The organism is Paenibacillus sp. J31TS4 (assembly GCF_018403265.1).
Lineage (GTDB): Bacteria > Bacillota > Bacilli > Paenibacillales > NBRC-103111 > J31TS4.
This window is the reverse complement of sequence record NZ_BOSI01000002.1, coordinates 171,847-633,219: the sequence shown is the minus strand read 5'-3', so window position 1 is coordinate 633,219 and position 461,373 is coordinate 171,847. Positions and strand designations below refer to the sequence as shown.

The following is a 461,373-nucleotide window of genomic DNA, read 5'->3' as shown; positions in this document are numbered from 1 at the left end:
GCTCCATTGGAGCCGATAGGTGAGCATCTCAAGGACAAAGGTCAGTAGGAGAGCTCCCTTGACATAGAGCACGGTCTCCGGCAGCCAGAGGCCGTCCTCTTCGGAGATCCATCCGACAAACTGCCACAGAAACATGCCGGTGAAGAAGAGCGTGAGCTTCTGGGGCCAGTTGTCGAGCACAAGCCCGGCCAGGTATCCGCGTTGTCGGTTCATAGGCCCCTCCCTTCCAGCACAGCCGGGAGCTCCTCGAGCGAACGGACGGCATATCCCGAGATGCCGCGGTGGCGCAGCGTGAGCAGCCATCGCTCGCCGGCCTCCGGATGCTCGCCATTGACCCACACATGGCAGGGATTGAGCTGCCGCTGCTTGAGCCAACCGAGCGCCCGCAGCATCGCTTCGCCGTTATCCGCCGACACGATTGTGATGAACGTGCCCGTGGGAAGCTCGCGCGTCCGTTCGGTCAGCACCTGCAAGAGCGGCTTGGAGCCGTCCGCCTCCACCTCGACGAGATGATTCAGCATCTGCCTCCTGGCCATCCGGCTGCTGCCCGGCTCGTAATAGCCGTCCGCCATCAGGCCAATCGCCAGCTCCTTGCGCCCTCCGTATTCAAGCAGCGAAGCGGCTGCGGATACCGCCACTTCGAACAGCTGCTCGTTCCCGTAAGAGGAAGCGGCCCGGTCGAGCAGGACGATCGTCCGCGGCAGCGACTCGCGCTCGAACTCTTTGGACTTGAGCGTTCCGGTCTTGGCCGTCGCATTCCAATGAATGCGCGACAGCCGGTCGCCGTAATTGTACTCGCGGACGCCGTTCAGCTGCGTCGTCTCGCGCACGGCCCGTGTCGTCACGGCGTGCTGGTGCGTTCCCTTATGCATGCGGTGAAGCTGCTGCCACTCCCGGATCGCAACGGTATGGGGCAGCACCTTGAAGCCGGTCGGCATGGCCAGCACCCCGCGGTGCTCGAAGATGCCAAACATGTCTTGCGTGGAGCATTCGGTCTGTTCGAAGCCGTAGACGCCCCTGCGCAGAGGAGGCGTCCGGTACTCGACTGCACCTTTGCGGCTCCAGTCGGGGACAACCGAGCATTCGAACTGCTGGCTCCCCCCGTTGCGGCGGACGAGCTTGTCTTTGATGATGACGTAGGGGATCGGCCAGAAGCCGGGGATCTGGATGTCAATTCGAACGGTGACGGAGCTTCCGGCCTCGAGAACGGTATCCCGGTCCGGCAGCACGAGCCTGCGCTCGCCCTGCGTATCGCGAATGCCGCTCCACCGGCCCAGCACCAGATAGACGGAGATCAGGGACATGATAATGAACAGCATAAAAGCCAGCTTGCCGCCCTGGAACAGAAGAAAGAACAGCGTGAAGGAGAAGCAGGTGAGAACCGCGCCGAACCGGAACGGGAACCCCTGGGTTCGGCGGGTCATGCCTTGCAAGCTATTGTTCATGGCCGGATCACTTCTCCAATCGCACCGGCACCCGGACCTGCTGGAAGACCGAACGAAGCACGGAATCGACGGTCGCGCCGTCCATTCTCGCCTCCGCATGCAGAATCATCCGGTGGCCAAGCACATGGGGAGCCAGAAATTTAAGATCGTCCGGAATGACATAATCCCTTCCCTGAATGTAAGCGTATGCTTTTGCGGCCTGAACAAGAGCAAGCGAGGCGCGGGGGCTGGCGCCCAGATAGACGGAGCCGTGATCGCGCGTGCTGCGGATCAGCATGACCGCGTAATGGGCAACCGCTTCGTCCAGATGGACGGCTCGCGCATGGGTCTGCATCTGGACGATTTGCTCGACGGTCGCTACCGGCTCCAGCGAGTCCAGCGGATGGGCGCGGGTCTGCGCCAGCACCATGCGCGTCTCGGTCTCCTCGTCGGGGTAGCCGAGGCTGAATTTCATCATGAAGCGGTCGAGCTGGGCTTCGGGCAGCAGATAGGTTCCCTCGAAGTCGATTGGATTCTGAGTCGCAAGCAGCAGGAAGGGGCGGGGCAGCGGGTGGCAATTGCCGTCGACGGTAACATGGCGTTCTTCCATCGCCTCGAGCAGGGCCGACTGGGTCTTCGTCGTGGCGCGGTTAATTTCGTCGGTGAGCAGGATGTTGGTCATGACGGGGCCGGGACGGAACAGAAAGGTTTCTTCCTTGGGGTGAAAGATCGAAACGCCGGTTATATCGGTGGGCAGCAGATCCGGGTTGCACTGGATCCGCCGGAATTGTCCGTTGATGGACTTGGCAAGAGCTTTGATAAGCACGGTCTTGCCCGTGCCCGGAACATCCTCCAGAAGCACATGGCCTTCCGCCAATAGGGCGGTCAAGAGGAGCACAATTTCTTTATCCTTACCGAGAATGCAGGCTTCCAGGTTGGTCTTCAGCTGTCGTATGAGCGGCGTAAGCTCAAGGTCAAGGGCTTCCATGACCGATTCCTCCTCTGCTGGTCCGAATAATCACAGGAGTAACTAGAATTTCGCCTGTTCTCTTTATTTTACAGGAATTCTCATTGTAAGTACATCGGAAAGCCTGAGGGAATCGCCGTTCGTACAAAGTTTCTTGGGACTTCGTTCCCATCCCACCCTCCCCCGTCTGTCGCATCGCAGCTTCCTCGTCCCGTCAACACAAAAAACCGTCCTCCCTCTGGAGGACGGAACGGGAACATGCGCCGCGGAGCAGAGGATCAACCCTTGGGACGGGCCACCACGGCGGCAAGAAACGAAAAGATGATCGCCGCCGCGATGCCGGCGCTCGTCACCTGGAACAAGCCGGTGAATACGCCGATCCAGCCATCCGAATCGATCGTGGTGATCGTTCCGTGGACGAGCGCGTTGCCGAAGCTCGTAATCGGCACCGAAGCGCCCGCGCCCGCGAACCGGATAAACGGATCGTACCAGCCCAAGCCGTCGATGACGGCCCCCGCGACCACGAGCGCGCTCATCGTGTGCGCGGGCGTCAGCTTGCCCACGTCCATCATCAGCTGTCCGATGACGCAGATGGCCCCTCCGATGACGAAGGCCCAGACAAACTGCATCAGCATCGGTTACCCCTCCTTTCCCTGTTCGATGGCGACCGCATGGGCGATGCAGGGAATGCTCTCGCCCTGCTGGTAGGAAAGCGGCGACAGAAGCGCACCCGTGGCGACTACGAGCATGCGGTTGAATTCGCCTGCAGCGAGCCGCTTGAGCAAATGTCCGTAGGTAACGACCGCCGAGCAGCCGCAGCCGCTTCCTCCGGCCTGGACGATATGCTTCTGCTTCTCCCGGTCGTAGATGAGCAGGCCGCAGTCCTGATACGTCGTCTGCTCGATCGGCACCTTGTGCTTCTGCAGGAGCTCGCGTGCAATATCATAGCCGACGGCCGCGAGATCGCCCGTTACGATCAGATCGTAATAGCCGGGCTCGATACCGAAATCGCGAAAATGCGCCTGCAGCGTATCGACGGCGGCCGGCGCCATCGCTGCGCCCATGTTGAACGGGTCGGTGATGCCCATGTCGACGACACGCCCTATCGTCGCCCGTGTAATTACCGGTCCCGTTCCCTGCTTGGCCACGACGGATGCCCCGGCGCCCGTCACGGTGTACTGCGCCGTCGGAGGCTTCTGCGAGCCGTATTCCGTCGGGTAACGGAACTGCTTCTCCACCGTGCAGTTATGGCTGCACGTGCCCGCCATCGCATAGTCGGCACCGCCGCTGTTCACGATCATCGCTGCGATCGCGAGGCTCTCCATCGAAGTCGAGCAGGCGCCGAACACCCCCAGATACGGGATGGCAAGCGACCGGACCGCGAAGCTGCTGCTGATGATTTGGTTCATCAGGTCGCCGCCGATGTAGAAGTTGATCTGCTCCTTGGTCAGCCCCGCCTTCTTGATCGCGAGCCCGGCGGCGTCCTCCATCAGCTTCTTCTCGGCCTTTTCCCATGTCTTCTCCCCGAGGTTCATCTCCTCATGGACGAGATCGAAATCCCGGCTGAGCGGTCCCTGCCCCTCCTCGGGACCGACCGACGTGGCCGCCCCGATCAGAACCGGGCGATGTTCGAATTCCCAGCTTTGGTATCCCCGCTGCATGTTGTTATCCCCCCAGTTTGAACAAGACATGGATGATGCCGATAAGGAAGGCCGCCACTGTGCCGAAGACAATAACGGAGCCCGCCAGCTTGAACATGTTACCCCCTACGCCGAGCACAAGGCCTTCGCTCTTGTGCTCGATCGCGGCGGAGCACATCGAGTTGGCGAAGCCCGTTACGGGAACCGCGGTACCCGCGCCCGCCCATTGGGCGATTTTGTCATACAGCCCGAAGCTTGTCAGAAGGACGGATATGAGAATGAGCGTCACGACTGTCGGACTCGACGCCGCCTTCTCGGAAAACCCTCCGACACGCTGGTAGAACAGCATAAGCCCTTCCCCGATCAGGCAGATTACGCCGCCGACCAGAAAGGCGCGGATGCAGTTGCTCAGCACCGGCCGGGCGGGCTCCTTCTGCTTGGCCAGCTCCTGATATTCCTTCTGGACCGGCATCATCATCTTCGATTTCATCGCCATCTAGGTACCGTCTCCTTTCTTCAGCTCCGTTTAGCGTTGCGTTAGCCCCGTTTCAGCAGGGGAGTCAGCTTGTCGATCGATTGCTCAAGCAGTCTTGCGTTCGCCGCGTACATTTGTTTGGCCTTCTCATTGCGGGTCGACAGAGCGAACAGCTCCAGATCGGCCGCGCATTTTTTGAGTGTGCTCAATAGAAGCGGGCGAACCTGCGGCAGCGGCACCTTCTTCTTGTCGTCATACATATCGACATAGAGCTGCCCATAGCCGTCCACCTGGCACAAAAAGACATTATCTAGCGCCACTCCTACCTTTTCCAGCTCGGTGAGCAGCCAGTCCCGACTGCGGCCCAGCTGGACGAGCGGGCCGTTCAAGATCTTGCCGTCAATAACGACCGCCTGCGGCTCTTGCATCGCCGGCACCTTGATGCCGAGACTCTTCGGGGTGAGCGGCAGGTTCTCTTCCTTGAGGAGCACGCTCAAATCCCCGCTCGATTCCAGAATGGCGAATTCGACGTCGGCGACGTTGAACACATTCTTCGTCCGCAGCTGCTCCAGCAGTTCGTTGGCGGTGTAGCGCTCCTTCTTCAGATTGTTCTCGAGAATTTTGCCATTCTGGATCAGAGCCGTCTTCCGTCCGTCCAGCCAGTTGCGCACGCGCATGCTCTTGAGCGTCAAGGCTCCCAGTCCGAAAGGAATGAGCGTCCAGACGAGCAGAGCGATCACGCCGTGCATGTAATTGCGCTCGATGTCCGTCGAGATGAAGCCGGCCAACTCCCCAAGCGTGATGCCTGTGATGTATTCGAAGAAGGTCAGCTGGGAAATCTGCTTTTTCCCGAGGAGCCTTGTCAGAGCGAAGAGCATGACAAGAGCGCCGACGGACCTGAAGATAATCAAACCCCATTCCGGCATATGCCTTTCTCCCCTTTCCCGGACTGCATGCCCTGCCATCATTATTTGCTTGGTCCAAAACGTTTATGAAGCGGGCCGGTCATCTTTTTTTGGAAACGGGACATGCTACTTGAGGGCAGGAGAAGCCTCCCTTGTCCGCCTGCGGCGCGAGACCGGATCGTCCGCGCGCAATCATGCCTACACACCGAAAGGAGAATCAACCATGACCGTAGCAAGCCAAGTGAAAACGTGCGTAGCCTCTTTGAAGAGCGCGCAAGCCAGCCTGGAAACGTTCGCGCTCAGCACCCAAAACCAGCAGGCGAAGCAGCTGTTCGAGCAGGCCGCCCAGCAGACGCAGCAGATCGTCGATCAAGTGAGTGCGCGCGTTCAGGATCTCGAGAACGAGGAGCCGCAGTACAAAGGCATGTAATTTTTTTTCGTTTTCGCGTCCAGCGCAAAAAAGACCGGCAGCCCAGGGCTGTCGGTCTTTTTGTAGTTGCTAACGGTAATGCGGCGCGCGGCCAGGCGATTGATACGTGCCAAGAAGGCCGGCAAACGCACACGCCGAATCGGATTAAAGCAGAATTGCCAGCAGCAGCACCAGCAGCAGGAACAAAAGAAGGATAAGCAGCAGCTCTTTCCCGGTCCATCCCTTCATAGCAGGCTCCCGTCGATCGGAAGGAGGCCTTCCGGTAATGCTTCAGTGTATGCGGCTCCTCCAGCTCCCGATGCGGACAGACGCCCAGACGGGCGGCGGATCAGGAGGAAACGGCTTTCCGCTCGGCGGCAGGCGCCGGCTCCGGAGACAGGAAGCTTCTCTGCTTGCCGAATTTGAACATAAGCGCAACTACGACGAGCGCAAGTCCGTTCAGGATAAAGACCCCGCGGATCGGCATCCAGCCGCCCAATAGTCCGCCGGCGATCGGGCCGAGCATCGTGGCGAGCTGGGTCGCGGACTGGTTCAGGCTGAAGGCGCGTCCCCGGAACTCCGGTTCGGTAACCCGGACGATCAAGGCGTTAACCGACGGATAGAAGCCGGCGAAGAACAGGCCGTAAAAGAAGCGGAGAATGCCGAAGCCGACCAGGTTCGGGACGAAAACCTGCAGCAAATTGCCGATGCCTCCGCCCAGAAGGCCGATGACGAGAATATGCTGGTAGCCGATCCGCCCTCCCAGCTTGCCCCATCGGGGAGCCGCCAGGACGGTGGCGACGCCGACCGCAGAGAAGATGAGGCCCGATGCGAACGAGGCGTCCTTGGGATCTGCACCAAGCTCCATCGTATAGACGGTGAGCAGCGGCTCGAGAATCATGACCGAAACGGTGGCCAGCATGACCAGGCCGAGCAGCGCGATAAACGGCTTGTTCGCCGCCGCTTCCTTGAGGTCGCTGCGGACGTTGGAGCGGACGCCCGTCCGGTTCACCTTCAGCTCCCGGACGAGGAACGTCGCTATGAGTGCAGCCACCAGCACGACGATGCCGGAGAACAGGAATGCCTCCCGGTTTCCGAACAGGCGACTCACCGTCCCTCCTACCAATGGTCCGATGATGCCGCCGGTGGCTCCGGCCGTCGACATAATGCCGAGAGCGTAGCCCACATGCTTGTCCGGTGTATTCGTGGCGACCAAGGCGATCGAGGCCGGCACATAGCCGGCCAGCAGGCCCTGGAAGACGCGGAGGACGAGAAGCTGGTAAGGATCCTGAACAAAATAGTTCAGAAAATAAAGCGCGGCAAGACTGTATCCCGAGCGAATCAGCATCGGCTTGCGCCCGTATTTGTCGGCCAGAGAGCCCCAGAAAGGCGACACAAGCGCGCTTGCCAGGAAGGTGATGCCGAAAGCGACGCCGGACCACGCTTCAAGATGCGAGGTCACGCCCAGCTCGTGGCTGAGGAAGATGGGAAGGAAGGGAATGGAGATCGAATACGCAGTGCTGCAGAAAAAGACGCCGATCCAAAGAACGGCCAAATTGTGTTTCCAGGAGAATGCCATCGGGTCACGACCTTGTCTGCTCAGAATGAAAGAAAAACGGGAATAACCGGCCCTTGCTTGTTTGCTTCATTCTAGCATTGGCTCCCGCAGGTTGACGAACCCCGTATCGCCACGTTTTGGCTCGCTTGCGGCGCTTACCAACGGCCTTTCTTGTGATTTCATTGCTGTGCTTACAATCCCTCTGGAGGAAACTTCCACTGGGTGCTTCTCCGTTTCCGGGTACAGCAAAAAAGCCGTCCCCGGGAGGACGGCTTGAGAGCTTGGGCAATCGCAAAGCAGGGACTTGTATCGTGGATCGTCCTCTTGCCTACTGCGGACGGAAGGGAAGCTAAAGGCCGAAAACGGGAACGCCTAGCGCTTGAGCTGCGGCCCAGCGCCGCGAATGTCTTCTCCGATGCCTCGGAAGGCCTCGAAGTTCCGGGCAAACCGCTCCGCCAGCTCAGCAGCTTTGGTATCGTACGCAGCCGGATCGCTCCACGTCTCCCGCGGCTGGAGCACCTCAGCTGGCACGCCGGGCACGGCATCCGGGCAGGCGAGACCGAACACCGGGTCGGGCCGGAAGGATGCCTGCTCGATCGTTCCGTCGATCGCCGCCGTTACCATCGCTCTCGTATGCTTGAGGTCCATTCGTCTGCCTACGCCGTACGGTCCTCCGGACCAGCCGGTGTTCACGAGGTAGACTCTTGTGCCGTGCCGCTCGAGCTTCTCTCCCAGCATACGGGCATATACTTGAGGGGAATGCGGCAGGAACGGAGCGCCGAAGCAGGTCGAGAATACAGCCTCCGGCTGGGTTACCCCTCTCTCGGTTCCCGCCAGCTTGGACGTATAGCCGGACAGAAAATGATAGATCGCCTGCTCCTTGGACAGCCGGGAGATGGGAGGCAGCACGCCGGAAGCGTCCGCCGTCAGGAAGAGAATCACCTCCGGATGGCCGCCCTGGCCTGTCAGGACCGCCTGCGGAATGAAGTCGATCGGGTAGGCGGCACGCGTATTCTCCGTCACCGATCCGTCTGCGTAATCGGCGTTGCCCTCCGCATCCAGTGTGACATTCTCGAGGACGGCTCCCTCGCGGATCGCCTGCCAGATTTGCGGCTCCTTCTCTTCGGTCAACCCGATGCATTTGGCATAGCACCCGCCCTCGAAGTTGAAGATGCCCCGCTCGGACCAGCCGTGCTCATCATCGCCGATAAGCCGGCGGTCCGGGTCGGCGGACAGCGTCGTTTTGCCTGTTCCCGACAGGCCGAAGAATAAGGCGGCGTCCCCCTCTTTGCCGATATTCGCGGAGCAGTGCATCGGCAGCACGCCGCGGAACGGCAGCAGATAGTTCAGGACCGAGAAGATCGACTTCTTCATCTCTCCCGCATACTCGGTCCCTCCGATGAGCACGATCCGTTTCTCGAACGAGACGACGATGAACGTCTCCGAGCGGGTTCCGTCCTCGGCCGGATCCGCCTGGAGTCCGGGAAGCGCGATCACGGTAAACGCCGGCTCGTGAACGGCGAGCTCCTCCTCGGTGGGCCGGACGAACAGCTGCCGGACGAACAGATTGTGCCAGGCGTACTCGTTCACGACGCGGATCGGCAGCCGGTAGTCCGGATCCGTTCCCGCGAAGCCGTCGAAGACGAACAGCTCCCTGCTGTTCATGTAGGCCTTCGCCTTACGGTACAGCCGCTCGAAGCGCTGCGAGGAGATCGGCTGGTTAACGCCGCCCCACTCGATATGATCCTTTACGGACGGTTCCATAACAATATATTTATCCTTGGGGGAACGCCCCGTATATTTGCCCGTCGAGACCCGCAGCGCCCCGTTTGCGGCCAGCACGCCTTCCTTCCGGCCGAGAGCGGCCTGCACCAGTTCTTCGGCGGACAGATTTGCTGCGGCCCTAGCGAGGCCCGTCTTCTCATCCAGCACTTTCATTGCGACTCCAACCCCTTTTTCTTCGTATATCCCCGCCCTCTTCGGCGGAGTTCTCAGCTGTATCTCCAGACGCTGCCCTGAGACGGTCAGCGCCCTTCGGCCGCCTGCTCTTTCTTCCTGCAGTCTTCCTTCTCGCAAGCGGCATAATAGAAAGCGACCTTCTCCGTATCCTGCGTGCCGATGACCGCTTGGCAATGCCGGCACACAATCGTTCCGAGCTCTACACGGTTAACGGTGTTTTGCATGCTTGCTCCACCCTTTCCTTCACGAGTTGTCCGAGCTCTACGACGCGAGACGCATAGGCCCATTCGTTGTCGTACCAAGCCAGCACCTTTACCTGGTCGCCGCTGGCCATGATGGACAAACCGTCCACGACAGCCGATTGGGGACAACCGATGTAGTCTGCCGATACTAGAGGCTCTTCCGAATAGCCAAGGTAGGGGGCGAGCTTGCCCTGGGACGCTGCGCGGAAGACGCCGCGCACCTCGTCGGCCGTGGCAGGACGCGCCAGACGGACCGTCAGATCGATCAGCGATACATCCTGGGTCGGCACCCGAAGCGAAGTGCCCTGCATCCGGGAAGCCAGGTGCGGCAGGACATCCTTCAGCGCCTTGCCGACCCCCGTCGTAGTTGGCACGATGGATCCGGTGCAAGCCCGAGCCCGGCGCAGATCCTTGTGGGGGTTGTCCAAATGATTCTGGTCGGAGGTAAACGAATGGACCGTTGTCATCCAGCCCGCCTCGACGCCGAACTCTTCATCGAGCACCGCAAGCACGGGCGAGACGCAGTTCGTCGTGCAGGAGGCGGCGGACATCAGCTTGTGCCGCTCCGGGTCCAGCCGATCCTCGTTCACTCCCATGACCACCGTCAGGTCCATGTCTCGGCCCGGCGCGGTCAGCAGGACGCGCTCCGCCCCGGCCGCCACATGCCGGAGGGCTCCTTCGCGCGAGTTGAACTTGCCGGTGGCGTCGATGACGAGATCCACGCCGAGGCTGGACCAGCCGAGCTTCTCCGGCTCTCTCTCCGAGACGATCCGGATCGGATGCCCGTTAATCGTCAGCAGTCCTTCTCCATAAGACAGCTCGGCGCCCCATTTGCCGTGCACCGAATCGTATTTGAGCAGATGAGCGAGCGTTTCCACCGGATGGGTGCAGTTAATCGCCTTCAGCGGCAGCTTCGGTGCTTCCGAGGCGAAGATATGTCGAATCAGCAGCCGGCCAATGCGTCCCATTCCGCTGATGCCTACTCCTTGGACCATTCTGCTTCCTCCTTTTTATCTGTCGATGCATATAATATACACTATATCTTTATTATGACGCAACATTAATCTTAAACTTCACATTATTCCCCATTTATCGTTTGTTTTGTGGGTAAAACAGCATTTATTAAGGTATATAGTATGTCATATATAACGTAAGCATAAACGACTCCCTATTGCCTTGCCGAATGGACACACCGGCCGCTGAGTCAAAAAAGGGCTTGCAACCTTCGCCGCAAAGAGGTACAATGCTTCAAAATCAGAACATTCCCATCCATCAACGGCTTGGACGGAGAGAGTAAGCGGATTAGGCTCCTAACAGGGACGGCGTGCCGAAGACTGAGAGCACCCGAGTGAGACGCCCCGCCGAAGTTCACTCCCGAGCCGGTTTCCCGAACGCAGTCCGAACGATCGGCTCTGTCTCAAGGAAGCCCGGATTCCCCACGTTACCGGGAGCTAAGTGAGAGCAGCTTGTCCTTCGTTTGCGAAAGACGGCGGTTCTAATAAGGGTGGTACCACGGCTCCTCGTCCCTTGCGGCGGGGGGCTTTTTGTCGTTCTGAAGACAAGAAACTAGCGAAGGAGTGGAGAGCGATGAGTCGGGAAGGATTGGAGACGCTGCGCGGAAGGCTGGATGAGCTGAATCTGGAGCTGCTGCGCCTGCTGAGCGAGCGGGCGCAGGTTGTGAAGGAGATTGGGGAGGAGAAGGAGAAACAGGGCGTGCCCAAGTACGATCCCGTCCGCGAGAAGAAGATGCTCGACGAGCTGGTCAGCCGCAACCCCGGGCCATTCGGGGACGACACGATCCGCCACCTGTTCAAGCAAATCTTCCAGGCCTCTCTCCATCTGCAGGAGGCGGGCCACAATAAACAGCTGCTCGTCAGCCGCAAACGGAAAAGCGAGGATACCGTCATTCGGCTCGGCGCCCAGACGATCGGCGGCCGGCAGCCGGTCATGATTGCAGGCCCGTGCTCGGTCGAGAGCTACGAACAGGTGCGGGAGGTAGCCGCCGCGCTCAAGGAAGCCGGCGTTACCGTTATGCGCGGGGGCGCATTCAAGCCAAGGACGTCCCCTTACGATTTTCAGGGGCTGGGAATCGAGGGACTGCGGATTCTGAAGGAGGTCGCGGACGAATTCGGCCTGCTGACGATCAGCGAGATTGTAGATCCGGCGCACATCGCCATCGCATGCGAATACATCGACGTCATTCAGATCGGAGCGCGGAACATGCAGAATTTCGAGCTCCTCAAGGCGGCCGGCGACGTGCGCAAGCCGATCCTGCTGAAGCGCGGGCTGGCGGCTACTATCGAGGAATTCCTGCACGCCGCCGAATACATCCTCTCCCGCGGCAATGAAGACGTCATGCTGATCGAGCGCGGCATCCGGACGTACGAGAAGGCGACGCGCAATACGCTTGATATCTCTGCCGTGCCGATTCTGAAGCAGGAGAGCCACCTGCCTGTCCTGGTCGACGTTACGCATTCGACCGGACGCAAGGACATTCTGGCCCCGTGCGCCAAAGCGGCACTGGCGGCCGGAGCCGACGGCGTCATGGTCGAGGTTCATCCGAACCCTGCCACCGCCTTGTCTGACGCGGCGCAGCAGCTCAATATACCGGAATTCCGGCAGTTCCTGTCCGATGTGCGGCAGTCCGGCCTGCTGAACGCCCGCTAACCGGGCAGCGGTTCGTCAGAATGGTGACGAAACAAGGGGCTGCTTGGGTGCGAGCCGCACGGCCGGCAGCTTAAGCGATCAGACACCTCTAATAGCAGCAGCCTTCCGTCTATGCGGGAAGGCTGCTGCATGTGCGTTCCGCAGAACGTGCAACCACGCCGTCTAGCCTTACGACGGCCTGCCGTACCGATGCTTCTCTGTCGCTGAACGGTTGGTCCGGCCGAGGTGATTTAAGCGTCCGCCAGCTTCCTGGACACGACCTTGGCCTGCGTCAGCAGGAGAAGGTAGTCGTAACCGCCCGCCTTGGAATCGGTGCCCGACATCTGAAAGCCGCCGAACGGATGCCCCCCGACGAGGGCGCCCGTGCACTTGCGGTTGATGTACAGATTGCCGCAGTGCATCGTCGCTTCCGCCTCGGCAATCCGTTCGTCTAATGTGGAAAAGAAGGAGCCGGTCAAGCCGTATTCGGTGTCGTTGTATATCGCGATAGCTTCCCGCCAGTCCTTGGCCCGGCAGAGCGCAAGCACCGGCCCGAAGATCTCCTCCTGCATGAGCCGGGCATGCGGCGCCACCTCGGAGAAAACGGTCGGCTCCAGGTAATACCCCCTTCCTCCGTCCACCAGCCGGCCGCCCCCTTCCGCCTCCTCTCCCGCCGGTTTGCCACCGGCGAGCAGCTTGCCCTCCTGGCTTCCGATCTCCAAATACTGGAGCGTTTTCTCATACGCCGCGCGGTCGATGACGGGCCCTGCGGGGCAATTCCGCTCCGGCAGGCCGACGGCCAGCTGCCGCGCAAGGGACGCTACCTTGGCTGCCACCTCGTCATAGACGGCATCCACGATGATTGCGCGGGAGCCGGCCGAGCACTTTTGTCCCTGGTAGCCGAAGGCGGAGGCGACGATCGCGCGTGCCGCCGCATCCTGATCGGCCGTTTCGTCCACGACAATGCCGTCCTTGCCTCCCATCTCCGCGATCACCCGCTTGATCCACCGCTGGCCCGGCGCCGTCTCGGCCGCGAGACGGTTGATTCGGAGCCCCACCTCCTTGGAGCCGGTGAACGACACGAACCGGGTAAGAGGATGCGAGGTGAGGTAGTCTCCGATCTCCGCTCCGCTTCCGGGCAAAAACTGGACGACCCCCGGCGGCAGCCCGGCTTCTTCCAGCAGCGAGACGAAACGGGTGGCGATGACGGGGGTCGCCGAGGCCGGCTTCAGCACGACCGTATTGCCTGCCACTAGAGCGGAGGCGGTCATCCCGGCGCAGATGGCGAGCGGGAAGTTCCAAGGCGGGAGAATAACGCCGACGCCCAGCGGGATGTACGCGAGCCGATTCGCTTCTCCCGCTACGGGAATTAGCGGGCGGATGGCGTTACAATCATCCAGCCGGAGCATCTCCCGCGCGTAGAACGCCAAAAAATCGATCGCCTCCGCCGTATCGGCATCCGCTTCCGCGTAATTTTTGCCTGCTTCAAGGATCATCAGCGCCGAAAACTCATGCTTGCGCGCTTTCAGCAGCTCCGCCGCCTTCAGCAGACAGGCCGCCCGTTCCGGGGCCGGTACCTGCTTCCATTCGTCGAAAGCACGCCACGCTTCCTGCATCGCCCGTTCTGCCAAAGCCCGGTCGGCCTTGCTGACATAGCCGATCACTTCGTCCAGCTGGCCGGGATTCACCGAGACGAGTTTGTCTCGGGTCATCACCCGTTCGACTCCGATCCGAAGAGCATACTCCCGACCTAGACCTGCGCGGACCCGAGAGATTGCCTCCTCCATCGCCTGCCGGTTCGTCCGAACGGAAAAATCCGTAAGCGGCTCATTTGCGAACGGTCCCGCGTTAGCGGCTGTTCCCATAAGTCCCCTCTCCCTTCGCCCCCTGCGGCCGCCGTCCATCCAACAAAAAAAGCCATGCTCGCTGCGATCGCAGTCCGACAATGGCTTCTCTGAAGCAAAGAAACGCTAGCGGCGCTTCTCCTTATTCTATTCGCGGCAGCTTCCGTTAAGCCTTCCTTCTTCGCGGCAGGGAGAGCATCGATGGTTCGGGATGCCACTTCCAGCTCCCCCTTTCCGGCAAGTCAATCCTGTTTCTTCTATTATATATAGGCCATCGTCCAAGTCCTTATTATTTCATCGCCTTGTACCGATTGTACGACTCCTGATAGACCTGAACCAATTTGTCCAAATTCATATCCTTCAGCTTCTTCACGTAATCATCCCATTCCTGGTCAATCCCGCCCTGCATGAGCCATTTGGCATGCATCTTACTCACATAGGCGTCAATGTCGGTTAGATAGCGCGTCCGCTTCTCGTTCTCTTCCTCGCTGAAGTACAGGTTAGGAAAGATGGTTTTGTCCAGAAACGGTTCGTACAATTTGTCTACAATCGACTTGTCACCGGGCGGTCCGACAATGACCGGCGTTTCCTTCGTCTTGGCAAAGACGGATGTGGAGCCTGGAGACGTAGAATGCCGGAATTCATTCGCGTTCATTCCGCTCGGCGGCGGGTTCAAGGTGAGGGTCCCGTCCGGATTTTCTTTATAGACGGTACCAATCATTCCGTTGACCGCCTGGAGGCTCACTCGCGGTTCGTACATGTAATCGATCCACCGCATCGTAATCTCGGGATGCTTGTTCGCCGACGTAATGGCAAATGAGCCTTTGCTCAGGACGCCCGCCGGATAGCGGTTCCACACCTGCGAACCGTCCGGCGCCTTGAATGGCGGCACGGCAATGAAATCCGCCGCCTGGTCCAAATCCATATAGGTGGCAGCCGTCCAAGCGACGTAAGCGCCGACGTTTCGATCCTTGCTTCTCAGCTTGGAGCCGTATACCTTCTCGTCATGGGTTAACGATTCGACATCCACCAGTCCTTCCGCAAACAGCTTATGGAAGAACTTAGTCGCTTCCTTGTATTCCGGCTGTATCGCGCTGTAGACAACCTGATCGCCCTTCATAATGATGTGATCCTGCTTGTCTAGCAGACCGAACGCGCCGTAGAGCGAATACAAGCCGGTAATGGCATGGGTACGGAAGGAGAAAGGGACTTCGTCTTTCTTGCCGTTCCCGTTCATGTCGTTGTCCTTGAACGCCTTCAGCACCTTGTAGAACTCCTCTGCCGTCGTTGGCACAGGCAGCTTCAACTGGTCCAGCCATTTTTTATTAATGAAGAGCGCATCCTTCGATTTGGCATATGCTTCGTCCACCGTCGGAAGCGCATAGATGTGGCCGTCCGGTGCGATCAGTTCCTTCTTGTAGTCCGGATTTGCTTCCAGAATCTTCTTGAAGTTAGGCGCGTATTGGTCGATCAAGCCTTCCAGCGGGATGAAAAGCCCCTGGTAGCCGTACTTAACGACTTCGTTCGTCTCCAAAATGTAATGCCCGTAGAACGCATCCGGCAGATCGCCGCTTGCGAACAAGAGATTCTTTTTCTCCTTCCAGCCGTTGCCGTCATTCATCATCCAGTTGATCTTCACATTCGTCTTGGACTCCGATTCTTTGAAGAAAGGGAGTTCCCCGAACGCCTTCTGTCCGGCCAGCCCGTAAAAAGCCGCCATATTCAGCGTAACCGGCTCCTTCACGATCGGAAGCCCGCTCGCGTTCATATTGGACGGAGCCTCTTTCTTTGCGCCATTCTCCGGAGCGGCCCCGTCCGTGCCCGGCTCCTTGCTGCAAGCGCTTAAGCCTACGGTGCACAGCAGCAACGCCGCCAGGCCGCTCTGTACCAACGGTCCCCTTTTCATTCCCATTCCTCCCCGAATTGGTTTGGTCCTTCCTCTACCCTTTGAGGGAGCCGATCAGGACCCCTTTCATGAAATACTTTTGCAAAAACGGATAGAGCACGAGTACCGGCAGACTCGAAACGATAATCATGCCATACTTCATGGTCTCCGCCATTTTCACGAGCTCCGCCTGATTGACGATATCGTCCATCATCGCCTCCGACGCCTCGTTATGGATCAGGATTTTGCGAAGAACGATCTGCAGCGGCTGGAGCCCCTCATCCTTCAAATAAATCAATGCCTGAAAATAAGCGTTCCAGTGCCCGACCGCGCTGAACAGAATCATGACGGCGACGATCGGCATCGCGAGCGGCAGCACGATCCCGAGAAAGAATCGCGTGTTGGAGCAGCCGTCCATTTTGGCAGCCTCCAGCAATTCCCCGGGAATGCTGGTCTGAAAGAATGTTCGCGTAATGATGACGTTGTAGGCGGATACCGCATTCGGCAGAATCATCGCCCACACCGTATTGACGAGCCCTAATCCTTTGACAAGCAGATAAGTGGGAATGAGGCCGCCGCTGAAAAACATCGTGAAGACGATTAGCAGCATGAAGCCGTTCCGCCCTACCAGGTCACTGCGAGACAGGGCATAGCCGGCGGTCAATGTCAGAATAACGTTCAATATCGTGCCAAGCACCGTATAAAGCAGCGAATTGCGATACCCCAGCCAAACCTGGGCATCGGCGAATATTCTCCGGTACCCCTCGAACGTAACGCCGCGCGGGTACAAGGTCACATTCCCCTGATTCACAAAGTCCGGGTTGCTGATAGAGGAGATCACAACGAAATAGAGCGGGTACAGAACGGCGAGCAGTAAAGCGGACAAGAAGCCATAGGTGAAGAGATCGAAGAGGACGTCTCCCCGGCTTCGGCTGGTTACCATATCGAGATCCTCCTCTACCAAAGACTCGCCTGCTTCGACTTCCTGGCCAGTTGATTGAAGGCGAGAAGCAATGTGAAATTGATGACGGAGTTGAACAGACCGATGGCCGCCGAATAGCTGAGCTGTCCTTCCAGCAAGCCGGCTTTGTAAACATAAGTCTGGATAACCTCCGATGCGTCGATGTTAAGCTGATTCTGCATCAGATAGACTTTCTCGAAGCCTACGCTCATTAGATGGCCGATGTTGAGAATGAGCAGAATCATAATCGTGGGGAGAATGGAAGGAAAATCGATATGCTGGATGCGCTGCCTCTTGGTCGCCCCGTCCATGACCGCCGCTTCGTGCAGGTCGGGATTGACGCCGGCCAGCGCGGCCAAATAGATAATGGTGGACCAGCCGATATTCTGCCAGATGCCCGAGAAGACGAAGATCGTGGAGAACCACGCCGAACTGGCCATGAAGTAGACCGGTTCGAATCCAAGACTGACCAGCAGCCGGTTCACGAGCCCAATCTTGGGCGACAAAAACAGATACAGCATGCCGACCACGACGACGACCGAGATAAAGTGCGGCGCGTACGTGACCGTCTGCGCCAGCTTCTTGAACCGTTCGCTGGTCAGCTGATTCAGCAGCAGCGCCAGCACGATCGGCGCCGGAAACGCGACGAGGAGCTCATACAGACTGATGGCCAGCGTATTCTTCAAGACGATAAGAAACTGAAACGATTCGAAAAACCTTTCGAAATGCTCGAACCCCACCCAGGGGCTCCCGTTGATCCCTTTCACCGCGATAAACCGTTTGAAGGCGATCTGGACCCCATACATGGGCATGTAATGAAAGACGAGGAAATAGACAAGGGTCGGCAGCAAAAACAAGTAAAGCTCGTAATTTTGCCAAATGGCCAGCCTGGCTTTTCTCCTCTTTCTCCTGATTCCCTCCATCCGTTTGGTCCGTAGCGGGTTCGCAGCGGCCATTTCTATCTCCCTCCTTTCCCTTGACGGGTTATGGGAACAGATTACCGGGTTTCCCGGTCTCTCGTATATAAGCGCTTTCATTTTGCATATGCCAAATCGGAACCTCGCGCCCTGCAAGGACGGACGAACCCAAATAGGCCGATTCTCTCCTCAGTAATCGGCCATACGTGAACTGGGAATGGAACAGCCCCCCTTCGATGGGGGGCCTTTAGCAGAGGATCCGCCTGGTTCACCGGCTGCCTGCTTCCATCCGGGCGGTTTTTCTATATTCTCCGGGTGTCACCCCGACCGCGAATTTGAATTTGCGGATGAAGCTGGAGGTGTCATAATAGCCGACCGACGCCACAATCTCCTTGACCGGCGCATCCGTCTCGGCCAGCAGCCGCTTGGCCTCCGCGATCCGGATCGCATGCATATATTCCAGAATCGTCTGGCCGGTATGCTCCTTGAACATGCGGCTGATGTAGGAGGTGGAGAGGGAGAGATGCTCGGCGAGCCGCTGAACGGAAAAGGAGCTGTCGGCATAATGGGTCTGCAGGTAGGCAAGCATCTCGGCAAGCTGCCGTTCCGCGGGTCTGCGTTGGTGCTGCTCGATCGCCTTGCACAGCTCAATGCAGGAGTCCGAGATCCGCTGCACCAGCTCCTCGACCGTGTGGAATTCCATCAAGGTCATGACATCCGGGAAGCGCTCAGTCAGCTCGGGAAACTCCTGTTTCAGACTCTCCACAGCTTTGGCCACAGCATGGATGATATCGTAGCAAAGAAATCGCGCAGCGAATAAAGGCGTACCTCCCCGGTTGATCCGTTCGGCGATTTGCTGCAGCACTTGGATGAGCTGCTCCGTCTTTCCTTCCCGGAACAAGTAGCCGACCTGCTCCATCTGCTGCGTATTGTCCGAGTAGCGGTACGCCTGCCCGGTCGCGATGTCGCGAAACGGAATGACTTCTCCCGCTCCCCGGATCAGCTTGTAATCGATAGCGGTCGAAGCTTCGATGAACGACCGGCCGATCTGGTCGAGCTGTTCATAGAAGCGGCCGACGCCTACCGTTATTGTCTTCCTGCCTGCTTCCACGTGCAGCCGCTCGTGTGTCTGCTTCAGCCACCGGGCAAACGTTTCCTCCGGCAAAGAAGTGCAAGCGACGAATCCGATGCGGCCGCTATCCATGCTTTCCTTGCCGTAAACGACGAGACCCTCTTCTCCCGAAGCGGTCATTTGGGCGGTCACCAGCGTCCTCCAGGCCGGGTCGTCCTCCGGTATCTCCGCGAGCAAGACAACGAACGAGGAATAGGGAAACCGCAGTCCCGCTTCGCCCTCCCGTTCCTCAAGCTCCTCCCGCGAACCGATCTCTCCCCTCAATAGACCCATCAGCAGATGCTCGCGGAGAGCGGAGCGGCTGCGCTCCACCTTCAAGCCGAGCTCCCGGTGGGAGGCGAGAAGCGCGCGGATCGGCTCATAGTTCACCTTCATGAGGATGAGAATGACCGCGCCGCCCAGCAGCAGGATGGCAACCAGAATCCGCAGCCATTGAACCAATGCCTGCCGGATCGGCTGCATGACGGCCTCAATCGGCGAGACCGTCACGTACGACCAGCCGGTCAGCTCGGATTTCAGCCGGTTCACGTAATAGCGGGACCCTCCCAGGCTTGCGATCGAGAAAATCTCCCCATCGGGTGCCAATTGCTGCTGCAGCATCTCTTTGTCCAGCCCTTGCTCCCCTTTGGAATAGGTAACAATCCTTCCCCGCTCGTCGAAGATGATTGTGTTGCCGGATCTCCCCAGCTCCTCGTTCTTCAAATATCCGAGCAGCGAAGCTTCCTTGATGAGGAAGAGCACCGTTCCGTACGGGTGCTGGCTTCCGAGGGGAAGCGGCAGCAGATAGCTGACAAGGCTTTCCTTCGCGGCCGACATGAAGGTAACCTCCTCGGCCGTTCTTAGTATTGGTTTCACCATGGTGTCCAGATCCCGCCGAAAAGCGGACTCCGTCCAGTTCTTGTATTGATAAATATCGTTGATGAAGCTGGAGAGCCGGTAAGTGCTGACGGAGGAATACAACAAGGGTTCTCCCCGTACGTAGTAGAGCAGCTCATGGATAAAGTCGTTGGAGATCTTGTAATCCAAAAGCGGCTTGGTGAGATAAGCGCTGTACGCATCCTTGGTTACGGCATACGGCGTCAAATTCGGGTTGCCGGCTATTCTGGCAGCAATTTGATTCATCTCGAGAAGGCGGGCGTCTACGCTTTCTTTGAGCTGGTTCAGCATATCCTGGTTGCTCTTGTCTACGTAATGCTGGATGAGCCCGGACACCTGGAGCTTCCCGTAGTAGCCTAAGAGCCCGATCGGCAGCAGCAGGACGAGCACGAACGAGAGCAGATACTTGTAGAACATCCGGCGGCCGGCCGCAGCGGCGGTTGGCTTTGGTGCGGCGTTGGCTTGCGGGGCGTCTGCCCGCTGGACAGGCAAGTACAACCGTTTCTCCTCCTTAGCTGAGGGGAATGAATGGTACAAGTCTAGCAATCTTTTACAAATTTGTATATTGCTTATAGGAGCTTGCCCTGCTGCTTGTCTCTAAAAAAATTTTCTCCCAAAGGAAGGAATTTGCTATAGTTATATACAGGTACTATACCTTTCCTGCCAAATGAGCTTAAGGAGGGACTTGCCATACCTATGCGCGCAACGAATTGGACGGAACGCCTGGAGGCCGTCATGCCGTGGGGATCGAGCACCTGCTCCAAAGCTCCGCTCTATCCGCCCGAGGAGCCGCCTGTCATCGTTAAGGGACAGGGCTGCCGGGTCTGGGATGCGGAGGGCAAAGAATACATCGACTTTCGCAATGGGCTGGGTCCGGTGACACTCGGCTACCGGTATCCCGCCGTGGACGAAGCCATTCGCCGGCAGCTGGACTGCGGCATCGTCTTCGGGCACCCCCACCCGCTGGAGGGGGAAACGGCCGAGCTGCTCTGCGAGCTGATCCCGTGCGCGGAGCAGGCCCGTTTTCTCAAGACGGGCGGAGAAGCGGTCGCCGCCGTCATCCGCATCGCGCGCGCCTACACAGGCCGTGATCACATCGTCCAGATCGGCTACAACGGCTGGCTGAACGCAATGGCGGCAGGAGGTCGCGTTCTCCCCGGCCGGGAACCGGAGAAGACGGTGCCCGGGGTCCCCGCCGCCTTCTCGGCGTACCACCATGCGTGCGGCTGGAACGAGCTGGAGGAGCTTGAACGGTTGTTCTCACTCTACGACGGCGGGATCGCCGCCGTTGTCGTGTCCGCAGATTATGCCGGCATGGCGGAAGGCGCGGCCTTCTACCCTGCCCTCCGCGCCCTTAGCCGCAAGCATGGCAGCCTGCTCGTGTTCGACGAGATCGTGACAGGGTTCCGTCTGGCGGTCGGCGGCGTTCAGGAATATTTTGGGGTCGAGCCGGATCTCGCCGTATTCAGCAAAGGGCTTGCGAACGGCATGCCTCTATCGGCTTACGTCGGCCGGCGGGATGTCATGGCCGCCTGCGACCGGGGCGGAGCCGTCATTACGTCGACGTTCGGGGGAGAGACGTTGTCGCTGGCGGCCTGCCGGGCTGTCCTCAACGTGTACCGCCAGGAGGATGTCATCGGCCATCTTTGGCGGCAGGGAGAGGCGGTCTGGGGCGGGCTCGGCCGGCTGTTCCGGGAATACGGCGTGCCGCTCGAGATCCGGGGATTATGGCCATGCCCCGCCATCGCCGCGGGCGCCTATGCGGATGCCGCACTGTCCGGCCGGTTTTTCCGGGCGGCCTACAAGCACGGCGTGTCGCTCTACAACATCTCTTATGTGAATTACAGCCATAACGAGGAAGACATTCGGGAAGCGCTCGAGCGCCTGGAGGCCGCCGTCAGCGAGCTGGCGTCCCCGGTGACCGAAGGATGACGAGGAGGAAGCCCATGCTTATTGACGCCCATACCCACATCTGGGGAGGCCGGTACGAGGAAAGCACCGCCGAGCTGCTCGCCGCCTGCGAGCGGTACGGCATCGACCGCATCCATGTCTCGGGCCTGAACGCCCATCAACCGGACGAAGCCGAGATTCGGGAGATGAACGCGAATGTCGCCCGCTTCATGAAGGAGCAGCCCGGGCTCGTCCAAGGCTACTGCTATGTCAATCCGGTGCATCCGGGCAGCCTTGAGGTGCTGCGGGAGAACATCGAGGACCGCGGGATGACCGGCATGAAGCTGTGGGTCGCCACCTACTGCAGCGACCCGCGGGTATTTCCGCTCATCGAGCAGTGCATCGCCTACAACGTGCCGGTGCTGATCCATTCGTTCCACAAAGCGGTCGGCCAGCTGCCCGCGGAATCGACCGGCGTCCATGTCGCGGAGCTGGCGTCCCGCTACCCGGAAGCCAAGCTGCTCATGGCCCATTTCGGAGGCAACTGCTACCACGGCATCAAGGCCATCCGCGACTGTCCCAACGTATGGGTGGACTTCTCGGGAAGCTTGTTCCGCCGCGACGAGCTGGATTATACCGTCCGCCAAATCGGCCACGAGCGGATCGTCTTCGGCTCGGATATGCCCATTACGTACCTGGTCAACGTCGGGCAGGTAGAGGAAGCCGACCTGACGGCCGAGCAGAAGGAGTGCATCTACAGCCGCAATGCGCTCACCCTGTTCGACCGCACGCGGCGCCTTCCCGCGCAAAGGAGGGCCTACGCATGAACGGAGATGTGAACTGCCTGCTCGGCCATTGGCCGTTTCGCAAGCTGTACAAAAACACGCTGCAGGACCTGCTGGACATCCATCGGACGAACGGCATCGAAACCGGATATGTGTCCTCGCTTAACGCCATCTTCTACAACGACCCGTTCGAAGGAGACGAGGAGCTGCATGCCGCTCTTCAGGGAACGGATTACCGCCACATTCTGACGGTCCATCCCGGCCTGCCGGGCTGGGAGAGGGACTTGGACGATGGCATCGAGCGGTTCGGCATCGCCGGCGTCCGGGTGTATCCCACCTATCACGGATATTCTCTGAACGGGCCGGAGATGGAACGGCTTTGCCGCGTGCTGGAGAGCCGCGGTCTCCCCCTGTTCCTGACCGTTCGGCTCGAGGACGAGCGGCTCGACTATCTGATCAAGCCAGCTCCGCTATCCGTGCAGAACGACCTCATTCCGTTCCTCGGCAGCCATCCGGATCTGACGGTTCTGCTGCTTCAGCTGCGGTATGGCGAGGCGACGGCCATGAAAGAGGCGATCCTCAGCCACCCGCGAGCTTTTTTCGATACATCGGGGCTCAAGGACGGACTCTTCGTCATCGAGAAGCTGCTTCGCCAATTCCCTCCGGACCGACTTATGTACGGCTCGCAATATCCTCTCTACTGTCTCAAGAGTACACTGCTGCTCGTGGAGCTGGCCGAGCTCGATCCGGAAGACAAAGCCCGCATTCTCGGCGGTCACCGGCTCTTCGCTGCTCCCGGAAGCTAGCGCGCAACTCTTGACTTCAAACGTGCGGGATCCACTGGAAACAGGCAACTCCTGTTAGGCGGACACGGCTTTGTGCCGTTCGGCTCCGGCAGATATCTGCGGACTGGTACTGTGCCCCCTTCTTTAATCAAAAACAAAGAACCTAAGAGCGTTGCTCTTAGGTCGTGGATATTCCCAAGAGCCAAAGAGGCAGCCCTCTTTGGCTCTTCTCCTGCGCCCGGCGAAACGCGGCGGTCAGGTTCTGCGGGAGGCTGAGGACCGGTAGGCCAGGTAACTGGCGAACCCGGCGGTCAGATGCGTCACCCGCTTAAGCATGCCGGTCGTCAGCAGATCGCGTCCAGGCACTTCATTGATATCAAGCAGGTAGATCCTCCGCTTCTCGTCCACGGCGACGTCGATGCCCAAATGGCTAAGCGTGGGTCTCGCGGCGGTAAGCGCTTGAGCCGCCTTAATCGCGGGCTTCACAAGCTCTTTCGCGGATGGAAGTGGGGCACCCGCTCTACGGGCCCACGTCTGAAGCTCCCGCCACGTCGTCTTGGAGCCTCCCGCATGGCTGTCCGTTACAATCGAGCCGGCTCTTCCCAGCTTGGGCCGGATACCTGCCGAATGCCAACGTCCATCCGCCCCCCGGTGGACCACGACGCGAAAATCGATCTTGCGGTCCCCTCGCCTGATCAGCCTCAGTCCCTCCTGCACCAAGTAGGTTCTCTTTCGAAACAGCCGGGTCAGCCGGGGACGGAGTTCAGGCCAGCCCCATTCTTCCCGCAGCGGCTGCCTTCCCGCCCGCTTTCCCGCAAGGACTTGAACTCGTCCCGAGGAGAGCATTCTCAGCTCCAATATCCCTCTTCCTTGGTAGCCGTTTACAGGTTTCAGGTAGACGCACCGGTGCTGGCGCAGCAGGTCTGCGGCATCCGAGGCATGCCTTGCGACGCGGCTCACAGGGAGGAAGGGCCGGACAGCCGGGACAGCGGATAGCCGGGCATGCAGCTGGGCTTTGTTAAAGAAGACCGGATTGAATACCGGAACGCCCATTTTGACGAACGCCCGCTTAACCGCAATGGCGTGTTTGCTTTTTCCGTTGCTGCCGATCGGATAATTCTCGTACAGCACGTCAGGCAGCGGATGCCAGCCCCTCGACCATCCGGACAGGCCGTCCGGGGAGGAGCAGGTCCAGGCATGCACCCTCCGCGAGCGGAACTCCACATCCTCCGCCCGAAAGAAGAGAACCTGCAGCCCCTGCTTGCGTCCATGCGCATGAAACCATCTCCAAGTGCGGGGCGGTACATAGGAACCTGGCGCCTCCGCCCTCGAACCTCTGGCGGGAAAAACGGCTTGCAATATGCCGAAACACTTCATCTAATCTAGTCCCCTCCTTGCTTCAACGTATGAGGAAGAGACTATTCCTGCTTGCGCGCTAATACCCTTGCAGCTGACGGAAGGCAGGGAAAAAGGAGAGACGACTATAACGAAGCTTCCCCTGTCCGGAGCGGGGCAAGCGTGATACACTGATCTCTATTCAAAGCGAGCGAACCCATATAGAGAAGGGAAGCCGAATACGGATGGAAGATAGCAAGAAAGCGATAGAAGCAAGCATGGACACCGTCGCCGGCAGACTGAGGCAGGCCGGCTGTGTCTTCGCGGAAGAGGAGGCCCGGCTGCTCCTATCCGCTTCCCGGACTCCAGCCGAGCTGGACGCCATGATAGAGCGGCGAACCGCCGGCGAGCCGCTCGAGCAAATCATCGGCTGGGCCCCGTTCTGCGGACTGCGGATCGAGGTCGAGCCGGGCGTCTTCGTCCCCCGCCAGCGGAGCGAGCTCCTCGTCCGCGAAGCCGCTTCCCTTGCGGAACCGGGAGGTGTCGTCGTCGACCTGTGCTGCGGCTCCGGCGCACTAGGAGCGGCCTTGGCCGCCGCGCTCGGGCCGATCGAGCTCTACGCCGTCGACATCGACCCCGCCGCGGTGCGGTGTGCCCGCCGCAACATCGCAGCCGCTGGGGGCCGCGTCTACCAAGGCGATCTCTACGCCCCGCTGCCCGCCGAGCTGCGGGGCCGGATCCGTCTTCTGGTGGCGAACGTCCCCTACGTCCCCACCGAGGCGATCCGGCTGCTGCCGCCGGAGGCCCGCCTGCACGAGCCGCTAGCCGCTCTCGATGGCGGAGCGGACGGGCTGGACATCCAGCGCCGGGTAGCGGCGGAAGCTTCTCTCTGGCTGGAGCCCGGCGGTCACCTGCTGGTCGAAGCCAGCGAGCGTCAGGCCCCGCAGTCCGCCCGTCTCTTTGCGGCAAGCGGCCTCCTGCCGCGAATTGTCCACTGTGCAGAGCGAGAAGCCACCATTGTCATCGGGAGGAAACCTATTCGGCAGGAAGACCTTATGGAACTAGTCCCTGTAGCAAATAAATAAGGCCTCGATTTCGTTCTATTGCTCTCTCGAATCCCGCAACGTTCTATCGAAAACGCCCGATCCACACATGAAAACCGCTAGTTGAGATAGGCAGCCGCTTCTTTAAGCCGGCTGCCTTTTCCGTGTTGGTGTCAATCCCTCATCCTACACCAACCCTTTCGACCAAACGAAAAAGCACCCTATTCTTAGGTCTTCCTCACTTGCAGCAGGTTTGCTAGGACTAATTTTTGGATGAATGGACTACGTCAATAGTTTAGACAGACCCCCTCGACTATTAATAAGCTAGAGTAAGTTGATTGGAAGGAGGTATCGCATTGTCCCATTCTCACAGACAAAGGCGCAAGCACAGACATGAACGACGGAAGCTTCGCAAAGTTATTCGTGAGCTCAAAGTCTTAACCAAACTGATTCAAAAAATAACGATCATCAATAGGAACAACAACTACCTCAATTTTGACCCTGATGTCGTGGACGTTAACAGGAAGAAAGAACAACAGGCAGTAGAATAATCTGCATCCCGAAAGGAGGTCAGTGCCATGTCGCGTTGTCATTGCCGTAGACACAAACACAAAAGCAGAAAACACTCGCGGTCGACGCAAAGAATTCGGATCGTGAACAAGAATACGAACAATCTCAACTTCGATCCCGATGTGTTTGACATCAACAGAAACAAGAACCAGCAAGTTAAGGAAGATTAATCGTCCATCAAGATAGCTAACGTAATCATTTGGCTTCGACAAAAAGGAGGAACCAACAATGTCTTGCAGACATCGGCATAGAAAGCATAACAAGAAAAATCGGTCGGTCCGTAACATTAAAGTCGTAAACAAGAACACCAACAATCTCAACTTCGATCCGGATGTTTTTGACATCAACAGAAACAAGAACCAGCAAGTTAAGGAAGATTAATCGTCCATCAAAATAGCTCACTAATCACTTGGCTTCGACAAAAAGGAGGAACCCACAATGTCTTGCAGACATCGGCATAGAAAGCATAACAAGAAAAATCGGTCGGTCAGTAACGTAAAAATCAAAAACAAGAACACCAACAATCTCAACTTCGATCCGGATGTTTTTGACATCAACAGAAATAAGAACCAGCAAGTTAAAGAAGATTAATCGTCTATCAAGATGGCTCACGTAATCATTTGGCTTCGACAAAAAAGGAGGGAAAAGCAATGTCTTGCAGACATCGGCACAGAAAACATCACAAGAAAAATCGGTCGCTCCGTAACATTAAAGTCGTCAACAAGAATACCAACAACCTGAACTTCGATCCTGATTTTGTTGACGTCAACAGAAATAAGGACCAGCAAGTTAAGGAAGACTAACTTTAGTACCTCATAATCAACCAGAAAACTGGTCGTCTCCTTTGAGATGGCCAGTTTTCTGGTTTTGTTTGTTGGGAACACGTATATCGCCTTAGACGCCTATTTTCCTATTGAACGTTGTCGGGAGGATGCCTATCGGCTGATAGGGCGAATCCCGTACACTCCTTCCCCTATGACTGGCACATTCTGATCCGTGTAGCTGCAAGACTAATCATTGGATTTCAAATAAAGAACCAAGCTCAGGAACGCAAAGATAAGACACGGCAAATAAAAATAATGCGCCGAGTCTTTTGATAACCCCCACCATATTCGGTCCCCGCTAGTTATCTGTGCGGTTAAACCAATAAAATATAAAGCCAATAGCATACTGGACACCATAAAAAACACACTCATTTTACGCAATAGGCTCCCCCACCTTTACCTTTATTTATCGCTGCATGAAGTGTATTTCCGGTTTCTTGTGTTAAGCTTCTATCCCTTCAGTTGTCGAAGCTTTTTCGTAATAACAAATTAATTCTATTGTATAGTTCCGTATCATGTGGATTACTTGAGAACTTCTCAAACAGTTGTGCCACTTCCGCTTTACTGGCTAAGTCTTTGTTGTTATAGTATAGATCCCTTATTAAGGTTAAAAAGGAACCAGGAGGATTTTGTTTATAAGACGAGTATGTAAACAAAGCAGCCGCCTTTGATGCATGCTCTATAGCTAGAATATAGGCCCCAAGATCTCCTTGTTTAACCCCCATCAAATTCCCCCCTACTCTTCCCAAAGCGGCAGAGTAATCCGCATCGATTTTATTTTGCGTTCGGTGGTCCATAGCTTTAGCTAATAGGACGATGTTGAAAGTTACCGAGACCAGGAAAGCTACTATTAATAGCTTTACTTTCGTAAGATAGCTCCTTCCTTAAACTTTCTAATCAATATTATAGACTGTAATAAGCCTCTTTTTGTCACGCACAAATAACTCATTACCTCCTAATAAGAGACAAAGAACATTGGGTATACTCCAAAGAACCAGAACTCGACCGATAAGCCAATCAGTCGAATTCTGGTTCTTTTCGTCCGTGCCATTATCTGTTTGTTTTCTGCCGAACGATCCGGGTACATCCTACAACTAAACGATATTGGTCCGCCGCCCGGCTCTTCACTTCTTTTGCTTATAAAACTCATGATACAGCTTCATGAGCGCTCTCTTCTCAATGCGCGACACGTAGGAACGCGAGATGTTGAGCTCCTTGGCGATCTCCCGCTGCGTACGTTCTTCCCCTCCCGCATCCAGGCCGAACCGGCCGCGGATCACCTCCTGCTCGCGTTCATCGAGAATATCGAGATGGGCATAGATCTTGCTCTTCTCGATCTTGAGCTGGACCCGCTCCGCTACATCGTCGGCTTCCGTGCCGAGGATATCAATTAGGGTAATTTCGTTGCCTTCCTTATCGGTCCCGATCGGATCGTGCAGCGAGACGTCCTTCCTCGTTTTCTTGAGGGATCTTAAGTGCATCAGAATCTCGTTTTCGATACACCGGGCCGCGAACGTGGCCAGCTTCGTCCCTTTGTCCGGGGAAAAGCTCTCGATCGCCTTAATGAGACCGATCGTGCCGATGGAAATGAGATCTTCCAGATCCTCTCCGGTGTTGTCAAACTTTTTCACAATGTGGGCCACCAGCCGCAGGTTGTGCTCGATCAGCAGGTTGCGGGAATCCGAATGGCCCTGCGCCATTCGGCGAAGGTGCTTCATTTCGTCTTCCTCTGACAGCGGGTGCGGGAAGGCGTTGTTTTTGACGTAGGAGACGAGGAGCATCAATTCCTTGATGAACAAAGCGATTGCGGAAAACAGTCCGGGCACGTGCAGCCACCTCCACGTTGCGATTAGTTCAGTGTATGTGGGCGGCCGCCCATGCGTGCCTGTACGGATCGATCGGTCCGCTGTCAATCTTCCTCCGCGACTGGCCGGCGATTCGCCGACTTAGTTGTCCTGCCCGAGCATGAAACCTCCGTAACCGACAGAAAACCGCCATTTGACGAGAGGAGCATGCAGTTGCTCGTCATATGATAGCTAGCACCGCTCCACTTTCCTCGGACCACAAATAAGAGCGGCCAGATGATTGGCCGCTCCATTTGTGCTGGTTTGGGCTGCAGGTTTGGGAAATAGCGGAGCGCTTATGCTGCCTCCTCCCGGAACATACTAATCCCGATGAGAGGAAACAATCTTATGTTTCTCTGCTTGCTTCTGTGTCCTTTCAGCGGTCTGCTCCCGACCAGGCCCGGCTTGGCGGCCCCGCCTTCTCCCTTTCGGAAACGCGTTCTCTGCACGAAAAGCGGACTGGACTGGATTCATCACGATGTCCAGTCAAATTTTTGTCCGATTTTTGATCAAAATTTGAAGGTTTTATGAACAACCGGACAAAATTGTGGTATATTAAATGTAAGGGAAGCATTTACTAGCACCGGAGGTGTACCAAGATGGCAACAAGACCTATTTCCGCCAATCCTGGATCCAATGAGAGAAGCGCGCGCCGTTTGACAATTATGATGACTGTGATGGCCTGGCTCTGCCTCGGCATAGGGGTCGTGCTCAGCCTGCTGAACATTACTGACTTCAACGACAAGAACCTCGGCCTTATGGTAGGCATCGGTTTTCTTGTCGGCAGCGTCTTCATCTTCACCATCGGAACCGCGATCGGTCTGGTCCATGCCCGGTTGAGAGATTCTCAGCAGGAGTAGTAGCCACCCGCGGTCCCAACGATTCGATAAGCATGCCAGCCTTTGGCAAGGGAGCAGTCCATTTCTTAGGAATGGATTGCTCTTTTTTTTTATGAATGCTGATGAAGATGGCCTCCCCTTCCCCGCTAGCCCATCAGCCCTTGTTATCCCGGGCTTTTGGGCTGTTTTTACAATGATTGGTTTTACCGTTTCCTGCCGATGGGTACTTAAATATGACGCGGCAAAAAAACAATGGCGGAGCGGTGAACTTTCTATTACGAAAAAAAGACAAAAAATTGACGTAATTGTTAAGTCCGCAGTCGGACCGGCTTTTATTTGCTATCTTAAGAGCAGTGAGGAAGAGGCGGCTGTTGTCAATGACGTATGATACGGAATCGCCTTACCATGAGCTGCTAGATGAGGAGATGAAAAGTGTGAGACCGATTAAGCGATATCTAGTGCCGCTGCTATTTGTTCTGGTGGTCGCCCTGCTCTCGGGGTGCTCCGACCAGATCATCGTGCTCGACCCAAAAGGGCCGATTGGCGAATCGCAAAAAGACCTGATCTACATCGCGACCATTCTGTGCTTGATCGTGGTGGTACCCGTAATCGTGCTGACGGGGATCTTCGCGTGGCGCTATCGCGACAAACCGGGCAACAACGCGACCTACAAGCCGAACTGGTCGCATAATACGAAGCTGGAGACCATCTGGTGGGGGATTCCGGTCCTGATCATCATAGCGCTTGGGATCGTTACGGTGTCCTATACCTACAAGCTGGAGCCCTCCAAGCCGCTCGTATCGGAGAAAAAACCCATCACCATCCAGGTCACGTCGCTTGACTGGAAATGGCTGTTCAAATATCCGGAGCAAGGAATCGCCACCGTGAATTATGCCTACATTCCCGAGGATACGCCCGTTCGCTTCCAGCTGACAGCGGACTCCCCGATGAACTCGTTCTGGATCCCGCAGCTCGGCGGACAGATCTACGCTATGTCCGGCATGGCCATGACGCTGTTCCTGCAGGCCGATGAGCCGGGCGAGTACTACGGCTCGGGCGCCAACTTCACAGGCCGCGATTTCGCGCAGATGACGTTCAAGGTTCATGCGACGTCCGACGCCGAATTCAATGACTGGGTCAAAGAGGTCAAATCCTCCTCCCCAGCTCTGACGGAGGAAGGCTACGCCAAGCTGGCCGAGCCGGGATCGGCTGAAAAACAGGCGTTCTCCTCGTTCCCTGCCGGCCTGTTTGAATCCATCGTCACCAAGTATGCACCGGGCGGTACCCACCACCAGCATGGCTCGGCGGACATGGGCATGCCCCAGCCGCCCGATCCAGGCAAGCAGCAGCAAACAGCTTCGACCGCAGACAATCATATGGCTCATTCCTCTGCGGGGCATTAACCAGAAAGGGAAAGGTGGTGGCACCTTATGCTAGATAATTTGAAAGAATTTGCTTCCGAGTTTTTCGTAACCGGCGATCCGCTGATTTTGGGCGCCCAAGTTTCCATCGCGCTGACCATGATCGCCATCGTCATTGTCTTGACCTACTTCAAGAAATGGCGCTGGCTTTGGACCGAGTGGCTGACGACCGTCGACCACAAGAAAATCGGGATCATGTACATCATCGCTTCTCTGCTCATGCTGTTCCGCGGCGGTGTGGACGCCTTGCTCATGCGGACCCAGCTCGCCATGCCGGAATTGAACTTCCTTGAGGCGGAGCACTATAACCAGATTTTCACGACGCACGGCGTCATTATGATTCTGTTCATGGCCATGCCTCTTATGTTCGGCCTGTTCAACATTATCGTTCCGCTACAGATCGGTGCGCGCGACGTCGCCTATCCGTTCCTGAACTCGATGAGCTTCTGGCTGTTCTTCTGGGGCGCCATGCTGTTCAACATGTCGTTCGTCATCGGCGGCTCGCCGGATGCGGGCTGGCTCGCCTATCCGCCTCTGTCGGAGTTGTCGCACAGTCCGGGCGTCGGACAGAACTTCTACATCTGGGGCATACAGATCTCCGGGATCGGCAGCTTGGCGACAGGGATCAACTTCATCGTCACCATCCTGAAGATGCGTGCGCCAGGCATGCGCCTGATGAAGATGCCGATGTTCTCCTGGTCGGTTCTGTCTTCCTGTATCTCGATTATTTTCGCGTTCCCGATTCTGACGGTTACGCTGTTCCTGCTCTTCCTTGACCGCTTCCTGGGCGCGCACTTCTTTACCTTGGACGGTGGCGGCAACCCGATGATGTATATCAACCTGATTTGGATGTGGGGTCACCCTGAGGTTTACATCGTCGTCTTGCCGGCATTCGGGATTTTCTCCGAGGTCGTGGCAGCCTTCTCGCGCAAGAAGCTGTTCGGCTACGCATCCATGGTCTTCGCCATGATCGCGATCAGCGTAGCAGCCTTCTTCACCTGGGCCCACCACTTCTTTACAATGGGCTCCGGCGCGAACGTCAACGCGTTCTTTGCGGTGACGACCATGATTATCGCCATTCCGACCGGTGTGAAAGTCTTTAACTGGCTGTTCACCATGTTCCGGGGCAAAATCCAGTTTACGACTCCGATGATGTGGGCCATCGCCTTCATCCCCTGCTTCGTCGTCGGCGGGATGACCGGTGTGCTGCTGTCGGTCGCTCCGGCGGACTTCCAGTTCCATAACAGCTACTTCCTGATCGCTCACTTCCACCAAGTGCTGATCGGCGGCGTCGTGTTCGGTTACTTCGCGGGCCTGTACTACTGGTGGCCGAAGATGTTCGGCTTCAAGCTAAACGAGCATCTCGGCAAATGGGCATTCTGGTTCTGGAACATCGGTTTCTACGTCTGCTTCATGCCGCAATACTTGCTCGGCCTGATGGGCATGACGCGTCGTATCAATGTGTACGACTTTGACATGGGCTGGCAGCCGCTGAACGTCGTCTCGACAATCGGGGCGTTCCTGATGGGCATCGCGTTCCTCTTCCAGGTATGGCAAATCGCGCACAGCATCAAGTTCCACAAGAAAGACACAACGGGCGATTCCTGGGGCGTCGGCCGCACGCTCGAATGGTCCATTCCTTCCCCTGCTCCGGTCTACAACTTCGCGACCATCCCGGTAGCGGACGAGCGCGACTGGTGGTGGGAAGAGAAGGAAAGACGCGAGCAGGGCATTCAGCCGAAGGCAATCCCGCTCGAGCCGATTCATATGCCTAAAAATTCCGCAATTCCGTTCATCAAATCGCTCTGCTGGTTCACGGCCGGTTTCGGCTTCGTCTTCAACTGGCTGTGGATCGCCATTCCGGGCCTGATCGGAGTCGCTATCTGTATGCTGGTCCGTTCGTTCCAATACGACACCGACTATTATATCCAGGTCGATGAGATTAAACGGACGGAAGCAGCGCTGAGGGGGGCAAACTAATGGCACATGCAGCTTCTCACCATGATCATGATCATGGCCATCACGATCAAGAGGAACTAAAGACGTTCGGCTTCTGGATCTTCCTCATGACCGACTGTATTCTGTTCGCAACGCTGTTCGCCACTTTCGTCGTTCTCCGTCTCAATACGAGCGGCGGACCGACGGCCGAAGAGCTGTTCTCGATGCCCGGCATCATTGCCGAGACATTCATCCTGCTGACCAGCTCCTTCACGAGCGGTCTGGCGGTTCTCTCGATGCAGAAGGGTGACAAGAAAGGCCTGATCGGCTGGCTCATCGTCACCCTGGCACTCGGCATCGCGTTCGTCACGATGGAGATCACCGAGTTCGTGCATATGGTTCACGAAGGTGCGACGATCTCGACCAGCGGGTTCCTGTCCAGCTTCTTTACACTGGTCGGCGCGCACGGCCTGCACGTTTCCATCGGCATTGTCTGGATGATAGCGCTCGTTCTCCAGCTTGCCCGCCGCGGGATTACCAGCGTCACCAAGCGGAAGGTCACGATCATCAGCTTGTACTGGCACTTCCTCGACGTCGTCTGGATTTTCGTCTTCACGGTCGTTTACTTGATGGGGGTGATGTAAGATGGCGAACCACGATACCGGCGCTCACAAATCGCACGGCGGTTCCTTTAAGTCGTATCTGATCGGGTTCCTGCTGTCCATCGTCCTGACCATCATCCCGCTCGTCGTCGTACTGAACGACATGATGAGCCGGAACGCGACCCTGATTGTCATCCTGGCGATGGCCGTCCTCCAGTTCCTCGTGCAGCTGTTCTTCTTCATGCACATCAGGGACGAGGAGAAGCCGCGCTACAACCTGATGACGCTCATCCTCGCCGTGGTCATCCTGCTGACGATCGTCGCAGGCTCGATTTGGATCATGACTTACAACATGACGGCCGGCTGATCGGCCGCCGGACTTGCCGGAGCGGCTGTTCCTTTTACGGGACAGCCGCTCTTTTTTATTCCCGTGCTTCTCCCCCGTGGGCGAACAGGCTCGCGGTCTGGTACACTATAGACAGCTTACATAGTTTTTCCACCCTCAATTACTGGAAGGAGGACGTTCCTTTGCCGTTCGAACCAAACCAGCTGTACCACGGCTTTCGCCTGCAGGAGGAGACCTACCTCCCCGAGCTCGACTCCACCGCCCGCATTTGGCAGCATGAGCGCAGCGGAGCGGCGCTCGTCAGCTTGTCCAACGACGATCCCGACAAGCTGTTCTCGATCAGTTTTCGGACCCCGCCGGACGACCGGACCGGCGTCGCCCACATTCTGGAGCACTCCGTGCTGTGCGGCTCCGAGTCGTTCCCGTCCAAGGAACCGTTCGTGGAGCTGCTCAAGGGCTCGCTGCAGACTTTCCTCAACGCCATGACATTCGGCGACAAGACGATGTACCCGGTCGGCAGCACCCATCCCAAGGATCTGTTCAACCTGATGCACGTGTATATGGATTCCGTCTTCAAGCCGAACATCTACCGGAAGCCCGACATCTTCAAGCAGGAGGGCTGGCATTACGAGCTAACGGCCCCGGACGCCGAGCTGACTTATAATGGCGTCGTCTACAACGAGATGAAGGGCGTCTATTCCTCTCCGGACGCCGTGCATACCCGGCACATCCGGCAGACTCTGTTCCCGGACAATGCCTATGGCCATGATTCCGGAGGAGACCCTTCCTTCATTCCGGATCTGACGTACGAGCAGTTCCTGGCGTTCCACAGCAAGTACTACCACCCGTCGAACAGCTGTCTGTTCCTGTACGGCGACGTGGATATCGATGAAGCGCTGGCGTTTTTGAACGACCGCTACCTGAGCGGGTACGAGCGGCAGGACGTAGACGGACGCATCCGGGAGCAGGCCCCGTTCCACGAGGTTACGGAACGCACCTTCACCTGCCCGGGCGACACGGCGGAGGGCCGGTCCCAGCTCAGCCTCAGCTTCGCCGCCGGTGAATCCAGTGACCGCGAGCTGTACATCGCGCTCGAAATTTTGAAGACGATTCTGTTGGATACTCCGAGCGCACCGCTCAAAAAAGCGCTCACGGACGCGAAAATCGGCTCTGCCGTCGTCGGCTATTTGGATACCGGCCTGCTGCAGCCAGTGTTCAGCGTGATCGTCAAGAATACGGACGAGGCCCGCAAGGAGCAGTTCCGCTCCCTTGTGTACGAGACGCTGACCAGGCTGGCCGAGAACGGACTCGATGCCGAGACGGTAGAAGCCGCCGTGAACAAATACGAGTTCGCGCTGCGGGAGGCCGACTTCGGCGGGTATCCCAAATCGCTCGTCTACAACATGATCATGCTGGACAGCTGGCTGTATGGCGGCCACCCGCTGCGCCATCTCGCCTATGAGGAAACGCTGGAGGCGATCAAGAGCAAGGCGGCCCAGGGCGGCTATTTCGAAGGCCTAATCCGCCGCTTGCTGCTGGACAATCCGCATGCCGCCCTGATCCTGCTCAAGCCGGAGAAGGATTGGTCCGCCAAGCTGGCCGAGCAGGCGAAGGAGCGGCTCGCCGCCCATAAAGCTACGCTGTCGGAGCAGGAGCTCGAGGAGCTCGTCCGGGAAACCAGCCGGCTCAAGGCGGCCCAGGCCCAGCCGGACGATCCGGCGGCGCTCGCTGCGATCCCCTCGCTAACGCTGGCGGATCTCGACCCTCACAGCCAGCCGTTCCCGACTGCGAACCGTACGGAGCAGGGCGTGGAGGTGCTTCATCTCGACCGGTTTACGCAGCGGATCGCTTACATGACGGCCGTCTTCGATCTGGAAGGCCTGCCTGAGGCTCTGCTGCCGTACGTCAAGCTGCTGACGATTGCACTAGGCAAGATTGGCACCGCGGAGCGCAGCGAGGAGGCTCTCTCTAACCAGATCAACCTGCATACGGGCGGCATCTCCTTCTCGCTTCAAAGCTACGGCGATGCGCATCAGCCGGAGCAATTCCGAGCGGCGTTCCAGGTGAACGCCAAGGCATTCTATGACAAGACCGACCGGGCGGCCGAGCTCATCCGGGAGATTCTCGGCTCCTCGCGCCTGACCGACGGCAAGCGGCTGAAGGAAATTGTGAGCGAGACGAAGACCCGGACCGAGAGCGTCATTTCCAGCTCCGGCCATATCGTCTCCCGGATGCGGGCTCTGTCCCATCTCGCGCCCCGGTACCGGTTCGACGAGCTGACGGGCGGACTGCAGTTTTACCGGTTCCTGTGCGAGCTGGAGAGCGGCTGGGACGCTCGCTGGGACGACACGCAGACAGCGCTCGCCGAGGTGTGCCGGCTCCTCTTCACGGAGAGCCGTTTCTCGCTCGCGGTGGCGTGCGAAGAGGAAGCGTACAGCGACGTCACCCAGAGCTTAATGACGATCCGCGGGGCACTCTCGGCGGAGGAGCCCGCTGCGGCTCCATTCCCATTCCAGCGGACGCCGGTGAACGAAGGCTTCGCGACGGCCGGCAGCGTTCAGTACGTGACAAAGGCCGGGAACTTCCGCGAGGCCGGCTACTCCTACAGCGGCGAGCTTCAGGTGCTGCGCACGATTCTGAACCTGGACTATCTGTGGAACAAGGTTCGGGTGCTCGGAGGCGCCTACGGCGTATCGCTGATGCTGCAGAGGGACGGAACGCTCACCGCGTCCTCGTACCGCGATCCCAAGCTGGCTGAGACGCTCGCCGCCTATGACGGCATGCCCGGCTACCTGGAGGCGTTCGAGGCGGAGGAGCGCGAGATGACCAAGTACATTATCGGCACGATCAGCCGGCTCGATACGCCACTGACGCCCCAGTCGATGCTGAGCGTGGCGCTCGGCCGCAAGTGGAGCGGCCTGACCCAGGAAGACGTCGATCGGGAGCGCGCGGATGTGCTAGGCGCTACCGCCCAGGCGATGCGCGGGTATTCTCCGCTCATCACCGCCGGGCTATCCAACGGCTGCGTATGCGTCGTCGGCGGCCGAAGTTCGATCGCCGGCACCGACGGCTTGTTCGATACGGTGGAGGACGCCACCTAGCACACAAGCCAGGAGGCGGGCCGTCCCGGAAGCGATGCGTTCCACCGGTGACCGGCCCTGGCGAAAGAAGCCAGCCAATTCGAATGCCAACCAAAAAAAAAAAGGAGCTGCCGCGGCAGCTCCTTTTTTTGATTGCTTTCTATTGGTAGCAGGCTCCCCGCCGGTTAGGGCAGCTGGAACGTCTTCATCGCTTCCTTCGCTTCCTGCACCATCCGGCCGTAAGCGTCGACCTCGCGTCCCTCATACGGATTGTCGAGCGGCAGGACGTAGTAATAGACGCGCCCTTTCTTCTCCCCCAGCTTGTGAAGCTGACCGTACTCATCCTGCTTCCAGTCCGCCGCCGGAACCGAGTGGATCGTCACGATCGGCGCCTTCAAGCCGGTCGACGATTGGAACAGCAGCTCGCTCTTGGTCTCGCTTTCCTGGGCGAGGAATTGGCCGTACCACGATTTCGGCAGGGTGACGGTATAGGCCCAGTACTGATTCTCGTACGTCACATGGTCATAAGGGAACTCGTCCACGCCCGGATCGGACGGCGATCCCGGGAGCTCCGAGACGTACCAGCGGTCGTCCTGCTTGGCAACCGTCACTTCTTGCGTACTGGTGCTTACGGCTTTGGTCGAATCGGTGTAGACCAGCTCGACGGCAAAGGTGAGCGTGCCGTCCTTGTTCTCGCGCCCTTCGCCTACTTTGTACGAGTCCACCCAAGGACTCGAGGTGCCGGTTACCCAATGGAACGCCTCGAAGTTCTCGCGCTCCTTGTCCCGCAGCTCCTTGCTCATGACAGCGTATTGCAGCGCGCCGTTGCGCGTCTTGACGCCCTCCGCCCATGTCTCGGCCGCCGCCTTCGCCGTGGCCGGTGCCACCGCCTTCTCGAGCAGCGAGATCTGGCCCTTCTGCAGAGAAGCGTCCGGCAGGTCGATCCGCACTGTGCGCGTCTCGTTCTCCCACTCTACCTTGGCTCCCAGCGCTTCCGCCAGCGAGCGGGCCGAAACCATCGTCGTGCCATCCTGCAGCTGCACCTTGGCCTGTTCCCCGAGCAGACTGCCGTTGACCACCAGCTTTAACGCGCTGTCGGCCAGCACCGCGCTGCCGAATACGGTGGAGACGAGTACGGCGCCTCCGATTACCCATTTCTTCATGTTCACCAAGCGTCCCCCTCTTTCCTGATTTGGCATTCTCCTCCATATAGACGGTCGATAGAAGGAAAAGGTTGCTGGTTTTTCCACATAAATGGGAAACCGTCAAAATTGGAGAGGAAGCCCATAAAAAAGGAGGCCCTCGGGCGGATCTCCGCTTCAAAGGGCCTTCTTCGCATTCAGCCTGTTTCTTCTTCAGGGGAACGTGAGCCAATCGCCTTGCGCGACGACTTCCACTCCCTTGCTGCGCTCCCTAATCCCCTGCCGTACCTCTTCCCGGAACCAGAGCTCCAGCTACTCGCCCTGCCGGACGAGCTCCAGCACGTCTCCTTCCGCCGGCAGGAAGAGCTGGTTCCGGTCGCTGTTCGCCAGCTTGACGTTGCCGCGCTTCACCAGCGCCTCCTCGACCTCTCGCACTTCCCATATCCCCGGCTCGCCCTCCAAAGCCTGCTCCGCCTCCGACCGCGTCTCCCAGCAGGCTACGCCGTAATAGGTCAATCCGTACTTGTTGCTCTGCCGCCTGGTCAGCAGCAGTCCCGAGACGGGGTCACGCGCCACGCAAGCCATCCTCTTCAACTCCTTCTGCTTGGCGTCCGGCCGTTTGTTACAGATACGGATTCTCGTGGCGCGCCTTGAGCGCATTCCAGCGGCGGTCCACCTCCTGCCCGAACGAAGCGAGAGCATCGGCGAATTCCGGCTTGTTCATATGCCGGGTTTTGCCCATCGAAGCGAGCCATTCGCCGACGGCGATCTTCTTGTTCTTCTCTTCCGGATTGTAGGTGATGGCGGTAATGCCGCGTTCGACCTCGTACAACGGGAAGAAGCAGCAGTCGACCGCCGCGCTCACGATCGACGTCCCCTCCTCGTCCTCCGACAGCCAGTTCAGCGGGCACGTAATCAAAATCTTGCCGTAGACAAGTCCCTCGTGCTGCGCGTACCACTGCGCCTTGGCGGCTTTGCGGACGAGGTCTTGCGGGAACGCCTCGGAGCCGGTGAACACGTACGGGATATGCGTGGCCGCCATGATTTGCGCCGTATCCTTGTGATGGAACAGCTTGCCCCCGTTCGCCTGGCCGACATTCGAAGTCGAGGTGCGGTGGCCGAGAGGCGTCGAATACGAGAGCTGCGCTCCGGTGTTCATGTAGCCTTCGTTGTCGTATTCGAGAATGATCATCTTGTGATTGCGCAGCGCAGCCCCGATCGCGGGCCCCATGCCGATGTCCATGCCTCCGTCCCCCGTGATCATGACGAAGGTGAAGTCGTCCGGCAGCTGGAGATGGTCCAGCTCGCCCCGCCGCTTGCGCTCCCAGAACATCTCGACGACGCCGGACAACGTGGCGGCCCCGTTCTGGAACAGATTATGAATGTATGTCGCTTTATGGGCAGAATACGGATAGCCGGTCGTCACGACCATTGCGCAGCCCGTATGAAACAGCGCCACGATGTCGCCCTCGATTCCCTTGAAGAACAGCTCGAGTCCCGAGAAAATGCCGCAGCCCGGACAGGCACCGTGGCCCGGCGCGATCCGCTTCGGCTTTTTGGTCAGCGCGCGCAGCGGCGGAACCCGGACCTTGAGCGGGCCTCCCTGCTCATCCGGCGTTACTTTGATCAGCCCGGTATTCAGGTCCTCGTACTTCATCGGATTCAGCACGCGCTTCGGTGCCTTGGCCGGATCGCCCGGCGTATGGCCGTGGTAATCGAACGGCCGCGCGACAGTACCGCTGGCTGCCGCCTCGATGGCGAAGCGGAACAGGGCATGCCCGTCCTCGGCATAAAAATCCTTGCCCCCGAGCCCGTAGATCCGGCTGATGACCAAAGGACCGGTACAGCCGTGCGTGAACAGCGCCGCCTTGATCTCGTTCACCATGTTGCCGCCGTGGCCTCCGTAGGAGTCGGCCCGGTCGCCGACCGTGACGGCCTTGACGTTCCGCAGCGCCTCCGCGATCTGCCGGGCCGGGAACGGACGGATCAGGTTCGGCGCGATCGAGCCGGCCTTGACGCCTTGGGCCCTCAGCTGATCGACGACGTCCTTGATGATCTCCGAGGCCGAGTTCATCAGGAAGACCGCCACCTCGGCGTCCTCCATCCGGTACAAGTCGAGGATCGGATAATCCCGGCCGGTCAGCGCCGCATATTCCTTGCGGATCCGATCGTAGACCGGTTCTGCGCGGTACATTGCCATGGACTGCTGGTAGCAGTTGTTGATGTAATCCGGTTCGTTCATGTAGGGACCGACGGTGACGGGGTTGTTGCGGTCGAGCGTATCGGGGAACCCGACCGGCGGCCGCTCTCCGACGAACCGCTGCACGTCCTCCCGCTTGGCGAACGTCTGCACCTTGCGTTTCTGGTGGGAGGTGAAATAGCCGTCGGACGCCACCAGCACCGGCAGCCGCACCTCGGAGTCCTCCGCCAGCTTGAGCGCCATGATGTTCATGTCGTAGACCGCCTGCGGGTCGCGGCACATCAGAATCGGCCAGCCTGTGTTCAGCGCGTAATACAGATCCGAATGGTCGCCGTGAATGTCGAGGGGGCCGGAGACGGAACGGCAGACGAGGTTCATGACCATTGGGAACCGGGTCCCCGACTGGACAGGCATCTGCTCCAGCATATACAGATAGCCGTTCGCGCTCGTCGCGTTGAATACCCGTCCCCCGGCCGTGGAGGCGCCGTAACAGACGCCGGCGGAGCCGTGCTCGCCGTCGGCAGGGATCAACACGATGTCGTGCTGTCCGTTCGCTTTCATCAGATCCAGGAATTGGGCCACCTCGGTAGAGGGGGAGATCGGGAAGTACCCCATGATGTGGTAATTGATCTGGTGTGCGGCATAGGCGGCCATTTCGTTGCCGGATTCGTAGACGATCCTCTGCTCGACGAGACCCGGACCGTTCTCATGCTTCCAATCGATTGCCAAGAAGGAACCCACCTTTCCTTAAGTCATCGGCTTGGTTGAAAAATGGAACTGTGCAGGCGGCAAGCCGATGCCGGCCGACGGCCGGCGTCTCGACGGCTCGCCAGCATCTCGCATCAGCTCGGGGCGAGGTCGAACCGGTGCGGCACCCGGCGGGCATCCGCGTAGCCGTCCACCTCTCTCTCGCCGGACAGCGCGTCCGTCGGGCATGCCTTGACGCATTTGAGGCAGCCTTTGCAGTATTGGTAGTCGATGCCCTGCAGGAACATCTGCGGCCGTCCCTTCTTGTCCTCCTGCTCCTCCCAGACGAAGCAGAAGTCCGGGCAGACATTGTCGCAGGCGGCGCAGTGAATGCACTTGTCTTCCGCAAAATGCGGCAGCATGCCCGCCCGCGAGATGCTCAGATTCTTGAGAATGCTGTTGCCCGGATTCGTGATCGTGCCGCCGATCGGCTGCGTCTCGTAGCCGAGGACGGGCGTATCCTGCCTCACGTAGGCCGGCATCTGTGCCCCGGCCGGCAGCGGAAACGCTTCGACACGCAGCCCCTCATAGCCGCGCTGGAACGTGCGGAGAGCCGGCTCGACGGCGAGCGGATACTTCTTCTCCAGCGACTTGCGGATGACCGCCTTCATCGGCTCCGGATCCAAAAACGCGCAAAGCCGAAACAGCGCCCCCAGCATCGCCATATTGACGCGGTTCTTCTCCTCGAGCGCAATGCCCGTCGCGTCGACGACCGCGAGCGTGCCGGCCAGCATGTTCAGAGATTGCTTCAGCTCGGCGGGCGGATTCGCCGAATTGACGAGCACCAGGCTATCCTCGTGGATGCCGCTGATGACGTTCACGGTCTTCGCGAGCGCTTCGTGGAACACCCCCACGATGTGCGGACGCTCCACCGGAGAGGTGTCGCGGATGCGCGTATCCGGACTGCAGAACCGGATGTGGGCTTTGACCGGAGAGCCCTTCTTCTCCGAGCCGTAGGACGAGAAGCTGACGCCGTTCAATCCGACGCCGACGACGCCGGCCTCGGCCAGCATCTTCCCCGCTAGATTGGCGCCAAGACCACCGATCGACTCAAGACGGATTTCAAAAAAACCGAGATCGTTCACCTTAGGAAGCTGGACCATGGCTGACTCCCCTTCCGCAAGACCTTATTCTTACTCTACATGTAGACAGACTTTCTTCTTGTCCGCAACGGGTGTAAAATGTCGAACGGCAACTTTTCTCCTCTCAATAGCATACGGGCGGCCGGCGGCAAACATGATTGCCGCATAAGGAATGTTGCGAGAGGCGGGGATTCCCCTCCTCCGCTGCTTTTATGCTATGATAGGCATATCGAACGTGAGAAAGAGGGACATTATGGTTTTTATCGTATACGACCTGGAGATGACCGTTCGGCGCAAAAAATCCCAGATCGCCGAGATCATTGAGATCGGGGCCGTCAAGCTGGTGGAAGCGGACGGCAAGGCGGAAATCGCCGGTACGTTCCAGGCTTTGGTCCGTCCTAGCAAGCTGACGGGCATCAAGGAGAACACAACCGTCTTTACGGGGATTACGGAAGAAGAATTGGCCCAGGCGGACCGGTTCCCGGACGTTCTGAGGCAATTTATCGAATGGATCGGCCACGAGGACTATTACCTGTGCGCCTGGGGACCGGACGACAAGCTGCAATTCGTCCGCGACTGCCGGGCCCATCAGCTGGATATGGACTGGATCCGCAACCACAACAATCTGCAAAAGCAGATGTCGCGCATCCTCAAGCGGGAGAAGCACCAGCAGGTCGGCCTCAAAGCGGCGCTCGAGCTGCTGGAAATTCCATTCGAGGGGGCCCATCACCGGGCGCTCGACGACGCGCTCAATACGGCCAAGATATTCCAGAGGCTGTACGACCAGTTCGTGCTGGAGCGCAACACAGTCGCCGAAGATTCGGTGTATACGGAAGAGATCGTCTATAAGACGGCGACCGAAGGCGATGAGCCGGACTCCCCGTTCGCGAAGCTTGCGGGGCTTTTTCCGAGCAAATAGGGGAAGCCAGGGCGGCCCCGCCGCAGTCCGGACGAGCAGCCCGCCTCCCCTTAACGGGGCCGGCGGGCTGCTGCCGTTTCGGCGGAGCGCCGGGCTCGGCGGCCTACAGCCGCATGGATGCTGCGCTGGATTCGGGCAGCACCGCTGCTGGGATGAGGCGCCAAGCGCAGTGGCCTGCTGCCGCCGGATGAATAGCAGCACACCTGAAGCCTGCATCCGCTCTGGAAGCATAGGGCTCGCGGCCAACCGCTGTACGGATGTACCGGCTCCCGGCCGCTTGTCCGCAGGATGCCTCGGGCAGTATACTGGTAGGATAGGCCGATGGCCGAGAGGAGGTGCGGCATGAAGCCGGACAAATGCGAGACGTTTCCCCATCATAAGTGGTTCGGGCTTGCGCTGCAGGCAATGGTGATCCTGTCAGACAAGCCGTGCGCCTATCCGAGCGCCTGCATCGCCTCCTGCATCCAATCGGAAGCTTCCCTCGTCAGACGCGTACTGGCCAAGCTCGTCAAGGAAGGGCTCGTCGAAACGAGAGAGGGCCGGGACGGCGGCTACCAGCTGGGAATGCCCGCCGAGAGGATTACGCTGGCCGACGTTTACTGCGCCCTGCGGGTGGGCGAGCCGCTCTGCAATGCCATGGCGGACACGACGGGCAGCAACGGCTTTGGCACGGGTATGAAGGCCGTGTTCGAGAACATTACCGAGGAGCTGGAAGCGAGCGCCCTCGCCGTGCTCAAGCGGACCACGATCGCCGATTTGGCCGAACGGGTCGGGCAGACCGGTCAGCCGGGTTGACAGATGGATCCGGCCGCACTATACTGTGCTAGTATCTAAACAGTTAACTGTGCCAATTTGAGCACACTATGAATACGAGCGGAGCAAACGCTCCCTGCTCAGGGCAGCTATTCCGTAAACGAAAAATAGGAGGGTTCCATAATGACTACTCAAACCACCCTGGCCGCGGTCGCCGATTTCCATTCGGTGGTACAATCCCGGCGATCGGTTCGCCGGTATGAACCGGACTTCCGGATCCCCCGGGAGGAGCTGGAGACGATCATCGAGCGTGCCGCCAAGGCCGCTCCCTCGTCGTCCAACATGCAGCCTTGGCGCTTCCTCGTCGTAACCGATCCGGAGCTCAAGCAGCGTATGCTGCCGGTTGCGAACAACCAGCAGCAGGTCGTCAACGCCTCGGCAGTGCTCGTCCTGCTGGCCGATAAGCAGATGTACGAGAAGGCAGACGAGATTTATGGAGCTGCCCGCGATGCCGGCTACATGACGGAAGAACTGAGCCGGCAGTTCGCCGAGAACAGCCGGCGGACCTACTCCTCGATCCCGGCGGAGCGCCTGCTCGAGATCATCGTGTTCGATGCAGGTCTGGTCGCGATGCAGCTCATGCTGCAAGCTCGCGCGATGGGCTACGACACGGTGCCGATGGGCGGCTATAACCGGGAGGCGCTCCGCGAGCTGCTGGCGATTCCGGACCGCTATCATCCGACTATACTGCTGCCAATCGGCAAAGCCGCGGTTCCCGGCCATCCGACAGCTCGTCTGCCAATCTCCGGGCTCACCTACTGGAATACGATCGAATAACCCTAGCGCGAATTTCAGCCCGCCCGGCATTGTGCCTGGCGGGCTCTTTGCGTTGGCTTAGGTGCAGGGATTTGATGCAGCATCATGCTAGTCCCCTTCTACCGGACATGCCGGGATGTATGATAGGATAAGAGAATGAGAGCGAACAACACGAGCGCCCCCCGGGCGCCATTACGCAAGCTGGTTCTCCCCGTTCTGCTGGCCGCCCTGTTCCTGTACGGCCTCGCGGATTGGTCCCGGCTGGAACGCATGCTCCCTCCTCTAGACACCGAGCCGGCACGCCCAGTGACGCAGCTGCATCCTCTGATTGCCGCCAAGCAAAAGGAGCTGACGGCCGAAGCCGCGCGCGTCGGCATCCGGCTGCTGATTACCGAAGGCTTTCGCAGCGAGGAGAAGCAGGAGGAGCTGTACCGGCAGGGCCGCAGCGGGGACGGACGAGTCGTCACCAACGCCCGCGGAGGCGAATCCTACCATAATTACGGTCTCGCCATTGATTTTGCCCTGCTGACAAAGGACGGCAAGGCGATTTGGGATCTTGAATACGATGGCAACCGGAACGGGAAAGCCGACTGGATGGAAGTGGTCGCAATCGCCAAGCGGCTCGGCTTCACCTGGGGTGGGGACTGGACGAGCTTCCCCGACTACCCGCACCTTCAGATGGACTTCGGCTATTCGATTCGGGAGCTGAAACGAGGACATCGCCCGCCCGATTCCCTGTAGCCGGGCGGCGCCAAATCAGGAGGAGACGCGATGATTGTCTGGATCAACGGGCCGTTCGGCTCGGGCAAGTCCCAAACCGCCTATGAGCTGCATCGGCGGCTGCCCGGCTCCCGGATTTACGATCCCGAGTTTGCCGGATACTGGATCCGCAAGCAGATGCCGAAGGAGGCGTCCCGCAGCGATTTTCAGGATTACCCGGTCTGGCGGGAGATCACCTATGGCATGCTCGCCCACATGGAGCGGGAGTATCCCGGCGTCTTGATCGTCCCGATGACGATCGCAAGACGGGATTATTGGGAGGAGACCGTCGGCCGTCTGCTGCGCGAAGGCATCGACGTCCGCCATTACACGCTGTGCGCCTCGAGGGAAACGATCCTGCGGAGACTGAAGAGCCGCGGCGAAGGAGAGACCTCTTGGGCGGCCCGGCAGCTAGACCGGTGCCTCGAGGGGCAGCGGGACGAGCGGTTCCGGCAGCACCTGGACACCGAATGCTGGACGATCTGGCAGACGGTCGAGGCGGTAGCCGACGGCGCCGGACTGACGCTGCTGGAGGATCGCCGGGGCCCGCTCCGCCGCAAGCTGGATCAGGCCGTCACCCAGCTGAAGCAGCTTCGCTTCTTCTCGTAAGTGAATGCGGGAGAACAGCGGCGAAACCGAAAAAAGAAAGAGCAAGCCCGCCGAAGCGTGGGCTTGCTCTTTGCTATGCATAGACCTAGGGACCGGACCGTGTCGCATCCGCTAATCCACCAGCGTCTGCAGCACCTGGCCGATGCTGTCGGTGAACCGGTATCGGGCGGCATGGTCGTACGGAGTTGGCGTGCGGTTAATCAGCGCGAGCGCGTCGCCCCGGTACAGCCGGACCAGACCGGCGGCCGGCTGCACCGAGAGCGACGTCCCACCCACGATCAGCACATCCGCGCTGCGGATGCTGTCTGCGGCTTGCTCGAGCACATCGGGGTCCAACGGCTCCTCGTACAGGACGACCTCCGGCTTGATCGTCCCCCCGCAGGCCGGGCAGTCCGGAACGCCGCTCGCCGCCCTCTCGATCACCGTCTCGAGCGGATAAAACGCGCCGCAAGCCAGGCAGCGGTTGCGATGCACCGAGCCGTGCAGCTCCAGCACCCGCCGGCTGCCCGCCCGCTGGTGCAGCCCGTCGATGTTCTGCGTGACGACCGCTTCCAGAACGCCCCGCTTCTCCAGCTCCGCGAGCGCCCGATGCGCGGCGTTCGGCTGAGCCTCCCGGTAGATCATCCGCGAGAGATAGAACCGATAGAACGTCTCGGGATGCCGGTCGAAGAAGCTCCGGCTCAGCATCACCTCCGGCGGATGCTCGAACTCGGCTCCCTGCCCGAACAGACCGCTGGCGGAACGAAAATCGGGAATGCCGCTCTCCGTCGAGGTCCCGGCCCCGCCGAAAAAGACCACACGAGCGCCGGACGCGATCCTCCCCTTCAGCTCCTCAAGCTGCCCTCTATCCATCCGCCCTGTCTCCTTCCTGCCCCTGGAACGCCTCTGTTTCGGCGAGTGACGGCAGCGCCGCGATCGCCCCCTTGCGCAGCGTGACGAGCGCACTGGCGGCCACGGCGAATGCCGCCCAGTCCCGCAGCAGCCTGGCGTCCGGCGGCGCGCTGTCTTCGTGGAGGGAAAGCTTGTACAGCAGAGCGCCGATGAACGCATCCCCGGCTCCCGTCGTGTCCACGCAGGCGACGCGCCGGCCTGGGACTCTCCCGGTGATCCGCTCTTCCCCGGTCTCTCCGGCGGCGGAATAGTAGCAGCCCTCCGCGTCCAGCGTGACGAAGACGTAGCGGATGCCCTGTCGGTGAAACCACTCGCTGCCCTCCTGCAGGTCCTCCGAGCCGGTCAACAGTCCCAGCTCCTCTCGGTTGACCTTGATGAGGGAGCAGTAAGGGTACAGCTCCCGGACCGCTGCCAGTCCCGCCTCCTCTGACGGCCAGAGCGCCGGCCGCCAGTTGGGATCGTACGAGACGAAGGCGCCCATCCGGTGCGCCTCCTGGGCCGCATGAAGCGTAGCGCTGCGGGAAGGCTCGCCCGTCAAGGAGATGGAACCGATATGCAGCATGCCGCCTTCCAGAATCGCGGCAACCGGCACTTCCTCCGGGCGGAGCAGCAGATCGGCCGACGGATCGCGGTAGAACAAGAACGAGCGGTCGCCGGAAGCATCCAGCGTCACGAAGGCAAGCGCAGTCTTGGCCTCCTCCGTTGCCGTGTAATAGCGCGTCTCGACGCCCGCCTGCTCCAGCGTATGCGCCAGCAGCGTGCCGAACGCATCCCGCCCATGCTTGCCGATGAAGCCGGCGCGGCCGCCGAGCTTGGAGACGCAGGCAGCGACGTTCGCCGGGGCACCGCCGGCTTTGGGGATGTACGCCGTCTCCCCGGCGTCCCCCCAAGTGTCCCCCGGCACCATGTCGATCAGCGTTTCTCCTAGTGCGTAGACGGTTTTTTTCATGCTCATCGCGCCTCACCCTCCCGTAAGTTGTCGGTACCGCCATTGTGGCACAAAACAGGGGACAAGGAAAGAAGAGGCAGGGAGAAAGGAGAAGCACGGAGAAGAAGAAAGTCTGGAAGATCAGACTAGGAGTGGATGGGATGAAGATACAGCGGGCCGGAAGCGCGATGCTGCACAGACTGCTGACCTGGTGCGAAGAAAGCGGCATGCTGTCGGTGCATCTGTTCAGCGCAGAAGGCAAGGCGCCATTCTATGAGGCTCACGGCTTTCGACGGAGATCTGAGGGAGCGCCGGGCATGGTCTGGACCGGCCATTCGCGTTAGCAGCATCCGTCCTCTAGGAGTCCGGATGCTGATCAGGGAGCGAACGACCGGCTCCACGTCTCGACGCTGTGGCTGCCGTTTACATAGATCCTCTTGAGCTGCAGCGGCGGCTGTGCGCTCGTCGTCCGGCCCTGCGCAATCGTGAAGGCGTACCGGAAGCCTTCCTCCTTCAGAATCTTCAGCGTGTCCCGGTTGTATTCGCCGTACGGATAGCAAAAGACGACCGATTCCGTCCCAAGATTCTCCTGGATAAGTCTCGCGGCCTCGGCAATCTCTTCCCGCTGCCGCTCCGCCGGCAGCCGGGGCAGGTGCGGATGCGTCATACCGTGCGGCTGGATATCCCAGCCGGCCTCCTGCATCTCCTTTGCCTGCTCCCAATCGAGATAGCCGGCCTCTTCCACAGACCCGGGGGAGAGAAACAGCACCGCGGGAAAGCCGTACCGCTTCAAAATGGGCATGGCATGCTCGTGATTGTCGGCATAGCCGTCATCGAACGTCAGGAGGATGGGCTTGGGAGGGGCCGGCATCCGCCTTTCGAGGATAAGAAGGAACTCCTCAAGCGTTAGGGGCGTGTACCCGTTGTCCGCCAGATACTTCATCTGGCGCTCCAGCTTCTCCGGCGGCAGGACGAGCGTATTGCCGGGCTCGTGCCCGATGCTGTGGTAGTTCAGCACGGGGAGCGAGACGGTCTGCTCCTTCGCCGGTGCGGCGGCGGGCGCCGCCGAAGCGGTGCGCACCGGCGGAGGGCTCGCCGTGCCGCCCTGCTCGGCCGTGCCGCCGCTTCCCGCCGGCGCCGGCGTCGCTGCCGCGCTCGCCGTGCCGCCCTGCTCGGCCGTGCCGCCGCTTCCTGCGGGCGCCTGCGTCACCTCCGCGCTCGCCGTGACGCCCTGCTCGGCCGTGCCACCGCTTCCCGCCGGCGCCTGCGTCACCGCTGCGCTCGCCGTGCCGCCCTGCTCGGCCATGCCGCCGCTTCCTGCGGGCGCCTGCGTCACCGCTGCGCTCGCCGTGCCGCCGCTTCCCGCCGGCGCCTGCGTCGCTACCGCGCTCGCCGTGCTTCCCGGCTCCACCGTGCTGCCGCTTCCTGCCGGCGCCTGCGTCGCCGCCGCGCCGCTCCAGGCCGCCCGCTCCCCTTCCCCTAGCGGGGCTTCGCAAGCTCCGAGGAGGCCGATCACGGCCGTCCCCGCCAATACAAAAAAGGCCGAACGCATATGCTTCATACGGACCTCCGGACTAGCATCGGACCGGCCGGCCCGTGCGGGCGTTTGGGCCGGTCTCTCCCTACTATTCCTATCCCTCGGTCTATGAAAATATGCTTCGGCCTTTCTCTTCCCCTACAGGCTTGCTAGCTGCGAGAATCCTCCCGCCGCTGCCGGAGCGCCCGGACGGCGGCTGTGAGCCGGTTCATCCCTTCCTTCACCGTTGCACGGGAACAGGCGAGATTCATCCGGACATACCCTTCTCCATCGGTGCCGAACATGGCGCCGTTGTTAAGCGCCAGCTTGGCTTCCTTCAGCAGAAACGCGTTCAGCTCCTTGACGCTCATGCCGAGCCCTCGGCAATCCAGCCACAGCAGATACGTCGCTTCCGGCTTCACCGCGCGGAGTTCGGGCAGCTCCTTCGCCACGACTTCCAGTGCGTAATCGATATTCTGCTGCAGGTAGGCCAAGAGCGCGTCCAGCCAGGGACCACCCTCGCGGTAAGCGGCTATCGTCGCCGCGTGACCCGTAGGCGTGATCGAGCCGAGCGAGTATTTGGCCACCTCGCGGGCGAACCTATCGCGGAGCTCCTTATCCGGGATGATCATGTTGGCGGTGTTCAACCCGGCGATGTTGAACGTCTTGCTCGGGGCGGTGCAGACGATGGTCCGGCGCTTGGACCACTCGGAGATGTTCGCGAACGGAGTATGCGTATGAGGAGCATACACCAGATCGGCGTGGATTTCGTCCGACGCCACCAGGAAACCGTGCTTCTCGCTCAGCTCGGCGAGACGCTCCAGCTCCTCCCGGGTCCATACCCGGCCCACCGGGTTATGCGGGCTGCACAGAATGAGCAGCTTCACCTTGTCGTCCAGCTTGCTCTCCAGATCGTCCAGATCCATTTCGTAGCGGTCGCCGTTTTTGCGCAGCGGATTCAGCACAAGCTCCCGTCCGTGGTTCTTGACTACGTTGTAAAAAGGCGGGTACACCGGCGTCTGGATGACGACCTTGTCTCCGGGCTCGGTGAACGCCTGCACGATCAGGTTAAGGGCGGGGACTACGCCCGGACAGAATACGATCCATTCCTTCTCGACCGGCCAGCCGTGCCGCTCGGCCATCCAGCCCGCGACCGCCTCCAGATAAGCGTCCGTTCGGCGCGTATAGCCAAGCACGCCATGGTCGATCTTCGCACGGAGCGCCTCGAGCACAGGCTCCGGCGCCGCAAAATCCATATCCGCTACCCACATCGGCAGCGCATCGGGCGCGCCGAACAGCTGCTCGAGCCCGTCCCACTTCTCGCAATCGGTGTTTCTCCGTTCAATGACACGGTCAAACAAGTCCATTTCCATAAGCCTCCCTAACAGGTTCCGTACGCAGCCGGCTGCGGCTCCTCCTTAGCGAGAAGGGGCCGCTCCGGCGGGAGCGGCCCTGTGCAGCCGTTGCGATTAGCTTGCTCAGACTCTATCTTAGCATACGGAGAAGCGGCTTGCTATGCCTCCCCCTGTGCCCGGGAGACTACACTCCGCTACAAGCCCAGATGCTCGAGCCGCTCGCTCGCCTCCCCTTCGTCCTCCAGCCGGGACCAGTACGCCTTGAGCTCCTCCCGGACCGCCTCCAGCACGGCGGCGCCTAGGCGCAGGTCGCCGTATTCCCGGCAATCCGGCCACAGTTTGTCAAGCACAGGCGCCGCTTCGGGACGGTTCCCCCGCAGCCCCTCCGCCAGCCGCTGGGCGGCCGGATGCGCCGGCGGCGACAGCGTCTCCCGCCGAATCCCGGTCTGCGCTTCCTCGCCGCACAGGAAGCGGACGAGCTCCGCCGCCTCTTCTGCGGCTTCCGTGCCCCGGCGGATGGCGAGACCGGTGACGAGAAGGAGCGTATCCGCCGTCCGAAGCCGCGGGAGCGGAGCGATTCCATAGCGGAGATTAGACGAAAGCAGCCCGTTCAGGCCGAAGTAGGTCGTCATGATCATCGACGCCTTGCCTTCGCGGAACCACCGTTCCACGTCCGAATCGTTCTCGGTCAGCAGTGGCTGCGGACGTCTCTGCTGATGCAGCAGGTCCCGGGGCAGCCGCAGGCTTTCCCACAGCGCCGGATCGTCCGATGCGCGCTTTCCCTCTTCCTGGCGGAACCGGAAGCCGTTCTGCAGCAGGAAGACGGGCCAGCGGTTAACCGATTGAATATGGACGGCGAAGCCCCATACGTCGAGCGTCCGGGAGAGATGACGGGCCGCCCTGAGCAGCGAATACCATGTCCAGTCCGCCTCCGGCTCCTCCACGCCCGCCTCCCGGAAGTGATCCCGATTGTAGCAGAGCACGACCGGCGAATAGATAAGGGGAGCCGCGGCGACTCTACCGCCGCTGTCCCGGAACGGCGATAGCAGCTTGGGATGCGCGGCGTTCGTCTCCGGCACCTCTCCCAGCAGCGATAGAGCAGGGTCGCGGTCCCGCAGTTTGAGGGCATCCCAAGCGCTCAGCGTGAACACATCCGCCAGGCCGTGCTCGGCGTACGCATGCGGGAAAGGAGTCGGCAGCAGCTCCACCGTACAGCCGGGGTGGCGCGCCTCGAATCGGGCGGCCAGCTCGGGCAGCGCCGCCTCCTTCTCCAGAAGCGGATGATACGCCAGCCGCAGGCGGGTGCGCGTCTCCGCTCCGACAGTCGCTGCTCTGCCGGAGGCTACTGCTTCTGGCACCGCCCGGGACGCTTCCCTGTCCTTGGCCTCGTCATCCGTCGTCCACGTATGCTTGCCGCCTGCGGCGGCGGCTCCTCCGCCGCGGGGAGCGAATTTTTCGGCCGGAGCCGGCTCGCCCTTCTTCCCCTGCAGCGGGGTCTCTCCCCCTCGCTCCGTCACTTTGTTGCCGACCCGGCGGATTTTCTCGATGCGCCCTTCGGCCACAAGCTCGTCCAGCGCTTTGCGGACCGACTCCTTGCTGAGCCGGAACGCCGCGCCCAGCTCCACCTCGGACGGCAAATAACCGCCCGGACGGAGCCGTCCTTCTTCCAGGTCGTTCCGCAGACTGTCCAGCAGCTCGCGGACCCGGGCTTCCATCACTACACGGCTTATACGAGCCATAGCCGTCTCTCCTTCCTGACCGTCTGTCCATTTCCGTACGCAATCCTAGAGAGACTAGATCGGCAACCGATGCTGGAGACATTACGCTTTTTCTCAGCCTTTTAACTAGGCGATATAATATTCGGAATTGATGCGCAACTTGCAATTGACAGCGCATTCATTAGCAATTAGGCTAGATGCATAGTCAATTATATCGCTCAGAACAGGAAGGAGTAAAGTGCTACCTTCTTTTCTAGGCGAAATAAAGGAGGAACCTTAAACGTGAAGTGGAAACAAACCGTCTCGGCCGCTCTTTGTGCAGCTCTCGCCGTTCCTGCCTTCGTTCTTCCCGTATCTTCTGTTCGCGCAGCGGACGCGGACTACCTTCCCCTGTCGGTCGTCAATCCCGGATTCGAAGACTCTGCGGGGCTGCCGATTCCCGGATGGAGCATCCTGCCCGCGCTTCCGTCGGACGGGCTGGAGGTTCGGATCGCCCAGGATCGGGTTTTTAGCGGCTCGAACAGCGTCAAGCTCGTGGACAACAGCACGACCAAATCGCTCGATCTGTACAGCGCCCCGATTCCCGTGACGGCGGGCGAGACGTACCGGCTGTCCGGCAAAGTATTCGTCGAGGCCAAAAGCGTACGCGCTTACATCCGCTTCAAAAAATCCGGCAGCTCCGCGCCCATCGCCTCGGTCGACGTTCTGTTGAACACGGTCGGCAAGTGGAACGACCTGTCTCTCGAAGGCAAGGCGCCGGACGGAGCGGAATACGCCGAGCTCTCCTTCTACATGGGCGCCGCCGGCACCGGCACCGCCGCTTATGTGGATGAGATCAAGTTTGAAAGGAAGAAGCCCGTGGCCCCCCTCCCGCTGCCCTATGACGCTCCGGTCGCCATCGGAGACGCCGTCAATTATGCGCTGTCTCAATCCGCCGCCTACGGAATGGGCCCGGACGGGTCGGTCGAGCAGTACGTGTCGACGGTCGGTTCCCCCGTCTCGTTCCATGTGGTGGACGCCGTCACCGGCGCCATCAAGTTCAGCCAGCCGATCGCCGGCTCCTCGGACGTCATCTGGGCCGTGACCAAAGCGTCCGACGGCAACGTCTATTTCAGCACGAACGGCAATTTGTACCGGTATCTTGTTAAGGAAAAGCGGATCGAGGCGCTCGGCGCCAATCCGTCAAACAAGCAAGTGTTCGACCTGAAGGCGAGCAGCGACGGCAAGCTGTACGGCTCCACCTATTCCGCGACGAATCTCGGCCGCGTGTTCGAGTACGATATCGCTTCCGGGACTTTCCGCGATCTCGGAGTCATGAAATCCGGCCAGCAGTACGCCCGCGGCCTCGGCGTGACCGACCGCTACGTCTATGTCGGCATCGGGACGAACGCTCACCTGATGCGGTTCGACCGGCAGACCGAGCAGATTACGGAAATCCCGATCCCCGGCGTCTCCGGCACGGTCAAGACGATCTCCGATGTCGACGTCTACGGAGGCAAGCTGTTCGCCTACAGCGGGGAAACGCTCTACGTGATCGACGAGCAGACCCACGAGCTGCTCAACACAATTACGTTCCAAACCAAGATCTCCCCGCCGTCTCCCTTTCAGCCGGAGCTGATCTATTACAAGCTGAAGGGCGAGCTGTTCACTTATAACATGCAGACGAACACGATCGCCAAGGTGGAGGGCATCCCGGAGCTGCCGGACGATACGGCCATCAAGAGCCATGCGTGGATCACGCCGTCCACCGGCACGTTCGCCGGGCATCCGGTGCTCGCCGGCATGGCGGCGTTCGGCGAGTCGTTCCTGTACGATCCGGTGACGAACCGGTACGAGGAGCACGCGGCCGATCTGCCGACCTCCCCGACCCAGATCAACGCGCTTGAAGCACAGGGCGGGTATGTCTATTCGGGCGGCTACCAGCGCGGCATGAGTATCTACAATACCCATACGGGCGAGTTTCTGTACAACAACAAGCAATTCCACCAGCCCGAAGGCATCGGCTTCCTGAACGGCATCGTCTACTTCGGCACGTACAGCGGAGCCCGCATGTACCGGCTGGACATGACCAAGCCGCTCGCGTACAACGAATTCGAAGCGGCCAATCCGGGCCTCGCCGCGGACATCGAGGAGTTCCAGGACCGTCCGTTCACAATGACGAGCGGGGACGACAAGCTGTTCATCGGCACGTTCCCGGGCTACGGCGAGCTGGGCGGCGCCCTCACCATTCTGCAGGAGACCAAAGGAACCGACGGCACGGTCACCGGCGTTACCTACGAGACGTTCCGGAACCTCGTGCCGAACCAAAGCTTGTTCGGCCTCGCTTACCGGGACGGCCTAGTCTACGGCGGCACGTCGCCGAACGGCGGCCTCGGCAGCGAAATCGCGGATCCGGAAGGCAAGATGTTCGTATTCGATACGGCTGCCAAACGGGTGACCCGCACGCTCAAGCCGGACATTCCCGGCATGACGGGCCGCATCCGGCACATCGGGGAATTGGCGTTCGGGCCGGACGGTCTGCTGTGGGGCATTCTGGACAGCACGATCGACCCGAAAGGAACGGAGGAAGGCGGCTATAACGCCTACCTGTTCGCGCTTCGCCCGGATACGCTTGAGGTCGTGAAGAGCAAAAAGGTGACGACAACCGCCTACACGACAAGCAAATTCCGGCCGTATTACTTGCGCTGGGGCAAGGACGGCCTGCTGTATTCGACGATCGGCCGGCAGCTCTATGCCGTCGATCCCGCCGACCTGAGAGCCGAGAAGGTCGTGGACGGCACGGTCAACCTGATGACGCTCGGCGAGGACGGCAGCATTTATTACGCCCAAGGGTCGAAGCTTTATAAAATTCCCGTGCGTATCGACAGCGCCTCCCTCAGCCTGAAGCAGCCCTCGCTCGGCGTCGGCGATACGACAGCGTTGGAGCCGGCCGTCAAGCTCGTGAACGGATTGACCGCCGAGCTCGGAGGAGCTTCGATCGCTTATACGTCGGATAACCCGTCGGTTGCGGCCGTCGAGAACGGAACGGTGAAGGCGCTCAGCCGCGGCTCGGCGACGATCCGCGCATCCATCACGCTGGACGGGCGGACAGTCGAAGCGGCACCGGTCACCGTCACCGTCGCGGGCGACAGCTTCGGCAAGCTCGTCTTCAACAAAGGGGGCATCGTGAACGGCAGCCTGCTGTTCCCTGAGCCGCAAGCCGGTCACACGGTTACGGTGGAAGCCCGAAACGGAGCCGGCGAGAAGGTTGCCGAGCTCGCGCTGGATACGTTGAGTCCGGTCGGCTCCGGCAAGGGCGGCTATGAATACAAGCTGCACCTTGCGCTTCCCGGCCGGGAAGAGACGCTACGGCTGTACGCTTACCGCGACGGCCAGCTGTACAGCGCTTCCCCGCGGCTGACGCCTAACGGTTCGGACGGCAAGTAAGGCACATTAGCGGACAAGCGAATTTGACTAACGGTCCGAACCCAGCCTGATGCCTGCCTGCAAGACAGACGACGTACCATGAGACCCAATGGCGTGCACCCTTAGAATCGATATTGGCTAAACCTGCTAGGTTTAGCCAATGGGTTCCTGGGGTGCATTTTTTCATGGCCTTGTATGGATTTTCTCTTGGGCACGAGCTTCCTCCTTTTGTATAATGGGAGTTGTATGATTCTGGAAATAGGGAGGCAGTACATTGGGACAAGCAAAGCAAATGATGGAGGAATGGCTGCAGCACCGCCATGTATTGGAGGAATTACTGGCATCCGTGAGCGACGAACAGATCGATTTCAAACCGTGGCAAGACGCGATGACGCTTGGCGAGCTGGCGCTGCATGTGGCAGGATGGAATGATGTATTCGTTTCGATGGTCAAAACGGAGAGGTTTGCCCCGCCGGACATTCCGGAATGCAGGACGATGGAAGACGTGCAAAATGCTGTAAAGATGTTTACAGAAAAAACAAAAGCTGCATACGCCTCGTTCACGGATGCGGATTTGGAGGCTGAAAATCAATCCTCGCATCCGAAGCTGAAAGGTCCGAAGAAAAGATACCTTGTGGCGATGTATGACCACGAGCTTCACCATAAAGGCCAGCTATTTCTATACGCGCGGATGGCAGGTGTAAAGGACGTTCCTTTTTTCCGCTAGCCGCTTCGTTCAGCAGCGGAAGCAGGTGCAAGCGGCCAGCGAAGCGAGCTCGCCGCGGCCGGTTCGTTCCCGGCCCTCCCGAGCCGCTCCGCTCGGCATGCGGGCGGGAGCAGGCCGTCCCGTCACCGCTCGAGCTCGTCGACGAATTGCTTGGCCTCCAGCAGAGACAAGCCGAGCGCTTCCCTCGCTTCCTTGACCGCCTGCACCTTTTTGCCTTCTCGGAGCAGCTCTCGGAGCCGATCCGTAACTGGATGTTCCGGCAGCTGCAGCTCGGAAGTGGTCCCGCCCATTTGACCATCCAGACGCTTCAGACGCGTCTGCAGCTGGTTCAGCCGGCTTTCGAGCGTGAAGATTTTGTAAAAAGCCCCGAGCAGCAGGACTAGCAGCAAGTAGGTCATGCTATCACCTCCCTTGCCTCCAGCCTAGCATTCCACTCTCCGTCTGTCGACCGGGCTGCCAAGGCCACGCTGGAGAGTTACCTTCGTCCAGCGGGGGGCTTTCTTTCCCGGTTCGAAGCAAACATCCGCTCTAAGATGGAATAGAGGGCACCGTCACTCTATACTTTCTAGAAACCGCCGCACTTCTTTAGGGGATCGGAGGATGATCACTTGTTTCTCTGTGGATAATTCTTCGAGCTTTTTGAGAATGCCCGGCCGGTTCGTGTCCGGATACTTCCAAATCCACTTCAAAAACGCCAGGCTCACTCTTTCCGGGCAGCCTTCTCCCATATCCGGTCTTGTTTTCTTTCGATACTGGACGATTCTTTTGACAGCCCGGTAAACACAGACCGTTCGGGGAAGATCGAGAAACAGAATCGTATCGGCCGCCTGCAGCCTAATCCCCATCGTCCCCCCATAGTTACCGTCAATAATCCATCGTTCTTTTTTCACCAGCTCGTTTTGGACGGTTGTTTGCTCCTCCTTCGGCACGCCCACCCAATTTGGCTTCCAAAAGAGAGCATCCAGATGATAAACCTCCAGCTTTAACTTTTCCCCTAGCTGCCTCGCCAGCGTCGATTTCCCCGAACCGCCTGATCCAATAAGGATAATCTTTTTCATAGGTCCCCCAGTAGGCATTCCTGTCCTGTCTTCCAGTATAGTAGATTCGTCGCTCTCGGCGGTACCAATAAATGGGACCCCTCCCCACTTCTTCGAACGAAAAGAACTCTCCTGCAGCGCTCCGTCCCCATAGAGAGGAACCATAAAAAGAACGGGCAGCCGCGAGGCGCCCGTTCCGTCTCCTTGCCTACTTGCCGATTTGCTTCCGAAGCTCCTGGATATCTTCCAGGAGCAGCTCCGCAAACTCCCGCTCAATCGTACGGCCTGCCTGGGCGCTCACCTGAGCCTCCATTGCCTTGAGACCCGCAGACACCTTGAGTGCCGTAGCCGGATGCGGCAGCGGCTTGTGGGAAACCTCACGCTGCATCAGCTGGACAGTCGCCTGAAGCGCGGTAGCAATACCCGAATGATGGATCCGCTCCGAGTCGATACCGGCCTGGATGACATCGTCCAGATGCTCCAGGTCGATCGTGACGGTTAGCGTGAAGACCGCCTCGCTCCTGTTGCCCGCCCGGTCGATCGCGCGCACGCGAACTTCATGGTCGCCTACCGCCAGCGTGGCCGGTGCGAACACGAGCTCGGCCGCTCCTTCCTGTCCGTCCAGCGAGACGGCCACCTCCTGCACTCCGCTTCCTTCGTCCGTCACCGGCACGGCCAGCCGGATCTCCTCGCTCTGAATATACGACAGCCTGGCGGGCTGTCCGATAGCCGGTGGCACGAGATCCGGGAAGTCCGGATAGACGCCCTTGATGGAGGCGTACGTCTTGTCGTATACCTCACGTTGGGTCGGCACCGTGCTCGCGTTCGCCTGCTGGAGCGTATCCGTCCCCATGTACCAGGCGCGGACCGAGTCGTTCATGTAGCCGGCGGTGACGCCCTGATCGAGATAACGGAGGAACTTCTGCCGGTCGGCCTCGACCGTCAGTCCGTTCCAATGGATCTCAATCTCGATCCCGAGGCCGAACCGCTTGGCCAGCTCGGCCGCTTCCGTCGGCCGGTTGTCCGGCGAGTCGTAGAACGCGTAGTTCGGCTGCAGAATCGCGTAGTCGAAGCCGAGCGATTTCCATTTGAAGAACCCGTTCGCCTGGTAGAACGGAATCCAGTAGCTCATGAGGCCCTTCTCATGGATGTAGGCATTGATGGCTTGAAGCATCCGCTCCTCGCCGTTGTTCGGCAGCACCTCGATCGACTCATGCAGCCAGTAAAAGCCGTCGAGCCGGAGATTCGGATACTTCGCCGGATCCCAGCGCTTCGTCACCTCGTCGATATACCACTTGGCCGCCGCCGCCCGGTTCGCGAGTGCCTTCTCGTCTCCGACGGCCGCCGCGTTGAAGTTGAGCGGCTTGCCGTCCACCGTACCGAAGTCCGTCTGCACGGGCAGCGGGCGCGGAATGGCGATTTTCACCTTGGCCCGGTAGTCCGGACGGCCGAGCGCTTCCTTCGCCTGCGCGGTCGCCCGGTCGAGCGCCGCCAGCTGATTCGTCTCGTCGAACAGGAAGTCCATGTACTCCTGGAAGTCGGCCTTGTTCCCCGCCTTATCCGCCGAAGGCGCCGTCACGAGGGAGCGCCCACTCGATCCGGTCGCGTAGGGGAGGAAGGTAAACGAATCGAACAGCATATCCTTGATTGCCCCGGAAGCATCCAGATAGGCTACGGCGGGGAGCAGCTTCTCCACTGTCTTCTCTTCCTTCACCGTCCCGTCCGTATGCCAGCCCGCGTAAATGAGGTAATCGTTGCGGGTGCCCCGCACCTGCTCGGAGCCGGGCGCCGGGAAGGCGTTCACTTCCTTGTATGGATCGTCATAGCCGAGATCCGGCGCCTGAACCGCGTCCTCGGCCACGCCGGGCTGGCCCTTGACCGACAGCTCGTCGGCAAAGATCCACACCGACACGTCGAAGCCGACCTTGATGCGGTCCGCCTTGTAGTTCAGCCCGCTCAGCTTGAATACCTTGTGCTTCGCGTCGGCAGGTTCCGCCTCGTTTCCGGGCACGGTGCCGAGGTAACGCCACGTCCTGCCTCCGTCGTCCGACAGCGAGAACGCGACGCCGGCCGGAATGCCGATGCCGGCGCTCGTATCCTGCAGCGTCCGGAACCCGATCTCGCGGACGGTCGACAGCTGGCCCAGGTCGAGCTCCACCGAGCGGCCGATGCTGCGGTAGAAGTCCACGTACTTGTCCCGGCCCTTGCTCCAGTCGCCGGTACCCAGCACGCCGTCGGTCAGCCGGGGCATCATGGCCGCCTCCTTGTCCTTCTGCGCCTGGTCACCAGAGATGAGCGTGACGGCCGGTGTCCTGCCCGCCGCCAGATTGACCGTCGTCTGCCCTGGCGCATCTGGATAGGTGCCCTTCACCGACCGGTACGTCAGCTCATAGATCTCCCGTTCCGCCGGGACCTGGCTTGCGTTGGCCTCCTGCAGCGTCAAGGTGCCCATATACCAGCCCCGTACGGCGCCGTTCATATAGCCCGCGGTCACGCCCTGGTTCAAATATTCCTTGAACTTCTGCCGGCCCGCCTCTGTCGTGATCGTCCGCAGCTCCATCTCCACGCCGAGCCCGTACCGCTTCGCCAGCGCCGCCGCGTCGGACGGCCGCGTTACCGGCGCCACGTCGTCGAACGCATAGTTCGGCTGCATCTCGGCGTAATCGAACCCGAGCGCTTTCCACTTTTCGAAGCCGGGAGACTGGTAGAACGGAATCCAGAAGATGATCTTGCCTTTCTCGTGCACGTAGGCGGTTGTCGCCCGGATGACGCTCTCCTCGAGGCTGTCCAGATACGTATGCACCGCCTCGTCCAGCCAGTAAAAGCCGTCCAGCCGAAGGTTCGGATACTTGGCCGGATCCCAGCGCTGCAGAATCTGGTCGACGTACCACTGGACCGCCTGAATCCGGTTCGCCAGAGCTTCCGCGTCTCCGACCTGCGTCTGGTTGAAGTTCAGCTGCTTCCCGCCGATCTCGTCGAAGTTAGTCTGGGCGCCAAGCGGGTTCGGAATCGCAAGCTTGACCGTCGCCCGGTAATCGGGACGGTTCAGAGCAGCCTTGGTCTCTCCCACCGCTTCGTTCAGCGCCGTCAGCTGGTGGCGGTCGTCGAACAGGAAGTCGATGTACTCCTGCCAATCCTGCTTACCCGCCGCCTGGTCCGCCGTTCCGCCGTTTTTGTAAATCAGCGATCTGCCGCTCGAGCCGGTGGCGTAGGGCAGAAACGTGAACGAATCGAACAGCGTGTCCTTGACGGTACCGTCGGGGGCGACATAGGCCGCCGCCGGCAGCAGCATCTCCTTGGTCTTGTCATGGCGCACCGTGCCGTTCGTATGCCAGCCCGCGTAGACGAGATAGTCGTTGCGGGCGCCTCGGGTCTGCTCCGAGCCCGGGGCCGGGTAGGCGTTCACTTCCTCATAGGGATCCGTGTCCCCGGGCGGAGGGGGAACGGCTCCGTCGACGATGCCCGTACGGCCCAGCACCTCGAGTTCGTCCGCGAAGATCCAGACATCCACCGGGAAGGTGATGCGGACTTGATCGGCAGCGTAGTTCAGCCCGTCCAGCTTGAAGACGCCTGCCTTGCCGGGGGCCGCCTCCGCCTGCGCTGCCGGCACGGATCCCAGGTAGCTCCATGTCCGGCCCCCGTCATGCGACAGCGAGAAGCCGACATGCTGCGGCAGATAGATGCCGGCGCTTGCATCCTGCATGGCGCGGAACCGGATTTCCTTGACCGTCGACATGCCGCCGAGATCTACGTACAGCTGCCGGCCCACATTCCGGTAAAAATCGACGTACAGCGTCCGGCTGCGCTCCCAGTCTCCGTTGCCCAGGACGCCGTCCGTCAGCCGCGCAGCCATGGCCGCTTCTTTGGCAGTCTGGGCGGCGTCACCCGATACCAGCTTGACCACCGGCAGCTTGCCGAGCGCCAGATTGCTGTACACGTCCCCATACACATTGCCCGATACGGCAGCAGCGTTCCCGGCAGGTACCCCCGGGATTCCTTCTGCGGCCTGAACGTCTCCCGCCGCGGGGGCGATCATGGCCAGCACCAGGCCCGCTGCCAGCCATTGCGACAGCCTTGCCTTCCAATGACGCATGCTTCGCTTCAGCTCCTTCTCCTGTAATCGCTTTCATAACTAAGATGGAACAGATTCCATTCGTTCGATCGCTTGCGCTGCCCGGCTTCCCGCCGGCCCCATCTCCTCCTTCCCGCATACGCGGCCCCGTCTTGCTCGTGATGCGGTACTTGCTGCTCCCTTGTTGTTCGACCTATTTAGGAAATCCCCTCCAAAAATTTTACAATGAATAGAAAATTGCTCCAAAGCTCCTACTCCTCCCGTCATTCTGCGGATCAGCGGGACTTTGGAACCATGCTGTCCCCCGCGGGCCAAGCCGTTCCTGCCCGCTCCGTTGCGAATGCGCCCATGCCAAACACCCCTGCATCCTGGCGGAGGAGGGGTGTGGTCTTGCGTATTCGAAGTCAACGACCGTCCGGAATAGCGGTCAGCCTTCCTGCAGCGCCGGCAGCTTGTCGTATTGGAGTAGCTCCGGCCCCTGGCCCATGTAGTAGCGCCCGTCCGGATCGTCGGCCAGCAGCTGTACGTTCTCTCCCAGCACTTCGAACGCCTCGGCCGCGGGATCGAACCGGAACAGCTTGCCGCGGGCCGTTCCGTACAGCCGGCCGTCCCGGTCCCAGCGCAGGAAGGCGTCGCGCCACAAATGCTTGAAGGCGCTCCAGTCGACCGGCACCAGCTCGTAGACGGCAGCCGCCTCGCCGCGCTCCGGGTCAAACCGGAACAGCTTGCCGGCCGTCATACCCCAGAGTACGCCGGCGGGATCCGTCGTGACGGCGGTGACGGCGCGTTCTCCCGCGACAGGCACGCAGCTCCAGAGCAGCTCGCGCCGTTCGACGTGCCAGGCGAACAGACGGCCCTCCTGCTCCTCAGGCGGCATCCCCAGCCCGCCCCATACGGATGTTCCCCCGTACAGCACCCCGTCCCGGTAATGAAGCGTCACGATGCTCTGCCGAGGGATTAGTGAGAGGAAATCCTCGCGCGTTCCCGTCTCGGGATGGTAGAGGAACAGGCCACCGCCGGACTTGCCGTACGCGGGCACCGTGCCGGCTGCCACATACTCCCCCGCCGCCGTCAACCCAAACGGACGATCCTGCCCCGCATCGTGAAAGCTGGTCACGTGCTTCGGATTGTTCCCTTTCTCCCAAGGAAGAGCCGGGTCGTAGACATAGAGATGGGCTTTGGGATAAACGCCCATATAGAGCTTGCCCTTGTGGAAGGTCATGTTCTCGATCTGGCCGATGCCCCTGTACCCGGTCAGCTCGCTCGTCCGCGAATCGTAGACGCCGAGCCCGCCCGCGAAATAGCCGCCGACGTAGACCTTTCCCTCCCCGTCCTGGGTAAGCGACTGGACGGCGATCGGCTGGCCCTTCAGCGCCGGTTCAATCGACGCCGACTCGCCGCTTGCAGGGTCGTACAGCCAGTACAGGCCGGACGGATGAAGGCCCGCGAGCAGGCCGGCACTTCCGGCTTCGGATGCAGGCATTGCGCGGCCGTCCTTGAGCGTTCCCCGCACCCAGGCATAATGGGTCATGTAGCCGGCCAAAGCGAGGCTTGTCGGCTCCAGCGGACCGCCCGGCGAAGCGTGCCTGTAGAGGCCGTCCTCCCTCGGCACATACACTTCTCCATGCGGTCCGGGCGGAGAGACCTCGAGCCCGGCCGCCCGGTCGGTCACCCGCGTCCAGACGCCGTCCCCGATCCGGTAGGTCCACATTTCGTTGGACGGGCTGAACCGGATGTACAGCAGGCCGTCCCTCAGATCGAGGTCATAGAGGAACGTATCCTCGCGAACCTCCTCCGGGACGGGGATCTCCTTCTTCCCTCCAGTGACGGTGTTGAGCTCGAACAGCCTCGCGCTCTGGGAACCGAGACCGATATACAGCCTGCCCGCGTCCGCAGCCAGGCTCCGCACATACTGGTGGCCCTCCAGGACGGTTCCCCAGTCGCGGAACCGCTCTCCGACCAGGTCCCATTCCCATACCTTGCCCCCGGGATAGGTCCCGCCGAATACCCGTCCGTCCGGCCCCGAAGCGAGTCTCCACAAATAATCCTCGCCCTCGATCGCCTGCCCGAGATCGTCCAGCCGCCGCGTTCCCGGATCGAAGCGGAACACATGGGCGGAGCCTCCCATATAGAGGCGCCCATCTCCACCGCGGACGATGCCCCACGTATGGTGGCTGTCGCCGAGCGGAGCTTCGAATACACATTCTCCCGTCAGAATCCGGACCATATAGAGCATGCAGGGCTGCCCCGACGACACCCCGATCCAGTAATCCTCTCCCGCTTCCTCATGATGCACCGCCGCGCAGATATACACGGCGTGGATCGGTTCTCCCAGCTGCTTCATCTCCTCCATCCGCTGCTCCCCCTCATCATCGTTTCTTCTTAATAGATCGTCCGGTCTTTGTGCCGCCCGCAGCCCATGGCCGCGGTTCCGTTGTCCTCTTCAGTCTAACGAAACCGTTTCCATTCGGCAACATGAGCTGGAGCTTTCCTCCTCTTATGTCAGGCAATCTCCAAAATGCCCACTTTTTTTCACTTTTTTGCTATAATTTTGTGAAAAGTTTGCATTTCAATCTTGTCTGTTATGTCACTATTATGTAAGAATAATAGTTATCCCTTCCCCACTAGACAGCTTGTACGTGTTAATCAATTAAAAGAATGAAGGAGTTGGCCGCAAGTGAGTCACCTGGAAACGATGAATGAAGCAGATGTCAGTGCGAAGGACTATGTCCAGAGCGTGTACGAGACGGTAGTCAAGCGCAATCCTCATGAACAAGAGTTCCACCAAGCGGTCAAAGAAATTCTTGAGTCTCTGGTTCCGGTCATCTCCAAGCATCCGAAATACATAGAGCACGGCATTCTCGAGCGGATCGTCGAGCCCGAACGTCTCATTACCTTCCGGGTGCCGTGGGTAGACGATCAAGGCAAGGTCCAAGTGAACCGCGGCTTCCGTGTCCAGTTCAACAGCGTCATCGGACCGTACAAGGGCGGCTTGCGCTTCCATCCTTCCGTCAACGCCAGCATCATCAAGTTCCTCGGCTTCGAGCAGACGTTCAAGAACTCCCTGACCGGCCAGCCGATCGGCGGCGGCAAAGGCGGCTCCGACTTCGATCCGAAGGGCAAGTCTGATGGGGAAATCATGCGGTTTACGCAGAGCTTCATGACGGAGCTCAGCAAGTATATCGGACCGGACACCGACGTACCGGCCGGCGACATCGGCGTAGGCGCCCGCGAGATTGGCTTCATGTTCGGCCAGTACAGAAGACTTCGCGGAGGGCACGAAGCCGGCGTCCTGACGGGCAAAGGCATCGGCTACGGCGGCAGCCTGGCACGTACGGAAGCAACCGGCTACGGCGCCGTCTACTTCGTGAACGAGATGCTGCAGGCGGAAGGCCTCAGCTTCGAAGGCAGCACGGTGGTCGTCTCCGGCTCGGGTAACGTAGCTATCTACGCGATTCAGAAGGCGACCCAGCTCGGCGCCAAGGTCGTCGCGTGTAGCGATTCCAACGGGTACGTCTATGACGAGAAGGGGATCAACCTCGATACCGTTCGCCGCCTGAAGGAAGAGCAGCGCGCCCGCATCAGCGAATACGTGAAGGAGCATCCGCACGCCGTCTATGTAGAGGGCTGCGAGAAGATCTGGACGATTCCTTGCGACATCGCCCTGCCGTGCGCAACGCAAAACGAAATCGACGTCAACTCCGCCAAGCTGCTTGTCGAAAACGGCGTCAAGGCAGTCGGCGAGGGCGCGAACATGCCGACGACGCTCGACGGCATCGACGTCTTCCTGAGCAACAAGGTGCTCTTCGGACCGGCCAAGGCAGCCAATGCCGGCGGCGTAGCGGTTTCCGCCCTTGAAATGTCCCAGAACAGCATGCGTTACTCCTGGCATTTCCACGAGGTCGACGACAAGCTGCATACCATCATGAAGAACATCTACCGCAACAGCGTCCAGGCGGCCGAAGAATACGGCTATCCGGGCAACCTCGTCGTAGGCGCCAACATCGCCGGCTTTATCAAGGTCGCCGATGCGATGATCGCCCAAGGCGTGATCTAATTCTAACTGCACTCATACCCTCCTCCGATCTTCGGATCGGAACCCAGCCACCTCCGGCGTTTGCCGGGGGTGGCTTTGTTTTGTATGCGGAGATGAAGAGGTCTGAAACATTCCTCCGATCGATACCCATTTTTCGGAAGAAATTTCCTAGCGGCTATGGTACGATCAAGAGGGGGATCCCAGCAAGATCGTCATCTTCCGCCCCCAGCCATCATTCATCCTACAGCAGACGGAGGCAGACGATGAAACAGCTTGCGTTAGCCATTACAGACCAAATAAGGAGGGGACTGGATCCCCTCCTGAAGGAAGAGGAGTCGGGGGCGCTCTACCTGCTCGACAATGAGCTTGGCGATAAGGCAAGCTGCTGCACCACCGGTGAAGCGGCGTGCTTCTATGTGCTGCATGAGCGTCTCCATGGAGGGGACGGGCGCTTGGTCGCAAGGCGCCTTGCAGAGGACGTACGCCGCCGGCAGCTGCCGTCCGGCGCGTTCGGCCAGCCCTATTACGTCAAGAAGGGCGAGGCTGGTACGATCGACATCGCGGAGATCGGGGCAGTGGCGAACAGCCTCTATCATATCGCGTCGGCCACAGACAGCCAGGCGGCACGGGACAGCCTGCTCGCATCCGCGGACTACCTGATCACCCAGGTTGCCCTGGAAAACCCGGGCGCCGTCTACAAGAATCCGAACGCCAAGGACCATGACGTGCTGAACGGCGATATCTATGCCGCCCATACGCTAGGCCGCGCCTATCAGCTGACCGGGCGCCCCGATCTGCTCGAGCGGGCGACGACGATCGCACAGCATGTGGCGGACCGGTTCGGCGTGCACGAAGCCGGCTGGTGGCCGTATCTCGAACGGTGGAACGGGGAAGTCGGCATGGGCAACAGCGTCGCCTACCAGGGGACGATTCTCGCCTTTGTCTCTCCGCTTCTGCCTCTCCTACCGGAGCCGCTGCGGCAGCGCTGGCTGCACATCTCGGATGAGGCGACGGCTACAATACTGCAGGCGATGCAGGACGGCCCGAACGACGACAATGAAGCGCCGTGGTGGTGTCGCGACTGGTCCAATACATGGGAGGTATACCTGGCCTTCTGGCGGCAGCCGGAGCACGAGGAAGCCCGCAGCCTGACGATGGAGCGGCTCGAGTCTCTGAACCGGGAGCTTGCCGAACGCGGTCTCGCCGTGTTTACGCCCAAGGTGCAATCGGACGACCCCGACCGGACGCCCGTCTCGACGACGTTCCGCAAGGCTGCAACGTTCGCAGGCCTGTTCTCGTACATGCTGCTGGACGAGGACGCTCGCTGATTCCGGCGCGAATCGTCGCGTCCTAGCTTCAACGGTACGACCGTACTCGGAAAGCGCGCCGCTCCTGTGCAGCGGCGCGCTGCGTGGGGAATTCGCCGCTGGGTGCGATCCCGTCCGCCTCCCGAAGGCATGCAAACAAGCCGGAGAAGCGGTGCTTCTCCGGCTTGTTGTTTCCTTTATCGGGTTCAACAATCAGAAGCGGAAACAGAGATAGCTGAGGGTGCCGAGCTCATAGCCCCGGAAGAGGACCTCGCCGGGCTGCTCCGGACGGCCGCTGCCCATCGCCAGGAAGAACGGAACGAAGTGCTCGGGACGCGGCACCGCCTGCTTGGCGTACGGCGCTAGCTCTTCGTATCGGTAGAGAGACGGCAGATCGCGCTCGGCCGTCTTGCCGATCAGCCAGTCGTCGAAGGCGGCCGCCCACGGCTCGGTCTCCCTCGCCTGCCAGTTGACAAGCCGAAGATTGTGCACCGTTACGCCGCTGCCGATGACCAGGATGTTCTCTTCGCCGAGACCGCGCAGCGCTTCTCCGATCCGGTACTGCTCGGCAGGCGGCAGGTAAGGATGCACGGACAGCTGAACGACCGGGATGTCCGCTTGAGGGAACATGCGGTGCAGCAGCGTCCACGTGCCGTGGTCTAGCCCGCGCTGCGCATCGAGCCTGCTCTCGATGCCGGCCTGCCGGAACCGCTCCGCGAGACGCGACGCCAGCTTGCGGGAGCCTCGGGCATTGTATTGGATCGCATACAGCTCGTCGGGGAAGCCGCCGAAGTCGTAGATCGTCTCGTAGACGTCGTCCGTATCCGTAATCGCCAGCACCTCGCTTTCCCAATGAGCCGTAAAGACCACGATCGCGTCGGGACGAAGAGGCTGGGCGTATTCCTCCAAAAAACGGGTGTACGGCGTATCTTGAATGGCGAGCATCGGGGATCCGTGCGCCAAAAAAAGCGATGGCATCATATGACCTGCTCCTTTCATTCGCATTTAGTTGGTTACATTAGTATAGTACATTTCCAATGGTAAGTAAACATTGTGTTTCCTTCATTCTATCTGCCCTTACTGCGGAAGGGGGTTTAGTGCGTCCTCTACTCCGTCCGATCGCATGCGCTTTTGCGGCAAGCTTTCTTGTGTCGATTGCGGCCGACGCCTATTTTAGAAGCTCCAGGCAGGCACCCGTATGGTCATGGATTGCCCGCAAGCTGCTCGGCAAAGCATCCCGGCCCAAACTGTGGTATTCTATTGCTAGCAAACTGCTTGGTCCTGCAAGCAGACAAAGGGAAATTGTCAAGGGAGCATGCGTAATGAATCAAGCCCAATCGATCCAGCAGTTCAAAGCGGATTTCTTCAAGGCGCTCGCCCATCCGATGCGCATCCGCATTCTGGAGGAGTTAAGTACGGGCGACAAGAACGTAAACGAGCTGCAGACGCTTCTCGGATCGGAAGGCTCGGCTGTCTCCCAGCAGCTGGCCGTCCTCCGGAGCAGGAATGTCGTGTACGGCCGAAAGGAAGGCACCTCCGTCATCTACTCGCTCCGTGACCCGCTAATCCGTGAGCTGCTCGCGGTCGCCAAACAGATCTTCGACAACCATCTTGTCGATACCGTCTCGCTGCTTGAGGAGATAAGAAGCGAGCAGTAAGCCGTAACAAGGGAGCCCGCGGAATATTCGCACCGGCTGCCTTGTTTTTTTGTTTGACATAACCGGGCTGCGGACGTAGTATACTTCTATATCTTCAAATATTCAAATATATGAGAAAAGAAGGTTACGTCATGAACGGGTTTTCCCGCTTCTCCGGCTACCGGGCCGCCTTCATCCGGAAGGACCTTGCCAGCGGCATCACCGTCGGCATTATTGCGATTCCGCTCGGCATGGCATTCGCCATCGCCTCCGGCGTCCGGCCCGAGTACGGCATCTACACGACAATCATCGCAGGCATTCTGATCTCCCTGTTCGGAGGCTCCCGTTATCAGATTGGAGGGCCTACCGGCGCCTTCGTCCCGCTTTTGTTCGCCATTGTCATGCAGTACGGCTACGAGGATCTGCTCGTCGCCGGCTTCCTGTCAGGCATCCTCCTCCTTCTTATGGGCGTCCTGAAGCTTGGCGGACTCATCCGTTATATTCCCCGGCCAGTAACGGTCGGCTTCACCGCCGGCATTGCCGTACTGATTTTCACAGGCCAGCTGGCCAACGCTCTCGGCCTCGTCCATCTCGAGAAGCATGAAAAGCCGCTTGCGAATCTCTTCGAAGTGATCACCCATCTGCCGGACGCCAATCCGGCCAGCGTCTTTCTTGCAGGACTCAGCCTCGCCCTGCTTCTGGCGCTCCCCCGATATCTCCCCCGGGTGCCCACGTCGCTCGCTGCGCTCCTTGTGACCGGAGCTGCCGCCACCTTGTTCTATGGCGGACAGGTGGCGACGATCGGCTCCACCTACGGTCCCATTCCGGCCTCACTGCCTCACCTGCAGTGGCCGGACCTGACGTGGGAGCGGACGGTCCGTCTGCTCGGCCCCGCCCTCACCATAGCTCTCCTCGGCGGCATAGAATCGCTGCTGTCGGCCGTCGTCGCAGACGGCATGACCGGAACGAAGCACAACAGCAACCGGGAGCTGATCGGACAGGGCGTCGCCAACATGGTGACGCCGCTGTTCGGCGGCATCCCCGCGACCGGGGCGATCGCCCGGACGGCGACAAACATCCGAAGCGGCGCCGTCTCTCCGTTATCGGGCGTCATCCACGGAGCTGTCGTACTCCTAGTGCTACTCTTGTTCGCCCCATATGCCTCCTCCATTCCGATAGCCGGGATGGCCCCGATTCTTATGGTCGTCGCCTGGAACATGAGCGAGAGGCGGACGTTCCTGTCCATTCTGCGGACGCGGACAAGCGACTCTCTGGTGCTCTTGCTTACGTTCCTGCTTACCGTGTTCGCGGATTTGACGACGGCTGTGGCCGGAGGCCTACTGCTGGCTCTGCTTCTGTTCGTCCGTCGGATGGGCGGCCTGCTCTCGGTCGACAAGGTGCTTCCCGATCCCGCAACCGACAAGGTCTCTCCCCGGCAGGTGTCCGCCGGCCGGGACTGTCCGCAGATCAGCATGTATACAATCGAAGGACCTCTGTTTTTCGGAGCCGCCGTCCGGTTCGAACGGGAGATGGCCGCTACGCATCGCGGCAGCCCAGGGATTCTGCTGCTTCGCATGGGAAAGGTCCCCTTCCTCGATCTGACCGGTGAGGCACATCTGTCCGCCCTGGTCCTACACTTCGAGGAGTCGGGCGGCACCGTGCTCGTGTCGGGGCTTCGTCCCCAGCCCCGTGAAATGCTTAGGCGGACGGGACTGGACAAGCGAATCGGAGAAGACCGTTTCTTCCCGCGGACCGGGAAAGCCATCGCCTTCGCGCTCACCCGGCTCGATCCGGCCCGATGCGCTGGCTGCAGGCAGTTCGCCTTCCGGGAATGCGCCGGCTTGTCGAGCGGCGAAGCGGCCGAACCGCTCCTCCACCGCCCTCCCGCCGAGCCTGTGGAAAGCGGCCGCTCCTGAAGCCGTGCTCCCGCCGCAAGCCGCAACAAAAAAGAGAGAAGAGGCTGTCCTCTTCTCTCTTGATCATTTTCGGCTGTTCGGCCGGGTTGCTGCCCGGTACGGCTCGCCGCGGCGAGCGCTTAGCGCAGCTTACGCTCCACTATTACTCACAGGCGATGCCATCCTTATCGCGGTCGAGATGCGTGCCGTAGCCCGGCTCTCCCCGGCGGATCGGCGCGGCTCCCGCCGCCTTGGCTTCCGTGCAATTCTTATAATAGACATTGCTCTGCTTGGGGGCCGCAGATTCCTTCGGTGCCGCCGGCTTGGGGGTGGCGGACGGCTTGGGAGCCGCCGTCTCTTTGGGGGCCGCCGTCTCCTTAGGCGCCGCCGTTCCTTTTGGCGCCGCTGTCTGGGCCGGCGGGGCAGAAGGCGAGGCCGACGGGGCGGCTGTTTTGGCCGGGGCGGTGGACGCCGCGGACGCGGATGGCTGCGGAGTCGCCTCGGGCTTGGCAGACGGGGCGTTTGCCGACGGAGCGGCCTCGACATGATAGCCGTCCTCGCGCGCGTAGTTCTCTATACTCCAAATGCCGGCGCCTGCGCTCTGCGCTTTCTTCTGGATCTCCCGGAACCGGTCGACGTATTTGACATCCGGCGGATAAACGGCGACCCGAGCGAGCCCCTGCTCGAGCAGCGCCTCATTGACCATCCGATCGCCTACATAGACGTAGTAGAGCCGTCTTCCGTATTTGTCCTGCTCGGAGACGTCCTTCTCCAGCGTCACGTCCTTACCATTCAGCAGCTGCTTGGTGAACGCGGACGCTTCCGGCCCGAACGGCTGCACGGGACGGTTCGGGTCGACCGTCTCCGGCGTGTCGATCAGCAGGAGGCGCACCCGCTCCGTCTTGCCGGCGATCGCGACGTCAATCGTATCGCCGTCCACAACTTTAACGACCTTGCCGGCGAGCCGGCCTTCCGCAGCGGGCAGTCCGCTTAGCGCCTGATCACCGCCTCCCGGCACGACCGCAAACCAGACGATGGTGAGCAGGGCGCCGGCCGCCGTCACGATGGCCGGCTTCTTGACCGACACTTGCCGTTTGCGATTGGCAAGCATCCTCCGCCCTCCCCAAACGGCCAGAAGAAGACCGGCAATTCCGATCAAATGCTTCATCAGAAGCAAAACGACAGCGAGTCCAAACAAACCGGCGATGATGTAACTCATGATGCGTAGCAAGCAATGGCACTCCTTTGAGGATATAAAATTGGACAAACAGGATGCTGGTGATAGAAATCTTCCACCCAAACATTCCCTTTCAAATCCGAAAGCTATTATATACCATACTGTGCCCGTTGCGTAACAATTTTTTGATAATTTTGTTATTTTTACGAAATCGCCTACGTACTCCTGACTGGCGTTTAGGTTATGAGCGGCTGTTTCCTGATACGCGCTGTCTCTCCCTGGACCCTTGCATGGACGATACCCGAAACCGTAGGGAAGCGAATGTCGATGTCCGGCAGGTGAGCGGGAACCGGCTCGCATTCGATTGTTGTCCAACCCGGCTCCGCCGGCTTCAAGCCAAGAATGTCCTCGATCAGGATCGGAATCGGGGAGCTTGCCCATGGGTGGCATAGACTGGTGTTCCACTTCAGTTCCTTGGACCAGCTTTCGAAGCAAGCGCTCGCTCCTTCCCGGAGCATCTGGTTCCAGTAGCCGTGAATCGTGACAGGTCCGTTAGGACCCGGAAGTTCATGGGGCTCATCCGTAACCAGGAGCGAATAGACAAACTCCCGCTCCCCCGCCTGTGCCAGCGCCTTCAAGTAAAAGTACGAAAAATAGACGCCGCAGGAAAGTTTCTTGGCTTTCAAGAAGGAAACGACTGAGCGCTTGCCCGATTCCGGCACCAAACCGAATAGCAGCGCTAATGCATTTCCATGGAGGGAGCTGTGAGAGGAACGTTCGGCATCCTGGAACAATCCCGTCTCCTTGCACCAGAAGGTATGGCGGAAAGCTTCTGCGAACCTCTCCTTTTTTCCAATGGGGGGATGCCCCAGCACGCTGCGGATCTCTTCTACCGCGCATAGTGCCCCGAAATAAAAGGCATTGATGACATTGTGGCAGCCGTCCGAAACGGGAATGCCCAGGTCAAAGTCATAGCCGTCCCTTTGATTGGGCGGCCAATCGACGAGGTTCCATTTGTCCTTGACGTTTTCCAGCAGCCCGTCGGATCTCTCGTATCGTTCAAAATAGTCGATAATTTGTTCAGCCACAGGCGCCATCTGTTGAAGATAAGTACGGTCCCCGCTGTGTTTGTAATAATCGAACAGCTGCCTCGGCCACTGCAGGGAGTAGTCGGCGATTTCCTGCATGTGGTGCCCCGGAGCAACAGCCATGAGGCCCGGACATACGGCTCCGGAGGCGGCGAAATCCTCGAGTGCCTTCCGGTATATCCTAAGGTCGCCCGTCAAATACAGATGCGATAGCGCCGTTATGGTGTTGTCTCCCAAATATTGACCTTTCTCGCGGGTAGGACAATCGGTAAAATGCTCCTGGGTCGCCATCCGAACCGCATGGCGGCATATGTCCCACACCCGGTTCAACGTCTCATCCGCCGATGTGAAGGCGGACGATTGCTGCGGGAAGGGGTAGTGCCGAACTCGCGCGGCAAAGCTGTCCGACAGGATGGCCTCCTGCGGACCGACAACCTCCACATAACGGAAGCCTTTGTAATCGTAAGGCTCGAAGACATCTTCCTCGCCGGATAGCGTCCATGTCTCCCGATAGGTACAGCCGCATCGAAGCTCCCACCGTACAGATCCGTTTGCTTCCAATTCCTCTCCGCATCGGATCTCTATGCGGTCCCCTCTTTGCCCTTTGGCCCGCATCGTAAAGCATCCGGTTAGTTCTTTTCCGAAATCGATCACGAAGGATCCCGGTGACTGGTTCCGCAACGTAGACGGGGCGACGGCATACACATCCACGACAGGCGTCGGCTGCAGAACGAGAAGGTGGTCATCATCCGGACGTTCTGCGGCATTCTCCCATTCGGAATCGTCGTAATCGACTTCCCGCCAGCCGCGGATAGCGAGGCGAGAATCGATAGACTCGGCAAACTGCGTATTGTAGGCTATGATGTCGGCAAACGGGCCGCCAAATTCCTCTGCCTCCCTAATCTTCCAGGCAGAGTCCGTGAACGCCAGCAAAGTGCCGTCTACGGCGCGAAGTTCAGCCGCCAGCCCTTGTCGGTAATCTCCGCTGTTGAACGCGCGATTGACTAACCCTTGATAATAAACATGGACCGCGATGACGTTCGCACCGGGCCTTACCCACTCTGTCAGATCATAGCGGTTGAAGAAGTACCGGTCAGGATACCCTTGCGCCGGTCCCTGCCCGATAAAACGGCCGTTCACATACAGCTTGTAATAATCGTCGGCGGTAATATCCAGTACTGCGCCGTTCCCGATTTCCGGCAGCTGCACGACTTTCCGGTACAGCGTATGGACATTTCGCAGCTCCGGATCGTGCTCCGGCGCGGTCGGCCCCGCCAGTTCCTTACGCAGCAGGGAAAGAGGGGGACGTCCTGCAAACCGCGGATCCGAAATCCATCGTCCTGAACCCAGCATCGAGCCAATCCTCCTTTCAGAGAAATGTAATTTTGTCCGGAATGCGCATGGCTTTCCCTGCGCAGGGAAAAGCGGAAAACGGTCCTCTCGGTTCCAGACGGCTTACCCACCTTGTTCCCGAGAACGGCCGATTTCCGCCCTGTTAGATTAATAGTGAATCTTGACTTGATCCTGTCCGGTATGCCGGATTTTCAGGAGCAAATACCGGCTATCCTCCATGTAGCTCCATCCTTCCGCAGCCGCGTTCAAGTCGCCGGCAACGCTAAGCTCGACGTCGTTGATCGTGATTTTGCGCGGGTTTTCTCTCTTCGCGACGAGAACGTAGCTCGTTTCACCAGCCGGATACTTCAGTTCGAAAGAGACCAGATGCTTCGTGTCGGCTGGAGATTGATCGTTGATCGCTGCCAGTGAAGTCACTCGTGTTTCGGAGCACTGCTTTTTGCCCGCAACCGGCTCCGGACAGCCGGGGATGGTAACCGAGTGAACGTCCGGATTCGGCCCTTTGTTTTCAACGAACCGCTTCATGAATACGGTTTTGACAATTTCCTCCGGATTCAGCATGACGGTGTCCGAACGGCTGTTGGAGATGAGCCTCCAGTTGTCCGGGTAGCCGCCTCTCCAGGTTTCATTCTCACCCGATGCCTGCTGCTTCTCTGCGCTTGCCAATATGCCGTCGGCCACTTGCTTCCATGGCCCCGAGGTGTCATAGAGAGACAGATCCATCAATTCGTAGGCGTATACAAGTCCGTTCCATTGGACCGGAGAAGCCAGCCAGGAGTTAATGTAAGCGGAAGCGCCAAAGATCGGTATCGTTCCATATTCCATCATCGGCCGTTCCTGTACTCCCCAAGTGTAGACAAAGGGCAGGCCGGCTTGCGCCCATTCGGCGGATTTTTGCAAATACCCATTATCCCCGGTCATCTTGTAGGCCTGCAGATAAGCGCCAGCAGCATGCCCGGCGGCGAGGATATCGGGTGCATGCAGAGGGACTTCCCACGGCTGTCCGGCACGCGGTACCTTGCCCATGGCATCCAATGCAGCGAGTCCTTTGTAGCCCGCCTCTTCCGCCTTCGTATCGCCCGTCATCGCCGCATATTTCAACAAGAGCTTGGCGTTCTGGGCCGTCTGTCCGAGAAGCGGTGTGCCATTGCTGCCGAGTGGAGGGTTATAGGCATTCTCTCTGTCATAGACCCACGCGCCCGATGCGATTTGCGTGTCCATGAGCGCCTGCATCTCGGCTTTCAACCCCGCCAGCATCTCCTCCATGTAGCCGACATGGAACGCTGCCTGGAATTGAGGGATATGGTAATCCGGATCCCCCAATTTCTTTTTGTCCGCCATGGCGCCCAGCGCCTTCGAGATGACCTTCTCTACCTCCGGCTTGCGGTCCGGCTGGGACATGCCCAGCAGCTTAAGGCTAACCATGTCGGCAGGATACTGGTTCGTTCCCCAGGACGGAATGTTGACATGGCGCCAACCGCTGGTTGCCGGATCCCAATAGGTTCGCAGATAGGCGTCGAGCCCAAGGTCTACTTGTTTCTGGAAATCATAAACCTGCGGCACGGCAGGAAGAGCGCCTTCCTGCTTCATATACAGATCGACCGCTTCAGCAACCGAGTCCGCCTTGGACACCGTGATGCCCGACTTCAGCTCGATCGGCCGTCCCGCCTTCAGAGGATATGCCGTATGAGCCAGCTCCTGGTTCTCCTTCACCCAGGTCGGCACGCTGAGCGCGGACAGCCCCAGCACGTGGTTGCTTTGATTCTCTACCCAGTTAGGCGAAGCGAATTTAGCTGCCGGAAGCTCGTTCACTCCATCCCACTTCTGATGGGGGTCCCAGCTGAGGCTGACGAGCAGGCCTCCCTCGCGTACAGCCATCAAAGGAACCGTAATCTTGTACGGATGGGGAACAAGACGTAAGTAGTCCGGCGTGTGAATATCAAGCTTGCTGGAGGACGTTTCCTCCCCGACAAGCCATTCAAGCCCCGGGAACAGCGCTTCCTCTTTCCAGCTGCCGAAGCTGCCTTCGCCAACCGTGAGAACCGGACCCGTCATATTCAAGAGCTCGGCGTCTCTGTCCGACTGAATGCGCTGCTGGGACCGGATTTGCAAGTCGCCGTCCTTCAAAGCAAATTCAAATTGGTAACTCCACCGTCTTCCGGCTGTATCAGACGTCTCTCCCTGGAACGTCAGCCGCTGCTCGCTTGCCGTCCCGGCGGCCGCTGCACGGGTTGGGTGGAACGCGACGGTCTCCGCGCTGTTCTCGTCCTGACGGACCACTGCCCCGGCAAACGGCTGCGAGCTCGCCATTTGCTTCCAGCCTTGTGCGTCATCCCATCCGAAGACCTGATATTGCCCATAGCCGAAGCCCGATTTGGGAGCTACGAACCGGACGTTCGGATTCTCCAGGACAGCATCCCCGGTCTGCGGATCTACGTATGCCCGCGTACTTTCGGGCCTCCCGCCCGGCACAGCCGCGTGAGCCTTGACGATAGGCAATGCGACGGAATATCCTTGCTCGTATCCTGCGGCTTGGAGTCGGACACCGACATTCGCAGCACTTTCGGAGACTGCTTTTACTTTCCACGTGACGGTTTTGGTTTCGCCGGGACGCAGGTCCGGCAGACGCTGCACGCCATTCCCGCCGTTCAAGCTAAGCCCCTCGGAGAGGATAAGCTCCGCCTGCGGGCTGAAGAAGGCTTTTCCCCCGGTATTTGAGAGATCAACGGTGATTTCCGCATCTTCCCCTGCATGTAAAGCCGGCTTGGAACGCTTTACATTCATGGTTGCGCCGGCGGGACTCGATTGGAGGCGTACTTCGTCAAACGTCAGAACGGCGTTCGTCCGTTCCCCGCCCTCGAGGTCGAATCGCAGCTTGGTGATTTTTCCTTTCCACATCGGGTGGTCGCCTACGGGTATGACATAGTCTCTCATCGTGCCGTCAGCCGTAATGGTAAAATCGAACCGGCGCGTTTCCGCATAGGCCGGCGCCGTATCCGTCGCGAAGAAAATCGATACGAAATTCCCTGCCGTGGCTGCCATCCGGATCTTGAGGCTTTTATCCCTCTCGCCAATGACGCCTACCAGGTTATCGATCCCCAAATGAGGGTCCGAGCCGGTTACCGTGGTTTGCAGCAATCCGTCCGCGATGCGGAAGGGAGTGAGATGATGAATCGGGATCCAGCCTTGGGCATCCCCGTCCCGATTCCAGTCGAAGACCGGCAGAGTAACGCTTTGGAACCGAACATAGTCGGTTTCCCACACGGCCCCTTGCTGAGGGCCCGTATAATCCAGACTGATGCGAACGCTCCGGATCGTGCCCTTCCAGGACGGATGCTCCCACATTTTGACGAGGTATTCCTGGTAGTCCCCTCCGGCGATAATCGGAATGCGAATCTCATTGGCATCCGTATAGTCAGGGGAATCCTCCGTGGTGAACGAAATCCGCATGGCATCGGCCGAGCCGCCGGTTAACCGGGTTCTGATTTTGATTTCGCCCAGTTTGTCGGCCGGCTCCCCTATGAAGCCCGATTCCATGGAAGGACGGGAGCCGTATACATAGGCGGTGACACTGCCGGACTGCGCTTGCAGGTCACTCAAATCTTGGACGGAGCGCCAGCCGTCCGTTCCGCTGAATTCAAATCCGAAGTCGGAATGGTCGGCGATCCGGATGTAATCGACGGATACCTCGGAAGGCACGCTTGCCGCCGGCTCCAGGTCCATCCTCAGCTTTTGCACGACTCCTTTCCAGTTCGGGTGAACGCCCGCGTTCACGGTATACTCGTTAAATTCTCCGTCCGCTTTTATCGGAATCAGGATTCTTTTACTTTGGGACAGCCCCGGGTAAAGAGTTGTATCGAAATAGAAAGCGACGGAGTCTCCCTTAGTCGCACGCATGCGCACGGTAATCGTTTGGTCGGCGGAAGCAGTGAGCCCGACCGGCTCGGGACCGTACCAAAAAGGGTCCGTCCCGTTTAACTTAAGATGCAGACTTCCTTCCTGCACCCGGTAACTCTCCACACCGTTGCGGAACTGCATCCAGCCTTCGGCATTGCCGTCTTCATTAAACTCGTAAGCGACCGATGTCGTAGTCCCGGCCGCACCGGCACCGGGCGAAAAAGGAAATCCTGTAAAGAGCAGGATAAGAATAAGGACGGATACGAACATGCGGCAATCTCGGTTTCTTTTCATGGCGATCCACCTCCTCAAATGGTTGCAAGGATGCCGATTCTTGGTAGAGTTGCATGATCGAACGAACACGTCTCGCTCAGTCGTTAGATGCCTCGGACTGGGAAGGAATCGGCGCCGGCTGCCCGTCTCGGATGGCGAACAGATGGCTGCCTTCTCCGAGGAGCACGGAGGACGGGTGTGAGGATGCAACGCTTAGCTCCGCCTTCATCCCCTTCGGCACCTCGGCGTACAGCAAGATGCCGCTGTCCTGCCGCTCCCATCGCACGCGGACATCGCCCAGCACCGTCACGATCTTCCCTTTCGCATAGGTCAGCTTCGGCGCGAAATACGGGCGGATGCGAATCGTCCGGAATCCGGGTTCCAGCAGCCGGATCCCCAGCAGGTAATCCGTCATCAGCCGGGCGGGATATCCGTTCCAGGCATGGCTGTGGGATTCCTTATCCTCGAATCCCTCCCACATGGTCTTGGCTCCCTGCGCAATCATATAGCCCCAGCCGGGATAATCCGGGCGGCTCAGCCAGCGGAACGCCGTCTCCTCCTCGCCTTCTTCAAACAGCAGGCGGAACAAGTCCAGCGAGAGAACCGTGCGGCATTCCCAGTCCGCGGTCAATCCGGCTATCGCCTGCTGCCGGTCCTCATCGGGCGTAAGTCCAACGCGCAGCGCCAGTGCATTCGTCCCCTGGCTGCATGCGGCCGACCCGAAGCAGTCGCGCCACCGCTTGCCCGCAGGATCGTAGAGGTGCCGGAGCATCGACTCCTTGAGAGCTTCCGCGGCTTGCAGGAACCGGACCCCTTCCTCCCTGCGGCCGGCAAGAGGAGCCAGCAGGCTCATCGTAACGAGCGCGGAAAAGCATTTGGCATTCTGAACCGTCAGATAAGGGCCGTCTTGATCGATGCGCGGATACGGCCAGTCGCTGATATGCCAGCGATCGCTCTTGCGGATGAGGCCGGTGTCCGGGCAGCGCAGATCGAGATAGCCGTCCATCAAGCAGACCGCCGGCGGATAGAATTCGGCGACGACTCCCGGATCTCCGTACGCATAATAGATCTTCCAAAGCAGGCTCACAAAGTGGAGATCCCATTCGGGAATCTGGATCCGGAACTCCTCGCGGTGAGCGTTTCCCGGTGATACGAAGGGAAAGGAACCGTCGGGCTGCATCGCATCCGTGAAGTCCCGCAGCACCTTGCGGAGAACATGCCCGGCTTCGAACAGACCGGTCAACGCTTCCGCCTGCAGATCGGAATCCGCCAGATATTGCGCTTGCTCGCGGTGCGGGCAGTCCACCACCTGGCCCAGCACATTGTTCTTCTGCGTGAGCAGACAGGCGCGGAACATCGCATTGAGCAGAGGGTCGGAGCATTCGAACTCTCCTTCCCGGCCAAGCGGGGTATGGGCGAACACGACGTCCAGCACTTCTGGACGGATCCGCTCCGGGTACCCCGTAATTTCGAAATACCGAAACGCCTTATAGGCGAAATCAGGCTGCCATGTCTCCCGTTCATTCCCAGCCATCCGGTATTCGTCATAATACGTTTCGCTTGGTTCGTTGCAGACGAATCGCGCTGCCCGTCCTTCTCCGTTCAGCTGCTCCGCATACCGGATCCTCACGGTTGCGTCGGCCGCTCCTTTTAGGCGCAGCCGGACCCATCCGCTGACGATACGTCCGGCATCGAAAACTTGACAGCCGGCCTGCTGCATGCCGCACGGTTCGGGGCGAATCGCTTCCTCTTCGCTGCCTTCTGGAATATCCTGCGGCCGCAGCCTCCAAGCCGGATTCGCCGTTTCGATCGGCGAAGGGACGGCGTAAAGGACAGGATGATCGGCTTCCTCACCCTGTATCCACGATAGGGTGTACCGTGCGGCTTCCGCGTCGAACCGTTCGACCACGGACAGCCGGCGGCTCTGCTGGAATGGGGTTCCCGGCATATACGGAATGCGTCTGCACACTTCCCAACTGTCGTCCGTACCGAGTCCGAAGCGGTTACCCTCCCCGTCCACTCCCTCCAGCCGGCAGATCAAGCCCGGAGCGCCATCCGCCTGGTTTTGCCCTCCGCCGCCCAAATAATGAACGGTTGCCGCCAACGTTTGACTACCTGCTCCGAGACAGGAGGTCACGTCGTAGGCGAGATAGAGCTTGGTGAAGGGCGGATTGGAGGGAGCCGGCGACCCGTACCCGCTGATCCGGCGACCGTTTATGTACACGTGCATCACATGATGGGCCGAGATATACAGAACGACGGAGCGGGGAGCCGCTTGGAACTGGAGTTTTTTTCGGAACACGGCATAATCCCCGGCCGCTTGTTCTCCCGGCTTCCAGATCCATATGGCGTCCTTCCAATCGGGGGCTGGGCCCGAACCTGGATCCAGCCTTCTAGCGTTATTCACTTGCTGTCACCCCTCCTCTTCGGACGGCGACGCGATGTCTGCCGCTCAGGACCACTTTCATGCTAGCAGGAACGGTCAACTCGCAGTCCAGGACGCCATCCTCCGCCTTTTTCCACGCCGCGTGGATGGGCCCGTATCGAGTGGGCACGGACCCTTCCGCCCATTCCAGATTACCGGGATGGGGGTCGAATCGAATCTCCCCGTTGCCCGATCGGGACACATCGATCCCCAGCACCGACTGCGTAAGCACATACGTGGGGGAAGCCCCCCAGCCGTGGCAATGGCTCACCGGAATATGATCCATCAAATAGGTCGGCGTGTTTCCTTGGTACGGGCTTGGCACCGTACAAGCAGGCGTGGACGGATCGAATGTTTCCCACCAGGTGGTGGCTCCTCTCTCGATCATGCCGCCCCAATAGGAACGCATCAGGCCGAGCGCATCCGCCGCCCGGTTTAGCCGAATCAGACATTCCAGAACAATATGATAGAAGAATGCTCCCTTCAATGCTGGGGTCTTCCCTGCAAAGAACCATTCCTCCAGGAAGCGGGCCGCTTCCTCCTCCTCCATCACCCCGCACCAGATGGCGGCAAAATTGGTTTGGGCCGTAATGGTCGATGACAATCCGTCGGGCCCGATGCAATCCGCGAACACGGGGAAGCCCGGAACGCGCATCGTTTCCCGTATCGTTTGCCGGAGGCGTTCCGACCGCTGCAGCCACTCTGCTGCACGGCTTGGTTTGCCGGCCGCTCCCGCCAGCTCGGACGCAGTCCGGAGCGCTTTGTAGTAAAAGCAGGACATGGCAGTGACGCGGTCCCTGCGGTCGATATACTCCGCCCAATCGATAAAGCACCACCAGCCCGGTCTGTCGGCACGTGCAAAAAGGCCCTCTTCGTCCTCTTGCCTATGAAACCAGTCCATCAGTTTGTCGACAGCAGGCCAAACTTCGGAAACGAAAGACCCGTCGCGCGTAAAAAGCCAGTGCTGGTAGACGCCGAACAGCCAATGGGCGTTGAAGTCCGGGAGCAGAAATGCATTTCGTTCGGGACCCGTGCCGGGGATCGATCCGTCGACGTTCTGGATCCGGGCTCCCTGCAAGAGGCACTTCCGCAGCAGGCGCTCCTCTCCAAAAACATGGTAGATCACCTTGCCCATCACTACGGCGTCCGCTACCCACAGCGCCTTCTCGCGGAGCGGACAGTCCTCCAAGTGCTCTTGGCTGTTCACCATTGTCGTATACGTGCCGATCTCCCATATCCGGTTCAGCAGAGGATCACTGCATCGAAACGTGCCGGCCGGATCAAAATCATAGTGCACGGACTCGGTCTCGAGCCGAGAGATCGTGACCGGGGAAGCCGCCGCTTGAACGGTGACATACAGAAATCGGAACGCCCTTCGGCCGAACGGCTTCAGCTGATTTTGTCCGCCTTTCAACAAAAACGTATCGTAGAGCTCAAGGTCTAACGACTCGCCATACCAAAGCTGGACGATCCCTCCTTGAGAAGCCTCCACATCCAGCTCGGGATACCCTACCACCTCCTTGCCGTAATCAAACAATGCGCCTGGCAGCGAGCCGGGCTTGCTAGCATCCAGCTTCATGCCGCTTCCCGGCTCCGAAGATGCCAGAAGATTCTCCTCTCCCTCTATGCCGCCGAAGTTGGCATCCGTTCGGACGACGGCCTGCGGTTTAAGAAGCTCGCGATGAAGCGGAGGAATTTCCCTGGGCAGAAGTCTCGGCCAGCGGGCATCCGCTGCGCCGGGCCGCTCCACAACGACCGCATGTTCCCAGCTGGTGTCGTCATAGTCCACTTGCTGCCAGCCGTCTTCCCGGTCCACCCGGTAGATCTCCCGAAACCCACCCCATTGATGCTGCCGCGAAACCTGCTCGACCCAACGGGGAGACCGGCGGACCTTCCAGGCGGAATCCGTCGCAATCGTAAGGACCGACGCCGCGGACTCGATGGCAAGCTCCGCAAGGACTCCACCCGGACCCTGCATCTGCCCGGTGACGATATCCTTCGTGCCGAAGTTGTACGTAACCACCGCCAGAACATTTTCCCCCTTGTGCAAATACTCGCCAACTTCATATTCGTCGTAATACTTCCACTGCTGGTCGGATGGAGACGGTCCCCTGCCAATTTCATTACCGTTCAAGTAGACCAGGTATTCCTGGTTCGCGGACAGGAACAGGTTCGCACGGAGAGGTTCCGCGTCTAAGACGAAGCTTTTTCTCGCTTCCAGATAAACATTGGGGGTACCCTCCGGCAGCTTGTTCCAGATCCATTCCGCCTGCCACTCCATTTTCATGAGATCCCTCTCTTCCCGGGAAACCGGACGGATTTCTCCAATTCGCCGTCCTTCACCGTCCATTCCACATGAATCGGACCGGCTGGCGTGCTTACGCTCCCTTTGCACGACGTCAATCCCGGCAGCGCATTCGGTGCAAAGGCAAAGGTCCGATAGCCCGGTTCCAGCGGCCGTATCCCCAGGATGTAGCGGCTGATCCAAACAACGGGCGTGCTGGACCAGCTGTGGCAGAGACTCATCCGGTAAGAGTCATATGCCGTGTACGTCGTCTGGGCGGCATGGTAGTCTTCGCCCCGGTCCAGGACAATGCTCTCCCAAAATGTCGTTGCGCCGGTGCCCAGCATAGAGCCCCACACCAGTGCTACCGCTTCCCATGCCTTTTCGTGCAGACCGTGCCGGGAGCAGCACTCGGCGAACCAATAAGCGGAAAGCGGGGTTAACGGGTCTGTGAGGCTCTGATTTTGAAGAAACACGGCCGCCTTTTCCCGGCTGACGGCTCCGCACAGAATCCCGAGCAGGGGCGTCAGCAGTGCCTGTGGACTGTCCAGAAACACCTCCTCGGGGAGTACAGGTCCATCCATCACCTCGTCTATGCCCAATTCGGGTATGCAAGCCGCGAGCTGGCCGATTTGCTGTTTCATGAGTTTGTAGATCGCGTTCAGGCAGTACCAGGATTCCTCGCTGCCCATCGGCACCCACTCGATGAAGGAATTCTCATAGCGCGCCTGCGGCAAAAAGAAGCCGGTTTCCTTGTCGGTGTTTTCTTCCACCCACAAGAGGTGGCGGGATAGATCGTCTTTGAGCTCCAAAACGAAGCCAGTATCGCCTGTCTCCTGGAAGTAATCCCACACTCCGCAAAGCCACCATAACGTATACGACGGAATCGCATTCATCCAGTAGCCGTATGGGGTTTTGGCGAGTTCAAGAATGGAGCGGCGCAGAACGGCAAGATCGTCCCAGAGCACGTAATCGGTCTTGGCCGCCATGTAGATATCGTACGCCCAATTCAGGCGATCCCTCTTGATTCCGTCCCATAATCCCGTCTGATGGCAGACCGCACTTGTATGGACGGAAACGTCGTAGATTTTCTGCAGCAAGGGATGGTCGCACTCCAGTCCCCCCGCCTGCTTCATGGGGACACCGACGGATTCGAAGCGGATCTCCAGGCGGAAGCTTTCTCCCGCTGCGGCTCCTACGAAAAATTGGACGAGCTTCATGCCCTGGGGACGCGTCACATAACACGCCCCCGGCTCTACAACCGCGCATTCCGTTATGCAAGAGTCGTAGCCGAGCAGCTCGTGCAAGGATTCCGCTCCGTTCCACAAGACCTCCACCGGAGCCGTTCCCCGATTTTCGATTTGGAAGCGGACATTTGTTTCATGCGGGAACTCAATGAGCGTCTTTGGCTTGGCCCGCCAATCCTTCGCAGCCTGCTGGGCGCGGAGTTCTTTCCATTCGTTTTGCTTCAGCAGGTGATAAAAAATGTAGCGCTCGTTGCGTGCGTTTGTTTCTTCCAGCTGGAGTGGACCATCGCCGTTTCCGGTTACCAGCAGGCTGCTGCCCCGCAGCTCCGCCGCAAGCCCCCGACTGGAAACGCAGGTTAGTTTCTGCATCGGCACGGCGGTCATGTCGCCGTATCCGCCGGCCACAAACCAGTCCGGCATATGGTCCAATTCGCCGTACGGCTCCTCTCCCAGCCTGCATACCGCTGCCGCACGTCCGTTCTCCGTCTCCCAGGATTCATCGGTAGGAAGCCACAAGCCGTCCCCTTGGACAAACGCGATGCATCCGAGGGTACGATCCCGAAGGTGAATGTTAATCGGGAGAAGAGGCATGGGCTCCTGGCAACGGATCTTCAAAGTGAGGGTATGCGCGCCTGCTTCGAGAACGGACGGAAAGAAGTCAAGCTTCAGGAATGCGGTCACATGCTGAGGGTGCTCGCTGAAAGTCCCGAGCCGCTTTCCATCCAGCTCCACCTCCACCTCGCCCGTGCAGGCGATGCGGAACTCCACATCCGCCGTCTCACGCACAAGCGTAAACCGCTTCTTCAGCAGAATCGTCCGCTCGCGGTTTGGATGCCATATCCAACTGGGGATTTGCAGTGACTCGAGTGGTTTCGTCATGGTTTCTCTCCGTATCCGGTATTTGCGAATCTTTAAATTTTCAGAGCACCCTGAGTAAGGCCTTGGATGTAGTACTTCATCCCAAAACTGAACAAGACGACAAGCGGGATAGAGGAAATCATGTAAGCGGCGAATTCGACGCCCATGTCGGAGATGCCGAATTGGTTTTTAAATTGTGTGAGCCCGACGCCGATCATTTGGATCTCATTCGATTTGATGGTGAGCAGCGGCCAGATGTAGTCGTTGTAAATGCCAACCGACGACATGATGAACAGGGTCATCAGCACGGGAACCGTGAGAGGAATGACGATTTTGACAAACACGGTATATTCGGACGCTCCATCGATCTTGGCCGAATCGAACAGTTCGTTGGATAGCCCGCCCATAAAGCTGCGGCACAGGAAGGTTCCGAAGATCTGGCCCCCCGCTGCCGCGCTGATGATGATCACCCACGGCGTATTGATCAACCCGAGATCGGAGTATAGGACATAAGAAGGAATCAAGGTCAGTACGCCTGGAATCATCATGATCGCCAGCATCATCAGGAAGAGAACTTCCTTGCCGAGAAAGTCTTTCTTGGCAAAGGTATACCCCGATACGGCCGATAAGAGCACGACCAGCACACTTCCCACGACGGAATAAACAACCGTATTCGCGGTATACCGCCAAACGGCCGAGAACGCGATCGCGTAATTCTCTAGTTGCAGCGGCTTGGGCAGGGACCAGAAGCCTCCTAGAATCTGCGCATTGTTTTTAAACGAAGAGAAAAGCGTGAACAGAATGGGCGCAACGGTCAGAAAGACAAACAGCCCGAGCACGAGGTAAAGGATGGTTTGATGCCATACGGCCGGCTTGAATCGCCGCCTTCCCGCCGCCTTCGTTTGCTGAAAGCCGGCGGCCAGCACCGCTTTTTTTTGCAAGCTGATCCCCCCCTTATTCCGCTGATTTGATAAATTTCATGTTCAAGACCGTAATCAAGAGGATGACGAGGAACATGCTGACGCCAAGCGCTGAGGCGTAACCCAGATCGCTGAATTTGGTAGCTGCGTAATACATTTGAAGCGCGGGGACGTAAGTCGAATCCATCGGACCCCCGCCGGTGACGATGAGAATCGACCCGAAATCCTGTACGATCCCGATCAACGCCAGCACGATCAGCAGTTTGAACTGCCCAGACAGCAAGGGAAGATGAATGGAACGAATAATGCGCATCGGTCTTGCGCCATCCATTCTCACGGCTTCAATCACTTCCTCGGGTATCGCAATCAGACCCGAATACATGACGAGCAGCTGCATGATCCCGACAAACGGAAAGCCCATGAAAATGATGGCCCACAGGGCGGTTTTCGAATCCCCCAGCCACGGATGGCTTAGGGAACCGAGCCCGATCGCTTCCAGCGTTTTGTTGATTAACCCCATGTTCGGATCGTATAAATCCTGCCAAACCAGCAGGAAGCCAACCGAGGGAATCACCATTGAGATCACGAAGGAAGTCCGAAACAGATACTGGGCTCTCTTATTTCTGAGGTGGTAAATAAGCTCGGCAACCAATAGCGGCGGAACGAGCGTTTTGAACAAGCCGGTGACGATGAGAATAAGAAGATTGAACGAACCCTTCGCGACATAGGGATCACCCAGCATCCGCTGGAAATTGGCCAGCCCTACGAACTCGCTTCTCCCGCCCGGGTTCCATTTGTACAAAGAGTGGTAAAGGCCCGAAAACGATGGATAGTACAAGAACAGAAAGATCAGCGTGAAGCTGGGCAGCAGCATGAAGTAAGCGTATTTGTCTTTCCACAGCCGCTTGGGGATATGCGGTTTGTATGTTTTCACCCAGATTAGAAATCCGATCAGAATGGCGAATCCCGCCACGACGGCACCGATTTGGACGGCGCGCTTACGGGCGGCCGCTTTCTCCCCGCTTTGCAATAAATGACCGACATCATAGCGGAAAACCGCACCTTTATCCGAAGCGGCGTACAGCGATTTCCCGTCCGGGCTGAACCGGATTTGCCGGCCGGCACCAGCTTCCTTCGCGGTCCATAGTTCCCGGCCGCTCAAATTGCCGATATAGTAGTTGCCCGAATAATCCGCATAAGCGATGTAGCCCGCATCTTTGGTAATATGCACCGAGGTGATGACGTCCTTGGCGGCGATTTCGGACAGCTTTTTTCCACTGCTATCAAACGCGACCGCCGTATTTTCCGTCGTCCCGACGACGGTAATGCCATCGCCGGATACCGCCACCTCGTTAATTCCCCCGGTGACCGAGGCTTTCGAGACGAGCTGCCCTTCTCGGTTATACAAATACAGATACTGATCCGCACCGCCTGCCGCAATCCACTCGCCGCCCGCGGACACTTGCATGCTGGTTATATCAATCCCGACGGGAATTTCTTTCACAATCTCGCCCTGCATATCTAAAAGGAGAACAGCGTTGGAACGAAAGAGACTGACGGCGATCACTTGGCCGTCCGCTGTCGCGGAGAGCAGCTTGACCAGCTTCTTCATGTTTTTGGACCACACCGGCTTGCCGTCCGAACCGATCAAGGAAACGGTTTGGTCGTCGGAGGCGACGAGCATTTGGCCGCTGGCAAGGAGCGACACGCCTGTGACGACGTTCTTGGCAGCGTATTCGTAGGTAACGGCACCGTCCTTGTCTAGAAGCACAGCTGTAGCGTCCTGGGTTCCTGCCGCCACATTCGTTCCATCTTCTGACACGGACAACGAGTTGATGGTGAGCTCCTTCCCCATCTTCCATAGAGGCTCGGCGAGAACCGGCTGCACGGCGAGAAGAAAGGCTGCCATGAGCATAAGAATGAAAATGACTTTTCGCATAAGGTCTCCTTCCCGAGAAAGGTTGCCCTGCTCCACTTGAAATGGCGGAGCAGAGCGGTGTTTCCGGTGAGCCGTTACTGCCGCGTCGGGGGCTTGCGTTCCGGATGATCCAAGTCGCTGAGCTCGCGTTTGTCCTCCTTGAGCTTCGCTTCAAACTTGGCATCGATGTCCGCCTGATACTGCTTCATGTACTCGTCAACGGTAAGCTGACCGCTGAAGTATTTGGAGATTAATCCTACCCAGCTTTGAACGGAGGGCTGGTAACCGATGCCGCGGGAAAGAACGTTGCCCGGGCTGGGGAGACCTTCCGTGTTGCCGATTGGCTTGAAGGACTCGAACGCCTTTTTCATCTCGGCCGGCAGTTCGATATCATTGAGCAGAGGAGCTCCCGAGAGAGACGCATCCTTGGAGTTCTGAATCGCTTCCAAGTAGACCTTGAAGCCCTGCGGGCTGGTGAAATACATCATGAAGTCCATATCGAGCGCGGTTTGCTCCGCATCCTTCTTGACGAAGCCGTAGAATCCCGTATGAACGTGAATGGTGCGGGCCGGCGCCTGCACTAGCGGACCTTCCATCGACGGCATATTGAAGTAGCCGAAATCAAAAGGCTTTACGCCGCCGCTCTCTCCCGTCTTCTGTGCATCCTTGAAATCCTTAGGAAGCTGCCAGTACGAAGAGGGAAGGGCAACCGTTGTAGCGGCTTTGCCGGTAAGGAAGAGCTTGTAGGCCTGATCCTCCGCCATGCCCAAGTAGCCCGGAGGAGCGTAGCCGAACAAAGTCTTCAGGTTCTCGAATGCTTCCCGCCAAGCCGGATTCCCCTCGATTTTGTAAGGGCCTTGTTTATCCCGGACCGCTTTCAGCATGCGGAGCTCGTTGAGCGTAACTTTTCCCCGGGAGTCGTTGTAGGGATCCTTCACGTCATACTTCCAATTCTCGTCCTTCGGCTGATAGGTATAATCGCCCGGCTGCGAACGAACCAAATTCACATAATCGCGGAAATATTGATCGGGAAAAATCCTCATCAGCCAGCCCGCCTGGCCGCTCCACAAGGATTGGGAGTTGCCGGCGATCGAGAACGGAATGTAGCCGGCGTCCTTGATCTTTTTGAATTGGTCCATCATTTCGTTGAACGTTTTGGGAGGTTGGGTAATGCCAACCTTCTGGAAGATTTCTTTGTTGTATATCCAGAGAATTTGCACGGATTCTATGTTGAGGTTGGTAAGCGTGGTCAATTGCGGGTCATCTAGATTGATTGCCATTCCTTCGAGATTCAAGCTTTCTTTCCAAGGCTTCTTGGTATAAGGATTCGTTTTTTCCATCCAGGGCTTATAGTCGACGAACTTATCGATGAGCTCCGAGTTTTCGTTGGTCATGACAAAATCGGCTTCCGGTTTGCCGGCGGCGAATTGGGCCTGCAGCCAATCCCGGTACCCTTGAGCGGGTTTGACATCGACAATGACTTTAACGTTTGGATGCAGCGCCATATAAGATTCCGCCATCTTGTTCCAAACTTCCGCCGATGCTCCCCGAAGATTGACCCGGATCGTTCCCTTCAGCGGGTCCGCGGTCGGAGCCGCTTGGGCGTTCTGTGTATCCGCCGGCTTACTGCTGGGAGCCTGCGTCTGAGGTGTCGTCTGGCCGCCCTTCGTGCATCCCGTCACGCCGAGTGCTAACGCTAACGTCAATGCCGTACTCGTAACCTTCCTGCCAAGTTTCAAGCCGTTCACTCCCCTGATTAAGTATGAAACCGCTTACGAAACTGCCAATATGTTCCTCGTACTGCCCACGTCTTTGCTGTAGGAAAGGGCACCACATCCTCTCAGTTGGTATCAAAAACGTTTTTGTAAACAAATGGATAAGAGCTTGGAAGGCTGGCGCCTTCCAGAACTCTCGGAAGACTCTGCGATCACGCCGATTCTCTTGCATGAAGAATACAGGGCAGAACTATCCTCTGGGTATTGTCGTAAGAAATGCCGCCCTCAATCAATTGGATGAGGAGATTGGAGGCCCTATAGCCCATCTCAAGCATCGGAAGTTCGATCGAAGTGATGGAAGGCCGGGCTACCTGGGAGACGACGCTGTTATCAAATCCCACTACCGCCAGATCTTCCGGCACTTTGCAGCCGAGTTCCGCCGCTTTCTCGATGACCCGCGAGGCTATCGCATCTCTGCCGGCGATAATGGCCGTCGGACGGTCTTTCAGGCTTAAGAGCCTCTCGGTTTCGGCATAGCCGCTGTCGGCGGCAAAGCTGCCATAGGCAAGCAGTTCATCATCTGCGCCGCCGAAAAAATCGGTCATCGCCTTCCGGTAGCCGTTGAGCCGGTCCTGCGAGGCGTCCACCTCCAGGGAACACGGGGTAATGAAAGCGATTCGCCGATGCCCTTTACCTGCCAAATACTCAACCGCCATGTAAGCCCCCTGTTCGTTGTCCGCATTTACGCTGTGGCACATGCATTCCGCAGACGGGCGGCCCAGAAGAACGAAAGGAAACCGCTTGGCTACCAGCTCCCTATAGGGCATCTCCCCCTTTTTCGTTCCCATCATGATCAGACCGTCGGCGGACTGCTTGCGGTAAACGTCCAGCAGGTGATCGTCGGGCTTAGCGGCATGCGGCTTCTGAAAAGAGAGCATAACGTCGTAGTTGTACTGGCCTGCCGCCTGCCCCATTCCTTTGATCACATCCAGCAAAATGCCGTTTTCCAAGCCGTCCGCTGTTTCCGACACGGCCAGCCCTATGTTGTTGGTTCTCTTCGTAACCAATCCGCGCGCCGACTGGTTGGGGCGGTAATTCAGCCTCTCAATTGCTTCAAAGATCCTCTTCTTGGTTTCCTCGGCCACGTGCGCCGACCCATTCATGGCGAAGGAAACCGTACATACCGCTACTCCTGCTTCTTTCGCCACATCCTTTATCGTCGCTGCCATATCCCTCTCCTTGATCGGTTATCAAAAACGTTTTTGCAAAATCGCTTTTGATTTCAAATTACTACCAAATTTGTAAGGTGTCAACCGGTTGCGGGATAAAAATTACGGAGCTTGGCTCGCGACAAAATTTGCTCTACGATGCTACAGATACAGGATCGAGGTCTCTTGAAATACTTCCGTCTCCGCCCTGCATTCCACGCGTTTGCCGTCCGTCCGCACGACAATCGTACGCGCCCGGTCGGCGCGCAAAACCTTGGCTCCGTTTCTGCTGAGCAGGTGCAGATTGCCTACAAACGAAGGCCGGTGCTCCACGACCGTTTCATTACAGGGAACAAGCACCACCTTGGCATCGCAAGCCTGAATGAACGCCGGCGTTGCCGATTCATCTCCTCCGTGATGGGAAGCTTTCAGCATCGTGACGGATTGAATCCTGCTGCCCTGCGTGGAGGCCATGATCTGCCTTGCCTGGTATTCGCCGCAATCACCTGGAAAAAGCGCGGAAAATTTCCCGTAATCAAGCCTGAGCACGAGATTTGCATTGTTGAGATCAACCTTCGTTTTGCCGCCCATTTCGCCCCTGTCCGGGGCAGCTAACACCGACAAGCTCAGCTCTTTGCCAAAGGCAAGCGATGACCCGATGTGGGTTTCATTAACTTCCCACACATCGGGCAGCCGTTTGACCTGCTCGCGCAGCTCCATCCAAAAGGTGTAATTGTCGGCGTCGTCCGAATGCTTCACCAATTCGTCCTCGAGGGGAGCGTACACGAACTGTTTAACCGTAATCCGCGGATCGCCCAGAAGATCGACAATCCCGCCGAAATGGTCGTTGTGAGGATGGCTGACGATAACGCAATCCAGCTCAGCAATGCCGTTAGCTATCAGGTAGGGCAGGATAACCGCCTTTCCCTGCCCCTTCTTCGCTCCATCGAGCAGAACATAATAATCCTTTTCCGCTTCCTGCAGATGGATCAAGAAACTGTCTGCCGGGCACTTCTCGGGGTGTCCCAATCCGTCCGTCTCCCGACTATTGACATCAAACAGCTTGATCGTGAGCATCCCGCCTGCGCTTCCTGCTTCTCTTGTCATCGTCCGCCTCCCTCTCGCATGCGGTCTGCCGGAACGAATGCATCCACGAGGAGAGCATAGACGAGGCCCGGTCCGTGAACGCCGATGGTGAGATCGTTCTCGATATCCGAGGAACGACTTGGCCCGGAAATGAAGTGAATCCCAGCCGGAAGCCCGGCGCGCCCTGAACGATCGAACTCCGCCAGCACCTCGCCAAGCCTGGTTCGGATACGCTGCGCAGGCAGCAGCACGAACAGCGCGGCAGGCAGCAAGCTGACGGATCTTCCCTTGTGAGCGGCCGACAGCGCGACGACCGAACCCGTGTGAGCGACTGCGTAATCGGCGAGCACGATGCCGATATCGGCCTCCGCTGCAGCCGTCTTCCATGCGGTCCCGGAGTCCGTATTCCATGCTGTGACAGAAGCATGTTCAGCCAGTCGTTTTTCAAGGTCCAGTGCCGCCAGCTCGGGTTGATCCTGTCGAACGAGGCGTCTCGCCTTCAGCTGGATGGCGCGTTCGGCGATAAAGACAGCGGCCGCCTCCATATCCGGGAACCGGACCGCATGACCGCCCGCCGCCGAGAACTGATCGACGAACGCCGTCATCCGGTGCTCCACATCGTAGTCCATCACGTTCCAGAAGTCTGGAGCTCCCTTGAACGGATGAGGCGGGGGCGTCATAGACCTCTGCCTTCCTAGGCGGGAGGAGATCCCCTTCAGGAACGCCTCCTGCTTGACACGGGACTCACGCTCTTTTTGCGCAAGCCACTCGGCGTGAGTGACAGCTTCAGTCATGTCCGATTCCTCCCTTGCCCGCTTCGCGCTCCCGGATCGCCCGCTCCATACGGGCCTGCACGTCAGGCTTTTGTTCCTTGAGCTCGGCTTGCAGCTCATGCTCAAGCTCCCGCCACTGTTCGCGGAACGATCGCTTCGCCAGGATCGGGGCCACCCGGTACGTGTTCCAGCCCTTCAGCGGACCCAGTCGGATGCGGATGCCGCCGTCACGAGCGACGAGCTTTTGCGCGAGCCGGCCCGCTTTCACGGCGAGCTTCATCCGTTTCGCACTGCCCATTGCAGCCGCGAACCCCTTCATGCCGGCTGCCTCCGCCTTGTCTCCGAAGCCGGCATCGACTTTGCGCCGCCTCAAATACACCAGCATATCGTGCAGCGGGATTTTGACCGGACATGCCTCATAGCAGGCACCGCATAGGCTGGAGGCGTTAGCAATGTCATCCCATTCCGCAACGTTCTTTTGCAGAGCCGGCTTCAGGACGGCGCCGATCGGGCCGCTGTACGGCCCTCCATATGCATGGCCGCCTATATGCCGGTATACCGGGCAGGCATTCAGACAGGCACCACAGCGGATGCAGCTGAGCAGCTCCTGCAGCTCGGGATCGCCCAGTTGATTGGAGCGGCCGTTGTCCACGATGATGATATGCATTTCGTCCGGGCCGTCGGCGTCTTCCGAACGCCGGGGGCCCGTAATGCCCGACATATATACCGTCAGCTTTTGCCCGGTTGCCGACCTCGGCAGCAGGGTGGCCATCACTTCAAGATCGGCCCAGGAGGGGATAATCCTTTCCATTCCCATTAAGGTGATTTGCGTTTTCGGAAGCGTCGTCACCATCCGCGCATTGCCTTCGTTCTCAAACAGCACCATGGAGCCGGTTTCCGCTATCGCGAAATTGCAGCCGGTCATGCCGATATCGGCTTCGAGAAAGTGCTCGCGCAGCTTCTTCCGCACGTAGCCGGCCAAGATGGAAGTGTCTGGCGGCAGCGGCATACCGGCGTCCTCGGATAGAAGCTCCGCGATTTGAAACCGGTTGCGGTGAATGGCGGGGATAATGATATGGGACGGGGACTCTCCCGCCAGCTGAATAATGTATTCGCCCAAGTCCGACTCGATTGCTTCCACACCGATTGCCTGAAGAGCATCGTTTATATGAAGCTCTTCGGTAACCATCGACTTCGATTTCAGCACCGTCTTGGCTGCCTTTTGCTGCGCAATCTCGAGTGAAATCTTGACCGCCTCGGCAGACGTCTCCGCAAAATGGACATGCACCCCGTTCGCGCGTGCGTTGTCCGCAAACAAGTTCAGGTAGTAGTCCAAATGGGCAATGGTGTGCAGGCGGATCTGCCGGCCCCGTTCGCGCCACTCCTCCCAGCTGCCCTGCTCCTCCGCTGCTTCCTTTTTGCCCCTTCTGAGCCGCTCGGTCGTGAACCTGACCGCCTTTCGCAAAAACTCGTCGTTCAGGGCAAGATCTGCCCTGGCTTTGACTGATCCAGCCGCGTTGTCCTGCCTGCTCATGCTCCTCTCACCCCCTCGTAGAGCAGCTCAGCCAAATGCATCACGCGAACCGGTTCATCCCGGTAGCGCAGATGACCGGCAATATTCATCAGGCAAGCCATATCGAGTCCAACCAATACTTCGGCTTCGGTCTCAATTACGTGATCGACCTTCTCCGACACCATGGCGCCTGAGATAGGAGCCATCTTGACGGCAAATGTGCCGCCGAATCCGCAGCAATCTTCCGCGTAAGGAAGCGGAACCAATTCCAGTCCTCTGACGTTCGCAAGCAGATCCATCGGCTCCTGCCTGGCGCCGAGCAAGCGGCTGCCGTGACACGAGGGATGGTAGGTCACTTTATGGGGGAAGACGGCGCCCATGTTCGTGATGCCTACTACTTGAACGAGAAACTGAGTAAATTCGTAAGTCTTTTGCTTCAGCTTCAACGCTTTGTCAAGCAACAACGGGTTATCTTTGAATAATGCCTCGTAATGATGGATCATATAGGTACACGAACCCGACGGCGCGATCACAAAATCGCTGTCCTCAAAAGCCTCCAAAATCGTTATTGCTGATGTACGTGCCTCTGCCCAGTATCCGCTGTTATACGCAGGCTGCCCACAGCATGTCTGCAGCTCGGGGAATTGAAGCCTGATCCCATATCTAGCCAAAAGCCGGACCATCGCTTCCCCTACTTTCGGGAAGAAGGCGTCGTTTAAGCACGTAATGAACAATGAGACCTTCATGGATGATGTCTCCCCCATCTTATTAAGCATGCCAAACCATCCGACGGTTCGGCTTCATGTGGCCGGGCGGCTAGACCGTCGTTACGGCAATGCTCAACCTCTTCAGCTGCTCCACCGTTTCCCGGTCCGCCAGTTTGTCGGTGATGACCGCACTTGCCGCATGGAGATCGGCGACATGCGTGAAGGCCTTGACGCCGAACTTGCTTGAGTCTGCCAGCAGGATCAGCTTGTCGGCACTGCCGGTCATTTTCTGCTTGACTCTGGCCTGGAGCTCGTTAGACTCGCTGATTCCCCACTCAAGATGGATGCCTTTGCAGGAGAGGAACACTTTATCGACGTGATACGCTTCCAGCGCCCGTTCCGCGAGCGGACCGACAAAAGACAGCGAACGTTGGGCCAAAATGCCTCCCGTGGAGATGACCTCTATCTTCTCCTTACCGCTCAGCTCCATAGCTACCTTGATCGAATTCGTCAGCACGGTGAGCGGGATATCAGGAACGAGCGACGCCATGTACCATGCCGTTGAACTGGCATCCAGCACGATCCGGTCACCGGGCTCGATAAGCTTCACGGCCTCCCGCGCAATACGCTTCTTCTCATCCGCATTCGTGACCTCCCGTTCAAAGTAAGGAACTTCCGGCTGCTGATCGCGGATCCGGATGGCTCCCCCATGAGAACGCAGCAGCTTCCCCGCTTCTTCGAGCCGGTCCAAGTCGCGCCGGATCGTCTCTTCCGTTACCTGGCACAGCTCGCTTAACTCAGTAACGCGGATGCTGCCTCTATCGTTAACCAATTGCACTATTTTCTCATAACGCTCCGCAACGAGCATACTCGTACCCTCTTTTCGGACCTTACTCGGCCAAACCTGTTATCGTTAGAAATTGTCCGTAGGCGTTTTGCCATACGTCCGTCTGTTCCGGTTCGTATACGGTCAGGGAGAACGAGTCCCGAATGGCCGCTCTCGCTTCCCCGACGTCCTTGAATTGTCCTTGGGCAATCCATTGCATGGCAAGATTGCCGATCGCGCTGGATTCCGCCGGTCCCGCCCAAACGGGTTTCCCTACCGCGTTCGCCGACCACCGGCAAAGCAGCGTATTATGAATGCCTCCGCCGACTATATGCAATCCGCTGAACCGGCTGCCCGTAAGGCGCTCTGTCTGCCGCAGGACATACCGGTATTTGAGCGCCAGGCTTTCGAGAATGCATCGCACGAATGCACCCGGTTCCGAGGGAACCGGCTGGCGCGTCTCCTCGCAGTACCCGCGTATCCGGTCCTGCATGCCGCCGGGACGCAAAAACCGGGTGTCGTCCGGATTAATCCATGCCGTGAAAGGCGCCGCTTGCTCCGCCATCGCCACCAATTCGGGAAAGGTGTAGACTTTGCCGCTACTTGCCCATTCCCGCTGGCATTCCTGCAAGATCCACAAGCCCATAATATTTTTGAGCAGCCTGTATTTGCCGGCGGCACCGCCCTCGTTGGTGAAATTCAGGTCCAAAGCCAGAGGACTGAGGATCGGCTGATCGACCTCGGTTCCCATGAGCGACCAGGTGCCGCAGCACAAGTAAGCAAAGGATCGTTCGGTCGCCGGAACCGCAACTACAGCGGAACCGGTGTCATGCTCGGCAACGGCGATGACCGGCACCGAGCCTGTGCCCAATTCTGCCGCTAGGGAGGAGCGCAGCTGTCCGGCTGGCGTTCCCGGTTGAAGGACGGGGCCGAACCACGCCGCCGGCAAATCCAGCCGCCGCAGCAATGCGGCGTCCCACTCCCCTTTTATCGGATTGTACAGCTGGGTGGTCGTGGCGTTCGTAAATTCATTGTGCATGTCTCCGGTAAGGAAGTATCTCAGCAGATCCGGGATCATGAGAAACCGCTTCGCGTCGCGAAGCAGCGGAGAATCCGCCGCTTTCATCGCAAGCAGTTGATAAATCGTATTGAAAGGAAGGAACTGAATGCCGGTGCGGCTGTAAATGTCCGCGGACGGGATTTCTTCCAGCAGCTTCTCCATAACACCGTCCGTGTGGGAGTCCCGATAGTGATAAGGGTTGCCGAGCAGTTCGCCGTTCTTGCCTATGAGCCCGAAGTCCACCGCCCAGGAATCAATGCCGATGCTTTCCGGCTGGATTCCCTGCTGCTTCGCTTTGAGCAGTCCCTGCTTCATCTCATGGAACAATCGGAGGATATCCCAATGCAGCCGATTGCCTACCTGAACCGGGTCATTCGAGAACCGGTGTACCTCCGACACCTCGATTCGACTGCCGGACAAGCGGCCGACCAGCGCTCTGCCGCTGCTGGCACCCAAATCGTAAGCGATAACGGCCATGATCGGCACCGCCCTTTCATCCTTGTTCCCGTTTCATCAAAACATCCTGTTCGTACGTTTTGACTTCCGCCAGCCATGCCTCTCGCACAGGTACGCCCTGCTTCGCGCAATAGTAGTCCCATACCGCGCCGAACGGGTAAGACTTGAATTCTTCCGTCAACGCCAGCCGGGTCGTATAGTCGCCTTCAAGCTCTGCTTTCTTGATCGCTTCTACCGGCTCAAGCATCGCCCGAAGCAGCGCTTTGATCGTGTTGCGCGTGCCGATGACCCAAGCGGCGATCCGATTGATGCTTGCATCGAAGAAATCCAATCCGATATGAGTAACGTCAAGCAGCTCCCCGCGCACAAGCTCGCGTCCGATCTCCAAAAGCTCGTCGTCCATCACGACGACATGGTCGCTGTCCCAGCGCACCGGCCGGCTGACGTGCAGCAGGATTCCGCTGCTGAACAGCGCAAGCGAGGACAGTTTATTAGAAATCACTTCTGTCGGATGGAAATGCCCCGAATCAAGACAGATCAATTTGTTATTTTGAATGCCGTACCCCATATAAAATTCATGGGATCCCACGGTATACGCTTCCGCTCCGAGGCCGAACAGCTTGCTTTCGACGGTATCCAGGTTGTGTGCGGGATTGAGCGGCTCCGCAAACACCTCGTCGAGTGCCTCTTTTAACCGCCGGCGCGGGCCCATACGGTCTGCCGGACTATCCTTGAAGCCGTCCGGCACCCAAATATTCGTTACGCACGTTTGCCCAAGCTGTTCGCCGAAGGAAGCGCCGATTTTGCGCGAAGCTTTGCAATGATCGATCCAGAACTGCCGAATGGCCGGGTCAGGATGGCTCAGCGTAAACCCGTCCTTCGAATGATCGTGAGAAAAACAAGTCGGATTGAAATCAAGGCCGAGCCCCTGTTCCTTCGCCCAATCCACCCATCGTTGAAAATGACGCGGCTCCAGCTCGTCGAGATCCACTTGTTCGTCCGTATCGGCATAAATCGCATGCAGATTCACTTTATGCTTGCCGGGAATTAAGGAAAGTGCCCTCTCCAGGTCCGCTCGGAGCTCCTGCGGGGAACGGGCCGCACCCGGGAAATGTCCGGTTACCGAGATGCCTCCCGTTAACTCTTGGTTGCGGAACAGGAAGCCGCGCACGTCATCTCCCTGCCAGCAGTGAACGGACACTTTGATTTGCTCGAGCTTGCCTAGCGCTTCCTCCACATCAACACCGTGTGCCTCGTAAAGCTTCTTGGCCTCTTTGTAAGCTTGTTCCAGATTCGCATCCATACGGATACCCTCCTTTAAAAATGGAGATGGCTTTTAGCGGGGAAACGCGGCCGGCACGCCGCCGTCGATTGTGAGCATGCAGCCGGTCGTTTTTTCCGATTTGGAGGAAGCGAAAAAGGCGATCCCTTCGGCTATATCCCTCGGAAAAATGTTGACGAGCAAAGTCGTGCGCTTGCGGTAGTATTCTTCCAGCTGATCTGGCTCGATGCCGTAGGCGGCAGCGCGTTCTTGGCGCCAGCTGCCATTCCAGATCGTCGAGCCTTGCAGAATGGCATCGGGGAGGATCGAATTGACGCGGATGCCGAATTCTCCTCCTTCCGCTGCAATGCAGCGGGCCAGGTGAGCTTCCAGCGCCTTCGCTGCACTGTAGGCCGTTGCGTTTTTGCCCGCATATACGGAATTTTTGGAGCCAACGAACACCATGCTGCCCCCGAGCCCCTGTTCTTTCATTTGCTTGAATCCTTCTCGCGCGACGAGAAAGTACCCAGTGCCGAGAACGTTGATGTTAAGGTTCCATTCTTTCAGCGAGGTTTCGTCGAACGGACTTGAGGTGGCGAGGCCGGCATTGTTAACGATGATATCGACGCCGCCGTACGTCACTGCTGTCGCCGCGTAAGCGGCTTGCACGTCTTCCTCGCTCGTTACATCCATTTTGACGGCCAGCGCCCGGTTCTCGCCGTATGTTTCGTTTATTTCACCCGCAACTTTTTGTGCGCCTTCCAGGTTGAGATCGGCAAGCACAACGTGCGCGCCTTCCGAAGCGAGCCGGCGGGCTGTCTCGCTGCCGATGCCGCCTGCGCCTCCCGTAATAAACGCCACTTTGCGCGAGAACTCGGCTTCGGCCGGGGCCAGCGTCAATTTATAGAGCTCAAGCGGCCAGTACTCCACATCGTAGGACTCCTTTTCACTGAGCGAAACGAACCGTCCCAATGCAGACGCGCCCCGCATGACCGCGATGGCGCGATGATAGAGAGCGCCGCTTACTTTCGCCATGGCCCAGCTTTTGCCGGTGTTGATCATGCCGACGCCCGGAATCAGAATGACGCGCGGAGCCGCTTCCACCATAACGTCGCCTTCCTGTTGATTCCGATGAAAGTAAGCTTCGTATCTCTCCTTGTAGCCAGCAATTTGTTCCTTGAGCTTCACCTTCAAGCCTTCGATGTCCGCTGGATCCGGTATCCAATCTATGTAGAGCGGCACCGCTTTCGTATGGACCAGATGGTCGGGACATGCGGCACCGACTTGGGACAGCTCGGCGGAATCTCTGCTGCCGACAAATTGCAGAACGTCGGCCTCATCGTCGAAGGCGAGGATCATCTTCCTCCCGTCGCTCACCGCTCCGCGCACGACCGGCATAATATCGGCGGCGAACTGGCGGCGGACTTCTGCCGGAAGCGAGGGATGCTTGATGCCGCCAAATAGCTTCTCCTCGTTCACCCGGGCTTCTATGTATTTCTCTGCTTCCGTGATGATCCTGATCGTCTGCGCATAGCAAGCTTCCGAAGTGTCCCCCCACGTAACGAGACCGTGCTTTTCCATGAGCACCAGCTCCGCGTCCGGATTCGCCTTCACGCCTTCTGCGATCAGTTTGGATAACGTGAACCCGGGCCTGACATACGGAACCCACACGAAGCGGCTGCCGAAAATCTCGCGGGCGACCTCCTGGCCGTTATCCGCACAGCACAAACTGATGATGGCGTCTGGGTGGGTATGATCCACATGCTTGAAAGGCAGGAAAGCATGCAGCAGCGTTTCAATAGACGGCCGAGGATGTTTGGCATCCATCATGCAATGGGCCAAATAGGCGACCATCTCTTCATCGGACATTTCCTCACGCAGGATCAATGGGCGGATATCGTCCAGCCAGAGACCGGTAAAGTTAACCGCTTTCATACTCGCCAGGTCGGAGCCGCTTCCTTTCACGAACATGACTTCCCTCTCACGTCCGCGAAAATCCTTTATCACCGTTTTGCTGGATGTATTGCCGCCTCCCCAGTTACAGACACGCCGGTCCGCCCCGATGAGATTCGACCGATAGACCAATTGGTCCAAACACTCGTGCAGCTCGGAAGCATGTTCCCCATCCCATAAACTCTGTACCATCCCAGTCCCCTCCGGTTTTTGTTTCTGTTTGTTTTTACTTTACCATGTTTGTTTGTTTTTGGATATACAAAAATTTACTTCCGTATCGGTAGGATTCAAACCTTCCTTTAGCGAGCTGGCTGTTTCTTCCCATAAAAAAAGCCGTGAAAGCCCACTGGACATTTCACGACCCTGCCGCAGGTTAAGGCAAATAAAACACTTCCGGTAACGGTTTGATGGGAGCGGCCTCCTTAAAGTCGAAGGATCCTTCTACCATTTGGGAGGTTATGGCGTTCCACCTTTGACAGGGGCCGCTGTCGGCCATGTAAGCGAACGCAGCCTCTACGTCCCCACATTCGAAGCAGTAGAAAAATTGGTTGCCGTTCTGGAAGATGGAATAATTGGTGATCCCCGCTTTCGTGTGTTCTTCCAATACTTCTGGCCATGGTTCGAGATGCATCCGGATATAGTCCTCCAAATGCTCCTCCTTGATCGTCCACGTCCACGCAAATTTCCCGCTTCTCGGCATGAACCCCTCTCCTTTTCTTCAACGATAGCCTCTGTTTTGTGAATTGACACCGTTTCCATTTTCATACTACCATGGGGAAAACTGTTGTGGAAAGGCGGTGACCCGATTGGCTACCGTACCACCTCGCCTCGCTCCCGAGGACAGGCTGTTCATCCTGTCCAAGGTCTACCAATCCATCTCGCTTTACTTCGCCCACTGGGAGGCGTCCCCTCTCCGCAAGGAGGAGCTCGACGCGGAGTACGTCAAGCTGCTCCAGGAGACGGCACAGCTGGAGGACCCGATGCGGTTTACGCTTCAGCTGATGCGCTTCCTCGCCCGGCTGAATAACGGGCAGACCGCGTTCTTTCCTTCTCCTGAGCATGCCCCTCTTCCGCTCGGCCTGTCGGCGGTGCCAATTGGAGGCGAATGGGTCGTAACGGCCAGCCGGCATGCTGGTATCTCCATCGGGGATGCGATCCTTACTATAGAGGATCGGTCGCTGGACGACTGGTTCGCCGCGCTCCGGCAATATTATGCAGCGGGGCACCCGGAGGCGGCCAAGCGCCGGCTGCTCGACATGCTGGCCTTCGCCGTCCCAGCCGTCCTCCGCATCCGGCTCGAAACGCCGGACGGCGAAGTCCGCGAGCTGCACGTCGACCGGACAGAGGGCGAGCCGGACCCGCACCGCCTCCCGTCTCTCCGCCCCTCTATCCGCTGGGCGGACGACGAGCGGACGGCTACCCTCCTGCGCATCCCGAGCTTCGCCGATCCGGCCTGCGAAGAGGAGGCGCTCGCTCTGGTCCAGTCGCACAAGCATGCTCCTGCCCTGATCGTCGACATCCGCGGCAGCGAAGGCGGCCTAACGCCCGAGAAGCTGGTGCGGGCGCTAATGGACCGGCCGTACCGCTTCTGGGCCGAATCGACGCCCGTCACGATCGGCATTCACGCGCTGCAGGCCGCCAAAGGCCTCGACACCGCCTACTACGATGCCGGCATGCTGCTGCGTCCGGCTTCCCGCAAGCCCGATCCGGCCGCGTACGACGGAGCGCTCGTGCTGCTCACGGACCGCGGCACCGGCTCGGCGGCCGAGGAGTTCGCTCTCCCATTCCGGGACAACGGGAGAGCGCTCCTCATCGGAGAGCCGACCCGCGGCTCCGCCGGCCAATCGTTTACTTACCGATTCAAGAACGGCATGTCGGTCCGGATCGGAACGAGCCGGGTCTACCTGCCGGACGGAAGCCCGCTCGAAGGCGTAGGCATCGTCCCCGACCGGCTCGTCTCGCCGAGCCGGCTGTCCCTCTGCGAGGCGCACGATCCCGCGCTTGACGAGGCGCTCGCCTGGCTCCGGTTCGAGCGGCCGGACGCGATCCGGCAAGGGGCGGCCGAAGCCGCCTCCGCAGCGGACGGCCCCCCGGATCCTGTCTCGCTAAGCTGATCGCGAGCATGTCCGCTTCCGCCGCGCACGCACGGCAAACAGCCCTTCGGCTCGAAGCGAAGGGCTGTTTGCCGTCCGGCCGTCCGGCTGCTCTACAGCGGCGCGGACGGCTGGAGGCTAGAAGTCTTTGCGGCGGAACGCGCGCAGACCCAGCGCGAGTGCGGCAGCCATATAAGCCACCGCATACCAGACGAACAAGCCGGAGGGGATTTGGCCGCCGAACAGGCCGAGGGGGCCGTCTCCGAGCGAAATAAGCCCCTGCAGCTCCTTTAGATGGAAGAGCGCGTCGAGCATTTTGCGCTGCAAGCCGTCCACCGGCATCGCCAGCGAGAGCAGGCCGGTGATCGTCGACAGCGAGCGCAGGACCGGCTCCTCGAGCGGCAGCGAGGAGACCACCTTCTCGATCATGCCGCCAAGCCAGCCTCCTCCATACAGCATCGTCATGAACACCCCGTTGCCGAGCGCGGAAAAGTAGCACGAGCCCAGCATGGAGACGGACACGAGCAGAGGAACGGCCGAAGCGAACAGCAGATACGCCTTGACCAGGGAAGCGGCGTCTCTCGGCACGGCGGCATACAGGCCCGTGATCACGACGATGGCTGCGAACAGGAGCAGCGCATAGGCGGCTCCCAGCGAGACATAGCCGACCCAGCGGCCGGCGTACCAATGCCAACGCGGCACCGGCCGGGGCAGCAGCGCCTGGAAAACTCCCTGCTCCGCTTCTCCGGCGACCGAGGAGAACGAGCTGAAGATCGAGAGGAAGGCGATGACGAAGGAGCCGAAGAAGAAGCCGAGCATCAGCGTAAACGAGCCGATGGAGAAGCGCTGGACAATCGCCTGTCCCCCGTTCGGGTCGAAGCCGGAGTAGGAATTCGCCTCGTGTCCAAGCGTTTTGGCCAAGAACCAGAAGGCGGCCAGGAACAGAATCGTAAGCAGCAGCGTCAGCAGCATGACCCGCTTGCGCAGCAGCTCCTTCCAGGTCATGAGGATAATGGTCTTCATCCGCGTTCCCCCCTGTGGCTCAGTCCCGAGACCGCGCTCATGAACCACTCCTCGAGCCGTTCCTTAATCGGCATGGCTTCGTACAGCGTCATCCCCTGCCCGACGATGAGCGCGTTCAGCCAGCCGACCTGCTCCTCGTTCTCAAGCTCCGCCTCCAGCCAGACGGCGTCCGCTACGCCCGCGCCGGCGGGCATTCTCCCGCTCTCCTCCGCGAGCGTAACGGGGAGGCCAGTCTCCTCCCGCAGCCAGGTCAGCAGAACAGGAGCAAATCCGCTGACCCGAAACCGCCAGCGGACCCGCTCCTGGAGCATCTCCGAAACTTTGCCCTGCCGCAGTACCTCTCCGTTGTTGAGGAGCGCCATCCGGTCGCAAAGCACCTCCACATCCTCCAGCAAATGCGAGTTGAGGAAGATGGTCTTGCCCCGCTCCTTCAGCCGTTCCAGCAGAGCGCGAACCTCCATCCGGCCGATCGGGTCGAGTGCGGACGACGGCTCGTCCAGGAAGACGATGGGCGGATCGCTCACGAGCGCGCAGGCAAGCCCGAGACGCTGCTGCATCCCTTTGGAGTAATGCTTGACCCGGTCCCGGCCCCGCAGCCCGATGCCGACCTCCGCCAGCAGCTCCGGAATCCGCCGGGCTGCGGTTGCCCGGTCCACGCCGCATAACCGAGCGTGCAGCTGCACCACTTCCTCTCCCGTCAACCATTCCTGGTACCGGTACAGCTCTGGCAGGTATCCGATATACCGCTTCGCTGCCAGCGAGCCGATCGGCTCTCCTAGGAGACGGGCTTCTCCCCGCGTCGGAGTCATGAGGCCGACCAGCATCTTGACGAATGTGCTCTTGCCCGCCCCGTTGGGGCCAAGGAAGCCAAAGGCTTCCCCTTTCCCTACGGCGAGCGTGACGTCGCGGCAGCCGCGGCCGTTGTCGTATTCCTTGGTCAAGCCGACCGCGTCGATTGCCGCTGTCGTCATGAAGCCATCAGCTCCTTAATTTTATTCAGCATCGCTTCTTTAGTCATATACACGTTGCCGCCGTTCAGCGAGTACAGCCGGCCGTCCTTCACCCAGGTGGCGTCCAAGCGAACCTCGTTGCCGTAATCGTTCGTCTGGAGCAGCACCTTCGTTCCGTTCAACGTGATCTGCTCGATCACTCCGTCGGATACGACCGGCACCGGCAGCTCACCGGCCAGAATCTTGCTCTTCTGCAGCCCCGTCTTCAGATGATCGGGCAGCAGCGGGAACTGCAGCACGGCGTCCAGCGCTTCCTCCACGGGGATGGACGGATCGACGGTCACGGTCGGCAGCTTGCTCTGCGTAAACGAAGCCCACTCGCGTTCCTTGCTGCGCAGCTGCAGGCTGACGGTTTCGGGAACGTTCAGCGTAATCGGCTTGCCCCCTATCGAAGCCGGCAGCAGCATGCTTGCCCCGAGGCGCTTCATCGCCTTGTTCACCTCATCGACGTCCAGTCGGAGACTCAGCGTCTGAGAGGGAATGACGTAGAAGGTCTCTTCCTCTCCTGTCGGCTCGCCCGCCGGACGGAAGCCGAGTTTGCCGGCAATTTGGTCTTTGGACATTGGCCCCGACAGCGCCCCCGATTCGTTCGTAAACGTGCCGAATCGGTTCAAGGCCTCGGCGCGCTGGCCCTCGGTCACGCGGTTAAACAGATTCATCAGCTCGTCTTCCTTGACGACGGTCATCTCTTGCATCCGGAATTGGTTCAATATAGCGGCAAGCGCGTTGTTGCCCACCGGCGTCGCCAGAATCGCTCCGAACAGGCACGCCGACGCGGCGGCCAGCACCCATTTGCGGCGCCGCTTCCCTCTGCGCCGCTCGGACCGCTCTTCGGCCGTCGGCTGTGTCCGGCCGAGCGTCGGTGCCAGCGGCTCGGGCTTCTCGCCCGCTGCCGGTATAGAGACGCTCCCTGCGTCTCCCCGTGCAGGCTGGCCGCCTTCCGAGGCAAGGGCCGTGCCGTCCGCCCGGCCCGCCGGCCAGGACGCCCATCGCGGATGGGCCGGCTCGTCGCCAAGCTTGCTTTGCAGCTTTTTCCAGGCCTCGTCCGTTCGCAGCTTGTCGTCATTAGGATCGAATGGATTGGTTGGCATCCTTGATCGTCCTCCTTTTCTAAATGAAAGGACCTTAGTCCCTCTGCGGCATCGCTTTGGCGGCAGTTTGGCGGAGTCTCTTGGTCGCCCGGTGCAGCATCGTGCCGACCAGCGGCTGGCGCATATCCAGCTGCTGGGCGATCTCCTCGTAGCTGTAACCGGAATACCGGAGAAGCAGCGCCTGCCGGTCTCGCTCGGGCAGCTCCTCCAGCCAGTTCCGTACCTCCTCCTGCTCGCTTAGGCGGAGCAGCTCCTCCTCGCCGGAGGGAGCTCCCTCTCCCTCGAACAGCAGCTCCTGCTTGCTTTGCAGCCGCCGCTCCCTTGCTTTCTTGTCCAAATAATCGTAGCCGGCCCTTGTGAGCACGCGGTGCAGCCATGCGCCTAGCGCCCCGGGGTCGTCGGGCGGGTTTCGGTACAATTTAAGGAACACTTCCTGTGCCAGGTCGTCCGCCGCCGCTTCATCCCGCACGAGCGCGACGAGCTTCCGTCTGACCACCGGATAATGTTCGTAGAATACAGTTCGGAATTGATGGGATTCCGGAATCTCCATTTCCTTTGCCTCCTTTCGGCTGCAGCTATAAGGAAGACGGTCTCCGTCCCCTGTTTGTATCAGCTTGCTCCGAAAAAAAATGTGCCGTCTCCCAAGTCTACCATGATCGCGCAGCCCCCGCCGCTGGAAATGGCCGGCTGGCCCCGCGGTCGTCCCGCCGCTCGGCACAAAAAAAGCCTGTCCCTCCGCGGAACAGGCCTCGCGGAAGGACAGGCGGCCGGCAGATGCGGACAACTCGTCCGCCCTCCCCCGGGAGCTTGCAAGAGCGCTACGCCTTCATCCCGGTGAGCGCGATGCCCTCGATAAAGTAGCGCTGCAGCAGGACAAACAGCAGAATCATCGGAAGCGCGGCCATCATTGCCCCCGCCATGAGCAGCGGATAATCAGTCGCGTGCTGCCCCTGGAACGTCGCGATGCCGACGGGCAGCACCCGCATCGTATCCGAGCTCGTCATGATGAGCGGGTAGAAGAAGTCGTTCCACGACGCGAGAATCGTGAAGATGGCGAGCGAGACGAGCGCCGCTTTGGACAGCGGCAGATAGATGCGCCAGAAGATGCCGAAGATCGAGCAGCCGTCGATTTTGGCCGCCTCGTCGAGATCCTTGGGCAGCGACAGGAAGAACTGCCGCAGGAGGAACGTCCCGAAGGCACTGAAGATGCCGGGCACGATCAGAGCATAGAACGTATCCAGCCAGCCCAGCTTCAGCATGATGAAGAAGCTCGGGATGAGGACGATCTGCGAAGGCACCATCAGCACCGTGAGGATGCCGAAGAACAGAATGTTTTTGCCCGGGAACTGGAGGCGGGCAAAGCCGTAGGCGGCAAGCGAGCAGAGCACAAGCTGGCCGGCCGTCCGGCCGAGCGTGACAAGCACCGAATTCAGAAAGTAGCTGCCGAACGGGATTTTCTCCCAAACCTTAATGTAGTTCTCCCAATGCCATTCGTGCGGGAGAAAGGTCGGCGGAATCTGCATCGATTCCCCGAACGACTTGAGCGAGGTCGAGAGCATCCAGAAGAAGGGCAGAAGCATGACAATGGCGCCCAGAAGCAGCAGCAGATGAATGGCGAACGGTTGACGTCTGGTCTTGGCAGCAAGCTGCATGATCTCCCCTCCTTATTCGTAATGAACCCATTTTTTTTGCAGATACATCTGCAGGGCGGTCATGAGCAGCATGAACACCGACAGAATCCAGGCCTGTGCAGACGCATAGCCCATATTGAAATACTTGAACCCGCTCTCCCAGACGCCGAAGACGACGGTTCGCGTCGCGTCGAGCATCGTCTGGTCCTTCCCGAACATAATGAAGATCAGGTCGAATACCTGGAGCGAGTTGATGAGCGAGATGACAAGCACGAAGAACAGGCTGGGGCTCAGGAGCGGCACCGTAATATGAAAGAACTTGCGCACGGCGCTGGCGCCGTCGAGCGAAGCGGCCTCGTAATAGGTCGAGGAGATGCCCTGCAGCCCCGCCAGCAGAATGACGGCGTTATACCCGATGCTCGACCAGACGCTGACGAGGATGATGGACAAGAGCGCGAGCGTATCGTCGAACAGCCAGTTCGGCTGCGGCAGATGCACCAGCCCGAGCAGATAGTTCAGGAAGCCGAATTCGGAATTGAACAGCCACCGCCAGACCATGCCCGAGGCGATCGGCATCGTCACGACCGGGATAAAATAAAGCATCCGGTAAACCGGCCGCCCTTTGATCGGCGCGTTCAGCAGCACCGCCAGCAAGGTCGCCAGGAAGACGCTGAGGGGCACCGAGATGAAAGTGAACGCTAACGTATTGACCAGCGAGCGGAGAAACTGCTCGTCCTTCATTAGATCGGCGAAGTTTTGCAGGCCGATGAAGGTCGGCGTCGACAGCCCGTCCCACTTGGTTAGGGAAAAGCCGAGCGACGCGATCGAAGGAAGCGTATAGAAGAGCGCGAGTCCTAGAACGACCGGGGCGATAAACGCGTAACCCCAGATTGCCTCCTCCACCGCCATGCGGGAGCGCTTGCGCCGGACGATTCTCTCCCGGGCCTCGTGCCCGGCGCTGCCCGGCGCCGTCAGATTCTTCGTATTCCTCATGCTGTCACCACCCATTCGATAGTATTGGTTTCGCCCTCTTTCCCTTTTCTAGCCTTCGCGTTCCTTGGCAAGGATCTCGTTCATCCGGCGGGCGGTCTTGTCCGCCGCCTCGTCGATGGTCGTCTTGCCCATGAAGGCCTTCTGGATCTCCTTGGTCTCCACGTCCTGCCATTCGATCGTGCTCTTGGAGATCGGATACGGAACGCCGAACTTGAGACTATCGACGAATACTTGGAGGTTGAGCGACGGCAGCGAGCGCAGCCATCCTCCCTCCGTCCCCTTGTAGGCCGGGATGCTGAAGCCCGAGTCGGCCACCAGCTTGTTGCCCGCCTCGCCGGTCAGTTCCTGAATAAGCTCCCACGCCTCCTGCTCGTGCGCGGTCTTCTTGTTCATCGCCCAGCTGAGCCCGTGGACAATCGTCGCTTTTTGCTTGCCGGCCGGCAGGGGCGCCACGGCCAGCTTGTCCCCGAGCAGCTCGTGCAGCTGCGCCGCTTTAACCGAAATGCCGGGCAGCATGGCGGCTTTGCCGGAGCCGAAAAGCTGCATCGGCTCAGTCTCGAGCTGCTGCTGGGCCGTTGGCGAGATGCCCGCGTCCATTGCCTGTTTGACCCACGTAAGCGCTTGCTTCGTTTCCGGCAGATCGAAGCCGGATTTGGTCTTGTCCTCGCTGATCATATACCCGCCGGCCTGGTGGATGAAATTATAGTAGCCATCCTGGTTGGCGGCGGGAGCCACCATGCCGTAGATGCCGTTCTCTTTGTCGGTCAGCTTCTCGGCTGCGGCTTTCATGTCGTCCCAGGTCCAGGTTTCGTCGGGATACGGAAGCTTCTTGCGGTCGAACAGCTCCTTGTTGTAGAAGAGTCCGATCACGTCCTGGAAATAAGGGACGCCGTACAGATGCTTGTCGTACGTGTACATATCCACGAGTGTTTCCGTGTACTGGTCCACCGGGAATTTGTCCCGTTCGACGAGCGGCTGCAAATCCTTCAGCAGCCCCGAATTGACATATTGGTAAAAATTCGGGCCGTTCATCCAGAACACGTCTGGACCGCCCTTACCCGCGAGGCTTGTCCTAAGCTTGCTCCAATAATCGGCAAAGGGCGTATAGGTGACGTTCACCTGCACGTTCGGATGCTTGGCTTCATAAGCCGCCACCGTCTTCTGGATCACGTCCTTCAAATTCTCGTCCCAGAGTGCCAGGTTGAGCGTAACCTTGCCGCTCCCTCCCTCTGAGCTTCGGGAGCTGCATCCGGAAAGCGCTAACAGAACGATCAAAACGAAAAGTCCGCATGTACGGAGGCCGGTTCTCTGCTTCATAGGTCGCCTTCCTTTCTGTACGTGAATTTGCGAATAAGTCAGAAGATTCAAAATATGTGTATTATGTTATAAAAGATTTGTCGAATTTGTCAACTTGACAGAAGAACGGGGACTTCCGACAGGCGGCAGTCCCCGTTCCTTGAGCGCAATTAGCAGAACAGATGATGACGGTGGTGCTTTCTTTTGTGCTTCCGGCGCTTCTTGTGCTTTTTGCAGACAACCAGCACCTTTTGACCTGGCTTCAGCTTGATTTTTTTGACATGGTGACCCATACCCATTCGGTATCCCTCCCTTACTCCTTAGATAAAGCCATCTTATGCGGACAGCTCCGAAAGGAATGGACCAACCGCCATGGTGGAATTTCCTATTCTGCCGGCCCGCCGCTGCCAGGATAGCGGAACGGCCCCGTTCCGTGGTAGACTAAAAGCGATTCCGGCGGGCGGAATGCCCGTCCGACAAGAAACGGAGAGATGGCGATGGCAGGCGAGGAATGGACTTGGCGGTGTGCGGACGGCACGGGCATGCACGCCCGGCTGTGGCCGGGGAAGGCGGACACAGTCCGCGCCGTCGTCGGCATCGTGCACGGCATGGGCGAGCATGCGGGACGCTACGAGCATGTGGCTGACTTTCTGACGGGAGAAGGCTTTGCCGTGCTTGCCTTTGACCAACGGGGCCACGGGCGTACGGAGGGGCTTAGAGGGCATGCGCCCTCGTATGAGGCGCTCCTCGAAGGGATAGACCGGATGCTGGAGGAGGCCGATAAGCGGTTTCCCGGGGTACCGAGGTTCCTGTACGGCCACAGCATGGGTGGAAATGTCACGCTCAATTATTTGCTGAGACGGAAGCCGGCGCTGACCGGCGCGATCGTCACGGGGCCATGGCTGAAGCTGGCGTTCGATCCACCAGCCGGAATGGTGGTCATCGGCCGGCTGCTCGAGAAGGTCTATCCCCGGTTTCTGAACAACCGGCCGATGAACGCCGAGCACCTGACCAGCGACCCCGAGATGAAGAAACGGTATTACGGGGACCCGCTCGGGCATGGCAAAATCTCCGCCGGCTTCTACTTCGGCATGCGGCGGGCCGGGGAATGGGCACTTGCTCACGCGGACGAGCTGACCGTGCCGCTGCTCGTCATGCACGGCGGCGACGACAAGGTGACGTCGCAGGCCGCAAGCCGGGCGTTCGCGGAGCGCGCCGGCTCTCTCTGCACCTACGTCGACTGGCCCGGCTTCCGGCATGAGCTGCAGAACGAAACGAGACGGGCGGAGGTGCTCGGCCGCATGCTGGAGTGGCTGAACGGGCGGCTCGCGGCGGAAGGACGAGTGTGAGTCCGAACGACTGTCCTAAAGAACGGCAAACTAGCGAAATCGGCCCATGATTCCGCTAGTTTGCCGTTCTTTTCTATTTGCCTGCAAGCGCCGTCCGGGAGTAAGATAAAGGTCTTGCCATCATCGGCGAACAGGAAGGGGTTAAGATGTATCATGTCTTCATTATCCAAACCGAAAACGATCGTTCTGCTGACCTTCCTCGTGCTGGTCTGGGGCTTGTCCTGGCCGATTTATAAACTGGCACTCCCTTATACGCCGCCGCTGCTCTTCGCCGGCATGCGGACGCTTCTCGGCGGCCTTCTGCTGGCAGCGGTTCTGCTGCCCCAGCGGGCCAAGATCCGCTGGCGGGCGAACTGGCGCATTTATGTGACGTCCGGATTCTTCAATGTCCTCGTCTTCTACGGGCTGCAGACGGTCGGCCTCCAGTATATGCCCGCCGGCCTGTTCTCCGTCCTGGTCTATCTGCAGCCGGTACTCGTCGGACTGCTCGCGTGGCTGTGGCTCGGTGAGGCGATGACGGTCCGCAAGGTCATCGGGCTGCTGCTCGGCTTTGCCGGCGTCGGCGTCGTCAGCGCGGGTGGGTTCCACGGCCATGTCGCAGCGGTTGGAATCGTCTTCGCTCTCTTGACCGCCGCCGGCTGGTCGGTCGGAACCGTCTATGTGAAGCGGGTGAGCGGGCGCGTCGATCCTTACTGGCTCGTCGCGCTCCAATGCATCCTTGGAGGAGCAGTGCTGACCGGGGCAGGCGCCTGGACGGAAAGCTGGTCGGCCATAACGTGGAATGCGCCGTATGTGGCCGGGCTCCTGTTCGGCATCGTGCTGGGCATCTCGGCTTCGTGGATCGTCTACTTCACGCTCGTGCGGGCCGGCGACGCCAGCAAGGTCGCTTCCTTCACCTTCCTGGTGCCACTCCTGTCCGTCTTCAGCGGGACGCTGTTCCTTCAGGAGCCTTTCACCCTTTATTTGGTGTTCGGCCTCGTGCTGATCGCCGTCAGCATCTATCTGGTTAACAAGGCTCCGGCGGGAACGGCATCGATCCGGCAGCCGGATCTCCGGTCCTCCGCCGCGCGGCACGGATGATGCGGAAGGCAGCTTGTCCGGCCAACAGGCCGGACCGGCGGAGAAGCCCCGATTTGCCCGCCTGCGGAGCCGCGCCTAGCCGCCAAAAGACCCCGTTCTCGCCGGTTTTTGCCGGTGCGAGAACGGGGTCTTTGCTTTGTTTAGGAGGCGATCAGTCTTGACGCTCCGTATTCCAATCCACGAGACAGGAGCCTTCGTAGCCGTCGGTCTCCTTGGCTTCCTCCAGCCGCTCGCGCATCGCCTCGTCGTCCGGCAGCTCGGCGACCAGCTTGACGGCAGGCTGACGGAATTCGACTCGTCCCTTCGGGTGTTGCCGCATGTCCTCCGATTCCCCTTCCTCATCTTGGGTACTCGATTAGGATGAGCGGCGGACGGGCCGATTATTCCGCTCCGGCCCCGGCTGCTTCCGGTTGTTGCTTGCGGCCGAGCAAATACTTGAGCAGCGGCGGCGTCACCATCGTGGAGACGATGACGACGATGACGATGGTGGTGAAGTAGCTCGGCAGGAGCAGACCCGCCTCCATGCCGATCGCGGCAAGAATGAGGGCGACCTCGCCCCGGGAGATCATGCCGGCCCCGATCGTGACCGAGGAGTGCCAGCCGAATCCGGTCAGCTTGGCGCCGAGCCCCGAGCCTGCCAGCTTGGAGAGGATCGCGACGACGGACAGCAGGACAATGATCGGCAGCTGGCCGGACAGGCCGGCGAACGTTACATTAAGGCCGATACTGACGAAAAAGACGGGCACGAAGATCGTATAGGCGACCGGCTCGAGTCTCTTCTCCACTTCATGCTTGAATTCCGTCTGCGAGATCGCGATGCCCGCTGCGAATGCGCCGATGATTCCTGCGACGCCAAAATAGTCTGCCGTGAAGGAGAAGAAGAGACAGATCGCCAACGCGATACTGAGTACCGGCTCCGTAATTTGCAGTGGCGCAAGCTTCCGCATCAGCCACGGTACGGCCTTCCAGCCGAGCAGCGCGATCAGGACGAAGAACAACACCTTCTTGCCGATGACAAGCCCGAGCCCGACATCGGCGGTTGTGAGGACGCTCATCAGTATGGCGAGCGCGACGACGACGACGATATCGTCGACCAGCGCGGCACCGAGCACCGTCGTACTCTCCCTGCTCTTCATCTGGCCGAGCTCCTTGAACGTCTGCACCGAGATGCTCACGGACGTGGCGGACAGCAGGAGTCCGAGGAAGAGAGCCTGACCCATGTCCATGCCGATCGCGAGTCCCGAAACGTAGCCTGCAGCGAGCGGAAGCACGATGCCTCCGAGCGCCACCGCCACCGAAGCGTTGCGGTTTTCGTTCAGATCCTTAAGATCGGTTTCTAGACCCGCGAAGAACATTAGCAGCAGGACGCCGATCTCGCTGAACGCCTCCAGCGCGCTTGAGCTCTGGACCCAGTTGAGCACCGCCGGCCCGATCAGAACCCCCACGATCAATTTGCCGAGAACCGACGGCTGTCCTAGCCGGACCGCCCAATCCCCCGCAAGCTTGGTGCAAATAATGATTATGGCCAATTGAAGAATCAGTTCCATCCTATCCATCCTTTCTCTTGCTCGTATGCCCGGAAAACGACAAAAAGAGCCTGTCAAATGACAGGCTCCTCCGGTGCAGCGTATTCTATTCACTCTCTATACCATAACATAATTCCGGCCCGGGTTCAACGAAACGGGATGCCTCCCAGCTGTCCGGTCGCCAAATCCCCGAACGGCGAGCCGTAGCGGGGGGCCGACCGCAGCAGCTCCCGCACCTCTTCCTCGCTGAGTTCGCGGCGCCGCCTGACGGCTTCGACGATCCGGGGAAGCAGGTGAATGTCCCCGGCGCTGGCGAGCCCGGTCAGCGTCCTGTTGCCGAGAACGAACGAGACGGCGCGGTCCACATACTCCGGCTCGTCGAAGGGCTCGTACCAGGTGGCGTAGCGTCGGTCTTCCTCGCTCTTCCACGGCCCTCGTGCCACCGCCTTGATGACCATCAGGCCGGCATCCTGGTGCCGCACCTCCGTCTCAAGCTCCTGGAACGCGAGGCGGTAATCGGCATTGCTGTACAGAATGAAGTTCAGCGGCGTCAGCACGGTGTCGAACGGAAACCGGCGGAGCGCCTCAAGGTGGACCGATGGAGCAAGATGACCGTGGCCCGTAATCCCGATATGCTTCGTCAGCCCCTGGTCGCGCGCTTCGATGAGCGCCTCGAGCGCTCCTCCCGGCGCCGTCACTTCGTCCAGCTCCTCGAACGTCTTCACCGCGTGCAGCTGGAGCAGGTCAACCCGGTCGACCTGCAGCCGGGTAAGAGACCGTTCGATCTCGCGCTTCGCGTCGTCCCGCTTGCGCTCCAGCGCCTTGGTCGCCAGGAAGATGCGGTTCCGGATCCGGCCCATCCAGGGGCCGAGCCTCAGCTCGGAGTCCCCGTAGCTGGAAGCGGTGTCAAAATGGTTGATGCCGGCATCAAGCGCATACTGAATGGAGGCGTCGGCCTCCTCCTGCGTCACGTCGCCGAGACTGGCGGCGCCATAGATGACCACCGAGCTGTGGTGATCGGTCCGGCCCAGCCGGCGCGTCTCCATACGTTCGTTCATCGGTTCTACCTCCCTTTTCGCTCCCCCCCGGCGTACTTGCCCTGACGCGCCCGGTGGTGCAATGAATACGTCCTTCGTCGCAGCTTCGCTGCAGCCTGCCTGTCCACTTCCTGCCGGGGGGCGTCTCAGGCGGGGGGCCCGCCTCCGCCCATCGGGAACTGTGCCAGCGTACGGATCGGGTGCGGCCGGAACCGGACAATTGCCGCCGTCTCCACCTGGACTTCGCCCGGGCGGTACCATTCGGCGAGCCGCACAAGCGCTTCGTCCGTCTGCTCGGCCGTGAGGCCCATCGCCAGCGTGCAGTGCGGCGCCCAGGCACCCGGCCGGTAATACGAGCGCAGGACGGGCGCGAACTCGGCCGCAAGCGCATGGTAAGCCCCATGCGCCTCGACGAGCGCCTCCGTCACGTCGGGAGCGGCATAGACGACGCCCTCCTCCGTCCGGAAGCAGCCGAGAGAGGCCATCGTCACCCGCAAGGCCGGCGTCTCGGCGGCAAATGCCTGGAGCGTGCTCTCCAGCCGGTCCAGGTCGACCTCCCCGTCATATACGGCCAGCGATAGATGCGGCCGGGTACCCTGTGCGAACAGGTCCTCCCCGAGCCCTGCAGCAGCCAGCCTCGAGCCAATCTCCCTCAGCTCCTCTTCCGCACGGTTTTCCAAAAACAGCTCAATGGCGATCCCCATCTTTCGATTTCCTCGTTTCATGTAGACGGGACACCCGCCGTTTCCAACATGATTTCCATACGAAGTTGCCAAACTCCTGCTTTTGGAAGCGCCGGGCTTCGGTCCTGCATTTTTTTGCCGCTATTCCATTAACGAAAGCGATAAACCTTATACTCTCCGTTCGAGGAAGAGTACTTAAGGAGATTGCCGTCCTGAGGGGTTCCTTCAAAATAAGCGCCGATGCAGCCGGTCGTGCATCTATGTCCAGAGATGAGTATAGGCTCGCCCGATGCTCCGTGCTGCTCCTTCAGCCAGTCCATGAACGTGAACACTCTCCGGATGAACAGCCTGATCTCCTCTACTCCGGAGTACAGCGTGGGGTCGGGAATGCCGCCCGCCATTGTGACCTTGCTCCTCAACTGTCCGTCCGCCTCGCCCAGATCGAATACATCCAGCCTTGCGTCCGTGACGGCTTGTTTCCCCGCGATCCTCTCGGCCGTCTGCACGGCTCTCTCCTGGGGAGAGGAATAGACGGAAGCGAAGCTTACCCCGCTTAGCTGCTCCCTTAACGATTCCGCCTGCTCGATTCCCCGCTCATTTAAAGGCAGTCCCTGCCTGCCCTGCAGCCTTCCCTCCTTGTTCCAGTCGGTCTGTCCGTGCCTGACCACGTAGATCATCGTCTCTCTCCTCCAGTTACCTACTCGCTGCCTTTGGATAGGCCCAGCTAACAGAAGGATACCATAAATTGGGTCTGCCTCCCCGGCATCCTGCTTTTGTTTATAAGCTCTTTTTATCCTCGAGGGGAACGGCTATACTGGTTGGAACAAAAAAAGTGCCTGCTTAGCAAAGGAGGAACCACCCATGTCCCACTCGATCCGATACCCGCAGCCGCTGAAACGGGGCGACCGCCTGGCGGTCACCGCACCTTCGAGCGGAGTAGACCATACGCTTCACCCCTTGTTGGACGAAGCGAAGAGCCGGATGGAGGGGCTGGGCTTCGCCGTCGTCGAAGGCGAGGCGCTCCGGTCGAACGTCAAGTGCGTCAGCGCCTCTAAGGAAACGAGAGCCGAAGAGCTCCAGCGGCTGCTGACGGATGACGAGATCCGAGCCGTCATTCCCCCGTGGGGCGGCGAGTTCCTGATGGAGCTGCTCCCTCTTCTCGACTGGGAGCGGCTCCGGCAGAGTCCGCCCAAATGGATTCACGGCTACTCCGACATCAGCACGCTTACCTTCGCCTATACGCTCGCGACGGGGTATGCTTCCTCACACGGACCGAACTATATCGATCTGCGGGCGCCGGAATGGGACCCTGTCACCGCGCGCTGGCTGGACGTTCTCGGCACCCCGGCGGGCGGAAGCGTACGGCAGCGATCCTCGGCTCTCTACCAGGCGGAGTGGAACTTCGCGAAGCCCGGCTTCCAGCTGGACACGCCGACGACCTGGACAGTGCTGGGACACGAGGGAGATGCCGCGCATACCGAGCGGGCCTCTGGCCGTCTGCTCGGCGGCTGTCTCGACACGATCAGCCGGCTGGCTGGCACGCCGTATGCGCCGGTCGAAGCGTTCGTGCGGCAGACATGCGCGGATACCGGGGTGCTGTGGTATTTGGAGAGCTGCGAGATGAACGCGGCCGAGCTGTACCGAAGCCTTTGGCAGCTGCGGCAGTGCGGCTGGTTCGCCGGCGCGGCGGGCGTCCTCTTCGGCAGACCCGCCGGGTATTCGCCGACCAAGGACTTCGAGCTGACGGACGCGCTGGAGGCGGTCTTCGGCGATCTGAACATCCCGGTCGTTTACGGAGCCGACATCGGCCATGTCCCGCCCCAGCTGACGCTGGTGAACGGAGCTATGGCCGAGCTGAAGGCGGAGCAAGGCGGCGGCGAGCTCACCATGACGTTCCGATAAGCGGCAAGCAGCTAGAGGCTTGGACAAACGGCGATCTGCCATCGGCTTCCGGCAAATAGCGCCGGCGAGCCCTCGGAGCCGATCTCACTCCTATTCGCCGTTCCTGTCTATCCCTGGCCCTGAGCCGCTGCTCGCACCGGCACCGCCGCCCGGAGCACAAAAAAAAGAAACCTGACGACGGACTTGCAGGTCCGTTGTCAGGTTCCTTGGCGTTCCGGCGTCTCCGCCGCCGGAGCGGGTTTAGCGCAGCCCCGTGAGGACGAGGCGTGACGCTACTTGAGATTCTCGGGGTTCAGCTGCTCCAGTTCAGGCAGCACGAATCGGCCGTCCTTGCGGATCAGCTTGCCGTCGAACCAGATCTCGCCGCCGCCGTATTCCGGCCGTTGGATATTGACCATATCCCAGTGGACCGACGATTGGTTGCCGTTAAAAGCGTCGTCGTAGCATTGGCCAGGCGTGAAGTGGAAGCTGCCGTCGATCTTCTCGTCGAACAGAATGTCCTTCATCGGCTCGCGGATGAACGGGTTGACCCCGATCGCGAATTCGCCTACGTACCTGGCGCCCGCATCCGTATCGAGAATCTTGTTGATCCGTTCGGTATCGTTCGCCGTCGCACGGACAATCTTGCCGTTCTCGAACTCAAGGACGACGTTCTCGAACGTGAAGCCGTTATACGGCGTCGGCGTATTGTACGAGATGGTTCCGTTCACCGAATCCTTGACCGGTGCGGTGAACACCTCGCCGTCCGGAATGTTGTTCTCACCGGCGCATTTGACCGAGCCGATCCCCTTGATCGAGAAGGTCAGATCGGTTCCCGGCCCCTTCAGCTGCACGACGTCCGTCCGGTCCATAAGCGCCTTGAGGGGATCCATCGCCTGCGACATTTTGCCGTAGTCGAGCGTGCAGACGTCGAAGTAGAATTGCTCGAACGCCTCCGTGCTCTGTCCGGCGAGCTGGGCCATGGAAGGCGTCGGGTAGCGGAGGATGACCCATTTGGTCTCCTTCACGCGTGTCTGGAGATGGACCGGATGGGTGTACAGCGAGGAATACATCCCCATCTTGTCCGACGGCACGTCCGCCATCTCGTTGATGTTCGAGCCTCCGCGGACCGATATGTACGCCTGCATCTGCTTCATCTGGTAGGTGTCGAAGTCCGCCCACGTCTTGAGCTGCTCCTCGGTCGCGCCCAGCAGCAGCTGTCGGGTGACCGCCTGTTCCCTCAGATTAACATAGGGCCGTCCGCCGGCTTCGTGCACGCGGCGCACCAGTTCTTTGACCAGCGCGTTGTCAATGCCGGTCGCTTCGATCAGGACATTGTCGCCCGGCTGAATGCGGGTCGAATGGCGGACGAGGACGTCCGCCAGTTTGGTAAGTCTCGGATCCAGCATCTTGTATCGTTCTCCTTTTTTCCGTCCCTCGCAGGGGCCGGTTTGATCGTAATAGCATCCGCCTACATTATACTGCAACCGGCAACACCTACCAAACAGCCGCTTCACCGCCCCAAAGTGAAGCCGGCTGTGCTCCGCAGACACACGAAAGCCCGTCCATTCCGGACGGGCTTATCGTACGATGCACGTGTTATATTCGAGAACGGCTGCTCACGGTCTAGCCGCGCCCCGTTCCCTCGCTCGGATCGTGTGACGCCCGGATACGGCCATGCTCCCGGCGCGCCTCTTCTTCCCTATACCCGTCCATGCCGGTTCCCGGCGGACGGTCTGCCCACCCCGCATCCGGAGCCGTGCCATCCTTTGGATAGGCTCCCGTCCCGTAAACGGTCTCCGTCCCGTTCATCTCGTTGATGCCGGGCTTTGCGTGATCGACCGGGCCTTCCTTCACATCGGCTTGTCCGGCGCTCGCGCGGTCGGTTGAGCCGTGCCGTTCCGCGATCAGCGAGCGGTTGGTTTCAAAAATCTCATGAACTCGTTTGCCGCGCACGACATCCGCGTCGACCAGAACGAGGAAATGTCCTTTGTCGACGTAGCCTTGATATTCCTTGGCCTCGGCTTCGGGCAAACCCAGTCCGATGAGAGCGCCGACCAGCCCGCCGGCACCCGCGCCTATCGTCACTCCGGTCAGCGTGGCGGCAATCGGGCCTGCCGCCAGCAGCGGCCCAACGCCCGGCACCGCCAGTGCGCCGAGCCCGGCCATGAGACCGGTTACGCCGCCCAGCACCCCGCCGGCCGTCATCCCGGTCGCTGCGCCGTCCAGCCCCTTCACTTTGGTTTCCTCGCTCAGCGACTCGACTTCGTTCTTATCTTTGGCCACGACCGAAATATCCTCGGTGCGGAATCCTTCGTTTTTTAAGGCTTCAATGGCACGGGAGGCTTCTTGTTCCGTTTCGAACACACCGACGATTTTTTTGTTCTCCATGCGAATCTCCTCCTTGTATCCATTTCTCCCCATTTGTTTACCCATCCCGCTAATCGGCGAAACGAACCGACTAAGCCCGGCTTTCCTCGGAACAGGTCGAGAGAACCAGGTTTTTTCCTTATAAGGCGATTTCTGGGCCATGAGAGACTACAACTGCATAAGAAGCTCCTCTCATCGCAAAGGTTGCATGAGAAGAATAAACTGCGCTATAATCTCTAATTGATAGAAACTGGAAGGAAGTGGAAGGATGAAGCGAGTGCGTAAGGCCATTCCCAGACTCCTGATTAAGCTTCCTATTCCCGTTTCCAAGACACTAAAGCATCTCTTGCTTTAGTGTCTTTTTTAATTATCGGGAGGTGTCTAATGAGATACAGGCGGGTTCTAATCAAATTAAGCGGCGGGGCCGTTGCAGGCCGCTCGGAGTTTGGGTTCGAGCCGGAACGATTGGATCACATTGCAAACGAGATCTTGTCCGTTGTAAACCTGGGGGTCGAGGTATCGTTGGTTATCGGCGGAGGCAACATCTTCCGTGGGAATATGGCCGACAGCTGGGGAATAGAACGCGCGGAAGCTGACAATATCGGTACGCTAGCGACTGTTATCAACAGCCTCATGCTGCGAGGGGTCTTAAAAGCCAAAACAACGAAAGAAGTTCGAGTTATGACGGCCAACCCCATCACTTCTGTAGCGGAGCCCTACATTAGATTAAGAGCGATTCACCACCTGGAGAAGGGATATATTGTGATTTTCGCAGGCGGGAACGGCCAGCCTTATGTGACCACGGATTATCCTTCCGTTCAAAGGGCTATTGAAGTGAACTGCGATGCCCTCTTGGTCGCAAAACAGGGGGTGGACGGCGTTCTTAACGCTGATCCGAAGATCGACCAAAACGCAAAAAAGGTGAAATCCCTTCACTATAACGATGTTTTGCAGCACAATTTAAAAGTCATGGACCAGTCGGCATTCCTATTAGCAAGAGATTACAATCTGCCGATGCATGTCGTCAGCTTTGACAAACCCGGTTCAATGAAGGAAATTTGTGAAGGAAAAAACAACGGAACGATCATCAGCAGAACCTCTGTGTTTGAATTAGAGTAGAAACGAATAGCGGCAGCCCATGGACTAGAAAAAAAGTCCACGACTGCCGCTGGTTCCTTGAGCTGAGTGATCCGTTAGCTATATGGAATCAGGCTGGAATTCCGCACCAAAGTCTCTCTGTTTTTGTTAGTCTTCCTTCGTCGAATTCCAGCTTGTAAATGTCAGGTTTAGAAGTTGTTAATAAAAAGTCCAAGTCAAACTGGCGATCGAAGGATCCCATCATCATGGTCATCACGACGCCGTGAGTGCCAATAGCCACCTTTTGCCCCTTATACCTGCTTATCAAGTTATTCAGGATAGGAACGATACGGTTATAGCAATCCGCAAACGATTCTCCGCCAGGCAGCGAAAACTCTCGGTCTGCGAACATCTTTTTTACTAACGGAATCACTTCCTTGTCTGGAAGTGGTTTGTCATCACCGTGAAAGACTATTTCTTTTAGGTCCTCGATCACCAGCACCTCTTTGCCAAGAGACTGGGCTAGTCCTTCTATGGTCAAGATGGCCCTTCGATAGGGCTGGAGAGGAAGATGTCAATCCCTTCCTTCCTCAACAATTGGGCTGCATGCTGGGCATCCGCATTTCCTTTTTCCGTCAGTCCGCGTGTTCTTTCGTTCCCTTCGGATTTGGGGGATTCTCCGTGCCTGACCATGTATAGACAGGTTTTCATCTATTCGCTTTCCCCTTTTTCCACGCCTTAGTAGAAGCGTTCCATCACGATATACTCTTTGCCGCCTTTCTGAAAAGTGTCGTCTGTTTTAGACAGTCCGAATGTCTCATAAAACGCTGCTTTCTCCACTCGCGCATTGCAAAATATCCGCTTAACACCCAGGCGCTCGGCTTCGCTGAGTACATAGTTCAGGAGTTTGCTTCCATAGCCCTTCTTTTGCTGAGAGGACAGGGTAGCAAATTTTCGGAACTGTGCCTGATCCCCGCGAATGAAGAGCGATACGACCGAGAGAAGGTCCTCCCCCTCAAAAAGTCCATAGTGAGTCCCTTCGTCATCCTCTTTCAGCTTGATATAATCATAATCCTTGTCCGGCCACATGACCTGATGACGCAGCTGCCAGGCTTGTTCTTTTTCAATCATCGCGATTCTCAAGGAAGATCGACCCTCTCATTAAACTCAAAAACAACCGGTGGCTTTCTTTCATTGGTTCCCACTTCATGCTAAATCTTTTCTCGTTATGCCGTCTGCCGTTAGTCGATATAGCCCCAATACAACGGGATTCGTCTGCACCAGTCCCTCTAGCAAAAGGTCCTTAAGTGCCTGCTGGACTTCCGCTAATTCTCCCGATGCTTCTGGAAGCTCATTAGCAATCTGGATCGGTGTCTGCCATTCCGTAGTTAACGATAGCAGCACAGCTCGCTGCGTGGAAGTCAAGTTCATCCTTACTTCCTCCCTTTTCTTGAAACTCAAATCGCATGATTCTCATGCAGAAGGCGGCCTATGTCGGTAGCTCGGACATAGGCCGCCTTCTTCTGTCCCGGAATCGGGCGGATTCCCGGCGGCACGCCCATCCTGCCGGCATCCGAGGACGGTCTGCCAGACGCTGCTGAACTGCCCTCTAGCGACGCCTGACCAGGACACAGGCCGTCAGGAACGACAGCTGCAGCGAGAGGACGAGGCCGATGACCACCAGTAAGTCGCCGGTACGCCACCGCCCAGCAGCGAGCCTACCGCCAGCATGAGGCAAAAGGATAGGACCGTTAAGCCAATGAACAACCCGATTACTCTTATCCATCCTTCATTCCGATAGCTGGGATGATTTCTCACCGCGTTCCCACCTTTTCATAAGTTGACTCCCGTTCCTGGAGCCGCCTGCGCGGCTCGGCCGCCCGATCAGCCGAGCCGGTCGGCGTCCTCCTTGGCGAGGTAATTGGGGAAGGGGTCGTTCCTTTCCAGCTCCCGCTGCGCCTGGAATCTTCTCTCCCTTGCCCGCCAGGTATAGACTGCCGTTACACATCCCCAGGCCGCATACAGCAAGGCGTAGATCACAAACCGCCCTCCTGCGGTCTCCTCTGGAAACCGGCCGCGGTCCCACAGGAGCGTCGCCGCTGCCCAGGCGCCATACACGATGGCCGCCATTCCCAGCCCTCTCGTTAGGACATACCGCAGTCTTCCCTTCTTTCGTATGGCCGGCCACCGATCCGACGCCGTTCCTTTTCCCCTCATAGGCATGCCTCCCGAATCGGATCGCTCCCGGCAGGAGCGAGCTTCCCTTTTCTTCCAGTATCTCATTATTTGACAATGACGTCACCCTCCAGCCGGAATCGATTCCGATCGGCCAGCGTCTCCCGATACAGGGCCGGCAGTTCAGGCAGACGATCCGGAGGGAAGAATGCCGCGTCCGTCGTTTCGTCCGTTTCGCGAAGCAGGGCGCCATCCCACTCCGTGACCAGGAAGACACAGGAAAAGAGCTTGTTCGCGTCCCCGTAACCATTGGTGTACTCGAATCGGGGTTCTGTATACAGAGCGAACAGCTGAGCTGTCAGCACGTTTAGCCCCGTTTCCTCCTTCACCTCCCGCTTCAGGCAGTCCATAATGGATTCATGCAGCTCCAGGCCGCCTGCCGGCATCACCCATTCGCCGTTGTCTCGGCGTTTCACAAGCAAAAGCTCGCCTTCCCGGTTCTCGATCACCGCGCGCACCGCCGGAGCGATCAGCATGCGGGATCCGACTTGCTGCCTGAGCTGGCCCAGATAGGAATCTTCCCAACGAATCGACAACTGGCTCCCTCTCCCGGGGCTCATTGTGTCCCTGTAGGTTATTTATTGACCCGTCTAATCTCTTCCATTATATAGGAAACTTGAAAAAACGGAACCCCCGCTCTGTCGACCCATTTTTCTAAAGCCTCATTTGCCCTTTTCCCTCTTGCGGACCTTGCCTCTGTTTGGAATAGACGGGGGGCAGCCACTGGTCCCTTGTCCGCATCCTCAATATCCGCGGCCCTTCGGGCAAGCCATCCGGTCCCCTGCTCGGCATGCGCAAAAAAAGCCAGCCGGAGGATTCCCCTCCGGTTGGCCTTGTCTTCTGCAAGTCTTATCGATTGTCTCCGCTTAGCCCCTGACAGCCTGCTGCTCTTCGCTGGGACAAGGGGAAGTCCCTTCCTCCCCGATCAGCAACACGGCAGGCGGTTCAGCTACCCGTAAGCGTGCTTCTATTCACGAACCCAGTTGCCGCTGCGGACGAGCGGGACACGCTCTCCGTCCTGCGTCACCCCATCAATGTTCATGTCGCCCGAGCCAATCATGAAATCGACATGTATGAGGCTTTGGTTGATCCCTTTGGCGTCCATCTCTTCGTCGGTCAGGTTGCCGCCCCCCTCGATGTTGACCTGGTAAGCCTGACCGAGCGCCAGATGGCTCGAGGCGTTTTCGTCGAACAGGGTGTTGTAGAATACGAGATTGGATGCCGAGATCGGCGACGCATGAGGCACGATCGCCACCTCTCCGAGACGGCGCGCTCCCTCGTCCGTGTTCAGCATCCGCTCCAGCGCTTCCTCGCCCTGCTCGGCGGTGAACGAGACCACGCGGCCGTTCTCGAACGTGAGGCTGAAGCCGTCGATCAGCTGCCCGGAGTAGACGAGCGGCTTGGTGCTGCGGACGGTGCCGTTCACCCCGTTTTTGTGGGGCACGGTGAACACCTCTTCGGTCGGCAGGTTCGGATTGAACATGACGCCGCGGCCGTTCCGCTTGGCGCCGCCCAGCCAGATATGGCCGTCGGGCAGATCGATCGTCAGATCCGTTCCCGGCGCCGTGTAGATGAGCTGCTTGAAGCGGCGCTCGTTCAGCAGCCCGTTTGAATCACGGAGCTCTGCATTATGCTTTTGCCACGCTTCGATCGGGTTGCCCGTGTCGATCCGAAGCGCCTTGAAGATGAAGTTCCACAGTTCCTGCATCCCTTCCTCAACCGGAAGCTCGGGGAATACCTTCTGGGCCCATGCTTCCGAAGGCACCGAGATGACCGACCAGGCAACCTGGTGCGTCATTTGGTAATGGCGGTACGTCTTGAGCGCGGTCATCGCCGTCTTGTTGGCGTCAGAGATCCGCTTCGGATCGACGTCCTTCAGCAGATCCGGATTCGGCGCGTAGATCGTCAGGAACGCCGCCCCTTCCTCCGCCAGCTTCTCAAGCCCCTGTGCCCGCCAGCCCGGGAATTCGAGGAACGCTTCGTCCGGGGCGTGCAGATACTTGATCCGCCCCAATTCCTCGTCGTTCCATTCCACCATGACGTGCTTCGCTCCGGTCTCATAGGCTGCGCGCGCCAGCTTACGGACGAATTCTGCCGCATAGAGCGGCGCGTTGATCACGATCGTCTGTCCTTTCTGGACATTCAAGCCAACCTGAACGGCCAGCTCCGCATACAGATTCAATTGCTCTTCAAATGTTGCCAAGCCAATCCCTCCCTAACGTCATATTCCTCTCAAATCTCCGGTTGCTCCATTGTACCACGAAGGGAACTGCCACCAAAAGGAAGTCGAACTCCCTCCCCGTCTCCGCCCGAAGGACACGCCGGCAAAAGAAGAGCAAGCCCTCCCTTTGAGTTCAGCGCCGGCTTCGCATACAATAGAAGTATCAAGTTAAGACGCCGTCTTTCCGGCCGTGCGGCCCGGACCGCCGGTCCGCTGCTCCGCAGCCGGAAGAGCCAGGCGGCAAGGAGCTCCTATGAAGGTCTTATTGGATTACTTGTTCGTCAATGTTTACCTCGTCTATATTTGGCTTTATCTTTGGGCCAACGACGGTCAAATCTCGCTGGCCGAGGCCTGCCTGCTGCTGGTCGTCTTCTTCCTCGGCATGTTCCGGGCCTCCGGCAAATCCCGGAAGCTCCGCTTCCGGCAGCGCCGCCTCGACGAATGACTGCGCCCCAGGCGCAGCCGAACGCTCTCCCTGCGGGGAGAGCGTTTTTTTCATGTCTCTTGCCTGCCTGCCGGGCCAGGGCCGAAAAAAACCCCTTCGCCCCGGCGGGGGGGCGAAGGGGGAGAAGCCGTACCGCTTTGGCGGCACCCGCTTGTCCGCCTGTCCGGCGAGCAAAAGGGATTAGCCTTCGAGCAGCAGGGATTCCGGATCTTCGAGCAGTTCCTTCACCTTGACGAGGAACCGGACGGCTTCGCTGCCGTCGACGATCCGGTGGTCATAGGAGAGGGCGATGTACATCATCGGACGGTTCTCCATCCGCTCGGCGTCGATGGCAACCGGACGCATCTGGATGGAGTGCATCCCGAGAATGCCCACTTGCGGAGCATTCAGGATCGGCGTCGACAGAAGCGAGCCGAATACGCCGCCGTTCGTGATGGTGAACGTACCGCCGCTCAGATCGCTCAGCGCGAGCGAGTTGGAGCGGGCTTTGCTTGCCAGATTGGCGATCTCGCGCTCAATCTCGGCGAAGCTGAGGCGGTCCGCATCGCGGACAACCGGAACGACCAGACCTTCCTTGGCCGATACGGCGATGCCGATGTCATAGAACTTCTTAGCAAGGATGTCCTCACCCTGGATTTCCGCGTTCAGCAGCGGGAATGCCTTGAGGGCGCCAACGACTGCTTTGGTGAAGAAGGACATGAAGCCAAGGTTGACTTCGTGCTTCTCCTTGAACTTGTCCTTGCGGCGCTTGCGGACGTCCATGATCGCCGTCATGTCGACTTCGTTGAAGGTGGTCAGCATCGCAGCGGTATGCTGAACTTCAACGAGACGCTTGGCGATGGTCGCCCGGCGGCGGGACATGCGGAACCGATCAACCGGCTTGGCCGGGTTGTCGGCAGGCGCAGGAGCCGCCTGCGGCTTGGCGGCCGCCGGCTGGCTGGCGGCCGGAGCGGCGCCAGGGGCGTAGTTCTGCACGTCGCTGTGCGAGATGCGGCCGTTCGGATCGATCGTCTGTACCTGGCGCAGGTCGATGCCGCGCTCGCGGGCAAGCTTGCGGGCCGACGGCGATGCGTTCAGATCGTCCGGGGCAGCCGGAGCGACAGGCGCGTTCGACGGAGCAGCCGTGTTTGCTGCGGCCGGAGCGGCAGGAGCCGCCGGAGCGACCTCCTGCTGGGGTGCCGGCTGGGCGGTACCGCCCGCAGCTGCGCCGGCTCCTTCCCCGATCATGCCGATGACTTCGCCGACCTGGACGACATCGCCTTCCTGCTTGCGAATCTCCGTGAGGACGCCGTCCTGCTCCGCGCTGATTTCGAGGTTAACCTTGTCGGTCTCGAGTTCGAGCAGCACGTCCCCTTGCTTGACGGCTTCTCCCTGCTGCTTGAGCCATTTGGCAATCGCCCCTTCGGTAATCGATTCGCCTATTTCCGGTACCTTGATTTCACTCACGACCGCTTCCCCCTTGTTTTCGTAGTTTCGTAAGATGGCTGTTCCAATGCTTCGGTAACGATCTGCTGCTGTTCCAGCTTATGAACGCTCGAGAAGCCGCTGGCCGGACTCGACCGGTCAGGACGTCCAACATAACGGACGGTCGCCTTGGAAGGTGCGATGTCCCGGATCTTCGATTCCATAAAATTCCATGCGCCCATGTTGCGCGGCTCTTCCTGTACCCATACGATCTCGCGGAGGTTTGGCAGCTTGCCGATGACGGCGGCCAGCTCCTCCTTCGGGAACGGGTACAGCTGCTCGACCCGAGCGATGTGGAGCCAGGAACGGTCTTCTCCGTCCGCATCCAGCGCTTCCTCGAGATCGACGGCTACCTTGCCGGTACAGAGAATGAGGCGTTCCACACGGTCCGGCGCTCCGCCGAGCCCTTCCTGTTCGAGCACCGGACGGAAGCCGCCGCTTGTGAACTCGGATGCCGGAGCCGCGACGCGCTGATTCCGGAGCAGGCTCTTCGGCGACATGAGGACGAGCGGACGCGCTGCTTCCGTCTCGGAGAGAGCTGCCTGCCGGCGCAGCAGGTGGAAGAACTGCGACGACTTCGTCAGATAGCCGACGGTCCAGTTTTCGTCTCCTGCCAGCTGGAGGAACCGCTCCAGGCGGGCGCTCGAGTGCTCCGGCCCTTGGCCTTCATAGCCGTGCGGCAGCAGGAGAACGAGGCTCGAGAGCTCTTTCCACTTGCCGCGGCCGGCGGCGATGAATTGGTCGATCAGCACCTGCCCGGCGTTGGCGAAGTCCCCGAACTGGGCTTCCCACAGCACGAGCGTCTCCGGTGCGTAGACGTTATAGCCGTACTCGAAGCCGAGGACGGACGCCTCGGAGAGCGGGCTGTTGTAAACCGCGAACGAAGCCTTCGCCTGCGGCAGCTCGTGCAGCGGCGAGAAGGTATCGCCCGTTTTGGAATCGTGAAGCACGATATGCCGGTGCGAGAATGTGCCGCGCTCGGAGTCCTGCCCGGTCAACCGGATCGGCTTGCCTTCGGCGACCAGCGTCGCGAATGCGAGCGTCTCGGCGAGCGCCCAGTCGATCTTTTCTCCTTGCTCGAACGCCTTGCCCCGTCTTTCCAGGATGCGCTTCAGCTTCGGATAGACGTTGAAGCCTTCCGGCCATTGCAGCAGGGCGGTGTTGATGTCAACGAGTTCCTCAAGCGCTACAGCCGTATCGAGCTCGGCCGGGACCTGCTTAAGATCGCTAGCCTCACCCTCGACTTTGAAGGTACCCGCCTTCACTTCCTCGTACGCCGCTTGCAGCTCCGCAGAGGCCGCGCTCCTCAGCTCGTCGACGAGACCGCTATCGATGGCGCCTTCCTTGACGAGCCGTTCCGCATAGACGGATGCGGCAGTCGGGTGGCTGTGCACCTTGGCGTAGGTGATCGGCTGGGTCATCTCCGGATCGTCGGACTCGTTGTGGCCGAACCGGCGGTAGCCCACCAGATCGATCAGGAAGTCCTTGTTGAATTTCGCTTTATATTCACATGCCATCCGGATGGCCTCGAGGCATGCTTCCGGATCGTCGGCGTTGACGTGGACGATCGGGATCTCATAGCCTTTGGCCAAGTCGCTCGCGTAACGGGTCGAGCGGGAATCCTCGCTCTCCGTTGTGAAGCCGATCCGGTTGTTGACGATAATGTGAATCGTGCCGCCCACCTGGAAGCCTTTGAGCCGGCTCAGGTTCAGCGATTCGGCTACGATGCCTTCGCCGGCGAAGGCCGCATCGCCGTGCATCAGCACGCTGTATGCCTTGCGGATATCCTGCTCGGGATAGCCGGCGGCGGTGCGCACTTCCTGCGCCGCGCGGGCGAAGCCCTGCACGACCGGGTTGACGAACTCCAGGTGGCTCGGGTTGTTCGCGAGCGTCAGGCGGATGGTTTTCTCATCCTCCTGCACGGCGCGCTCCGCGCCCATGTGGTACTTGACGTCGCCGGTCCAACCGGCGTTAATGCCGATGGAGCCTTCCGACGGCACGAGGTCTTTGTTCGGCGAATGATGGAATTCCGCGAAGATCTGGCCATACGGCTTGCGCATCACATGCGCCAGCACGTTCAGGCGGCCGCGGTGAGCCATGCCCATCATGACATGCTCGGCACCGGCATTCGCGGCGTGATGGATGATTCCATCGAGCATCGGAATCAGCGCATCGGTCCCCTCGACGGAGAACCGCTTCTGTCCGACGAAGGTCTTATGCAGGAACGCTTCGAACTGCTCGACGTGCACGAGACGGTCCAGCAGCTTCTTGCGGCGGTCCGCAGACAGAACGGCGCCGGCCGGCTGATCCGTCTCGACGAACTTGTGCAGCCAGTCGCGCTCGGCTTCGTTATGCACATGGCTGAATTCGAAAGCGGCTTGCTTCGTATACTGCTGGCGAAGCTTGCGGATCGCTTCCCAGCCGTTCGAGATGCTGGCGGGAGCATGCTCCCATATCAAGGAAGCCGGCATAGCCGACAAATCTGCTTGGGTAAGGCCGTAGGTTTCCGGCTCAAGAAGACGCGTATCGGCCGGTGCCTGCAATTCGAGCGGATCGAGGTCCGCGTCGAGGTGGCCGTAGGTCCGGATGTTCCAAACCAGTTTCTCGGCGGCTACGACTTTTTTGAGGAAGGCGGGATCGATTCCGCCAGCCGGTGCGCCGGCAGGCTGACCGGCTTCTCCGATCGACGACAGGGCCGGCGGTGCGCCCCACGTATCGAACAGCTCGCGGAAAGACGGCTCCACGGAGTTCGGATCGGTTTCATATTTTTCGTACTGCTCATACAAATAGCCCAAGTTCGGACCGGAATAGGATTGCCAAATCGTTTGCTTGTCCGGTTGTCCGGTGGTCATTGAGGGTCTACCTCCCCTTGCTTGCCTGGTATTTTCTGATAACGTGCCCATAAACCGTCAAAGAAAAAGGATGCCCTGATTTACCTGCTCATAGTCATCCTCAGATAGAAAGCCTTTACCTATACTTTAAACAAAATAAACAATATGAAAAATATATCTTTGACATCATTCCAATCTCAAAAAGAGATTGATTTTTGAACCCCCTGAATCATCTGCTTCCCTGGAGGAGCGGACAAGCCCGGAATCTGCCAGAAATGGGCATCCGTCCTCCTGCCGCCCGGCAGAAAAAGCCGAGCGGTTTGCATAGAGGCTGAGCAGGCGTAAAAACTGTGCGTAGGCTGCGGCCCTTAGGCAGGCCGCTTGCTAGTCCAACAAACGGAGGAATGTCAGCATGAATCCAATCTACCGGCCGTTGTTCGAGCCGCTCCGGCTCCGGAGCGGCGTGCAGCTGAAAAACCGTCTGGTTATGGCACCGATGACGCACTACTCCTCCAACCCGGACGGCTCCGTCTCGGACGAGGAGCTCGCGTATTACGGCAGACGGGCAGCAGGCGTGGGTACCGTCGTGACAGCCTGCGTCTACGTGACCCCCGCGGGCAAAGGCTTCCCGGGCGAATTCGGCATCGATACCGACGAGCTGCTGCCCGGCTTGAAGCGTCTTGCCGCCACGATCCGCGAGAGCGGCGCGGCAGCCGTGCTCCAGCTCTATCATGGCGGGGCGGAATGTCCACCCGAGCTCGTGCCAGGCGGCGAGGTTGTAGCACCGAGCGCCGTTGCGGCCAGAGAGGGTACTCCGGTGCCCAGACCGCTGACCGAAGAGGAGATCGGCGCCACCATCCGCGCGTTCGGCGAGGCGACGCGGCGCGCGATCGAAGCAGGATTTGACGGCGTCGAGCTGCACGGAGCCAACGGCTACCTGCTGCAGCAGTTCTTCTCTCCGCATGCGAATCGGAGAGAAGATGGGTGGGGCGGTACGCGTGAGAAGCGCATGGCTTTTCCGCTCGCCGTCGTACAGGAGGTGCGCGAGACGATAGCCCGCCATGCGGAGCTGCCTTTCCTGCTCGGCTACCGGTTTTCCCCGGAGGAACCCCATCCGACCGGCTACGACATGGACGACACGCTTGCGTTCGTCGACCGGCTCGCGGGTCTTGAACTTGATTACCTGCACGTCTCTCTTATGGACTTCTGGTCCCTTCCCCGCGCCGGCGTGCCGGATCTGTCCGTCCCGCGCATCCGGCTGCTGCTGGATACGATTGCGGGCCGCGTTCCGCTCATCGGCGTCGGGTCGATCCGGACGGCGGACGATGCGCTGCGCGCGCTTGAGGCAGGTGCTCCCCTCGTCGCCCTGGGGCGCGAGCTCGTTCTGGAGCCGGATTGGGCCCGCAAGATCGAAGAAGGACGCGACCAGGAAATCCGAACGACGCTATCGCGGAGCGCCCAGCGCGAGCTGGTCATCCCCGATCCGCTCTGGAACGCGATTCTGTCCACTCCCGGCTGGTTTCCCGTCGAGGAATAGCCCGGCAGGTTCCGAGCTGTACGGATCGGCCCCGATAGGCCGACCCATTCGGACGTAAGAGACTGCCGTTCCACTACGCTAAGAGAAGCAAGGAGCCGACGGCCGTTATGGCCGGTCTCCTTGCTTCTTGTTCTGTTCTTTCGGGAACGAGGGGGAACGGCGGGGTTCCATTCGCGATCTCCGCTTCAAGCCTACAAGCTTATGCTGCCTGTCCCTTCTCTCCTCCATCCAAGTACGGCCCGGATGCTCCATCTTCGTCCTCCTGCTGCCCTCTTCCGCCAGCACTTCTTGGAAGAAGGATGACGATGGATGCCGCGCCCGGGACAAGGAACAATAAAGCGCTTTCTAGCCTTACTCCGAACGGACCTCGCTTCCTGCCTCAACCGCACAGCCGCCGGACACATTACCCTTCTCCGGCCAATTCGTCATCCGCGAGAAGGAGCTGCCTCCGTTCCTAATCTAGTGCCTATACGCTCAGGAGCTTGCCCGAGCCCTCTCGCGGACCTTGCCTCTGCTTGGAAGAGACGGGAGGGGCAGCCACTGGAAAATCCGTTGTCCGCATCCCGGATTTCACCTGCCCGCGTTGCCGGCTCTGCGCGGCGGCAGAACGCTCTCCGCCGTGCCGGCTGCGCCGGCTCCTCCCTTTCCCTGCCTAGGCAACTGCCCCCATTCTAGTATTCATAACATGTTCTGTCAACTTGATTCGGCAAAAGTCGACGGCCCTCCTGTCAAACCGTCTCGAATCCCGCTAAACGGACGATTCCGCCGCTTATTCTCCACCTGCCCGGCGTCCTGTAATGGCCTTGTTCGGGCACGGAAGTGCGGCGAAAAAAGCCGTCTTGGGAGGACGGTCAAATCCCGCTTCCGTCCTCGTTCACATTCCGCTTCTCATACTGGCTGGCGTCGTAGAGGCTTTTCAGCCCGACCGACGAGACGAGAATCGCCGCCAGCACGATGAGAACGAACGGATCGGGAAGGAGGAACAGTTTGACAAGCGTATAGGAGACGACGAGGGAGACGACGGGAGAGACGATCCACACCTTTAGAATTTTGCCGATGATGTCCTTTTGCCACAGCTTCCTGCCCTGCTCGGCGGTGCCGATCCCCAGGATGGCGGTCGTGGTGATCTGCGTCAAAGGCACCGGGATGCCCATGAGCGACGCCACGACGACCAGCGCCCCGCCCGTTCCCGAAATCAGGATGCCTTGAGGGAGTGAGAGCCTCGTAATCTTTTTGCCGTTGGTCTCGAGCACGCGCCCCCCGAGCAGCACGGCCCCCAGCGCGACGAACAAGCCGCCCCACAGAATGCCGCTGCCAGTGCTCATCAGCCCGGCTCCCACGAGCGGACCGACGGCGTTGGCGACATTGTTCATTCCCGCCGAGAACGCCTCGAAGCAGCCGGCCGCGACGACGAGCAGCGAGAGAATCTTCGTTCGGGTGCCGCCCGACGAACCATCCGCAGCGGACCGCCGCCCGAACCGCCGAATGAGCAGGCCGCCTCCCCATGCGAGCGCGAAGGCGAGGAACGGAATGACGACCCAGAAGGAAACGATGAGCAGAATGGTAGCCCCTTGCAGCTGCTGATAGGCGACGCCGATGCCGATGACGGACCCGACCGTCACCTCGCTCGTGGACAATGGGATGCCCATCAGATTGGCGCCGAACAGCGTCAGGGAGGCTGCCAGCAGAATGATGATGACCGTCTCCACGGTCAACAGCTGCTGCGGCACGATGCCCGAGCCGAGCGTCTTGACGACCTCCCCGCCACCCAGATAAGCGCCAAGGAAGACGGCGGCCGCCACGCACAGCAGCGCGAGCCGCTTGCGCCGGATCGAGCCGGTTCCGTAGGCGACGCCCATCGAGGCGGCCGCTCCGCTCGCACCAATATTCATGGCAAAAAAGAAAGCGATCGCCACGGCGATCCAAGTGATAGACATCGCGATTGTCACCGTCCGTTTCGATTGAGTGGGCGCCTCCGCGCGGGTGGCGGCCCGGCTGCGCCCACGGCAAACAGCCCACTACCAGAGTAAGCGGCAGCGGGCCGTTTGGTTCAAACGGACGGATGAATTTTTTGCGAAAAGTCTACGGATCACGGGCAGCAAATAGCCCGGCTTCGGCTGGAAAGGACCCGAGATAGCCGCTTGATGCCGACCTCGCTCCGGGCCGTGAGCGGCATCGTCCCTCCCGAAGGTTGGCGTCGAATGCATCCCCTAAGCGATCCATTCCGGACGCTTTAAAATTGCATAGGAACCAAGCCGCGCTCTTGGCTTATGAGCCGGCGGTACTTGCCGGTTACCGCTTGTACTTCTTCCAGTCCGGATCGCTCGTCTCCAGCAGATGGGCAAAATCGTTCTCAAGCCGCTTTTGCTCCGCCTTGCGCGCCTCCTCGGCCCGCTGTCTCTCCTCTTCGCGGCGCTGCCGGTCCTCGGCCTTCAGCTCGTCGGCCTGGGCTTTCAGCCTCTGCAGCGTATCCGCGCTGAGCAGCTCCTTGAGGCTGGCGCCGGAATCGGTCTCCGGCTTGCCCGCCGCGATCTGTCTTGCCGCCGGCCGGGCTGCCGGACGCTTGTTCTTGGCCATCGCTCCCTCACCTCCATAATTGTCCTCCATTATAGCACCGGCCGAACAAGGGAGGGAGGGAATTTGTCAGCGGTGGGCCGTGTAGCGGTTCGCCCGGCTGAGCCTTCGGATCGCTTCCAGCTCCTGGTCCGTCAGAGGTTCGGCATCGGCCGCCGCTGCATTCTGCCCCAGCTGGCCGCGGCTGCTCGCTCCCGGGATGACCGCCGCTACGGCCGGATGGGCGAGCGGGTACCTTAACGCTGCGTGTGCGAGGCCCCTGCTTCCGGCGGCCTCCGCGAGACGCTCGCGCAGGAGAGGCAGCTCGTCCGCCGTGTAATCCAGGTAGCCCTCGGCCGCCTTGTCCGCCCCGCGCTCGGTGAGGATGCCTTTGGCAACCGGTCCTCGGGCAATCAGGCTGATGCCCCGCTCCTCCAGAAGCGGCAGCACCTCCTCCTCGGGCCTCCGGTCCAGGATGCTGTACTGGCTCATGACGCTTGCGATTTCCGAACGGGCTGCATACTCCCGGATCACATTGGGGCGGATGGAGGAGATGCCGTAGGCACGGATCACGCCCTCCCGCTTCAGCTGCTCGAACGCCTCGATCGTTTCGTCGATTGGATCGTCCAGCGTCCCGCCATGCAGCTGATACAGATCGATGTAATCCGTCTGCAGTCGCCTCAGGCTCTCCTTGACTGCAGACAGAATATACGCCTTGGACGGGTCCCACATCCAGCCCTCCCGGCCGGGGATGCGCCGGTTGCCAACCTTGGTCGCCAGGATGACGTCCGAACGGCGGCCTTTCAGCGCCTTTCCGATCAGCTCTTCGTTAAGTCCCTCGTCGTACAGGTCCGCCGTATCGAAATAGGTGATGCCCCGGTCCAACGCTTCGTGGACCAAGGAGACCGCGGCGGCCTCATCCGTCCCGAGCGACATGCAGCCGAGTCCGATCTCGCTGACCTGCAGCCCGGAACGGCCCAATCGGTTTTGTTTCATTGTTACCGCCTCCTCTGATTCGTCTATAGATCATGCTTGTCCGCTTGCCTAGCGGCCCGCCTATGGATCGCCGTTTCCCCGTCCGGGATAACCGGCGCCTCCCCGTCGGCCCGGCGCTCCTGCTCCCCCGGCGTTACGGAAGCCCGCTCTCCCTTTCCCTTCGGACCGGAACCATCGTCAGGCTGCCCTTGACCCGGAGCGAGACGAGCGGTTCAGGGACGGCCGGCGTCTCATCCGTCCGGAGGAACCGGAAGCGGCTCCCGAGCTCCGCCAGGATCAGCACCGCCTCCAGTATCGCGAACTGGGAGCCGATACAGCCGCGGGAGCCCCCGCCGAACGGGAAGTAGGCGAACTTGGGCCAGCCCGCCTGCTCGCCTGCGAACCGCTCCGGGCGGAACGAGAGCGCGTCGCCGAAGACACGCTCGTTTCGATGCAGCGCATACGGGCTGATCAGAAAGCTGCTGTCCGCCGGGAACCGCTCGCCCAGCAGCTCGACCTCCCGCTTCGCCTCCCGCAAAATAATCCAGGCAGGCGGATACAGCCGCAGCGTCTCCTGCACCACCTGCTGGGTATACGGCAGGCGCCGGTACCGGTCATACGGCGATTCGGCATCGTCCTGTCCCTCTACCGTCCGGCTCTCGTCTATTCGGTCGAGCTCGGCATGGAACGCGGCCTCCGCCTCCGGCACCCGGGCTAGCGATTCCCACACCCAGACGAGCGCGTTGGCGGTCGTCTCGTGACCGGCGAGCAGCATCGTCATCAGCTGGTCGCGGATCTCGGCATCCGGCAGCGGACGGCCGTCTTCCCTTCTTGCATCCAGCAGCAGGCCGAGCAGCGTATCCGCGTACCGTCCTGGATGGGCCCTGGCGTCCCGAATGACGCCGTAGACCATCTCCTCGAGCGTGCGGATGGCACCCCGGTGCTGCCGGTTGCCGCGGGTCGGCACGCCGAAGGGCAGCACGATCGGCGAGAAGAGCGTGCGGGCGGACTGCCGGATCGTCACATCCACCGCATCGGCGAGCTCCGCCTTCCGGTCCTCCACATCCGTGGCGAACATGCTCCGGGCGATAATGCCGAGCGTGAGCTTCATCATCAGCTCGTGCATGGCGACCGGCTCCCCTTCCCGGAGAGAAGCGGCCGTCTTCCGGGCTTCCTCCGCCACGATGTCGCAGTAGGCGCGGATCCGCTCTTTATAGAAAGCCGGCGTCATCGTTTTCTTTTGCTGCTGATGGACCGGGTTCTCGGTCGTGAGCAGCCCGTCGCCGACCGTTCGCCGCAGCACCGCCGAGCTGCGGCCTTTGCGGAACCACCCGTCCTTGGCAACGAGGATCTCCTGGACAAAATCCGGCGCGTTCACGATAAACGTCGGACGAAACGCGCTTGTCCGAAGCGACACGATATCGCCTTCAGGCAGTACGTCGACCAAAAATTGCAGCGGATCCCTCTGAAACGCGATAAAGTTCCGCAGCCGGGGCGAATGGATGCCTTGAATCCGTGTGTGGCTTGTCATCGCATTATTCCTCCTTTGGCAGCGCCGCGGCGGCTGGATGAGGAGCCTTGTTTTGGCAAACACTATCCCCATTCTGCCGCCCGACCGGCATGCTCCGAGGTGTCTTATGAGTCGAACCGTCTGCTTGTCCGCCCGCCAGATCGGGGTTATCGTGCTGCTCTATTCGATCGGCACGACGATACTTATCATTCCGTCGGGGCTCGCCTCCGACGTGAAGCAGGATGCGTGGCTCGCCGCCCTCGCCGGCGTCGTCCTCAATCTCGCCTTCGTCTGGTACTACCTCCGGCTGAGCAGACGATTCGGGGGAGCGACGCTGATCGGCTACTTCAGGAAATCGCTTGGCCGCTGGATCGGCGGCGTGTTCGCGCTTCTTTTCCTTCTGTTCTCGTTCCTTGGCGCCTCGCAAGTGATCTACTACATAGGAGACTTCTCCATCACGCATATTCTGCCGAATACCCCAATGCCCGCCATCCACATCCTGTTCGTTTCCATCATCGCGATGGGACTGTGGCTCGGTCTGGAGCCTCTCGCCCGCGCCGCCGAGCTGATGTTCCCTTTCGTTCTGCTCATGCTTTTCCTGCTGACGGTAGCGCTCCTGCCCCAGGTCCAGCTGGTCAACCTGCTGCCGGTGCTTGAGAGCCCCCCTCCCCGGTTCGTCAAGGCAAGCCTCACGCTTATCGCGACGGCCACGCTGCCGCTCGCGGTGCTGCTGATGGTGTTTCCGGTGCACATAACAGGCGACCCCAAAAAGGGAGAGAGGATGTTTCTGCTTGGCGCGCTGATCGGCAGCATCGTCTTCTTCCTTATCTCGTTTCTTTCCATTACCGTGCTCGGTGCCCGGGCCACGGCTGTGTATCTCTATCCCTCTTATATTCTGGCTCGCATGATCAACATAGGCGATTTCCTGAAACGGGTAGAGACGATTCTAGCGCTAATCTGGTACATCACGGTGTACGTCAAGGCTTCCTTTTACTTCTACGGCTTCGTCGCCGGCCTCACCGAGCTGCTGGGGTTGAAAAGCACCCGGACGCTCATCCTTCCCGGCTGCATCCTGCTCGTGCTCTACTCTCTCGTCGTCTATCCGGATCAGGCATATTCCCAGCTCTATGATACCACGGCTTATGTCCCCTTCGCCTTCTTCTCCGCCGTGGTTCTTCCGCTGTTCGCTTGGCTGGTCGATTGGATTCGGGAGAAGCTGCGCCGTTCCAGCCCACCCCCGCCGGCACCTGAATCCGCTCGCCGTTCCGGAGCATCCTGACGCAGCAATCCTCAACGAAAGGAGGCGGCCGCCATGCCGGCTCAACCAAATCCCGATTCTATTCATTCTCAGCTGGATGATTCGCTTTCCCATATGAAGCAGGCATTCGGGTTCAGTACCGATCTGATCTGTCGCGAGCTAATCCTAGGACGGAAGCCCGGCTGCCGAATGGCTCTCCTCTATATTGACGGCCTGGCGCAAGTATCCGACCTGCTGCAATCGCTCCTGTCGCTCCTGACCAACACGGGGTTTGCGGAAGGAGCGGCGAAGGAAGACGCACTGCAAACGGTCAAGAGGACGCTGATTCCTGAAGGGGACGTCCGCGAGCTCGAACGGTATGAGGAGACCACCGACGCATTGACGAACGGCAGTGCCGTTCTGCTGCTCGACGGCAGTGCCGCGGCGCTCTCCATCGGCGTCGCCCAGACGGAGAAAAGAGGCGTCGAGGAGCCGAGCACCCAGTCCGTCATCCGGGGACCGCGCGAAGGCTTCACGGAAACGCTGCGGGTCAACACAGCCCTCGTCAGGCGCAAGGTCCGCAATTCCCGGCTGCGGCTGGAAAGCGGAAGAGCCGGGCAGGTCACCCGAACCGATCTGGCGATCATGTACATCGAGGGGATCGCCGACCCCGCCGTCGTGCAGGAGGTGCGCGACCGGCTGAACGACATCCGTATCGACGGCATTCTAGAGAGCGGATATGTGGAAGAGATGATTCAGGACTCGACGCGCTCCCCGTTCCCCACCGTCTACAATACCGAACGGCCGGACTCGGTGGCAGCGGCGCTCCTCGAGGGCCGAGTCGCCATCTTCGTGGACGGAACGCCGTTTGTCCTATTGGTTCCTGCCCTGTTCATGCAGTTCTTCCAGGCGCCGGAGGACTACTACCAACGGGCCGACTTCGCCACGCTGCTGCGGCTGCTCCGGTTTCTGTCCTTCTTCATCGCTCTTCTGGCACCCTCGCTGTATATTGCTGTGACCACCTTCCATCAGGAGCTCATCCCTACCTCTCTCTTGATCAGTTTGGCCGGCCAGCGGGAGGGCGTGCCGTTCCCTGCTTTCGTGGAGGCTCTCCTCATGGAGATCACCTTCGAAATTCTGCGCGAGGCCGGCGTCCGCATGCCCAAGACGATCGGGCAGTCCGTTTCGATCGTCGGCACGCTGGTCATCGGAGAGGCCGCCGTCAATGCCGGCCTGGTCTCGCCGGCAATGGTCATCATCGTTTCGATTACCGCCATCTCCAACTTCGTCATGCCCGCCTTCAGCATGGGCATCTCGATCCGGATGATCCGCCTTGTGATGATGGGGCTCGCCGCTTCGTTCGGCCTGCTGGGCATTATCGTCGGCTTGCTCGCTCTGCTGCTTCACCTGTGCAGCCTGAGATCGTTCGGAACGTCGTACATGACTCCGTTTGCTCCCCTGCTGATGTCCAATATAAAGGATACGCTGCTGAGAATTCCGTGGTCCGGCATGCTCACCCGCCCTAAGCCCGCCGCCGGCAAAGGCAGGAACGGCGGGCAGCCGAACCGGAAGAAGGGGGGCTCCTCGTCATGACCATCCGATGCATGAAGCTGGCTATCCTCCTCCTGCTGGCCTCCCTGCTCAGCGGCTGCTGGAGCCGCCGGGAATTAAACGAGCTTGCCATCGCGGCCGCTCTCGGGTTTGACCAGGCCCCCCGTGGATACAACATATCCGCCCAGATTGTCAATCCCGGCGAGATCGCCAAAGCCTCCGGCTCGGGCCGCTCCCCCGTCATCACGTTCACGACGCCGGGAGACACCGTGCTGCAGGGGCTCCGCCGGATGACCAAGGAATCGCCGCGCCGCATCTACGGTTCCCATGTGCGGGTTCTCGTTCTGGGCGAGGAGCTTGCCCGCAAGGGACTCGGAGGCGTGCTGGATATTCTGGCGCGTGATGTGGAGATGAGAACCGATTTTTATATCGTGATCGCCAGGGGAGGCAAAGCCATGGATATTCTGGAGACCTTCACGACACTTGAGAAGATTCCGGCGAACAAGCTGTTCACGTCGCTCGAAATGTCGGACAAGAACTGGGCGGCAACCGGGAAAGTGACACTGGGCGAGCTGTTGGACGATATTACGAGTAAGGGCAAGAATCCCGTGCTGACCGGTATTGAGATCAAGGGAGACGAGGCTCTGGGCAAGCGCAAGGAAAACATGCAGAGGGCCAAAATCCCCGCAGAACTGATTTATTCGGATATGGCGGTGCTGAAGAGCGACAAGCTCGTCGGCTGGTTCAACGAGAGCGAGAGCAAAGGCTACAATTACCTCAAAGGCACCGTTCACAGCACGATTATCAATATCCCCTGGCCGGACGGCAGCCGGATCGGGGTCGAACTGCTGCGGACCAAGCGGAAGATCAAGGTCGAATGGAAGGACGGCAAGCCGGTCGCTCATGTCAAATTGACGGCAGAGGGAGAGGTGGGGGAGGTGCAAAGCACTGCGGATATCCGGAATCCGTTCGTGCTCCGGGAGATGCGGGAAAAGACGGAGGCGGACGTCCGCAATCGGATCCGAAGCGCGGTTCGCCGGGCACAGACGGAATTCCACAGCGATGTGTTCGGCTTCGGCGAAGCGCTGCACCGCTCCTCCCCGCGCAAGTGGAAGGAAGTGGAGGACCGGTGGCACGACGAGCTGTTTCCCAAGCTCGATCTGGAGGTGCAGGTCGAGGTCACCATCAAACGGATGGGCAATACCAACCAGTCCATCCTGCGGCAGATGGGGGGCCATTCATGATCGGTACGCTAATCAGCCTGGCGGCTGCCGGCCTCGCCGTCTGGAAGACGGTGCCCGAGCTGGTTCGCAGCCGAATGTGGCGAGACCTGCTGTGGTTTTCGGTTTTGCTGCTCGTTTCCGTCCTGCTGGCTGTCCTTCGGAGCACGGGCACGCCTCTGCCGAATCCGCTGGACTTGATATTGGCGGTGTTCCAACCTGTCAGTGACTGGCTGTTCGGGCCTCCTTTCGCCTCCTGACGCTTTTCCGGATGGAAGCTGTGGGACCATTCCCCTCTTTTTCGTGCTAGAATGGGGAGGCAGGTTCATGAGGAGGCACACAGAATGGCTCAACTGTATTACCGTTATTCCACGATGAATGCGGGCAAATCGATTGACGTGCTGAAAACGTACCACAACTATATGGAGCAGGGAAAAGCGGCTGTGCTGTTCACCTCCGCTCTGGAAAACCGGTTCGGAACCGGCGTGGTGGCCTCGCGAATCGGTCTCCAGGAGAAGGCGATTCTCTTCGACGGCGGCACCGACTTCCACGCTCTTGTCGCTTATATGCTGGACCAGGGGCTCCACATTAACTGCGTGCTCGTGGACGAGGCCCAGTTTCTGACCGCCGCTCAGGTGAGCCAGCTGACGGATATCGTGGACGAATGCGGCATTCCGGTGATCGCATACGGGCTTAAGACCGACAGCCGGTCGCAGCTGTTCGAGGGAAGCGCCGCCCTGCTCTGCGAAGCCGACAAGCTGGAGGAGCTGAAGACCGTCTGCTGGTTTTGCGACCGCAAGGCGACAAAAAACATGCGGGTCGACGACGGCAGGCCGGTATTCGACGGGCCGCAGATCGCTATCGGCGACAACGCGAACAAAGCGTCAACCGCCAGCGTAGCGTATTTCCCGGTCTGCCGCCGGTGCTATAAGGCGATGAAACGGTCCTCCGTGCTTCCTGACATTCCCGATCCGGATGTGCCCAAGCTGAAGCGGCAGCTGGACGAAGCCATTGGCCGGTTGTACACCTCTTATCAGGCGGAACGGGGCCAAGAGTCGCACGGGTAAGGCCCCCTCCCCCGGCCTTATTTTACAATGACGGAAGGAAGTCATATAGGATGCTAACTTTTGAAGAGAAGCAAGCCGTGCTCGATGGCTTTGAGGAGCTGGAGCGCAGGCCCGTCTCCCTCGGGCGTGTCAATTATCATTATGGCGAGAGCGCGTTCGACAAGAAAACGGTCGTCTATCATCTCCACCCGAACGGCAACGGCTACGTGTACGCCGGACGGCTGGACGGCTGGCAGACGGACGACCGGGGGTTGGTCAATATCCGCGACCTGTCCGCCGAAGAGCTGCGGGAGCTGGTGGCGGCCTCGATCCGCTCGCTGACCGCGCCAAGCGAGGAGACCTGGATCGGAGAAGGCGGCGAGACGCTAACCGTCAAGCCGGAGGACGACCTCTGGTATATCTATGCAGGCGAGCAGCTCGATCTCGCCTGCGAGACATATGAGGAAGTCAAGGAGTATATGGCGGAGGAAGGCTTCCGTCTCCAAGACAAGGAGTAGCCGCCTCTCCATCCCCCTACAAAATAACCGGCTTGCCCTTCCGTGCGGAAGAAGGCAAGCCGGTTATTTGTTTGTCTCCGTATGTAGATTAGACGAACCGGCGGACAGGTCCATTGCCTACCCGCCGGGGCAGTCAGCTTGCAGCCTCGGCATACCCGCTACACGCGCTGCTTCTTGCCTACCATCGCCCAGACGCCTACCAGGATCAGGCCGATCGCGATGAGCGGCTGTCCGACGGCGAACCGGTTGAATAGCGTGCCGATCGAGAAGGCGGCAAAGAAAACAAGGGCCAGGACGGTCAAAATGACGACCGGAATCAAGAGAGCCTTGTGCCGGTAGCCGAACCAGTACAATTCCAGCAGACCGACGGCGACGGCCAGCAGAAAGCCCGGCCACAGATAGGCCCAGCCGTCCGTCAGCATCGCCAGCTGGCAGACCAGTCCCGAGATGAACAGGATGCCGCCCGGCACGAGCAGCCCCGGCGCCTTGCGGTCCAGCATGGCGAAGTGCATCCAGTGGAAGAACATGCTGAGCGGGAGCACGAACAAGCTCGGCCAGAAATAAGCGAAGATCGTCCCGACGTCGACCGTCTCCCCGCGGTTCAAGAACAGTGCCGCTCCCAGAAGGATGAGCACGGCTCCCAGAATGGTTGTCATATTCATGGTTACCTCTCCTTTTTTTCCATCAACTGTCATTCAGCTTACCACGAATCGCCGTCCCGCAGCCTCCTCCGCTCGTCGAGAACGTACCTGGACCTTGGTCGGGGCAGCACGCGGCGGCGGGCTCAGACGTCACCGCCCCGCATCTGGTAGTCCACCTGCGCTTGAGGCGTCCCGGCGTGGAAGCCAAGGTTGTGGTAGAGCTGCTCCGCTCCGTTTCCGATCGTGACGAACAGCCGAAGCAGTTCATAGTCGCCACGCAGAACGGATAGCGCCCGGAGGAGCATCGCAGAGGCAAGTCCCTGGCCCCTATAGGCAGGAAGAACCGCTAGGTTAGAGACGAGCGGCAGGCCCTCCCATAGAGAGATCAGGCAGAATCCCGCCAGCTCGCCGCTCGCTCCGTCGTACGCGAGGCAGGAGGCTTGGCGTAGCACCTCCTGCGTATTGTGCTCGAAGTAAGCAGTGGTATCGGTCTCGTGCTGCTCCCTAGTATTCAGTCCGGGATACCCGAGGCCGTCTGGTCCGGCGTATGCCCGACAAGCGGCACTAGCAATATCCCCGACATGCTCGAGTGTTGGTATCGCCAAAGAAAACGGCTGGAGCGATTCCGTCCCGCCGAGCGAGCCCGTCGGCCGGATCATGACCCGGCGAGTCTCTCCGGTTACAAAACCCGCCCGATGAAACGCAGGGATTTGGTCCGGCAGAATGCCGTGAGCGGATATGGGCTCTAGCGGATTGGATAGCGTAACGAGCAATGCTCTCAATCTGCCAACCAGACGGCTCCAATCCGCGAACGGCGGCAGGAGGAAGAGATTCCAGATCGTATTCGGGCTGATGCTGACGCCGCCCACCCGTTTGCCGTCCAGACAGATCCAATAATACGGCGTATTCGGGTCGAAGACGGCAACCCGCCTCTCCCAGCTCTGCCGGAAAAAGATGTTCTCGCGGTATGTACACGAATAAATACCGAACTCATGTGAGTCCGCCTTAAAGAGCTTGAAGCCTCCTCCGAGGTCGAATTCGGCTTCGTGGTTCGCTGCGCCTCTCTTCATTCGGTCCGCTCCTTCGTGCCGAGGGTTCCCTCAGGAAATTCCGGCGCCCGGCGCATCGGGTACGCTTGCTCGAATGCATACGCGATCCGGATCAGCGCAGGCTCGCTGTAGGCCGTGCCGACGAACGAGACGCCGAACGGATGGCCGTCCTGCCGGAAGCCGGCGGGCACCATAATCGCCGGATAGCCCGCAGCCGCAGGGATGTTGGTCACGCCCGGGCACAAGAGTGCATCCAGCCGATGCTCCTGGAGCACCCGGTCGATGCCGTCTTCCCGCGACTCCTGCCAAGTCCTCATGCGGTCCAGCAGATAGGCCGGCTCCGTCAGGGTGCCCGACGTCTCGAGCTCGGCGCGCAGCAGCAGCGTCTGCCCGTATTTCAGCGTTTCCTTCGGATGTTCGTTGTGGAACCGAATCAGATCGGCCAGCGTGCGGACGGGCGCATCGGGACCGAGAGACGACAGATACCGGTTCAGGGCGGATTTGAATTCGTGCAGGAGCACGCTGGACTTGCCGATGTGCGGAAGGTTGACCGACTCGACGATCTCCGCGCCCGCCTCCCTCATCGCCTGAATCGCCCGGTCGAGGAGAGCCTTCTCTTCCTCTTTAAAATCCTCCTCGTAGCCCCGGTTGATCCCGATTCTCGCTCCCCGCAGCCCGTCCGCCTCGCAATAGGACGCATAATCACCGGGAAGCTGACCCGGGCCGGCGACCAGCGTAGCCTCGTCGGCCGGGTCCGGGCCGGCCATCGCGCCGAGGAGCAGCGCGGCGTCCCGCACCGTACGGGCCATCGGCCCCGCCGTATCCTGCGTATACGTGATCGGCACAATCCCCGACCGGCTAATGAGCCCAACCGTCGGCTTGATGCCGACGATGCTGGTATGATAGGCCGGGTGCAGGATAGAGCCCGACGTCTCGGTCCCGACCGAGACTGCGCACAAATTCGCGGCAACAGCCACGGCCGACCCGGCGCTGGAGCCGCCCGGCTGGAACCGGCCGGGCCCGTACGGATTGCGCACCTGCCCGCCGCGCGAGCTATAGCCGCTCGGCATCCCGGTCGTCATGTAATTGGCGAATTCCGTCATATTCGCCTTGCCGAGCAGCACCGCTCCCGCCTCGCGCAGCAGCTTGACCAGGTGCGCATCCGCCAGAGCGAACGAGTCCGCCAGCGCCAGCGAGCCGGCGCTCGTATGCATGTTATCGCCGGTATTGATGTTATCCTTGAGCAGAACCGGAATGCCATGAAGCGGCCCGCGGACACGGCCCTCCGCCCGTTCCCGGTCCAGCCTCTCCGCCTGGGAGACGGCATCCGGATTCCATTCGAGCACGGCCTGCAGCCGGACGCCGTCCCGGTCTATGCGAGCTATTCGATCCATGTAGTGCAGGACGAGCGCGCGGGAGGTGAGGCTTCCTTCCTCCATGGCCCGCTGCAGCTCCGAAACGGTTGCTTCTGTGATCTGTCTATTCACTTGGTTATCTCCCCTTCCCTTCGTTCGTCTCCTACCTTCGGCCGACGGTCCGTTTACAAACTGTCGAATTCCACCGGCCACACGATCGTTCCGATCGGCCGCTGCGTCCCCGCCTCTTCCACATAAGTACGGACAGGCGAGCAGGCTTCGTCCAGCACCAGGAGCATCGCCGCTTCCCACGGGGCAACCGACTCTCGAACCGGCACGGGCATCCACTCGCGGGCCCGTTCGGTCCCGGGAGGTAGGGGAAGCCGGATCGGCTCGCGAACGCCCGCCTGTCGGGTCAGCGCGCTGACGTGGGCAAGCGCTGCCTCTGTCGCCTCCCTGCTCTTGCTCAGGAAGAGAATCGGGGCATGCGGCTCCGCCGGCCGATAACGCAAGTAAGCGATCGCCTCGCCCCGCTCCTCGAGCAGAACGGAACGAACCGCCGGGCTCGGAGCGATCCAATCCAAGAGCGTCTGCTCGGGACGGAAGGCGAGAGACGCCTCCGCAAACCAGCTGCTCCACATCCGTTCGAGCAGCTCCGCGTCGGCTTGGCGCACCGGCCGTTCCTCCAGCAGCCTTTCTTGCTGGGCTTCCCCGTCCAGCACCAGCCCGGAGGTGCCGTACATGCGCGGCACATAGCCGAACCGCGGGTAATACCCGGGATGACCCAGCACGAGCGAAGCCGCATAGCCTTTGGCACCGGCTCTCCGGTGTCCTTCCCGGACGAGTCGGGCTCCGATCCCCTGCCGCTGCTCATCCGGATGCACGGCCAGCGGCGACAGCACGACAGCCCGCACCGCCTGGCCCCCCACATGAAGCAGGCGTGGGAAAAAAAGAACATGCCCAACGGCTCTGCCCTCGCGCACTGCAACCAAGGACAACTCGGGGTCGAAGGCGCCCCGCTGGCGATGAAGGGCGACGAGGGCGGGAATCGCGGGCTCCTTGTCAAAGGCAAGAGCGTGCAGCTCGGCGATCGCTTCGGCATCTTCGGGCGTCTCGGAACGGATGTCTATCTGCATACCAATCCTCCTGATGGTCAGTTTGGCTCTATCGTGGCACGACTGCCGGAGCGGTGCAAGGGAAGAATCGGCTAAACCAAAAAAAGCTTGATCGCTCAAGCTTTTTTTGCGTGTGCGTTCCTAATGCTTAGTCCAGCCAGAAGCCTTTGAAGTCGACCCGCGTACCCGTGCCGGTGAAGACTTCGAGCCGGTACAGCCCTTGCTCCATGCGGCCCAGTTCCGTCTCCGGACCGGTCAACAGATGCGCCTTCCCGTTCACTTTGACATACGTGCCGGTGAAGCCTTCCTGCTCTTCGCCGGAAGAGGCGGCACCCGATCCGGTCGTCCCGCTCTTGTAGGCGCGGAGAGCAAGCGGCCGCCGCGCCGCGGCAAAGAGCCAGACGGTCATCACTTTCCGATCTGCGGTCTCCTCCCGCTCCCGGTCGACCAGCACTTTGAAGCCGTCTACCGGGCTGTCCGACATCGTCAGCCAGTCCTCCGGGACACCGTCCTGGACCGCCTGGGTGGAGTAATCGATCTTCGTATAGCCGTCCGCCACAATCGTATAGGGTACCAGATGAGCGAACAGCAGCTCCGCCACGAAGGCATGACCGAGATCGCCAAAATGCAGCCGGTCCGGAATGATGCTCGCCGTGCTGTAGGAGGAATAGAGCAGGAACGCCTCCGTATAAGCATTGAGGTCGATCAGCGGCAATCCGTATTCCAGGGCCAGCTCCTTTTTGACCTCGCCCGCGACGGTATGGATGTGGCCGCCCGTGCGCATCGGATAGGTTCCTTCATAGGTCGTGTGGACGCCCGGCGCGACGACGGCCTGCGTCGTGAGCAGGAACGGTTGGATGCCGTGCTCGTAACACCACTCGATCATGCGGATCGTATGTGTCCGAAGCCCAACCCGGTATTCCATCTCGCTCGGGTAGCCGAGCCGGTCGTTGATGCCGAAGCCGATGCCGATCATTTTGACGTCCCTGTAAGGAGAATCGCCTGTGAATTCCTGCTCGATGTGAGCGGCTCCCCAGGCCGCCGTTTGCCCACTGAAGCCCGCGTTATAGATCCGCAGCACCGATTGCCCGGCCGCTTCGCGCAGCAGGCCTTCGAGCTTCCTCGAAAACGCGTTAGGGGAGACATTGTCGGCTCCAAGCGTATTGCGGACCCACCCCGTTGTAGCGGCTCCGTCGAATGTGCTGTCCCCGAAGAAAGCGATCGGGAATTTGGCGCCGCTGCGCCATGCGGTCCAAGCGTCTTGAAAAGTATAGAGCTGCTGCTGCTGGTTAGGGCTCATCAGGGAAGACTCCTTTTGTGCTAATGTTAGATGCTATAATATCGCGTCCAGCTCGTCCAGCCGGGAAATGACCGCGTATGGCTCGTGCTCGCCTTCGGGAAGCGCCTCTCCCAGCCGGTTGTACCAGACGGCCTGCATGCCGGCTTTCATCGGCCCCTGCACGTCGTTCTTCCAGGAATCGCCCACGAAGAGGGCTTCCTCCGGGGAAACGCCGAAGCAGGCGAGCGCCCTGCGGTAGATCTCGGGATCCGGCTTCTCGCAGCCTGCGTCCTCGGAGACGACTACGCAAGACGCGGGAAAAAGCGGCTCGATGCCGAGCGCCCGGATTTTGTCCTGCTGCCAGCTTGCCGTCCCGTTCGTGACGATGCCGAGCGCATAGCTGCGCCGCCAAGCCGTCAGCTGGCCGAGCAGGGCCGGATTCGCCCGCATGAACGAGCGGCTGATCGCGTTATGCAGCTCATTGAACCGGTCAGCCTCCGCCTCATCCATCGCGATGGCGAAGCTCCGGAGCGTCTCGATCACCCGCTCGTTGCGGAACTGCCGGAGGGTGATCGCCTGATTGTGATACAAGCTCACATAATGCTCATTGAACCGGCACAGCTGCTCAAAGAGCGGCCCCGGATCGCGGCCGGCCGTAGACGGATGCTGCCGGAACGTCTCCAGCATGCTGTCCTGCCAATAATCGTCAAAGTGGAGCAGCGTGTCGTCCAGATCGAACAATACGACCTTCCAGCGTCTCTTCATTATGCCATCCCCTCCTTCTCGCGCACCCCAGCTCTGTCACCTGCCTTGGGCTTCCACATCGGGCTTCTACTGCCTCGGTCCCCATATCATGACCGACACGCCGACCAGACAGATAATCGCGCCCAGCCAGTCGTATAAATCCGGCGTCTTGCGGTCGATGCCCCAGCCCCACAGCACCGAAAGCACAACGAACACCCCGCCGTAAGCGGCATAGACCCGTCCAAAGGACGGAAAGGTTTGAAACGTGGCGATAACGCCGTACAAGATGAGGGCGATCGCACCGCCGAGTCCCCAGAAGGCGGACTTGCCTTCCCGAAGCCACAGCCAGATCAGGTAGCCGCCTCCGATCTCGGCTATGCCTGCCAGCAAGAATACAAGAATCGTCAATAGGTTTCCCTTCCCTCTTCTCTCTCTAAGCGCCCGCTGCGCGGCAGTTTCCCCCTACCTTACCATAGCGGGAACGAACAGGGCTAGAAGAAGCGTCGCATGATTGCCCACCTGGCTGGCCTTGCCTCGTACGCCCCAAGGATTATAGACGGGAGCTCTCTTCATTCCCGGATTGCGGCAGCTTGCGAAACCGGAACACCGCAACCGCAGGCAGCTCGCTCCATTCAAACCGGCGGCTGTCCGGATCCGGAGCAAAGCCGGGTTCCGCGAATCCGTCCAGCACGAAGCCGGCGCCAAAAAAGAGCGTCATGTACTCCTGGAGCGAGCGGTGGAACAGCAAATGGGCTATCGGCTGCCCGGCAATGCCGATCGTTTCGGACGCTTGCGGAGTCAGGTAACGGCTCGCGTGCACGACGCTACGCGAGACGACCCGGCCGTCGATATCCTCAGTTTCGTAGCTGCGCCTGGCTTGAGGGGACTGGAAGCACGGATGCGGCACGGAGAACACGAACACGCCGCCGGGCTTTAGCCACTCGGTCGCGCTCCGGATCAGAGGACGGATGTCCGCAATGTCCATAAGCGCCATGTTGGCTACGGCGCTGTCGAAGGCCCCACGCCCCAGCGCCAGCAGCGTCTCCTCCTCCGTCGCGTCGGCGACCCGGTACTCGATTCGTGCTTCGTATTCCTGCGACCTCCGGCGGGCCCTCTCGACCATGACCGGGCTGTAATCGAAGGCGGTCACCTGCGCGCCGAGATCCGCCAGCCGGCGGGAAAAGTTGCCGTTTCCGCAGGCGACGTCAAGGACGCGATCGCCCGGTTTGACAGCCAGCAGCTCCTCGGTTTTAGGCCGGATCAGCTCCCGATGCCACCGGTTGCTCGTCTCCCCCATATAATCGTCCCAAAAGCCTGCCACCCGATCCCATCGATCCCGGGACTCGTCCGTCAGCTCTTTCCATTCGTCCGCACTTTCTCTTCCGTCCGGGGCCTTCCGATCGCTCATTGCTTACTCCTCGCTTTCTCTATTGGCTGCAAGTTTCTTCCAACCTAGCATACTAGGGGATGACCAACAAGAACGAATTTGCGAATCGAAGCCGCCCCACAAAAACAGCAGCCTTACGGCTGCTGCAGATAGGCGCGGATAGCGTTATCGACGAGCCTCGTCTCCTGCGGATGAAAAAAGACGTGCCTTCCGTCGTCCGCCAGGGAGAATGTATAAGCGAGCGGTTCGCCGGTGTACAGCACCATCTGGGTATAGGCAGGATCGCCGCTTTGCGTGAACGGCGAGTAGCCGGGGCTGTCCAAGCCGGATGCCAGCAGCCGGAAAAAGGCGTCTTTCTCCGCTTGGACCAGCGTCCGGAACGGGGGCGTCCGCCAATAGTCCGCGTACAGCTCGATTCGTGAAATCCGATTGGCCGTTAAATCGTCGAAAATGCTCGAAGCTCTCTGGACGGCGCCTTCCGTCGCGTACAAGCGGTAGCCTTGCGGCTGGTTCGGGTCCGGAGCCGCCAGCAGTTCCTCCTTCGAGAAGCCTTCGACCCGGTAAAGCTTGGTGCCGATTCCAAGGAAGGCGGCGTCCCCGTCCTGCGTCCTGTAATAGGGGTCGGTCACGACATCGGCCACCTTAAAATTCACATGGCCGGCTTCTTCCCCCACCAGCTTCGGATCTGCCAGCGCCCGATTCCAGACACTGGTATAGGTATGCCCGTTCAGCTTGACAAAATCCACCCAGTCGATAATCGCCTGCCCTTGGGTCGGACGGACCGGCAGGAACGAGCAACCGCTCAGAAGGAAAACGAGCGAGAGAAGCAGCAAGACGGGCAGTCGGTTCATCCTTTCACCTCCTGCCTGATCAGACGAGATTCCCCGCCCGATTGTTTCAGCGCATGGCGATGTCCGGGGGAATTGACAGCCGCAGCCGTTTGGCGCTACAATATCCTGCTCATGGACGAACCGAGCAACTTCGAAAAAGAACAATGCGTAGAGCCGGATGGAATTACCTTTAGCTTATCTTAGGGAGTGAAGCGCATGGAGATTAAACTCGATGATTTATCCGGAGCCGATATTATCGCCTTGGTCAATGAACATTTGCAGAGCATGTTTGAACAATCCCCGCCGGAGAGCGTACATGCCTTGAATCGAGATCGATTGAAAGCACCGGACATCACCTTCTGGAGTGCATGGGAGCAAGGCGAACTGTTAGGCTGCGGTGCTCTTAAAGACCTGGGAGGCCAGCATGGGGAAATCAAATCCATGCGTACTTCCACCAAGCATCTCAGGAAAGGCGTCGCCTCTAAACTACTGGCCCATATCGTGGAGGAAGCTACGCAGCGAGGCTATCGACGGCTGAGCTTGGAAACCGGCTCCATGGAAGGGTTCGAAGCGGCTAGACAACTCTATCAACGGTTCGGATTCGAATCCTGCCCTCCGTTTGCGGATTACAGGGAAGACCCCAATAGTGTTTTTATGACGAAAGAATTGTAAGCAGTCGTTGAACGACCATAATAGCTCAATCAAGACACGAAGGCAGCCGGTCAGTAAGACCGGCTGCTTTTGCTGTCCTCCAAGCGACCGCCGGACGGCGGACTACCGTATCGTGTCGTACAGGTCGATCTCCACGTAGTCGGGAGGCTGGACCTGCTTGGACGGGATATAAATTTCCAGATGCCACGACTGGAGGATCCGCTCAAAGGCCGCCGCGGCGATCTCCTGATGAAGGGCCGCGTAGGTGGCACGGATCTCATCGGCCGGTCCCCGATGATAGGCGACCGCGTAGCGCTGGGCCGGAACCGTCAACGCCGTCATGCCCGCCGGGGGCTCCGCGTCCCCTTCCACCTGCACGCATACCCAATAGCCGTCCTTTTCCTCCGTACAGGCATCCACCTGATAGACGCCAATCAGCGTATCGGGCGCAACCGCTCCCGGAATCTCGCCGATCCGCCGGGCGAGAGCGGCGCAGGCTTTTGGAATTTCGGCCGCATACTCGTCCCCTGGACAAAGTACACGCAGCCCCACCAGCCTCATCTCGTCCTTTTTCACTACCTGCATGGCAGGCCTCCCCTCCCGGATTTCGAACGTCGGCAACGCTTAAGCTCTGCCCGCCTTTTCCCCGAGCCGTTCCAGCTCGACGCGCGCCGCCTTCGTCAGGCTGCCGACGACCAGCTCATACGAATGATCGATCATGGCTTCTATGTCCTCCACCGTCAGCGAGCCGTCCACGAGAACCGAGTTCCAATACTTCTTGTTCAGATGATAGCCCGGCTTGACGGAAGCATGCTGCTCCCGCAAATTCTCGGCGATCGCCGGATCGCATTTGAGGGAAACCGCACCCGCCGACAGCAGGGCGAACATTTTGCCCCCCACCTTGGCGACGAGCGGGGACGGCCCGAATGGGTACGTCTCCTCGGCACCCGGCTTGGCCAAACAATAAGCCTGGATAGCGTCCATCATGCCTCTTGCTCCTCCTTTCGCCGCGCTCCTCCAGCCCTCTACCATCATATGGCCGGTCACAGAGGGGTATGGCAGAATCGCGGCTCCGATTTTCTTGTTTTCACTATACGTCATCCTTTCCGCAAGCGCTATCAAAAAAAGAATGATCCTCGCCGCAGGCCCGTAAGCCCCTTCATCGTCTCCCTTTTTCCTGCTTTTTCCAATATTTACCTGACCGAAACCAATCCGATTTGCTATGATCGGATCAAGCCTCGGTCGAGCTTGGGAAGGAGGGAACGGACACACCCGCCTCACGCAAGGTCATTTACGCAGCATTTATATGAAAGCGATTGCACATTCATTCAAACCAAAAGGAGTGATCGACCATGTTCCCGTCATCCCGAAAATGGCTTGCCGCCGGAATCGTTCTCTGCCTGCTCCTCAGTCTCGCTCCGTTGCCGGGAGCTCAGGCGGAGAGTCCTCTGCCAAATGTGCTCGTCAATGGAAGCTTCGAGGACGCCTCCGGTTCTAACGTCCCCGGTTGGTCTCCGGACGGCGATTCGCCTGCCGTACAAGTGACCCGCGAGACGGCAGCCGAAAGGCTGCAAAGCCTCGTGCTTTCGAATTCTTCCAGCCAAGCTATAGGGGTCGTGAGCGACGCCTATTCCGTCCTTCCGTTCGACAACGTGACCTTCACCGCCAAAACCCGGAGCGGGTCCGGCAGCGGAGCAAAAGCGGATGTCCGCTTTTACGACGCATCGGGCAAGCTCCTCTCCGTAGTAAGCGGGCTCGTGAGTGCGAAGCCAGGCGGCTGGGAGGACGTGCACGTAACCGCATCCGCTCCCAAGGACGGCGCCCTCGTGCGGGTGGCGTTTCACATTCCCGCTAACAAAACCGCTCTTTTCTATGCGGATGCCGCCTCGCTTCAAGTAGCGAAGACGCCGGACTACCTGACCAATCTCGGTCCGCAGTCGACGAGCCTGACCATTATGACCGGCGCGTACGGCAAGGATAAGAGCGGCCGGGACGTCATGTACACCGTCGCCCAGGGCGATCCCGCCCAATTCCTCGTAAGTGACGTTCTCACGAAGGAGGTTCGGCAGCGGCATGCCCTCGTTGCCCTGGACGGCAGCAATGCCAGCGCCGCTTGGGGGATTACGGTCGCGACCGACGGCAAGGTCTACATAGGCAGTACGCCGAACGGAACGTTGTTCCAATATGACCCGTTGACCGGGAAGATGCGCACGCTCGGCAAGCCGGTTCCTTCGGATACGATTATTTTGGTGCTGGTGCCGGGACCGGACGGCAAGGTCTATGGCGGAACCGGGTATTCCCAGTCGCTGTTCGAGTACGATCCTCAGACCGACCGCAGTACCGTCCTCGCCTCGTTCTCCACGGGACCGAAGGAGCAGCACGTACGGGCTCTCGCCTATGACGCCGACCGCCATGCGCTCTATGTCGGCGGATCCGACGTCGCCAAGCTGTACAGATACGACTTGGCAACCGGGACGAAGACGCCGATCGAGCATCCCGGATTCGCGGGCAAGGTGGCGGTATACGACCTGCAGTATACGGCGGGCAAGCTGTTCGTGCGTCTGAATGCGGGGCCGGTCATGTACGTCTACGACCCTGCGACCGGGACCTGGCCCGTCGAGAACAACCCGAACTACAACGCGCGGGGCTTCTCTCCCGTCTCCCCGGATAACCGCGTCTTTTACACCCACTACGAAACGCTGCCCGACGGCAAGAACCAATGGTCGCTGCATGCTTACGATGTGACGACCGATACGTATGCCTCGCTGGGCGTCAATGTCAAAGGAGCCGCTATCGCGTTCGGTTACGTCGATCTGCAGCGGCCGGATTGGCCGGGCCTTTCTCTCGTCGGATTGGCCGGCAACAGCGGATGGGCCTTCTACTATAACCTGGAAACGGGCAAAACGGAGACGGCCGAGCTCCCTCTGCCGCCTCAATTCGTCGAGCTGTTCAACATAGGCAAAGGCTCGGACGGCCGCATGCTGTCATCCGGATTCATCTCCGGAGGAGGCATGGGGATCTACTCGCCGACCCGGGACGAGACGCTGCTCTATCCGAGCCTTGGGCAGATCGAGGCTTATGCGACGCTGAACGGCATTTCCTATATGGGCGGGTATCCGGGAGCGTCGCTCTTCCGGTTCGATCCTGCCAAGCCTTGGAACCGGACCGATCCCAGTCTGCCGCAAAATCCTCTGCGGGTGAAACAGCTCGGCTACGAACAGGAGAGGCCGATCGCCATGGTCGGTGTCGAAGAGCTGAACAAGCTGTACATCGGCAGCTATCCGATCGCCGGCAAGGTGGGCGGCGCCCTCTCGATCTACGATCCGGAGACGGATACGCTGGAGGTGAAACGCCATCTGGTGCCGAATCATTCGGTCAACACGATGCTCTATCGGGACGGCAAGCTGTATCTGGGGACGGGTGCGATGGATGGCGGAGCGGGCAGACTGGCCGTCTACGACATCGCCTCGGGAGAGATCGAGTTCGAAACCGTGCCGGTTGCCGGCAAAAAAGGACTGGCCGCCTTCTTATGGGGACCGGACGGCAATCTGTGGGGAATGGCGCAAGGCGTGCTGTTCGTCTTCGATCCCGTTAGCCGCAAGGTGGTTTATCAGGACGACAAGTTCCCCGCTGCGGATTATGTCTACGCCAATCCCCATCTGCTGCTAGGGACGGACGGGAATCTGTACGGCTCCATCTTTACGGGCTATGTCGGAGAAGGCACTTACGTCAGCAAGATGTTCAAGGTCGATGCCGGGACGAAAGACGTGACGACGATTCTGGAGAGCAATGTAGAGAAGCTGGCGCAGGACGACTTTGGCAATTTCTACTTCAAATACGGCAGCGAGCTGATCAAATACAGCGATCCCCAGCTCGTCGTGAAGCTCGCATCAGCCGACCTGTACATTCCGGAACGGGAGCTCACGGCCGGAACTCAGGTGCAGACCGGGCTGACGGCCATTCTGGAGAAGGGCCGGACGACCAGGGAGCTCACCGGTGCGGCGATCGAGTATACAAGCAGTCATTCTGCCGTAGCGGAGATCGATGAGAAGGGGGTGCTGCATGCGTACAAGCCGGGAAGCGCGAAACTGTCCGTCCGGCTGACCATTCAAGGAGTTACCGTAACGTCCATTCCCATCACCGTCCATGTTAAGCAAGCCAAGCCGAATAAGTAACAACCCGAAAAGTCGGTCCCCGGTTCCTTGCCGGAGACCGGCTTTTTTTGTTGAGAGCCGCCGTCGGAGCGGGTAGCAAAGCACCTCCCACCGATGCTTCGGACGCCTGCCGGACCGCTCGGCGACGGCCGGGTTCTCCAGGCTTCCGCGCTATGAATCCAAGCGGTGGACTACCGAAACCGATACTGGACCGATTCCTGAATAAACCGGTAGCCGATCCGGGAGTAGATGGCGTTGGACGTCGGATTCGCAAGGTCGGTGTACAAGCTGCAGAAGCGGTAGCCGCTGTCCAGAAGAAGCCGGCTCAGCGCCGCCACGCAGGAGGTTGCATAGCCCCGCCCCCGGTAAGCCGGCGGCGTATAGACGACGCTGACGACAACGCCGTTTCCTGTAGGCCTCGCCTTCTTGGCCATGGAGACGGCCTCTCCGTCGCGCCACAGATATAGCCATCCGCCGGCGATGGCGTCCTGCGCTTTGGCCAGCGCCACCGAAGGGGTGATCTGCTCCCCAATCTCCTCGTAGAATGCGGCGTACCAGCCGGCGACGCGCTCCGTGTCCTTCGGCCCCGCCTGCACCAGCTCTCCCGGGCTCATAGGGACCGGCTCTACCTGGTCGAGCCGGTAAATCCCCTGGTCCATCTTAACGTAAGGAGTAACGCTCATTCGGACTCCCCATGCCGCAGCGAACGCTTCGGCCGCTTCCCTGGGACCGACGACTCCCGGAACCGTGGCCCTGGCCCGGGCGAGATGGTCCGCCAGCAGCTCGGAAGCTTGACGCACCTTCTCACCGCCATACAGGACTATGTTCAGCGGATTCAGCAGGTACAGAAGCGCCGTCTCCCCGTCCGCCGTCTCGACCTTCCCCATCCGGTGGTACTGGGGAAGGTCCCCCTTCTCCTCCCGCTCGGATAGAAGAGCAAGAAGGCCGAGCAGCAGGTTGTTCCCCGCCTCATCCTGCTCCAGCAGCGCCCGGTTCCGCGCCAAAAACCGCGTCGGACTTTTCTCCTCCGTTACCTTCATGTGCTCCCCTCCTTTTCTTCGGCTTAAGGACAAGCAAGTCCCGCCTCGCCGTCAGCCGTCTCTTCCTCAGGCCGTCTGCCTTGGACGGCCAGCAAATACATCGTTTGGGAAACGGCCGTCTCCTTCACCCATTCGCGGTATTCCCGCTCCGCCATCTCCCGTTCCGGCTCGGTCAAATAGCCGTCCCGCACCATCTGCCGCCCCCGGCTCGCCGCAACCTCCGCCCAGATGCCGATACGAGCGGCAAAGTCCGGGTCACCGCGTTCCGTCCGCTCCAGCTCGGGTGTGACCTCGATGTCCTTGAGTCCCGTTTCCCGGAACAACGCGGGCAACCGGTCCGCGATCGCATTGTCCATTCCGGCCTCCGCCCGCCATCTCAGGAATGCCCCATAGAACGCCTGCATGCTGGCAGGTGGCTCCGGCTCCAAGCGGAGCTTCTCATGGTTGTAATCCAGGACGAGCACGAGCCCGCCGGGCTCCGCCGCCTCCCTCATTTCGGAAAGCGCCGCTCCGGGCTGCGCCACACATTGGAGAACCCGGGATGAGGTGACGATGGCGAACTCTCCCCGGAATCCAAGATCGAACACGTCCCTCTTCGCAAAGGAAAGCCCCGGCACCTGGCTGTGCATCTCCCGTGCCTGCCGGATCAGTTCCGCGTTGGTGTCCGCGCCTACGACCCGTCCGTCCGGTCCAGCCAGCTCGGCGATTCCTCGCGTGATCGCCCCCGTCCCGCAGCCGACGTCCAGCACGCTATGTCCCGGCCGGACGAGCTCCGCAAGCCGTCGGTGAGACGACGCGAGCGTACGGGCGTTGAGCACGCGGACGGCATCGCCCGATAGCTCCGCTCGTTTGCGCGACAGCTCGTTTTCCATGGTCAGCACCTCGTTTCGTTATGTAGTGTGGTCCCTCACTAGGTGCCGGATGGGCCGTTCGCCTCCGGCAGCAAATCGTTCGCTGCGCTTCCCGGCCGGTAGTACGGATACTCCATCCACTCCTGCACCTCCTGCGCAAAGAGCGCGTCGGTCAGCGACTCTACGACGTACAAACCGAGATCGAGCGAAGCTGATACCCCGGCACCCGTGAAAATCCGGCCATCCCGCACCGCTCTGGCCTGCACCACCTCGGCGCAGGAAGGCGCCAGCAGGTCGTAGGCGGTCCGATTCGTCGTCGCTCTCTTCCCCGTCAGCCAACCCGCCGCGCCCAGCAGCAGCGCCCCCGTGCAGACGGAGACCTTGATGCTGTCCTCCCGGGCCGTACGCAGCCAGGAGAGGAACGCCTCGTCGTGCCGAAGCTGCCGGGTCGCCAGGCCACCGGGCACGAAGAGGAGGTCGTAGGCGGACAGGTCGGGACGAACATGGGGGATTCGAATCGTCATTCCCCGGTCGTCGGTCACCTCCTCCGCAAGCGCGCACAGGTCCAGCGACACGCCGTCCAGCCGGTTTAGAATCCGGAGCCAGGAGACGGCGTGATGGAACCCGTCAAAATCCAGCGTGGTCATGCCGTTAAACAAGCAAAATGCCATCTTCATCTGTGCCACCCGCCTTCCCGTCCTCTCAAGAATAAAAAAACATCCGATCCGAAAGATCGAATGCTTCGCCCAGGCGTACGGCTGATTCCTGCGCGCTCCCTCATGGGTCTCCATGTTTACGCCAGTCACGCGCAGAACTTTGGAATTGGAAGAATTATACAACGGCATTGACTACTTGACAAGGAGGCATCCAAAATTTCCCTTCTTCCGACCGTCCGACTGGACTCCCCTCCTCGCAGAGGTCAATCTTCGTGGCGTCGCTTGCCAACGGCCGCTCCAGGCGGCTTTCGTGCGAGAGAGGCGGGGCGCTCCCGCCAACCCTAACCGCCCTCCGTCCCGCCCTGCTGGCCGGCGCGAAGCGCGGCTGCCAACAGGTACAGCTCGGCCAGGTCAGAGCGGCCGCAGGAGCGGAAGTGCTCCGCCGCCTCCGCCGTGGTGACGGCGGCGACGACTTCGACCCGCTCGCCGCCCGTCTCCGGGATGGCCGGCACAGAGACAAGCCGGACGTCCCCGTAGCCAACCAGCCGGTACGAAACCGGATGCGGCAGATGGGGACGATATGGACGGTCCGCGCGCGAGTCGGTGCGCCAGGCGCCGAACGGGACGAAGGCGGACACGAGCTCGGCGCCCGCCTCCTCCAGCAGCTCGCGGCGCAGTGCGGACCGGTAATCCTCTCCCGGCTCGAGCGTGCCCCCCGGCAGCTCCCAGCTGCCGTCCTCCAGCCGAAGGACGATGCACTTGTCCTCCGCGAAAGGAACGACGTTGACATTGCTAATGAGCGGCTCCGGAGGCGGCGAGGCGATCGCTTCGAACTGCCGGTGCGCCGTCTCATTGTCGACGACCTGAAACAAATTGGGATAGCGGGCATGTACGGCCGCTGCGTCCATGGTACTCTCTCCTTTGCTTTTATGTAACCTGCCGGACACTCATACGTCAGGGTGGAGGCCGAGCGTGCCTCTCAGCGAAGGCAGGCGGCCTCTAAGCGGAGACAGACGGCAGGCGGCCACTCCTGGTAAACAGCCGGTGCGGATGAGCTGCGGCCGCGCTTGCCTCCAAATCCGGGCCTCCCTCTCTACCCCGCCAGGATGCGGACGCCTGCGCTAGCCGTGGTCCAGCAGCTCGCGAACCGTCTTGGCGTCCAGTCCCTCACCGTCGCAGGAGACGAGCGGCGACACTTCGGGCTCCTGTCCCGCCAGCTCCTCCTCCGAGACTCCGGCGGCGAGCAGCCAGCGCCGGTGCAGCGCAAGCAGAAGCCGCCGAGCAGACTCCGGACTATCCGCCCCTTCCTTGTTCTTCACGGGCGCGAACTCTTCCTCACGGTTCACCTTCAGCACCGTCATGCCTTCGGCCAGCGGGAAGAAATCAAAGATAAACCGCTCGAGCTTATAAGCATTCGGCTTCTCGGGCGTCACCGTCCGGCCCTCCCGGTCGACATGGACGATCTTTTTGGAAGCGGCGTGGTACGGAACGTCCGTATCCGCATGCCGCTCGATAAAGGGAAGGCTGAACAGGTGGATGGACATGTTGCCCAGGTTGAACAAGAGCCGGCCGGCCGCATCTCTCTCCTCGAGGAGTGACGGCGGAAACTCCGTATATTCAACGATGGACGGACGGCCGTCCTTGAGACAGGCCATGCCTACCTTTTCGCCCGCATCCTTCTTCTCGACGACCTTGGTCGCGACCGGATAGCCAAAATGGACGGCGGCTCCGATGAATGCCGGGTCTGCCATCTTAACGAGCGCGTTGTCCACATTGTAGTAAAACAGCCAGGCGAGGCCTCTGCGCTTCATGTCGGCGAGCGCTCCTGTCCGCGCAAGCGAGGAGAAGCATTCGCCGTTCCCGCTCGCAGTGAAGTTGATCTCGGCCGGGCCCGACAGCAGCAGCCGTCCGGCATGGTCGATGGCGGGCATCGTATGCTGCTGGAAGAAATAGATCTCTTCCTCCGGATAGCCGAAATAGCCGTGCTCGCGGAAGAAAGCAGCCGTTACGTCGTGATTGTCCGGGCTCGTCATAATATACCAGGGCACGAACCGGCCCGCTCGGGCGGAGACGTTCAACAGCCGCTCCGCCTGGATCTGGAACAGCAGCTTGCCGGACGGCAGCCCGATATCCATCGTACCCTTGGGCCCGTCGTGGCCGAGCCGGCTCCCCTGGCCGCCGGCGACGACGATGACGCCGACGCGCCCGGCTTTCAGCTCGGCCCAGCCCGCCTCGGCGAAGCTCTCCCGTTCCCGTTCGCTCCACTGCTCCGCGTCGAGGGATGGGATCGGAGCGAGCTCCGCGTCTCTCTTCTCCTCGGTTTGGGTTCCCACTTCCTTCAACGCCCTGTAATCGATCGCCAGAATCTGCTCCGTCAGACTCTCTTGCTGCTCGCCGGACGCCCGGCCAAGCACCTCCAGCAGATGCTCCTGCCCGTGCTCCCTCAGCAGTGCTTCGGCCTGCCGCAGTTTGGTTTCCATATCGGATGACCCCCATCGGTTTCTTGGTTTCTCTCTCTCTCATGCCGCAGGGAACATGCCCTCGGCTTGTAGTTCTTTCTACCGCCGCATCCTTCTTGGACGCGGTCTGCCGGCTTCGGCGGATACCGGAAATTTATCCTATGGCCGGACAAAATGCAATCCCCAGCCGGCCGGTTCACCTCTATTCCGGCAAACGAAAAACGTGTCCTGTAAGAAAACGGCAGCTTCGTCCGTCTTCCTAGTGTATGCCGGCCTCGACCGTGTCGACTCCGCTGCGCTCAGCCGAACGGAAGCACCCGGCCCTCCCGGCTGCTTCTCGCGGCCGTCTCGATCAGCCGCATTGTGACGGCCGCTTCGGCGGCGGGAACCGGGACCGGACCGCCCCCGGTAAGTGCTTCATAGATAGCGTCGTAATAGACGGAGTAGGCACCCCGTTCGGTCTTCACCGTCTCCTCCGCCACCGTCTCTCCGTCGCCCGTATAGAGACGGCCGTCCTGCGCGGGGTCGTCCTCGCCGAAGCCAGGCGCGCCCGGCCGAAGCCCCTGCTTGAGCGATTCCTCCTGGCTGTCGAGCCCGTACTTGACGAAGCTGCCCTTGTCTCCGTGGAGGAGAAAGCGCGGGCCCGGCTGGCGGACAATCGAGCCGATATGCAGGATGGCCCTCATCCGACCGTAGCCCAGCACGAGGTGGACGTAATCGGTCGTCTCGGCCCCGTCCCGCTGGTCGATCAAGTCGGCATACACAGTCTCCGGCGCCCCGAATAGATGGACGGCTTGGTCGATCAGATGGGAACCGAGATCGTAGAGCATGCCCGAGCCCGGCAGATTCTGCTCGCGCCAGCGGTCTCTCACTTCCGGCCGGAAGCGGTCAAAATGACTCTCATAGGTGAACACCTTGCCGAGACGGCCTTCCTCCACAAGACGCTTGACCGTCAGGAAGTCGCCGTCCCACCGCCGATTCTGGTACACACTCAGCACCAGCCCCCGCTCATCCGCCAGCCGGACGAGACGGTCCGCCTCCTCCGCGGTGACGGTGAACGGTTTGTCCACGACGACGTGCTTGCCGGCGGCCAGCGCCCGTTCGGCCAGACCCGCGTGCGTCTGGTTCGGCGTCGCCAGCACGACGAGCTCGAGCTCGGGATCGGCCAGCAGCTCTTCCGGCGTGGAGACCGTCTCGGCCTCCGGCCAGGCCGCCTTCACCTTCTCGGGCTGGGACGTGACGACCGCCGATAGCTTAAGTCCCGGCACCGAAGCCAGGACGGGAGCGTGGAAGGTGGAGCCGGAGAATCCGTACCCCACCAGCCCCGTTTTCACGATACGCATGTTCGAGTTCCTCCAGTTCGGATCGGGGTCCGGTCTCCGGGCGCCCCCCGGGTAAGACGGTAGGGGACTTCCCGGCAAACGGCGCCGCCGAAGGAGGAATCGGATCCGCCTGCGGCGCCGGCATACCGGCCGTTCTTATTGTACCACTTTGCCGGCGGACGATGGCAAACCACCCAAGCCATGCTGGCCGTCTCCCTGCCTTCGGCACCGTGCCTAATTACCCGGTTCGGAACCGCGAGAAACAGCCCCCCGCCTAAGGTCCGGTTGCGGGCGATCGAGACGGTTTGTTAAGATTATGTATATTTTTTTCCGGCTGCTGCCGGAGGAACGAATTGAAGGATGTGACCCGAATTGAATTATGAAGTGTTTCAATGGATCAACGGTCTGGCCGGCCGTGTGCCGGCATTGGACTCGATCATGAAGGGCCTCGCGGAGGGCGTCGTCTGGGTGCTGCTTGCCCTGCTCGTGCTGCTGTGGATCTCCGGCAAGCAGACCAATCAGCAGCTTGTCTTCTACTCCTGCCTGACTGCCCTGGTTGTCATCGCCTTGTCCAAATACGTCATCTCGCCCCTCGCGGCCCATCCGCGCCCGTTTGCCGAGCATGCGGTGAATCAGCTCGTGCCGCACGAGGCCGATTTTTCCTTCCCGAGCGATCATACGGCCTTCGCCTTCTCGCTGGCGATTCCCGTCTGGTTCCTGAAGCGCAGACTCGGCACGATCATGGTGGTGCTGGCCGCCCTGACGGGCATCGCCCGGATCTATGTCGGCGTCCACTATCCGGCCGACATCGCCGGCGGCATCGTGCTCGCCTTCCTGGTCGCCGCCATCGTCGTGGCGCTTCGCCGCCGCATCGAGCCGATCCCGAACGGCTGCATCGCCGTCTACAGCCGGCTGACGCGCCGCGTGCCGTTTCTTCCCGCCTCGCGGCAGGACGCATCGAGCCGCAGAGGCTGACCTGCGATTTTGTATGGGCATCCGGGATCTTGACAATACTGAAAGCAGCGTGGTATAACTAGCCAAATCCATAAATTCGATGACGAGACCAAGTACGCTGTCCCCTTCGTTCCCCAGAGAGCCGGTATCTGCTGAAAGCCGGCGTTCGAAGCGCAGCCGAATATCCTCTCGGAGAAGTGAAGCCGAACGCTCCCGAATCGGGCAGCCTGTAAGCCTAACCGGGTGTCCGCCGTTACAAGGAACGCGTATGATGGTACGTTGTCGAGTGCCGCAGCCGGAAACGGAGGCGGAAACAGGGTGGTAACGCGAGTTGACCAAGCTCGTCCCTTTTGAGGGGCGGGCTTTTTTGTTTTTTCCCATACTGGAAGAAGGAGCGGATTGGCATGCACAAAGTCGACAGCAAGGAGAAAGCCCGTGCCCGGGAGCTTCGGGTGCTCCAAACATGGGCGGAGGAAGAGACGTTCCGGGAATCTATCCGGCGGCGGGAAACCAGCCCGTCCTTCGTCTTTTACGAGGGGCCGCCTACGGCGAACGGCGCTCCGCACATCGGGCATGTGCTCGGCCGGGTCATCAAGGATTTCTTCGGACGCTACAAGACGATGAGCGGCTACAAGGTGATCCGCAAGGCCGGCTGGGACACGCACGGTCTGCCCGTCGAGCTCGGCGTGGAGAAGGCGCTCGGCATCTCCGGGAAGCAGGAGATCGAGGCGTACGGTGTGGAGCCGTTCGTCGAGGAGTGCAAGGCGAGCGTGTTCCGGTACGAGAAGCAGTGGCGGGAGCTAACCGAGGCGATCGGCTATTGGACCGATCTGGACGATCCCTACATCACCCTGACGAACGACTATATAGAGAGCGTCTGGCACATCCTGGCGGAGGTGCACCGCAAAGGACTGCTGACTCGGGGCCACCGCGTCAGTCCCTACTGCCCCTGCTGCCAGACAACGCTCAGCTCGCACGAGGTGGCCCAGGGCTACGAAACGGTCAAGGACCTAAGCGCAACGGTCCGCTTCCGGCTGAAGGACACGGGAGAATCTGTACTCGCCTGGACGACGACGCCTTGGACGCTTCCGGCGAACACGGCACTCGCCGTCGGCCCCGAAGTGGACTATGTGCGCGCCCGGCAGAACGGCGAGGTCTATGTCGTCGCCGCGAAGCTGGCAGAGCAGGTGCTGGGAGGCGATTACGAGGTTCTGTCGACCTGCAAGGGCCGCGACCTGGTCAGTCTCGCCTACGAGCCCCCATTCGGCTCCGGTGACGCCGAGAACGGATACCGGATCATCGCCGCGGATTTCGTCAGCGATTCGAGCGGCACGGGAATCGTTCATCTAGCGCCCGCGCACGGCGAGGACGATTATAGAGCCGCCCGTAGCAGTGGTATCCCGATGCTGCTTGTGGTCGACCCGTCTGGCCGGTATACGGAAGCGGTTCGCGACTTCGCCGGCCGGTTCGTCAAGGATTGCGACGTGGAGATCGTCAAGCAGCTCGCCGAACGCGGGCTGCTCTATCACAAGGAGAAGTTCGAACACAGCTACCCGTTCTGCTGGCGGTGCCAGTCTCCCCTCCTCTATTACGCCACGGAAAGCTGGTTCATCCGCACGACGGAGATCCAAGAGCAGCTGATCGCGAACAACCAGTCCGTCAGCTGGTATCCTCCTCATCTGCGGGAGGGCCGGTTCGGCAAGTTTCTCGAGGAGCTAGTCGACTGGAATATCAGCCGCAGCCGGTATTGGGGCACCCCTCTGAACGTCTGGCTGTGCGGCGATTGCGGAGCCGAGGCCGTTCCCGGAAGCGTCGCTGATCTCCGGAGGCTGGCCGCGGAGCCCGTGCCGGACGATCTGGAGCTGCATAAGCCCTATATCGACCGGGTCCGTCTCGCCTGCCCGCACTGCGGCGGCCTCATGACCCGTACGCCGGAGGTGATCGACGTCTGGTTCGACAGCGGCTCCATGCCGTTCGCGCAGTATCACTATCCGTTCGAGAACGAAGACAGGTTCCGGGACCAATTTCCCGCGGACATGATCGTTGAGGGCATCGACCAGACGCGCGGCTGGTTCTACAGCCTGCTGGCCGTCTCCACCCTGTTCACCGGGCAGGCTCCTTACAAGGCGGTCATGGCGACCGGTCACGTGCTGGACGAGAACGGTCAGAAGATGTCCAAGAGCAAGGGCAACGTCGTCGATCCGTGGGAGATCATTGAGGCGTTCGGCTCGGATGCGTTCCGCTGGGCTCTCCTGTCCGACAGCGCGCCGTGGAACAGCAAACGGTTCTCGAGGCAGCTCGTCGCCGAGGCGAAGTCTAAGCTCGTCGATACGCTGCAGAATGTCCACGCGTTCTACACGCTCTACGCCTCCATCGACGGCTACCGGCCGAAGAACGGCGAGCTGGACACGGCTGGACCTCCGAGCCCGGCACTGCTCGACCGGTGGGTACTCTCGCGGCTGAACAGCGTCATCCGGGAGGTACGGAGCGGCCTGGAGGCCAGCGACCTGCTCCATCCGGCCAAGACGCTTGAGGCGTTCGTCGAGGAGCTGAGCAACTGGTATGTCCGGCGTTCCCGCCAGCGGTTCTGGGCCGGCGAGATGACCGCGGACAAAGCCGCGGCTTACCGGACGCTCGGTCATGTGCTGGTGACGCTCAGCCGGATGCTCGCTCCTTACGTCCCTTTTCTCGCGGACGATCTGTACCGGAACCTGACCGGCGGCAGCGTTCATCTCGCGGATTTCCCCTCCGCCGACGAGACCGCCATTCTGCCGGCTCTTGAACAGGAGATGGCAACGGTCCGGACCGTCGTCGAGCTCGGCCGGACGATTCGGAGCGAGACCGGTATCCGCACCCGCCAGCCGCTGGCGGAGCTGGCAGTCGTCACCGCCGCCCCTCTCGACCTGTCTCCGTACGGGGAGATTATCCGGGATGAGCTGAATGTCAAGCGGATCCGGCAGCCCGAGGACGAAGCCGAGTTCGTACAGTACGCGCTCAAGCTGAACCTCAAGCTCGGCGGTCCAAAGTACGGCAAGCAGGTCGGAGCGATCCAGCAGCAGCTGCGGCAAATGACCGCCGCAGTGGCAGCGGAGGCGGTCCGGCAGGGCTATGCCGAGCTGCCGCTGCCCGATGGGTCGCTGCGGGTCCCGCTTGACGAGCTGCTCGTGGAGCCGATGCCGAGAGAAGGGTACGCCTCCGCGGCCGGCGGGGGCGTCACGGCGGCGATGAATACGGAGCTTACGCCCGAGCTTAAGCAGGAGGGCCTCGTCCGGGAGCTGATCCGGGCCGTGCAGGATATGCGCAAAAGGCTCGATTTGCCGATCGAGAGGAGAGTCCACCTCATTCTGGACGCCGATAAGGAGATGCGAGAGGCCGTGACCCGGTTCAAGCCACTGCTGGAGGACAACGTCCTTCTCAGGGAGCTGGCATTCGGCCGTGCTGACGGGATGGAGACCGTCTCCATCGAAGGTGCTCCGGTGCGCCTGCGGATCGAGGAGTAACGCGAGTCCGGTTCTACCTATTCTCTCCCTGGCGGACAGAGGCTGCACCGCCTTATAATGAGGGCATTCCAATCAGACAAAGGTGCGTGAAGTCGTTGTCATTCTCTCATTACGGTGAGCTGTGCACCGAGCTTTACGAGCTGACCAAGCCGGTCGGCACGTCCTTCGGAGGAGATATCGAATTTTACCGGGATCGGCTGCAGACCTGCGAAGGTCCGCTGCTGGAGGCGATGTGCGGCTCCGGCCGCGTGCTGATCCCGCTGCTCGAAGCGGGACTGCCCGTGGAAGGAACCGATACTTCCGTGGAGATGCTGGCTGCCTGCCGCGCGGAGTGCGAGAAGCGCGGGCTGGCGCCGGAGCTTCGGGAAGCGGATCTCGTGACCATGTCGCTCGGACGGCAATACGGGGCCATCTTCATTCCCGGAGGCTCGTTCCTCCTTATTGACGACCGTGACGCCTCGCTCCGGGCGCTTCGGAACCTGTTCGAGCACCTCAAGCCTGGCGGACGGCTGCTGCTTGATCTGTTCCTGCCCGATCCCAGCTTCCAGACCGGCTCGTTCGGCGGCACCTCCGTCTTCTCCTGTCCAAACGGGGACACGATTACGATGGAGGGCAAGCTGCTCGAGGCGGATCTGTTCCACCAGCGCAAAGTCACGCTTCTCAAATACGAGAAGTGGCGCGGCGGCGCGCTCCTGCAGACCGAGCTGCAGCGATTCGCGCTTCGCTGGTACGGCGTCGAGGAGTTCCGCCTTCTCTTGGAAGCGACCGGATTCACGGAAGTCGCCGTCTACGCAGACTTCGATCCGGCCAAGACGCCGGACAGTCCAAAGCAAAAGTACATTTACGAGGCCGTGAGGCCTGTATAAAGTAAAGCAAGGAGCCGGGGCGGCGTGCCCCGGCTCCTTGCTTGTTTCCTGATGCATCATGCGTCCCGTCACACGACGGTTTTTATTTCATCTCGTAGACGGGCCGGACGTCGATGACGGCGTCCGGGTCGATGTCTTCGATCAGATCGCGCAGCGTCCGCTCCTCCAGCCGGTAGAGATACAGCTCGGCCGTATCCCATCTCGTCTCCCCGGCTGCTTCCACGGCACGCAGCGCCTCCTTCCCCGTCTCCGTGCGGATTCTCTCCAGGATGTCCGGCAAGAGCGGACTCGTGATTGTCATCAGTCGGCTCATGCCCGACTGCATAACGAGCCGTCTCGCCGTATAGAGCGCGGCTGTCACGACAATGCCGTAAGCGACCGCCGAGCTGGTCCTTTCCAGGCGCGCCAGCACGATGCCAAAGACGATCAGCAGCATGCCCAAGCCGTACAAAAGGATATAACGGGTCGTAAGCGAACGGCTGCTCCAGACCCGATCTACTAACTGTCTCACATGCGACTCCCCCTCACATGGTTTTGCTACAGGCCCGGCATTGGATCTGCCATGACGAGCTCATGCCGGGGCGACTACAGCGCTTCGTTTTCCTTCGTTTGACTCTTTGCCCCCCACTTCGATACTTTGAGCGTGCGGTCCAGCAGCGAATAAATCCGCTTCGTCTCCTTGGACAGCAGAGGGCCGAGCACCGCCAAAATGAGCACGTACAGAGCCGCGAACGGCTGAATGACCGGCAGCAGGCCGCCGGCTTTGGCCAAATTGGCCATGATGATGGAGAATTCACCCCGGGCGACGATCGTCATGCCGATATTCACCGACGCCTTCGGTGACAGGCCGGCGGTCCGGCCCGCCCACATCCCGGCGGCAAAGTTGCCGAGCAGCGTCAGCAGGACGGCGCCGAGCGAGAACCAGACGGCCCCTCCGAGCGAGTAGGGATCTATCGTCAATCCGAAGCTGAAGAAGAAGATGGCGCCGAAGAAATCCCGGAACGGCAGAATGAGCTGCTCAATCCGCTTCCGGTGCTCCGTCTCCGCCAGCACGAGACCGACGAGCAGCGCCCCGATCGCCTCCGCCACATGAATCGTCTCCGAGAAGCCGGCGACCAGGAACAGGATGGCGAAGATAACGAGCAGGAACAGCTCGCTCGAGCGGATCGCAAGCCATCGGTTCAATAGCGGCACGAGGCGGCGGCCGGCCGTCAGCACCACCAGCATGAACCCAAGGGCGAGCAGCGCCGCGCCGATCGTACCCGCGAGCGACGAGGTGCCGCTCAGCACAAGTCCCGAGACGATCGAGATGTAGACCGCCAGGAACACATCCTCGAACATGATGATTCCGAGGATCATCTCCGTCTCCGGATTCGCCGTCCGTTTCAGGTCAACCAGTACCTTGGCCGCAATGGCGCTCGACGAGATGGTCGTGATGCCCGAGATGATCAGAATTTCCTTCAGTCCGAAGCCGAGCCCCCAGGCGAACAGCAGCCCCAGCGTAAAGTTGATGGCGATATAGATCGTCCCGCCGACGGCGATCGAGCGGCCCGACTTGAGCAGCCGGCCGACCGAGAATTCCAGCCCCAGGTAGAAGAGCAGGAACAGCACCCCAATGCGGCCGAGCACCTCGATCAGCGGAGCGCTTGAGATGAATCTTAGATCAAGCGGTCCCCAATGGAGGGAATGCGGTCCGACCGCCATGCCGATCAGAATATAGAACGGGATGACCGAGAATTTGAACTTGGCGGACAGGAGGCCGGCGAACGCGATGAGCGCCACCGCCAGACCGATTTCGAGAACTATATGCTCCAAGGTCAATCACACCCGTTCTTTAAGACTTGCTTGAAATCCCTCTGCTGCCGCCGCTCTCCCGCGACGACCAGCATGCTGTTCGCAGAGAGGACGAACTCCGGGCCCGGATTGATCTGCGTCCCCTGCTTCCCGGCTACGGCGATGATGGTGGCGCCCGTCTGCCGGCGAACATTCAGCTCGCCGATCGTGCGTCCGACACAGGCGTATTCGGGCTCGATGCGATACCATTCGATCACGAGCTCGTCAAGCGCCACCTCGATCGTCTCCAGCGCCTTCGGCTTGTAAGTCATCCCGCCCACGATGGCCGCGAACAGCCGGGCTTCGTCATCGTCCAGCGAGAAGGAAGCCACGCTGTCGTCGGGCTCTCCGGGCTGGAACTGGAAGCACTCCCTCCTTCCGTCGTCGTGCAGGACAAGGACGAGCTTGTCGCCCTCCTTTGTCAGTAATTCAAATTTTTTGCCTACGCCAGGCAATTCGATCTCGCGTATTTGCATCGATAGACATCCTCCTCTACAGAATGGTTTTACAGTAGTCAGGCGTCCGGAATCCGGCCGTCCTGACTGCCTATGTCAAGAGACGGGCATGAGCAAACAAGCCCCTGCCGCATCGTTTTTTTCAACGTTAGAGCGTAACTGCATCCGATATTTTCGTTTGGCGCGCCGACTATCCTGCGGCACGCCAGGCTGCGCATCACAAAGAAACCTACAGCTTTGCCGTCAAAAAAACGGAACCCGTAAGCGGACTAGGACAAAATTGGAACGATAAGGTCTACACGAAAGTGGAGGTGTACCGGATGGGTGCCAGCAGAAGCCTGCTAAGCCTGCGGGCAATGAGCGGAGCGAACGAAACGCGGGGGGTAAGCTTGCGGCGGTAGCCGTTAAAGAGGAGGGCGCCGGCAAGAGCCAAGGCAGCCGGAAAATAGCGGGACATCCGCTTCTGGTCGGTCTCAGACGACTGCTTCCGAACGATGAGCTGAACCGCCGATTCGCTTCCTTGAGAAGCGGACGTACGGGCGGACGATTCGCTGGCGGACGTCTCCGGCGTGGAAGTAGGCGTCGGGGTAACAAACAGCATAAGAACAAACACCAACGTAATTGAAATCCAGTGATTGGGGGCAAAACGAGGAGTATGCATGCAATCTGACCTCCTTTCCATTGGATTCTAGTCAAATTATAGCACAAAACGGCCGAATTCGCAAAAAAATCGTGATTGCAGGCGGACAATCGGGTACTAGCCAAACGCAAAAAACGGGCCTCCCCCGCAGGGAAGCCCGCCCTCTATCGTATCGGCGCGCCAGGCCCCGGCCCGCCGCCCGGCTCCGTGAGTAAACCGTATTTGCGGCGGAACCGTGTGAGCACCGACATCCAGCTGCGGCCGAACACGGCAAGGAAAAAGACGTTGCTCAGCGCATGTGCCAGATCGAACGGTAAGCTCTGGATATAAGCCGCCGTGATAAGCGGCAGGCTCCACGCTTCCGGCAGCTGGATCAGATACCAAATGTTCAGAATCCAGCCGAACAGGAAGCCCCAGACGAAGCCGAATAGGAGGAGCCCCGCCCGGCGGTTCATCCACCAGGTGTGGCGCCACCAGCCCGCCGTCGCGCCGGCCATCCCCCAGGCGAACATTTGCCAGGATGTCCACGGCCCCTGGCCGAGAAACAGATTCGAGACGAGAGCGGCGACCGAACCGATCAAAAAGCCCGCTTCCGCGCCGAAGACGCAGCCGGATACGATGACGACGAATGTAACGGGCTGGACGCTCGGAAGCGGCGCGAACGGCACCCGCCCCACCGCCGCGATCGCGGCCAGCACGGCGAGCAGCACCAGCTCCCGCGCTTCCACGGACCGTCTCTCGAAGCGGATGAAGAGAGGGGCCATGGCTGCTGCCGCCAGCACCAGACTAAGCAGCATGTAATGCGAATCGGTAACCGCGACGGAAACGGCCAGCCCCGCCGCGAATACGCCGATCGCCGTCAGAAGGAGGGTCCGTCTTGCGCCCATCGCCCGATCACCTCCTCGTACGTCAGCATGCCGGGCAGGAGGCCGCGCGTCATCCGGCCGACCGCCGTCGTGAAGAAATAATTGTCGCGGAAGAACGCCGCGGGAGCGTCCTCCGCCGCGATGGCGCCCTCGAACAACATGGCGCAGCGCGATGCCCGGCGGGCCGCGAACTCGACATCATGGGTGACGAGGACGATCGTCATCCCTTGCTCCCGGAGCTCCTCGAGCAGCTCGGCCAGCTGTTCCTTGGCGAGCGGATCGAGGCCTTTGGTCGGCTCGTCGAGAAGGAGCAGCGAAGGACGCCCGAGCAGCACCGAGGCAATCGCCGCGCGCTGCTGCTGGCCTCCGCTCAGCTCGTACGGATGCCGCTCCTCGAGCCCCTCCAGCCCGAGGGAAGCCAGGACGTCGGCGACCGCCGCCCCTGGTTCCGGCTGGCGGGCGTTACGGGCGGCCTCCGCCAGCTCCTCGCGCACCGTTTCCCCGCTGAACAGCAGCAGCGGGTTCTGCGGCAGGTAACCGGCCCGCAGGCCCGGCTGCGTCCTAAGCTTCCCCCGCAGCGGCTTCCGGAGGCCGCCGAGCAGCTGAAGCAGCGTCGATTTGCCGGCGCCGTTGCCGCCAAGCACGGCGAGCAGCTCCCCTTCCCGGACGGCGAGCGAGAGCTTGCGGAGCACCTCCTGCCCGCCGCGCTCGTATTGGTAGGTGATCTCCCGGCATTCGACCAGCGGTGCCGGACTGCCGGCGTCCGTCCGCGGGAGGCGGACGGACCAGCCGGGCTGTTCGAGCTCCAGGTCCCTCGGCGGGTGGGACTCCTCCCGTGCTTTAGGAGCCGAAGCTTCGTCAGCACGGGCTGCGGACACGGCTCCTCCGCCCGCCTCCCGCTCACCGTCCGGGCGCAGGCGGGTCAGCAGCCATTCCCGGCCGGCCCGAACGGTGAAGGGAGCCGGCTCGTCGGCGGAGGACATCCCTCCCTCCAGCCGGCAGGCCTGCAGATAGAGCCGGGTAACGGACGGCAGACTGCGCATCGCTTCCTCGTCCCCCGCCTCGTCCATCCGGCGGCATATCTCTTGAGGCGTGCCGTCGTATGCGATTCGCCCGTCCTTCAGGTAGACGATCCGGTCGGCGAGCGGACTGACGTCCTCCAGCCGATGCTCGCTTATGAGGACGGTCATCGCGCATTCCCGGTTGAGCCGGTGGACGAGCTGGAGCAGGTCGCGCGCCGCAACCGGATCAAGCTGGGCGACCGGTTCATCTAGCAGCAGGAGATCGGGCTGCAGCAGCAGGACGGACGCCAGGTTGACCAGTTGCTTCTGCCCGCCGGACAGCGCATGGACGGACTGCCCGAGCAGCGGCTCCAGCCCGAACGCGTGGGCCATCTCGGCGAGCCGTCTTCGCATGAGGCTCGGCTCGAAGCCGAGGTTCTCCATGGCGAACGCGAGCTCGTGCCAGACGCGGTCCATGACGATCTGGCTCTCCGGGTTTTGGAAGACGAGCCCGATGCGGGCGGCCGCCTCCCGTTCGTTCAGCTCCTCGAGCGGCCGGCCGCGGAACAGCAGCTGGCCGGAGAGCGCGCCGACCGGACGGACTGCCTGCTTGAGCAGGCGGAGCAGCGTGCTTTTGCCGCTCCCCGATGCGCCGCAAACGACGACGAACTCTCCCTCGCGAATCGTTAGCGAGACGTCCGTCAGCGCGTTGCGCTGCTCCTCCGGATAGCGAAAGCTCACATTGTCGGCGGTGAGAATTGCCATGCCAGCTTGTCTCCTCCTTCCAGGATGATCGGAATGATCAGGAAGCACGTAAAGGCTCCCAGGCAAGCCCCGTCCGCCACAGACAGAGTGATCGGCTCTAGCCGGGGATAAACGGTCAGCACCCCGAGCCCCATCGCCCGGCAGATGCCGGTCGCCGCGGCCAAGCCCGCCAGCAGCGTAAGGATGAGGCGGTCCCGGCCGTCCATCCGGTAAATCGTATACGAAGAACGCCGGGACGAACCGTAGCCGCGCGCCTTCATCGAATCGGCGGTTTGCAGCGCCTCCTCAAGCGACCAGGTGAGCAGGACGCGGAGCAGCAGCATGCCGTCCTTCATGCGCTTGCGCAGGACGCCCTCCGAGACGCTGATGCCTTTTTGCTTCTGGACGGCGGTGATCTCGTGCAGCCTCCGGCGAAACAGCGGCACGAACCGGACCGTCATCAGCGTCAGCAGCGCCAGCCGGGGAGCCGCCGCCCCGAACAGATACAGGAACCGGTCGGTGGTCACCACCTGCTGGTAGGAAGCAAAGGCGAGCAGGATCGCAAGGAGCGACAACCCCATTGTCGCTCCGTACAGAATGGCTTCCAGCGTGATCGGCTGGTCGAACAAATAGAAGAGAATGTGCCGCCCCCGGTGAGAAAAGAGCGGATTCATCAAGGTGACGGCGAGCGGCACGGCAAGCATGCCCGGCAGCTGCCGGGCCAGCCGCCGCCACCCGCCGAGCAGGGCGAGGAGCACCGCCAGCAGGACGGAGGCAACCGCCAGCAAAACCGGGTGCAGAAGCAGCATGCAGAGGAGCAGGACGCCGGCATAGTAGGCAAAGGAGACGGAGGGATGCAGCGAAGCGAAGCCGCCTCTCATCATGGCTGCGGCGCCCCCAGGTCCTTGCCGAGGTCAAGCGTGTAGAGCCATTCGACGCGGTCGCCTTCCTTCAGCTGGTAGCCGCCGGCGCTTTTCTTCGGGAACTCCCCGTTCACCCGGTACATCCAGCCGCTCTTGCCGCCGCGGTCGAATTCGTAGAGGTTGGCGATCCCCTCCACGTACGCCGCCCCGCCTGCGCCTCTGGTCTCCAGCTGGATGCGGCGGCTTCTCGTCTCCCGCTTCAATACATCCAGCACCGTGTCCCCCTGCTTCCATTCGACCGCGGTAGGCGGGAGAATCGTCCCGTTCTCGGCATCGCCGATGATCGCCAGATGAACCGCACTCTGCCGCTGCGGCTCCGGGGCCGCCTGCGATGGGCCCGGCGTGCTGCCGCCCCCGCTCGCCTGCGGGGTGCCCGCCGCGCTGCCGCCTGCGCTTGCCTTCGGGGTGCCCGCCGCGCTGCCGCCTGCACTCGCCTGCGGGGTGCCCGCCGCGCTGCCGCCCCCGCTCGCCTGCGGTGCGCCCGCCGTGCTGCCGACTGCGCTCGCCTGCGGTGAGCCCGCCGTGCTGCTGCCTGCGCTCGCCTGCGGTGCGCCCGCCGTGCTGCCGCCTGCGCTCGCCTGCGGGGCGCCCGGCGTGCTGCCGCCTGCGCTCGCCTGCGGGGCGGCCGTCGCGCTGCCGCCCGCGGCATCGGCAGACGGGCCAGGCGTCTGCAGCGAGCCGGCCGCTGCCCCCTGCGGCTCCTGAGAGGAGCAGCCGGCCGCCATTACCGGCAGCGTCAGGAGCAGCCACAACGCGAGCCGCTGGATATGCTTTTTCCTCATCGTCTCTACTCTCCTTTCCAGCAAGCAAAGGAACGAAGGTCAGCCCTTCGTTCCCCTGCTTGTCAGGACCGTCCGCGCCGCACGCCATCCCCTTGAGGATGGACAGTACGGCGCTTCGGCCCGTCGTATCTAGTTCGCGTTCCGGTCCAGCAGACGGACAGCCACCACGGCCGCCATCTCTCGGGATACCGCCTGCTCCGGATAATAGCGGTCGTTATAGCCTTCGAGCAGCTTGGCTGCCGTCACGGCCTGGACTGCGCCCAGCGCATCCGGCCGGATCTCCGCCAGGTCCTCGTACGAAGACGGCTCAGGCGTCTCCGGAAGCCCGTAGGCTCTTGCGAGCATAAGCGCCATGTCCTGCCGGCTGACCGGCCGGTTCGGCTCGAAGGTTGTGTCCGTTACGCCCTGCAGGATGCCTTCCTTCTTCGCCCGCATGACGGCGGAGAAATACCAGTCGTTCGGCTGCACATCGGCGAAGACCGGCTCCGCGGCGTTCCCATCCGGCAGCTTGAGCAGACGGACCAGGATCGCGGCGAATTCCGCCCGCGTCATCTCACGCTTCGGCTCGAACCGGTTCTCCCCGGTTCCCGTCATGATACCGGCGGCAAAAGCCCGGTAGACTGCGTCCGACGCCCAGGAAGCGATGTCGGCGTCATCCGCGTAACGCGTCTTGCCCTGTTCCGCCTGATCGGCGAGCCGGTAGAGCCCCGGCTGCCCGTCCAGCAGCCGCTGGTACGCGGCAAGCGCCATCAGCGCCTGCTCGGTCGCCAGCTCGTCGCTCGGTCCGCCCGCGGTATGCGCAAAGCCTCCGTCCGCGTTCTGGTAACTCAGCAGCCGGGCAACGAGTCCGCCCTGCGGCTTCGCAAAGGCAGCTGAGTCCGGCGAAAGGCCGAGTGCCGACAAGGCAATCAGTACCTGCGCGGTGCTCTCGCTGTTCGGCTCGTCATAGAGCGCGTAGCCGCCGGAGGCAAGCTGCATCTCTGCAAGCCGCTGCACCGCCTTGTCCACGGCGCGCTTCACGGCCGGCGCCTCCCGATACGGGGCTAGCGCCGCGACCGCCATCGCGGTCAGATCGGCATTGTCCTCTTCGCCTTTCACCAGAGGGAAGCCTCCGGACGCGTTCTGCTGCTCCAGGAGCCAAGCGGTCAGCTTGTCTCTCGTCCAGGCGGCCCCATCCGGAACCTGGTAGCCGCCGCTGTCGAGCGCCAGCAGGGCGAAGACCGGACCGTTGGTCCCCTGCGCGGTCATTCGTTCGCTGGAGTAAATGCGCTCGATCAGATTGATGCCTCCGAACGAAGCGGGATCGCCGCCGGACGCCAGAACCGCCAGCGCCAGCCGCTCGTAATCGGTAATCTTGCGGAGCTCTCCTCCGGCTTCCTTCAGCTGCCGCTCCGCTTCCGCCAGGTAGGCGGCGGGAACCGGATAGCCCGCACGGGCCAGTCCGAACGCTTCCCAATCGGAAAGCGCGCCGCCGGTTTGCACATGACGGACTGCGGCCTGCAGCGCCTGCCGGACCTGCTGCCTCCGGTCTTCGCTCGCACCCGCAAGCTCCGAACGGTCGACGACGGCAAACTTGGTGAAGTGGGTCACCTTGCCTGTCAGGACGCCGGTCTCGGCATCCAGCACGGCAGGGATCGGAATCCATTTGCCCGAAGTCTCGTCCAGCCAAACGAGTGTCAAGTCGGACGGCTGGGCGGTCGTGACCGGCACGCGGATGGACAGATAGACGGGCGTTTCAAAAACCGTTCCGGTCGGTCCGAGCTCATACAGCCCGGACACGAGACCGGCCATCGAGGTAGTCTCCTCCCGGCCGGTCAGCTTGACCGGCTGGCGGACGGCCGTAGCCGGAATGACCAGCTTGAGCTCTTCCTTGCCGTCCCGCAGCGTGGTCTCCCCGGAGATCGACGCCGTCCCTTCCAGCTCCGCCCGGTTCGCGGCGAGCTCCTTGCGCAGCTCCTCTGCCCGTGCGGCCGACATGCGCTTGTCGGCGTTGCGGACGGCCGTCGCGGTGCCTGCGCTGCCAAGCGGAAGCTTGTTGTCCGGCTTTACCGCCAGCCCGTCGATATCCCGATCCAGCTGCGCAAGTCCGGAAGGAGCCGATCCTCCGCCTCCGCCCGCTGCGCCGCCTCCGACGGAGCCTCCGGTCGACCCGCCGGCACCGAGATCCTTGCCCAGATCGAGCGTGTACCGCCACGCCACGGAATCGTTTTCCTTAAGCACGTAGCTTCCCGCGCTGACGGTGGGGAAGACACCGTTGACCGAGAACATCCAGCCGCTCTGCGGCCCTCGGTCGAATTGGGCGAGGCCGTCGATCGCCTGCACGTAGACGGACCCGCCGGACCCGCTGGCGACAACCCGGCCGCCCAGCTGGCGGGCCAGCACGCTGTATGCCGTATCTCCCGTCTGCAGCGTGACGATCGTAGACGGCAGCAGAATACCGGCCGAGCTGTCGCCCGTCACCGAGAGCGTAACCGTCTTGGCCGCCGGCGGCGTGACCGGACCTCCCCCGGAGCCTCCGCCGCTGCTCGGTGCCGCGGCGATAGTCAGCGCACGGGTTGAACGGACGATGGTCGGTGCGTCGCCTTCCACATAGCCGGTTGCCGTCAGGCGATAGGCTCCGGCCGGCAGATCGCCTCCCAGCGAAGCGTTCCCCTCGGCATCCGTTACGGCCGACTGCGAATAGGAGGCGGTTGCCGGCTCCGTTCCGGTTGCCGTTACCTGGACCCCGGCGGCCGGGCCCTCTACGAGCTGCCCGGTCGACCAGTCCATGGCAGCTTTCTTAACCGAGACGACGAACCTCTCGCCGGATGCCGGCGTCTCTGGGGCGGAGGCTACGACCGTGGTCAGCTCCGTTCCGTCTCCTCCGTAATAGACAAGGACGCGGTCGCCTTGGCGAAGCGCGTAATCCGCCATGCCGACGGACGGGATCTCCCACTGGCCGTCTCTCTCCACCGCGAACATCCAGCCGTCGTAGCCGCCGTAGAGTCCGCTCGGGATCGAACCGATCCCGTGCACATACTTGCCGAACGAAGCTTCCGTAATGCCGATCTCAATTCCTTTGGCCTTCCCCAGCTCGACGAGAGCGTCCATCGCCGTGGCTGCTTCCACGGCACCTTCGGCGACGGGCTCCTGCGGCCCTTCAACGACCACCTCTGCCTTGACCGGAGCCGGTGCCGGATCGGGATTCGGCGTCGGGCCCGGATCGGGTCCCGGCTCCGGCGCGGCGGGTGCGAAGCGGTACAGACCGCCCTCGCCCTTGGTGAACAGATCATAAGCGACGAGCGCCAGATACGCCTGCTCGGTCGCCATGCCATTCGAGCCGCCCGGCAGCACATGAGCGAAGCCGCCGTCCGCCTGCTGGAAGCTGAGCAGCTTGGTGATGAGATGAACGCCGCCCTTGGTGAAGCGCTCCCCAGTCGGATCGATGCCGTTCGCCGTCAGGGCGATGATCGCCTGCGCTACGCTCTCACTGCTGTCCATCCCCATGGAGCTGAAGCCGCCGTGAGGCTGCTGGCTGGCGGCCAGCCAGGCGACCGCGCGCTCTCCCGCCGTCTTCGCTTCCGGCTTGTCCGCATACGGAGCCAGCGCCGTGAGAGCGATCGAGGTCATATCCGGATCGCTTGCCCAGGCACCCAGGGAAAAGCCCCCGTCCTCGTTTTGCTTGGCGATCAGCTCCGCGACGAGCTTGTCCCGGCTCCAGGCCGCTCCCTCCGGTATGGCATAGTCGCCGGAATCCAGCGCAAGCAGCGCGTAGATCGGACCGTTCAGCCCTTGGTTCAGCATCTTCTCGTTCGAGTAGATCCGCTCGATCAGATTATAGCCGGCGAATGAGTCCGCCTTGCCTCCGACCGCGGCGATGCCGAGCGACAGGCGGGCGTAATCGGTGACGAGCCGGAAGGTGCCGTCCGCCGCCCGAATGCGCTCCTCCAGCCCTGTGACATAGCTGTCCGGCACGGTCTGTCCGGCCTTGGCCAGACCGACCGCCTGCCATTCCGACCGGACCCCGTCGGCCAGAATCCGCTTGCCCGCTTCATAAATGGCCTCCGTCACCGTGACTTCCGCTGCGAGAGCCGCCTCAGCGAGGGCCGGAACCGGCCGCGCGAACGTACCTCCCAGCAAGGTGATGGCCAATACGGCCGACAGCCAGACGGCGAGCAGCCGTTTGACTCTAGTGTGAATGCCCACGTTTCTTTTTCCCCTTTCTCCTGCTTCCCGTTCTGTTCTGTTCTGATCTGTGAGTATGCGATGCGCACCGCCGATTGTCCGGCAAACAAAAAAAGACCACCCTCAGCAAAAGGGTGATCGGTTCTTCCTAGCATCGCTTGTCCGCATTGAATAGACGGCCGGTACCAAAGATATGCAGTCCGGCTGCGCCGTTTCCATTCCCACCCCCCGAAGAATTAGAAACTGGAGAGAGGCAAGGCAGGTCTCCTGGCTCATGCGTCTTCGCTTCTCTTCGCCTTCCCGTTACTGAAACCAGCACAGTGGCATAGGAAGAGTCGCTCTGCATCTACAGTGGCGGGACCGCGCCGGCTTATACCGGACTTCCCTATTAAGCTAGCATCCGTCGGATGCTTGCACCTTGTCTCTCGCGTATTCGATTGTCGTTCCCCCGGCGTACGCCGGCAATAGAGTCTATAGTATAGGCAGTCCCGCGTTTTGTCCATCCCTATTTTTCCAACCTAGTCCCCTCTGTAGGAAAAAACCCTTTCTCCGCTCCGGGAGACGAAGAATGAAAAACCCTTTCTTCGCTCCGGGAGCAAAAGAAAGGGCTGGTAGACAATCCATGCGGCACGGATGCCGACTTGACATCCGGCGGCGATCGGCAGATCAGACAGGATCGCCGTTTCCTTCGAGATCCGGTCCTGCCAGGTGAGCTTCGCGGCTGACGGCTGCAGTCGGCTGGTGGCCCGCCGGGACGCCGAAGACAGAATTCCGGCAGGCGGGTCTTCGAGGCCGCCATCCCGCTACGGGCGGATCACCTGGTCGATGATGCCGTATTCCTTGGCTTCATCCGCGTTCATAAAATAGTCGCGGTCCATATCCTTCTCGACCTTCTCAAGCGGCTGCCCTGTACAGTCCGCCGCGATGCGGTTCAGCCGCTCGCGGATGTTCACGATCCGCCGGGCGCTGATCGCAATGTCACTGGCCTGCCCCTGGACGCCGCCATGCGGCTGGTGAATCATGATCTCGCTGTTCGGCAGGGCGAGACGCTTGCCCGGCGTCCCCGCCAGCAGCAGAATGGCGGCGAACGACGCGGCGAACCCGACGCACATCGTCTGCACATCCGGCTTGATATGCCGCATCGTGTCGTAGATCGCGAAGCCCGCGGTTGTCGAGCCTCCAGGGCTGTTGATATACAGGTGAATATCTTTGTCGGGGTCGACCGACGTCAAAAACAGCAGCTGGGCGATAATGCTGTTGGCCACCTGGTCGTCGATGGCGGAGCCAAGGAACACGATTCGGTCCTTCAGCAGCCGTGAATAAATATCGTACGACCTTTCTCCGTGACCGGTCGGCTCCACCACATAAGGAATATAACTGCTCATCCGCTTATCCTCCTTCTTGGATCAAGAATGAGTCTATGCGGCTGCCGCCCAACAGGACGGAGCGCCACCGGGGAGGGAAAGCCGCGCGCCGGGTCCGCATACTGTCCGGCTGCGAACACGATTCGCCAGGCCCGCGGAGCGCACAGAAGCTTCCTCGCCCGCGCCGGAACGATCGACAGCACCGTCCTCCTCGGTTATCGAGGACGCCGCCTTGGCCCCTGCCGCCTTGCGGCCGAGAACGGCTGGCGGAGCATCGTCCGGGCCTCCCTCATTCAGCAGCCGGACGAGCGCCTCGGCATCCTGGTCGACGAACGCCCGCAGGTAAGCATAGACCAGGCGCTCGTCAACATGGCTTCCCATATCGACGGGCGGCTGACCGCCTTCGCTCTCGCCGGCCTGCGCTGGTTGACGCAAGCTCTCCAGCCGCCGCCGGGCACGGTGCAGACAGGCCTTGACGGCTCCTTCGGTGGAGCCCGTCAGGACGGCGGCCTCTCCGGCGGAATAGCGGAGCAGTTCGACGAGCAGGTAGGCGACGAGCTGCCGGGGCGGCAGGAGCGCGACCAGCGACTCCATTGCGACGTATTCCTCGAGCAGTCCGGAGGATGTCCCGGGCTGCCGATGCGCCAGCTCCTCGAGACGGTCTCTGCCGGCCTGCTCCCTCCGGCACCGGTCGATCCATGTGCGCAAGGCGATGCGGAACAGATACGTCCGCGACATCTCCTGCCGGCCCGGCTGGCGCAGATGCATCAGGTAAGCCTTCAGCCAAGTGTCCTGCGCCAAATCGTCCCCTTCCCACGCCGATCGGGTCAGCGAGCGGCAGTAGGCGGAGAGCACCGGACGGTACGGCTCGATCAAAGAAGCAAACCGGTCTCCCTGGGCTGTTTTGCCGGACGCTTGCTGCACGGCCACGCTCATCGGCGGCTCCTCCCTTCGGTGTTTGATAAACTCCTTATAGATACGAATAAAAGGGCCGAATCGATACGGCCCCCTCCCAAAAAAATTATTGCCCTATTATTCCCTCGATCTTCGCAAGATCCTCGGGGGTCAGAACGAGGTCTCCCGCAAGGGCATTCTCGGCCGCCTGCTCCGGACGCTTTCCTCCCGGAATGACCGCATCGACTCCGTCTTGGGCGAGCAGCCAGGCGAGCGCCAAGTTGCCGATCGGGCCGCCTTTCGCTTCCGCGATCTCACGCAGCCGCTCCACGATTTTCAGGTTCCGCTTGAACGCTCCTTCCGCGAACAGCGGCACGCGGCTGCGCCAGTCGCCCGCCTCGAGCCGGAACGATTCGTCATAGCGGCCGCCGAGAATGCCGAAGGCGAGCGGGCCGTAAGGAACGAACGAGATGCCGTGACGAACGCAGTAGGGCAGCAGCTCCCGCTCCGCACTGCGGTCCAGCATGTGGTAAGGCGATTGCAGCGCGGCGATGCGCCCGGCGCGTGACGCCTCCTCCAGCTGCTCCAGCGTGACGTTGGACAGGCCGATCTCCCGGATTTTGCCTTCCTCCTGCAGCCTCGTCAGCTCGCCGATCGACTCGGCGAACGGCGTCACTCCGTCCGGATAATGCAAATAATAGAGATCGATATACTCGGTCTGCAGCCTCCGGAGACTGGTTTCAAGCGCGCTCCTCAAATAGGCCGGATCGTTGTTGGTAGCCGGCGTCCCGTCCGGCCTTCTCAGCCTGCCCCCTTTGGTTGCGAGTACGATCTCGGCGCGGCGGCTCTTGTGTCTGGTCAGTACCTGGCCGACCAGCTCCTCCGAGCGTCCCCCTCCGTATACGTCCGCGGTATCGAGGAACGTGACGCCGTCGCTTAGCGCGCGCTCCACCATCTGCATGCCCTCGTCTTCCTTGAGGCCGGCGAACAGATTGTGGCCGCCGACCGCGTTCGTGCCAAGCCCGATGCGCGAGATGCGCAGGTCCGTTCTGCCCAGTTGCGTGTATTGCATGATCCGCTTTCCCTCCCGATCCCTATTGCATATTGCAGCTTGCTGCAAGCCGCCGTTCCTGACCGGAACGGCCTACTGGCTACAGTTTATCAGGAAAGGAAGCGCTTGTCCCGTCGCTATCAACCGTCTCCTGCCAGCCCAGGCGGGATGTCCGGTTCGGCGTAAGACGCCGATTGCGCAAGCAGCGGCGCGAGACGTTCCGTCTCTTCTCAACGTTCCCGGTCGATCGGACTCTGAATGTGATCCTCGTAATAGTCGAAGAAGAGCTGTTTGTGTGTCCCCTGCACCGCGTAGAATACGTCGCCAAGCTTTTTTCCCTTTTGCTTGAGTACCCTCTCCAGCTCCTCCCTGGTGAGGCCGCTTTTCATCAAATTCTCCTCAAGAAGCTGTCCGTCCGTCATGAGCTCGATCGGAAACATAGCCGGCTGGGACGCACCCGCGCTTGCATCCATACTCGGCGCAGTCCTGCCACCGGAGCCGCCCGCCGCCGGACCGGAGCTTGCTGTCGGGTTGTTTCCGGAGGCAGAACCGGAGCCGCCTGTCGTCTCGCTTCCGGCATTCGACTGGGACTCGCTCGCTGCGGAAGCTCCGGCGGACGACGAGGAGCCTCCCGCAGGCTTCCCGCCCGCTTCCGATTGGGCCCCATTCGCTACCGGCTTGCCCCCTGCGCTTGACGCGGAGCCGCTTGCTCCTCCGGCGGTCGTCATCAAATCCTTCCGCGTGGCGGGGAGGTACTCCGCCTTTCTCCGTACGGACAGCCGTCCGTTCGTCTCGAGCAGGGCGTATTCCACTTCCTCAGGGTCAAAGATATCCTTCTCGCGCAGCGATTGGTTGAGCGAATCGATCGTATATTTGGCCTTCCTCATGTTCTCCTCCAAGATAGCCCCGCCCTCGATCAGTACGGTCGGCGCGCCGGAGATCCACTGCCTCAGCTTCCGGCTCTTGATCGACAGCACGGACAGCGTGAGCGAGGTTCCCGACAGAACGATGAGCGACAGAGCGGGAAACCAGGCGTTGATCTTCGTATTGAAGCCTAGATTGCCGGCAATGGCACCGAGCGTAATGCCCGTTACGAAATCGTGGAAGGTCATATTGGAGACCGTCTGCTTGCCTACGATTCTCGCAATGAACAGCAGCAGTAGGATCGCGGCGATGGTGCGAATAATGATATGAACGTATTCGTGCATGCTTCCACCTCCTGCTCCTAGCATTCCCGGAACCGGCAGCTTCATCCATCCGAAGCCTAACGGACCCGGGGAGCGGCAGACGAAAAACTCGGAGCAGGGCTCCGGGTGCTCCAGCTTGGCGATAAGCAGGCAAGAGGCGCTTTCGCCAGCCTCCCTGTCCCGTTATTGTCCAGAGGGGAGGGCTGTCGCCTGCCCTCCCACGGCGTCCGTCAAGGCTCCACTACGATCAGGCGCCGGCGCCGTCCTCTAGATGTCCGGCCGGCAGGTCCGTTCGGCTCTCCGTCGGTTCCCCGCCGCGTCGTCAGCGGCGTATGTTCCGGACTGCTCTCGGTCCGGACCATCGGCGCATTCCCGGAATCCGGTCGAACAACCGGCTGCGCCGGGAGACCGGCTTCCGGCTGCCGGAGTCCGAACGGCTTCTGGACGAGAACGTCGTTTGCTTTGGGGGGCTCGTACCATGCAATAGGTTTGTTCATGCTTCCTCCTTCCTCGCAGTGCACATCCAAGCTGTCGGCTTAGAGCTTCCTTCCTGCCGGCTAACCAGCATGCGGCGGGAACGAAAGCCTGGGGAGCAGCCAAGCACCGGCCCTCCCTCTCATCGGTACCAGTATAGCCAGACGTCCGCGCCGAATGGCAGGGCAAGAATCGCCCAACTTAAAGTTTCCCTGTTTGGGCCATTGCGGGAGCCGCATAATGAGACCAAACATAGATGGGGATATTCGGCCGGCAAGGCCGCGCCCGCATCCGGAAAGGAGTGAAGATTTGTTGCAAAAGGCACTAGCAATTTATCAGATCGCGGAGAGAGGGCGGACGGCATAACGGACCGCCTCTCCCCGCCGGAGGAGGCACCCCCATTGATGCGATTAACAAACATGCTGGCCGGCATGATCGGACACATCCCCGCAGCCCGGCTGCTCGGCGAGTGGGAGCATGAGCCGGGTTCGCTTGCGTTTTGGCGGGCGAGCAGCAATTTCGTCTATTCCTTCCGAAAGGGGGACGACGTCTTCTTCCTAAGATTCGTCCACGAGGACGACCGGAGCCGGCACGCGATCGAGGCGGAGCTGGCCTTCGTCGATTATCTTGCCGCAGCCGGCTATCCGGCCGCGGCACCGGTCCGTTCGCGGTGGGGAAACCTCGTCGAATCGGCGGAGACCGAGACGGGGACGTATCATGGCTGCGTCTTCCGCCGGGCGAACGGGCGGCCGGTCACCGCAGCCAGCATGACGGCGTCCCAGCTGAGGCAGTGGGGCGAATCGCTTGCCCGGCTTCACCTCCTTGCTCGGGACTATGTCCCGCCAGGTCCGCCGAGACCGGATTGGCGGGAGACGCTCGCCTTTGTCCGCTCGGTGCTCACGCGGCATCCGGACGAGACGGCGGCCGCAGAGGAGTTGGAGCGGCTCGCCTCGGAGCTGGCCCGAATTCCGGAGGCAAACGGAGAGTTCGGCTTGGTCCATTATGACTTTCAGTCGGATAATGTTATCGAGTCGGAGGAAGAGGGGCGATTCAGCGTTTTCGATTTCGACGATGCGATGCGCCATTGGTTCTTGATGGACGTGGAGATCGTCCGGAAGGAGCTGCTCGAGGAGAGAGCCTCCGATCTGAAGGAGGCGGAGGACGCCTACGCCGCTTTCACGGCCGGTTACCGGACGCTCAGGCCGATCGGGCCGGAAGCGGCGACGCTCCTCCCCCTCCTCCAGCGGTTCGACGAGCTGTACAGCTTCGCTCGGGTCGTCCGGTCATTAGAAGGGATAGACGAAGTGCCGGATCAGCCGGATTGGTTGGCAGGATTGCGGGGGAAGCTCGAGCGGGCTCTTCGCCGGATGCGCGCCGGGTTTGTGTCCCGGCTCCTCTCTGGTACAATGGAGACGAGTCCGCGAGAGTAAGGAGAGAGAACCCGACATGCTGCGTAACCGGCGGCTAGAGACCGACGAGGATTTTCAGGAAGCGATGGAGCGAGGGACCGGCATCCGCGTCTTCCAGGACGACTATGTCATCCAGTCCGGCGGCGTCATTACCCGGTTTACCGATTCGTTCGTCGTGATCCAATCGGATGTCAGCGACCTTCAGTATTACGATCGGTCGAGCTGCGAATTTTTTGAGGCGAGGCGCCGCTCCTAAACCGGCCGCCGCCTTCGTATGGCCGCCGCCCGGCAGCCCGGGCACATGTCCGCTACGAGCCGGCAGCCGTCCACGCCTGAACCCAATAAGGCAAGCGTCCACCCAACGGGTGGACGCTTGCCTTATGTTGGTTGTTGGTTCATTCTCTGGCGCAGGTGCAGGAGGAACGGCGCTCCTCCTCCCTCGGCGAACGCATCACCGCCGTCTTAGTTACTTGCCCTTGTACACCGGGGCAATGAGGTCGATCCGGTTCGTCCAGATGCCACCCGTATAGCCGGCCGGCAGCCGCTCGAGATCGCCAGGCTGATCGAACCCGCTCGAAAATCCGCTCCCGTCCCCTCCGACGACGATTACCCGGACATCCGCTCCCGCCATCCGGTTCACAAACCGGTTCGGCCATCCCCATACCCAGGGAGCCATTCCTTCGGGCAGGTGAATTTCCGTGCCTCTGCACGCCTTCGGCACGTACCCGGTCCACCCCAGCGCCTCGTACGGCAGCAGACAACTCTTCATCAAAGCCTTGGACATCGCCCGCTGCTGCGGGAGCAGCTCTCGCAGCGCGGCGACCGGCTCGTCGTCTCCATAGACGGTCAGCCGGCTCCTGCGCTCCTCCGGCAGCGCGGCGATCGTCTGCGCCAGCTGCTTGCCCTCCTCGGCATTGCGGCTTTTCATATGCACCAGCAGCTCCCGGTCCGGGAAGCGGGCCAGCACTTCGTCAAGCGACGGCATCAAGCCCACCCCTTTGCCCCGGAACGGATAGGAGCGTCCCCCATCCGCCGTATAGCCGTACCCGATATCCAGCTGCTTGAGCTCCGCCATCGTGTAGTCGGTGGTCACGCCCTTGCCGTCGGTCCGGCAGTCGAGCGTCCAGTCGTGAAAGACGGCGAACCGGCCGTCCTTGGTCGGCTTGACGTCGAGCTCCACCACGTCCGCTCCCGCCGCGAAGGCCGCTTCCATCGAGGCAATCGTATTCTCCAGATAAGGATGCTCCGGCTCATGGATGCGCTCCGCCGTGCAGGTATCGTTCTCGATCCCCTCCATAGGAAACGTCTGCGCGATCCCTCGGTGCGCAAGAAGAAGCGGGCCGCCCTCCCTATCCCCCGCAAGCCAGGAGGCGTTGTTCAAATACACGAGAAGCACGAGAACGGCGGCTCCCCCCAGCAGCCGGCGGAGCCTCCGGCCTCTGCCCGACCTGCGTTTCCTGCCAATGCTCCATCTAGACATGGTGAATCCCCTCCCAGACGATGTCCAGCTGCCGCTCGACTTGACGGCCGAGCTCCTTTTCTGTGAGGGTGGACACCCCGCCAATCAGCGTATGGAAAAAAACCGCCGCGATGACGGCCGCCATCCGCTCGGACTCCCAGCGGGCCGCGAGCGTCCCGGCTTCCTTTGCTTCGCTCAGCATCCCGGCGAGCGCTTTTTCCAGCCCCTGCAGGTTCGCGGACTCGTCCTTCGTCTCGATCGCCGCCCGTATCGTCTCCGCCAGCGTCAGGCTGAGCAGCTCGCCGTACTGGAAGTAGATCGCCAGCAGATCGCGCAGCAGATGGAGCACCCGCTCTTTGGGCGCCATCCCCCTGCTCCTCTCGACCAGCTGGTTCATGAGAGGCAGATACGAGTTGGCCATATGCAGCAGCACCTGTTCTTTCCTCGCGAAATAGTTGAAAAACGTCCCCTTGGCTATTCCGCAAGCGGAGGCGATTTCCTCGACGGTTACGTGGTGGTACCCTTTTTGCTTGAACAGCTCGATCGCCTGGCGGATAATCTCCTCGCGGGTCCGCTTCTTGCGTTCCTCTCTGCGCACGACAATCCCTCTCTCCCCGAATAAAAAAAGTGACCACGGTCATATATGACTGTGGTCATTATACATAATATGGAACAGTCCGGCAAGCCCCGCTTCGATCCGCTTTGCTAGCGATGTTCCGGCATAATCGCGGGTCATCGGAGCAGCCGGATCATCCGACGTCCGTTTCTTAAACAAAGGCTAGGGCAAATCCTACTTCTGCTAGTTGACCAAAAGAAAACCGCCTTAGATAGGCGGCCATTTCCACTCTGTCCTTTTTTAGCAGGAATAAGATTTCTCACTTTCTTATACAAGAGGCTCCCCAAAACCGATCGTATACCCTTGGGGGTCTATTATTGCGAACTCTCTCATCCTGTATTTATTTGTTCTTAGTTGATATTGAAAAACCGCTCCCTTCGTTTTAAATTCCTCATACAAATTCTCGATGCCTTCTACCATTGCATAGACGTCAACGGCATCTTCTCCATGGATTGGATAGTTTGGAGTAATGGCATCCCCTTCTTTGCTTTCATGAAAAATCATGTATAGACCTTCGCGCTCGACAAAACCCATTTCATAGTCGCACCAGAATCTAAGTTTACTGTAATAGTCTAATACTTGCTTTCGATTCGTAACATAGAAGATGGCGGAAAAATGTTTAATCTTCCTTTGAACGATAGCCGACATCCAAATCACTCCTCCAGATCCATGTGGACGCAAAACAACTCAAAGTAAGTACCTTGTGATAGTATGATTTCTAGGTCAACCATTATTTTCCTACCTAACCAAGTCGGTCCTATTAATATTAGGTTTGGACATAGCCAAACAAAAAAAAACCGCCTGGAAGCTTCCAGGCAGGTTAGGCGAGTTGGGCTATAAAAGAGCGGCAGGGCCGCTGCGGATGATGCAGGATGGACTCGGGACAGGCCTCTCGCAGAAAACGGCGCGTTGCGGCCCCATGCAGGGTAGTGCCCCCCCCCCCCCGGTCAGCCGAGGCTTGTCCGGGCCGTCCAGTTCTCCTCGCAGGAGGGCGAGCAGTAGCCGTGGTGCTCTTCCTCGCACGCCTCGCACACGATGTGCTGGCGGTGGCATGTATCGTCGGCGCAGTTGATGTAATGGTCCGCCGGCGTGCCGCAATGGTAACAGCGTCCGACGACGACATCCTCGTCGGTCTGGTTGATCGGCACGGAGATGCGCTCGTCGAAGACGTAGCACTTGCCGTCGAACAGGCGCCCTTTCACCTCGGGGTCCTTGCCGTAGGTGACGATGCCGCCGTCGAGCTGGTAGACGTCCTGGAAGCCTTCCTCCAGCAGGATGCCGGTCAGCTTCTCGCAGCGGATGCCGCCCGTGCAGTAGGTCAGCACCGGCTTGTCCTTGTGTTCGGCCATGTTCTTGCGGATCCACTCGGGGAATTCCTTGAACGTCTCGACCGTCGGCTTGATCGCATTGCGGAAGTGTCCGAGGTCGTACTCGTAGTCGTTGCGGCCGTCGATGACGATCACGTCGTCGCGCTGGAGGTAATCGTGGAATTCCTTTGGCGACAGGCGCTTGCCGCTTACGACATTCGGATCAAGCGGTTTTTCGTAGCGGAGCGTGACGAGCTCCTTCTTGTGGCGAACGAACATTTTGCGGAAGGCATGCTCCTCCGCTTCGTCGACCTTGAAGACCATGTCGGCAAACAGCGGATTGGCGTGCATGTCACGCATGTATTGCTCGGTCTGCTCGACGGTACCGGATATCGTTCCGTTGATGCCCTCGGAGGCAATGAGAATGCGCCCTTTGAGGCCAAGCTCCTTGCAGTAGGCGAGATGCTCCCGCGTGAACGTCTCCGGGTCGGCGATCGTGACATATTTATAATACAGCAGAATCTGGTAAGGCGCTTGATGGGCCATGACGTTGGTTCCACTCCTTATCCGATAATAAAAGGAAGCGGCAGAAAGGAACGATCTCCTCTCCACCGCCGATCAGTTCGATAGCATTCATTCCTACAACGGATTAATAATATAGAATCCAGGTCAGGCTGTCAAGTCACCGCTCCCGCTGCCGCCCCGAGCGGCGGGGATCTATCCACCGGTGCGAGACCAGAGCGACCGCCTAGCGGAGCGCCGGTTTACGGCGGGTCAAGAGCGCGATTTGAAAAAGGCGTACGCCTTTTCGAGGAAGATTTCCTCCTCCGCCTTGAGCTCGGTTTCGTCCACGATCGCGGCTACCGGACAGGCCGCCTCGCATGCTCCGCAGGAGATGCAGACGTCCGGATCGATGAAGAACTGGTCCTCTCCCTCCTGGATGCAGTCGACCGGGCAAACATCGACGCATTCCGCCGCCTTCTCGCCTACGCACGGGCTGATGATGACAAAGCTCATGATCCGTTCCCCCTTTGGTAATGATGCGTTTCTTCGGATTTCTCTCCCGCTACGAGTATATGCGGCAAGCAGCCAGGCCATGACAGGCCCGCGCCTCACGCGGCTCCCGCCAGGAACACCATCCGAGCATAGAGGCCCAAACCAGGCTAGCCGTCTCGGTTGAGCGGCCCGGTGCCCAAAAAAAAAGAGCACGGTTCCCACAAGGGGACCCGCGCTCTCATATGAGGAGCCGCCGACGGCCGATCAGCCTTCGTAAAAGTCCTTGATCTGCTGCTCGACGGCTTCCTTGATCTTGGCCAGACACTGTTCGCTCGTCTTGGCCACAATTCGTTTATTGTTCACCATAGCGTAAGGCTTCGCCAGGCATAGCTGACACATGCTCAGGCAGTCGGTCCGCAGCACGTCCACCTCGATATGCTCCTCCTCCAGCTCTTCCAGAGGGAGAGCGGCGAGCGCATTCTGCGTGCAGACCTCCACCACGACAATTCCAAGCCCCATGCGTATCCCTTCCTTCTGACGGCGGGCCGTCGGCCCGCCTATGCGGCATTCGATCCGGCGAGGGCGTCCTCCCGCGCCGGAGCCGGGCGTCCGTCATGCGGACGGCCCTTCCCTTCAGTATACCAAAAGACGGCCCATTGCCGCGATTTGGACGTCTCGAGGGAGAGCCGAAGCTCCGTCACCCCAGCCTCCTGCGGACGAAGAGCAAGTAGAGCAGCACCGCCGCTGTCTCCGCTGCCGCGATCAGGACGATCATCGGAAGCGCCGTCCCGCTGCCTGCAATGCCGACTAGCGGACTGATGAGCCCGCCGAAGATGAAAGAGAGAAGGCCGAGCAGCGCCGAGGCGCTGCCGGCCGCATGCCCGTACCGCTGCAGCGCGAGCGAGGTGCCGGCGGTGGAGACGATGCCGACGCTTGAGACGACCAGGAACAGCGGCACGAGGAAGACGCCGAGGCCCGCTCCCAGGACGCCCGCGAGCAGGAGCCCGGCCCCACCGGTCCATGCGACGCCGAGACCGCATGCGAGCAGCTTCTCCTCGCCCAGGCGGCCGGCCAGACGTCCCGCCGCCTGCCCGGCGGCGATGATGCCGAGCCCGTTCAGCGCGAAGATCAGGCTGAACGTCTGCTCGGACACTCCGTAGAACACCTGAAGGACGAACGGAGAGCCTGCAATGTAGGCGAACATGCCTGCCGTCACCAAGCCTTGGGACAGCGCAATCCCGACGAACATGCGGTCGCCAAGCAGCTCGCGAAAGGTCGCAAGCGTCTGACCGAGGCCTCCCCTGGCCCGCTTGCCCGGCGCCAGCGTCTCGGGAAGCCCGGCCATGACAGCGATCAGCATCGCGATGCCGATCAGGCACAGGACGACGAACACGCCGCGCCAGGAAGTAAACTTCAGCAGCTGCCCGCCGAAGATCGGGGCCAGAATGGGGGCGGCTCCGTTCACCAGCATAAGCATCGAGAAGAAGCGGGTCAGCTCGGAGCCCGTGTACAGGTCCCGCACAACGGCGCGGGACAAGACGATGCCGGCCGCGCCCGACAGCCCTTGGAGAAACCGCAGCGCGATCAGCACCCAGACGTTCGGGCTGAAGACACACAGGAGCGAGGTGACGGCATAGACAGACAGGCCCAGCAGGAGCGGTCCCTTGCGTCCGTGCACATCGCTCAGCGGACCGGCCAGCAGCTGGCCGGCGGCCAGCCCCAGCAGACAGAACGTCAGGCTGAGCTGGGCTTGCGATGCCCCCGTCCCTAGCTCGTCCGCCAGCGTCGGCAGAGCCGGCAGATACATATCGAGCGAGAGAGGCCCGAACGCGGATAAGGCTCCGAGCACGAGGATCAGCCAGAGCCGATTCCGCCTGGCGGCAGGACGCGAAGCCGGCTCGCTCCGGAGCGAGGGTGAAGCCTTCATCGTTCGTTCCCCTTTCCTATGGATAGACTATTGATGGGTCCGTAAAAGCGGGGAAGCCGCCCGCCGCAATAAGGGTAAGCGTAAGGCGTGCCGGCCCGATTTGTCAATCGGTCGCCTCCCGGCTTCCTTCCTTTCCCCAGCCGCATAAGGTAAACTGAATAAAAGGAAAGCCGGTTCGTGCTTGTCGCGCCGTACAAGGAGGTTCCCATGACCGATCCGAATCGTCCGAAGACGCCGTGTCCGAAGGACGCCATCCAGACATTGATCCGGACCACGCATTGCATAGAGCGGGAGTTCGATACGAGGCTGGCCGCCCTCAAGCTGCCGATGCAGCTGAGCGGCCCCCGGCTGCGGCTGCTGCTCGTCGTCGAGGAGGCCGGCCGGCTCCGCATGAGCGAGCTGGCAGCCCGCCTCGGCGTCAAAGCCCGCACCGTCACCGATCTGGTCGACGCCCTCGAGCAGGATGATCTGCTCGTCCGCCGGCCCGATCCGACCGACCGGCGCGCCACACTGCTCGAGCTGACGGAGACGGCGCAGACACACATCCAGAAAGCCCAAGCCGCCATGACCGAAGTAACGGAGCGGATGGTCGGACATTTGACGCCGGAGCAGTTGAACGAATTAATGACACTGCTTGGCCTGCTCGTCGACAATCGGGAAGTAGCGTTTCTCCCCTGCAAATTCGGCTCCGAGTGAGCCGCTAAGCCCGCTCGGACTGCTCGGCCCCGGTTGCTGCCATTTGGCTGCCTTGGAGGGACCGGGAAGCTTGCCGGTCACAGAAAAGAACGCCGGCCCATGTAGGGGCTGGCGTTCTTTTTTGCCGCTTGGGGGACCGGCCCGAAGGCGGAACAGCCGCCCGGCGCGGTAGCTTGGATTAGAAGCTCGCGCCCGCCTCGGCCGCGCGGCGTACGCCGTCCTCGATGATTTGCTGCGAGCGGTCCGGATATTGGTTGTGGCCTTCTGTAATAACCGTCGTAATATCCGTCACGCCGAACAGCGCCAGGTTGTTCAGCACGAGGTTGACGGCCATCTCGCTTGCGGCCGCCGGTCCTTGCGAATAGTCGCCGCCTCTGGCGTTCAGAATCGCGACCTTCGTCCCGGTTACGAGTCCGACCGGTCCTTCCGCCGTGTAGCGGAATGTCTTGCCGGCTTGGCACAGGTAGTCGAAGTAGGTATGCAGAACGGCCGGTACGGTCGAGTTCCACAGCGGGAACGCGAATACTACTTTATCCGCAGCGAGGAACTGGTCCATATAGCGGCCCGCGGTTTCGGCAGCCGCCTGCTCTTCCGGAGTCAGCTCCATGCCTTTGCTGCTCTTGAACAAGCCCATGATGGTCGTATTGTCGTAGTAAGCGGGCTTCTCCTCGAACAGATCGAGGATGGTGATATCATCCTGGGGATGCGTTTCCTTGTAGCTGTGCAAGAACGCATCATACAGTTTTACGCTGACGGATTGCTCCGCCGGGCGGTTATTGGCTTTGACGAACAAAACTTTGCTCATGTTGTTTCCTCCTACCGGATGAACTCCGAATGTCTCTATAATGAGTTTCCTCATGATACAGTTTAAAGATATTAATCCGACCTGTCAATGTGGCTTTTTCCGGGTCCGTTCCCTGCATTTGACGCTGCCATCCGGGTAAGGATAAAGCGATGCCACTATCCATGCGAAAGGGGAATGAGCCAATGACCGTCAATCAGCAAATCCGCCTCGCCAGCCGTCCGCAGGGTATGCCCTCCGCAGAGCAGTTTCAGTACGTCGACATTCCCATGCCGGAGCCGGCCGACGGGCAGGCGATTGTCCGCACGCTCTATCTGTCCGTCGATCCGTATATGCGGGGAAGAATGAACGAGACGAAGTCCTATGTCCCGCCCTTCCGCGTCGGGGAGGCGATGGCCGGCGGCATCGTCGCCATCGTCGAATCGTCCCGTGTCTCCGGCCTTGCGCCCGGGGACATCGTCGTCGGCAGCCTCCCCTGGCAGCGTTACGCCTCCGTCCGCCCCGAAGAGGTGCGGCAGGTCGACCCCTCCCTCGCGCCCATTACGACCGCCCTAGGCGTTCTCGGGATGACCGGCCTAACCGCCTATTTCGGCCTGTTCGATATCGGGAAGCCTCAGGCGGGCGAGACGGTCGTCGTCTCCGGTGCCGCCGGCGCTGTCGGCATGATCGTCGGCCAGCTCGCCAAGCTTCACGGCTGCCGGGCGGTAGGGATCGCAGGCTCGGAGGCCAAGCTTCGCTACTTGACCGAGGAGCTCGGCTTCGATGCGGCCGTGAGCTACAAATCCGGACAGCTGCCGGAGCAGCTCGAAGCCGCTTGTCCGGACGGGGTCGACGTCTACTTCGACAACGTCGGCGGGGAGGTGTCGGACGCTGTGCTGCGCTTGCTGAACAGGGGAGCGCGCATTCCGGTCTGCGGCCAGATTGCCCTCTACAATCTCGAGCAGCCGGATATCGGCCCCCGCCCCCAGACGCAGCTCGTCATCAACACCGCTCTGATGAAAGGCTTCCTAGTCGGCGACTACGCCTCCCGCTTTCCCGAAGGCATCGCGCGTCTCGCGGAATGGGTGCGGAGCGAGAAGCTCCAATATGCCGAGACGATCGTCGAGGGCTTCGAGCGCGTACCTGAGGCGTTCCTCGGCCTGTTCCGTGGAGAGAATCTCGGGAAGCAGCTGGTCAAGGCAGCGGAGCTTTGAGCCGACGTCAATAGCTTTCCCCCGGATCGCCCGCAGCGTTCCCGGGGAAGCGCCCGGATCGGCGGCAAATTCATGCATAACCGGCTGTTCCTTGGAAGAAAATGAAGGGGACTCCAAACGAACAGGAAGTGATTGCGCAGTGACGCAGCAACCGAACCCGAATCCCCCTTCCTCTCCCGGAACGGCTGTCGAGAACGCCGGGGGACCCGGCGACGGGCGGATGTCCTCCCGCGAGGAGCCGGGAACGCTGACCGACCGGCAGGGCCATCCGATTACAGATAACCAGAATATCCGGACCGTCGGAAGCCGCGGCCCTTCCACACTCGAGAATTACCACTTTCTCGAGAAGATCTCCCATTTTGATCGAGAAAAGATTCCTGAGCGGATCGTACACGCGCGCGGAGCGGGCGCGCACGGGTATTTCGAGGCCTACGGCAAGGTGGGGGATGAGCCGGTCGCCAAGTATACGCGGGCCAAGCTGTTCCAGGAGCCGGGCAAGCGGACGCCGGTTTTCGTGCGGTTCTCGACGGTCGTGCACGGTGTCCATTCGCCCGAGACGCTGCGGGATCCACGCGGCTTCGCGGTTAAGTTCTATACGAAGGAGGGCAACTGGGATCTGGTCGGCAACAACCTGAAGATCTTCTTCATCCGCGACCCACTCAAGTTCCCGGACATGGTGCATTCCTTCCGGCCGGATCCGGTTTCGGGCATCCCGGATCCGCAGCGGATGTTCGATTTCCTCGCCAATTCGCCCGAATCGACGCATATGGTCACCTTCCTCTTTTCCCCGTGGGGCGTTCCCGCCAACTACCGGCAGATGCAGGGCTCCGGCGTGAACACGTACAAGTGGGTGAACGCGGACGGCGAGGCGGTCCTCGTCAAGTACCATTGGGAGCCGATCAAGCAGGGCATCCGCAATTTGACCCGGCGGGAGGCCGAAGCAATCCAGGCCAAAAACTACAGCCACGCCACTCAGGATCTATATGAAGCGATCGAGCGCGGCGACTACCCCGAGTGGGAGCTGTCCGTGCAGATCATGAGCGACGATGCGCATCCCGAGCTGGACTTCGATCCGCTCGATCCGACGAAGTTGTGGGACCACGAGAAATTTCCGTTCCTGCCGGTCGGGAAGATGGTGCTGGACCGCAATCCCGAGAATTACTTCGCCGAGGTTGAGCAGGCGGCGTTCGGGACGGGAGTACTTGTCGACGGCCTGGACTTCTCAGACGATAAGCTGCTGCAGGGACGCACGTTCTCGTATTCGGATACGCAGCGCTACCGGGTCGGCACGAACTACCTGCAGCTGCCGATCAACACCCCCAAGAAGCGTGTCGCCACGAACCAGCGGGGCGGGCAGATGGAGTATTCCGTCGATCTCGCGCCGGGGCAGAATCCTCATGTCGATTACGAGCCGTCCTCGCTCGGCGGGCTGACGGAGGCCCCATCCGGCGGGCAGGACCATGAACCCGTCTACAACGAGAAGCTCGTACGGGCGCCGATCGACCGGCCGAACAACTTCGGCCAGGCCGGGGACACCTATCGCAAATTCGAGGAATGGGAGCGCGACGAGCTGATCCGCAACCTTGTCGACGCCCTCCTGGTATGCGAGCCGGTTATCCAGACCAAGATGATCTCGCATTTCACCGAAGCGGATGCGGATTACGGCCGCCGGGTAAAGGAGGAGCTGGAGAAGGCGAAGCAGATGAGAAGCGCGGAGGCCTCACACGAAGGCTCTACCTCGTTCCGGCAGGGCGCGGAGATGGCAGAGAATATGGGTAAGAAGACGGACGGCTATTAAGGCGGACGTCGGCAAATGGGGCTTTGTTGTCACTCTCTCCTCTAGAACACGCAAGAACCCGGCAGGCGTTGGCCTGCCGGGTTCTTATGTGTTGAGCGGCTTTGCTGGCTCCATGCGATTTCTTTGCCGCAGCCTTCCCTACGACTCACCGAACGGAGGCTCTCCGCTCTGTACTGGTGTCCATTAGCCAGATTCTCCTGTCAGCCAGCGAAGAAGCCGGTGCACCAGAGCGAACTCGATAAACGTCACGGCTATACACAGGAAGAAGAACAGCTTGAGCCGGGTCTCGCCCCGTAGATCCTGCCAGAAGCGGCCGCGGAACAAGGAGATCAGGTCTGGGGTCAAGATATAACGCATCGATTGTCGAAATTCCTGGTCATTCCTGAACAGAAGCCGATGCAGCCAATTGTAAACGGGCAAATTTACCAAGAACAGCACGACCAGAATGCCAAGCTCCATTCCCTCGCCCCTTTCGCGTCCTCTCCGCCGCGCTTCCTTCCCTAGTCGCCCATTTGCTTTTCTGCTACCTCGTACGGATATGCCGAACGACGCTCTCTCGCCCGGACTTCTGCTCCAGCAGGAGGTAAAGGAGACCATCCGGTACCAGTTTGGCGTCCTTTGGGCGGTCCCGGAACCAGTCCAACGGCGTCCAAACGGCTTGGTAAGGCGCGTCCCCCTCCATCCCTTCTACCTCCTCCCTCTCATAGAGGCGAGAATCCAGCAGCTCCGCTTCATACAAAAAATCCACCTCATGCCCAAGCTCGCCCTCGTACTCGAACAAATTCTCGATCACAAACAAGAGCCTAGGTTCCGAGATAGCCGCCCCTAGCTCTTCCCGAACCTCCCGGGCAACCGCCTCTTTGCTCGTTTCCCCAACCTCCACCGTTCCCCCAATCGGGCGGTAAAAGGTCACGCCTGTCCTCTCGTCTTCCGTTCGCTCAAGCAGCAGCTCGTCGCCTCGGCGGATCAAACACAACGCAACGGCTCGAATCTTCTTCATCTCATCCCCTCCCTCCCCTTTCAGAGGCCAGCCTCCTTAAGGCTATACAAGAACACGTTCGAGCAGAAGAGGAGAGTTTCCCTATTCGTGAAGTTTCCCGCGAGGATCGATCTTAGCAAATCTCCGTTGTCAGGCTAATCCGTACAGGAGCCAGGCCAACGCAAGCAAAGCCAGCCCTCCCATCCCCAGCCATGTGGCCGCCCTGCGTCTGCCGGGGCGTTCCCGCTCCGGTTCCGTATAATAGTTGCGCCTCTGCTGGGCGCCGGTCGTCCACGCGCCAAGCAGAAGACCCGAGACGAACAGCAGGACGGCCCCGCCGATCAATAAACCTGTCACCATGTTGATAGCCCCCTTCAGGTCATCTCGCTGTATACGGCTTCAGCCGCAGCCGCGGGCTCCTCCTTCGCCAGCGGGAGCCTCGAATACCCGATCATCCGGTTCTGCTCGTCGAACCGGTAGCGATGATCCCAGCATTCGCCCGCCAGCATACAGGGGAGGAAGTCCCGGATGTTCTCGGCCATTCCTTCATTTCCAGGGTCCAGCGCCCAATCGAGCGGCTTCCAGGCTATAATGCCTTCGGCGACCGCACGGGGAGCCGGATAGTCGGTCTCGGGACGGAGCTCGGAGACAAAGACGTACATCCCTGACGTCTCCCCAGGCGTGACCCAAGTAACGGTTCCCGCCAAAGACGGCTCCTCCAGCAGGATGCCGGCTTCCTCCCAAACTTCCCGGATCACGCACGCCTCCGGCGTCTCCCCGGGCTCGAATTTGCCGCCGATGCCGTTCCAGCGGCCCATTTGCGGAGCCTTGACTCGGTTCAGCAGCAGGAGTTCGTCCCCTCTGCGGATGAAGCATATAGTAAACCGGTACATGTCTCTACTCCTTCCTTATCCGAAACATTCGCTTGTTCGACCATTTATGGAGCCTTCCCCATCCGGGACGCTAGCCGTAGGGCAAGACGCTTGCTCCGGCTTCCGCTCCCCGGTTGGCGCGGCTCTCGATGCAGCAGCGAAGAGGCTCCCGCCTGCCGGCTCTGCTCGTTCTTTCCCTGTCCCTTCCTGCTCCAATGTGATACGATCAGGCCGATATCCATTTAGAGGAGGAACCCTATGAGCAGCATTTTGGTGCTGGGTGGGACTAGATTCTTCGGCAAAAAGCTCGTGGAAAGGCTCGTCCATGAAGGACATGACGTTACCGTGGCAACGAGAGGGCAGACCCCGGATCCGTTCGGAGATCGGGTCCGGCGCCTGACGGTCGACCGGGAAAACCGCGAATCGCTCCTTGCGGCCGCCGCCGCTGGGAGCTGGGATGTCGTCTACGACAACATCGGCTACACTGCGCGGGCGGCTCTGGACGCCTGCGAAGCATTCGCCGGGCGGACCAGCCGCTATATCTTCACTTCGACGCTCGCCGTCTATGAGATCAATGGGGAACCACACGCCGAGACCGACTTCGACCCTTACTCGTATCCGATCCAGCCGGACCTCGCGGCCGACTACGGGGAGGGCAAGCGGCAGGCGGAAGCCGTTCTGTTCCAGAAGGCGTCCTTCCCCGTATGCGCGGTCCGCTTCCCGGTCGTGCTTGGCACCGACGACTATACCAAGCGCCTCTTGTTCCATGTCGAGCGCGTCCGCAGCGGCCAGCCGATCGGCTTCCCGAACGGCGAGGCGGCCATGTCGTTCATCACTTCGGACGAAGCAGCCCGGTTCCTCGCCTGGCTGGGCGCCCAGGAAGCCGAGGGGCCGTTCAACGCCACTTCGACCGGCACCCTCACGCTGCGGCAAATCATCCATATCGTCGAGGACGCCGTAGGACGGGAGGCCCGCATCCAGAACGAGCCGGATGCGGACAACCGCTCTCCCTTCGCGCTGCCCGCTTCGTGGACGATGACGACCGACAAGGCGGCACAGGCGGGCTACACGTTCCCGCCTCTCGATTCCTGGTTCCGTCCGCTCGTCGAGGAGCTCGCGGCGGCGGGGAAGTAAGCGGACTCACAATTTTTCCTCTTATTCCCATCTTACCATACCGAGCTGTTCGGCCGACAGCCGGTAACGCCAAAACCCCGCGGAAGATACGTTCCGCGGGGTTTGCTTCTTCCTCGACTGGCCCGGGCAGGCTTGAGGCGTTATAAGCTTTTGAGATACTCGACGATCGTGAGCAGGCCTTTGTCGAAGTTCTCCAGCGTGAAATGCTCGTTTGGCGCGTGCAGATTCTCGCTCGGCAGGCCGAAGCCCATCAGGACGACCGGCGCCGCCAAAACGCGGGAGAACGTCTCGACGATCGGAATCGAGCCGCCGTCCTTGGTGAACACCGGTCGGGTGCCGTAGACGCGCTCGTACGCGTCGGCCGCCTTTTGCAGCTCGGGCAGCTCCGGGTCGATCGTGAACGGCTTGCCCTTCTCGCGCTGCGTCACTTCGATGCGTGCCCCCGTCGGGACATGGCTGCGCAGGTGACGCTCGATCTTGTCCAGCACATCCTGCGGGTCCTGAGTGCCGACGAGACGGCAAGTAATCTTGGCATGTCCCTCGCAGGGCAGCACCGTCTTGGTGCCTTCTCCCTGGAACCCGCCGTAAACGCCGTTCAGCTCAAGCGTCGGCCGGGCGCCTACCCGCTCAACGAAGCTGTAGCCTTCCTCTCCGTACAACGCTTCGAGCCCAAGCTCGCTCTTCAGCTTCTCCTCGTCAAACGCCAGCTTGGCGAATTCTTCTCTCATCAGAGGGGACAGCTCGGGGACCCCTTCATAGAAGCCATCGACGGCCACGCGGCCCTGGCGGTCATGAAGCGAGTCGAGCAGCGTCACTAACGCATGAAGCGCATTAGGCACGCCGCCGCCGAACGAGCCCGAGTGCAGATCGGTATTCGCGGTATAGACGTCTACGTCAAGCGAGCACAAGCCTCTCAAGCCGGTGCAGATCGCAGGCTTGCCCGGCTCGAGCAGCGACGTGTCGGAGATGAGCACCGCATCTGCCGCCAGCTTGTCCCGGTTCTGCTCGAGGAACGAGGGAAGGTTCGGGCTCGTGACCTCCTCTTCGCCTTCGATGCAGAATTTCACGTTCACCGGCAGCTCTTTTTCCTGGCGCAGAATCGCCTCGACCGCCTTAATATGCAGGAACAGCTGCCCTTTGTCGTCCGTCGCTCCCCGGGCGTACAGCTTGCCGCCGCGAATCGCCGGCTCGAACGGAGGCGTCTCCCACAGATGGAGCGGGTCGACCGGCTGGACGTCGTAGTGGCCGTAGATGAGCACGGTAGGCTTGCCCTCCGCATGCAGATGATCCGCATACACGATCGGATGGCCGCTCGTTTCGTGCAGCTCGACATTCTCGAGGCCCGCGCGCTTCAGCGCCTCCACAAGCCATTCCGCCGCTCTTCGCACGTCCGGCTTGTGGGCGGACAGCGCGGAGATACTCGGAATCGACAGCCACTCCGTCAGCTCGTTCAATTGGTCTTCTCGGTTGGCTTGAAAATACGATGGATACTCCATGGTGAACCTCCTGACTAGAATCTTCTGCTTTATTCTACTACGTTTGCCCCTCGTTATACGAACGGCGCCCGCAGGAGCTCGGCTTATCAGCCCTGCGGCAGCGCAATCCATTCGTACGGAGTCTTCTCCGCCCGGAGGCCGTATTCAATAATAGAAGCGATGGCAATCGTCTCCGCCGGATCGACAGGCGGCCGGCCCGTCTCGAAGAACGCGATCATCTCCCGGATGAACGCCCCGAAGAAATTCGATTGTACCGTCAGGACGCGCGCGCTTCCGTCTTCGTAATCGAGCGCCATGCTGAACGGGCAGCCGGAACCGAAATGGCGGAGAGCAGCCTGGCGGCCGTCCTCGAACGCGATCAAGAGCGCGGCGGAGCCGGCCGTTCCGGTGTACATCACCTTTTGCGGCCGGCTGCCGAGGAACATCACGATCGGCTCGATCTGGTGGATCGAGTAGTTCTCGAACTTCCCCGGACCGATGCTGGCGATCGTCCGGACGCCGTTCCGCTCGGCCTGCACGTATTCGTCCGCAAACCGGAGCGCCGAGGTGGAAAACAGCGGCGTTTTGTGCCGCTCCGCCAGCTCAAACAGCCGGACGGCGGTGTCCCGGTCCGGCGCGAATGTCTTGTCCACATAGGTCGGCTTGCCGGACTGCAGCGGCAGCCGGGCCAGCTCCTCATGCTGTTCGGGGTTGTCCGGCGACAGCACGACCAGGTAGTCGCTGCGCTCGATAACCTCTTCGATGGTGGAGAGCAGCGTGATGCCTTTGCGCTCACACCAAGCGGCGTTCGTCTCGCCGCCCTCCTTGTCCTGCTTGCCGTATGCATAGACAACCTTCATCTCTCCGCCGGTCGCTTCCTCAATCCACCCCGGATACTTCTCCGCATGCCACTCATCCAGATAATAATCGATAAATCCAATCTTCTTCATCCGCTTCTCCTCCTGGTTCGGTTAGCTGCCGGCCTGTTCGACAGGGTCCAGGCGGACAGCCGCTTGCTTGCCGCTCAGCTGAATTCCCGTCGCCCGTCTGCCCGCGGAGGCCAGCTCCTGCGCGAGCCGCTCAAGCAGCGTCTTGGCCACTGCCCCCTCCTTGCCTTGGATCCGGACCGTGAGCTGAACGGAACCCCCTCCGGCGAGCAGGCGCTCTGCCTGCAGCTTTTTCGTCTCGTAGTCATGCTCCTCGATGCGTGGTGTCAGACGAATTTCTTTCAGTTTACCACTTTTTTCCCGTTTGCGAGCCTGCTGCTCCTGCTCTCTGGCGGCGCCGGCTCCGATCAGCCTGCAGGGAGGCGGGCTGAACAAGAGCGAGGTGCAGACGAGATCGACCTTCAGCCGCTTCGCCATCGCCAGCGCCTCCTCTGTCGGCACGATGCCGAGCTCTTCTCCGTCCAGACCGGTCAGCTCAACCTCGGCGGCCCGGATTTTCTCGTTTTTGATCATGCTGATCCTTCCTTTCCTTAACAATACCGCTTAGCCCATCGTACCAATCCCGGGGCCCGGGAGCAACGCAGCCGACCAGACAGGAAGCCGCACCAGGCGCGAGTCGATAGGAATTTCCTTCCGAACGTCTCTTGCCCTCGTGGGCTTTTTCCTTCTTTTCGGTTGTTTGAATTGCTTTTCTACATGGTTACAAGCATGATAGAATGACAGCAATCTAAACCCCTCTATGGAGGATTATTATTCATGCAAAACGAACGAGTGGACCATCAGTTGTTATTCGAAAGCATCTATACGCACGCTCCGGTCGGGATCAGCCTAGTGTCTCCGGAAGGGATCTGGCTGAATGTCAACCCTTCGTTAGGCAGCATGCTGGGCTATCGGCCGCAGGAGCTGGAGGGACGCGTCGTATTGGAGCTGACGCATCCCGAGGACCAACGCAAGGATCAAGCTCATATGGAGGCGCTCTTGGAGGGCAGCCTCGCCTTATACGAAACCGAGAAGCGTTATCTTCATAAAAACGGCGAGCCCATCTGGGTCTCGGTGCACGTCTCGTTGGTGCGGGACGGACAAGGAGGAGCCGAGGGCGCTCCTCTCTATTTCATCTCCCATGTCGTCAATATTAACGACCGCAAGCTGGCCGAAAAGAAGCTGCTGGAGACGGAAGAGCTTTATCAGCTGATTTCGAACCATGCCCTTGACATCATTTCCTATCTCTCACCCGCATGCATCGTCCGGTTCTGCTCTCCTGCGGTACGGGACCTGCTCGGCCGGGAGCCAGAGGAGGTGGAGGGACACCCCATCGAGCAGTACCTGCATCCTGACGATCTCAAGCTCATCCGGTTGTCGGACATCGCCGATGAGGATGCGCTCTCCCTGCGCTTCCTGCATAAAAACGGCATGTACGTCTGGTTTGAGACGAGACTCAAGCTGATCCGCGACGAGCACGGCCGGCTGCAAAAGATTCTGGGCATCAGCCGCGACATCACCGAGCGGAGGAAGCACGACGAAAGCCTGGCGGAAGCACAGCGCATTGCGCTTCTCGGCAGCTGGGAATGGGATCTGCGTAGCGAGACGTTCCTCTGCTCCGATCAGGTTTATGAGATTCTCGGCCTCGACCGCACCATGACTCTCCGGCACCCGACCGACCTGCTTCCCTACGTTCATGGGGACGAGAGGCAGTACGCCGTCGACATGATCGAGAGTTCGCTCAAGGGGGAGCCGCTCTCTCTGGAATTCCGCAACGTCCGTGCGGACGGACAGGTGAAGTATCTTCATCTGCGCGGTACGGCTACGCTGAACAGCGAGGGCCAGCCGATCCTGCTGCACGGCACGATCCAGGACATTACGGACCGCAAGCGGACGGAGCTCAAGCTGCAGGAGACGATCGAACGGTACACCTCTCTCAAGAAATACAACCACGACGCCGTCTTCTCCCTCACCCTGGACGGACATGTCATCAATACGAACGTCGCCGCCCAAAAGCTGACCGGCTACGCGATTGAGGAGATGGTCGGCGTCGACTTCTCGAACTACATGACGAGCGGGTTTCTCCAGGAGATTCTGAGGGAGCTCAAGGCCGCCAATCAGAACAAGCATGCGGTCAGCCTCGAGGACCATATCGACCAGATCCGGGGAAAGAACGGTCAGGAGGCGGAGGTGCTGACGACCGTCGCCCCCATCATCATTCACGACGAAATCGTCGGGTTCTATATCATAGCCAAGGACATCACGGAGCAGAAGAACCTCTTGATCGCCAAGGAAGCCGCCGAGCGCACGAACAAGGCCAAAAGCGAGTTCCTTGCGATCATGAGCCATGAGATCCGCACGCCGATGAACGGCGTTATCGGCATGACCGAGCTGCTGCTCAATACGGGCGAGCTCGACGACGAGCAGCGGGAATACGTCCAGCTGATCCAGAAGAGCGGGGATACGCTGCTGAATATCATCAACGACATCCTCGATTTCTCCAAAATCGAGTCCGGCACCTCCAAGCTCCAGGAGGAGCCGCTCGAGCTGCGCGGGCTGGTCGCCGAGACGTTCGACCTGTTCACGCCGATGTCCATTGAGAAGAATTTGGCTCTCCGCTATTCGATCGATTCCGACGTCCCCGACGAGGTGATCGGGGATGCGGTCCGGCTGAAGCAGGTGATCACCAATCTGGTCGGCAACGCGCTCAAGTTCACCCATTCGGGCTATGTCGCCATGAACGTCTCTGTGAAGAAACGCCGCAAGAACAAGCTGCTCCTGCTCTTCTCGGTCAAGGACACCGGCATCGGCATCCCCAAGGAGAAGCTGAGCCATCTGTTCGAGCCGTTCCAGCAGCTTGACAACTTCCTCACCCGCAAGACCAAGGGAACTGGACTCGGCCTCGCCATCAGCAAGAAGCTCGTCGAGCTGATGGGCGGCGAGATTTGGATCGAGGATTCGGCCGAGCCCGGTACTACCTTCTCGTTCACCATCTCGCTTCAAGCGGTGCAGCAGGAGAAGCGGCCCGCCGAGGAGGGTGCCGCCGAAGAAGACCAGCCCCGCCGCGCGCTCCATATCCTGGTGGCGGAGGACAACGAGATCAACCAGCTCGTGCTGCGCAAGATGCTCGAGAAGGCGGGGCACCGCGTCAAGATCGCGGAGGACGGCAACGCGGTCGTGCAGGCCGCCGCTTACGAGCCGTTCGATCTCATCTTCATGGACATCCAGATGCCTGGCATGAACGGTCTCGAGACGACCAAGGCGATCCAAAGCATGTTGCCCAAGGACCGGCGCCCGGTAATCGTCGCCGTGACCGCGAACGCGCTGAAGGGAGACCGGGAAAAATACCTGGCAGCCGGCATGGACGATTACTTGAGCAAGCCGATCAAGGGCGAAGCGCTTCACGAAATTCTGAACAAGCATGGTTACGCGAACAAACCCGCGCCATAACGGCGCGGGTTTGTTGTGTTCAAGGATAGGAAGCGGACCGGCTACGGCGTACTCAGGGTGCGGCGGACGGCGTCCCAGACCAGATGCATCGTCTGCCCGTGGCTCTTAACCGTGAAGTGCAGATTCGTCCCGTTCCAGTAATGGGTCCGTACAGCCTCGAGCCCGACAGCCGTGAGCTCCGTCTCCGGCAGATCAGCCCGCTTCTCTTCTAGGTCGTAGACGAGGATATGCGAGCGCTCCGCCGGCTCGTCGTCCGAGAACAGGTCCAGAGCGGCGAACCGGCCGTCGGGCGAGACGAGAATCGCTTCGGCCCCGACGTTGGCGGCTTCGCCCAGCTTGGCTCGCTCCTCGAGCAGCTCGAAGGTCCGCTCCTTGGTGTCGTACCGGATCAGCTTGACCGCCGCCTGTTGCTTCCCTCCCGTTTCGTCCTGCAGCACCTGTAGCGTGAGCAGCAGCAGATTCCGAGACGGCACGTAAGCTAGAGAGGAGATCCGGGACGGCCCCGGAGGGAGCAGCTCGCGCGGAAGCTCTCCTGGATCGAGTAGCACCTCCTCTTGTCCGTTGCGCTCGAGCGTAAGCCTCCCATCCTCGGTGCCGGTCACGAGTACGTCGTCCAGCAGCTCACCGCCGTTCAGCACATAGCCCCAGTCGGTTGCTTCGAGCTCATAGCGGACCTTCTGAATGCCGTAATACGGATTGGCAGTATAGCTCCAATATTCCTCCACGTCGACATACGGCCGGCCATTCGCCGTCCCCGAGCCCAGAATGGTGTAGCTGACCCGGTGCGGGTTGGACCCGATGAAAAAGTCCGGTTGCTCCATCAGCAGGCTGCGCGCGAAATCGAGGTCCCGCTGGATGACCGCCTGCTCGAAAGCGCGGACCGTTTCGACCGGAGTGAGGGTACGGGTCGACAGATCGAGCCGGATCAGGCTCACCTTGGCCCCTTCATCCGACAAGCTCCTCAGCGCGAACACGCTGTGGGAGTCGCTGCTCCAGGTCGGCGAGGCGTAGCGGTAGAGGCCGCCCTGCTCGGGGGCCGACCGGCCTTCCTCCGCGGGCGTCTGTGCTGGCCGCTCGTCCTGCGATGCAGGGGGATCGAGCGGCCCGTCCTCCTCCGGACGGAGCGGATTCGAGGTCACCGGCCGGCGCGTCTCTCCCTCCGTATCCGCCACCCACACGTTCTCCACTCTTCCCGCCTCGGCCTGCCCTCCAGCAGGCGGGCCCGGACGGTCGTTCTTGACATAGGCGACATAGCGCCCGTCCGGTGACACGGAAGGCGAGCGGCCCCGGTCGATCTCCCGCTCCTCTCCGCTGTCCGTCTCCCGGAAGATGATGTGAATACCTTGCTCGCCCGCCTTCTCGTAGAGAAAAGCGGAGCGGCCCGGGACGGGAGCAGGCGAGCGGCCCTCGGCCAGCTTGCGGGGAGGCTCCGCCTCGCCCCGCCACTCGTAAATGGCCGACTCGGCCACCCTTTCTTCGCGATTCCCCGGATCGAGCAGCTTTCGGACGTACAGGAAGCGGCCCTCCTCGGACCAGGCTGGCTGCTCGTAGAATACCTCCCTGCCGTCTCCCTTCAGCAGCTCCCGCCAGACGCCGCTCTGGATGTCGTACGTGCCGACGGTGCCGCCCGCCGCCCAGAGAAGCTGGCGGCCGTCCCGGCTGATGGAGAGGTCGCTGAGCTCCCGGTCGGCCAGCCTGTGGAAGCCGGCTCCCCCGTAGACGAACAGGCCCTCGCCCGCTACGGGAACATAGACCTTGCCGTCGTGCTCCGCGACGTTGAGCGCGCTGCCCGACCCGATCTCCACAAAGGAGACCTGATTCTGCACGCGCAGGGCGGCTGCATTCACGCCCGGCAGGCCGACGCCGGGGAGGCCGTTCAGCACGAACACCGAAAGGAACGCGGCCGCGGCTGCCGCCAGCGACCATTTGGCCGCCAGCGCCCTCCTCCGCTTGCGCCGGAAGACGGTCCGCAGCTCATCCTTTAGCGCGGTATTGACCGTCAGCCGCTCCTTCATCGCGGCAAGCGTCTTCTCCAGCTTCTGTTCATCCATGGGCGTTCTTCCCTTCCAAGCATCCCTTAACCAGCCCGCCCAGCTTGCGCAGCAGACGGGAGACGCGCGTCTTCACGGTATCTTCCTGCTTGCCCAGCACGGCTCCGATCTCCCGGTGCTTCATCTCGGCAAAATAACGCAGCGTCATCACCTCCCGGTCCTCGTCGGGCAGGTAAGCGAGCGCTTTGTGCAAACAATCGACCTCGACAGCGTGCTCGACCTTCTCCTCCACGGAGAAGTCCTGGGCGAACGACTCCAGAATGTCCGCGGACACGGTTTCTTTCCGCTTGCGGTAATGGTCGATGACGGTGTGGCGGGCGATCGTCATCACCCACGCCTTGGCGTTCTCCGGCTGTTTGGCCGACGAATAGCTGCGGTACGCCTTATGGAACACCTCGCTGACGAGGTCGTCGGTATCCCACTTGCTTCCGGTCTTGTAGAGGACATACCGGTACACGTCGTCGAAGTAAGCTTCATACATGCTCATAAAATCCGATCTCAAAGTAACGGCCCCTGCCTTTCCAACCTATATAACGAAGCAGGAGGAAAAAGGTAACAGGCGCCGCCGTTCTTTTTCTCCAAGGAGGTCCGGTTCGCCGCCTGCCGGCGGCGAGTCCGTAGTCCGGCTGCGCGGATCCGCGGGGACTGCCGTTTAGCGAATGGCGTCCGGCCGCTCGTTAATTCGCCAGCCCAGCCCCGGCTCGTAAACGAACGCCACGTCCGCCTGCTTGCGTTCCTCTCCGGCCGGCACGTCGAACCGGTAGACAACCGTTCCGTCCTCCGCCTTGCCAAGAACTGCCTTGGCTTCCGCCCACACGAGCAGGCTGCCGCCGTCGGCATTCGGCTGCGCAAGCCGGCCGTCGACCTCGGCAAAGCTACCAGCCTTCTGCCGCTCCTGCCAGAACTGCTTAACCCGCTCGGCTGTATAGACCTCTTCCAGATAGGCCACCAGCTTTGCCTTGGTGTTCAAGTCTTCTCCCATCCACCGGTAATGCTCACCGATTCCCGGGATGGCGAACTCCTGAACGGCTCCCGAGCCGGTGCCGCCCGTGTTCACATGCCAGTAGCGGGCAGCCGCGTCGGCGGCCAGCCGGACGGCGGCTTCGGCGCTCAGCGAGGGGGCGGCTTCGCTGTCGGACAGCCCGCTTCTCGGCAGCTCCCGGTCGGCGGTGATCCGGTCGACCGCCCACCCATTGGCGTCCTTGACCACCTTCAGCGTCAGCTGTACCGGGACGTCGGGACCGGAGGACGTAGCGGTGGACAGCTTCACGAGCAGCTCCTCCTCCGCAGCCCCGATCGGCGTCCGCTTGACAATCTCCCAATCCGCGATCCACGGGCTCGAACCGCCGGTTACGCCATTCAGCGCGTCAAACCGGGGCTTCATCGTCCGCTGCAGCGAGTCCGTGAATGCGCTGAGCTGCATGGCCGCATTCCGGTGCTTGAGGCCGAGCACGTACAAATCGGCCGCCTGCGTCGGATCGGTAAGCGGTATCCGGCTCTGCTGCCTTCCTTCCGCCCGCTCGTCGCTCCACTGGAAGGTGACGCTGGTTCTGAGCTCACGCAGCATGCTCTCGACCGCCGCATAGTCCTCTCCCTCGGCCTGGCCGGCATACGGATGCTCGCCCGGCTTATGAATCGCGTAAACCAGTCCGTCCCGAACCCCCGCCTCGGTGAAGAGGCCGCTCTCCTTGGCGCCCTGTTCCCACTCCTCCGTCTTCATCCGGTCCACGCTGAACAAGAGGCCGGTCTCCAGCTGGGACGCCTTAGGAACATAATAGAACAGGACAATGCCCTCCTTCTCCTCCACGCGAAGCCGGTCCGCCCATGCCGCCGGCACGCCGACTGTGAATCCGCCGTCCGAAGCCCGATATCGCCCGTCCGCCGCGAGAGGCTGGCCGGCAGACTTGGTACGGATGAGAACCCGTTGTCCGTCCCCGTCCCACTTCACCTCGGCGCCCAGCGCTTCAGCCACATCCCGGATCGCCACCATCGTCCGTCCCTCGATGAGCTGCGGCGCTGCCCGGCCCGTCAGATCGTCACCGTCAACGATGAGCTGGAGCCCCGATGCCGAGTAAGCGACTCCCGACACGAACAGCGAGCCGAGCAGCACCCCCGCGATCAGCGGCTTCCTTCCCCACTTCGTCTTTCTCTGTCTGTGTTTCTCCTTCATGCTTGTTTCCTCCCCATTCCTCTTGTTATTGGCTCCTGTTCTTTCGTGCTGTCTATAGAGAAAGACGGGGCAGCGGACCGAAGGTGACAGGGGGGCGAAAAAAAAAAGAGACCGCTGCGCGGCCCTATCGGATCAGCCGGCTGCTATTACCGGCTCTGCTGGTATTCCTTCGGCGAGACGCCGAATTTTTTGCGAAACTGCTGCACGAAGGCGGAGAGGCTCTGGTAGCCTACCTGCAGGGCGGCCTCCATGACGGTGACGGACGGATCGCGCAGGAGGAGTGCCGCCTGCTCCATACGGATCGACGCGAGCCTTTCCATCGGCGACATTCCAAAATGCTTGCGGTAGAGACGGGCCAGCTGCGATTCACTGACGAGCGCCGCCTCCGTCAACTGCTTCATCCGGATCGGCTGGGGATACGCCTCCAGCAGGAAGCGCTCCGCCTTGCGCAGCGGCTCCGGATAGGTCGGGGAGTCCAGCAGGTACGACAGCTTGGACAGCATATGTTCGTCCGGGAAGAGGCGATGAAGCAGACCGAGCACCGCGAGATGAATGCTGTAGTCCCGGCCCGGATCTTCGTCCGAATAGGCACGCAGCAGCTCGGCAAGCAGCCGTCCGGTCTCGGCGTCCCATTCCTGCTGCAGCAGGCAGATGCGCCGGGTCGTCCGCGGCGGCAGGGCGGCGAGTGCGCCATGCTCCTGCAGCAGCCGCAAAAATTCCCGCACCAGCCCGGCCCGGATCGGAACGAGCAGGCAGCAGGTCCCTTCCCGCGCCTCCGTCTCCACGGTCACGATCTCCTGGAAGAACAGATACTCCCCCTGCCTCAGCGTCCGGTAGTCATCCTCACCGATCCGATAGTCCATCCGCCCGCCGAGCAGAAACAACAGCCCGGTCTCCTCCGGCAGAAGCGGCGTCTCCGCTTTCCGGCCGAATACTCGGATCTCTACGAGACGGGAACGGTCTTCCCTCCCGCGGCTCAGCTCCATCGCCTGCTTGATCCGGGACGCCAGCTCCGATGTCGTCATCCCGCATTCCTCCTTCGCCCGGTCCTCCGCCTGAGGCGGGTTTTCGTTCCTCCCACTATAGGCGGGAACCGGGGACAATTGCAACCGCAGGCACCAAAAAAACACCCGTTCGCGAGGGACCGGAAGGACCGGAAGTCCGCGAGACGGGTGATGGGATACTGCGGTGCGGCAAAACGGCCGCCAGGCCGATTAGAAGGGCAGGAGCGCCAATTCACGGCGCTGCTCGAGCCCGGCGATCATGTCCTGCCAGGCGCCGGCCTTGTTCGGCAGCACGGAATAATAGCGGGTCAGGAAGCGGACGACCAGCTCGGCCGGCAGCGTGTCCCCTTCGCGAGCGAACGGCAGGAAGCAAAGGTCGAGGGCCGAAACGGCCTCCCCGTCGTTCTGCCAGGACGGGTGAACATAAGGAAAATCGAGACGCCGATAGCCAAGGTGGGATAGCACCTCGCGGCGGACGAACGGGTCCATCGGCTTGATGCCGCCGAAGCTGTGGTCGCTGACCCGGTACGGGTCGTAAATCTCCGCGAACATGCCGAGCGGCTCCCCGCCCGCCTGCGCGGCGAGCTCTTTCAGGTCAGCCGCGCGATGCTCTGCCAGGAAGCGGCCGACGCCGAGACCTTCGCGTCCGATAATCGTGAAGTCGGTCATGGCGACACGAAAATCCGCATAGTAGCGGTATTCGGTTACGCCGACAACCTCGCCGTCCAGCATGGCGGCGAACACGCGGATGCCCGGATCCTCAAGCGGCTCGCGCCACAGCTCGTACGCCAGCACCTCCTCGGGTGGAAAGACGGTTTCCAGCAGCTTGTGCACCTGCGCGAAGCCGGGATGGTCGATATGGTTGATGTGAACGTAGTCCATTCGTCTATGCCTCCTCGGGGCGCGGATGGGAGAGGAACGGATTCCTCCACTCCATCAGCGCCGCGTAATTAAGCGATTCTTCGTCGTCGAGATAGCCCTCGACGACAGCCGTCGGCGTGCGGCCGCAGCGGAGCAGGAACGTAAGTACGGGATCACGGAGCTCCCCCCGCTCGACCGCCTCTACGTACCTCTCGGGACTCAGCTCGCCCGCGTACCGGTGATAACCTGGCATCCGTCCGCCGCCGAGCAGCCGGACAAGCCCTTTGTGGACAACAAGCTCGTACATCGCCTGCATGAGCCAACGGCCCAGATCGAGCTTGCGGTAAGCCGGACGGATGCAGATGTCGACGACATAAAGCGTGTCGCCGTCCGGATCGTGCGTCCGGATGTAGCCGTCGTCGGTCACCTCGGCCCACGTATGCTCCGGCCGCGCCGGATCGAAGCGGACGAGCAGGCCGGTCATCGAGCCGGCCAGCACGCCGTCCACCTCGATGCAGAGCGCGCCTTCCGGGAACAGGGCGATGTGGCTGCCGAGCTGCTCTTCGTTCCACCATAGCTCAGGCGGAAACGGAGGCGGAAAGCTTTCCTGCTGGATGCGGATCAGCTCCGCGAAGTCGTCCGCGCCATAACCCCGGATAACCGCCCGGCGATTGCCCCCGGGCGCCGGGAGAACGATCTCCTTCCGGTACATCGGCTTTCCCCCCTTCCGCGGTCAGTTCGTCAGCAGCATGGCCGGCATCCAGTCGGGATACAGGTCCGTGCGGCGGTCGCGCCAGGTCGTTACCGAGCCGGCTTCCCGCACCTCGGCGAGCAGGCTCAGGTCGAGGTCGCCCGTGATGACCATATCGTCGTTGATCTCGCCCTCGGTCATGATGCCTCGATGCGGGAACGGAATATCGTTCGGCGTAATGATCGCCGCCTGCCCGTAGTTGGCTCTCATGAAGTCGACCGTCGGCAGCGAGCCGACCGTGCCCGTCGTGACGACATAGACCTGGTTCTCGATCGTTCTCGCATGGCACGAGTAGCGGACGCGGTAAAAGCCGTGCCTGTCATCCGTGCAGGACGGGCAGAAGATGACGTCCGCTCCCATCGCCCGGGCCATCCGGACGATCTCCGGAAACTCGATGTCGTAGCAGGTGAGCATGGCGATGCGGCCCTTGGCCGTATCGAACACCCGCAGGCCGTCTCCGGGCGCGAGCTTCCATTCCTTTACCTCGGTCGGCGTCAGATGCAGCTTTGCCTGCTCTTCGATGCGGCCGTCCGGATAGAACAAATGCGCGGCGTTATACAGCCGGCCTTCCTTGCGGATGACGTGGGTGCCTCCGATGAGGTGCATCCCCGTCCGCCCGGCGAGCGAGCTGAAGAGAGCGTAATACGCTTCTGTATAGCGGGGAAGATCGTCTATGGTCTGGGCCTTGCCGTCCACCGGAAAGGACAGGAGCTGCGTGGTCAGAAACTCGGGGAACAGCACGAAGTCCGCACCGAACTCCTGGGCGGTTTTGACGTAATGCGTCACCTGGTCGGCGAATTCGGAGAAGCCCGTTATGGTATGAAGATGGTACTGTACGGCAGATGCGCGCAATTTCAAAGATCTAATCCCTCCTATCGGAAATCCGTAGATCGAATCGTATCATACTTTCCGGCGCAGCCTTGTCGTGTTTCCGTCAGAAAACGATGCGATTCCGTCATTCTTCGTTTCCTTCCCCGTCCACCCGCCGGTAACGCGCCGCAAACGGTCGGTGCAGCGCAGCGGAATAAGCCCCGGCGTGGCCGGCCAGCCGCTCGCGCAAGTAGGCGGCGGTCAGGCCGGCGATCGCGGCCTGCGCCGCCTCGGCTCCGGCTTCGCCGTGCAGGAGGGGAATGTCGCTGAAGCTCATGTGGTGCGTCCCTCCGACCCGCACAAGCTCGGTCTGCGCAGCGGCCGCATACCGCTGTCCGGCGATATAGGCCCGGGCGAGCTCCGGGTTCATGCCGGCGGCCTCGAGCCTCTTGAGGCTGGAAGCCTCCTGGCGGAGCAGCAGCAGCGGTGCCGCGGCCGGAGGAACGGTGCGGTCGAACAAGTGGAGGCTCGGATCGTGCAGCACGCCGGTCCGCAGGCGGGAATCCCCGGACGCGAGCCGGTAAACGGCCGCCCCGCCCAGCGAATGACCGACCGCGCCGATCCGGCCGAGATCGGCCCGGCCCGCGAGCAGGCCGTCCGGCCCGTTTTCCGCTTCCAGCGCGTTCAGGACGCAATAGAGATCGGCGACACGGGTAGCGAGCAGCGCCAACCAGGCCGGCAGATCCAGACTTTCCAGGCGGCCGAGCTCCTCCTTTTGCTTGACGAAACCACCGTCTGCCAGTACGGTAAAGACGGACTCGTAGACGGAACCGGCCGCCGCGACGATCATGCCGCTCCGCACTAGCGCCTCGACCTGGAACCAGTACATATCGCGCCCGAGGCCGAATCCCGGCGCATACAGCACGACGGGAAGCCGCGTGGGGCCGTGCGCTTCGATGCCGGTGTCGGTCCTATTCATCGGAGAAGCGTCCATCCCCGCCGGCGCGGCAGCCGGAGGAGCATCGGGATATACGCCGATCTGCCGTTCGCATAGGCAGGCTTCATCCGCGCCGGCTTGGCGGAACCAGGCGAGCGCTTGCCCTGCGCACGGCTCGTGCAGGCTGCCGATCCCTTCTGCGCACGCCTCCGGCTTGCGCACTTCCGCCGGATAATAGATACTCAAAGGAATACGCCTGGCGCTTCCGTCTCTAGCGAACGGATCGGGCCTCCGCTCGTCGGTGAGATCGACCGTCCGCCTTCCGATTGCCATGGACAAGCCCCTTTCTTAAATAACGATACGATCCATTCTAGGTCATACTCCGCCGCTAGGACAAGATGGCCGGATAAGGTATGATAGAAAAACCGAGGTGACCGCTCTTGCATGCTCTCACAAAATGGCTCAAGCTGACTCCGCCGCGCGTTCTGGCGGGCGGCTTCGCCCTGATTATCGCTATTGGCACGCTGCTGCTCTCTCTTCCCGCCGCTACCGCGAGCGGAGTGCGCATGCCGTTCGTCGACGCCCTGTTTACCGCGACGTCCGCCACCTGCGTGACGGGACTCGCGGTTATGAATACCGGCACTTACTTTTCCTTGTTCGGCCAGATTGTCATTTTGGTCATGGTCCAGCTCGGGGGACTCGGCTTCATGACGACCGCCACCTGGTTCAGCATCGCGCTGAAGCGGCGGGTCTCCCTCCAGGGCCGGCTTATTCTGAAGGAGTCGTTCAACCAGACGAACATGCAGGGCATCGTCCGTCTGATCGTGCGGGTCTTCCTATACTCCTTCACGATCGAAGGCATCGCCGCCGTCTACTTCTCCCTTCACTGGGCGCAGGAGTACCCGGTCGGCCGCGCGATCTACTACGGCATCTTTCACGCCGTCTCCATCTTCAACAACGCGGGCTTCGAGCTCGTCGGCGGCTACAGCAACTATGTCGGCGACGTGGGGATGAACATCGTGACGATGGCGATCATTCTGCTCGGCGGCATCGGCTTCATCGTTATCTCGGACCTGCTCGACTATCCAAAGACGCGCAAGCTGTCGCTCCACAGCAAAGTCGTGCTGTCCGCGACCTTCATCTTGACCGGTGTCGGCGCGTTCGTCATCTTCCTCTTCGAGCTGACGAACCCATATACGCTCGGCGCGCTGGACTGGCCGTCTCGGTTCCTGTCGGCGTTCTTCCAGTCGTTCACACTCCGCTCCACCGGACTGAACACGGTCGATATCGCTTCGCTCCGGGAGGCAACCCAGTTCTTCATGATCGTCATCATGTTCATCGGGTCGGCACCCGGCTCGACAGGGGGCGGCATCAAGATCACGACCTTCGCCGTGCTCGTCGGCGCTCTCGTGGCGATGGTACGGGGCAAGGAGGACGTCGTCCTGTTCCGGCACCGGCTCTCCAAGAGCGACGTCTACAAGGCGACGACGCTGACGCTCATCTCCGTCGTCATGCTCGTCTTCGCGACGATGCTGCTGTCGACGGTCCAGGATCAGGAGTTTCTGAAGATTATGTTCGAGGCGGCCTCCGCCTTTGGCACCGTCGGCCTCAGCATGGGCTTGACCGAGGAGCTGACGCTTCCGGGCAAGCTGCTCATCATCTTCCTGATGTACGTCGGACGGATCGGACTCGTTACGCTGGCGTTCGCTCTCCAGCCGAACCCGAAGAAGGAGCTGTACCGCTATCCCGAAGGCAAGATCATTATCGGGTAAGGAACGAGCGGCCTTGCCCGAGGAGTCTGCGGCAGACACGGTAACCGCAGGTGGCATTTGGCCGGGAAAACGGGCGGCCAGGCGGCGCTAGAGCCGGACAAGCGAATACGCGAACGAAGAAAAGGGCCGCGGCTGCGGCCCTTTTCTTCTGCTTTTCTGGTTACGTATGCGTCATGGTTACGTATGCGTCATGGTTCGGTTTGGGTACGGGAGTAGCCAGAACGTTCCGGATTCCACGCGCTCGTAGCTTTATTTTTCGAATCCGGATTTGTACTTCTCCGCGCTGGAAGATTGGCTCTTGGATTCGCCCCGCCGCTGCTTTTCTTCTCTCTGCTCCATGTTCAGATCCTCCATCGGGATCGGATCGACGTTCTTCTCGCTCTCCCACATATCGAACAGACTCTTGTTGTCGGTCGGATACTGCTCCGGGTGATCCCGGTTCCCCTGCTGCTCCTTCACGCGAAAGTTCTTGTCCGGCTCTGTCATGGTTCTCACCTCTCTCCAGGATGTGCTACTTCTTACCCGTTCGAGGCGGTTCCCTAAACAAGCCCGCCGGCAGGCGCCAGATTCCCTCCAGCGCGGCAGTTTTGGCTCCCGCTACTCGGAGGATGGCCGATGGCGCTCCATCCAGCATACCGCGTAATCGACGAGCTGCCGCATCGGCATGAGCCGGGCTTCCGCACCGGCCACCTTGCCCCGGCGCACGTTGCCCGTGTCCCGCTCGAATCCCTCGCCAAGCGCGGCAAAGTCGTCGGTCTCGAAGTCCAGATCCTCGAACTCGGTCCATTCCCGACGGCCGTTCACCTGGATGGGCGCCCCTTTCTTCATGAAGGTGCGTCCCGGATACACCGCCCGGTATTCGGCCAGGTGCAGCGAAGTGTTCGAGTCGTAGCCGACTCCGAGCAGCAAAACCCAGCCGTCCCGCTCATAAAGCCGGGCGAGTGGGGACTGCTCGCCGAGTCCGCTCGTCAGCGCATGTCCCTCCAGCAATGCGGCTGCAAGCGGACCGCGCGCGGTAAAGGACGTCTGCGGGTGGCTGCTGCGCAGCGTGCCCTCCTGCTTGCGGAACGTCTCGGCGATGGCGCCCATGCCGGTGGAGGGCGTGAAGCTGGGGTCGAACGGCGGCATCTCCCGCCGGATCGTCTCCCACCAGGCCTCCGGCACGGGCGGCTGGCTCCAGTTCGACGGCTCCGACAGGTCGGCCGTCTGCGCGGGCATGACGAGCGTTCCCTCCTCCCCCAATGCCTGCTCCAGCGCCAGCACGACGGCGGCCGGGCCTCCCGCGACCCAGCAGCCAAGCGCCTTCATGGACGAATGCACGATGAGGGCCATGCCCGGACGGACACCCAGACGGGCCAAATCCTCCGTCAGCGACGAGACGGTCGCCAGACCGTCCGCTTCCTTGATGATCATTTTATCCCTTCCTTTCCCCGGCCCCGATGCCATCCTGCTCCGGGCTGTCTTTCTACCGTTGTAACAGGTCCGGCCGGGATTCGTCCAGGGAAATTCCGGCTATCACCCAAAAAAGCCGGTCCGCCGCCAGCTTGCTGCTGTGCTGGCTACGTAATAGCAAACCCATTAAGCGGGCGAAACCCGCATGGGGTTTCAAAGGACTCCGGATTCGCTTCGCTACCGGAAGGCTACGCCTACACCGAGAGCCGCCAGCCGGTCGAAGTAATCCGGACACGTCTTGGAGACGCAGCCCGGGTCGCCTATCCGGATGCCCGGCGTCCGCACGCCGATCAGGGAGAGCGCCATCGCCATCCGGTGGTCGTCATGCGAGTCGACGAGCGCGGGGCGCGGCTCACCTGGATGGACCGTCAGCCCGTCGGGATGCTCCTCGACGCGAATGCCGAGCTTGCCGAGCTCCTCGCAAATGGCCGCGATCCGGTCGCATTCGTGATGGCGGATATGCGCCGCGTCCGTCATCGTTACCGGCCCGTCGGCGAACACCGCCAGAGCGGCAACCGTCAACGTCTGGTCGGACCAGCGCCCCATGTTGACGGTGAAGCCGCCTCGCAGCCGGCTGCCGCCGGTTACCTCGATGAAGTCGCCTCCCCGCGTCACGGAGCAGCCCATCCGCTCAAGCAGCTCAAGCAGCTCGATATCCGGCTGTCTCGTGCTGGTGCGGATCCCCTCGATGCGGACGCGGCCTCCCGTCAGCGCGGCCAGCGCCCAGAAGTAGCCGCAGGTCGAGACGTCCGGCTCGAGCTGCAGCGTCCGTCCCTCGTACCGGCCCGGCGGAACGACGATGGTCTGGCCGTCGTCCGCCACTTCCGGCCGGCTGCCGAATGCATGCATCATGTCGAGCGTCATCTCGACATAAGCGCGCTGGACGACCGGCCCGTCGATCCGGACGGTCATCGTCTCGCGTGCGTACGGCGCGGCGATCAGGAGGCCGCTGATGAACTGACTCGACACCGAGCCGGAAATGACGGTCTCTCCCCCCTGCAGGCCGTTCGCCCGCATCGTGAACGGCAGGCAGCCTTCCGCGCCCTCGAAGCGGATGTCCGCCCCCCCAGTACGCAGCGCCGCGAGCAGCGGAGCGAGCGGTCTCTCGCTCATCCGGCGGCTGCCGGTCAGCCGCCACACTCCCTCGCCGGCGGCCAGCGCGCCGGGCAGGAACCGCGCGACCGTGCCAGCGGAGCCTACATACAGGTCGCCCTCCCGGACCGGCCAGCGGCCGCCCGTCCCCCGGACGATGACCGTGTCCTCCGCTGGTCCGGCATCAACGCCGACTCCGAGCGCGGTCAGGCACCCGATGCACCAATACGAATCGTCGCTGTTCAGAATGCCGCTCAGCGTCGACTCCCCTTCCGCCAGAGCGGCCAGAATGAGCGCCCGGTTGGTCAGGCTCTTGCTTCCCGGGACCGTCAGATCGGCGTTGACGGGACCGGCAGGGGGCGACAGCACCGCCTCCCGGTAACCTTCGTACCGCGAGCCCGGTGCTCTCGCCGCGAGATCCGGCCCCTTTTCCTTCTCCTTTACCTCCGCGCTGCCTGTCGTTTTCGTTTCTTCCATTTGCGGTTCCCTCCTCATTATTGCTGCTTTCGTTAACTCTGATTATAATGATGGCAGAGCAATAGAAGAAATAAGCAGAATCGCACAAAGAGATAGAGAGGATTTATACCATGTTCCATCTGGATTGGTACCGGATGTTTCACCGGACCGCTAAGACCGGCAGCTTGACCAAGGCTGCCCAGCAGCTATTCCTCACGCAGCCTTCCGTCAGCTACGCGATCAAGCAAATGGAAACGGCGCTCGGCGTGACGCTGTTCCATCGGCTTCCCAAAGGGGTCGAGCTGACCGCGGAAGGGCGCGAGCTGTTCGCATTCGTCGAGCAGTCGCTCGCCCTGCTCGATGCCGGCGAGCAGCGCCTCGGCGAGCTGAAACGGCTGGCCGGCGGCGAGCTGCGGATCGGCGCGAGCGATTCGCTCGTGAAGCATCTGCTCCTGCCTCAGCTCGAAGCGTTCCGGGCGGCGTATCCGGGCGTTCGCATCCGGCTGTCGCACGGCCGCTCGCCGGAGATCGCCCAGCGGCTCAAGGACGGCCGCATCGACCTCGGTCTCGTCCACCTGCCGGCGGACGATCCGCAGCTCGACGTGCGGCCGCTCGCCGCCATTGCGGGCGCGTTCGTCGCGGGCGAGCCCTACCGGGAGCTCGCCGGACGTCCGCTTGCCGCCAGCGAGCTCGGCGCTCTGCCGCTCCTCCTGCTCTCGCCGGAGAGCAGCACGCGCCGCTTCCTTGAGCGGTGGTTCGCAGTGCACGGCGTGACGCCCGAGGCGGACATCGAGCTCGGCAGCATCGACCTGCTCATCGAGCTGGCCCGCCGGGGCTTCGGCGTCGCCTTCGTGACCCGCTCGTTCGTCGCCGCCGAGCTTGAGGCCGGCAGCCTCGTCGAGCTGACGCCGGCAGAGCCGCCTCCCGAGCGGACGGTAGGCCTCGCCGTCCGGCGCGGACTGCCGCTGTCCGCGGCCGCGGAGCGCTTCGCCGCGAGCCTGCTCGGGACCGGCCCCTCTCGGGCGGAGCCCGGTCCCGAGAACGTATCCCTATCAGAAGAGGAGGAACCGACCTCATGACCTTGACTCTCGTGACCGACTACAAAGAGAACGATGCGCTTCGAGCCAGCTTCAACCGGCTCGCACAGGATACGTTCGGCATCGACTTCGAGCCGTGGTACCGGGCTGGCTGCTGGGATGAGTCGTATCAGTGCCTGTCGTTCGCAGACGGCACGGAGATCGTCGCGAACGTCTCGGCGACCCGGCTCCGGCTCATGCTCGGCGGCGAAGCGAGACCGGCCGTCCAGATCGGCACGGTCATGACGCGGCCCGATTACCGGGGACAAGGGTTCGCCCGGCAGCTCCTCGAAGCCGTCCTCGACCGCTATGCCGATGGAGACGGCCCCTGCTTCCTGTTCGCCAACCGCGAGGTGCTCGGCTTCTATCCGAAGTTCGGCTTTCGCCCGGTCGCCGAGAGCCGCTTCCGGCTTCCCGCCGGCGCCTTATCCGGCGGCTCGGCAGCGGCGGCATCCCCCGCTGCGGGCGGGCTGCGGAGGCTGTCCCTGTCTTCGCCCGCCACCATGGCCCGGCTGCAGAATCTGCTCGAGCGGCGCGTTCCGGTCTCCCGGACGCTCGGCGTGACGGACGGCACCGGAATCGCCCTGTGGCATCTCATGAACGGGCTGGCCGACGGCCTGTACGAGCTACCCGGCATCGACGGCTTCCTCGTCTGCGGCCGCGAAGGCGGGGGGCCGGTCGTGTACGACCTCGTCTGTACCCGGGTGGAGGACCTGCTTCCGCTGCTCCAGGCGGCCGCCGACTTGCTGCCGGGCCCGCTCGGCCTCGGCTTCTGTCCCGACCGTCTCGGCCCACTGCCCGCGGAGACGCTGACCCGCCAGGACAGCATGCTGTTCGTCCGGGGGCCGTGGGTGTCCGCAGACATTCCGTTCGCCTTCCCGGTCACCGCTCAGACGTAGTCCGACCCGCGTGGACCGCGGCTCCAGACACAGCCAAAGAAGGCGCATCGCTCCGCCCCTTGCGGGGCAGCCGATGCGCCTTCTTTCGTTCCGGTCGTCAAGCCGAAGCTCGTACCGGGTTACTTGCCTTTTCCCAGCATATGCTCGGCAATCTGGATTCCGTGGAACCGGCCGTTCTCGATGAAAATTTCGCTCGCCTGGCTGCCCGCAGCAATAACCCCTGCGATGTACAATCCCGGTACGTTCGTCTCCATCGTCTCGGGGTTGTGCTGAGGCGAGCCCGTCTCAGGATCGAGCTCGACTCCGGCGGAGCCGAGCAGCGCGCGGTCCGGACGGAAGCCGGTCAGCACGAGCACAAAATCGTTCGGAAGCGTATTAGCCGTCCGTTCCGCCTCGCCGTCTCCGGCCGTCTCGACCACAATCTCGCGTTCCCGGATCTCCGTCAGCCGGGACTGGAACAGCATTCGGATCCGTTCCTTGCTGATCAGGCTTTCGAATACCGGCCGCACCCAGGCTTTAACCTTGGGCGAGATGACCGGCTTCCGGTAGACCACCGTCACGTCGGCTCCCACCCGAGCCAGCTCGAGTGCCGCGTCGACGGCGGAGTTGTTGCCGCCCACGATCGCCACCTTGAGGCCGGTGTACGGATGCGCCTCTTGGAAAATATGCGAGACCTTGGGCAGCTCCTCGCCGGGAATGCCGAGCCTGTTCGGATGGTCAAAATACCCCGTTGCTACAATGACATGCTCCGCGTCGTAGCGGACGGTTTCCCCGAACCGGTTGCGGGTCGCGACCGCAAAGCCGCCCCGCACGGGCGTAATGCTCTCCACCGTTTCGTACAGATGGACGCGCAGACCTTTGCGCTGGGCCACCGTCCGGTAATACGTAAGGCCCTCAAGCCGGGTCGGCTTGTCGTTCGGCGTCACGAACGGCACCCCGCCGATTTCGAGCTTCTCGGCGGTGCTGTGGAACGTCAGGAACGTCGGGTAATGGAAGATTGAGTTGACCAGCGGCCCCTTCTCGATAAGCAGCGGATCGACGCCCCGCTCCTTCAGCTCCAGTCCGGCGGCCAGCCCGCATGGTCCCGCTCCGATGATGATTACTTTCTCCATTGCTGTCTCCCCCCCGCCTTCGTACGGTAATGTTCATTCCTCCATTATACCTTATTTCGCCCAGAGCGTGCATGCCGGTCGCGTCCTTGAACCGTTTCGCCCTCGTCCAGCGCCGCTTCCCCGTTAATCGCGGCCCCAGCCCCCGTCCGCGAGCGGGTGAAAGTCGTTCGACCGCAGCCGGGGCGCCTCCGCCTTCACGTAGGAGCCGAACAGCTCCATGGCCATGGTGGAATAGGCGGAAGCGCGGCGGATGAGCCAGAACGGCCGCTCGCCTGCCCAGCCCTCGACGGGCAGCGCTTTGACTGTGCCGAGCGCGAGCTCCTTTTGGATCGTCCAGGCAGACAGCAGGGAAACGCCAAGCCCCGCCTCGACCGATTCCTTGATCAGCTGCGTGCTGCCGAACGCCATCCGGCGCGGCGCGATGCCGAGCTCCTCGAACAGCCGGTCGGCCATCGCCCGCGTTCCCGAGCCTTCCTCCCGCACGATCCACATCTGCTCTTCAAGCTGCCGGGCCGTCAGCCGCTCCTCCCCTGCGAGCGGGTGGCCGGAGGCAAGGATGACGAGCAGCTCGTCCCGGGCGAGCGGCTCCGCGGTCAGCCCCTCCTGGTTCACCTGGCCCTCGACGATGCCGACATCGAGCTGCCGGCCGGCGACGAGTGCGGCGATCTGCGTCGTATTGCCGATCTGAATGGCCGGCTCGATGTGGGGATACAGGCGGACGAACGGCGCCGCCAGATGCGGCAGCACATACTCGCCGAACGTGTAGCTCGCCCCGATCGACAGCGGACCGCTCGGGGTTCCGCTCAAGTCCTCGACCAGATGCCGCATCCGTTCCTGCAGCCGCACAATTTCTTTGGCATGCGCGTACACAATCTCGCCCGCCTTGGTCAGCGTCACCTTGCGGTTCGACCGCTCCAGCAGCGTTGCGTCCAGCATCCGTTCGAGCTGCCGGACATGCTGGCTGACGCCCGGCTGGGTCATATGCAGCTTCTCCGCCGCAAGCGAAAAATGCTTCAGCTCCGCGACCGTCAAAAAGACCTTCAGCTGCTGCTCCATCCGATTCTCCTCCTTGCCCGTGGTCTCTGCTCTCGCCAAGCCTCTTTGTATAAGCATATACTTATTGTTTATATGAATGATAATTATTTTTCTTATTATACTAACAGGAGTATGCTAGGAAAAGGAAACGAACCAACGACCGTACAAACGGAGGTGGACCTCATGTCCCGTCGCACTCATTCTGTCCAATCGTCTTCACCGGCATCCGCCGCTTCCCGCCCCAAGCCGACCGGCCCTTCGGCGCATCCGGCCAAATCGGCGCAGTCGCCGAGCCTGTTTCTTCGACCAGCCTTCTGGGGCGGCGTCGGCTTCACGGCGCTGTTCGCCGCGGCCGGCTATGCGCTCGCCCTGCTCCCCGGCCTGCAGCGCGTAGGTCCGATGGCGTGCGCCATTCTGCTTGCGGTGCTGTACCGCCAATTCGCCGGGTACCCGGAAGCCGTCCGGCCCGGCATCCAATTCGTCTCGAAGCGGGTGCTCCGCCTCGCCATCATTCTGTACGGACTCAAGCTCAATATGGACGTGGTCCTTACACAGGGGCTGCCGCTTCTCGTCCGAGACGCTATCGTCATCGTGTTCGCGATTACCGTCATGATGCTGATCGCCAAGAAACTTAAGGCGGACCCGTCGCTCTCCCTGCTGCTTGCCGTAGGGACGGGCGTCTGCGGAGCGGCGGCCATCGCCGCCGTCTCACCGATCGTCAAGGCCAAGGAAGAGGATACGGCGATCGGCGTCGGCATCATCGCCCTGCTCGGCACGCTGTTCGCGATCGGCTACACGCTGCTGCGGCCCTTGCTGCCGCTGAGCGATACCGATTACGGCGCATGGGCCGGCGTCAGCCTGCACGAGATCGCGCACGTTGCGCTCGCCGGGGCCCCGGCTGGCGAGGACGGGCTCGCCACAGCTCTGCTAGCCAAGCTCGGCCGCGTCTTCCTGCTGATCCCGCTCTGTTTCCTTCTCGTCGCCTGGCAGAAGCGGCGTTCCCCGGCGGGAGACGCCAAAGCCTCCGTCGAGATGCCGTACTTCCTGCTCGGCTTTCTAGCGATGAGCCTGATCGGCACCTATGTGCTCGGCTCCGTCTTCACGCTGCCGGCCGGCGTCATGGCTGCGCTGCCGACCGTGACGACGTTCCTCCTGTCGATGGCGATGGTGGGCCTCGGCCTGAACGTGCACGCCAAGAGCCTCGGCACCAAGGCGCTGCGGCCGCTCGGCGCCATCGCGCTGACGTCCGTCGCGCTGTCCGTTTTGACTTACCTCACCATCTGACAATCAGGCGTATGCCGGAGGGCCCCTGTCCAAACCTTATTCCCCTGCCCGTCATACACTAACTGTATGGCGGATGCCCCAGCCTGCCGGCGCCGCTGCCACGGCGTGCCGGAGGCAGCAGCCATAGACATACGGGAAAAGGTGGTGGAACCATGAACATGACCATCTCTAAAAAGCAAGTCCAGCCATATATCGGCAAAACGGTGTACGCGCTCAAAAAAGACGGTACGGTCGTCAGCGGCAAGCTGGTACGCATCAAAGGAAACGTGCTTCATCTCGCGGCGGGGAAAGGCAAGGCCGCGACCAAGGCAATCGCTCCCCTCGTTCTGTTCGATCTTCTGGCGATCGGAACCGCTCCTTACGCTTTCGGTCCATATGGATACGGCGGCTTTGGCTATCCGGGTTTCGGCTTCGGCGGCTTTGGCGGCCCCGGCTTCTTCTGGTGACCCGAAAGGCATCCCAAAAACGCGCGGCAGGCTATCCTGCTGCGCGTTTTGTCGTTCTGCCGCTTCTCTCGCCGTTCCCGTTCGCCCCCGGCTTTTCCGTTCCCATCGTCCCCCGCCCCGCTATTCGGCATCCTCCAGAAACCGATCGCGAACGCCGGGAGCCGGCAGTACGCACGCATCCGTCTGTCCGAACCACCGGTAGCGGTTCCTCGCCACCCAGCGGTAGACGCCGTCGCGGAGCGGCCGCGGCACGAGGAGGAGAATCGCGAGCAGCCTCCACGGACCTCCGAGCCGCGCGCCGATGCGGAGCGCCGCCGCCGATTCCGTATAGCAGCGGCCCTCCGCGACGAGGGCGACCGAATCGGTCTTAGCAAGCTGAGGGAACCTCTCGGCATATGCCTGTCCGGCCTGGGACTGCCTGGCAGCGAAGCGGAACACTCCGCGGGAGTCCCTCTTCAGCAGGAAGCGGACGGAGGCGTGGCAGAACGAGCAGACGCCGTCGAACAGAACGACGGGTCCTTCCGTTTGCATCATGGTCCCCACCTCCTTTTGCCTCCATTATACTCCATCATCGACAGACGCGGGCGTGCTTTCGGTCCTCGGGACTAGCAAACGGGCCTTTGTCCGGGCTGGCCCAGGCCGGAAAGAAAGCGGCCTTCCCATGCCAGAAGATTATGCTAGAATGAGGACAGGCAATTCACCAACCAGTACTTACATCACCAGTCAGCAGGGAGGGATAGGAGTAATGGATACGAACGTCGTCACCAAGCGGCTGTCCCCGAATTATCTTTTGACGGTCAACCATGAATCCGACGACAACAGCTTTGTCGGACGTGTTATGGAGCTGCACGAGGACAGCCATCCGGAAGGAAGCGATGCGGGAGAAACGATCTTCGTCTCGTTCCCGATGGAGACGCCCGAGCAGGCCGTAGAAGCGGCGGAAGCTTATTTTCGCCAGCTGCGTCTGCCGTCCGAACAGGGAGGGAGCTCCCTGTGATTATCGACGTCCACAATCATCCCGATTGGTACGGCTACAATCTGGAGCGGTTCCTCGCCAACATGGACCAGTACGGCATCGATAAAACCTGGCTGCTCAGCTGGGAATGCCCGGCGGACGAATACGATCCGAGGTACCGCCGCCAGGTGCCGGATGCGGAGCTGCCGGACGGGCCGATATCGTTCGCGCGCTGCGCCGCGTACAAGCAGCAGGCGCCCGACCGCATCGTGCTCGGCTATGCCCCGGACCCCCGGCGGCCCGATGCGATCGATCGGCTCGATCATGCGATCCGCCTGTACGGCGTGCAGGTCTATGGCGAGCTTAAGCTGCGCATGATGTACGACAACCCGGACGCCATCCGGCTGTACCGGTTTTGCGGGGAAAAGGGACTGCCCGTCCTCGTCCATCTTGACTATCCGATCGACACCGGCCAGGCGTATCCCCGCCCGAACTGGTGGTACGGCGGCGGTATCGCCCCGTTTGAGCGAGCGGTCGCCGCATGCCCGGAGACGATCTTCATCGGCCATGCACCCGGCTTCTGGGCACACCTGTCGGGGGACGATCAGTATGACAAGGTCGCCTATCCGAGCGGACCGATCGTTCCCGGAGGCAAGGTGCCGGAGATGCTCCGCAAATATCCGAACCTGTATGCGGACATTTCGGCCGGATCGGGATGCACGGCGCTCAAGCGGGACCCGGCGTTCACCGTCGACTTCCTGACCGAGTTCCAGGACCGGATTCTGTATGGGCGCGATTACTTCGACAACATCCACCAGGAGCTGCTGAACAGCCTCGGCCTGCCGCAGGACGTGCTGGACAAGATCTATTACCGGAATGCGCTCAAGCTCATTCCCGAATAAAATTGCCCGGTCCTTCGACCCTCGGCCGGTCGAAGGCCAGGTGCGGCTTGAGGCGCACGGTCATTCCAACCACGCCGGACAAAGGCTAAAAGCGCGGCTCGGAGGTGCCGGCTGAGTTGGAAGGGTCCAGCTAGGCGCGTGGCTCGACGCTGCGCGGCGGCCGATCGGACTTGGAAGCGGCTAGGCGCGCGGCTTGTTGTGGTGCAGCGCGGGCCAGTCGAACCGGAACGCAGCAAAGAACCCGGCTTCTGCAAGCCGGGTTCTTTTTTTGTGAGAACGGAATTCCGCCGAACAGGACGTTCTAGTCCCTGCGGCTCGCCTGGGAACGTACTACGCTTCTTCCCAGAGCCGCTTCACATTCGCGAGGCCGATGCGGGAGCCCTGCTTGCACTCTTCCATCCCCTCGAATTCGATCGATATGTAGCCGTCGTAGCCGGACTGCTTGATCACCTTGATCACTTCGGGCATGTCGATATCGCCCTGCCCGACGATCGCGCCGCGCAGGAAGTTCCCGCTCGCTGTGTTGAACCAGCCTTCGCCAGGGTTGCGATAAGACGGGCGCACGTAGAAATCCTTCAGATGGACGATCGAGGCGAACGGCAGGTTCTTCTTCACCGCGACGACCGAGTTCTCGTCGACGCACAGGAAGTTGCCGATGTCGAGCGTCGTCTTGAAGTTCGGGCGGTCCACCGCCTGCACGAGCCGCTGGACGCGGTCGCTCGCCTGAATGTAGAAGCCGTGGTTCTCGACGCTAGTCGTGATGCCGAATTGAGCCGCATAATCGGCGACGATCCGGCAGCCCTCCACGAGCCGGGGCAGGTCCTTCTCGAAGTTGGCGATGGTCGTCTCCGGAATCGGGCGGGACGCCACATCATGCCGCATGAGCTTCACGCCGAGCCCGTGCGCCACGTCTACATGCTGCTTCAGCTTCTCCACTGCCTGCTGGAAGCCTTCCTCGCCGTCCGTCAGGAAGTTGTTGCCGACCGCATAGTTGGAGATGTCGATGCCGACTTCCTCCGCACGGCGGCGGATGTCTTCGATGAGGCCGGGGTTCTCGATCAGGTCAAAGCCGATAGGAACAATCTCGATGTGCTCGCCACCGTTCTCTTGAATCCAAGAGATCGCTTCGAGGACGGTCATTTCTCCGGCGCGGATCGCGCGGGAAAGGCTGTACGAACTGAGTCCGATTTTCATCCTGGTATCCTCCCTTAATCTGGGTTCCTACTAGTCCTCCCCCATTATATCCTCAATTGGAAATGGCTGCACGTCCAAAAATCACACCCTAATTCGACAAATTCCGCAGATAGCGAACCTTGGGGAAGGTCCCTCAAAGCGATATCCGGCTTGCTCCCGTTCCTCTAGTCCGCCAAGGCGTCCAGTACCATAACGGCCGCCCCGACGGCAATCGCCTCGTCTCCGAGCCGGCCCCGGCTGAACACGACTTGATATTCTGGGTAGTAATACGTCTGCTTGACCGCCGCCTGCGTGGCCGTGCGGAAGAACAGCTCGTGCGCGCCGATCAGCGGCCCGCCCAGAATGACCTTCTCCGGGTGCAGAATATTGAGCAGATTGGCAAGGCCAATGCCGAGACTGGAGGCGGCTCGGAGCGCCGCCTCCACCGCCAGCGGATCGTTCTCCGCGAGCGCCTTCATGACGAGCGGAAAAGTCACCTGCTCGGGTGACCGCACCCACTCGGCGAGGACGGAGGGGTGTCCCTCCCGCAGCAGTGCCTTCACGTCCCGTTCCACCGCATAGAGCGATGCGTAGCTTTCGAGCGCCCCGCTGTTGCCCCCGGGCTCGCGGTGGGGGACGCCGGACGCCTGGATGATCATCTGGCCGACAGCGCCCTCCATGTCGACGGCCCCGTACACGATCTTGCCGTCAGACATAACGGCGGAGCGGACGCCCACCCCGACGTGGAGATAGAGCAGATGGCGGAAATCGCGGACCCGGTCGGCCCAGTATTCTCCGCGGATGGCGGTGTTCGCCCCGTTGTCCAGCAGCGCCGGCAGGGCAAGCCGTTCCTCCAGCATGCGGGCGATCGGGACATTCTCCCAGCCCGATGCGGGGAAATGAAGAGGACGAAGAAGGACGCCGGCCGAAGGCGACAGCGGACCGACCGCGCCGATGCCGATGCCGAGAAGCGCCTTCTCCGGCACGGCCGCTTCGGTCCGCAGCCGGACGGCGGCTTCCGTCACCTGACCGGCCAGGACGGCCGGCGTGACCGTCTCGTCCATCGGCCAGGCGGCGGAGGCGAGCCGCTGCATGCCGAGGTCGCACAGCACGAGTCTCGCCTGCATCCGGGAGATATCCAGACCATACGCATAGCCGGCCTCCGGTCGGACCTCATAGAGGAACGGCCGGCGGCCTCCTGTTGATGCTCCCAGCCCCGTTTCGCGGATCCAGCCTTGGCCCTGCAGCTCTTCTAGCGTGCGGGTCAGCGTGCTGACGGACAGGCCGCTTCTCTCCAGCAGCTCGGCTTTCGCGGCAGCGCCTTTTCGAATCAACTGGAATACCCGCTTCGCTTTCGCGCTCCCGAGCCGCTTGTTCTCCCTCATTTCCATCAGCCTCCATTAATCCAACCAAATTACTTTGATTTTACCCGACCCGGCGGTGCTTGGCTATCCCCATCGAGAGAACCTCAGCCTGAAGCGAACAGCGGCTGAGCCCCGACATGCCCAGCACTAGGACGGAACGGCAACGGTCCACCGGATGATTTACACCGGCAGGGAATAAAAAAAGACCCGCTCGCCGCGCAAGCAGGTCCTGCCGATCCGCTATCCGAAAAAAGCCGCCCCCATGACGCCTGACAAAAGGATGACATACAGAGGATGCCATTTGTATTTGAGCATCGTCAGCAGCGCCACGGCGAGAATCAGGACCGAGGCTCCCGTCTCCCAGGTCGGGGGGCCGACGATCCCGTTGACAATGCCGAAGTGAATGGCGGCATAGAGCACGAGGCCGGTCACGATCGGACGGAGGCCGTAAAACGCCGAACGCACGAGCCGGCTGCCGTTCATCCGCACGAACATCGATGCCAGCGTGACGATGATGACCAGGCTCGGCAGCGCCATGCCAAGCGCAGACGCCACCGCTCCCGGCACGCCGGCCGCCCGGTAGCCGACGATGATGGCGCTGTTGGTCGCCACCGGGCCCGGCGACAGACCGGCGACCGCGATCACCTCGCTGTACGCCTCGCTGGTCATCCAGCCGTGCGCCAGCACCTCATGCTCGATCGCCGGGATCATCGCATAGCCCCCGCCGAACGAGAGCACGCCGATCTTGGCGAACGTCCAGAACAAGATCCACAGCAAGCCGCTCCCTCCTCTCCGGTCTGAGCCAGCTGTTCAAATCAAATGCCGTCTCCAATGAAATAGTCGTCGTACTTGTAGGCCGGCTGCCGGCCCTTGCGCTTCGTCCTGGCGCCGGCCCCTTCCTCCGGAGCCTTTTCCAGCCGAACGGCCATCCCCAGGGCGTCCTTCGCCTTGACGATGCCGATGCCGAGCCCGATGCCGCATAGGATGACAAGCAGGGGATGAACATGCAGCAAAAGCAGGAGCGCGGCCGTCGCCACCATCGCGATCAGCGTGGAGGCATCCAGGATGGCCGTCTTGGCCATCCGCAGCCCGGCGACCGCAATTAGCGCCACCACGGCCGACTGCATCCCGCGGAAGGCCGCCGCTACCTTGGGCGAATCCTTCAGGTAGAGCAGCGACGCGCTAAGCAGCAGCACGATGAGGAAGGTAGGCAGCGAGACGCCGACGAGCGCCGTCACGGCGCCCGGAAAGCGGGCGATGCGATAGCCGGTGAAGATAGCCGCGTTCACGCCAATGCCGCCAGGTGCGGACCCGGCCACCGACAGGACGTCGCCCATCTCCTCCTCGCTCATCCATCGCTTACGGTCCACGACCTCCCGCTGGATGACGGGGATCATCGCGTAGCCCCCACCGAACGTGACCGGCGCCAGCTTGGCGAACGACCAGAACAGCTCCGTGAGCAGACGCCAGTCAGGCGCGCCCTCCCGTCCGATTCCTCTCATCCCGCTCGCTCCCTTCTAGACTCTCCGTACCGTGAAAGATGATTGATAGGTTCAGTATAGCGCACTTTCTTCCATTTTGGAATAAAGTTATGGCAAATTGTACGCCAACTTCTGTCCGCTAGGCCGACGCCAAGGCTGCAAGAGGGGTTTCCAGGACTCCTCCGAAGCACAAAGAACCCGACTGGTTTTCCCAGCCGGGTTCTTGCGGGTCTAGTCTCGTGGTTGTTCTTTCGCTTGTTCATTCGCTTGTTCTTTCGCTTCATCTGTTCCGACTGTACTTTCCGCTTGCTCTTTTTCGTCCGGTCCCGCTTAACCTCCCAGGCTCGTCATTGGCGCGCTGGGTCCTCTCTTAAGTCTTACTGCCCGCTGCGAATGTAGGCGGTATCGTCCAGCAGCAGCCGGGCGAAGGCCGGATCGATCGTCTTGCCTGACTGGGCGCGCACCATCGCGTCGAACGCGCGAAGCGCAGCATCCAGCTTCTTGGTATCTCCCGGCGCTATCTCCGCCAGCTGCCGGGCCTTGTGAAACAGGCCTTCGGGCGCGTCGTCGACCCGGATCCAACCCTTGGCGGCGCCGGCCGTCAGCACGTTCACCAGCTCGGCGGGCGTTACCTCGACGACGAAGCGCTGCTCGCGGACCGCTTCCTGGCCCGCCCGGTCGACGGCCGACGCGCGTAGCAGGTGCTCGCCCGCCGCCAGCGCCAGCGGCTCAAGCGCGAGCGGAGTCTGTCGCGGCTCGCCGTCCAGCGTCACGGTGACCGACGCGACGCCGGTTCCCGCATCCTCGGCGTAGACGGAGAAGGTCACCGCCTCGCTCTGCCGCATGCGGGCCGGCCCCTGCACGGTGAGGCGTGGCGCCTCGAGGTCAACCGTGACACGGGCCGAAGCGGTGAACCGGCCCTCCTCCACAGCAGCGGTGACGAGCGTCGTACCTTCGCCTACCGCGGTCACCCGTCCGCCGGCATCGACGACGGCGACTCGCTCATCCGCCGACGACCAGCGGACGTTCTGGGTGCCTGCCGACTCCGGAACGATGCGGGCCGTCAGCTGCGCTTCCCGGTCGCGGGAGGTCAGGAGCAGCTCGTCACGGTCCAGCTCCACTCCACTCACCGGCGACGGTCCGTAGATCGCCACCTCCGTGATGCTGTTGTAGTTGTTCGCCGAGTTGCCGCTTCCGACGATCCGGATATACCGGGCTTCGGTCACCGGCAGGAGGAATGTCTCCGGAAGCACGGTCGTTCCCGAGCTTTCCCCGCTGAACAGCTCCGTCCAGCTGCTCCCATCCTTCGAAGCCTCGATGGCAAAGAACGCCCTCCGGCTGGTTCCGTTGTAGATGCCAATCGAGACGGCCTGCACAGGCTTCGCCGCGCCGAGATCGTAGCGGATCCACTGCTTGCCGGGAGCCGACCATCTGGTGTCGAGATTGCCGTCAATCGTTTTGTCCGGCGTATTGCCGAGCGCCTCCTCCGGCACGGCGCTTGCGTCTACCGCGGCCACGGCGTACTTCTCCATGCCCGGCGGATCGCCGACGAGCGGCAGTCGTTTGAAGGCGACCGTATAAACGTTTGTCAGCTCCGGCCGCTCGCGGTCCCGTACGGTCACGCGTGCTGTCCCGGGCACCGCCACCGCCTGCTCGATGGTGACCGGATGATCCGAAGTTGCCGTGACGACCGGCGGCTGCTGCGTCTCGAATGGGACGGTCACTTCGTAGAACGTGCCGGCCGGATTGAAGCCGGGGACGGGCTTGCCGCCCACGAGCAGCTCGTTCAGGACGGGACGCGCCTGCTTGGGAGGCAGCTCGCCGTCCGGCACCGTCCAACCGGCCAGCGGCGTGAAGGCGGGCGCTTCGGCCGGCAGCGGCTCTCCTTCGCGAAGCGGTACGAGCCAGACCGACAGGTTCGCTTCCATCACGTCGGTCAGATGCACGGTCAGCTTGCGGACGCCGAAATTGGACGACTGATCCGCCGGATTGGGCGAGGTCGGCAGCGGCTCGGCGTTCATTACCGAGAAGACGGCATCCGCCGGAGCTACCGCCAGCTTGGCGTACAGCCTCTTGTCTCCCTGGCGGAGAATGGCCGCCTTGCCTCCCTCGATCACCTCGATGCTTGCCTTGGTGTGGAGGAACCAGTACAGCTCGGACGGCGTCTTGAGCTTCATCTCGTCCTGGACGAGCAGCTGGGTCCGGTCGCCGGTCAGCATCATCCCGCGTTTCATGCTGACCGCGTCCTTCCGGTAGACGTCCGTCATGTCCAGCACCGTGAAAGCCCCGCGCGGCTTGGATTCCTCGCGGATCCGGACCGCCTTGCCGTACGGCTCCTGCTGGATCACCGGATTGTCGGCCGGATTGAGCACGATCGTGTTATGACCCTCGGTCTTCTTGCGGTAATACAGCCAGCGCTGGTTCGTGTAGTCCCAGAAGCCCGGGAGGTTGTAGTTCTCGTTGCCGGAGTCCATCGCCCAGCGAACCCCGAGCGCGTCGAAGACAAAGGTCCCCGCATCGGCGTCGAAATGGCTCTTGAGCGTCTCGTCGGCTCCTTTCATCGAAGCGAACAACGCATCGGGATCGTCCCAGGCGCTGCGCATTGATCCGGATTCGATAGCCCGGTAGAACCGGTCGAGCTCCGTAGGCGTCCGGTCGAACAGTCCCGGCTTATAGAGAACGAGGTAGAGAGGATGGAAGACGTCCTTGCGCCGGTACAGATCCCCGAGATGCCAAGCGTACTCCGGCTTGCCGAAGAAATCCGCGAACCACATCGACTCCGGCTGCGCCATCGAGATGCCGCCGTCATAGAAATCGAAATACCCGCCTTCGCCGAGCATATGCAGCGGGAACGCCCCAGACTCTTCGAAGCCCTCCAGTGCAGACAGGCCGTAATCGGTCCCCAGCACGTTGTTCATCGCAGCGACCATGTACGTCAAATACTGCCCGCCGTAATGCCAATAGGCCGGTCCCTCGGGCCAGGCGCCGTCTGGAGTGTAGTGGCGCATCGCCAGCTGGAGCTTGCGGTACATGCCGGTCAGCACTTCTAGTGCAGCCGCTTCCGACGCGGCGTCCGCGTCGGCGATGGCGAGCGCGGCCAGCCCGAAGTTACCGTTGTCCACAAGGTTGATATTGTTGAATTCCCCATTGTGGGTGAATGCTCCCCGGTACCAGTCGAGCGCCGTGGCTAGCGCCTTCTCCCGGATGGCAGTCGCTGCCACAGTCCGCTCTTCCGGCGTCAGTGCCTCGTAGACCCAGTCGTAGGCAAGGCTCACCGAGAACGACAGCTCTGCCAATGCAAGAATGTTGTTGTACCGGCCGCCCCAATCCGCATAGCCTGCGAGCGCCTTAAGCTCCCGCATCGCCCGGTCGGCGTAGCGCTTGTCTCCGCTCAGCTGGTACATGAGGCTCGTATTCAGCAGCCGGTCCCGGATCGCATAATTGTTCGAGCCGTTTGGCGTATAAGGCAGCGGCTCGGTACTCAGTACCGGCTCGGCTTGCTCCTTCAGCTTCTCGTACCAAGCCGTGATGTACGGGTCGGTGCCGATCAGCGAGCGGGTGCGGGCGAAGTCGGACTCGTCCGCCAAGAGCCGCGGATGCTGGCCGTAGGCAGGACGGCTGCGGAACTGCGCGAGCATGTCTTCACCGGAAGGAATGACATAGACCTTGAGCTCTCCTTCCGTCCGTCCTCCGCCGGCGTCGGTCGCCGCAACGCGGAACGTGTCGTACCCGGTGAACCCGGCGGCAGGCGTATAGACGTAGGTCCCGTCGGCGTTCACCTGCAGCGTCCCGTGAGCCGGCTCCCCTGCCTTGGACCAGGTGATCTTCTCGTTCTCCTTGTCTACGGCCTTTTGCAGCTTACTCTTCAGAACGGTCCCCTTAGGCGTCGAAGCCCATTCGAGGTCGAGGACAGGCGCATCGTTCACGGGTGTCACGTCGATTCGGGCAGAGGCAAATGCCGGCCCCCCGCCCTGCGACGGCTTCACCAAAAAGAGGAACTCGTCGCTGCCCGAATAATCCGGATCGGGGTAATAGAGGAAACGCCCGTCCGCGAACACCGTCAGCTTGCCGTGCTTCGGTTCGGAGGCCTTCTCGAAGACGACCGGTGCTCCGGTGCTGTCCCCGCCTGCAAGCCGCCCGTCCAGCTCACCATCCTCCGCCACCTGGCCGGCATACGGCTCCGCCTTGAGCGTAGGAGGCGCTCCCACGCTGACGACGGCCGTATCCGTGAAGCCTCCATCCACGGTCTTCACGGTCAGCACCGAATAGCCGGCGGCCTTGGCTGTCACCACCCCGGCCGCATCAATGCCCGCGACCGCCTCGTCGGAGGAGGTCCAGGTTACCGCCCGGTTCGTAGCGTCCTCCGGCACGAACCGGGCGGTCAGCCCCGACGTCTCGCCCGGCTGCAGCGACAAGGTCTTCGGCTCGATCCGGACGCTCTTTACGCCGTTCCATTCCTCGACCGCAAAGTCGTCGTACCAGACCTTGCCCGTCCCGTTCTCAAGGAAAGCCTCAACCTTGAGCCAAGCCGGACTAGTGGCATTGTCCGGAATCGTGACGTTCCGCTCGAAGTAGAGCCAATCCGTCGACCCGGAAGCTTCCGCTGTGTTCACGAGCAGATTCCCACCCGACGTGCGGCCCACCTGTACCCGCACCAGCCCCTTGCCCGCCGACATCTCCGTCTTCATCCACCCGCTCACGCGGTACGTCTTGCCCGGCACTACCTCGACCGTCTGCTGGTACACCGTCGCGCGCGCCGGCGCCGACGCTTCCAGACGAACCGAGCGGCTACCGCCGTGCGCTACCGCCTCGTCGACAGCGAACACCGGCGTGCCGGTGAACAAATAGCGCGTCCACGAAGCGGACGAAACGCCGCCCGCCCAGTCGCTTGCCTTTCCCGTCTGCTCGAAGTCTCCATTCGCCAGCAGATTGGCGCTCGCCGCTTTAGCCGTGCGCGGCGCCGCTCCTCCCGCCGGGACCAGTCCCGCCACCATGAGCAGCACTAGCATTCCGCTGATCGTACGCTTCATCCTGCTTCTCCTCCTCGTTCCTTCTTGGTCACCCTGCACCGCCAGGCCGCCCGTCGGGACGATTGCTATGCACCTGGCAATTCGGCCGTCCGTTGCCGAGACGACAGACGGCAAAAACCCTGCAGCGGCCCACTCCTTCTCCAAGGTCTAGGTCTTGCTGCAGGGTTCAACTCCAGTCCTTACCGGCGCTCGTACCAGTAGCCGGGGATCTTCCGCTCAAGCCGCATCAGCGCCTCAAGGTAATAATAGTCCCCCCAAATCATATAGTCGTCGGGCCCCCGGTTGCCGCGGATATAGTAGGAGCCGTGCTTAAGCAGCCCCTCGGCGTCCGGCTCGCCAATCGTCGCATACTTCTCGACGAGCGAGCGCATCGACCGCTCCACCGCCTCCGTGAAATAAGCGCGATCCGCGTCGTCCTCCGGCAGATGCTCGAGCAGCTCCAGCAGGCCGGCCGCGGCAATCGCCGATGCCGAGCTGTCGCGGTATGTATCGGGTCCGATCTCGACGTCGAAATCCCAGTAGGCAACGTTATCCTCCGGCAGATGCTCGACGAAATAACGCGCCAGCCGGCGGGACGTCTCGAGATAGTGAGCATCTCCAGTATATCGATAGGACAGCGCAAAGCCGTAAATGCCCCACGCCTGCCCTCTCGTCCAGGTCGAGCCGTCCTGGTAGCCTTGATGCGTGCCCCCGCGGATGGCGCTGCCGGTCTCCGGCTCGAAGTAAAAGGTGTGGTAAGAGGAATCGTCCCCGCGCACCAGAAACCGCCGGCTCTTGTCCGCGTGAATGCGTGCCGCCTCGGCGTAGGAAGGGTCTCCCGTTTGGGCAGAGGCCCAATAAAGGAGCGGCAGATTCATCAGGCAGTCGATGATGATCCGGCCGCCATTCTCCGGATGGCCCTTCGGCCCCCAAGCCTGGATGTACTGTCCCTCCGGACGCCACCGCCGCATCAGCCGGTCCGCCGCATCCAGCGCGAGCCGGCGTGCGTCTTCGCTTCCCTCTACGATCCAGCCGGCCAGCGCCGACGGGCAATAGAGGAAGCCGATGTCGTGGTGGTCCAGAGCGACGTCCTCGTCGAGCCGCCGGCGGAAGTCGGCCAGCTGGCGATTCGCCGCCTCCAGCAGCTCCGGCTCCCGCGTATACTCGTAGGACAGCCAGACCATTCCGGCATAGAAGCCCTCAATCCAGTCGGTGTTGTCTCCCCATTCGTACTGCTTCACGGCCGTCCCCTGCGTAATGTGAGGGAACCGGTCCCCGAATTTGGTCAGATTGGCTTTGGTCTTCGCGACCGCATCCTCAATCGCTTGCGTCCACATGAACAACGTTCTCCTTTCGGCCTTAACCGCCTGATAGTCTTGTTAGCCCTTGATGGCGCCGATCATGACGCCCTTGACGAAGAATCTTTGCAGGAAGGGATAGAGGCAAAGAATCGGAACTGTCGCCACGATAATCGTCGCGTACTTGATCGTCTCGCCGATCGGCATCCGGTCGCCTCCCGTCGCGCCTGTCAGCATCGAGTCGGTGCTGTTCGTAATGAGAATCTCCCGCAGAATGAGCTGCAGCGGGTACAGGTCGCGGGAACGCAGATAGAGCATTGCGTTGAACCATCCGTTCCAATGGCCGACGCCGTAGAACAGAATCATGACGGCCACGACGGGCATCGACAGCGGCAGCACGACCCGGAACAGGATCGTGAAGTCGTTGGCGCCGTCGAGCCTAGCGGATTCCTCCAGGCTGACCGGCACGCCCTGGAACGCCGTCCGCATGATGATAAGATTGAAGGCGCTCATCGCGCTCGGAAAGATCAGCGCCCAACGGGAATCGACAAGTCCGAGGTTCTCGATCAGCAGATAGGTCGGGATCAGTCCGCCGTTGAAGAACATCGTGAAGACGATCATGAACATAATCGGGTTCTTCCACATGACGTTCTGGCGGGACAGCGCGTACGCCCCGAGCGACGTCATGAGGATATTGACCGTCGTGCCCACGACCACATAGAACAGCGTATTCGCATATCCGGTCAGAATGGACGGATTGCTGAAGACAAGCCGGTAGGCTTCAAGTGTAACGCCCTTCGGATACCAGATTAGCCCCCGGACCTTTACCACCCAGGACGGATCGCTCAAGGAAGCGAACAGCACGAAGACGAACGGGTAGATGGTGGCGACCGATAGGGCGATCATGAAGGTAATGTTGAAGACGTCGAACAGTTTTTCTCCCCAAGTCCGCTGATTCATCAATCGTCCCTCCTTACCACAGCTTGGTTTCGCTCGTGCGGCGGCTCACGGTGTTCGCCACAATAAGCAGTGTAAAATTGATGATGGAATTGAACAGCCCGACAGCGGCGCTGTAGCTGAAGTTGGACTCCAGAATGCCTTTGCGGTAAACGAACGTGCCGATGACGTCCGCCGTCTCGTACGTGCTGCTGTTATAGAGCAACAGAATCTTTTCCGTACCGACCGACATGAAATGGCCGATCTGCAGAATAAGCAAGATGATGATGGTGGGCAATATGCCCGGCAGCGTAATGTGCCACGTTTGCTTCCACCGGTTCGCTCCATCCACTTTGGCCGCCTCATAGAGCGAAGGATCAATGCTGGACATGGCCGACAGGTAGATGATGGAGCCCCAGCCGACGCCCTGCCAGATGCCGGAGGAGACATAGATCGTCCGGAACCAGCCGCTTTCCTGCAGGTAGGCGGTCGGCTCTATGCCGAACCAGCCCAGAATGTTGTTGATCAGGCCGTCCCGGGAGAGGAAGTCCACCATCATCCCGGCAACGACGACGATCGAGATGAAGTGCGGCATGTAGGTAATAGTCTGGACCGCCCGTTTGAACACGGCGCTTCTGAGCTCGTTCAGCAGCAAGGCCAGAATAATGGAAGCCGGGAAAGAGAAGAGCAGATCGTAAAAACTCAGCAGCAGCGTGTTACGCAGCAGCCGCACAAAGTAATAGCTGTTGAAGAAATCCTGAAAATTTTTGAGTCCGACCCACGGACTGTCCCACAGGCCAAGGCCTGGTGAGAAATCCTTGAAGGCGATCTGCAAGCCGTACATCGGCACGTAGTAAAACAGAAAATAATAAGCCACAACCGGAAGGAGCATCAGATAGATATACTTGTTGACCATCAGGTCCTTTAGCATTCTAGCTCCCAAGCTCTTCCTTGTGGACGCAGGAGTTGGTTTCTCCTGAGGTTTCATGGCAACGGACATCGCCAGCCCTCCTTATCGCCTCTGTGCCCTCGCCGGTTGAATGACGGACGGGCGCCGTTTTCCTTGCTGACGGCCGGACCGGACAGACGGGGAGAGTCTCCCCGTCCGCTTCCGGCGCTTGCCTTTATTTGCGGTTGTTGTAACGGTCGAGGGCCGCCTGCCGGGCTTTGACCGCTTCGGACAGTCCCATGCCATTGATCGTCTTGACGAATTTGTCGAAGTTCTCGATCGGCTCGGCGCCCATGATGAACTTGTTGATCATCTCGTCGCGGTACGTCTTGACGTCGTTCATGATCGAGGCGGTCTTGGAGCTCTCATCGGCCGTCAGCGTAATCGGCGGCAGCAGCTTGGCGTGATCCGCCTGCATCCACGCCTTCTGGGCGTCGCGCTGCTCAGGCAGCGTATAGAATTGCTCGATGTAGCGCTTATCCTGCAGGAATGGGCCGCTGTAAGAGGCTTGGAAATACTTGGCCATCGCTTGGGCGATCGGCAGTTTGTCCGGAGGGTTAAGGATGAGATCGGTGTACTTGGGATAGCCGTTCTCCATCTTGTAGGTCGTGCCCTCGATGCCGAAGTTGAACAGCATATGACCTTCCTGCCCGTATTTGTAATCCAGCCATTTGATGATCTGCTCCGGATTTTTGGCGGACGTCGTGACAGCCGCACCTACGCCGGTGAACGGGAATGTATATTGGCCGATCGCCTTGTCGCCTTCCTTCGCGACCGGATACGTAATGCCCTCCAGCTTGAAGTTCGGGTTGTTCGGCCGCACGAGCGGAATGTAACGGCCGATTCCGCTTCCCGCGTAGGCTGTGATCATGCCGAGCTGGTCGTTGCTCACCTTGGCGTCCTTAAGCTTGGCGTCGGTCGTCGAATAATCCTTGTCGATGAGCCCTTCCTTGTACCATTTGGCCATCGTGGCGAGGAAGTCCTTGAACTGGGGCTCTACAGGACCGTACTTGACCTTCCCGCCTTCCTGGTAGAAATCCGATGTAATGCCCCAGGCGCCGACCAGAAGCGAGTTGAAATCGACGTCCGCCATGCTGAACAGGAACGGAATCTCGTCCTTCTTCCCATTGCCGTTCGGATCGCGATCCCGGAACGCGGTGAGCACAGTCTCCCATTCGGCGATCGTCTTCGGCGGCTTCAGGCCGAGCTTATCCAGCCAGTCTTTGCGGACCGCCGGGCCGTTCACGACGGACAGCAGCTCGTCCCCCAGCAGGAACGGCATCACATAGATGTTGCCTTCGTCGGTCGTGATCAGCTTGCGGAATTCCGGCTTTTCCTTAAGAAGCTTCGTCAGATTGGGCGCGTTCTGCTCGATCAGCTCGTTCAGGCGGAGAATCCGCTTCTCTTTAATGAGCGAATCGGCGCCCTTCGGAGCTCCGCCCCAGCTGTACTCAATGACGTCCGGCAGCTTGCCCGACGCGATCATCAGGTTGAACTGGTCTTTCTCCTGTCCGACCGGCGGATGCTGGAATTCGACCTTCGTGCCTGTGATCTTCTCCATTTCCTTGTAAGCCGCGATTTCGCCGTAGTTCTTCATGGTGGCGGCTACGTTCGCATTGAGCGTCGTCCAGTAAGTGATGGACGCAGGGTAGGGAGTTTCCTTCGGGGTGGCGGACGTGCCGGGACTTGGGGATTGGTTGGCGTTCGCCCCTTCTTTTTTGTCTCCTCCGCAGGCGGCAAGTACGCCGGTCATCAGCGAGAGCGAAACTACGGTAGACAGCACTTTTCTCGTTTGGGTCATGGTCAAGCGGCCCCTCCTCTTGATTGGTTGTCGGCAGGTAAGTGTGTTTATGCACCTAATCATAGAGCAGCTCTGCCACGATGCCTATTATCCGTTCTATTCGCGACCAACCGTCCTTCTACCTGCACATAAACCGCTTTCATTTGGACCAACCGAATTTCATCTGAGGACGGCTGGCACGCGGATAAACCCCGCACCACTACAGGAAATTCCCCCTCTTGTTTCCGCTTTCAGGATTGTGGGGAGGCAGTAACTTGTGCTACACTTTCACCAACTCATTCCATTGGAGAATCCCTTTCGGAGCAACGACGGATGAACTAAACTATTGACAGAACGGGTGAAGGTTTGCATGCTACGTCGCCGGAACAACGTATTTTTGACCCTCTGGCTGTCCTATCTCCTGATCCTTCTGATCCCCGTCTCCATCTCGGTGCTCCTCTATTCGAATGCGGAGTCCGCGATGGTGAACAACGCTAACCGCTCCAATCTGGCGATGCTCGAGCAGGTCCGTCAGATCATGGATCATCAATTAAAGGAAGTCGACCGTCTGGCGGTGCAGATTTCCTCGCATCCCAAGCTGCAGACGCTGTGGAATATCGACGACGGCGACCGCTACCTGCTGTATTCCGAAGCCGTCAAGGAGCTCAAGTCGATGCGCAATCCAAGCGGCCTGATCGAGAACTTCTTCGTCCGGCTGGACCAGAGCGATCTTTTGCTTACCCCGGATATGAAAACGGATACAAACACATTTTTTACCTATATTGCCCCTTACCGCGGCATGACGCCCGAACAGGTAAAGCAGCACTTTTTCACGGGCTATCATTTCAAGACGTTTTGGCCCTCCACCGCCATATTGGATACCGTGACGCCGAAGAAAGTCATTACTTGCGCGGTGTCCCTCCCCCTCGGAGAGCAGAGCAACGTGCGGGCGACTCTAATCATTCAGATCGGCGAGCAGCAGATTCTGCATCTGCTGGAAACCATCGACTGGGCCGGCAGCGGCGCGATGTACATCGTGGATGACGCCAAGCAGGTCATCATGTCGACCGCCAGTCGTCCACTGCCTGCCGACTGGATCGACAGCCTGACACAGAACGAGCATTACGAGACCTATCAGGAGAACGGCCAGGACGTCATGCTCTCCTATACGACCGGAGAGAGCGGCTGGAAGTACGTGTCCGTCGTTCCCAAGGACGTCCTGCTCAAGAGAGTGAACGAGCTGAAGGGCTGGGCACTGACGCTGCTGATCGCCGCGCTGCTCGGCGGCACCGGTGCCGCATTCTGGATGGCCTACCGCAGCTACAGCCCGATCCGCGACATCGTGCTGACGCTGAGGAGCGGCAGAGGCGCCGCGAACCCGACTGTTAACGCCTACGATTTCATCCGGTCCTCCATCGAGGAGACGCTCGCGGAGGGCAAGGAGCTGAGGCGCGAGCTGGAGAATCATACGCCGGTGCTGCAGGCGCACTACTTGACCCGTCTGCTCAAGGGCCAAACCGAGCCCGGCGGCTTGAACGGGGGGCCGTCAGGCGCGATCGGCATCCGGTTCCCGCACGACCATATCTGCGTCCTGCTGCTCGAGGTCGACGACTACAGCGGCTTCGTCCGAGAGGATAGCGAGGAGGAGTGGGCGCTCGTCCGCTTCATCCTCATGAATCTGAGCAGCGAATGGATCGGGGATGACGGCTATGTCGTGGAGACGGACATCAATCGGCTCGCTATCCTGCTCAGCGTCCCCGATCCGTCCGAGGAGACCAAGCGCCTCCGGGCCGGGCGGATCGACGAGCTGAAGCAGCTGATGGAGAAGCGGTTCCATATGAAGGTGACCATCGCCGCCAGCTCAATCCGCCAGGGTCTTCCCGAGGTTGCCCGCTGCTACGGGGAAGCGCTCAGTGCCCTCGATTACCGGATCATTCACGGCATCAACTCCAGCATCTACTACGACGAGCTGAAAGAGATAGAAGGCGCCTATTACCATTATCCGATGGAGACCGAGCTTCAGCTGATGGGGTACCTGAAGGCCGGCAAATACGACAGCGCAGCCGAGCTGCTCGACAGCCTGTATGAGGAAAACGTCGTCTCCCGCGGGCTCACGCCGGAGATGGGCAAATGCCTGTTCTTCGACCTGCTCAGCACCATCCTCAAAGTGATGAACGCCCTGAAGATCGACGACAGCCAGGCGGCGGCACGTCATGAGCTGGTCAAGCAGATCATGAACGGACCGTCCGCCGAGGACATTCTGCGCAGGATGAAGGAGCTGTGCCGGCTCCTCTGCAGCACCGTCGTCAGCGCGAGGGACGTGCAGAGCAAGCAGCTGAACGAAGACATTCGCCTCTATATCCGCGACCATATCGGAGACAACGGACTTGGCCTGACGGCCATTGCGGAGCATTTTCAGCTGGCGCCGCAGTACGTCTCCTCCTTCTTCAAGAAACAGAACGGCGTCAATCTGACCGACTATATCGTCGAACAGCGCGTGGAGGAAGCCAAGCGCTATCTCGCGGATCCCAGCCTGACGCTGCTCCAGGTTGCCCGAAACGTCGGGTACGCGACCGACATCGGCTTTATCCGGGTATTCAAAAAAATGGTCGGCATGACGCCCGGCAAATACCGGGAGATGGTGACGGTAGACGGCTGACGAGGAGAACAGTAGACGGCTGCCGACAAAAGAATCCTCCCCGCTGAGGCAGCGGACAATAAGCAAGGACGGCCGCCCCCGCCCTTCCCCAGCCGCCAACAGGCGTTAGGGTCCATTAAGGAACAAATGCGAAGCGATGGCTCCTCCATCGCTTTTTCTGTGTTTGGGCTGTGCAGCACATCCATTGGTCAGAAAATAGAGAACATGCACATCGGGAACTTTGGCAGGGGGAGCACGGTCTGTTTCTGTAGGAGGGGAACTTAGTGGAGGAATACGACTATCTGCGATCCTTGTCATCCGGCATGGATTCCTTCGAACTGGATCGAATGATGCAGGCGTTCGGAAAGGATGTCTGGAACTATGCCTATTTTTTGACACGAGACCGGCATGCCGCGGATGATCTCTCCCAAGAGGTCTTCTTGCGGGCGTTCCGCAGCATTCAGGACTTTCGCGGAGAGTCCACTTTGAAAACATGGCTGCTCAAAATTACCCGTAACCTGTCTTATAATTACCGGCAGTCCGCCTTTCTTCGGCGGGTAACCCTTCTCGACCGGGTAAGGCGCCGGGAAACGGGAGCGTCGGCGGAAACCGAGTTCCTGGATCGAGAGGCGGCCAATGAGATTTGGCGGATCATCTTGGGGTTGTCTCTGCCGTTTCGCGAGGTTCTCCTGCTGGACATCCGGTACGACATGACGATTCAGGAAATGGCCGGGGTGCTGAGGATCTCGGAAGGAACCGTCAAATCCCGTCTGCACCGTGCACGCGCTAAAGTAAACAAAAAACTCGAGGAGGCTGGGAGGCAATGAGGAAACCGGATTGGTACGAACAAGCGGGAAGAGAACCCTTTAAGCGAAATCACTTCGATGGCAGCCTTGCCGACGGTGTCAAACGCCGGATGACAACGAATAAGCAAGCGTCCTCCCGAATCAAGTGGTATGCGGGCGGAGCGGCAGCAGCGGTGCTGGGAACGGCCGTTGTCCTCGCCAGCTTGCTGCCCGAAAGCGGCTCCTCCCCCTCCCCCCTCCCTCCTGGCCAATTGTCTACCTCCAGTCCGATCGCAGAAACACCGTCCTCTCTAATCCGCATGACGGACTCTAACAACGGTTGGTCGTTCGGGGCAGCAAGCGTACGCCGCACCGATGACGCCGGTCAAACATGGACTAGCCGGACGCCTCCGGGTTACGATGCTTCCAGATTTGTACCGTTCGTCTATAACGAGCAAGTCCTTTGGTTTGTGGTCCGCCCTGCCGGCGAGGATACGAACTGGACCGTCTATCGGACGGCCGACGGCGGCCGTTCGTGGAGCGCCGCCGCGCTTCCGACACAGGATAGCTGGACCGTACCTGGGATCAACACGGCTTTCCATCTCTCCTTCCTTGACGAGCAAACCGGATTCTTTGTCTTCGGCTCGGATCCGGCGGGCGGCCCGGTAAAGACCGCCTTCTACCAGACGACCGACGGCGGGCAGACCTGGAAGTACGCGAGCAAAATCGCACCCGACGGCACGCTTGCTTCGACCCCTTCCGGGATGTCGTTTTCTGACCGGCTGTACGGATTCATCACCTTCTTTAACTCCACCGACTCCTTGCCCGAGATCTACGAGACGTCAACCGGCGGCGCCTCTTGGAAGCGATTGGCACTGGAGCTCCCTCCTGAGCTAAAGGACTCTGTGTTCGTCGCCGACCTTTCTCCGCTGTTTTGGGGAAAGGCGCGAAAGGAAGGCGTGCTGTCGATCGCCTACCGAACAAAGTCGAACGAAAAAGCAGGCGTCGCCTGGTTCACGACGGAAAACGGCGGTGCGGTCTGGCATGCTGTTCGCAACCAAGCGGAGGCGCCTACCGTCCTATCGAAAGACGGGAGCGCGCCCCAAGGGTTTTCTCCGCGTACCGCTTCCGATCGGACTCATTATTGGATGATCGATGCGGAAGCGGGAGCTTTGTATGGAACGTCAAACGGCGGAAGCGATTGGCAAATGCTCTATACGTCTCCCCAATTCCGCAACGCCTACGAATTAACGTTTACGGACAGCCGGACCGGCTGGGTCCGTGGCGACGGCTTTCTTCTGCGGACCGAAGACGGCGGCAGATCTTGGAAAGAGTTTGCTGCCGATCCTGCGGTTCCTTGACGACTCATTCATTGCAGCTCCTGACCTATAGGGGAACAGGAGGAATTTCCTTGCTGTCATGGAATAGATAGTCGAACCAATACTTAGAATTGTGGAGGCTGCCATGGCTGTTGACATGACTATTTCTTTTGGGAATAAAGAAGAGAGCCAGTATATCAGGAGAAGATTGATTGAATTTAACGCCATGCATGTTCCAGATCCCCTAAGCTCCCGTTATGAAGAAATTAATTTGGCCATCAAGGATGAGGATGGCCGGATTGTTGGCGGAATACTAGCCGTTCTCTGCTGGGATTGGATTGAAGTCGATATTCTATGGATAGAGGAATCATTGAGAGGAATGGGTTACGGTTCACGACTGTTAACCCAGGTTGAGGAAATCGCCAAAGAAAAAGGCTGTACCTTTATCAAGCTGAATACCTTCAGTTTTCAAGCGCCTGATTTTTACCGGAAAAACGGGTATACGGAAGTGGCGGTCTTGGAAGAAGCCCCCTTAGGGAGTAAGCATTATTATTTCAAAAAAGCAGTAGGATAAGGCTCAGCTTTCCAATGAAAGGCCATTCAAACCTTGCGCCGAAAATATGTGTGTAGGCTTCGGGCTATGGCAATGAGGAGTCTTAAAGCTGAGTTGATACCACAAAAAAATGGCGTGGCAAATTGGTTGTAATTTTTCACGCCATTTTAAAGGTTGTTATAAAATTAGCACCTCTGAAGCAAATCCGTTATTATGCACAGAGGGGTTTGCTCGCCATTACTTGGCTTGAATATAACCTTCCGCTTTCAGCAACTCGGCAATGAGGACAGCGCCTCCGGCCGCTCCACGCAAGGTGTTGTGCGACAAGCCGATGAATTTGTAGTCGTACAGGGTATCCTCGCGAAGCCGTCCGACGGATACGCCCATGCCGTTCTCAATGTTGCGGTCGAGCTTCGTCTGCGGGCGGTCGTTTTCTTCGAAATACGTTATGAATTGTTTCGGCGCGTTCGGCAATCCGAGCTCCTGTGGACGACCTCTGTACTGCTGCCAGGACTCCATGATTTGCTCCTTTGTCGGCTTGTTGTCGAACGCGACGAAGATCGTCGCGAGGTGGCCGTCCGTCACGGGGACACGAATGCATTGCGACGTAATGACCGGTTCGCTTGCCTTGACGATTTCGCCATTTTTCACACGGCCCCAAATACGTAACGGCTCCTGCTCGCTTTTCTCTTCCTCGCCGCCGATGTAAGGGATGACATTATCAAGCATTTCCGGCCAGTCTGTAAAGTTCTTGCCGGCTCCGGAGATGGCCTGATAGGTAGAGACAACGACCTTTGCAGGCTTAAACGCTTGAAGGACGTGAAGCGCCGGTACGTAGCTCTGAATCGAGCAGTTCGGCTTGACCGCAATAAATCCGGTCGAAGTGCCGAGCCGCTTGCGCTGAGTCGCGATCACTTCAAGATGATCGGGGTTGATCTCAGGAATGACCATCGGTACGTCCGGAGTCCAACGATGCGCCGAGTTGTTGGATACAACCGGCGTGCCCGTCTTCGCATAGGCTTCCTCCAAAGCTTTGATCTCCTCTTTCTTCATTTCTACAGCGCAGAAGACGAAATCGACGTTTGAAGCAACCTCTTCCACCTTCGACGCGTCCTGCACAACGATGTGCTTCACCTGCTCGGGAATCGGACTCGACATTTTCCATCGATTGCGCACGGCTTCTTCGTATGTCTTACCTGCCGATCCGGGACTGGCCGCGATGGCCGTCACTTCAAACCAAGGGTGATTGTCGAGCAGCTGCACGAATCGCTGACCGACCATCCCCGTTCCTCCAACAATACCTGCTCTAAGTTTTTTTGCCATATTTCTCTAAGCTCCTTATCATAATGATAGATGAATGCCAGCTTGTTCCTGCTGATTCAGGGCTTTTTGCTATGTTCTACCTTACTCGGCTTGACCCCGTCTTCGGACAAACAAAAAAATCCCACCCCCAAGACTTAGTCTCAGGGACGAGATTCAATTTCCCGTGGTACCACCCAGATTCGCCGATTTGTCACCAAATTGGCCTCTTCGAGTACGTCATTGCGGCCATGCACAATGGTTATACTCTAGCTCTGTAACAGGAGCGCCTGGCACACCATCCCCCGCTTCGGGTTCCGATGTGCTGCTCAGAGGCTTTTTTCAACAAAGAACGCTTTGCTCCTTCCCAGCAGACGGAGCTCTCTGTGAAAGCATTGCATATGTTTACTCGTCTCTTCATTGCATTTGAATATTACCTTTTAATTTACCCAAAAATCTCGATCTAGGCAATCTATTCTTTTCAATGCCGTTTAGTTGAAGCCGATAACATTTAGCGATTGAGCTAATCGGAGTATGAATAGCAAGCATGGCTATGAATTTAGCAGTCCTACACCGGATTGGTGGTTATGGCTGGCAAAGGCCTTAAGCTGAGCTCATTATGGTTTTCGCCCCACTCGCACATGACTTCCAAAACCGGGATCAGCGTCTTTCCATATTCACTGAGCGAATATTCCACTTTAGGAGGTACCGAAGGAAAAATCGTACGTGTCACAAGCCTGTCGTTTTCCAATTCCCGAAGATGCTGCGCCAGCATCTTCTGGGTTACTTCGGGAATCAGCTTCTCCAACTCGCTGAACCTCTTGGTGGCATCCAGCAAATGCCATAAGATCAAAGGCTTCCATTTGCCGCCTACTACTTGAAGCATGGTCTCGATAGGGCATTTCCTTTCCACCCCAGCCTCCGCGCGGACAAACATGCTATCCCTCCTGCCTATGCTTACTTTAAAGTAAGTACCCTACATGAAAGTGGGTTCTTAACAAGATTTTAGAGCGATGCTAAGCTTGAGTCAATTCGAGGCGTTACCCATTTAGAAGGAGGAAAGGTCGATGAACATCATTGTTTTTGGAGCTACAGGAAATACGGGAAGAAGAGTGCTCACGCAAGGGGTTAAGATGGGACACGAAATGACCGCATTTGTGCGAAATCCCGAGAAGCTTTATGAACAGCAAGGCGAGCATCTGGCACAGCATGTGAACGTGATCGTGCGGGATATGATGGACCCGGTAAGCGTCTACGAGGCACTCTCGAAACAAGATGCAGCTATTCTTGCAGCCGGCCATACAGGCCAGGGAGAAGAGTTCGTTCGGATCGTCGATAACATTGTAAGCCAATGTGAACGTCAGTCCAGCTTCTCTGGGCGGGTATGGGTAATGGGAGGTGCCGGCCTGCTGGATATTCCATATACCGATCTCATTGGTAACGATTTACCCGGCTTTCCACCCGAGTATCAAAATCATAACCGGAATCTGGAACGGCTGCGGCAGACTCAGCTCGATTGGTCCGCTATGTGCCCGGGAACGATGGTGGATTCGATTGAGCATCCGGCGCCGGTTCGTTTGCATGTGACAACGGAAACCTTGCCCGTGTCCATTCCGGAAACGATAAAGGAGCTTTCCGAGGCCGAGATTGCCGGTTACTTGTTCAGCCGGCTTCAAGAGCTGGATGTCGCTTATGAGGATGTTGCGAATTGCATGCTGAACCATATCGAGCTTGCAGGGCCGTTTACAAGGAAACGGGTCGGTTTCGCCTACCGAAGCGATATTCCGGTGTATTGAGGAAGGGAAGGAGAGGATCAGTTTGTTAGGATTGCTTCTCGTTTTTCATATATTGGCTACGATTGCCGTAATCGGCACCGCTTTCGTGGTCCCCGTCATCCGGAGATCCGCCAGAACCGCCAGTCAACTGCGCTTTGCTTTCCGTATAACGACCAAGCTTGCCATCCTTCCGAAAATTGGCGGAGCCGTACTTCTTGTTACCGGTATTTGGCTTATGTTCATAACTAAGATGGGGTTATCCCAAATGTGGCTGAATCTATCCATCCTTTTATCGCTGCTCATGGTCGTGACGATCGGCGGATTGATCGAACCACGGATGAAAACGATCATGCAGATCGTATCAGAAAGCAAAAGCCAAGGGGATGAAGTTCCTGCCGAGTTCACCCAGGCGATGAAAAAGATTGTGCCGCTTGAGTCAACAGCCCAACTGCTGATGATTGCCATAACCGTACTTATGGTCGTGAAGCCATTTTAAAGAGCTTATGCCATCTCGACTACCGGCCCCCTAGAGGACGGTTTTTTTATGCTTCATCAGGTCGTCCGACTCATCCCGGATGAGCCGGACGACCTTGCTCGAATTCGGAACTATAATTTTCTTGCTTTGATTACAAAAGTTACAGGAAGCATACTAGCTTTTTTTGCAAAATCGTTGTTCCGCGCTTGCATTAGTTCCTCATCCGATTCCTCAACAAGCTGCTCAATGACGAATCCCGCTTTTGCCAATGCATTCACATAGGTGGATAGCTTACGATCCGATAACGATAGCGTACTCTCGCCGAGAGATACTGAATACCACGACTCATCGAAATAATTCTTCTTAAAAACAAGTTTATTATTCTCTTCTGCTGCAACACATTTATGTATAGGGTGAGACCAACTGAAGATAAAGAAGCCGTCTTTTTTAAGGTAACAAGCAATCCGGCCAAACGTACGCTCAAGGTCGGTTGTCCAACCTATGGCATAAATCGAATAAACAAAGTCAAAATAATCTTCTGGCAGGCCACATTCTTCTTCCATGGGAGAACAGATTAAATTTGCCGAAAGACCGCGATCCGTCAGAAGCTGCCTTGTCTTTTCGATTTGGTTTTCTGATAGATCTATCCCCCATAGTTCAAGTGCTTTACGTTCCCCCAGATATTGCAAGGATTGACCGCTTCCACAGCCTATCTCCAGCATCTTTTTCCCTGAGACATCGCCAAAAAGCTGGCATTTTTCTTCTGTGACAAATGCTCCATAACGCGGAAGTGAGGTTGCGCCTAAAAGATCATTTCCTGTTGTATCCCAAAATAAGCTGTTTGTTTTATGAATAACGCTCTTCTCCATGTCGACTGAGATGGCGACACCAGCCTCACCCGCACCTATAATGTTTGTTCTATAAACGGAATCGGAATTCTTAACCATGCAGACACCCTCCCCAAATCCTTATGATATGAGCCTAAACGTATATCCCCATTTTCGCTTATCCCAATAACACAGATCAAATACGAACATCTGCTCTATTAACAATAACGTTTTTCTATGAGGAAATCCACCTAAATTATTCCAGATTTTAAGCTATTTTGCAGGATTGCTATCGTTGTACGAGAATACTTCAAGTGAGGAAAAGAACAAAATCCTATAAATAAGGAGACCATTCGATATTTGGAAACACACGGGGGACCGAGGATCTTGCAGGGTTTTCCTGATGGATAGGAAAGAAATGGAGTGGTGTTATGGTCTTTATGCATGGAATAGAACTATGCAAGAAGTTTCATTTTGAGTTTGTTGAACCGCTGCTTTCCATCCATTTCCCGAACTTATCTTATTCATCGGCGCTGATTGGTCCGGGAAGCGAAGTGCTTGGATACGACACCGAGATGTCAACGGATCACGATTGGGGCCCGCGGGTTGTTATTTTTCTTCAGGCCGGCGACCTGGAATTGGTAAATGAGATTCGCCAAGCTCTGCAAACCAATCGTCCTGAGCATTTTTATGGATATCCCGTAGATTTGAATCAAACTGTCATCACTTCATTAGCTCCGTTTCTTGAATCCAAACTCTCATTCGATTTCACTAAGAGTCCTGAACCGCTGGTCTGGCTTGCTTTTCCATCGCAGAGTTTGGCTGAAATCGTTGGTGGAGAGGTCTTTCGTGACGATCTTGGGCATCTGACGACCATCCGCAAGCAGCTGAAGTATTATCCACATGATATATGGTTATATCTGATGGCTTCTGTTTGGAATAGGATCGGACAAGAAGAACATTTGGTTCTGCGCGCTGGGTATGTGGGAGATGAATTTGGGTCTTCTATCATTGGATCAAGACTTGTAAGGGATATGATGAATCTCTGTTTCCTGATGGAACGTCAATATGCGCCCTATCCCAAATGGTTTGGAACTGATTTTAAGAAGCTGGACTGCGCGGATGAGCTGCTGCCGATGCTGATGCAGGCTCAGTCGGCCGTAACATGGAAAACGCGTGAGAACGCCTTATGTGAAGCTTATGAGGGCTTAGCACGCATGCATAATCGGTTGGGTATTTCCGAATGGATGAATGAACTGGTTTCTCCTTTTTTTGACCGACCGTATAAGGTCATTCAAGGAGGCACATTTGCAGATGCAATCGCAAGACAGATTACCGACCCCATTATTCGCAAGTTATCCCAGATACGTCTTATTGGCGGAATTGATCAAATAACCGATAACACCGATTTCCGGCTAATCAGTCAATGGGTCACAGGTGAACAGTCGACCGAGAGAAGCATCATTCGTATGCTTTATAACAAGATTCCGGAAGAGTTGTATGGCGGAGAAGTCGGCGCTAAAGAGATCCCGCGAGTTTTGGCGGCCGTGAAGCATTTTCTTCCCGTGCTTCCCTTATCATACTATCTTTACCCATTGTGATTTCGGTCGAAAAATTATGTGCTTTTGGTCTGCCATAGGAGGCCAGTCCACTTGCATTTTGTTGAATACCATATGGTATTCGATAAGATGGGAGGACTAATAAATGGCCGTTACTAAATCTCTTTGTCTTCGCCTTGCCAAGATACTTGGCGGGACGGGGCAGCACCAAAATGACGAATGCTCAATCACGGTAAAACGCAATCTCAATGCCAAGATACTTGGAAAAAAATACGATACCGAGCATGAGATCGTGATTCAGTCCTTAAAGAACGGGAAATCCCTTAACACTGGCGAAATTACTTTGTTGCAGCGGGAGGTTCAACAATTCCTCAAAGAAGCAGTTAAAGTAGGGTTAAAAGTATCGGCGGTTCACAACCATTGGCTGTTCGATTCCCCTCGCCTCATGTATGTACATGTAGAGTCGGTGGAGAACCCGATTGTTTTTGCCGAAAAATTGGCATCCATTCTTAAACGATTAAAACCGTGAAGCATCCTATCGCTTAATAGAGAGCATTAGCCTAACAAGGAGTTCGGTAAAGTCTATCTATCCACAATGAGGCCATCTTCCATAAGATGGCCTTTAAATTTGCCGTTTCGGATAGCACAGAGAACCTTACCGAAAGGAGAAAAACACTTGTTTAGGGCCAGCCCCTCTTTATTCACGCCGATAGACCATTAAGCTGACCACGCCTATCGGAGAGCCGCGGATCCTTTTGGAAGAGACGGCTTCTAGCTTGGGCATCGGAGGCTCGCGGGCTTACAACTGTTGGTAATCCCGGATGATGGTTTCCATCGCATGCTTGCCCCAGGTCGAAGCTACCGAGCCCTTCTCATTCCCGGCGTAAGTGATGAGTGCTTTCCATAGGGCCCAGCCGCGTGCCCGATTAACGGTATTCTCATCAAAATTCATGAGCTTCAGGAATAGTTGGCGGTTTGCGTCGTCAAAAAAGTTCCAGGCCATCACAAGGTCACTTGAAGGATCGCCCACCCCCATCGTCCCGAAATCAATGACGCCGCACAGCCGTCCATCCTTCACAAGCAGATTGCCGACTGCAACGTCACCATGCAGCCATACCGGCGCCGATTGGTATCTTGTCGCCAGGGAAATCTCCCATATTTCCGTTAGCAGCTTTTGATCGTATGGGCCGGAAAGAGTTTCGATGGCAGACCTTGTTTCCCCATCGTAAACCGCAAGGTTTCCCCCTCGATGAAAGTTTTGGACGCCTGCCGGTATGCCGCGGCTCGCGTCGATCGCCTCCAGCTCTTTCAAAAACCTCGCGAGGTCTTCGGCAAATTCGCTAGGATTGCGTATGTTGTCTTGCCTGACTGTGTCGCCGTCAATCCACCGGTTGATCGACCAGGGAAGAGGATATTCGTCCGTCGGTTCTCCTTTTGCAACGGGAACCGGTATAGGCAGAGACAGAAGAGGCTTGAAAATAGGAAGCCACGTCAACTCTTTCTCAACAGCCGAGGCGTATCTTTCATGACTCGGTAGACGAACGGTCATCTCGCTGCCCAGCCGATAGGTGCGGTTATCGTGGCCGCTTTTTTCTACGGGCTTTAGTTCTAGACTCATCCATTGTGGGAATTGGCTATCGATTAAGCGGCGTACCAGATCAACCGTAATCTCAATCATTTCCTCACTTCTTTCTGAACATGTTTATTGTTGGATTCCTTAAATCATAGCCTTTCCCCAAGACCATCTCAAAGCGCAAATCGAATATAAACAAACTTGCCGCTACAAAACTTCGTGACGTTCCCAACCTTAGCCTTTTCGGTAAAACCGTCCGTAGGATAATTTCCGGAGCAGGACTTCCGCCCACCCCCGCTTCCCGTGCCGATCCATAAAATAGGCCAGTATTACGCTAATGAGCCAAGTGATGGCAGCGGTTCCGGCCGCAACAAAGGTCAAGCGCTCGAATCGTGCTCCTAAATTCAGAGCGAACGGCGATAGGATGACCACCCATATGAGCGATTGAAACAGATAACCGCTTAACGATCGCTGCCCAAGCGCCGTAATGGCGCGTACGATCCGGATTTGAGTCCATACCGGGGATTGGGCTGCTGCATATGCGAGCAATCCGAACACGGACACATAGCCCACCCCTCCGAAGAATCCGGTCGTTTCGTAAAGCATTTTGATCATCGATGCGGTATCCGCATCCGCGTGAAGAACACCAAGATTCACTAGCCCCATCGGTAAACCGCCAATTGCAGCCGCTAAGATCCCGATCGCGGAACACCAGCTCAGCTTCCGAAGATGGTTTGCGGGGTTCTCCAATATCCGCTGTCTTGCACACCAGGCACCGAACCAGATAATGATAATAGAGGAGGACATAAATACCGTATGCATCGGCCATTCTCTCAGCCTTTCTACAAGGGAAGCGGCGTAAGTCAGCGACAAGTTCGAGGGAAATGGGCTTGTGACAATGACAGCGGTCTCTGTAGACCCGTTGGCGAGATTAGCGGCAATCCATACGAACAAGACCAGGCAATAGACGATCATGAATCCCAAATACCAGAAGACCAATCGATAGATGCGATCACTGCGATTCAGCAGCAGGAAGGTGAACAGCAGCCCTGCCACGCCGTATGCGCCGAGGATGTCGCCTGAATAGAGCAATACGCCATGTAACAAGCCGCAGACGAGAAGCCAGCCATTTCGGCGCAGCAATAACCCTCGCACTTCAAGCGGGCTTTTTCCCGCTGCCTGTTGACGCATGGCAAGTTGAATCATTCCATATCCGAACATGAAGGCGAACATGGGGTAGGTCCTTGCATGGAGAAACATAAACGAGAGGACATTGTAGATTCGCTCCGATCCCTGCGGGGCTAGCTCGACACCCGGAGCGGAGGCAAAGAGATATCCAGCACAATTGGCCAATGCAATAAACAGCAGCATAGCACCTCTCGCCAAATCCGGCGCCATCGCCCTATCCGATATTTGGACTGGCCCTGAATCCGAACTTTTTGCAAGTGACGATTCATCGGACGGTTCTTTCGTCATGGCTTCATCTCCTTAAAATAATTTATTTAATACTATATTGGATGAATTAATATTCATTCAATAATAGTGGGAAAAAAGCTAGCCGGCTCATCCCACCGGATTTGTAATTCCGGACGCATACACTGGTTTTCACCGGCTAGTGCGAACCCTCGATCAAGTAAGCGGTCAGCATGTCCGCACTTGGGCATACAAATCGATCTCTTAACGAGAGTTTCATTATGGCTAACCCCTGTATCATCGAGAAAAACAACAGGGTCATTTGAAACGGATCGCCGAGGCGTATGTCCCCCATTGACTGTCCCTTTTGAATCAGATTCGCCATTCGTTCGAATAATCCGGAATTGTACGCTTCCGCCATTCCTGGGTCCAAATCACCCATCAGCAAGGAGTGAGCAATTAACACCAGATACTGCGCAGATTCATCACTCCTATTCATTTCGTGCATCATAGCGCCGGATAATTGTTTAAAAATGCTGGACGGGCGCTCATCTGCATCCAGCAATATTTCTATCGTCTTCATCTCGTGGATGGCCGTATTGACTAAATCGCGGAATAGATCCTCCTTCGATTTATAATGCCGATACATCAATCCTGTACTGATGCCGGCTAAGGTGGCTATTTCTTGGACGCTTGTCTCCCTCAAGCCCTTGTGAGAGAACAATTGCAAACCAGCAGAACGGATTTTGGTTTTCGTGATGGAACGTAATCGCCCGTATTGCTCTTGTGTTCGCGGCATCTTATCACCAGCCTTTTTTAAATGAATGATAATTCATTATATGTTGCCGATGATCGATTTGCAATCATTCCTTGATCTTCTTAGGTCAGAACGGAAAAGTGGAATACACGTTGAGTGAGCAGTAACAGACATTCGTTCTTGAACTGATCCCCCATTTATTCGATAATACAAAATATGGGGATGAAGGAAAGGGGATCGTTAGCCTATGTGTCCTTCCTTGTAATGGTTTGATGGAATCCGATCGCATGACCCGGTAATGGCAGAGGCCATTGCTCCGGCTCCTCATGCCGATCTTCAACCATTTCAAGGAATGCGGGCAACCGTTTGATCCACCTGCTGCGCGGATACTTGATGTATCCGCTTTTTATTTAACAGCGGGATTTCTCATCCCCATCCAAAGAACGGTTTTCTCGTCTCCTCATAACGGGAGGTATAGAAATTGACCAGATTACAAAATAAAATTGCTATAGTCACAGGTGCGAGCCGTGCAGGTGGCATTGGGGCTGCGATTTGCCGGGCATTGGCTAACGAAGGAGCCAGCCTGTTCTTTACCCACCTGTACGACTATGACAATGAAATTTATCCAAACGATGCGGATAAGAACTGGCCCGATTTGTTCGCAGACGAACTTCGAAAAATGGATGTTCAGGCGGCACACATGAGCTTGGACCTCACCGTGCCTGGTTCCGCGTCGTATTTGTTGGAGGAGGTCCGGAAATCGGTTGGCCTTCCAACGATCCTCGTCAATAATGCGACGTATAGTGTCGATGCGGATTTCCGCCAATTAACCGAGTCTCTCATCGATGCTCATTGTGCTGTCAACATTAGGGGGACCTTCATGCTGTCCGCCGAATTCGCCCGCATGCTCGAAGCCGAGAAAAAAGCTCGTTCCTCCAATAGCGTGCTCGGCGGACGAATCATCAACCTCACTTCCGGCCAAGGGAAAGGGCCTATGCCAGGCAATCTTGCCTATGCCGCGACAAAAGGGGCCATCTCCGTGTTTACCGAATCCCTGGCCGCAGAGCTAGCACCGCTTCACATTACGGTCAACGCGGTCGACCCCGGTCCTACCGATTCCGGCTGGATGTCCGAAGAGGTGAAACAAGCGCTTCTGCCGCGATTCCCGATGGGCCGAATTGGACTTCCGGAAGACGCCGCCCAACTGATCGCTTTTCTAGCAAGCGACGATTCCCAATGGATAACGGGCGAAATCATTCATTCTAGAGGCGGTTTCTAAAGGAATCTTGTTGCTTAGCTGAAGCATCAGACAAGACTTATCCTTTCGCTCGCGGTTCCCGATCGTTAACACAAAATACTCAAAAATAGGGCCATCCCGCAAAGGATGGCCCTACTACTTGCTGATCCAACTAGCGCGAAGACTCGTACCAAAATGGCCATTCGTCCCACGAGTACGGAAGCCATAGACCGCCAGCCGGCCGCTTCGTTACAAGGATCTTCTGTCTTTCGCCAGCCGCAGAAGCTCGTCTAGCTTCTCTTGCATTTCTTTGTCCGCCTGCTTTCTCCGCTTTACGTAGCCGTTGACCTTCACCAGAGTAACCACAACGGCCACAACGAGCGCCAAGAACAGGAGCTCGAAGACAAACGAACCAAAATGAAACGACATTCCTTCCCCTCCTGGATTCATATCCCCTTATTATGGGAGAAGCAGGAAGAGGATTCAACCCTTGACCGTCGCAGCACAGCCTCACACGTCAGGAGTTGCCCACTGACAAGTGATGCCGAGCTTCGCACGCGAAAGCATACGGAGGCTGGTGCCATTTTTCATTCCAACCGATCTTTCCCGTGCTTCTACCCGTCTAATGTGCTGGAATGAAGAGAACTAGCAGCAGAAAGAAGGGGATCGCTTGCTTAACGAGATGGAGACGATGCGACTCCAGACCGAGGTGCTTTTCAGGCATAACGAAGCCTTGCGGCTGACCGGTCTTAATGAGAGCGATGGAGGCTCCGCCCCCCAAGTGTTTTGGGGATTTACCACATGCGGCAGCGTGCTGCGGTTCCACGACGATCTGCCAGAGGACCTGGTCCGCTCGATCGCCGGACAGGTCGAAAATAGCGAACCGGCCAGCCGGACGATTGCCGCCATTGTGAACCTGCTGAACGAGCGTCAGCAGGTCCAGAGCTTATGGATGGGCCCCGCTTACCGGTTTGCGGAGCTGCCCGTATGCGCCGGCCAGCCCGGCATCACCGGGCTGCCCAAGCGGGTGACGGCAGAGACAAGCCGCTGCCTGCTGCCGTTCTTCCCTTCGCTATGGGCGGATTGGGGGAACAGGGAGCCCTGCTGGATGGTGCTGGACGGGGACCGGGCCGTGTCTGTCTGCTTCAGCGCCCGACAGACCCGGGAAGCGGCAGAGGCAGGGGTCGAGACTGCGGAAGGCTATCGGGGTCGAGGGTATGCGGGCATAGCCGCAGCCGCCTGGGCGAAGGAGATCCAAGGCCAGGGCAGGCTCGCCCTGTACAGCACGTCTTGGGACAATCGGGCTTCTCAAGCCGTAGCCGGACGGCTGTCTCTTGTGCCGTACGGAACCGATCTGTCCTTCTATTGACCGAAGGGTCGTTTGCAGCGGGAGGGGCATCATACCGAGAGCGACAGAAGCTCCCGGCAAGCGGAGCGGAGCAGATCCGCCCCGGAACGAAGCCGGGACGCCTCGGTCTCCGCTCCCAGCCACTCGGGATACGGCGGTCCGTCCAGCTTCCGGTACTCGTACTTCGCAAACACGCGTAGGACGTCTCTTGCATCCTGCACCTGCGTCACCGGTTCCCCGATGAGCAGACGGGACGCATAAGACCTCGCATGGCGCTGCCGGATCTGCCCGGGCGCGGCCTCCATCCGTTCGCGGACCCTTGCATCACTCAAGTTTGCGATCTCGTTCAGGTCGTCGGCCAGCTTCGCTAATCCCTTTTCCGCCGCAGCCCTCTCGAACCGCGTGCCGAGCCGGGTCCAGGATACGTCCCGCAGTCCCCACCCCTCCATGCAGAACGTCCGGATAACTTCCGGAAGCGTGTACAGCGTCCGGTTCGCCTCGCCCAGCTTCTCTGCCGCCAGCTCGTGATCGAGCTGGGCAAACAACACGGCGATCCGGTCGCGCTGCTGGTTCACCCGATACGTCACGACCTCAGGCAGGAAACGGACCGAACGGATCCAGCCGAGCACTCGTTCCGCGTCCCCGTATGGATCGTAAGGCGCTTGCCCGCCAACCCCTTTGTCCAGGATGTGATAAAGGCGCGTCTCCGCCAATGCCTCTACCGCCGGCCCGCTCAGCGCCTGTTCCACCTCCTGTCTCGTCACGTACAGGGTGCCGGCATCCAGCGTCGTGCTCCATCCTTCCCGCTCCCATTGCTCAGCCAGCCGGCTTCGGATCGGACCGATGCAGGCATTCGCCTCCGGCGTTGACAGGATGGGAATGAGATCGACATCCGAGAGCGGCCAAGTCTCTCCTCTGCCGATGCTTCCCCCCAGGATAAGACCCTCCACTCCGTCAATCTCCGACAAGGCCTGAACGGCCTCTTCCGCACGACTGGCGAGTATATCTTTCCACTGGGATAGATAGTCGTGGTCATTGATGAACACTTTCATAGGACATGCTTTCCCCCTCTTTTAAAAGGGACGCCGCCCGTACGGTTGGGCCCCTTTTTTTCTCTTTACTATAGGCGGGATCATTCTGGAAGAACAAGGGAGAGAATCGTTATAGCAGCTGAAGAGGGACAAGAATGCGAAGAAGCATCTATTGTCTAGATGTAAGGAACATTTCTCCTAACGTTATAAGAAGTCACCCAATCTGCTCATTTTGTCCTAACTAGCTTAATTGATTTGAATAGTCCGAGCCGTCCTTCTCCTCCGCCAAAAAAGCCAACGCTTCCGTTATGTAGCGGTCGAGCGGCTGGCCCGTATCCACGATCAGATAGGGCACGTCCGACGGCCGTTTGCTCTTGCTCGTCTCCTGGGTGAGGACGAAGCCTTCTTTCATCTTCGCCGGAACGCCGGCCACCTGGCTGCGCAGCCGGGGGCGCGCCGTCAGGCGCCGGTCCAGCTCCTCGACATCGCCAAGGAAGCATTCGATATACTTGTATGCGGCCCCGTGCTTCTCTGCAAGCGCTCCTCCCTTCGCCAGCATCACCTCATACATACAGGGGCTGTCCAGAATGACGCTCCGTCCCTGCGACAGCAAAAAATCCGCAAGCGCCCAGTCGATATGATACGAGATGTTCCCCGTCTCCTTCGGATCGAGCAGCTCCTCGCTCGCTTCCAAGAGAGCCGTCTTGACGATATCGTGATCCAGGACAATCGCTCCGGTGCGCTCGGCCAGGATGCGGGACAGCGTAGATTTGCCCGAGCCCGGGTACCCGGACATTTGCAGAAAAAACATGAGACTCCTCTCCCCTTCCCTTGTTGGTTTCACCAAATCCCAATTTACCATAATCACCCACCCCCGCGACTTGTTTTCCATGAGAGGCACCCTCAGGAGGGCTATTCGGAAAGCTCGATGGCTGTTCACGAAAAAACTTTTTATTTTTTTCGGCTGCCTGTCGATTTCCCTTTTCTCCATTCGTCGTCCATGTAAAGAGCACAAAAAGCAAAGGAGATACACTTATGAAAACAGTCATTTCCAAAGATGGAACCACCATTGCGTATGAAAAGAGAGGAAGCGGGCCGGCGCTCATTCTGGTAACCGGTGCATTCAGTTACCGCCAGTTTCCCGGACAGGTCAAGCTGGCCGAGCGGTTAGCCGAGCGGTTCACGGTCTACCATTACGACCGCAGGGGACGCGGAGACAGCGGAGACGCCCCGTCCTATGCCGTCGAGCGGGAGATCGAAGATCTGGAGGCCATGATCGGCGCAGCGGGCGGCTCCGCCTACGTATACGGCTTGTCTTCCGGTGCGGTGCTTGCGCTGAAGGCAGCGGCCCAAGGGGCGTCGATCAAGAAGCTTGCGTTGCACGAGCCTCCTTTCGTGGTCGAGGCGAAGGACCCCAAGCCACCGGCCGATTTCGTCCGGCACGTTCAGGAGCTGGTTATCTCGGATCGGCGGGAAGAAGCAATTCGGTACTTCATGACGAAAGGGATGGGAGCGCCGACTTTCGTCCCGGCTATGATGCGCCTCATGCCCGGCACATGGAAGAAGCTCAAGGCCTTGGCTCACACGCTCCCTTACGACGCGGCTTTGCTCGAAGGTTACGCATCCGGCAAACCGCTGGATCCCGAGCCCTGGCGCGGCGTCTCGATCCCTGCGCTGGTTCTCGAAGGTCTTGAGAGTCCGGCTTCTCTGCGGCATGCGGCGCTGGCTGTGAAGAATGTCCTTCCGAACGCGCGGCTGCTCAGCAAGAAGGGGCTCGGTCATACCAAGAAATTGGATGCCGGGCGGATCGCCCCGGAACTGTCTGCCTTTTTTGCGGACCGCTAATTAGCCCCCTGAAACGTCCTCTTACGCTTAAACGACACAGCGTAGAGAAAGATCCTCTTACAAGAAGAAAGGATGATAGGCATGAAGGAATTCCAGAGTCAAACACGGAATGTATGGGGAAGAAAGCTGCTGGCCGGCGGCGTCGCGGTCGCACCGCTGTTCTATGGGATCTCGCTGGCCCAATTTACGCGTGAGGGCTTCGATATTCGCCGCCATGCCATCAGTACGCTGACACTCGGCGATTGGGGATGGATTCAGAGCCTGAATTTCATCGTGACCGGATTGCTCGCCATCCTGGCCGCCATCGGCTTCCGCACCGTCCTCCGAGGCGGGAAGGGCGGCGCATGGGGGCCCTGGCTCATCGGCCTCTTCGGATTGGGTATGCTCCTCGCGGGTCTCTTTCGACCTGACCCGGGACTGAGCTTTCCTCCCGGCGCGCCTGACGGACCGCCGGCTTCGATGAGCGGCCATGCCGCCATCCATATGGCAGCCTTTTGCCTGGCGTTCTTCAGCCTGGTCGCAGCCAGCCTCGTGCTGGCCCGGCGGTTCGCTGCCCAAGGTGAACGGGGCTGGAGCCGATACTGCATAGGCTCGGGACTGGCAGCCATGGTCCTCATTCTAGCCGGAATGGGAATGGGCACCTGGGTGGGCGTGCTGATGGGGATCGCCGGACTCATCGCCTTCGGCTGGGTATCCCTGCTAGCCGGCAGACTGAGCCGCGACTATTCGAGCATAATCCGAAACTTGTAAGCACCTTGTTTATTGAATATTTGCAAAAAAAACAAACCAGAACGATCCAATCAAAGGAGGAACCAACCTATGCGATTCATGCTGATCATCAAAGCAACAACAGATTCGGAGGCAGGCGTTATGCCGAGCCAGGAGCTCGTGGACGCTATGCAAAAGTATAACGAGGAATTGATGAGAGCCGGCGTGCTGCTCGGAGCCGACGGCCTGCGGCCCAGCGCAAGCGGCATTCGAATCTCGTATCCGGAGCCCGGAGGCAAACCGAACGTCCTCGACGGTCCGTTCACGGAAGCCAAGGAGATCATCGCCGGCTATACGCTTATTGAAGTGAGCTCGAAGGAGGAAGCGCTCGAGTGGGCGCTGCGGATGCCGGATCCCCACGGTGGCGGCCAGGGCGAGATTGAGATCCGTCAAGTGTTCGAGCCGGAGGACCTGATGCGCGATCCGGAGACACTCTCTAGAGAAGCCTCTCTCCGCAAGCAGGTGCAGGAGCTGAAGCAAGCATGAGCTTGCCGGCCGTCCACCGAACGATCGACGCGATATGGAAGATGGAGTCGCCCAAGCTGATTGCCCGATTGACGCGTATGGTGAGAGATGTGGGACTAGCGGAGGATCTGGCCCAGGACGCACTTGTTCTCGCTCTGGAACGCTGGCCGGAGAGCGGAATCCCGGATAATCCGGGCGCATGGCTGATGACGGCGGCGAAGCGGCGCGCGATCGATCTGCTGCGGCGGAACAAACGCCGGGACGAGAAATACGCCGAGGCCTCTCGAGAAACGCCGCTGTACACAGAGGACACGATAGATCACTGGTCGTTGGACGGGGAGATCGGCGACGATCTTCTCCGTCTGATCTTCATGACCTGTCATCCGGCCTTATCCCGAGACGCCCGCGTTGCATTAACCCTTCGTCTGCTGTGCGGGCTGACGACCGAAGAGATCGCCCGATCCTTTGTGACGGCAGAGCCGACGATTGCCCAGCGGATTGTGCGTGCCAAGAAAACGCTGCATACCCATAGAGCGGCGTTTGAAGCCCCTACGGGAACCGAGCTTGCAGGCCGCTTGTCCGGCGTGCTTGAGGTCGTCTATCTCCTGTTCAACGAAGGGTATTCGGCAACCGCCGGGGAGCACTGGGTGCGGCCCCTGCTCTGCCAGGAAGCACTTCGGCTGGGACGCATCCTCGCCGAGCTTGTCCCTCAGGAGCCGGAGGTGCACGGACTGGTCGCACTGATGGAAATTCAAGCCTCGCGCTTGCGGGCGCGGTCCGGCGCGTCGGGGGAACCGGTGCTGCTCCTGGACCAGAACCGGGCGAAGTGGGACTGGCTGCTCATCCGCCGCGGTCTCGCAGCGCTCGAGCGCTGCCGGAAGCTGGGCGTGCCGCTGGGTCCTTATGGACTTCAGGCGGCCATCGCCGCCTGCCACGCGGAAGCGCCGACGGCAGCGGAGACGAATTGGATCCGCATAGCGGCCCTCTATGAAGCGCTGTCCCGAACGGCGCCGTCCCCCATCGTCGAACTGAATCGGGCGGTTGCGATCGCCATGGCGTTCGGCCCGGCGTACGGGCTGCAGCTTGTCGACGAGCTCCGTGCCACCGCTGCCCTGAAGGGCTACCATCTGCTGCCGAGCGTCCGTGGGGATTTGCTGCTGAAGCTGGAACGCTTCGCGGAAGCCCGCGAGGAGTTCGAACGCGCAGCGTCGATGACCCGCAATGCCCGCGAGCAGCAGCTGCTTCGAGAGCGGGCAGCAGAATGTGCAGCCAAGCTTCAACCTTGATTAGAGCGGGAGATCGAAGCTTCCTTCGTCATCCTACTAGAAGGAAAGGAGGAAAGTAGCATGCGTTATATTCTACTCGTCCGGGCAACAGCCGGATCGGAGGCACGCGTTCCGTACGGTCCGGACTTCCACCTTGCCAGGGAAGCCTACCTGTCGGCGATGGAGGAAGCCGGCGTGCTGCTCGCCGCAGAAAAGCTGCAGCCTAGCAGCAACGGGCTGCGGCTCGTGTACCACGATCAGGGCGGGTCCCCCGAGAGAGAGATTGGTCCCTTCGCGTTGGATCAGGCGTTCTTATCGGAATACATTCTGTTCGAGGCAGAGACGGACGAAGAGGCCGCGGCGTGGGCGAGCCGGCTCCCCCTGCCCGGCGAATGCGGACAGCCAGAGATCGAATTGCGGAAGCTGGAGGAACCGACTTCCGGATGCGATTCCCGTTCCCTCGTGCTGGAAAGAGAGTTGACTTCCCAGCTCCATATGCTGAGAAACCATTAGCGATAGCAACGGACGGGCAGGGACAGGTAGGGAACGATCCCTCACAGCGAACACACTGATCCGTGCCTAATGCCCGTCTACTCGGCACGGGCGGCCAGCCCGTCCGTTTCTCGCAAGAGCTCCTCCCATAGCGACAGGAAGCGGCTCAGACCGCTCGGGCCGGTGCCGAGCAGAGACAGCGGTCCCTCGATCCGTTCCCTGTACTGAGTGGGCGCGATCGGGAAAGAATCGGCAAGAGCAAGCGCTCCTTTCTCGTTCATCCAGTAGCAGCCGTTCAGGGCAAACAGCACCTGGTTCATGCAGGAGACCGAGCGGAACCAGCAGCCCGCGACATACGCGAGGTCCCCTTTGGCCGCGCCTTTCTTGCCTGCCTCCCAGGCAAAAGAGGCTTCCCAGCCAAACTTGTCCACAAGCGCCTTCCGCAGCTGCGGTGGATAGGGCGCCGTCTTTTGCTTCAGCGCCTCCACCCTGCCCTCCCGCTCCCACAGCATCTGGCAAAGGGCAATCTCCGCCATGTAGACGGCATTCACGAAGCCGTGCGGATGGCCCGGCTGGTAATCCATCGTTACGATCCCCGCCAGACATTGTTCGAGTACCTCCGCTACCTTGTTCAAATCCCGGTAAAGCCAATCCATCGGCCGGCCGTCTACGGTCAGCCAGCCGCCTCCGTTGATCCAAGGCCCCCATTCGCCGGGCTCGGTCACGGCGTCGGCGCGGCGGGCGTCGTCCAGGCAGGCGGACGCTTCCCGCAGTGCTTGCAGATCCAGCCCAATGTGCGGGTCATAATAGATGCCGATATCGACATCGGAGTGGACGCCATGCGTGCCCCTCGCCCTCGAGCCTCCCAGAACGACCGCCTCCACGCCCCGAACCTGTCGAAGCGTGTTCACCGCCCGTTCGATCGTGTGCTGGACTTCCATTGCGGCTTCCCTCCCTTTTTCTCCATCCTAGTAACCGGACCCTGCTCGTGCCTGCGCCCCGTTAAATCCACTGTCTGTCGGCTAGGCTGTTAAGCCTCTTTTTCAACTGGACCCTATTGGCGTATTAATGATGACGGCTGTGACCGGCGACATGCCAGATTCCCTTTATCCAAATAGAGCAAATGAGCGGAATGCTCCCGCACCCGCTCATTTGATTCGCCGCTCCCTGCCGGGATCCGGCGCCTCGCATACTTACCCTCTACTTGCTTCCGGCTTTTGCCCGGTACAGCTCATAATCCCACCAAGCGGCAGAGTTGCCGCTCATCACTTCGGTGACGCCGTTCACGCCGATTGCGTAGACACTGCGGCCGTCCGCATACGCCGAAGGCATCCAGTAGCGCAGTTCCCCGTCTGCGGGCAGATCCGCGATCTTGTGTAGGCTGCCATCCGCTCCTACGCGGAAGAACCCTTCCTTCGCCGTCTCCCTGTCCATGAGCACATACAGACGAGCGACCGCTTCCCGGCCGAGCGGAGCCAGCATCTCCACTTGCTGCTCCGGCCGGTCCCCTCCGATGAGCGTGCTGCTGCCGTCATCGGCCAGCCAAAGCACCCGGCCCCGCTGGTCGGCGTTGCTCGCGCGCATCTCCTTGGGAGCGTAGCTCCACAGCCAGACGCCCCCCTCACCCCGCGCATACCCCGCGAGGTCCTGGTCAAAGCCCTCAAGCTTCTCCGCCTTCCCGTCGCGGATCACGAACAGCTGTGTCTCATGCGGCGTATAAGGCCCCGGAATGAACGTCAGGTAATACACCGTAACGGCGAGCACCGACGTCTTGTCGTCAACCGGCACGTAGCTGCTTCGGTAGAAAACACCCTTCTCCTCCACCGGCTGCTCCGGATTCCGGAGGGCATAGGCGCGGTTTTTTTCGAAGTATGGCTCCAGGGATAATAGCTCGGTCCCCCGGAACAGCAGCTTGTCGTCCTTGCGCTCCAGCTCCTGCCCCCGGTCGGGATTCGTCTGCTCGCTGCGCTGCTCGCGCGCCTTCCAGATCGCGTCGGCTTCGTTCTCCTGAAGATAAGCGGGCAGTCCCGCAAGCGACTTCGGCAGCCGGTACATCCCGCGGCCGTTCAGCTCCGGCGTGTAGAGATATGCTTCATCGTCGTAAACGACCGTATCAAAAAACGGGTGCTGGGCCGTGCGGATCGCAAATCCGGTCTCGCTGCTCCAGCTCGTCTCCCAACGGAAGCTGTCGTTCGTAAACCGCCACGTCATCGGGAAGTATGTGATCCCTTGGAACTCGAGAAGCGGATACGGCTCCGAACCGTTGTCGATCGTCTCGGCGTTGACACGGACGGGAAACGCCGCCACATTCGCCCGATAGCTCTTGCCAGTCTGGAAGCCTCCGCCCTGCTCCATCGCAAGCTCCGTTTTCTCCTCGGCCAGCGCATCGACCGCGAGCCCCGTCTCCGCGTCCCATTGCGTCCGCAGTCCCATCCCTTGCCCGACGTTCCAGGTCATCGGAAAGTAGGTGATATCCCGATAAACAAGCACCGGGTATTTCAGCTGCGTGCTGTCGATCGGCTGCCCGTCGACTGTAACGGCAAAAGAAGGCAGCCGGACCGTCACCTCCTGGCTCTGAGCCGATGCGGTTCCCGGCGCGAGCATGGCTAGCAGCAGCGCTCCCGCCAGCAGTCCACTCCTCTTCCGCCGCATTTTCTTGTTCATTTGGTCCTCCTCCTGCCGCGGCCCGTTATGCTCGGCTTTCATGGATGTGCATCACCCTTTAGACGCGCTTTCTCCCAAAAAGTTACAGCTCCCGTACCTTAACATTCCATGAGCCACCGCACCCCTAAGATCATCAAACAGGAGAGGGGGGCTTCAGCAAGTCCCCCTCTCCTCCGTTTGATTCCTATTTTTCGTTTTCTTTCCCTCCGCGATCTCCCTTCCCCTAATCCACCTTCCGCTTGATTGCCTCGTATTTGGCGAACCAGTCGGGGAACGCCTTCTTGAACGAGACCGGGCGAAAATCACCGTCCGCCTGCTTGACGACGATATGCGTCGTCGTTCCCTCGGCGCAAACCTCGTCCTGCCCGTTCACGATTTGAAAGCCGTAGGTGGTGCGAATACCGGAATTGTCCTCCACCCAAGTGCGGACCGCTGCACGGTCGCCGAGGCGTATGGACTTTTTATACGTAATGTCGAGATTATAGACCGGAGCAAAATACCCTGCCCGCTCCATCTCGAGGTAATCGAACCCTACGTCCTCTATCAGGCGCGTCCGGCCGAGCTCCAACCATCGGATATAGCTGCCGTGATAGATGACGCCCATCTTGTCGGTATCGGCATAGGTCAGCTCGATCTCCTTGGTGGCGATATAAGGAATGGTCATGGAATCAGATCCTTCTCGTTGGTATAGCCCCGCTTCCGTCCGAAGCCGGGACCTGCCTATTCAGCATAACACATTCCCGCAGTAGGAAGCATGCAGGGGGCCTTGCTGCCAGCTTGACGAAACGCGGGACTAGACCGAGCGCTGGCCGGCCGTCGTCTCCTCCGGCAATCCGCTCCGTCTGCCCGGCCAGAACGCAAGACGGCCGAGCAGCACGGTGATCGCGGGCACGAGGAACGGGCGGACGAGGAACGTGTCGAGCAGCACGCCGAGCGCCGTGATGATGCCGAACTGGAGCAAAACCTGGATCGGCAGGGACGCGAGAACCGCGAACGTTCCCGCAAGGATCAGACCGGCCGAGGTGATGACGGCGCTCGTCTGGCTGACGCCCTCTTGGATCGCCTGCTTGAGCGGCATCGTGCGGCTCTTTTGCCAGATGCTCGACACCATGAAGATGTTGTAGTCCTCGCCCAGCGCGACGAGGAATACAAAAGCGTACAGCGGAATGACGTCCTGAATGGCCTCCGTGCCGAGTCCGTAATGCAGAATGAGCCACCCGAGACCGAGCGCCGAGAAGTACGACAGGATCACGGTACCGATCAGGTAGGCTGTGGCAACGATCGAGCGCAGATAGACGAGCAGCAGAATCGCGATCAACGCTATGACGAGCGGAATGATGATCCGAGTATCCCGGGTCGTCACCTGCTTGGCGTCATACTGCGTCGCGGTCTGCCCGCTGATGTGAACCTTGTCCGCCGGGTTCTGGACGCCTGCCTTGGCCAGCGCTTCCTCGGCAGCGGCTTGCAGCTCGGGAATCCGGTCCATCGCTTCGTTGGAGTATGGATTCATCGCGAATTGCACGTCATACGCAACGATGGCGCCGTTCGTCTGCCCTTTGACCGGCTCGCCGACGTGGGCCAGATAGGACAGGCTCTTAAGCGTGTCGCCGAGCGGAACGGTACGGTTCTCCGTCTCGATCATGATTTTGGCCGGAGCGAGCTCGCCCGGCGAAAAGGTGTCCGCAATCGTCGCGAACCCTTCCCGGGAAGGCATATCCCCCGGGAACGAGGACAAAATGTCCGATGTATACTTGATTTGCGGCGAAACGGCCGCGAGTCCCCCTAGCAGGACGACGCTGAGCAGCGCGATCAGCCAGGGACGCTGGACCACGAGATGGCCGATGCCTTTGCTGAACCGTCCGCCCTTCTTGGGCTGCGGCAGCGGCTTGCCCTTGCGCTGCGCCCTTTCCCGCTCCATCTCCGGGGTGCGCGGGATGAACGGAAAGAACGACGCGCGCCCGATAATCGCGAGCAGTGCCGGCACAAGCGTCAGGCTCGCGACAAACATGACGAGAATGGACAGGCTGAACGGCACCGCGAAGCGCACGAATTGGCCGTATCTGGCGGCCAGCAGCGCGAGAAGCGACAGGACGACGGTGAAGCCGCTCATCGCGACGGCGCCGGAGGCATCCTTGATCGCCGCGAACAGAGCTTGACGCTTGTCGCGCTCAACCGCGAGCAGCTGGCGGAAGCGGGCGATCAGGAACAGGCAGTAGTCCGTGCCTGCGCCGAACAGCAGTACGGTCATGATCGAGATCGACTGGCCGTCCGCCGTGATCCAGCCCTGGTGCGCCATGAAGCCGAGAATCGGCGACACGACGAGATAGGCGAAGCCGACCGCGATGATCGGGATGAGGGCCAGAATCGGAGACCGGTAGATGAGCAGCAGCAGAATCAGCACGAGCAGCACGGTTGCGATCAGCAGCGTGAAGTCCGCGCTGCTGAATAGCGCCGTCGCGTCAATCGAGATGCCGACCGGCCCGGTAACACGCGCATTGAGCTCAGCCGACTGGCTGGCCGCCTGGAACGGATCGGCGCCGGCGACGGCCTTGGCCTCCTCCGCCAGCTTCGTCACGCTTTCCTTGAGATGCTCGGCATCGGTGCCTTTGGCAAAGAAGATGGGCAGCACAAGCGTGGTGCGGTCCTCGGACAGCTGCCCCTTCAGCGCCGGAAGCGGCATCTTGTGATACGGAGGGACGAAGGATTGCTCGGGCAGCGGCTCGGCGGTCAGCTTCTCCGTCAGCTTCTGGAGCTGTTGCAGGTCGGCGTCGGAGAGCCCGCCCGACCGGTTCCAGACGATCAGCGCGGGAATGCCGGTTTCGTTCGGGAACTGTTCGTTAGCGAGGCGCTCCGCCTTCACGGACGGGCGATCGTCCGACAGATTGGGCGCGCCGTTGTCCTCCTCTCCGCTGATGGAAGGGAAGACGAGGCTGAGCAGCGCCGCCAGCACAATCCAGACGACGAGTGTCACCCAACGGGTGCGGGGACCGGCTACCCAGCCGCCAAAACGTTCGGCAAATGACTTGTTCATAAGGGTTCCTCCAATGGTTGGTGCTTGGATTGAAAATGCGGTAACATGAAGAATAAGTTTATTATATCTACCGTGCAGTTAATTTTACAAGATGTTTATACAAACCTTCTTGAAAATTCCTGTACAAAGGTTGTACAAGATTAAGAAACCAAGAATGCAGCAAAGGAGCAGGACCGATGGCAGCACCGAACAAACGAAGCCCCGGCCGTCCCAAGCGGGGCGAAGCGGATCCGAAGTTAAAGGAAACGATCCTCCAAACGGCCTCCCGCGCCTTCATGGAAATGGGTTTCGAGGCCGTCTCGCTGGAGCAGATCGCGCAGACGTGCGGCATAACCAAGGCGTCCATTTACTATTACTTTCCAAACAAGGCGGCGCTATTCTCCGAAGCGATCGTCCGCATGATGGGCAACATCCGCCGTCTGACCGCGAGCCTGATGGAGCAGCCGCTCCCGCTGCGCACCCGGCTCGAGCAGGTGGCGGAAGGCCATATGCGCCAGGCCCATCTCGAATTCGAAGGTCTGATGAAGGAAGCAGGCCCCTCCCTGTCCGAGGAACAAGTCTGCAGCATTCGTGAAGCGGAGCGCCTGATTCATGAGGAGATGGCGGAGCGGTTCCGGCAGGCGATGGCAAGCGGCGACATTCGCGAGGCCGACCCGATGCTGCTCGCCTACGGGTTCGAGGCGATCATGATGATGAGCAGCCGCGACCGGCTGCTTGCAAGGTTCCCGTCTCCGGCCGAGGCGGCCAAGGCAATTGTCGAGCTGTACTGGTATGGTCTCGCGCCCGTCACGCGCTAAGCTTGCCATCGTACGGATCTCAAGCAACCAAAAAAAACGGCTCCTTCCCTGAAGGGAAAGAGCCGTTTTGGCATTCGTGCTGGTTCGTATTAGGACTGCGGCTTGTCGCGGAAATCGCGGCGGCGGGCAAGACCGGTAGCGTAGGCGGCGTCGATGACCGCGTCGCGCACTTTCTCGGCAACCACCGTGTTGAACACGCTGGGGATAATGTACATCTCGTTGAGCTCATCCTCGCTCACGACCGAAGCGATAGCGCGGGCAGCGGCCAGCTTCATCTCTTCGTTGATTCCGGAAGCGCGGCAGTCGAGCAGGCCCCGGAACAGCCCCGGGAAGCAAAGCACGTTGTTGATCTGGTTCGGATAATCCGAACGGCCTGTCGCCATGACGCGGACATAGCCTTCGGCTTCTTCCGGCGTAATTTCCGGCGTCGGGTTGGCCATCGCGAACACGATGGAGTCCTTGGCCATTTTCTTCACGTCCTCTACCTTGAGGATGCCGGGAGCCGATACGCCGATGAAGATGTCGGCGCCTTCGATGACGTCCGACAGCATCCCTTCCTCGCGGTTCGGGTTCGTATTCGCTGCGTACCAATTCCACGCATCATGCGCATACTCGCGGCCGGCGACGAGTGCGCCCTCACGGTCTACGCCCACGATGTTGGTCGCTCCGGCGGCAAGCAGCATCTTGGTGCAGGCAATGCCGGCGGCTCCGATGCCGGTCAGCACGATCTTGCAATCCTCGAGCTTCTTGCCAACCAGCTTGACCGCGTTAAGAATGCCGGCCAGCAGGACGACGGCCGTGCCGTGCTGGTCGTCGTGGAAGACCGGAATGTCCAGCTCCTCGGACAGACGGCGCTCGATCTCGAAGCAGCGCGGCGAGGAGATGTCCTCAAGGTTGATGCCTCCGAACGCAGGCGCAATCGCCTTGACGGTCCTGATAATTTCTTCGGTATCCTGGGTATCCAGGCAGATCGGGAACGCGTCGACGCCGGCGAACTGCTTGAACAGCATCGCCTTGCCTTCCATAACGGGCATCGCGCCGAGCGGGCCGATATTGCCAAGTCCGAGAACGGCGGTGCCGTCCGAAACGACGGCGACAGTGTTCCGCTTGATCGTCAGCGTATGCGCGCGGCTCGGCTTGTCGTGGATGGCCATGCAAATGCGGGCGACGCCGGGCGTGTACACCTTGGACAGGTCGTCGCGTGTCTTGATCGGCGTCTTGGCCGTCATTTCGATTTTACCGCCCAGGTGGACGAGGAACGTCTGGTCCGAGACGTTGATGACGCGCACGCCGGGCAGCTCGCCAAGCGATGCGACCAGCTCGTCCGACTTGGAAGAATCGCTCATGTTGACCGTGATGTCGCGCGTGGTCGTCTGCTTGCCGGCCCGCGTGACGTCGACAGCGACAATGTCGCCGCCGCGGTCGCCGATCGCCGTAGCGATCTGTCCGAACGACGTCTGTTCTTTATCGATTTCGAGACGCAGCACCAGTGTGGTAGCGCCTGCTGGGGATTTTTGAGCCATGTTACGGAGCACCTCATTTCGTAAGATCCAAGAATGTAAAGTAAGGGTAGCTTGCCAAGCAGGTTAATGTATAGATTCTACTCATATTGTTCGTTTTGGTCAATTTGATTTTTGGTCCAATTTTGGTCAAATGGATGAATGACCTGGAGGAAACTCGATGTAGGCATACCGATTGACCGGTCGACCGACCCCTCCGTAGCGGATGTCGATCTTCACCCTGCCGTTCTTCTCGAGATAATCCAGATAGCGGCGCGCCGTCACGCGCGCGAGCCCGACGCCGTCCGCCACCTCCTCGGCGGATAGCGCCGTGTTGCTGCGCCTCAGGATGGCGACGATCTGCCGGAGCGTGATGGCGTTCAAGCCCTTAGGCAGCTCCGCCGGCTCGGGGAGCTCCGCTGCGGGAACGCTCCTAGACGCCGCGGAGGGCTCGTCACCGGCCGTTATTCCCGCTTCCCGGCCCTGCAGCAGCCGGTCGAGCCCTTCCTGCGTCACTTCCTCGCCGGCCAGCATGCGCCGGCGCCGCTCCCTATAGTGCTCGAGCGCCTGCTTGACGCGCTCGAACTTGAACGGCTTGATGATATAATCCGCGACGCCTCCGCGGAGCATCGCCTGGATCGTCGCCGCGTCCTTCGCCGCGGTTATGGCGATAACGTCGACCGGCACCTGCTCGGCCCGCAGCCGCTCCAGCGTCTCCAGGCCGTTCAGCGACGGCATGAACACGTCCAGGATGACGAGCTCGGGGCTCAGCTCCCGAATCATCCGGAGGCCTTCGGTACCGCTCGCCGCGATCCCGGCCACCTCGAACCCTGGTACCCGCTCCACGAACTGCCGGTTGACCTCCTGCACCATCGGGTCATCCTCCACGAGCAGCACTCGAATCGCCGTCTCCGTCATGCCCCACGCCTCCATTCCTTGCGAATGTAATCAAGATGCTCGTCCCTTCCTCCGGCACCGACTCGCACGTCAGCTCGCCGCCTCCCTTGCGCACGATTCCGCTGACCAGATGCATGCCATATCCCCGCTTGCCCTCGGCCTTGGTCGAAAAGCCCTTCTCCGTCATGCGGAGCCGCGTCTCGTCGTCCATGCCGATCCCGTTGTCTTCGACAAGCAGGGACAGCGACTGCTCGTCCTGCGCCAGGCTGACGAACACCTCCTTGTCCGGCCGGTCCGTCCGCTCCAGCGCATCGAACGCGTTCTCCAGTACGTTGCCGAGAATGAGCACCAGATCGTGATGGTCGAGGTTCGACGGGAACGCTTCCAGTTTGGAGAGCGGATCGAGCTTCACCTCGATGCCCAGCTCCTTGCCCCTCCCCACCTTGCTGAGCAGCAGGCCTGAGACGCTGGCGTCAGAGATGCGCTGGGTCAAAAACCTCGTCAGCTGCTCCTGCCGCTCGGTGACGTCGAACAGGTAAGCCAGCGCTTTGTCGGGCTGTTCGAGCTGTAGCAGGCCCGCGATCGTATGCAGCTTGTTGCGGTGCTCATGGTTCTGAACGCGCAGAGCGTCGACAAAGGCACGGACGCCCGTCAGCTCCTCGGCCATCTTGGCCACCTCGGTCCGGTCCTGAAAGATGGCGAGCGCCCCGATTCGGCGTCCCTGGACCTGCATCGGCACGCGGTTGCTCCAAATCAGCTTGTTGCCGACGATAATCTCCTGGTTATAAATCGCCCGGTCCAGGCGGAGAATCTCGGGCAGCCGGCTATCCGGGATAATCTCCGTAATGGAGCGGCCGATGACGTCTCCCGTAATGCCGAACACTTCCTTGGCCTTGTCATTGAAAATCGTGATCCGCTCTTCCATGTCGATGGCGATCACGCCTTCGTGCATCGCGTGGAAGGCCGCCGTCCGTTCCTCCAGCACGCGGGCGATCTCGGCAGGCTCCAGGTCGAACATCTGCTTCTTGATGTGTCCAGCGAGCTTCCAGGAGCCCCATACGCCGAACAGCAGCGACAGGAGAAGCGTCAGCGTGATCGGCGCCCGGTTGTCGGCGATGAGCTCGCCGGTCGTCGGCAGCAGCCGGCCGGCCATGACGACGCCGACCTGCTCGTGCGCGCTGTTCATGACCGGCACGAAACCGCGCAGCGCCGTCCCCTGCTCGCCCTTAGCCTTCGTCTGGAAGGTGTGCTCGGCAAACGCGGCCTCGGCATCTTCGCTGCGGAACACGTCCCCAATCCGCTCCGCCACCGGATGGGACAGCCGAACCCGATCCATATCCATAACGACGATATACGTCATGTCGTTGATAACCCGGATCCGGTCCGCGACGGGAGCGATCGCTTCCCGCCGCTCACCGGTTTCCAGAGACTGCCGGATGTCGGGCAGCTCGGCGACGGTTCGGGCGGTTATCATGACGCGCCTGCCGATCTCCTCTTCCTTCAGGCGGATCATGCTCCCAAGCAGAATGATCCCGCTGATCAGCAGAGAGAAGGTCACGATTCCGAACGACAAGATGGCGATTTTCCAGTTCATCCGCAGACTGCTGAGCCTCATTCTCGTCTCCCTCCCGTCCGTCCGGCTTCCGATTCTCGCCCGCACGCGTTATAGTTTAGAGAGGACAGACGAAGGAGTCTGCCAGTTCCCGCTACCTGCAAGTATAAGATATTTTGACCCGTTAGCCAAAATAGAAACCGAATTCACGACTGGAGGTGCCGCCATGAAAACCGGGTGGGGCATGGCCCTCTTCCTCTGCATCGGCCTGCTGGCCGCCATCCTGGTCGGCTTCCGCCCGGACCTGTCCGCCGCCGGCAAGCTGGGGTATGACGAGGACCAGGAAGGCCTGAAGGACAAGATAATTGTCAAATTCAGCTTCGTCGTCGCGGAAAACACGCCCAAGGGGCTCGCCGCCGACCACTTTGCGAAGCTGGTGCGAGAGAAGACGAACGGCAAGATCGAGATCCAGCTCTATCCGAACGGCATGCTGTATACCGACGACCAGGAGGAGGTCGAGGCGGTCCGGCGCAACGACGTCCAGATGATCGCCCCCGCTTCAAGCAATTTGACCGCCCTGCTGCCCGCCTGGCTTGTGCTGGACTTGCCCTTTGCTTTCCGCGACAGCCAGGAGGTGAGAGCGGCGTTCGACGGGGAGATCGGCCGCCGGCTGTTCGCGACGCTGGAGAGCAAGAACATGAAGGGACTCGCCTTCTGGGAGTCCGGCTTCCGCCAGATGATGGGCAAGACCGGGCCGCTCGTCCGGCCCGGGGACTTCGCGGGCCAGACGTTCCGCACGCTGCCGAGCCGGGTGCAGGAGCGCATGTTCCAGAGACTCGGCGCGCGTGCCCTCTCGCTGCCGTTCAACGATATTTACCACAACCTGGAGACCGGACAGGTTCAGGGGGTGGACAACACGATGTCCAACATCTTGACCAAGCGCCTCTATCAGGTGGAGACCTATTTGACGATCAGCAATCACAGCTACCTCGGCTATCCGGTCATCGTAAACCGGGACTTCTGGCAGCATCTGCCGGAGTCCAAGAAACAGGTGTTGACCGAGGCGCTGCAGGAAACCGGCAGGTGGATGAGCGACTTGTCGGACAGCAAAGACCGCGAAGCGCTGGCTGCCATCCGCGCTCAGGGCCATCTCCAAATCCACGAGCTGACGGAAGCGGAGCGAGCGGAATGGCGAACCGTATTGGATCCGCTGTACGAGGAGATGAAGCCGGTCATCGGCGAGGAGCTCGTCTCGCTCGTCCAGCAGCAGCGTGGGGCCTCGTCCCCGGCCCGATAGCCTTTTCCGGCCTTGTCCGGAAAGGGCTTTTTTGTATATCCCGTCAGACAAGCGGGTTACCTTAACAACCAAAAAGACCAATATGACCGGAATCTTGTTCCGGACCGTCCGCCTCTTTACAATAAAGCCACAAAGGAAATGAAGACGCTTTCAGTCCGGGGCGTCCTGTGCAGGCCCAACGAAACGAACGTATGAGAAGCCTCCCGTTTTCCGAATCTTAATAAAGAGGTGCTGCAGCATGAAACTTTCGTTCAAAAACCTGACCGTGCAGGTCGTCATCGCGATTGTGCTCGGGATTCTGACCGGCTACTTCTTCCCAGCCTTCGGCGCTTCGCTCAAAGTGCTCGCCGATATCTTCATCAAGCTGGTCAAGATGGTCATCCCGCCCATCGTCTTCTTCACCATCGTCTCCGGAATCGCCGGAATGGGCGACCTCAAGAAGGTCGGCCGGATCGGCGGCAAAGCGCTGCTCTATTTTGAAATCGTCACCACCCTCGCCCTGGCGATCGGGGTCGTCGTCGTCAACCTGGTGAAGCCGGGCGCCGGCATCAACATGAGCGCTGCGAGCGGCGACGTAAGCAAGTATACGAAGGCCGCGGAGGAAACGAGCCACGGCTTCATGAACTTCCTCATGAGCATCATTCCGGACAACATCGTCGCCGCCATGTCGAAGGGCGAGCTGCTGCCGATTCTGTTCTTCGCCGTCCTGTTCGGCCTCTCGATGGCGGCGATGGGTGAGAAGGCGAAGCCGGTTCTCAGCCTCTTCGACAAGCTGACCCAAGGGTTTTTCGGCGTCGTCAACATGGTCATGAAGGTGTCCCCGATCGCCGCATACGGCGCCATGGCTTACACGATCGGCAAGTTCGGCCTCGGCTCCCTGTTCTCGCTCGGCAAGCTGATGGGTTCGGTTTATATGACCATGTTCCTGTTCATCGTCGTCGTGCTGGGCGGAATCGCCCGGGTATACGGCATCCATATCTTCAAGTTCATCAAATACATCGGTGAGGAAATTCTGCTCGTCCTCGGCACCTCATCGTCGGAGTCGGCGCTGCCGAGCCTGATGCGCAAGCTGGAGAAGTTCGGCTGCTCCAAGCCGGTTGTCGGCCTCGTCGTCCCGACCGGGTACTCGTTCAACCTGGACGGCACATCCATCTACCTGTCCATGGCCGCCATGTTCATCGCACAGGCTTACGGCATCGACCTCACCATCTGGCAGGAGCTGACGCTGATCGGCATTCTGATGCTGACCTCCAAGGGCGCCGCCGGCGTCACCGGATCCGGCTTCATCACGCTGGCTGCCACACTGGCCGCCTTCCCGATGATTCCGGTCGCCGGTATCGCACTCTTGCTCGGCGTCGACCGGTTCATGTCCGAAGCCCGCGCCATCACGAACCTGATCGGCAATGCGCTCGCCACCGTCATCATCTCCAAGTCGGAGAAGGAATTCACCCCGACCGAGGATGCGGAAAGCGTCCTGACTGGGCCTGTAGGCGCGGAAGCCAGCCGGGCGTAACCGGAAGGCCTCCTCGGCTCCCGATTCCTCACCCCCTCTTTTCTCTCAGACTCCCTCCCCCCAGAACGCCCGGACCGCTGCCAAGCGGCCGGGCGTTCGCTGTTTCTGCTGTCCGCCAAGCATAATAAAACGAATCCTATTATAAGGAAGGAATAGGATTGAAAGCAGTTACATAACCAGGTATAATTACCTCCGATTTGGCCCTTTGTCCCTTTCGGATGGTTGCCGGCAGGAAGCTCCGGCACAAGCCTTGTTACCCGGAGAAAAGGGAGAACATCCTTCGAAAGGTCGATGCTCCCCCATTCTTTGGTCAGCTGCGACGTTGCCGGCCGGGCTGCATCGCGGATAGGGTCGCCGTCGACGGTGGGGCGCCCGGCCGCTGCAAGGAAGAAGAAGAACGATCCCTTACTTGAGCAGGAGGAATGCGACCATGCAGCACACGGCAATCGACTGGCAGGCAAGCTGGATCTGGGGCGGCGAGGCGGAGAGCCCGCGCAACGAATGGCACTGTTTCCGCAAGTCGTTCGAGCTGTCCGAGACATTTGACGGTGAGGCTTCTCTCTCCATTACGGCGGACTCCCGCTACGTCCTGTATGTCAACGGCGTCCAGGCGGGAAGAGGACCGGTGCGCAGCTGGCCGTTCGAGCAGTCCTATGACACCTATCCCGTCGGCCATTTGCTGAAGCCGGGCAGGACCAATACGCTGGCCGTGCTCGTCCAGCACTACGGCGTGTCCACCTTTTACTATGTGCGCGGCAAAGGAGGCCTTCTCGCCCAGCTGGAGATGGGGAACGAAGCGGGCGGGGTGGCGGAGCGCATCGGAACCGACCGGTCCTGGCGGACGTCCCGCCATCTGGGCCAGGACCCCCGGGCGCCCCGCATGAGCTGCCAGCACGCCTTCTCGGAACGGATCGACGGCCGAGCCTGGAGAGAGGATTGGCATGAGCCGGACTACTCCGATGCGGACTGGGCCTTCGCTGTGGAGCTGGGCAAAGCCGGCACCGGACCATGGCGCGCGCTGAAGCCCCGGGAGATTCCGCCGCTGACAGAGCAGCCGGTCTACCCGGTGCGCATAGAGGCGATGAGCCGCGTCTCCTCTCTCCCCTGGACGGCTAATCTCGAGCTTCGCAACCAGCTGGCACCAGGCAGCGAGGACAACGCCAACCCGTATGTTTACGCGGGCTATGCCGCCACGGTCATCCGGACGGAAGCCCCGTGCCGGGCCGTGATCGGGTTCGCTTACGTGCCGCCCCATTTTACCGGGCTGATCCTGAATGGAACCCGCTATGCCGAGAAAGAACTGCGCGCCGGCAAGGCAGAGCATTACTTGCATGCAGAGCTCCGCAAGGGGGACAATCTGCTCCTCCTCGAGCTGGCGGGGAACGATCACGGGCGGGGCATCTTCATGGGAATCGACTGCGACGCCGGCTTCCGCCTCCTCTCACCCCTCGAGGACGGCGGGCTCTCTCCGTTCGTCACGCTCGGGCCGTTCGAATGCTATGAATATATCGACCACAAGTTCAGCAAAGCCGACCGGGAACGAGAACGCATCGTCTCGGCGTGCGCCGATCCGGCCGCTTCGCTGGATGTTCTCGCGCCTGAGGATGCGCGCAAGGTAGAGCAATTCCGCGAAGCGGGCCAAGCGGCGGACCCCACAGCGCTGCTGCAAGACACGAGCAGGCTGCGCCCCATGCCGAGCGCCTTCGTCAGCCCGGAATCCGTCATGACGCTCTCCATCTGGAAGAAACGAAACGAGCCTCTGCCCGTCCCCTCCGCACTGCAGCTCGCCGCAAGCGCAGCCCCGGTATCCGCATCCATACCTGCTTTCGAAGGGATGGATACGGAGCTGATCTTCGACTTCGGCGGGCAAACGGTCGGCACCGTAACATTCGAAATCGAGGCCGAGGCTGGAACCATCGTGGATGGCTATGGATTCGAGCATATGGCGGACGGCTGGATCCAACACACGCATTATCTAGACAATACGTTCCGTTACATTTGCCGGGGAGGCCGGCAGCGGTTCACCTCCATGGTTCGGCGCGGCTTCCGTTATCTGGCGGTTACGGTTAGGGGTGCCACCAAGCCGGTGAAGCTGCACGATCTTCACCTCATCGAGAGCACGTATCCGGTCCCCGAGGTCGGGCAATTCCAGTGCTCCGATCCGCTGTTGAACGAGATCTGGCAGATCAGCCGGAGAACGACCAAGCTGTGCATGGAGGATACGTTCGTGGATTGCCCGGCCTATGAGCAGACGTTCTGGGTCGGCGACGCCCGCAACGAGGCGCTGGTCGCGAATTATCTGTTTGGAAGCGAGGAGCTCGTGCGCCGCTGCCTCGAGCTCGTTCCCGGCTCCCGGGAGCAGACGCCGCTGTACGTCGATCAGGTGCCAAGCGGCTGGAACAGCGTGATTCCGAACTGGACCTTCTTCTGGGTCATGGCCTGCCAGGAGTATTACGTGCGGACGGGAGACTCGGCGTTCGCCGAATCGATGTGGTCCCATGTCTCCTTTACGCTCGATCATTATCTGCAGCTGCTCGACGAGCGCGGGCTTCTCAGCATGGACGCCTGGAACTTCCTGGACTGGGCGCCGATCGATCAGCCGCGGGAGGGAGTCGTCTCCCACCAGACCATGTTCCTGGTCAAAGCTCTTCGCAGCGCTGCCGAGCTTGGAGAGACCGCGGGAAAAGGCGAACAGGCAGCCGTATACCGGGAAGCCGCCGAGAGGCTCAAGGAAGCCGTGAACCGGCATCTGTGGTCGGAGGAAAAGCAGGCTTATCTCGACTGCATCCATACGGACGGCCGCCTCTCCTCTATCTTCAGCATGCAGACCCAGACGGTCGCTTATCTGTGCGAGATCGCCGAGGAGGAGAGAAAACGAACACTCGAGAAATATCTGCTCGAGTCTCCGAAGGACTTTGTGCCGATCGGCAGTCCGTTCATGTCCTTTTTCTATTACGAGGCGCTCGCCCGGATGGGCGAGTACCGCCGGATGCTGGATGACATGCGGCTGCAGTACGGGCAGATGATCGATTACGGCGCAACCACCTGCTGGGAAATGTATCTGAAGCGGGACGCCGGCGGCGAGGTCATTCCGACGGAGCTGACCCGGAGCCACTGCCATGCCTGGTCCGCGGCCCCCGGCTATTTTTTGGGCGCCAGCGTCCTCGGCGTCCAGGCGGCCGAGCCGGGCTGGACCCGGGTGACAATCGAGCCGCAGCCAGCCGATCTGCTCTGGGCCAAAGGAAGTGTTCCGCTGCCCGGCGAGGGACGCATAGACGTCGCTTGGCGCGTGCTGCGAGCCGGGCACCTCGCGATCCAGGTTACGGTACCCGGCGGGATCGAGGCGGACGTCCGGCTGCCTGCCCGATACACGGGCACGATTGAGGTTCGCAAGCTGGGCGCTGCACCGGGCACGCTGCTCCAAGCGCCTGCCGGTGTCTCAGGGGCTCTCTAACACGGGTTAAGCGGCGGCTGGCCGTATAAGGCTCTAAGACCCTCTAAGAGGCTCTTGGGGCCGTCTAACTAGGATGGTCAGGCGGATGCGGATTCCGAGAAATTGCGTTAAGATGAGAGGAACCGAGAACGAACGGGCGGGAGCCACTCTCTTTAGCCTGACACAGCCTACGAAGGAGCTGAACACCATGTGGTCCACTACCCCTCTTACCGAACTGCTCTCCATCCGCTATCCGCTTATCCAGGCCGGCATGGCCGGCGGCACGACGACGCCCGAGCTGGTCGCGGCCGTCTCCCGGGCGGGCGGCCTCGGCACGCTCGGCGCGGGCTATCTGACGCCGGACGCGATCCGCACGGCGATTCGCTCCATCCGGGAGCAGACCGACCGGCCGTTCGCCGTCAACCTGTTCATCCCGGAGCCGTATTCCGTTGATGATACGCAGATCGCGGACACCCAGCGCCGGATGGCGGGAATCCGCGCTAAGCTCGGACTGCCCGAGCCGCAGCTGCCCGCCGCTTTCGCCGAGTCGTACGACGCCCAGCTGGCGGTCGTGCTCGAGGAGCGCGTGCCGGTGTTCAGCTTCACGTTCGGCCTCCCTGCGCCCGAGGAGCTGGCTGAACTGAAGCGGCTCGGCATCGTCACGATCGGCACGGCGACGACGACCGCCGAGGCGGTGCAGCTCGAGCAGGCCGGCGTCGACGCGATTACGGCGCAGGGCAGCGAAGCCGGCGGCCACCGCGGGACCTTCGCCGGGCCGCACGGCGAGGCGCTCGTCGGCACGATGGCGCTCGTGCCGCAGGCCGCGGATGCGGTGCGCGTCCCAGTCATCGCGGCCGGCGGCATTATGGACGGCCGCGGGGTTGCGGCGGCGCTGGCGCTTGGCGCGGCGGGGGCGCAGCTCGGCAGCGCGTTCCTCGCCTGCGACGAGAGCGGGGCGCATCCGCAGCACAAGGCGGCCGTGCGGGCGGCGGCCGACAGCGGCACCTCGCTGACGCGCGCCTTCTCCGGCAAGCCCGCGCGCGGCGTCCGCAACGCGTTCATGGCGGAGCTGGACCCGGCGGCGGATACACTGCCGCCGTACCCCGTCCAGAACGCGCTGACGCGGGACATCCGCCAGGCGGCCGCCAAGCGGGACGAGCCCGCCTATCTGTCGCTGTGGGCGGGCCAGGCCGCCGGTTTGGCGCGGACCGGACGGGCCGAGGCGATCGTCGAAGCGCTCGTCCGCGAGACTGAGGCGGTGCTCGGCCGCCTGCGGTAGGCTGTGCGGGCGGACGCCGCCGTTGGCGGGCGCAGCATAGTTGGCCTTGGCTGCCCCGGTTTGCCAGTCCTCCTTCTCCGTCTCCCACTGCACACGGCATGAATACCCCGATCCCTACCCGGGATCGGGGTATTTAGCCATTTAGCATGGACTTTTAAAAATGCTTTTTCGCAACGTGACAAAAACCAAATTTCACCACCATACAGTTATTAAAGCTGGCTAACGAGTGTTTGGGGCCTACAATACGCCAACAAGTGGGTGAAAAAATGGAAATCGATGAAAGAATCAGTGTGGTTCCTTACGATGAAAAGTGGAATTCTTTATTTCAAAGCGAAAAGGCTAATCTATTGAAGGCTTTCGGAGAAGATGTTATAGATATCCAACATTTCGGAAGCACATCTGTACAAGGAATGAGTGCAAAACCGATTATTGATGTCTTAATTGGCGTCAAAACGCTTGATTTAAACCTCTCTGTCACGAACAATCTACTAGAACAGGGTTATGAAGGATTTGGAGAAATAGGTGTGGGAAGATTATATTTTCGGAAGTGGCAAGAATATTCCTTTAATCTTGCTGTCGTTATATGGAACGGAGAGCAATGGGTAAAAAGGGAAGCTCTTGAGCCATTGTCAGCAAGGATGGAGATCACGCTTTCCTAATTTCTGAACCATACACTTGCGAGGCAAGTGAAGCAGAAATCCCCCGGTCCGGATACGGATACGGGGGATTCGGTATGCATAGGTAGACCGCCTGTGCCAGCCGGTTGGCCTAGACCAGCTCAAGTACAGGCTGCTCACACGCCGAGCCGGGCACCGGAATGGCACGGCCGCCGGTGCGGACAAGCGTATAATATTCGTACGGACAAATCACCTTGTAGTCGCCTTCCATGACGCCGGGATAAGCTCGGTTCACCGAATAAATTTGGCTGCGGTGCGCCTGGAGCGCCCTTCCCTTGCGCGTCCGGAACGCCCGGATGTCGACACGGGCCGTGATCGGGCACCGGTCGGACGGGCCTCGGTCCTCGCAGTAATCGTAATAGTGAGGGATGGAGACGAACCACAGATCGGGTGGTTCCGGCAGCAGCGGCTCCGTTCGCTTGACGGCTTCCTCCACCGCCCGGGAGATGGCGATATGATCGGGATGCCCGGTTACGCCGTCCGGCGGAAAGGTCACCACCGTGTGCGGCTTTAGTCCTGCGATCGTTCCGGCGATTTGTTCCGACAGCTGGCGCACGCACTGTTCGGCGAGCGCTCCGTCGGGATAGCGGTACAGTATAACTTCCTTGATTCCCAGCACCTCTGCTGCCGTTCTCAGTTCCGTTTCCCGGTGGCGGGCCTTTTCTTGTCTGCAGGCGAGCGAATATTCGCCCGATTTTCCTTTGCATCCGGAGGTGGCGCACACCAGGTACACGTCATGTCCCCGTTCGGCGTACTTGGCCATCGTCCCTCCGCAGGCGAACGATTCGTCGTCTGGATGCGCGAATACAAACAAAATGGTTTTGCCCATGTCAAACGATCCCCTTCTTAAAGTTCCCCTTTGTCTATCCTCTCTCTATACCGTACTCTTTCTCTATCAACTTGTCTATGTGGATTGTCCCAAAAGACGCAGTCCCTGCGCGATAACGCCGTAAATCGGCTCCTTCTTGGCCTCGTCGATCCGGGCGCCAGGCGCGGCCTGACGGATGCGTTCGGCCAGCCTGCTGCGGACCAGCGTGTCGTGCTGCAGCACGCCTCCCTGGAGCACGACCGAGAAGACCCGGTCCTTCATGCCCAGGCGGTCGATCACCGCCTGCGCTCCCTCGAACAGCTCGTCGGCAGCTGCCTCCAGGATGGAGCGTGCAGCGGCATCGCCCGCGCGCTCCGCCTCGCTGACGAGCCGGCTCAGCTCCGCTGCGCGATCGACGCTGTAGTCGGCGGAGTATACCCAGTTGAACAGCTCCTCCTCCGACGCGAGGCCCAGATGCGCGAGCAGCTTCTCTGTCAGCGCCGTCTGGACGCCGCGTCCGTCAAAGCCGCGGAGTGCCGCGGTGACTGCCTGCTTGGCGATCCAGTAGCCGCTGCCCTCGTCGCCAACGCGGTGGCCCCAGCCTCCGGCCCGCGCGCTGACGCCTTCCGCGTTGATGCCGTACACGATCGAGCCGGTGCCGGCGATCAGGAGGACGCCGGGGTCGCCGCCCGTCGCGCCGAGCAGCGCGGCCAGCCCGTCGTTCTCGACGATCACCCGGCCGGTGCTCACGCCGGCTTCGGCAAGCGCCTCGGCAACCAGCGATTCGACGATGTGCCGGTCATACTCCGTGTCAAGACCGGCCAGGCCGAACACCGCGCACGCGACATGAAGGGTCTCCCCGGCCGGCTCGCCCGCGGCCGCCGCTTCTCCCGCGGCCGCCCCGGCCGACTCGGCCAGTGCCGGGGAGCCTTCGGGTCCGTCGGAGGCGGCGGCCAGCTGCCGCTTGGCCTCCCGGATCGCCCGCGTCAGCTCAAGCGCCGCCGCGTCCCGGCCAGCCCCCTGGTAGTTGCAGGAGCCCGCGCGGCCGGTCGCCAGCATCGCCCCCGCCGCGTCGGTGAACACGGCCAGACATTTGGTGCCCCCGCCGTCCACGGCAAGAAGTGGGACTCTGGCGGTGTTCATTGTGCTTCGCTCCAGCCGGCCAGCGTGCGGTCAAGCTCCGCCAGGGCACTGGCCGTTTGGCTGCGTGCGGCGGCGAGCCATTCTTCCTCGCTCCGCTGGCTAGCTCTGCGCTTCTCGATCGTACGCCGGATCTCGGCAGGGGCGGGACCGCCCGGCAAGGTACGAATGGCAACAAAATGCTCCGGATCCAGCGCGAGACGCAGCTGCTCCTCGCTGAGCGCCAGCTTACGGCCGATCACGGCCTGCGCCGCCTCGTTCACCAGATCGAGCGTGATCTCGCTAGCGGCACGTCCCTCCGCTACCCCGCGCTTCACGACGGCGCTGACGATGTGATGGGCGTTGCGGAACGAGAGGCCGTCGGTACGCACCAGCGTATCCGCCAGCTCGGTCACGATCGCGTAGCTTCCCTCGGTCCGCTCGCGGAGGACGTCCTTGTTCACGTCCATCGTGCCGATGACGCAGGACAGCAGCCGGTACATCCGGTCGAGCACGCCAAGTGCTTTCCACGCATACGGCTGCATGTCGTCCTCGGTATCGACGATATCGCCAAACGGCGTATTGTGCATCATCGTGAGCACCGTCTGGGTGTTGCCCACGCAGCTGGACAGTAGGGCGCGCATATGCTCGAACGACACCGGGTTCCGCTTTTGCGGCATGATCGAGCTGATCTGCACGTACGGGTCGGCAGCGCGCAGAGCGCCGAACTCTTGGGTACACCAGAGCAGAAAATCCTGCGTCGACCGGCCGAGGTTGATGGCGGCGAGCTGGACCGCCGTCATGATCTCGCCCACATAGTCGGCGCCGCCGATCGCGTCGTAGGAGTTGTAGATCAGCTCGTCGAAGCCGAGCAGCTGCTGCATCCGCTCCCGGCTGATGGCGAAGCCGGAGGTCGTCAGCGCAGCCGAACCCATACTGCTCCGGTTGCAGTTCGCGTAGGCAGCCTGCATACGCCGGATGTCGCGGTCCAGCGAATCCACAACCGCCATAATATAGTGGGCGAGCGTCGTCGGCTGGGCCTGCTGCGTATGCGTATAGCCGATCATGATCGTATCGGCGTGCTCCTCCGCGAACGCCAGAAGCTGGCTTTTCAGGGCGAGCGCCCCATTCAGCGTCACGAGCAGCTTCTCGCGCAGCACCATCCGGTAGATCGCGATGCCCATGTCGTTGCGGCTGCGCGCCAGGTGCAGATTGCCTGCGATGTCGCCAGCCGCCTCGAGAAGTTCATGCTCAACCTGGAAGAACAAGTCCTCGAACTGCCCGGTATACGTCGACTGCCGCAATGCCCCGAGATCGAGGCCGCGGAGCGCCTCCGCGATGCGTTCGGCCTCCTCCCCGCTCACCAGTCCCTGCTCCTTCAGCATAATGAGATGCGCCTTGTTGATCGCCATCATCGGATCGAGCAGGTTCGTCTTCGCTTCCTCGAACGCCGGCTCCAGCACCGCCTCCGTATAGGTGCGGCCTGGGAAGCGCGCTCCTTCTTCCTGTAGGATTTGTTCCCGATTTCTCATGTTGTCCAGATCCTTTCTCGAAGTTCTATTTGGTTGCCGGCGAAACGGCCGGATTCGTCCGGGCAATTCCCCTTGCAGCGATTCATGCTGATCCGGACCCGGATCCTTCCGGGCCCGTTCCTCCCCCCTCCAGCCAGCGGGCCAGGAGCCGGTTCAGATTGCCGCTCACTTCGCCGGCAATCCATTCCCCCGCTTCAAGTGAGATCTGGCGGATGGACCCAGTATAGCCGTTCCAGCCTCGGGGCGTGCCCTCGACCAGCACGTAAGGGAGACTGGAGAGCGGCGGTGGAGCCGCCAGCTCTTCGTCCTCCTTGCGCACCTCGACCAGCTCGGGATGGAGCGCCTTGACGGCCGACATCTCATAAGGGCCTCCATGGCCCCGGCCCGTCGTCCCGGTGAACAAGCCGAGCTTCTCGGGCGCATCGACCGCCGCCATCTGCCACCAGTTGACCAGCAGCAGGCTCGCATCCTTCCACCGCCCGGTTATCTCCTCCGCGACTGTCCGCGAAGCGCCGATGTTGCCGTCGTGGGCGTTCAGAAGCAGGATCCGGCGCAGGCCGGTCCGGCAGATGCCGTCCAGCACGGCAGCCAGGTATTGGTGAAACGTGTCCGGCGGAACCGCAATCGTCCCGGGATAATCCGTGGTCTTGCCCGGACAGGCCGTATAAGGGATCGCCGGATACAGAAGGGGCCGGAGGGCCGGGTCGATCCGCTCCGCGAACCCCTGCGCGAGCAGCAGGTCCGTGCCGAGGGGCGAATGCGGGCCGTGGTACTCGATACTGCCGAGCGGGACAACGGCGAACTTCGCTTCCCGGAAAGCCTGCTCGGCCTCCCGTCCGTGGACTTGAACGATGTGCATCATGGTCACCTCCTTTCGCTTAGCAGGCTGCCGGCTCCACTGAATCGAGAAAGTCGCTGTCCGGCTTGACCTGGCGTACCGCCATACCCGGCGGTTGAAGCAGGCTCCTCCTCTCTTTCTTGCCACCGTCCGGAAGAAGGGAACGACGGAAGGGCAACGGTACGGGGCACCACCCCGCACCGTTCCCAACCGCCTCCTTCCGCTCCTTACGGGGTAGTCCGCTCCGGACGCAGCCGACCCGGCCGCGTCTCTAGCGATAGATTCTTTAAGGAACCGCTACCGGCTCGACAGCGGGCGCCGCGGCCGGAGCTGCTGCGACCGCGCCGTCCTGCTTGAGGCTGACCATGTTGACGAACATCCGGATCGCTCCCGGCACGAGACTCGGCAGCTCACGGTACCAGACGAGCGAGCTGTACGTATACGTGCCCTTGCCGTAGTCCGCCGTCAGGAACGTGCCGGTGAATTCCTTCTCGCCCGGGTCGCCGTTCGAGATGAGCTGGGTGTACTCCTTGCCCCACTCGGACGGGTTATAGGCGGAGCGGTCCTGGATCCAGTTGTCCCAATCCGCATCGGTAATTTTGTTCGGCACGTTGAAGATCGGATGCTCCGGAGCCAGCATCGTCACCTTGGAGGCCTCGTCCGTCACGCGCCATTCGATGAGCGGCTGGCCGATCGTGATCGGATACGGGGCGAGCTCCGGCTTCCATTTGTCCTCGGGCTTGTGGTATTGGACGACCAGGTTGCCGCCGTTTTTGGCATAATCGAGCAGCCGCTGGTTGCTCGGGATGAGCTCCGGCCGGAAGGCGTAGGCTCGGATGCCGAGCACGATGGTGTCATACTGGGACAAATCGCCGAACTGGATCTCTTTCGCGTCCAGATTCGTTACGTTCACGCCCACCTGGCGCAGCACTTGATCGATATTATCGAAGCCGCTGGAGATGTAGCCGACCTTGAGCCCTTGCGGCACCTTAAGGTCGAACGCCTGAATGGCGAGCTTCGCCGGCTTGACGTAGTACGTCTTGCCGATGTGCGGGTACTGGATGACCTGAACCGTCCGGCTGCTGTCCGATTTGCCGTCGCCTGCGATCGCCGACAGGCTGTAGCTGCCCGGCTTGACGCCCGCCGGAGCCTTCACGGAAAATTCAACCGCCTTGGTTTCGTTCTTGGCCGCGAAGCTGATCTCCTGAACAGCAGGCTCTACCGTCCAGCCCTCCGGCGCCTTCAGCGTCACGCTCGCTTTCTCGGCCCCCGGCGTGTAGTTTGTCGCCGTCACCTTGACGGGCACCGCGTCTTCCGGCTTCAGCGTATTGAGCACTGCCGCCTCTGGACTAAGCGACAGGGCGACCGGCGGGAGGACAGCTACTGCGTTGTCCGGCACCGCATGCAGGGAAGCGGCCGTTCCGAAAGCGGTGTACTGGACGTCCGCCGTGACCATCGGCTCTGCGTACGGATTGAAATCCGTCGCCTGATTCGGCACGGTCACCTCGAATTCCGTCTTCACCGTCTCGTTTCTGCCGAGCTTGCCGAACTCTGCCGTTCCGGCCGGCTTTGCGCTCCAGCCCTCAGGCACGTTCAGCTTCAGGCGAATGCCGCTCAGCGCTGCGCCGCCCCCGTTGAAGGCGGTCACGGTGACCTTGGTCTTCTGTCCCGGAACGAGCTCGCCGGTTTCCGGCTTCACCTTCACGACGACCGAGGCCGCCTCCTGGCTCGCTTTGTCCAGCTGCTTCTCCTTCACGCCGAGCCGATGCAGCAGGTCCGTCTTCACCGCATCGTCCAGCGACGACGCCTTCACCTGCTCGACCGCGGCCGTGACGTCGGCTTTCATCTCGTGAACCTCCCGCGCCACCTCGGCGAACGCCGGATAAGCCGCGATGACTTCGTCCGCATCCTTTTGCAGCGTCTTCAGCTGCTTCGCGATCTTGTTGTCCTTGCCCTTGGCTTCGAGCTCCCGGGCGAGATCGTCGAACGTGAAGGCGATGCCGCCGAAGAACGACGTCTCCGGTTTGTTGCCCGCCTGCTTGCCGTTCGCCGAGCCTTGAAGCTTGTAGTAAGCATTCTTGGGGCCTTCGTCCACCTGACGCCCCATCCCCTGGCTCTTGTGCATATACCGGGATTCCTCTCCCAGCTGGGAATACGAAGCCCCGTACAGCTCGTTGTATTCGCCGACCGGCAAAGCGGCGTCATAGGCTTTGTCGGAGCCCGGGACATACAGCTTCTTGGGCTGCCACGGAGCGAGCCCTTCCTCCAGCTGCTTCGGGAATACTTTGGGATCTCCTGCATCCTTGAACGCCCGCTCGGTCAGCACGTTGATCGCCCGGTGATGGCCGTGCGTCGACGGCTCGTTGAGGAACGCCGGAATGAGAACGTCCGGCCGCTTCTCGCGGATTTGCCGGATGAGCCGCTCGTACGCGACGTCCTCTCCCCATTTGGCCAGCGTCTCGTCGGGACTTTTGGAAAACCCGAAGTCATAGATCGGATCGTCGAGCTTCTGGCTCAAATTCGCGAGCGTCACGTTGGTGATTTTGGACGCCTCCTGAAGCTCGCGCGTCCGGATAATGCCGAGCGCATTGCCCAGCTCGCTGCCGATTTCATTCTGGCCGCCCTCTCCGCGGTTGGCAATGACACTGTATGTATCGACGCCCAGCCCCAAAGAAAGATACGCGAGTGTCGCGCTGTGCTCATCATCCGGATGGGCACCCGTGTTCATGGCGCTTGCAATGGTGGTGAGCGGCTTGATCGCCTTCCATAGGTCGACTACACCCCGGTCGGCGGACGCTTGCTGCGGTACGGCCGGCATCGCCAGCGTGCCCGCCAGCGTCAGACTGATGGACGCGGCCACCCACTTTTTGGTCTTACGGTTTGCGCTTGCTTGACTCAATCGTTTCTCCTCCTTCAAGCGTAATGGCGGCAGGGCCTTGCGGCACCCGCCTATATCATTATCGCGGGACGCCCCCGTAAAAGGAGGACGCCGCACGCGCAATGAACCAATCCACGTCTTGCAGTCGTACGAAAACGTCTTGCCGTCAGTTCAAGAACAGCTGACCGTATTGTGCTCCCGTCAGATCGCCGAGCCGGCGTTGCCGCCGGTCAGCTTGCGGGAGACATAAAGCACAAGAATGATCATTACGATCTGGAGCACCCCGTAGGCACAGGCGGTGCCGAATTCAAACGCGTACATCCGCTGGAAGATCTCCACGGAGACCGGCGTCGTGCGGTTCGTGTAGAGCAGAATCGAAGCGACGAACTCGCCGATGCCCTCGACGAGCGCCAGCAGTGTGCCCGCCAGAATCCCGCTCAGCGCCATCGGGAAGACGACGCGGCGGAACGTATACCACCAGGAGGCGCCCAGATTGCGCGCCGCCTCCTCAACCGACCGGTCCGTCTGCATGAGCGTTGACGAGGTCGAACGGAAGATGAGCGGCAGATGCCGCACGAAGTAAGCGAGCGGCAGGATCCAGAAGCTGCCGATCAGCACCTGTCCGAACGAGAAGACGTTCGGCTCGCTGAACGCGGTGATCAGGTTGACCGCTACGACGGTGCCGGGCAGCGCCCAGGGCAGCATAATCAGAATATCGAGCAGCGTTTTGCCTTTGAAATTCATGCGCACGATGGCGTAGGCCGCTGCGACGCCGAAGATCAGGTTGCCGATCGTCGCTGCGATGCTCATCTTGAAGCTATTGGCGATCGGCCGCCAGGTCTTGCTGTCGGTGAACAGATCCTTGAAGTGGTCAAGTGTATAGGAAGGCGGCAGCACCTGTGTCGTCCATTTGCCGTCTTCGGAGAAGGCGAGCAGGACGATGACCAGAATCGGCAGCATCAGGATGAGCACACCCAGGAAGGACAGCACCATCGAGACGTATTGGCCGGCTTTGCTCTTCACCTCGGTACGGTGAACGCTGACGCCCTTGCTCATGTTCTGGTAGTTCCGCGCGCTCTGGTACCATCTCATCAGGATGAGGAATAGTATCGAGACGATGGATAGAAGCGTCGACTGTGTTGCCGCCATGTCGAGATCGCCGTTCGTGCGCGACAGATAGATCTGCATCGTCATGGTCCGCTCGATTCCGAAGATAAGCGGCGCGGTGTACGAAGCCATCGAGATCATGAAGACGAGCAGCGAGGCGGCGACGATGGCTGGTGTCAGCATCGGCAGAATGACCCGGCGCCAGATCGTCAGACGGCCCGCCCCCAGATTGGCCGCCGCTTCCTCAAGCGACGGGTCAAGTCCTTTGATCGCCGAGGAGGCCGTCATATAGAAATAGGTATACATCGTAAACGTATGGACGACGAGGACGCCCCAGATACCCTTGAGCGTAAAGGGCGGCTTCTCCAGATGGAGAAGATGCTGCAGTCCCCGCGGAATGATGCCGCTCGAGCCGTACAGAAACTCAAAGGACAGCACCCCGATCAGCGGCGGCAGCGCCATCGGCACCAGAACGAGCACCGACAGCAGCTTGCGGCCCGGAAACTCGTAGCGCTCCAGCAGGAACGCCATCGCGACGCCCACGATGCCGCACGTAAGAACGCTCAGCACGGAGATGTAAACGCTGGTCCAGAGCGCCTCAAGGTTCGAGGTATGCTCCAGGCTGAAGAATTTGGCATAGTTTTTGAGCGACAGCGCGCCGTCCAGCTTGACACTCTGCAGGAATGTCTGGAAAAACGGATAGATGACATAGGCCAGCAGGATGAGGAACAGCGGCGCAATCAGCACATAGACGAAGTTCGGCGATGTCGTGATCGAGGTCCACCTGCCGGTCTGTCGGACCGGAGGCGGGGTCAGTTGCGGTTTGTTCATCGGCTTGGTTCGCCTCCTTATCCTACAAAATAGATGCTCTCCCGCGGCACGATGAAGCGGATGGTCTCATCTCTCTCCCTCATCCGGTGTCCCTGGCCGACGAACATCGCTTTCACGGCAAGAGGACCTGTCTGTGCGATATAGTTCATGCTGACGCCGGTGAACTCCGACAGCACTACCTTGGCCGTTATGGCGTTCTCGCCTCCCTGCTCGGCGGCGCCCGCTTCGTGAATCGCCTCCGGCCGGACCGACAGGGTCACCTTTTGCCCTGCCGCGAGCCGGCACTCCGGCGAGGCGTTGACCGCCAGGCCGGTCAGCACCAAGTCCGGGGTCAGACGGACGCGGATCTCGTCGCCGCCCGCCTGTTCGACCGTGCCCTCCCATAGATTCGACTCGCCGATAAACGACGCGACGAACTGGTTAACCGGCCGGTTGTAGATGTCGTGCGGCGTGCCGATCTGCTGCACGACGCCGTCCTTCATGACCATGATCCGGTCGGACATCGACATCGCTTCGGATTGGTCGTGCGTAACATAGATGGTCGTGATGCCAAGCTCCAGCTGCAGCCTCTTGATCTCCTGGCGCGTTTCCTCGCGCAGCTTAGCGTCGAGGTTCGAGAGCGGCTCGTCGAGCAGGAGAATATTCGGTTCGATCACCAAGGCGCGCGCCAGCGCTACCCTCTGCTGCTGACCGCCCGACAGCTGGTCGATGCGGCGGTCGCCGTAGCCGTCCAGATGCACGAGCTTTTGGGCGCGCGTCACCTTATCCCGAATCTCCGCCTTGCTTTTTTTGCGGACTTGGAGACCGAAAGCAATATTCTCGAAGACGGTCATGTGAGGAAACAAGGCGTAGTTCTGAAACACCATTCCGGTATTGCGTTTGTTCGGCGGCATGTTGGTCACGTCGCGGTCTCCGAACAGGATGCGTCCATCGCTCGGGTAATAGAATCCGGCGATCATGCGGAGGGTCGTCGTCTTGCCGCAGCCGCTTGGCCCGAGGAACGTAAAAAATTCGCCCGGCTTGATGCGGATGTCCACGTTTTCGACGCCCTTGGCCCCGCCGAACTGCTTGCTCACCCGATCCAGCGTGACTTCTATCATATCCAGTCCCCCTTGTTTTTTTTGCACTTTGCGAAGATGCTTGCTTCGTCTTAAGCCGGACTGCCCGTTTCGGCCTGCCGTGAAACCGGAGCCGTACGGAGCCGGCGCCGCGCGCCGGTCCGCTCCGCTCCACATGGCCAGGCGGGGTTGCCCCCGCCTCGCTTCAAGCGTTACTTCTTGCCTTTGCCTTTGATATTCTCATCCCAGTACTGCATCCATTCCTTCTCCTTCTCCGCAAGCACCATCCAGTCGAGCTTCAGAGACTTCGTATCCAGATTTTTGTACCAATCCGGGAACTGGTTCTTGTCGACGTCGGTCCGGGTCGGAATCTGGAACAGCTTCTCGGCCTTTTCCTTCAGCTGGTCCTTGTCGAAGAGGAACTCATAGAACTTTTTGGCGGCGTCCATATTTTTGGCGCCCTTGACGATGCCTACACCGTCCACGAGGATCGGCGCACCGCTGGCCGGGTAGATGTAGTCGAACGGCTGCTTCTGCAATTCTTTCTGAATCAGGATATCCTGCAGGTTCCACAGCGACAGCGTCCCTTCCTGACGGGCCATCTTGAGGTACAGCTGAGTCGGATCCTGGGTATATTCCTTCGTATTCGCATCCAGCTTCTTCAGCCAGTCGTAGCCCTTCTGCGGGTTGGCCGGGTCTTGCCGGTAGATCATCGCGTCGTAGATCGTTCTCATCGTGCCGGAAGCGAGGACGCCGCGGATCAGAATCTTGTCTTTCCATTTCGGATCAAGCAGGTCGTCCCAATCCTTAGGCGCATCCTCTTTCTTGATCGCCTGCGAGTTGTACATGATGACCTCCGGCAGCAGCATCTCGCCGTACCAGCGGTCCTGGGCATCCTTGTACTCCGCCGGCACGCTGGCCGCAAAGCTCGGCTTATACGCTTCTAGCAGCCCTTCGTTGGCCGCCGTAATGAAGGAAGACTGCGTGCCGCCCCACCAGAAGTCGGCCTGCGGATTGGCCTTCTCGCCGCGTACCCGCTCCATGATCTGCTGGGCGCCCATCGTCATCACTTCGACCTCGATGCCTGGGTTCTTCTCTTTGAACTTCGGAAGGATCTGATCGACGACGTTCTTGTCGCGAGCCGTGTAGATAACCAGCTTCTGCGAGCCGGATTTGCTGCCTCCGTCTCCGCCGGATGCGGCAGGCTTGCTATCGTCTCCACCTCCGCACGCCGTCAGGCCGACGGTCATGGCGGCGATGAGCGACAAACTGGTCCACTTCGTCCATTTCATATTCATCGTTTCGTATTCCCCCTATACCTATAGTAATTGCCTGCTGTCAGGACATGCTGCCGGGTATCGCGGATGGGTACGCTTCCAATACGCTGTGTACGGCGCCGAGCATCCCCGCCCTCTCGCGCAGCGCTGCCTGCCGGATCTCTGGCAGCACCGGCACCCACTCGGACAGCAGCTCACGGATCCGGCTGAGACCGTTCTCATCCAGATGAACCATCTCGCCGCTCAGAATGAGCATTTCCGGATCCAGCACACTGACGGTGTTGGCGATGCCGGAAGCCCAGCTGCGGTACACTTCGTCGAGGAGAGCACCGGCCTTCCCGCTGCCGCCGGCCTCGAGCGCGAGCAGCTGCTCCAGGACGCTGATGCCGGGATCGACAGTGAGGCCGAGCAACTTCGCCTTGTGCTGGATGCCGGGAACCGAGAAGTTCTTCTCGAAGACGCCGAACTCTTCCTTGCGGCGGCCCGGCGCTTCTCCGATCCGCATGTAGCCGATCTCGCCGGCCGCCTCCTTGCTGCCGCGATACAGCTGCTTGTCGATGATGATGCCGGCCCCGATCCCGGTTCCTACATACATATACACCAGACTGGAGACGCCCGCCCCCGCCCCGCCGAAAAACTCGCCGAGCGTCATCATGTTGACGTCGTTGTCGAGCACGACGGGCAGGCCGAGCCGTTCCTCGATCTCCTTCCCGACCGGAAGATCCATCCAGCCCGTACTCGGTGCATAGCTGACGGTGCCGCTGCGGCGCTGCGTAATCCCCGGCAGGCCGACGCCGATACCGGTCACCCGGCCGCGGTCGACGCCGCTTGCAGCGAGCAGCCGGGCGAGGGTCGTCTCGAGCGCCCGCAGCGCCGATTCGCCGTCGACGGGCTGGGTGAGCCGGGTATGCTCCTGCGCGAGGAGCTCGCCCTTCATGTCGGCGACCGCCATCTCCAGCTCGCTGCCCTCGAAGACGGCCCCGACGACCGCGTACGCCTGCACGTTGTACTCGAGCAGGATCGGCTTGCGGCCCCCCTTCGATACCCCTGTACCTACCTCTTGAATGAGTCCTTCCTGAATCATCTCCTCGACGAGCGAGGAGACGCAGGGCCGGCTGAGCCGGGTTCTTGCCGCCAATTCTGCTCGTGACAAGCGGGGCTCCTTCCGCAGCTGGTACAAGATGCCTTCCCGGTTCATCTGCTTCACGAACTTGGTGTTGCCGGTTCTCCCCCTACTGATCACGAATGCTTCCACCACCTTACTTAGTTAAAATGACTAACAAACTATTTATTATAAAGTATATGAATCCGCTTTCTTCCTGTCAACACCTCTTCACAAGAAAAATTCCGACCCTCACGCGAGGATCGGAATGCGTCGGTGGGCTTCAGCCTGCCCCGGCCTATAGCCCTAACATTGTAAGTTTTTGGCTGCGAAAAAGAACTTCAGGCACATGGCACTAACGGAGTCCGGAGACGCCGTCCGTTAATGCAGCGGAGCCGCGCCGAGCGCTTGCTGCACGCGCGTCACGCCCTGCGACATAGCATGGCCGCCGCCGAGGGCAGCCGCCACCGCAACGGTCTCCATCACCTCGTCCGGTGAAGCCCCCTGGGAGAGCGCCTCCTGAACGTGCATGAAGGTGCACACCTCATTGTTGCTGAACAAGCTGATGCCAAGAGCGATCAGCTGCTTTTCCTTCGCTCCCAGCTTGCCCTCCGCAAAGCAGGCTCCCGTGAAGGCGTGATAGGCCTCCGCCAGCTCGGGTGCTCGATCGGCCAGGTGGCCCATGCCCTCTTTATAGGCCGTCGTCTTAGCGTTCATCTGCGTCTGTTCGTTCACATTCGCTCCTCCTTTGAATCACGGCTGACAGCAGCCGTCTCTCTCTGCATTGGTATGCCCAATGGGGAGAGAACCCTATTCGCCCGGGATGCAGCTGCCGTCTAAGCGAACAACCCAAAGAGGAGCGGAAGGATCACAACGGACAGCAGCAGGACCGCTGCGAAGGCAAAGGCAAAATCGCCCAGAAACGAAGTAAGGCGCCCGCTCCGCCTAGCATACCATTCCGACGCGAGCAGCACGCCTACCGTGACGAGCGACAGCCGGATCGCAGGCTTGAGGAGCGCAATCAGGTAGGAGCGGCTGCTCAGCTGGATCGAGGTCCAGCCTCCCCCGCTGCCCACCACCTGCACGCTGTCGTCCACATACAGCACGGCCAGAAACAGGCCGATGAGGAAGCCGTACACCGCTCCCTTGACCAGTCGGCGTTCCATGACAGGTCCCCCCTTCTCCGGCCGGCTCTTGGCCGGCCAAACGTCTTCGTCCATTATAGCAGATGAGCAGGGGCCTGCCCGTGCGATTATCTAATCAGCCTGTTCTAAGTGATAACTTTCTTTTTAAAAAAAGAAGACCCAGGACTCCTTTAAAGTAAGGGTCCTAGGACTTCTGCTTTGATTTTATTTTACTAAAGCTCTCACAATCACCTTTGCAGCCTCTGCTCTAGTAGCATTTCCCTGAGGGTTAAAGGTGTTATCGGGATAGCCAGTAATGATTCCTGCATTTGCTGCTGCAGAAATAGCTTCTAATGCCCATGGAGAAATGTTGGCACGATCAGCGAACTTGTCCACTAGTAGCTTGAAGATGAATGGCTCTAATGTATTTCCTATTTTAGCATACGAAAAAACGTTCCGGCGCTAATTCTTATGCATGCTGATGAGAGTACGGATATCCCTCGTCAAAGCTTCAAAGGCACGTTCTGAAACGGAATGCTGTCCGTGGCCGTTTAGGTCCAAATGCTTTAATGAATCCTCCAGCATCTTGACATACTGCGATATGCGACCTGCCTCCAGATGCCTCTCAGCTTGCCGGATATCATTCCTGACCATTGTCGCCAATGCGGGTGAAAGCTCCTCGTTTAAGATAAATCGATCGATGAGCTGATACACCGATTTAAGACCTGGTTGTTCTCCTCCTGGTTGCTCTCCTGGTTCAGTTGGATCAGGATCACCAAGTGATCTATTTTTTAATACAACAGCATCTACCCAACCAGATCCACCAGATCCAGATGTCACATTCCCAGGCCTAGTTGGCCCTGCTTTTGGCGGGTTTATGGATATCCATCCATCTGGTCTATATTGATAGCCGGGATCTATCTCAATAATACTACCAAAAGGAAGATCTTCCCTCGAAAATAGCTTTGATGCAATAAAGTATTTGTGATTGGTTGCCGTACTATTTTCTGGGGTTATTAACTGCGCACCTAATGGACTTGTGGATTGCCAATAGGCGTTGGGCGTTGGTTCCCAATCCATCTCAATAAGTGCATGATTGTCCCTTTCTGAAGGTACATAGATTCTAAAGTGGGATGCAACATCCTGCCAAATTTCTCTAATATCTTGGGTGTTGCCTTCTACTGCAATATTAAACCCGCGATACTGATAATCGCCCCACCAATGTTCATCGACGACGACCTGTTTGTCATCCTCCTCGGGAGCAATGATAGTAATTATATCTCCTTTTTTTAAGGTAACTTCTTGATCATTTAAGAAAGTCATGGTTACATCGCTCATCGCAGATCCACTTGCATCCCGTTTTAGCGTTCCAACGGACTTACCATTTAACTCGATTTCATATGTGGTTCTTGAGCCGGCAGCTAACACACCGATTTCATAGCTACCATTTCCAAACAGCTTGAGGTCATCTACTCGAATATCGAACCTCTCGCCCGACATTAAAATAGCGACCGGTTCCTCATTGGGTGGACGTTTTTCATAATAATCTTCACCTTCGTACCACAATAAACCATTTAAGTCATCCTTTAAATCTAAGTCGGCTGGTTCGGATGTATAATCAACAACAGCCTTATGAGCTTCCTGCTTTAATACAGCCAATTCTTCGTCAGATATCCCAGCCGGTCTGAATCTGTTTTCAGAAATGCTGTTAGCTGTTAATGCTTCATACCAAACAGCAGCAAGTAGATACCTGCCATGGATATAGTTTGCATGATAACCGTCTCGGAAAAGGCTTTTTCCACCTTTTATTGGGTCAAAAAGCTCATTAGTTCTTGCATTTTGCATCGCTAGTCCACTGGGGATCACCTTCACATTTCCTAGTTTTTTAGCGGCAAGTTTGTAAGCTTCTGATACTTGGTTAAACATTACGTCAGGGTCTCCTTGAAAACGGATAAAGCCATAGTGACTACTTCCCTTTTCATATGCCCATGTTTGATGAACAAGCATTTCTGCATTTGGAACTCTAGTTTTGACGTAATTCTCGAGATTCTGTAAATAGGGATCATAGGTTGAAGGAATACCACTGAAGTGACTAGCTTGCTGCAACGAAACATAGTCCCAATCATCGCTTTTTAGTATACGGTCAATTGTAGCTCCATCGGAAGTATGTTTTACCCCATCCTTATATTCCATATAGGAGTATGCTGCTCTGTTCTGTGAAGCATTCATCCAGTGCTCACTCAGCGCCGAGCCGCCTATGTACAGAATACCAACCTTGATATCTACTCCATCCGCTTTCGCCATTGATTGTAAATACGTGAATGCGTCTTCACTAAAGCTATTTCCAATCGCTAGAAGTTTAAATGCGGGTTTCCCATCATTATGGTCCCCGCCATCATTGCTTTCACCATCTGAAGGTACATAGATTCTAAAGTGGGGGACAATTTCCTGCCAAATTTGTCTAATATCTGTGGTACCGCCTACAACTGCAATATTAAATCCACGATACTGATAATCGCCCCACCAATTTTTGTCGACCACTACTTTTTCCTTTGTCACATTGCCTGGCCTAGTTGATCCTGCTTGAGGCGGGTTTATGGATATCCATCCATCTGGTCTATATTGATAGCCGGGATCTATCTCAATAATACTTCCAAGAGGAAGATCTTCCCTCGAAAATAGCTTTGATGCAATAAAGTATTTGTGATTGGTTGCCGTACTATTTTCTGGTGTTACTAACTGTGCACCTAATGGACTTGTAGATTGCCAATAGGCGTTAGGCGTTGGTTCCCAATCCACCTCCATATACCCTTCAGGGGCTGTTGCTGCTGCCTTCGCGCTTTTGTCGGGTGAATAGACTTGATCACTCACGGAAACCTTCGTACTATCCACTTGTGCAAATGCTCTATTGGGTGAATAGACATCACCACTTGCGGAGGCCTTCTTACTATCTACTTGTGCAAATGCCCCCAAAATAAGGAATACAGCTAGACTTACTAATAATGATCGTACTAATCTTGATTTTCTTATCATGTATTCATCTCCTAACTATATTAATGTAAGCACTTTCATTTCCAATTCTACTATGCCGCTCCGTTTATGGGTAGGCTCATTTAGGTAGGTCGTTTTTCTTATATAGGGCGTTCCGGATCCCCGGGTCGGCACCGGAATGTCGGGCGCGACTTGAGACGTGAACCATTCCTGATTGTTTGGATACGCTGCCTCATTCCAAGTTGTAGCCCGTTTTTGCCGAAACAAAAAAAAGAAACCCTTGCGGATTCCTTTTAGACGGATGGAATAGTTCCTTGGATGCGGCGGAACTTGATATACGACACAATTCTCCATGGAATGATATAGCCGAAGGCGACCATCATAAAGAGTGCCATTTTCCCCATAGGATCTATGTTTGTCAGTTCTTGCCTAAGGATAAGCCGGATAAGCAAAATTCCGACGAAGGCAACGACAAACCCCCAGTTTTTCTTTGCGTAAATGCGGTTATCTTCCCTCACCTCGTAGCTCGTCGTCCAAATCAGCGGGATGGAAAACACCATCCCGATTCCAAAGGCGATCCAAAATTCCCACACAGGCTCAGACACGTCCGGATTGAAGATTAGACTCATTCCTGGAAGCATGAACAGCATCGGGATCAAAATCCGAATACCGTTTCCGCGGATCGGGCGATACATACTTCTCGTTCTTCTCCATAACACCAAAGCAGCAACGATGACAATCACAATATAAATTTCGTTTCCGTTCATTTGCGAACTCCCCCCGGGGTTAGAGTATTCGTTAAAAGATCTATTTTTCCTCCCTGCCGCATCTGTTTTTTTCCAGCACAAGGGCACCGCTCGTCCCTGGCTCCGGTATCGTCCGGCCAGAACATGCAAAAAAGCCCTGCTCTTCCACACGGAAGAGCAGGGCTGTAGAGCCGCCGACGGTTAGGCAAGGCGGAGTGACCGGTAGACTTTGACGATACCTTCCGTCACTTCCTCCAAATCCTCGTCGGTGAGCAGCGGGCTGATGGGAACGAACACCATTCGGGGGATCAGGTCGACGGCGCGCGGACACATGTCCTCCGTGTACCGGATCGGGTTCTTGAACGGCGCGTTGAACGGGAAACTGTCCTTCTCCGCGGTCCGCTGATGGAACAGCTGGGGCACCATATAGACCGGCCGCCCGCCGTAGAGTGTATGCGCGGTAATATTCTCTGCCGCCATCGCCTGCATGAACCGTCCGGCCGCTTCGGCAGTCGGAAGCAGCAGGCCGAGATTGGAGCCGATGTCGCCGTCCTCGTCGGGAGACGAGCGGAAGACGATGCCCGGCAGGCGCTCCTCCAGCTGCCGCTTCAGCTTGCGGTGGCTGCTCTTCATGGCGGCGATCAGCCCTTCGAGCTTGTTCCACTGCTCCACCAGAATCGCCCCGGTCACTTCGCTCATCCGGTAATTCTGGCCGACGAACGCGTCCGTCTCCTCGTTCGGCTGCAGGCCAAACCGTTCCTTGAGCTGTGGGCGGACGAGGCCCTGATCATGGTAGCGTGCGGCCCTCTCGTACAGCTTGGCGTCGCGGGTGACGACGGCTCCGCCTTCGCCGGCTGTCAGAATCTTGTTCATCTGGAAGCTGTAGACGCCCAGCTCGCCGAGTGTGCCTGCGGGTTTGCCCCGGTAGGAGGTCCCGAGCGACTGGGCGACATCCTCGATGACCGGAATGCCGTGCTTGCGGGCCACGGCCAGAATTGGATCCATGTCGCACGGATTGCCGAGAATCGGAACCGTGATAATCGCCTTGACCTCGTCATCAATCACCCGCTCCAGCGCGGACGGATCCAGATTCAAGCTCTCGTCCACGTCGGCGAATACCGGAACTGCGTTGGCACAGACGACCGCTCCAGGCGTCGCTAGGAACGTAACGGCCGGCACGATGACCTTGTCCCCGTAGCCGATGCCTAGCGCCTTGAGCGCGACGACGAGCGCTGCCGTACAGGAAGTGACGCCGAGCGCGTACGGAACCCCAAGATCCTGCATCATTCTTTCCTCAAGCGCGTCTACGGCACCCAGCGGGTTCGCTCCATAGAAGCGAAAGGGAGACTGGGCCCGGATGACCCGCTCGGCATACGCCGCCTCTTCCTCTCCCATGACGACCGCTCCCGGGTAGTTCGGCGGCAGCGGCTTGCTGCGCGCCGGCTTCCCTCCGTCTAGCGCCAGCTTCTCCAATTGCTTCTCCATCGTTCACCCTGCTTTCCTTGTATTTGTATACATTACCTGTCTTACAACTTGTATTATCATGCGGTTGCCTTGATTATACCTCGGACCTGGCCGAATGAGAACGGGCGCGGGGCGTCTTTAATACGGCCAAAATTCGCAGCCGCCGGTAATCCCCGTACCAGCAGCCGTCCCGGTACAGCTTGGGCCTCGCACGCTCCTCAATCTCCCGGTACGCCTCTTCCCGCTCGCTTTCCGTCAGACCGGCGAAGAAGATGCCTGCGAAGGTGTCCAGCCAGTTTCTCAGCCCCCGATCTCCCTCCGGCAGCGGTGTGGGCCGGTCGAAGTGCTCCGCGGACAGGACCCGGAACCCCTGCCGCTCCAAAAGCGACGCGTACTCTCCGATTGTCGGATAATACCAGGGGTTCCGGGAATCCGCGTCGATGCCGAACCGCTCCTCTAATACGCCCCCGATCGCCGAGACGATCGCGCTTACGTTGTCCGCTCCCCCGAATTCGGCGGCGAATCTCCCGCCGGGACGAAGATTGGCGGCTACGGCCTCGATCACCCGCTCCGGCTGCCGCATCCAATGCAGCGCCGCATTCGAGAAGACGGCATCGAAGGGAGCATCCGCCCGATAACTATGCGCATCCTCCACAGCGAACGGAATATGCGGATAGTTGGCTTTGGCTGCTTCGATCATCTCCTCGGACAGGTCAATCCCCTCCACCTGAGCGCCCCGGCTTGCCAGCTCGTTCGTCAGCGCTCCGGTGCCGCATCCGAGGTCAAGCACACGCTCTTCCGGCCGAGCGTCCAGCAGCTCGAGCACACCTGCCCCGAGCTTCGCAACGAAGCCCATCTTTCCGTCGTAGTGCTGCGCGTCCCATTTCTGTTCCTTGCTTGTCATCCCTCTCATCCTCCTTCGTCATGGCTCCATTATCCGCCAACCAACTATATAGGTGAAATATATAATATGTATAATATATATAGATTTTGCCTATAAGAAAGCAGGAGCAAGCATCCACCTTAGAAAGGGTCCTCAAGGGAAAAAGCCGCTCTCCCATAGAGAAAGCGGCTTTTTACGATGAGGGGGAGGGCTTTATGCCCGCCTCTTCTGCCCGGATTCGCTCATAACGCGCATATGTATAACGGTACCCGTTTCGGTCGCCGGTCCCCCCTGGCTCCTCCGAGACGAGCCGCCATTCGTCCGGCTCCCAGGCAGGAAAGAATGCATCTCCTGAGAATGACGCGTCGATATGCGTCAGATACATCCGGTCTGCCAGGGGCAGAAAGAGGCGGTAGATCTCTTCCCCGCCTATGATGAACGCCTCCGGCGCTCCCGCCGCCAGCGATGCCGCTTCACCGGGACCGGCCGCCAGACGGCAGCCGGGCAGATTAAGCCCCGAGCTGCGGGTCACCACAATGTTGTCCCGGCCCGGCAGCGGCCGGCCGATCGATTCGTAGGTGAGCCTTCCCATAATAACGGGCGCTCCCATGGTCACCCGTTGGAAATAGGCCTGTTCCTCCGGCAGCCGCCAAGGTATGCCGCCCGCGCATCCGATGACCCGGCCGCGGTCCATAGCGGCGATCAGCGAAAAGACCGGACGGCTGGAAGCGTGCCCGAGGTGCGTGTCCATGCGTTCGCTCCCCTTCCCTACAGCTTTTTCAGGCGCACCTGCTCAATTGCATGATGCGCCCCCTTGGTCAGAATGAGGTCGGCTCGGAACCGCGTCGGCAGGATATTCTTCACGAGATTGACCTCGTTGATCTCCCGCCAGATCTGCGTTGCCGTCTCCGTCGCCTCCTCGCGCGTCAGCTCCGCGTACCGGTGGAAATAAGAATCGGGATTGCGGAACGCCGTATCCCGGAGAACCTGGAACCGGTCGATGTACCACTGCCGGATGTTGCTCTCCTCCCCATCAACGTAGATGGAGAAATCAAAAAAGTCCGAAACGAACACCTGCGGCATGCTGCCGCCCGAACGGTCGCGGTTCGCCTGCAGGACATTGATTCCCTCGACGATAAGAATGTCGGGCTGGCGAATGACCTGCTGCTGATCGGGCAGGATATTGTACGAGAGGTGGGAATAGATCGGGCAGCTGACTTCCTTGAAGCCGGACTTGATCTCCGCCAAAAATTTGATCAGCCGCCGGGTGTCGTAGCTCTCGGGGAAGCCCTTGCGCTTCATCAAGCCCCGGGCCTCCAGCACCTCGTTCGGATATAGAAAGCCGTCGGTCGTCACGAGATCGACCTTGGGATGGTTCGGCCAGTACGACAGCAGAGTCTGCAGAACGCGGGCGGTCGTGCTTTTGCCGACAGCGACGCTGCCTGCGATCCCGATAATATAGGGCGTTTTTTTGGCGTGCTTGCCCAGGAACGTATCGGTCGCCTGATATAGCTTTTGGGTTGCGCCTACGTACAGATTGAGCAGCCGGGACAACGGGAGATAGACGTCCCGGACTTCCTCGAGCGAGATGCGCTCGTTAATGCCGCGGAGCTGCTCCAGCTCTTCTTCGGTCAGCGGCAGCGGGGTCAAGTCTCTCAGCTTGGCCCATTCTTCACGTGAGAACGTTTGGTAAGGGGAAAACACGGAATCCTCTATCTGCATCATAAATGAGTTCCTCTTCGGATGGAGTATAGTGTGACATTCCCCACATTGTACATCAAAATCACCACCCGCGGATAGCCGGAAAAAGAAGACGAAAAAAGAGATCTCAGAGCGACGAGCAGGAAAAAGCGGCGGGCAGCGGCTCGTCCGTCATAGAAACAAAGACTAGGGCGCCGGCGGAATCAGTGCGGAACCGCAGCTTGACGAGCATGGGGTCCGTTCCCGACCGTTTGCGCAGACGGACCGTCACCTCATATTCGGCGGCGCCGGCTCCGTTCGTCTGCTTGCGGATGCCCGAGATTCGTTCGCAGTCATACTGGATGTACTCCTCCCCGTAATGCGCCTTCAGCTTAGTGCGAATCTCCTTCTGCATCGTATGCAGGAGCGCTCCCTCCAGCAGCACGCCGCTCGTCCCCGGCTCGTCCGTGGCGGGAGAGGGGCCGCCGGGTTTGCCGTCTCTCACTGTCGCGGCAACCGGAGGGCTTGCCGGCGCCTCGGCTTCCTCTTTTCCCTTATCGCCTGCTGCCCCTGCATCCTTCGCTGCTGCCTCCGCCATCGGCGAGCCTCCGGACGCCGTCTCTCCCCGCCCCCCGGCTTCGAGAGTGCTGCCCTTAACGGGAGCGGTCTTATCGGCGAACAGCTCCCGGACGCCCACGAATCGAACACCTTGGCTGATCGTCATCTCGGGCACCCGCTCCCCGAGTACCTCGGCGAGCTTTTGTCCCCCCGCGCCGACATGTCCGATCGCAATGCAGGGCTCATGCACCTTCAGATGCTCGCGGATTTGGGTGAATTGCTTTTCCATGTGGGACTTGCTCTTCACATCGTCCAGGAATAGATGATTGTCGAGACTCGGCACGCCGACCTCTCGGGCTACCTTGGAGACGATGCTCCGGTAATTGGTATGGCTGTCGAGGAAGAATACCCCGCGTTCGCGGCACACTTCCAGTACCGCGTGGATCACGCGGGGGTCGCCCGTCGCCTTGGACCCCATATGGTTGTTGATGCCGATCGCGTGAGGGACATCGTCCAGCGCGGCCCGCACCGCGGCCCGGATCTGCTCGTCGGTCATATCCGTCGTGATGGCGCCGGGACCGAGCCAGCTCTTCTTGCCGCTCTTCGGCTCCATCGGCAAATGGACGATGACATCATGGCCAGCACGAAACGCGGCTTCCGCATCCTCCTTGGTCGAGGAGAGGAAAGGCATAACCGCGATGGTTAGCTTGAACGGCAGCGCCAGCATCTCCTTCGTTCCCTTCATGCTGTTGCCCGCGTCATCGATGACGATCGCGACCCGCTTGACGGGATCGGTATAGCCGGCACTGCTCTCCTCCCCGGAAGGCACCTGTCCCCAGACCGCCGGACGGACGAACGGATTCGCTCCGGCCTCCTGCGCAGGGCCGAATCCCAGTAGCAGGCTGCCTGCCAGCAGAAGTCCTCCTAGGCTTCTACCGGCCCTGCGGTAACGCCCCCCCGCCCGGTCCTTTGCGGCTTCGGCCGTCCGGCCTCCGTTCCTCTTCCATTTGTCCATCGCTTCGCTCCTCCTCTTGGCACGGCACCGCCCGGTCCGTCCCTACGTTTCTTTTCTAGGGTGAGCCCGGGGGAGCGGATTCTTGCAGGCGGCCCCCTGCCAATAACTACCCGGCCGCTGGCGGGGCACCGGCGCATGAAACGTGTCCGTCCGGCCAACGCTACCCCATAGGCCTATCCCACAACGGACGGAGGTTCTTCTATGCATCGCCAATTGATTGCCGCTGCCGCCGCCATACTCCTTCTCACAGCGCTTCCCCTGTTCTCCGCCGGCTCCGGTCCGGGCGCCGCTGCCGCCGCCCCCGCTGCCGGTCCCGCCTCCCAGCAGGCGGGAGCGGAACGCGATCGGGGGAGAGACTATTACGAAGCGCGGGGAGAAATTGTCTGGGAGGTGCCGACGGAGGAAAAGGTCATCGCCCTGACCTTCGACGACGGTCCCGATCCGACCGAAACGCCGATTATTCTCGATCTGCTGAAGGAATACAACGCACACGCCACCTTTTTCGTCGTCGGCAACCGGGTCGACAAGTTCCCCGAGCTGGTCAAGCGCGAGCTGGCGGAAGGGCACGAGCTCGCCAACCATACGTATCATCACAGCTACTTCCGCAAGCAGGCCAGCGTCTCCCGGTTCCGCGACGAGGTTCGCCGGACCCAGGAGAGCATCCAGTCCGTTACCGGCCAGCGCCCGCATCTATTCCGCCCTCCGGGCGGCTATTACAGCGAGACGCTCGTACAGGCGGCCCGCGAGGCTGGGTACTTGACGGTACTCTGGTCCTGGCACCAGGATACGAAGGACTGGCAGTCTCCCGGCGTGGACAAGATCGTGGGCAAGGTGCTGAGCAACGCCCGCAACGGGGACATCGTTCTGTTCCACGATCATGTGGAGCGCCATCCCCAAACCGCGGCCGCCTTGAAGGAAATTCTTCCCGAGCTGCAAAAGCGGGGCTTCCGGTTCGTAACCGTGAGCGAGCTCTTGCAATACCGCAAGTCGCGTCAGGTTCATTCCTGAAGCGGGTGCAAGAAAAAAGACCGGCGTATGCCGGTCTTTGTCTATTTGCGTTTCCTGCCTTCCGCCCTAGCCTGGGCGGTACTCGCTCGGTGTGCGACACCCGTATCCCGAAGTCGCGGAAGGCTATGCCGATTCCCACATCTGCCGCAGATTGTCCATGCCGAGCTTCGCACCCGTTCGGCACGGCTCCATGCCCTCGAACTCGACCGTCAAATACCCGTCGTAGCCCGATGCCTTGATGAGCTTGACGATCTCCCGCATCTCGATGTCGCCCTGGCCGACAATCGCGCCCCGCAGGTAGTTGCCGTTCGCGGAGCGGAACCACTTGCCACCGCCTGGGTCCTGGTAGAACGGCCGTATGTAAAAGTCCTTGAAGTGAATAAGCGAAGCATAGGGCAAATTTTTGCGGACGCCAACGAGCGGGCTCTCGTCCACACAGAGGAAATTGCCGACATCGAGCGTCGTCTTGAAATTCGGCCGGTCGACCATGCGGAGCACCCGCTGCACCCGGTCGCTCTGCTGGACGCTGAAGCCGTGGTTCTCGATCGTCGTCGTAATGCCGAAGTCGGCGGCATAATCCGCAATCTGCCGGCTGCCCTCTACCATCAGCTCCAGGTTATCCTCGAAATAATCGATGCCCATCTGCTCGGGCGGGAGACGGAACGCCGTCACATCGTGGCGCATATGCTTGATGCCGAGACGGTGAACCGTATCCACATGCAGCTTGATCCGGCTCACTTCCTCGTCGAACGCCTCCTTCGTCTCCTGGACGAAGTTCGCGGGCATCGAATAGTTGGACAGCTCGATGCCGTGCTCCTTGGCCGTTTCCCGGACGGCGTCCGCCAGGTCGGGATTGTCGACGAGCGTGAACCCATAGGGAACGATCTCCATATGCTCGCCACCGTTCTCGGCAATCCAGGCGATGACGTCCAAGACCGTCATCTCCCCTGCGTGAATGGCTTCGAGCAGGCTGTACGTGCTAATTCCGATCTTCATCCTTCGACACTCTCCTCGTCTTCCTAAGGTCATGCGCGATATCGCATGTCTTGCGTGTCTGCGGTTTCTGGCTGCGGCGTTAGCTGACCTCTGTCCGGCTCGGCCGGACGGATCCTGGTTTTCCCCGTCTTACTTCCACACTCATGCGTGAATTCCTTTTCCCATTCGTGGAAAACCAATTTGTTTCGGCAGAACCCGGCACGAAACGCGGCTGCTAGAAGGATGCGGGCTTGCTTGTTCGGACGTGTCTCGGCTGACGCAAGCGGAGCTCTTCGGAGTAGGTACCGCCGCCGCACCTCCTTCTTTCGTATCTATGCAAAAATAAGCCGAATAGGACAGTTCCTGCCCCCCATATGCTCTTTGCATGGAGAATTGTCATTAGAAGGAGGCATCCGGGGCATGAACCAATTTCGCGTCTATTGCCCGTTCATTGGCCCGTTCGATCCGTGTCCGCCCATTCGGGAGAAGGTCTACAGCACGCCGCCGAATTTGTTTCTGGGCTTTCAGCCGCCCGGCCTGCCCCAGTTCAACGCCCACGAAGCGCTGAAGCTGGGCACGCTGTGGCCGGCGCTTTACAGCCCCTACCCCGGCAAACAGACTTAAGAAGGAGGAGAGAAGCGGATGGAGGAGCAATACTATGCGATGCTCCACGAGCTGCAGGCAGTCGACTTTGTACTTGTGGAGCTGAATTTGTACCTCGACACGCATCCCTGGGACACCATGGCGCTTCAGCAGTTTAACGAAATGGCCCAGAAGCGGCAATTCCTGGCGGCCCAATTCGAGCAGTGCTACGGCCCTCTCCTGAATTTCGGCCATTCGGCCTCCCCTCATGGCTGGCGGTGGGCGATGCCCCCATGGCCGTGGCAGGTGTAACGATACGGAAGGAGGCGGGGAACCATGTGGATTTATGAGAAAAAGCTCCAGTACCCGGTCCGGGTAAGCAAATGCGACCCAATGATGGCCCGGTTCCTGATCGAGCAGTACGGAGGTGCCGACGGGGAGTTGTCGGCCGCGCTGCGCTATCTGAACCAGCGTTACACGATTCCCGATCAGGTCATCGGACTCCTGACGGACATCGGCACCGAGGAATTCGCGCATCTCGAGATGATCGCCACCATGGTTTACAAGCTGACCAAGGACGCGACCGTCGAGCAGCTGAAGGCGGCGGGGCTGGGGGCTCACTATGCGAATCATGATCGCGCGCTCTTTTACAACAATGCCGCCGGCGTACCTTGGACGGCTTCCTACATACAGGCGAAGGGGGACCCGATCGCCGACTTGTACGAGGACATTGCGGCGGAGGAAAAGGCAAGGGCCACCTACCAATGGCTCATCGACATGACGGACGATGTGGATCTTCAGGACAGCCTGAAGTTTCTTCGAGAGCGGGAAGTGGTCCACTCCCAGCGGTTCCGGGAGGCGGTGGACATTCTCATCCAGGATCGGAATACCAAGAAGTTTTTTTGACCTCCAGACCGCCGTTCATACGACTCCCTCATCACACGCATGGAAAGGGGGCGAAGGCGTATGGCGGTATGGCGATCGCCAGTGAGACACGGCCGGCGCATTCCCGGGAAGACGTCCGCAGTGCCCCGGCATCCCCTTCCCAGCAATCTCGGCGCAACCTAAATATACCCCCGACCGCTTGCTGGTTCGGGGGTTTGCCTATTCGTCTGTCGGAGGGGTATCGCGAGCCAGTTGGGCAAAGTGCCCTACGGCGGGCGATTCCACATCGATTAAGATAGATAAGTGAGAATGAGTCCGGCTGTTTCCTCGATCGCTTTGTCCGTCACGTCGATGACGGGACAGCCGAGCCGCTTCATCAGCTCGTCGGCGAACGCGATTTCTTCTTCTATGCGGGCTAGCTGAGCGTACCGGGCCTCGTCCGGAAGGCCGACCGCCTTCAGCCGCTCGCTGCGGATTTTGTTCAGCTTCTCCGGGTTCATCGTCAGCCCGACGATTCGTCTCGGGTCAACCGCGAACAGCTCCTGCGGCGGCTTCACCTCCGGCACGATCGGAATGTTGGCCACCCGGTAGCCCTTGTACGCTAGGAAGATGCTGAGCGGCGTCTTGGACGTGCGTGAGACGCCGACCAGAATGGCGTCGGCGAGCCCCAGCGAATGGGTGTCGCGGCCGTCGTCGCACTTGACGGCGTATTCAATCGCCTCGATATGGCGGAAGTAATCGTCGTTCATCTCCTGCTGGAAGCCGGGCTTGCTGCTAGGGGAGTCGTGGAACGTGTCCACGAAAGCCTGCATCATCGGCCCCATGACGTCGACGGCCCGGACGCCGAGACGGATCGCCTCCTCCCGAATCATCTCCCGAAGCTCGGGCTGGACGAGCGTATAGACGACGAAGCCTCCCTCTGCCGCGGCTTCCTCCATCATGGCAAGCACCTCGTCCTCGGTCCTTATCTGCGAAAAGCGCTTCAGCCGGACCGGCTGGGAGCCGAACTGACGGATCGTCGCCCGGGCGACGGCCTCGGCCGTCTCTCCGACCGAATCGGAGCATACAAAGATGGTGTGCTGCTTCTGTACTCTCAAGCGTCAATCCCCCTAATCGGATGCGTTCCTTGCCTATAAGCCGTCCGGTCCGCCGGCCAGGCTGACCAGCACCTTCGTCAGCGTGGTCTTGGTGATTCGGCCGACGACGGAATGGCGTCCGCTTTCCGGCTGCTCGGCGTCTGCCTCCAGCACCGGCAGCGTGTCCACCTCGTGCTGGATCATCTTACGCGCCGCGTCCACCACCGAGTCGTCCGGCTGTACGGTCGCAATATTCGGCTGCCGGGTCATGACGAGCGACACCGGCATTTGGGGTGCGCTTGCGTTCCCCAGCGTCACCTTAAGCAAATCCTTGCGCGAGACCATTCCGGCCAGCTGGCCGTCCTGTCCGATTACGATCAGGCTGCCTACGTTCTCCAGAAAAAGCGTAACGACTGCGTCCTGCACGGTCGCATTCTCGCGGATAATGACCGGCAGGGCTTGGACATCCCTGACCTTGAGGCCGGCCAGGCGCGAAGAGTCCCTTCGCTGCTCGTCCGCGGCTTTGCCGAGAAAGTAGCCGACCTTGGGTTTGGCGTCCAAATACCCGAGCATGACGAGCAGCGCTAGATCCGACCGGATAGTGGGCCGGCTCAGGCCGAGCCATTCCGCTATTTGCTCACCCGTAATAGGGGCGTTTTGTTTCACATACCGGAGAATTTCCAATTGGCGTGCCGACAATTCGATGACCGTCTCCTCCTTTGTCCGCTCACACTCTCTATATCATACATCCTATTGCCCGCACGCGCCACACCGGGGAGATTGCCCAGCTTCATCCGTCCGTTGTCCGCCTCGCCGCCATTGCCTTTAGCAGCTGTGGCCGGCGGCTCGCCCCGCTCCCTTTGTCCTGGCGGCCCTTGCCGGCGGTTCGCCCCGTTCCCTTGCCTTGGCTGCTCTGGCCAGCGGTTCAGTTCGGGCCCTGATGGCAGTGGGCAGTTTGGCCCTCCGCCTGATCCGTCCCGTTCGCGGAACAGTTTCCTCCGACAGCAAAACAATGGACTTGTCGATCATATAGAACGTACTATATAATACATTGTGTCGTCATATAGAGGGGATCATACTAGAACGATCATACTAGAACAGAGGACGTGACATTCGGATGGAGAGAGAATTGGCATTGGAAATCGTACGGGTGACTGAGCTGGCCGCCCTTGCTTCGGGAAGGTGGATGGGGCTCGGGGACAAGAACAGCGCGGACGGCGCCGCCGTAGAAGCGATGAGACGCATGCTCGATTCCGTCTCGATCAGAGGGACGGTCGTCATTGGTGAAGGCGAAATGGACGAAGCGCCGATGCTGTATATCGGCGAGGAAGTCGGAAGCCGGCAGGGCCCCGAGGTCGACGTGGCCGTCGATCCGGTGGAAGGAACGGAGCTGGTGGCCAAAGGGCTGAACAATGCTCTCGCGGTCATCGCGGCGGCCCCCAAGGGTCAGCTGCTGCACGCCCCCGATATGTACATGGAGAAGCTCGCGGTCGGCCCGGCGCTGGCCGGCAAGCTCTCGCTGCTCGATCCGATCGAGACAACGCTGCACAAAGCGGCGGCTGCCCTCAACAAGCAGGTGACCGATCTGACCGTCACCATCCTCGACCGGCAGCGGCATGAGGAGATCATGCAGACGCTGCGCCGCGTCGGCGTCCGCATCAAGCTGCTGAGCGACGGCGACGTGGCCGGTGCTCTCGCCCCCGCCTTCCCGGAATCGGGAATCGACCTGTATCTCGGCTCCGGCGGGGCTCCCGAAGGTGTCCTCGCCGCAGCGGCTCTCTGCTGCATGGACGGCGAGATGCAGGGCCGGCTGCTGCCGCAGACCGAGGAGGAGCTGGAGAGATGCCGCGCCATGGGCATTGCCGATCCGCATAAGGTGCTGTCGATGGAGGATATGGTCGGCGGCGAGGATGTCATCTTCGCGGCAACCGGGATTACGCCAGGCGAATTCTTAAGCGGCGTCCGGTATTTGCCGGGCCAGCGCGCGGAGACGGATTCCGTCGTCATGCGCTCCCGGACCAAGACCATCCGCTACATCCGCACGCTGCACAGCCTGCCGAACAAGCCGCTGCTGGCGGCAACGTCCTAATCCGGCAGGACAAGCAAAAGGGGCTGTCTCCCGTCATCGAATTCCGATGATCGGGGACAGCCCCTTCTTCGCATGCGTGCTTGGCTAGTGCTCTGGGACCCCTCAGTGCGTGCCTACGCACCTGGCTAGTGCCCGGGGAATCCCCATGCCTTGCCTACGCTCTTCGCTAATGCTCGAGGGAATACCCTTAAGCGGACCGGCTGACCGGGCCTGCGTTACTTCGCCCGCTTGGCCAGCTGCAGCACCAGGGCGGCAGCCGCAAGAACGAGCGCGGCAATCGACAGATAGAGCGGCGTCTTGCTGGCGCCGGCCGTCGCCGGCTGGGCTTCTGCCGCAGAACCCGCTCCGCCAGCCGTGTTGCCGTGGCTGTCGGTCGCGGCGCCGGCTGCCTTCGGGTTAACCTTGGTTACCGAAGCCGGCTTATCCGAGCCCTCTCCCCCGGTCCACTCCACTACGCTGCCATCCGCGTACGTCTGATAGGCTTTCCAGGTGATCGAGGCCGCTGTATCCCCCACCTTGCCCGACAGGTGGAAGTCCGTGAATTCGGTCTGGGACAGGCCCTTACCCGCCGCGGTCCAGAGGACGCTCGTCACTTTGCCGGTGGCGTCGGTCTTAAGCTCGTACGTCCAATCCGCTTTCGGCTCCACGCGGGAGATGGTCACGTCGTCCGCTACCTTAACCTCTACTTTGGTTGTGTAAGTCCCCTTCGACTCGGAAGGTACCCGAACCGTAAACATCTCATAGCTGCCCTGTGTTGTCTGGGCCGGCTGAACCGTTACGTGCGCGCTCGCCAGACCCGCGAACATCACGGAGAAGACCAGAACCAGCCCGATCAGCAGCATTCTTTTTTTCATAACCGTTTCTCCTTTCACTGGCCCGTCCTTGAGTCGGACGGAGCCCCCCTTACTTTACCGGAAGATCGGAGCCGCGGCTATGACTCGACCGGGCTATCTTGTCCGGGGACCGCACGGGTTAGAGGACCTCCGCACTGATGCGGTGATTCACGGCGTAAGCGGCCAGCTGCACCCGATTGTCGAGCCGGAGCTTGTCCAGCACGTTCTTCACATGATTCTTGACCGTATTCTCCGCGATGACGAGCCGCTCGGCGATCTGCCGGTTCGTCTCGCCGCGCGCGATGTAGGCAAGTATCTCCTTCTCGCGCGGGGTGAGCACGTCGGGCGGCACGCCGTCCGCCGCCTTGCCCTTCTGAAACTGGTAGACGAGCCGCTCGGCCATCCGCCGTGCGGGATCCGCATTATCCTCGAGCAGCGCATGGAGATAATCGAGCCATTCCGACGGATCCATGCTTTTGAGCAAGTACCCTTGCGCCCCGAACTGGATCGCCGTGAACAGATCCGCCGGCTGGTCCGAGACGCTCAGGATGACGATCTTGACGGACGGATCGGCGGCCTTGATGAGACGGGTAGCCTCCAGCCCCCCTATCCCCGGCATCTGAATATCCATGAGCACTACGTTCGGAGTGAGCCGCCGGCACGCCTCCACCGCCTCCTCGCCGCTGTGGACCTCGCCGATAATTTCGAAGGACGGGTCATCCTCGAGCAGCGAATGCATCGCCTGCCTCGCCAGCGGATGATCGTCTGCGATCAATACCCGGTATTGCTTCACTGCAGCGTTCTCCCCCTTTTCTTCGCCAATACGAGCTCCGTTCCTCCGCATGACCGGCCGTGCAGCTGGAAGACCGCGCCGAGCTGTGCCGCCCTCTGTCTCATGAGCGATACGCCGTACCGGTTTTGCTGCTCTTCCTCCGTCACCGGCATACCGATTCCGTTGTCGGTTACCCGGAGCATCCAGTTGTCGTCCTTGGCTACCAGCTGCAGCTCCGCCTGCGTCGCGCGGGCATGCTTGCGAATGTTCGTGAACGCCTCCTGGATCGTGCCGAACAGCTGCACCTCCTCCGCAGACGTAAACAGATGGCCGTTCAAATCGAAGTAAATACCGGCCTCGACGCCGGCCACCATGCTCCACTCGTCCAGCCACCGACGAATCCGCTCCTCGAAGCCGACACCGTCCTCCGGCAGCGAACGGAGGTTGAAGATCGCCTGGCGAAGGTCGCCGTTAATCGACGAAATGATCGAGCGCGCCTCTTCCAGCTGCCCCTTTTGCAGCTTTACATTCAGGAAAAAAAGCGTTTGCGCAATATTGTCGTGGAGCTCGGCGGCCAGCCGCTCGCGCTCTTCATACACCGCCCGCCTCGCCCTCTCCTCGGACAGGCGGGCATTCGTATCCTCGATCCTGCGGAACATCCAGGTCGCAAACAGGAAGGAAAGCACGAAAGTGAGACCGGTAATGTAAAAGTTCCCGATGCCCATCGGGATCGAGGACAGCAGCCATGAGTGCCGGAGAAACTCGAAGCCGCCGATGATAATGGTAGGCAGCAGGATGGTGAACCATTTGAACAACGGGTATTTCAAGTTGACACTTCCTTGTATGCAGATGGCGAATAAAACTCCTGTCCCCGGCAAGGGAACAGGAGTTATTCTTCTTTTCTATATTGTAAACTTTGCGAGCGAATCTTTCAACGAATTGGAGAGGCTCTCCAGCTTCTCGGAGAGGCGGACGAGCTCGTCGCTTACTTTGAGCTGCTCGTTGCTGAGCGACGCGACCTCCTCCGAGGTGGCGGACGACTCCTCCGAGACGGCGCTGACGTTGGTCATCGCCTCGTTCAGCACCTGCTGGGTTTCCTCCAGCGCCCGGATCGAAGCGGTGACGCCCTCCAGCTGCATGACGAAGCCGCCCATTTGCTTCTGTACGCTGCCGAAGATCGTCTCGGCTTCCTTGACGGAGCCGATCTGCTCTTGGAACATCGGATACGCCTCCGACAGGACGTTCACCGTCTCGTCAATCTCGCTCTGGATCGTCTCGGTGATCTTGCCGACGATCTCGATGGATTCCTTGGACTGGTCGGCCAGCTTGCGGATTTCGTCGGCGACGACCATGAAGCCCTTGCCCGCCGCGCCGGCTCTTGCCGCTTCGATCGTCGCGTTCAGCGACAGAATATTCGTCTGCCGGGTAATGTTGGTGAGCAGCTCCAGAATTTTGCGGATGGAGCCGGTACTCTCTTTGAGCTTGTCGACCTTCTCGACCATCGAGCGGGTCATCGTCTCGGTCTGGTTCGTCTTGGTCATGAGCTCGGCCATGTACTGGGTTCCTTTCTCGCTGGACAGGTAGACCTCGGAGGCGGCATTGCCCATCTGCATGTTCGCCTCGACGACCATCTTCATCTGGCTGCCGATCTCATGCGTCAGTTCGTTGCCCTTCTCCGCTTCCGACGCGAGGCTGGACGCCCCGTTCGCAATCTCTTCGGTCGCCACCGCGATCTCTCCGGCGGAGGTCGCCGTCTGCTTCGAGGACCGGAGCAGGACACCTGCCGTCTCGAGCACCTCGGCAGCCGAACGGTTCGTATGGTCGACCAGACGCGTGATCTGCTCCATCATGGCGTTGAAGCTGGCGCTCAGCTCGCCGATCTCATCCATGCTCCGGTGTTTCGTGCGGACGGTGAGGTTCCCGGCCTCGCCTTCCCTCATCAGGTTGCGCAGCTGGATGAGCGGGCGGCCGATCGACCGGACCACGAAGATGCCGATCAGAATGGCGACGGCCATGGCGACAAGCACCATGATGATAGTCAGCCACTTGATCTTGGACGCGTCTTTGATCAGCTCTTCAACCGGCGCCATCAGGACGAGCGACCAGCCCGACGTCTTCATCTTATCGTAGACGACGAGCTTTTCGCCGCTGTAGCTGGACCGCTGCGAGGCGGAGCCTTCTTCCTTGTCGTGACCCAGAATCCCGTCCAGAATCGGGATCTCGAATTTCTGCTCCAGCATCTCGCGGTTCATGCCTTTGCTGATCGTGCCTTTCTTGTCGATCAATACGATCGAGCTGTTGGAGCCGGATTCCATGCTCTCCAGCTGGTCGTCGAGCACGCTGGCCTTAATCTCGAAGAGCAGTACGTAATCCTGGCTCAGCACACGGGCCACCCCGAACGCTCCTTCTCCAGCCACATAGCCCTTCTTGGCAGCCGGCAGCCAGATCGGTGTGCCTCCCGCTTTGACTGTTTCCTCGAACCAGGGAGCCTCCTTGAGGGGCTTGGCCGCGATATCGTTAATCGTGCCGGTACCGAGCGCCGACGCTTCCTTGATCGGCACGAGATAAATACCGATCAGCGTGTTGTTCGCGTTCACCGTCATATTGAGCCGGTCGTTGATTTTCTTGATGAGCTCATACCGGGAACTGAACAGAGGATTATCCCGGTTCACGTCGACGATGTTCTTCATGAAGTCGGAGTCGGCGAACAGCTGGGTTGTCAGTTCCACGTAGTTGCCAAAGACCAGATCCAGCTTGTCGGTCGCCTGGGTGACCGTCTGCTCGTAAGCTTCTGATACTTTCTTCTCAATCGTTCCCTTGGAGGTCGAATAGGAAAAAAGCCCCAAAACAACGACCAGCAGGACGATGCTGAAAAAGAACAGCAGGAACAGCTTCATGCCGACCGATTTCAGCGGATTGCCGAGCAAATCGGCGGATAACTCTTTTGTGCGGCCTAATCCCGCGCGCAGCGGCTTCAACTGCTCGCCGATCCGGGAGAAGGAGAATTTAGGGTCCTTCAACTGACTGCCACCATCCTCATCTAGGTATCTCTTACTAGGTTTTTCGTCAGATGGACCCGAATAGTTTAGCAAAATTGGAAAAAAAACGGTCCTCAAGTTTGAGGACCGTCAAAAATGATTGTTGAACGGGACTAGAACCGTTCCCTGTGTGGGCTTCGGATCGGCGAACAGGTAGCCGCTTACCGGCCGGTTCTCTTGCGCATCATGTCCCAGGGTGCGACCGGGTGGTCAACCTTCATCCGGATGACCTGCATCGGGTGGCGGGCCGCATCGAGTACCGCTCCCTCTTCATCCCTCAGCTCGCCAAGCGTCTGCCGGAACGACGTGCCGCCCGGGCCGAAGAACTCGACCTCCTGCCCCGGCTTGAAGTGATTCCGCTGCTGGATGTCGGCCGTTCCGGTCTCAGGGTCGTAGCGGAGCACGAGTCCGGCAAAATCGTAAGGCACCGCCTTCTCCTCGGGACCGAAAATGTGGTCTTCGTGATCCGGCTCGTCGAAGAAAAAGCCCGTGTTGACCGGCCGGTTGGCTGCCTTGGCGATTTCCTCGACCCACTCGGGCTTCAGCCGGTAGCCTTCGGGATCCGCCAGGTAAGCATCAATCGCCTGGCGATAGACGTTGACGACCGTCGCCACGTAATGGATGCTCTTCATCCGTCCTTCGATCTTGAAGCTTTCGACGCCGGACTCGACCATCTCGGGAATGTATTCCAGCATTCGCAGATCCTTGGATCCCATTGTGAAGGCGTCGTCTCCCTCCTCGAACAGCGGGGTCGGCTGCTCCGCCTCTCCGCTCATGGCGAACAGGTCGTACTTCCACCTGCACGATTGGCAGCACCCGCCCCGGTTCGAATCGCGGTCCGTGAAGTGGTTGGACAGCACGCACCGTCCCGAGAACGAGCTGCACATGGCGCCGTGGATGAACACCTCGATGTCGATATCGACATGCCGCTTGATGGCGAGAATCTCTTCCATGCTCGCCTCCCGCGCCAGCACGACCCGGTCCACGCCGTTCTCCTTCCAGAACTGCACCGCCTGCCAGTTCATCGTCGACTGCTGGGTGCTGAGATGGATCTCCAGCTTCGGCGCGACCCGGCGGCACGTCTCAATGATGGCCGGATCGGCGACGATGATCGCCGCGACGCCCGCTTCCTGGAGGCCGCGCAGATAGTCCTCCAGGCCCGCCAGGTCTTCGTTATGCGCATAGATGTTGGCGGCGACGAATACCTTTGCGCCGTAGCGGTCCGCAAAGGCGACGCCCTCGCGCATCTCTTCGAACGTGAAGTTGTCGGCATTGGAGCGCAGCCCGTAGGCCTGCCCGCCGATATAGACGGCATCGGCCCCGTAACGGACGGCAAACTTCAGCTTCTCCAGACTGCCGGCGGGTGCCAGCAGTTCGGGCCGCTTCAGGCGCCGGGCGGCGGCCGGCTCGGACGGTTGCGATTGCTCTAAGACAGTCATTCGTTAGTCCCCTCACTCAATACACTTGTTCTTTGTAAAAAAAGCCGTATGACAGCTCCCGGTCCACCGGCTGCACCCGCTTGATGCGGTCCAGCCATTCCTCGCGGAATTCGTAGCCTTCCGGGTCCGCCGCGTAGGCGTCGATCGCTTCGCGGTACGCACGGACGACGGTCTCGTTGTAGCCGATCGGCTTGAGCAGTCCTTCGATCTTGAAGCTGTCGATTCCCGCCTCCATAAGCTCGGCCAGATTCTCGATCATGCACAGATCGTCCGCGCTCATAATGTGAGTCCCATTCGCGTCCTCATAGATCGGATACCGCTCATCCTGCCGCTCGGCTTCGACGAGATACAGCCCGCGCTCCTCATCGAGCGATTCCTCCGCCGGATCGTGCCCGGTATGCTTGCGGTAATTGGACACCATGCTCCGCTTGGAATGAAAGATGTTCGTCATCCCGTGAACCTGCACCTGCACCTCGAGGGACACGCGCTGCTTGATCTCGAGAATCTGCTCCATGTTCAGCTCGCGCGCCGTGATGACCCTGGTCGCCCCCTTGGTTCCCCAATAGTTGGCGGTAACCCAGTTGGTGGCGGTCATCTCCGGATTCCAATGAAGCGGCAGCGTGACGCCTGCCTGCTTCCGGGCAAGCAGCACCGACGGATCGCCGAAGACGATCGCGTCCGCACCGCTCTCCTGCAGCCCCGCCAGATAGGCGGGAAGCTTGTCCAGATCGGCGTTCAGCATGATTTTGTTGACGACCGCGTACAGACGAGCGCCGCGCTCGTGCGCGAGAGCGGCCGCTTCCCGGAGTTCCGGCAGCGCCATGCTGCCCGGCAGCCGCATTCCGTACGTTTCCTCGCCGGCCTGGAGGGCGTCCGCCCCGGCCTCCAGCAGCCGGGAGACCTCCTCCAGCGTTCCGGCCGTCGCCACCAGCTCCGGTTTGTTTTTCTTTCCAGCGTCCTGTTGGTCCATGACTTGTTTCCCCTTTATTGTTGCTTGCTCGCGGCGATGTTCTTCTGATGCTGCTCATACGTCTCCGCGAATAGATGCCGCTGCGTGCCGTCCTTGGCGGTAACGTAATAGAGATAGTTCGATGCCTTCGGATAGATCGCGGCTTTGAGCGCCGATAGGCTGGGGCTTGCGATCGGCCCCGGCGGCAGCCCGCTGCTCTGGTATGTGTTGTAAGGGCTCTTGACGAGCAGATCCTTCTCCATCAGCCGTTCTTTCGGCTTGTCCAGCAAATACTGGACGGTCGCGTCAATCTGCAGCCGCATCCCCTTCTTGAGGCGGTTGTAGATCACGCCGGCGACGAGCGGCCGCTCCTCGTCCAGCACGACCTCCCGCTCCACGAGCGAGGCGACGGTCAGCGCCTCATGGAAGGTGAGCCCCTGCTCCCGCATCTTCGCCTGCCAGTCGGCCGGCAGCTGGGCCAGCTTCTTGTCCCATTCCGCCGTCAGCCTCGCCACAATATCCTCCGGCGTGCTGTCCTTTGCCATTTCATAGGTCTCGGGGAATAGATAGCCCTCCAGCCGGTACAAGAGATCCGGGTTGTCCGGAATCGCCTTGGTCCATTCGGATTCGGCTCCCTTGCCCTCCTTCGCTAGCGCGAGGAGTTGGTCCCCATCGGTCACCCCCTGCTCCTTCAGCCGTTCGGCGATCTGCTTGACGGTGTAGCCCTCGGGGATGGTGAACCGGTTCATCTGCGCCTTGACGGTTTCCCCGTTGTTCAGCTTGGCGATCAGCGCATCCATGCCGATCCCGCGGGAAAACTCATAGTCTCCTGCCTGGAAGCGGGAGCCCTGGTCCTTCGCCTTCAGATAAAGGCCGAACGCCCATTTGCTGCGGATGAGTCCCTTCTCCTCCAGCAGTCCGGCAATCTCGAGCGAACCCGAGCCGGCCGGGATCGTGAGCTTGACCGGCTCTCCACCTCCGCTGGGAGGCGAGAGCAGATACTGGACACCCAAATAGCCTCCAGCTAGCACCGCCAGCAGGAGAATCAGGAAGATCCACCAGCCGCGTCGGCGCTTCCTCGGCTTCCCGAACGCTTCTCCTCCCCCCGGTCCTGGTCGTGATTGATCGTTCAAACGGCAACCCCTCCGTATCTTCTGTGTGACTATCCAGGGATGATCCGGATCTCTAGCGGCCCGGTCTCACCCTCCGCTGCTTGCCTGTCCGGAAGACGCGCTTCCGCACTATTGGACTTTCTCGAATCTCGTCGAACAAGAAAAAGAGCGACGTATCGCCGCTCCCCTCATCATACCAAAATCAAACCGTGCCTGCTACTCGCCATCGAAGTCGACGGTCATCTCGTCATACAGCTCGGCGACGAGTTCCCATTCCTCATCGTCCTCGATCGTCTCCAGCTCCCAGCCGCCGCCCGCGGGAACGATGCGGAACACGGCCGGCTCGTCGTCCGGCTTCGCTCTCTCGCTCTCGAGAACCGCATACCGGCTGCCGCCTACGGCGAATTCCGCCTGAATGCGGAAGACGGCGGCTCTGCCGCCGTCCTCGAGCTCAAGCTCGTCGCCGTACGCGTCCCGCAGGACACGAATCGGCTGCACATCCTCAAGCCGGTAGTCCTTCATCAGCCGTTGTCTTCCTCGTCTTCTTCCATTTCGGCGAGAAGCGTATTGAACGTCTCTTCGACGATATTCCACTCTTCCTCGTCATCAATCGTATATAGCTTCAGATCGTCCCCGTCTTCCTCGTAACGGAACGCGTAGACCTCTTCGGCATCCTCGTCATCCTCGGACGCTTCCACGGGCACAACCATCATATAGGTTTTGTCCGATCCGTCTACCTCGAACTTCATGATGACTTCGAATTCCTCTTCGTTGCCCTCTTCGTCAGGGATATAGATGATCTCCGGTTCCTCCATATTCAGGTCCAGGTTGTTGTTGTTGTCGTTTGTCATGGATAAGCCCCTCACTTTCTCGATTTGGAATCCAAGTAATTCTGCAGGATCAATGCGGCGGCCATCTTATCGACGACCTGCTTTCTTTTTTTTCGGCTGACGTCCGCCTCCAGCAAAGTTCGGGTTGCGGAAACGGTGGTCAAGCGTTCATCCCACATGTGGACGGGCTGCTTGAACGTATTTTGCAGCTCCCGGGCAAATTCCATGCACAGCTCGCCTCGCGGGCCAACGGTGCCGTTCATATTCTTCGGCAATCCGACAACGATTGTGTCGACGTCATACTCCCGAATAATCTCTTGCAGGCGTTCCAGATCCCGGGACAACGGTCCCGATCTGCGGATGACCTCGATCCCCTGCGCAGTCCAGCCCAGCTCGTCGCTGACGGCCACGCCGATCGTCTTGTCTCCGTAGTCCAATCCCATGATTCTCATGTCCAGCTCCTGTCAGCCATTTGGGCAAAGGCAAGGTTACGTCTGTTTGGCGAGATAGGAGCGGACCAGCTCCTCGATCAATTCGTCTCTCTCCCGTTTGCGGATGATGCTGCGCGCGTTGTTATGCCGCGGGATGTAGGCCGGATCGCCGGATAGCAGATAACCGACAATCTGATTGATCGGGTTGTAGCCCTTTTCCTGCAGGGCGTCATACACCGTCACCAGCACTTCCCTCGGGGACGTCTCCAGCCCATCCGCCTTCACATCAAATTTCATTGTTTTGTCCATGGAACCCATGACCTACACCTCCCGTGAAGAAGCGTTCTCTTCATCTTGTATGCGCTTATCGATGGATCTATGTGATATATTCTCCGTCTGCATGCCAATTCCTTTCCAGAACCGAAAAAAATCGCAAAATCCGACTTATGTCCGGCGCGTTCCCCGCCTCCGGGTCTTTGGTCCCAATTCCCCGGGGATGAGGCTCCCAAGCCGCCGGGCCCGGCGGCTTGGGATAGCCTACTCTGTCCTGGCGGCTACGCCTGGCTTCTGACGAATGCTTCGACCTGGCTGAGCGCCTCGTCCAGCTTGGCCGGATCCTTGCCGCCGGCCTGTGCCATATCCGGACGGCCTCCGCCGCCTCCGCCGCATACCGCCGCGGCCTGCTTCACGAGCTTGCCGGCGTGGTAGCCGCGGGCCACGAGATCGCTCGTCACGGCCGCCACGAGGTTCACCTTGTCGCCGCTGGCCGCACCGAGAACGATAACGCCCGAAGCGAGCTTCGTCTTGAGCTCGTCGACGATGTTGCGCAGCGATTCCATGTCGCCGGCGTCGACGCGCGCGGCGAGGACGGAGACGCCGTCTACGTCGCGGACCTGATCGGTCAGGCTTCCCGCCTCCACGTGGCTCAGCTTGGCGCGCAGCGATTCATTCTCGCGCTGCAGCTCCTTCAGCTGGCCGAGCAAGCCGTCGAGCCGCTTCGGCACCTCACCGACGTTCGTCTTCAGCTGCGCCGCTGCCTGCTTGAGCAGCTCCAGCTGCCCGTCCATATAGTCATAGGCATACCGGCCGGTGACCGCTTCGATCCTCCGGACGCCGGAGCCGATGCCGCTTTCGCTCACGATTTTGAACAAGCCGATTTGCGATGTATCGCCGACGTGACAGCCACCGCACAGCTCGATGCTGTAGTCGCCGACCCGCACGACGCGGACCGTCTCGCCGTATTTCTCGCCGAACAGCGCCATGGCGCCCATCGCCTTGGCTTCGGCGATCGGCTTCACCGTAATATCAAGCTTGGTGTTATGCCAAATTTCCCGATTGACGCGCAGCTCGATGTCCTGCAGTTCCTCCGGAGTGATGCTGCCGAAATGGGAGAAGTCGAACCGGAGTCTCTCCGGCGCAACGAGCGAACCGGCCTGGTTGACATGCTCGCCAAGGACATCCTTCAGCGCGCGATGCAGCAAGTGGGTCGCCGTATGGTTCTTGATGATGTCGTCGCGCATCGAACGGTCGACGGCCGCTTCCACCTTGTCTCCCTTGCGCAAGGTGCCCGATTCCACTCTCACGGTCATGACATGCTGGCCGTGCGGCGCTTTGGAGACATCCTCGACGACGGCGGACACCTTGTCGTTCCGGATGGTCCCGTGATCGCTCACCTGGCCGCCGGACTCAGCATAGAACGGCGTCCGGTCGAGGATGACCTGGCAGGTGGAGCCGGCGCCGGCCAGATCGACCAGCTCCCCACCCAATACGATCGCCTGCACGTTAGCAGAGGTTACCAATTCAGTATAACCAACGAACTCCGAATTAACCGTGTAGTCCGCCAGCGGGCCGCCCTGCACCTTCATGCTTTCCGTTTCATGGCGGGCCGCTCTGGCGCGGGCCCGCTGCTCCTCCATCGCCGCATCGAAGCCTTCCCGGTCGACGGTCAGTCCGTGCTCCACCGCGAAGTCCTCGGTCAGGTCGAACGGGAAGCCGTACGTGTCGTACAGCTTGAACGCTTCCGCCCCGCTGATGCCTTTGGCGCCTTCCCGCTTGGCTTTCTCGGCCAACTCGGCCAAGAGAGCAAGCCCGTCGGAGAGCGTCTCGTGGAACCGCTCCTCCTCGGTCCGGATGACCTTCTCGATGAATTCGCGCTTCTCAACCACGTCGGTGTAGAAGGCTCCCATAATCTCGCCTACGACCGGCGTCAGCAGATACAGGAACGGCTTGTCCATGCCGAGCACCTTGCCGTAGCGGACAGCCCGGCGAAGCAGACGGCGGATGATGTAGCCGCGGCCTTCGTTCGACGGCAGGACGCCGTCCCCGACTGCGAACACAACCGTGCGGATATGGTCGGCAATGACCTTGAGCGCCACGTCGGCCTCTTCGTTTTCCTTGTAGCGCACGCCGGCAATCTCGCACGTCTTGTCAATGATCGGGCGGAACAGGTCGGTATCGAAGTTCGAGTCCACATCCTGCAGGATGGACGCGAACCGCTCGAGACCGGCTCCGGTATCGATATTCTTGTTCGGCAGCGGCGTGTAACTGCCGTCCTTATTATGGTTGAACTGCGAGAAGACAAGGTTCCACACCTCGAGGAACCGCTCGTTCTCACCGCCCGGCCAGCATTCCGGATCGTTCAGGTCGCCGTAGGCATCGCCCCGGTCGTAAAAAATCTCGGTGCAGGGACCGCAAGGGCCTTCCCCGATATCCCAGAAGTTATCGTCGCCGAGCTTGTAGATGCGCTCCTCCGGGAGTCCGATCTTGTTGTGCCACAGATCGAACGCCTCCTGGTCCTCCTCATACACGGTGACGGACAGCCGCTTCGGATCGAAGCCGATCCACTTGGGATCGGTGAGGAATTCCCAAGCCCATGTGATCGTCTCCTCCTTGAAATAGTCGCCGATCGAGAAGTTGCCGAGCATCTCGAAGAACGTGTGGTGGCGGCGGGTTCTACCCACATTCTCGATGTCGTTGGTCCGAATGCACTTCTGCGCGTTGGCGATCCGCGGGTTCTCCGGCTTCACGCGGCCGTCGAAGTACGGCTTGAGCGGTGCCATACCCGCGTTGATCCAGAGCAGAGAGGGATCGTTATGCGGGACGAGCGATGCGCTCGGCTCAATCGCGTGGCCCTTCTCCGCAAAAAAAGCGAGCCACTTGCTGCGAATTTCACTTGCTTTCATCTGATTGGCCTCCATAACGGTTCTTACCCCGATCCGGCAGCAAGGGCAACAGGCAGCGCCTTCTTCGGCCGGGGCAACACCTTAGATTAAAGGGGGGATCAATGGGCGGAAACCCGAAAAAAACAAAAAACGCCCCTGTAACCAGGGACGAATCGGATTCGCGGTACCACCCTACTTATTGCCGAACACCCGCGAACGGGCCCGGCAATCGCCTTCATGGACGGTAACGGGTCCAGCCGGTGGAGTTCGTCCACGCTCCGAAAACAGCTTCGGTCATCCTTCGCCGCAAAGGCTCTTGCAGCCGTCCCTATGCTTGCCGGGGACGGAGCCTTCTCTCTGGGGGGCGGTCTATGACTTAATGGGATTCATCTTCGCGTTTGCCGTATTCGCTTTAAGGGCGGGTATTCGGGCATATCCCGGTCATACCGCCAGATACGGAAATTATATCGGGCGCAGGATAGCCTGTCAACTTTCCTCTGCCTCCCTCGGGGAGACATCCCGTTCGGAATCCCGGAGTCCGGCAGCCGCATAGCTCTAGAAAGGAGGGAAAGACTAAGGAGCGGTTTGGCCATTCTGACCAAGAGGTGAGCGTATGGGGATTTTGAGTGGAAATCCGAAGGACGAACCGCTTCATTACGGAGAGATCTTCGGCATCTGGGAATTCAGCTCGAAAGCAAAGGCAGCGCTGTCGCTTAACCAGGCGATGCTGCAGCACGCCGGGGACAAGGACCTGAAGGACATTCTCCGCGACCTGCAGGACATGGCGCAGAAAGCAGCCAAGGAATGCGACGAGCTCTTGACCGCAAACGGCATCACGCCCCCGCCCTCGCTGCCTGACCGGCCCGAGGCAAAGCTGGAGGAGATTCCGCCCGGCGCCCGCCTGTCCGACCCCGAGATCGGGAATGCAGCCGGCTGTGACATCGCGGCAAGCCTCGTCGCTTGCAGCACAATGATCGGCATGGCAATCCGGGAGGATGTCGGCGCTCTGTTCGCCAAATATCATACGGAGAAAGTGGCCATTGGCCTTCGGGTGCTTCGCCTGCTCAAGGAGAAGGGATGGCTCGTCCCGCCGCCGCTTCAGATCGTGCGGCCCGAATAGCAACGACATTGGCACGGCCGCCCGAAGCCGGTTAACCGGTCCAAGGAGCCGCCAAGGCGGACCTGCAAGCAAAGAACCCGCATCCGAGAGGATGCGGGTTCTTTGCTGCCTGCGGTGCTGCGGCCCGGACGGACCGGGGAGGACTGGGACGGCAATTAGCTGCGAGTCCCGCATGTCCGCAGTCCTGGGACGCCGTTTTGCTGCGTTCCTGGCATGTCCGCCTTCCTACGACGCCGCTTTGCTGCGTATCCGGCATGTCCGCCTTCCTAGGACACCTTCTTAGCTGCGTTCCTGGCATGGCGTGTTCCTGGGACACCGCTAATCCGCATTGTCCGGTATAGCTATTTCCTGCTGCGCAGCTGTCCCGTATTATCCCGCATAGCATTATTTCCAGGCTATGTCGGCCTCCGGTTGCCGTAATAGATGGATACGTGGTGCGCGATCACCTTGAGCACCGCGAAGACCGGCACCGCCAGAATCATGCCGAGAATGCCAGCCAGCTCCCCTCCGACGAGCAAAGCGAAGATAATCGAGAGCGGGTGCATATGCAGCGTGCGTCCGACCACCTGGGGAGAGACCACGTTGCTCTCGAGAATCTGGACCGCCGTGTTGACGATCACGACGTACAGCACCATCCGCCAGGAGATCGTCGACGCCATCAGAATAGCGGGAGCCGCTCCAAGATAAGGGCCGAGGTAGGGTACGATGTTGAAGATGGCGACGAGACTGGCCAGCAGCAGCGCATACGGCATGTCGATCAGCCAGTAGCCCGCGTAGGCGAGACCGCCGACGATAAGACAGACGAGAAACTGGCCGCGGATGTAGCTCCCGAGCGCCTCGTCGATTTCCGTCAGCAGCTGGACGGTCTGCTTCCGATGCGATTTCGGCACGAAGGCAATCGCGCTTTTTTCGATCAGCTGAAAGTCCTTCAGCATGTAGAACGCCAAGAAGGGAATGATGAAGGCCATCAAAAGCGCGTTCAGCGTACTGCCGATCCGGTTCAGATAGTCGCTGATCGCCGTCGAGACATTCGTCTCCAGCTTGGCCATCGCACGATACACGCCTTTGCGGATGCTGTCCGGCAGCATAGGGTGATCGTTCAGTGTCGTCATCCAGTTCTGCGCCTTCATCGTCAGCTGCGGAATATGCTCGTTGATTTCGTTGACCTGCATGAGGAAGACGGGAATCACGTTCATCAGCACGACCGTGCCCGAAGTCAGGAACACGGCGTAGATAAGCAGCACCGCGACTGTACGCGGCACCTTGCGGTCGTGGAGCAGACAAACGACCGGGTTGAGGACGTACGAGACGATCATGGCGATCAGGAACGGGGCCAGCACCGCCTTCAGAAAGTCGTACACCCAGACCAGCACCGGCTTGATCTGGACGAGCAGGACGATGACGGCGAGCCCGAGCAGCGCCAGCACGAGCCCGCTAAACCATTTATTCCGGCCGAGAGGCTCCATCCTCTTTCCTCCTCTGGATCGGGTTAATTGTGCTCGCTTCCGGCAGCCGTCCCCGGGATCGCCGCACAAGCGGCCCCGGCGGGACTCGTTCTCCCGGACCGGCTGCTTTCGACAACCGTGCCGAGCTTGGACCATCCTTTACCGTTAGTATATGCCTGTCTTCCCGTTCCATCCCTCCCTTGTCTCCTGCTGCGCGAGTCCCCCTCCCGCTCTCGCGAACAAATAAAATAACCCGTCAGGAAAGAATCGTTTGCGGACAAACGGATTCTTTCCTGACGGGTTCGGATGCGCCGGCCCTCTCTAGGCCTTGCGCCATCGGAACAATCAATCGCTTAGTTGGCTTGAATTTGCGGGAACGGCTGCTCTTCGAAGAAGAGGTCGTCGAGCGAGCTGAGCGTCCCGTCCTCCTCTACCTGGAAGACCGACATCTTCTCTCCGTTCACGGTCAATTCGATAAAACAGCCCCAGCAATAAAACTGGTGCGATCCGATCTTTCCAATGTCTTTGGAATTGCAATTCGGACATCGCATCATACGCTTCACCCTATTCTTTGTATAGTGAATATCACGTTCTTAGTCGGGAAAGCTAGGTACCTTCCTTCTAGCCAAAAACCTATCAAATCTTTATCCATTCTTGACGTCATTTAAACCGGTTAAACCATCCATTTTCAAAAAAAATGGCGGATAAGGTTATTTACGAAGACGCCTAATGATGGTTCCAAGCACTTGTGTCGTTTTCGTGACATCCGATTCCGTCGTTACGCTCCCGAAGCTGAAGCGGATCGCCGAGGAGGCACAGGGCTCGGACAAGCGCATCGCCCGGAGCACGTGGGATAGCTCCAGCGCACCCGAGGTGCAGGCGGAACCGCTTGCCGCCGCAATGCCCGCGAGATCGAGATTCATCAGCATCGTCTCGGTCGATACGCCCGGGAAGCTGACGTTCAGAATATGCGGCGCTCTGTGTTCGGGATGCCCGTTCACCGTAAAGCCTTCCTCTCCCAGCTCCCTGGCGAGAGCCGCCAGCATCAACGCTCGCAGCTCCTCCATCCGGGACCGCTCCTCCGGCAGCAGACGGACCGCCCGCTCGAGAGCGGCTGCAAAGCCGACGGCGGCGGCGACGTTCTCGGTCCCTGCCCGGCGTTTGCGCTCCTGCGAGCCTCCGTACAGCTGAGGGACGAGCTTTAGCTTCGGGCTGCAGTAGAGCACACCGATGCCGCGCGGGCCTTCGATCTTGTGGGCAGACAGGCTGAGCAGATCGACCGGCAGGCGTTCGAGGTCGATCGGCAGATGGCCTAGCGCCTGGACCGCATCGACGTGAAACGGAATTCCCCGTTCCCGCGCGATCCGGCCTATCTCCTCGATCGGCTGCACGGTGCCGACTTCATTGTTGACGTACATGACAGAGATCAGCATCGTATCGGGCCGGAGCGCCCGTTCGACCGCCTCCGGCTCCACCCGGCCGAAGTTGTCGACCGGCAAGTATGTAACGGCATAGCCGCTCTGCTCCAGCCGTTCGCAGGCGTGCAGGACGGCATGGTGCTCCACCGAGGTGGTCACTATATGGCCGGGGCCGGCCTCGGCCATGTCCCCGGACGCTTCCTTGCGGGCAGACCAAGCGGCGGCAACGCCAAAGACGGCCAGGTTGTCGCTCTCGGTACCGCCGCTCGTCCAGATCAGGTCGCGCGGTGAAGCCTTCAGCAGCCTTGCGACGGACCGGCGCGCCTCGTCCAGCACCGCCTTGGCTTCGCGGCCATAGGCGTGTAGGCTCGACGGGTTGCCGAACGTCTCCTTCCAGACGGGCAGCATCGCCTGCAGCACGTCCGGATGAAGCGGGGTCGAAGCGGCGTGATCAAGATAAATTCGGTTCATGTGTGTCACCCTATATATAGAACATATAGTTCTCGGCCGGGTCGCCCTCTTCGTTGAAGGAGGCCAGATTGGCAAGCGTCGTCGAATCCAGCACCTCGGCAATCGCGTCGCGGATGCGCATCCACAGATCCCGCTTGGCCGGATCGTCCTCCTCGGTGAAATCGACCGGACTGATCGGACCTTCCAAGACGCGGATGATGTCTCCGCTCGTGATCTCCTCCGCCGGTTTGGACAGAATATAACCGCCGTACGCTCCGCGGATGCTCTTGACGAGCCCCGCGTTGCGCAGCGGCGCTATCAGCTGCTCGAGATAATGCTCGGACAGGTTGTTCTTCTCGGCGATGCTCTTGAGCGAGGTTGGCCCCTCGCCGACGCGGTTCGCCAGCTCCATCATAATGGTAAGGCCATAACGGCCCTTGGTTGAAATTTTCACTACGGCACCTCATTCTATTCCGTTCTTGCGCCTGCCTGCGGCGGCTTGGGTCCGGACAGTCAGGCGGCGGCAGCGAAAGACCCGGACAACCCGTACGGGGGACCGGCTCAGCCTGCGCCGGTGCTGACCGATAGGATTGGCAGCCTAGACCGCCATCTGCTAACAAGCATAACCAAAATAGCCGGCACTCAACCTGGCTATCGTGCGATGCGCGGAAATACCGGGACCGGTATTAACCGTAATCAAATATATGTTATCATAGTTGCACGGCTTGGGAAATGACTAACCTGTGAAAAATCCCCGGTGCATCGGTGGGATTACAGGTCTTTGCCCTGCCGGCAGTCTAATGCGACACGCGGGGGCCTCTCCCCCGCTCGAATAGAAAGGAAGGACAAGAGAAATGGCTAAAACACCAGCGGAAACCCGCGTCGTGCTCGGCATGTCGGGCGGCGTGGACTCCTCGGTAGCCGCGCTTCTGCTCAAGGAGCAGGGCTACGAGGTTATCGGCATCTTCATGAAAAACTGGGACGACACCGACGAGTTCGGCCACTGCACGGCAGAGGAGGATGCCGAGGATGTGCGCCGCGTCTGCGCGCAGATCGGCATTCCCTGCTACACGGTCAATTTTGAAAAGCAGTACTTCGACAAGGTCTTCGCTTATTTCCTGGACGAGTATCGCAAGGGGCGGACCCCGAACCCCGACGTCATGTGCAACCGGGAAATCAAGTTCGGCGAGTTCCTTCAGAAGGCGCTTGAGCTGGGAGCGGATTATATCGCTACAGGCCACTACGCGCAGGTCAAGGAAGAAAACGGCAAGTACTTGCTGCTCCGCGGCAACGACGCCAACAAGGACCAGACTTACTTCCTGAACGCGCTCAATCAATACCAGCTGTCGAAAGCGATGTTCCCGATCGGCCATATGCCCAAGTCCCGCGTACGCGAGCTGGCCCAGGCGGCCGGCTTGGCTACGGCCAAGAAAAAGGACAGCACCGGCGTCTGTTTCATCGGCGAACGCAATTTCAAGGAGTTCCTGAGCCAGTACCTTCCGGCCCAGCCCGGGGACATGCGAACGCTCGACGGCGAGCTGAAGGGGCGGCACGACGGCCTTATGTATTACACGCTCGGCCAGCGCCAGGGACTCGGCATCGGCGGCTCCGGCACCGGCGAGCCCTGGTTCGTCGCGGACAAGGATCTCTCCACCAACACGCTGTATGTGGTGCAGGGCGATTCCGACCCCAGGCTGTATTCCACCGCCCTTGTCGCCTCTGACGTCAGCTGGATTTCGGGAGAGTCTCCGCAGGGCGACCTCCGCTGTACGGCCAAATTCCGTTACCGGCAGCCCGATCAGGGGGTAACGGTACTGATGCAGGAGGATGGCACCTGCCTGGTGACGTTCGATCAGCTGCAGAAGGCGATCACGCCCGGCCAATCCGTCGTCTTTTACGACGGGGATGTCTGCATCGGCGGCGCCGTTATCGACCGGGTGCTCAAGCAGTCCGTCGTTGCCGGCTAATCCCCGGAAGTGCCAATTGGCATTCCCTGTATGGCATATTTGCCGTTTGCCAGCCCGTCTTCTATAGGAAGGCGGGCTTTTTGCGGTGCCTAATTCCGAAGAAAGACGAGCGGATTGACGGGGACCCCAGACGATTGGTGTCGATTCCTCTCCTCCGCTGATGGAAATAGCCCGCCGTCCTTACTTTTCTTGTCAAAAAGTGTTTCAACTTGGCAATGTTCGTTTACATGGATAAGAGCCTGTTTGCGGCGAAGATGGACATTTGGAAGTATTTTGGGGATTTTTCTTGATGAAGTGAAACTTTTCCTCTTCAATCTTCGTAACAAGTAATCGTCGCAAGCTCATGCGATACATAGGCATTAGAGAAAAAGAAAAAGGAGTGGATGTTGTTGAAGAAAAGGTGGCTGGTGGTCTTATTCATCATCTCGATCATTGCGGTGGCTGGCTGCGGAAAGAAGAGCGCGACCGATCACCTGAAAACCGGCTTCACCAAAATGGCGACGGCCGACTCGTATGAGTTCGAAGGCACGCTCGGGGTCAAGTTCGACGCGAAGGAAATGGAGAAGAGCAATCCCGAGATGGCTCTCGCCTCGCAAATGCTGAACGGCTTCGAGATCAAATATCACGGCTCGTACAACAAAAAAACGAAGCAGCAGATGGTGACGCTCGACGTTTCCCTTAAGGGCGACATGAGCATCAACCTGCAAATCCCGTTCATCCTGGACGACAAGAACATGTACATCAAGGTTCCGCAGATCCCGTTCGTGCCAATCCCGAAAGACGTCGTCGGCAAGTACGTTCACCTGACGCCCGAAGACCTCAAGGAGTTCGACGAGAATGCTCCGAATTCGTTCAACCTCGACCCAGCGAAGCAGGAAGATCTGCTCAAGCAGGTCGGCCAGGTGCTCGAGAAGCATTACAAGGACGACAAGTACCTGACCGTCGTCGACGAAGGCAAGCCGGACGGCGTGGCCAACCTCGTGCAGTATAACGTCAACAACGAGAACCTGCAGGAAGAGGCGACGAAACTCGCGAAGAACGTCCTCCCCGAAGTGCTGCAAATTCTCGCCAAGCCGGAATTTAAGGACGCGACCGGTATCACCGAAGAAAACGTCAAGGAATACAACGACAGCCTCAAGGACTTCGACAAAGGCTTCACCGAGTTCCAGAAAACCGGCAAGCTCAATGAAGCGAAGAGCCTGATCGGCACGAACAAGGGAGGCTTCCTGAACTACTTCAAACAGACGATCGACCTGTCTGTCGACGATGCGAAAACCAAGACGAAGTTCAACGTCGCGGTAACAAGCGAGACGCGGATGAGCAAGTTCAACGACAGCTCCGTTCAAGTGACGATCCCGGACAAATCCCAAACCGTCACGGTGAAGCAGCTGCAGGATAGCTTCGCTTCCTCTTTCGATTATTAATCCCGCACCCAAGCATAACGAAAAGCCCCTGGATGTATATCATCCGGGGGCTTTCGTTTGCTATCTCGCGGCGTAGGACGCCCGACCGTATGTCGTCGGGCCTTATGATGTGGCCGCGGGGCACCGACCCCGCTGCCGGTCCTCGGGCGGCAGCCGTCAGCCGGTTCCGCCGCCTCTGCGCTTGCGCTGGTTGATCCGCATCTTCTCCTCCATCCCCTGCTCGCTCGCCTCGAAGAACACTTCGTGCTTCAGCGGCTCCGGCAGGTATGCCTGGTCGACGTAGTGATGCGGATAATCGTGGGGATATTTGTAGCCCGTGTGCCCCAGCTTGGCGGCGCCACTGTAATGAGCGTCCCGCAGGTGCAGCGGCACCTCCGGGGACGGCACGCGTGCGAAGGCGTCGCCGATCCGCGCCAGCGCGAGCGGGATCGAGTTGGACTTCGGGCTCTCCACGGCGAACAGAATGGCCTGCGCGATGACGTACTTCGACTCGGGCCAGCCGATCTTGTGATAGGCGTCCATCGCGGTGACCGCCTGCACCATCGCCTGCGGATTCGCGAGCCCGATGTCTTCGCTGCACGCGACAATAAGCCGGCGAAGGAAGGTCATCGGGTCCATGCCGAGCTTCTCCACCGCATAGAGGAACCAGTACAGCGCCGCGTCGCTCGAGCCCCGGACGCTCTTGTGAAACGCCGACAACACGTCGTACTGCGTGGACGGGTCGGCCTTGACGAGCGGCCGGCGAATCGATTCCTCCGCTACCTCGAGCGTCAGCCGGATCGTCCCGTCCGTTTCGGGCGGTGTCGTCAGAGCCGCCAGCTCCAGCGCGTTGAGCGCCCGCCGGATATCGCCTCCCGCCATGCGGGCGATATGGGCAAGCGCCTCCTCGTCCGCCTGAATCGGCAGAGCCCCGAGGCCCCGCTCCTGGTCCGCCAGCGCCCGGCGCATTGCCAGCAGCGCGTGCTCGGCCGTTAACGGCTCCAGCTGGAACAGCGTCGACCGGGACAGAAGAGCGCCGTTCACATGGTGGAACGGATTCTCGGTCGTGGCGCCGATGAAGATGATGATGCCCTGCTCCACCGCCGGCAGCAGCGCGTCCTGACGGGCCGAGTTGAAGCGGTGCACTTCGTCAAGGAACAGCGTCGTCTTCGTCCCGTACATCGCCTTGGCCTGCTGCGCCCGGTCGATCACCTCGCGGACGTCCTTGACCGTCGCGTCGACGGCGTTCAGCTTGACGAACTCGCCGCTCGTCCGCTTCGAGATGATATGAGCGAGCGTTGTTTTGCCTGTACCGGGCGGCCCGTACAGCAGAATCGACGAGACCTGATCGGCTTCGATCGCCCGGCGGAGGAGCTTGCCCGGCCCGACGATATGCTCCTGGCCGATATACTCCGACAGATCGCGGGGACGCATCCGGTCCGCCAGCAGCCGGTTCTCGCCCGAAGCCTCCGCCGAATAGGTGAACAGATCCATGGCGGCCGCCTTAGTCCAGCCCGGCCTTGGCGAGCAGCTCGCGGACGACGACGCTCACCATCGCAAGGCCGGCAACCGGGGGCACGAACGCGTTGCTCGCGGGCGGCTGCTGGGCTTTGCGGAACTCGGGCGCGTTCTCGGGCACGATCGCCTTGGTCACGTCCGCGCGCGGCTTCATCGGCTGCTCGGTCGAGTACACGACCTTGACGCCCTTCGTGATGCCTTCCTTGCGCAGTTTCTGGCGGATGACGCGGGCGATCGGGTCCATCGTCGTCTTGGAAATATCGTCGACCCGGAACTGCGTCGGGTCCATCTTGTTCGCCGCGCCCATGCTCGAGATGAGCGGGATTTTGCGCTCGCGGCACTGCTTAATGAGATGGATCTTGTAGCTGATCGTGTCGGAGGCGTCGATAACGTAATCGAGCGGATAGGCAAACAGCTGCTCGTACGTTTCCTCCGTATAAAACATCTTGAGCGCGATTGCCTCGCATTCCGGATTGATGTCGCGAATCCGCTCCTTCATCAGCTCGGCCTTCGGCTTGCCGACCGTGGACAAGAGCGCGTGCAGCTGCCGGTTGATGTTCGTCACGTCGACGACATCCTTGTCGATCATGACGATCCGCCCGATGCCGGTACGGGCCAGCGCCTCGGCCGCGAACGAACCGACGCCTCCGATGCCAAGTACGGCGACCGTGCTGTTCTTCATGACCTCGATGCCCTCGGGCCCGATGGCCAGCTCCGTGCGCGAGAATTGGTTTAGCATATGGGTCCCTCCCTAATGGCGAATGTGGGGAAGCGCCGGGAAACAGCAGAGGGAAGGAAGCCGGCGGCTGCGCCGCCGCGTCTTCACTTCCCCTCTGCCCGTTCTTCCTGTTTGCTTCTCTATCATGCGGTCCTTGCCCGGTAGATAAGCTCCGTCGTCCGGAGCCGCGGGCTTGGGTTGTCTTCTAGTTCTTACCCCTAGGGGCGCCCAGTGGAACGGACGCGCCGGGGAGAACGCGGAAAGCTCCCGCGTCCGGATTACTTCGCTGCAGCCTGCTTCAGCGCTACGCGAATCGACAGCTGCTCCAGCTGCGAGTCCTCGACGGGACCCGGCGCGTCGGTCAGCAGACAGGTCGCGCTCGCCGTCTTCGGGAATGCGATCGTCTCGCGCAGGTTGCTGCGTCCCGCCAGCAGCATGACCAGCCGGTCGAAGCCGAAGGCGATGCCGCCATGAGGAGGCGTGCCGTATTCGAACGCCTCGAGCAGGAAGCCGAACTTCTCGTTCGCTTCCTCCGGCGAGAAGCCGAGCGCCGCGAACATTTTCTCTTGCACGTCGCGTTTGTAGATCCGCATGGAGCCGCCGCCGACTTCATAGCCGTTCAGCACAAGGTCGTACGCCTGCGCGCGGATCTTGCCCGGGTCGGTGTCGAAGTAAGCCAGGTCCTCCTCCTTCGGACGGGTGAAGGGATGGTGCTCGGCGACATAGCGCTTCTCTTCCTCGTCGTAGCCGAGGAGCGGGAAGTCGACAACCCAGGCGAATTTGAACACGGACTCGTCGATCAGGCCGAGGTCGCGGCCCAGCTTGAGACGCAGGTTGCCGAGCACGTCCGCGACCACCTTTTTCTTGTCCGCGGAGAAGATGAGCACGTCGCCTTCTTCCGCTCCGAGACGCTCGGTCAGCGCTGCGATCTCCTCCTCGGTGAAGAACTTGACGATCGGCCCCTTCCAATCGCCGTCCTTGATCTGAATCCAAGCGAGACCCTTGCCGCCGTAACGCGCGGCGAACGGCGTCAGGTCGTCCAGCTCCTTGCGGCTCCAGGACGCGCAGCCCTTCGCATTGATCGCCTTCACCTCGCCTCCGGAAGCGACGACGCTCGAGAACACCTTGACGCCGCTGTTCGCCACGATGTCGGACACATCGGCGAGCTCAAGCCCGAACCGCAGGTCCGGCTTGTCGGAGCCGTACTTGCCCATCGCATCGGCGTAGGTCAGCCGCTGGAACGGACGCTGGATGTCTACGCCGACTGTATCCTTGACGAGCTTCGCGACCAACTCCTCCATCATCCCTTGGAGCTGCTCCTCGGACAGGAACGACGTCTCGATGTCCACCTGGGTGAATTCAGGCTGCCGGTCAGAACGCAGGTCTTCGTCGCGGAAGCAGCGGGCGATCTGGTAGTAACGCTCCAAGCCGCTCACCATAAGCAGCTGCTTGAAGATCTGCGGGGATTGCGGCAGAGCGAAGAATTCGCCCGGATGCACCCGGCTCGGCACGAGATAATCCCGCGCGCCCTCCGGCGTGCTCTTCGTCAGAATCGGCGTCTCGACTTCGATGAAGCCGTTGCCGTCCAGGTAGTCGCGGAAGATCTTGGCCGCCTTGGAGCGAAGCATGAGCGTCTTCTGCATCTCCGGACGGCGCAGATCGAGGTAGCGGTATTTCAGCCGGAGCTGCTCGTCGATTTCGATGCCGTCCTCGATGAAGAACGGAGGCGTCTTGGCAGCGTTCATGATCTCTATCTCGGTTACCTGGACCTCGATCGAGCCGGTAGCCAGGTTCGGGTTCTTCGTTTCCTCGTCCCGCTCCACCACCTTGCCCTTGACGGCAAGCACGTACTCGTTGCGCGCGCGGTCGGCGACGGCAAGCGCCTCGCCGGAGAATGCCGGGTTGAAGACGATCTGCACAATGCCGCTGCGATCGCGCAGGTCGATGAACAGCACGCCGCCAAGGTCTCTGCGACGCTGCACCCATCCGTTCAAAATTACCGTCTCGCCGACGTTAGCGGCCGTCAATTCGCCACAATGGCGGGTCTTCAGCATACTCATCTTGATTCCTCCTGTAGGTCCATCGGGGCGTCTGCCCTTATGGTATTGGTCACTTCCGGAGCTGAGGCTCCTTCCTTGCTTCCGCCGCTTCCTGCCGGCGCCTTGCGGCTCTGCTCCATCCACTAATGCTCGCGGGACGCCAGCAGACGGGCCCCGAGCTCGGCGAGCGGTACGTTCTCCTGCTCTCCGGTAGCGAGCTGCTTGAGCGCGACGACTCCCTGCTCCAGCTCGTCTTCGCCGAGGATGGCGACATAGCGGGCGGCGAACCGGTCCGCCGATTTGAACTGCGTCTTCATCTTGCGGCCGAGGTAATCCTTGTCGGCGAGCAGGCCTTGGCCCCTCAAGCTGTACAAGAGGCGGACAGCTTCGCGCTCGGCTTTGTCGCCCATGCTGATCAGATAGACGTCGAGCGGCTCCTTACCGGCGATCTCCACCTGCTGCGCTTCCAGCACGAGCAGCGTCCGCTCCAGTCCGATGCCGAGGCCGACGCCCGGCACATCCGCGCCGCCGACCTGGCCGACGAGGCCGTTGTAGCGGCCGCCGCCGCCGATCGTGTCGATCGCACCGATGCCCTCCGCCTTGTATTCAAAGGCGGTATGGGTGTAGTAATCCAGCCCGCGGACGAGTCTCGGGTTGACGGAGAACGGAATTTCCATGGCGCTCAGGTAATCCTGGACAGCCTGGAAGTGCTTGCTGCACGCCTCGTCCAGGTGGTCGAGGAGCGACGGCGCCCCATCGAATTTGTCCTGGTCGACCTTGCAGTCGAGCACGCGGAGCGGGTTGCGCTCCATCCTCTCCTGGCAGTCGCGACACAGCGTCTCCTTCATCGGACGGAGAAACGCGAGCAGGCTCTCGCGGAAATTCGCCCGCACCTCCGGCGTGCCGACGGAATTCACCTCGACGCGAACGCCGCGAATCCCGAGCTCCCGGTAAAAGGAATAGCCGAGGGCAATCACTTCCGCGTCAAGCGCCGGATCCTCGGAGCCGAACGCCTCGATGCCGAACTGATGCAGCTGCCGGTACCGCCCGGCTTGGGGCTGCTCGTAACGGAACATCGGCCCGATATAATACAGCTTCGTCACCTCGGGCTCGGCATAGAGCTTGTTCTCTACGAACGCCCGGACGACGCCGGCTGTACCCTCGGGACGAAGCGAGATGCTCCGCTTTCCTTTGTCGAGGAACGTGTACATCTCCTTCTCGACGATATCCGTCGTCTCCCCGACGCCCCGCTGGAACAGCTCGGTGTGCTCAAATATCGGCGTCCGGATTTCCTGGTAGCGATAGCGCCTGCCCAGCTCGCGTGCCTTTGCCTCAAGCGCCTGCCATTTTTCGACCGTGCCCGGGAGCAGGTCCTGCGTGCCTTTCGGCTTTTGAATACTCATGTCTGGCCACCCTCCAACCTATCCCTGAGATCTCTTTGTGTCATGCTTCCGCAAAAAAGAAAAACCCCCGTCACCGGCTGCAACAGCCAGGGACGAGGGATTGCGTACAATCTCCCGTGGTACCACCCACATTCGGAGGCTCGCGTCCGGTGTCCGCCAATCGGCAGCCGGTTCTCATACGCGCAGCGCTTCCGCACTCGCCGGTTAACGCCCGGGATACGCGAGACGGCTACTTCCACCCGCAATCGGATTGCCGTGGGGGTCGCCGTCCGTCCTCCGGGAGGTCTTTCCTTCAAGCGGTCACGGGAAGCTTCCAGCCTAGGCTTCCTTCTCTGCGGTGACGCATCTTCAAGTACTTTATCCCATCAACGGATCAAAGGTCTTATAAGAAATTAGTAATGATTGTATACGCAGGACGACCAATTGTCAAGATCGCAGAACGAGCTTTGTCGCCCGGTTTTTGAATCCGTGACGCCCAGGCGTCCCCTTATTTAAGTATGTCCCGTTGGACGTACCCAAGCATGGAAGGTTAAAACTGGAAAAAAGCGGCCCCGTCAAACGACGGAACCGCTTTTTCAACCACTGCTTCCTGCCCTTTGCTCTACAAGGGCGAAATCCCGCACCAATCCTGCTTAGAACTTGGCGCCGGCCAGACGGCTGAGCACATCCTTGAGTAGCAGGTACGTGTCTCCGTTGGTCAGATTCTGCTTGTCGGCGATCAGATCAAGCGTCGCCTTGGTTACGAGCCCCTTGCTTTCCAGCTCGGCCGCCGCTTTGTCTGCGGTAACCGTCAGCCCCGCCGCTTTGGCAATCGTATAGGCCGCCTGCTGCAGCGTAAGCGCCGATTTGGTCTTCGCATTCTCGTCCATGCCCGCCAGCGACTGGGCCGGGTCGCCTTTGAACGCGCTCGGATAGACGCGCTTGGCGATGTTCAGCTGATTGACGTACCGCTGCGGATTGGACGGGTCGTCGAGCTTGAAATCGTTATTGTATCCGCCGGTCGCGATGCCGAGATAGACGGCCGCCTTGAGACCCGGATACGCTTTGTGCTGCTGATAAGGCTGAACCTTGGCTGTGTACGGCTTGAGGTCCATGCCTTTGCTGTTGACCAGGTCCTGCAGCTGCTTGATGCCGTCCTTATTCTCCGCCAGCTGGCGGAACGTCTGCTTTAGGTCCTTGGCCACCTTGACCGCCGCGCCGGCCGATTCGGCCTCCGCCATCCCGGTCGGGATGACGCGCGCACTGCCGTGGGGCAGCGTGTCGTAGCTGGCCGAGCGGCCAACGACAAGCAGATTGTCGACCTTCTGCGGAACGATGCTGCGGAACGGAACGGCATAGCGCCGGGGCTCCAGCACGACGGCTCCGTTATCCGACGGGCTCGTCCGCTGGATGTCGACCGCATAGGAGCCGAACGCAATCCGGTCCCATTGATCCCGGTTTTCCAGCACATCGAGGATGGTCAGCCGGTACAGTCCCTGCATGTGGCGGGATTCGCGCACGTACAGCTCCGGAGCGACGCCGTCCAGCTCAAGACCGGCAAACTCGGGATACAGCTTCTTCATATGCGCAAGAATGCTCGGAAGCTCCTTGTTCGCGATATCGAACGCTTCCTCGCGCGATTTCTTATCGAATGCATCTACGCCGAAGATTTGCAGCGCGTTGATCAGGATGGTGTCATCCAGCTGCCGGCCGATATTCAGGCCGCGCATCTTGGCCCGCTGCGGGTTGACCGAAGGGTAGTCCTTCATCTCCACATAGCCCCACGCAGACATGGCGGACGAATCCGTGTTCGGATTGTTGTCTTCCGACAGACGTTTGCGCACCTGCTTCCACACCTCGTCGGTAACGCCCTTGAGGCGGAATACCGCCGTGACGGCCATGCGCGATTTGCTGTCTCCGAGATCCTCGCGCCCGTGGGTGAACGACACGCCGGCCGCATCGGCGAAGTCCGCGTCCTGTGTGGCGTCGATTACCGCTCCCGCCTTGACGTTCAGCTTGGAGCCGTCGGGCATGGTCAGCACTACGCCCTCCACGACGCTGTCTTCGGCGCCCTTTTTGACTACAGGGTCGATGCTCTTCGTTTTCATGAGCACGTCGATGTTCTTCTCATTCTTGACCAGCTTATGAAAGGCGTTGGCAGCCGTGTTGACGTCGAACGAATCGCCCTCCACCATGGCGTACCATTCGGTGAAGATCCCTTTGTTCAGAATCGGGTCCTTCACGCCGGGGATCGTCGATTTGTTCTCCACGTCATAGTTCAGGTCGATGCTGTTCAGCCAGCCGAGCGTCATCAGACCGCCGAGAATATCCCGTTCCCCGCTGTCCACGAGCAGCGTCTTCTGTCCATTGCGCGCCGCGGATACCGCCGCCGCCACGCCTTCGGGATCGGTGCCGACGACAATCACGTCATAGCGGTCCGCCGGCTTGGAGACCGATTGGACCTTCTCCAGCTCCTGCCGGGGACCGACGTTCGCGGAGGGCAGCCCTCCGTCATGCTTCTCCTTGTAGTACATGAGCCCGCCGCCGCATGCCAATAGCACGACGAACGTTACCGCCAGTATCCACCATTTGTTCCGAAACATAATGTCCCCCCATCAATTCTCTTTCCCATTCCTTCTTTCGCTGTCCGCTTCCGCAGTATGGCCGGTCAGGAGATGGACGCCGTCCTAATCTCCGGACGGGCCCCTCGGAAGCGGGCAAGACTCCAACGTTGGCCTGTCCGCCCGCACGCCAATAAGGCGGGCGCGCACCGGGCCAGTCTACCCCTGAGTGTAACACAAGTTGAGGAAGGAAGGAATTTTTCCAGCCAAAATACCCCTGCCTGCCGGCAGGGGTTCACAGGATTGTCGGGATGTTCGGGGAGCGCGCATGCATAGGCATTCGCGCGCAAAAAGCCCTGATTAAACGGACGGCCGCCCACCGCTCCCAGGGTCGGCTACCGGAACGTGCGGGAGCCGAGCCCTTTGACCGGCTCGCGTCCCATCTCCATCTCTCTAGTCTGCCGCTCGTCGGCGGGAGGGAGAAGTGCCAGAGCGGCGGTCGCTTCGCGGTAGGAGACGGACAGCTGGGCGGCTTGCTGGCTCAGCACTATGCTGGCTTTTTCGGATTGGCGCAAGGCTGGGGTTCCCTCCTCCGGGTTTCTTCCCCACTAGCTTCTCCCATCCGAGCTTAGCCTAACCCTCTTGCTATCGCTTACGGCACGGCGGACGGCTGGGCGGCCTCCCTGCAGCCACCGGGCTTGCCGCGTTAGGAAAGCGAGCGGGCGCCTTCCAGCTGCCCCATCGCTTATCCATGCCATATTGGGCTTGTCCTTCCAGCAATCTCGAGAACTGCCGCGACATCCGCCGCTCCCTTCTTCAGGCGCGGCTGTCGAGGATCAGCGTCACCGGCCCGTCGTTCGTGAGCCGCACGTCCATCATGGCGCCGAACACGCCCGTCTCCACCTGAAGGCCGCAGCCCCGCAGCAGCTCGTTCAGCTTCTCGTACAGCGGCTCGGCCTGCTCGGGGCGGGCGGCCGCCATGAAGTTCGGCCTCCGGCCCTTGCGGCTGTCCCCGTAGAGCGTGAACTGGGAAATCGAGAGGACGCTCCCGCCCGCCTCCAGCACGGAGCGGTTCATCTTGCCCTCCTCGTCCTCGAAGATGCGCAGACCGGCCAGCTTGTCGGCCAGGTACTTAGCATCCTGCTCGGTATCCTCGTGCGTCACGCCCACCAGGAGGACGAGGCCGGACGATATGCGGCCCACCACCTCCCCGTTCACCGTTACGGTTGCTTCCTTGCTTCTTTGCAGCACGACTCTCATCTTATCCTTCCTTTCCTGTTCTGTACCTGAACGGGACGGGCCCATTTTGCCTGCAAGCACCGCACAAAAAAAAGCAGACCCATCTTCATCCGGACAGCCGGGCCGGCGGCAAGCGCCGGTCCCTCGCGGATGAAGCGATCAGGCCTGCATGATCCGCTGCACCGAGTACACATCCTGGATCCGCTTGATTTTCTCGACGACGGAATGCAGGTGCTCGGTATTGCGGATAAGGATCGTCATGTGAATGAGCGCCATCTTGTTCTTGTCCGAGCTCGCCGAGACGGCGGACATGAACGTCTTGCTCTCCGAGACCGCCTGCAGCACCTCGTTCAGCAGGCCGCGGCGGTCGTGGCCGGTAATCTCGATCTCGACGCTGTAGTTCGCCTCCACCGAGTCGACCCATTCCACCTCGATGACGCGGTCTCCCTCTTCCGCATCTCCCGCCGGAATGTTGCTGCAGTCGGCGCGGTGCACCGAGACGCCGCGGCCGCGGGTGATGTAACCGACGATCTCGTCGCCGGGCACCGGGCTGCAGCAGCGGGCGAAGCGGACGAGAATGTTGTCCGCGCCCTTGACGCGGATGCCGTGCGTCGGCCGGCTCTTCTTCTCAGGCGGTGCGGCCTTGACTTCCTTGACCTCCTGGGTCAGCTGGATGAGCGCGGCCTGCTCCGATTCGCGGCGCAGCTTCTCCGTAAGCCGGGTGACGATCTGAGAAGCGGTGATGCCGCCGAAACCGATCGCTGACAGCATGTCCTCGATATCGTGGAAGTTGAACTTGGCCGCCACTTCCATCATCTTCTCGTCCGTCATCAGATCGGAAGGTTCGAGCGCCAGCCGCTTCAGCTCGCGTTCGATCGCCTCGCGGCCCTTGATAACGTTCTCCTCCCGCTTCTCCTTCTTGAACCACTGCTTGATCTTGCTGCGGGTGTGGGGAGATTGGGCGATCTTGAGCCAGTCCTGGCTCGGTCCGTACGAATGCTTGGAGGTGAGGATCTCGACGATGTCGCCGTTGTTGAGCCGGTGATCGAGCGGCACGATCCGGCCGTTCACTTTGGCGCCGATCGTCCGGTTGCCCACCTCAGTATGGATGCGGTAAGCGAAATCGAGCGGGACAGAGCCGGCCGGCAGCTCGATGACCTCGCCCTTCGGCGTGAAGACGAAGACAAGGTCGGAGAAGAAGTCCATCTTGAGCGACTCCATGAACTCGGCCGCGTCGCGGGTTTCGTGCTGCAGCTCGAGAATCTCGCGGAACCAGTTCATCTTCTCGCCGAAGCTGCCGGACGGTACAAGCGAGCCTTCCTTGTACGCCCAGTGGGCTGCAATGCCGAATTCGCTCGTCCGGTGCATGTCCCACGTCCGGATCTGCACCTCGAGCGGCTCGCCCTTAGGTCCGATGACGGTCGTGTGCAGCGACTGGTACATGTTCGTCTTCGGCATGGCGATGTAATCCTTGAACCGGCCCGGCATCGGTTTCCACAGTGTGTGGATGATCCCGAGCGTCGCGTAGCAGTCCTTGATATTGTCAACAATGACGCGAATGGCAAGCAGGTCGTAGATCTCGTTGAACTGCTTGCTGCGCGACGTCATCTTCTTATAGATGCTGTAGATATGCTTGGGACGCCCCGAGATGTCGCTCTCGATGCCCATCTCGGACAGCTTCTCGTGCATCCGGCTGATGACGTCATGGATATACTGTTCGCGCTCCGTGCGCTTCTTCTGCATCAGGTTGGCGATCCGGTAGTACTGCTGCGGGTTCAGGTAGCGAAGCGCGATATCCTCCATCTCCCACTTGATCGCGGACATCCCGAGCCGGTGCGCGATCGGGCAGAAGATCTCGAGCGTCTCGTCCGCGATGCGGCGCTGCGCCTCCTCGGACTGATACTTGAGCGTGCGCATATTGTGAAGCCGGTCGGCCAGTTTGATTAGAATGACGCGAATGTCCTGTGCCATGGCGACGAACATTTTGCGGTAGTTCTCGTTCTGCTGCTCCTGCTTGGACTTGAACTGGATCTTCTCCAGCTTGGTCAAGCCGTCGACGAGCATGGCGCAGGTCGGACCGAACTGCTCGCGGACTTTATCGAGCGAAACCGTCGTGTCCTCGACCACGTCATGCAGCAGAGCGGCGATAATCGAAGTGACATCCATCTGCATGTTCACCAGGATGTCGGCGACCGCCAGAGGATGCAAGATATAAGGCTCACCCGATTTGCGGACCTGCCCATGGTGGGCCTGTTCAGCAAATTCGTAGGCTTCCCGGATTTTGTTCAGGTCGTTTTCTTTGAGGTAGGTTGATGCCTTAGTCAGCAGCTGCTCGATCCCCATTACGCAATCCTTTCCGTCCCCATAGGTAGATTTTTATTCATTATGAGCGTTCGTCCCGCTCCCGTCAAGAAACGTGTCGAATGAAGCGCGCTGCACTCCCTCGCGGAATTCCCTGTCCGAATCCGTCAACTGGTGTAAACTGGAACAAGGATGCGGGTTTCGGTGCCCCGCTTATTATGGAAAGGAGCAAAATGCTATGTCGAATTTTCTTGTTCTGCTCGGCGATTTCTACCACCCCGCCGATCGCGTCGGTTCCTTCCTCGCCCCTCTGCTCGAGGAAGCGCCGGTCCGGCTGACCGTGCTGACCGATCCGGCCGCGTTCCCTTGGGACACGCTGGACGAATGGGACGGCCTTCTCATTGCGAGGGACGCCCTGCTGGCGGAGGACGGGCGCCGCACCGACCGGCTGTGGTGTCCTCCCGAACGGCAGAGCCGCCTGTCGGCGTTCGTGCAAGAAGGCGGAGGCCTCCTCGCCGTTCATTCCGGCATCGCCCAATATCCGGCCGGCGAGGCGTATCGCCGGCTGACCAAGGGCGTCTTCACGCATCATCCGCCCGGCGCCCTCCCGCTGACCGTACACCCGCTCAATCTCCGGCATCCGGTCATGGACGGCGTCGGCGAGTGGACGACGGAGGACGAGCTGTACTGCGTCCAGCGGGATCCGGATGCGCCCGAACCGCTGGCCGAGCTCGTCTCCTCCGAACACGGATCCTCGCCGGCCGTTTGGGCGCATGAAGCCGGCCGCGGCCGGGTCTGTGTGCTGACTCCCGGTCATACCGAAGCGACCTGGACCCATCCCTCTATGCGCCGGCTGCTGTACAACGCCCTCTCCTGGACCGCGCGCACTAGCCGCATCCAGGAGGAATAGGATTCCAGTCCTGTAAAAAATCCATGACATAGGTCGAATTTTGTCTTGCATGTTGGTTCGTTTTTGCTAAGATTAGCGAGGGGATTTCATCCGAAATCCGACCGACCATCGAAATCATCAATCGATATTCAAGGAGGAAACCAGCTTGCAGCGCGTTATCCAAGTGGACGAGCGTCCATCCCTGGCGGCCAGCATCCCGCTGAGCCTGCAGCACTTGTTCGCCATGTTCGGCTCGACGGTGCTAGTTCCGATTCTATTCCACATCAATCCGGCCATCTGCCTGCTGATGAACGGGATCGGCACCCTGCTGTACCTAATCATCTGCAAAGGCAAAATCCCGGCCTATCTCGGCTCCAGCTTCGCCTTCCTGTCGCCGGTCGCCGCCGTTTTCGTAGGCGGAGGCACATACCAGGATGCGCTCGGCGGCTTCATCGTCACCGGCGTCATCTTCACCGTCGTCGGCCTGCTCGTCAAGGCGGTCGGCACCCGCTGGATCGACGTCGTCTTCCCGCCGGCGGCGATGGGCGCGATCGTGGCCGTTATCGGGCTTGAGCTCGTTCCGACGGCTGCCAGCATGGCCGGGATTATCCGTCCGGGCGACGCTCCGGCCGACTGGGCGTTCGACCCCAAGGTCATCACCGTCTCGCTGGCTACCCTGCTGCTTACTATTATAGGGAACGTCCTGTTCCGCGGATTCTTCAAAATTATCCCAATTCTGATCGGCATTGTCTTCGGCTACGTGCTCGCCGCCCTGTTCGGCATGGTCGACTTCACATCGGTCCAGCAGGCACCCTTCTTCTCCCTGCCGGAGTTCTACTCCCCGCGGTTCTCGTGGTCGGCGATCGCCATCATTGCCCCGGCGGCGCTCGTCGTCATCGCGGAGCACATCGGCCATCTGATCGTAACGAGCAATATCGTCGGCAAGGATCTCTCCACGGATCCGGGACTTGACCGCTCGCTTCTCGGCAACGGCATCTCCACCATCGTCTCCGGCTTCGTCGGCTCGACGCCGAACACGACCTACGGAGAGAACATCGGTGTCCTGGCGCTCAGCAAAGTGTACTCGACTTGGGTCATCGGGGGCGCGGCCGTCTTCGCAATCGTGCTGTCCTTCTTCGGCAAGCTGTCCGCGCTCATCATGACCATTCCGGTCCCCGTCATGGGCGGCGTGTCGCTGCTGCTGTTCGGCGTCATCGCTTCGTCCGGCATCCGGATGCTCGTCGAGACGAAGGTCGATTACGCCAAGCCGACCAACCTGATCCTATCCACCGTCGTGCTGGTCATCGGCATCAGCGGAGCGACCTTCGCCTGGGGCAGCTTCGTGCTCAAGGGCATGGCGCTCGCTACCGTCGTCGGCATCCTGCTCAGCCTGTTCTTCAAGCTGATCGAGAAGCTCGGCTGGGCGAACGAATAACCGGTTGCAAGTCAAGTCTCGGATGCTCCTGTCCGGGGCTTTTGTCTGTCCATCTTTCTCCTGACGTTCGCCGCTTGACTTTCGCAGCGCTCTTCCCTATAATAGCACCAACTTTCCATATCGCTATTATGCCAAGGAAGAGCATCCAACTCGGAGGCGTCCTCGTAAGAACGGCCCGCCCGTTCCCGAAGAAGACCGGCACCGCCCGTTATCGCGGAACCAAGCGGATCATCCCCGTCCTGACGGGAATGGTCAAGTTGGGTGGCACCGCGGGCCTAAGCGCTCCTCGTCCCAATCGGATGAGGGCGCTTTTTGTATTTTTATCCGAGAAAGGACCGTGATGACCATGCTAGCAATTGCTTGGATCCGCGACAACCGGGCGCTCCTCGAGCGGACTGCGCGGGATAAGGGCCTCGGCGTCTCGATTATTGGAGACGTCCTTGAGGCCGACGAGACGAGACGCCGTCTCATCGCCGATGCCGAAAGGCTCCGCAAGAGGCGCAACGAGCTCGCCCGGGAGACGGGCGAACACAAGAGGCGGGGAGAGACAGAATCGGCGGCTGCACTAACCGAGGAAGCAAAGGAGCTCGGCGTCCGGCTGGACGAGGTAGCCCAAGAGGAGGCGCGGGCCGCCCGGCGGTTCGAGGAGCTCATGCTCCTCGTGCCCAATCCCGTTTCGGCGGATACGCCCATCGGGGCGAGCGATGCCGACAACGTGGAGGTACGGCGCGTCGGTGTTCCTCGAGACTTCGCCTTTGCTCCGCGCGACCATGTCGAGCTGGGAGAGCTGCACGGGATGATCGACATTCCGCGGGCGGTCCGGATGGCAGGCGCGCGAAGCTATGTGCTGAAAGGAGCCGGCACGCGGCTGCATCGCGCCGTCCAGCAGCTCGCCATGGATCTGCTGGAGGAGCGCGGCTACACGCTTCTCGAGGTACCCATTCTCATGCGCGAGGAAGCGATGACGGCGGCCGGCTTCTTCCCGGCTGGACGCGACCAGACCTATGCGGTGGAGGAGAACACCTGGCTCGCCGGCACGGGCGAGGTCCCGCTCATCTCGTATTACCGCGACGAGGTGCTGGACCTGGCGGAGCCGGCGCGGCTGGCGGCCGCAACCCCCTGCTTCCGCAAGGAGGTCGGCTCGGCGGGCCGCGACACGCGCGGGCTGTACCGGGTGCACCAGTTCGCCAAGGTGGAGCAGGTCGTGCTCTGCCGCCGCGATCCCGAGCTGGCCGACCGGCTGCTCGCGGAATTGGTGGCGAACGCCGAGCAGCTGCTCCGGCTGCTTGAGCTCCCTTACCGCGTCATGGCCGTCTGCACAGGCGACCAAGCGGCCAAGACGCATAAGCAGTTCGACCTTGAGACGTGGATGCCGAGCCGCGGCGCATACGGCGAGACCCATTCGGCGTCGAACGTGCTCGACTTCCAGGCCCGCCGCGCGAATCTCCGCTACCGCGATACGGACGGCCGCCTGCAGTACGCCTACACGCTCAACAATACAATGGTCGCAACCCCGCGGATTCTCATTCCGCTGCTCGAGAATCACCAGCAGACCGACGGCTCGATCGCCATCCCCGCCGCGCTGCGCCCCTATCTGCACGGCGAGAAGCTGCTGACTCCTCCCCAAGCGGAGGAGGAGCAAGAGGCTTAGCAAGAGGCAGCCGTACGCGCTCGTTCGAAGCCGTATGGACGAGCGCATGGACGTCTTGCGGGGACTACGCCCCCGCTCGACGGCCGGCGGCCCGCCCTCCCTCAAGCAAGACGCCTCTTACCGTCCCTTTAAACAAACAAAACAGCCGCTAAGATTCGCTATATGCGAACCTTAGCGGCTGTTTTTGCTCTCTATCCGGCTCCAGCGCAGCATGACTGCCTGCCGGTATTCCGGCTCCAGCGGAGTCCGGCCGGTGAAGCGGCCGTTCCGGAAAGGAGACTTAGTAAGTCATGAGCGAACGGACCTCGATGCCTTCCAGCTTCTCGCGGCCGTTCAAGTAGGACAGCTCGATCAGGAAGGCGGCGCCGACGATCTCCCCGCCCAGCTGCCGAATGAGGTTGGCCGACGTCGCCAGCGTCCCGCCGGTCGCCAGCAGGTCATCGGCGATCAGCACGCGCTGCCCTGGCTGGATGGAGTCCCGGTGCATTGCCAGCCGGTCCTTGCCGTACTCGAGCGAATAGTCCGCCTCGATGCAATCACCCGGCAGCTTGCCGCTCTTGCGGATCGGCGCGAAGCCGACCCCGAGCGAATAAGCGAGCGGCGCCCCGACGACGAAACCCCGGGCTTCAGGTCCTGCGATCATGTCGATCTTGAGGTCGCTGACCATTTCGCGGATCGCATCGACCGCTTGTTTATAGACGGGCCCGTTCTTGAGCAGCGTCGTAATGTCCTTGAACCGGACTCCCGGCTGGGGAAAATCGGGAATGACCCGGATGTACTCTTTAAAATCCATGGGTTAAGCCTCCGTTAGCAATTTGGGAGCCGCCAGCTGGCGTACAATCCAGCCGTGCAGCTCTTGGGCCGAGGAGTAAAGCAGCAGCTCCTCGGTCTTCTGTCTCTCCAGCCGGCCGCGGTACAGTGCCGAGCTGGTCAAATCTCTGCGGCCCGGAGCCGGATGGCAGCGATAGCCGTCCAAGCACCGTTCCAGAAACTCCAGTTCCACAAACACTTCCATAATAAACGTTATGACAGACGGCGGCAACCCCAGCCTGCGGCTCCAGGAAGCGGCGAACTGCCTAGGCTCGACCGTCTGCCCGCCCAGTGCCCGAAGCGCCCCGTACACCTGCTTGAAGCGGTCGCGTCCCGGAACGGACGGTTTTCCCTCTCCCTCCGGTGTCCGGAAGACCGCATAGATTCGCTCCACACCCTCGGCCTGCGTCAGAATCTCGCGCAGCGTGTCCTCCCGGTCCGGGAGCGTGTACAAGATCAGGTCTTTGACCTGCGGGAAGTGGTCCCGCGTACCCTTGTGCAGGCAGCGGACGCCGCCATCTCCCCCGCGACACCAGATGGCGGCCTGGTCCGTGAATCCGGGCGGAAGCAGCGTCAGCTCTTCCTCCCGGAACAAGAGCAGCCCAGGGCCGGCATTGTCCTCCGGCCGGTCCGCCCATAGCGTGGAGGGCACACCGAGCGTCTTCAGTTTCTCCTCAAGACGTCCGGCTCCCCGCCAGTCGAACACCTGGACATGCGGCACACGCAGATCCTGGATCAGCAGCTGGGGCCGCCGGGTGCCGTTCCATTCGTTGACGCTCAGCTCGCCGACCACGTCGACGCGGGCCGCCGGCGACAACCGTCCCAGCACGGCGCTCTTGCCGAAGCCGACCGCCTCGATCGAGGCCGCCGATTCCCGGGCCGCCTCCGTTAGCTGCAGCTTCAGATGCTGCTGCTCTTTGCCCATCGTTCTCCGCTCGCGAATCTCCAGATCGCTGAACACGAAGCGCGGCGACGGATTCCCCATCCCGAACGGGCCAAGCTGCTCCAGCTCCTGGATCGCTGCGAGCGTCACCTCACTGAGCGAGGCATCCAGATCCGCCTGCAACACAGGGACGAAATGCTCGTCCGTCAGCCAGGCGGCCGCCAGCTCGTTGAGGCGGGCCGCCAGCTCGGGAAGATTCTCCCGCCGGACTGTCATTCCCGCTGCCGCCTGGTGGCCGCCGTAATGCTCCAGCAGGTCGGCGCAGGCCGTCAGGGCGGCGTGCAGATCGAAGCCGGGAATGGAGCGGGCCGAGCCTTTGGCGAGTCCGGTCTCGCGGTCGATGCTCAGGATAAGCGTCGGCCGGTAATACGCCTCGAGCAGCCGGGAAGCAACGATGCCGATGACGCCGACGTTCCAGTCTTCTCTCGCGACGACGAGTACCCGGGGGGGACGACCTCCGTCCTCCCGCACGACGGCCTCCGCCTCCTGCCCGATCTCCTCCACAATCCGCTGACGCTCCTTGTTGAGCGCGTCGAGATTCTCCGCCAGCAGAGCGGCCTCCTGCGAATCTGCGGTGGTGAGCAGGCGGACGGCGGTGTCGGCCGACTCCAGCCGGCCGCCGGCGTTGATGCGCGGGCCGAGCGAGAAGCCGAGATGACCCGCGTTCACCTGCCGGCGGTCAATGCCGGCCACCGCCAGCAGCGCCTGCATGCCGGGTCCCGCCGCCTGCCTCATCCGCTCTAGGCCGAGCCGGACGAGAATGCGGTTCTCGCCGGTGAGCGGCATCAAATCAGCAACGGTGCCGAGCGCCGCATACTCCAACAGCTCCTCCGGAAACCGGCCGAGCAGCGCCGTCGCCAGTTTGAACGCGACGCCGACCCCGGCCAGCTGCTTGAACGGGTAAGGACAGCCCGGCTTCTTCGGATTGAGGACGGCACAGCAGTCCGGCAGCGCCTCCGGAGGCTCGTGGTGATCCGTCACGATGACGTCGATTCCGAGACTCGCGGCATACGCGACCTCTTCCCACGCGCTGATGCCGGTATCGACGGTGACGAGCAGCTGCACGCCCTCTTCCTTCGCGCGATCGATCGCTCCCCGGTTTAATCCGTACCCTTCCAGGACGCGGTGGGGAACGTAGCTGTCGAACTTGGCCGAGAGTCCCCGCAGCAGGTGGGTCATCAGCGCCGTGCTGCTGACCCCGTCCGCGTCGTAATCACCATAAATGCGTATTCGTTCTCCTTGCTCGATGGCCTGGCGCAGCCGCTCCACCGCTTCCTTCATCCCGTCAAGCAGATAAGGGTCGTGGGCATGCTCTGCGCCGGCCTTCAGGAACAGCTCCGCCTGCTCCGGGGTCCGGATGCCGCGCGCCACGAGCAGCCTCGCCGCGATCGCGGACAGCCCGAGACGGTCCGCGAGCAGCCGGACCGTCTCCTCCTCCATTCCCTGCACCGTCCATTTGGCTCTGGATGGGAGCATTCGGTTCCCTCCTAACTAATGCAGCAGCGTCGGCTGATGCTCCTGGTCCTCCTCCAACTCCCTCTTGTACGGATAGCCGCCGTCATAGGGAATCACGAAGACATGCACATCGGATAGATGGCTGAACCGCTTCATCAGCTGATGCTGGACACTTTTTGCAATCGCGTGTCCCTCGAGCACCGTAATGCGGGGATTCACGCTAATCCGAATATCGACAACAAAATAGGGCCCGTTCTCTCGCCAGCTCAAATCATCCACCGAGATGACGCCGCGCACCCGCTGGGCGGCGCGGATCAGATCCTCGCGGTCCTCCTCGTCCAGCGCCTCGTCGGACGGCAGGCTGCGGAACTCGGTCAGCAGCCGGTACGCGAGACGAGCGATGAGGAGGGAGATCAAGAAGCCGGCCAGCGGATCGAGGTAGTAAAAGACGGGCTCCTGAAACCACTGCCCCAGCAGCGCCCCCGCCGTTCCTACGAACGCAACGAGCGCCGAGCTGAGGTGCGAGCGCAGCCCCCAGTGGGAGCCGGTATCCCGTCTCCCGTCGGCGTTCCTAAGCCGCCAGGCAGTCAGCAGGACGCCGGCCGCGAGCGTGAGAACCAGCACGGGAGCCGCATACCAGGCCGGAGCGTGGCCGACCCCGCCTTGGACGATCCGCAGCGAGGCGACCGCAAGCTCGACTCCGACGACGAGCAGCAGAGCGGCAGCGATGGCCGATGCGGCAGCCATCGCCTTGCGCCTCGCCTTGCGCGGTGCCGGCGACGGGGATGCGTCCACCCGGGCCTGCACCCAGATGGTTAGGCCCGCCAGAGCGAGCGAGGCCGTATGAACGGCGTCCGCCATAAGCGAAGTAGCGTCCGCCGTGTAGCCGACCCAGCCTTTGAAGACGCTGAGCAGCAGGCTGCCCGCAATGGCAGCCCAGACGGCATTATCCGTTTTTTTCCTGCGTTGACGAGCCATGGAGTGCCACCTCTTTTTGCCACTGTACTTGCCCTCCCGCGTTCCGCCGGAAGAAAAGCCGCGAACCCATTCGGTCCGCGGCGGAATGTGTTAGTCTTTGGCGGCCGCTGGCTTGCGTCCGGTGCCGATCGTTTTCTTCTTAAGGACGAACCAGATCGGACTCGCGATGAAGATGGAGGAATAAGCTCCGCTCAGCAGGCCGAAGATCATCGCCAGGGAGAAATGCCGGATTCCCTCGCTTCCGAAGATCCAGAGACAGACCGCCCCGATCAGAACCGTAAGGACGGTGTTGATCGATCGAGTCATCGTCTGCCAGATGCTCTTGTTCACGAGATCGGCCAGATCGTGCTCGTTCCTGAGCTTGGAGAACCGCTGGTTCTCCCGGATGCGGTCGAAGATTACGATGGTGTCGTTGATCGAATAGCCGACGATGGTCAGCACGGCTGCGACGAACGGCAGGTTGACTTCAAGACGGAACAGAGAGAACAACGTAATGACGAGGAATGCATCGTACAGCGTCGAGACGATCGCCCCGATGGCGAACCGCCATTCGAACCGGATGCTGACGTAGAGGCTGATGCCCACGCTGGCGATCAGAACGGCATAGATAGCCTTGAGCGCCAGCTCGTTGGCTAGCTGAACGTCGACGGTGTTCTCTTCCTTGCTGATTCCCTCTCCGTAGACGGCCTTGAAGCCGCTCACGATCTTCTCGGTCTCTTCCTGAGCAAGCACTTTATCGAACCGGATGGAAGCCGTTTTGCCGCCTACCGTCGGGTTGACGTCCTCATAGCCGGCCTTGCTCAAAATTTCGTTCACCGCAGCTCGGTCCATCGTCTGCTGCGACGTGATGTCGAGCGTCGTACCTGCTTTGAAATCGACTCCGCGGTTCAGGCCGAGCGTCAGCAGCGAGACGATTCCGAGAATGGTCAGCACAGTGGAGAGCGTGAAGAACAGCTTCCGTCTCTTCATGATATCGAACTGAATTTTAGAGATCACGGACATCTGCCTCCTTTACCCCGAATGCTCCGGGTTTCTTGACGACATTGGAGCGGATCAGGAGCTGCAGCAGCAGCCTGGACAGGAAGACGTTGGTCAGAATGCCCACGAGAATACTGAAGATCAGCGTCAGGGCGAAGCCCTGGATCGCACCGGTGCCGAGGAAGTAAAGCACGGCAGCCGCCAGAATCGTCGTCAAGTTCGCATCCATGATGGTGCGGAACGAGCTCTTCGAGCCGGACCGGAAAGCGGACGAGATGCTCTTGCCGTTCCGGATTTCGTCTTTGATCCGTTCATACGTAATGATGTTGGCGTCGACCGCCATCCCGACGCCGAGAATAAGAGCGGCGATGCCGGGAAGCGTCAGCGTTGCGTCCATCAGGACGAACACGACAAGCAGCAGCCAGGTGTACAGAATGAGCGTGACGGTCGCCACCATGCCCGGCACCCGGTAGAAGAAAAGCATGAACAGAATGATCAGGATAAAGGCGATAATACCCGCCTCCATCGTCATCTTGAGCGACTGCTGGCCGAGCGTCGCGCCGACGCTCTGCGTATACTTCTCCGTCAGGTTGAGCGGCAGGGCGCCCAGGTTGATCGTGTCCGCCAGGTTCTTCGCTTCCTCGAAGGAGAACGAACCGGTGATCGTCGCGGTATTGCTGTTGATCACCTGGTTGACCATCGGGTTGGAAATCTGGTCTTCATCCAGATAGATGCCGAGCGCCTTGCCGACGAGCTTGCCGGTTACATCGGCAAACTTCTCGGCGCTGTTCAGCTGGATCGAGACGATCGGCCGCGTTCCATTCTCGTACTCCACCTTCGCGCCGCCAGGCTTAAAGTCGGAGCCGTCCAGCATGACGTTGCCGTCCGGGTCGCGGAAGGTCAGCACCGCGGGCTTCTTCAGCATCTCGCGGACTTTGGATTCGTCCGTCACGCCGGCGATCCGCACGCGGATCCGGTCGGCGCCCTCAGGCGTAATCTCGGGCTCGGCCACGCCCTGGGCGTTGACCCGCTTCTCGAGACTGTGCGCGGTTTGGCGCAGCGATTCCTTAGTCACCGCCTCGCCGCCTTTGACCGGCGTGGCTACGTACAAAATCTCGAAGCCGCCTTTCAGGTCGAGGCCGAGGCGAACCTTCTCAAGGACGCTCTTGCTTGTTGTGCCGATAACGCCGAGCGTAATCGCCACCAGCAAAATAAATACGGCAAAATTCTTGCCTTTCATAACCTGCGAGTCTCCCTTCCATCCTCAATATTCCTATTATACTCACATGCAAAAAGAGCGTCAATTTGACAGATTCCACCAAAACCAGGGCGGAATAGGGTTTTACCCCCTCCTCCCTCCCGAAAGCCGCCAAAAAAAAGGGACTCTCCGTTTAAAAGGAGGCTCCCTTCATCGCCTGAAGCGTGATCCAGTTCATAAACTGATCCGCCTTCAATGTCAGAATATCGTTGACCAGCTTGTGAAGAGGCGGCAGGCCGGATTTCTTGTACTTGCTGCTCACACAGTGCCAAATCTCCTCCCATTCCACGTGGTCGTAACCGAAAGCAGCAAACTCTTCCTTCTTGATGACGCACAAGTTGCGGATGATGACGTCCAGCTCCTCGCGCGTTGGCAGGCTGTCTTCGTAAGATTGCTCCATCGGCGTCCTCCTTGTCCTCTTGATTGCCCTTATCCGTACCTTATTCGCTGGCCGGAGGCGGAATCCTTTTTTTGCATGGCAAAATAGATTCCCTGGTTTCACGCGGACGCACTCAGAAGAGGCGCATAGCGCATCCGTGCCGGGGCGACCCGCCTCGTCCCAGGAAACAGGCATGAGCTTGGCCGCCCGCGGCATAGTCATGTAGGAGAAAGACTATTGTTCGGAAGAGGTGATTGCCACTTGAGCAAATACAAGCAAACGTTTCTGCAGGGAACGCTGATTCTGCTGGCCGCCGGCATGATCAACCGGCTGCTCGGCTTCGTCCCGCGCATCACCCTTCCCCGCATCATCGGATCCGAAGGGGTCGGCTTGTTTCAGATGGGCTATCCGCTGATGGGCGTCGTGCTGACCATCACGACGGGCGGCATCCCGCTTGCCGTGTCCAAGCTGGTCGCCGAGGCGGCGTCGGAGGGCAATGAGAAGCGAGTGCGCGGCATCCTCCAGGTGGCGCTCGCGGTGACGGCGGGACTCAGCCTGCTCTTCAGCGCAGCGTGCGCGCTGGCGGCCCCCTGGATGACGAGCCGTCTTTTTACCGACGACAGAATCTTCTGGTCCTTCCTGGCGATGACGCCGATCATCCCGCTGGCCGGAGTCTCCGCCGTGTTCCGGGGCTATTTTCAGGGAAGACACAACATGATCCCGACGGCCGTTTCCCAAATTGTCGAGACGATGATCCGCATCGTTACCATGCTTGCCTTTGCCTATGCGCTGCTCCCCCGGGGCATCGAGTATGCGGCGGCGGGCGCAATGATCGGCGTGCTGGTGGGCGAGCTGGGCGGCCTCCTGGTCCTGCTGCTGCAGCTGCGGGCAAACCGGCCGAGGCAGCCGGTCTACGGCACCGCGCGCATCGGGCAATCGCGGCTCAGCGGACGCATGAATGCAATCAAGCGGATCTTCCGCATCTCGATTCCGGTTACCGGCAGCCGGCTCGTCGGCTCGTCCTCCTACTTCCTGGAGTCGATCCTTATCATCCACGGTCTTGCGGCGGCCGGCATCGCCACGTCGGTTGCGACGTCGCAATACGGGGCGCTGCAGGGCATGATCATCCCGATCGTCTATCTGCCGAGCGCGCTGACCTACTCGCTTGCGGTCTCGCTTATCCCCTCGCTGTCGGAGGCGGCCGCCCGCAAGGACCAGGCGACGATTCACAAGCGGCTGCACCAGTCGCTTCGGCTCGCACTCGTGTCCGGTGCTCCGTTTGCGGTACTGATGTTCGTGCTGGCCGATCCGATCTGCTACTTCTTGTACAAACAGGCCGATATCGGCATCATGCTCAAGATGATCGCGCCAATCGCCCTGTTCCTCTATTTCAAGGTTCCGCTGGAGGCGGCGCTGCAGGCGCTCAATCGGCCAGGCACCGCTCTGCTGAACACCTTTATCGGAGCCGTCGTCAAGCTGGCGCTTCTCTCGCTCCTCGTCTCGAACCCAAGCTTCGGCATCCTGGGCGCGGTCATGGCATTCTGCGTGACGACGGCGGTTGTTACGCTGCTGGACTGGTCGAGCATCAGCCGGCTGCTCAAGTTTTCGCTTCCCGGAGGCGACCTGCTCAAAATATTCGCCGCCATGCTCGTCATGGGAGGCAGCTGCCGGCTGGTGATGGACGCCACATGGATCGCCCAACCGTTTCACCGGTTCCTACTCTCCTGCCTGCTCGGCATCGGCATCTATCTCGTCAGTATCGTGCTGCTCAAGGTTGTCGATCGGGACGACTTCAAAAAGCTGCCCTGGCTTAGCCGGAGACTGTAAGCCTCCCGCGCCCCCGGGCAGCAGCGGATCCATCATTTGTTCTTTTTGTCGAGAAACAGCTCGCCCCGGTGATCCACGGAGCAAAAGAACACATCCTTGAAGTCGTAAACGCCCTTTTCCTGGAGCCGGTTCTTCAGCCAAAATCTCGTCTGGCCGAGCTGCTGCAAATTGTCGTCCTGCACCTTGCCGTCCATAATAAGGGGGAGAGGCAGTCCTTCGTAACGGAACGTCTCGGCCCCCTTGCCCTTGCTCCTCTCGGCTGCGGTCCCTTCCCGGGCGCGCTCCGTCCCCGCTCTTCCCTTATCCCCCTTCTTTTCGATAACCGTCAACTTGCCGCTCGGCTCCAGAATGGCGAACTCCACGTCGGCCACATTCGTCACCCGGTTCTGCCGCAGCTGCAGGAGCAGGTCGTCGAGGTTGTAGCGCTGCCGGCTCATCTCAGCCCGGTCCAGCTTGCCGCCGCGGATCAAAAAGCTGGGCTTCCCATCCATCCAATAACGGATCCTCTGAAACCGCAGGGCGAGAAGCGCCATGCCGACCTGGATGGCTACCAGCGTCACGATCGGCACGATGCCGTCGCTCATCGGCTTCCTCACATCCTCGATGACGAAAACGGCAATTTCCGCAATCATGATCGAGATGACGAGATCGAGCACGGACAGCTTGCCGATCTCGCGTTTTCCCATGATCCGCATGACCGCGAATACAAGAAAATAGACCAGCACCGTCCTGAGCAGCAGGATCCCCATGCTTCAGCGCCTCCTCCCTCGCAATTACGGCTTGCTCCGTTCCCCGGATCCATCCGGATCCTGTTTCATGAAGTAGTCTGACCCTCCCCAACCTTCCCCATGCGACACAGGTACAGCAAATGCTGGCAGTCTCTCGATTGCGGCGAGGTACTAATCCCCGAAGCTTGACCATACACTGAGGGTAAATACAAGCCTTTTTCGATAAAGGAGGAAACGAAGATGGAAGTGAAGCAACGCCCGACCGGCATGGGGGCAGCCTCCCCAATCCTCTCCGGCCTGCTCTACGCGTTCGTCGTCATGAGCATAGCCGCCGTCGTCACGTCGCTCATCCTGATGCTGACCGATCAGAAGGAGGATGCACTGCCAACCTATGCCTACATTATCCATGCGGTCGCTCTGCTGCTCGGAGGCTGGGTAGCGGGCAAACGCGCCGAGATGAAGGGCTGGTATTACGGAGCCGTCCTGGGGGTCATCTATGCTCTCGTGGTCATCCTGATCGGCTTCCTCGGCTTCGATAAAGGACTCGACCTGCAAACGCTCCTGTTTACCTGCCTGAGCTTCGGCGTCGGTGCGATTGGAGGAATCCTGGGCGTCAACACGAGGAAGTAAAAGAAAGTACACCTTCTGTCTTGATTATGGTATATTAGAGAGGTTCATGCTTTTTTCTTTTATGAATTTCGGCAACCATAATTAGGAGGAAGTCCCAAATGATTACGTTTCAATCCATGACACAGGTCACGCTATGGATTGCGGGCATGGTCTTTGTCCTGCTGTTTGCCGCCCTGCGCGTCAATCCCTTTCGGGTTGGCGGAACCTTTGTCCAAGAGCTGTTCACATCACGCAAATACTTCCTGCACTTTGCCGCCGTCCTGGCGATCCTCTTCTTCAACAAACTTGAGCAATGGGTAGAGCGCCGGATGCCGCCCCAGCCGGACTTTACGTCCTCCATCTACAAGATAGAAGGCGACCTCGTGGCTTCCATCCAGCATTTTTTCCGCAATGATCTGCTGACCGATCTCTCTTCGTTCTTTTACCTGGTCGTGTTTCCGTGCCTTATGGTTGTCTCGATCGGCATTTATACGTACGAGAAGAACTTCAAGCTGTTTCATTCGGTCTGCTACGCTCTCATGCTGAACTACATGATCGCAATTCCGTTCTATCTGTTCCTGCCGGTCAACGAAGTCTGGTATTTCCATCCGAATGTCGACCTCCTCATGCACCAGGTCTTCCCGGCCTTCGAGCAGGATTACCGCCCGCTTTCGGGTCTCGACAACTGCTTCCCGAGCCTGCATACGTCGATCTCCGTTTCGATGGCACTGCTCGCTTCCCGTTCGAACAACGGGTTCTGGAAGTGGTTCACGCTCTTCAGCGCCGTCTTCATCATCTTCTCCATCTTCTATCTCGGGGTGCATTGGCTGATGGATATGGGCGCGGGTCTGATCCTGGGCGTGTTCGCCGCACGGGTAGGGCTGCGGCTGAGCGAGCTGCATACGCTGCCCGGCTATCTCAACGAAGGCAGCCGGCTCAAAGGCTGATTGATTTCCTCCGCTATGCGCCGTTTCCGATCCCCGTTCCTCTCTCAGGAACGGGGATTTTTCATATCCTACGTTCCATGCGTGACGTGGCGATATCCAATTGTGAACGGACACAGCAAAAGAAGCCTTCCGCTGAGCGGAAGGCTTCTGTCTGGTTCGGTTATGTAGCCGGCCGGCGAGTCCTATTCGGACGCAGCGGACGAGGCCTTGACGGCGTTGATCGCCGAACGATCGAACGTCATCTTGGTCGCATCGTTGACGCGAAGGACGACCGTATCGTCGGTGATCTCCATGATGGTGCCGTGCAGGCCGCCGATCGTGGTCACCTTGTCCCCTTTCTTCAAGGCCGAGAGCATTGCGTTCCGAGTCTTCTGTCTCTTCTGATTCGGACGAATCAGCAGAAAATACAGGACCAGGAACATAAGAAGAATCGGCCACAGCGACAGCAGCATGCTGGTGCCGCTCGGTTGAGCCGCGGCTTCCGCCATGTACATCATTGGGGGTTCCCTCCTTTCGTGTTGAACTATCCTCCGGGCAGGCCAGCGCTAGCGGCCTCTCCCGGGAGGCATGACCCTTCCTTTTAAAATCCCCTACTGTTCTCATCCAGTCCATACTGTTCGAAGAAGGCGTCGCGGAAATCGCCCAGCCGATCCTCGCGGATGGCCTGTCTGACCTGCCGCATGAGCTCCAGCAGGAAATGCAGGTTGTGATACGTCGTCAAGCGGATCCCGAATGTCTCGTCCGCCTTGATGAGATGGCGGATGTAGGCCCTGGAATAATGAGTGCAGGTATAGCAGGAGCATGCCGGGTCCAGCGGACCGAAGTCCTCCGCGTACTTCGCGTTGCGGACGACCAGACGGCCCTCGCTCGTCATGCAGGTTCCGTTGCGCGCGATCCTCGTCGGCAGCACGCAGTCGAACATGTCGACGCCGCGGATCGCCCCCTCTACGAGTGCGTCGGGAGAGCCGACGCCCATCAAGTAGCGGGGCTTGCCAGCGGGCAGCAGCGGAACGGTATAATCCAGCACTTGATACATCAAAGGCTTGGGTTCGCCGACACTCAGTCCACCAATAGCATACCCCGGAAAATCCAGGGAAGTCAAATCGGCGGCACTCTGTTTGCGCAGATCCTCGAACATTCCGCCCTGGACGATGCCGAACAGCGCCTGTTCGTCCGGCCGCGCATGCGCCTTGAGGCAGCGCTCCGCCCAGCGGGTCGTCCGCTCGAGCGACTGCTTCGCATAGCTGTGCTCCGCCGGGTACGGCGGGCATTCATCGAACGCCATCATAATGTCCGCGCCAAGGGCGTTCTCAATCTCCATTACCTTCTCCGGCGACAAGAACAGCTTATCCCCGTTCAGGTGGGAGCGGAAGGTAACGCCTTCCTCCGTAATCTTGCGCAGTTCGCTCAGGCTGAACACCTGAAAGCCGCCGCTGTCGGTCAGAATCGGGCGGTCCCAATTCATAAACTTGTGCAGCCCGCCCGCTCTCTTGACGAGCTCGTGCCCGGGACGCAGGAAGAGATGGTAAGTGTTGCTCAGAATGATCTGCGCATCCATCTGCTTCAGTTCCTCCGGCGCCATCGTCTTGACGGTTGCGAGCGTTCCGACCGGCATGAACGCCGGCGTCTCGATTACACCGTGCGGCGTGTGCACCCGCCCCAGACGTGCGCCGGTCTGGCGGCAGGTTTTGATCAATTCATAGGTTACGGCCATGCTCGTCTCTCATCCTTTACTCTCCATAAATAAACATCGCATCGCCGAAGCTGAAGAACCGGTATTTCGCCTCGACCGCCTGCCGGTATGCGTTCAGCACGTTTTCCCGGCCCGCCAGCGCGCTGATCAGCATGAGCAGCGTGGACTTGGGCAGATGGAAATTGGTCAGCAGCGCATCAACGAGTAGAATTGGCACGCCCGGGTAGAGAAAAATATCCGTCCATCCGCTGGCGGCTTTGATCGTCCCGGCCGGCAGACTCGCATCGTCCTGGCTGATCCTGGCGACCGACTCCAGCGTGCGCGCCGACGTGGTGCCAATCGCGACGATCCGTCCGCCCTCTGCCCTTGTCCGGTTGATGAGGTCGGCCGTCTCCTGCGACAGCTCGAAATATTCGGCGTGCATCTCATGTTCCTCCACCTTATCAGCGGACACAGGACGGAATGTGCCGAGCCCGACATGAAGCGTCACATACGCGAGCCGGACCCCCTTGTCCTGCAGCCGCCGGAGGAAGTCCTCGGTGAAATGCAGACCGGCCGTCGGTGCGGCCGCCGAGCCTTCGTGACGTGCATAGACCGTCTGGTAGCGCTCCTTGTCGTCCAGTCTTTCCTTGATGTAAGGCGGCAGCGGCATTTGGCCGAGACGGTCCAGAATCTCCTGGAAGATGCCGGTATAAGAGAACCGGACCACCCGGCCGCCCATCTCACGCTCTTCCTCGACGACCGCGGTCAGCAGCGGCGCTGTCCGGTTGTCCGGATCCGCTGCGGATCCCCCTTCGGCGCCTTCTCCGTCGTCTCCGGTGCCGAATACGATCGTCGCGCCGGTGCGGAATCGTTTGCCCGGCTTGATCAGCACCTCCCACCGGTCTTCTCCGAGAGGCTTGAGGAGCAGCAGCTCGGCTTTGCCTCCCGTTTCCGGTTTACAGCCAAAAAGCCGGGCTGGAATGACCCGCGTATCGTTCAACACGAGCAAATCCCCGGCTTGTACATAATCGGCCAGTTCTTCGAACTGGTGGTGGCCTACTTCTCCCGTCCGCTTGTTCAGCGTCATGAGCCGCGAGCCGGTGCGGTTGGCCAGCGGCGTCTGAGCGATCAGCGATTCGGGCAGGTCGTAATCGAATAGATCTACATTCATTCAGGTCAGTCCTTAGCTAAAGTAACTCCCGTATAGTAATATTGCAAAATGGCGGCGTAATCATACCCCTGCTCCGCCAGGCTGCGGGCCCCCCACTGCGACATGCCGAGCCCGTGTCCGTAGCCTTGCCCCCGGAACGTGAATTCGGTCTTGTCGCTGATCGGCCGGACCTGGCCGCTGGCGTCCATCAGGAACATGCCGCCTTGCTTGACGGGAGCGGAAGCGGCACCCGTCACGTAGCCGGCGGTCGCGTTCGCGACATCGCGCGAGACACCCCCGGCTCCCATTACAGTATACCTTCCGTTCTGCTCGATTTCAAACAACGTGCTTCTCAGGCCGCCCAGCATCGTCCGGAAGCTGTCCGGCTGCTTGGGAGCGACCGTCTCTCCATTCACCTTGAGCGCCGTCACGCGTCCGGAAGCTCCTTTCTTCACGACCTCGAGCGAGGCGAGGCCCGAAACTGGTGACGCCAGCACCTTGTTTATGGCGGTTCTCAGCTCATCCGCACTGCTGACGACCCGCCAGGAATATTCGTTGTTCGCCTTGACCTTCTCCAGCGTCACGACCTTCTCGCCCTTGGTCAGCGTACCGACTGCAGGGGCTTTGTTCAATTCGGGATACTTCAGCACAGAGACGGTCTCGGCCGCCTGCACGTACGGCAGCCCTATGGCGCTGCGGTCCGCCAGCTCCTTCACATTGGCTGCCGGCACATAGCCGGTCGTACCGGACGGCAGGACGATCCGCATCCAGTCGGCGCGGGAGCGAAGCACGACGTCGTCGGGGCTGGTGACCGGCCTGTAATTGGCATTCGCATTGCCCCAGACCTCCGGAGAATCAGCGGTCATGCCTCCTGCGTTCGAATGGAACAGCGGGCTGAAGACGGCGCCTTTGGCGGTGACCAACACTTGGCCTTTGGTGGCGTCCACCGCCTGAATCACATCGGGATATTCCTTGCCCGAGTAAGCCTGGTTGACGACGCTGTCGACGACATGGGCAATTTCGTATTCCAGCCCTTTTTGGAGCGCGTAGCTGCGCGCCGCGACCGCCTGGGCCTTGAGCGCCTCCTGCGGCCAGCCCGTAGACATCTCCGAGCTGACGACGGAATAGAGGTACTGCTCGAAGGGCAGCTCGTTGATGACGGCCATCTTGCCGTTATGGACACTCAGCTCGATGCCTCCGCTGTAGGTCCGGTCGCCCTTCTCGACGACCTTGATCTTTGAGGACGCTTTGGGAGCGACCCATACTTTGGCGCCGGACGGAAACGATAACCGGGTCACGTCCGCCGTCTGTCCTGTCGTCCGGTCGCTGCGGACGAGCAGATACGGCCGGGTCACGTCCGCCGGCTGAAACACGGCATTCGGCGCGGCGGCGGCCGCCTGCGCCTTGAGCGCGTCCAGTCCCTTCTGATCCGTCTCGTTGCCGACCCAGACGGAATAGACGAGCGTTCCGTCCGCATTCTCCTGGATCGCCAGATCGCCCGTGAGGCCGACTTGCCGGATGCCGTTCAGCTGCACGGCCGCTTCCGCCTCGGTTGCGTACGAGCCGGCGTTCAGGCGCAGCGTACCGGTGACTGCCGGAGAGGCAATGGCGCCGGCCAGCGTGGCGTTCGCCTTCACTGCAGCCAGGGCGCTCTGCGCCGCAGCGGCGTCGGCATAGCCTTCGAGAACGACGTGGTACTGGTTGCTGCCCGCCTTCGGCGACAGGAGAACTGCCGGCTTGTAGCCGGCCGTCGTCAGCTTGTCCGCAAGCGACTTGGCCTTTGCGTAGTCGGGCGTCTCCAGCAGCCGGACGCCGAACTGGTCGGCGCTGCCGCGGACGATCTTGCCTGCTGCGGCCTCCAGCATAGGCTTAGTCCCGGCCGCGGAGCGCAGACCGGCCGTCAGCCCTTTGTCGGCCGACAGGCTGACGGCCGGAATGCTCGTATGGGCATTGCTTGTTTCGAGATACAGGCCGACCCGGATCGCATCCAGCTTCGGCACGGCCGCGTACGCGGTGGAAGGGGCATAAGGGACCGACGCGCCCAGCAGCATGCCCGCTGCCAGAACGGCCGCCCATGTTTTCTTCTTCACTTGAATCTTCATCGGTGCCAATTCTCCTTTGTCGAGAGAGCTTGTTGCCGGAACGCCGCATTGCTCATGAGGCTCCGCACGGGAGCTGCCAGTCCACACCGAACAGGGCGAACCGGCCTCCGCGCTGGCTCGGTCGAGCCGGTAGCGGGAGCCGATAAAGAGCGTTCCGGCCGGTATGCCCGGACCTCCTGGTCCGGGACTTGTCCTAGGTATAGACTCGACATGCGGCCAAAAGTTGCTAAATTGGCTCAAATCGGTGCCAAGGGCTCCTGACCGGCAGAAGACGGCGGCTGCCCGACTCCACATAAAAAGCCGGCCCTAAAGGACCGGCGGTATACAAAAGCGCGATCTGCCCGTACCGATCAGGAGCGCTCGGGCGGCTCAAGGCCGAGATGCCGGCACGCCTGGGGCGTCACCATCCGCCCTCTTGGCGTCCGCTGCAGGAAGCCGATCTGGAGAAGGTAAGGCTCGTAGACGTCTTCGATCGTCTGGCTCTCTTCCCCGATGGTCGCTGCGATCGTGTCGAGTCCGACCGGTCCGCCCTTGAAGCTGGTAATGATGGCCCGCAGCATCTTGTGGTCGATCTCGTCGAGCCCGAGCTCGTCCACCTGAATCAGCTTGAGCGCCATGCTCGCGATCTCGCGGGTAATCATCCCGTCACCCTTCACCTGGGCGAAGTCACGCACCCGCTTGAGCAGGCGGTTCGCGATGCGGGGCGTCCCTCTCGATCTCTTGCCGATCTCCACCGCCGCGTCGCCTACGATTGGCACGCCGAGAATATCCGCCGCACGGTCGACAATGAAGGCAAGCTCGTCTACCGTGTAATATTCCAGCCGGCTGACGACGCCGAAGCGGTCGCGCAGCGGTGCGGACAGCAGCCCCGCCCGGGTCGTCGCCCCGACAAGCGTAAACTTGGGGAGGTCGAGCCGGACCGAGCGGGCGCTCGGTCCTTTGCCGATCATGATGTCGAGGGCAAAGTCCTCCATCGCCGGGTACAGCACCTCCTCCACGGACCGCTGCAGCCGGTGAATCTCATCGATGAACAGCACGTCGCCCTCCTGCAGGTTCGTCAGGATCGCCGCCAGGTCGCCGGGACGTTCAATCGCCGGTCCCGACGTCGTGCGGACGTTAACGCCGAGCTCGTTTGCGATAATGTTCGAGAGCGTGGTCTTGCCGAGGCCCGGAGGCCCGTACAGCAGCACGTGATCGAGCGCTTCCTTGCGCTGCTTGGCGGCTTCTATGAAGATCTTCAGGTTCTCCTTCACCTGCGCCTGGCCGATATATTCGGACAGGTAGCGCGGCCGGAGGCTCAGCTCCACCGTCTGGTCCTCCATCATGAGGTTCGCCGATATGATGCGTTCGTCCATGAGGTTCCTCTCCAATCCTTTCCGCGGCGCTTCCTCTAGCCTCTAAACAGGATCTGAAGCGCCTGCTTCACAATAACGTCGACCGAATCGGCCTCTCCCGTTCTCTCCCGCACAGCCGGCCAGATGCGCTCCACCTCTGCCTCGGAATAACCCAGCGCGAAGAGCGCCTGCTTGGCCTCGTCTCCCGTCGTCACTTCAAGCGACGCGGCGATCGCCACCGCTCCGGCGCCTCCCTGAATCGCGACCGGGCTCATCGGCAGATCCGCGAGCTTGTCCTTCAGATCGAGAATGATCCGCTGCGCGGTCTTCTTGCCGATGCCGGGCAGCTTGGTCAGGAAGGTGACATTCTCCTGGTAAATGGCACTCACGACGGCATCCGGCCGTCCGGCCGACAGAATGCCGAGAGCGACCTTGGGGCCGATCCCGTTCACCTCAATCAGCCGTCGGAACAGCGTCTGCTCTTCGCGCGAAGCAAAGCCGAACAGCAGAATCGCATCCTCGCGGACCTGCTGGTGAATATACATCGTCAGCGGCCGGCCGGGCTCCTCCTGTACGGCGTACGGATTGGCGCAGAACACCCGGTAGCCGACGCCGTTCACGTCGAGCACGACATAATCGGCCTCTCGGTGGGCAAGCTGGCCTCTCAAAAAATCAATCATTTGGACACCTCGTTCATTTTCTGCGTCAGCACGCACGAATGGGCGTGGCAGACGGCAACCGCCAGCGCGTCCGCGACGTCGTCCGGCTTGGGCACGGCCGAGAGGCGAAGGAACATCTTCACCATCTCCTGCACCTGCTTCTTCTCGGCCTTGCCGTAGCCGACAACCGCCTGCTTGACCTGCAGCGGCGTGTATTCCGCTACAGGAAGGCCGTGCTGGACGGCCGCCAGGATCATAACGCCCCTCGCCTGGGCGACCGTGAACGCCGTCGTGACGTTCCGGTTGAAGAACAGCTTCTCGATCGCCACGGCGTCGGGCTTGTATTTGTCTATCAGCTGCATAGTAGCTTCATATACATTCTTCAGGCGCTCGCCGGGGTCGGTGTGGGCCTCCGTCTGTATGCTCCCGTATTGAACCGGGACCAGCCGGCTGCCCTGCTTGTCGATGAACCCGAAGCCGACGATCGCGATTCCTGGGTCGATCCCGAGAATACGCAAACTTTTCTCTCCCATCGTAAAGCGAACATATGTATTCCTTTTTTCCATTATAGCACAGATGGGTTCACGTGACGATTGTCTTTCCCGCCGCCCCTGCCTGCTTTTTGCCGCACAAAAAAGACCCGAAGGCCCGCGCCCTCGGATCTTGGCTGCTTCATTCCTCGATTTAGCGCTACAGGGAACTAGCTCCCTAGCGGCAGACACAGGCGGCTGCGTTACTCTTTTCCCGCGGCGACGGCAAAGTCGCTGAAAGTCGAGATGACACTGTTGTATTCCTCGATGTCCGATACCCGGATGCCGCTGTACAGCTGGTTAATCGTCTCGCTCGGCAGGCTGCTCTTCAGATGCTCTACATTGAGCTGAAAGAACGTCCGGATCACCTGCTCCCGGGCCGGAAGCCCGTCAAAGAGGGACAAGTTGCTGTTGCGGTCGATACCGAAATAGGCGGTTTCCTTGCACTGCTCGGACAGATCCTCGATGTCCTCCACGAAGTACAGCTCGCCCTTGTCGCCCAGCATCAGTACGGTACCCGGATGCTCCCGCTGGTAGGCCTCCGCCTGCTCTGCGTCCATCCGGCCGAGCTCGGCAAGCTCCTCGCCGCACACATAACGCTTCTGGTGGTAGCCCATTCTCCGATCCGTCTCCTGCCGCATCGTCTCAAGCGCGCGCTTATTGGCCTCGTCCGCGATCCGCTCCCGCTCCGCTTTGCCGGGCACGGCCGCCCAAACCGCAACCGAACGGCTCGCGGAGCGGTCGCCGATGAAGCCCGTCTGATCAAGGACGGAGGCGGAGGCGGAGGCCGTGACGCCGGCGGCAAGAAGCAGCGCCCCGAGCGAGAGAAGGCGCCGCTTCCTGCGAAGCTTTTTCTTCAGCTGTTTCAGTAGGTTGGAAAAGCTCACGGTATCCCCTTCTTCTGAGAAGTTTTCGTTAGTGTGTCTCAGAAGAATAGGGAATATGCGTCAAAGCTGGGAGCTAGACATTGATCCACGGTCCATAGGAACGGGGACGGGGAGCGGGCGAAGAGCTGCGCGAGCGCTTCGGGACTGTATGGACGGCAGCCTTGGAGCGGTTGTTCCCCTTGGAGCGGGACCCCGCTTTGCGGCTCGGCTTTGCCGCCGGAGCGGGTGCCGACTCGATCGCATCGGTATCGCCGGTATCCGCCGGTTCGTTCCTCATGCCGGTGCCCGGCAGCTGCTGCCCCATTCCCCAGCCCTGCGAGTAAGCGCCGGGATAAGGATAAGGCGATCCCGCTCCCATGCCCGTCGGGTAGCCGAACGGCTGGCCTCCAGTGCTATAGGGAGCTCCTGCTCCGGGATACCCGGGAATGCCCGGCATCCCCATGCCGCCCGGGAAACCGCCCATAAAGCCGCCCGGGTAGCCTTGCTGTGCCCACGGGTATCCGGCTCCCGGCATTGCGGTCCCCGGCCAGCCCGGCGCGCCCTGCGTCCCTCCGGGTGTCATGGGCGAGCCCGCACCGGGGACCGCCCCCGGCTGCTGGACAGAACCGGGCCATGGAAAGCCGGTCTGGCCCGGGAAGCCCCATGTGGCGGGGTACGTCGTCGGCTGGCCGGACACGGGTTCACGCTCACCGTCTGGCCCCGGCCAGCTCCACTCCGAGCCGCCTTCGGCTTCAGGCGCTGCCGTCTGCCCAGGCTGGGTCCACGGGGCGGCACCAGCTCCCGGCCACGGCTGCCCGGACTCCGCCCAAGGCACCCCGGCTCCCGGCCACGGCTGGCCTCCTTGGGCCAGGTCTGCCCACGGCGACGTCTCGATCCCCTGCCAAGGCTGCCCGCCGAAGCCGGGAATTGCTCCCGGGGGGAACTGCATCCCCGGTACCCCTTCCGAGCCCGGCCAGACCGGCGCAGCCGCCGCATCTGCAGCCTGGGCATCGTCCGGACGCGGGGCGCCCATCGGGCCGGGCTCGGGCCATGGCATCCAGCCCGAACCGGCGCCGGACGACTGCCCGCCGTCGCTGCTGCCTCCCGGCAGGGCGCTGACGACGGCCTCCGGCCAGCCCTGCAGGCCTTGGGCGGCAGATTGGCCCGGCTGCGGCGCCATCGGCTGCGGCATCGCTCCCATGGCCGGCAGTGGGGTCGGCATAGCCGTCGGCAGATTGTCGGCCGCTCCCATTCCATGCGGCATCGGTCCCATCATTTGCGGCATGGTTCCCATCGGTGCCATCATCTGCGGCATGGGTCCCATAGGCGGAAGGCCCGGCATTCCCATCATCTGCGGCATCGGTGCCATCGACGGATGGAAGGCCTCTCCCATTACCTGCGGCATTGGTCCCATCGGCAGATTGGCCCCCATTCCCATCATTTGCGGCATCGGTGCCATCATGCCGAGTCCGGGATACCCGCCGTCAAAGCATGGCGCGGTAGCGGCCTGAATCGGTGCCGCTGCAGGCAGAAGCTTAGGTCCCCCGCAGCCGCAGTCCTTCTCCTCCGGCTGTGCGCCGAACGGCATCGCTGTCCCATACGGCTCTCCCATCCCATGCATCATCGGTGACGCATATGGCTCCATTCCGTGCATCATCGGTGACGCATACGGCTCCATTCCATGCATCATCGGCGGCACAAACGGCTCTCCCATTCCATCCGGCATCGGCGGGTAGTAAGGACCGGCATAGCCGGGCCAGTGAGGGCCTGCGGCCATCGGCGCCCCCATCGGAGCGCCCGGAGGCATCCACGCACCCGGCATTTCCGGGAACGGCTGCTCATAGGCTCCCGCTACTTGCGGCATCGGATAGGGTGCCGGCATGCCCGGCCAGTGGCCCATCCCATCCGGAGGGCACGACCAATCCACCGGATGCTGCGGCGGCATCGCCGGCATCGGGACCGGGGCGAGCTGGGGAAGCTCGTAAGCGGGATTCGGCGGCTGCGGTACGTTCACGTTCATTGCCGGCGTCTTATACTGCTCGAACAGATGCTCGGCGTACATCTGAATCATCGGAGGATGTTCCGGCATGAGCTCCGCATGCTTTTCTTTTGCCGCAGGCTTTTGAATCGGGACGGGCATCACGGGAGCTTGCTGGATCGGCAGGACGGGCGCAGGCTTCTCCTTGATCTCTTCCTTCTTCTCTTCCTTGATTTCTTCCTTGATCTCCTTGATCTCTTCTTTAAGCTCGACCTTAACCTCGACCTTAGGAGTCTCGGGGAGAACCGGCAGTTCCGCGAGAGGAGCAATCTCTTCCGTCGGCTTCTTGCCGGACGGCTGAACCGCTTCCGCTTTGGGAGCCGTGTTCTTCTTGCCGTGCGGCATTGGATTCGCATTCACGTTCGGGTTCACGTTCGGGTTCGCGTGAGGATTCGCGTGAGGGTGCGCGCTCGATTGGCCGGCGGCCGCCTTCTTCGGAATATTGACCGTCTGGCCGGTCAGCAGTATGTTCGGATTGTTCAGCTGCGGATTCGCTTCGATCATCGCTTGAAGCGGAACGCCCCACTGCTGGGATAGCTTCCAAAGCGTATCCCCCTGCTTGACGATATGCTTATGCGCGATCGCCGATTCCGGAGGTGCCACAGGCATAGACGCCGAAGGGATCTTGATTTTGGCGCCTACCTCCAGTTCATCGGGATTGGCAAGCTGGGGATTGGCGGCGATCAGCTTGTCGAGTTCGACATTGTACTTTTTCGCCAAATGGTAGAGGGTATCCCCTTTTTTCACGACATGGATTCTCAAAGCCTCAGACCTCCTTAAGGATGGGCGGACCGGCGCGCCCTCGCGAATGGGTCCGGCCGGCACCCGAATGGGTTCTTGCTGCAAGCTGGCGGTCTCGGCGCCACCATGCGCCCATCATGAACAGTACATTCTATGCAGACTGCTAGGCGTTTGACCCACGCCCACAAAAAAAACTCCACGAATGGAAGCGGGACTTGTTACCCGGCAGTCGCGTAAGAGACGGAGGAAGGAAGTCTCAAGCTCTCTGTCTCCTATAGGCTCCTCTGCCAATCCGGATCGCTGTCCACGAGAGCAGGCGAATTCGTTCCTGATGAAAGAGTTGTCGAATCTCCTTGTTGGTGATTCGTTTATCCTCCAGCTTTCTTTCCGGCTCACAACACGTGCTTCATTCGCCCCCTTCGATATACCGGTATCATCCGCCTGAATAAGGAGCAGCCGCTCCTTGCTCGCAAGCCTTAAGGATTGCCTCGTCATTCCCTCCCACTTACCTAGCTTTTGACAACAAAAAAAGAAGGACACAGCCGCCGGAAAGCAGCTGTATCCTTCTTGTTCTATCTTTTGTCGGATAGGGTTCACGGCCGCCCGATACGGAGTGGCGCACCGCCTGACAGCCCTGGGGCCAATCGGCAGCGTCCAGCCGTTAGTCGTACACCTTGACTCCGTCGATCTCGACTTGCTTGCGGAATTCCTCCAGCAGGTGGGTCGTCACAGGACCCGCATGGCCTTGTCCGATCACCCGGCCGTCGACCTCGCGCACGGCAATGACCTCGGCGGCGGTTCCGGTGAAGAACACCTCGTCTGCCACATAAACGTCATGCAGCGTGAACGGCACTTCCTTGAGCTTGTAGCCGACCTTGGCGCAGATCTCGATGATCGCCTGGCGCGTAATGCCCTCGAGCGCCCCCAAGTAGCAGGGAGGCGTGTAGACGACTCCGCGCTTGACGATGAAGATGTTGTCGGAGGAGCCCTCGGCGACATAGCCTTGGGCGTTCAGCATGATTGCTTCCCCGACGCCCGCCAGGTTCGCCTGGATCTTGACCAGGATATTGTTCAGGTAGTTCAGCGACTTGATTTTCGGGTTAATCGCGTCCGGAATGTTGCGGCGGTACGAGACGGAGACCGTCTTGAGCCCGATCTTGTACGCTTCCTCCGGATAAATGGCGAGCTGTTCCACGATTATGACCACGTTCGCCTTCGGCGACCGGCGCGGATCGAGGCCAAGGTCCCCGGGTCCCCGCGACACGACGAGGCGGATATAGCCGTCGCGCAGGCCGTTCTTGCGGATCGTCTCGACAAGCGCCTCCTGCATCTCCTCGTAGGACAGCGGAATGTTCAGCATGATCGACTTGGCCGAGTCGTACAGCCGGTCGAGATGCTCCTTGCATTTGAAGATGTTGCCGTTGTAAATCCGGATGCCCTCGAAGATTCCGTCGCCGTACAAAAATCCGTGGTCGTACACGGAGATCAACGCGTTCTCTTTGGTTGCGTACTCTCCGTTCAAATAGATCCATTGCGCCATAGCGGGTTACACCTCCAGATGTGCTTGTTCGTACAGATACGTCGGATAGGAGCCCAGCACCCTTACCTGGCAGCCCAGCGCCTCAATCTCGGCGATGGCGGCAGGAAGGAGCACCGAATTCATGGAGCCTTCGATGTCAATGTAGAAATAATAGGAGCCCAGCTTCAGCTTCGTTGGCCGCGACTCGATCTTGGACAGGTTGACCCTTCTCCAAGCGAACGCCGACAGCACCTGATGGAGCGCTCCCGGATAATCCTCCGGCAGCGTTACGAGGATCGTCGTCTTGTACGTCTCCGTCGGCCTCAGCTCCGGAGGATTCATGCCGACCAGAATGAAACGGGTGTAATTGTTCTGGTGATCGGTAATGTTCTCGGCCAACAAATCGAGGCCGTACATCTCGGCGGCCAGCTTCGTTCCGATCGCGGCTAGTCCCTCGTCCTTCGCTTCCATCACCCGCTTGACACCCTCGGCCGTGCTGTTCACGAACTCGAACTCGACGCCCGGCAGGTTGTTCTTCAGGAACGTACGGCATTGGGCGATCGCTACTTCGATCGAGATGATCTTGCGGATGCCCGCGTAGGGGGACGCCTTCGGCTCGTCCGATGTGCCCGCTTCCCCAGCTCCGCGCCGATAGCCGATCAGATTCTGCACGGACGGGTACACCCACTCGGCCTGGATCGGCAGCGGGCTCCCATGGACGAGCAAATCGACGTGATCCTTGACGGACCCGTCGATCGTATTCTCTATCGGAATGACGCTGACCGCGGCTTCTCCCGAAACCGCTGCCCCGTACACATCGGAGATGAGCCGATAGGGAATGAATTGGTGGGCTTCCCCTTGAAAAAAGTGGCGCGCCGACTCGTCGGACACGGTTCCTTCGGGACCCAGATAAGCAATTCTCTTCACGCTCGGACCTCTCCTTTAATCGTTTCGATAAATGTACGCTTCCCGTCGTCCTCTGTCAATACGCAGACGCCCGCCAGATCCGGCTTCAGGCACAGCGTGGTGGCCGCTATGCCTTCGGCGCCAAGCGTATCCAGTAGAAATTGCTCGAGCTCCCGCTTCCGAGAGCTGCCCGCGTCGACCAACGCCAAGAGCGTAGGGCCGGCTCCGCTCAGCGCGACGCCAAGCGCTCCGTGGTCGACCGCCTGCGCGAGAATCGCCTGCATGCCCGGTATGAGCGGCGCCCGGTACGGCTGATGCAGTGCATCTTGCATGGCGTGCCGGATGACGTCGTACCGTCCGGTGCAGAGCGCGGCCACGAGCACGGACGAATGGCCGACGTTAAACACAGCGTCCTTCATCGGCACCTCGTCTGGAAGCGCGTGGCGCGCCTTCTCGGTGGCCAGCTGGAACGCAGGGATGGCGACCAGCACCTCGAGGCTGGGCAGCGGTTCGATGCGCAAATGCTCGGCGCGCGTTCCGTCCCAATACGAGGCGATAATGCCGCCGAACAGCGAAGCCCCGACATTGTCCGGGTGCTTCTCCAGCTCGGTTGCCATCGTGAACAACTCCTGCCTGCTGAGCGGTTCTCCGATTAGCGCGTTGGCTGCGGCAAGCGCGCCGACGATGGCGGAGGCGCTGCTGCCGAGGCCCCTAGTCAGCGGAATATCGCTGTACATGGAAATGGCCAGCTCGGGCACCGAGACGCCCGCCCGGTTGAAGACGAGCTGCGCCACTTGATAGATGAGATTGGTTTTGTCAGTCGGGACGCCGTCCATATGGTCGCCGTACAGATGGAAGCGCGTCGTTTCGGCCTCCTCCATCTCGATCCAGGCGTACAGGTTGAGCGCCATGCCGAGCGAATCGAAGCCCGGCCCCAGGTTGGCTGTGCTGGCGGGAATGCGGACCCGCACCTTTTCCATCGTCATCGCCCACCTAGCCTTCCAGCTTGCGGATCGCTTCCATGACCGCTTCTTCGCTGTCCTCGACGACAAGCGGATCGGAAGCGACCGTCTTGATCGCGATGTTCGGATCCTTGAGGCCATGTCCGGTCAGGACGCAGACGACGGTTTCGCCGCCTTGGAAGTAGCCTTCCTTCTTCAGCTTCATGACGCCCGCGATGGATGCGGCGGATGCCGGCTCGGCGAATACGCCCTCTTTGGACGCAATCGTCCGGTATGCGTGCAGAATCTCGTCGTCCGTCACATAGTTGATCTGGCCGCCCGATTCCTCCGCCGCCTGGACGGCCGTCGTCCAGCTCGCCGGATTGCCGATGCGGATGGCGGTCGCCACCGTCTCCGGATTGCGGATCGGCTCGCCCTTCACGATCGCCATGGCGCCTTCCGCCTCAAAGCCGATCATCTTGGGCAGTTTGCCGCTCTTGCCGGCCTCACGGTATTCCTTGAACCCCTTCCAGTAGGCGGAGATGTTGCCCGCGTTGCCGACCGGAATTGCAAGATAATCCGGCGCTTCCCCGAGCTGGTCGCACACCTCGAAAGCCGCCGTCTTCTGCCCTTCGATCCGGTACGGGTTGACGGAGTTGACGAGCGTGATCGGATGCTTCGCGGTAATCTCCCGCACGATCTCGAGCGCCCGGTCGAAGTTCCCCTCGATCGCAATCACCTTGGCTCCGTAAATGATCGCCTGCGCCAGCTTGCCGAGCGCAATGTTGTTGTTCGGAATGAGCACGATGCAGTTCAGGTTGCCGCGCGCGGCATATGCGGCTGCGGCCGCCGATGTGTTCCCTGTGGACGCGCACATGATCGTCCGGCTGCCTTCCTCCATCGCCTTGGCGACAGCCATTACCATACCGCGGTCCTTGAACGAGCCGGTTGGGTTCAAGCCCTCATATTTGAAGTAGACGTTCAGGCCGAGCTCCTCGGAAAGCTTCTCCGCGCGCACGAGCGGCGTATTGCCCTCGTGCAGCGTCAGTGCGGGCGTGTTCTCGGTAACCGGCAGATACTCTTTGTATTGATTCAGCAATCCCATATATCGCATGCGTAGGCAGCTCCTAATCTATGTGTAGAGTTTCGTTTTTGCGTTTAGCGTCCCGGTCAGCCTTCGACCCGGTAGACGCTCTTGATCTTGTCGATGACGTCAAGGCTCTCAAAGTCCTTGAGTACCTTCTTCATATTGGCCTGGGAGGCGTCGTGGGTGATGATGATGATCTCAGCCTTGGGGTTGGTCGGATTCGGATGCTGCAGCACCGATTCGAGACTGACATCATGCGCCGAGAACACTTGGGTGATCCGGGCAAGCACGCCCGCCTTGTCCTCCACATGAAGCAGAATATAGTTCTTCGAGTTGATCTCCTCGTCGGTCTTCAGCTTCTTCTCCTTATAAGGTGCGACCCCTCTGCGACCGTTGACGCCGAGTCCCATATTCTTGACGACCGCGACCAGGTCGGCGACGATCGAGGTAGCCGTCGGCATCTCGCCGGCACCCGGACCGTAGAACATCGTCTCGCCTACCGCTTCTCCATAGACGTACACGGCGTTGAACACGCCGCCCACCGAAGCTAGCGGATGGGTCGTCTTCACCATCGTCGGCTGAACCGAGACGCTGATGCTGTCGCCCGTTCTCTCCGCGATGCCGAGCAGCTTCACCTCGTAGCCGAGCTTCTTGCCGTACAGGATGTCCTCTTTGGTCACCTGCGAGATGCCCTTGACCGTCACGTCGCTAAGCGCCACATTGACGTTGAAGCCGAGCGTGCCGAGAATCGTCATCTTACGGGCGGCGTCCAGCCCCTCGACGTCCGAGGTCGGATCGGCCTCTGCATAGCCTAGCTCCTGGGCCTCCTTGAGCACATCCGCGTAAGCAGCCCCTTCCTGGCTCATCTTCGACAGGATATAGTTGGTCGTGCCGTTCACGATGCCCATAATCTTTGTAATCCGGTCGGACGAGAAGCCCTCAGCCAGCGTCCGGATAATCGGAATGCCTCCGGCCACGCTCGCCTCATAGAAGACATCGCAGCCTTTCTCTTCCGCCTTCTTCATGATCTCCGGTCCGTGAAGCGCCATCAGATCCTTGTTCGCCGTGACGACATGCTTGCCGCGGCTCAGCGCCTCCAGAATGTAATCCTTGGTCGGCGTAATGCCTCCCATCACTTCGACGACCACGTCGATATCCGGGTTGTTCAGAATGTCCATCGGATCGAGTGTGACCTTATCCGCATCGATGGAGACGGACCTGGCTTTGCTCCGGTCCTTGACCAGGATCTTCTCAATTTGGATGGCCGCCCCTGTCTGTCTGTGCAGATCCTCCTGGTGGCCTTCCACAATTCGTACAACTCCAGTCCCGACCGTTCCGAGACCAAGCAATCCAACCTTGACCGGCTTCATCCACGTTCCCCCATTGCTTCCTATAATTGAATAACGCCGCTATAGGGCGCTTCTAGCCTTGCCCGATGACGATCAGCTTGCGGACCCCGTCCAGCGCGTCCAGCGTATCCAGCATCTCCTGATAGCGTTCGCCCATCGAGGACGTCTCGATCGAGATGACCGCATTGGCGAGTCCCTGCAGCGGGATCGTCTGGTGAATCGTCAGCACGTTTCCTTCCAGCCCGGCTATCAGGGCCAGCACTCGGGAGAGAATGCCCGAGCGGTGTTCCAGCATAAGGGAAAGGGTGACGATGCGCTCCCGTTCCAGCTTGCTGAGCGGGAAGATGCCGTCCTTGTACTTGTAAAAAGCGCTGCGGCTCAAACCGACGCGGTCGACGGCCTCGTGGATCGTCTTGACGGCCCCGCTCGCCAGCAGATCCTTCGCCTGCATGGTCTTGATCAGCGCCTCCGGGAGACAATCCTCCTTCACCAAGTACATCGGCTCCGCCTTGTTTTTCTCCAACACGCCGGCGTTCGTCCTTCCCTGGTAGACTATTGTTTTTGTATAGTGGACATTATAACGCACGTCCTTCCGTTCGGCAATAGGCCGGGCCAAAAAAGCCAAGGGCTTCTGCCCCGGCCGTACTTCTTAAAAACCGAACGATCTTGGCTTCTATTCCCATACAAAAGACCGGCGGCCCCGGTTGTCCCGGTTCCGCCGGTCGGCGTCCGTCCCGGCGGGACGGATTATCGGTATGTGCTTTTTGCTCGCGCGGCGCTTGTCCGTTATTCGTATTCCACGAAGTCGAATTCGAAGTCGGCGATGCGTATCGTCTGGCCGTCTTTGGCCCCCCGTCTGCGCAGCTCGGCATCGACACCCATCTTGCGCAGAATGCGGGCAAAGCGGGCAACCGCATCCTGGGAGCCGAAATTCGTCCGCTTGATCAGCTTCTCGATCGACTCGCTCTCGACGATGAAGACATCGTTCTCGCGGCGGATGGTGAAGTCGTTGTCCTGCCGGTTCTTGTACCGGTAGATCTTGCGCTCCTCGGTCTCCGGCACTTCCTCGACCACACGCTGGTCGGGAATGGCATCGAGACGATCCGCAATGACGTACATGAGCTCCTGGACGCCCTGGCGGGTCACGCCGGAGATCGGGAAGATCTCGGTCACGCCGTGCTTCTCGAGCTTCTCCCGGAAGACGCGGAGGTTCTCCTCTGCTTCGGGCATGTCCATCTTGTTGGCTACGACAATCTGCGGCCGTTCCTCGAGCTTGGCGTTGTACAGCCTCAGCTCCTCGTTGATCTGCAGCCAATCCTCATAAGGATCGCGCCCGTCCGTCGCAGCGATGTCCACGACATGGACGATCAGACGTGTCCGCTCGACGTGCCGAAGGAACTCATGGCCCAGGCCGACGCCGCTGGACGCCCCCTCGATCAAGCCCGGCAGATCCGCCATGACGAAGCTGCGTCCTTCCCCTACGTCGACGACTCCCAGATTGGGCGACAGCGTCGTGAAGTGGTACGCGGCGATCTTCGGCTGCGCACCGGAGACGACTGACAGAAGCGTCGACTTGCCAACGCTCGGGAAGCCCACGAGGCCGACGTCTGCGATCACCTTCAGCTCGAGGGTGACCCAGCGCTCCTGTCCCTCCTCACCGTTCTCCGCGATCTCGGGCGCCGTATTCGTCTGCGTGGCGAAACGGGTATTGCCCCGTCCGCCACGGCCTCCTTTGGCGATGACGACCTCCTGGCCGTGGTGCGTCAAGTCGGCGATCACCTCGCTGGTATCGTCGTCTATGACCACCGTGCCCGGAGGGACGCGGACGATCATATCGTCGGCGTTGGCGCCGTGCATCGATTTGTTGCGGCCCTTGACGCCGCGGTCTGCCTTGAAGTGGCGCTGGTAGCGAAAATCAACCAGCGTCCGGAGTCCTTCGTCTACCCGGAAGACGACGTCGCCGCCATTGCCGCCGTCGCCGCCGGCAGGTCCCCCTTCCGGCACGTATTTTTCCCGGCGGAACGCCACGATGCCGTCGCCGCCGTCGCCGCCTTTTACATATATCTTCGCTTTATCCACGAACATGTATCCGATCACCCCGCTGTATCTTTCATGGACAAATAGGGAAGCCTGACGGCCATCGCCGCCCGCTCGTCCTCCCATTCCCGCTCCAGCTCGGCCTCACTGAAGGCGGTTCGCCGCAGCAGCCGGTCCAGACTGTCCTGCAGCAGCTCGCGGTTGTATTCCCCGTCGTATACGTAATCGATCAGGAGACGGTTCTCCTCAACCGCCAGCTCGATGCTCAGACTGCTCGGTTCCCCGTCTGAGGCAACCGCGGCCTCGCAATAGCATTCGATGATCCCGATGACGAGAGCAGCCGCCGTCTCCGGAGGAAGCGGCACTCGCTCCAGCTGAATCTCGTGCTCGGTCAGCACCTCGAGCTCGAATGGACGCCGGACTGTGCGGAAGGAGGCCAGATACGCCGCCAGCTCCGGGTTGCCCAGCCTCGCGATGCAGCTCTCCTGATGCAAAGTATGCTTTAGTTTATCCAAGTAGGGCTGGAGCTTATCAAACTTGCCGAGCCGCACCAATCCAAACAGCACCTGGACGTCGTTCATCCAGTCGTGCCGATGATGGGCGAGCGTGGCGAGAAGGCGCGCGTCACTCTTTTCCCGGTGCCGGGCATAGGCGGCGCGCAGCCAGCCGTAGCCTCCGAGAAGCAGCAGAAGAGCCGCCGCAATTCTCCCATAGAGGGGAAGCGGAAAAAGAGTCATCGCCACCAGAGAGACGGCAGCCAAACTGCCGGCCCCCTGCTGCATCCGTCGATTGCGGTTCATTGCCTGCGCTCTCCCCCGTCTGTCTTAGCATCTTGCTTCTCTCAGGCACCGCCAGGAGCCGGGCCGCTAAAGCGCTTGCCCGGCAGGCCGAAGACTCTCGCGAAGCGTCCGCATCCTGCCATCCGTGATAAAAAAACTCCGGCAACATGTGCCGGAGTCTTGGAGATGTGAATTAATTTTCCACTGCAGCCGCAACCGGCGCAGCAGCCGTTACCGGGTAGACGCTCACTTTCTTGCGATCGCGGCCCCAACGTTCGAATTTCACAACGCCTTCCACTTTCGCGAACAGCGTGTCGTCCGAACCGATACCCACGTTGTTGCCCGGGTGAATCTTGGTTCCGCGCTGGCGGACCAGGATGCTGCCGGCTGTTACCGTTTGGCCGTCGGCACGCTTCACGCCAAGGCGCTTCGCAATGCTGTCACGTCCGTTCTTTGTGGAGCCGACACCCTTTTTGGATGCGAACAACTGAAGATCCAGCTTCAACATACTTGTCTACCTCCTTCTTTGTTCAATTGTTATATAAGAACCGTACGATTGTTCTATAGATTGAAGCATGACGACCATCGATTCGAGCAAAAGCTGAAGCTTATGCTCCAGGTCTTCAGAAAGACCCGCGGGGACAGAGGCTTCCACCCAACCGTGCTTCATGCCGGCCTCCATCTGGATGCCGAGCACCGCCTCGGCGGCGTTCACCGTTCCTACCGTAACCGTCGAAACTCCGGCGCAGACGATGTCCTTGCCCGATTCCGCGTAGTCGGCATGGCCCTTCACGGTAAACGAACGAATCGAATCGTCCGCTGTCCGTCTCTGGATCTGAACACGAATCATAGCCGGCCTCTTACGCTTGGATCTTGTCGATCACAACTTTAGTGAACGGCTGACGATGACCTTGCTTACGGCGGTAGTTCTTCTTCGCCTTGTACTTGTAAACGATGATCTTGCGGCCTTTGCCGTGGGCTTCCACTTTGCCGGAAACTGTAGCGCCGGATACAACCGGGGCACCGATCGATACTCCGTTGTCACCGGATACCATCAGGACGCGGTCGAAGGAAACGACTTCGCCTTCGCCTGCGTTCAGCTTCTCAACGTAGATGACGTCGCCTTCCTGAACCTTGTACTGCTTGCCGCCTGTTTCGATAATAGCGTACATTCTTGTTGCACCTCCTCATGTCTCAGACTCGCCAACGTACCAGGTGGCTTGTACGGATGAACCGTATTCCGCTCTTCGACCCGACGTGTGCGGTATACAGCATGTTGCATGCAACATACCTGAATAATCTTAGCACAAACGCCCGGCTCAGTCAACCGTCAGCCGGTAGGCAAATCCACGAAAAAGAGGAGCCCGCAAGCACTGGCAGCTTCGAGCCCCGATCGCATAAGAGTCCGCTAAGGCAGCAGATGGATCCTGCCGGTTCCTCCGCAATGCGAACACGAACGGGCCATCTGCTCCTCCCAGCTCGGGCGGACTTTCTTGCGCGTCATCTCGAAGAGCCCCAGCTTCGTCCAGCCGACGATATTCGTCCTGGTCCGGTCCGGACGGACGCTCGCTTCCAGCACCTCGAAGATCCGATCGCGGTGCTCCTCCTCCTCCATGTCGATGAAGTCGACGACGATCATGCCGCCGAGATCACGCAGCCGGACGAGCCGCGCGATCAGCTGAGCCGCTTCCCGGTTCGTATTGAAGGCCGTCTGCTCAAGATCCGTATCGCCGGTATATTTGCCGGTATTCACATCGATCACAGTCAGCGCCTCGGTCTGGTCAATGACGAGATAGCCGCCGCTCTCCAGCCACAGCTTGCGGTGGAACAGCCGGTCCAGCTCCTCCTCGATGCCGAAGGTGGCGAACAGCGGCTTCTCCTCCGTATGCACGAACACGCGCCCCCTCCAATCGGCCGGCGACTGCCGGAGCTGACCCTCGATCGCCTTCATCGTCTCGGGATCGTCGACATGCAGTTCGTCCGCGGGTCCGGTGAAGAGGTCGCGAACGAGGCGGGGGATGAGCTCCAGGTCGCTGTACAAGAGAGCCGGTGGCCCCGCGGTCGCGGCCTTCTCCAGAATGCCCTGCCATGCTTCGCACAGTCCCGCCAGATCCTGCTCGAGCACGTCCGCCGGCACGCCTTCGGCCACGGTCCGCAAGATGAGGCCGTCGCCGGGCCGTCGCAGCTGTTCCCCGATCCGCTTTAGCCGGCTCTTCTCTTCCGAGGATACGATCTTCCGCGAGATGGCCGCATAGTCCGCTCCCGGCATATAGACGACCCAGCGTCCCGGCAGCGTGAAGTGGGTCGTCACCCGCGCGCCCTTGGTTCCGCTCGGCTCCTTTTTCACCTGGACGAGCACCCGGTCTCCCTCGCTCACGAGCTCGCCGATCGCCGGCTTGTCCTTGGGCTGGCGGGCCAGATGGGCCGGCAGCAGGTCATCGACATAGAGGTACGCGTTCCGCGTCAGCCCGATGTCGACGAACGCCGCCTGCAGGCCGGGCACGACCTGCATAACGGTGCCCAAGTAGATGTCGCCCGCCCGCTCCCGTTCCTCCGGCCGCTCCGCGAACACCTCTGCGAGCCGGCCGTCCTCCAGAACGGCCACCCGGCTCATGCCTTCCTGTCTATGAATCAATATCTGTCTCATCCGATCACCCTCTACCCCTAAACGCAATAATCTCTATCTTACAAGAATAGATCGGAAACCGCACGGTTTGTTTTTTCGGCGTCAAAATAGCTGTCGATGAGCGGCTGCTCGGGGACGATCTGGCGGATCTGTCCGACCTCGTCGAGGATAAAGACCAGGTGAACCTGCTCCCGCATGAACAGCCGGAGAATCTCTCGAACCGTCATCCCGCCGGGGACGAGAAGGGGGCGGGCAAGCGTCCCCCGTGGAAGTGTTCGCGCAAACCGGCTGCCCCTGGCCATCAGGAACCGGAGAAACTGAAAAGGCAGATGCCGGTAGCCGTACCAATTCGAGCTGAGCAGAAAAAGACCGATGGCGAGGAGATTCAGCTGCAGTCCGCCCTCACGGCCGAAGAGCGAAGCGGCGATGACGAAGACGCTGAGGACGAGGCTGACGAGCGAGCCGGCAAGCAGCGTCCGGTAGTAGCTGAGTCCGTAGCTCATCAGCGCCTGCGTAATTTTTCCGCCGTCGAGCGGCAGTACCGGTAGCAGGTTGAACAGCGCCAGCATCAGATTCGCCTCGAGAAAATAGGCCCACCAGTCGGGATTCCCCCACCCCGCATGCAGCATGAACTGGGCGAGCAGCGCCATCCAGCCGTTTTGCAGCGGTCCCGCCAGTGCGACGGCAATCTCCTCCCGCGCCGGGATGGCGCCCGAGTCCTCGACCACCGCCACCCCGCCGAACGGGAGCAGCTGAATCTCCGTCACCTTCCAGCCAAAGCTGCGAGCCGCTGCGGCGTGGCCCAGCTCGTGGATGAAGACGATGCCGAACAGCGTCAGCATTTCGACGAAATATCCTGTAAGGAGGGACAGACCGAGGAGCAGGACGAAAAGCGGATGAAAGCGGAGACGGATGCCGGCCGCCCTAATCAAAGGCGACCACATCCTGCGGATTCAGAGGCTGTCCATCCCGGCTGACCGAAAAATACAGCCTGGGCGCCGCTCCCGCTGCCGATGCCGGAGTCCCGATCACCGCGCCCGCATTCAGCCAGTCGCTGGCCTCCCAAGAGCCCGGCGTCAAGTAGCCGTAGGTGGACTGCAGGCCGCCCGCGTGCTGAACGACGATCGTGTAGCCGGTCTCTTCCCGCGTGCCTGCGAAGGAAATTCTTCCCGTCTCGACCGACCGGACGGAGGCATGGGGCGCCGTCTCGAGAACGACGTAGGGCTTTTCTTTGGTATAAACCGACGCGAGCTTCCCGCTAACCGGCGCCGCGAACCGGATAGCTGACTTGGCCGCCGCCTCCTTGGCCTCCCGGTTGTTCTGCCGGAAGGCGGGGAGAAAGGAGGGGATGCTGCCAAACCGGCGCTCATACCACGCGGCTGCCGTGTCGAAGCCCATCTCCTTTGTCAGCGCCGTCTGTACCCACAACCGTGCGCGCTCGGCTCCCGGCAGGTCGTACCGAAGCACGGCGGCAGCGCTTAAAAAAAGCGCCAGCGACAGGAGGAGGCGTATCGGCAGGAGCTTCTTCCCGCCTCCCGGTGCCGGCGGATGTGGGCCTCCGTCTCCTCCAACGGGACGGGCAGCGAGCTGCTCGAAGAACTGCCTCTCCTTCATGCGCCAGACGAACTCTGGATCGCGCCAGCGCGGGTCGGACGCCTCGTCCAGCCAGGGCGGCCTGCTCCCATAGCCGGACGGCGGCTGCGGACCGTTCCAGCCGCGTCCTCCGGCGAGCGGCGGTCGGCTCTCCGGCCGGTCGATCGGGCGTCCGCCGGCCGCGGCATTGGCCGCCGGGTACCCGCTTCCCGGCTGGGCCGCGCCTCCTCCCTGTCCGGCCCAGCCGGAAGGCCCGCGGCTCTCCCGCCTCTCAGCCCCATCCAATCGGCGGAGCAGCGAGCCGCCAGTCTGGCTGCCGGCCCGGCGGTCTCCCGGGTAATCCGGCCCGGCTCCTGCGGGTGCTTGGCCGCTGGCCTCTCGCGACGGACCGCTGGCCCCACGTGGCGAGCCACTCGCCTCTCGCGACGGGCCTCCGGCCGCACGTGGCGGGACCCCTTCCGTATACGACGAGCCGCTCACTGAATGCTCTCCGCCAGCTTCCTCTCGCCGAGAGCCGCTCGGCGTACGTGCCGAGCCTGCCTCTCCCTGCGTCCGGCTGCTCGCCGCATGGTGCGGGCTGCCGCCCGCCCAGCCGATTTGGCCTCCGTAACCGGGTGCTCTCGATTGGCGGCCCCGCTTGCTGTTCGTCTCTTCCATTCGTTTGTCCCCTCCCCGTACGATCCTCTTCTTTCATCGTATGAGGACGAGCGCCGAACTATGAGGACGAGCGCCGAAGGAGCGGGCAGCTGCCTCCGAATGTCCAACAAGCAAAAACACCCGGGTTCGCCTCTTTCCCGATGAAAGGATAGAGGCGAACCCGGGTGCTTGCAGCCCCGTACGGGTCCGCAGTCGGATTAGGCGGCTCAGACTTCAAGCTCTTCTTCCGGCTCCTGATGGATGAGAATGCTCATCACGAGGCCGATTGACACCATGTTGATCATGAGTGACGTTCCCCCGTAGCTGATGAAGGGCAGGGTAACCCCCGTCACCGGCAGCAGGCCGAACCACATGCCGATGTTCTCGAAGATCTGGAACACGTACATGGAGACGATCCCGATGATGATATAGGAGCCGCGCGGATCGTGCGTCTGGAGCGCGATCAATATCATTCGGTAGAGGAACGTAAAGAAGAGCATGAGGAGGACGGAGCCGCCGATGAAGCCGAATTCTTCGCCCACCACGACGAAGATGGCATCTGTATAAGCAACGGGAATGAAGTTCTTGTGGATCGAGTCCCCTTGCAGGTAGCCGTCCCCCCACAAGGAGCCGGAGCCGATGGCGATCTTCGAGCGCTCCAGCTGCAGCCGCTCATCCCGCGAAGCCTGCTCGGGGTAAAGGTAGGTATCGATCCTCGTCGCCCAGTGGCCTTTTTCGTGCTCGTTCAAATACGTCTTGATCGGGATATGGTACGCCGTATACAGATAGAGGAACAAGGCGACAAAGCCGGCGCAGACGGCGGTCCCGATCACCACATGCGAGAATCGAATGTTGCCGATCCAGAACATGCCGAGCAAAATAACCAGATAGATCACGGCGTTGCCCAGGTCGGGCTGCTGGAAAACGAGCACGAACGGAACCAGAACAATCAGCCCGATCGGCACGACGTCCGCCCCGAGCCTCAAGTAATTCCCTGCCCGCCTGGCCATGAAGGAGGCTACCGCCAGAATCAGCGCGATCTTCATAAACTCGGCCGGCTGGAAATCCAATCCCCCGAGCTCGTACCAGCCGATCGCGCCGTCTCGGACCGTACCGAATTTATAGAGGCCGAGCAGCAGGACAATGCCGGCTCCGTACATGACCCAGGACAGCTTGAGCAGCAGCCGGTAGTTGACGAACGTAACGACGGTGAAGATAAAGAAACCCATTCCGTAATAGATCAGGTTTTTCTTCTGAAAGTTTAGGCTGGCATATCTGGGGTTATCCACGGTGGCGCTGTAAATGAGCATGGTGCTGATGATCATGAACAGAACCAGGATCGTCACGATCGTCCAGTCGATCCGTTTGAGCTTGGTTAGCAAGGCGATCAGCCCATTCCGAAGAACTGCTTAATCTTTTGCACCAGGCCGGGCCGCTCCTCCAGCGAAAGGAGGGGAACCGTATCCCCAAGAATGCGTCTTGCGATGTTCCGGTAAGCGAGAGCAGCGCGGGAGGACGGATCTACGACAGTCGGCTCTCCGCTGTTCGCGGCGCGAATGACGCGCTCGTCATCGGGTACGATGCCGAGCAGGTCAATGGCGAGCACCTGGCAGATCTCGTCGACCTCCAGCATCTCGCCCTTCTTCATCATTTGCGACCGGATCCGGTTAATGATGAGCTTGGGCGGCTCGAGCTTTTCCTTCTCCAAAAGACCGATAATCCGGTCGGCATCACGGACGGCCGCATGCTCCGGCGTCGTGACGACGATCGCCCTGTCCGCGCCGGCCACGGCGTTGCGAAAGCCCCGCTCGATGCCGGCCGGACAGTCGATGATGACGAAATCGTGATCCTTTTTCAACTCGAGCACCAAATCCCGCACGTTCTCCGGCGTGACGGAATCCTTGTCCTTCGTCTGGGCGGCCGGCAGCAGGTACAGCTCGTCGAACCGCTTGTCGCGCACGAGCGCCTGCGGCAGCCGGCAGCGTCCCTCCACTACGTCGACGAGATCATAGATGATGCGGTTCTCCAGCCCCATTACGACATCCAGGTTCCGGAGCCCGATATCGGTGTCGACCATAACGACCTTTTTGCCCTGCAAGGCTAAGGCTGTCCCCAAATTGGCCGAGGTCGTAGTCTTGCCTACACCGCCTTTACCCGAGGTGACGACGATTGCTTCTCCCATGCGTACACTCCCCATCCCGCTCGCTCAACCTTTCCCGCGCTCCGGACGCAGCCGGTGAAAGTGATTGATCGTATCAATTTCCATAACTCCATTGCGTATATACGCGAATTCCATAAAGGCTTCGCCGATGCCCCATTCGTCCGGCGGCCGGCTGACGATCTCCGCTATTCTCAGCTGGGTCGGCCGCAGATGGGACGCGGCAATCACCGCCTGCTCGTCCCCCTCGATTCCTGCGTGTGCCATGCCGCGCAGCGAGCCGAGTATGTAGATGTCTCCGGTGGAGAGTACCGAGCCGCCCGGATTGACATCCCCGATCAGCAGCAGGCTTTCGTCCTCCCTGAGCGTCTGTCCGGAGCGGACAATGCCCCGAATGACCTTGATATGGTTCTCGAGCCATGCTTTCGGGACAGGCGGCTCGCCGTCCGTTTCGATCGACTGGATGACGAGGTTGCCGCGGCAGCCGATCAGCTCGCGGATCTCTTCCTTGTCCGCTTCGTTCAAGATACGGCCGCCGAGCTTGATCTGCACGTGGATCAGCGGCCCCGTCAGGATCTGCTGGTGGGTCGTCTCCAGCTTGTGCTTCAGCTCGCCTAGCAGCTCGCTGAACCGGCAGGTGTCATCCAACACGAACACGAGCCCGTCCTTCGTCCCTTTTATCGTAACATGATGTTTGGCAGCAGTCATTTTGTTTACGTACCCCCTGCTTGATAAGCCCGGCGACAGAGCGGCTCCGCGAGGAAGCCTTCTCTTACTGCGTGGCATCCCGTTTGATGCCGTGCAGCCAGTCGAACAATCTGCGGACCGGTATGTAGACGGCCAGGGAGAACAGCAGATTGAACAGCACGCTCGGCAGGATAAGCCGGGAGAACACCCACTCGACGTCCGTGTGGGTAACCTGGTAGACGCGGTAGATGCCGTAGATCATCCACTCGAAGACCAGATTGCCGACGACGACGAAAAACAGCGTCGTCAGAATTTGCCCTCGCGAGCGGGATGCGATCAGCCCCGTCAAATAGGCGGAGGCCGCCATCGTCAGCGTGTACGGTCCGATCATTGGACCGTAATAGACGATATCATGCAGCAGACCGAAGCCAAGACCGTAAAACAGTCCCTGGCGCCGGCCGATGAAAATACTAATATAAAGGATGAAGACGAGGACAAGATGCGGAGCCACCACGACATCCGTCTGCCAGGAGGCGGGGATGATCCACTTGGCCAGCGTTCCTTCCAACAGGAAGAGCACGAAGGCCGTTAACGCAAGTCCGTTGCGCTGCATGCGTTATCCCACCCCCGGCACTTCCACGACCAGCACCTCGGACAGATGGCGGAACGTAGCGGAAGGTTCGATCGTCGCCTTGTAGTTGATTCCGAACTCGCCGACCTCCTTGGCGACGACCTTGCCGATCTCGATCCCTTTTGGGAATACGAGACCCATGCCGGAGGTGATGACGGTATCTCCGACCTGGAGCGGATCCGTCGTTTCGATGTTGGTCATGATCAGCTTTTTCTGTTCGCGGTCGTAATTCTGAATGATCCCGAACGACTGGTTCTCCTTGTCCTTAACCGTTGCTGCTATTGCCTTGGAGGTGTTGTTCGTGTCGTCGATCTCGGTTAGGAGCTGAACGGTGGACGTAAACTCGGAGACCTTGTCGATCCGGCCGATCAGCCCTTTGACGGAGATGACCGCCATATTCTCCTTCAGGCCGTCACGTCCGCCCAGGTTGATGTTGACCGTATTGGTAAACGGGTCCGGGCTCATCGAGATAACCTCGGCGACGTGATACTTGTAGTTATCGGCATTCTTCTGCCTCTCGGTAAAGTTCAGCAGTTCCTTCAGACTCTTGTTCTGTGCCTCCAGCTCGTTCAGCCGCATCGTGTCTCTGGCGTAGCTGGACAGCGTCATCTTCAAGGCCTTGTTCTCCTCATAGAGGATGCTCATGTCCCGGATGTCTCCGAAGAAGCCCGCTACTGCTCCGGCAGGCCGATAGAAGAGACTCTGCGTCCAGGTAACCGTATCTTTGATGAATTTTTCCGGCCAGGACAGTTTTTCCCGTTTGGCAAGCGTGAACCCCATCAGGGCGACGAAAACGATCAAGGAGAGCAACAGAACCAGTATTTTTTTGTTCCCTATAAACTTGAACAACCGGGTCCACCTTCCGCTCTACTTGTTTTATCGTCTGGATTTGCCTCCGGCGGTCGATTTGGCTTTGAACAGGTGGATGTTGTCCAGCGCGCGGCCCGTTCCGATGGCGACGCAGTCAAGCGGGTTCTCGGCTACCATAACCGGCATGCCGGTTTCGCGGGACAGCAGCTTGTCCAGGTTGCGGAGCAGTCCTCCGCCTCCGGTCAGTACGATCCCGCGGTCCATGATGTCGGCGGCCAGTTCCGGCGGGCACTTCTCCAATGTAATTTTCACGGCGTCTACAATGTTGGTGACCGTGTCGGACAGCGCCTCGGCGATCTCGTCGGACGTTACTGTCATCGTCTTGGGCAGTCCGCTCACGAGGTCGCGGCCGCGGATCTCGATCGTCTCGACCTTCTCCATCGGCATGGCGGAGCCGATCTCGATCTTCATCATCTCGGCGGTGCGCTCCCCGATCATCAGGTTGTACATCCGCTTGATGTACTGCGTGATGGATTCGTCCATATCGTCTCCGGCGATCCGGATCGATTTGCTCGTCACGATGCCGCCGAGCGAGATGACGGCCACCTCCGTCGTGCCTCCGCCGATATCCACAACCATGCTGCCCGTCGGCTCCCACACCGGCAGGTCGGCGCCGATCGCAGCGGCGAACGGCTCTTCGATCGTGAACGCTTCGCGTGCGCCGGCCTGCCGGGACGCGTCCTCAACGGCACGCTTCTCCACGGCGGTAATGCCCGACGGCACGCAAACCATCACGCTCGGATGGCGCTGGAACAGGCTGCGCTGCTTCTGCGCCTGGCGGATGAAATATTTGATCATAATGGCGGTCGTCTCGAAGTCGGCAATGACCCCGTCTTTCATCGGGCGGACGGCGCGGATATTGCCCGGCGTGCGGCCGATCATCTTCTTGGCCGCTTCGCCTACCGCTTCGATCGTCTTCGTATCGGTCCGCATGGCGACTACGGACGGTTCTCTAACGACAATGCCTCTTCCTTTTACATATACAAGGGTATTGGCCGTACCCAGATCGATTCCAAGGTCCTTCGTTCCAAACATCGCAAAATCTCCCTCTCTGCTTCTCAAATTGCATTTTTCCATTATATTATAAACAGCCGTTTTCCTTCAAACTGTAATACGTTCCATCTCCAATGATGACGTGGTCCAGAACGTCGATGCCGAGCAGGCTGCCGGCATCCGCCAGTCTGCGGGTAATGTCGATATCCTCGGGGCTCGGCGACGGATCGCCGCTTGGATGGTTGTGGACGCAGATAAGGGAGGCGCTGCTCCTCTTGATAGCGGCCAGAAACACTTCGCGCGGATGGACGATCGAAGCGTTCAAGCTCCCCATGGACAGCGTCTCCCTGGCGACAACCTGATTCTTCGTATTCAAAAACAGACAGACAAAATGTTCTTTTTGCAAGTAGCGCAGCTCTTCTCCGAGCAGCGCAAAGACGTCGTGCGGCGAGCGGATGACAGAACGCATCTCAGGGGAGGATGCGGCGAGACGTCTCCCGAGCTCGATGCCGGCCTTCAGCTGAAGCGCCTTGGCCGCGCCGATTCCCTTGATCCGGGTCAACTCCTCGTGGCTCATCTCGACAAGGCCGCGCAAGGAGCCCGCTTCCTTCAACAGCCGCTGGGCGAGAAGGACAGCCGATTCCTGGTACGTGCCGGTCCGAAGCAAGATCGCAAGCAGCTCAGCGTTGCTGAGTGCTTGGGCCCCCGCCTGCTGCATCCGCTCTCTCGGCCGTTCCTCCAGGGGCATTTCGCGCAAGGTGGTGCTGGGCGAAATGGACTCCATCCGCTACCTTCTTTCCTACCCTAGAAGAATGGGTTCGTAATCCGAGCTCCGTTTGAGTCGGTCCGTGCAAAAAAGCATCCGGTCAAATGACTTCGATGCCGAAATCGGCCAGCTGCTCAGCCAGCAGGCTGAGCGGAAGCCCGACTACGTTAAAATAACAGCCTTCGATCGAGTCGACGAGCGTGCTGCCCAATCCCTGGATCGCATATGCGCCCGCCTTGTCCCCCGGTTCTCCGGTCTCTATGTATCGGTCGATCACCGCGTCTCCGAACGGCTTCATCTTGACGAACGTCCGCCGAAAGAATATCCGGGAAAGCCCAGTGCCCGCCTGGAGGCAGGCGACGCCGGTATATACCTCGTGCGTACGGCCGGCCAGCATGCCCAGCATGCGGGCGGCGTCCGCCCGATCGGCCGGCTTGCCGAGCACCTCGCCGTCCAGCACGACGATCGTGTCGGAGCCGATGACGACCGTCCCGTGCTCCGTCTCCGTCATGCTCTCCAGCACGGCGCGGGCTTTCTTCTCCGCGAGCTCCCGGACGATGCGGTCCGGGGCCAGCCCGGGCGCGAAGCTCTCGTCGGCGTGGCTCGGACGGATCTCGAAGGCCAGGCCCAGGGAGCCGAGCAGCTCCCGCCTGCGCGGCGAGGTGGATGCGAGAATGAGCGGAACGGATTGAGAAGACAAGTCGGTACCCTCCTGTGTTGGTCAGCTGAGCCGTCGGCGCCAAGCACTCCCGCGCTACAGCTTGCGATACAGCCAAATCGCCGCGGCAATGCCGGCGATGCTGAGCATGTTTACTTTTATTAGGATATCCAGGTTATAGGCTATAATCTGAAGGTCTGCCTTGGGCTGCCAAGTCAGCTGCGCGGATTTTGTCAGAAAGGACAGGCCCTGCACGGGCGCCAGCCATTCACCCAGAATCGAGCCGGCAAGCAGCCCGATCAGGACGAACAAAATCAGGGTCAAATTGTTCTTTTTCATCAATGGGACATTCCTTATTAGGAAAGAATGCGAAACCTAACCCATATTATACGGGTTAACCGAAGTCAATACAACGAACCTGCGAAAGTTTGTCCTGCCGGCGGGAACGCTGTCGAACCGAAGCGGTTCATTCCGGTGTATGGAAGCGCTTCCTGCCCTTGCTTTCTTCCCAGCCCGCCGAATCGGGCAAAAAAAAGAGCGGCTGTCCGCTCTTGGATCGGCATTCGAATTGGCATTCGGAATGAGCTCTCGGTGTCCAGGGGCGCCAACTGCTGCAGAGTTACTGAGTCCCGCCAAGCTTCTGCAGCAGCGCTCTCTCCGCCACGACGAATTGGATCAGGCCGTTCTGCGCTTCCCACATCATGGCGGCCGACGGGTTTTTCTTGTATTCGTCGACCGACTTCTTCGCCGTGTTCATCGCCGCATTCATTTGCTGCACGAGCGGCTTCGCGCCCTCCGGCGCCGCCTGGGCCACCGCGTTCGCGGATGCCGTCCATGCTTCGTGGGACGTCTTGAGGCTCGCCACGGTGCCGTCGCCGATCGGCGTCGGCTTCGCCTCCTCGAGATGAACCGCCGTGATGCCGCTGATCATCTGGACGAGGGAATCGGACTGGGCCAAATACGTCTGCAGCCCTTCCGTCTTGCCCGTCCAAGCTACCTGGCTCAGCGCCGGAAGCGAGTAAGTCTTCACATAGATCTCGACGTTTTTGGCCTGAAGCTGCTTGCCGAGCGCCGTCGCCTCGTCCCGGTTGGTGAACACACCGGCATAGACATAGTGCTTTTCGGCCTGCTCGGTGGCGGAGGCGTAGCCTTTCTTCTTCAGCTCCGCCTGGGCCGTCTCGGCCCCTTGGGCGCTAGCGAAGCCGCCGTTCTGCAGAACCGAATACGTCCTAGCCGGAATCGACGCTGCGGCCGCCGTCCCGCCGGAAGCGGAGGTGCCTGCCGCCTGCTGGGCACCCGCGCCGGCGGACGCCTGAGGATCGGCTGTCTTGGCGCCCGCCGCGACATCCTTGCCCGCGGCCGGCTCTTTGCCGGTCACGGCCGCGGCGTTCTCCCCGGCCTGCGTGCTGGGAGACGGGGCAGGCTCGGTGCGGCCGTCGAACCAGGAGAGAACGAAAAAGCCAAGCAGCACTCCCGTCACCACGGCACCCGCTACGGAGGCGGAAACCTTGAGCCATGGCGTCTTCGTATGCCGGACATAGCCCGACGACGGCTCGTAGAGGTCGCCCCACGCCGTATCGGGACCGTTCGGATAGTAACCGGTCTCTCCGTTCGGCTGGAACCTCTCGTGCTCCCCTTCTTCGGGAGACCGGCTCCGGGTTCTCCCTCCGGAGCCCCGAATCAGCCGCTCGATCCGCTCGGTCTCGGCATCGAACGCCGCGGACCAGCCGCCGTAGCCGTCCGGCGTCCCCCAATCCTCGGCGGGCTGATCGACGATCTGGAACTCGTCCCGCCGCAAAGGAATGATTTTGGACGGCTCGGGCGCGTCGCCCATCGGCATCCATTCTCCCTCCGTGGCACGAGGGCCAGCTTGAGGCTGGTTCGCTTTTGTATAGGAAGGGTGTTCCGAAGCGTCGCGTCCGTGAACTGCCTGCGGCGTCTGCCGCTCCTGGCTCAGCCGGTAGGTAATGCGTACTTTGTTCATCTTCTTCGCCCCTTGTCCACATGGTTATTACCACTGTATGAAGGAGCGGAGGAAAGTAGACCCCTTGTCCGCAAAAAAACCTCGGCGCTCTTCCGAAGAAGAACGCCAAGGTTAGTCAGGACCCGTTCAAAAGGAAGACAAACGCCCTCCGGAACGCAGCTGTCCCTCCGCGGTGGAGGCCGGCAGCCAGTACCCGGCAAACGGGTCGGCGGTCACGTCTCTAACAGCCGGATGCCGCCCCGCTTCCTCCCGCTTTCCGCCCCGTGAAGAGCGGTACCTCCGCAGGAGCCGTACCGCCGTATGCGTACCGCATCAATGGCTGCCCCATTACGCCTGCCGCCGCTTGAGCTGCTCGACAAGCCCGGCGGCGGTCTTCCAGATATCTCCTGCCCCCATCGTGAGGACGAGATCGCCCGGCTTCACACTGCCGGTCAGCTCCTCCTGGACCTGTTCCTTGGTCGGCACGTAGCGGACACGCGGGTTGCTATTCTTGCGGATGAGCTCCACGAGCCGCTCGGACGAGACGCCCTCGATCTGCGCTTCGCCGGCCGGACTGTAAATATCGGTGATGATGACTTCATCCGCCCCGGCGAAGGCGCGGCTGAATTGTTCGAACAGGAAGAACGTCCGTGTGTACCGCTGCGGCTGGAACACCGCCACGATCCGTTTGCCGGTCGCCTTGGCGGCGCTGATCGTCGCCTCGATCTCAGTCGGATGATGGGCGTAATCATCGATGACGAGAATGTCCTCGACGTCGCCCAGCACCTGAAACCGCCGCTTCGCCCCGCGGAACTCCCGAATCGCCTCAGAGACCTCGCCGAACGAGAGACCCGCCTCCATGCAGGCGACCAGCGTCGCCAGCGCATTGTAGACGTTGTGCTTGCCCGGAACAGACAGAGTCATCGTGCCGAGCGGCTCGCCACCGCGCTGAACGTCGAACGAAACCGTCCGATCCCCCAGCCGGATAGCGGTTGCGCAGTAATCCGCCTCCGGCGTCAGGCCGAAGGTGATCACCTCGCTGCGGATATGCGGACGAAGCTCGCGCAGATTGTCGTCATCCAGACAGATGACGGCCTTGCCGCCCTCCCTCACCTGGCTGAGGAACTGGGCATACGCCTCTTTCAGCTTGCCGAAGTCTCCCTCATAATTCTCCAGATGGTCCGCTTCTATATTATTGACAATGGCCAGATGCGGATGGTACTGGAGGAAGGAGCCGTCGCTCTCGTCGGCCTCCGCTACCACGTACTCGCCCTTGCCCGCTTTGGCGTTATTCCCGAGATTCATAATCTCGCCGCCGATAATGTAGGTCGGGTCCTGCCCGCACTTCTCCATCACCAGCGCGATCATGGAGGAGGTCGTCGTCTTGCCGTGCGCCCCGGCAACCGCGACTCCTCTGCGCTCGTTCATGAGCCGCGCCAGCATCTGGGCCCGGTGCAGAATCGGGATGCCCAGCTGCTCGGCCTGCTTCATCTCCACGTTGTCCTTGCTAAGCGCCGTCGAGTAGACGACCAGATCCGCCCCGCGCACCTGGTCGGCCTCATGACCGATGAAAACCTCTGCACCCTTGGCCGCCAGCTTCTCGGTCAGCTCCTGCCGGGCCAGGTCGGACCCCGACACTCGGTACCCCATCTCGAGCATGACCTTCGCGATAGCGCTCATGCCATACCCGCCGATTCCGATAAAATGAACGCGTTCCGCCGTATTCAAGAGCTGCTCACCAACCTTTTTCAGAATCGGTTCGATTGATAACCCATGAGCGGACATCGGAAATCAGGTACAGCGTACCGGAGACGACGGCTAGATCGTCCGGACCCGTCTGCGCTTTGAGCCGCGCCAGCGCCTGCTTCCAATCGGGCTCCACGACGATCTCGATCTGCCGGTTTGCCTCCTCCGCCATGCTGCGCGCCAGCTCGGCAAGCTTCTCCGCGTCCATCTTCTTGCGAAAATCGGGCTCGGTGATGACGAGGGTGTCGACTACCGCCAGTATATGCTTCAAATAACCCGAATGCTCCTTGGTCGCCAGCATGCCCATCATGAGATGGACCTTGTCGTGCGGATACGTCGTCCCGATCGCGTCGGCGAGCATCTCCGCCCCTTCCGGATTATGAGCCCCGTCGATTAGAATGCGCGGGTTCTCTCCGATCATCTCGAGCCGTCCCGGCCACTGCGTCTCATAGAGCGCCGCATTCAGATCCTCGTCCTCGACGAGCAGCGCGTAGTATTGACGAAGCACCTCCAGCACCATGACGGCGACAGCCGCGTTCTTGTACTGGTGGTACCCGTTCATCGAAATGGCGAGACCCTCGATCCGCCGAAACGGGCTTTCAAAATCGAACTCCTGCCGATTCAGCTCCGAGGAAACCGCCTCGAAGCGGAATTCCCGGTCCAGCAGGTAGAGCGAGCATTTGCGCTCGCGGCACGCCTGCTCCAGCACCTCGACCGCCTCGGGCTGCTCCACCGCAGAGACGACCGCGACGCCCGGCTTGATGATACCGGCCTTCTCAAAGGCGACCTTCTCGATCGTATCTCCCAGCACATCCATATGATCGTGTCCGACATTCGTAATGACCGAGACGACCGGAGCGACGATATTCGTCGAGTCGAGCCGGCCGCCGAGGCCGACCTCCCAGACGACGTAATCCGGATAGGTGACGGTTCCGTAGTAAAGGAGAGCGACGGCGGTCGTTACCTCAAACATCGTCGGATGCCCGAGCTCGGTCTGCGCCAGCTCATCGGCGATCGGTTTGACCCGGTTCGCCATGCGCAGCAGATCCTCGTCCGGGATATCCTTCTCATTGTACCGGAGCCGGCTCGTGAACCTCTCCAGATACGGGGAGGTGAACGTCCCTACGTCATAGCCCGCACGCACGAGCACCTTGGTCAGGTAAGCGCACGTGGATCCCTTGCCGTTGGTACCGCCGACATGGATGAAGCGCAGCCTTCTCTCCGGATGGCCCAGCATCTCCATCATGGTCTCCATGCGCTTCAGGCCCGGACGGATGCCGACCGGCACAAGGCCGGTAATCCATTCAACCGCCTCCTCGTAGCTGGAGAACGCATCCTGCGTCTGTTGGTTCTCTTCGTTCATCGTTCTCATCCCTTTGCATGCACTCCCCGCTCCGGGCCTGTCCGACTCGCGGTCAACATCCGCCCGTTCGGGCAGGACTATCCCATTGTGCGGGGGCTTCGATCTTCACTTCTTCCGGACACGGCCTGGCCGCTCCGGTCCGTCTATGGCTACTTTTCCCAGCCGGCAGCCGGTCTATCAGGAAAAGCCGGAGGCGGTCCTAAGGCCGCATGCTCTCCGGCTAATTCCCTCTCCGTCGGCCTGGCCGGCCTCCCCCCCCGGGGAGCAAACAATCCCCAGGTTCAAATACGGCCGGTCAGCCGTTGTCCTTGAGCTCCTGAATCCGTGCGATGACCTTGTCGCGCTTGTCGGCATAATCGGCGAGCTTCGCCTTCTCCTCGTCGATGACCTTGGCTGGCGCCTTGGCCACGAACCCTTCGTTGGCGAGCTTCTTCTCGATCCGCTCGACCTCGCCGTGCAGCGTCTTGAGCTCCTTCTCCAGGCGGGCGATCTCCTGGGCGATGTCGATCAGGCCGGCAAGCGGCAGGAACAGCTCGGCCCCGGTCACAAGTGCGGTCATCGCCTTCTCCGGCGTCGGCAGGCCCGTCTCAATGACGAGCGTCGACGTATTGCAGAAGCGGCGGACGTAATCTTCATTGCGCTTCAGGATGGCGTCGGCTTCGGCGTCCGCCGGGCGAATGAGCAGCTCGATCTTCTTGCTCATCGGCACGTTCACCTCGGCGCGGATGTTGCGCACGGAGCGGATCGTCTCCATCAGAAGCTCCATCTCGCGGACCGCCTCGGGCGCTTCGAAGCGGGCTTCCGCCTGCGGCCAGGACGCCAGCGTGATTGTCTCGCCCTCGTGCGGAAGATGCTGCCAGATTTCCTCGGTGAGGAACGGCATGAACGGATGCAGCAGCCGCTGCGTGCGGTCCAGCACGTAGGCAAGCACCGAGCGCGTGCTCTTCTTCGCAGCCTCGTCGTCTCCGTAGAGCGACAGCTTGCTGAACTCGATGTACCAGTCGCACAGATCATCCCAGATGAAGTTGTACAGCACGCGGCCCGTCTCGCCGAACTCGTACTGGTCAATGAGCCGCGTGACATCGCGGACGGTCTCGTTCAGCCGGTGGAGAATCCACTTGTCGGCGGTGCCCAGGTTTCCGCTCAGGTCGATGTCGGACGCCTGGAAGCCTTCGAGGTTCATCAGGGCGAAGCGCGACGCATTCCAGATCTTGTTCGCAAAATTGCGCGCCTGTTCGACCCTCTCCCAACGGAAGCGCAGATCCTGTCCCGGCGTGCTGCTTGTCGAGAGCATATAACGCATCGCGTCGGCGCCGTACTTCTCGATGACCTCGAGCGGATCGACCCCGTTGCCGAGCGACTTGGACATCTTGCGTCCCTCGGCGTCGCGGATGAGCCCGTGGATGAGCGTATCGCGGAACGGCATCTGATCCGTAAATTCCAGGCCGGTGAAGATCATCCGGGAAACCCAGAACGGAATGATGTCATAGCCGGTCACGAGAACGCTGGTCGGGTAGTACCGTTTGAGATCGGCCGTCTCCTCCGGCCAGCCGAGCGTCGAGAACGGCCAGAGGGCCGAGCTGAACCAGGTGTCGAGCACGTCCTCGTCCTGCCTCAGGCTGGCACTGCCGCATTTGTCGCACGCTTCGGGCGCCTCGTGATGGACATGCACCTCTCCGCAGCTTTCGCAATACCAAGCCGGAATCCGGTGTCCCCACCACAGCTGCCGGGAAATGCACCAGTCGCGCACATTCTCCATCCAGTGCAGATACGTTCTCTCGAAGCGCTCCGGCACGAAGTGAACGCCATTGCCCGCCTTCTGATCGGCGACGGCTCGCTCTGCGAGCGGCTGCATCTTGACGAACCATTGCGTGGACAGGTACGGCTCGACGACCGCGCCGCTCCGCTCGCTGTGGCCGACCTGGTGCACATGCTCCTCGATCTTCGCGAGCACGCCCGCTTCCTTGAGGTCCGCGACGAGCTGCTTCCGGCACTCGAACCGGTCGAGCCCCTGGTACTTGCCGGCGTTCTCATTCATCGTGCCGGATTCGTCCATGACGAGAATCTGCGGCAGGTCGTGGCGGCGGCCCACCTCGAAATCGTTCGGATCGTGCGCCGGCGTGATCTTGACCGCACCCGTCCCGAACTCTTTCTCGACGTATTCGTCGGCAATGACCGGAATCTCGCGGCCGGTGATCGGGAGGACCAGCATTTTGCCGATCATATCCTGATAGCGCTCATCCTTCGGATGCACCGCTACCGCCGTATCGCCGAGCATCGTCTCCGGACGGGTCGTCGCGACTGTGATGGAGCCGCTGCCGTCCTTAAGCGGATAGACGAGATGGTACAGGTTGCCCTGCACTTCCTTATATTCGACCTCGATGTCCGATAGCGCGGTGCGGGCGGCCGGGTCCCAGTTGATGATATATTTGCCGCGGTAAATAAGCCCTTTCTCGTAGAGCTTGACGAACACTTCGCGCACCGCGGCCGATAACCCCTCGTCGAGGGTGAACCGCTCGCGGGAATAGTCAAGCGAGAGCCCAAGCTTGGCCCACTGCTCGCGGATCCGGTTCGCGTACAGCTCTTTCCACTCCCAAACCTGCTCGAGGAACGCCTCGCGGCCGAGATCGTATCGGGTCACTCCCTGCTCGCGGAGCTTCTGCTCCACTCTCGTCTGGGTCGCGATACCGGCATGGTCGGAGCCCGGCAGCCACAGCGCGTCGTAGCCCTGCATCCGCTTGGTCCGGATGAGAATGTCCTGAAGCGTATTGTCGAGCGCGTGGCCCAGGTGCAGCATGCCCGTCACGTTGGGCGGCGGAATAACGATGGTGTAGGGCTCGGCTTCGGGACGGTTCCCCGCCTGGAAGTAGTTCCCCTGCAGCCAATAGTCGTACCACTTTTTCTCCGCTTCCTTCGGATCGTAGGTCGTCGGCATCGACGTGGTCGGACGTCCTTCGTTCGTCTCGGCCAGCGGCGTATTCGGATTCGTTTCACTCATACTCGTTCATCCTCCTGTAAGGTTCAGCCATCAAAATAAAAAAACCTCCCGTCCACAAAGGACGAAAGGTTCAGCTTCCGTGGTACCACCTTTATTTCGCTGCGCGCTCGGGCGCGGCGACACTCGGGGCAGGATAACGGCTGCGGCCGGCGGCCCGCCATCGGTCGGATGCCAGCGGCATGCGGCGACAGGGCTCGCGACTCCAGGGCGACTTCGGCAATTACATCCTGCGGAACCTCTCAGCGTAACGGCTCCACTCTCTGAAGGGTTGGCTGCCTACTCCTCCCTTTCCACGTCTTTGTGTGGCAGTAGGTTGATTCTTTTATGATACCCATATTCGCAGACAGAGTCAACCGGGACGGGAGAAGAGCGGAGAAAGGGCCTGGACGGGCCCGGATATCCGACTGCAGGAGCAAATAGGAAAAGCCGGGAAAGCAGGAGCCTCCTACTTGGGAACGGCATCAGGGGAATGCCCCTGTGATCTACGATGAGGGACGCCCCTTTGCGGGAGCGGCATCGCAATGGAAGACGCCCTCCTTTAAGGGAACCATCTCTGTGCGGGAGCCCCTTAGTGAATGAGGGAAAAGAAACGGGAGTAAAAAAGGAAGGAGGAGAGAAAAGAGGCGGACCCTGACCGAACAGGACGAAATCCAGGGTCGTACGCATAACGCTGCTTGTCCCGGTCATAAAGTGCATATATAAGCCGGAAAGGAGTCACGCGCAATGCAGAAGTGGTGGTGGAAATACCGGTTTACCGTCCGTAATATCCTGTTCCCGTTAATCTGCATCCAGTTCGCACGCACCCTCATTCTGCCGAACCCGCTGGATGTGTTTCTCCTGTTTCTATTCTTTCTCGCCTATCTGGGCTTTCTGTTCGACATTTATTGAAAGCGGCATGTAAGAGGGGCGGACATCGGAGGAGGGCGGCCGCGGGCAGACACGGATAGGCGGCCGCAGGCGGCAAGCCGGGGCCTCCGGCGGCCGCTTCGACGCTTGTTTGGGGAGCGGCACAAGTTAGCCCGTAGGGAAGTCCGCCTTGGTCCAGGTTATCTCTTGCTGGCGCTTGCGAGGCGATGTTCGAGCGCATCGATGATACCGAGTATCCCTATTGGCCTTGAGTGCGCGTTACTGATTCGGGAATAGTGCAGCGCGGTGCTAGTTCAGGAACGGTCCAGGTTTCTCGGTGCTTGTCCAGGAACGGTACAGGTTTCGCGTGTACGGTGCTTGTCCCTACCAAGGCATAGGTTCGTGCGCAACGCTTTATCCGGGTCTAGGTCGCAGCCGCGGGAAAACGAGAAGCCCAGCCGTCCCGCTCTTCCGGGCAGACGCTGGGCCTTTTTGTTTGAGCTGACGCACTGCTTCCATAAGAAACAAAGCTTGTGTACTTGACCGCCGTACCGAGGAAACAGGCCAACCAGGTAACCCTGATTGGCCTGAATGGGGATGGGCGCCTCCCTCGGCTCCCTGCTCTCTTCCCGCCTTCATGGAATGTAAATAACCTGTCCCTCGGACACTTCCTGCCCCGACAGCCGGTTATAAAGAGCAATCTCCCGGGGGTTGATCTTATACTTCTCCGCGATTGTATCGAGCGTTTCTTCCTTCTGCACGATACACATCCGCATTCGCTTGAAGCCCGTATCGCTAGGGGAATCTTCGCCCAGAAGCCTCCGCCACTCAATGCCTTCGCTGCGCTCCCGGGATGCGTTTTCCCTTAGCTCGGGCTCTTCCGGCTCGTAGCTTTTGGGCTCGGGGGCATGGACGAGGTTTTTGAAGAAGGAGACGTATCCCGGTACCGATCCGCCCTGCTCCGATGGAGCCTTGCCGAACGCAATCTTCATCTCCGGCTTCTGGGTCTCCTCGGCTTCGGCAAAGACCGGGATCGCGGCCGCTTCCTCGTCCGCATCGACGGCTTCCGCATCCGCATCGGCCTGCACCGGAAGCGCCTCCTCCTCAGGCTCCTGCTCTTCCGCCTGAGCCGACACCGACTCCGCCTCCTCCTCGATCGCCTCTGCGAAAGGACCCGGCAGCGTCTCCTTTAGTTCATTGAAGCTCGCTTCCAGCTGATCCCGGGCCGCCGGCTCGCTAGGGGGGCTGGATTCCGCCTCGTAAGCGACAAAAAATTCCTCCTCAAGCGGATTGTCCGCTTCCGCCGTAATCGGCCCCATTCCATGCAGCGACAGCACGCCCGTAATATTCAGGCTGCGGGCGGACAAGAGATCCACATCGAACGCTTCGATCTCCACCGCGAGATCCTCAAGCCGCTGAACCCGATTCAGCGGAAGCGTAATCTCCACTGGAATAAAATGCTCCATCGTCTGGTTTTCCTCCCCGCTTTCCGCGGAGTACTTGCCGGTCAGCCATAAGTTGCCCCGAAGAATGACCTGTTCGTTATCCTGCAGCACCTGAATTTGGGGGACCAGCTCCAACTCGTCCAATTCCCGGATGCCGGCCAAACTCTCCGCCAGGTGGATCCGTTCATAAATATCGAACCGCAGCCCGGTTTGATGCTCGGTCACTTGAACTCCTCCCTTCCTGAATCCTCGCGTTCTTGCTCACTCCAGTATATGGGGGGCGTTCGGAGAGCATGCCAACATTTTTGGCTCGGCCCTCTTGCGTCCGGGCGCGCAAGCGACTCTCCGTCAGGTTGGGGCTCGCTTGCCGGCGGCAGACGGTCCGACGCGAAAGGGTCATGCGAGAGCTACTAAGAGAGGCTGAGAAGGAGCAGCAGCGGGTTCGCGGGTAGATAGAGGGGGTCCCAGGAGGCTCGCACGGCAGCCATATGGCTAGGTAGAGGCCATGCCGGGACGCGCCCATATGGCAACCCGATGCGCACGGAAAAAAGCCGGCCGAAGAATCGGCCGGCTTCTAATGGGGGTACCGTGCAAGCAAGGACTTCTAGCTGCCCCTCAATCGGGCGGCGGCGAATAGCACCGCGCATCTGCTGGCCCTGCATGCAGTTCCGGACAGCACGGAGCGGAACACCTCCGATCGGCAAGCCGCTCAAGCGGCAGCCCGGCCGTTTGGGCGGAAGAGACTACCGCTACCGATGGCGCAGCCGTTCGTGCAGCGCGGTCATGTCGGCGGGCCAGGGCGCTTCCACCGTCACCGGCTCTCCGGTGAACGGGTGAGGGAAGCGGAGCGACTCGCCGTGCAGCGCCTGCCGGGTGAGCCCGGGCACCGTCCGCCCGCCATACAGCCGGTCCCCGAGGATCGGGTGGCCGAGATGCTGCAGGTGGACGCGAATCTGGTGCGTTCGCCCGGTCTCTAGGCGCAGCCGCAGCAGCGACGCATCCGCCCAGCGCTCCGCCGTCTCGAAGCGGGTGACCGCCCGCTGGCCGCCTGGGCTGACGCGCCGCCGCTTGGCATGGTGACGGTCGCGTCCGATCTGTGCGTCTATCGTACCGCGGCCGGCTCGCACCACACCCTGCACGAGAGCGGCATACCGGCGGTCCACCCGCTTCTCGCGCATCGCCTCGTCGAGCGCCGCTTGTGCCCAGTCGTTCTTGGCGTACAGGACCGGACCGGTCGTGTCTTCGTCGAGCCGGTGGATGTGCCGGACGCGGCAGGCCTGTCCGGTGCTCTCGTAATATGCCGCGACCGCGTTGGCCAGCGTGCCGCCTCCTCCCGGCTCGGTCGGATGGACCGCGAGGCCGGCCGGCTTGTTCACGACGAGGCAGAAGTCATCCTCGTACAGCACGTCCAGCTCCCGCCATTCCGGAACGAACCGGTCCGAGGGTGCCTCCTCCGGGAACAGCCGGAGCCGGACCTTGCCGCCCGCCGTCACGATGCCTCCGCCGGCGGCAAGCTTCCGCACCCAGCCCTCCGGGAGACCCAGGCGCCCGGCCAGCAGCCCTACCCGCTCCGCCGCCTCCGGAACAGCGCTTCCCGCAGCGGTGCTGTCCGCGTCCTGCCGCGGGGACATAAGACCCGGCTCCTCCTCCTGTGTGGCCGCGCCGCGGGAGTTATTCGGCCGCGTCTCGGGCAGCCCCGCAAGCGGAAGCTCCCACCATTCCCCTTTGCGCACGCCGTTCAACTCCTCTTGCTCCCTGTATAAACAAGCCACAGCAGCGCGAGTCCGAACAAGCCCATCAGGACGATGAGCTCGAACGGAAGACCCGCGAAATTGTATTTGCCCATTCTTAACGTCTCTCCTTTGCAATTCCCCTGTAGTGTAACAAAAAAACAATATAAAACCCAAAAAAATTGTGGTATGCTGTTGGCTGTATAGAAGATTTTGACAGTAGGAGAGTCGATAGATTGAACACAGGCTTGCCTAAGCCGCTGACCTCCCCCGCCTCGCTCCGCAGCTGGAGCTGGTGGAAGAAGAGCTTTCTCGGAGTGTCGGGCCTAATATGTTTGAGCTCAAGCTTCCTTTTTTTCACCCCTCCCGGAACTGCCATCCGAGAGAAGCTGGCGGAATCCGTCATCATTACACAGCATAGAGACTGGGCATGGATGTTCGTCGGCGCCGAGGAACGAGACCGGATGGTCGCCGCCATGCTTCAGCGCACCGAGGAGATGGGAGAGGAGAAGCTTGACCTGGCCATGGTACAGGTTCACAAGCGATCCATCGATGAGATCGTCAAAATAGAGGATATCTCCGGCAAGTTCTGGGTCGGCAAGAAGATGTACATTTACGATCCTAAGTCCATCCGAGTCGTCACGCCCGCCGAGCAGGGACAGGGCGAGCGCATCACCTCGATGGTCCAGCGGACCGGAGCGGTCGCCGGCATTAACGGCGGCGGCTTCATCGACCCGGACGGCCTCGGGAACGGCTTCGCCCCGATGGGCTTCATCTTCTCCGGAGGTGAGCTCATCTTCACCGACCAGGACGGCAGTGTGCCGCAGCATACGGTCGGCTTCACCAAGGAAGGCCAGCTGATCGTCGGGAAATACAGCATCGATGAGCTGATTAAGCTGCACATCTCGGACGGGGTCTTCTTCTACCCTCGCGTCATTGCGAACGGCAAGCCGCTCATCACCGAGGGCGACGGCGGACAGGGCCGTGCGCCGCGGACGGCGATCGGCCAAAAAGCGGACGGGACCGTCATCTTCATCGTCATCGACGGACGCCAGACGCATTCGATCGGAGCGACGCTCCGCGAGGTGCAGGATCTGCTGCTCGAGGAAGGATGCGTCAACGCCGGCTTCCTGGACGGCGGCGCTTCGTCCGAGATGGTTTACAACGGCGAGCTCATCACGAAGCCGTCCAGCCGCTACGGCGAGCGCAGGCTGCCGTCGGCGTTCCTCGTCTTCGACGACGCGAACACCTACAAGCCTTACAACGTGTGGGAAGGCTTGACCAAGATCGATCCCGGCGGCGCGGCCACGCATCCCGAGTACCAGGCCGAGCTGAAGAATAAGGGGCAGCAGAGCGCCACGGCCAAACCGTCCACGACGCCGACCGTCAAGCCGTCGACCCAGCCTGAAGCGACCGCCAAGCCGAAGGATTCGGCCGCGCCGACCCACTCGCAAGCGCCCGGGTCGACCAAGGCACCGCTGGCGGATCCACCGGCGAGCAAGCAGCCGGGCACCAAGCCTACGGGCAGCCCGGAGGCCGGCGGTACGACCGCTCCGACGCCGGAAGCGACCGCCAAGCCTCCTGCCGCGACGCCTCCTGCCACTCCGGCCACGCCTCCGGCCGCTACACCGCCGCCGGCAACGGCGCCGCCCGCGCAGACGGCTCCGCCAACGCATACGGCGCCAAGCGCCAAGCCGGGCGGGCTTAACTCACCGGGCACGGCGCCGGGTGCCTCGGACGGAGCAGCGAAGTAACGACTTCGCCGCTGCAGCCCGGCCACGCGCTTGCGGCTGCGCGCAAGCCTTAAGCGAACCCAACCAAAAAAGAAGGAAGGCTTCCTCCCGGGAAGCCTTCCTTCTTTTTTGGTTAATGGTTCGCGGAGCGCCGGCCGCCGTGATGCCGGCCACCCCGCAAGCGGTCCACAGCTCGGCTGCCGGCACGGGAAAGGCTGCGGGGCCTCCTTCCGCGCACAGGCGACGCCTCCCTGGACGGAGCGCGCTCCTGCCAGGGCGGTATTGCCTTCTACAGCCGCTTCAGCGCCTCATAATGCGCGCCGATCGTCTCGTCGATGTCCGCCTCGGTGTGCGCGGTCGAGATGAACATCCCCTCGAATTGCGACGGAGCGACCGAGACGCCTTCGTCCAGCAGGTTGCCGAAGTATTTGACGAACCTGTTCAGATCGGACGTTCTGGCCGTATCGAAGTTGATGACGCGCTCGGCGGTGAAGAACGGGCACACCATCGAGCCGACCCGGTTGATCGTGCTCGGAACGCCCAGCTCCTCCGCGTTTTTGCGGAGACCCGCCTCGAGCCGCGCCCCTCTTGCTTCCAGCTGCTCGTACTTCTCAGGTGTCATCAGCTTGAGCGTCGTGTAGCCGGCCGCCATCGCCAGCGGATTGCCGGACAACGTCCCCGCTTGGTAGATTGGGCCGGTCGGCGCGATGTTCTCCATGATCTCCCGCTTGCCGCCATAAGCGCCGACGGGCAGACCGCCACCGATCACCTTGCCCATGCAGGTTAAGTCAGGAGTGACGCCGAAACGGCCCTGCGCACTGTTGTAGCCGACACGGAAGCCGGTCATCACCTCGTCGAAGATGAGCAGCGTGCCGTAACGGGTCGTCAGCTCGCGCAGCCCTTCCAGAAAACCGGGCAGCGGAGGCACGACGCCCATGTTGCCGGCGACCGGCTCGACGATGACGGCAGCGAGCTGCTCGCCGAACTTCTCGAACACCGTCTTCACCGCTTCAAGATCGTTGTAAGGAACCGTGATCGTATTCTTGGCGACGCTCTCCGGCACCCCGGGGCTGTCCGGCAGGCCGAGAGTGGCCACGCCCGATCCCGCCTTGATAAGCAGCGAATCCGCGTGACCGTGATAGCTGCCTTCGAATTTCAGAATCAGGCTGCGCTTCGTGTAGCCGCGCGCCAGCCGGAGAGCGCTCATCGTCGCCTCCGTACCGCTGTTCACCATCCGGACGATGTCGACCGACGGCATCCGCTCGCATACGAGCTTGGCCATCTCGGTCTCGAGCTCGGTCGGCGCGCCGAAGCTCGTGCCGAGCTCGGCGGTTTGCTTGATCGCTTCAACGACCTCGGGATGCGCGTGACCGAGAATGAGCGGGCCCCACGAGCCGATATAATCGAGAAAAACGTTGCCGTCGATGTCATAGACGCGGGCGCCTTCTCCCCGCTTGAGGAAAGCGGGCGTCAGCCCGACCGATTTGAACGCGCGGACCGGGCTGTTCACCCCGCCCGGAATATACTTCTTGGCTTCGGCAAAAGCCGCCGCCGAGCGCTCGTCGCGCCGTTTCCGATTGTTCTCCAACTGGGTTCACCTATCTCTCTTCAAGACTAGTCGCACTGCCTCCCGGCAGGCGCTCTTCCGTATTCCGGGCGCCGTTCGTCCCTGTGCTCCATCCTCCGTCCCTATCCCGCTCAAACCGCCTCTTCAGACGGCCAAGTCGGCTGATTCCGGTCCGGTGGGTACCTTCGGTCCCTGCCTCTCTAGCGGGAGTTCCGGCGGACGAACGACAAAACCGGAACCGCCCGGGCCATCGGGCGGTTGATCGCTGGAGGGCTTGGGCAGGTTCCGTTTCCTTACTCGCGGTGTTTAGTTCGCTTCGGCCTGACGGCGAACAACATCCGCCAGCGTCTGCATATACAGCGGATCGGTGTTCAGCGACTCCGTCCGTTCCAGATGGATGCCGAGCTCCTTGGCCTTCTGCTGCGCCTCGATATCCAGATCGTAGAGCACTTCCAGATGATCGGAGACAAAGCCGATCGGGCTGACGAGCACGTTCTCCACCTGCTCTTCCTTCTTAACCGTCTCAAGCGTATCGAGAATGTCCGGCCCGAGCCAAGGCACCGACGTCTGGCCGGCGCTCTGCCAGCCGAACTGCCAGTTCGTGATTCCTACCTGCTCGGCGATCGCACGGGAAGTCTCCAGCAGCTGATCAGGGTACGGATCGCCCATCTCGACAATTCTGGCGGGCAGGCTGTGTGCGCTGAAGATGACCCTGACGTCGTTTTTGTCCACACCCTCGAACTTCTTGAGCGCATTTTCCACGCGGACGCTGAGCGCCTCAAGCAGTTTCGGGTGCAGGTGATAGCTCTCCACGAAGGAGATGCGCAGCCCTGTCTCGTCTGCTTTCTCCTGAGCGCGCTTGATGTAGCCGCCTACGCTCATTGAGGAGTAATGCGGCGCCAGCACGACGCCGACCGCCTCCCCAATGCCGTCCTTGACCATCTGCTCCACGCCGTCCTCGATGAACGGGGACGCATGCTTCAAGCCCTGGTAGCACCGATACTCCACTTCGCCCCCGTCGCGATTCAGCTCTTCCTCGAGTGCCGCCACCTGACGGTTCGTGTTCTCGCGGAGCGGGAAGAACCCGCCCACGATCGCTTCATACCGGGCTTTCAGCTCCTCGAGCTGCTCCGGGCTCGGCGGATTGCCGCGGCGAATATGGGTATAGTAGGCTTCGATCGTATCCAGGCTCTCCGGTGTGCCGTACGACATCACCAGTACGCCGATTTGCCGCTTAGCCATTCGCCTTCACTTCCTTCCGTTGGGTAGCGAGCACGTCCGCCGAGTAAGAATGGACGAACTCCGTCAGTTCCTTCAGCTTGTCAAGCGACGCCTCCGGGAACAGGCCGTGGCCGAGGTTGAAGATATAGCCTGGCTCCTGCAGCCCTTCGTCCAGGATCGCCTTCGCCTGCTCCTTGATAACCTCCATCGGAGCGGTGAGCACGTAAGGATCGAGGTTGCCCTGCACGCCGAAGCGCTTGTCCAAACGACGGCGCCCCTCAGGAATCGGCACCCGCCAATCCAGTCCGATGATGTCGGCCTTGACACCGCCAAGCAGCGAGAGCAGCTCGCCCGAGCTGACGCCCGGAAAATAGATCTTCGCCTGCGGCAGGTCCTCGATGCCGCGGAAGATGCGCTCGATCGTCGGGAGTACGTACTTCGTGAAGTCCGCCCGCGACAGCGCGCCTACCCAGCTGTCGAACAGCTGGATGGCGTCTGCGCCGTTGGCGATCTGGGCACGCAGATAGGTAATGACCATATCGCCCAGCTTGTCCATCAGGGCGAACCAAGTTTCCGGCTCGCCGTACATCATTTCCTTAGTCCGGATATAGCTCTTCGAGGGCCGTCCCTCGATGAGATAGCTCGCAATCGTGAACGGAGCGCCGGCGAACGTAATCAGCGGCACGGTCAGCTCGCGGTCCAGAATGCGAATCGTCTCCAGAATATGGGGCAGATCGCCCTCCACGTCCATCGGCCGCAGCCGGTCGACATCCTGCTTGCTGCGAATCGGGTTGTCGATAACCGGCCCGACATTCTTGACGATGTCGAAGTCAATGCCGATCGAGGCGACCGGATTCATAATATCCGAATACAGAATCGCCGCGTCAACGCCGAGCTTGCGTACCGGCATCATCGTCACCTCGGCGGCGAGCTCCGGCTGCTGGCAGATTTCCAGCAGGCTGTAGGATTCCTTGATTTTCCGATAATCCGGATCGTAGCGCCCCGCCTGGCGCATGTACCATACCGGGAGGTGGTCGACGGGCTCCTTCCGGCACGCTTTCAGAAACGTCACGTTTTCCCTCATCATTATCCTCTTTTCCCTGTAACTGCTACCTCTCATTATGCCCTATTTGCCGGGGGGGAACAACTCGCGGGGCGAGCTGCTTTCCGACAAAAGTATGACAAACGGCCGTGCCCGGCAAACTAGGGCAGGGGCCCGAATGCTCTTCTCCTGCCCGCCGCCGCCTCCCCGCCGGCTGGATTCAAGCAGGATGGCCGAGGGTAAAGTAGACAGACGGAGCGCCGCGTCCCCCGGACGGGGCCGACCCTATTTTTAGTTTGCGAAAGGATGGTGCTTGTCTTGACCCGTCAAGAGCTGGAAACCAAAATTCAAGAAGCGGTGCGGAGCAATCAGGCGTGCGCCTTCGCGACAATCGAGGGCAACAAGCCGAAGGTGCGTTATATGATGCTGTTTCAGGACGGCATGACCCTGTATATGGCGACCGACCGCAAATCCCACAAGGTGGACGAGCTGGAGGCCAATCCCCACGTCTCCCTGGTCGCCGGCTACGACGGCACTTGGACGTCTCCGGTGCTGGAGCTGGAAGGAACCGCCCGCGTCTCGGACGACCCCTCGCTCAAACAGAGATTCTGGAGCGACGAGCTGTTCCGCAAATATTTTGAAGGTCCCGACGATCCCGATTATGTGCTGCTGGAGGTCAAGCCGACCCGTATTCTGTACGCGCAGGACGACCGGGTCGACACCTGGGAGCAGGAATAAGCCCGTTCTATGCAGCAAAGCAGCCGATCGAATCCGATCGGCTGCTTATTTGTGTGTCGGCCGTTACTTACGATTAGACGGACTCCCTCAAATAGCGAACCGCGTCCTTGGCAAAATAGGTGATGATGATGTCTGCGCCGGCCCGTTTGAACCCGAGCAGCGTCTCCATAACGATTGCCTTCTCGTCGATCCAGCCTTGAATCGCGGCGGCCTTGATCATGGAATACTCGCCGCTGACGTTGTACGCCACGAGCGGCAGGTCGAAGTTGTCCTTCAGCACCCGCAGCACATCTAGGTAAGCCAGCGCAGGTTTAACCATCAGAAAATCGGCGCCTTCGATGACGTCGCTCTCGGCCTCGCGCAGCGCTTCCCGGACGTTGGCCGGGTCCATCTGGTACGTCTTGCGGTCGCCGAATTGTGGCGTCGACTGCGCTGCGTCCCGGAACGGCCCGTAATACGCCGAAGCGTACTTAACCGAGTAGGACATGATCGGCACGTTCTCGAAGCCGGCTTCGTCCAAAGCGGAGCGAATAGCCTGCACGAAGCCGTCCATCATGTTCGAGGGGGCAATGATGTCGGCCCCTGCCTTGGCTTGCGAAACGGCAGTGCGGGCCAGCAGCTCGAGCGACTCGTCGTTGCGTACGTCGGTCCGGCCAAGCGCCGGATCGTGATGCACAATCCCGCAATGGCCGTGGTCGGTATATTCGCACAGGCACGTATCCGCGACAACCAGCAGGTCGGGATACCACTCCTTGATGCTGCGGATCGCCTGCTGGATGATGCCCTCGTCGTCGTAAGCGGACGAGCCGACCGCGTCCTTGGTCTCCGGAACGCCGAATGGAAGAACGGCGCGGATGCCGAGCTCGACAACCTCGTCAATCTCTTCCTTCAGACGGTCCAGCGAATATTGGTAGATGCCGGGCATCGATGGGATTTCATTCTTGCAGTCCGACCCGTAGGTGACAAACACCGGGTAGATCAGATCCTGCGGGGCGAGCGAAGTCTCGCGGACCATGCTGCGCAGGGCAGCGGAGCTCCGGAGACGGCGATTGCGAACGATGGGAAAGCTCATGTTGCATCCTCCTAGCTTGTTGCGTGATGGGTATCGTTCGGGCGGCCGGTTCCTCGTGCGGGAACCGGCCAGCCCGGTATTCTAGCATCCTGCGAGGGCTGAGGGCATCGGCCGCCGTCTAGGCTTAGTCTATCGCCTGCTCCTCGGCATAGGCCGGGGCGTCAGGGGCGAGCATCGCCTCCACCATGGCGTCGATCGTCGATTCCTTTGCCATCCGGTGGACCGGCAGCCCCGCCTCTCTGGCGGTCTGGGCGGTGACGGGCCCGATGCAGACAATCTCCGTCCCGGCCAGCTCCGCGGCCGGGTCGGCGGATCCCGCCTGCCGGAGCAGCTGCAGCAGATTGCGGACGGTCGACGAGCTGGCGAAGGTGACCATGTGCACCTCGCCGCTCCGGAGCCGGTCCAGCAGCTCGGAGCCGTGGCTGTCCTCGAGCACATTCTCGTAGGCGTCCACCTCCGTCACCTCGATCCCCCGGGCTCTCAGCTCGGCGGTCAGCACGTCCCGGGCGAGGTTCGCTCGCGGAAACAGCACCCGCTGTCCGGCCGCCATCCGGCCGAGCAGCGCGTCCGCAAGCCCCTCCTGCTGGAACGATGCCGGGAGCGCGTCCGCGTACAGCCCCCGGGCGGCGAGTGCCTCCGCCGTCTTCGGACCGACGGCTGCGAGCTGAGCGCCGCCCAGCGCCCGAATATCGACGCGCAGCTCCTTCATCCGTTCGAAGAAGAAGTCCACGCCGTTGACGCTGGTGAAGATGAGCCAGTCGTAGCTTGCGGCCGACTTGATCGCCTCGTCCAGCTTGGCGGCCCGCGCCGGATCGGACGGCGGCTGCAGCCGGATGACCGGCAGCTCGAGCGCTTCGCCGCCGAGCTCCTCGATCCTGTCGGCCAGCTCGCTGGCCTGGCTCCGCGCCCGCGTGACGACGATGCGCTTGCCGAATAGCGGCTTGCGCTCGAACCACGCCAGCTTCTCCCGTAGGCGGACGACGTCGCCGACAATGATAACCGCCGGCGAGCGGAAGCCCGTTTGCTCGACCTGGCCGACGATCGTCTCCAGCGTGCCGACCAGCGTCTCCTGCTCCGGCGTCGTCCCCCAGCGGATCGCAGCCACCGGCGTAGTGGACGGCTTACCGTTTGCGATCAGCACGTCCCGGATCTCCTTGACGTTCGAGACGCCCATGAGGAAGATCAGCGTCCCGGTTGCCGTCGAGAGCTTGCCCCAATCGATCGAGGAATCGGCTTTGGGGCATTCGTGCCCGGTCACAATGGCGAGCGAAGAGGTAAAGTCCCGATGTGTGACGGGGATTCCCGCGTAAGCGGGCACGGCGATTGCCGAGGTGATGCCGGGCACCAGTTCGAAGGGAATGCCGTGCTCTGCGAGGAGCTCGGCCTCCTCTCCCACACGCCCGAAGACGCTGGGGTCTCCCCCCTTTAAGCGGGTGACCGTCTTGCCTTCGAGCGCGAGATCGACCAGCATCCGGCTGATCACCTCCTGGCGCAGCGTGTGGCGGTCCGGCAACTTGCCTACATAGATTCGCTCGGCGCCGGGCTTCATATGCTTCAGCAGCATGGGATTGGCAAGCCGGTCATAGACCACCGCATCGGCCTTGCGAATCGCTTCCAGTCCTCTTACGGTGATCAGCTTGGCATCGCCGGGACCGGCTCCGACGAGATAGACTTTCCCTTTCCCCATCCGTCTTCCTCTCCTCTTCTCTCCTGGACTCCGCTCCGATTGCTCGTGTTCCTCTTCCCCGAACTTGTTACACTTCCCGAACCATGTTACTCTTCCTGAACTTTGTTACTCTTCCCGAACCTTGGCCAGCATCTCCTCGGCGCCCTCGGCAATCAGCCGGTCGGCCAGGTCGTAGCCGAGCTGGTCGGGATCGCTGCCAGTTATGGTACGCTTCAGCACGTCTCCGGTCTCGGGGTCGCCGACAAGACCCGTCAGCTCGATCTCCGCGCGGTCGCCCGTTCTCTCCTTGATGATCGCGTAGGCGCCGATCGGAATCTGGCAGCCGCCGTTAAGCCGCGCTAGGAACCCTCTCTCGGCCCGAACGGCCAGATGGGTATCCAGGTCGTTATACAGGCTGAGCAGCTGAAGCAGCTCCTCATCCGCCGACCGGCATTCGATGGCGAGTGCCCCCTGGCCGACGGCGGGCAGGCTGATCTCTATCGGCAGATACCGGCTGATGCGGTCCTCCCAGCCCATCCGGATCAGGCCGGCAGCCGCGAGCAGGATGGCGTCGAAGCCCTCCGTCTCGAGTTTCCGGATGCGCGAGTCGATGTTGCCGCGGATCCACTGGATGTCCAAATCCGGACGGCAGGCTTTCAACTGCGCCGAGCGGCGCAAGCTGCTCGTGCCGACCTTGGCCCCTTCGGGCAGCTCGTCCAGCCCGAGCCCGCCGCGCGAGATGAGGCAGTCACGGGGATCCACGCGCTTCGGAATCGCCCCGATGATGAGCCCCGGCTGCCGCATGGACGGCACGTCCTTCATGCTATGTACGGCCATGTCGATTTCCCCGTCGAGCATCGCCTGCTCAATCTCCTTGACGAAGAGGCCCTTGCCTCCCACTTTGGAAAGGGTGACGTCCAGAATCCGATCTCCCCGGGTGACGATCTTCTTGATTTCGAATCGGAAAGGGAGCCCCTCCCGCTCGCAAATCGCTTCGAGCTGAGCGATCACCTGTCCCGTCTGCGTCAGCGCCAGGGCGCTTTGGCGGGATCCGATAACTATAGTACGCATGCAGCTGCCTCCTCTTCTCTATCTCTCTATTTCTCTATTTCTCTACTTGTCGCTTCCGGCGGGCGGCTCGTGACGGTACGCCGGATCCTGCCGCAGCTCCGCCAGGCGGGCCCGGCAGAACGTCTCCCAGCCGCCGGAGCGGACAACTGCGGGCAGATCCGCTGTAAGGAGACGCCGAGCCCATGCCCGGCGGGCACGCTCGTCGGGCAGGCGGTGCTTCATCTCCTGCCGGAACGCCTCGAGAAACTCCAGCATCGCCTCGTATTCGTCCCCGTAAGAGGCGGCCAGCTCGTCACGGATCTGTGCGGCAAGGCCCGGACTCGCACCGGAAGTCGAAACGGCCAGCAGAAGCTTGCCGCGGCGCAAGGACGCCGGGACAACAAAACGGCCGGATTCGGGCTCGGCCGCATTGCTCGCCCAGCGCCCCTCCGCTTCCGCCTGCTCGCAAACCATCCGGTTCACCTCGCGGGAATCGGTGGCGGCGAACACGAGCGCGGCATCCGCCAGATCGCCGGGAGCGTAGCGCTTGGCCCGCAGCTCCACCTCGCCCTGCTGACGCCACGCTTCGATGCCGTCCGTCCACTCCGGCGCCACGACCGTTACGGCCGCTCCGCATTCCAGGAGGCCGGACAGCTTGCGTTCGGCGATCGTCCCGCCTCCCACGACCAGGCAGGGAACTCCCTCCAGGTCGGCCATAATAGGATAATACCTCGGCATGCGCGTCACATCCATATCCATTGATGAAAGCCGGATAGCCAATTGGACAGCAGGAAGTTGATCAGCACGAGCACGAACGCGGCCAGGATCCACTTGGCGAGCGTCTGCCGGGACGCCTGAAAGGCGCTCCGGCTGACGATGACCGCTGCGTACACGGCGAGCAGAACGAGCGAGCTCAGCACTTTGGGATCGAGCAGCAGATGGTCGCTTCCCTGCAGGACCAGCCAGGCGAGGCCCAGCGCAAGCGCAAGCATCAGCAGCGGAAAGCCGGTCAGCACCGTCGTCCACGCGTACTGGTCCATCGTTTCGAGACTCGGCAGCCGCTTCATGCGGCCTCCCCACTTCTTGTCCTTCAGTTTGCGGTGAAGAAACAGGTACATGCCCGAGAAGATAGCGGCCGCCAAGAACGCCGTGTAGCTCGCGATCGCCAGGCTGACGTGAATGAACAGCAGCTCATCCGTAATATGCCAGCCCTCCAGAGTCGGCACTGCCCCCGGTTTGCTGAAAAAGTTGAGCGCCAGGACGGCGAAGCCGACCAGATTGACGAAAAATACGAACAGCTCGATGCGGGCGAACCGGCTGACAAGCAGCGAGACGGTGACCAGCATCCAGGAATAAAAGAACAGCGTCTCGTATGCCGAAAACGACCTCAGGCTGCCGAGCTGCATCACGAAAAACGCCGTTTGGAGAATCCATACAAAAACAAGCAGCCCTGTACCTATCCGTTTGGCGCTCCGGTTCGCGGAGGCGAAGTCGGAGAAGTAAAACAGGAGGCTCAGGGCGTATATATACAGTATGGCATCATAGATCCAGGTTTGTGTCAGCATACAACCTCCTGCCCTCCCATAAGGCTAATCCAGCCTCGGAACGCGGCTTCGAGCGGAGGCCGGGAACATGATGCGAATTTAGAGAAGAATCAGGAGCCGGCCAACGCTTCCTTGAGCGTCAGACCGAATGCGGGACGCTTCGTCTCAGCTGCAGCAGCCGGCGTTCCGGCGCCCGCCGCTGGCTTGGCCGATTCGCCCGCCTCTTCTTCCTCGAGCAGCGCTTCGAGAGCGAACAGATCCGTAAACAAGGCGAGCGCCTCGTCTCCCTTGCGCTCGGCCGCCATCTCCTTGATCCGGAGAATCGGATCACGCATCATCTGGTTGACGATGCTCTTGGTCAGCTTGCGGATGACCTTGATCTCGCGCTCGTCGAGATCCGGCAGCTTCTTGAGCAGGCTGTCCATCGTCTCCTGGTGAATCTGGTTGCCCTTCTTCTGCAGAGCACTGATCACCGGGCTGACGCCGAGCGTACGATACCAGGTGTTGTAAGCATCTATTTCTTGTCCGATCATCGCATCGATCTTGACTGCCTCCCGCTTGCGTTCTTCCAGGTTGGTGGCCACAATCGACTGCAGGTCGTCGATATCGTAGAGGAACACATTGGACAGCTCGCTGATCGCCGGATCCAGATCGCGCGGCACGGCGATATCGATCATGAAGAGCGGACGGGACTTGCGTCCCTGCAGCACGCTCTCGACCTGCTCGCGCTTCAGCACGTACCCCGAGGCTCCGGTCGAGCTGATCACGATGTCGGCTTCTTTCAGGCCGTCCAGCAGGCAATCGAACGTCGTCGCCCGCCCCTGGAATTTCTCGGCCAGATCGGACGCCCGCCCATAGGACCGGTTCGCGACGATGACCTCTGCCGCACCGTTCGCATGAAGATGCTTCGCAGTCAGCTCGCTCATCTTGCCCGCGCCGATGATCAGAACCGTCTTGCCCGCGAACGAGCCGAAGATCCGCTTGCCCAGCTCAACGGCCGCGTAGCTCACCGATACCGGCGTCTCGCCGATCGTCGTCTCGGAATGGGCGCGCTTGGCGAAGGTGATCGCCTGCTTGAACAGCGTATTGAACAGGATGCCGGTCGCGCCGTTCTCCTGGGCGAGCAGGAACGCGTCGCGCACCTGTCCCAGAATTTGCGTCTCGCCAATAATCATCGAGTCCAGCCCGCCAGTCACGCGGAACAGATGACGGATCGCATCCTCGTCTTCCTTCACATACAAATGATGATTGAATTCCCGGCGGGACACGCCGAACCACTTCTCAATAAAATCACGGATGTAATGCCCGCATGGGTACATCCGGTCGACTACAGCATAAATCTCGGTCCGGTTACAGGTGCCCACAACCACGCATTCCAGTATGCTCTTGGTTTCCTTCAACTTGCGCAGGGCGTCCGGGAGCTCGTCCTTCGCGAAAGCGAATTTCTCGCGGATTTCGACCGGAGCCGTCCGATAGTTCAAGCCAACCGCTATGATATGCACGGGTACACCTGCCTTTCCTTGTAAGTCCGTTAACTCTGATTGCACAATGATTATTATACCACAACTGACCAACCCGAACGGGGGGCCCGCCCCCGAAGTTTTGAAAATATTATGAATGAAAAATAAGGGACTTCCAGCATTTCCACAGCTTCCCTTAGCTTACCCAGGGAACCCACTATCCATTCCCGTCCTGAACCGTCATCCATTCGCGAGAACAGCCGGCTGGGCATGGACCGGCGTCGGGACAAAAAGAAATGCCATGGATTGCTCCATGGCCAAGTGCTTGTATATCAATTCTTATTTGTTCACTAATTCGCCTAGCTGGATAGCTGGTGTTTCCACTTTCAATTCTCCAAGTCCGCGAACAAGTTTTTTGGCGTGAACCACATTCGGCTTAAGAACCGAAATCATATGGTCGATCGCCAGTTGAGGATCTACCGTTTCGCCGCAGGTGTAGCAATCGAGTGCGGCAAATCCCTTCTCAGGATACGTGTGGATGGAAAGATGACTTTCCGACAAGAGCACCAGAACGGTCGCACCTTGTGGTTCGAATTGCTTGGATTGCACTGACATGACCGTTGCGCCGCAAACTTCCGCTGCCTCAACCATCTGAGCTTGCAACCAATCCGCGTTGTTCAGGAGATCAAAATCGACTCCCCATGTATCAACGGCAACGTGTCTTCCGAAAGTAGAGTATTCCACCTTTCGGTTCCCCCTTCCTAGGAATAAAATTGTTTGATTTCATCCGCTAGGACCTACGTCATTCACTTCTCGAGGGAATAATCTCTCGCAACATACAATGTCCTGAGTGAATCCTGGTTCCTATAAAGTTTTCAACGAAGTTAAAAATACCATCTCCTGACCATAAATGCAACTGTTATTTTTCTGGTTCGGGCGAATCTCCCTCTAAAACAAGAAAAGCCCCGATGGGCTTTTCCGACAACGATATAAGAGCAGCGGTTTTGGCTTACGCCTCCAGCACAAACAGACGGTGAGATAAAGCTCGGAGTTTCGTGTCGATCTGCTCCCGAACGGCCGGCTCAGGCGATTCGTTGCGCAGGTCTAGCAGATGATTGACGTCCCGGTACAGGCCGGCAATTTCACGCTCCACTTCCTTCTTCTCAAAGAGACGTTCCAAGGTCCCGAGTGTATCTCTGTGCTCGTAAATGACCTTCTGATGGGTTCCTCTCCGCTCCACGATCTTGACGACAACGCCACGCTCGTAGTAATAAACCATGGTGTAACCGGAATAAACCCGGTTGACGACGGCATTCCCTTTAAATTTCGATACGGCTTTGCGCATCAGGTTGGCAAGATTCGGACTGCACAGCTTGCAGGAACCGATACAGGTGTACCCGTTCGGCTTCCGCTCGAACGTCAGAACGACTTCTTCGCCGGTGGCATCATCGAGGAGCACTACATTTTGGCTGCCGTTTTCCAAAACCATCACTTGCAGGGTCGCCTTGTGATCCCGGAACAGACGGATAAACTCGGACATTTCGGCTTCGGACAATTCTAGGCAGGTCTTGACGTATTCGGTCGCTAACCTTTGAGCCATAAAAATCCCTCGATTCTTTAATTTCACAGCATAAAACCTTATATAACTATAAGTATACTACATTCGGAACGAATATTCCTGCCGGCCGAGTCTCGGGATTCCGTCGTTTTTTTTGAAAATTCATGGAAATCCGGAAAGAATGCCAGCTAGCCCGCTTTACGGAAGCTTTATTTCAAGGATACCGCTTCTCCTTCCGGTTTTTCATTTCGGGTGCCAGAGTGCCCTGGGAGCCTCGGACTGCTCATCGCCGGGTACTGCCTAGGCGGCCGCCATCCCCTTTTGCCGTAACTTCGATCCCCTTCCCCTGTGCCGAGTAAAGTCAAAGAAGCGGGCTCGGCCAATGCCGCTCCCGCTTCAATGATCGCATGCTTGACATGCTTGAACGTGTCTCCGCTCTGACTTCCCCATTATCCCTCTGCTTGCGGCTTCCCATTCCCGGAAGCGGCTTCGATTTCTCCGGCGCCCGCAAGGCCGGCCTGCTCCTCGATGAATGCCCACAGCTCGTCCATGCCGAGTCCGAGCTCGGAGGAGAACATAATGAGCTTGTCCTCCTTGCGGAGCTCGAGCGTCTCCTTCACGATCTTGAGATGCTTCTGCCATTGGCCGCGGGACAGCTTGTCCGCCTTGGTCGCGACGACGCATAGCGGCATCCCGATGTGCTGCAGCCAATCGTACATCGCCTGGTCGTCCCGGGACGGCGGATGCCGCAGATCGACGATGAGCAGCACGAGCTTCAGCTCCTGCCGCTTGGTCAAATACTGCTCGATGAATTTGCCCCAGGTCGCCCGCTGCGTCTTGGAGACTTGGGCATAGCCGTAGCCCGGCAAATCGACGAAATATAAGTCCTGGTTAATCTTATAATAGTTGAGCGTCTGCGTCTTGCCCGGTTTGGAGCTGGTCCGCGCCAAGTTCTTGCGCCCGATCATCCGGTTGATGAGCGAGGACTTCCCCACATTGGAACGCCCTGCCAGAGCGATCTCCGGCAAGGCATCCTGGGGGTACTGGCCCGGTCCGACCGCGCTGATGACGAATTCAGCCTGGTTGACCTTCATGTTTCGTTACACCTGCTTCTGCACGAGCGCCGGCCGGATGAGGGCGTGCTCGAGTACTTGATCCATATGCGAGACCGGAATGAACGTCATCTCGCTTCTGACGCTATCCGGGATTTCCTGAATATCCTTTTCATTGTCCTTCGGAAGCAGGATCGTCTTGATGCCCGCCCGGTGGGCGGCCAGCGACTTCTCCTTGAGACCTCCGATCGGAAGCACCCGGCCTCTCAGCGTAATCTCGCCGGTCATGGCGACATGGCGGTTGACCGGAATGTTCGTCAGCGCCGAGATAAGAGCCGTAGCCATCGTAATGCCTGCCGACGGACCGTCCTTCGGAATGGCTCCCTCGGGAATATGGATATGAATGTCGTTCTTCTCATGAAAGTCCGGCGCAATATCGAGCTCCTTGACCCGCGAACGCGTGTAGCTGAACGCAGCCTGCGCCGATTCCTTCATGACGTCTCCCAGCTTGCCCGTGAGCGTCAGCTTGCCGCTGCCCGGCATGATGCTGACCTCGATGACGAGCGTGTCTCCGCCGACCTCCGTCCAGGCCAGCCCCGTGACGGCGCCGATCTGGTCAGCCTCTTCCGCCATGCCGTAACGGAACTTGGCCGGCCCAAGGAAATCCTTGACGTTGTCCGGCGTCACAACGACCCGTTCGTCGGTCTTGGAGACGATTCGCTTGGCGGATTTGCGGCAGAGGCTCGCCATCTGCTGCTCTAGATTCCGGACGCCCGACTCCCGCGTATATTCCCGGACAATCGTCATGAGCGCCGCGTCGTCCACGGCGAGCTGGTCCTCCTGCAGCCCGTGCTCCCGCTCCTGCTTGGGCAGTAGATAGTTCCGGGCGATCTGCAGCTTCTCGAGCTCGGTGTAGCCCGGAATGTACAGCATCTCCATCCGGTCCATCAGCGGACGCGGAATGTTCTGCGCGACGTTCGCCGTCGTAACGAACATGACGTTCGACAGATCGAACGGAATCTCGATGTAGTGGTCGCTGAACGTCTCGTTCTGCTCAGGATCCAGCACCTCGAGGAGGGCTGCGGACGGATCGCCGCGGAAGTCCATCGCCATCTTGTCGATCTCATCGAGCAGGAAGATCGGGTTAGCCGTCCCAGCCGATTTCATGCCCTGGATGATCCGGCCCGGCATAGCACCCACATAGGTACGGCGGTGCCCCCGAATCTCGGCTTCGTCCCGGACGCCCCCGAGGGAGACGCGAATGAACTCCCGGCCGAGCGAACGGGCGATAGAACGGGCGATCGACGTCTTGCCGACGCCGGGAGGCCCGACCAGGCACAGGATCGGCCCTTTCATCTTCTTGACCAAGTTCTGCACGGCCAGGTATTCCAGCACACGCTCCTTGGGCTTCTCGAGACCGTAATGGTCCTCGTTCAGGATCTCCTCCGCCCTAGCCAGATCGAGATCGTCCTCGGTCTTCTTGGACCATGGCAGCGCGAGCAGCCAGTCGATATACGTGCGGATAACGCCGCCTTCGGCGGAGGAGGCCGGCATCTTCTCCAGACGGTCGATCTCCTTCTCCACCTTCTCGCGCACCTTCTCGGGCAGCTCCGCCTCCTCCATCTGGGCGCGGAGCTCCTCGACCTCGCCGGCACGGCCTTCCTTGTCGCCAAGCTCCTTCTGGATAGCCTTCATCTGCTCGCGCAGGTAATATTCCTTCTGCGTCTTCTCCATCTGCTTCTTGACGCGCTGGCTAATCTTGCGCTCGAGCTCCAGCACCTCTCGCTCATTGTTGAGAATGTCCAGCAGCTTCTCAAGACGCGCACGCACGTTGATTGTCTCGAGAATCTCCTGTTTGTCCTTGATCTTGAGCGACAAGTGGCTGCAGATGACGTCGGCGAGCCGCCCCGGCTCTTCAATGTCCGACACCGCCGCCAGCGTCTCCGGCGTCACCTTTTTGGACAGGTTGATATAATGCTCGAACTGGTTCAGCACGGTCCGCATTAACGCATCTATCTCGGGATCGGGAATCATCTGCTCCGGCAGTTCCTTCAGCGTCACCTCAAAATAGTCTCCCGTAGAGACATATTCCTGGATCTCCGCCCGGACGACCCCCTCCACGAGGACGCGGATCGTGCCGTTCGGCAGCTTCAGCATCTGTCTAACCTTCGAAACCGTTCCGATCGTATAAATATCTTCCTTGGCCGGTTCCTCCAAATTCACTTCTGACTGCGAACAGAGGAGGATCAGGCTGTCATCCACCATGGCTTTCTCCAATGCTTTGACGGACTTCTCCCGCCCTACATCCAAATGGAGCACCATGCTGGGGTAAACCAACAGACCCCGCAACGGAAGCAAAGGCATTCTCCGTATCTTCGGTTTGTTAGGCCCCATTCTCCAGCACCTCCGATGTTCTCTCTAACTGTGACACTCATTTTATCAAATGTCGGTGCAAAACACCAATTCGTGCCAGCCCAGCGTATAGAGGACCCGGAAGGGGCCAGCTACTCGCCCTTCTCGGCCTGCAGGAACGGAGGCATGGGACCGGCGATCAGCACATCCGGCTGCGCCGGGGCACCGGCGGCTTCGGTCTCGGCTCCGATGCCGAGCGCGTTCTCCAGCACTTCCTCGATCGTGCCGACAGGGATGACCGACAGGCCGTTTAGGCCCGCGAATATCTCCTGCCAGTTGTCTGCCGGGATAAGTACCTTGTTCGCTCCCGCCTGGAAGGCCGCCTCGACCTTGGCGACGACGCCGCCGACCGGCTTAACGCTGCCGTGAATGCTCACTTCGCCCGTCATAGCGAGCTTGGGATCTACCGGCACTCCCTTGATGGCCGAGACGATCGCCGTCGCCATCGAGATGCCGGCCGACGGCCCGTCGATAGGCGTGCCGCCCGGGAAATTGATATGCAGATCAAAATCCTGGGGCCTCAGGCCAAGCCGCTTGAGCACCGTCAGCACATTCTCGACGGAGCCGCGCGCCATGCTCTTGCGGCGGAGCGTCTTGGCGCCGCCTCCCATCTCCTCTTCATCGACGACGCCCGTAATGTTGAACGTGCCGGTCCCTTGGGCGACCGGAATCGAGGAGACCTCGATCTCCAGCAGCGTACCGAGATTGGGGCCGTACACGGCCAGGCCGTTAACGAAGCCGACCCGCGCTTCCTTCGGCACCTTTTTGTCCGGGCGGGGCGGGATCTGGCTGCTGTTGACGACCCATTCCACGTCCTCGGCCGACAGCTCCTGCCGATCGTCTGTCAGCGCGAGACCGGCCGCAAGCTGAATGATGTTGACCGCTTCCCGGCCGTTCGTCGCATACCGTTTCACGACTTCTACAGCTCCCTTGCACTCCGGCATGCCGATCTTGCGGATCGCATTGGTCGCGATCGCCTGAATCTCGTCAGGCAGCAAAGGACGGAAGAAAATCTCCATGCACCGGGAACGGATGGCCGGCGGAATCTCCTGCGGCGTCCGGGTCGTCGCTCCCACCAGACGAAAATCGGCGGGAAGTCCGTTCTGGAAGATATCGTGGATATAATTCGGAATGTTCATGTCCTCCGAATTGTAATACGCGCTCTCAAGGAAAACCTTGCGGTCCTCGAGCACCTTGAGCAGCTTGTTCATCTGGATCGGGTGCAGCTCGCCGATCTCGTCGATGAACAGAATGCCCCCGTGGGCTTTGGTCACCGCGCCCGGCTTGGGCTGCGGAATCCCGGCCACGCCCATTGCCCCGGCTCCTTGATAGATCGGGTCGTGAACCGAGCCGATCAGCGGATCGGCGATCCCCCGCTCGTCGAAGCGGGCGGTCGTCGCGTCGATTTCGGTGAATTTGGCGTCGCTCCGGAACGGTGACGCCGCGTTCTTTTTCGCCTCCTCGAGAATGACGCGGGCCGCCGCCGTCTTCCCGACCCCAGGCGGTCCGTAGATCAGCACGTGCTGCGGATTGGGGCCGCACAGCGCGGCCTTCAGCGCCTTGAGCCCTTCCTTCTGGCCGACGATATCGCTGACCGAGGACGGACGGGTTTTCTCCGCGAGCGGCTTAGAAAGGGAGATCGTTCTCATTTTGCGAAGCTTCTCGACTTCCTTGCGGGATTCGCGGTCGACAGCGGTCCGGTTGGTTTGTTGGCTGCGCAGCAAATTCCAGAAGTACAATCCGATAATGACCGCAAAGAACAGCTGAATAATCATCAAAATTACACTAAGGCTCATCGTACACTTACCTCCGTTCGGGATTCCTCTGGGTTTTTTTCCTGATTCCTAGTATTGCCCCCTCGGAAGCCCGGTAGTCCCCGGCAGGCAAAAAGAGTGCCGAAATTCCAGACGGTCCGGGAATGGAATCGGTCCAATTGCCTACACTACAAGGAAACGAACGTAGACGCTGGCAGGAAAGGACGTATCCGCTATGCTAACAGGACTCACTCGCTTCGGGAAGCGGCCGGCTTCCCGGTCGGCGCTTGTGTTTGGCCTCAGCGCTGTTCTTCTGCTCACGATTTTGCCGGGATCCTCTCCGGCCTCCGCTGCGGGAACCAGTGCGAATGCGCCGCGAACCGAAACAGGAACGCCCGCACCAGCAAAGCCGGAAGCCGGCCCTTCCGCTCCCCTATATCCGGAACGGCCGCACTGGATTCCGCAGATGGATGTGCTGATCGATGTCGGCCACGGAGGCATCGACGGAGGAGCGACGCACGGAGACATTCTGGAGAAGGATATCAATCTGGCGATGGCCAAGCAGCTGTATGCCGTGCTCCAGGAGCGCGATCTACTCGTCTCCATCAACCGGATCGGCGATTACGCGCTGAGCGACGACAATCTATTCCACAAATTCCGGTCCCGGCACAAGCGCGATCTGGCCCAGCGAAGCGGGATTGCGAACCGGCTGCAGCCGAAGTTGATGGTCAGTCTCCATGTCAACTCGGTGCGCAGCTCGTCAGCGTCGGGACCGCTCGTCCTGCATCAGAAGAGCGACGAGAGCAAACGGCTCGCCGGACTGATTCAGCAGCAGATGAACCGGTACTACGGAACCGAGGAGACGCCCGAATTCGGCAGGAAGTATTACATCTTGAACCAGTCCAAATGCCCGACGGTCATCGTGGAAATGGGCTACCTGTCCAACGCGGGAGACCGGCAGCGGCTGCTTGCTCCTGCGGAGCAGCGCAAGCTTGCCGAATCCATCGCGGACGGCATCCAGCTCTTTCTCCGCGAAGCCTATTCGGACGATCAGGCTGGCTAGTGGTTAAGTTCAGGCAATAGCCAAAAAAAAGAACCCTTCCGGCGATCAAACGCTGGAAGGGTTCTGTCAAAGCATCGCCCCGATTAAAGGGCGGCGGGGCTGTGTTCCTTGCGGCCGGGAATTTTCCCGGTTCGTTCGTATTCGGCCACAATGTGGTCGATTTCTTTCTTCAGCTCGCTGAGCAGCTCGGCCTCCGGCACCTTGCGGACCATCTCGCCATAGCGGAACAGCATGCCTTCTCCGCGGGCGCCGGCGATGCCGATATCGGCCTCGCGCGCTTCGCCGGGACCGTTGACTGCACAGCCGAGGACCGACACCTTGATCGGCACCTTAATGTTGGAGATATACGCCTCCACCTCGTTGGCAATCGAGAACAAGTCGATGTCCAGCCGGCCGCAGGTCGGGCAGGAAACGAGCGTTGCCGCGTTCGAGATCAGGCCGAACGTTTTCAGCAGCTCGCGGGCGACCTTGATTTCCTCGACCGGATCCGCGCTGAGCGAGATGCGCACCGTCGAGCCGATGCCCATCGACAGCAGGGCGCCGATGCCGGCCGAGCTCTTGATCGTTCCGGAATACAGCGTACCGGACTCCGTAATGCCGAGGTGCAGCGGATAGCGGAAGCTCTCCGAGGCCTTGCGGTACGCTTCGATCGCCATCGGCACATCGGACGCTTTGAGCGACACGATGATGTCGTGGAAGTCGAGCTCCTCGAGAATGCCGATATGGTACAGCGCGCTCTCCACCATCGCATCGGCGGTCGGATAACCGTACTTATCCAGCAGATGCTTCTCGAGCGAACCAGCGTTGACGCCGATCCGGATCGGAATGCCCCGCTCCTTGCACGCCTTGACGACCGCCTCCACCTTCTCCCGGCGGCCGATGTTGCCCGGGTTGATCCGGACTTTGTCGATCCCGTTCTCGATCGCTTTGAGAGCGAGCCGGTAATCGAAGTGAATGTCCGCGACGAGCGGAATGTGAATTTGACGCTTGATTTCCTTGATCGCGTCGGCCGCCTCCTGGTTGTTGACGGTGACGCGGACGATTTGGCAGCCGGCTTCCTCCAGACGGTGAATCTCGGCGACGGTCGCTTGGACATCGGCCGTTTTGGTCGTACACATGCTTTGGATGATAACGTCATTATTGCCGCCGATGGTCAAATCGCCTACGCGGACAGGAACTGTTTCCGTACGATGGTACATCTTGGTCCTCACTCCCATTACGCCAAACATCCCCCGCTCCGGCCACCCTTATGGACGGCCGGATTGGAGGAAGAATCTGGGTTATCTGCTGCGCGTTTCCCGAATTAAATCGGTTACGCGCTCTCTTCTTTTTTATTCGATGAGCCGTCATCTTTGGGGGAGAGCATTGGCATGATCTTCTCCTGGACGACTTCCTTGGTGACGAGGCAGCTGCTGACGTCGGTGCGCGATGGCACGTCGTACATGACGTCCAGCATGATGCGCTCAAGGATGGCACGCAGACCGCGTGCTCCCGTATTGCGCTTGATTGCTTCCTTGGCGATCGCGTCGAGCGCTTCCGCCTCGAACTCGAGCTTCACGTTGTCCATCTCCAGCAGCTTCTGGTACTGCTTGACAAGCGCGTTCTTCGGTTCAGACAGAATCCGGACGAGTGCGCCCTCGTCGAGCGGCTCGAGCGTGGAGATGTTCGGCAGACGCCCGATGAACTCCGGAATAAGCCCGAATTTGAGCAGGTCTTCCGGAAGCACCATGGACAAGTATTCGCCCGCCTTCAGATCGGCCTTGAAGCCGTCTGTGCCGAAGCCGATCACCTTTTTGCCGATCCGGCGCTTGATAATGGACTCCAGTCCGTCGAATGCGCCGCCGCAAATGAACAGGATGTTCGTCGTATCGATCTGGATGAACTCCTGATGCGGATGCTTGCGTCCTCCTTGCGGAGGGACGGAGGCGACGGTGCCCTCGAGAATCTTGAGGAGCGCCTGCTGGACGCCCTCGCCCGATACATCGCGCGTAATGGACGGATTCTCGGATTTGCGTGCAACCTTGTCAATCTCGTCGATGTAAATGATGCCGCGCTCGGCCTTCTCCACATCGTAATCGGCAGCCTGGATGAGCTTGAGCAGAATGTTCTCGACATCCTCTCCGACATAGCCGGCTTCCGTCAGAGACGTAGCGTCGGCAATGGCGAACGGCACGTTAAGAATCTTCGCCAGCGTCTGGGCGAGCAGCGTCTTCCCGCTGCCGGTCGGACCGATCAGCATGATGTTGCTCTTCTGAAGCTCCACATCCTCAATCTTGCTCTGCGAGTTGATGCGCTTGTAGTGGTTGTAAACCGCTACGGACAGCGATTTTTTGGCCTGCTCCTGGCCGATGACATATTGATCGAGGATCGTCCGGATTTCCTTCGGCTTCGGAACGTCCTTCAGGTCAAGCTCTTCCTCATGCCCGAGCTCTTCTTCCACGATTTCCGTGCAGAGCTCAATGCATTCGTCACAAATATAGACACCGGGACCGGCCACAAGCTTGCGGACCTGGTCCTGGGATTTGCCACAGAACGAGCATTTCAGCTGGCCTTTCTCTTCATTAAACTTGAACAAATCGGATCACCCCTGTTCGGTTAAATCTTTTCGAGTGATGACCTCGTCGATGAGCCCGTAAGCCTTCGCCTCTTCTGCACTCATAAAGAAGTCGCGGTCGGTATCGCGCTCGATCACTTCCAGCGGCTGTCCGGTCCGTTCGACATAGATCTGATTCATCTTCTCCCGTGTCCGGATGATCCATTCGGCATGTATCTTGATATCGGACGCTTGCCCGCGAACGCCGCCAAGAGGCTGATGGATCATGACTTCGCTGTTCGGAAGGGCAAACCGTTTGCCCGGCGCACCAGCAGTAAGGAGAAGCGAGCCCATGCTCGCCGCCATCCCGACGCAGATGGTCGATACATCCGGCTTGATGAACTGCATCGTATCGTATATCCCCATGCCTGCGGTAATGGACCCGCCCGGCGAGTTGATGTACAGACTAATGTCCTTCTCGGAATCTTGAGCAGCCAGGAACAACAGCTGGGCGATCACTAGATTGGCGACGTCGTCATCGACTGCGCTGCCAAGGAAAATAATCCGGTCCTTTAGAAGTCGGGAATAGATGTCATAGGACCTCTCTCCGCGGCTTTCCTGCTCAACGACCATTGGTATTAACGCCATCCGGTTATCCCTCCTACTCAATCAACGCGAACGCGAATTGGAACAATCTGAATCATGTTTCATTCTACCATGTTTGGGCGGCAAAGTCATATCGGGGCAAGCAAAAAAGGAGCTCTGGTTAAAAGAAAGGCACGTTCTCACGTGCCCTTCTGTTCTCGCTATGTTATTCTGCGTTGGCAACGGCTTTGCTGTTCTCGATCAAGAGATCGATCGCTTTTCTGACGCCCAGGTCTTTCTTCATGTTGTCGAGGTTGCCGTTCTCTTCGAGAATGGACTTAAGCTCATCTGCTTCGCGCTGATACAGCTTCGCCATCTTCTCGATCTCGGCATCGACATCTTCGTCGCTCGCCGACAGGTTCTCGGCGCTTGCGATCGCTTCGAGCACCAGGTTGTTGCGAACGCGCTTCTCAGCGTCGCCGCGCATCTGCTCCTTCAGAGCAGCCTCGTCCTGGCCGGAGAACTGGAAGTACATATCGATCGTCAGCCCTTGCATGCGGAGACGGTTCTCGAAGTCCTTCATCATCGTCGAGATCTCGTTCTCGACGAGTACGTCCGGAACCTCTACCGTCGCATTAGCAGCTGCCTTGTCGACCAGCTCGTTCTCAAGCTCGACGCGGTTGTTCTGCTCCTTGCGCTCCTGCAGGTTCTTCTTCAGGTCTTCCTTGTACTCGTCCAGCGTCTCGAACTCGCTGACGTCCTTCGCGAACTCGTCGTCCAGCTCAGGCAGGTTCTTGCGCTTGATCTCGTGTACTTTAACCTTGAAGACCACTTGCTTGCCCTTCAGCTCTTCGGAGTGGTAGTCCTCCGGGAAGGTAATGTCGAGGTCTTTCTCCTCGTCCTTCTTCATGCCGACCACTTGGCTCTCGAAGCCCGGAATGAAGCTGTTCGAGCCGAGCTCGAGGGAGTAGTTCTCGGCTTTGCCGCCTTCGAACGCTTCGCCATCGAGGAATCCTTCGAAGTCGATGACCGTGATGTCGCCCTCTTCGGCTGCGCCGTCTTCGACAACGGTCAGCTCGGCGTGGCGCTTGCGCAGCTGCTCGAGCTCATTGTTGATTTCTTCCTCGGATACTTCCGAGCTGCGCTCGGTTACTTCGAGGCCCTTGTACTCGCCCAGTTCGACTTCCGGCTTCACGTCCACCTTGGCGGTGAACTTAAGAGCCTGTCCCTTGGCGAGCTGCTGCACGTCCACTTCCGGACGGTCGATCGGTTCGATGCCGGCTTCGTCCACAGCCTCTATGTAGGCTTCGGGAAGAAGAATGTCCAGCGCGTCTTGATACAGGCTCTCCACGCCGAAACGGGATTCAAAAATCTGCCGCGGCACTTTGCCTTTGCGGAAGCCCGGTACGTTCACGCGGGATGCAACCTTCTTGAATGCTTTATCCAGTGCGGCGTTGACACGCTCCGCTTCCACTTCCACGGTCAGGACGCCTTGGTTCTTCTCTATTTTTTCCCAGCTTGCTTTCATTTTATGCTTTCCCCTCCAAAAATGTACCTACATTTTCACGTTTCGGTTAATAACCATTCCATTATAATCATAATACTTGTTTATTTCAAGGCAAGCCTATGCGTTAACGGCCGGGAAATTCTTTCTTCATAAATTCCTCCAGCCGCTCGGACGCGCGCTGCCAGACAAACCGGAGCTCCTCGGTGATGCCGTATTGCTCGAGCGCCTCGTCCTCGCTCGCCGTACCGAAGGTCGCGCGCTCGAGGAAAAGCTGGAAAGCAGCAGCCCAGGCGTCCACATGCTCCGGCTCCATCGCGGCCAGCTGCCGGTAAAACGAGGTGCCGTACACCGCCGCCAAAAATTCGTGCCACGTCTGCCGGGCGAAATAGGCAAGCGTGGGCTGCTTGATCTCGCTTGCCCGGACGATGCGGTCCAGCACTTCGCCCAGCACGTCCGGAAACTCGTCGAAGCTTGCGGGCGTGTCTTGAATGTCGACGGTTACCTCTTCGCCCATGCGAGGAAAGGAGACGCTCCCCTCCTCGCCCCGCTGCTTCAGGATCTGCAGCACCTTGAACTGGATCATCGACGGCAGCGGCGTCTTGGCGAGCCAGGCTCGCAGGGCGCGGGCCACGCCTTCGTCCTCCAGCATGCTGAGCTGCTCGAGAGCGAGCGCCTGCTTGGCGAGCGACGGCTCCCGGTCGAGCATATCGAGGAGCTTGCCGGCATACTCGGCGTCCGTCCGGGAGCGCTCGGCAAAGTGTCGCTTGCGCAGCACGTCTTCGGAGATGTCCTCCTCTTCTTCCTCCGCTATAGAGGCAGCGCGCCCCGCTTCTCCCGTCTCGGCCGGCTCGAGCGTCTGGAGCCATTCGAGTAGCGCCCGCCACTCCTCGTTCGTCCGCTCGTCGCCGCTGTCAACGCTGGAGAGGAAGCGGAGGAGGCCGATCGCCTCTCCGTACCGCTCAGTCTCAAGCAGCCGCGTCAGTTCGATCTGGTAGTAATCTATCGTCTTGGGGAATAGGATGACATTCTCCCTGTTCTGTTCGGAAATAGAGATTCCCTCCCTTCGTGCCGGGAACCCGGCTGTATGGGATCGTATTCTGAATGGTATCGTTTTCCCGGACAAAATGCAAAATTCCGCCGCCGGGAACCTTCTCAAGCGGGAAGCCCCGCCCCTCTATCCTTGCGCAGCAGACGCTCCGCCAAGCCGCGCTACCTTATCGGCGGCCCCGAGGAACGGCGCGCGCCCGCAGGTCCTTCGCAGCACTCTTCGAGGAGAGACAAAAGGAGGCACAAAAAAAGCGCCGTACTCCGGAAGCTTCCGAAGGAGCGGCGCTGTCGTCAGCTAGAATAGGAAAAAGCGTCCCAGGAGGGATTCGAACCCCCGACAACTCGCTTAGAAGGCGAGTGCTCTATCCAACTGAGCTACTGGGACAAGAAACAGAAAATCTGAAAAGCGGGTGAAGGGAATCGAACCCTCGCCTCAAGCTTGGGAAGCTGGCGTTCTACCATTGAACTACACCCGCGCCTTGGCCGGTATGACCGGCGAAACATCAGTTATCTTATCACGGCTGCAGAAGAAAAGCAACCACCAATCCTCCCCAAATTCCGTCGAGGCTGAGGCGCCTCGGAGAGACTGGGTACGGCGCCGCCGGCCAGCCGGCCGTGCTAAGCCAGCAGCCCGGCCGGAACGAACGGCAGCGTCGCGAGCAGAACGAGAGCGGCGGCGATCATCGCCAGATTCGCGATCGTTCCCTCGAGCTCGCCGAGCTCGTAAGCTTTGGCCGTGCCCGCTCCGTGCGACGCCGTGCCCATGAGGAGCCCCTTGGAAATGCCGCTGCGGATGCGCAGCAGCCGGATCAGCCAAGGGCCGGTCAGCATGCCGAAGATCCCCGTCACGATGACGAACACCGCCGTCAGCGCCGGGACGCCGCCTATCGAGCGGCTAATCTCCACCGCAATAGGCGTCGTGACCGATCGCGGGAGCAGGCTCTCGAGCGTGCCGGGACTCAGCTTCCAGCCGAGCGCCATCCCCTCCGAGGCGAGAATCGCGATCAAGGTGCCGGCGCAGACGCCCGCCGCCAGCTCGACGGCGTATTTTTTCAGCGTGGCCCGGTATTTGTACAGCGGGACGGCGAAAGCGACCGTCGCGGGCTGCAGCAGATAGGTGAGCCAGCGCGCGCCCTCCTCGTAGCCCTCATAGGTCGTGCCGGTCAGCAGCAGCAGCGCAACGAGGGCAAGCGGCGCGAGGACGATCGGGGACAGCCAGTCTCTCCCCGTCCGCTTGTAGAGGCGGCGGGCCGCTTCGTAGACGACGATCGTGCCGATCAGTCCGAACCATGCTGCTCCGCTTCCCATTCCGTTCCCCTCCTTTTCCGGATCATATAGTCCGTCAGCAGTCCGCTGCCCGCCATGACCACCAGCGTGCCGAGGCCGATCATGGCGAGCAGGCGCCAGCCATCCGACATCAGCAGGTCGCCGTACTGGACAATGCCGACCGCCGACGGGATGAAGAACAGCAGCATCGTGCCGAGCATCCAGTCGGCCCCCTGCTCGATATGCTTCAGCTTAAGCAGGCCGGTACCGAGCAGAATAAGCGTCAGCACAATGCCGACCATGCTGCCCGACACCCGCCAATGCAGGAGGCGGACGATGCCGGTGCCCGCTGCGTTCAGCGCGAGCAGCAGCAGGCATTGGCCGGCGATCCGTCCTATCGTTCTCATGTTCATCCGCTCCTCTCTAACGGATATCAGTGTACTCCCGTCAAGGGCATAGGTAAAATACATATATCGCATTCAAACGATAGATGATATCTATGGAGGAGGGATGGAAGGTGGATATTCGGCATTTGCAGTATTTTGAGCAGGTCGCGACGGCCAAAAGCTTCACGAAGGCCGCGGAGCTGCTGCACATCTCCCAGCCGACGATCAGCAAGCTGATCCGGAACCTGGAGGACGAATGGGGTGTCACGCTCTTCGACCGGTCGGGCCGGGAGATCGAGCTGACCGACGCCGGGCGGACGGTGCTCGGACGCGTGCAGCTGCTGCTGCGCTCGTTCGACCAGCTGGGCGAGGAGCTGGACCGGCTCAAGGAGCTGAAATCGGGGGTGCTGCGCATCGGTCTGCCGCCGATGGTCGGGGCCTCGTTCTTCCCCGACATCCTCGGAGAATTCCATCGGGCCTATCCGGGCATCGACATACAGCTCGCGGAGAATGGGGCGAAGCAGGTCGAGAAGGAGGTGGCGACCGGCCGCGTCGAGGTCGGGGTGGCGCTGCTGCCGGTCGATCAGGAGGCCTTTCACTATTTTCCGTTCCGGAAGGAGCATCTGCTGCTGATCGTGCCGAAGCGCCACCCGCTCGCCGGACGAGCCAGCGTCCGGCTCGACGAGCTGAAGGACGAGCCGTTCCTGCTGTTCCGGGAAGACTTCGCGCTTCACGACCGAATCCCCGCGGCCTGCCTGCAGGCGGGGTTCCAGCCCCGCGTCGTCTATGAGAGCTCCCAGTGGGACTTCATCAGCGAGATGGCCGCAGCCGGTCTCGGCATCGGCCTGCTGCCCGAGACGATCGCACGCCATCTGAAAACCGGCCCGCTGGCCGCCATTCCGGTGACGGACCCCCAGATCCCCTGGCACCTTGCCATGATCTGGCGGAAGGAAGGGTACTTGTCCTACGCGGCGAGGGAATGGATCGCCTTCGCCCGCCGGAGGCTGGAGAACCGGCCGGTCTAAATGCCCCAGCCGAGCCAGTCCTGGGACCGCCGTTCCCGGCGGACGAGCCAGTCTGTCGTCTTGGCGAGGAGCTCTTCGTTGGCTTCGAACGAAGAAAAGGTGTGGTCGGCGCTGAACACAATCTCCTTCTCGCAGTTCCCCTGGCCTCTCAGCGCGAAAACCTTCTGATAGAGAAACGCGTAGTCGACCGGTACGACGTCGTCCCCCGTTCCATGGACGATGAATACATCGCCTCCGAACCGTCTAGCCGACTCGAACGGCTGGTGGCGGGCGAGCGATGCGAAGAAGTCGGGCCGAAACCGGTAGCCGGCGTGCTGGCAGACTCCCTCCCGGACGGCCTGCTCATACGCGTCTTGGCCGACGATGCCGACGATGTCCCGGAACGGATGCCCGACCGAAGCCCACAACACGAGGTCGTCCACGCGCCGATCCTGGACGGCGGTCTGGACCGCCACCGCCCCGCCGAGGCTGTGGCCGAGCAGGATGATCCGGGAGGCGCCCGCCGCAAGCGAGCCGGCCGTGTCCAGCACGGCGCGCGTCTGCTCGATCAGCGAATCGAGGCCCGTCTCGCCGTATTCGCCGGTGCTTTCGCCGCAGCCCGCATAATCGAAGCGCAGCGTGGCGATGCCTCGCTTGGCGAAGGCCCGGGCCGCTTTGACGAACAGCCGGTCGACGCCGAGCCGGCTGCCGATAAAGCCGTGGCAGATGACGACAAGCGGCAGGTCGGCGTCCGAACCGGGCCGGCCGCTCTCCTCTTCGGGCAGGTGCAAAGCGGCGGCAAGGGTTTCCTGCCGGAACGGGATCAGCAATTGGGTTTCCATAGTTAGGCCTCCTCGAGTTATATGTCAATTATTCAGATGAGTTTACTTGGTATTAAGTTCTCCTATCTTACCCCGTTCCGCGCGGACCGTCAATAGCCGCCTCGGCTTCCTCTCCGCCTCTTTCTAGCAGCCGGAGAGCCCCTGCGTCGGCTTCATCCCCGCCGGTTTGGGGTATACAGATAACGAGGACTCCGCCCCCTCCGGCGCTTGAGCGCAAGGGGCCGCGAGGAACCGATTTTTCTTTAGCACGGAGGCGATCCGCATGATCCTCGACACCCGCATTATCGATAGCGTGACCTTCTTGAATTTCGAGAAGGTCCGCACCGGCGAAATCGTCGGCAAGCTCATCCGCCTCTCTCCGTCCGCCCAAGACGAGAGTCTCCTGCAGGTGAGCGGCACGTACACCGAATACCGTACCCCTCCCTGCCGGACACTTGGCAGCGCGGAGCTCCACGCGCATACGCTGCTCCAGCGTCTGGAGGAAGAGCAGGGAGGCGGCCAAAAACAGAAGGAGGATTTCTAGCCGGTGCGGTCTTCGCTGCGCCTCTTCCCTCCGCAACCTTATTCGAGATGGACCGGTCTGCTAGTCGGCCGGTCTTTTTTTGTGCGGGCCGGCGCGCCCGACCTGACACGAACTGACAGACATGAACCCCCCGGGGGGCGCATACCTTTTTTCTGTAATGCGGAGAAAAGGAGGAGTATCCATGTGCGGGATCACCGGGTGGATGGACTGGCAAAAGGACTTGACCCTCTACCCCACCTTACTGGAAATGATGACGGAAACGATGGCGGCCCGCGGCCCCGACGCGTCGGGCACCTGGATCTCCCGCCACTGCGCGCTCGGGCACCGGAGGCTGAGCGTGATCGACCCCCAGAACGGTGCGCAGCCGATGACGCGGCAGGCCGGCGATTCAACATATACCCTCGTGTATAACGGCGAGCTGTATAACGCGGCCGAATTGAAATCCGAGCTGCAGCACCGAGGGTATACGTTCGCAACGAATTGCGATACCGAGGTGCTCCTCGTCTCGTTCATCGAATGGGGCCGGGCTTGCGTCGACCGGCTGAACGGCATCTTCGCCTTCGCCGTCTGGAGCTCGGCGGAGCAAGCGCTGTTCCTCGCCCGGGACCGGCTCGGCGTCAAGCCGCTGTTCTATTCGTTCAAAAACGGCATGTTCCTGTTCGGCTCGGAGCCGAAAGCCATCCTGGCGCATCCCCACTTCCAGGCGGAGATCGACGCCGAGGGCCTCGCCGAGGTATTCGCGCTCGGCCCCGCCCGGACACCCGGTCACGGCGTCTACCGGTATATGGCGGAGCTGAAGCCCGGTCACTGCATGGTGTATGACCAAAGCGGGCTGAGCATCCGGACGTATTGGAGCCTCCCGGCCGCCCCCCATCCCGACCAGCTGGAGGAAACCGCCGAGCGGGTCGGGGAACTGCTGCGCGATACGGTGCGTCGCCAGCTCGTGTCCGACGTGCCGATCTGCACGCTGCTGTCCGGCGGGCTCGACTCCAGTGCCCTGACGGCTCTCGCGGCCGAACACTACCGCGCCAGTGACGGTCCATTGTGCACGTTCTCCATCGATTATGTGGACAACGACAAGCATTTTCAGGCCAATGCGTTCCAGCCGAACGCCGACGCTCCCTGGATCGGGCGCATGACCGAGCATCTGGGCACGGTGCATACCGCGTTCGAGTTCGATACGCCTGAGCTGGTCGACTCGCTGGCAGCCGCCATGCGCGCCCGGGACCTGCCGGGCATGGCCGATGTTGACGGCTCGCTCTACTTGTTCTGCCGGGAGATCAAAAAACATGCGACCGTGGCCGTCTCCGGCGAAGCAGCCGATGAGATCTTCGGCGGGTACCCGTGGTTCCACAGGGAAGACGCGCTAAGCGCCAAGACGTTCCCCTGGTCACTTGGTGTCCAGGAGCGCAGCCTGCTGCTCTCGCCGGAGCTGGCCGATTGGATCAAGCCGGAGCAGTACGTCGCGGAGCGCTACCAGCAGGCGCTGGCCGAGGTGCCCCATCTGGCGGGGGAGCACGAGACCGAGCGGCATATGCGTGAGATGTCGTACCTGAACATCACTCGGTTCATGCCAACGCTGCTCGACCGCAAGGACCGCATGAGCATGGCCGCCGGACTCGAGGTGCGCGTGCCGTTCTGCGACCACCGCCTCGTCGAGTACGTCTGGAATATTCCGTGGGAGCTCAAGACGGCCGGCGACCGGGAGAAGGGCATCCTGCGCCGGGCGCTGACGGGCATTCTGCCCGAGGATGTGCGGACGCGCAAAAAGAGCCCGTATCCGAAGACGCACAACCCCAACTACCTGAAGGCGGTGCAGCGCGCTATCCTCGAGGTGCTCCATGACCCGTCCTCCCCGTTACTGCCGCTCCTCGACGTCGCGCGGGTCCGGCGGATGGCGGAGACGGCGGAGCAGCATTCGAGCTTCCCGTGGTTCGGGCAGCTGATGACGGGGCCGCAGCTGTTCGCGTTCCTTCTCCAGGTCGATCTGTGGCTGCGCGAGTACAAGGTTGCCGTCAAGTAGGCTTCGGCCGCCGGAGTTCCGGGGCTTCGGTCCTGTCTCCCTCCGGCCGCTGTTGAACCAGTGTCCCTGGATTAGACTAAGCGGTAAGGACACTGGTTCAAAGGCGGACGCTCCGCTCCTCCAGGAGACAGGACCTCCACCAGAGAGGAACGGCTCAGACGGACGCTTCGCTCCTCCAGGAGACAGACCTCCACCAGAGAACAACTGCGCAGACGAGGACGCTTCGCTCCTCCAGGAGACAGGACCTCCACCAGAGAACAACTGCGCGGACGAGGACGCTTCGCTCCTCCAGAAGACAGGACCTCCACCAGAGAGGAACGGCTCAGACGGAGACGCTTCGCTCCTCCAGGAGACAGGACCTCCACCAGAGAACAACTGCGCAGACGAGGAGGCTTCGCTCCTCCAAGAAACAGGACCCCACCCTAAGTATACTGCTGGGTCGCGGTCGCTTCGCTCCGTCAGGTAACAGGACCTCCAACGGAAAGGAATCGCACGGACAAAAAAATGGCGGCCCATCGGCCGCCATTGTCATTCTATAAAAGTGCAGAGACCGAACAGACCGGATGGCCTCGTCAGCCGACGAGCCCTTCCGTCTCCAGCAGCGTCATCAGCTTGCGGAGCGCGGAAGCCCGGTGGCTGATCCGGTTCTTCTCCGCCAGCTCCAACTCGCCCATCGAGCGGTGATACTCCGGCAGGTAGAACAGCGGATCGTAGCCGAAGCCGCCGGCCCCCTTCGCCTCCTGCAGAATCCAGCCCTCGGCCTCGCCTTTCGCCTCGAGCTTGCGGCCGTCCCGCGGATCGTACAGCACGAGCACGCAGACGAAGCGTCCTGGGCTGTAAGTCGCCGGATGGCCCTCGCCCGCGCAGTCGTCCGCGCCGATCCGCTTCAGCTCGCGGAGCAGCTTGGCGTTGTTGTCCGCGTCGCTCGCCCCCTCACCGGCGTAACGGGCGGAATAGACGCCCGGCGCGCCGTCCAGCGCGTCGACGCACAGGCCCGAGTCGTCGGCGAGCACCGGTACGCCGAGCAGGTCGGCGATCGTCTTCGCCTTTTTGAAGGCGTTGGCCTCAAAGGTATCGCCGTCCTCGACGATCTCCGGAAGCGCCTCGTAGTCGGAGAGGCTGCGGACGGTCCAGCCGATCCGGCCGAACCACTCCGCAAACTCCCGGACCTTGCCCTGGTTGCGGGTCGCGATGACGACCACGCGGTCGTCAGTTCGCTGCATTCGCCCTGACCCCCGTTCCAATCCGTTCTGAGATCGGCCCGAGCACCCGCTTCTGCTCCTCAATGAGCGACCGGATGCCGCTCTCGGCGGAAGCCAGCATCGCATCCATCTCCTGCCGGGAGAACGGAGCATCCTCGCCGGTTCCCTGCACCTCGACGAACTTGCCCGCGCCGGTCATGACGACGTTCATATCGACCTTGGCGGTGGAGTCCTCCTCGTAGCACAGGTCCAGCACGACCTCGTCTTTCACGACGCCGACGCTGACCGAAGCGAGAAAATCGGTGAGCGGCAGCTGGGCGAGCTGCTTGTTCTCAACCAGCTTGTTCATCGCGAACGCCATCGCGACGAACGCCCCGGTGATCGACGTGGTCCGCGTCCCGCCGTCTGCCTGGATGACGTCGCAGTCGAGCGTGATCGTGCGCTCCCCGAGCTTGTGCAGGTCCACGACGGACCGGAGCGCCCGGCCGATGAGCCGCTGGATCTCCATCGTCCGGCCGCCCAGCTTGCCGCGGGCCGCCTCGCGCTGGTTCCGCACCTGGGTCGCGCGCGGCAGCATCGAATACTCGGCGGTCACCCAACCTCTGCCCTGGTTCTTCATGAAGGGCGGCACCCGCTCCTCCACCGTCGCCGTGCAGATGACCTTGGTGTTGCCAAAGCTGATCAGCACCGAGCCTTCCGCATGCTTAATGTAGTCGGGCGCGATCGTGACCGGCCGCAGCTGCCCGTTGTCTCTTCCGTCAATTCTCATGAGTTAGACGTCCTCCTAAAAGACCTTGGTTTAGCAAATCATGCTTAAAGTATACATCATTGTACCAAAGCCCATCCCGAAAAGCACCCCAAACGCTGACGCGCCGAAGACGGCACGCCAACCGCCCCTCAGGCTTTGAAGCCCGGGGGGCGGACGGGAACCGTATCTCACATCTTGGGCGTATTGACATGCAGCGGGCGCGAGACCGGCTTGGCGTACGACTGGTCGTCCGTCGAGCTGATTTTGGCCTCTCCGTTCACGAGCAGCTGTACCTTGGAGACGCCGGTGTTCTCGGTCAGCGACAGGACGATCGCCTGCATCGCCTCTGCGGCCGCCTTCTTCTCGTCGTTCAGCAGCTGCTGGTCAAAGTTAACGGTGAGCAGCGAGCGGTCCTCGGTCTGCTTCACCTCCAGCACCTTGGCGGCGGCCGGAACGGCGGAGGCGAGGCCTTTGCCCGCTTCCGGCCCCTTGATCAGCTCCTCAAGCGCCGCCTGGGCGAGCTGGTCGGTCCGCTTAACCATCCGTGTCACGGGAACGTAATACGAGAACTTGTCGGACTCGCTGCGGAAGTACAGCGTAACCGGCGTGGAGCGGCCGATCTCGACGCCCGGCGCGATTTCGACGTTGATGCCCATCGCACGGGTGAGCCCTTCCGCCACCGGCGTCTTGGCGACCGGCATCTCGGTGAGCGGCTTGCCGTCGACGCGAAGCATCACTTTGTCCACGGTGCCGAAGCTCGTGAGCGTCCAAGTGACGGCTTCCAGCACCTTGCGCTCGTCCTGCGGCTTGTAGGTTAAGAACTCCTTGGAGAAATCGACGGTCGCCTGTTTTTTGTCCGCCTCGATGTTGATGCTCTTGACCTGCGTGCCCTTGGGCAGTACGCCGGTGAAGCCTCCGGGCAGACGAGCCTGTCCGGCGCCGCCCTCCACGAGATATTCAAGCGAGCGCTGCGCAATCTTTTGGTCGCTGTTCGGCACGCGGACGCTGACGGGCGCCAGGTAGCCTTTGGCGTCCCTCACGAAGAGACTGACGGGGCTGCCTGTCGTCTGATCAGCGGACGAGACGCCGTTCATCATTTCCTCCGCGGTCTGCGGCGGCGGATCGATCGGCGCGCTCTCCTCTGATTTCAAGAGCGAACAGCCCGACGTCATCAGCACGATGGTGCCGGTCAGGGCGATCCAGCGGATGCTTTTGGAGATGGCCATTGGTTTTTCTCTCCTCCCCTAGGGGTAATGTAGTACTATGTATACGGGCTGTCCCGCAATTTATGACGGTAATTTGTCCACACTAGGCCAGAACACCAACTGGCGCCACTATTGGCAGAAAGGAGCTGCGGACCTATGAAAAAATATAGCCTGGACAGCGCAAAAGTCGCCACCTCCACAAGAGATTGGCTCAAGAAACGCGGGGTCGAGAACGAAGCGATCGCCGCCCTCGTCCTCGATATGCAAACATCCTACTACCCCGGCCTGACGATCGAGGAGTGCCTTGAGAACGTGGACCGCGTCCTTTCCAAACGGGAAGTGCAGAATGCGATTCTGACCGGCATCCAGCTCGACATGCTCGCGGAGCAGGGCAAGCTGGAGGGGCCGCTGCAGGAGATGATTCTGAACGACGAGGGTCTGTACGGCTGCGACGAAATTCTCGCCCTCTCCATCGTCAACGTCTACGGCAGCATCGGCCTGACCAACTTCGGCTACCTGGATAAGGTGAAGCCCGGCATCATCGGCAAGCTGAACGAAAAAGGCGGCCCGATGATCCATACGTTCCTCGACGACATCGTCGGCGCGATCGCCGCGTCGGCGGCAAGCCGGATCGCCCACCGCAAGCAGGAAAAAGCCGAGGCTCTCGGCGCTCCGCAGGCGGGTCCCGAGGACGGACCGGGCGTATAGCCCTTAAGCCTCCAGGTCCGCCAAAGCGGCATCGCTAACGAAAAGAGCCGATTGTTCGGCTCTTTTTTTGTTTGGCTCGCCCCCCTCTGCCCTCGTACCCGTCCGGCTGACGGGGCGCGGCTCCGTTTCCGGGAAAAGAACAGGCCGCACCGCCCGCCGCTGCCGCGTCCGGTGTGCTACTATGGGAAGCAACTATCGGAGCTGACAGGGAGGGAACCGGCATGAAAGCAGTTGTGGTTACGGCGTTCGGCGGACCGGAGAATCTGAAGATGATCGACATGGAGATCCCGGCGGCCGGACCGAAGCAGGTCCTTCTCCGTGTGGAGAGGACAAGCGTGAATTTTGCGGACATCAAGGCCCGTTACGGGCAAAAAGGAGCGGTTCCTCCCTTTATTCCCGGCCTGGACGCGGCCGGCGTCGTCGTGGAGACAGGCGCGGAGGTGACGCGCTTCCGCCCCGGACAGCGGGTTATCGCCTTCCCAAAGGGCGGATCCTACGCCGAGTATGCAGTAGCGGACGAGGCGCTGACCTTTGCCGTGCCGGACCGCCTGGACCTCGAGACGGCGGCAGCCTGTCCGACCGTCTCGTTCCTGTCGCATAAGCTGCTGGCGGACGTCGCCCGGCTGGAGGCGGGCGAGAAGGTGGTCGTCCACGCAGCGGCCGGTGGCGTCGGCACGACGCTGGTGCAGATGGCGAAGCTGCTGGGCGCCGGAACGGTCATCGGGACGGTCGGGGACGAGAGCAAGGCGGAGACGGCCTATGAAGCGGGCGCGGACCTCGTGCTCTGTTATGGACAGGGACCATTCGCAGCGCAGGTGAATGAGCGGACCAGGGGGCGAGGCGCCGACATCATCTGCGACTCGGTGGCCGGCCCGGTGGCGGACGAGAGCCTCCATTGCCTCGCCCCGTACGGCCGGCTCGTGCAGTTCGGCAGCGCCAGCGGGCAGGACGGCACGTTCCGGACCCGCGACCTGCACGCTTCCTGCCGGTCCGTTCTCGGCTTCAGCCTCGGCACGACACGCGCCCAGCGGCCGCAGCTGCTTCAGGCGACCGCCGAGCAGGTGCTGCCGATGCTCGCGGACGGCCGGCTCAAGATGAAGATCGGCCGGACGTTCGCGCTGGCCGACGCCCCCGCCGCGCACGCCTGGGTCGAGAGCCGCCGGAGTACCGGCAAGGTGCTGCTTGTTCCGCCGTCTTAGAGAGGCAGGCACGCTTTGGTCACAAATACTAACCGGCGGTCAGTTGGAACCAAGCATAAGCTTAAACGGAAAAAAGCAGTCGTCCCGGATGAGAATCCTGTGACGACTGCTTTCGTTTTGGGGCAGCATGCCTCCGCTCCTAAGATAGAGGAAACTTGTATCGCATTCAGCAGGCGGCGTAAACCGCCAGCCAGTCTTGCTCCCGCTCGGCCACTAGGCCGGCGTCACGCAGATGAATCACGTGCGCAATCGTCTCGGCGAGCGCGAAGCGCAGCTGGTGGGTCGACAGCTGGTAGCCGAAGACGTCGCGGCACAGCCGGTAGCACGTCTTGGGCTCGGTGAGCAGCCGCCGCATCTCGGCGAGGCGCTCGTCGTGGTGGCGGAGCAGTTCCTCCGCCCGCTCGGCGAAGCCGGCGAACGGATCCCGGTGGCCGGGATACGCAAGCGTGACGTCGAGGGTGCGCACTTGCGCAAGCGAGGCGAGATACTGGGCGAGCGGCGTCTCCTCTACCTTTGGCAGGTAGCCGACGTTCGGCGAGATGCGCGGCAGGACGTGATCGCCGCAGTAGATTTCCCGGGCGGCGCGGTCATAGAAGCACACATGGCCGGACGCATGCCCCGGCGTCTCCAGCACCTCGCACTGCCGGTCGCCGATCCGGAAGAGCCCGTCCGCCGGGTAGTCGCTCAAGCGAGGCTGAGGAGTCACCAGCGGCAGGAAGCTCTCCATATGGCGAAGCATCTCTTCCCGCTCCTCTACCGGCATGCCGTGGCGGAGAAACGTGCTCAGGAGCGCCTGCTCTAGAGGCCGCACGTCCTGCCATAGCATGGCGGCCTGGCGCTGGCCTTCGGCGGACAGCCAGACCGGAGCGCCGGTCCGCTCCTGAAACCAGCCTGCGAGCCCGTAGTGGTCGGGGTGATGATGCGTGAGTGCGATCGAGACGATGTCGCCATAGCCGATGGCTTCCTCTCGAAGCACCGTCTCCCACAGCCGCACGGCCTCCTCCGTATGCAGTCCCGGGTCGATCAGCGTATAGCCGTCCCGTCCGCGCACGAGATAGCTGTTGACCCAGCGAAGCGGGAACGGCAGCGGCACTTTGATCTGGAGCGTATCGCCACTCGGGCGCAGGACCGTCATCGCGCACCTCCCGCCAATCGGCCGACCAGAATCAGCCGGGGGGAGGTCGCCGGGCGGAACTCGCCCTGCCGGTAATCCCCGTGCACCTGCTCGATCTCGAGCCCCGCACGGCCGCACATCCGCCGGAAGTCCGCCAGCTCGTACAGCCGCACCTGTTCCAGATAGCGCCGCTCGCCGCCGCCCGGCTCGGTCAGCAGAATGCGCTTGCGGACGAAGCCGTCCTCGATCGAACGGACCTCGTCGATCATGGTCGTCCCTTCTCTTCTTACCGAATGGGCCTTCAAATGGCTTCTGACATAGGACGGATTCAGGAAGTCCAACAGGAAACGCCCTCCTGGGGCGAGCAGTCTAGCCATTTCCTTCAGCACGCGTTCATTCTCCTCATCCTCGTCGAAGTAGCCGAACGAGGTAAATAAATTGACAATCCCGTCGAACGGACCGCCAAGCGGCACGTCCCTCATATCTCCTTTGATCCACCGCACCTTTCTCTCCGGATCGAGCCTTCCCGCTTCATCCAGCAGCACGTCCGACAGATCCATACCCGTCACGCGGAAGCCGCAGTCCGCGAGCGCTAACGAGTGCCTGCCCATGCCGCAGCATAGATCGAGCACGCGCGCCCCCGGCGCAAGATAGAGCCAGTCGATCATGCGGCGCACTTCCTCACGGGCTCCGTGCAGATCGCGGTGCTTGTAGATGAGCAGATAGTCCTTGCCGAAACTTTCTTTGTACCAGGCGTACGTTTGCTTCATGATCGGGTTCGCTCCTGTGTCGCTTCTGGCGGTGCCGGTTTCGTCTCATTGTACCCTTGATTGGGAAAGGCGGGCAAATCGGCCCAAATATTTTGACAGACCGGGGGCACACTGGTTTCTAACTGACTAACCATGGGTAAATACATACAATCAAGACTTGTAAGGAGGAACCGTATGCAGCTGGAAGCTTTCTACCACGGCCCCAAAAATTTGTGGGCTTACGCTTACGACAACGAGACCCTGCACCTGCGCGTCCGGACGAAGCGGGACGATGTGCAACGTGTGTATGCGGTGACCGGTGACAAGTATGATTGGGAACGGACGACCCATACGTATCCCATGGAAAAATTCGCGTCCGATTCGATCTTCGATTACTGGGAAGCGCAAGTGAAGCCCGCCTACCGCCGGCTCAACTACGCCTTCCGCTTCGAAGCGGGCACCGAGGCGCTATGGATGTGCGAATCCGGCATCAGCCACGAAGAACCCTATCCGCCAGGCGGCTATTACACGTTCCCATACATTCACGAGATCGACGTATTCAACCCGCCGGATTGGGCGAAGGAAGCGGTCTTCTATCAGCTGTTCCCGGAACGGTTCGCCAACGGCGACCCGTCGAACGATCCGGAAGGGGTCGAGCCGTGGGGCGGCCAGCCGACACGGGAAAATTTCTTTGGCGGCGATTTGAAAGGGGTGCAGGACCATCTGGATTATCTCCTGGATCTCGGGATTAACGCGATCTACTTCACCCCCTTGTTCAAGTCCCCTTCCAACCACAAGTACGACACCATCGATTACCGGACGGTCGACCCTCACTTTGGGACGAACGAGCAGCTAAAGGAGCTCGTCGAGGCATGCCACGACAAAGGCATCCGCGTGATGCTCGACGCGGTGTTCAACCACTGCGGGTACGAATTCCCTCCTTTCCAGGACGTGCTGAAGCACGGCAAGGATTCGAAATACGCGGACTGGTTCCATGTGAAAGAATTCCCGCTCGAGGTGAGAGACGGCATCCCAACTTACGATACGTTCGGTTTCTTCGAACATATGCCGAAGTTCAATACGGCCAACCCGGAGGTCAAGGAATATCTGCTGGACGTCGCCCGCTACTGGATCGGCGAGATCAAGCTGGACGGCTGGCGCCTCGACGTGGCCGACGAGATCGACCACCACTTCTGGCGCGATTTCCGCCGGATCGTCAAGGAAGCCAACCCAGATGCGTATATCGTCGGCGAGGTTTGGAACGACTCCATCATGTGGCTGCTCGGCGACCAGTTCGACTCGGTCATGAACTACCCGTTCTCCAACAAGGTGCTGGAGTTCTTCGCAGCGGGCGAGCGGGACGGCATTTCGTTCGCTAACGACATGGGCGCCCTGCTCACGCGGTACCCGAAGCAGGCGAACGAGGTGATCTTCAACCTTCTGTGCAGCCACGACACCCCGCGGGCGCTGACACTGTGCGGAGAAGACAAGCGGCGGCTGAAGCTGTGCGTCGTCTACCTGCTCACTTATATGGGCACGCCCTGCATCTTTTATGGCGACGAGATCGGCCTGAGCGGCGGCGGCGATCCGGACTGCCGCCAGTGCATGGAATGGGACTTCGACAAGCAGGACCGCGAGCTGTTCGACTTCTACAAGCTGCTGATCGGGCTGCGCAAGAAGCACGGGGCGCTCCGGGATGGCCGGTTCCGGTTCCTGAAGGCCGATCCTCACGACCGCCGCATTATCTATGAGCGGATGGACGGCAAGATGCACTTCCTCATCTGGATGAACAACGAGGAGACGCCGACAGACATGGAATATCCGCTGGAGACGAACGACTGGAAGGATGCGCTGTCCGAGGAGCCCGTCCCGGTGAAGGACGGCAAGATGAAGATCCATCTCGACGAGCTCGGGTACCGGATCGTTTACCGTCAGATCAAGTAAAGCCGCTCTCGCGGAAGGCCGTTTAGACGGCGTCCGTGCCGGCCGCGGGATCCCCCCGCGATCCTATCGGCAACAACACAAGCCCCCCGCTGCTTCCTATACGGGAAGACTCCGGGGGGCTTGTGCGATTTGTGTAGTCTTCGGAGTGGGTCCCCGCCGCGTATTCGCCGGCTTGTTTCGCATACCTGGCCCCGTGCCTCGGGATAGCCTCGTACGCGCGGAAATACGCGAATTTCGTCGAATTCGGCCGTTTCCCGGGAAATGGCCTTCTCTCCGCCGCTATGCACCAGGCGGGATCTCGGCGGATGAAGGAGCAAATCCTGCAAACCGCCCTAGGGAGAAGGCGGATAGATCGAACGAGCTCCGGCCGGTGGCGACCAGCTCCGCGACCGCCTCTCCGACGGCGCTTGCGAATTTGAAGCCGTGTCCGGAGAAGCCGGTCGCGATCCAGACGTGCCCATGCACCGGATGGCGGTCGATCAGGAATTGCTCGTCGGGCGTCCGCTCGTACCGGCATACGGCGGAGCCAACGAGCCTTCCCGCGGCGCCCGGCAGCCGGACGGCCGCGAAGCGGCGCAGCTCCTCCTCGTCGGAAGGTTGGGCGCCGAAGGGCTCTGGCACGGCGGACGGCTCAAACTCCCGTCCGGCGTCGTGCCGGCCGATCTTGACGCCGCTGCCGCCGATGCTCGGGACGCCATAGAAGTCGCCGTCCGGCAGGTCGAAGGTGAAGCCTGGGAACACGGCTTCCCCGTACTTCTCCTCCTCCGCCTCGAACCAGGCGACCGTCTGTCGCACCGCGGCGACCGGCAGCCGGAGGGGGTCCAGCATGAGCGCCGACCAAGAGCCGGTCGTCAGCACGAGCTGCGTGCCGTGAAAGCAGCCGTTCGGCGTTTTGACCGTTACGCCGCTCGGTTCGACCGTGATGTCGTTCACCGGCGTATAGGGCAGCAGAACGGCTCCGGATGCGGCCGCCAGCCGCCTAGCCGCGAGCATGCAGGCCTCGCTGAACAGCACGCCGGCCGTCGGCTCGTAGAGCCCCGTGTAGCCGTCCGGCACCGAGAAGCCCGGCCAGCGGCGCTCGATATCCGCCGGGCCAAGCAGCTCGGTCCGCAGGCCGAAACGCTCGGCCATTACCGCCTTCTCCAGCTGGACGGAGGAATCCGCCGCGGCGAGATTGAGAACGCCGGTCTGGCGGAACAGCGGCCCACCGGTTTCCTCTTCCATCTCGCTCCAGAGGCGGTGGGCCCGCAGGGCGAGCGGCACGCTGCACGCGTCCCGGTAGGCGTGGCGGAGAAGCCGCGTCTCTCCGTGATGGCTGCCGAGCGAATGGGGCGGGTCGCACGCGTCGAGCAGGAGCACGCTCAGCCCCCGTTCCGCCAGCCGGTAGCCGGCGTTCATCCCCATCGCTCCGGCTCCTACGACAATGACATCAAAGCAGCATCCCATCGTGCGCCCTCCTTCTTCCGGCGTCTATCCTGTCCGGATCCTTTTCTGTGGGCGGAAGCATTCCGCCATTCTTCGATCAAACCATTATATTCCGATAAACTTACTATGTTTTAAAGCTATCACGCAAATCCGCTCTTTGTCAACCGCTGTCCGGCATTGGCGGAATGCCGTTCCCAGGACACAGCAACAAGGACCGTCCACCCGGACGGTCCTCGCCTGACGTATCTCCTTGCTTTCCGTAACTCTCTCCGATCCATGGTCCCGAGGGGGGGTCACCCTCGCCCCGAGCGCCTCGCGCTCCGAGGCGCAGGGTTACTTGACGCTTTTGTACCGGTCGTAGGCGGCCTGGTAAACCTTCATATACTGGTCGAGCCCCATACTCTTGACGTTCGCGACATGCTTGTCCCAATCCGCGAACGAAGCGGAGCCGTTGATGAGCTTGGCCTCCATCTCCCCGATGTACGTGGTGATATCGCTGCCGCGCGAGCTCATGTACTCGGTCTCTTCCTCCGTGAAGTTGAAGTTGTACCAGATTTCCTTGAGGGCGTACGGCTTCGCCTTCTCCCCCGTCGCCACCGACTCTGGCAGCGTCTCCGAGCCCTTGAAATATTTGTCCTGCACGTAGCCCGGGTAGCTGCCGCCGAGCCAGGTCACGTACTTCGTCAGCGCCTGGTCCATCGTCAGCCCTTTCGGGTTGTTCTTGATCTCGTCCACGAACTCGAGCTTGCCGTCGGCCGTTTTGGTGTAGCTGACGCCTTCCTTGCCCATAAAATAAAACTGGGCGCCTTCGTCTCCATAGAAGTGGTCGATCCAGCGGATCGTCGCCTCGGGATTCTTGTTTTTGTCGGTGATCACGAATGCGCCCGGCCAAACCATCGGCACCTTGATGTGGGAATAAGACTGGTCGCCGTGCGGCCCCTTGAGCGCGCCAAGGCCAAAATAACCGGTTCCGTTGAACTGGGTTTTCGGATTCGGGTTGATCGTCGCCCCCAGCACGCCGGTCTCGCCCTTGGCGTACAGCTCGCTGCTTTTCTGCGTGAAGATGTCCTTGTCGATCAGGCCCTCCTCGTACAGCTTGCGCACGAACTGCAGCACTTCCTTATACTGCTCCGTCGTCCGGTAGAAGCGAAGCGCCCCCGTCTTCGGATCGACGTCGACGAATTTGTGGCCGAGACCCCGATTGCCGACGCCCCAGGCGCCCATCAGCTGCTCGATGAGCGGTCCGATTCCCGTCCCGCTGTATGGAATCTCGTCCTGCTTGCCGTTGCCGTTGAGGTCCGTCGTTTTCACCGCCTTCAGGTAGGCGTACAGCTCATCCGTCGTCTTCGGCTCCGCCATGCCGAGCTTGTCCAGCCAATCCTGCTTCACCCACAGCGGCGTTCCGATGAGCATCGGCAAAAACTCCGGGCTATAGAAGGACGGGAACGAATAGATGTTGCCGTCCGGCATCGTCAACGCTTTTTTCAGGTCCGGGTACTTCTCCATCAGCTTCTTGAAATTGGGAGCGTACTGATCGATCTTGTCGTTCAGCTTGAGGAAGACGCCCTGGCTGCCGTAGCGCATCAGATCGGCCGTTGGCATGCGGGCCGAATAGAACCCGTCTGGATAGTCCCCATTCGCCAGCGCCAGGTTGCGCTTCTCCGTGAGCACCTCGAACGGCACCAGCTGGAAGTTGACCTTGATGTTCGACATCTTTTGGTACTCGCTCCAGACGAGCGTGTCCTCGAATTTGTTCCCATTCGTCGCTGCCTTCCCCGTGAAGAAGGTCAGCTCGATCGGCTCCTTCACGATCGGCAAGCCGGTCGGATTCAAATTGGCGGGCGCGCTGCCTGCCACCTGCTCCCCTACTTTGTCCTGCTTGGCGCCGCAGCCGGCCAAAAGACCCGCGGCCATCACCGACGCGACAGCCGCGGCCGTCCATTGCTTCACTCTCATTCCTCTCGTTCCCCTCCTGCGCTCTCTCTGTTAGGCTGAGACCGCCGCGTTGCCCGGTCCCGTGTCGTTCCTATCAAGAGTAGGCCGTCCGGGTTATCGGACGATTAACCGCACATGAAGAGTATGTAAAGAATGGAGGGGCCTTCCAATTAGCAGGAGGATCGCATTGGCTGCTCCGGGACCGGCAGTTCCTCCCCAGCCTCGGCTGACGCGTAGGCGGTCTCAATGATGGAGACGATGCTCCGGGCGTAGGCGCCCGAGCAATCGCCGGCGTCTCCCGTTTCCATCAGCCGGAGGAACGCTTCGTACTGCAGCACGAAAGGCGCCTTTCCCGTCTCCCAGCCGACCTCGCGGAAGCGGCCCTCCTCACTGATCCAGAGGCCGCCCCGGGTCTGCAGCTTGATCATGCCTTTGGTGAAGAGCAGATGCGTCTCGTTGATCGGCACCCCTTCGTAGCCGGAGAGAGAGATGGTGGCCGCGAACCCGCGGTCCGTCTGCAAGTACGCGAGCGCGCTTCCCTCCACGTCCCCGCGGCTGCCGTGATGGGTCACGTGTGCCTTGACCGACGTCACCCGCGCCCCGGTCAGCCACTGGAGCTTATCGACCGAGTGGGAGCCGAGGTTCATCAGAATGCCGCCTCCCGACTTGGCCTTCTCCAGAAACCAGGCGGGCCGCTGCTCCGTGAAATACCGGACGTGCCGGATATCCTGCACCATCACGAGCTCGCCAAGAGTCCCCGATTCGATCAGTTCCTTCGCCTTCCGGTTCTCCGGGATGAAATGCTGCGTATGTCCGACCAGGAGGCGTCTTCCCGTCCGCTCCTCAGCCTCCAGAATCGCGTCGCATTCCTCGCGGTTCAGCGCCATTGGTTTTTCGAGCAGGACATGGCAGCCCTCCTCCAGACACCAGATTGCCGCCTCCTTATGCAAAAAATGCGGCAGCGATACGGCTACCGCGTCCGGCTTCTCGGCGCGGACCATCTCCCGGTAATCCGTGTACGGCCGCAGCCCGTACTTGGCCGCTTGCTCCTTCACCCGCTCCTCCTGAATGTCCGCGATCGCCACCGGCTCGAACGCCTCCATGCCGCGGAGCGCGTCCAGATGACTTTGCGAGATGATGCCCGCTCCAATAAGCGCTATCCGGTACCCCATCTCTTCTCCTCCTCTTGGTCGGACCGGCCCGGTTGGGAGCCTATCCGTAGTCGCTTCCTCTCGGAGTTCGGCACGGAGCGCGCTTCTCCTGCCAGATGCCGGTTTTTGGACAAGAAAAAACCTCCCGTCTCTCCAGTCCAACGGACCGGAGAAGAACCGGAAGGCGCTCTCGCGTATAGAGGCGGCCGCCAGCGTCAAATTTTGAGTTCCCCAAGCTTGATCAGTTCTACAACCGCTTGTGAACGGCCTTTCACATTGAGCTTCTGCATCACATTAGAGATGTGATTTCTAACGGTTTTTTCGCTGATAAACAGCTGCTGTGCAATGTCTTTCGTCGTCTTGTCTTGGACCAGGAGCTCGAATACTTCCCGTTCACGATGCGTTAACAAAAACTTGCTTTTGTGATCGCTGCCCTTCATTTGGTGTCACCCCTCCTTGCCCGGGTTTTTTGTATAAGTTACAAGGGTAAGGGATACAGTCAAAACCATAGTATGAGCAGCAAAAAGGGTTGGTGCCGCGCCCTGCAAAAATAGGCCGTTCTAAACGAACGGCCCGCCGCATAAGGCTGTCCCGGGGGTAGATTGAGACGATATTTGAAAAATCCGAACGAAAGCGGGACGGGTCAAAGCGTGCGCAGCTGGCAGCCGGCTCCTTGCGCTCACTGGCCGATTCGACCTCGAACCGCCGCTTCTTAACTCCCTTCTCTTAAAAACTGTTCGATCCGCTGCCCGATCGCGTCGCGGGTCTTGCGGAAAGCATCCAAAATGTCTTCCTCCGTTCCAGTTGCCCGGGCCGGGTCCTCAAAGCCCCAATGCCACCTGGTAACCTGCGGATTCCGGATGACCGGACAGTGCTCGTCGGCATGGCCGCAAAGCGTAATCACATAGTCGGCCTTCTCCAGCAGCAGGGGGTCCAGCACATCGGAGGTCTGCTCCCTGATCTCGACTCCCGCTTCCCGCATAATCTTGACGGCACGGGGGTTCAGCCCATGCGCCTCCAGCCCGGCGCTTCTCACGGTATACCGGTCCCCGCCCATTGCCCGAAGGAAGCCTTCGGCCATTTGGCTGCGGCACGAATTGCCCGTACAGAGAAAATAAACAAGCGGTTTGGTCATCGTTCTCTTCCTTTCCGTCACATTTCTTACTGTCTCATTCCTTGCTTTCGCAGAATAACCGAAGTAAGCTCTCCCGCCTCTGCCGTTACACAACTACCCGCAGCCATAGATACAGGCCGCAGAGGGTCAGGAACAACGTGGGAATGGTCAAGACGATTCCGATCTTGAAGTAACGCCCCCATGTAATACGAATCCCTTTGCGCGCCAGTACGTGCAGCCACAGAAGAGTCGCCAGCGAGCCGATCGGCGTGATCTTCGGCCCCAGGTCGCTGCCGATCACATTGGCGTAGATAAGGGCTTCCCGGATCGCGCCGTCCGTCGCGGTCCCCTGAATCGCCAGCGCGTCGATCATGACCGTCGGCAGGTTGTTCATGACCGAAGAAAGGAAGGCCGCCAGGAACCCCATGCCGACGGTGGCCGCGAACAAGCCTTGGTCCGCCATCGCCTGGATCCAGCCGCCCAGCACGTCGGTCAGTCCTACGTTGCGCAGGCCGTAGATGACGACGTACATGCCGATCGAGAAGACGACAATCGACCAGGGAGCGCCCTGGATCACTTCCTTCGTCCGGATCGCCGGGCTGCGTCTGGCGGTCAGCAGAAACAGAACCGCCACGGCGCCCGCGGCCAGCGAGACCGGGATGCCGAAGCTCTCGCTGGTCAAATAGGCAAGCAGCAGCACGGCTAGAATGCCCCACGAGAGACGGAACAGCTTGACGTCCTTGATGGCCTCCCTCGGCTCTTTCAGCTCGGACCGGTCATAGCTCTCCGGAAGACTCCGGCGAAAAAAGAGATAGAGCACCAGCAGACTGGCCAGCAAGGAGAACAGATTGGGTACGAGCATCCGGCTCGCATAACGGACGAAGCCGATGCCAAAAAAGTCCGCCGAAACGATATTGACCAGGTTGCTGACGACAAGCGGCAGCGAGGTCGTATCGGCGATGAAGCCGCTCGCCAAAAGGAACGGCAGCAGCATCCGTTCCTCGAAGCGAAGCGCCCGCACCATCGCCAGAACGATCGGCGTCAGGATGAGCGCAGCTCCGTCGTTGGCGAACAACGCAGCTACGACGGCACCGAGCAGAATGATCGATACGAACAAGAGCTTGCCGTTTCCCCGGGCGAGACGGGCCATATGCAGAGCGGCCCACTCGAACAGGCCGATCTCGTCCAGCAGCAGCGAGATGAGAATAATGGCGACGAACGCCACGGTGGCGTTCCAGACAATTCCTGTCACGGCAGCGACGTCCGGGAAGCTCACGACTCCGAAGAGCAGGGCGAGCAGCGCCCCCAAGGACGCGGACCATCCGATGCCAAGTCCTTTGGGCTGCCAGATGACTAACGTTAGCGTAATGACAAAGATCAAGCTTGCGATAACAACCATAACGTCCCCCAATTTACTTGCAGCAGCTAGCTCGCGAGGATACCGTACCGGCGGGCCGGAAGAGGCAGCATAGCTGCTCGGACAGCAAACCTCCGATTTCGTCCGGATTGAGCGCGTAATGGCTCCAGGTTCCCCTTGTTTCCTTCGTAATCAGCCCGGCGTCGAGCAAGATTCTGAGATGATAGGACAGCTTGGACTGCGGCATCCCGACAATGTCGGTCAGATCGCAGACGCAGGTCGTCCCCCGCTGGCACAGCTCATAGAGAATCAGCAGCCGTTTCTGATCCGCTAGCGCCTTGAACTTCTGCTCATACCCATCCAGCGGAGGCGGCGGCGCACTCTTCGTGCGCAGCGGTATGCATTCCTTCAACTCGTCGTCCTCCTTTCCCTGGCAGCAGGTGCGGACAATGATGTCCGGCTAGGCCGCTGACCGGTTCCAGACGGCCAGAATCGCGGTCCACTTATTTCCCATTCATCAAAACTTTTTGATGTATTTCCGTGTTCTAACATTAGCACTCCCAAAAGCGGGCGGTCAATCTATAGATCAAGTTTTTTTGATTTAGTAAAGAAGATCGACGACATGCTCGAAATCGTGTCCGCCCACGGGCGGCGGCCATATGGGCCATAAACCGGCGGATCGGCAGTCGAAAAGGCGGAGCCTGGAGACTCCGCCTTTTCGACTTGCTCGTTATTTGCCAGGGTGCCCCATATGGGGATTCGGCATTGTGTTCGGCGGCTGGGGTGCCGCCGGAGTGGCGCCAGGCGCCGACGCCTGAGTCGGGAACAGCCGCTCGACCATCGTGCTGAATTCCCGAATGAAGCCCGACAGCGGCCGGCCGCTGCGGACATCCTGCGCATACACGCTCATTCTCTCGACGAAATCCGGGTTGGCGGATACATAGACGTCCCGGATGGAAGGGTCTACGGCTTTTATCTTCTCGGCGATCTTCTGCTTCACCTGCGGCGCCACGTCCCCGATGACGGGAGAATGCTGCCCCTGGGCTTGCGGCACATTGGTCAGCGTAGAGCCATAATGCAGCACGACGGCGGCATAGGCATTGTTGTTCGTCAGCACGACGTTGGCCGACTTGACTTCATCCAGGCTGGCGACGGCGTCCGCCGCCTGCTGGCTCATCTCCATCCGGCCGTCGGACATCGACCGCATCCGCTCGTTCGCCCGCTCGTTCATCTGGTACGGGACCGATGTCGGAGCCGGCACGATGCGCTGCAGATTGTCCGTCTGGTTCGCCCCAAACGGCTTGGCCTGCTGCATCCCCTTGTGGTTGACGTCGTTCGCTCCCTGCCGCACTTCTCTTCCGCACCCGGTCAGAGATAACGCAAGTACGGCCGACGCCAGGAGAAGACCGGCACCAGCGCGCAATCGGTTTTCGCTTCTCATCGTTAGAGCACTCCATTCTTGATGTGGATTTGGATTGTGATTTGGATCCGCCTCGGTATAGCTTGCTTCTCCTTCCAGTCTGATATACTCCTTCGGGCATTGCCTTTCTTCTCCAAAGGCGAGACTCGGCCGCAACAAGCGAGCGTTTCCTGACGGTCAGCAAGCGTCGCAGCCTCATAAGCCAAGCAGGCTTGACGAAAGTCGCTGGATCGGCTATCGTTAACTTATGAATTATGACCTGGTACTAATAGCTGATAATAATTAAAAGGAGATGACGCCATGAGCTTCGTATCTACTTCTTCTCCCACTGCAGGAGCCGCCATCACAGCTTGGGGGAGCTATGTACCGGAACGCATTCTCACGAACGGCGATCTGGAGCGCATCGTCGACACCAGTGACGAATGGATCGTCCAGCGCACGGGTATCCGTGAACGCCGGATCGCTGCTGAAGGGGAGTTCGCCAGTCATCTGGCGGTCGCCGCCACCCAGGATCTGATGCGCCGCAGCGGCAAGGACGTAACGGATGTCGATCTCATTCTGGCGTGCACGCATACGCCCGATTATCCGCTGCCGGGCGTCGCCTGCCTGGTGCAGCAGCATTTTGGCATTCGCGCGGCGGGCGCGCTGGATTTGAACGCAACATGCGCAGGCTTCGTCTACGGTCTGCATCTGGCCCACGGCCTCATCAAGGCCGGGATGCACCGTAAGGTGCTGGTCGTCGCTTCGGACACCATGTCCAAGGTGACCGATTATACGGACCGGACGACCTGCATCCTGTTCGGAGACGGTGCGGGCGCCGCGCTCGTAGAGGCGGACAGCTCCGGCGACCGTTTCCTCTCCGCCTGTCTCTCCTCGGACGGAAGCGGCGGCCGGATGCTGTACCGGACCGGCTTGTCCGGCTTGCTGGCCGAGCAGGGACAGAGCGCAAACCAGCCGGGGACGATAGTGCAGAACGGCCGCGAGGTATACAAGTGGGCGGTTTCGACGGTACCCGGAGGAACGAGGGAGCTTTTGGCAGGAGCGGGAGTCTCCGTTCAGAACCTCGACTGGTTCGTGCCGCACAGTGCCAATCTGCGCATCGTGGAGGCGATTACGGACCGCCTCGGTTTCCCGATGGAACGTACGCTTACGAGCATGGAGCGGTACGGCAACACCTCCGCTGCCTCTATCCCGCTGGCGCTGGTGGATGCTGCCCAGGAAGGCCGGCTCCGAGACGGGGATCTGGTCGCCCTGTACGGCTTTGGCGGTGGCCTGGTGCAAGCGGGCGTGCTTGTCCGCTGGACTGGCGTCTAACGCCGGCGCAGTGGCTCGGACTGCGGCGAAAGGCCGCCGGGAAAATTCCCGGCGGCCTCGTTCGCGTATCCGCTCCCAGCAGCTGAGCGTGCGGCCGGGCTCCGCGGCATGCCGTCCGCACACGCTCACTACGCACGCCGCCAGACTCCGCGTATCGCCGCTCTCCTCCGCGGCACGCCTTCAGTGCTCGCTCACTCCGCTCGTCGCCAGCCTCTAGCCACGCCAATCGCCTCCGCGGCACCCTCCGCGCTTGCTCACTCAGAGCCGCCAGGCTCCCGGCCCCGCCGCTCGCCTTCGCGGCACGCCGTCCGCGCTCACTCCGGCTCGCAGCCGCCCGCCTCTGCTCTGCCGCCCCGCCTGCCGGGGCAGAGCCCGCGCCGGAGCCATATCCGGCCTGGCCGGCTGCGGAACACACGGCGCAGCCGGTGCCCGGCTATCTTCCCCGCCAGCACCAGCTGATAGCGGCACAGCGCTTCGGCATTGGCGAGGAGAGTTCCCGCCCCCTCCGGTGCACCCAGACCGGCCGCAGCGGCCGTCTCGATGAGCGAAGCCAGCGCCCGCTGGCTTCGCGCAAGCGATTCGAGCAGCTCGAGGCGAAGCTCGTTCTCTCGCTGCACCAGCCGGGGATCAGTCACCGCCGCCTCCGAACATATCTCCGAAGCCGCCGCCCTGCTCGGGCTCGCCGCGGTCCAGCAGCTCCTTCAGATTGCGGGCCAGCCCCTGCTCCATCTTGGTCAGCCCATCGATCGTCTCGATGATCGATTCGTGGATCTCGATGGAGCGGCGGTGGAACGTCTCAGAGCTGTCGAACGCCTCCGGCCGGATGTGGCGCAGGATCCAGCTTTGCGATTTGTCCGCCTCCACCACCTTGGCCTCCAGAATTCCCGCTACCTGCTTCTGAATGCTGACTGCCGCTTCGAGAATGCGCAGCATCTCGTCTTTCCGGTTCAATCAGGCTCCCCCTCTCCTCCCGCTAACCGGCGCAGCCGGTGGGTTCCGCCTCGCTTCTCCCGTCCGTCTGCGCCCCCGGTTTCAATCGTCGTCCTCTTCCTCCTGATTCAGCTCCTTGATCACGAAGGCCAGATTGTCCGCCAAGGCGAATTCCAGGTCCGCCAGACTGTTCAAGTATCCACCCACGCTCTTGGCTACCACCATCGACTGCTCCATCATCCCGTCCGGATCGGCATTCTTGTCGTGCGGGATGGCGATCAGCAGCCGTGCCGCCTGCTCCGCCTCGCTGCGCTTAGCTTCGAGCAGGCGGGCGAGATGCAAATGAGAATTCGCCATATAATGAATGGCCCGCGTAATTTTGCGTTCCACTTGCGGTCCTCCTTCCTGCATTCTGTATGACAGACGAAAGTCTATGAAGTAGTCTAAGAAGTCCTTCGATACGATATGCAGAAGCTTTCTTCCTGGTCTCTGTCCACGTTCCCATTTCCATTTAAGACTCCAGGGGAATGCCAACTCCCTGATACCGGTACCCCATGGCGCGAAACCTTGCAGCGGGCAAGCAATTGCGGGTGTCCAGAAGATGAGGGGTCCTCATCGTACAAACCATCTCTTGCCACGGAAGCATCAAAAATTCTTCCCAGTGCGTCAACAGCAGCAGAGCATCGGAACGAACCGCCGTGTCCTCCCCCCGTTCACAATAAGCAATCGGCAGCTCTTTATTTAAAGCCCGAAACATAGGCATACCTTTTGGATCGTAAACGCTGACGTGAGCACCCATCTCAAGCAAATTCCTAATGAAGAAAGAGGCCTGAGTAGCTCGGGCATCGTCCGTATCCGGCTTAAAGGTCAGACCAAGAATTCCTATTCGTTTTCCGTTCAAACTGAGCAGCATGGCTTGCAATTTTTCAAGGCAATAGCTATGCATTTCTTCATTTGACTGAACAGCCGCTCTGACGATGTCCATCCGGGTACCGTAGCGTCCGCTAGTCGCCAGTAATTCCATTGTGTCCTTTGGGAAGCAGCTTCCGCTCCAGCCGGCGGATACCTGCAAAAATTTGGGCCCAATCCGTGTATCCAATCCCATCCCGTAAGCAACATCCTTCACGTTGGCACCGAGCTTGTCACATAAGCGAGCTACTTCGTTAATGTAACTTACCTTGACGGCTAGAAAAGCATTGGAGACATATTTGATCATCTCGGAGCTTTTGATGTCGGTCTCAAAATACACGGGCTTCGGCTTGTCAGCATCCCCGTACATGAATAGCTTTTCCGGATAATTCCTATCAAGGATAGGCTGAAATAGCCTTCTCAGTCTCTGCCGGGACCTGTCGTCCTCCACACCTACCACAATACGGTCGGGGAAAAGAAAATCGCCGAGAGCAAAGCCTTCCCTTAAAAATTCTGGATTGCTGACAACCGAAAATTGAGTCCCTCTCTGCAGGCCGGATTCCTTCTCCACAAGGAGAGAGAAAAAATCAGCCGTTCCAACAGGAACGGTAGATTTCAGAACAATCGTCGTATGCTGACGGGAATCGAGAACGCGTGCAATGTCTTCCGCCGCCCGCTTTATCCAGGAAAGGTCAGCGGAGCCATCCTCTTTGGAGGGCGTGCCTACACAGATAAAGATAAGCGAAACTCCTTCGAGATCCTGATAAGAAGTCGACGCTCGAAGGGTTTTTCCGCATATTTCCGCTAATAGGGATTGCAGACCGGGCTCATAGATCGGGCTGATTCCTTCATTAATCTGGTCCACCTTGCGTCCGTCCAAATCAATGATAAGCGTATCGTATCCCAGAGCCGCGAACGCAGCACCTGTCACGGTTCCCACGTAACCGGAGCCTATGCACGCTATCTTCATTCTATTTCCCACCTCCCCCTGTGGCTTATGCGTTAGTTTATGCGAGGAAGGTGTCCCTTCCCCGGGCGAACCCCCAGGTGGAGCAAAATCGGCTCTTGTCTCGCCCTCCAAGTCCAAATAAAAGAGAATAGTGAATTCGTTTATAGCGGATAGGAACGATTGTCATATGCTATCGGTAATCGTGACTAGATTCCGTGGTAACAGGCCACCTTGTCCTCTTCCAAGAACGCTTCGAAAAAAGGAGGAGAGCCATTTTGAAGGTAAAGACGGCAATCATTCCGGCTGCGGGATGGGGGACACGTTTCCTGCCGGCGACCAAAGCGGTTCCGAAAGAATTGCTTCCTATCCTAGACAAACCAGCCCTTCAATATGTAGTCGAAGAAGCAGCAGAAGCCGGAATCGAGGAGATTATCATCGTCATCGGACCGAACAAGAAGGCAATTCAAGCGCATTTCACAAGAAACAGCGAGCTGGAAACCGTGTTGATGCACAAAAATCTTACGGATGCTACTGGAGAACTGGATGACCTGCTGGCGAGAATAAACCTCCGATTTGTCATTCAAGAACAAGCACTAGGACTCGGTCATGCGATAGCCTGTGCACGCCCCTTAATCGGCGGGGAACCATTTGCCGTCATGCTTGGCGATATGGTAGGCGATAGCAGATGGAACGCAACAAGACAGTTGATCGACGCCTATAATGAGCTGGAGCGACCGATTGTCGCGGTGGAAAGCGTACCTTGGTCGGAGATCGAAAAGTTCGGAATCGTCGAGGGCATTCGGGTGGGACGGCGGTTAATGGAAATCCAATCCCTTGTCGAGAAGCCCGCTCCGCCCGCTCCTTCGAACTATGCCATGATGGGCCGATATATCTTGGAGCCGGCTATCTTCGATATTCTGGAGGCAACGCCACCGGGACGGAATGGAGAGATTCAACTGACCGACTCCCTGCAAACTTTAGCAGGGCAAGAACGTATCTATGCTTACGAGACAGAGGGGAAATTCTATGATGTCGGTGACAAATTAGGATACTTGAAGGCAACCGTGGAAAAATCGCTGCAGCATGCGAAGCTTAAAGAAGAGTTTGCGCAGTATCTTTTCAACATGGACGCGGGTCTAATAAAATCCCTCACTAGAGAAGAGTTGAATAGCGATGACGAACATTTTAGTTACGGGAGCTGCAGGGTTTCTGGGATCCCATTTAGCCAAAGAACTGGTGGCGGCCGGGCATAAAGTGATCGGAATCGACAACTTCTCTTCGGGCAAACCTTCGAATCTTCACGAAATCTCCGGATACCCGTCCTTTCTTCTTCTGACCCTTGATGTTGCTAAGCCTTCTATCCTCCATCAGGAAGAATTACAAGGGATTGAAGAGATCTACCACTTGGCCTCTCCCGCATCCCCTAGGGATTACCAGCGTAATCCCTTCGCCACCATAGCAGCCAATACAGCCGGAACCAGCCATATGCTGGAACTTGCCGCCAAGAACGGAGCCAAGCTTGTCTATGCAAGCACCAGTGAAGCCTATGGGGACCCCGAGGTGCATCCGCAGCCCGAGGAATACAAAGGGAATGTGAATACATGGGGTCCAAGGGCATGTTACGACGAATCCAAACGATTAGGGGAAGTTTATTGCTACGAATATCATCGCCAGATTCAACTGCCCGTAAAGGTAGCGAGGATCTTCAACACATATTCGGGGGGACTACGCAACGACGACGGACGCGTCATCTCAAACTTTGTTACGCAGGCATTGAACGGAGAGGATATCACGGTATACGGAAACGGCTCCCAAACCCGGTCCTTTTGTTACGTAACCGATACGATTCGCGGACTGATCACTCTGATGGAGAAGGATGCAGCGAATGGCCAAATTATCAATATAGGGAATGACACGGAGTACTCGATTCTTGACATCGCCCATCTGGTCAAGGAGTTGACCGGTTCCTCCAGCAGAATCACCTTCCATCCGCTGCCACAGGATGACCCTCAGCTGCGCCGTCCTTGTTTGACCAAAGCCCGGACTTTACTGGGATGGGAGCCAGTGGTGACTCTTCGGGAAGGGCTTCTCCGAACTATTGAAGCATATTGTTCTCAGATGGGCCGCTGAAGGCGTTTTACGGCAAAACCAGTACGGGGCATATCGATCCTGCCCCCTGCTGGTTTTTTTATTGTCCTATTGTTTGAAGCAGCAAGCGCAAGCGCTCCTCTTCCACGCTAAATTCGGTAAGGGCATTCATTTCCGACCCGATCAAATAGTGGTAGTCCAAGCCCACTTGCCGGCTAATATTCCAAAAATACCTCTTCACAAAGTTTCTTGGAAACAGTTCGATGACCTTTGTATCCGGCCGGCAAAAAACAAGATTGGTCAAGCCAGCTCCATGGCAGGATACAATGCACTTAGCTAAGGCGAACATCCCAATTTGCTCCTTAAAGGGCATCCCCTCTAAAGAAACGGTCTGAAAGCCTCGCTCCGTCAACACACGGCGTATAGCCTCCTCGTTCGCCAATCTACGGTGTCCCGCCCGGGAACGAGTCACATAGAGCTTTTGATCATTAATCAAAGAATGATCCTGATCCGTCAAGAATGCATTTCTAAGAAACCGGCATGCCCAGCCAGGATACCCTATGGCCATTGGAGGAGTCGTCGTCACCAGACGTTTGGCGCAGAGATGAAGCCGGTCATGAGTATGAATCCGCATTTCCGGCTCAATGCCTAGATGGTCCAAGGTTTCCTGCTGAAAAGCCAGCCCGTCCTGGTTGACAATATAACGATCGATACGGATTCCGTTGCGGCGTATCAAATAGAGCCTCGGTAGAACGTCAAACATCCAGTGAAAGTAATTGGCACTGAATACGAATGCCAAATTGGCCGCCGTCCCGTCAAATCTTTCAAGAGGGTAGGGGATCCACTCCTTTAAGAGAGGATGTGCCGAGCCGTAAACAAGCCCCTTCACCGGATCCCAGTCCCACGACATATCCCCCATCAAACGATGGTCCGATGTAAGGACAGCCCCATTCTTGCCGTAAATCCTTCCTTCTTTAACGACAGCCGTAAAACCAGGAGGCTGCGTATGAGACGGGGTTTGAAAGCATACGGGAGGAGCTGGCTGCCCCCCTTTACTCTCTTGTCCACTGGCTTCGGCATCGTCTTCTGTCTCCCAGTAATAGCGCTTCAACCGCCGCCCGCCGAAGCGGCGAGCTATCCACTCTTTTGTTGAACGGACTAGTTCTGGGGGAGAACTGCCGAAGGTTGTTCGCCTCGCAATAGATACTCCTTTCCTGTGCTTCTTCAGGCGATAGCTCGTTCCCCTGCCTCTCCTCCTGCCGGCCGGCTTTCTTCTTCCTTTTCTTCTCGAACTCACTCAGTCTCCCCCCCGACAGAAGAATTCAACTTAATTTGGCGGCGGTCAGCAGCCGGCTCAGAAGCCCGGGATCCATATGGAAGTCGGACGCGCCGGCCCAAGAAACAACCGCCTGTGGACGATCTTTTCCGATCAGGTAATAATAATCCAGCGCATTGTGGCTGCTTAGCATCCAGTAGTAACCAGGCGTATAGCTGGGGGCGAACAACTCAAACACCTTAGTCCCCGGCATGCAGAATGCAAGATTGGCTAAGGCCGCCCCGTGAGGAGCTACTATCGCTTCCGCATTGGCAAATAGCCGAATCTGCTCGTCAACCGTCATGTACTCGGGAGTGATGGTCGTAAACCCATAGGAAGCAAGCAAGCGAACGATCTCCTCTTCGTTGATAAGCCGTCGCTGTGCTGCATGGGCCCTGCTGATATAGAGTCGTTTGTTGCCCCGCTTGGAAGGCGCTCTGTTCTCCAAAAATGCTTGACGGAGAAACTCAACCGCCCATTTGGCGTATGCGATTGGCAGCGGATAATGATTGTCCGTCCAGGTGAATCGGCTGGTTAATGAAGGGACGACAAGCCTTCTGGCTTGCAAATGGAAGCGATTGTGGGTGTAGATGACCTGATTAAGCGGCACCCCCATTAGCGACAGCGTCTCGTTTTGAAAAGCCGGAGCACCATCCCCGCAAATGATATAGCCATCGATCGCCCGGCCGCTGTAGCTAAGCAAACCTAATCGCGGCAAGACGTCCAGCATCCAATGGAAGTAATTACCGCTGCTAAAATAAGACAGAACACCAAGAGTTTGATCGGTCTTCGTCAAGCTGTGCCCTTCCCATTTGTGAAACACGGAATGCCGCCGGTTCATGATGTAATCCCATGTAAACTCCCAAGAGACATCGGCCAGAAGCTTATGATCGGGAGTTATGACAACGCCGTTCTTCCCCCAGACACGGCCATGCTTGACAACGGCGACGAATGCCTCGGGCGAATAAGCGCTCCGTTGCTGGAAATGGCCATGCACGGGACTGTCCAATCCTTTTGCTTCTGAGTAGACGGCTTCTTCTTCCGGATGAATGACTTGCAAATACTTGGATGGAGGATCGCCCGACTGCTTACTCCGGACCCATTCTTGAGTAGACAGGACGCTTTCTCTCGGGCAAAACTCGCGTGATTTGTTCCGTCTTTCCTTGCGCCCGTGTTTCCTCTCTCTTCTTTTTCTTCTTTCGCTTTTTCGGCTGTCTTCTTGCTTCTCTTTGTTTTTGTCATGGGGCAACTGCCTTTCCTCCCTTCCGTGGCACTAGCCGACTACATCCTATGCAGGGCAGAGGCTAACCTCCTAGTCATCCATCTTGATGACCCCAGGATGTGCTATCGTCCAATAGAAACGGGAGTTATCCGGTCGTTTTGTTGCATACGTCCAAGCAGGACCATTCCCTATTACATAGACTGATCCATGTATATCCCGGGAAAGGTGGGCTGCTCCTGAATGCACCGGTCGAACAACCAGGGCTTTCCAAGCTGTCTGTCATTGGGCTTGGCTATGTAGGGCTGCCGCTGGCTTTGCATTTTTTGGAGAAAGGATTTGAGGTGCGGGGAATCGATTCCGACTCATCTAAAGTGGAAGCATTGGCCAAGGGAGTAAGCTACTTGCCGGATGTGCCGGACAATCAGATAGATGCCGCTATACGCTCGGAACGTTTCCTGGCTACCAGCGATTATTCCGCCGTGGAAAACTCAGACGCAGTAGTGATCTGTGTGCCTACTCCTCTTAACTCCGACCATACGCCGGATTTGCGTTATCTTCACACGGTTTGCCGTCAGCTGGGCGGGCATCTGCAAACCGGCCAGCTGGTCGTCCTGGAAAGTTCCTCTTACCCTGGGACGACAAAGGAAGTTCTTCTGCCCATGCTGGAACAGCAGGGCTTTCGTGTTGGAGAGGATCTCTTCCTTGCCTACTCACCCGAACGGATTGACCCCGGAAACAAAGCCTACACGGTGGAACAGATCCCCAAAGTGGTAAGCGGGGTAACAGCTGCATGCCGTGCGCGCATCGTCCAGCTGTACGGGCAGGCGTTCGAGCATGTAGTGCCCGTATCCTCAACTGAAACAGCTGAAATGGTGAAAATGCTTGAGAACACGTACCGGTTCGTCAACATCTCTCTGATTCATGAGCTCTTGCTAGTCTGCGATTCTATACATGTGGACCTATGGGAGGTAATAAGAGCGGCAAGCACGAAGCCTTACGGCTTTTCACCCTTTTTTCCGGGACCCGGGATAGGAGGGCATTGCATTCCCGTCGACCCCCTCTATCTTCAATGGAAAGCGAAGCAGCTGCAGATTGAATTAAGTC

399 protein-coding genes, 2 tRNA genes, 4 pseudogenes, 2 riboswitches and 2 other annotated features (2 of these 409 cut by a window edge) are annotated in these 461,373 nt (G+C 60.2%); of the genes and pseudogenes, 106 read left to right on the top strand and 299 right to left on the bottom strand.

Features of this window, described 5'->3' with window-relative positions:
* The 7 genes from KJS47_RS13665 to KJS47_RS13635 form a co-directional block, all read right to left on the bottom strand.
* A protein-coding gene (locus KJS47_RS13665; RefSeq protein ID WP_213525584.1) for a DUF4129 domain-containing transglutaminase family protein crosses the window boundary here: on the bottom strand, window positions 1–213 show its 5' end (the start). Its footprint begins 2,037 nt before the window's first position; only the first 213 of its 2,250 coding nucleotides appear in the window; its start codon is at window positions 211–213; its stop codon lies off the left edge, out of view.
* Entirely contained in the window at window positions 210–1,445 is a 1,236-nt protein-coding gene (locus KJS47_RS13660) for a DUF58 domain-containing protein (protein WP_213525583.1), read from the bottom strand. Before KJS47_RS13660 ends, KJS47_RS13665 begins: the two co-directional genes overlap by 4 nt.
* Window positions 1,446–1,452: 7 nt before the next feature.
* Complete coding sequence (locus KJS47_RS13655; protein ID WP_213525582.1) at window positions 1,453–2,412, bottom strand: AAA family ATPase; 960 nt, start codon at window positions 2,410–2,412, stop codon at window positions 1,453–1,455.
* 257 nt (window positions 2,413–2,669) lie between these two features.
* The gene (gene spoVAE / locus KJS47_RS13650) at window positions 2,670–3,020 is read right to left on the bottom strand and encodes a stage V sporulation protein AE (protein ID WP_213525873.1); all 351 of its coding nucleotides are present in this window, start codon (window positions 3,018–3,020) and stop codon (window positions 2,670–2,672) included.
* Window positions 3,021–3,029: 9 nt separating this feature from the next.
* Entirely contained in the window at window positions 3,030–4,052 is a 1,023-nt protein-coding gene (gene spoVAD / locus KJS47_RS13645) for a stage V sporulation protein AD (RefSeq protein ID WP_213525581.1), read from the bottom strand.
* A gap of 4 nt (window positions 4,053–4,056) precedes the next feature.
* Window positions 4,057–4,527 carry a stage V sporulation protein AC gene (gene spoVAC, locus KJS47_RS13640; protein ID WP_213525580.1) on the bottom strand — a complete coding sequence of 157 codons (471 nt, stop codon included), beginning with the start codon at window positions 4,525–4,527 and terminating at the stop codon, window positions 4,057–4,059.
* A gap of 41 nt (window positions 4,528–4,568) precedes the next feature.
* Window positions 4,569–5,432: a DUF421 domain-containing protein gene (locus KJS47_RS13635; RefSeq protein WP_213525579.1), complete on the bottom strand. Its 864-nt coding sequence runs from the start codon at window positions 5,430–5,432 to the stop codon at window positions 4,569–4,571.
* Between the two features lie 202 nt (window positions 5,433–5,634).
* Here KJS47_RS13635 and KJS47_RS13630 point away from each other — a divergent pair, with 202 nt between their 5' ends.
* Window positions 5,635–5,841 (top strand): DUF1657 domain-containing protein, encoded by a 207-nt coding sequence (locus tag KJS47_RS13630; protein WP_213525578.1) that lies wholly within the window; start codon window positions 5,635–5,637, stop codon window positions 5,839–5,841.
* 328 nt (window positions 5,842–6,169) lie between these two features.
* Here the strand turns inward: KJS47_RS13630 and KJS47_RS13625 are convergent, their stop codons facing one another.
* The 4 genes from KJS47_RS13625 to gap form a co-directional block, all read right to left on the bottom strand.
* Window positions 6,170–7,399: an MFS transporter gene (locus KJS47_RS13625; protein ID WP_213525577.1), complete on the bottom strand. Its 1,230-nt coding sequence runs from the start codon at window positions 7,397–7,399 to the stop codon at window positions 6,170–6,172.
* A 351-nt stretch (window positions 7,400–7,750) separates the two neighbouring features.
* Complete coding sequence (gene pckA / locus KJS47_RS13620) at window positions 7,751–9,316, bottom strand: phosphoenolpyruvate carboxykinase (ATP) (RefSeq protein WP_213525576.1); 1,566 nt, start codon at window positions 9,314–9,316, stop codon at window positions 7,751–7,753.
* Window positions 9,317–9,402: 86 nt separating this feature from the next.
* Window positions 9,403–9,561, bottom strand: a complete 159-nt coding sequence (locus KJS47_RS13615; protein ID WP_213525575.1) for a GapA-binding peptide SR1P — start codon at window positions 9,559–9,561, stop codon at window positions 9,403–9,405.
* Window positions 9,537–10,574, bottom strand: a complete 1,038-nt coding sequence (gene gap / locus KJS47_RS13610) for a type I glyceraldehyde-3-phosphate dehydrogenase (protein ID WP_213525574.1) — start codon at window positions 10,572–10,574, stop codon at window positions 9,537–9,539. Before gap ends, KJS47_RS13615 begins: the two co-directional genes overlap by 25 nt.
* Window positions 10,575–11,166: 592 nt before the next feature.
* Between gap and KJS47_RS13605 the strand changes: the two genes are divergently transcribed.
* Window positions 11,167–12,246 carry a bifunctional 3-deoxy-7-phosphoheptulonate synthase/chorismate mutase gene (locus KJS47_RS13605; protein WP_213525573.1) on the top strand — a complete coding sequence of 360 codons (1,080 nt, stop codon included), beginning with the start codon at window positions 11,167–11,169 and terminating at the stop codon, window positions 12,244–12,246.
* Window positions 12,247–12,476: 230 nt separating this feature from the next.
* Here KJS47_RS13605 and pruA read toward each other — a convergent pair whose 3' ends face one another.
* From pruA to KJS47_RS13580, 5 genes are all read right to left on the bottom strand, one after another.
* Window positions 12,477–14,090, bottom strand: coding sequence for an L-glutamate gamma-semialdehyde dehydrogenase (gene pruA, locus KJS47_RS13600; RefSeq protein ID WP_213525572.1), 1,614 nt, complete (start codon window positions 14,088–14,090; stop codon window positions 12,477–12,479).
* Between the two features lie 268 nt (window positions 14,091–14,358).
* Window positions 14,359–15,975 carry a type 2 periplasmic-binding domain-containing protein gene (locus tag KJS47_RS13595; protein ID WP_213525571.1) on the bottom strand — a complete coding sequence of 539 codons (1,617 nt, stop codon included), beginning with the start codon at window positions 15,973–15,975 and terminating at the stop codon, window positions 14,359–14,361.
* Between the two features lie 34 nt (window positions 15,976–16,009).
* Window positions 16,010–16,897, bottom strand: a complete 888-nt coding sequence (locus KJS47_RS13590) for a carbohydrate ABC transporter permease (RefSeq protein ID WP_213525570.1) — start codon at window positions 16,895–16,897, stop codon at window positions 16,010–16,012.
* 14 nt (window positions 16,898–16,911) lie between these two features.
* A complete protein-coding gene (locus KJS47_RS13585) occupies window positions 16,912–17,871 on the bottom strand; it encodes an ABC transporter permease (RefSeq protein ID WP_374707030.1) in 960 nt (319 codons plus the stop codon).
* A gap of 229 nt (window positions 17,872–18,100) precedes the next feature.
* Window positions 18,101–20,338: a helix-turn-helix domain-containing protein gene (locus tag KJS47_RS13580; RefSeq protein WP_213525569.1), complete on the bottom strand. Its 2,238-nt coding sequence runs from the start codon at window positions 20,336–20,338 to the stop codon at window positions 18,101–18,103.
* A gap of 198 nt (window positions 20,339–20,536) precedes the next feature.
* Here KJS47_RS13580 and KJS47_RS13575 point away from each other — a divergent pair, with 198 nt between their 5' ends.
* Genes KJS47_RS13575 through KJS47_RS13565 form a run of 3 tightly spaced genes read left to right on the top strand, consistent with a single transcriptional unit; the run spans window position 20,537 to window position 23,321 of the window.
* Window positions 20,537–21,772 carry an aminotransferase class III-fold pyridoxal phosphate-dependent enzyme gene (locus tag KJS47_RS13575; RefSeq protein WP_213525568.1) on the top strand — a complete coding sequence of 412 codons (1,236 nt, stop codon included), beginning with the start codon at window positions 20,537–20,539 and terminating at the stop codon, window positions 21,770–21,772.
* A 14-nt stretch (window positions 21,773–21,786) separates the two neighbouring features.
* Window positions 21,787–22,557 (top strand): amidohydrolase family protein, encoded by a 771-nt coding sequence (locus KJS47_RS13570; protein WP_213525567.1) that lies wholly within the window; start codon window positions 21,787–21,789, stop codon window positions 22,555–22,557.
* Window positions 22,554–23,321: an amidohydrolase family protein gene (locus tag KJS47_RS13565; RefSeq protein WP_213525566.1), complete on the top strand. Its 768-nt coding sequence runs from the start codon at window positions 22,554–22,556 to the stop codon at window positions 23,319–23,321. Before KJS47_RS13570 ends, KJS47_RS13565 begins: the two co-directional genes overlap by 4 nt.
* 234 nt (window positions 23,322–23,555) lie before the next feature.
* On the opposite strand, the gene KJS47_RS13560 is transcribed toward KJS47_RS13565, so the two are convergent.
* Window positions 23,556–24,677 carry a YheC/YheD family endospore coat-associated protein gene (locus KJS47_RS13560; protein WP_213525565.1) on the bottom strand — a complete coding sequence of 374 codons (1,122 nt, stop codon included), beginning with the start codon at window positions 24,675–24,677 and terminating at the stop codon, window positions 23,556–23,558.
* A gap of 203 nt (window positions 24,678–24,880) precedes the next feature.
* Here KJS47_RS13560 and KJS47_RS13555 point away from each other — a divergent pair, with 203 nt between their 5' ends.
* Window positions 24,881–25,720, top strand: a complete 840-nt coding sequence (locus KJS47_RS13555) for a putative protein N(5)-glutamine methyltransferase (RefSeq protein ID WP_249716364.1) — start codon at window positions 24,881–24,883, stop codon at window positions 25,718–25,720.
* 1,810 nt (window positions 25,721–27,530) lie between these two features.
* On the opposite strand, the gene KJS47_RS13550 is transcribed toward KJS47_RS13555, so the two are convergent.
* Window positions 27,531–27,797 carry a hypothetical protein gene (locus tag KJS47_RS13550; protein ID WP_213525564.1) on the bottom strand — a complete coding sequence of 89 codons (267 nt, stop codon included), beginning with the start codon at window positions 27,795–27,797 and terminating at the stop codon, window positions 27,531–27,533.
* 399 nt (window positions 27,798–28,196) lie between these two features.
* Complete coding sequence (gene sigK, locus KJS47_RS13545) at window positions 28,197–28,898, bottom strand: RNA polymerase sporulation sigma factor SigK (protein WP_213525563.1); 702 nt, start codon at window positions 28,896–28,898, stop codon at window positions 28,197–28,199.
* 617 nt (window positions 28,899–29,515) lie between these two features.
* On the opposite strand from sigK, the gene KJS47_RS13540 reads away from it, so the two are divergent.
* The 7 genes from KJS47_RS13540 (at window position 29,516) to KJS47_RS13510 (ending at window position 37,163) form a co-directional block, all read left to right on the top strand.
* Window positions 29,516–29,776, top strand: a complete 261-nt coding sequence (locus KJS47_RS13540) for a hypothetical protein (RefSeq protein ID WP_213525562.1) — start codon at window positions 29,516–29,518, stop codon at window positions 29,774–29,776.
* Between the two features lie 91 nt (window positions 29,777–29,867).
* A complete protein-coding gene (locus KJS47_RS13535) occupies window positions 29,868–30,143 on the top strand; it encodes a hypothetical protein (RefSeq protein WP_213525561.1) in 276 nt (91 codons plus the stop codon).
* A gap of 37 nt (window positions 30,144–30,180) precedes the next feature.
* Window positions 30,181–31,158 (top strand): ubiquinol oxidase subunit II, encoded by a 978-nt coding sequence (gene cyoA / locus KJS47_RS13530; RefSeq protein ID WP_213525870.1) that lies wholly within the window; start codon window positions 30,181–30,183, stop codon window positions 31,156–31,158.
* Between the two features lie 27 nt (window positions 31,159–31,185).
* Window positions 31,186–33,156 carry a cbb3-type cytochrome c oxidase subunit I gene (locus KJS47_RS13525; RefSeq protein WP_213525560.1) on the top strand — a complete coding sequence of 657 codons (1,971 nt, stop codon included), beginning with the start codon at window positions 31,186–31,188 and terminating at the stop codon, window positions 33,154–33,156.
* Window positions 33,156–33,758 carry a cytochrome o ubiquinol oxidase subunit III gene (gene cyoC / locus KJS47_RS13520; RefSeq protein ID WP_213525559.1) on the top strand — a complete coding sequence of 201 codons (603 nt, stop codon included), beginning with the start codon at window positions 33,156–33,158 and terminating at the stop codon, window positions 33,756–33,758. The genes KJS47_RS13525 and cyoC overlap by 1 nt, the downstream gene beginning before the upstream one ends.
* A 1-nt stretch (window position 33,759) precedes the next feature.
* Window positions 33,760–34,083: a cytochrome o ubiquinol oxidase subunit IV gene (gene cyoD, locus KJS47_RS13515; protein WP_213525558.1), complete on the top strand. Its 324-nt coding sequence runs from the start codon at window positions 33,760–33,762 to the stop codon at window positions 34,081–34,083.
* A 161-nt stretch (window positions 34,084–34,244) separates the two neighbouring features.
* Complete coding sequence (locus tag KJS47_RS13510; RefSeq protein ID WP_213525557.1) at window positions 34,245–37,163, top strand: insulinase family protein; 2,919 nt, start codon at window positions 34,245–34,247, stop codon at window positions 37,161–37,163.
* A gap of 164 nt (window positions 37,164–37,327) precedes the next feature.
* Here the strand turns inward: KJS47_RS13510 and KJS47_RS13505 are convergent, their stop codons facing one another.
* From KJS47_RS13505 to KJS47_RS13490, 4 genes are all read right to left on the bottom strand, one after another.
* Window positions 37,328–38,305: a stalk domain-containing protein gene (locus KJS47_RS13505; protein ID WP_213525556.1), complete on the bottom strand. Its 978-nt coding sequence runs from the start codon at window positions 38,303–38,305 to the stop codon at window positions 37,328–37,330.
* 291 nt (window positions 38,306–38,596) lie between these two features.
* Window positions 38,597–38,869 carry a hypothetical protein gene (locus KJS47_RS13500; RefSeq protein WP_213525555.1) on the bottom strand — a complete coding sequence of 91 codons (273 nt, stop codon included), beginning with the start codon at window positions 38,867–38,869 and terminating at the stop codon, window positions 38,597–38,599.
* 37 nt (window positions 38,870–38,906) lie between these two features.
* On the bottom strand, window positions 38,907–41,213 hold the full coding sequence (locus KJS47_RS13495) for a thiamine pyrophosphate-dependent enzyme (RefSeq protein ID WP_249716362.1): 2,307 nt from the start codon (window positions 41,211–41,213) through the stop codon (window positions 38,907–38,909).
* A 113-nt stretch (window positions 41,214–41,326) separates the two neighbouring features.
* A complete protein-coding gene (locus KJS47_RS13490) occupies window positions 41,327–42,334 on the bottom strand; it encodes a 2-oxoacid:acceptor oxidoreductase family protein (protein WP_213525554.1) in 1,008 nt (335 codons plus the stop codon).
* Window positions 42,335–42,566: 232 nt separating this feature from the next.
* On the opposite strand from KJS47_RS13490, the gene KJS47_RS13485 reads away from it, so the two are divergent.
* The 5 genes from KJS47_RS13485 (at window position 42,567) to KJS47_RS13465 (ending at window position 46,169) form a co-directional block, all read left to right on the top strand.
* The gene (locus KJS47_RS13485; RefSeq protein ID WP_213525553.1) at window positions 42,567–43,232 is read left to right on the top strand and encodes a 3'-5' exonuclease; all 666 of its coding nucleotides are present in this window, start codon (window positions 42,567–42,569) and stop codon (window positions 43,230–43,232) included.
* A 342-nt stretch (window positions 43,233–43,574) separates the two neighbouring features.
* Window positions 43,575–44,027 (top strand): RrF2 family transcriptional regulator, encoded by a 453-nt coding sequence (locus KJS47_RS13480; RefSeq protein ID WP_213525552.1) that lies wholly within the window; start codon window positions 43,575–43,577, stop codon window positions 44,025–44,027.
* A 141-nt stretch (window positions 44,028–44,168) separates the two neighbouring features.
* A complete protein-coding gene (locus KJS47_RS13475; RefSeq protein ID WP_213525551.1) occupies window positions 44,169–44,822 on the top strand; it encodes a nitroreductase family protein in 654 nt (217 codons plus the stop codon).
* Window positions 44,823–44,957: 135 nt separating this feature from the next.
* Complete coding sequence (locus KJS47_RS13470) at window positions 44,958–45,542, top strand: M15 family metallopeptidase (protein WP_374707029.1); 585 nt, start codon at window positions 44,958–44,960, stop codon at window positions 45,540–45,542.
* Window positions 45,543–45,572: 30 nt separating this feature from the next.
* The gene (locus tag KJS47_RS13465) at window positions 45,573–46,169 is read left to right on the top strand and encodes an AAA family ATPase (RefSeq protein WP_213525550.1); all 597 of its coding nucleotides are present in this window, start codon (window positions 45,573–45,575) and stop codon (window positions 46,167–46,169) included.
* A gap of 111 nt (window positions 46,170–46,280) precedes the next feature.
* On the opposite strand, the gene KJS47_RS13460 is transcribed toward KJS47_RS13465, so the two are convergent.
* Both KJS47_RS13460 and KJS47_RS13455 read right to left on the bottom strand, forming a co-directional pair.
* Window positions 46,281–47,021, bottom strand: a complete 741-nt coding sequence (locus tag KJS47_RS13460; RefSeq protein ID WP_213525549.1) for an NAD-dependent protein deacylase — start codon at window positions 47,019–47,021, stop codon at window positions 46,281–46,283.
* Window positions 47,014–48,015: a carbohydrate kinase family protein gene (locus KJS47_RS13455; protein ID WP_213525548.1), complete on the bottom strand. Its 1,002-nt coding sequence runs from the start codon at window positions 48,013–48,015 to the stop codon at window positions 47,014–47,016. The genes KJS47_RS13460 and KJS47_RS13455 overlap by 8 nt, the downstream gene beginning before the upstream one ends.
* 134 nt (window positions 48,016–48,149) lie before the next feature.
* Between KJS47_RS13455 and KJS47_RS13450 the strand changes: the two genes are divergently transcribed.
* Window positions 48,150–48,332, top strand: a complete 183-nt coding sequence (locus tag KJS47_RS13450; protein ID WP_213525547.1) for a GNAT family N-acetyltransferase — start codon at window positions 48,150–48,152, stop codon at window positions 48,330–48,332.
* A 32-nt stretch (window positions 48,333–48,364) separates the two neighbouring features.
* Here the strand turns inward: KJS47_RS13450 and KJS47_RS24100 are convergent, their stop codons facing one another.
* The 3 genes from KJS47_RS24100 to KJS47_RS13435 all read right to left on the bottom strand — a co-directional run bounded on the left by KJS47_RS24100 (window position 48,365) and on the right by KJS47_RS13435 (window position 52,598).
* Window positions 48,365–49,549 (bottom strand): polysaccharide deacetylase family protein, encoded by a 1,185-nt coding sequence (locus KJS47_RS24100; RefSeq protein ID WP_249716359.1) that lies wholly within the window; start codon window positions 49,547–49,549, stop codon window positions 48,365–48,367.
* Between the two features lie 125 nt (window positions 49,550–49,674).
* Complete coding sequence (locus KJS47_RS13440; protein ID WP_213525546.1) at window positions 49,675–50,871, bottom strand: MalY/PatB family protein; 1,197 nt, start codon at window positions 50,869–50,871, stop codon at window positions 49,675–49,677.
* A gap of 182 nt (window positions 50,872–51,053) precedes the next feature.
* On the bottom strand, window positions 51,054–52,598 hold the full coding sequence (locus KJS47_RS13435) for an extracellular solute-binding protein (RefSeq protein ID WP_213525545.1): 1,545 nt from the start codon (window positions 52,596–52,598) through the stop codon (window positions 51,054–51,056).
* A gap of 261 nt (window positions 52,599–52,859) precedes the next feature.
* On the opposite strand from KJS47_RS13435, the gene KJS47_RS13430 reads away from it, so the two are divergent.
* Together KJS47_RS13430 and KJS47_RS13425 are read left to right on the top strand one after the other, a co-directional pair.
* Complete coding sequence (locus tag KJS47_RS13430) at window positions 52,860–56,003, top strand: hypothetical protein (RefSeq protein WP_213525544.1); 3,144 nt, start codon at window positions 52,860–52,862, stop codon at window positions 56,001–56,003.
* Between the two features lie 253 nt (window positions 56,004–56,256).
* Window positions 56,257–56,709: a DinB family protein gene (locus KJS47_RS13425; protein WP_213525543.1), complete on the top strand. Its 453-nt coding sequence runs from the start codon at window positions 56,257–56,259 to the stop codon at window positions 56,707–56,709.
* Window positions 56,710–56,831: 122 nt separating this feature from the next.
* Here KJS47_RS13425 and KJS47_RS13420 read toward each other — a convergent pair whose 3' ends face one another.
* The 4 genes from KJS47_RS13420 to KJS47_RS13405 form a co-directional block, all read right to left on the bottom strand.
* Window positions 56,832–57,107, bottom strand: coding sequence for a hypothetical protein (locus KJS47_RS13420; protein ID WP_213525542.1), 276 nt, complete (start codon window positions 57,105–57,107; stop codon window positions 56,832–56,834).
* A 153-nt stretch (window positions 57,108–57,260) separates the two neighbouring features.
* On the bottom strand, window positions 57,261–57,767 hold the full coding sequence (locus KJS47_RS13415; RefSeq protein WP_213525866.1) for a DNA topology modulation protein: 507 nt from the start codon (window positions 57,765–57,767) through the stop codon (window positions 57,261–57,263).
* A gap of 187 nt (window positions 57,768–57,954) precedes the next feature.
* Entirely contained in the window at window positions 57,955–61,839 is a 3,885-nt protein-coding gene (locus KJS47_RS13410) for a DUF4855 domain-containing protein (RefSeq protein ID WP_213525541.1), read from the bottom strand.
* Between the two features lie 406 nt (window positions 61,840–62,245).
* Window positions 62,246–64,171 carry a ligand-binding sensor domain-containing protein gene (locus tag KJS47_RS13405; RefSeq protein ID WP_213525540.1) on the bottom strand — a complete coding sequence of 642 codons (1,926 nt, stop codon included), beginning with the start codon at window positions 64,169–64,171 and terminating at the stop codon, window positions 62,246–62,248.
* A gap of 342 nt (window positions 64,172–64,513) precedes the next feature.
* Between KJS47_RS13405 and gdhA the strand changes: the two genes are divergently transcribed.
* On the top strand, window positions 64,514–65,875 hold the full coding sequence (gene gdhA, locus KJS47_RS13400) for an NADP-specific glutamate dehydrogenase (RefSeq protein ID WP_213525865.1): 1,362 nt from the start codon (window positions 64,514–64,516) through the stop codon (window positions 65,873–65,875).
* 242 nt (window positions 65,876–66,117) lie between these two features.
* On the top strand, window positions 66,118–67,182 hold the full coding sequence (locus tag KJS47_RS13395) for a hypothetical protein (protein WP_213525539.1): 1,065 nt from the start codon (window positions 66,118–66,120) through the stop codon (window positions 67,180–67,182).
* Window positions 67,183–67,374: 192 nt separating this feature from the next.
* Here the strand turns inward: KJS47_RS13395 and KJS47_RS13390 are convergent, their stop codons facing one another.
* Window positions 67,375–68,142, bottom strand: a complete 768-nt coding sequence (locus KJS47_RS13390; RefSeq protein WP_213525538.1) for a DODA-type extradiol aromatic ring-opening family dioxygenase — start codon at window positions 68,140–68,142, stop codon at window positions 67,375–67,377.
* A gap of 341 nt (window positions 68,143–68,483) precedes the next feature.
* On the opposite strand from KJS47_RS13390, the gene KJS47_RS13385 reads away from it, so the two are divergent.
* Both KJS47_RS13385 and KJS47_RS13380 read left to right on the top strand, forming a co-directional pair.
* A complete protein-coding gene (locus tag KJS47_RS13385; RefSeq protein ID WP_213525537.1) occupies window positions 68,484–68,819 on the top strand; it encodes an ArsR/SmtB family transcription factor in 336 nt (111 codons plus the stop codon).
* Window positions 68,820–68,950: 131 nt separating this feature from the next.
* Window positions 68,951–70,714, top strand: coding sequence for a SulP family inorganic anion transporter (locus KJS47_RS13380; protein WP_213525536.1), 1,764 nt, complete (start codon window positions 68,951–68,953; stop codon window positions 70,712–70,714).
* Window positions 70,715–70,856: 142 nt separating this feature from the next.
* Here KJS47_RS13380 and KJS47_RS24095 read toward each other — a convergent pair whose 3' ends face one another.
* From KJS47_RS24095 to KJS47_RS13280, 19 genes are all read right to left on the bottom strand, one after another.
* On the bottom strand, window positions 70,857–71,924 hold the full coding sequence (locus KJS47_RS24095; RefSeq protein ID WP_249716358.1) for a thermonuclease family protein: 1,068 nt from the start codon (window positions 71,922–71,924) through the stop codon (window positions 70,857–70,859).
* A gap of 182 nt (window positions 71,925–72,106) precedes the next feature.
* Window positions 72,107–74,311, bottom strand: coding sequence for a family 78 glycoside hydrolase catalytic domain (locus KJS47_RS13365; RefSeq protein WP_213525535.1), 2,205 nt, complete (start codon window positions 74,309–74,311; stop codon window positions 72,107–72,109).
* Window positions 74,312–74,458: 147 nt separating this feature from the next.
* Complete coding sequence (locus tag KJS47_RS13360; RefSeq protein ID WP_213525534.1) at window positions 74,459–78,502, bottom strand: COG1361 family protein; 4,044 nt, start codon at window positions 78,500–78,502, stop codon at window positions 74,459–74,461.
* A gap of 76 nt (window positions 78,503–78,578) precedes the next feature.
* Complete coding sequence (locus KJS47_RS13355; protein WP_213525533.1) at window positions 78,579–80,888, bottom strand: alpha-L-rhamnosidase; 2,310 nt, start codon at window positions 80,886–80,888, stop codon at window positions 78,579–78,581.
* On the bottom strand, window positions 80,881–83,193 hold the full coding sequence (locus tag KJS47_RS13350; protein ID WP_213525532.1) for an alpha-L-rhamnosidase-related protein: 2,313 nt from the start codon (window positions 83,191–83,193) through the stop codon (window positions 80,881–80,883). Before KJS47_RS13350 ends, KJS47_RS13355 begins: the two co-directional genes overlap by 8 nt.
* A complete protein-coding gene (locus tag KJS47_RS13345) occupies window positions 83,190–85,316 on the bottom strand; it encodes an alpha-L-rhamnosidase C-terminal domain-containing protein (protein WP_213525531.1) in 2,127 nt (708 codons plus the stop codon). The genes KJS47_RS13350 and KJS47_RS13345 overlap by 4 nt, the downstream gene beginning before the upstream one ends.
* 32 nt (window positions 85,317–85,348) lie before the next feature.
* Window positions 85,349–86,236: a carbohydrate ABC transporter permease gene (locus KJS47_RS13340; RefSeq protein WP_249716356.1), complete on the bottom strand. Its 888-nt coding sequence runs from the start codon at window positions 86,234–86,236 to the stop codon at window positions 85,349–85,351.
* Window positions 86,237–86,249: 13 nt separating this feature from the next.
* Window positions 86,250–88,154, bottom strand: coding sequence for an ABC transporter permease subunit (locus KJS47_RS13335; protein WP_213525530.1), 1,905 nt, complete (start codon window positions 88,152–88,154; stop codon window positions 86,250–86,252).
* A gap of 74 nt (window positions 88,155–88,228) precedes the next feature.
* The gene (locus KJS47_RS13330; protein WP_249716354.1) at window positions 88,229–89,872 is read right to left on the bottom strand and encodes an ABC transporter substrate-binding protein; all 1,644 of its coding nucleotides are present in this window, start codon (window positions 89,870–89,872) and stop codon (window positions 88,229–88,231) included.
* A 188-nt stretch (window positions 89,873–90,060) separates the two neighbouring features.
* On the bottom strand, window positions 90,061–91,077 hold the full coding sequence (locus tag KJS47_RS13325) for a LacI family DNA-binding transcriptional regulator (protein WP_213525529.1): 1,017 nt from the start codon (window positions 91,075–91,077) through the stop codon (window positions 90,061–90,063).
* Window positions 91,078–91,218: 141 nt separating this feature from the next.
* Window positions 91,219–92,133, bottom strand: coding sequence for a ComEC/Rec2 family competence protein (locus KJS47_RS13320; protein ID WP_213525528.1), 915 nt, complete (start codon window positions 92,131–92,133; stop codon window positions 91,219–91,221).
* Between the two features lie 26 nt (window positions 92,134–92,159).
* Window positions 92,160–92,936, bottom strand: a complete 777-nt coding sequence (locus tag KJS47_RS13315; RefSeq protein ID WP_213525527.1) for a LutC/YkgG family protein — start codon at window positions 92,934–92,936, stop codon at window positions 92,160–92,162.
* Window positions 92,929–94,449, bottom strand: a complete 1,521-nt coding sequence (locus tag KJS47_RS13310) for a LutB/LldF family L-lactate oxidation iron-sulfur protein (RefSeq protein ID WP_213525526.1) — start codon at window positions 94,447–94,449, stop codon at window positions 92,929–92,931. Before KJS47_RS13310 ends, KJS47_RS13315 begins: the two co-directional genes overlap by 8 nt.
* Window positions 94,446–95,174, bottom strand: coding sequence for a (Fe-S)-binding protein (locus tag KJS47_RS13305; protein WP_213525525.1), 729 nt, complete (start codon window positions 95,172–95,174; stop codon window positions 94,446–94,448). The genes KJS47_RS13310 and KJS47_RS13305 overlap by 4 nt, the downstream gene beginning before the upstream one ends.
* Window positions 95,175–95,244: 70 nt before the next feature.
* Window positions 95,245–96,003, bottom strand: coding sequence for a DeoR/GlpR family DNA-binding transcription regulator (locus KJS47_RS13300; RefSeq protein WP_213525524.1), 759 nt, complete (start codon window positions 96,001–96,003; stop codon window positions 95,245–95,247).
* A gap of 22 nt (window positions 96,004–96,025) precedes the next feature.
* Complete coding sequence (gene rhaB / locus KJS47_RS13295; protein WP_213525862.1) at window positions 96,026–97,498, bottom strand: rhamnulokinase; 1,473 nt, start codon at window positions 97,496–97,498, stop codon at window positions 96,026–96,028.
* A gap of 16 nt (window positions 97,499–97,514) precedes the next feature.
* On the bottom strand, window positions 97,515–98,780 hold the full coding sequence (rhaA, locus tag KJS47_RS13290) for an L-rhamnose isomerase (protein ID WP_213525523.1): 1,266 nt from the start codon (window positions 98,778–98,780) through the stop codon (window positions 97,515–97,517).
* A gap of 33 nt (window positions 98,781–98,813) precedes the next feature.
* Entirely contained in the window at window positions 98,814–100,883 is a 2,070-nt protein-coding gene (locus KJS47_RS13285; protein WP_213525522.1) for a bifunctional aldolase/short-chain dehydrogenase, read from the bottom strand.
* Between the two features lie 181 nt (window positions 100,884–101,064).
* A complete protein-coding gene (locus KJS47_RS13280; protein ID WP_213525521.1) occupies window positions 101,065–101,391 on the bottom strand; it encodes an L-rhamnose mutarotase in 327 nt (108 codons plus the stop codon).
* Between the two features lie 106 nt (window positions 101,392–101,497).
* On the opposite strand from KJS47_RS13280, the gene KJS47_RS13275 reads away from it, so the two are divergent.
* A complete protein-coding gene (locus KJS47_RS13275; RefSeq protein WP_213525520.1) occupies window positions 101,498–102,805 on the top strand; it encodes a S41 family peptidase in 1,308 nt (435 codons plus the stop codon).
* A gap of 117 nt (window positions 102,806–102,922) precedes the next feature.
* Here KJS47_RS13275 and KJS47_RS13270 read toward each other — a convergent pair whose 3' ends face one another.
* The 8 genes from KJS47_RS13270 to KJS47_RS24260 all read right to left on the bottom strand — a co-directional run bounded on the left by KJS47_RS13270 (window position 102,923) and on the right by KJS47_RS24260 (window position 110,127).
* Complete coding sequence (locus KJS47_RS13270; RefSeq protein WP_213525519.1) at window positions 102,923–103,807, bottom strand: ABC transporter permease subunit; 885 nt, start codon at window positions 103,805–103,807, stop codon at window positions 102,923–102,925.
* Window positions 103,804–104,778 carry an ABC transporter ATP-binding protein gene (locus KJS47_RS13265; protein ID WP_213525518.1) on the bottom strand — a complete coding sequence of 325 codons (975 nt, stop codon included), beginning with the start codon at window positions 104,776–104,778 and terminating at the stop codon, window positions 103,804–103,806. Before KJS47_RS13265 ends, KJS47_RS13270 begins: the two co-directional genes overlap by 4 nt.
* Window positions 104,775–105,908, bottom strand: coding sequence for a hypothetical protein (locus tag KJS47_RS13260; RefSeq protein WP_213525517.1), 1,134 nt, complete (start codon window positions 105,906–105,908; stop codon window positions 104,775–104,777). Before KJS47_RS13260 ends, KJS47_RS13265 begins: the two co-directional genes overlap by 4 nt.
* Window positions 105,909–105,942: 34 nt before the next feature.
* The gene (locus tag KJS47_RS13255) at window positions 105,943–106,458 is read right to left on the bottom strand and encodes a sigma-70 family RNA polymerase sigma factor (protein WP_213525516.1); all 516 of its coding nucleotides are present in this window, start codon (window positions 106,456–106,458) and stop codon (window positions 105,943–105,945) included.
* Between the two features lie 268 nt (window positions 106,459–106,726).
* Window positions 106,727–107,560 (bottom strand): carbohydrate ABC transporter permease, encoded by an 834-nt coding sequence (locus KJS47_RS13250; RefSeq protein ID WP_213525515.1) that lies wholly within the window; start codon window positions 107,558–107,560, stop codon window positions 106,727–106,729.
* 12 nt (window positions 107,561–107,572) lie between these two features.
* A complete protein-coding gene (locus tag KJS47_RS13245) occupies window positions 107,573–108,532 on the bottom strand; it encodes a carbohydrate ABC transporter permease (protein ID WP_213525514.1) in 960 nt (319 codons plus the stop codon).
* A gap of 48 nt (window positions 108,533–108,580) precedes the next feature.
* Entirely contained in the window at window positions 108,581–109,849 is a 1,269-nt protein-coding gene (locus KJS47_RS13240; protein ID WP_213525513.1) for an ABC transporter substrate-binding protein, read from the bottom strand.
* 149 nt (window positions 109,850–109,998) lie between these two features.
* A complete protein-coding gene (locus KJS47_RS24260) occupies window positions 109,999–110,127 on the bottom strand; it encodes a hypothetical protein (protein ID WP_283772076.1) in 129 nt (42 codons plus the stop codon).
* A 198-nt stretch (window positions 110,128–110,325) separates the two neighbouring features.
* Here KJS47_RS24260 and KJS47_RS13235 point away from each other — a divergent pair, with 198 nt between their 5' ends.
* Both KJS47_RS13235 and KJS47_RS13230 read left to right on the top strand, forming a co-directional pair.
* The gene (locus KJS47_RS13235; RefSeq protein ID WP_249716352.1) at window positions 110,326–111,177 is read left to right on the top strand and encodes an alpha/beta hydrolase; all 852 of its coding nucleotides are present in this window, start codon (window positions 110,326–110,328) and stop codon (window positions 111,175–111,177) included.
* Between the two features lie 153 nt (window positions 111,178–111,330).
* Window positions 111,331–112,257 (top strand): DMT family transporter, encoded by a 927-nt coding sequence (locus tag KJS47_RS13230; RefSeq protein WP_213525512.1) that lies wholly within the window; start codon window positions 111,331–111,333, stop codon window positions 112,255–112,257.
* A gap of 151 nt (window positions 112,258–112,408) precedes the next feature.
* Here the strand turns inward: KJS47_RS13230 and KJS47_RS13225 are convergent, their stop codons facing one another.
* The 5 genes from KJS47_RS13225 to KJS47_RS13205 all read right to left on the bottom strand — a co-directional run bounded on the left by KJS47_RS13225 (window position 112,409) and on the right by KJS47_RS13205 (window position 116,180).
* The gene (locus KJS47_RS13225; protein WP_213525511.1) at window positions 112,409–112,576 is read right to left on the bottom strand and encodes a hypothetical protein; all 168 of its coding nucleotides are present in this window, start codon (window positions 112,574–112,576) and stop codon (window positions 112,409–112,411) included.
* Window positions 112,577–112,637: 61 nt separating this feature from the next.
* Window positions 112,638–113,804, bottom strand: a complete 1,167-nt coding sequence (locus tag KJS47_RS13220; protein WP_213525510.1) for a cation:proton antiporter — start codon at window positions 113,802–113,804, stop codon at window positions 112,638–112,640.
* Window positions 113,805–113,929: 125 nt separating this feature from the next.
* Window positions 113,930–114,841 carry an aldo/keto reductase gene (locus KJS47_RS13215; protein WP_249716350.1) on the bottom strand — a complete coding sequence of 304 codons (912 nt, stop codon included), beginning with the start codon at window positions 114,839–114,841 and terminating at the stop codon, window positions 113,930–113,932.
* Between the two features lie 125 nt (window positions 114,842–114,966).
* Window positions 114,967–115,524: a 2'-5' RNA ligase family protein gene (locus tag KJS47_RS13210; protein WP_213525509.1), complete on the bottom strand. Its 558-nt coding sequence runs from the start codon at window positions 115,522–115,524 to the stop codon at window positions 114,967–114,969.
* Window positions 115,525–115,652: 128 nt separating this feature from the next.
* A complete protein-coding gene (locus tag KJS47_RS13205) occupies window positions 115,653–116,180 on the bottom strand; it encodes a histidine phosphatase family protein (RefSeq protein WP_213525508.1) in 528 nt (175 codons plus the stop codon).
* A 184-nt stretch (window positions 116,181–116,364) separates the two neighbouring features.
* On the opposite strand from KJS47_RS13205, the gene KJS47_RS13200 reads away from it, so the two are divergent.
* Window positions 116,365–117,405 carry a S66 family peptidase gene (locus KJS47_RS13200; protein WP_213525507.1) on the top strand — a complete coding sequence of 347 codons (1,041 nt, stop codon included), beginning with the start codon at window positions 116,365–116,367 and terminating at the stop codon, window positions 117,403–117,405.
* A 272-nt stretch (window positions 117,406–117,677) separates the two neighbouring features.
* Here the strand turns inward: KJS47_RS13200 and KJS47_RS13195 are convergent, their stop codons facing one another.
* On the bottom strand, window positions 117,678–118,793 hold the full coding sequence (locus KJS47_RS13195) for an aminopeptidase (RefSeq protein ID WP_213525506.1): 1,116 nt from the start codon (window positions 118,791–118,793) through the stop codon (window positions 117,678–117,680).
* Window positions 118,794–119,010: 217 nt separating this feature from the next.
* Complete coding sequence (locus KJS47_RS13190) at window positions 119,011–119,775, bottom strand: general stress protein (RefSeq protein WP_213525505.1); 765 nt, start codon at window positions 119,773–119,775, stop codon at window positions 119,011–119,013.
* Between the two features lie 363 nt (window positions 119,776–120,138).
* Between KJS47_RS13190 and pyrH the strand changes: the two genes are divergently transcribed.
* Complete coding sequence (gene pyrH / locus KJS47_RS13185) at window positions 120,139–120,873, top strand: UMP kinase (protein WP_213525504.1); 735 nt, start codon at window positions 120,139–120,141, stop codon at window positions 120,871–120,873.
* Window positions 120,874–120,961: 88 nt separating this feature from the next.
* On the opposite strand, the pseudogene KJS47_RS13180 reads toward pyrH, so the two are convergent.
* The 6 genes and pseudogenes from KJS47_RS13180 to KJS47_RS13155 form a co-directional block, all read right to left on the bottom strand.
* Window positions 120,962–121,542: pseudogene (locus KJS47_RS13180) on the bottom strand (histidine phosphatase family protein).
* A gap of 27 nt (window positions 121,543–121,569) precedes the next feature.
* On the bottom strand, window positions 121,570–121,974 hold the full coding sequence (locus KJS47_RS13175; protein ID WP_249716349.1) for a GNAT family N-acetyltransferase: 405 nt from the start codon (window positions 121,972–121,974) through the stop codon (window positions 121,570–121,572).
* Window positions 121,975–122,037: 63 nt separating this feature from the next.
* Complete coding sequence (locus KJS47_RS13170; RefSeq protein WP_213525503.1) at window positions 122,038–122,262, bottom strand: hypothetical protein; 225 nt, start codon at window positions 122,260–122,262, stop codon at window positions 122,038–122,040.
* 453 nt (window positions 122,263–122,715) lie between these two features.
* Complete coding sequence (locus tag KJS47_RS13165) at window positions 122,716–123,048, bottom strand: hypothetical protein (protein ID WP_213525502.1); 333 nt, start codon at window positions 123,046–123,048, stop codon at window positions 122,716–122,718.
* A 65-nt stretch (window positions 123,049–123,113) separates the two neighbouring features.
* Window positions 123,114–123,602: an NUDIX domain-containing protein gene (locus tag KJS47_RS13160; protein ID WP_213525501.1), complete on the bottom strand. Its 489-nt coding sequence runs from the start codon at window positions 123,600–123,602 to the stop codon at window positions 123,114–123,116.
* Window positions 123,603–124,033: 431 nt separating this feature from the next.
* Window positions 124,034–125,269, bottom strand: coding sequence for an aminopeptidase (locus KJS47_RS13155; RefSeq protein WP_213525500.1), 1,236 nt, complete (start codon window positions 125,267–125,269; stop codon window positions 124,034–124,036).
* Window positions 125,270–125,540: 271 nt separating this feature from the next.
* Here KJS47_RS13155 and KJS47_RS13150 point away from each other — a divergent pair, with 271 nt between their 5' ends.
* Complete coding sequence (locus KJS47_RS13150) at window positions 125,541–125,732, top strand: hypothetical protein (RefSeq protein WP_213525499.1); 192 nt, start codon at window positions 125,541–125,543, stop codon at window positions 125,730–125,732.
* Between the two features lie 180 nt (window positions 125,733–125,912).
* Here KJS47_RS13150 and odhB read toward each other — a convergent pair whose 3' ends face one another.
* Together odhB and KJS47_RS13140 are read right to left on the bottom strand one after the other, a co-directional pair.
* Window positions 125,913–127,178, bottom strand: a complete 1,266-nt coding sequence (odhB, locus tag KJS47_RS13145) for a 2-oxoglutarate dehydrogenase complex dihydrolipoyllysine-residue succinyltransferase (protein ID WP_213525498.1) — start codon at window positions 127,176–127,178, stop codon at window positions 125,913–125,915.
* Complete coding sequence (locus KJS47_RS13140) at window positions 127,175–130,048, bottom strand: 2-oxoglutarate dehydrogenase E1 component (RefSeq protein WP_213525497.1); 2,874 nt, start codon at window positions 130,046–130,048, stop codon at window positions 127,175–127,177. The genes odhB and KJS47_RS13140 overlap by 4 nt, the downstream gene beginning before the upstream one ends.
* A gap of 391 nt (window positions 130,049–130,439) precedes the next feature.
* Here KJS47_RS13140 and KJS47_RS13135 point away from each other — a divergent pair, with 391 nt between their 5' ends.
* Window positions 130,440–131,564, top strand: coding sequence for an NADH-dependent flavin oxidoreductase (locus KJS47_RS13135; RefSeq protein WP_213525496.1), 1,125 nt, complete (start codon window positions 130,440–130,442; stop codon window positions 131,562–131,564).
* A gap of 851 nt (window positions 131,565–132,415) precedes the next feature.
* Here KJS47_RS13135 and KJS47_RS13130 read toward each other — a convergent pair.
* From KJS47_RS13130 to KJS47_RS13115, 4 genes are all read right to left on the bottom strand, one after another.
* The gene (locus tag KJS47_RS13130) at window positions 132,416–133,501 is read right to left on the bottom strand and encodes a sulfate permease (RefSeq protein WP_283772075.1); all 1,086 of its coding nucleotides are present in this window, start codon (window positions 133,499–133,501) and stop codon (window positions 132,416–132,418) included.
* A gap of 355 nt (window positions 133,502–133,856) precedes the next feature.
* Window positions 133,857–134,141: a YqkE family protein gene (locus KJS47_RS13125; RefSeq protein ID WP_213525495.1), complete on the bottom strand. Its 285-nt coding sequence runs from the start codon at window positions 134,139–134,141 to the stop codon at window positions 133,857–133,859.
* 66 nt (window positions 134,142–134,207) lie between these two features.
* Complete coding sequence (locus KJS47_RS13120; RefSeq protein WP_213525494.1) at window positions 134,208–135,113, bottom strand: aldo/keto reductase; 906 nt, start codon at window positions 135,111–135,113, stop codon at window positions 134,208–134,210.
* Window positions 135,114–135,246: 133 nt separating this feature from the next.
* Window positions 135,247–136,623: a cytochrome P450 gene (locus KJS47_RS13115; protein WP_213525493.1), complete on the bottom strand. Its 1,377-nt coding sequence runs from the start codon at window positions 136,621–136,623 to the stop codon at window positions 135,247–135,249.
* A gap of 106 nt (window positions 136,624–136,729) precedes the next feature.
* Between KJS47_RS13115 and KJS47_RS13110 the strand changes: the two genes are divergently transcribed.
* The 6 genes and pseudogenes from KJS47_RS13110 (at window position 136,730) to KJS47_RS13085 (ending at window position 142,174) form a co-directional block, all read left to right on the top strand.
* Window positions 136,730–137,881 (top strand): GerAB/ArcD/ProY family transporter, encoded by a 1,152-nt coding sequence (locus KJS47_RS13110; RefSeq protein ID WP_213525492.1) that lies wholly within the window; start codon window positions 136,730–136,732, stop codon window positions 137,879–137,881.
* 33 nt (window positions 137,882–137,914) lie between these two features.
* Complete coding sequence (locus KJS47_RS13105) at window positions 137,915–139,432, top strand: spore germination protein (RefSeq protein WP_213525491.1); 1,518 nt, start codon at window positions 137,915–137,917, stop codon at window positions 139,430–139,432.
* Complete coding sequence (locus KJS47_RS13100; protein WP_213525490.1) at window positions 139,429–140,634, top strand: Ger(x)C family spore germination protein; 1,206 nt, start codon at window positions 139,429–139,431, stop codon at window positions 140,632–140,634. The genes KJS47_RS13105 and KJS47_RS13100 overlap by 4 nt, the downstream gene beginning before the upstream one ends.
* The gene (locus KJS47_RS13095) at window positions 140,631–140,870 is read left to right on the top strand and encodes a hypothetical protein (protein WP_213525489.1); all 240 of its coding nucleotides are present in this window, start codon (window positions 140,631–140,633) and stop codon (window positions 140,868–140,870) included. Before KJS47_RS13100 ends, KJS47_RS13095 begins: the two co-directional genes overlap by 4 nt.
* Window positions 140,871–140,954: 84 nt before the next feature.
* Window positions 140,955–141,542, top strand: a pseudogene (locus KJS47_RS13090) (thymidine kinase); the annotation flags it as partial.
* 185 nt (window positions 141,543–141,727) lie between these two features.
* Window positions 141,728–142,174, top strand: coding sequence for a hypothetical protein (locus KJS47_RS13085; RefSeq protein WP_213525487.1), 447 nt, complete (start codon window positions 141,728–141,730; stop codon window positions 142,172–142,174).
* A gap of 158 nt (window positions 142,175–142,332) precedes the next feature.
* On the opposite strand, the gene KJS47_RS13080 is transcribed toward KJS47_RS13085, so the two are convergent.
* The 9 genes from KJS47_RS13080 to KJS47_RS13040 form a co-directional block, all read right to left on the bottom strand.
* Window positions 142,333–142,836 (bottom strand): hypothetical protein, encoded by a 504-nt coding sequence (locus tag KJS47_RS13080; RefSeq protein WP_213525486.1) that lies wholly within the window; start codon window positions 142,834–142,836, stop codon window positions 142,333–142,335.
* A gap of 122 nt (window positions 142,837–142,958) precedes the next feature.
* Window positions 142,959–143,885 carry a GNAT family N-acetyltransferase gene (locus KJS47_RS13075; protein ID WP_213525485.1) on the bottom strand — a complete coding sequence of 309 codons (927 nt, stop codon included), beginning with the start codon at window positions 143,883–143,885 and terminating at the stop codon, window positions 142,959–142,961.
* The gene (locus tag KJS47_RS13070; RefSeq protein WP_213525484.1) at window positions 143,882–145,351 is read right to left on the bottom strand and encodes an amidase family protein; all 1,470 of its coding nucleotides are present in this window, start codon (window positions 145,349–145,351) and stop codon (window positions 143,882–143,884) included. The genes KJS47_RS13075 and KJS47_RS13070 overlap by 4 nt, the downstream gene beginning before the upstream one ends.
* 53 nt (window positions 145,352–145,404) lie before the next feature.
* A complete protein-coding gene (locus KJS47_RS13065; protein ID WP_213525483.1) occupies window positions 145,405–146,355 on the bottom strand; it encodes a GNAT family N-acetyltransferase in 951 nt (316 codons plus the stop codon).
* A 127-nt stretch (window positions 146,356–146,482) separates the two neighbouring features.
* Window positions 146,483–147,634 carry an SGNH/GDSL hydrolase family protein gene (locus tag KJS47_RS13060; RefSeq protein WP_213525482.1) on the bottom strand — a complete coding sequence of 384 codons (1,152 nt, stop codon included), beginning with the start codon at window positions 147,632–147,634 and terminating at the stop codon, window positions 146,483–146,485.
* A 33-nt stretch (window positions 147,635–147,667) separates the two neighbouring features.
* Window positions 147,668–148,378 carry an HAD family hydrolase gene (locus KJS47_RS13055; protein WP_213525481.1) on the bottom strand — a complete coding sequence of 237 codons (711 nt, stop codon included), beginning with the start codon at window positions 148,376–148,378 and terminating at the stop codon, window positions 147,668–147,670.
* Window positions 148,379–148,444: 66 nt separating this feature from the next.
* Window positions 148,445–148,765 carry a YnfA family protein gene (locus KJS47_RS13050; RefSeq protein ID WP_213525480.1) on the bottom strand — a complete coding sequence of 107 codons (321 nt, stop codon included), beginning with the start codon at window positions 148,763–148,765 and terminating at the stop codon, window positions 148,445–148,447.
* A 142-nt stretch (window positions 148,766–148,907) separates the two neighbouring features.
* Window positions 148,908–149,765, bottom strand: coding sequence for a class I SAM-dependent methyltransferase (locus KJS47_RS13045; RefSeq protein WP_213525479.1), 858 nt, complete (start codon window positions 149,763–149,765; stop codon window positions 148,908–148,910).
* Window positions 149,766–149,878: 113 nt separating this feature from the next.
* On the bottom strand, window positions 149,879–150,595 hold the full coding sequence (locus KJS47_RS13040) for a hypothetical protein (RefSeq protein WP_213525478.1): 717 nt from the start codon (window positions 150,593–150,595) through the stop codon (window positions 149,879–149,881).
* 195 nt (window positions 150,596–150,790) lie between these two features.
* Between KJS47_RS13040 and KJS47_RS13035 the strand changes: the two genes are divergently transcribed.
* Window positions 150,791–151,246: a GNAT family N-acetyltransferase gene (locus KJS47_RS13035; RefSeq protein WP_213525477.1), complete on the top strand. Its 456-nt coding sequence runs from the start codon at window positions 150,791–150,793 to the stop codon at window positions 151,244–151,246.
* A gap of 102 nt (window positions 151,247–151,348) precedes the next feature.
* On the opposite strand, the gene KJS47_RS13030 is transcribed toward KJS47_RS13035, so the two are convergent.
* Complete coding sequence (locus tag KJS47_RS13030) at window positions 151,349–151,810, bottom strand: GyrI-like domain-containing protein (RefSeq protein ID WP_213525476.1); 462 nt, start codon at window positions 151,808–151,810, stop codon at window positions 151,349–151,351.
* A 39-nt stretch (window positions 151,811–151,849) separates the two neighbouring features.
* The gene (locus tag KJS47_RS13025) at window positions 151,850–152,212 is read right to left on the bottom strand and encodes an MmcQ/YjbR family DNA-binding protein (RefSeq protein WP_213525475.1); all 363 of its coding nucleotides are present in this window, start codon (window positions 152,210–152,212) and stop codon (window positions 151,850–151,852) included.
* Window positions 152,213–152,577: 365 nt separating this feature from the next.
* Between KJS47_RS13025 and KJS47_RS13020 the strand changes: the two genes are divergently transcribed.
* Window positions 152,578–155,400: a hypothetical protein gene (locus KJS47_RS13020; RefSeq protein WP_213525474.1), complete on the top strand. Its 2,823-nt coding sequence runs from the start codon at window positions 152,578–152,580 to the stop codon at window positions 155,398–155,400.
* Window positions 155,401–155,570: 170 nt separating this feature from the next.
* Here KJS47_RS13020 and KJS47_RS13015 read toward each other — a convergent pair whose 3' ends face one another.
* The 6 genes from KJS47_RS13015 to KJS47_RS12990 all read right to left on the bottom strand — a co-directional run bounded on the left by KJS47_RS13015 (window position 155,571) and on the right by KJS47_RS12990 (window position 161,728).
* Window positions 155,571–156,419: a GNAT family N-acetyltransferase gene (locus tag KJS47_RS13015; RefSeq protein WP_213525473.1), complete on the bottom strand. Its 849-nt coding sequence runs from the start codon at window positions 156,417–156,419 to the stop codon at window positions 155,571–155,573.
* Window positions 156,420–156,442: 23 nt separating this feature from the next.
* Window positions 156,443–157,291, bottom strand: coding sequence for a methyltransferase domain-containing protein (locus KJS47_RS13010; RefSeq protein WP_213525472.1), 849 nt, complete (start codon window positions 157,289–157,291; stop codon window positions 156,443–156,445).
* A 38-nt stretch (window positions 157,292–157,329) separates the two neighbouring features.
* The gene (locus KJS47_RS13005; protein ID WP_213525471.1) at window positions 157,330–157,947 is read right to left on the bottom strand and encodes a DJ-1/PfpI family protein; all 618 of its coding nucleotides are present in this window, start codon (window positions 157,945–157,947) and stop codon (window positions 157,330–157,332) included.
* 60 nt (window positions 157,948–158,007) lie between these two features.
* Window positions 158,008–158,086, bottom strand: a riboswitch (ZMP/ZTP riboswitch).
* 181 nt (window positions 158,087–158,267) lie between these two features.
* On the bottom strand, window positions 158,268–158,834 hold the full coding sequence (locus tag KJS47_RS13000; RefSeq protein ID WP_213525470.1) for an NUDIX domain-containing protein: 567 nt from the start codon (window positions 158,832–158,834) through the stop codon (window positions 158,268–158,270).
* A 213-nt stretch (window positions 158,835–159,047) separates the two neighbouring features.
* Window positions 159,048–160,406 carry a UDPGP type 1 family protein gene (locus KJS47_RS12995; protein ID WP_213525469.1) on the bottom strand — a complete coding sequence of 453 codons (1,359 nt, stop codon included), beginning with the start codon at window positions 160,404–160,406 and terminating at the stop codon, window positions 159,048–159,050.
* Window positions 160,407–160,684: 278 nt separating this feature from the next.
* Window positions 160,685–161,728, bottom strand: coding sequence for an oxidoreductase (locus KJS47_RS12990; RefSeq protein WP_213525468.1), 1,044 nt, complete (start codon window positions 161,726–161,728; stop codon window positions 160,685–160,687).
* Between the two features lie 351 nt (window positions 161,729–162,079).
* Here KJS47_RS12990 and KJS47_RS12985 point away from each other — a divergent pair, with 351 nt between their 5' ends.
* From KJS47_RS12985 to KJS47_RS12975, 3 genes are all read left to right on the top strand, one after another.
* On the top strand, window positions 162,080–162,682 hold the full coding sequence (locus KJS47_RS12985) for an undecaprenyl-diphosphatase (protein ID WP_213525467.1): 603 nt from the start codon (window positions 162,080–162,082) through the stop codon (window positions 162,680–162,682).
* A 70-nt stretch (window positions 162,683–162,752) separates the two neighbouring features.
* Window positions 162,753–163,013, top strand: a binding site (T-box leader).
* Window positions 163,014–163,065: 52 nt separating this feature from the next.
* Window positions 163,066–166,161, top strand: a complete 3,096-nt coding sequence (gene ileS / locus KJS47_RS12980; protein WP_213525466.1) for an isoleucine--tRNA ligase — start codon at window positions 163,066–163,068, stop codon at window positions 166,159–166,161.
* A gap of 95 nt (window positions 166,162–166,256) precedes the next feature.
* The gene (locus tag KJS47_RS12975) at window positions 166,257–167,027 is read left to right on the top strand and encodes a class I SAM-dependent methyltransferase (RefSeq protein ID WP_213525465.1); all 771 of its coding nucleotides are present in this window, start codon (window positions 166,257–166,259) and stop codon (window positions 167,025–167,027) included.
* An 82-nt stretch (window positions 167,028–167,109) separates the two neighbouring features.
* On the opposite strand, the gene KJS47_RS12970 is transcribed toward KJS47_RS12975, so the two are convergent.
* The 14 genes and pseudogenes from KJS47_RS12970 to KJS47_RS12905 form a co-directional block, all read right to left on the bottom strand.
* Window positions 167,110–167,538, bottom strand: a complete 429-nt coding sequence (locus KJS47_RS12970) for a hypothetical protein (protein WP_213525464.1) — start codon at window positions 167,536–167,538, stop codon at window positions 167,110–167,112.
* Between the two features lie 74 nt (window positions 167,539–167,612).
* Window positions 167,613–168,842 (bottom strand): cation:proton antiporter, encoded by a 1,230-nt coding sequence (locus KJS47_RS12965; protein WP_213525463.1) that lies wholly within the window; start codon window positions 168,840–168,842, stop codon window positions 167,613–167,615.
* 2 nt (window positions 168,843–168,844) lie between these two features.
* On the bottom strand, window positions 168,845–169,336 hold the full coding sequence (locus KJS47_RS12960) for a cation:proton antiporter regulatory subunit (protein WP_213525462.1): 492 nt from the start codon (window positions 169,334–169,336) through the stop codon (window positions 168,845–168,847).
* Between the two features lie 274 nt (window positions 169,337–169,610).
* Window positions 169,611–169,976 carry a hypothetical protein gene (locus KJS47_RS12955; protein ID WP_213525461.1) on the bottom strand — a complete coding sequence of 122 codons (366 nt, stop codon included), beginning with the start codon at window positions 169,974–169,976 and terminating at the stop codon, window positions 169,611–169,613.
* A gap of 143 nt (window positions 169,977–170,119) precedes the next feature.
* Window positions 170,120–170,842, bottom strand: coding sequence for an ECF transporter S component (locus tag KJS47_RS12950; RefSeq protein WP_249716346.1), 723 nt, complete (start codon window positions 170,840–170,842; stop codon window positions 170,120–170,122).
* Entirely contained in the window at window positions 170,815–172,587 is a 1,773-nt protein-coding gene (locus KJS47_RS12945; protein ID WP_213525460.1) for an ABC transporter ATP-binding protein, read from the bottom strand. Before KJS47_RS12945 ends, KJS47_RS12950 begins: the two co-directional genes overlap by 28 nt.
* Window positions 172,560–173,450, bottom strand: a complete 891-nt coding sequence (locus KJS47_RS12940; protein WP_213525459.1) for an energy-coupling factor transporter transmembrane component T — start codon at window positions 173,448–173,450, stop codon at window positions 172,560–172,562. Before KJS47_RS12940 ends, KJS47_RS12945 begins: the two co-directional genes overlap by 28 nt.
* Window positions 173,447–174,271 (bottom strand): DUF4430 domain-containing protein, encoded by an 825-nt coding sequence (locus KJS47_RS12935; protein WP_213525458.1) that lies wholly within the window; start codon window positions 174,269–174,271, stop codon window positions 173,447–173,449. Before KJS47_RS12935 ends, KJS47_RS12940 begins: the two co-directional genes overlap by 4 nt.
* Before the next feature lie 129 nt (window positions 174,272–174,400).
* Entirely contained in the window at window positions 174,401–178,456 is a 4,056-nt protein-coding gene (locus KJS47_RS12930; RefSeq protein ID WP_213525457.1) for an S-layer homology domain-containing protein, read from the bottom strand.
* 219 nt (window positions 178,457–178,675) lie between these two features.
* A riboswitch (cobalamin riboswitch) is annotated at window positions 178,676–178,871 on the bottom strand.
* A gap of 367 nt (window positions 178,872–179,238) precedes the next feature.
* A pseudogene (locus KJS47_RS12925) lies at window positions 179,239–179,823 on the bottom strand (ATP-dependent Clp protease proteolytic subunit); the annotation flags it as partial.
* Window positions 179,824–179,853: 30 nt separating this feature from the next.
* Window positions 179,854–180,735, bottom strand: a complete 882-nt coding sequence (locus KJS47_RS12920) for an RNA polymerase sigma factor (RefSeq protein WP_213525455.1) — start codon at window positions 180,733–180,735, stop codon at window positions 179,854–179,856.
* A gap of 85 nt (window positions 180,736–180,820) precedes the next feature.
* Window positions 180,821–181,765, bottom strand: a complete 945-nt coding sequence (locus tag KJS47_RS12915) for an aldo/keto reductase (RefSeq protein ID WP_213525454.1) — start codon at window positions 181,763–181,765, stop codon at window positions 180,821–180,823.
* A 209-nt stretch (window positions 181,766–181,974) separates the two neighbouring features.
* Window positions 181,975–182,952 (bottom strand): YetF domain-containing protein, encoded by a 978-nt coding sequence (locus KJS47_RS24090; RefSeq protein WP_249716345.1) that lies wholly within the window; start codon window positions 182,950–182,952, stop codon window positions 181,975–181,977.
* A gap of 209 nt (window positions 182,953–183,161) precedes the next feature.
* A complete protein-coding gene (locus tag KJS47_RS12905; RefSeq protein WP_213525453.1) occupies window positions 183,162–183,428 on the bottom strand; it encodes a hypothetical protein in 267 nt (88 codons plus the stop codon).
* Window positions 183,429–183,809: 381 nt separating this feature from the next.
* Here KJS47_RS12905 and KJS47_RS12900 point away from each other — a divergent pair, with 381 nt between their 5' ends.
* Window positions 183,810–184,835 (top strand): phosphotransferase enzyme family protein, encoded by a 1,026-nt coding sequence (locus KJS47_RS12900; protein WP_249716403.1) that lies wholly within the window; start codon window positions 183,810–183,812, stop codon window positions 184,833–184,835.
* Window positions 184,836–184,851: 16 nt separating this feature from the next.
* Entirely contained in the window at window positions 184,852–185,070 is a 219-nt protein-coding gene (locus KJS47_RS12895; RefSeq protein ID WP_213525451.1) for a hypothetical protein, read from the top strand.
* Window positions 185,071–185,280: 210 nt separating this feature from the next.
* On the opposite strand, the gene KJS47_RS12890 is transcribed toward KJS47_RS12895, so the two are convergent.
* The 8 genes from KJS47_RS12890 to KJS47_RS12855 all read right to left on the bottom strand — a co-directional run bounded on the left by KJS47_RS12890 (window position 185,281) and on the right by KJS47_RS12855 (window position 191,119).
* Window positions 185,281–186,294: a glycerophosphodiester phosphodiesterase family protein gene (locus tag KJS47_RS12890; RefSeq protein WP_213525450.1), complete on the bottom strand. Its 1,014-nt coding sequence runs from the start codon at window positions 186,292–186,294 to the stop codon at window positions 185,281–185,283.
* The gene (locus tag KJS47_RS12885) at window positions 186,287–186,871 is read right to left on the bottom strand and encodes a TetR/AcrR family transcriptional regulator (RefSeq protein WP_213525449.1); all 585 of its coding nucleotides are present in this window, start codon (window positions 186,869–186,871) and stop codon (window positions 186,287–186,289) included. The genes KJS47_RS12890 and KJS47_RS12885 overlap by 8 nt, the downstream gene beginning before the upstream one ends.
* A 285-nt stretch (window positions 186,872–187,156) precedes the next feature.
* Entirely contained in the window at window positions 187,157–187,537 is a 381-nt protein-coding gene (locus KJS47_RS12880; RefSeq protein ID WP_213525448.1) for a VOC family protein, read from the bottom strand.
* A gap of 299 nt (window positions 187,538–187,836) precedes the next feature.
* The gene (gene trhO, locus KJS47_RS12875; protein ID WP_213525447.1) at window positions 187,837–188,742 is read right to left on the bottom strand and encodes an oxygen-dependent tRNA uridine(34) hydroxylase TrhO; all 906 of its coding nucleotides are present in this window, start codon (window positions 188,740–188,742) and stop codon (window positions 187,837–187,839) included.
* 228 nt (window positions 188,743–188,970) lie between these two features.
* Window positions 188,971–189,213: a ferredoxin family protein gene (locus KJS47_RS12870; RefSeq protein ID WP_213525446.1), complete on the bottom strand. Its 243-nt coding sequence runs from the start codon at window positions 189,211–189,213 to the stop codon at window positions 188,971–188,973.
* A 243-nt stretch (window positions 189,214–189,456) separates the two neighbouring features.
* Window positions 189,457–189,711 carry a DUF1450 domain-containing protein gene (locus KJS47_RS12865; protein WP_213525445.1) on the bottom strand — a complete coding sequence of 85 codons (255 nt, stop codon included), beginning with the start codon at window positions 189,709–189,711 and terminating at the stop codon, window positions 189,457–189,459.
* Window positions 189,712–189,749: 38 nt separating this feature from the next.
* Entirely contained in the window at window positions 189,750–189,893 is a 144-nt protein-coding gene (locus tag KJS47_RS12860; RefSeq protein WP_213525444.1) for a hypothetical protein, read from the bottom strand.
* A complete protein-coding gene (locus KJS47_RS12855; protein WP_213525443.1) occupies window positions 189,890–191,119 on the bottom strand; it encodes a multidrug effflux MFS transporter in 1,230 nt (409 codons plus the stop codon). The genes KJS47_RS12860 and KJS47_RS12855 overlap by 4 nt, the downstream gene beginning before the upstream one ends.
* Before the next feature lie 207 nt (window positions 191,120–191,326).
* On the opposite strand from KJS47_RS12855, the gene KJS47_RS12850 reads away from it, so the two are divergent.
* Window positions 191,327–191,815, top strand: a complete 489-nt coding sequence (locus tag KJS47_RS12850) for a MarR family winged helix-turn-helix transcriptional regulator (protein ID WP_213525442.1) — start codon at window positions 191,327–191,329, stop codon at window positions 191,813–191,815.
* 178 nt (window positions 191,816–191,993) lie between these two features.
* Here the strand turns inward: KJS47_RS12850 and KJS47_RS12845 are convergent, their stop codons facing one another.
* Complete coding sequence (locus tag KJS47_RS12845) at window positions 191,994–192,620, bottom strand: FMN-dependent NADH-azoreductase (RefSeq protein WP_213525441.1); 627 nt, start codon at window positions 192,618–192,620, stop codon at window positions 191,994–191,996.
* A gap of 182 nt (window positions 192,621–192,802) precedes the next feature.
* Here KJS47_RS12845 and KJS47_RS12840 point away from each other — a divergent pair, with 182 nt between their 5' ends.
* Window positions 192,803–193,810, top strand: a complete 1,008-nt coding sequence (locus KJS47_RS12840; protein WP_213525440.1) for an NADP-dependent oxidoreductase — start codon at window positions 192,803–192,805, stop codon at window positions 193,808–193,810.
* 220 nt (window positions 193,811–194,030) lie between these two features.
* Window positions 194,031–195,504: pseudogene (locus KJS47_RS12835) on the top strand (catalase); the annotation flags it as partial.
* 287 nt (window positions 195,505–195,791) lie between these two features.
* On the opposite strand, the gene KJS47_RS12830 reads toward KJS47_RS12835, so the two are convergent.
* From KJS47_RS12830 to KJS47_RS12815, 4 genes are all read right to left on the bottom strand, one after another.
* On the bottom strand, window positions 195,792–196,067 hold the full coding sequence (locus tag KJS47_RS12830) for a hypothetical protein (RefSeq protein ID WP_213525439.1): 276 nt from the start codon (window positions 196,065–196,067) through the stop codon (window positions 195,792–195,794).
* Between the two features lie 64 nt (window positions 196,068–196,131).
* The gene (locus KJS47_RS12825) at window positions 196,132–196,608 is read right to left on the bottom strand and encodes an NUDIX hydrolase (protein ID WP_213525438.1); all 477 of its coding nucleotides are present in this window, start codon (window positions 196,606–196,608) and stop codon (window positions 196,132–196,134) included.
* Between the two features lie 129 nt (window positions 196,609–196,737).
* Window positions 196,738–196,947, bottom strand: coding sequence for a hypothetical protein (locus KJS47_RS12820; protein ID WP_249716343.1), 210 nt, complete (start codon window positions 196,945–196,947; stop codon window positions 196,738–196,740).
* 14 nt (window positions 196,948–196,961) lie between these two features.
* A complete protein-coding gene (locus KJS47_RS12815; RefSeq protein ID WP_213525437.1) occupies window positions 196,962–197,480 on the bottom strand; it encodes an NUDIX hydrolase in 519 nt (172 codons plus the stop codon).
* 237 nt (window positions 197,481–197,717) lie between these two features.
* On the opposite strand from KJS47_RS12815, the gene KJS47_RS12810 reads away from it, so the two are divergent.
* Window positions 197,718–198,593: an NAD-dependent epimerase/dehydratase family protein gene (locus KJS47_RS12810; RefSeq protein WP_213525436.1), complete on the top strand. Its 876-nt coding sequence runs from the start codon at window positions 197,718–197,720 to the stop codon at window positions 198,591–198,593.
* A gap of 140 nt (window positions 198,594–198,733) precedes the next feature.
* On the opposite strand, the gene KJS47_RS12805 is transcribed toward KJS47_RS12810, so the two are convergent.
* The 3 genes from KJS47_RS12805 to infC all read right to left on the bottom strand — a co-directional run bounded on the left by KJS47_RS12805 (window position 198,734) and on the right by infC (window position 201,528).
* A complete protein-coding gene (locus KJS47_RS12805) occupies window positions 198,734–200,089 on the bottom strand; it encodes a dipeptidase (protein ID WP_213525435.1) in 1,356 nt (451 codons plus the stop codon).
* Window positions 200,090–200,175: 86 nt separating this feature from the next.
* Window positions 200,176–201,018 (bottom strand): Gfo/Idh/MocA family oxidoreductase, encoded by an 843-nt coding sequence (locus KJS47_RS12800; RefSeq protein ID WP_213525434.1) that lies wholly within the window; start codon window positions 201,016–201,018, stop codon window positions 200,176–200,178.
* 21 nt (window positions 201,019–201,039) lie between these two features.
* Window positions 201,040–201,528 (bottom strand): translation initiation factor IF-3, encoded by a 489-nt coding sequence (gene infC, locus KJS47_RS12795; protein WP_213525433.1) that lies wholly within the window; start codon window positions 201,526–201,528, stop codon window positions 201,040–201,042.
* A 243-nt stretch (window positions 201,529–201,771) separates the two neighbouring features.
* Between infC and KJS47_RS12790 the strand changes: the two genes are divergently transcribed.
* Window positions 201,772–204,444, top strand: a complete 2,673-nt coding sequence (locus KJS47_RS12790; RefSeq protein ID WP_213525432.1) for a PAS domain S-box protein — start codon at window positions 201,772–201,774, stop codon at window positions 204,442–204,444.
* 41 nt (window positions 204,445–204,485) lie between these two features.
* Here KJS47_RS12790 and KJS47_RS12785 read toward each other — a convergent pair whose 3' ends face one another.
* The 8 genes from KJS47_RS12785 to KJS47_RS12750 all read right to left on the bottom strand — a co-directional run bounded on the left by KJS47_RS12785 (window position 204,486) and on the right by KJS47_RS12750 (window position 213,361).
* Complete coding sequence (locus KJS47_RS12785; protein WP_213525431.1) at window positions 204,486–206,495, bottom strand: TolB family protein; 2,010 nt, start codon at window positions 206,493–206,495, stop codon at window positions 204,486–204,488.
* The gene (locus KJS47_RS12780; protein ID WP_213525430.1) at window positions 206,488–206,997 is read right to left on the bottom strand and encodes an RNA polymerase sigma factor; all 510 of its coding nucleotides are present in this window, start codon (window positions 206,995–206,997) and stop codon (window positions 206,488–206,490) included. The genes KJS47_RS12785 and KJS47_RS12780 overlap by 8 nt, the downstream gene beginning before the upstream one ends.
* A 150-nt stretch (window positions 206,998–207,147) precedes the next feature.
* Complete coding sequence (locus KJS47_RS12775; RefSeq protein ID WP_213525429.1) at window positions 207,148–208,665, bottom strand: DL-endopeptidase inhibitor IseA family protein; 1,518 nt, start codon at window positions 208,663–208,665, stop codon at window positions 207,148–207,150.
* Between the two features lie 146 nt (window positions 208,666–208,811).
* Window positions 208,812–209,690: a helix-turn-helix transcriptional regulator gene (locus tag KJS47_RS12770; RefSeq protein WP_213525428.1), complete on the bottom strand. Its 879-nt coding sequence runs from the start codon at window positions 209,688–209,690 to the stop codon at window positions 208,812–208,814.
* A 189-nt stretch (window positions 209,691–209,879) separates the two neighbouring features.
* Window positions 209,880–210,551: a GNAT family N-acetyltransferase gene (locus tag KJS47_RS12765; RefSeq protein ID WP_213525427.1), complete on the bottom strand. Its 672-nt coding sequence runs from the start codon at window positions 210,549–210,551 to the stop codon at window positions 209,880–209,882.
* 4 nt (window positions 210,552–210,555) lie between these two features.
* The gene (locus KJS47_RS12760) at window positions 210,556–211,242 is read right to left on the bottom strand and encodes a GNAT family N-acetyltransferase (protein ID WP_213525426.1); all 687 of its coding nucleotides are present in this window, start codon (window positions 211,240–211,242) and stop codon (window positions 210,556–210,558) included.
* Window positions 211,243–211,263: 21 nt separating this feature from the next.
* On the bottom strand, window positions 211,264–212,139 hold the full coding sequence (locus tag KJS47_RS12755; protein WP_213525425.1) for a carbon-nitrogen hydrolase family protein: 876 nt from the start codon (window positions 212,137–212,139) through the stop codon (window positions 211,264–211,266).
* A 97-nt stretch (window positions 212,140–212,236) separates the two neighbouring features.
* Window positions 212,237–213,361: an alpha/beta hydrolase gene (locus KJS47_RS12750; RefSeq protein ID WP_213525424.1), complete on the bottom strand. Its 1,125-nt coding sequence runs from the start codon at window positions 213,359–213,361 to the stop codon at window positions 212,237–212,239.
* A gap of 107 nt (window positions 213,362–213,468) precedes the next feature.
* Between KJS47_RS12750 and KJS47_RS12745 the strand changes: the two genes are divergently transcribed.
* The gene (locus tag KJS47_RS12745) at window positions 213,469–214,800 is read left to right on the top strand and encodes a TrkH family potassium uptake protein (protein ID WP_213525423.1); all 1,332 of its coding nucleotides are present in this window, start codon (window positions 213,469–213,471) and stop codon (window positions 214,798–214,800) included.
* Window positions 214,801–215,049: 249 nt separating this feature from the next.
* On the opposite strand, the gene KJS47_RS12740 is transcribed toward KJS47_RS12745, so the two are convergent.
* From KJS47_RS12740 to aroA, 3 genes are all read right to left on the bottom strand, one after another.
* Complete coding sequence (locus KJS47_RS12740; protein WP_213525422.1) at window positions 215,050–215,286, bottom strand: hypothetical protein; 237 nt, start codon at window positions 215,284–215,286, stop codon at window positions 215,050–215,052.
* Between the two features lie 111 nt (window positions 215,287–215,397).
* Window positions 215,398–216,213, bottom strand: coding sequence for an AAC(3) family N-acetyltransferase (locus KJS47_RS12735; protein WP_213525421.1), 816 nt, complete (start codon window positions 216,211–216,213; stop codon window positions 215,398–215,400).
* A gap of 216 nt (window positions 216,214–216,429) precedes the next feature.
* Window positions 216,430–217,821 (bottom strand): 3-phosphoshikimate 1-carboxyvinyltransferase, encoded by a 1,392-nt coding sequence (gene aroA / locus KJS47_RS12730; RefSeq protein WP_213525420.1) that lies wholly within the window; start codon window positions 217,819–217,821, stop codon window positions 216,430–216,432.
* Between the two features lie 110 nt (window positions 217,822–217,931).
* Between aroA and KJS47_RS12725 the strand changes: the two genes are divergently transcribed.
* Together KJS47_RS12725 and KJS47_RS12720 are read left to right on the top strand one after the other, a co-directional pair.
* Complete coding sequence (locus KJS47_RS12725; protein WP_213525419.1) at window positions 217,932–218,879, top strand: LysR family transcriptional regulator; 948 nt, start codon at window positions 217,932–217,934, stop codon at window positions 218,877–218,879.
* Window positions 218,876–219,775, top strand: a complete 900-nt coding sequence (locus KJS47_RS12720; protein WP_213525418.1) for a GNAT family N-acetyltransferase — start codon at window positions 218,876–218,878, stop codon at window positions 219,773–219,775. Before KJS47_RS12725 ends, KJS47_RS12720 begins: the two co-directional genes overlap by 4 nt.
* 119 nt (window positions 219,776–219,894) lie before the next feature.
* Here KJS47_RS12720 and KJS47_RS12715 read toward each other — a convergent pair whose 3' ends face one another.
* Together KJS47_RS12715 and KJS47_RS12710 are read right to left on the bottom strand one after the other, a co-directional pair.
* Window positions 219,895–220,887 (bottom strand): YpdA family putative bacillithiol disulfide reductase, encoded by a 993-nt coding sequence (locus KJS47_RS12715; protein ID WP_213525417.1) that lies wholly within the window; start codon window positions 220,885–220,887, stop codon window positions 219,895–219,897.
* A 123-nt stretch (window positions 220,888–221,010) separates the two neighbouring features.
* Window positions 221,011–221,943 carry a LysR family transcriptional regulator gene (locus KJS47_RS12710; RefSeq protein ID WP_213525416.1) on the bottom strand — a complete coding sequence of 311 codons (933 nt, stop codon included), beginning with the start codon at window positions 221,941–221,943 and terminating at the stop codon, window positions 221,011–221,013.
* Window positions 221,944–222,105: 162 nt separating this feature from the next.
* On the opposite strand from KJS47_RS12710, the gene KJS47_RS12705 reads away from it, so the two are divergent.
* Together KJS47_RS12705 and KJS47_RS12700 are read left to right on the top strand one after the other, a co-directional pair.
* Window positions 222,106–223,206, top strand: a complete 1,101-nt coding sequence (locus tag KJS47_RS12705) for a YeiH family protein (RefSeq protein WP_213525415.1) — start codon at window positions 222,106–222,108, stop codon at window positions 223,204–223,206.
* Window positions 223,207–223,358: 152 nt separating this feature from the next.
* A complete protein-coding gene (locus KJS47_RS12700; RefSeq protein ID WP_213525414.1) occupies window positions 223,359–223,652 on the top strand; it encodes a hypothetical protein in 294 nt (97 codons plus the stop codon).
* Window positions 223,653–223,772: 120 nt separating this feature from the next.
* On the opposite strand, the gene KJS47_RS12695 is transcribed toward KJS47_RS12700, so the two are convergent.
* Entirely contained in the window at window positions 223,773–224,186 is a 414-nt protein-coding gene (locus KJS47_RS12695) for a thiol-disulfide oxidoreductase DCC family protein (protein WP_213525413.1), read from the bottom strand.
* Between the two features lie 211 nt (window positions 224,187–224,397).
* Between KJS47_RS12695 and KJS47_RS12690 the strand changes: the two genes are divergently transcribed.
* Both KJS47_RS12690 and KJS47_RS12685 read left to right on the top strand, forming a co-directional pair.
* Entirely contained in the window at window positions 224,398–224,649 is a 252-nt protein-coding gene (locus KJS47_RS12690; protein ID WP_213525412.1) for a hypothetical protein, read from the top strand.
* Window positions 224,646–225,509, top strand: coding sequence for an amidohydrolase family protein (locus tag KJS47_RS12685; protein ID WP_213525411.1), 864 nt, complete (start codon window positions 224,646–224,648; stop codon window positions 225,507–225,509). Before KJS47_RS12690 ends, KJS47_RS12685 begins: the two co-directional genes overlap by 4 nt.
* A 330-nt stretch (window positions 225,510–225,839) precedes the next feature.
* Here the strand turns inward: KJS47_RS12685 and KJS47_RS12680 are convergent, their stop codons facing one another.
* The 9 genes from KJS47_RS12680 to KJS47_RS12640 all read right to left on the bottom strand — a co-directional run bounded on the left by KJS47_RS12680 (window position 225,840) and on the right by KJS47_RS12640 (window position 239,520).
* Complete coding sequence (locus KJS47_RS12680; RefSeq protein ID WP_213525410.1) at window positions 225,840–226,703, bottom strand: sugar phosphate isomerase/epimerase family protein; 864 nt, start codon at window positions 226,701–226,703, stop codon at window positions 225,840–225,842.
* 164 nt (window positions 226,704–226,867) lie between these two features.
* Window positions 226,868–228,067, bottom strand: a complete 1,200-nt coding sequence (locus tag KJS47_RS12675) for an ROK family protein (protein ID WP_306433029.1) — start codon at window positions 228,065–228,067, stop codon at window positions 226,868–226,870.
* Between the two features lie 219 nt (window positions 228,068–228,286).
* Window positions 228,287–228,823, bottom strand: coding sequence for a chromate transporter (locus tag KJS47_RS12670; RefSeq protein WP_213525408.1), 537 nt, complete (start codon window positions 228,821–228,823; stop codon window positions 228,287–228,289).
* A gap of 38 nt (window positions 228,824–228,861) precedes the next feature.
* Window positions 228,862–229,548 carry a chromate transporter gene (locus KJS47_RS12665; protein WP_213525407.1) on the bottom strand — a complete coding sequence of 229 codons (687 nt, stop codon included), beginning with the start codon at window positions 229,546–229,548 and terminating at the stop codon, window positions 228,862–228,864.
* Between the two features lie 356 nt (window positions 229,549–229,904).
* Window positions 229,905–234,557 (bottom strand): Ig-like domain-containing protein, encoded by a 4,653-nt coding sequence (locus KJS47_RS12660; protein WP_213525406.1) that lies wholly within the window; start codon window positions 234,555–234,557, stop codon window positions 229,905–229,907.
* A gap of 179 nt (window positions 234,558–234,736) precedes the next feature.
* Complete coding sequence (locus KJS47_RS12655) at window positions 234,737–235,873, bottom strand: glycoside hydrolase family 88 protein (protein WP_213525405.1); 1,137 nt, start codon at window positions 235,871–235,873, stop codon at window positions 234,737–234,739.
* 42 nt (window positions 235,874–235,915) lie between these two features.
* The gene (locus tag KJS47_RS12650; protein ID WP_374707027.1) at window positions 235,916–236,794 is read right to left on the bottom strand and encodes a carbohydrate ABC transporter permease; all 879 of its coding nucleotides are present in this window, start codon (window positions 236,792–236,794) and stop codon (window positions 235,916–235,918) included.
* Window positions 236,795–236,807: 13 nt separating this feature from the next.
* Window positions 236,808–237,701: an ABC transporter permease gene (locus KJS47_RS12645; RefSeq protein WP_249716341.1), complete on the bottom strand. Its 894-nt coding sequence runs from the start codon at window positions 237,699–237,701 to the stop codon at window positions 236,808–236,810.
* Between the two features lie 193 nt (window positions 237,702–237,894).
* Entirely contained in the window at window positions 237,895–239,520 is a 1,626-nt protein-coding gene (locus KJS47_RS12640) for an extracellular solute-binding protein (RefSeq protein ID WP_213525403.1), read from the bottom strand.
* A 349-nt stretch (window positions 239,521–239,869) separates the two neighbouring features.
* Between KJS47_RS12640 and KJS47_RS12635 the strand changes: the two genes are divergently transcribed.
* From KJS47_RS12635 to KJS47_RS12620, 4 genes are all read left to right on the top strand, one after another.
* On the top strand, window positions 239,870–242,158 hold the full coding sequence (locus tag KJS47_RS12635) for a helix-turn-helix domain-containing protein (RefSeq protein WP_213525402.1): 2,289 nt from the start codon (window positions 239,870–239,872) through the stop codon (window positions 242,156–242,158).
* A 263-nt stretch (window positions 242,159–242,421) separates the two neighbouring features.
* Complete coding sequence (locus KJS47_RS12630) at window positions 242,422–242,964, top strand: RNA polymerase sigma factor (RefSeq protein WP_249716339.1); 543 nt, start codon at window positions 242,422–242,424, stop codon at window positions 242,962–242,964.
* Window positions 242,961–244,283, top strand: a complete 1,323-nt coding sequence (locus tag KJS47_RS12625; RefSeq protein ID WP_213525401.1) for a WD40/YVTN/BNR-like repeat-containing protein — start codon at window positions 242,961–242,963, stop codon at window positions 244,281–244,283. The genes KJS47_RS12630 and KJS47_RS12625 overlap by 4 nt, the downstream gene beginning before the upstream one ends.
* Window positions 244,284–244,386: 103 nt before the next feature.
* Window positions 244,387–244,815 (top strand): GNAT family N-acetyltransferase, encoded by a 429-nt coding sequence (locus KJS47_RS12620; protein ID WP_213525400.1) that lies wholly within the window; start codon window positions 244,387–244,389, stop codon window positions 244,813–244,815.
* A 216-nt stretch (window positions 244,816–245,031) separates the two neighbouring features.
* Here KJS47_RS12620 and asd read toward each other — a convergent pair whose 3' ends face one another.
* Entirely contained in the window at window positions 245,032–246,117 is a 1,086-nt protein-coding gene (asd, locus tag KJS47_RS12615; RefSeq protein ID WP_213525399.1) for an aspartate-semialdehyde dehydrogenase, read from the bottom strand.
* Window positions 246,118–246,256: 139 nt separating this feature from the next.
* Window positions 246,257–246,523, bottom strand: a binding site (T-box leader).
* 138 nt (window positions 246,524–246,661) lie between these two features.
* On the bottom strand, window positions 246,662–247,030 hold the full coding sequence (locus KJS47_RS12610) for a winged helix-turn-helix transcriptional regulator (RefSeq protein WP_213525398.1): 369 nt from the start codon (window positions 247,028–247,030) through the stop codon (window positions 246,662–246,664).
* Window positions 247,031–247,160: 130 nt separating this feature from the next.
* Here KJS47_RS12610 and KJS47_RS12605 point away from each other — a divergent pair, with 130 nt between their 5' ends.
* Both KJS47_RS12605 and KJS47_RS12600 read left to right on the top strand, forming a co-directional pair.
* Window positions 247,161–247,889: an NAD(P)-dependent oxidoreductase gene (locus tag KJS47_RS12605; RefSeq protein WP_213525397.1), complete on the top strand. Its 729-nt coding sequence runs from the start codon at window positions 247,161–247,163 to the stop codon at window positions 247,887–247,889.
* A 16-nt stretch (window positions 247,890–247,905) separates the two neighbouring features.
* Window positions 247,906–248,364: a DUF2269 family protein gene (locus KJS47_RS12600; RefSeq protein ID WP_213525852.1), complete on the top strand. Its 459-nt coding sequence runs from the start codon at window positions 247,906–247,908 to the stop codon at window positions 248,362–248,364.
* Between the two features lie 110 nt (window positions 248,365–248,474).
* Here KJS47_RS12600 and KJS47_RS12595 read toward each other — a convergent pair whose 3' ends face one another.
* Window positions 248,475–249,290: a class I SAM-dependent methyltransferase gene (locus KJS47_RS12595; RefSeq protein ID WP_213525396.1), complete on the bottom strand. Its 816-nt coding sequence runs from the start codon at window positions 249,288–249,290 to the stop codon at window positions 248,475–248,477.
* A 311-nt stretch (window positions 249,291–249,601) separates the two neighbouring features.
* On the opposite strand from KJS47_RS12595, the gene KJS47_RS12590 reads away from it, so the two are divergent.
* Window positions 249,602–250,771, top strand: coding sequence for a DUF4037 domain-containing protein (locus KJS47_RS12590; RefSeq protein WP_213525395.1), 1,170 nt, complete (start codon window positions 249,602–249,604; stop codon window positions 250,769–250,771).
* A 103-nt stretch (window positions 250,772–250,874) separates the two neighbouring features.
* Window positions 250,875–251,258 (top strand): DUF1259 domain-containing protein, encoded by a 384-nt coding sequence (locus tag KJS47_RS12585; RefSeq protein WP_213525394.1) that lies wholly within the window; start codon window positions 250,875–250,877, stop codon window positions 251,256–251,258.
* A gap of 270 nt (window positions 251,259–251,528) precedes the next feature.
* Here the strand turns inward: KJS47_RS12585 and KJS47_RS12580 are convergent, their stop codons facing one another.
* From KJS47_RS12580 to KJS47_RS12570, 3 genes are all read right to left on the bottom strand, one after another.
* Window positions 251,529–252,407 (bottom strand): aminoglycoside phosphotransferase family protein, encoded by an 879-nt coding sequence (locus KJS47_RS12580; RefSeq protein WP_213525393.1) that lies wholly within the window; start codon window positions 252,405–252,407, stop codon window positions 251,529–251,531.
* A gap of 129 nt (window positions 252,408–252,536) precedes the next feature.
* Window positions 252,537–253,778, bottom strand: a complete 1,242-nt coding sequence (locus KJS47_RS12575; RefSeq protein WP_213525392.1) for a DUF418 domain-containing protein — start codon at window positions 253,776–253,778, stop codon at window positions 252,537–252,539.
* Between the two features lie 136 nt (window positions 253,779–253,914).
* Window positions 253,915–254,514 (bottom strand): TetR/AcrR family transcriptional regulator, encoded by a 600-nt coding sequence (locus KJS47_RS12570; protein ID WP_213525391.1) that lies wholly within the window; start codon window positions 254,512–254,514, stop codon window positions 253,915–253,917.
* Window positions 254,515–254,953: 439 nt separating this feature from the next.
* Between KJS47_RS12570 and KJS47_RS12565 the strand changes: the two genes are divergently transcribed.
* On the top strand, window positions 254,954–255,751 hold the full coding sequence (locus KJS47_RS12565) for an SDR family oxidoreductase (protein ID WP_213525390.1): 798 nt from the start codon (window positions 254,954–254,956) through the stop codon (window positions 255,749–255,751).
* Between the two features lie 207 nt (window positions 255,752–255,958).
* Here KJS47_RS12565 and KJS47_RS12560 read toward each other — a convergent pair whose 3' ends face one another.
* Window positions 255,959–256,138, bottom strand: a complete 180-nt coding sequence (locus KJS47_RS12560; RefSeq protein WP_213525389.1) for a hypothetical protein — start codon at window positions 256,136–256,138, stop codon at window positions 255,959–255,961.
* Between the two features lie 241 nt (window positions 256,139–256,379).
* Between KJS47_RS12560 and KJS47_RS12555 the strand changes: the two genes are divergently transcribed.
* Window positions 256,380–257,078: a GNAT family N-acetyltransferase gene (locus KJS47_RS12555; RefSeq protein WP_213525388.1), complete on the top strand. Its 699-nt coding sequence runs from the start codon at window positions 256,380–256,382 to the stop codon at window positions 257,076–257,078.
* 29 nt (window positions 257,079–257,107) lie between these two features.
* On the opposite strand, the gene KJS47_RS12550 is transcribed toward KJS47_RS12555, so the two are convergent.
* Complete coding sequence (locus KJS47_RS12550; protein WP_213525387.1) at window positions 257,108–258,109, bottom strand: nucleotidyltransferase domain-containing protein; 1,002 nt, start codon at window positions 258,107–258,109, stop codon at window positions 257,108–257,110.
* Window positions 258,110–258,329: 220 nt separating this feature from the next.
* Window positions 258,330–258,899, bottom strand: a complete 570-nt coding sequence (locus tag KJS47_RS12545; protein ID WP_213525386.1) for a P-loop nucleotide/nucleoside kinase family protein — start codon at window positions 258,897–258,899, stop codon at window positions 258,330–258,332.
* Between the two features lie 224 nt (window positions 258,900–259,123).
* Between KJS47_RS12545 and KJS47_RS12540 the strand changes: the two genes are divergently transcribed.
* The 5 genes from KJS47_RS12540 to KJS47_RS12520 all read left to right on the top strand — a co-directional run bounded on the left by KJS47_RS12540 (window position 259,124) and on the right by KJS47_RS12520 (window position 262,944).
* Window positions 259,124–259,933 carry an alpha/beta fold hydrolase gene (locus tag KJS47_RS12540; protein ID WP_213525385.1) on the top strand — a complete coding sequence of 270 codons (810 nt, stop codon included), beginning with the start codon at window positions 259,124–259,126 and terminating at the stop codon, window positions 259,931–259,933.
* Between the two features lie 81 nt (window positions 259,934–260,014).
* Window positions 260,015–260,683 (top strand): DUF998 domain-containing protein, encoded by a 669-nt coding sequence (locus KJS47_RS12535; RefSeq protein WP_213525384.1) that lies wholly within the window; start codon window positions 260,015–260,017, stop codon window positions 260,681–260,683.
* A 69-nt stretch (window positions 260,684–260,752) separates the two neighbouring features.
* Window positions 260,753–261,187, top strand: a complete 435-nt coding sequence (locus tag KJS47_RS12530) for a YciI family protein (RefSeq protein WP_213525383.1) — start codon at window positions 260,753–260,755, stop codon at window positions 261,185–261,187.
* Window positions 261,184–262,452, top strand: a complete 1,269-nt coding sequence (locus KJS47_RS12525) for an RNA polymerase sigma factor (RefSeq protein WP_213525382.1) — start codon at window positions 261,184–261,186, stop codon at window positions 262,450–262,452. Before KJS47_RS12530 ends, KJS47_RS12525 begins: the two co-directional genes overlap by 4 nt.
* Window positions 262,453–262,512: 60 nt before the next feature.
* Complete coding sequence (locus KJS47_RS12520; protein WP_213525381.1) at window positions 262,513–262,944, top strand: YciI family protein; 432 nt, start codon at window positions 262,513–262,515, stop codon at window positions 262,942–262,944.
* A 77-nt stretch (window positions 262,945–263,021) separates the two neighbouring features.
* Here KJS47_RS12520 and KJS47_RS12515 read toward each other — a convergent pair whose 3' ends face one another.
* The 4 genes from KJS47_RS12515 to KJS47_RS12500 form a co-directional block, all read right to left on the bottom strand.
* Window positions 263,022–263,864: a nucleotidyltransferase domain-containing protein gene (locus KJS47_RS12515; RefSeq protein WP_213525380.1), complete on the bottom strand. Its 843-nt coding sequence runs from the start codon at window positions 263,862–263,864 to the stop codon at window positions 263,022–263,024.
* 259 nt (window positions 263,865–264,123) lie between these two features.
* Window positions 264,124–265,587: a hypothetical protein gene (locus KJS47_RS12510; protein ID WP_213525379.1), complete on the bottom strand. Its 1,464-nt coding sequence runs from the start codon at window positions 265,585–265,587 to the stop codon at window positions 264,124–264,126.
* A 223-nt stretch (window positions 265,588–265,810) separates the two neighbouring features.
* Window positions 265,811–266,251 (bottom strand): acyl-CoA thioesterase, encoded by a 441-nt coding sequence (locus KJS47_RS12505; RefSeq protein WP_213525378.1) that lies wholly within the window; start codon window positions 266,249–266,251, stop codon window positions 265,811–265,813.
* Between the two features lie 129 nt (window positions 266,252–266,380).
* Window positions 266,381–268,618: an MMPL family transporter gene (locus KJS47_RS12500; RefSeq protein ID WP_213525377.1), complete on the bottom strand. Its 2,238-nt coding sequence runs from the start codon at window positions 268,616–268,618 to the stop codon at window positions 266,381–266,383.
* 176 nt (window positions 268,619–268,794) lie between these two features.
* Here KJS47_RS12500 and KJS47_RS12495 point away from each other — a divergent pair, with 176 nt between their 5' ends.
* Entirely contained in the window at window positions 268,795–269,415 is a 621-nt protein-coding gene (locus tag KJS47_RS12495) for a TetR/AcrR family transcriptional regulator (RefSeq protein WP_213525376.1), read from the top strand.
* An 89-nt stretch (window positions 269,416–269,504) separates the two neighbouring features.
* Here KJS47_RS12495 and KJS47_RS12490 read toward each other — a convergent pair whose 3' ends face one another.
* From KJS47_RS12490 to KJS47_RS12480, 3 genes are all read right to left on the bottom strand, one after another.
* Window positions 269,505–270,938: an NAD-dependent malic enzyme gene (locus KJS47_RS12490; RefSeq protein ID WP_213525375.1), complete on the bottom strand. Its 1,434-nt coding sequence runs from the start codon at window positions 270,936–270,938 to the stop codon at window positions 269,505–269,507.
* A gap of 126 nt (window positions 270,939–271,064) precedes the next feature.
* Entirely contained in the window at window positions 271,065–271,832 is a 768-nt protein-coding gene (locus KJS47_RS12485) for a response regulator (RefSeq protein ID WP_213525374.1), read from the bottom strand.
* The gene (locus KJS47_RS12480) at window positions 271,792–273,426 is read right to left on the bottom strand and encodes an ATP-binding protein (RefSeq protein WP_213525373.1); all 1,635 of its coding nucleotides are present in this window, start codon (window positions 273,424–273,426) and stop codon (window positions 271,792–271,794) included. The genes KJS47_RS12485 and KJS47_RS12480 overlap by 41 nt, the downstream gene beginning before the upstream one ends.
* A gap of 163 nt (window positions 273,427–273,589) precedes the next feature.
* On the opposite strand from KJS47_RS12480, the gene KJS47_RS12475 reads away from it, so the two are divergent.
* The 5 genes from KJS47_RS12475 to KJS47_RS12455 all read left to right on the top strand — a co-directional run bounded on the left by KJS47_RS12475 (window position 273,590) and on the right by KJS47_RS12455 (window position 281,544).
* Window positions 273,590–274,660, top strand: a complete 1,071-nt coding sequence (locus tag KJS47_RS12475; RefSeq protein ID WP_213525372.1) for a DctP family TRAP transporter solute-binding subunit — start codon at window positions 273,590–273,592, stop codon at window positions 274,658–274,660.
* A 238-nt stretch (window positions 274,661–274,898) separates the two neighbouring features.
* The gene (locus tag KJS47_RS12470; RefSeq protein ID WP_213525371.1) at window positions 274,899–276,173 is read left to right on the top strand and encodes a dicarboxylate/amino acid:cation symporter; all 1,275 of its coding nucleotides are present in this window, start codon (window positions 274,899–274,901) and stop codon (window positions 276,171–276,173) included.
* A gap of 430 nt (window positions 276,174–276,603) precedes the next feature.
* Entirely contained in the window at window positions 276,604–279,627 is a 3,024-nt protein-coding gene (locus tag KJS47_RS12465) for a family 78 glycoside hydrolase catalytic domain (RefSeq protein WP_213525370.1), read from the top strand.
* 187 nt (window positions 279,628–279,814) lie between these two features.
* Window positions 279,815–280,885 (top strand): NAD(P)H-dependent flavin oxidoreductase, encoded by a 1,071-nt coding sequence (locus tag KJS47_RS12460; RefSeq protein ID WP_213525369.1) that lies wholly within the window; start codon window positions 279,815–279,817, stop codon window positions 280,883–280,885.
* 266 nt (window positions 280,886–281,151) lie between these two features.
* Window positions 281,152–281,544: a GrpB family protein gene (locus KJS47_RS12455; RefSeq protein ID WP_249716338.1), complete on the top strand. Its 393-nt coding sequence runs from the start codon at window positions 281,152–281,154 to the stop codon at window positions 281,542–281,544.
* A gap of 109 nt (window positions 281,545–281,653) precedes the next feature.
* Here the strand turns inward: KJS47_RS12455 and KJS47_RS12450 are convergent, their stop codons facing one another.
* The 19 genes from KJS47_RS12450 to KJS47_RS12360 all read right to left on the bottom strand — a co-directional run bounded on the left by KJS47_RS12450 (window position 281,654) and on the right by KJS47_RS12360 (window position 304,573).
* Window positions 281,654–282,391 carry a PIG-L deacetylase family protein gene (locus KJS47_RS12450; RefSeq protein ID WP_213525368.1) on the bottom strand — a complete coding sequence of 246 codons (738 nt, stop codon included), beginning with the start codon at window positions 282,389–282,391 and terminating at the stop codon, window positions 281,654–281,656.
* A 75-nt stretch (window positions 282,392–282,466) separates the two neighbouring features.
* Window positions 282,467–283,513 (bottom strand): N-acetylglucosamine kinase, encoded by a 1,047-nt coding sequence (locus KJS47_RS12445; RefSeq protein WP_213525367.1) that lies wholly within the window; start codon window positions 283,511–283,513, stop codon window positions 282,467–282,469.
* Window positions 283,510–285,021, bottom strand: coding sequence for an argininosuccinate lyase (argH, locus tag KJS47_RS12440; RefSeq protein WP_213525366.1), 1,512 nt, complete (start codon window positions 285,019–285,021; stop codon window positions 283,510–283,512). The genes KJS47_RS12445 and argH overlap by 4 nt, the downstream gene beginning before the upstream one ends.
* Window positions 285,022–285,103: 82 nt before the next feature.
* Window positions 285,104–285,883 (bottom strand): creatininase family protein, encoded by a 780-nt coding sequence (locus KJS47_RS12435; protein ID WP_249716336.1) that lies wholly within the window; start codon window positions 285,881–285,883, stop codon window positions 285,104–285,106.
* A gap of 262 nt (window positions 285,884–286,145) precedes the next feature.
* Window positions 286,146–288,677, bottom strand: a complete 2,532-nt coding sequence (locus tag KJS47_RS12430) for an NEW3 domain-containing protein (RefSeq protein ID WP_213525850.1) — start codon at window positions 288,675–288,677, stop codon at window positions 286,146–286,148.
* A gap of 261 nt (window positions 288,678–288,938) precedes the next feature.
* Window positions 288,939–290,675: an ABC transporter permease gene (locus KJS47_RS12425; protein ID WP_213525365.1), complete on the bottom strand. Its 1,737-nt coding sequence runs from the start codon at window positions 290,673–290,675 to the stop codon at window positions 288,939–288,941.
* Window positions 290,676–290,692: 17 nt separating this feature from the next.
* The gene (locus KJS47_RS12420; protein ID WP_213525364.1) at window positions 290,693–291,775 is read right to left on the bottom strand and encodes an ABC transporter ATP-binding protein; all 1,083 of its coding nucleotides are present in this window, start codon (window positions 291,773–291,775) and stop codon (window positions 290,693–290,695) included.
* Window positions 291,776–291,945: 170 nt separating this feature from the next.
* Window positions 291,946–293,031 (bottom strand): extracellular solute-binding protein, encoded by a 1,086-nt coding sequence (locus tag KJS47_RS12415; protein WP_213525363.1) that lies wholly within the window; start codon window positions 293,029–293,031, stop codon window positions 291,946–291,948.
* A 40-nt stretch (window positions 293,032–293,071) separates the two neighbouring features.
* Window positions 293,072–294,253 (bottom strand): ROK family transcriptional regulator, encoded by a 1,182-nt coding sequence (locus KJS47_RS12410; RefSeq protein ID WP_213525362.1) that lies wholly within the window; start codon window positions 294,251–294,253, stop codon window positions 293,072–293,074.
* 240 nt (window positions 294,254–294,493) lie between these two features.
* Window positions 294,494–294,829, bottom strand: coding sequence for a carboxymuconolactone decarboxylase family protein (locus KJS47_RS12405; protein WP_213525849.1), 336 nt, complete (start codon window positions 294,827–294,829; stop codon window positions 294,494–294,496).
* Between the two features lie 119 nt (window positions 294,830–294,948).
* Window positions 294,949–295,278 (bottom strand): hypothetical protein, encoded by a 330-nt coding sequence (locus tag KJS47_RS12400; RefSeq protein WP_213525361.1) that lies wholly within the window; start codon window positions 295,276–295,278, stop codon window positions 294,949–294,951.
* Between the two features lie 183 nt (window positions 295,279–295,461).
* Window positions 295,462–295,632: an S-layer homology domain-containing protein gene (locus KJS47_RS24405; RefSeq protein ID WP_213525360.1), complete on the bottom strand. Its 171-nt coding sequence runs from the start codon at window positions 295,630–295,632 to the stop codon at window positions 295,462–295,464.
* A 66-nt stretch (window positions 295,633–295,698) separates the two neighbouring features.
* Window positions 295,699–298,269 (bottom strand): DUF4886 domain-containing protein, encoded by a 2,571-nt coding sequence (locus tag KJS47_RS12390; RefSeq protein ID WP_213525359.1) that lies wholly within the window; start codon window positions 298,267–298,269, stop codon window positions 295,699–295,701.
* A gap of 251 nt (window positions 298,270–298,520) precedes the next feature.
* On the bottom strand, window positions 298,521–298,994 hold the full coding sequence (locus KJS47_RS12385) for a CcdC family protein (protein ID WP_213525358.1): 474 nt from the start codon (window positions 298,992–298,994) through the stop codon (window positions 298,521–298,523).
* A gap of 180 nt (window positions 298,995–299,174) precedes the next feature.
* Window positions 299,175–300,458, bottom strand: coding sequence for a DegT/DnrJ/EryC1/StrS family aminotransferase (locus KJS47_RS12380; RefSeq protein ID WP_213525357.1), 1,284 nt, complete (start codon window positions 300,456–300,458; stop codon window positions 299,175–299,177).
* 73 nt (window positions 300,459–300,531) lie between these two features.
* Complete coding sequence (locus KJS47_RS12375) at window positions 300,532–301,341, bottom strand: class I SAM-dependent methyltransferase (RefSeq protein WP_213525356.1); 810 nt, start codon at window positions 301,339–301,341, stop codon at window positions 300,532–300,534.
* A gap of 172 nt (window positions 301,342–301,513) precedes the next feature.
* On the bottom strand, window positions 301,514–302,071 hold the full coding sequence (locus KJS47_RS12370; protein ID WP_213525355.1) for a dihydrofolate reductase: 558 nt from the start codon (window positions 302,069–302,071) through the stop codon (window positions 301,514–301,516).
* A gap of 17 nt (window positions 302,072–302,088) precedes the next feature.
* Window positions 302,089–303,045 (bottom strand): type I pantothenate kinase, encoded by a 957-nt coding sequence (coaA, locus tag KJS47_RS12365; RefSeq protein ID WP_374707026.1) that lies wholly within the window; start codon window positions 303,043–303,045, stop codon window positions 302,089–302,091.
* A 103-nt stretch (window positions 303,046–303,148) separates the two neighbouring features.
* Entirely contained in the window at window positions 303,149–304,573 is a 1,425-nt protein-coding gene (locus KJS47_RS12360) for a divergent polysaccharide deacetylase family protein (RefSeq protein ID WP_213525354.1), read from the bottom strand.
* Window positions 304,574–304,774: 201 nt separating this feature from the next.
* Between KJS47_RS12360 and KJS47_RS12355 the strand changes: the two genes are divergently transcribed.
* The gene (locus KJS47_RS12355) at window positions 304,775–305,581 is read left to right on the top strand and encodes a polysaccharide deacetylase family protein (RefSeq protein ID WP_213525353.1); all 807 of its coding nucleotides are present in this window, start codon (window positions 304,775–304,777) and stop codon (window positions 305,579–305,581) included.
* Between the two features lie 123 nt (window positions 305,582–305,704).
* Here the strand turns inward: KJS47_RS12355 and KJS47_RS12350 are convergent, their stop codons facing one another.
* Entirely contained in the window at window positions 305,705–306,577 is an 873-nt protein-coding gene (locus KJS47_RS12350) for a sugar phosphate isomerase/epimerase family protein (protein WP_213525352.1), read from the bottom strand.
* Window positions 306,578–306,976: 399 nt separating this feature from the next.
* On the opposite strand from KJS47_RS12350, the gene KJS47_RS12345 reads away from it, so the two are divergent.
* From KJS47_RS12345 to KJS47_RS12335, 3 genes are read left to right on the top strand one after another with little or no spacing between them, the layout of a single operon-like run.
* Window positions 306,977–307,180, top strand: coding sequence for a spore coat associated protein CotJA (locus KJS47_RS12345; RefSeq protein WP_213525351.1), 204 nt, complete (start codon window positions 306,977–306,979; stop codon window positions 307,178–307,180).
* A gap of 18 nt (window positions 307,181–307,198) precedes the next feature.
* Window positions 307,199–307,450, top strand: a complete 252-nt coding sequence (locus KJS47_RS12340) for a spore coat protein CotJB (RefSeq protein WP_213525350.1) — start codon at window positions 307,199–307,201, stop codon at window positions 307,448–307,450.
* A 24-nt stretch (window positions 307,451–307,474) separates the two neighbouring features.
* Window positions 307,475–308,044 (top strand): manganese catalase family protein, encoded by a 570-nt coding sequence (locus tag KJS47_RS12335; RefSeq protein WP_213525349.1) that lies wholly within the window; start codon window positions 307,475–307,477, stop codon window positions 308,042–308,044.
* Window positions 308,045–308,313: 269 nt separating this feature from the next.
* Here KJS47_RS12335 and KJS47_RS12330 read toward each other — a convergent pair whose 3' ends face one another.
* Both KJS47_RS12330 and KJS47_RS12325 read right to left on the bottom strand, forming a co-directional pair.
* Window positions 308,314–309,120 (bottom strand): pyruvate, water dikinase regulatory protein, encoded by an 807-nt coding sequence (locus tag KJS47_RS12330; protein ID WP_213525348.1) that lies wholly within the window; start codon window positions 309,118–309,120, stop codon window positions 308,314–308,316.
* Between the two features lie 33 nt (window positions 309,121–309,153).
* A complete protein-coding gene (locus KJS47_RS12325) occupies window positions 309,154–309,804 on the bottom strand; it encodes a helix-turn-helix transcriptional regulator (RefSeq protein WP_249716401.1) in 651 nt (216 codons plus the stop codon).
* A 412-nt stretch (window positions 309,805–310,216) separates the two neighbouring features.
* Between KJS47_RS12325 and glpX the strand changes: the two genes are divergently transcribed.
* Window positions 310,217–311,188, top strand: a complete 972-nt coding sequence (gene glpX, locus KJS47_RS12320; protein ID WP_213525347.1) for a class II fructose-bisphosphatase — start codon at window positions 310,217–310,219, stop codon at window positions 311,186–311,188.
* A 215-nt stretch (window positions 311,189–311,403) separates the two neighbouring features.
* On the opposite strand, the gene KJS47_RS12315 is transcribed toward glpX, so the two are convergent.
* The 12 genes from KJS47_RS12315 to alaS form a co-directional block, all read right to left on the bottom strand.
* Complete coding sequence (locus tag KJS47_RS12315) at window positions 311,404–312,042, bottom strand: YcnI family copper-binding membrane protein (RefSeq protein WP_213525346.1); 639 nt, start codon at window positions 312,040–312,042, stop codon at window positions 311,404–311,406.
* Window positions 312,043–312,160: 118 nt separating this feature from the next.
* Entirely contained in the window at window positions 312,161–312,814 is a 654-nt protein-coding gene (locus KJS47_RS12310) for a response regulator (RefSeq protein ID WP_213525345.1), read from the bottom strand.
* Window positions 312,811–313,620, bottom strand: coding sequence for a sensor histidine kinase (locus tag KJS47_RS12305; RefSeq protein WP_213525344.1), 810 nt, complete (start codon window positions 313,618–313,620; stop codon window positions 312,811–312,813). The genes KJS47_RS12310 and KJS47_RS12305 overlap by 4 nt, the downstream gene beginning before the upstream one ends.
* A gap of 75 nt (window positions 313,621–313,695) precedes the next feature.
* Window positions 313,696–315,690 carry a methyl-accepting chemotaxis protein gene (locus KJS47_RS12300; protein ID WP_213525846.1) on the bottom strand — a complete coding sequence of 665 codons (1,995 nt, stop codon included), beginning with the start codon at window positions 315,688–315,690 and terminating at the stop codon, window positions 313,696–313,698.
* Between the two features lie 302 nt (window positions 315,691–315,992).
* Window positions 315,993–317,270 carry a peptidase U32 family protein gene (locus KJS47_RS12295; protein WP_213525343.1) on the bottom strand — a complete coding sequence of 426 codons (1,278 nt, stop codon included), beginning with the start codon at window positions 317,268–317,270 and terminating at the stop codon, window positions 315,993–315,995.
* A 16-nt stretch (window positions 317,271–317,286) separates the two neighbouring features.
* Window positions 317,287–318,240, bottom strand: coding sequence for a peptidase U32 family protein (locus KJS47_RS12290; protein WP_213525342.1), 954 nt, complete (start codon window positions 318,238–318,240; stop codon window positions 317,287–317,289).
* A gap of 14 nt (window positions 318,241–318,254) precedes the next feature.
* Window positions 318,255–319,352: an endolytic transglycosylase MltG gene (mltG, locus tag KJS47_RS12285; protein WP_249716333.1), complete on the bottom strand. Its 1,098-nt coding sequence runs from the start codon at window positions 319,350–319,352 to the stop codon at window positions 318,255–318,257.
* Between the two features lie 195 nt (window positions 319,353–319,547).
* Window positions 319,548–319,853: a DUF1292 domain-containing protein gene (locus KJS47_RS12280; RefSeq protein ID WP_213525341.1), complete on the bottom strand. Its 306-nt coding sequence runs from the start codon at window positions 319,851–319,853 to the stop codon at window positions 319,548–319,550.
* Window positions 319,853–320,182, bottom strand: a complete 330-nt coding sequence (locus tag KJS47_RS12275; RefSeq protein ID WP_213525340.1) for a DUF1292 domain-containing protein — start codon at window positions 320,180–320,182, stop codon at window positions 319,853–319,855. Before KJS47_RS12275 ends, KJS47_RS12280 begins: the two co-directional genes overlap by 1 nt.
* Window positions 320,183–320,193: 11 nt before the next feature.
* Window positions 320,194–320,613 carry a Holliday junction resolvase RuvX gene (gene ruvX / locus KJS47_RS12270; protein ID WP_213525339.1) on the bottom strand — a complete coding sequence of 140 codons (420 nt, stop codon included), beginning with the start codon at window positions 320,611–320,613 and terminating at the stop codon, window positions 320,194–320,196.
* A gap of 36 nt (window positions 320,614–320,649) precedes the next feature.
* Window positions 320,650–320,910 carry an IreB family regulatory phosphoprotein gene (locus KJS47_RS12265; RefSeq protein ID WP_213525338.1) on the bottom strand — a complete coding sequence of 87 codons (261 nt, stop codon included), beginning with the start codon at window positions 320,908–320,910 and terminating at the stop codon, window positions 320,650–320,652.
* 236 nt (window positions 320,911–321,146) lie between these two features.
* Window positions 321,147–323,774 carry an alanine--tRNA ligase gene (alaS, locus tag KJS47_RS12260; RefSeq protein WP_213525337.1) on the bottom strand — a complete coding sequence of 876 codons (2,628 nt, stop codon included), beginning with the start codon at window positions 323,772–323,774 and terminating at the stop codon, window positions 321,147–321,149.
* Window positions 323,775–324,366: 592 nt separating this feature from the next.
* Between alaS and KJS47_RS12255 the strand changes: the two genes are divergently transcribed.
* On the top strand, window positions 324,367–324,873 hold the full coding sequence (locus tag KJS47_RS12255) for a DUF3231 family protein (protein WP_213525336.1): 507 nt from the start codon (window positions 324,367–324,369) through the stop codon (window positions 324,871–324,873).
* A gap of 395 nt (window positions 324,874–325,268) precedes the next feature.
* Here the strand turns inward: KJS47_RS12255 and KJS47_RS12250 are convergent, their stop codons facing one another.
* The 4 genes from KJS47_RS12250 to cymR form a co-directional block, all read right to left on the bottom strand.
* Window positions 325,269–326,339: an AI-2E family transporter gene (locus tag KJS47_RS12250; protein ID WP_213525335.1), complete on the bottom strand. Its 1,071-nt coding sequence runs from the start codon at window positions 326,337–326,339 to the stop codon at window positions 325,269–325,271.
* Window positions 326,340–326,671: 332 nt separating this feature from the next.
* Window positions 326,672–326,872 (bottom strand): hypothetical protein, encoded by a 201-nt coding sequence (locus tag KJS47_RS12245; RefSeq protein WP_213525334.1) that lies wholly within the window; start codon window positions 326,870–326,872, stop codon window positions 326,672–326,674.
* A 156-nt stretch (window positions 326,873–327,028) separates the two neighbouring features.
* Window positions 327,029–328,207, bottom strand: a complete 1,179-nt coding sequence (locus KJS47_RS12240) for a cysteine desulfurase family protein (protein ID WP_213525333.1) — start codon at window positions 328,205–328,207, stop codon at window positions 327,029–327,031.
* A 10-nt stretch (window positions 328,208–328,217) separates the two neighbouring features.
* Entirely contained in the window at window positions 328,218–328,640 is a 423-nt protein-coding gene (gene cymR, locus KJS47_RS12235) for a cysteine metabolism transcriptional regulator CymR (RefSeq protein ID WP_213525332.1), read from the bottom strand.
* Window positions 328,641–329,040: 400 nt separating this feature from the next.
* On the opposite strand from cymR, the gene mnmA reads away from it, so the two are divergent.
* On the top strand, window positions 329,041–330,153 hold the full coding sequence (gene mnmA, locus KJS47_RS12230) for a tRNA 2-thiouridine(34) synthase MnmA (protein ID WP_213525331.1): 1,113 nt from the start codon (window positions 329,041–329,043) through the stop codon (window positions 330,151–330,153).
* A 389-nt stretch (window positions 330,154–330,542) separates the two neighbouring features.
* Window positions 330,543–331,577, top strand: coding sequence for a hypothetical protein (locus KJS47_RS12225; protein WP_213525330.1), 1,035 nt, complete (start codon window positions 330,543–330,545; stop codon window positions 331,575–331,577).
* Window positions 331,578–331,733: 156 nt separating this feature from the next.
* On the opposite strand, the gene KJS47_RS12220 is transcribed toward KJS47_RS12225, so the two are convergent.
* The 8 genes from KJS47_RS12220 to KJS47_RS12185 all read right to left on the bottom strand — a co-directional run bounded on the left by KJS47_RS12220 (window position 331,734) and on the right by KJS47_RS12185 (window position 343,356).
* Window positions 331,734–333,050 (bottom strand): replication-associated recombination protein A, encoded by a 1,317-nt coding sequence (locus tag KJS47_RS12220; protein ID WP_213525329.1) that lies wholly within the window; start codon window positions 333,048–333,050, stop codon window positions 331,734–331,736.
* Between the two features lie 10 nt (window positions 333,051–333,060).
* Window positions 333,061–333,813 (bottom strand): tRNA threonylcarbamoyladenosine dehydratase, encoded by a 753-nt coding sequence (locus KJS47_RS12215; RefSeq protein WP_213525328.1) that lies wholly within the window; start codon window positions 333,811–333,813, stop codon window positions 333,061–333,063.
* Window positions 333,814–334,070: 257 nt separating this feature from the next.
* Window positions 334,071–335,846 carry an aspartate--tRNA ligase gene (gene aspS, locus KJS47_RS12210; protein ID WP_213525844.1) on the bottom strand — a complete coding sequence of 592 codons (1,776 nt, stop codon included), beginning with the start codon at window positions 335,844–335,846 and terminating at the stop codon, window positions 334,071–334,073.
* 128 nt (window positions 335,847–335,974) lie between these two features.
* Window positions 335,975–337,234, bottom strand: coding sequence for a histidine--tRNA ligase (gene hisS / locus KJS47_RS12205; protein WP_213525327.1), 1,260 nt, complete (start codon window positions 337,232–337,234; stop codon window positions 335,975–335,977).
* 632 nt (window positions 337,235–337,866) lie between these two features.
* On the bottom strand, window positions 337,867–339,816 hold the full coding sequence (locus KJS47_RS12200; RefSeq protein WP_213525326.1) for an FAD-dependent oxidoreductase: 1,950 nt from the start codon (window positions 339,814–339,816) through the stop codon (window positions 337,867–337,869).
* 353 nt (window positions 339,817–340,169) lie between these two features.
* Window positions 340,170–340,349: a hypothetical protein gene (locus KJS47_RS12195; RefSeq protein ID WP_213525325.1), complete on the bottom strand. Its 180-nt coding sequence runs from the start codon at window positions 340,347–340,349 to the stop codon at window positions 340,170–340,172.
* Window positions 340,350–340,590: 241 nt separating this feature from the next.
* Window positions 340,591–341,034 (bottom strand): D-aminoacyl-tRNA deacylase, encoded by a 444-nt coding sequence (dtd, locus tag KJS47_RS12190; RefSeq protein ID WP_213525324.1) that lies wholly within the window; start codon window positions 341,032–341,034, stop codon window positions 340,591–340,593.
* 138 nt (window positions 341,035–341,172) lie between these two features.
* Complete coding sequence (locus KJS47_RS12185) at window positions 341,173–343,356, bottom strand: RelA/SpoT family protein (RefSeq protein WP_213525323.1); 2,184 nt, start codon at window positions 343,354–343,356, stop codon at window positions 341,173–341,175.
* 196 nt (window positions 343,357–343,552) lie between these two features.
* Here KJS47_RS12185 and KJS47_RS12180 point away from each other — a divergent pair, with 196 nt between their 5' ends.
* The 3 genes from KJS47_RS12180 to serS all read left to right on the top strand — a co-directional run bounded on the left by KJS47_RS12180 (window position 343,553) and on the right by serS (window position 347,289).
* The gene (locus KJS47_RS12180; protein WP_213525322.1) at window positions 343,553–344,224 is read left to right on the top strand and encodes a ThuA domain-containing protein; all 672 of its coding nucleotides are present in this window, start codon (window positions 343,553–343,555) and stop codon (window positions 344,222–344,224) included.
* 145 nt (window positions 344,225–344,369) lie between these two features.
* Entirely contained in the window at window positions 344,370–345,638 is a 1,269-nt protein-coding gene (gene uraA, locus KJS47_RS12175; RefSeq protein WP_213525321.1) for a uracil permease, read from the top strand.
* A gap of 346 nt (window positions 345,639–345,984) precedes the next feature.
* Window positions 345,985–347,289 carry a serine--tRNA ligase gene (gene serS / locus KJS47_RS12170; protein WP_213525843.1) on the top strand — a complete coding sequence of 435 codons (1,305 nt, stop codon included), beginning with the start codon at window positions 345,985–345,987 and terminating at the stop codon, window positions 347,287–347,289.
* Between the two features lie 280 nt (window positions 347,290–347,569).
* On the opposite strand, the gene KJS47_RS12165 is transcribed toward serS, so the two are convergent.
* The 6 genes from KJS47_RS12165 to KJS47_RS12140 all read right to left on the bottom strand — a co-directional run bounded on the left by KJS47_RS12165 (window position 347,570) and on the right by KJS47_RS12140 (window position 354,111).
* Window positions 347,570–348,082, bottom strand: a complete 513-nt coding sequence (locus tag KJS47_RS12165; RefSeq protein ID WP_213525320.1) for an adenine phosphoribosyltransferase — start codon at window positions 348,080–348,082, stop codon at window positions 347,570–347,572.
* A 3-nt stretch (window positions 348,083–348,085) separates the two neighbouring features.
* Window positions 348,086–350,518: a single-stranded-DNA-specific exonuclease RecJ gene (gene recJ, locus KJS47_RS12160; protein WP_213525319.1), complete on the bottom strand. Its 2,433-nt coding sequence runs from the start codon at window positions 350,516–350,518 to the stop codon at window positions 348,086–348,088.
* A gap of 15 nt (window positions 350,519–350,533) precedes the next feature.
* Window positions 350,534–351,475 carry a cation diffusion facilitator family transporter gene (locus tag KJS47_RS12155; protein ID WP_213525318.1) on the bottom strand — a complete coding sequence of 314 codons (942 nt, stop codon included), beginning with the start codon at window positions 351,473–351,475 and terminating at the stop codon, window positions 350,534–350,536.
* Between the two features lie 90 nt (window positions 351,476–351,565).
* Complete coding sequence (secF, locus tag KJS47_RS12150) at window positions 351,566–352,477, bottom strand: protein translocase subunit SecF (protein ID WP_213525317.1); 912 nt, start codon at window positions 352,475–352,477, stop codon at window positions 351,566–351,568.
* Window positions 352,461–353,693 (bottom strand): protein translocase subunit SecD, encoded by a 1,233-nt coding sequence (gene secD, locus KJS47_RS12145; RefSeq protein ID WP_213525316.1) that lies wholly within the window; start codon window positions 353,691–353,693, stop codon window positions 352,461–352,463. Before secD ends, secF begins: the two co-directional genes overlap by 17 nt.
* Before the next feature lie 151 nt (window positions 353,694–353,844).
* Entirely contained in the window at window positions 353,845–354,111 is a 267-nt protein-coding gene (locus KJS47_RS12140; protein WP_213525315.1) for a post-transcriptional regulator, read from the bottom strand.
* 240 nt (window positions 354,112–354,351) lie between these two features.
* Here KJS47_RS12140 and spoVB point away from each other — a divergent pair, with 240 nt between their 5' ends.
* Complete coding sequence (gene spoVB / locus KJS47_RS12135) at window positions 354,352–355,917, top strand: stage V sporulation protein B (protein ID WP_213525314.1); 1,566 nt, start codon at window positions 354,352–354,354, stop codon at window positions 355,915–355,917.
* Window positions 355,918–355,949: 32 nt separating this feature from the next.
* Here the strand turns inward: spoVB and KJS47_RS12130 are convergent, their stop codons facing one another.
* Window positions 355,950–356,666, bottom strand: a complete 717-nt coding sequence (locus KJS47_RS12130; RefSeq protein WP_213525313.1) for a DUF421 domain-containing protein — start codon at window positions 356,664–356,666, stop codon at window positions 355,950–355,952.
* A gap of 219 nt (window positions 356,667–356,885) precedes the next feature.
* On the opposite strand from KJS47_RS12130, the gene KJS47_RS12125 reads away from it, so the two are divergent.
* Together KJS47_RS12125 and KJS47_RS12120 are read left to right on the top strand one after the other, a co-directional pair.
* Window positions 356,886–357,275: a TIGR04086 family membrane protein gene (locus tag KJS47_RS12125; protein ID WP_213525312.1), complete on the top strand. Its 390-nt coding sequence runs from the start codon at window positions 356,886–356,888 to the stop codon at window positions 357,273–357,275.
* A gap of 98 nt (window positions 357,276–357,373) precedes the next feature.
* Complete coding sequence (locus tag KJS47_RS12120) at window positions 357,374–358,201, top strand: phosphatase PAP2 family protein (protein WP_213525311.1); 828 nt, start codon at window positions 357,374–357,376, stop codon at window positions 358,199–358,201.
* A 182-nt stretch (window positions 358,202–358,383) separates the two neighbouring features.
* Here KJS47_RS12120 and yajC read toward each other — a convergent pair whose 3' ends face one another.
* The 36 genes from yajC to KJS47_RS11940 form a co-directional block, all read right to left on the bottom strand.
* Complete coding sequence (gene yajC, locus KJS47_RS12115) at window positions 358,384–358,698, bottom strand: preprotein translocase subunit YajC (RefSeq protein ID WP_213525310.1); 315 nt, start codon at window positions 358,696–358,698, stop codon at window positions 358,384–358,386.
* 83 nt (window positions 358,699–358,781) lie between these two features.
* Window positions 358,782–359,915, bottom strand: a complete 1,134-nt coding sequence (tgt, locus tag KJS47_RS12110) for a tRNA guanosine(34) transglycosylase Tgt (RefSeq protein WP_213525309.1) — start codon at window positions 359,913–359,915, stop codon at window positions 358,782–358,784.
* Window positions 359,916–359,931: 16 nt separating this feature from the next.
* Window positions 359,932–361,047, bottom strand: a complete 1,116-nt coding sequence (queA, locus tag KJS47_RS12105; RefSeq protein ID WP_213525308.1) for a tRNA preQ1(34) S-adenosylmethionine ribosyltransferase-isomerase QueA — start codon at window positions 361,045–361,047, stop codon at window positions 359,932–359,934.
* Between the two features lie 5 nt (window positions 361,048–361,052).
* Window positions 361,053–363,128: a SpoIID/LytB domain-containing protein gene (locus KJS47_RS12100; RefSeq protein WP_213525307.1), complete on the bottom strand. Its 2,076-nt coding sequence runs from the start codon at window positions 363,126–363,128 to the stop codon at window positions 361,053–361,055.
* 350 nt (window positions 363,129–363,478) lie between these two features.
* Entirely contained in the window at window positions 363,479–364,483 is a 1,005-nt protein-coding gene (gene ruvB, locus KJS47_RS12095; RefSeq protein ID WP_213525306.1) for a Holliday junction branch migration DNA helicase RuvB, read from the bottom strand.
* Window positions 364,484–364,518: 35 nt separating this feature from the next.
* A complete protein-coding gene (ruvA, locus tag KJS47_RS12090; RefSeq protein WP_213525305.1) occupies window positions 364,519–365,142 on the bottom strand; it encodes a Holliday junction branch migration protein RuvA in 624 nt (207 codons plus the stop codon).
* Window positions 365,139–365,639 (bottom strand): crossover junction endodeoxyribonuclease RuvC, encoded by a 501-nt coding sequence (ruvC, locus tag KJS47_RS12085; RefSeq protein WP_213525304.1) that lies wholly within the window; start codon window positions 365,637–365,639, stop codon window positions 365,139–365,141. The genes ruvA and ruvC overlap by 4 nt, the downstream gene beginning before the upstream one ends.
* Window positions 365,640–365,854: 215 nt before the next feature.
* The gene (locus tag KJS47_RS12080; protein WP_213525303.1) at window positions 365,855–366,538 is read right to left on the bottom strand and encodes a BofC C-terminal domain-containing protein; all 684 of its coding nucleotides are present in this window, start codon (window positions 366,536–366,538) and stop codon (window positions 365,855–365,857) included.
* Window positions 366,539–366,611: 73 nt separating this feature from the next.
* On the bottom strand, window positions 366,612–369,317 hold the full coding sequence (locus tag KJS47_RS24085; protein ID WP_249716332.1) for a LysM peptidoglycan-binding domain-containing protein: 2,706 nt from the start codon (window positions 369,315–369,317) through the stop codon (window positions 366,612–366,614).
* Window positions 369,318–369,957: 640 nt separating this feature from the next.
* A complete protein-coding gene (ilvE, locus tag KJS47_RS12070; protein ID WP_213525302.1) occupies window positions 369,958–370,836 on the bottom strand; it encodes a branched-chain-amino-acid transaminase in 879 nt (292 codons plus the stop codon).
* Window positions 370,837–370,842: 6 nt separating this feature from the next.
* The gene (gene pheA / locus KJS47_RS12065) at window positions 370,843–371,742 is read right to left on the bottom strand and encodes a prephenate dehydratase (RefSeq protein WP_213525301.1); all 900 of its coding nucleotides are present in this window, start codon (window positions 371,740–371,742) and stop codon (window positions 370,843–370,845) included.
* The gene (thrB, locus tag KJS47_RS12060; protein ID WP_213525300.1) at window positions 371,739–372,707 is read right to left on the bottom strand and encodes a homoserine kinase; all 969 of its coding nucleotides are present in this window, start codon (window positions 372,705–372,707) and stop codon (window positions 371,739–371,741) included. The genes pheA and thrB overlap by 4 nt, the downstream gene beginning before the upstream one ends.
* A 7-nt stretch (window positions 372,708–372,714) precedes the next feature.
* Window positions 372,715–373,776 carry a threonine synthase gene (gene thrC, locus KJS47_RS12055; protein WP_213525299.1) on the bottom strand — a complete coding sequence of 354 codons (1,062 nt, stop codon included), beginning with the start codon at window positions 373,774–373,776 and terminating at the stop codon, window positions 372,715–372,717.
* Between the two features lie 56 nt (window positions 373,777–373,832).
* Complete coding sequence (locus KJS47_RS12050; protein ID WP_213525298.1) at window positions 373,833–375,119, bottom strand: homoserine dehydrogenase; 1,287 nt, start codon at window positions 375,117–375,119, stop codon at window positions 373,833–373,835.
* Window positions 375,120–375,171: 52 nt separating this feature from the next.
* Window positions 375,172–375,624 (bottom strand): ACT domain-containing protein, encoded by a 453-nt coding sequence (locus KJS47_RS12045; RefSeq protein ID WP_283772074.1) that lies wholly within the window; start codon window positions 375,622–375,624, stop codon window positions 375,172–375,174.
* Window positions 375,625–375,884: 260 nt separating this feature from the next.
* Window positions 375,885–377,183 (bottom strand): GTPase ObgE, encoded by a 1,299-nt coding sequence (gene obgE / locus KJS47_RS12040; RefSeq protein WP_213525297.1) that lies wholly within the window; start codon window positions 377,181–377,183, stop codon window positions 375,885–375,887.
* An 8-nt stretch (window positions 377,184–377,191) separates the two neighbouring features.
* A complete protein-coding gene (locus KJS47_RS12035) occupies window positions 377,192–377,935 on the bottom strand; it encodes a Spo0B domain-containing protein (RefSeq protein ID WP_213525296.1) in 744 nt (247 codons plus the stop codon).
* 172 nt (window positions 377,936–378,107) lie between these two features.
* Window positions 378,108–378,422 (bottom strand): 50S ribosomal protein L27, encoded by a 315-nt coding sequence (gene rpmA / locus KJS47_RS12030; RefSeq protein WP_213525295.1) that lies wholly within the window; start codon window positions 378,420–378,422, stop codon window positions 378,108–378,110.
* A 6-nt stretch (window positions 378,423–378,428) separates the two neighbouring features.
* Window positions 378,429–378,764 carry a ribosomal-processing cysteine protease Prp gene (locus KJS47_RS12025; protein ID WP_213525294.1) on the bottom strand — a complete coding sequence of 112 codons (336 nt, stop codon included), beginning with the start codon at window positions 378,762–378,764 and terminating at the stop codon, window positions 378,429–378,431.
* Window positions 378,765–378,774: 10 nt separating this feature from the next.
* Window positions 378,775–379,086 (bottom strand): 50S ribosomal protein L21, encoded by a 312-nt coding sequence (gene rplU / locus KJS47_RS12020; protein WP_213525293.1) that lies wholly within the window; start codon window positions 379,084–379,086, stop codon window positions 378,775–378,777.
* A 236-nt stretch (window positions 379,087–379,322) separates the two neighbouring features.
* Window positions 379,323–380,561 (bottom strand): Rne/Rng family ribonuclease, encoded by a 1,239-nt coding sequence (locus KJS47_RS12015; RefSeq protein ID WP_213525292.1) that lies wholly within the window; start codon window positions 380,559–380,561, stop codon window positions 379,323–379,325.
* 38 nt (window positions 380,562–380,599) lie between these two features.
* Entirely contained in the window at window positions 380,600–381,472 is an 873-nt protein-coding gene (locus KJS47_RS12010) for a M50 family metallopeptidase (protein WP_249716331.1), read from the bottom strand.
* Window positions 381,465–382,790, bottom strand: coding sequence for a peptidoglycan DD-metalloendopeptidase family protein (locus tag KJS47_RS12005; RefSeq protein WP_213525290.1), 1,326 nt, complete (start codon window positions 382,788–382,790; stop codon window positions 381,465–381,467). The genes KJS47_RS12010 and KJS47_RS12005 overlap by 8 nt, the downstream gene beginning before the upstream one ends.
* Window positions 382,791–382,996: 206 nt before the next feature.
* Window positions 382,997–384,151, bottom strand: a complete 1,155-nt coding sequence (locus tag KJS47_RS12000) for an FtsW/RodA/SpoVE family cell cycle protein (protein WP_213525289.1) — start codon at window positions 384,149–384,151, stop codon at window positions 382,997–382,999.
* Window positions 384,152–384,156: 5 nt separating this feature from the next.
* Window positions 384,157–384,951, bottom strand: a complete 795-nt coding sequence (gene minD, locus KJS47_RS11995) for a septum site-determining protein MinD (protein WP_213525288.1) — start codon at window positions 384,949–384,951, stop codon at window positions 384,157–384,159.
* A gap of 24 nt (window positions 384,952–384,975) precedes the next feature.
* Window positions 384,976–385,635 (bottom strand): septum site-determining protein MinC, encoded by a 660-nt coding sequence (minC, locus tag KJS47_RS11990; RefSeq protein WP_213525287.1) that lies wholly within the window; start codon window positions 385,633–385,635, stop codon window positions 384,976–384,978.
* Between the two features lie 64 nt (window positions 385,636–385,699).
* On the bottom strand, window positions 385,700–386,227 hold the full coding sequence (mreD, locus tag KJS47_RS11985) for a rod shape-determining protein MreD (RefSeq protein WP_213525286.1): 528 nt from the start codon (window positions 386,225–386,227) through the stop codon (window positions 385,700–385,702).
* Window positions 386,228–386,230: 3 nt separating this feature from the next.
* Complete coding sequence (gene mreC / locus KJS47_RS11980) at window positions 386,231–387,094, bottom strand: rod shape-determining protein MreC (RefSeq protein ID WP_213525285.1); 864 nt, start codon at window positions 387,092–387,094, stop codon at window positions 386,231–386,233.
* Between the two features lie 27 nt (window positions 387,095–387,121).
* Complete coding sequence (locus KJS47_RS11975; protein WP_213525284.1) at window positions 387,122–388,150, bottom strand: rod shape-determining protein; 1,029 nt, start codon at window positions 388,148–388,150, stop codon at window positions 387,122–387,124.
* Window positions 388,151–388,196: 46 nt separating this feature from the next.
* Window positions 388,197–388,892 (bottom strand): RadC family protein, encoded by a 696-nt coding sequence (gene radC / locus KJS47_RS11970; RefSeq protein WP_213525283.1) that lies wholly within the window; start codon window positions 388,890–388,892, stop codon window positions 388,197–388,199.
* An 82-nt stretch (window positions 388,893–388,974) separates the two neighbouring features.
* Window positions 388,975–389,574: a Maf family protein gene (locus KJS47_RS11965; protein ID WP_213525282.1), complete on the bottom strand. Its 600-nt coding sequence runs from the start codon at window positions 389,572–389,574 to the stop codon at window positions 388,975–388,977.
* A 54-nt stretch (window positions 389,575–389,628) separates the two neighbouring features.
* Window positions 389,629–389,871 (bottom strand): DUF4321 domain-containing protein, encoded by a 243-nt coding sequence (locus KJS47_RS11960; RefSeq protein ID WP_213525281.1) that lies wholly within the window; start codon window positions 389,869–389,871, stop codon window positions 389,629–389,631.
* 280 nt (window positions 389,872–390,151) lie between these two features.
* Complete coding sequence (locus KJS47_RS11955) at window positions 390,152–391,516, bottom strand: SPOR domain-containing protein (RefSeq protein ID WP_213525280.1); 1,365 nt, start codon at window positions 391,514–391,516, stop codon at window positions 390,152–390,154.
* 327 nt (window positions 391,517–391,843) lie between these two features.
* A complete protein-coding gene (gene murC / locus KJS47_RS11950; RefSeq protein WP_213525279.1) occupies window positions 391,844–393,223 on the bottom strand; it encodes a UDP-N-acetylmuramate--L-alanine ligase in 1,380 nt (459 codons plus the stop codon).
* A gap of 7 nt (window positions 393,224–393,230) precedes the next feature.
* On the bottom strand, window positions 393,231–394,613 hold the full coding sequence (locus KJS47_RS11945) for a bifunctional folylpolyglutamate synthase/dihydrofolate synthase (protein WP_374707025.1): 1,383 nt from the start codon (window positions 394,611–394,613) through the stop codon (window positions 393,231–393,233).
* A 286-nt stretch (window positions 394,614–394,899) separates the two neighbouring features.
* Window positions 394,900–397,602 carry a valine--tRNA ligase gene (locus KJS47_RS11940; protein WP_213525278.1) on the bottom strand — a complete coding sequence of 901 codons (2,703 nt, stop codon included), beginning with the start codon at window positions 397,600–397,602 and terminating at the stop codon, window positions 394,900–394,902.
* A 723-nt stretch (window positions 397,603–398,325) separates the two neighbouring features.
* Here KJS47_RS11940 and KJS47_RS11935 point away from each other — a divergent pair.
* Window positions 398,326–398,490, top strand: coding sequence for a hypothetical protein (locus KJS47_RS11935; RefSeq protein WP_213525277.1), 165 nt, complete (start codon window positions 398,326–398,328; stop codon window positions 398,488–398,490).
* A gap of 593 nt (window positions 398,491–399,083) precedes the next feature.
* Here the strand turns inward: KJS47_RS11935 and KJS47_RS11930 are convergent.
* Together KJS47_RS11930 and KJS47_RS11925 are read right to left on the bottom strand one after the other, a co-directional pair.
* On the bottom strand, window positions 399,084–400,118 hold the full coding sequence (locus KJS47_RS11930) for a LysM peptidoglycan-binding domain-containing protein (protein ID WP_213525276.1): 1,035 nt from the start codon (window positions 400,116–400,118) through the stop codon (window positions 399,084–399,086).
* A 524-nt stretch (window positions 400,119–400,642) separates the two neighbouring features.
* Window positions 400,643–401,626, bottom strand: coding sequence for an RluA family pseudouridine synthase (locus KJS47_RS11925; protein ID WP_249716330.1), 984 nt, complete (start codon window positions 401,624–401,626; stop codon window positions 400,643–400,645).
* A 233-nt stretch (window positions 401,627–401,859) separates the two neighbouring features.
* Here KJS47_RS11925 and KJS47_RS11920 point away from each other — a divergent pair, with 233 nt between their 5' ends.
* Window positions 401,860–403,377, top strand: coding sequence for a phosphodiester glycosidase family protein (locus KJS47_RS11920; protein ID WP_249716329.1), 1,518 nt, complete (start codon window positions 401,860–401,862; stop codon window positions 403,375–403,377).
* Between the two features lie 268 nt (window positions 403,378–403,645).
* On the opposite strand, the gene hemL is transcribed toward KJS47_RS11920, so the two are convergent.
* From hemL to hemE, 3 genes are all read right to left on the bottom strand, one after another.
* The gene (gene hemL, locus KJS47_RS11915) at window positions 403,646–404,944 is read right to left on the bottom strand and encodes a glutamate-1-semialdehyde 2,1-aminomutase (RefSeq protein WP_213525275.1); all 1,299 of its coding nucleotides are present in this window, start codon (window positions 404,942–404,944) and stop codon (window positions 403,646–403,648) included.
* Between the two features lie 285 nt (window positions 404,945–405,229).
* Window positions 405,230–406,165 carry a ferrochelatase gene (gene hemH, locus KJS47_RS11910; RefSeq protein WP_213525274.1) on the bottom strand — a complete coding sequence of 312 codons (936 nt, stop codon included), beginning with the start codon at window positions 406,163–406,165 and terminating at the stop codon, window positions 405,230–405,232.
* Window positions 406,158–407,228 (bottom strand): uroporphyrinogen decarboxylase, encoded by a 1,071-nt coding sequence (hemE, locus tag KJS47_RS11905; RefSeq protein WP_213525838.1) that lies wholly within the window; start codon window positions 407,226–407,228, stop codon window positions 406,158–406,160. Before hemE ends, hemH begins: the two co-directional genes overlap by 8 nt.
* 276 nt (window positions 407,229–407,504) lie before the next feature.
* Between hemE and KJS47_RS11900 the strand changes: the two genes are divergently transcribed.
* The gene (locus KJS47_RS11900) at window positions 407,505–407,924 is read left to right on the top strand and encodes a pyridoxamine 5'-phosphate oxidase family protein (RefSeq protein WP_249716328.1); all 420 of its coding nucleotides are present in this window, start codon (window positions 407,505–407,507) and stop codon (window positions 407,922–407,924) included.
* Between the two features lie 73 nt (window positions 407,925–407,997).
* Here KJS47_RS11900 and hemB read toward each other — a convergent pair whose 3' ends face one another.
* The 11 genes from hemB to lonB all read right to left on the bottom strand — a co-directional run bounded on the left by hemB (window position 407,998) and on the right by lonB (window position 421,534).
* Window positions 407,998–408,996 (bottom strand): porphobilinogen synthase, encoded by a 999-nt coding sequence (hemB, locus tag KJS47_RS11895; protein WP_213525272.1) that lies wholly within the window; start codon window positions 408,994–408,996, stop codon window positions 407,998–408,000.
* Window positions 408,997–409,120: 124 nt separating this feature from the next.
* Window positions 409,121–410,683 carry a uroporphyrinogen-III C-methyltransferase gene (gene cobA, locus KJS47_RS11890; RefSeq protein WP_213525271.1) on the bottom strand — a complete coding sequence of 521 codons (1,563 nt, stop codon included), beginning with the start codon at window positions 410,681–410,683 and terminating at the stop codon, window positions 409,121–409,123.
* A 105-nt stretch (window positions 410,684–410,788) separates the two neighbouring features.
* Entirely contained in the window at window positions 410,789–411,733 is a 945-nt protein-coding gene (gene hemC, locus KJS47_RS11885; RefSeq protein ID WP_213525270.1) for a hydroxymethylbilane synthase, read from the bottom strand.
* 42 nt (window positions 411,734–411,775) lie between these two features.
* Entirely contained in the window at window positions 411,776–412,450 is a 675-nt protein-coding gene (locus KJS47_RS11880; RefSeq protein WP_213525269.1) for a precorrin-2 dehydrogenase/sirohydrochlorin ferrochelatase family protein, read from the bottom strand.
* A gap of 5 nt (window positions 412,451–412,455) precedes the next feature.
* On the bottom strand, window positions 412,456–413,277 hold the full coding sequence (locus KJS47_RS11875) for a cytochrome C assembly family protein (RefSeq protein WP_213525268.1): 822 nt from the start codon (window positions 413,275–413,277) through the stop codon (window positions 412,456–412,458).
* Between the two features lie 89 nt (window positions 413,278–413,366).
* A complete protein-coding gene (gene hemA / locus KJS47_RS11870; protein WP_213525267.1) occupies window positions 413,367–414,758 on the bottom strand; it encodes a glutamyl-tRNA reductase in 1,392 nt (463 codons plus the stop codon).
* Window positions 414,759–415,055: 297 nt separating this feature from the next.
* Window positions 415,056–415,460, bottom strand: a complete 405-nt coding sequence (gene speD, locus KJS47_RS11865) for an adenosylmethionine decarboxylase (protein WP_213525266.1) — start codon at window positions 415,458–415,460, stop codon at window positions 415,056–415,058.
* 265 nt (window positions 415,461–415,725) lie between these two features.
* Window positions 415,726–416,316, bottom strand: a complete 591-nt coding sequence (locus tag KJS47_RS11860; protein ID WP_213525265.1) for a non-ribosomal peptide synthetase module — start codon at window positions 416,314–416,316, stop codon at window positions 415,726–415,728.
* A gap of 407 nt (window positions 416,317–416,723) precedes the next feature.
* Window positions 416,724–417,368, bottom strand: coding sequence for a ribosome biogenesis GTP-binding protein YihA/YsxC (gene yihA / locus KJS47_RS11855; protein WP_213525264.1), 645 nt, complete (start codon window positions 417,366–417,368; stop codon window positions 416,724–416,726).
* A 6-nt stretch (window positions 417,369–417,374) separates the two neighbouring features.
* Window positions 417,375–419,720, bottom strand: a complete 2,346-nt coding sequence (gene lon, locus KJS47_RS11850) for an endopeptidase La (RefSeq protein WP_213525263.1) — start codon at window positions 419,718–419,720, stop codon at window positions 417,375–417,377.
* Between the two features lie 110 nt (window positions 419,721–419,830).
* Entirely contained in the window at window positions 419,831–421,534 is a 1,704-nt protein-coding gene (lonB, locus tag KJS47_RS11845; protein WP_213525262.1) for an ATP-dependent protease LonB, read from the bottom strand.
* A gap of 193 nt (window positions 421,535–421,727) precedes the next feature.
* Between lonB and KJS47_RS11840 the strand changes: the two genes are divergently transcribed.
* Complete coding sequence (locus KJS47_RS11840) at window positions 421,728–422,555, top strand: N-acetylmuramoyl-L-alanine amidase family protein (RefSeq protein WP_213525261.1); 828 nt, start codon at window positions 421,728–421,730, stop codon at window positions 422,553–422,555.
* An 83-nt stretch (window positions 422,556–422,638) separates the two neighbouring features.
* On the opposite strand, the gene ispG is transcribed toward KJS47_RS11840, so the two are convergent.
* The 9 genes from ispG to KJS47_RS11795 form a co-directional block, all read right to left on the bottom strand.
* Complete coding sequence (ispG, locus tag KJS47_RS11835; RefSeq protein ID WP_213525260.1) at window positions 422,639–423,754, bottom strand: flavodoxin-dependent (E)-4-hydroxy-3-methylbut-2-enyl-diphosphate synthase; 1,116 nt, start codon at window positions 423,752–423,754, stop codon at window positions 422,639–422,641.
* Window positions 423,755–423,867: 113 nt separating this feature from the next.
* Complete coding sequence (gene clpX / locus KJS47_RS11830; RefSeq protein ID WP_213525259.1) at window positions 423,868–425,130, bottom strand: ATP-dependent protease ATP-binding subunit ClpX; 1,263 nt, start codon at window positions 425,128–425,130, stop codon at window positions 423,868–423,870.
* A 6-nt stretch (window positions 425,131–425,136) separates the two neighbouring features.
* Window positions 425,137–425,736, bottom strand: a complete 600-nt coding sequence (gene clpP, locus KJS47_RS11825; protein WP_213525258.1) for an ATP-dependent Clp endopeptidase proteolytic subunit ClpP — start codon at window positions 425,734–425,736, stop codon at window positions 425,137–425,139.
* 163 nt (window positions 425,737–425,899) lie between these two features.
* Window positions 425,900–427,201 (bottom strand): trigger factor, encoded by a 1,302-nt coding sequence (tig, locus tag KJS47_RS11820; protein WP_213525257.1) that lies wholly within the window; start codon window positions 427,199–427,201, stop codon window positions 425,900–425,902.
* 103 nt (window positions 427,202–427,304) lie between these two features.
* Entirely contained in the window at window positions 427,305–428,303 is a 999-nt protein-coding gene (locus tag KJS47_RS11815) for a hypothetical protein (RefSeq protein ID WP_213525256.1), read from the bottom strand.
* Window positions 428,304–428,538: 235 nt separating this feature from the next.
* Window positions 428,539–428,612 (bottom strand) — tRNA-Arg (locus KJS47_RS11810).
* Window positions 428,613–428,632: 20 nt separating this feature from the next.
* Window positions 428,633–428,703: transfer RNA gene (locus tag KJS47_RS11805), tRNA-Gly, on the bottom strand.
* A 142-nt stretch (window positions 428,704–428,845) separates the two neighbouring features.
* The gene (locus KJS47_RS11800; protein WP_213525255.1) at window positions 428,846–429,535 is read right to left on the bottom strand and encodes an LrgB family protein; all 690 of its coding nucleotides are present in this window, start codon (window positions 429,533–429,535) and stop codon (window positions 428,846–428,848) included.
* Entirely contained in the window at window positions 429,505–429,900 is a 396-nt protein-coding gene (locus KJS47_RS11795; RefSeq protein WP_213525254.1) for a CidA/LrgA family protein, read from the bottom strand. Before KJS47_RS11795 ends, KJS47_RS11800 begins: the two co-directional genes overlap by 31 nt.
* A 110-nt stretch (window positions 429,901–430,010) precedes the next feature.
* On the opposite strand from KJS47_RS11795, the gene KJS47_RS11790 reads away from it, so the two are divergent.
* Entirely contained in the window at window positions 430,011–430,904 is an 894-nt protein-coding gene (locus KJS47_RS11790) for a LysR family transcriptional regulator (protein WP_213525253.1), read from the top strand.
* Here the strand turns inward: KJS47_RS11790 and KJS47_RS11785 are convergent.
* Entirely contained in the window at window positions 430,901–431,725 is an 825-nt protein-coding gene (locus KJS47_RS11785; RefSeq protein ID WP_213525252.1) for an alpha/beta hydrolase, read from the bottom strand. The genes KJS47_RS11790 and KJS47_RS11785 overlap by 4 nt on opposite strands.
* A gap of 262 nt (window positions 431,726–431,987) precedes the next feature.
* Here KJS47_RS11785 and KJS47_RS11780 point away from each other — a divergent pair, with 262 nt between their 5' ends.
* Entirely contained in the window at window positions 431,988–432,248 is a 261-nt protein-coding gene (locus KJS47_RS11780; RefSeq protein WP_213525251.1) for a hypothetical protein, read from the top strand.
* Window positions 432,249–432,429: 181 nt separating this feature from the next.
* Window positions 432,430–434,271 (top strand): asparagine synthase (glutamine-hydrolyzing), encoded by a 1,842-nt coding sequence (gene asnB / locus KJS47_RS11775; protein WP_213525250.1) that lies wholly within the window; start codon window positions 432,430–432,432, stop codon window positions 434,269–434,271.
* 572 nt (window positions 434,272–434,843) lie between these two features.
* Here asnB and KJS47_RS11770 read toward each other — a convergent pair.
* The 3 genes from KJS47_RS11770 to KJS47_RS11760 form a co-directional block, all read right to left on the bottom strand.
* Window positions 434,844–435,494: an XTP/dITP diphosphatase gene (locus KJS47_RS11770; protein ID WP_213525249.1), complete on the bottom strand. Its 651-nt coding sequence runs from the start codon at window positions 435,492–435,494 to the stop codon at window positions 434,844–434,846.
* Window positions 435,481–436,242 carry a ribonuclease PH gene (rph, locus tag KJS47_RS11765; RefSeq protein ID WP_213525248.1) on the bottom strand — a complete coding sequence of 254 codons (762 nt, stop codon included), beginning with the start codon at window positions 436,240–436,242 and terminating at the stop codon, window positions 435,481–435,483. Before rph ends, KJS47_RS11770 begins: the two co-directional genes overlap by 14 nt.
* 167 nt (window positions 436,243–436,409) lie before the next feature.
* Window positions 436,410–437,447, bottom strand: a complete 1,038-nt coding sequence (locus KJS47_RS11760; protein WP_213525247.1) for a GerMN domain-containing protein — start codon at window positions 437,445–437,447, stop codon at window positions 436,410–436,412.
* Between the two features lie 135 nt (window positions 437,448–437,582).
* Here KJS47_RS11760 and KJS47_RS11755 point away from each other — a divergent pair, with 135 nt between their 5' ends.
* Both KJS47_RS11755 and KJS47_RS11750 read left to right on the top strand, forming a co-directional pair.
* Window positions 437,583–438,134 (top strand): phosphatidylglycerophosphatase A family protein, encoded by a 552-nt coding sequence (locus KJS47_RS11755; protein WP_213525246.1) that lies wholly within the window; start codon window positions 437,583–437,585, stop codon window positions 438,132–438,134.
* A gap of 221 nt (window positions 438,135–438,355) precedes the next feature.
* Entirely contained in the window at window positions 438,356–439,333 is a 978-nt protein-coding gene (locus KJS47_RS11750; protein ID WP_213525245.1) for a quinone oxidoreductase family protein, read from the top strand.
* A 166-nt stretch (window positions 439,334–439,499) separates the two neighbouring features.
* Here the strand turns inward: KJS47_RS11750 and KJS47_RS11745 are convergent, their stop codons facing one another.
* Complete coding sequence (locus KJS47_RS11745) at window positions 439,500–440,468, bottom strand: MBL fold metallo-hydrolase (protein WP_213525244.1); 969 nt, start codon at window positions 440,466–440,468, stop codon at window positions 439,500–439,502.
* Window positions 440,465–441,217: a class I SAM-dependent methyltransferase gene (locus KJS47_RS11740; RefSeq protein WP_213525243.1), complete on the bottom strand. Its 753-nt coding sequence runs from the start codon at window positions 441,215–441,217 to the stop codon at window positions 440,465–440,467. Before KJS47_RS11740 ends, KJS47_RS11745 begins: the two co-directional genes overlap by 4 nt.
* A 174-nt stretch (window positions 441,218–441,391) precedes the next feature.
* Here KJS47_RS11740 and KJS47_RS11735 point away from each other — a divergent pair, with 174 nt between their 5' ends.
* Window positions 441,392–443,140, top strand: coding sequence for an alpha-glycosidase (locus KJS47_RS11735; RefSeq protein WP_213525242.1), 1,749 nt, complete (start codon window positions 441,392–441,394; stop codon window positions 443,138–443,140).
* 279 nt (window positions 443,141–443,419) lie between these two features.
* On the opposite strand, the gene solA is transcribed toward KJS47_RS11735, so the two are convergent.
* The 8 genes from solA to KJS47_RS11695 form a co-directional block, all read right to left on the bottom strand.
* Window positions 443,420–444,586, bottom strand: coding sequence for an N-methyl-L-tryptophan oxidase (gene solA, locus KJS47_RS11730; RefSeq protein WP_213525241.1), 1,167 nt, complete (start codon window positions 444,584–444,586; stop codon window positions 443,420–443,422).
* Window positions 444,587–444,898: 312 nt separating this feature from the next.
* Window positions 444,899–446,521, bottom strand: coding sequence for an extracellular solute-binding protein (locus tag KJS47_RS11725; RefSeq protein WP_213525240.1), 1,623 nt, complete (start codon window positions 446,519–446,521; stop codon window positions 444,899–444,901).
* Between the two features lie 149 nt (window positions 446,522–446,670).
* Window positions 446,671–447,672, bottom strand: a complete 1,002-nt coding sequence (locus tag KJS47_RS11720) for a Gfo/Idh/MocA family protein (protein WP_213525239.1) — start codon at window positions 447,670–447,672, stop codon at window positions 446,671–446,673.
* 194 nt (window positions 447,673–447,866) lie between these two features.
* The gene (locus tag KJS47_RS11715; protein WP_010271013.1) at window positions 447,867–448,091 is read right to left on the bottom strand and encodes a helix-turn-helix domain-containing protein; all 225 of its coding nucleotides are present in this window, start codon (window positions 448,089–448,091) and stop codon (window positions 447,867–447,869) included.
* A 272-nt stretch (window positions 448,092–448,363) separates the two neighbouring features.
* Window positions 448,364–448,786 carry an arsenate reductase (thioredoxin) gene (arsC, locus tag KJS47_RS11710; RefSeq protein WP_213525238.1) on the bottom strand — a complete coding sequence of 141 codons (423 nt, stop codon included), beginning with the start codon at window positions 448,784–448,786 and terminating at the stop codon, window positions 448,364–448,366.
* Between the two features lie 85 nt (window positions 448,787–448,871).
* Window positions 448,872–450,164, bottom strand: coding sequence for an arsenic transporter (locus tag KJS47_RS11705; protein WP_213525237.1), 1,293 nt, complete (start codon window positions 450,162–450,164; stop codon window positions 448,872–448,874).
* 13 nt (window positions 450,165–450,177) lie between these two features.
* Window positions 450,178–450,534: an ArsR/SmtB family transcription factor gene (locus KJS47_RS11700; protein WP_374707024.1), complete on the bottom strand. Its 357-nt coding sequence runs from the start codon at window positions 450,532–450,534 to the stop codon at window positions 450,178–450,180.
* A gap of 318 nt (window positions 450,535–450,852) precedes the next feature.
* Window positions 450,853–451,563 (bottom strand): YhcN/YlaJ family sporulation lipoprotein, encoded by a 711-nt coding sequence (locus KJS47_RS11695; RefSeq protein WP_213525236.1) that lies wholly within the window; start codon window positions 451,561–451,563, stop codon window positions 450,853–450,855.
* A 279-nt stretch (window positions 451,564–451,842) separates the two neighbouring features.
* On the opposite strand from KJS47_RS11695, the gene KJS47_RS11690 reads away from it, so the two are divergent.
* Entirely contained in the window at window positions 451,843–452,856 is a 1,014-nt protein-coding gene (locus KJS47_RS11690) for a ketoacyl-ACP synthase III (protein ID WP_213525235.1), read from the top strand.
* 314 nt (window positions 452,857–453,170) lie between these two features.
* On the opposite strand, the gene KJS47_RS11685 is transcribed toward KJS47_RS11690, so the two are convergent.
* The 4 genes from KJS47_RS11685 to KJS47_RS11670 all read right to left on the bottom strand — a co-directional run bounded on the left by KJS47_RS11685 (window position 453,171) and on the right by KJS47_RS11670 (window position 455,665).
* Window positions 453,171–453,491: a hypothetical protein gene (locus tag KJS47_RS11685; RefSeq protein ID WP_213525234.1), complete on the bottom strand. Its 321-nt coding sequence runs from the start codon at window positions 453,489–453,491 to the stop codon at window positions 453,171–453,173.
* A complete protein-coding gene (locus KJS47_RS11680; protein WP_249716325.1) occupies window positions 453,484–453,807 on the bottom strand; it encodes an alpha-helical endospore appendage domain-containing protein in 324 nt (107 codons plus the stop codon). The genes KJS47_RS11685 and KJS47_RS11680 overlap by 8 nt, the downstream gene beginning before the upstream one ends.
* An 81-nt stretch (window positions 453,808–453,888) precedes the next feature.
* Window positions 453,889–454,176 (bottom strand): nucleoside-diphosphate sugar epimerase, encoded by a 288-nt coding sequence (locus KJS47_RS11675; RefSeq protein WP_213525233.1) that lies wholly within the window; start codon window positions 454,174–454,176, stop codon window positions 453,889–453,891.
* A 121-nt stretch (window positions 454,177–454,297) separates the two neighbouring features.
* On the bottom strand, window positions 454,298–455,665 hold the full coding sequence (locus tag KJS47_RS11670) for a UDP-glucose dehydrogenase family protein (protein ID WP_213525232.1): 1,368 nt from the start codon (window positions 455,663–455,665) through the stop codon (window positions 454,298–454,300).
* A 254-nt stretch (window positions 455,666–455,919) separates the two neighbouring features.
* Here KJS47_RS11670 and KJS47_RS11665 point away from each other — a divergent pair, with 254 nt between their 5' ends.
* Both KJS47_RS11665 and KJS47_RS11660 read left to right on the top strand, forming a co-directional pair.
* Window positions 455,920–456,897 (top strand): UTP--glucose-1-phosphate uridylyltransferase, encoded by a 978-nt coding sequence (locus KJS47_RS11665; protein WP_213525231.1) that lies wholly within the window; start codon window positions 455,920–455,922, stop codon window positions 456,895–456,897.
* Complete coding sequence (locus KJS47_RS11660) at window positions 456,818–457,774, top strand: UDP-glucuronic acid decarboxylase family protein (RefSeq protein WP_213525230.1); 957 nt, start codon at window positions 456,818–456,820, stop codon at window positions 457,772–457,774. Before KJS47_RS11665 ends, KJS47_RS11660 begins: the two co-directional genes overlap by 80 nt.
* A 58-nt stretch (window positions 457,775–457,832) precedes the next feature.
* Here the strand turns inward: KJS47_RS11660 and KJS47_RS11655 are convergent, their stop codons facing one another.
* Window positions 457,833–458,843, bottom strand: coding sequence for a glycosyltransferase family 61 protein (locus KJS47_RS11655; protein ID WP_213525229.1), 1,011 nt, complete (start codon window positions 458,841–458,843; stop codon window positions 457,833–457,835).
* 211 nt (window positions 458,844–459,054) lie between these two features.
* Window positions 459,055–460,296, bottom strand: a complete 1,242-nt coding sequence (locus KJS47_RS11650; RefSeq protein WP_213525228.1) for a glycosyltransferase family 61 protein — start codon at window positions 460,294–460,296, stop codon at window positions 459,055–459,057.
* Window positions 460,297–460,427: 131 nt separating this feature from the next.
* On the opposite strand from KJS47_RS11650, the gene KJS47_RS11645 reads away from it, so the two are divergent.
* On the top strand, window positions 460,428–461,373 hold the 5' portion of the coding sequence (locus KJS47_RS11645; protein WP_306433028.1) for a nucleotide sugar dehydrogenase. 428 nt of this gene lie beyond the right edge of the window; the window shows 946 of its 1,374 coding nt (coding positions 1–946); the start codon lies at window positions 460,428–460,430; the stop codon falls past the right edge of the window.

Excerpts from the sequence above, each read along its gene's own strand:
- KJS47_RS13660 (WP_213525583.1), bottom strand. The coding sequence starts at position 1,445 with ATGAACAATAGCTTGCAAGGCATGACCCGCCGAACCCAGGGGTTCCCG.
- KJS47_RS13655 (WP_213525582.1), bottom strand. The coding sequence starts at position 2,412 with ATGGAAGCCCTTGACCTTGAGCTTACGCCGCTCATACGACAGCTGAAG.
- spoVAE (WP_213525873.1), bottom strand. The coding sequence starts at position 3,020 with ATGCAGTTTGTCTGGGCCTTCGTCATCGGAGGGGCCATCTGCGTCATC.
- spoVAD (WP_213525581.1), bottom strand. The coding sequence starts at position 4,052 with ATGCAGCGGGGATACCAAAGCTGGGAATTCGAACATCGCCCGGTTCTG.
- spoVAC (WP_213525580.1), bottom strand. The coding sequence starts at position 4,527 with ATGGCGATGAAATCGAAGATGATGATGCCGGTCCAGAAGGAATATCAG.
- KJS47_RS13635 (WP_213525579.1), bottom strand. The coding sequence starts at position 5,432 with ATGCCGGAATGGGGTTTGATTATCTTCAGGTCCGTCGGCGCTCTTGTC.
- KJS47_RS13630 (WP_213525578.1), top strand. The coding sequence starts at position 5,635 with ATGACCGTAGCAAGCCAAGTGAAAACGTGCGTAGCCTCTTTGAAGAGC.
- KJS47_RS13625 (WP_213525577.1), bottom strand. The coding sequence starts at position 7,399 with ATGGCATTCTCCTGGAAACACAATTTGGCCGTTCTTTGGATCGGCGTC.
- pckA (WP_213525576.1), bottom strand. The coding sequence starts at position 9,316 with ATGAAAGTGCTGGATGAGAAGACGGGCCTCGCTAGGGCCGCAGCAAAT.
- KJS47_RS13615 (WP_213525575.1), bottom strand. The coding sequence starts at position 9,561 with ATGCAAAACACCGTTAACCGTGTAGAGCTCGGAACGATTGTGTGCCGG.
- gap (WP_213525574.1), bottom strand. The coding sequence starts at position 10,574 with ATGGTCCAAGGAGTAGGCATCAGCGGAATGGGACGCATTGGCCGGCTG.
- KJS47_RS13605 (WP_213525573.1), top strand. The coding sequence starts at position 11,167 with ATGAGTCGGGAAGGATTGGAGACGCTGCGCGGAAGGCTGGATGAGCTG.
- pruA (WP_213525572.1), bottom strand. The coding sequence starts at position 14,090 with ATGGGAACAGCCGCTAACGCGGGACCGTTCGCAAATGAGCCGCTTACG.
- KJS47_RS13595 (WP_213525571.1), bottom strand. The coding sequence starts at position 15,975 with ATGAAAAGGGGACCGTTGGTACAGAGCGGCCTGGCGGCGTTGCTGCTG.
- KJS47_RS13590 (WP_213525570.1), bottom strand. The coding sequence starts at position 16,897 with ATGGTAACCAGCCGAAGCCGGGGAGACGTCCTCTTCGATCTCTTCACC.
- KJS47_RS13585 (WP_374707030.1), bottom strand. The coding sequence starts at position 17,871 with ATGGCCGCTGCGAACCCGCTACGGACCAAACGGATGGAGGGAATCAGG.
- KJS47_RS13575 (WP_213525568.1), top strand. The coding sequence starts at position 20,537 with ATGCGCGCAACGAATTGGACGGAACGCCTGGAGGCCGTCATGCCGTGG.
- KJS47_RS13570 (WP_213525567.1), top strand. The coding sequence starts at position 21,787 with ATGCTTATTGACGCCCATACCCACATCTGGGGAGGCCGGTACGAGGAA.
- KJS47_RS13565 (WP_213525566.1), top strand. The coding sequence starts at position 22,554 with ATGAACGGAGATGTGAACTGCCTGCTCGGCCATTGGCCGTTTCGCAAG.
- KJS47_RS13560 (WP_213525565.1), bottom strand. The coding sequence starts at position 24,677 with ATGAAGTGTTTCGGCATATTGCAAGCCGTTTTTCCCGCCAGAGGTTCG.
- KJS47_RS13555 (WP_249716364.1), top strand. The coding sequence starts at position 24,881 with ATGGAAGATAGCAAGAAAGCGATAGAAGCAAGCATGGACACCGTCGCC.
- KJS47_RS13550 (WP_213525564.1), bottom strand. The coding sequence starts at position 27,797 with ATGGGGGTTAAACAAGGAGATCTTGGGGCCTATATTCTAGCTATAGAG.
- KJS47_RS13540 (WP_213525562.1), top strand. The coding sequence starts at position 29,516 with ATGGCAACAAGACCTATTTCCGCCAATCCTGGATCCAATGAGAGAAGC.
- KJS47_RS13535 (WP_213525561.1), top strand. The coding sequence starts at position 29,868 with ATGAATGCTGATGAAGATGGCCTCCCCTTCCCCGCTAGCCCATCAGCC.
- cyoA (WP_213525870.1), top strand. The coding sequence starts at position 30,181 with ATGAAAAGTGTGAGACCGATTAAGCGATATCTAGTGCCGCTGCTATTT.
- KJS47_RS13525 (WP_213525560.1), top strand. The coding sequence starts at position 31,186 with ATGCTAGATAATTTGAAAGAATTTGCTTCCGAGTTTTTCGTAACCGGC.
- cyoC (WP_213525559.1), top strand. The coding sequence starts at position 33,156 with ATGGCACATGCAGCTTCTCACCATGATCATGATCATGGCCATCACGAT.
- cyoD (WP_213525558.1), top strand. The coding sequence starts at position 33,760 with ATGGCGAACCACGATACCGGCGCTCACAAATCGCACGGCGGTTCCTTT.
- KJS47_RS13505 (WP_213525556.1), bottom strand. The coding sequence starts at position 38,305 with ATGAAGAAATGGGTAATCGGAGGCGCCGTACTCGTCTCCACCGTATTC.
- KJS47_RS13500 (WP_213525555.1), bottom strand. The coding sequence starts at position 38,869 with ATGGCTTGCGTGGCGCGTGACCCCGTCTCGGGACTGCTGCTGACCAGG.
- KJS47_RS13490 (WP_213525554.1), bottom strand. The coding sequence starts at position 42,334 with ATGGTCCAGCTTCCTAAGGTGAACGATCTCGGTTTTTTTGAAATCCGT.
- KJS47_RS13485 (WP_213525553.1), top strand. The coding sequence starts at position 42,567 with ATGGTTTTTATCGTATACGACCTGGAGATGACCGTTCGGCGCAAAAAA.
- KJS47_RS13480 (WP_213525552.1), top strand. The coding sequence starts at position 43,575 with ATGAAGCCGGACAAATGCGAGACGTTTCCCCATCATAAGTGGTTCGGG.
- KJS47_RS13475 (WP_213525551.1), top strand. The coding sequence starts at position 44,169 with ATGACTACTCAAACCACCCTGGCCGCGGTCGCCGATTTCCATTCGGTG.
- KJS47_RS13470 (WP_374707029.1), top strand. The coding sequence starts at position 44,958 with ATGAGAGCGAACAACACGAGCGCCCCCCGGGCGCCATTACGCAAGCTG.
- KJS47_RS13465 (WP_213525550.1), top strand. The coding sequence starts at position 45,573 with ATGATTGTCTGGATCAACGGGCCGTTCGGCTCGGGCAAGTCCCAAACC.
- KJS47_RS13460 (WP_213525549.1), bottom strand. The coding sequence starts at position 47,021 with ATGGATAGAGGGCAGCTTGAGGAGCTGAAGGGGAGGATCGCGTCCGGC.
- KJS47_RS13455 (WP_213525548.1), bottom strand. The coding sequence starts at position 48,015 with ATGAGCATGAAAAAAACCGTCTACGCACTAGGAGAAACGCTGATCGAC.
- KJS47_RS13450 (WP_213525547.1), top strand. The coding sequence starts at position 48,150 with ATGAAGATACAGCGGGCCGGAAGCGCGATGCTGCACAGACTGCTGACC.
- KJS47_RS24100 (WP_249716359.1), bottom strand. The coding sequence starts at position 49,549 with ATGAAGCATATGCGTTCGGCCTTTTTTGTATTGGCGGGGACGGCCGTG.
- KJS47_RS13440 (WP_213525546.1), bottom strand. The coding sequence starts at position 50,871 with ATGGACTTGTTTGACCGTGTCATTGAACGGAGAAACACCGATTGCGAG.
- KJS47_RS13435 (WP_213525545.1), bottom strand. The coding sequence starts at position 52,598 with ATGGCTCGTATAAGCCGTGTAGTGATGGAAGCCCGGGTCCGCGAGCTG.
- KJS47_RS13420 (WP_213525542.1), bottom strand. The coding sequence starts at position 57,107 with ATGACCTACTTGCTGCTAGTCCTGCTGCTCGGGGCTTTTTACAAAATC.
- KJS47_RS13415 (WP_213525866.1), bottom strand. The coding sequence starts at position 57,767 with ATGAAAAAGATTATCCTTATTGGATCAGGCGGTTCGGGGAAATCGACG.
- KJS47_RS13410 (WP_213525541.1), bottom strand. The coding sequence starts at position 61,839 with ATGCGTCATTGGAAGGCAAGGCTGTCGCAATGGCTGGCAGCGGGCCTG.
- KJS47_RS13405 (WP_213525540.1), bottom strand. The coding sequence starts at position 64,171 with ATGGAGGAGATGAAGCAGCTGGGAGAACCGATCCACGCCGTGTATATC.
- gdhA (WP_213525865.1), top strand. The coding sequence starts at position 64,514 with ATGAATGAAGCAGATGTCAGTGCGAAGGACTATGTCCAGAGCGTGTAC.
- KJS47_RS13395 (WP_213525539.1), top strand. The coding sequence starts at position 66,118 with ATGAAACAGCTTGCGTTAGCCATTACAGACCAAATAAGGAGGGGACTG.
- KJS47_RS13390 (WP_213525538.1), bottom strand. The coding sequence starts at position 68,142 with ATGATGCCATCGCTTTTTTTGGCGCACGGATCCCCGATGCTCGCCATT.
- KJS47_RS13385 (WP_213525537.1), top strand. The coding sequence starts at position 68,484 with ATGAATCAAGCCCAATCGATCCAGCAGTTCAAAGCGGATTTCTTCAAG.
- KJS47_RS13380 (WP_213525536.1), top strand. The coding sequence starts at position 68,951 with ATGAACGGGTTTTCCCGCTTCTCCGGCTACCGGGCCGCCTTCATCCGG.
- KJS47_RS13365 (WP_213525535.1), bottom strand. The coding sequence starts at position 74,311 with ATGCTGGGTTCAGGACGATGGATTTCGGATCCGCGGTTTGCAGGACGT.
- KJS47_RS13360 (WP_213525534.1), bottom strand. The coding sequence starts at position 78,502 with ATGAAAAGAAACCGAGATTGCCGCATGTTCGTATCCGTCCTTATTCTT.
- KJS47_RS13350 (WP_213525532.1), bottom strand. The coding sequence starts at position 83,193 with ATGAAAATGGAGTGGCAGGCGGAATGGATCTGGAACAAGCTGCCGGAG.
- KJS47_RS13345 (WP_213525531.1), bottom strand. The coding sequence starts at position 85,316 with ATGACGAAACCACTCGAGTCACTGCAAATCCCCAGTTGGATATGGCAT.
- KJS47_RS13335 (WP_213525530.1), bottom strand. The coding sequence starts at position 88,154 with ATGCGAAAAGTCATTTTCATTCTTATGCTCATGGCAGCCTTTCTTCTC.
- KJS47_RS13325 (WP_213525529.1), bottom strand. The coding sequence starts at position 91,077 with ATGGCAGCGACGATAAAGGATGTGGCGAAAGAAGCAGGAGTAGCGGTA.
- KJS47_RS13320 (WP_213525528.1), bottom strand. The coding sequence starts at position 92,133 with ATGCTCACGATCAAGCTGTTTGATGTCAATAGTCGGGAGACGGACGGA.
- KJS47_RS13315 (WP_213525527.1), bottom strand. The coding sequence starts at position 92,936 with ATGACTGAAGCTGTCACTCACGCCGAGTGGCTTGCGCAAAAAGAGCGT.
- KJS47_RS13310 (WP_213525526.1), bottom strand. The coding sequence starts at position 94,449 with ATGAGCAGGCAGGACAACGCGGCTGGATCAGTCAAAGCCAGGGCAGAT.
- KJS47_RS13305 (WP_213525525.1), bottom strand. The coding sequence starts at position 95,174 with ATGAAGGTCTCATTGTTCATTACGTGCTTAAACGACGCCTTCTTCCCG.
- KJS47_RS13300 (WP_213525524.1), bottom strand. The coding sequence starts at position 96,003 with ATGCTCGTTGCGGAGCGTTATGAGAAAATAGTGCAATTGGTTAACGAT.
- rhaB (WP_213525862.1), bottom strand. The coding sequence starts at position 97,498 with ATGGCCGTTATCGCTTACGATTTGGGTGCCAGCAGCGGCAGAGCGCTG.
- rhaA (WP_213525523.1), bottom strand. The coding sequence starts at position 98,780 with ATGGATGCGAATCTGGAACAAGCTTACAAAGAGGCCAAGAAGCTTTAC.
- KJS47_RS13285 (WP_213525522.1), bottom strand. The coding sequence starts at position 100,883 with ATGGTACAGAGTTTATGGGATGGGGAACATGCTTCCGAGCTGCACGAG.
- KJS47_RS13280 (WP_213525521.1), bottom strand. The coding sequence starts at position 101,391 with ATGCCGAGAAGCGGGAAATTTGCGTGGACGTGGACGATCAAGGAGGAG.
- KJS47_RS13270 (WP_213525519.1), bottom strand. The coding sequence starts at position 103,807 with ATGAAGACCATTATCCTCATGACCTGGAAGGAGCTGCTGCGCAAGCGG.
- KJS47_RS13265 (WP_213525518.1), bottom strand. The coding sequence starts at position 104,778 with ATGACGACAGCGGCAATCGACGCGGTCGGCTTGACCAAGGAATACGAC.
- KJS47_RS13260 (WP_213525517.1), bottom strand. The coding sequence starts at position 105,908 with ATGCCAACCAATCCATTCGATCCTAATGACGACAAGCTGCGAACGGAC.
- KJS47_RS13255 (WP_213525516.1), bottom strand. The coding sequence starts at position 106,458 with ATGGAGATTCCGGAATCCCATCAATTCCGAACTGTATTCTACGAACAT.
- KJS47_RS13250 (WP_213525515.1), bottom strand. The coding sequence starts at position 107,560 with ATGCAGCTTGCTGCCAAGACCAGACGTCAACCGTTCGCCATTCATCTG.
- KJS47_RS13245 (WP_213525514.1), bottom strand. The coding sequence starts at position 108,532 with ATGAGGAATACGAAGAATCTGACGGCGCCGGGCAGCGCCGGGCACGAG.
- KJS47_RS13240 (WP_213525513.1), bottom strand. The coding sequence starts at position 109,849 with ATGAAGCAGAGAACCGGCCTCCGTACATGCGGACTTTTCGTTTTGATC.
- KJS47_RS24260 (WP_283772076.1), bottom strand. The coding sequence starts at position 110,127 with ATGGGTATGGGTCACCATGTCAAAAAAATCAAGCTGAAGCCAGGTCAA.
- KJS47_RS13235 (WP_249716352.1), top strand. The coding sequence starts at position 110,326 with ATGGCAGGCGAGGAATGGACTTGGCGGTGTGCGGACGGCACGGGCATG.
- KJS47_RS13230 (WP_213525512.1), top strand. The coding sequence starts at position 111,331 with ATGTCTTCATTATCCAAACCGAAAACGATCGTTCTGCTGACCTTCCTC.
- KJS47_RS13225 (WP_213525511.1), bottom strand. The coding sequence starts at position 112,576 with ATGCGGCAACACCCGAAGGGACGAGTCGAATTCCGTCAGCCTGCCGTC.
- KJS47_RS13220 (WP_213525510.1), bottom strand. The coding sequence starts at position 113,804 with ATGGAACTGATTCTTCAATTGGCCATAATCATTATTTGCACCAAGCTT.
- KJS47_RS13215 (WP_249716350.1), bottom strand. The coding sequence starts at position 114,841 with ATGAACGAACGTATGGAGACGCGCCGGCTGGGCCGGACCGATCACCAC.
- KJS47_RS13210 (WP_213525509.1), bottom strand. The coding sequence starts at position 115,524 with ATGGGGATCGCCATTGAGCTGTTTTTGGAAAACCGTGCGGAAGAGGAG.
- KJS47_RS13205 (WP_213525508.1), bottom strand. The coding sequence starts at position 116,180 with ATGATCTACGTGGTCAGGCACGGACAGACCGACTGGAACAAGGAGGGA.
- KJS47_RS13200 (WP_213525507.1), top strand. The coding sequence starts at position 116,365 with ATGTCCCACTCGATCCGATACCCGCAGCCGCTGAAACGGGGCGACCGC.
- KJS47_RS13195 (WP_213525506.1), bottom strand. The coding sequence starts at position 118,793 with ATGCTGGATCCGAGACTTACCAAACTGGCGGACGTCCTCGTCCGCCAT.
- KJS47_RS13190 (WP_213525505.1), bottom strand. The coding sequence starts at position 119,775 with ATGGAGAACAAAAAAATCGTCGGTGTGTTCGAAACGGAACAAGAAGCC.
- pyrH (WP_213525504.1), top strand. The coding sequence starts at position 120,139 with ATGAGATACAGGCGGGTTCTAATCAAATTAAGCGGCGGGGCCGTTGCA.
- KJS47_RS13170 (WP_213525503.1), bottom strand. The coding sequence starts at position 122,262 with ATGAACTTGACTTCCACGCAGCGAGCTGTGCTGCTATCGTTAACTACG.
- KJS47_RS13165 (WP_213525502.1), bottom strand. The coding sequence starts at position 123,048 with ATGAGGGGAAAAGGAACGGCGTCGGATCGGTGGCCGGCCATACGAAAG.
- KJS47_RS13150 (WP_213525499.1), top strand. The coding sequence starts at position 125,541 with ATGAAGGTCTTATTGGATTACTTGTTCGTCAATGTTTACCTCGTCTAT.
- KJS47_RS13140 (WP_213525497.1), bottom strand. The coding sequence starts at position 130,048 with ATGACCACCGGACAACCGGACAAGCAAACGATTTGGCAATCCTATTCC.
- KJS47_RS13135 (WP_213525496.1), top strand. The coding sequence starts at position 130,440 with ATGAATCCAATCTACCGGCCGTTGTTCGAGCCGCTCCGGCTCCGGAGC.
- KJS47_RS13130 (WP_283772075.1), bottom strand. The coding sequence starts at position 133,501 with ATGTCTATCACTTGGATCGCCGTGGCGATCGCTTTCTTTTTTGCCATG.
- KJS47_RS13125 (WP_213525495.1), bottom strand. The coding sequence starts at position 134,141 with ATGGCCAAGAACAAGCGTCCGGCAGCCCGGCCGGCGGCAAGACAGATC.
- KJS47_RS13120 (WP_213525494.1), bottom strand. The coding sequence starts at position 135,113 with ATGAAACAAAACCGATTGGGCCGTTCCGGGCTGCAGGTCAGCGAGATC.
- KJS47_RS13115 (WP_213525493.1), bottom strand. The coding sequence starts at position 136,623 with ATGACAAGCCACACACGGATTCAAGGCATCCATTCGCCCCGGCTGCGG.
- KJS47_RS13110 (WP_213525492.1), top strand. The coding sequence starts at position 136,730 with ATGAGTCGAACCGTCTGCTTGTCCGCCCGCCAGATCGGGGTTATCGTG.
- KJS47_RS13105 (WP_213525491.1), top strand. The coding sequence starts at position 137,915 with ATGCCGGCTCAACCAAATCCCGATTCTATTCATTCTCAGCTGGATGAT.
- KJS47_RS13100 (WP_213525490.1), top strand. The coding sequence starts at position 139,429 with ATGACCATCCGATGCATGAAGCTGGCTATCCTCCTCCTGCTGGCCTCC.
- KJS47_RS13095 (WP_213525489.1), top strand. The coding sequence starts at position 140,631 with ATGATCGGTACGCTAATCAGCCTGGCGGCTGCCGGCCTCGCCGTCTGG.
- KJS47_RS13085 (WP_213525487.1), top strand. The coding sequence starts at position 141,728 with ATGCTAACTTTTGAAGAGAAGCAAGCCGTGCTCGATGGCTTTGAGGAG.
- KJS47_RS13080 (WP_213525486.1), bottom strand. The coding sequence starts at position 142,836 with ATGAATATGACAACCATTCTGGGAGCCGTGCTCATCCTTCTGGGAGCG.
- KJS47_RS13075 (WP_213525485.1), bottom strand. The coding sequence starts at position 143,885 with ATGAAGAGAGGCGCAGCGAACCACGAAGCCGAATTCGACCTCGGAGGA.
- KJS47_RS13065 (WP_213525483.1), bottom strand. The coding sequence starts at position 146,355 with ATGCAGATAGACATCCGTTCCGAGACGCCCGAAGATGCCGAAGCGATC.
- KJS47_RS13060 (WP_213525482.1), bottom strand. The coding sequence starts at position 147,634 with ATGAGCCCTAACCAGCAGCAGCAGCTCTATACTTTTCAAGACGCTTGG.
- KJS47_RS13055 (WP_213525481.1), bottom strand. The coding sequence starts at position 148,378 with ATGAAGAGACGCTGGAAGGTCGTATTGTTCGATCTGGACGACACGCTG.
- KJS47_RS13045 (WP_213525479.1), bottom strand. The coding sequence starts at position 149,765 with ATGAGCGATCGGAAGGCCCCGGACGGAAGAGAAAGTGCGGACGAATGG.
- KJS47_RS13040 (WP_213525478.1), bottom strand. The coding sequence starts at position 150,595 with ATGAACCGACTGCCCGTCTTGCTGCTTCTCTCGCTCGTTTTCCTTCTG.
- KJS47_RS13035 (WP_213525477.1), top strand. The coding sequence starts at position 150,791 with ATGGAGATTAAACTCGATGATTTATCCGGAGCCGATATTATCGCCTTG.
- KJS47_RS13030 (WP_213525476.1), bottom strand. The coding sequence starts at position 151,810 with ATGCAGGTAGTGAAAAAGGACGAGATGAGGCTGGTGGGGCTGCGTGTA.
- KJS47_RS13025 (WP_213525475.1), bottom strand. The coding sequence starts at position 152,212 with ATGATGGACGCTATCCAGGCTTATTGTTTGGCCAAGCCGGGTGCCGAG.
- KJS47_RS13020 (WP_213525474.1), top strand. The coding sequence starts at position 152,578 with ATGTTCCCGTCATCCCGAAAATGGCTTGCCGCCGGAATCGTTCTCTGC.
- KJS47_RS13015 (WP_213525473.1), bottom strand. The coding sequence starts at position 156,419 with ATGAAGGTAACGGAGGAGAAAAGTCCGACGCGGTTTTTGGCGCGGAAC.
- KJS47_RS13010 (WP_213525472.1), bottom strand. The coding sequence starts at position 157,291 with ATGGAAAACGAGCTGTCGCGCAAACGAGCGGAGCTATCGGGCGATGCC.
- KJS47_RS13005 (WP_213525471.1), bottom strand. The coding sequence starts at position 157,947 with ATGAAGATGGCATTTTGCTTGTTTAACGGCATGACCACGCTGGATTTT.
- KJS47_RS13000 (WP_213525470.1), bottom strand. The coding sequence starts at position 158,834 with ATGGACGCAGCGGCCGTACATGCCCGCTATCCCAATTTGTTTCAGGTC.
- KJS47_RS12995 (WP_213525469.1), bottom strand. The coding sequence starts at position 160,406 with ATGGAAACCAAACTGCGGCAGGCCGAAGCACTGCTGAGGGAGCACGGG.
- KJS47_RS12990 (WP_213525468.1), bottom strand. The coding sequence starts at position 161,728 with ATGCGTATCGTGAAAACGGGGCTGGTGGGGTACGGATTCTCCGGCTCC.
- ileS (WP_213525466.1), top strand. The coding sequence starts at position 163,066 with ATGCACAAAGTCGACAGCAAGGAGAAAGCCCGTGCCCGGGAGCTTCGG.
- KJS47_RS12960 (WP_213525462.1), bottom strand. The coding sequence starts at position 169,336 with ATGCAAATACGCGAGATCGAATTGCCTGGCGTAGGCAAAAAATTTGAA.
- KJS47_RS12955 (WP_213525461.1), bottom strand. The coding sequence starts at position 169,976 with ATGCATACTCCTCGTTTTGCCCCCAATCACTGGATTTCAATTACGTTG.
- KJS47_RS12950 (WP_249716346.1), bottom strand. The coding sequence starts at position 170,842 with ATGGGCGCAAGACGGACCCTCCTTCTGACGGCGATCGGCGTATTCGCG.
- KJS47_RS12945 (WP_213525460.1), bottom strand. The coding sequence starts at position 172,587 with ATGGCAATTCTCACCGCCGACAATGTGAGCTTTCGCTATCCGGAGGAG.
- KJS47_RS12940 (WP_213525459.1), bottom strand. The coding sequence starts at position 173,450 with ATGATGAGAGGCGGCTTCGCTTCGCTGCATCCCTCCGTCTCCTTTGCC.
- KJS47_RS12935 (WP_213525458.1), bottom strand. The coding sequence starts at position 174,271 with ATGAGGAAAAAGCATATCCAGCGGCTCGCGTTGTGGCTGCTCCTGACG.
- KJS47_RS12920 (WP_213525455.1), bottom strand. The coding sequence starts at position 180,735 with ATGAGCGTGGCCGTGCAGCAAGCGTCCGGCAAAACAGCCCAGGGAGAC.
- KJS47_RS12915 (WP_213525454.1), bottom strand. The coding sequence starts at position 181,765 with ATGCAATACACGCAACTGGGCAGAACGGACCTGCGCATCTCGCGCATC.
- KJS47_RS24090 (WP_249716345.1), bottom strand. The coding sequence starts at position 182,952 with ATGCACGAATACGTTCATATCATTATTCGCACCATCGCCGCGATCCTA.
- KJS47_RS12905 (WP_213525453.1), bottom strand. The coding sequence starts at position 183,428 with ATGAACAAACCTATTGCATGGTACGAGCCCCCCAAAGCAAACGACGTT.
- KJS47_RS12900 (WP_249716403.1), top strand. The coding sequence starts at position 183,810 with ATGCGATTAACAAACATGCTGGCCGGCATGATCGGACACATCCCCGCA.
- KJS47_RS12895 (WP_213525451.1), top strand. The coding sequence starts at position 184,852 with ATGCTGCGTAACCGGCGGCTAGAGACCGACGAGGATTTTCAGGAAGCG.
- KJS47_RS12890 (WP_213525450.1), bottom strand. The coding sequence starts at position 186,294 with ATGTCTAGATGGAGCATTGGCAGGAAACGCAGGTCGGGCAGAGGCCGG.
- KJS47_RS12880 (WP_213525448.1), bottom strand. The coding sequence starts at position 187,537 with ATGTCGGCTATCGTTCAAAGGAAGATTAAACATTTTTCCGCCATCTTC.
- trhO (WP_213525447.1), bottom strand. The coding sequence starts at position 188,742 with ATGGCCCATCAAGCGCCTTACCAGATTCTGCTGTATTATAAATATGTC.
- KJS47_RS12870 (WP_213525446.1), bottom strand. The coding sequence starts at position 189,213 with ATGAGCTTTGTCATCATCAGCCCGTGCGTAGGCGAGAAGGCGGCGGAA.
- KJS47_RS12865 (WP_213525445.1), bottom strand. The coding sequence starts at position 189,711 with ATGGGGCTTGGAATTGTCGTGGTGGAGGTCTGCACGCAGAATGCGCTC.
- KJS47_RS12855 (WP_213525443.1), bottom strand. The coding sequence starts at position 191,119 with ATGAAGGCTTCACCCTCGCTCCGGAGCGAGCCGGCTTCGCGTCCTGCC.
- KJS47_RS12850 (WP_213525442.1), top strand. The coding sequence starts at position 191,327 with ATGACCGATCCGAATCGTCCGAAGACGCCGTGTCCGAAGGACGCCATC.
- KJS47_RS12845 (WP_213525441.1), bottom strand. The coding sequence starts at position 192,620 with ATGAGCAAAGTTTTGTTCGTCAAAGCCAATAACCGCCCGGCGGAGCAA.
- KJS47_RS12840 (WP_213525440.1), top strand. The coding sequence starts at position 192,803 with ATGACCGTCAATCAGCAAATCCGCCTCGCCAGCCGTCCGCAGGGTATG.
- KJS47_RS12830 (WP_213525439.1), bottom strand. The coding sequence starts at position 196,067 with ATGGAGCTTGGCATTCTGGTCGTGCTGTTCTTGGTAAATTTGCCCGTT.
- KJS47_RS12825 (WP_213525438.1), bottom strand. The coding sequence starts at position 196,608 with ATGAAGAAGATTCGAGCCGTTGCGTTGTGTTTGATCCGCCGAGGCGAC.
- KJS47_RS12820 (WP_249716343.1), bottom strand. The coding sequence starts at position 196,947 with ATGGTGACAGGTTTATTGATCGGCGGGGCCGTCCTGCTGTTCGTCTCG.
- KJS47_RS12815 (WP_213525437.1), bottom strand. The coding sequence starts at position 197,480 with ATGTACCGGTTTACTATATGCTTCATCCGCAGAGGGGACGAACTCCTG.
- KJS47_RS12810 (WP_213525436.1), top strand. The coding sequence starts at position 197,718 with ATGAGCAGCATTTTGGTGCTGGGTGGGACTAGATTCTTCGGCAAAAAG.
- KJS47_RS12805 (WP_213525435.1), bottom strand. The coding sequence starts at position 200,089 with ATGGAGTATCCATCGTATTTTCAAGCCAACCGAGAAGACCAATTGAAC.
- KJS47_RS12800 (WP_213525434.1), bottom strand. The coding sequence starts at position 201,018 with ATGAAGAAGATTGGATTTATCGATTATTATCTGGATGAGTGGCATGCG.
- infC (WP_213525433.1), bottom strand. The coding sequence starts at position 201,528 with ATGATCAAAAACGAGAAAATCCGGGCCGCCGAGGTTGAGCTGACCGGT.
- KJS47_RS12790 (WP_213525432.1), top strand. The coding sequence starts at position 201,772 with ATGCAAAACGAACGAGTGGACCATCAGTTGTTATTCGAAAGCATCTAT.
- KJS47_RS12785 (WP_213525431.1), bottom strand. The coding sequence starts at position 206,495 with ATGGATGAACAGAAGCTGGAGAAGACGCTTGCCGCGATGAAGGAGCGG.
- KJS47_RS12775 (WP_213525429.1), bottom strand. The coding sequence starts at position 208,665 with ATGAAGGAGAAACACAGACAGAGAAAGACGAAGTGGGGAAGGAAGCCG.
- KJS47_RS12770 (WP_213525428.1), bottom strand. The coding sequence starts at position 209,690 with ATGACGACATCGGAGCTGGCGTCCCGGATCAAGCAGGCGATGGAGCTG.
- KJS47_RS12765 (WP_213525427.1), bottom strand. The coding sequence starts at position 210,551 with ATGGACTACGTTCACATCAACCATATCGACCATCCCGGCTTCGCGCAG.
- KJS47_RS12760 (WP_213525426.1), bottom strand. The coding sequence starts at position 211,242 with ATGTACCGGAAGGAGATCGTTCTCCCGGCGCCCGGGGGCAATCGCCGG.
- KJS47_RS12750 (WP_213525424.1), bottom strand. The coding sequence starts at position 213,361 with ATGGCAATCGGAAGGCGGACGGTCGATCTCACCGACGAGCGGAGGCCC.
- KJS47_RS12740 (WP_213525422.1), bottom strand. The coding sequence starts at position 215,286 with ATGACAGAGCCGGACAAGAACTTTCGCGTGAAGGAGCAGCAGGGGAAC.
- KJS47_RS12735 (WP_213525421.1), bottom strand. The coding sequence starts at position 216,213 with ATGATCATCAAGGAAGCGGACGGTCTGGCGACCGTCTCGTCGCTGACG.
- aroA (WP_213525420.1), bottom strand. The coding sequence starts at position 217,821 with ATGGAAGAAACGAAAACGACAGGCAGCGCGGAGGTAAAGGAGAAGGAA.
- KJS47_RS12725 (WP_213525419.1), top strand. The coding sequence starts at position 217,932 with ATGTTCCATCTGGATTGGTACCGGATGTTTCACCGGACCGCTAAGACC.
- KJS47_RS12720 (WP_213525418.1), top strand. The coding sequence starts at position 218,876 with ATGACCTTGACTCTCGTGACCGACTACAAAGAGAACGATGCGCTTCGA.
- KJS47_RS12715 (WP_213525417.1), bottom strand. The coding sequence starts at position 220,887 with ATGGAGAAAGTAATCATCATCGGAGCGGGACCATGCGGGCTGGCCGCC.
- KJS47_RS12710 (WP_213525416.1), bottom strand. The coding sequence starts at position 221,943 with ATGGAGCAGCAGCTGAAGGTCTTTTTGACGGTCGCGGAGCTGAAGCAT.
- KJS47_RS12705 (WP_213525415.1), top strand. The coding sequence starts at position 222,106 with ATGTCCCGTCGCACTCATTCTGTCCAATCGTCTTCACCGGCATCCGCC.
- KJS47_RS12700 (WP_213525414.1), top strand. The coding sequence starts at position 223,359 with ATGAACATGACCATCTCTAAAAAGCAAGTCCAGCCATATATCGGCAAA.
- KJS47_RS12695 (WP_213525413.1), bottom strand. The coding sequence starts at position 224,186 with ATGATGCAAACGGAAGGACCCGTCGTTCTGTTCGACGGCGTCTGCTCG.
- KJS47_RS12690 (WP_213525412.1), top strand. The coding sequence starts at position 224,398 with ATGGATACGAACGTCGTCACCAAGCGGCTGTCCCCGAATTATCTTTTG.
- KJS47_RS12680 (WP_213525410.1), bottom strand. The coding sequence starts at position 226,703 with ATGAAAATCGGACTCAGTTCGTACAGCCTTTCCCGCGCGATCCGCGCC.
- KJS47_RS12675 (WP_306433029.1), bottom strand. The coding sequence starts at position 228,067 with ATGAGGGAGAACAAGCGGCTCGGGAGCGCGAAAGCGAAGCGGGTATTC.
- KJS47_RS12665 (WP_213525407.1), bottom strand. The coding sequence starts at position 229,548 with ATGAGAGGAATCGGACGGGAGGGCGCGCCTGACTGGCGTCTGCTCACG.
- KJS47_RS12660 (WP_213525406.1), bottom strand. The coding sequence starts at position 234,557 with ATGAAGCGTACGATCAGCGGAATGCTAGTGCTGCTCATGGTGGCGGGA.
- KJS47_RS12655 (WP_213525405.1), bottom strand. The coding sequence starts at position 235,873 with ATGTGGACGCAAGCGATTGAGGATGCGGTCGCGAAGACCAAAGCCAAT.
- KJS47_RS12650 (WP_374707027.1), bottom strand. The coding sequence starts at position 236,794 with ATGAATCAGCGGACTTGGGGAGAAAAACTGTTCGACGTCTTCAACATT.
- KJS47_RS12645 (WP_249716341.1), bottom strand. The coding sequence starts at position 237,701 with ATGCTAAAGGACCTGATGGTCAACAAGTATATCTATCTGATGCTCCTT.
- KJS47_RS12640 (WP_213525403.1), bottom strand. The coding sequence starts at position 239,520 with ATGACCCAAACGAGAAAAGTGCTGTCTACCGTAGTTTCGCTCTCGCTG.
- KJS47_RS12635 (WP_213525402.1), top strand. The coding sequence starts at position 239,870 with ATGCTACGTCGCCGGAACAACGTATTTTTGACCCTCTGGCTGTCCTAT.
- KJS47_RS12625 (WP_213525401.1), top strand. The coding sequence starts at position 242,961 with ATGAGGAAACCGGATTGGTACGAACAAGCGGGAAGAGAACCCTTTAAG.
- KJS47_RS12620 (WP_213525400.1), top strand. The coding sequence starts at position 244,387 with ATGGCTGTTGACATGACTATTTCTTTTGGGAATAAAGAAGAGAGCCAG.
- asd (WP_213525399.1), bottom strand. The coding sequence starts at position 246,117 with ATGGCAAAAAAACTTAGAGCAGGTATTGTTGGAGGAACGGGGATGGTC.
- KJS47_RS12610 (WP_213525398.1), bottom strand. The coding sequence starts at position 247,030 with ATGTTTGTCCGCGCGGAGGCTGGGGTGGAAAGGAAATGCCCTATCGAG.
- KJS47_RS12605 (WP_213525397.1), top strand. The coding sequence starts at position 247,161 with ATGAACATCATTGTTTTTGGAGCTACAGGAAATACGGGAAGAAGAGTG.
- KJS47_RS12595 (WP_213525396.1), bottom strand. The coding sequence starts at position 249,290 with ATGGTTAAGAATTCCGATTCCGTTTATAGAACAAACATTATAGGTGCG.
- KJS47_RS12590 (WP_213525395.1), top strand. The coding sequence starts at position 249,602 with ATGGTCTTTATGCATGGAATAGAACTATGCAAGAAGTTTCATTTTGAG.
- KJS47_RS12585 (WP_213525394.1), top strand. The coding sequence starts at position 250,875 with ATGGCCGTTACTAAATCTCTTTGTCTTCGCCTTGCCAAGATACTTGGC.
- KJS47_RS12580 (WP_213525393.1), bottom strand. The coding sequence starts at position 252,407 with ATGATTGAGATTACGGTTGATCTGGTACGCCGCTTAATCGATAGCCAA.
- KJS47_RS12575 (WP_213525392.1), bottom strand. The coding sequence starts at position 253,778 with ATGACGAAAGAACCGTCCGATGAATCGTCACTTGCAAAAAGTTCGGAT.
- KJS47_RS12570 (WP_213525391.1), bottom strand. The coding sequence starts at position 254,514 with ATGCCGCGAACACAAGAGCAATACGGGCGATTACGTTCCATCACGAAA.
- KJS47_RS12560 (WP_213525389.1), bottom strand. The coding sequence starts at position 256,138 with ATGTCGTTTCATTTTGGTTCGTTTGTCTTCGAGCTCCTGTTCTTGGCG.
- KJS47_RS12550 (WP_213525387.1), bottom strand. The coding sequence starts at position 258,109 with ATGAAAGTGTTCATCAATGACCACGACTATCTATCCCAGTGGAAAGAT.
- KJS47_RS12545 (WP_213525386.1), bottom strand. The coding sequence starts at position 258,899 with ATGTTTTTTCTGCAAATGTCCGGGTACCCGGGCTCGGGCAAATCTACG.
- KJS47_RS12540 (WP_213525385.1), top strand. The coding sequence starts at position 259,124 with ATGAAAACAGTCATTTCCAAAGATGGAACCACCATTGCGTATGAAAAG.
- KJS47_RS12535 (WP_213525384.1), top strand. The coding sequence starts at position 260,015 with ATGAAGGAATTCCAGAGTCAAACACGGAATGTATGGGGAAGAAAGCTG.
- KJS47_RS12530 (WP_213525383.1), top strand. The coding sequence starts at position 260,753 with ATGCGATTCATGCTGATCATCAAAGCAACAACAGATTCGGAGGCAGGC.
- KJS47_RS12525 (WP_213525382.1), top strand. The coding sequence starts at position 261,184 with ATGAGCTTGCCGGCCGTCCACCGAACGATCGACGCGATATGGAAGATG.
- KJS47_RS12520 (WP_213525381.1), top strand. The coding sequence starts at position 262,513 with ATGCGTTATATTCTACTCGTCCGGGCAACAGCCGGATCGGAGGCACGC.
- KJS47_RS12515 (WP_213525380.1), bottom strand. The coding sequence starts at position 263,864 with ATGGAAGTCCAGCACACGATCGAACGGGCGGTGAACACGCTTCGACAG.
- KJS47_RS12510 (WP_213525379.1), bottom strand. The coding sequence starts at position 265,587 with ATGAACAAGAAAATGCGGCGGAAGAGGAGTGGACTGCTGGCGGGAGCG.
- KJS47_RS12505 (WP_213525378.1), bottom strand. The coding sequence starts at position 266,251 with ATGACCATTCCTTATATCGCCACCAAGGAGATCGAGCTGACCTATGCC.
- KJS47_RS12500 (WP_213525377.1), bottom strand. The coding sequence starts at position 268,618 with ATGAACAAGTCATTTGCCGAACGTTTTGGCGGCTGGGTAGCCGGTCCC.
- KJS47_RS12495 (WP_213525376.1), top strand. The coding sequence starts at position 268,795 with ATGGCAGCACCGAACAAACGAAGCCCCGGCCGTCCCAAGCGGGGCGAA.
- KJS47_RS12490 (WP_213525375.1), bottom strand. The coding sequence starts at position 270,938 with ATGGCTCAAAAATCCCCAGCAGGCGCTACCACACTGGTGCTGCGTCTC.
- KJS47_RS12485 (WP_213525374.1), bottom strand. The coding sequence starts at position 271,832 with ATGACGGAGACGGCGATTCGAGTGCTGCTCGTGGAGGATGACCCGATG.
- KJS47_RS12480 (WP_213525373.1), bottom strand. The coding sequence starts at position 273,426 with ATGAGGCTCAGCAGTCTGCGGATGAACTGGAAAATCGCCATCTTGTCG.
- KJS47_RS12475 (WP_213525372.1), top strand. The coding sequence starts at position 273,590 with ATGAAAACCGGGTGGGGCATGGCCCTCTTCCTCTGCATCGGCCTGCTG.
- KJS47_RS12470 (WP_213525371.1), top strand. The coding sequence starts at position 274,899 with ATGAAACTTTCGTTCAAAAACCTGACCGTGCAGGTCGTCATCGCGATT.
- KJS47_RS12465 (WP_213525370.1), top strand. The coding sequence starts at position 276,604 with ATGCAGCACACGGCAATCGACTGGCAGGCAAGCTGGATCTGGGGCGGC.
- KJS47_RS12460 (WP_213525369.1), top strand. The coding sequence starts at position 279,815 with ATGTGGTCCACTACCCCTCTTACCGAACTGCTCTCCATCCGCTATCCG.
- KJS47_RS12455 (WP_249716338.1), top strand. The coding sequence starts at position 281,152 with ATGGAAATCGATGAAAGAATCAGTGTGGTTCCTTACGATGAAAAGTGG.
- KJS47_RS12450 (WP_213525368.1), bottom strand. The coding sequence starts at position 282,391 with ATGGGCAAAACCATTTTGTTTGTATTCGCGCATCCAGACGACGAATCG.
- KJS47_RS12445 (WP_213525367.1), bottom strand. The coding sequence starts at position 283,513 with ATGAACACCGCCAGAGTCCCACTTCTTGCCGTGGACGGCGGGGGCACC.
- argH (WP_213525366.1), bottom strand. The coding sequence starts at position 285,021 with ATGAGAAATCGGGAACAAATCCTACAGGAAGAAGGAGCGCGCTTCCCA.
- KJS47_RS12435 (WP_249716336.1), bottom strand. The coding sequence starts at position 285,883 with ATGATGCACATCGTTCAAGTCCACGGACGGGAGGCCGAGCAGGCTTTC.
- KJS47_RS12430 (WP_213525850.1), bottom strand. The coding sequence starts at position 288,677 with ATGCCGGCCGTACCGCAGCAAGCGTCCGCCGACCGGGGTGTAGTCGAC.
- KJS47_RS12425 (WP_213525365.1), bottom strand. The coding sequence starts at position 290,675 with ATGAACAAACCGCAACTGACCCCGCCTCCGGTCCGACAGACCGGCAGG.
- KJS47_RS12420 (WP_213525364.1), bottom strand. The coding sequence starts at position 291,775 with ATGATAGAAGTCACGCTGGATCGGGTGAGCAAGCAGTTCGGCGGGGCC.
- KJS47_RS12415 (WP_213525363.1), bottom strand. The coding sequence starts at position 293,031 with ATGAATATGAAATGGACGAAGTGGACCAGTTTGTCGCTCATCGCCGCC.
- KJS47_RS12405 (WP_213525849.1), bottom strand. The coding sequence starts at position 294,829 with ATGAACGCTAAGACGACGGCCTATAAAGAGGGCATGGGCCACCTGGCC.
- KJS47_RS12400 (WP_213525361.1), bottom strand. The coding sequence starts at position 295,278 with ATGGAACGCCGACTGGTCAAGGGAGCGGTGTACGGCTTCCTCATCGGC.
- KJS47_RS12390 (WP_213525359.1), bottom strand. The coding sequence starts at position 298,269 with ATGATAAGAAAATCAAGATTAGTACGATCATTATTAGTAAGTCTAGCT.
- KJS47_RS12385 (WP_213525358.1), bottom strand. The coding sequence starts at position 298,994 with ATGAACGGAAACGAAATTTATATTGTGATTGTCATCGTTGCTGCTTTG.
- KJS47_RS12380 (WP_213525357.1), bottom strand. The coding sequence starts at position 300,458 with ATGGAGAAGCAATTGGAGAAGCTGGCGCTAGACGGAGGGAAGCCGGCG.
- KJS47_RS12375 (WP_213525356.1), bottom strand. The coding sequence starts at position 301,341 with ATGACAAGCAAGGAACAGAAATGGGACGCGCAGCACTACGACGGAAAG.
- KJS47_RS12370 (WP_213525355.1), bottom strand. The coding sequence starts at position 302,071 with ATGGACACGCACCTCGGGCACGCTTCCAGCCGTCCGGTCTTTTCGCTG.
- coaA (WP_374707026.1), bottom strand. The coding sequence starts at position 303,045 with ATGATGCAGATAGAGGATTCCGTGTTTTCCCCTTACCAAACGTTCTCA.
- KJS47_RS12360 (WP_213525354.1), bottom strand. The coding sequence starts at position 304,573 with ATGGACAAATGGAAGAGGAACGGAGGCCGGACGGCCGAAGCCGCAAAG.
- KJS47_RS12355 (WP_213525353.1), top strand. The coding sequence starts at position 304,775 with ATGCATCGCCAATTGATTGCCGCTGCCGCCGCCATACTCCTTCTCACA.
- KJS47_RS12350 (WP_213525352.1), bottom strand. The coding sequence starts at position 306,577 with ATGAAGATCGGAATTAGCACGTACAGCCTGCTCGAAGCCATTCACGCA.
- KJS47_RS12345 (WP_213525351.1), top strand. The coding sequence starts at position 306,977 with ATGAACCAATTTCGCGTCTATTGCCCGTTCATTGGCCCGTTCGATCCG.
- KJS47_RS12340 (WP_213525350.1), top strand. The coding sequence starts at position 307,199 with ATGGAGGAGCAATACTATGCGATGCTCCACGAGCTGCAGGCAGTCGAC.
- KJS47_RS12335 (WP_213525349.1), top strand. The coding sequence starts at position 307,475 with ATGTGGATTTATGAGAAAAAGCTCCAGTACCCGGTCCGGGTAAGCAAA.
- glpX (WP_213525347.1), top strand. The coding sequence starts at position 310,217 with ATGGAGAGAGAATTGGCATTGGAAATCGTACGGGTGACTGAGCTGGCC.
- KJS47_RS12315 (WP_213525346.1), bottom strand. The coding sequence starts at position 312,042 with ATGAAAAAAAGAATGCTGCTGATCGGGCTGGTTCTGGTCTTCTCCGTG.
- KJS47_RS12300 (WP_213525846.1), bottom strand. The coding sequence starts at position 315,690 with ATGAAGCTGTTCCTGCTGTTCTTTTTCAGCATCGTCCTGCTGGTCGTT.
- KJS47_RS12295 (WP_213525343.1), bottom strand. The coding sequence starts at position 317,270 with ATGACTGTCTTAGAGCAATCGCAACCGTCCGAGCCGGCCGCCGCCCGG.
- KJS47_RS12290 (WP_213525342.1), bottom strand. The coding sequence starts at position 318,240 with ATGGACCAACAGGACGCTGGAAAGAAAAACAAACCGGAGCTGGTGGCG.
- KJS47_RS12280 (WP_213525341.1), bottom strand. The coding sequence starts at position 319,853 with ATGAAGGACTACCGGCTTGAGGATGTGCAGCCGATTCGTGTCCTGCGG.
- KJS47_RS12275 (WP_213525340.1), bottom strand. The coding sequence starts at position 320,182 with ATGACAAACGACAACAACAACAACCTGGACCTGAATATGGAGGAACCG.
- ruvX (WP_213525339.1), bottom strand. The coding sequence starts at position 320,613 with ATGAGAATCATGGGATTGGACTACGGAGACAAGACGATCGGCGTGGCC.
- KJS47_RS12265 (WP_213525338.1), bottom strand. The coding sequence starts at position 320,910 with ATGGGTTCCATGGACAAAACAATGAAATTTGATGTGAAGGCGGATGGG.
- alaS (WP_213525337.1), bottom strand. The coding sequence starts at position 323,774 with ATGAAAGCAAGTGAAATTCGCAGCAAGTGGCTCGCTTTTTTTGCGGAG.
- KJS47_RS12255 (WP_213525336.1), top strand. The coding sequence starts at position 324,367 with ATGGGGATTTTGAGTGGAAATCCGAAGGACGAACCGCTTCATTACGGA.
- KJS47_RS12250 (WP_213525335.1), bottom strand. The coding sequence starts at position 326,339 with ATGGAGCCTCTCGGCCGGAATAAATGGTTTAGCGGGCTCGTGCTGGCG.
- KJS47_RS12245 (WP_213525334.1), bottom strand. The coding sequence starts at position 326,872 with ATGATGCGATGTCCGAATTGCAATTCCAAAGACATTGGAAAGATCGGA.
- KJS47_RS12240 (WP_213525333.1), bottom strand. The coding sequence starts at position 328,207 with ATGAACCGAATTTATCTTGATCACGCCGCTTCGACCCCGCTTCATCCG.
- mnmA (WP_213525331.1), top strand. The coding sequence starts at position 329,041 with ATGGCTAAAACACCAGCGGAAACCCGCGTCGTGCTCGGCATGTCGGGC.
- KJS47_RS12220 (WP_213525329.1), bottom strand. The coding sequence starts at position 333,050 with ATGGATCTGTTCACCTATTCGGCGGAGGCTTCGGGCGAGAACCGGCTG.
- KJS47_RS12215 (WP_213525328.1), bottom strand. The coding sequence starts at position 333,813 with ATGCTAAACCAATTCTCGCGCACGGAGCTGGCCATCGGGCCCGAGGGC.
- aspS (WP_213525844.1), bottom strand. The coding sequence starts at position 335,846 with ATGCTGAAGACCCGCCATTGTGGCGAATTGACGGCCGCTAACGTCGGC.
- hisS (WP_213525327.1), bottom strand. The coding sequence starts at position 337,234 with ATGAGTATTCAAAAGCCGAAAGGCACGCAGGACCTGCTCCCGGGCACG.
- KJS47_RS12200 (WP_213525326.1), bottom strand. The coding sequence starts at position 339,816 with ATGTTTCGGAACAAATGGTGGATACTGGCGGTAACGTTCGTCGTGCTA.
- dtd (WP_213525324.1), bottom strand. The coding sequence starts at position 341,034 with ATGAGAGTCGTGCTGCAAAGAAGCAAGGAAGCAACCGTAACGGTGAAC.
- KJS47_RS12185 (WP_213525323.1), bottom strand. The coding sequence starts at position 343,356 with ATGGGGATCGAGCAGCTGCTGACTAAGGCATCAACCTACCTCAAAGAA.
- KJS47_RS12180 (WP_213525322.1), top strand. The coding sequence starts at position 343,553 with ATGTCGAATTTTCTTGTTCTGCTCGGCGATTTCTACCACCCCGCCGAT.
- serS (WP_213525843.1), top strand. The coding sequence starts at position 345,985 with ATGCTAGCAATTGCTTGGATCCGCGACAACCGGGCGCTCCTCGAGCGG.
- KJS47_RS12165 (WP_213525320.1), bottom strand. The coding sequence starts at position 348,082 with ATGGATTTTAAAGAGTACATCCGGGTCATTCCCGATTTTCCCCAGCCG.
- recJ (WP_213525319.1), bottom strand. The coding sequence starts at position 350,518 with ATGCTCCCATCCAGAGCCAAATGGACGGTGCAGGGAATGGAGGAGGAG.
- KJS47_RS12155 (WP_213525318.1), bottom strand. The coding sequence starts at position 351,475 with ATGGCTCGTCAACGCAGGAAAAAAACGGATAATGCCGTCTGGGCTGCC.
- secF (WP_213525317.1), bottom strand. The coding sequence starts at position 352,477 with ATGTCCGTGATCTCTAAAATTCAGTTCGATATCATGAAGAGACGGAAG.
- secD (WP_213525316.1), bottom strand. The coding sequence starts at position 353,693 with ATGAAAGGCAAGAATTTTGCCGTATTTATTTTGCTGGTGGCGATTACG.
- KJS47_RS12140 (WP_213525315.1), bottom strand. The coding sequence starts at position 354,111 with ATGGAGCAATCTTACGAAGACAGCCTGCCAACGCGCGAGGAGCTGGAC.
- KJS47_RS12130 (WP_213525313.1), bottom strand. The coding sequence starts at position 356,666 with ATGGGGATCCTGCTGCTCAGGACGGTGCTGGTCTATTTTCTTGTATTC.
- KJS47_RS12125 (WP_213525312.1), top strand. The coding sequence starts at position 356,886 with ATGGAAGTGAAGCAACGCCCGACCGGCATGGGGGCAGCCTCCCCAATC.
- KJS47_RS12120 (WP_213525311.1), top strand. The coding sequence starts at position 357,374 with ATGATTACGTTTCAATCCATGACACAGGTCACGCTATGGATTGCGGGC.
- yajC (WP_213525310.1), bottom strand. The coding sequence starts at position 358,698 with ATGATGTACATGGCGGAAGCCGCGGCTCAACCGAGCGGCACCAGCATG.
- tgt (WP_213525309.1), bottom strand. The coding sequence starts at position 359,915 with ATGGCCGTAACCTATGAATTGATCAAAACCTGCCGCCAGACCGGCGCA.
- queA (WP_213525308.1), bottom strand. The coding sequence starts at position 361,047 with ATGAATGTAGATCTATTCGATTACGACCTGCCCGAATCGCTGATCGCT.
- KJS47_RS12100 (WP_213525307.1), bottom strand. The coding sequence starts at position 363,128 with ATGAAGATTCAAGTGAAGAAGAAAACATGGGCGGCCGTTCTGGCAGCG.
- ruvB (WP_213525306.1), bottom strand. The coding sequence starts at position 364,483 with ATGGACGAACGCATCATATCGGCGAACCTCATGATGGAGGACCAGACG.
- ruvA (WP_213525305.1), bottom strand. The coding sequence starts at position 365,142 with ATGATTGATTTTTTGAGAGGCCAGCTTGCCCACCGAGAGGCCGATTAT.
- ilvE (WP_213525302.1), bottom strand. The coding sequence starts at position 370,836 with ATGGCGCAATGGATCTATTTGAACGGAGAGTACGCAACCAAAGAGAAC.
- thrB (WP_213525300.1), bottom strand. The coding sequence starts at position 372,707 with ATGACGATGGAAAAGGTGCGGGTCCGCATTCCCGCCAGCACAGCCAAC.
- thrC (WP_213525299.1), bottom strand. The coding sequence starts at position 373,776 with ATGCGATATATGGGATTGCTGAATCAATACAAAGAGTATCTGCCGGTT.
- KJS47_RS12050 (WP_213525298.1), bottom strand. The coding sequence starts at position 375,119 with ATGAAGCCGGTCAAGGTTGGATTGCTTGGTCTCGGAACGGTCGGGACT.
- obgE (WP_213525297.1), bottom strand. The coding sequence starts at position 377,183 with ATGTTCGTGGATAAAGCGAAGATATATGTAAAAGGCGGCGACGGCGGC.
- KJS47_RS12035 (WP_213525296.1), bottom strand. The coding sequence starts at position 377,935 with ATGAACCGCAATCGACGGATGCAGCAGGGGGCCGGCAGTTTGGCTGCC.
- rpmA (WP_213525295.1), bottom strand. The coding sequence starts at position 378,422 with ATGTTGAAGCTGGATCTTCAGTTGTTCGCATCCAAAAAGGGTGTCGGC.
- KJS47_RS12025 (WP_213525294.1), bottom strand. The coding sequence starts at position 378,764 with ATGATTCGTGTTCAGATCCAGAGACGGACAGCGGACGATTCGATTCGT.
- rplU (WP_213525293.1), bottom strand. The coding sequence starts at position 379,086 with ATGTACGCTATTATCGAAACAGGCGGCAAGCAGTACAAGGTTCAGGAA.
- KJS47_RS12015 (WP_213525292.1), bottom strand. The coding sequence starts at position 380,561 with ATGAGACAGATATTGATTCATAGACAGGAAGGCATGAGCCGGGTGGCC.
- KJS47_RS12005 (WP_213525290.1), bottom strand. The coding sequence starts at position 382,790 with ATGGAAGAGACGAACAGCAAGCGGGGCCGCCAATCGAGAGCACCCGGT.
- minD (WP_213525288.1), bottom strand. The coding sequence starts at position 384,951 with ATGGGAGAAGCAATCGTCGTCACCTCGGGTAAAGGCGGTGTAGGCAAG.
- minC (WP_213525287.1), bottom strand. The coding sequence starts at position 385,635 with ATGACTGCTGCCAAACATCATGTTACGATAAAAGGGACGAAGGACGGG.
- mreD (WP_213525286.1), bottom strand. The coding sequence starts at position 386,227 with ATGCAGCGCAACGGACTTGCGTTAACGGCCTTCGTGCTCTTCCTGTTG.
- KJS47_RS11975 (WP_213525284.1), bottom strand. The coding sequence starts at position 388,150 with ATGTTTGGAACGAAGGACCTTGGAATCGATCTGGGTACGGCCAATACC.
- radC (WP_213525283.1), bottom strand. The coding sequence starts at position 388,892 with ATGGAGTCCATTTCGCCCAGCACCACCTTGCGCGAAATGCCCCTGGAG.
- KJS47_RS11960 (WP_213525281.1), bottom strand. The coding sequence starts at position 389,871 with ATGAAAAAGAACAATTTGACCCTGATTTTGTTCGTCCTGATCGGGCTG.
- KJS47_RS11955 (WP_213525280.1), bottom strand. The coding sequence starts at position 391,516 with ATGAACAAAGTACGCATTACCTACCGGCTGAGCCAGGAGCGGCAGACG.
- KJS47_RS11945 (WP_374707025.1), bottom strand. The coding sequence starts at position 394,613 with ATGAGAACGATGAACGAAGAGAACCAACAGACGCAGGATGCGTTCTCC.
- KJS47_RS11940 (WP_213525278.1), bottom strand. The coding sequence starts at position 397,602 with ATGAGTGAAACGAATCCGAATACGCCGCTGGCCGAGACGAACGAAGGA.
- KJS47_RS11935 (WP_213525277.1), top strand. The coding sequence starts at position 398,326 with ATGCAGAAGTGGTGGTGGAAATACCGGTTTACCGTCCGTAATATCCTG.
- hemH (WP_213525274.1), bottom strand. The coding sequence starts at position 406,165 with ATGGCTAAGCGGCAAATCGGCGTACTGGTGATGTCGTACGGCACACCG.
- hemE (WP_213525838.1), bottom strand. The coding sequence starts at position 407,228 with ATGAGGGAAAACGTGACGTTTCTGAAAGCGTGCCGGAAGGAGCCCGTC.
- hemB (WP_213525272.1), bottom strand. The coding sequence starts at position 408,996 with ATGAGCTTTCCCATCGTTCGCAATCGCCGTCTCCGGAGCTCCGCTGCC.
- cobA (WP_213525271.1), bottom strand. The coding sequence starts at position 410,683 with ATGGGGAAAGGGAAAGTCTATCTCGTCGGAGCCGGTCCCGGCGATGCC.
- hemC (WP_213525270.1), bottom strand. The coding sequence starts at position 411,733 with ATGCGTACTATAGTTATCGGATCCCGCCAAAGCGCCCTGGCGCTGACG.
- KJS47_RS11880 (WP_213525269.1), bottom strand. The coding sequence starts at position 412,450 with ATGCCGAGGTATTATCCTATTATGGCCGACCTGGAGGGAGTTCCCTGC.
- KJS47_RS11875 (WP_213525268.1), bottom strand. The coding sequence starts at position 413,277 with ATGCTGACACAAACCTGGATCTATGATGCCATACTGTATATATACGCC.
- KJS47_RS11860 (WP_213525265.1), bottom strand. The coding sequence starts at position 416,316 with ATGGCTCAAAGGTTAGCGACCGAATACGTCAAGACCTGCCTAGAATTG.
- yihA (WP_213525264.1), bottom strand. The coding sequence starts at position 417,368 with ATGAAGGTCAACCAGGCTGAATTCGTCATCAGCGCGGTCGGACCGGGC.
- lon (WP_213525263.1), bottom strand. The coding sequence starts at position 419,720 with ATGGGGCCTAACAAACCGAAGATACGGAGAATGCCTTTGCTTCCGTTG.
- lonB (WP_213525262.1), bottom strand. The coding sequence starts at position 421,534 with ATGAGCCTTAGTGTAATTTTGATGATTATTCAGCTGTTCTTTGCGGTC.
- KJS47_RS11840 (WP_213525261.1), top strand. The coding sequence starts at position 421,728 with ATGCTAACAGGACTCACTCGCTTCGGGAAGCGGCCGGCTTCCCGGTCG.
- ispG (WP_213525260.1), bottom strand. The coding sequence starts at position 423,754 with ATGTACCATCGTACGGAAACAGTTCCTGTCCGCGTAGGCGATTTGACC.
- clpP (WP_213525258.1), bottom strand. The coding sequence starts at position 425,736 with ATGGCGTTAATACCAATGGTCGTTGAGCAGGAAAGCCGCGGAGAGAGG.
- tig (WP_213525257.1), bottom strand. The coding sequence starts at position 427,201 with ATGAAAGCAAGCTGGGAAAAAATAGAGAAGAACCAAGGCGTCCTGACC.
- KJS47_RS11800 (WP_213525255.1), bottom strand. The coding sequence starts at position 429,535 with ATGGGAAGCGGAGCAGCATGGTTCGGACTGATCGGCACGATCGTCGTC.
- KJS47_RS11795 (WP_213525254.1), bottom strand. The coding sequence starts at position 429,900 with ATGAGAACGATAGGACGGATCGCCGGCCAATGCCTGCTGCTGCTCGCG.
- KJS47_RS11785 (WP_213525252.1), bottom strand. The coding sequence starts at position 431,725 with ATGGAAACCCAATTGCTGATCCCGTTCCGGCAGGAAACCCTTGCCGCC.
- KJS47_RS11780 (WP_213525251.1), top strand. The coding sequence starts at position 431,988 with ATGATCCTCGACACCCGCATTATCGATAGCGTGACCTTCTTGAATTTC.
- asnB (WP_213525250.1), top strand. The coding sequence starts at position 432,430 with ATGTGCGGGATCACCGGGTGGATGGACTGGCAAAAGGACTTGACCCTC.
- KJS47_RS11770 (WP_213525249.1), bottom strand. The coding sequence starts at position 435,494 with ATGCAGCGAACTGACGACCGCGTGGTCGTCATCGCGACCCGCAACCAG.
- rph (WP_213525248.1), bottom strand. The coding sequence starts at position 436,242 with ATGAGAATTGACGGAAGAGACAACGGGCAGCTGCGGCCGGTCACGATC.
- KJS47_RS11760 (WP_213525247.1), bottom strand. The coding sequence starts at position 437,447 with ATGGCCATCTCCAAAAGCATCCGCTGGATCGCCCTGACCGGCACCATC.
- KJS47_RS11755 (WP_213525246.1), top strand. The coding sequence starts at position 437,583 with ATGAAAAAATATAGCCTGGACAGCGCAAAAGTCGCCACCTCCACAAGA.
- KJS47_RS11750 (WP_213525245.1), top strand. The coding sequence starts at position 438,356 with ATGAAAGCAGTTGTGGTTACGGCGTTCGGCGGACCGGAGAATCTGAAG.
- KJS47_RS11745 (WP_213525244.1), bottom strand. The coding sequence starts at position 440,468 with ATGACGGTCCTGCGCCCGAGTGGCGATACGCTCCAGATCAAAGTGCCG.
- KJS47_RS11740 (WP_213525243.1), bottom strand. The coding sequence starts at position 441,217 with ATGAAGCAAACGTACGCCTGGTACAAAGAAAGTTTCGGCAAGGACTAT.
- KJS47_RS11735 (WP_213525242.1), top strand. The coding sequence starts at position 441,392 with ATGCAGCTGGAAGCTTTCTACCACGGCCCCAAAAATTTGTGGGCTTAC.
- solA (WP_213525241.1), bottom strand. The coding sequence starts at position 444,586 with ATGGGATGCTGCTTTGATGTCATTGTCGTAGGAGCCGGAGCGATGGGG.
- KJS47_RS11725 (WP_213525240.1), bottom strand. The coding sequence starts at position 446,521 with ATGAGAGTGAAGCAATGGACGGCCGCGGCTGTCGCGTCGGTGATGGCC.
- KJS47_RS11720 (WP_213525239.1), bottom strand. The coding sequence starts at position 447,672 with ATGGGGTACCGGATAGCGCTTATTGGAGCGGGCATCATCTCGCAAAGT.
- KJS47_RS11715 (WP_010271013.1), bottom strand. The coding sequence starts at position 448,091 with ATGAAGGGCAGCGATCACAAAAGCAAGTTTTTGTTAACGCATCGTGAA.
- arsC (WP_213525238.1), bottom strand. The coding sequence starts at position 448,786 with ATGACCAAACCGCTTGTTTATTTTCTCTGTACGGGCAATTCGTGCCGC.
- KJS47_RS11705 (WP_213525237.1), bottom strand. The coding sequence starts at position 450,164 with ATGGTTGTTATCGCAAGCTTGATCTTTGTCATTACGCTAACGTTAGTC.
- KJS47_RS11695 (WP_213525236.1), bottom strand. The coding sequence starts at position 451,563 with ATGAGAAGCGAAAACCGATTGCGCGCTGGTGCCGGTCTTCTCCTGGCG.
- KJS47_RS11690 (WP_213525235.1), top strand. The coding sequence starts at position 451,843 with ATGAGCTTCGTATCTACTTCTTCTCCCACTGCAGGAGCCGCCATCACA.
- KJS47_RS11670 (WP_213525232.1), bottom strand. The coding sequence starts at position 455,665 with ATGAAGATAGCGTGCATAGGCTCCGGTTACGTGGGAACCGTGACAGGT.
- KJS47_RS11660 (WP_213525230.1), top strand. The coding sequence starts at position 456,818 with ATGACGAACATTTTAGTTACGGGAGCTGCAGGGTTTCTGGGATCCCAT.